Below are 461,373 nucleotides of genomic sequence, written 5' to 3' on the forward strand. Positions count from 1 at the left end.
TGAGGACGATGGTGGCCACGCCGACGATCGCGAACGCCGAGTTGAACGTGTCCTCGTTGTCGACGAAGCTGGCCACGTCGCCGGCCACTCCGGCGGTCAGGCCGCTGCCGGACAGGTCCGGCCCGAGGGCGGCACGCATGTCGCGTACGGCGTCGAGCAGGCCCGGGTCGTCCGGCGTGGCGGCGTCGAGGCCGACGGAGATGATCTGCACCGACTTGTCCGGCGCGACCGCCTGCGGGCCGGTGAGATAGCCGGAGGTCTGCGGGATGTTCCGGGCCTTGAGCGCCTGGGCGAGCTGCCCGACGCGCGCCTCGTCGGCCGGCGTGAGCGGCTTGCCGTCGTCGCGTTTGACCACGATGGTGGCGGTGGCGGTCGCCGACTGCGGGAACGCCTTGCTGGCCAACTCGGTGGCCTGCACCGACTCGTAGGAGTGCGGCAGGAAGCTCTCCTGGTCGGCCGAGGTGATGTCGCTCAACGTCGGGCTGGTGGCGATGATCGCGATCGCGGCGAGGAGCCAGCCGCCGATCACCCACCAGGCCTTGCCGACGACGAATCTGCCCAGTCGCTCGAACATCGTGTCCCCCGTGATTCGGACTGTGTCCTCCGCATCCTACCGTCGGTGACCAATCCTTTTCGGACGCCGCGCGACCTTCCGATGAAGATCCGGGTGTCGGTGCCGGAGTGTCGTAGGTGGCTCGTAGCCTGACGGGCATTGACGATCGCAGGGAGGCGACGTGCTCGACCACTTCTCCATAGCGGTGCGCGACCTGGGGGTCAGCGGCGCCTTCTACGACGCGGTCCTCGCCCCGCTCGGCGGCCGGCGGATCATGGAGCCGGGCCCGATCGGGTACGGCGTCGACGCGCCCGACTTCTGGGTCGAGCCGGCACCGGCCGACGCCGCCCCGGCGCCGCTGCACATCGCGTTCACCGCGCCCGACCGGGCGGCCGTGCACGCGTTCCACGACGCCGCGGTGGCCGCCGGCGCCGAGGTGCTGCACGCGCCGAAGGTGTGGCCGGAATACCACGCCACCTACTACGGCGCGTTCGTCCGCGACCCGGACGGCAACAACGTCGAGGCGGTCTGCCACCGGCCGGAGTGAGCGCGGTGGAGATCGAGCCGGTCGAGCACGCTCCGGTCCGCGCCATCCGCCGGGCCTGGCTGGCCCAACGCTGGCACGACCTGACGTTCCTGCACTGGGCGACGCCGCCGGAGCGGGTCGCGCCGCTGCTGCCCGCCGGCACCCGGCCGGACACGATCGACGGTGTCACCTATGTCGGGCTGATCGGCTTCCGGATGGTCGGGGTGGGGTTCGGCCGGGGGCCGGGCGTGCCGTTCTTCGGCACGTTCTGGGAGACGAACGTGCGGCTCTACTCGGTCGACGACGCCGGCCGGCGGGCGGTGGTGTTCCGCTCGCTCGACGCCTCCCGGCTGGTGCCGGTGCTTGTCGCCCAGATCGGCCTGCGCCTGCCCTACAAGTGGTCGGCGATGCGGCTGGACCGCGCCGGCGACACGCTCACCTACCGCTGCCGCCGCCGCTGGCCCGGCCCGGCCGGCGCGCGCAGCCGGATGACCGTGCGGGTCGGCCCGCCGATCCCCGAGCCGACGCCGCTGGAGCACTTCCTCACCGCGCGCTGGGGCCTGCACACCCGGGCGTACGGACGCACCCGGCACCTGCCGAACTGGCATCCGCAGTGGCCGTTGCACCGCGCCGAGCTGCTGCACCTGGACGACGAGCTGGTCACCGCCGCCGGCCTGCCCGCGCCGGACGGGCCGCCGGTGAGCGTGCTCCACTCCCCCGGCGTCCCGGTCGTCTTCGGCGGCCCCACCGCACTCCCCTGATTCGGTCCTTGGTCAAAGCAGGAACGAGAGCGCCACGCAGGAACGAGCGCGGAGTCAGCGCAGCGGGTCGTGGGTGCCGCGCGGGACGTCGGGGCGGCAGCGGCGTACCCGGTCGGCCGCCATCCGGCCGCCCACCGCCAACCCGTGCCGTTCCACCGCGGCCAGCCCGTACGCGCTGCACGTCGGCGTGTAGCGGCAGGTCCCCGGCCAGCGGTGCGACAGCCAGCGCCGGTAGCCGAGGATGGCGGCCCGCCCGGCTCGGTCGACCGCCGGCGTCCGCACCACGCCGGCGGTCACCGAGCCGAGGGTCAGCAGCGTCGAGAAGAGCCCCAGGTCGCAGCAGCCCGGCCCGTCGCAGTCGGGCAGGTCACAGTCGCACCCGCGGTCCTTCTTCTTTTTCCGGTGGTGCCGCTTCCGCATGATCACGATGCCATGATGCGACACTGCCGCCAGCCGAGGACCAGCCGACCGGAACGGGTCCGGTGAGGTCGGGTCGGAGGCCCGCCGGCTCCCTAACGTCGAGGGCGTCATCAGGAAGGAGCATCGGGTGCTGGATCGGCTCAACCAGGCCATGGACCACCTCGAACAGCGGCTCGACCAGCCGCTCGACGTGGCCGAGCTGGCCCGGATCGCGTGCGTGTCGGAGCACCACTTCCGGCGGCTCTTCTCGGCGCTGGCCGGGATTCCGCTGTCGGAGTACGTGCGCCGCCGCCGGCTCACCCTGGCCGCCGCCGACGTGCTCGCCGACCGGGCGTCGCTGCTCGACGTGGCGGTCCGCTGGGGGTACGGCTCGAACGAGGCGTTCGCCCGCGCGTTCCGGGCCGTGCACGGGGTCGGCCCGGCGCAGGCGCGGCGCGACGGGTCGGTGCTGCGGTCCCAGCCCCGGATGTCCTTCCGGCTCGTCGTCGAAGGGAGTATCAGCATGGACTACCGAATCGTGACCAAGGACGCTTTCCGGCTCGCCGGCCGCAAGGCCCGGGTGCCGCTGGTCCACGAGGGGATGAACCCGCACATCGTGGCGTTCGTCAAGAGCGTGGACCCGGAGACCGTACGCCGGATCGAGGCGCTGTCCGACCAGGAGCCGCGCGGGATCGTCAACGTCAGCGACGACCTCGCCGGTGACCGGGCGGAAGGCACCGAGTTGGACTACTGGCACGGGGTGGTGACCGGCGCCGAGGTGCCGGACGATCTGGACAGCCTGCCGGTGGAGGCCGGCGACTGGGCGGTCTTCCGCAGCTCCGGCGCATTCCCGCAGGCGTTGCAGTATCTGTGGCGGGACGTGTTCACCCAGTGGTTCCCGTCGAATCCGTACGAGATCCGGCCCGGGCCGGAGATCTCGCAGGTGCGGATCGCCGAGGGCGGCGGCACCGCCGACGCGGAGCTGTGGATCCCGGTACGCCGGGTCTAGCGTCACGCCGTGTCCGCGGCCTGCGCCAACTCCGCGGCCTGCGCCAACGCGGCCGGCACGTCGTGCACGTGGTAGGGGTGCTCGCTCGGCTCGATGCCGGCGAGGAACATCGCGTACACGGCGGCCAGCCGCAGCGGCGCGACCGGCCGGAGCAGGTCGACCGCCCGGCGCGGGTCGCAGCCGGGCGCGTCGGCCCGCCACCGGTCGGCCCACGCGTCGACCACTCGGGCGGCGGCGGGCGCGTCGAGACCTTCGGTGAGGCGCAGGATGTCGAAGCCGGGGTGGCCGACGAAGGCGTCCGCCCAGTCGATGACCACCCGCCGGGCGTCGTCGCCGCGCACGTTCCCGGGGTGCAGGTCGCCGTGCACAAGCGTGTCCGGCAGGCCGCAGTCGCGTAGCCGCCGGAGCCGCTTGTCGAGCCCATCGAGCAGCCTCGCGGCCACCGTCACGTCGTGCCCGGCCAGCCGCTCCCGCACCCACGCACCGAGCCCCACCCCCCGAAGATCGGGTACGCCCGCCGCGACCAGCCGGTCCACCGCCCCCACGCTCCGGAGCTGCACGCGGTGGTGCGCCGCCGCGACCCCCGCCCGCACCCCTTCCCCCGCCCCGTAGAGGTCCTCCCCAGGCACGTCCTCCAGGAGCACCCGCCCTTCCTCACCCACAGCCAGCACCACCGGCCCGGCCTCGATCCCCTCCTCGGTGCTCAAGGAGTTCGCGTCCCCCGGAAGATCAGCTCCGACACCAACTCCTTGATCAACGGGGCGAGCGCGGAGGGGCGAGCGGGTGGTCAGCCAGGTCAGGACGGTGGGCTCGTGGGGGGCGAAGGTGGGGAGCTGCTTCAGCCACGCCGGGCCCTCGGGGGTGTCCAGGCGCCAGATCGCGGAGAGGTTCCAGGTGCGCTGTTGCGCCACGGCGGTCACCGGGCGGCCGAGGCGGCGCAGCTCGTCGACGGCCCAGGCGACGCTGCGGGCCGGGCCGCCGACCTGCGCCCACGGCTGGCGCAGCGGATGCGGCGCGCGGTCCACGGTCGCCGGTTCCAGGGGTACGCCGCCCGCCGCTCCCGGCCCGGCCGGCGCCCCGATGAGTTGGGCGAGGTAGCGGACGTGGCCGCCGGGTGGGTGCGGACGATCGGCGTCGAGCAGCCGCAGCACGGCCACGTCGACGCCGTGCCGGCGGCGGGCACCGTCGACGATCGACGCGACCTGCTGCCACCACGGGTCCGGCACCTCGAACGGGGGCAGCGCGCCGAGCGGCCGGCCGGCGGCGTCGACCAGGACCACTGTCACGGCGCGGGACACGGCCGGACGCTAACCGAGCACCCCTACGGGACACGACTGATTTCCTCCGGGAGCGTTCGGGCGACTCCCGGTTGTCCCGCGGACGGACGACGGACAGGCTGAGGCAATGAGCCTCCTCGATTCCCGGACCGGTCCCGCGTACCGATGGTTGCGGCCGGTCGCGGTGACCGCCGCGCTGCTGCTGCTCGGCTACGGACTGCTGCGCCGAGTCGATTACTTGGACGGGCACAGCGACAAGGGCGCCTGGGCGTGGAACATCGGGCACGGTCAGTTCCTGCTCGGCGTGCTCGGGTTCGCCGCGCTGATCGTCGGGCTGCACGGCCTGCTGCGTACCCGCTCGACCCGGCTGCGGACGCTTGACGACGTGGCCGCGCTGGCCGGCCTGGTCGGCGCCGCCGCGTTCGTCTGGGTGATCCTCGGCGACCTGTTCCCGCGCTTCGCCGACGCGGTGGCCACCCCGGACGTGGTGCTGTTCGGCGGGCCGGTGCTGTTCGAGCTGGGCCTGCTGGTGCTGCTGTGCCGGGCGGCGGCGACGCGGCTGCTGCCGGTGTGGGCGCCGGTGCTGGTGCTGGTCGGGTTCGTGGCGATCGCGGTGGACCTGGACCTGCTACCGGTCGGCGCCGTGCTGGTCCTGGCCGGCCTGCTGCCGCTGCGCGTCCGGGGTGTTAAGCGGGGGCCCCGCCTATACCAAAAGCGTTAAGCGGGGCCCCCGCCTTACCCCTCAGCTCCACACGCTGCGGCGCGGCCCCCGGTGGTCGGCGCAGGCGTCGGGCTGCCCGCCGGTCCGGCTGATCGTGCCGTCGTGGCACTGCACCAGCCAGCCCCGCCCGGACCAGAAGCCGGGCACGCACTCGAACCAGTCGCAGACCCCGGCGGCCGGCTTGCGGATCCGATCGCCGCCGCAGTAGTCGTACCCGAAGGGGTTCGGTGGGGCGCCGCAGCGACGCTCGGCGACCGGCTGCCGGGCGGGGTCGCGCGGCGGCGCGGACCGGGTGCCGCGCGGCGTCGGGCTGGTGCTGGGCCGGACCTGGACGGCGGGGGCGACCACCGGCGGCGGGGGCGTGCCGGTGGCCGCCGGGGTGGCGGCGGCGGCCCGCTCCGACCCGGTCCGCGTCGGCGGGTCGGCCTCGACGAGCATCGCCGGCACGGCAAGCGCAAGCGCCACGCCGACGGCGATGGTCCGCCGGCCACCGGGCACCAGCGTGGAGATCCTGGCCTGGGCCGGGGTGAGCACGGCCGGTCGGTGCGGGCGCAGTTGCGCGTGTTCGTCGATCAGCTCGTCCAGCTCGGCGACGACCGCGGCGCGCTGTTCGATCGCGTCGGCGAAGGCCAGGGTGAGCGTGAACCGGAAGTCGGCCACCGCGCCGGTGGGCAGCAGCAATCCCGAGGTACGCCGCCGGTCCAGCACCTGGATCAGGGTGACCGGCGCGGCCGGGTCGTGGGACAGCCCGGTCATCCTGCCGTACGTCCAGTCGCGCCGGCCGCGTCCGCCGAGCAGCGCCAGGCGCCGGTTGGTGAGCACGGCCAGCCCGGCGTCGACCACCTTGACGCCCTCCGGGCGCCGTGGGCGCAGCACCGGCGGGTCGGGGTCGACGAGCAGTTCCGGGGCCGGGAGCACGGCGGTGTGCCGCACCTCGACGAGTTGCGCGGCGGGCAGCGTCCAGAAGACCACCTCGCCGGGGGCCAGTTCCATCGGCAGGCCGTCGCCGGCCCGGACCGAGCCGTGGAAGGAAACCGCGAGGGTACGCAGCCGCCGCAGTTCGTCGTCGCGGCGGCGCCACGCCTCGTCGGCCGCGCGGAAGGCCCGCTGCCGCCGTTCGTTCTGCCGGTGCGCCCACCGGTAACGCCATGTGGAACCCGTCGAATCAGTCATCGCCACGCCGACTCCTCCGCCGCGCGAGCCCACCATTCGGGGTGTTCATCCCTATCAACGGCACTGCGGGGGTACAAAGACACGCGAAAGTCGCCGATTAGACCGAACGGCTGATTGACCCGCTTCCCGCCGGGCGTCGCTTCGCCATGCGGGCGGGCCGACTCGTCGGTAACGTCAGCCGCAGGGGCGGGGCGTACGCGGCCCCCGGTGACGAGTGGAGGTGCATCGGTGGGCGACCCGACCGTCGTGGTGGGTGTGGACATCGGCACCACGAGCAGCAAGGCGGTCGCGTTCGACACCGACGGGCGGCAACTGGCCAGCCACTCGATCGGCTACCCGCTTGAGGAGCCGAACCCGGGCTGGGCCGAGCAGGACCCGGACGCCATCTACGAGGCCGTGGTCGGCGTGATCCGCGCGGTCGTCGACGAGTTGGGCGCGCCGATCGCCGGCTTGTCGTTCAGCACCGCCATGCACAGCCTGATCGGGCTCGACGCCGAGGGCAACCCGCTCACCCCGTCGATCACCTGGGCCGACTCCCGAGCCAGCGCGCAGGCCGAGCGGCTCCGGGCCGCGCCGTCCGGGCTGGGCCTGCACCGGCGTACCGGCACCCCGGTGCACCCGATGGCACCCCTGCCCAAGCTGGTCTGGTTCGCCGAACAGGAGCCGAAGCTGCACGAGCGGGTCTCCCACTGGGTCGGCATCAAGGACCTCGTGTTGCGGCGGCTCGCCGAGGCGCTCGTCACCGACCACTCGGTCGCCTCCGCCACCGGTCTGATGGACATCCACCGGCTGGCCTGGGACACCGAGGCGCTGCGCATCGCCGGCATCACCGAGGAGCAGCTGCCCCAGCTCGTCCCCACCACTCACGTGCTGCCCGGGTTGACCGCCGAGGCGGCCCGGGCCACCGGCCTGCCGGCGAACACCCCGCTCGTGGTGGGCGCCGGCGACGGGCCGCTCGCCAACCTCGGGCTCGGCGCGGTGCGGCCCGGCGTGGTCGCCTGCTCGATCGGCACCAGCGGCGCGATGCGGGTGATGGTGGAACGCCCCGGCGTCGACCCGCTCGGCGGCGTCTTCTGCTATGCGCTCACCGAGGACCGGTGGGTGGTCGGCGGCGCGATCAACAACGGCGGGATCGTGCTCCAGTGGGCCCACGACGCGCTCGCCCCGGAGCTGGGCGAGCAGGCCGAGGAGGAACTGCTCGACCTGGCCGCGCAGGCGCCGGTCGGCTCCGGCGGGCTGATCATGCTGCCGTACCTGCTCTCCGAGCGTGCCCCGCACTGGAGCGCGCTGCCCCGCGGCGCGTACGTCGGGCTGACCCACGGCCACGGCCGCGCCCATCTGGTGCGGGCCGCGCTTGAGGGGGTCTGCCAGCAGCTCGCGCTGGTCCTGGCGTCGGTCCGCGCGGCCGGCAACGAGGTACGCGAGGTCCGCGCCAGCGGCGGCTTCGCCCGCAGCCCGCTGTGGCGGCAGATCCTCGCCGACGCGCTCGGCATGCCGGTGCGCTTCCCGGCCGGGCACGAGGGGTCCGGTTTCGGCGCCGCGCTGCTGGGCATGCAGGCGCTCGGTCTGATCCCCTCGATCGAGGTCGCCGCCGACCTGGTCCAGATCGACGAGACGGTCCGCCCCGACCCGGCCGCCGCCGCCACGTACGGTGCGCTGCTCCCGCTCTTCTCCGAGCTGTACGACGCGCTCGTGCCCACGTTCGCGTCGCTGCGACGGTTGGCCCCGAGCCTGCCGCCGGAGCCACCTCCCACCGCTCCTCCCCGCTGACCGAACAGAGGTCGTGATCGCCGTGGTAACACTGCTCGCCGCACCGGCGGAACCACTCACCAACGCCGGCAACACCCAACTCGTCCTCGCCGCGCTGCTCGGCATCGCCGCGGTGGTGCTGCTCATCGCGTGGGGCAAGGTGCACCCGTTCCTGGCCCTGATCCTCGGCGCGGCGGTGCTCGGCGTGGTCGCCGGCGTCGCCGCCGACAAGATCGTCACCTCGTTCAGCGGCGGGGTCGGGTCCACGGTCGGCGGGGTCGGCCTGCTGATCGCGCTCGGCGCGATGATCGGTGGCATGCTGGCCGAGTCGGGCGGGGCGGACGGCATCGTCGAACGGGTGGTCGCCCGGGTCACCGGCGGCGCGTTGCCCTGGGCGATGGCCGGTGTGGCGGCGCTCATCGGCCTGCCGCTCTTCTTCGAGGTCGGCGTGGTGCTGCTGGTGCCGATCGTGCTGCTGGTGTCCCGCCGGGTCGACGTGCCGCTGATGAAGATCGGCATCCCGGCGCTGGCCGGCCTGTCGGTGCTGCACGGCCTGGTGCCGCCGCACCCGGGCCCGCTTGTCGCGATCGACGCGCTCGGCGCCAACCTCGGTCAGACCCTCGCCTTCGGCCTGCTGGTGGCGATCCCCACGGTGATCATCGCCGGCCCGGTCTTCGGCAACTTCATCGCCCGGTACGTGCCGGCCACCGCGCCGGAGGCGCTGCTGCCCACCCGCCGCGACATCGCGGTCGCCGCCGATCGCAGCCCGACCCGTCCCGGGGACGGCCGGGCCGACGCCGACGGCGACCTGGTCACCGAGGACGACCTGATCAACCCTGGCGCCGGCCGTCCCGGCGCGTCGATCGACGAGCCGGTCGGGCCGCGCTCACGCCGCGCGCCGGCGCTCTGGGCCGCGGTGGTCACCGTGCTGCTGCCGGTGGCGCTCATGCTGCTGCGGGCCATCGGTGAGCTGACCCTCGACGAGGGCACCGCCGGCCGCAAGACGCTGGACATCATCGGCACCCCGATCGTCGCCCTGCTCGCCGGCGTCATCTTCGCCATGATCTTCCTGGGCTACCGGACCGGCTTCAGCCGCAGCCAGGTCTCCGGCTTCCTGGGCGGCTCGCTGCCGGCGATCGCCGGCATCCTGCTGATCGTGGCCGCCGGTGGCGGCTTCAAGCAGGTGCTCGTCGACGCCGGTGTGGGCAACCTGGTCGCCGACGCCGCCGAGGGCGCCAACCTGTCGCCGCTGCTGCTCGGCTGGCTGGTCGCGGTCGGCATCCGGGTCGCCACCGGCTCGGCCACCGTCGCCACGATCACCGCCGCCGGCATCGTCGCGCCGTTGGCCGCCACGCTCCAGGGCCCCGAGGTGGCGCTGCTGGCCCTGGCGGTCGGCTGCGGGTCGCTGTTCTTCTCCCACGTCAACGACGCCGGCTTCTGGCTGGTCAAGGAGTACTTCGGCCTGACCGTCGGGCAGACCATCAAGAGCTGGTCGGTGATGGAGACCATCATCTCGGTGGTCGGTTTCCTCGGCGTCCTCCTGCTCGACGTCTTCGTCTAGCGCGGCTGCGGCTGCGGCTGCGGCTGCGGCTGCGGCTGCGGCTGCGGCTGCGGCTGCGGCTGCGGCTGGAACAACGAACGACGGGCGACGGAGACCTGCGCGCCGCCTACAAACTTGATGGCGTAGATGGATCAGCATGTCAGCCATCGGCTCCCGCAAAACGGCGCGGCAGCACGGTCGCCATGCTGATCCATTCGCGCCATCAAGTTTGTAGGCAAAGCTCGCGCAGCTCCACCTCGGTCAGCCGGGCCGGCGGAGGGCCGGCGAAGGGCCGGCGGTGACCCAGGCACACGTCTCCGACCTGGGCGGCCCCGGCCCTCGGCAGACTGGTCAAGTGCGCCGCCTGGGTCCCGGCATCCACTCCACCGGCCTTTGGCCGCACGGCGGTCGAGGCCACAACCCGGACGCTCGCCGTGACCTGGTCGGCGTCCGGCTGAGAACCCCCGGCCGGTCGTCGTGCCACCGACTCGGGCCGCCCAGCCGGCGTCAGGCCCGGCTGATCGCGTTGGCGTGGATCGCCTCGTTCAGGTAGGCCGCCATCCCGGGCCGGATCGCCTCGAAGTACGCGGTGAACCGCGGGTCCGCCACATACATGTCGGCCAGGCCGGTGTGGAGTTCCAGCGGGCAGTCGTACCACCACTCGGTGATGAGCTGCCGGTGCTCCTCGGCCAACGCCATCGCCTCCGGCCCGTCGGCCGGCGCGCCCGACTCCATCAGCGCGGCGAACCGCCGCCCCCAGTCCTCGTTCACCTCCTTGTTGCGCAGCCAGTCCTCCTTCGAGTAGCGGCTGGCCCGCTCCTGCGACTGCCGGTACGCATCCGTGTCACCCCAGCGCTGCTGGACCTCCTCGGCGTGGTCGTCCGGGTTGAAGTCCCCGAACACTTCGAACCGCTCCTCCGGCGTCAACCTGATGTCCAACTTTCTCGCCTCCATCGCGCGTTCGATCGCCGCCACCATCTCCTGGAGCTTGCCGATCCGCCCGGACAGCAGCTCGTGCTGCCGGCGCAGGTGCGCCGCCGGGTCGGCGTGCGGGTCGTCCAGGATGCCGGCGATCTCGTCCAGCGGGAAACCCAGCTCGCGGTAGTAGCGGATGAGCTGAAGGCGGTCCAGGTCCGCGTCGTCGTAGCGGCGGTAGCCCGCCGGCGTGCGCCCGCTCGGCCGCAACAGCCCGATCTCGTCGTAGTGGTGCAGCGTGCGGACCGTCACCCGGGCCGCCCGCGCCACGTGTCCCACCGTGTACGCCATGGTTCCCCTCCCTTCCGCCACCAAGGCTCCTGCCTCCCGCAGCGTGAGGGTCAAGTCACCCGGAGGAGATCTTTTCGTGGACAAGCGTGGGGAGCAGGTCGGGCAGGGCCGTTGGACGGCCGTACCGCCAGCCCTGACCCTGCCGGCAGCCGATCGCGGTGACCGCCGCGTGCTGCGCGCCGGTCTCCACCCCCTCGGCCACCACCGCCAGGTCGAACGCGCCGGCCAGCCGGTTGACCATCTCCACCGTGGCATACGCGCGGGCGTCGCCGGCATCCAACCGGGACACGAAGGAACGGTCGATCTTCAGCTCGGTGGCGGGGATCCGGTGCAGGTAGCTCAGCGAGGAGTAACCGGTGCCGAAGTCGTCGATGGCGATGCGGATGCCCAGGTCACGGAGCTGCGCCAGCCGGTCGAGCACCGCCTCGCTGCCCTCGATCAGCGCCGACTCGGTGAGTTCGAGCGTGAGCGCCCGGGGCGGCAGGCCGGCGGCGCCCATCGCGCCGGTGACCGTGGCGATCAGGTCGGGTCGGCACAGGTGGGCGGCGGCGATGTTCACCGCCACGGTCACCTCGGGCGCGCGCTCCCGCCAGGTCGCGGCGGCCCGGCACGCCTCGTGGATCACCCACCGGTCGATGGCCAGGATGAGCCCGGTCTCCTCGGCCAGCGGCAGGAACCGCGCCGGGGTGAGCACGCCGAGCCGGGGATGCCGCCAGCGGACCAACGCCTCGGCGCTGCGTACCGTGCCGGTGGCCAGGTCGACGATGGGCTGGAACTCCATCAGCAGTTGACCCTCGTCGACCGCGCGGCGCAGGTCGGCGATCAACTCGGCCCGGCTGACCGCCGACTCGCGCAGCTCCGGCGTGCACGTCCGGTACGCGGACTTGCCGGCCGCCTTCGCCGCGTACATGGCGATGTCGGCGTCGCGGAGCAGGTCGGTGTGCGAGCTGTGCTGCGGGCCGTACTCGGCGATGCCGATGCTCGCCGACGGGTGGACGCCGAGGTCCTCCTCGCCGGGCAGCGGTTCGAGGGCGGCGAGCAGCCGGACGGCGAGTCGCTCGGGCGGCACCGGCCGGTCCCCGGCGACGAGCACGGCGAACTCGTCGCCGCCGAGCCGAGCGATCATCCCGTCCGGGCCGATCGCGTCCCGCATGCGCTCCGCGGTGGTGGTGAGCAGCCGGTCCCCGGCGGCGTGCCCGAACCGGTCGTTCACCTGCTTGAAGCCGTCCAGGTCGAGCAGCACCACGGCGACCGGGCCGCCCTGGCGCAGCGCGCGGCGCAGCCGCCGGATGAAGGTCAGCCGGTTGGGCAGGCCGGTGAGCTGGTCGGAGTAGGCCAGCCGGCGCAGCCGGGCGACCAGCCGCAGGTTCTCGTTGGCGGCCAGCCCCTGCCGCAGCGCGAGCACCCCGAGCAGCGCCATCATGCCGACGAAGACCAGGTGCGGGGTCTGCCCGGTGGGTCGCCGGGACAGCATCACGGCCACGATCGCCCCGCCGACCGGCAGGTACGGCAAGGCGACCCGCCACCACGGCGGCAGCGGCGACTCGCCGGCGGCGTCGTCCTCCCCCTCCCCGCCGCCCGGCGGCGGGTGGCCGGTGGCCAGGCCGACCAGCAGGTAGCTCAACGGCCAGCAGACGTCGACCGGATGCCCCGGCGCGTAGTTGCCGTGCGCGACCAGGGAGACGTAGACCGCGTCGGCGCCGGCCCGGATGGCCAGGCCCGCGCCGATCAGGGTGAGCGCCCGCCACATCGGGCGGCCCGGCCCGGCGACCGCCACCAGGATGGTGAGCTGCATCAGGTCGAACATCGGGTAGAGCAGCCCGAACGTGCGCAGCGGATCCGACACGTCGGAGTCGGCGAGGTCGCGGAACACCACCACCCAGCCGACCGGGATGAGGGCCAGCGCGACGATCACCCCGTCGAGCAGCGTACGGGCCTGTCCGACCAGGCTGCGCCCGCCGGCCCGGGAGAAGAGCAACGCGGCGGTGCCGGTGACGATCCCGGCGGTGAAGAGCCCACCGACAAGCGGCGTGTGGGGCAGCTCGATCCCACCGAGCCGCTCGACCGTCCACACCGTACGGCCGAGCGCGGCGAGCATCATGGTGACGGCGAGCAACGCCCAGAACCGCCGCAGGTTGACCGGATGCCGGCGGGCCGCGCCGACGCAGAGCACCGCCGCCCAGCTCGACACCGCCATCGCGCCGAGGTCGCTCACCAGGGCCGCGCCGGGCAGGCCGGCGACCAGCCAGGCCATCTCCCCGAGTACGACGACGACGGCCGCGACGAGTCCGACACGGCCGGTGAGCGTTGGACGGGCCGGCGCCGCGGCGGCGAGGCTCACGTCGTGCGGGGGGACAACGATGCGCTCCGGCTCTCTTCCAGACGTGCGCCCTCGGCGACGAGGACCGGACGGCGGACGACGAACGGCGCAAGCCTAGTCAGCACCGCGTGCCGCCGCCAGGGTCGTGGGGTGTCGGTCACCGGACGTGACGCGGGCCGCCTCAACCAGGTGGAGACGGCCCGCATCCTCAGTGGACTTCGGTGCCAGTCACCAGCGGCGGGTGCTGTCCGGCCAGGAGTCGTACGGCCGGGCGGAGAGGATCGCGTCCCATCCGCCGCTGGCCGTGCCGGTCGGCGTGTACGCGGTCAGGTCGGCGCCGCTGCCGTCGTACGGCGAGGCGTCGAGGTAGCCGGTCACCACGCCGTTCGCGTCCCGCCGGTAGTAGGCGCCGTTGCCGGGCGAGAACATCGAGGTGAATCCACCCCAACCGCTGGCCGCCAGGTCACTCCGGGCCCACGGCGCGGTGCCCGCGGCCATCTTGTACATGGCGAGCTTGCTGTCGTTGGTGGTGCCGATGATCCGGTCCTTGCCGGCGGTCGCGAGCGTGGGCAGGTTGAAGCCGCCCCCGCTGTTGTAGACCGCCACGCCCACGAGGTCGGCGGCGACGGCCGGCTTCGCCTTGGTGACGGTGTAGCGGCGCAGGATCGAGCCGCCGGCGATGCCGTACAGGGTGCCGAACCCGTCGTAGGCCAGGCGGTCGTGCGTCCAGCCGCTGCCGGAGCCGGTGACGGCGGTGCGGGTGAACGTCAGCGGCTGGGTGCCGGTGACGTCGACCCGGTGGAGGGCAGCGCCGTCGGTGACGAGCAGGGTGTCCGAGTTGAGCGTGGCCAGCGCCTTCGGGGTGAACCCGAGCGTGGCCTGGGAGACCGTGCTGGCCACCTTCTGACCGGTGACCGGGTCGAGCGCGGTGTAGGAGATCCGGCCGTCCGGCCGGGCGCCGAAGACCGACACGACGCCGGTCCACGGCCGGGCCGACAGCAGCACCTGGTCCCACCCGCTGGTGCTGACCGGGGTGCTGAACTTCGTCAGGTCGGCGCCGCTGCCGTCGACCGGGTTGGCGTCCCGGAACCGGTCCAGGCCCCCGGTCGAGGTGCGGGCGAAGTACCAGCCGCCGCCCGGCGACAGCACGTGGGTGTAGCCGGCCCAGCCGGTCGCCGCCAACGAACTGCGGGAGAACGACTCGCCGGCCACGGCCGCGCCGTTGATCCGATAGGACGTCAGCTCACCGGTGGCGACCTGGCCCATCACCCGTCCGGCAGCCGGCGAGGTCAGCGACACCTGGGTGAACCCGCTGTTGGCGACCGTGACGGGGCGGGTCAGGTCGTCCCGGCTGGCCGGCTTCGCGGTGGTCACCGTGCGCCGGATCAGCTCCCCGTCCCGACTGTCGACGTAGTACAGCGATCCGTAGCCGTCGTAGGTCATGTTGATGAAGGGTGACCAGCCCGGGTCCACCGAGACCACGTCGAAGGTCAACGGGTCGACGCCGGTGACGTCCACCCGGCGGAGACGACCGCCGCTGTCGATGACCAGGATGGTGTCGGCGTTCAGCGTGGCCATCGCCGTCGGCGTGAAGCCGAGCGTCGCCGCGGACACCCGGTTCGCGCGCAGCTCGCCGTTCGCCGCGTCGATCATGCCGTAGGTGAGCTGGCCGGCGGCGGTCAGGCCGAAGATCTGCACGTCGGCGGTCTGCTCGCGGATCCACGCGCCCAGGTCGTCGACCCGGGTGACGGTGGCACCGTCGCGGGTCTCGGTCTCGCCGAGGCAGCCCTTCTGCCAGGCCGTGTTGCCGATCGCGGCGAGCTGCGCCGCGCCGCCCACGGTGCGGAACGCCGGACCGCCGGCGTCGCCCCGGCAGAGGGTGGCCCCGGCCGACGCGCCGGTGACGTCGGCGGTGGCCGCGTCGACGCCCTGCACGGTGAAGTCGGCCGCGTGCAGCCGGTCCGGCACCCACTCGGTGGCGGTGCGCCCGTAGCCGGCGATGGTGAGCGTCTCCGACGCGGTGGGCGCCGTGGTGGCGAGCGCGACCGGGGCGACGCCGGTGATCGGGTCGGCGAGCCGGAGCAGCGCCAGGTTGCGGTCCGGGTGCGGGAGGACGGCGACGGCGGCGCGCTCGTGACCGGCGGTGGAGGTCAGGTCGGTACGCCCGACGAGCACGGTGGTCGGGCGGGCCGGCGCCCCGGCGGCGGCCGGCGTGCTGCCGTCGGTGAGGCAGGACTTCGCGGTGACCACGAAACTCGGGTCGACGAGTGCGCCGGTGCAGGCGCGCAGGTCACCGAAGGTGATCTTGGCGGTGAAGGCGTGGACGCCGTCGGGCACCGGGGTGGCGCCGCTGACGGCCGAGGCGGCACCGCCGCCCAGCAGGGTCGAGACGGTGACCACGCCGAGGAGAGCGGCTCCCCACCGGCGGGTGGCATGAACGTTCAACGAATCCCCCGTTGATCGGACCGGCACGGACCGGGGGCTCCGGTCCGGGTCCGCAGGATGTTAGCGGTCCGACACGCCGCGTGTTGCACGCCGGAACATAAGGGATCAAGAGCGGCATCCGCTCAGGACCACGCCTCCGCCGGCGGCGGGTCGCCGGGATCACCCGGCGCGCCCGGCGGCCCGCCGTGCGTCCACGGTGTCTCCTCCGGCGCCGGAAACGCGCCGCCCGGCAGGAAGCCGTCCGACAGGCTGGTCAGGCAGATCCGTTCCCCCACCTCGGGCACACTGCCCGGCGGCGCGGTCAGCCCGCGCCCCATCCCGCCGGACAACTCCACCACCACCTCGGTCTTGCCGTCGCCGCCCGGGGTCACGAACACCACCTTCGCCTTCTGCCCCGGCCGGGCCGGCGACCACAGCGTCGCGCCCACCGGCATCGGCACCGGCTCGGTGGTCACCACCTGGATCCGCGGGCGCAGCACCGGCCGCTTACCGGAGTCGTCCACCCGCTTCGGGTCGGCGAGCGTCACCTCGCCCACGAACGCCTCCCCGGCCAGCCGGTGCTCGGCCATCACCAGCGGATCGTCGTACGCCCGCTGCACCGACCACGCGGTCAGCGCCCGCTCCAGCCGCTGCAACCGCAGCGCCGCCACCACCGCGCCGTCGCGACGCGGCTGCGGACCGCCCCCGGCGTCCACGTGCTCGGCGTACGCGGAGAACGCATCCCGGTCACCGGCCCACCGGCCCGCCACCCGCGCCCCCGGCGGCAGCGCCCGCAGCAACCCGACGCCGCGCCACATCAGCTCCCAGGTGGGCGCGAGCTGCCCGCGCACCAGCCCGACAAGCTCGTCGTACGCCGCGGCGCGAGCGGTCGGGTCGCCCTCGGTCCCGGCGTACGCCTCGATCGCCGGGGCCAGCCGATGGTTGTCGAAATCCGGGTCGGTGGCCGGACCGGCCGGCGGGCACGACGCCGGATCCTCGGCCCGGGCCGCCGCCTCGGCGCCGGTGAACCCCGACGGCGGGTCGAGCCAGCCGAGCACCGCGGGCAGGTGCAGATCCTCCACCGCGCTCTGCCCGGTCGCCCAGTGCAGGGTCAGCGCCTCGGTCAGTGCCACCAGCGCCGACGAGCCGGGGTGCTCGGCGCGCTCGGCGAAGAACGTCAGCCAGCGGCCGAGCAGCGGCACCGACGGGTGCACCGGGTAGTCGCCGTCCGGGCGGCGGAACCGGGTGGACCGGCCGAACAACCGCAGAAACGTGACCCCGGCGGGGTTCGGCACCAGCAACTGCGGGGCGTCGACGTACCGGTGGCGGACGTCCCGGCCCCGGTCCACCGCCACCGCCTCGGTCACGCCCCGGAACGAGTCCAGGTAGGGCAGGACGACCCCGGCCAGCTCGGCGGCGAAGGCGAACCGCTGATCGCGGTTGCGGGGCTGCGGCACGACGAGCAGCCGGGCCTCGTCGGGCGCGGCGCCGACCATGGCGGCCAGCGGGGCGTTCGCCTCACCGGCCAACGCCAGCGGCACCAGCACCAGGGGCCGCTGGGCCAGGTGCAGATGCCGGACCGTGGCCACCGGCTGCGCCCGCCCGGCGGCGACCGCCTGCGCCCGGGCCAACGCGCGCAGCGTGCTCACCGCGGCTCCTCGACACGAGACCCGGTCGCCGGCCGGCGCGCGCTTCGGGGCGTACTCACGCGCGGTTCCCAGCGCGGGTCTCGGCGCGTACTCACGCGGGGTTTCCGGCGCGGGTCTCGGCGCGTACTCACGCGGGGTTTCCGGCGCGGGCCTCGGCGCGCAGGCGCGCGGCGGCCCGGAGCAGCGCGGCGGCCTCCGCCTGCTCCGGGTCGGGGGCGCGTACGCCGTCGGCGAGCGCCAGCACGTCGGCCACCTCGACCACCCCGCCGAGCGCCTCGCGAACCTGCCGGCCCAACGCCTCGGTCCGGTCGCGCGCCTCGTGCCGGCAGAAGTAGGCGAGCTCGCAGGCGGCCAGGCACTCCGGGGCGTACCGGGCCGGCACCTCGTGCAGCGCGGCGGCCAGCGTGGCCGGGTCGGCCGCCGGGTCGGCGGTGAAACCGGCCGGCACGGCGGCCAGCAGGTCGTCGACGCGGGCCATCCGGGCCAGTTGGCGGCGCAGCACCAGCAGTTGTCTACGGACGTCGAGCAGGCTCGCCACCGGCCGGTTGGCGAAGTCGCGCGGGCAGATCAGCACCACCTCGTGCGAGACCAGCTCCGGATCGTGTCCCTCGGCGGCGAGCAGCTCGCGCAACGCCAGCACGTAGACGGCGGACTGGATGGCGGCGGCGGCCACCTTCGCCGGGTCGGCCTGCCCGTCGATCACCGGGAAAGACTTGATCTCCACGACGTGGAACCGGCCGCCCAGCCGGGCAGCCACCAGGTCCGGCTCCAGGTGCACCCGCCGGCCGGCCACCTCCAGCCCGAGCAGCGGATGGTCGAACAACGCCGGGCCGTCACCGCCGACGGTCAGCGCCACCCGGGACCGCTCCGGCCGATCGTCGTCGCCACCGAGGTCGATCCAGGTCGCGCCCGCCGGCACCGGTACGCCGAGCCGCTCCGCCACCAGGCGCAACAGCTCCACCCCGCCGTCCGCCTTGACCTGCGCCTCGAAGGCGTTGCCCCGGGTGATCGCGAAGCGGGACTGCCCGAACCGGGCCGGGAAGCCGAGTCGCTCGGCGAGCGCCGGCTTGTCCGCCCCCGCGCTGTCCAGCACGGCCCGCCGGGTGCAACCGGGGTTGCCGGTCACCGCGGCGATGGTGCGGGCGTTGTGCCGCCGCGGCGGCCCCCCACCCCGAATCTCCCCCAGCCGATCTTCCACCCCTGAAGTGTAAGGAGGGGCCCCCGCTTAACGCCTCCGGTAGAGGAGGGGGCCCCGCTTAACACCCCACCCGGCGGATCAACGGTCGGCGGAGCGGTTCCAGGGGGAACGCGGGGACGACGCGCCCGCCACCGGCCGGCGGCGACGACGGTGCCGGCGGCCGGGCGTGCACGGTGGGCGGGTGGCGGTGTGGACCGGTACGGCGGGCGGGGTGACCGGCGGCCGGCCGATCAGCCAGCAGAGGAAGTTGGTCACGGTCAGCCGACCGGGAGGCGCTCGGCGTCGGCGCGGGAGATGTCGTACTGGGCGCCGCAGAACGTGCACTGCTGCGCGTAGCGGGTGCGTACCGGGATCAGGGGGATGAAGAAGAGGCTGAACTTGGTCACCCGCCGGGTGATCACCTGTGCGGCGTGGTCGCCGCAGTGCCGGCAGACCTGGTTGACGACACCGGACCGGTCGACCTTGGTCCGCAGCCCGAAGATGAAGAACATCGCCCGCCATTACCCACCCGAGGCAGGTGTTAAGCGGGGCCCCCGCCTATACCGAAAGCGTTAAGCGGGGGCCCCTCCTTACACCCTCAGAGCCAGATGGGGTGCCAAGTGGGGAGTTCGTGGAAGCGGCGCAGCTCGGCCAGGCCCGCCACGGTGCCACTCCACGCCGCGTACGGGGGGTTGCCCTCGTCGAAGCCGGACTGCACGAACGTCAGCTTCGTCCGGCCGCCGGACTCGGCCAGCTCCCAGTTGGTCACGCCGGTCGGTCCCCAGTCGATCGAGATGGCCCGGCCCGGGGTGACGTCGAGCACCTTGGCCGCGTAGCCGCTCTCGAAGCCGCCCATCGCGTACCGGCCGCCCTCCCACGGCTCGATGCCGATCGGGTAGCCGAACCAGGCGCTGGCCTGCTCGGAGTCGGTGAGCGAGGTCCACACCTTGTCCATCGGCGCGTCGATCAGCAGCTCGCCACGCAGGTCGGCCGAGGTGAAGTCGGTGCGCGGCAGCAGCGGACGCCCCTCCAGGTGGGCGTTGAGGTTGGCGATGGACAGCGCCCAGTACGTCTGGAGCACGCCCCGGATGGTGCTGCCGTCCATCGCCTCGGCGAAGGTGAAGTGGCTCTGCCGCAGCGTCAGCAGCGTGGCCTCGCCGTCGGGCGCCAACTCGATCTCGGTGGTGGTCTCGACGCCGTCGAGCGTCCAGGCGAAGCGCAGCGTCTTGTCGTCGGCGTGCAGCAGTCGCTGGTGTGGCGCGTCGCCCTCGGGTGTGAAGCGGCCCCAGAACTCGTACCGCCGGGGCAGGTCGACCTCGGCGTGCTCCGCCAGCCACACGCGTAGTTCGGCCGGGTCGGTCAGGGCTCGGCGGACGGTCGCCACATCGGCGGCGAGGCGGGCGCGGACGATCATCGGCTCACTCATGGTTGTCACCTTTCGGGTAGCAGGCCACGGCGAGTTTGAAGGCGTCTCCCTCGACGCCGCCGTAGCGGGTGAACAGGTCCCGCAGCGTCGTCTGCAGGTCGTGCAGGAATTCCTGGCGTCGCTCGGCGGGCACCCGGATCTCACCGGAGACGCCGATCGACGGCAGCTCGGGGGCGGCGCGATCAAGCGCGGCGATGTCGGCCTGGACCTCTTCCATCAGGTCGAGCAGGTAGCCGAGGCTCAGCTCGTCGCGCACCCGGCGCCCGTCGCCGATCCGGCCGACCAGCCGCGGGGACAGCCAGTAGGACCGGGCGACGGCCTGGTAGATGCCTTCGGTGATGCCGCGCACCCGCCGTTCGGCGACCTGCTCGGCCAGCCCGGCCGCGACCAGCTGCTTGACGTGGTAGTAGACGCGTTGCGGCGTCTGCTCCAGCCGGGCCGCGACCTCGGTGCAGGTGCGGGGCTCGGCGAGTTGCCGCAGCACTTCGATGCGTTGCGGCTTGAGCAGGACTTCGGCCTGCTCACGTTCTTCCAGGTACAGGACATCTCTCATGGCAAAATCAGTTTGAACGTACAAAACTTCTTTGTCAATAGGTTCGACGAGAGGCCGCGCGGTCCGCGCGGCCTCTCGTCGGTACGGGTCAGGGCGTCCAGTCGGGGCGCAACGGGTAACCGTTGACCCCCTCCGGGCCGTTCTGCGTGGCCAGCACCTGGTGCAACTGGATGCCGTTGCGCTCGAACGCCATCCGGGAGCCGGCCATGTAGAGGCCCCACACCCGGGCGGTGCCCGTGCCCACCTCGTTCACGCAGAAGTCCCAGTTGTCGACCAGGTTGCGGCACCAGCCGGCGAGCGTCAGCGCGTAGTGCTGGCGCAGGTTCTCCTCGTGGTGCACCTCGAACCCGGCGTCGTGGATCTCGCTGATCAACCGCCCCGGGCCGGCCAGCTCGCCGTCCGGGAAGACGTACCTGTCGATGAACGCGCCGGAGCGGTGCGGGGCGCGGTTGTCCGCGCGGGTGATGCAGTGGTTGAGCAGCCGCCCGCCCGGCTTGAGCCGGGACCTCAGCGCGCCGAAGTAGGCCGGGTAGTTGCGCACCCCGATGTGCTCGGTCAACCCGATCGAGGAGATCGCGTCGAACTGCTCACGCGGCGCGTCCCGGTAGTCGAGGTGCCGCACCTCGGCGAGATCGCCCAGCCCCTCCCGCTCGATCGCGGCCTGCGCCCACTCCGCCTGCGCCCGGGACAGCGTCACGCCCAGCGCCTTGACACCGTATTCCCGGGCCGCGTGCCGGACCATGCCGCCCCAGCCGCAGCCGACGTCGAGCAACCGCATCCCCGGCTTCAGCGCCAACTTGCCGGCGACCAGGTCGTACTTGGACCGCTGTGCCTCCTCCAACGTGTCACCCGGGCTGCGGAAGACTGCGCAGGTGTACGTCATGGACGGGCCGAGCACCTTCTCGTAGAAGGCGTTCGACACGTCGTAGTGGTGGGAGATCGCCGTGCTGTCCCGCACCCGCGAGTGACGCAGGCCCGTCATCACCCGCCGCCAGCGCGGCGCCGCCTCCTGCGGCGGGGGCGGCGGCGGTCGGAGCCGCTCCCAGCCCAGCCCCCGGACCAGGGCAAGCGCGTCGGCCACCGGCGGCATCCGCAGCGGCATCTCGTCCTTGAGCACCCGCAACGCCTCGTACGGGTCGCCCGGGTGCACGCCGTCGAGGCCCAGGTCGCCGCTGACGTAGGCCCGCGCCATGCCCAGGTCGCCGGGCGCGGTGAGCAGGTAGGACAGGCCCCGCTCGGTGCGGATCGACAGGGTGATTCCGGCGTCGGCCGGGCCTACCTCGCTGCCGTCGTAGGCAGTGACCCGAACCGGCAGGTCGCCGCTGGTGACGGCGCGGATCACGTCCGCGACTGTGGGTCCGGTGCGCCGGCCGCCCGACGGCGGGCCGGCGGGGGCGCTCGCCGCCCCTGGTGTTCGGTCGGTCAGACTCATGCTCGGGATACCGCCTTCTCGTACAGTCCGGTGAGTCGGTGATCCGGGTCGTAGCGGTCCTTCACGGCGCGCCAGGTCTCCCCGCCGTAGAGCCGGTCGAACGCGGCCCGGTCGTAGTACGCGTCGGAGTAGAGCGACTTGTGGCCGCCCGTCTCCGACACCATGTGCTCGATCTGCCGGTTCACATCCCCGTCGGCGGCGCCCGCCGCGATCGGCACACTTCCCCAGAAGCCGATGTTCACATAGGTCTCGCCCGGTTGGAGCGGATATAACGGCCAGGCCCGGGCCGATCCCGGGCCGGCCGGCTCACGCAACCGCAGCGGGCAGAGCCACACCGGGTTCATCTTCACGTTCCCCGCGAACCAGCGCAGGAACTCGGGCGTGCGGGCCAGCGGGATCTCCACGTCCTGCACCACTCGCTCGCGTGCCGGCCGGCCCCGCCACCTGTCGACCCGGGCGGCCACCTGGTGCCGGTGCTCCAGCCGGACGATCCGGTGGTAGACGTCGCTGCGCCGGTAGCGCTGCGGCCAGAGCCGCCGGAGGACCGGATGCTGCACGCCGAACGCGGACGAGCACCAGAACCAGTCGGTGTCCCACCGCCAGAGATAGTCGTACGCGGTCAGCACGTCGCGGGTGCGGCGGCGCAACGAGCGGTAGTAGATCTCCTGGCCGGTGTAGTCGGACGGGCGGCCCTCGGGCTCGTCGGTGAACGCGCCGAGCACCAGGTAGGACTCGCCGGGGCTGAACATCACCCCATCCATGGCGTCGACCGGCTCACCGGCCCAGGAGCCCGTGGCGACCACCTCGCCGATCGCGTCGACAAGCTCCTCCAGCCGGGTGAACCGGATGTTGCGCAGCGCCACGTGCCGGCGGACCGGTTGCAGCTCGATGCGCAGCCGGGTGGCGTAGCCGAGGCTGCCAAGCGAGTTCGGGAACGCCCGGTGCAGGTCGGCGTGCTCACCCTGCGGACGGGTGGTGATCAGCTCCCCCGCTCCGCTGAGGATGTCCATCTCCAGGACCGACTCGTGGGGCAGGCCGTTGCGGAAGGACGTGGACTCGATGCCCAGCCCGGTCACCGCGCCGCCAAGCGTGATCGTGCGCAGTTGCGGCACGACAAGCGGCATCAACCCGTGCGGGAGCGTCGCGTCGACCAGGTCCTCGTAGGTGCACATGCCCTGCACGTCGGCGGTGCGGGCCGCCGGGTCCACGGCGAGCACCCCGGTGAGCCCGCTCACGTCCAGCCCCGGCGTGCGGGGCGCGGATCGCGGGCGGAAGAGGTTCGAGGTCTGTTTCGCCAACCGTACGGTTTCACCGGCGGGCACCGCGGCGTAGGACTGCCGCAGCGTGTCCACCGCCCGTTCATGATCACGGACAGCTCGCATGAGAGCACCTTACGCCCGGCCCCGACAATTCGTGGGATGTAAACACCCGCTCGCCGGGGCGACTGGCCCTCGGCGGCCCGGTGGGTCAGGATGCCTCCATGGCCGAGCCGCACTCCGACCCGTCCGGCACCGTCTACGGCGCCCGGCGCGCACGTGGCGTCCGACTGCCGGGGGACCCGCTGATGCGGATCGCGCTGGGCGTCGCCCTGGTCGGCGTACTCCTGGGAGTGTTCTTCGCCACTGGCGTGCTCGGCGGCGGGGCCGACCGGGCGGTGGTGCCGGCGGCGGCCGCGCCCACCCCGGCGGAGAGCGAGTCGAGTCCGGCGCCGCCGCCCACCACGGAGGCCGCGCCGTCGCCGTCGCCGAGCGCCGAGCCGACCACGCCGGCCGCGCCGGTGGCCACGCCGAAGGTGATCCGCGGCGTGCCGTCCGGGCGCTGCGTCGGTGTCACCGGCGACGACCCGGAGGGCGCGCAGGCCGCGCTCGCCGACTGCACCGGCGGGCCGGAGCAGCAGTGGGTGGTCACGCCGGTGACCGCCGACACCTACCTGCTGGTGAACGCGGCAAGTGGCAAGTGCCTCGACGTCAACGAGGCGCGCACCGACGACGGCGCCGACGTGCAGCAGTGGTCCTGCAACGGGCAGGCCAACCAGCAGTGGAAGCTCAACCCGACAGGCGCCGGCCCGGTGCTCCTGGTCGCCGCGCACAGCGGCAAGTGCGCGCAGGTCGACGACGCGGGCACCGAGGCCGGGCGGGAGCTCGAACAGGCCCCGTGCACCGGCGCCGCCGAGCAGCAGTGGGCGCTCGGCTGACCGGTCAGCCCCGATAGCTCCAGGCCCGCCGGCCGGCCGCCACCGGCAGCACGAACGTCGGCGTCGCACCGCGCCGGCGCAGCAGCAGGGAGAGCCCGGCCGCGCCGATCGACAGCGCGCCGGCCACGTACCAGGCCACCGCGTAGTCGCCGAGCCGGTCCCGGACCAGGCCGGCGCCGGTCGCCGCGACCGCGGCGCCCACCTGGTGCGCGGCGAACACCCAGCCGAACACCACCGCGCCGGACGCGCCGAACCACTCCCGGCACAACGCCACGGTCGGCGGCACGGTCGCCACCCAGTCCAGCCCGTAGAAGACGATGAAGACCACCATGCTCGGCCGGGCCGAGCCGGCGAACAGGCTCGGCAGCACCAGCAGCGACGCCCCGCGCAGCGCGTAGTAGGCGCCGAGCAGCAGCCGGCTGTCGACCCGGTCGGTCAGCCAGCCGGAGGCCACCGTACCGGCGATGTCGAAGAGCCCGACCAGGGCGAGCAGGCCGGCGGCGGTCGTCTCCGGCATGCCGTGGTCGTGCGCGGCCGGCACGAAGTGCGTACCCACAAGCCCGTTCGTGGTTGCGCCGCAGATCGCGAAGCCACCGGCGAGCAGCCAGAACGGCCGGGTCCGCGCGGCGGCGGCGAGCGCGCCGACCGCGCGGGCCGCCGCGCCGCCCTCCGCCCGGGCCGGCGGGACGACCTCGGTCGCACCGTAGGCCGGAAGGCCGAGGTCCGCCGGGTGCTCGCGCAGCAACCACACCACCAGGGGTACGACGGCGAGCGCGGCCCCGGCGACGACGAGCGCCGCCGCGCGCCAGCCGTGATCGCGCACCAGCACCGCCAGCAGCGGGAGGAACACGAGCTGCCCGGCGGCCCCACCGGCGGTGAGCACGCCTGTGACCAGGCCCCGGCGGCGGACGAACCAGCGCCCGGTGACCGTCGCCACGAAGGCAAGCGCCATCGAGCCGGTGCCCAGCCCGACCAGCACCCCCCAGCAGAGGATGAGCTGCCAGCTCTCGGTCATCGCCACGGTCAGGCCGCTGCCGGCCGCCACCAGCAGCAACGCGCCGGCCACCACCCGGCGGATGCCGAACCGGTCCATCAGCGCGGCGGCGAACGGGGCGGTGAGTCCGTAGAGCAGCAGGTTGACCGAGACGGCGGCGGAGATAGTGGCGAGCGGCCAGCCGAACTCGGCGTGCAACGGGTGCAGCAGCACCCCGGGGGTGGCGCGGAAGCCGGCGGCGCCGACCAGGGCCACGAACGCGACCGCGGCGACGAGCCAGGCCGGATGGAGTCTTCTCACCCGTCGAGTCTCGGGCTGCCGGGGTGGGTGCGACGAGTGGCCGGAAAGCCATCGTGCGCAACAATCGGGCCATGCCCCTCGTACCGCACCGCGTCGCCGTCCTCGCCCTGGACGGCGTGGTCGCCCTCGACCTCGGCACCCCGGCGCAGGTCCTCGGCGCCGCCCGCACCGAGGACCGGACCCCGCTGTACGCGGTCACCACCTGCACCGCCGACGGCCGGGCGGTGCGCACCACCGCCGGCTTCCAGGCGCTCCCCGACCACGGGCTCGACCTGCTGGAAACCGCCGACACGGTGATCGTCCCCGGCATCCACGCCGGCCCGCCGCTCACCGACGGCACGGTGGCCGCCGAGGTGGCGACCGCGCTGCGCGCCGCCCACCACCGGGGCGCCCGCATCATGTCCATCTGCACCGGCGCGTTCGTGCTCGCCGCCGCCGGCCTGCTCGACGGCCGGCCCGCCACCACCCACTGGGCGTACGCGTCGCGCTTCCGCCGGCTGCACCCCGGCGTGCGGCTCGACCCCGAGGTGCTCTTCGTCGACGACGGCCGGGTGCTCACCTCCGCCGGGGTGGCCGCCGGCGTCGACCTCTGCCTGCACGTGATCCGGACCGACCACGGCAGCGCGGTGGCCAACCGGGCCGCGCGGCGCTGCGTCGTACCGCCGTGGCGCGACGGCGGCCAGGCGCAGTACATCGAACGGCCGGTGCCCCGCGCCGCGCAGGCCGGCACCGCCGCCACCCGCGAGTGGGCCCGGCGACGGCTGCACGAACCCGTCGCGCTGCGCGAGCTGGCCGCGCACGCCCGGATGAGCGTCCGCACGTTCACCCGGCACTTCCGCTCCGAGACCGGGCTCAGCCCGGCGCAGTGGCTGCTCCAGCAGCGCACCGAACACGCCCGGGTGCTGCTGGAGACCACCGACCTGAGCGTCGACCGGATCGCCCGGGACGCCGGCTTCGGCACCACCACCGCCCTGCGCCAGCACTTCCACACCCGGGTCGGCGTGTCCCCGACCGCCTACCGCCGCACCTTTCGCGCGCCCTCGGCCCCGGTTCCGGTCTCAGGCCAGGTGGGGCTGGCGACGTAGCGCGCGGAGCTGGGCCAGGTGCATCGGCAGGTGCACCCGGATGTGCAGGTCCATGGCCCGCCCCCAGGGCAACGATTCGTCCACGTCGAGGTCGAAGCCCTCGCGCAGCACCGTCTCCACAGGCGTCTCGGCGGCCGGGCCGAGCCGCTCGGCCAACGAGCACAGTTTCCGGCTCGTGGCCCGGAGCAGGACCGCCAGCCCGTCCAGCCCGCCGCACTCGGACACCAACGCGTCGAGCTGCGGGCGGTGCACGGAGTCCAGGTCGTAGTACGCGAACGGCGACCCGGCCAGCACCGCCTCGGTCGCCTCGCTCATCAACTCGTCGTTGGCGGCGAGGTGCGCCACGATCTGCTCGGCGCTCAGCTCGCCCTCCGGCGGCGGCCCGAACCCGCCCGCGTCCACCTCCGCGAGCAGCTCGTCGTACGCCCGCCGGAGCGCCGCGGCGTCCACCTCGTCCATCCCCGCATCCAACCCTCGCCACCACCGCCCGCACCCCGACTACCCCACCCACGTCACCCGGACGAGCGAAAGGCCGGCACCCCGTTGCTCCAGGATGCCGGCCTGCACGTTGTCTCAGCTGTTCCAGTGCTTGGTGACCAGGTCGGTGGCCTGCTTCTCCCACTGCGCGTACGCATCCGGGTAGGCGGACACCTGGACGGTCTGGGCGGCCTCGGTCAGCGGCATGTCCTGCCAGCCGTCGACCTGCTTCAAACCCTTCAGGAACGCCAGCGTCGAGTACTCGGGGTCGGTGATCTGCTCCGCGCTACCCCAACCGGAGGACGGGCGCTGCTGGAACAGACCCAGCGAGTCGTGGTCGTTGGAGTCGCCGAGGTGGCCCAGGTTCTCCAGCTTCGACTCCTGCAAGCTCGTCGCGATGGAGATGACCGCGGCCCGCTCGGGCAGGCCGGCCTTCTTCGTCGCCGCGATGATCGCCTTCACGTTGGCGGTCTGCTCGTCGTTCACGGTGATGGTGGACTGCTCACCCTGCGCGCTCGCCACGGCGACCGGCTTCCTCATCGCGGCGTGGGCGGGGGTGTCGGCGTGGGCGGCGATCGGACCGGCGAACACACCACCGGTGAACGCCAGTCCAGCGACACCCAGAACGCTCTTCCGCAGGATTCCGCCGCCAGAGTGTCACCCACCACGCCCGAACCGGACATCTAACCCAACCGGTTGCACACTACGCACCCCACGCGCGCCGGAGACGTCCATAACGCTCCACCCACACCCCACTCGGCCCACGACTGGAGCGCTATGGACGTCTCCGGCGGCCGCAGACGTCCATAGCGCTCCACTCGCGCCCCCCGCTCGGTTGATGACTGGTGTGTTGGGGCGTTGCAGGCACCTGTGACCTCAACCGCGCGCCCTTCCGCACCGGAGCGGGCCGGAGTGCCGGGCGGCCGAAAGCGGATCATCTCGTCTTGGAGTTGTGGCACCTCTGGTATCCGGCGATGGAACCACAGACCAGAACGGCGGGGAGCACCTGGTCAGCGGCGGCCGTGGCGGGCGCGGAGGTAGTCGGAGACCACGTACTCGCCCAGGTCGTCCAGGTCGGGGGTGAACATCCGGCCGCCTGATCGGCGGGCCACCGCGTCGACGAAGCGGCGCAGCCCGGGGTCGTCGCCGAGCATGAACAGGTTGAGCGTGGCCCCGTACCGGGTCAGCCGGTCCACCTCCCGGATCGTCGCCTCGATGGTCTCCGGCAGCGGCGGCCAGTTGAAGTACGCCTCCCCGTCCTCCGGGTCCAGGTGCGCGGTGGGTTCGCCGTCCGTGACCACCAGCACCACCGGCTCGGCGCCGGAGTGGCGGCGCAGGTGCCGGCCGGCCAGCCGCAACGCGTGCTGGAGGTTGGTGCCCTGCTGCATGTCCGGCTCCGCCGCCGCCAGCTCCTGCTGGGTCAACGGCATCGCCTCCCGCCCGAAGCCGACGATCTGCAACGCGTCCTGCGGGAAGCGGGTGGCCATCAGGTGTGACAGGGCCAGCGCGGTCTGCTTCATCGGACCCCAGCGCCCCTGCGAGATCATCGAGTACGACAGGTCGACGCAGAGCACCACCGCCGCGGACGCCCGCCGCTCGGTCTCCACCACCTCGAAGTCCTCGACCGCGAGCTGCACCGGCACTCCGGTGCCGGCGCGGCGGACCGCGCGGGTGAGCGTGCGCACCACGTCCAGGGGCTGCTCGTCGCCGTACTCCCAGGGGCGGGACCCACCGCTGACCTCGCCGGCCGCGCCGGCCGAGCGCAGGTCGTGCTGGCCGCGCGGCCCGGCCGTGAGGTCGGCGAAGACCCGCCGCAGCGCGGTGCCGGCGAGCCGGCGCAGCGCCTTCGGGCTGAGCGTCAGCCCGTCCGCGTCCCGGCTCACCCAGCCCTGGCGGCGCAGCTCGCGTTCCAGGTCGCGCAGGCGGCGGACGTCGTCGGCGGCGTCGCGGCCCAGCGTCCGGGTCACCGCGTCGACGTCCACGTCGTCCAGGGTGGCGCCGGGCTGGTCCTGGTCGAGGGAGTCGAGCAGCTCGTCGAGTTCGGCGATCTCGTCCAGCGCGCCGGCCGCCTCGCCGTAGCCGAGCGGCTGGTCGCCGCGGACCCGTTCGCCGCGCTGCCAGTTCAGGTCGGGGCGCAGCGACCGCAGGTGACCGTCGAGCTGGGACAGCTCACCGGCGAGCCGGTCGCCGAGGGACTGGCGCATCAGCCCGGCCAACTCCTCCCGTTGCCGGTCCGACAGCGACCGCATCAGCCGCTCCCCGGCCGCCGCCCGGCGGGCCAGCACGTCGATCAGCTCCTCGACGTTCCGGGGCCGTTCCGGGAAGAACTCGCCGTGCCGGCGCATGAACTCGGCGAACGCGTCGGTGGTGTCCTCCGCGCGGGCGTGCCGGGCGAGCAGGGCGTTGAGGTCGGCCATCATCTCGGCGAGCTGCCGCTGCGTCTCCGGGTCGCCGGCGGCCCGCGCCGCGTCCCGCAGCCCGGCGAAACGCTGCTCCAGCACGTCGCCACGCAGCCCGTCGAGGATCCGCTGGTAGGTCTGCCGGGCCTCGGCGCTGGCCCAGTCGTACCCGGCCAGCTCCGACACCGCCCGCGCGGTGGACCGGGGCAGGTTGTCCAGCACCGCCTCGGCGAACCGGGCGTCGTCGCCGTCGCGTCCCCGCAGCTCGTCCCGTTCGGCGGCGAGCGCCTGGTCGAGCAGCGCCTGGGCCCGGGTCACCGCGCCGTCCAGGTCGCCCCGGCGCAGCGCCTCCCGACGCAGCCGGCGGGCCCGGGCGGCGAGGTCGGCCAGGCCGCCACGCCCGTCCGGGCCGCGCCGCAGCAGGTCACGCAGCGCCTCCCGCAGGCTGCCGCCGTTGAGGACCTCCGCGCCTACCGCGTCCACCGCGGCGCGCACGTCGTACGGCGGGGCGAGCGGGTCGGGGCCGCCGCGCCACTGCCCGTACCGGAACCGGTTGCCGGCCACGGTCAGCCCCGGCCGCCGTAGACGGTGCGCCCGGACTCGGTGACGTCCTTGCCCAGCCGGCGGGTCAGGTGCAGCCCTTCGAGCACGAACTCGATGCCGGCGGCAGCCTCCTCCGGGCTGGGCGCGTCGCCGAAACCGAGCCGGTCGAGCACCTTGGCCAGCCCCGGTACGGTGCCGACCTGGCGCAGCAGTTCCGCCGAGGAGACCAGCTCCCCGGTCTCGACGGCGCCGCCCTCGGCCACGAGCGCGGTGAAGCCGGACAGGTCCAGCCCGGCCAGCCGGGTCCGGAACGTCTCGGCCGTGGCGGTACGCAGCAGGTGCGCGAGGACCTCGATCTCGCGTCCCTCCTCACCGCTTTCGAACTCCACCTTCCCGCGCAGCGTCGAGGTCACCGACACCGCGTCCCCGACGCGCGCCACCGGCGCCTCGGGTGTGAGGCGGGGGCCCCGGTTAACGCTTTCGGATGTGGCGGGGCCCCCGCCTAACACCTCGGCGGAGGCGGAGGCGGCGAGTAGGCCGGAACGGCGCAGCGCGGCGGCGGCCACGGTCTCGGCGGCGGCGATGGCGAACCGGGCGGACACGCCGGAGCGGGGGTCCACCGACGGCGACTCCCGCACCTCGCGGGCGAACCGGGCGAGCACCTCCAGCACGTGCTCCGGGACGCCCGCGACGAGGTCGGCCTCCTGCCGGATCAGCGCCAGCTCCAGCTCCAGGTCGAGCGGGTAGTGGGTGCGGATCTCGGCGCCGAAGCGGTCCTTCAGCGGGGTGATGATCCGGCCGCGGTTGGTGTAGTCGTCCGGGTTGGCGCTAGCGACGAGCAGCAGGTCCAGCGGCAGCCGCAACTGGTAGCCGCGAACCTGGATGTCGCGTTCCTCAAGCACGTTGAGCAGCGCCACCTGGATCCGTTCGGCCAGGTCGGGCAGCTCGTTGACGGCGAACACACCCCGGTTGGTGCGCGGCACCAGGCCGAAGTGGATGGTCTCCGGGTCGCCGAGGGTGCGCCCCTGGGCGAGGCGGACCGGGTCGACGTCGCCGATCAGGTCGCCGACGCTGGTGTCCGGGGTGGCGAGCTTCTCGCCGTAGCGCATCGAGCGGTGCAGCCAGCCGATCGGCAGGTCGTCACCGGCGGAGTCGACGAGCGCGCGGGAGGCCGGGGTGAGCGGGCGCATCGGATGCTCGTTGAGCACCGAACCGGGGATCACCGGGGTCCACTCGTCGAGGAGCCCGCCGAGGGAGCGGATCAGCCGGGTCTTGCCCTGGCCACGCTCGCCGAGCAGCACCATGTCGTGGCCGGCGAGCAGCGCCCGCTCGACCTCGGGCAGCACCGTGTCCTCGTACCCGACGATGCCGGGGAAGCGGTCCTCGCCGGCGCGCATCCGGGCCAGGAGGTTGTCGCGGAGTTCCTGCTTGACGGTGCGGTAGTGGTGGCCGGCCGCGCGCAGCGCGCCGAGCGTGCCGGGCAGGTCGGCCGGCGGGGCCGGGGAGATCTGGGTGTGAACGCTCACCCGCCCCACGCTAGCTCAGTTTTTCCGCACCGCCCGGTGGTCGGTCCCGCCCCGTGACCGGGACCGACCACCGGGGGTGGTCAACGCCCGCAGCGCCGGCACACGCCGCGGCGGCGCAGCAGGTAGGCGTACGTGGCCGCGCCGAGCGCCACACCCCAGAGCGGCCAGAGCAGCATCGGCAGCGTGGTCAGGCTGAACCCGCCGGTCAGCTCCCAGAACCGGGGGGCGGTGACCAGTCCGAGTGAGCCCGCGGTGACCGAGAGCGCGACGAGCGTGGCGGGCGCCACGGCAAGCGACACCGGCACCCGTCGGCCGGCCAGGCCGACCATCCACCTGGGGAACCGTTCACCCCAGGGGCGGACCAGCCCGAGCGTGAGCACCGCACCGGCCACCGCGAAGGCGCCCAGCCCGGCGCCCGCCCAGACCAGTCCGGTGTCCCGCATCTCGTCGAGGAAGTCGCGGGAGATGCCGAGCGGGATGCCGGCGGCCCAGGCGAGCCGGGTGAGCGCGTACAGGGTGGGGATGATCGCGGCGGTCCAGGCCGCCAAGCGACCCCAGCGGGCCGCGGCGGCCGGGGTGGTCCAGCCCCGGTCCGCGCCGTCGCGACCGCAGGCGGCACAGGCCCCGGCGGTACGGCGTTGCCAGCCGAGCGTCGCCAGGGCGAGCAGCACCCCGCCCGCCATGGCGGCGGTCTTGCACAGCAGCGTCCAGGTGAACACGTCGGCGTAGTCGACGGGCGGCCAGCCGAACGGTGCGCCGACGAGCAGGATCGGCGCGTAGCCCAGGGTGATCAGCACCCGGGTGTCCGGCACCACCACGGCCAGCACGAACGCGACCGTCCAGCCGTAGCCGAGCAGCAGCGCGCGCAGCGGCCGTGCCGGCTGGGCGGCCGGACCGGCCATGGCCAGCGCGACGACCGCGGCGGTGAGCAGCAGCGCCGCGAACAGCGCCGGCCCGACCGACACCGGCACCAGCCGGAGCAGGTTGACCTGGCGGTCCCGGTCGTGGACGCCGAACGGGTAGCCGGCGCCGGTCCCGGCGGAGATCAGGGCGAGTACGCCCCAGAGCGCGAGCCAGCCGGCGGCGAGCGGCGCGGTCCGGGACCGGTGACGGATCGGTACGAGCAGCGTGGCGGTCATGGTTCGAGCCTCGACTGTCGACGTTCCGCAACCCTCCCGTGGCGGGGTGAAGCGTCTCCCCCGGCCGGGGGACTCAGCCGGTCGGGACCACGAACCCCGACTCGTACGCGGCGATCACCGCCTGGGTGCGGTCCCGCACCCCGAGCTTGGCCAGCACGTTCCCGACGTGTGTCTTGACCGTCTCCACGCCGAGCACCAGCCGGGCCGCGATCTCCGGGTTGGACAGGCCGGCCGCCATCAGCCGCAGCACCTCACCCTCCCGTTCGGTCAGCCGGGCCGCGTCCAGCCGGTCCCCGCCGCTCCGCCCGTACGCGCCGACGAGCTGCCGGATGGCGGCCGGGAAGAGCAGCGACTCGCCGGCCGCCACCACCCGGATCGCCTCCACCACCTCGGTCGGGCGGGCCCGCTTGAGCAGGAAGCCGCTCGCTCCGGCGCGCAGCGCCTCGTAGACGTACTCGTCGTTGGCGAACGTGGTGACCACGAGCACGCGCGGCGGGTCGGCGGAGGCGGCGAGCAGCCGGCGGGTGGCCTGGATGCCGTCGATGGCCGGCATCCGCACGTCCATCAGCACCACCCGCGGTCGCAGCTTGGCCACAAGCGGCGGCACCTCCGCGCCGTCCGCCGCCTCGCCGACGACGCGCAGGTCCGGCTGGGCGTCGACGATGGCCCGCAGGCCGACCCGGATCAGCTCGTCGTCGTCGACGATCAGCACGTCGATGGTCACCCGTTTTCCTCCGGCGACGCCGGCAGGGTGGCGTGGACCCGCCACCGCTCCCCCGCCGGGCCGGCGACGAGCCGCCCGCCGAGCAGCAGCACCCGTTCCCGCATGCCGTCCAGCCCGCGCCCGCCGCCGGTCGCCCGTTCCGCGCCGCGCACGGCGTTGACCAGCTCGATCTCCAACCCTTCCGGGGGTACGGCGACCCGCAGCGTGACCGGCCCCCGGCCGTGTCTGGCCGCGTTGGTCAGCCCTTCCTGCACGATCCGGTAGCCCTCGCGGGACACCACCGCGGGCAGCGCGTCCAGCGGGCCGGCGACCCGGGACTCGACGACCAGCCCGGCGGCCCGGGCGGCGGCGACCAGCCCGTCCAGCCCGGCCAGGGTGTGCTGCGGCGCGGTGGGCGCGGCCGGCCGCCCGGAGTCGGTCTCGCGGAGCAGCCCGAGCACCTGGTCGAGGTCGTCCATGGCCCGCCGGCTGGTCTCCTCGATGGCCCGCAGCGCACGCCTGGTGAACTCCGGGTCGGTGTCGAGCAACTCCCGCCCGGCGCCGGCCTGGAGCGTCGCCACGGTCAGCGCGTGCCCCACCGAGTCGTGCAGTTCCCGGGCCAGCCGGTTGCGCTCGGCCAGCCGGACGGCGCGGGCCTCCAGCGCGGCGATCCGCTCGGCCTGGGCCGGGCCGAGCAACACCGGCGCCATCGAGGCGGCGAGCGCGCCCAGCCCGGCCACCGCGTAGCCGAGCGCGACGAGCACAGCCACCCCGGCCAGCCCGGCCGGCACCGGGCGGGCCGGGTCGAACGGGCCGACGCGCTCGTCCGACACCGCGCCGACGTCCACCCCGACCAGTCCGGCGACGAAGACGAGCGCCATCGGGAACGCGCTGATCGCGGCGAACAGCACCGCCACGCCGGTGCCGAGGTGCACGGCGATCCAGAGCGCGGAGCGCAACCGCGTCTCCCGGTCGAGGCGGTGGCCCGGCAGCGGCTCCGGCAGGTCGACCGCGAGCAGCGCCCGGGCGGCGGCGATCTCCAGCGCCCGGCTGCCGGCCAGGAACACCGGCACCACGGCCAGCCCGACGCCGACAAGCAGCAGCCCGATCCCGAGCGGGCGCGGCACCCCCGCACTCGTCAGCAGTCGCGCGAACGCCACCACCAGCAGCACGTACGGCAGCGCGAGCACGCCGCCGAGAAGCAGGAACACGGCCCGCCGCCAGGTGCTGCCGCGCACCAGCGGCGCGAACACCCCCCGGACCGTCATCAGGTCATTGTCCCGCCGCCGCCCGCCGGGCGACTCCCCCGCGTCGGGGAGATCAGTCCGTCAGCGGTGGTCCCGCACGTAGCGCTGCGGGTTCTTGTCGCGGAACGGCAGGTCCCGGCCGTTCTTGTGCTCGCCGTAGAAGGTGAGCCAGCGCGCCCCCAACTCGGCCCGCAGTTCCGCGCTCGCGTGCCGGCGGAAGTCGGGCAGCGCCTCGTCCTCCTCCTCGGCGAGATGTTCGCTGTTCTCCCTACGGGCGTTGCCCACGGCCGTCCACCAGGCGTCCGAGCCGACCTCGTGCAGCTTGGCCTCGGCGATCGCGTCGCGGATCTTGTTGTGGTCGCCGATGGCGTCGGCGGTCTCGTCCTCGCCGTCGTCGCCGTGCTTCACCAGGTGCGGGTAGAGGATCGCCTCCTCCGCCTCGGCGTGGATGTCCAGGTGCAGGGCGAGCGCCTCCCAGACCGCAAGCATCTCGGCCGGGTCGCGGGCGTCGTCGAGCCGGGCGAAGCCGCGCCGGAAGGCGGCGTGGTCGTCCAGGATCAGTGCGGTGATGTCGTCCATGTGGTCACTTTCCCAGTCGGGCGCGGATCATCCGGGGCACCGCGGCCAGGCCGGTGACCGGCCGGAACGCGTGTGCGGCGGCGACCAGCGCGGCGTACTCGTCGTCGGTCAGGTCGATCTCGGCGGCGGCGGCGTTGCGTTCCACCTGCTCCACCCCGGACGCGCCGGGGATGGCCACCACGTTGGGGTGCCGCAGCACGTACGCCAACGCGATCTGGCTGGGCGTGGCGTCGTGCGCGTCGGCCACCTCGCGCAGCGTGGCGATGAGCTGGGCGCCGCGCGCCAGGTTCTCCGGCAGGAAGTACGGGTTGGCGCGGCGCACCGCGCCGGCCGGCGGGTTCGAGGCGTCGTAGCGGCCGGAGAGGAACCCCTGCGCCAGCGGGCTGTACGCGATGACGATCCGGCCGGCCTGCTCCGCGTACGGGATCAGGTCCTCCTCCGGGCCGCGGTCGATCATGCTGTAGCGGACCTGGTTGCTCAGCACCCGGCGGCCCAGCGCGGCCTCGGCGAACCGCCACCGGCGCAGGTCGTAGTTGCTGACGCCGACCTCGCCGACCAGCCCGACGTCCTGCAACGAGCGCATACCGCGCATGGTGGTGGTGTCGGCGACCACCGGGTTGGCCTGGTGCACCTGGTAGAGGTCGATGCCGTCGACGCCGAGCCGGGCCGCGGAGGCGACCGCCCGCTGCTGCACCACCGGCGCGACCGGCAGCAGCGGGAAGATCTTGCTGGCCACCACGACCTTGGCCCGGTCGCCACCCAGCGCCGCGCCGAGGATGCGTTCGCTGCGGCCGAAGCCGTACATCTCGGCGGTGTCGAAGAGGGTGACCCCGAGGTCGAGCGCCCGCCGCACGATCTCGGCGGCCCGGCGTTCGTAGTCGGGGCCGTAGCCCCACTCGCGGGAGCCGAACTGCCACGTGCCGAGGCCGATCTTCGAGATGGGCTTGGGGGTGTCGAGCCGCACGAAACGCATGACCTCGACGCTACCCGCGCCGGTGGCAACCACACGTCCGTTCGCCGGTGGCGGCAGAATGATCTGGTGACCTACCTCGCCAGCGACGACCGTTACGACTCGATGCACTACCGGCGCAGTGGCCGCAGTGGGCTCAAGCTGCCCGTCATCTCCCTCGGGCTGTGGCACAACTTCGGGCCGGACCGGCCGTTCGAGCGGCAGCGCGACATCGTCCGCCGCGCCTTCGACCTCGGCATCACCCACTTCGACCTGGCCAACAACTACGGCCCGCCGCCGGGCGCGGCGGAGGAGGCGTTCGGCCGGCTGCTCGCCACCGACCTGAAGCCGTACCGGGACGAGCTCGTGGTGTCCAGCAAGGCCGGCTACCTGATGTGGCCCGGCCCGTACGGCGAGTGGGGTTCCCGCAAGTATCTGATCTCGTCGCTGGACCAGTCGCTGCGCCGGATGGGGCTGGATTACGTCGACGTCTTCTACTCGCACCGCGTCGACCCGGAGACCCCACTGGAGGAGACGATGGGCGCGCTCGACGCGATCGTCCGCTCCGGCCGGGCGCTCTACGTCGGCATCTCCAACTACAACTCGGAGCAGACCGCCCGGGCCGCCGAGATCCTCCGCGACCTGGGCACCCCGCTGCTCATCAACCAACCCTCGTACTCGATGCTCAACCGCTGGACCGAGTCCGACGGGCTGCTGGACACGCTGGCCCAGGTCGGCGCCGGGTGCATCGCGTTCAGCCCGCTGGCCCAGGGCCTGCTCACCGACCGTTACCTGGACGGCATTCCGGCCGACTCGCGTGTGCGGACGAGCGTCTTCCTCAACGAGAGCGACCTGGACGAGGCGAAGATGGCGACCGTCCGCGCGCTCGCCGAGGTGGCCCGGCGGCGGGGGCAGACCCTGGCCCAGCTCGCCCTGGTGTGGGCGCTGCGCGACCCGCGGATGACCAGCCTGATCATCGGCGCGAGCAGCGTCGCCCAACTGGAGGGCAACGTCGCCGCGCTCGACGACCTGGACCTCGCCGGGGAGGACCTGGCCGAGATCGAGCGCCTGCTCGGCTGAGCGTCACCAGATCCGGCGCCGCCCGGCGCGGTGGTTGCGCACCCCGCACGGCCGCCCGGGCGGCGGCCCGCCGGCCCGTCGCCGGCGCAGGCCGACCACCGCGGCGAGCATCGCGGCGACCACCACCGCCGCCGCGCCGATGACGAGCGGCCGGGACAGCGGGCCGGTCTCGGTCACCGCCGCGACCGGCACCCCCGGCTCGTCGCCGGTCGCCGCCTCGGCGAGGGTACGCGGAGACGCCGCGCCCGTCGCCGGTGTCGCCTTCCGGGTGGCCCGTGCCCCGGAGCCGCCCGAGGCCGCCCGGAAGACGACGTCGGAGCAGGAGTAGTAGGTGTCCTGGGTGTTCGAGTTCTGCCAGACGACGTAGATGAGGTGCCGCCCGGTGCGTCCGGTCGGCAGCCGCCCCGGCATCTCGTACGCGCCGTCGCGGATCGGCGGGTCGGTGACCGCCAGGAACGGCTTGCTCTCGACGTCCGCCCAGGTCAGTCGCCGGTCCGGGGCGTACGAGTCGGTGGTGACGTAGAACCGGAACGTGCCCTTGTGCGGGATCGTGGTGCGGTAGCGGAAGGTGTGCCGGGCGCCGGCGGTCAACGTGGTGGCCGGCCAGTCGGCCCGGGGCAGGTCCAGCCCCCGGTAGGCGGAGAGGCCGCCGCTGCACAGCTCCCCGTCCGGGATGCGTTCCCGGTCCCGCCCGTCGATGCGCGCCACCCGGATGTTGTCCCACTCGCGCACCGCCGCCCCGGCGGCGATCGCGGCCCGGCAGGCGGGCGTCTCCGCCCGGCCCCCCTCCGGTCCGCAGGCCGCCCCACGGCTCATCGGGCTGGTCGGCGCGCCGTGGGCGCTTGCCGGCACGGCGGTGAGCGGCAGCGTCGCGGCGACGGCGGCGAACGCGACGAGCGCGCGACGTGTGCCCATGTGATCGACCTCCTGGGCGTTGGTACGGACGCGGAACCGCAATGGTTCGATCCCCATCGGTGCCATGACCGGCCAGGCTCGGCCGACCGAACGGACAACCGGGGCGGCGCGGTGCCCCGGGCGGGCCCTAGAGTGACGGCACCCTGTCATCGAGGAGTGCGCCTTGTCCGAGCCGGAACAGCCTTCCGAGCCGCCCCGCGCCGCCACCGCGGACGGGCCTCCGCCGGGCGACGCGCCTCCCGCCATCCAGCCGTACCTGCTGGTGCTGCCCACGATGGAGGGCGCACCGCCCCCGGTGCCGTGGCCCGGCGCGGAGGGCTGGGCGATCCCGGTCACCGTGCCCCCCGGCACCCAGGGGTACGCGCTGTTCCTGCCGCTGGTCCCGGGCGGCGCGCCGACGCCCGGCGTGCCCAGCCAGGCGACCGCCCCGGCCGTGGAGAACCCGACCAGCGCGAGCCCGACCAGCGCAAGCCCGACCAAGCCGGCGGACGCCGCCCCGGCCGCGGAGAACCCGACCGGCGCAAGCCCGACCAAGCCGGCGGACGCCGCGCCTGCCGTGGAGAGCCGAACCGGCACGAGCCCGACCAAGCCGGCGGACGCCGCACCGGTCGGGGAGGACCCGGCCGGCGCGAGCCCGACCGGTCCGACGGTCTCCGCCGCGACGGGCGCCGGGCCGGTCGCCCCTGGGGCCGCCCCGACGACCGCCGCCGTGCATACCGTGCCGACGGCGGGCGCGCCGGACAGTCCGCCGGTGACCGCCGGGCACGTCTCTCCGACCGTCCACGGCGCAGCGGCGCCGCCGGTGCCCGGACCGGGACACCCGGACCCGCGGCCCTGGGTGCACTACCCGCCGGCGCCGGGCTGGGCGGCCCGACCGCCGACGCCCCGCACCTCCTTCCTCGGCGCCCGGTGGCCCGGCCCGAAGCCGGCCACCGGCCGGGCGGTTCCGCTCGCGGTGCTGGCCGGCGCGCTCGGCAGCGCGATCTTCGTGCCGCTGAGCCGGGTCGGCATCGGCTGGTTCCTCGGCTGGCTCACGCTCACGGTCGCGGTGCTGCTGGCGGTCCGGCCCCGGGCCGCCGAGCTGCCCCGCACCGACCGGCTGATCCGCGCCGGCTGGGCGGTTGCCGCCCTGGCCCTGCTCGCCGTGCCGGCGTTCCGCAACGCCTGGTGGCTGGTGACGTTCTGCGTGCTCGGCGCGCTGGGCTGCGCCACCCTCGCCATCGTCGGCGGCCGGCTGGTCCGTTCGATCCTGTTCGGCCTGCTCGCCACGCCGTTCGCGGCGCTGCGTGGCCTGCCCTGGGTACGCCGGCACGTCGCTGCCTCGCCGCAGGTGACCACCGTCCGCAAGGTCACCGTCTCGGTGGTCGCCACGCTCGTGGTGCTCGTGGTCTTCGGCAGCCTGCTCGCCTCGGCCGACGCGGCGTTCGCCGAGGCGCTCGGCGCGCTCGTACCCGAGGTCGAGGTCGGTTCGGTCTTCCGCGGGCTGTTCCTGGCCGCGGTGGGCGGGCTGATCGCGGTCGCCGCGGTCTACACGCTTGCCGCCCCACCCGACCTGTCCACCGTGGACCGGCCGGGCCGGCGCCGCCTCGGCCTGCTGGAGTGGGCACCTGCCATCGGGGCGTTGACCCTGCTCTTCGCCGGCTTCGTGGTGGTGCAGTTCACCGTGCTCTTCGGCGGCCAGCGGCATGTGCAGAAGGTCGCCGGGCTCAGCTATGCCGAATACGCCCGCAGCGGTTTCTGGCAGCTGCTCTTCGTCACGCTGCTGACCGTGGCGGTGCTCGGCGGCGTGACCCGCTGGGCCGGCCGGGAGCGGTCGGTCGAGCGCACCCTGCTGCGCGTACTGCTCGGTCTGCTCAGCGCGCTGAGTGTGGTGATCGTGGCGTCGGCGCTGTCCCGCATGTGGGCCTACCAGAAGGTCTACAGCTTCACCGGCGAGCGGATCTTCGTGATGGCGTTCGAGCTGATGCTGGGCGCGGTCTTCCTGATGATCCTGGCGGCCGGCGTGCGGTGGCAGGGCCGGTGGATCCCCGGCGCCACGGTGGCGCTGGCCGTGGCGATGCTGCTCGGCCTCGCGGTGCTCAACCCGGAGGACTACGCGGCCCGACGCAACACCCTGCGGTACGAGCAGACCGGCAAGATCGACGCCTGGTACCTGCGGGCGCTGTCCGCCGACGCCACGCCCGCTCTCACCCGGCTCCCCGACCCGGTGCGCCGGTGCACGCTGAGCTGGATCGCCGACGAACTCGACGAGCCCGATCCGTGGTACGCCTGGAACCTGGGCCGGCACCGGGCCCGCCAGGCCCTCGACCGGGTCGGCCCGGACGCGGTCGGCGGCCCGAAGGACTGCCGCCGGGCGGACCAGTTCGACCTGCCGAAGACCCGGCGTCCCCGCTGACGCCGCCGGCCGGGCCGCGCACGTCGCGGTCCGGCCGGACCGGCGCGCCTCTCCGCTGGCGGCCTCCGGCTGCCTCGACCGCCCGTGGTGCTCACCGGCCCGCCGGCGGGTTGCCGCCGTCGACGTGGTGCCGGGGGCTCACGCCGTACCGCCGTTTGAAGGCCGCGCTCAGCGCGAACGAGCTGCCGTAGCCGACCCGGCGGGCGACCGCGCCGACGGTCGCGTCGGGCTCCCGGAGCAGATCGGCCGCGAGCGCCAGCCGCCACCCGGTGAGGTACGACATGGGTGGCTCGCCGACCAGTCCGGTGAAGCGCCGGGCGAGCGACGCCCGGGAGATCCCGGTCGCCGCGGCCAGGGACGCCACCGTCCACGGGCGGGCGGGATCGTGGTGCAGCATCCGCAGCGCGCGGCCGACCACCGGGTCGGCGTGCGCCCGGTACCAGGCGGGCGCCGCCCCGGGCCGGGCGAACCACTCGCGCAGCGCGGCGATGAGCAGCAGGTCCAGCAGACGGTCCAGCACGGCCTCCTGACCGAGGTCGTCCTTGACGATCTCGGTGGCCAGCAGCGGGACCAGCGGGGAGTCCCAGGACGCGCACGGGACGACGGCGAGCGCCGGCAGCGCGTCCAGCAACCGCCGGCCGACCGCGCCCCGGACCGGGTACGTGCCGGTGAGCAGCACCGTCCGGCCGTCCGGGCCGTTGCCCCAGGTGCGTACGCCCAGCCGCGTCATCTCGTACAGCTCGCGCCCGTCCGGTGTGGTGCAGCGCTGGCCGGGGTGGACGACCACCTGCGGCGGCGTGGCCGGATCGTCCGCGACGGTGTACGGAGCCGGGCCGCGCACGATCGCCACGTCCCCGGTGCCGAGCCGGGCGGCGGCGCCCTGCCCGGGCACGAGCCAGGCGTCCCCGCGCACCACCGCGACGAGGGTGAGCGGTGCCTCGTCCCGGATCAGCATCGACCAGGGCGGGGTCAGGATCGAACGGAGCAGGAAGGCGCCCCGGGCCCGGGGACCGTCGAGCAGGCCGGCGACGACGTCCACGGAGACGATTACACATGCAATCGCGCGTCCTGACCATGGGGCGTCTCACCGTCCGGCGGTGAGATGAGCACATGCGACTCACACAGCACCTGTCGTTGCTCGGGGCCACTCTCGGGGCCGGCTTGACGGCCGGGCTCTTCGCCGCCTTCTCCTACGCCGTGATGCCGGCGTTGCGGGGCGCGGACGACCGGACGTTCGTGGACGCGATGCAGCGGATCAACGTGTCCATCGTCAACGGCTGGTTTCTGTTGATCTTCCTGGGCACGCCGGCGCTCACCGCGCTGTCGGCGGTGCTGGCCGCGCGCGGCGCGGGCCGTCCGGCCCTGCCGTGGATCCTCGGCGGGCTCGCGCTCCACCTGGTGATGGTCGGCATCACGGCGGCGGTCAACGTACCGCTGAACGACGCGCTCGCGGCGGCCGGCGCGGACGACCTCGACGGCGCTCGGCAGCGTTTCGAGGCCACCTGGGTCACCTGGAACCTGGTCCGAACGCTGGCGAGCACCGCCGGCTTCGGCGCGCTCTGCTGGGCGCTCGTGGTCGCCGGCCGCTGAGGTAAGCCACGCGGCGGCGATCTCGGTCTCGCCCTTGTGGTGGCCCGAAGTGGTCGAGATCGTCAGCGCAGGAGGAGCGCGCCGTGGCAGCCAGCGCACTGAGTTCCGGCTGCGATCAGTCGTCCCTACGCCGACCGAACACCCGCTCGGTCAACCGCCCGGAGAGCTTGCCCGTCGCCGATCTGGCCAGGTCGAAGGTTTCGTTGCCGACGCGCCTGGCGACGTCGACGCCGTCCGCTCCGGTCTCAAGCGCCCTGTCACGCAACTCCATGGCCGCGTCCGCCCATCCCCTCGCCTCCGACGCCTGTCGAGTGCCCTCGATCCCGAGCCGCCCGTGGAAGTCGACGACGGCGATCGAAACGTGGTTGCTCGACTGCACGACGGCCGGCGAGTCCATCGGATTCAGCAGCACCTTGCTGTTGGCCTTGCCCGCAGCCGCATCCATTCGGGCCATCAGGCGCTCGGTACACCGTGAGATGAGCTCGATCCGGTTCTGCCGGGCAGTCTTCAGCCCGAGGCGATGCCCGTTCACCTCATCCGGGGTCGCGTCCAGCACCCGGTCGAGCTCCAGCACGGCGATCGCGTCCTGGAGCTGAAAACAGCGGGCCAGCACGGCGAGCCACTCCCGCGCCCCCGACTCTGCCTCCCTGGCCGCCTTGGCCAGGTCACCGATGTTCGTCTTGCGCTCCAACTTCTCTGCGATGGTGTCGAGTTGACGCAGGGCGTACGCCTGGGTCTCCGCGACCGTCGCCGGCGCGGCCTGCACCTTCGACCAGGTGATCTCGTCGACCCGGCCCCGCTTCTCCCGGATGGTCATGGACTCCTCGATGACGAAGCCCACCCCGATCATGCGGGCCAACATCGCGTCCTTCTGCGCGCGCAGCACATCGTCGACCTTCTCGTCGATCGCCGCGAGGTAGTCGGTGATCTCGTTCATCGTCTGCTGCATCGCCAGCTGGGCCATGATCCCCGCAGCGCCCGCCAGAAGCGCCGGACTGGCCGCCATCGATCCCGGCCCCTTCGTGATCTGGAGCCAGGACTTGATCGAGCCGGGCTTCCCCACCATCGCATGGCTGACTCCGGGAGTCTTGCTCGGCATCAGCCCGTGCCGGTGGACAAGTTGCGCCGATTCCTTCGTCAGCTTCACCCAGCGACCCGAGTTGGCGGCAAGCTCGGACCCGACCTGGGCGGCTGCGGCTCCGGCGTGCAGAGCAGTTCCGAGCCGCTGCAGCCCGAGTTCCCGCGACGGCAGCCCCTCAGCCACGAGGAATTGCTCGACATCTGTCGGGTGCCCAATGACCGCCAGGCCATCACCGTCGCTGATCAGCTGAATCTCGTTGTCCAACGTCGGCTCCTGGCGTGCGGGGGAGAGAAGCGGTGACGGTCCACCTGCATACGCCGGCCGACGACCGAGCGACGGCCAGCTTCCGAACCATCCAACACCACCGACGTCGATGAGCCACAGCGCCGACCGGTGGAGAAGTCCGCGCCGGGCGGGTACGCCCAGAACCCTGTTGTGGGATCGACCAGCGGGGAACGGCGTGGGAAGCGATGGGACACCGCCCATGCCGTGCCACCCCGTCCGGAGGATCTGTGACGACCGAGCGGCGTCGCGACCCTTGATTTTGGCGCATATCGAACATATGTTCCAGAGATGGCATCCGCTCGTCGCTCCCGTCCCCGACACCGGCCAGGATGGCTGAGCGACGTGCCCAGCGCAGGGCCTACGATTGAGTCCATGGACACGGCGATGATCGAGCGGGCCTCCCTGGTCGCGCTGCTTCGCCTGCCTCGCGCGCGCTGGTCGGAGATCGCGCTCGACATCCAGGAGAACGGCAGCGCCGAGGCAGTCCTCGACCGCACGGTCGGCCACTCCGACACGCTCTTCCCGGACGGAGACTCGACCGCCGATCTGATCAGCGCAGCCGCCGCCGAGATCACCGGTTGGCAGGCGGATGGAATCGGCGTCCACGCCTTCTTCGACGACACCTACCCGGCCCAACTGCTCGGCATCCGGGAGATGCCACCGCTCCTGTTCAGCCGAGGTGATCTACGGGTCCACGACCAGGCGGTGGCAGTCGTCGGCAGTCGCAAGGCAAGCGAGGATGGGCTGCGGATAGCTCGCGCCGTCGCCACCACGCTTGCCGGTCGCGGGGTGACCGTGGTCAGCGGGCTGGCCGCCGGCATCGACACCGCCGCGCACTCATCTGCGCTGGAGGCGGGTGGGCGCACGGTCGCGGTCGTTGGCACCGGCATTCGCCGGTACTACCCCTCGGCGAACCAGCGCCTGCAGGACCACATCGCCGAGGTCGGGCTCGTGATCTCCCAGTTCTGGCCCGACGCCCCGCCGAGCAAGCAGAGCTTCCCTATGCGCAACGCCGTCATGAGCGGGTACGCAGTCGCGACGATAGTCGTCGAGGCGGGCGAGACCAGCGGCGCACGAATCCAGGCCCGCCTTGCCCTGCAGCACGGCCGTCCCGTCGTGCTGACGAGCCCGGTCATGCAGTGCGACTGGGCCAGGACGTTCGCCGAGAACCCGGGCGTCTACGTCGTCCACGGCACCGCCCATCTGCTGGAAGCCCTCGACGACATCCTCAGTTACCAGCTCACCGACGCCGGCCTGGAGAACTTCCCTGACTTCGCCCTCCGCTGACCAACGCTGGACCATCATCAGCCGGCACGTCCAAGTCCAACGCGGTTATCTACGCAACCCGCTACCGGCATACTCCTGGATCTGCCCGACATGCCGGGGTGTGCGAGGCGATGGCTATTCACTCTGCTTTCGCTGCCAGTCCCACCTCACCCGGTCTCAAGGCGTCCTCGCAGACCTCGTGCTACCGATCTCCTACTCGCCACGCACGTCGCAACACCACCACAACCTCCGGACGTACAAGGGCACGGCTCCGTCCGGGCAGGCTCGCTGGAGTCTGCTTGCGCTCCTACTGCTCTTCCTCCGTGATCATCTCCCGTGTGCGGCGGCCCGTGCCGGAGCCTTACCGACGCACGTGATCGCCGTACCGAGCACCCGCAGCCGCGCTGGCGCGCACCCGCTGGCCGTCCTGGTAGGCGAACGCCTCCGGCTGCCCTGGATCATGAGCGCCGTCAACCCGCGCTACGGCCCTGACGATCATGATTTTCACGCCGACTGGTTCACGCCGCTCATGCCCGCGTCAGTCGCGCCCGTCCACGCACTGGTTCTCGAGGACACCTGGACAACTGGCGCGCGGACACAGTCCCTGGCGCACGCGCTGAAGATCCTCGGCGCTACCACTGTGACCGCTGTCGTCCTCGGTCGCCATGTGGATCCGCACTTCGATCCGGCCAGGCAATTGCTCAATGTGATCGCCAGCCCGGTCTTCGACACCACTCGCTGCGCTGCGGAGGATTAGCTGAGGCCAGCCCGCCCCGTTCCAGGCGACCCGGGAGTTCGACCCGGCAGGTGTCGGCGAGCGTCGGCCGGGCGGGCTCACCCGGCCGACGCTCGCCTGACGTTCGGTCCGCCGGCTCAGCCGGCCACTTCGTCCTCGACCACGTTGCGCAGTTCGCCGAGGCCCTCGATGGTGCTGACGACGACCTGGCCGCTGCGCAGGAACACCTTCGGGTCGCGCCCGTCGCCCACGCCGCCGGGTGTCCCGGTGGCGATGACGTCGCCCGGCAGCAGCGTCGCGAAGGAGCTCAGGAAGGCGATGAGCGCCGGCACCGAGTGGATCAACATGCGCGTGTTGGAGTGTTGCATCTGTTCGCCGTCGATGGTCAGGCTGATGTCGAGGCCGGACGGGTCCGGAATCTCGTCGGAGGTCACCAGGTAGGGCCCGAGCGGCCCGGTCTGGTCGAAGTTCTTGCCGGGCGTCCACTGTGTCGTCCGGCGCTGGTAGTCCCGAGCGGTGAAGTCGTTGAAGATCGTGTAGCCGGCCACGTGGTGGTAGGCGTCCTCGGGCGCGATGTGGCGACCCGCCCTGCCGATGACGACCGCCAGCTCCACCTCCCAGTCGAACCGGTCCGACAGCTTCGGGTTGATGACCGGGCCGTACGGCCGGGCGAGGGTCGTCGGGGTGCGGACGAAGATCTCGGGTGACTTGGTCACCTTGTTACCGAGTTCCTCGACGTGTTCGAGATAGTTCCGCCCCACGCACAGGATCTTGCCGGGGTCGGGGATCACCGGGAGGAGGTCGGCGTCGGTGAAGCTCACCGGCTCCGTCGCGCGGCTCGCGGCCTCGGCCAGCGCCTCCGGTCCGGACCGGAGCAGTTCCAGCACGCTCGATTCGAGCCGCCGGAACGCGCCGTCGCGCTCGACCACGGCGATCGCGCCCTGTGGGGTGTCGACGGTACCTAGTTTCACGAGTGCAGCCTCCTCTGCATGACCGCCGGCGGAAGTGACGTGGACTCACCGTCCGCGCAGACGGTGATCGGGTTGCGCAACGTGCCGATGCCGGAGCCGTGCAGCTCGATCGCGCCGTTGTGGTATTCCGCCATGTTGTTGTCGCGCAGGTGCCGGCCGGGCACATTGCTGACCGCGCCGAGCGCGACGACGTCGCCCGGCTCCAGCGTCATCCACTCGGTGATGGTCACCAGGGCCTCGGCCGGGGTGAACCGCTGTTCGCCGATGGTGCCGTCCTGGATGGTCAGCCGCTTGCCGTCGGCGTCGACCATGTCGGTGGTGAGCCGGATGCTCCCCAGGTCGGGCAGGGCGGTGAGCGGGATCAGCCACGGGCCGATGGGCGAGAAGGTGTCCACGCCCTTCGCCCGTGCCATGGGCCGGTTGATGAAGTCCTCGACGCCGTCCTTGCTGGAGATGTGCAGGATCACGCCGTCCTGGAGACCGAACGTCGACGCCGAGTAGTCGCCGAGGAGCGACACGCCCGCGACGTGGTCGAGCGCGTTCTCCTTCGTCAGGCGTCGCGCCTGCCGCCCGATGATCAGGCACATCTCGCCCTCGGGTTGGACCGGTCCCATCTGCGGCTCGACGAGGATGTGCTCCTCGTGACCGATGACGGCACTCGGCGCCTTGAGGAAGAACTGGGGCCGGGGCCAGACGCCGCCCCATTTCGGTTCGAGCAGCTCCACGTTGGAGTTGGCGCGGTTCGAGTTGACACACACGATCTTCGTCGGGCGGGGAATCGGGGCCAGGTAGCGGGCCGAGCCGGCCGGGAGGGTGTAGTCATCGGACCGGCCGGCGTCGATCGCTTCCTGGCACAGACCCAGGAAGTACGTCATGGTCTGTCCGGCCGATATCAGGTCGAGCATGTCGCGGGGGAAGCCGACCGGGCCCAGGTTGAGCCCGGCCGACATGGCCGCCAGGTCGACGAGGGACTCGTCGGCCTGGACGGCCACCACCCGACGCACGCCGCCAACGAGCTCAGCAGTCGTCAGTTTCATCGGTATCGTCATCCGTCCTTGTAGTTCTTGGCGTACTCGACCCACTTCTTCACGTCGATGTCGCCCATGGCTGCGGCGATGTCGTTCGTGTACATGACGGTCGGGTCCTTGACCGTGAGGTCGTTGAACTCGAGTACGGCCGCCCACTGCTCCGCGGTGAACTGTCCGAGGTCCGGCGTCTGCTTCTCCAGGTCGAATCCGTACTTCGCGGAGCGGGCCGCCAACACCGGCAGGTCCGCCTCGATCTGCTTGTCGATCGACAGGCCGGGCGTGATGAACTGGGGATACACCTGGTAGAACTTCCTGATCACGGCCTCCGGGTTGACGATCGTCATGATGGTGGCCCGGGCGATCATGCGGGCGAACTCGACGGCGAGTTCCTTGTTCGACTCGAGCCACTTCGTGTTTGCGGCGTACGAGGCGCCGAAGGTCTGCGACTTGGGCGCCGAGGCGGTCAGGTCCCGGAACTCGAAGCCCTGCGCCTTGAAGGTCCCCCACCGGATGTCGACCTGCGACATCGCGTCGACCTTTCCTTCCTGGAGCGCCTTGGCCGCCGCCGCCCCGTTGCCCACCGCGATGAACGTGACGTCGGACGCGGCGAGGCCGACCGACTTGAGCGCGCCGATCGCGAAGGACTGCTCGACGCCGCCAGCCCCGTTGATGCCGACCCGCTTGCCCTTGAGGTCCTCGTAGCCCTGGATGGGCGAATCGGGCTTGACCATGATGTTGAAGGTGTCCGACCGGGCCAGCTCGTAGAAGTACTTGACGCCGATGTCGCCGTTCTCCGACACGGGCGTGGCCAGGGCCGCCGGAGCCGGCGACGAGACGTTGGCCTGTCCGGTCGACAGCGCCTGCACGCAGGCGCCGGTTCCGGACACACTCGTCACGTTGATGGTGAACTTGTCGGTCAGGCCGAGTTGCGGGCCGAGGAAGATCGCCGACGAGTTGCTCGCCAGGGTCGGCGAGCAGTGATATTGCTGGATGACCGGCTTCTCACCGGCATCGGTGCTCGATCCGCCGTCCGATTCCGAACACGCACTCACCGTGAGTGCGAGGATCACGGGGACAACGGCCCATCTCGCTCTACGTACCATCGCTTTTTCCTTTCGGGTACGAAGTCTGCTTCTGGCCCCGGCTTTGAGGTGGCGGGCCAGCTCACGCCGATCAGTCGGCGTCGTCGCGGCCGAATCCGGCCGTGGCCAGGGCAGCGGCACGCGCGCCGTCGGAGACCGCGTGCAGAATGTTGCGTGGATTCCGAGAGTCCCCCGCGTTGACGACGACCGCCTGGCGCGGCAGGCGATCGCGCAACCGTTGTACGTCGAATGGTTTGGACCGCACGCCGGCGGCCCACACCACGCTTCCGGTCCACAGCTCGGCCGGCGGGCCGAGCCGGGAGATCAGCACACCGTCCGGTTCCGGCGTGCAGACGCATGACTCCTCGATGGTGACGCCGAGATCGTCGAGCGTGGCCCGGACGTCGGATCGGGACAGGTTCTCCAGCCCCTGGGCCAGGCCGGCGCGCATCGACCGGGTCACCAGCCGCACCGGGTGGCCTCGTTCGGCCAGGAGCATGGCCGCCTCGCACCCGGTCGGTCCGCCGCCGACGACGACGACCGGGCCCGGTGGCAGCTTCTCTCCGGTGCGCAGCAGGTCGTACGCGGTCATCGAGTGCGGGCCGTCCGGCGTGTGCGGGTCGACGCCGACGGCGACCACCACGGCGTCCGGCGCCGCATCCGCGACGGACTCGACGGTGGCAGTCGTCCCGGTCCGGAGCAGGGCGCCGGCGCGCCCGGCCTCGTCGACGAGCCAACGGCGCAGGCTCTCCAGCCGGTGTTTGAACGGGGGGATCGCACCCCAGATGAGCTGCCCGCCCAGCTGGTCACCGGCTTCCCACACCTCGGCGTGCCAGCCGTCGAGCGCCGCCCGGCGGGCCGCCTCCAGCCCGGCGGCGCCCCCGCCCACCACGATCATCTTCCCGCCCGGTTCCGGACGCGCGAGGTGGATCCGCTCCCGGCCGACCTCCGGGTTGACCGCGCACCGGATCGGCCGGTCGAGTTCCTGGCGCACCCGGCTGCACTCGTTGCAGGAGATGCACGGCCGGATGCGGTCGACGGTGTCCCGGCGAACCCGCGTCAGCCAGTCCGGGTCGGCGATGAGGGCACGTCCGAGCGTCACGTAGTCCGCCACGCCGGTCGCCAGTAGGTTTTCGGCCGTCGTGGGGGTACGGATGACACCGACCGCCGAGACCGGGATGGACACGACCGCACGGATCTCGCCCGCGAGTCCGGCCTTCCAGCCCTCGGCGAAGGACATCGGCTCGATGGCCGCCCGCAGGGCCTTCCATCGTCCCTCGGCACCGGCCGAGGTGTCCACGACCGGCGCGGAGGCCCCGGCGGTGATGTCGAGCATCGCCACGCCCAGCGCTTCCAGACGCCGGGCCACCTCCTTGGACTCCTCGAGGTCGCGGCCACCGTCGAGGAACTCGTCGGCGCTGAAGCGGTAGATGATGGGAAAGTCGGCGCCGGCCCGGGACTGGATCTGCTCGATCACCCGGGTCGCGAACCGCATCCGGCCGTCCAGATCGCCACCCCAGGCGTCGGTACGCCGGTTCCGCAGCGGAGACAGCATCTGGGCGAGCAGGTAGGTGTGCCCGCCGTGCAGGTTGACCGCCGAGAAGCCGGCCCGTTTGGCGCGGGCCGCCGCCTCGCCGAACTCGACGCACAGCCGTTCCAGCGTGGCGTGATCCGCCTCGACCGCGAGGGTGTGACCGCCGAGAAACGTCGTCGCGCTGGGTGCGACGGGCGCGACGCCTCTGGTCTTGCGCAGGGTCGTGTTGCCACCGGCGTGGCCGATCTGCAACGCCACCGGCGTGTCGAAGAACTCGACCGCATCGACGAGCTTGTGCAGGGCCGGGATGACGTCGTCGCCGTCGATCCGCAGCGACACCGTGCCGGCGTTGCCGCGCGGAGCGTCGACGACCGTCATCTCCACGGTGATGAGTCCGGGCCGCGACCGCGCGCGCCGCGCGTAGTAGGCGATCATGTCCTCGCTGACGGTGCCGTCGGCGTTCGCCAGGTTTGTCGCCATCGGCGACATGATCACCCGGCTGGACAGGTCCAGGGCGCCGATCCGCCCGGGCGCGAGCAGGTGCGGGTAGGAAGTCATCCGTACGACTTCTGATCGAAGACCCGGATGTCGTGGCCCGGAAGCACGGTCGCGTCGAGACCTTCGATCTTCTCGTACGACCGGTAGTAGTCGCCCAGGTCGACGTAGGTCCGCGACGGGATGTGCCGGTGCGATCCGATGCCTTCCCAGTTCTCCCGCAGCGAGCAGTGGTCGCCCGCGAGGACGTACCGGCCGGTCCGGGTCTCCACGGCGAGGCCCATCATGCCGGGCGCGTGTCCGGGCAGGTGGATCGCCCGTACGCCGGGTGCCAGGTCGACGTCCCCGTCGACGAGGCGCAGCCGTCCGGCCACACCCATCCACTGTGGCGTGAGGCCGGTGGTCGGCGCTTCGTAGACCGCGCCGTGCACCGGGTACGGTGCGGTCGCGTAGGCGACCTCCGCGCGGTGCGCCACGAACTGGGCCGCGCTGAACAGGCTGTTGTTGGCGCAGTGGTCGTAGTGCAGGTGGGAGAGCAGCACGGTGCGCACCGACGCCGGGTCGACACCCGCGTCGGTGAGCGCGCGGAGCGGCTCCTGCTCCGGGGTGCGACGGAACGGGCGGTGGTGGGCGCTCACCCACTCGGGCGTCCCGGAGCCGGTGTCCATCACGAGCGTGCCCCAGCCGCCGGTCACCGCCCAGATGATGCTGGGACTGTCGACCCGTTGACCGGCCTGCATGCCCCAGAGGAACGCGGACTTGTCCACGTCCGGCGCGACGCCGACCAGGATGGGGGTGATGACGTTGGCGGTCACCGCCCACCTTCCCAGAACAACACGCGCTTGCGGATCGCCCGCAGCCCGTACAGCGCGATCAGGCCGAGGATCGCGAGGTTGAGCAGGATCGCGAAGACGGCGGCGGTGGCGAGGTTGTTGTTGGCGTTGAGCAGCTGGACGCCGAGTCCCCGTTGGGCGCCGACGAACTCGCCGACGATCGCCGAGATGATGGAGTAGACGATGCCGACCTCCAACGCGGCGAACAGGAACGGCATGGCGGCCGGGAGGGTCAGCATCCGGAAGGTCTGCAGCCGGCCGGCCTGGATCGAACGGAAGAGGTCCCGCTTGTCCTTCTCGACCGACCGGAAGCCGGCCATCGAGTTGATCATGATGGGGAAGAAGGTCACGGTGACGGTCAGGAACACCTTCGACTCGAGCCCGAACCCGAACCACAACACGAAGAGCGGCGCGATGGCCACCTTGGGCACCGCGTTGAACATCGCGATGTACGGGTAGAGGATCTTGTCGATCACCGGCGCCTGCGAGATGAGGAACCCGAGCAGCAGTCCGACGATGGTGCCGATGGTGAAGCCCAGCACGATGGCGATGAGTGTCGCCTGGGCGTTCTCGGCGAAGCCGGCCAGACCCGGTGTCGTCCACCCGGTCCACCACGCGTCCCAGACCGCCGCCGGGCTCGGGATGATGATCGGCTTCACGTCGAACCCGGTCACCACCAGGTGCCAGATCAGCACGCCGGCGCCGAGCACCGCGATGGTGCGTACGAACCCGATCAGCAGCTCCCGGCGGCGTCGCGCCTTGCTTGACCGGGTCGACACCGACGAGTCGGCGAGGGACGGGTTCCTCGTGTTCAGCGAGATGTCGGTCACGACGTCGCTCCAGTCGTCGATGCGGTCAGGTCGGATCCGTCCACGAGCACGTGCCGCACCTGGGCCGTGAGCGAGGCGAACTCGGGAGTCTCGGTGATCGCCATCGTGCGTGGCTTGTCGAAGGGCACCTCGATGTCGGCCAGGATGCGACCGGGGCGGGCGCCGAAGACCACCACCCGGTCGGCCAGCAGGACGGCCTCCGAGATGCTGTGGGTGACGAACAGCGTTGTCTTCCGGCTCTCGTGGGTGAGCTGGGACAGGTCCACGTTGAGCTGCTCGCGGGTGAGCGCGTCGAGGGCGCCGAAGGGCTCGTCCATCAGCAACAGGACCGGGTCGGAGACCAATGCGCGGGCGATGGCGACGCGTTGCTGCATGCCACCGGAGAGCTCACCGGGGTACTTGTTCTCGAAACCGCCGAGCCCGAAGGACTCCAGCAGGCCGCGGGCCCGCTCGGTCGCCTCGCGGCCGGCCTTCCGCTTCACCACCAACGGCAGTGTCACGTTGGCGAGCACCGATCGCCACGGCAGCAGCACGGCGGCCTGGAAGACGAAGCCGGCGTTCGCCGTCGGCTTGTCGACGTTCACGCCGTCGATGAGGACCGCGCCGTCGGTCGCGTCGTCCAGGCCGGCCACGATCCGCAGCAACGTGCTCTTGCCGCATCCGCTCGGACCGACGATCGCCACGAACTCACCCGGACGCACATCGAGCGAGATGCGATCCAGCGCGTGCACTGAGGTTGAGTCGGCTGCCTCGTAGACCTTGGAGACATCCCGGATCTGGATGGGCTGCGAAGTCTGGACGGCGGGGGTCGTCGTCGCCATGTTGAAACTCCCGGAGTCGATGTTCGCTATACGCAGACCCGGCCGTGCTCGACGACAGGTGTGTCGTCGATCCAGACGTTGGGCTGCAGGATGAGAAGGTCGATGTGGATGGGACTGGGTGGTCCGCCGGAGCCCACAACGCTGTGGCCGAGCGCGAAGTGCACCCGGCCGATCCCCTTCTTGTCTTCGGTGATGTTTCCGGTGAAGCGCGCCATCGCGTTCGTGCCGATGCTCAGCTCACCCAGATGCCGACCGTTCTCGGCAGCATCGATGATCTTCACGAGGTCGGCGGCCTGCGCGCCGCCCGTGACGTCCGTCGCCCACCCGTTCTCGAACCGCACCGCGAGCGGCTGGTCCAGCCGGCCCAGCATGTGCGCGCTGCCGTCCGCGACGAGGACGCCGTTCGCCGACCCCTCCGCCGGGGTCAGCCAGCACTCGCCGCTGGGGAAGCCCGAGACCTGGCCGGGCTCACGCGCGAAGGACGCCCCGCGGCCGACCCGTACGCCCCGGATCGACGCGGTCAGTTCGGAGCCGTGGTCGCTTGTGACCCGCATGGTGGCGCCCGCCTCGGCCAGGTCGGCCAGCCGGCTGGTGACGGCGTTGACCTCGTCGTAGTTCGCGAGCGCGGCACCGGCGACCAGATTCTCGCCGCGGATGCCGGTGAGGACGAGACCGCGTGCGCCGCGTTGCAGCGCGTCGTTGAATTCCTCGTTGAAGCCCAGCGCCGTGGTGGTGGGGGCGAGAATGACGTCGGCGCCGGCGAGCGCGGCGCGCACCACGGCGGTCGCCTTGTCCCCCGCCTGTTGCCGCGGTGGCATGACCACGACGGTCGGCTCGCCGCGGGCCGCGAGGACCGCCGCCGTGAGGGCTTCGACGACGGCGAAGTCCGAGGCCAGGTCCGCGACCACGGCGACCTGCTCGCCGGGTGCCACGGCCACACACGACCGGACGATCTGGTCCGCAACCGAACTGAGCCTCAATCGCCCCAGATCCATCAAGCACTCCTGACTTCGACCGGTGTTGCTTTCACAGCGGCGTGTCTTCATCAGCTCAGACAGCTCACACCACAGCGTTCCTTTCCGAAGAACGCTGTTCCACTTGGCCGAAGAGTAGACCCCGACCCCGGGGCCGTCAACGGTCGAATCTTGGCCGTGAGCAGCAGGGCTTTCGCACCGCGCCGGCCCGTGGCTGCCGATTGAGATGACGCTTCCACCACCGGCCGGCGTGCGGTACGGTCGCCGGTGGAACTCCGTTTCCCTGGAAGGAACAGTCACTTCCGTGGATGCAGAAGCCTTTCAGTGACCCGTTGGCGTCGGACTGTTCCACGCCCAAGGCGGCGGTCTTCCCACGAGTGAACGGAATCGTATGAGCCCACAAAGCGCATGGCGGATGCTCCGGGAGTCGAAGGTCGTGGACCTCTCGCATCCGTACCGGGTCGGCATGCCACAGTCGCCGAACCATCCGCCGTTCCGGCTGGCGCTCGAGCGCCGCCACGGTGACCTCGTCCGCGGCGACGGTGCCTCGGCGGCCAACGAACTCATCGTCATCGGCGGCCACGTCGGCACCCACGTCGACGCTCTGGCCCACGTCTCCAAGGACGGACGTGTGCACGGCGGCCAGTCGGCACACGCGTTGCAGAGCAACAGGGGATTCGCGCACCTGGGGATCGACGAGTTCGAGCCGTACGTGGGACGTGCCGTCCTGCTCGACGTCACCGCCGTACACGGCGTCGCCAGCCTCCCGCCCGGGTACGAGGTCACCGTCGACGATCTCGAACGCGCGCAGCGGGACGCCGCGGTCGAGATCGAGCCCGGCGAGGTGATTCTCGTCGGCACCGGCTGGTCGCGGAACTGGGGCGACAAGGCGTTGTTCACCGGTCAGGAGTTGGGCGCCCCCGGCCCCGGACCGGCCGCCGCGCACTGGCTCGCCGAGCACCGCCCCCGGGCCGTCGGCGCCGAGACGATCGCCTTCGAGCACATCCCGGCCGGAGACGGCCACGCCCTGCTGCCGGTGCACTCCATGCTCCTCGTGGAGCGGGGCGTCAACATCGTGGAGACGATGAACCTGGCCCCGTTGATCGACCTGGGGGTGACCGAGTTCGGCCTGGTCCTGAACCCGCTCAACGTCGTCGGCGCGACCGGCGGGCCGGTTCGGCCGCTGGCGGTGGTCCCCGCATGAAGCCGACCATCGCCCAGACGCTCGCCGAGTTCGCGGCGAGCCACCGTGACGACGTGCCGGCGGCGGTGCGGACCGACGCGGTCGGTCGACTGCTGGACGTGGTCGGCAACGCGCTCGCCGCGCGGGAGGCGGACGGCGCGACCGAGCCCGCCCAGGTGATCCACGCGGTGGCGAGCCGCCGCGGCGGGCTCGCCGAGGCCGGCACGCTGTTCGGCGCCGACCGGCTGCCGGCGTCGGCCGCGGCCCTGGTCAACGGGACTCTGGCCCACGCGCTCGACTTCGACGACACGCATCTGCCGTCGGTGCTCCACCCGAGCGCGGCGGTCGTACCCGCGGCCCTCGCGGTCGCCGAGGCGGCGAAGTCCTCTGGTCCGAGCCTCCTGGCGGCCGTCGCGGTCGGCGACGAGGTCTGCAACCGGCTCGGCCTGGCCTCGTACGTGCCACGGCTGCGCAACTCCAGCTTCTTCGAGCGCGGCCTGCACGCCACCTCCATCTGCGGCACCGTCGGCGCGGCCGTGGCGTCGGCGATGTTGCTGGGCCTCTCCGACAAGCAGATCAGCGACGCCATCGGCATCGCGGCGAGCATGGGCGCGGGTCTGATCGAGGCGAACCGGACCGGCGGCACGGTGAAGCGGATCCACTGCGGCTGGGCCGCGCACGCCGGCGTCGAGGCCGCGACGTACGCCGCGGCCGGCATCACCGGACCGCCCACCGTCATCGAGGGCCGTTTCGGCTTCCTCCAGGCGTTCCTCGGCGACGACCAGTTTCCCGAGGAGATCACGAAGGATCTGGGCGAGCGGTGGGAGGTGCTGCGGACGGTGTACAAGCCGTACCCGTCGAACCACTTCACCCACCCGGGCATCGACTGCGCGCTCGCCCTGCGCGCCCAGGGGATCTCGGCCGCCGACGTGGTCTCGGCCGAACTCGGTGTCGCCGCGGCGCCGTTGCGGACGATCGGCGAGCCACGGCCGGAGAAGATCCGGCCACGGTCCGGCTACCACGCCAAGTTCTCCGGACCGTTCGCCATCGCCACGGCCATGCTCGGCGGCGGCGGCCTCGGCGTCTACCTGGACGACTTCACCGACGCCGCGCTCACCGACCCGGCCCGGCTCGCGCTCGCCGCGAAGGTCACCGTGGTGGCCGACCCGATCTGCGACGACGAGTTCCCGCACGCGTTCAGTGCGGTGCTACGCCTGACGACCCACGACGGTCGCACCCACGAACACCGGGTGCACTCGTCCCGGGGCGGCCCCGACCATCCGCTGTCCACCGAGGACATCGAAGCCAAGTTCATGCTCAACGCGACACGCGTGCTGCCGTCGCCCGAGGCGGCCGACGTCGCCCGCCGGATCCGCGACCTCCCCGCCACGCCGCGGGTGACGAGCATGCTCGCGGCCGGACCCCCGGCCACGACGCGTACGTAACCAGAAGGAGACCCGTGGAGATCGAAGCGAAAATCAGCGCGATGGGGTTCACGTTGCCCGAGCTGCCCGTGGTCAAGACCCGGCGGGTGCGGGCAACCCGCTCCGGCAACCTCGTCTTCCTCGCCGGCCACGGCCCCTTCAAGGACGGCGGCTACCCGTTCAAGGGGCCGGTGCCCGAGGCGATCACCGTCGAGGAGGCCGGCCAGGCGACCCGGTACAACGCGCTGGCCCTGCTCGCCACGCTCAAGGGCACGATCGGCGACCTCGACCGGGTGACCCGCATCCTCAAGGTGGTCGCCTTCGTCAACGCCGTACCCGGATTCAACCGTGCCTCCGAGGTCGCCAACGGATGCTCGGACCTGCTGATGGATCTGTACGGCGAGCGCGGCCGGCACTCGCGTTCCGCGATCGCGGTCGCCGGGCTGGGGTTGGACATCTGCTGTGAGACGGAGATGGTCGTCGAGGTGGCCGACAGCGGCGCGGAACGGTGAGCGCCGTGCCCCTGCGGGACCTTCTCGCCGAGCGGTGCGACGCGATCAGGGCGGCGCCCGACGAGGTGCCGCTCGACGTGACGACCGGCCGCCTCGTCGACGGTGTCGGCGTGACCCTGCGCGGCAACGCGACGTCGTCCACCCGCATCGCCCACGCGTACCTCGGTGTCCCGGACGGTCCGCCGCTCGCCCGCCTCGACGCGCTGCTGACGCTGGCCGGGGCCGAACCGGCCCGGGCCGCGTTCGGGCTCGGGGTCGCGGCCGGCGCCAACAACTGGGCCGACACGTCGTTGCGGTCGCTCGCCCACCCCGGGGCGGCGGTCCTGCCCGCGCTGCTCGCGGCGGCGGCCGGGCGGGCGGTTCGCTGGCACGAGCTGGCGACGGCCGTGGCGGCGGGCTACGAGGCGATGGAGGTCGTCGGGCGGGCCCTCAACGACGGCGTTCCCCGGTTGAGCAGCCAGCGGGCCGGCTTCCGCAGCGCGGCCCTGTGCGGCGCGTTCGGCGCGGTCGGTGTGCTCACCGTTATCGGCCAACTACCGGTGGCGACGAGTGCGGCGGCCTTCGGCATCGCCTGTGACCTGGTCGGTGGGCTCACCAGACAGGCGCGCGGCGCCGACTCGGCCATCCGCATGCAGGCCGGCAGCGCCGTACGCGCGGGCTTCGAGGCGGTCGCGCTGGCCCGCGCCGGCGTGCAGTCGGCCCCCGACGTCTTCGAGGCTCCGGACGGTTTCCTCCGCGCCCACCACGCGACGGCCGGGTCGCCGACGGATCCGCGGCCCCGGTGGCACATCCGCGACGCGGCGCAGAAGTTCCACTGCGCGCCACACAACTTCGCCACCGCGCTGGACCTCGTGCGGGTCGTCGCGGCCGGCGGTCAACAGGCGCTCGTCGAGGTGCGCGTGCCGCAGGAGCACCTCGATCTGGCCCGGTCCTCGTCCGCGTTCCCGGACACGGCGGCGCAGGCGGCGTTGAACCTCAGGTACTGCTGTGCCCGGGTGCTCGCCACCGGCGACTTCCTCTGGCCGGACGACATCGCCGCCGGCCTGCGCGACCAGGCGACCCGGGCGAGGTTCGACGACGTCACCATTCGTGGCGACGAGGTGTTGAGCGCCCGACTCGAGGACGATCGGGAGGTCTGGCCCGCCGTGGTGCGGGTGACGTCGCGGGACGGCCGGGTCGTCGAGCACCGCGCGGACCATCCGTTCGGCACCACGTTCGACGACCGGGTCGCCGAGGCGGCCAGGTCGAAGTTCGACCGTGACGCCGCCGCCGGCGGGGTGCGCGAGCCGCAGCGGTGCCGGGAGGAACTCGTCGCCGCGGTAGCGGGCGACGCCGCCGTGGTCGACACCCTGACCGGCATCATCCGTCGCGAGTCCCGGGTGGCGGCATGAACCTCGAACTTTCCGGCCGGGTGGCACTTGTCACCGGCGGCACCCGGGGCATCGGCCGCGCCATCGCCGAGACCCTGCGCGCCGAAGGCGCCCACGTCATGGTGGTCGGCCGGCCGAACCCGGCCGCCGCCGGTGAGGACGACGACACGCTGCGCGCCGACCTGCGTGACGAGGCGGCGCATCGGCCCCTCGTGGAGAGCGTGATCGCGCGGTACGGACGCCTGGACGTCCTCGTCAACAACGCCTCGCTGCCGGCGCGCGGACCCACGTTGGGTGGCTGGCTGGAAATGGTGGAGACCAAGGCCTACGGCTACTGGTCCATGGCGATGGCCGCGCTACCGGCACTGCGGGAGCACGGCGGCAGCGTCGTCAACATGTCTGGTGTCGCCGCGATCCGACCGTCCGGCGGCAATCCGCAGTCGGGCGCGGTGAACGCCGCCGTCGAGCACCTCACCGCCCTGCTCGCCGTGACGTTCGCCGCGCACGGCGTCCGGGTCAACGCGGTGCGACCCGGCAGCGTCGACTCGCCGCGACGGCGCACGCATCTCGCGGAGGTGGCGAGGTCCACCGGGCGGTCGACCGAGGCCGCGTTGGCCGACGAGGCGGCGAACATCCCCCTGGGTCGGATGACCTCACCGGACGAGGTCGCGACCGTCGTGGCGATGCTCTGTTCGCCGAGGTCGGGCGCGACCACCGGCCAGGTGGTCGCCGCCGACGGCGGCCTCGGACTCGCACCGCTGATCGGTTGACGATGAACCGGCCCCGACGCCTACCCGTCGACCCGTACGTCGCCGCGATGGTCGCGACGGTCGCGGTCGCGACGGTGCTACCGGCCCGCGGCGTCGTCGCGACGGTCGCCGGCTGGGCGACCACCGCCGCCGTCGCGCTGCTGTTCTTCCTGTACGGCGCCCGCATCTCGCGGCGCGAGGCGTGGACCGGCGCCGCGCACTGGCGGTTGCACCTCGCCGTGCTCCTGACCACCTTCGCGCTCTTTCCCGCGTACGGGCTGCTGCTCGGGCTGCTCTCCCCCAGCGTCCTCGACCCTCAACTCCACCAGGGGCTGCTGTTCCTGTGCGCGGTGCCGTCGACCGTGCAGAGCGCGATCGCGCTCACCTCGATCGCCGGCGGCAACGTGCCCGCCGCCATCTTCAGCGCGTCCTTCTCCAGCGTCGCGGGCATCGCGCTGACCCCGCTACTCGTCGGCGCCATGATGGGCGGCGCCGGCGACGTGCACCTCTCCCCGGCGGCGTTCGCCGACATCGCGCTCCGGTTGCTGCTGCCGTTCGTCGCCGGTCAACTGGTCCAGCCCTGGCTCGGCGGCTGGATGAAACGACACCGGAAACCGCTCACCGTCGTCGACCGCGGTTCGATCCTGCTCGTCGTCTACACCGCGTTCAGCGCCAGCGTCGTCAGCGGCGTCTGGAGCCGCGTCAGCGTCTCCGACCTGCTGGTGCTCCTCGTCGTCGAGGCCGCGCTGCTCGCCGCCGTCCTGCTGACGCTCGCCACCCTGCCCTTCGACCGCCCCGACAGGATCGCCATCGCGTTCTGCGGGTCGACCAAGAGCGCGGCGGCCGGCCTGCCGATGGCGACGGTCCTCTTCTCCGGCCCGGCCGCCGGCCTGCTCATCCTGCCGCTGATCATCTTTCATCAGCTCCAGCTCATCACCGGCACCGTCCTCGCCCGCCGCTGGGCCGAGCGCGGGCGGACCACGCCGGGCGACGATGCCGCACCGCGGGCCGAGCCGTCGCCGTCGTAGCCCGACACACGGCACGAACCGGCGGGCTACCGCGACGTCCGCCGTGGTCCGGACCGTCGCTCCCGCGGCCTCACCCGCCGCCGCTGGTCGCGCTCACTGCACGAGCCTGGCCGTTCCCCTGAGCGGATCATCGTTCCAGCGACGACCGGCGTCTAGCCCTCGAAGCCCAGCCGCGCGGAGAGTTCCCCGGTCTCGACCAGCAGCGGCTTGGCGAGCTCGTCGATCCGGCCGCGGATCCGCTCGACCGGGCCGCACACGCTGATCACCGCCACCGGCTTGCCCTCGTGGTCGAGCACCGGCGCGGCGAGGGAGCCGGCGCCGGCCTGCCGCTCGCCGAACGACACCGCGTAACCCCGCTCGCGGATCAGGCGCAACTCGTCCCGGAGGTGACTGGCGTCGATGAGCGTGTGGTCGGTGAGCGCGGGCAGCGGACCGGAGGTCAGGTACGCCTCGCGCTCCGCCTGCGGGAGATAGGCGAGGAACACCTTGGAGGAACTCCCCGCGTGCAACGGAAACGCCTCGCCGATCTGGACCTCCATCTTCACGTCCCGCGCCGGCGTCACCTGGTCGAGGTAGACACGCAGGTCACGGACCCGGATGGAAAGGGTCGAGGTCTCCTTCGTCTGCTCACTGAGACGGCGCATCGGCTCGCGGGCGAGCTGGCGCACGTCGACACGATCGAGGAAGGCACGGCCGAGGGCCAGCGCGGCCGGACCGAGCACGTACCGCCGGCTCCCCTCGTCGACGGTGACGAGCCGCCGGCCGCAGAGCGTGGTCAGGATCCGGTGCACCACGGCCTTGGAGACGCCGAGTTCGCGGCCGATCTCCGAGACGCCGAGGTTCGTCACGCCGGAGCGGGAGAACAGCAGCAGCACGTCGAGCGCCCGTTCCAGGCCGTTGACGGTACGCCCGTCAGGTCCGGCCTCGGTCCGCTGGTCGATCGTCAACTCTTACTCCAGAGGTAGGCAGGGGACATGTCCGGACACGTACCGGTAGCTGCGCAGCGCGCAACTCTATCACCCACCGGAACATCGTACCTCTCTCCGGCACGATGCCGAGCACCGCCGTGGACTGGTACGTAGCCTTCGAAGCCCTCGACTGCCGGGCGGCGCCGCCCCCGCCGTCGGGAGTCTCGGAGTCGTGCCTGTACGGGAGCATAGGAGATGTGTGAACGGTAGCCTTCGGGATGCTTCTACGGTAGCGTTACGCCATGCTGTCATATCAGCTACGGGCCGTCGATCAAGAGCTGGATGAGCTGCTCGGCGGTTTGCCTGCCATCAGTCTCGAGGGGCCGAAGGGCGTCGGGAAGACCGCGACGGCCCAGCGTCGCGCCGCCACCGTCTTCGCCATGGACGACGCGACACAGCGGGAACTGCTCACCGCCGATCCGCAGCGCCTCGACCGAGCCCTGGCGCCGGTCCTCATCGACGAGTGGCAGCGCGAACCGGCGGTCTGGGACTTTGTGCGGCGCAGCGTCGACCGTAACCCCGCACCGGCCCGGTTCCTGTTGACCGGCAGCGCCACCCCGACCTCCGCGCCGACACATTCCGGAGCCGGGCGCATCGTCCAGCTCCGGATGCGACCGATGAGCCTTGCCGAGCGGGCCCTGGTCGAGCCGACGGTCAGCCTTCGGGAGTTGCTTACCGGACGGCGGCTGGCCGTGAGCGGGGGCACTGCGCTGAGCCTGGTCGACTACGCCGAGGAGATCGCGCGATCCGGATTCCCCGCCATCCGTCAACTGCCACCACGCGCTCGCAGGGCACAGCTCGACGGCTACCTGAACCGTATCGTCGAACGAGACTTCCCCGAGCAAGGCCATCTGGTACGCCGCCCCGGCACCCTGCGCGGGTGGCTGGCCGCGTACGCCGCCGCGACGGCAACCACCAGTTCCTACAACGCCATCCTGGACGCGGCCACCCCGGGCGAGACCAACAAGCCCGCCAAGACGACAACGACCGTGTACCGCGACGTGCTGTCGCAACTGTGGCTGCTCGATCCCGTGCCCGGTTGGCTGCCCAGCCGCAGCGCCTTCAGCAGACTCGGCGCCGCACCGAAACACCACCTCGCCGACCCGGCCCTCGCCGCCCGACTCCTCGGTGTGGACGTACCCGCCCTGCTCGACGATTCAGCGCCGGACACGCCCGTCCGCCGGCCCGGTCCCCTGCTGGGCGCCTTGTTCGAGTCGCTGGTGACGCTGAGCGTGCGGGTCTACGCGCAGGCAGCTGAAGCCACGGTTCATCACCTACGCACCTGGGACAGCCGGCATGAGGTGGACCTCATCATCCAGCGCGCGGATCAACGAATCGTGGCGCTCGAGGTCAAGCTGTCTCCGTCGGTGAGCGACGACGACGTCCGTCACCTCACCTGGCTGCGTGGACAACTCGGCGACGATCTACTCGATGCGGCGGTCATCACCACCGGGCCTGAGGCGTACCGCCGCGCTGACGGAATCGCGGTGATCCCGCTCTGCTTGCTCGAACCCTGACAACCGGCGCGAAGTGCAGTGTCGGGCGCTGGGTGACCACGGCCGTGACCACGAGATCACAAGAAACAGGCACCAGTCACTGACTGATGCCTGTCACCTGCATAAACGCGAGGTGGAGCCGAGGGGACTCGAACCCCTGACCCCCACACTGCCAGTGAACCAGCCGGGCTGCCGGAGGGCGCCGGACAGTGCCAGCCCGTGCCAGGGATGCAGGTCAGGGGCCAGGCAATCGGCCGGGCCATGCCAACCGATACCGGGTCTTCCCGAACCGTCCGTGAGACGGTTGTGAGATATCACGACGCTCCACTTTGGGAGAGGCGTTGGAGTTCAAGACCAGCGCCTCTCCCTCCACCGGTGATGCAGATCACGGATTGCCCTCTAGATCATCGACACCGTGGGGTTTCTTCCTTGGGTCACTGTCGCTGCTGGTAGCACTCATGAGCCAAGCCCCGGCGTAAATCATGACAAGTCGCGAGTCAGTAGCTGTTCGCTCACCCAGTCCTGCGGTGCGGTGAGTTCGTCGCAGGCCAGCATGTCGAGAAACTGCTCCTGTCCGGTTCTCTCCGCCTCCTCGTCCTGCGGCGACCACCCGAACGGGTTGTCGTTCAGCATGAATATCGCGTGCTTCGCGTGGAGTTGGTCGTCGGTGAGGAGCAGCCGGGGGCGGTCCGGAAGCTCACGTGCGAACCGTTGGAGTTCGGGGCAGTCGCGGGCCGGCTGGGTGACCGCGACGATGTCGTACGGTGCCCGAAGTGCTTCCGACAAGGCGTCCAGCGATTCAGCCATATGCTGGTCTGCTCCCGCGATACGGCGCTTCACCTCGACGGGTACGAGGCTCCCGTCGGCGAACAGTAGGACGACATCGGCTTCCCCGATGTTCCTGTCGCCGTCGAAAAAGTTGACCCCGGGATGCGCTCCGACGAGGCCGTGTCGCTCGAAGAGCTGATCCAGCCACCGCAAGGCGAGGAGGTGTCCCAGGCTGTCCGTTTCCAGGACGCGCCGCAGGGCTTCTCCGATGCGGTAGGTGAACTTGAGGAGTTCCGGCTCGTAGGGCTGCACAATCGAGCGTCCACAGCCGGGGCAGGCTACCGGTGGTGGGACCGAGGCCATCGGCAGCCAGGACTTGGCCTTGCACTCAGGGCAGCCCACCGTTGCCCCACGAACGAGCAGATGGTGCCGCTCTGCCCACGCAACCCAGTTGACGGTCGCTTGCCTCCTGCGGAACACCTTGAGGAATTCGCTGAACGGCAGGGCGCGTCCCTCACCCGGAGGAGCGACCGCCGGGTCATCGCGCCCCAGGCGTACGGCGGCTGCCTCGATCTCCTCTTCGGCAACGCCCAGTGCTCGAAGTTCTCGATGCGCGCGCGTCCAGCGGTCCTTCCACCAGGCCATGCCGCTGCGCTCGGCGAGCTTGTACAGCAACTCGATCAGCGGGCGGTGCGTCAGGTATCGAATGCCCTCCACGCTTCCGATCGCGCGGATCAATGTTTCTGCCGCCACCCCTGGCTCGGACGGCTCGACGCGAAGCCCCCGGCTCTGCGCGACTGCGGCAAGGCTGGTCCACGTGGAGGGCCAGCGAACCGCCGCCGTTTCCAAGCGCTCAACCGATGGCACGTCGACTTGCGCGGACCCCGCCTGGAACCGTGGGCCGAACTCGGCACCGCGCATCGTAGGGTCGGAGGGAAGCAGGTGACGGCGGACTCTCACGTCGACAACCAGCTCGGGCGGGCGCCAGAAATTGCGAAAAGGTCGCAGGAACTCACGGTCCGCGTCGGAGAGGACCGCGATCTGTGTCTGTCCCTCCGACCATTGCGCGATGTCGTTACGGGACCTTCCCGGCGGAGGTCCGAAGGTCAGAATGTCCTCGTAGGCGACCACGCGCATACCGGCGGCGGCTGCCACGTCGGCAAATTGACCGGGAGCAACCGACGCGCTCGTCATGTAGCACCGCCCACCACCGAGCCCGAATGCGCTTACCCGCCCCGGCTCTCGCAGCTCTCGCAACGCCTGCTCGTTGACCGCTGCCAAGGGCAGCCCGATGGGCAACACTCGACGGTCGCCGTGCGCGGCGCGCAGGTTCCACAGCAACGCAAGATCCTCGACCGAACCGGGGCTCACCACGACGATGATGTTCGGGCCGGCGGCGCGACGCAGGACGTGAGGCTCTGGTAGCGGGCTCGCCCCTCTGCCCATGTAACCCGTGTCGAGTACCGACCCCGCGGCTAAGCCGATCTTGCTCACCATTCGTGGCGACATCGGCTCCTGGGCTTCAAGCCGCTGCAAAAGGTCGTCAAGCGAGCCCACAGCCGGCTGACGTTCGACCGGCATGACCTGCTCAAACCGTACGTCCACGCGCGTCATAGGTCGATCCATGAGGGTGGGGTCGGGCACCTCCGGCAGGACACCGAGAGTGGCGGCGTAGATCAACTCCCAGGGATCGCCGACCTCCAACACGGGCACGTGAACGGGACGCCACTGATCGCGAGGCGTGGCGTCGGCGATCACCATGACCGGGAAGTCCCACGGCCTGCTCTTCCTGACCCGGTACGGAAGCTCGGCGTCCACCTCCTGGAGGCCGCCCACCTGGTCAACCTGCTCGACCTCCAGAAGGTGGACGTACGGAGACGGCACCTTACCGCCGACGATAGGCAGTATCGGTTGACCACCACCTCCCCACGTCTGACAAAGCCAGCTAATCTCCTCCCGGAGTCGATCGGGCTGCCCGGCTTCAACAGGCCGCGCAGCGCGCTCCGGCCGCAGTCTCATTGTGATCTCGTGCGTACCGGAGAGGAGATCACTGTCAAGCAGTCCACGCATAGGCATCGAATCGTAGCCACAGCGCACAAGGTCCAGTCCAACACCCGGCCAGACCGCCGTTGCCGGAACCAAGGTGAGAGGCACCTGGCGCCGTTCACGGGTGGGACTGCCGGCTGGCCAAACCGACGAAGCCGGATGACTACATCACCACCCTGCACACCTACGCCGTGGCGCTTGACGGGTTATTCGGGCGTTCTGGACTGGCTGCTGCTGCACGCAGATCACCCGCGACTACGGCACACTGCCGGACAGCTTTGAACTCATGATCCACATCGGGGTGATCGACAACTTCAGCACGACCAAATCCGTGATCTGTTGGAGAGCGAGCGGACCGTCGAGCGATTCGCCGCGATCGAGCACAAGCGGTGGGCGCACAGCCAGCAGCGCTACGGACAACGGCCAGCGCGAGCGCGAGACGACATTCCTGGTCATCCCGCCGGGCTGGCAGCGCGCTGAGAGGCCCAGATCGAGACGCTGTGCGCGAGCCGTCCGAGCAGGGGAAGGACAGCGACCGCGAGCAGGTGCGCACTCGACGCGCTGACTCGATGAGGCGCCGTCTCACGACCCACCCGCGTCCAAGCCCGACGGCAAGCCCTCAACGGACCCGTTCCCGTGTGCGGCAGGATGAGCGTACGCCTGTGGGCGATTCAGGCCGAGATCACCGGCCACCGGGGGCAGATCTCGCACGTCCAGCGCGGCTACGACGCACGGACCACCGAAGGAGATGCGGTGAACGACGAGACCATGGAGAAGCCTGCCGGCGACAGTGATGAGAGCGAGAAGCGCATCGAGCTCACTCCGGAGCAGACGGAAGCCCTTCGCAGTTCCATGGCGAGCATCCAGCAGTCGCTGAACTCCCAGTTCAAGCTGCCGGCGTTCACTCTCCCCGAGTCAGCGTTCAAGAACATCATCGCGATCTCCGGCATCGTCCAAGCCCAGCGTGCCTTGGTGGCCGACGCGATCAAGCCGATGCTCGACGCGCAGGCGGCGTGGAAGAAGGAGATCTCGGGCAGCATCGCCAGCGACGTATTCAAAACCACCGTACTAGCCCAGTCGAACCTCGGCAGGATCGCCGAGCAGCTCACCAAGAACCTCGACCTGGGCGGTATCGCGGATTCGCTGACGGCCGTGTCCAGGATCACCTCGACGTTCGCCGAGCAGCAGTCCGCCCTGTTCAAGAACCTCGGGCCGGCGATCGCGGCCATGCGGGTCAGCTTCTACCCGCCGAACCTGCGCGCGATCGAAGGTCTGAAGTTCGCGGATGTGGAGGTGGTCGTCATGGTGGAGGGCATCCCGCTGTACGGCCTGCCGCGCACGGCCACCGCCGTCGCACTGATCCGGGCCGGCGGGGCGAGCGAGCGCCGGCGGATTCTCGGCGGTCGGTGGCGGACTATCTCGGCCGACTGCCGCACGGTCGTCCTGGGCTGCGCGTCGGGAGCGGTTGCCCCGTACGTCCCCTTCGCCGTGGCTGCGCTCGACGCCCTGGACGCCGGCCACACGGCAGCGGCACAGGCGCTTGCCGGCTCCCTCGTCGACGCCATCGTCACCGCGTACTTCGGGAAGGATCGCCACAGGTACACGCCCGACCGGAACGGCAAGCGCACGAAGGATGCCTACGACGAGTTCAACATTCGGCAGTTTGTCGCGTTCGCCCCCATGTGGCAGGCATACCAGCAGTTCTTCGTCGCCAACGGCGACAAGGTGCCTGCAACGTTCAGCCGCAACGCCACCGCGCACACGGTCAGCCCGCGCCAGTTCAACCGGCGCAACGCGGTTCAGGGCCTCATGCTCGCCTGCAGCCTGCTGTACCGCCTAGACGAGGAGGCCGCGTCGCTCGAGGCGGAAGCGTGACACGACGATCGCCGGCGACGGGCCCTCCCCCGTACTGTCGGATGCTGTCGGTAGCCTGAGAACCATTGCTCGTCTACGAGCATGACAGCAAGTCGAAGCAGAGGGTGACAGTGACCGCAGTCGAGCAGGTGTTCTTGGAGTGCGAGCGGGCCCGAGCTGACGGTGACTTGATCAAGCGGGTCTCGGCCAGTGACAAGGAGTACCACTTCCAGAACTGGGTACAGGCCCGCATCGAAGCCTGCACGCTGAACTACGACGAGCCGGGACGAAACACGTACCCGGACTTCCGACTGGTCGACCACCCGGAGGGCTACGAGGTCAAGGGCCTGGAGTTCCCGGGCCGTGAGGCCGACTACGACTCCAACTCGCAGGTGCCGACGGGCAAGCACAACGGCCGCGAGGTCTTCTACGTGTTCGGCCGCTACCCGAAGTCTGAACGCGGTGTCGATGAGTACCCGGTGGTCGACCTGGTGGTCTGCCACGGCAGCCTCCTTAACGCCGACCACGAGTACGTTCACAAGAACAAGTCGTTCCGCGGCTTCGGCTCCTACGGCGACATCCTCGTCCGCGACCGCAAGATGTACGTCGTGCCGACCCCCTTCGCTCTCGCCTCGGGCACCGCCGGGCTCGCCACGCTCATCCTCCCGGCCAACTACGCGATCCAGTCCGACCAGCTCGTCCACGTTGGCGACCTCGACCGCGTTGAGGTCGACGAGGTGCTCGTGTCCTACGAGTTCAACATGCAGACCAACGAGATGGTCACGCACAAGGAGCCGAACCCGAACGCCGGCACGGTCCATCGGTTCCGCGCCTACCGATCACGCGGCGCGGGTGACTCCAAGAAGGTCACGCTGAACGGATCCCGCTCGTGACCTCCGTCGTGCCAGCGCAGACCAGCTTGGAGTCGACGTTCCCGGCCGCGATGCTCAGCGCCGTCGGCACCAAAGAGTCCTGGCGCAAGGAGGTCCACCGCCCGGCCACCAGCACGCACAAGTGGTGGGCCAAGCGGCTGGGTACCGTCTTCCGAGGCATCCTCACCTCAGCCGCCACGCCCGAAGGCGATGACGCCGCGTCCGCGTACGGCTCGGCCGTCGACCTGGCGGGTGCCGTGGTGCTCGACCCGTTCTCGGGGTCGGGCGTGACGGGCGTCGAGGTGCTGAAGCTCGGTGGCCGCGCCGTCTGCTTCGACATCAACCCCGTCGCGACCCTGGTCCAGCGCCAGGCAATGCAGCCCTGGGACATGCAGGCTCTGACAACCGCGTATGCCGCAATCGAGGCGGCTTGCCGCGAGGAGATCGATCGCCTCCACCGGACCGAGGACGGCCGGACGGTCCTGTACTACTTCTGGGTCGCGACCGTCGAGTGCCCCGACTGCTCGGACCGCGTGCGCCTGTTCGACTCACCGGTCTTTTCCAAGAACGCCTACCCGAAGCGCGTCCCGAAGGCCCAGATCGTCTGTCCGGAGTGCCTGACGGTCCAGGAGAGCCGCTACGACTTCGAGACCGCCACCTGCCCGAACGGACACACGATCTCTCAGCGCGGGGCCGTCCGTGGCCAGGTGGCGACCTGCCGGCACGGCCACAGCTTCAAGACCCTGTCGGCGCTCAACGGCAGCCGGCCCGAGTACGAGATGTACGCGAAGATGGTCGCGAACCGGGACGGGTCGAAGGTCTACGAGGCCATTACTGACTGGGATCGTGACCTCTACGACGAGTGCGTGGAGTTGCTCGCCAGCTGGCCTGACACGGCTGTCCTCCCGCGAGGCGAACTCGCGCGCGGCAACAATACTGACCAGGCGCTGAAGTGGAACTTCCGCCAGTGGCGCGACTTCTTCAACGCCCGTCAGCTGGTCTCGCTCTCGATGATCGCGACTGCGATCCGTGACCTGTCGGGTCCGGCCGCTGAACGCGAGGCACTCTGCGCACTCTTTTCGGGCACCCTCGAGTTCAACAACCTGTTCACGTCTTTCAAGGGCGAGGGCACCGGCGCTGTCCGCCACATGTTCAGCCACCACATCCTCAAGCCGGAGCGGACGCCGCTCGAGGCCCATCCCTGGGGGACGGCCCAGTCGTCGGGGGCGTTCTCGACGCTCTACAAGAGCCGTCTGCAGCGTGCCCACGAGTACAAGGCGGAGCCGGCTGACCTCGTTGACGACGGCACCAATATCAACCGCGTCACTGGGCTCTCCGAGCCGTTGGCGGCGACGATCGCCGACTCCTGGGACTCGTTCTCGGCCACCACTGTCCAGGCCGCCTATGTCGCCACCAGGAACTCGGCGGACACGGACCTCCCGGAGGCGTCCGTCGATTTGGTCGTCACCGACCCGCCGTACATGGACAATGTCCACTACGCCGAGCTCGCCGACTTCTTCCACGCCTGGCTCCAAGCGATGCGGCCGTACGAGGGGTACGCCCAGACGCCCACGACCCGTCGGGCGGGTGAGGTCCAGCACGCGGACCCGGCCGAGTTCGGCAAGGCGATCGAGGCCGTCTGGGCGGAGTGCGCCCGGGTCCTGAAGCCTGGCGGACTGCTGGCCTTCACCTTCCACCAGGCCCGTATCAGCGGATGGGTCCAGGTGGTCGAGTCGCTGCGGCGGGCCGGCTTCGTGGTGACCGCCGTCCAGCCGGTCAAGGGCGAGATGACGACGAGCATCGTCAAGGCCGGCACGCGGGAGCCCTCGAACCTGGACAGCGTGATGGTCTGCCGTCGGGCCGTCGACGGCGCGACCAACCCGAACCGCTCGATCGAGGAAGCGCTCGCCACCGCGCAGAAGGAGCTGGCCGCTCTGCGGGACGCCGGCGTCGACGTCGGCGCGGGCGATGTCCGTTCGGTCGTGCGCGGATCCTTGCTGGCATATCTCGCATCCGTGGGCACACCCTTGGACGACGCCGTCACTACTCAGGTCGACGACCTAGCGACGGGAACCATCACCGCGCTGCTCCCCGCAGCCTGACCCCCGCGCGTCATCGACCTCCGTGTCGGAGCTGCGGCAGAGGATCGGTCCATGCCTCGATCGGCGTAGTTGGACGCAGAGTGACGCCGGCACGCTGGCGCTCAGCACGTTGCATCGTGCCGGTCAGCTCTGCGCCTGGCGACGGTTGGACGGGTGGATGCGCGCCGCGGCAATCTGCTCCAACTCCTTGAGCGACAGCAGGTAGTCCGGACGACCGAACCCCCGCTCGCGGCCGTCCATGATGCGACGAAACTCGGACAGCATCCGCAGGTACGTGTCGAGCACGCGCGAATGCGAGTTCCCGTTGTCGTTGCGCTCCAACTGGGGCTTGAGTTCCGTCCAACGGTCATCGCGCATCAGGAAGTCGACGTAGCTCGCCATGTGCCCTTCCAGCGCATCGTTGTGATCGAACCCCCGGAACTCGAGTTCGAACGCCAGCTCGTCGTTGACGGGCGTCCCCTCCTTCGAGAGATGGTCGATGCTGTAGGTGATGATGCGGAACATCTGGAGAATGTCCGACACCCGCCCGCAGTCCCGCTTCGACAGCTCCGTGTTGAAGCCTGCCACCTCGTACCAGTACTCGCCGGTAAAGCCAGCCTCAAGGATGCGCGCCCGCATCAGCTGGTAGGCGAGGTCACCGTCCACGTCGTTGGCGTCCTCCGGTAGCACGCGGCCGAGGATCCGGTGCAGAAGGGAGAGCACCTGCCGGTCCACGATCCGCATGCTTTCCGGTGCGGGCTCGTCGCCGTGCTTGCCCTCCCGCTCGTAAACGGGCACGACGGCCTCCATGAGCAGGTCGCGGACGAACTCGCTGAGGGTCACGCCCTCGTCGTCCGCCATCTCCTTGAGCTGATCACGGACTCGATCGTCCACTCGAATATTCAGCACAGCCATGCCAACCTCCCATCGTGTATGACGATACCGTAACACAGTCACACAGGGGCGCCTTCCTGGTGCCTTGGTTAGACGCAGCAGAAGACCCCGGCCACATCGGTAGCCAGGGTCCTCGACCCCCTACCAAGCCTCTCCGCGCTACTCGCGGCAACCGACTCCCGCGCGTCGTCGACTTCAGCTGTCAGAGGGCGTCGCCGAGCAGGACGCCGGCCAGCAACGGCCGAGGCCGGTCTCATCGCAGGAGGTCTCACGACTACCCAGGCCCGTTGCCACACCAGAACACATTCGATGTGGTGCGGCGCCCCGCCGACGGTCTCGGGCCCTGCGAACTTCGACGAGCCGGGCGGGCCAACAGGCTGACACAGCCACTACCACCAGGGAAAACACTCCGAAGAGAGCAGGGTTTGGGCTGCCCTGGCCATGCTCCGACCGTTGGAGCAGGCCCTCTCCAGGAGACCAACAGCCTCCACGTCGTGAGACGATGTGAGACGCAAAGCCAGCGACATTCACAAGCATCGCTTGAAAATGCCGCTGACCTGCGGTTTCGGGTGGAGCCGAGGGGACTCGAACCCCTGACCCCCACACTGCCAGTGTGGTGCGCTACCAGCTGCGCCACGGCCCCCTGCGGTCGGCCCGGTCGCCCGGGCACGGGAAGAACTATACACACGCCGCTCGGCATGGTCATCTGGCGGGGGTCCTCCGCGACGGGTCAGTTGAGCGCCACGTCCGGCGGGAAGTGGGCCACCGCCGCCATCATGCCGCCCTGCCGGCGCAGCACCATCGGCCAGAGATCATCCGGCCGGTCGACGAAGGCGTCGCCGGGGAGCGCGTCAAGCACGAACCAGGACCCTTCCTCGATCTCCCGCTCCAACTGCCCGGCACCCCAGCCGGAGTAGCCGGCGAACACCCGGATCCCACCGACGGCGTCCCGCAGCTTCTCCGGGTCGACCGAGAGGTCGATGGTGCCGACCGCGCCGGAGACTCGGTGGAAGCCCCGGACCGGTTTGACCGGGTGGCGCATCCGGGCCAGGCAGATGGCGGAGTCGGGCTGCACCGGGCCGCCCTCGAAGAGCACCGCGGGGTCGCGCGCCAGGTCGCTCCAGTCGCCGAGGACGTCGGCCACCGCGACCTCGGTGGCCCGGTTGAGGACCACGCCGAGGGCGCCGCCGGGCTCGTGCGCGACCAGAAGCACGACCGTACGGTCGAAGTTCGGGTCCTTAAGCACGGGGGTCGCGACCAGCAGCCGTCCGGTCATCGACTCCATGGCTCGGCCACCGATCGCCTGCCCCTCACCCTGCATGTCCGACACCCGTCAGCCGTGCGCCCGTGCGGGCCTGACGCCGTCGACCGTCCACGCTGTCAACGCCATGTCTCGCACCATAGCTTGCGTCCCGCCCGCTGGCTAAGGTCTGACCGGCGGGTGATCGCAACGGATCGAGGGAGGATCGGATGGCGACGGAGGCCGAACTGGCGGTGATCGGTGGGTCGGGTCTCTACGCCCTGCTCGACGGCGTGGAGCACGTGGTGGACACTCCGTACGGCGCGCCGTCGGATCCGATCACGGTCGCCGAGGTGGGCGGGCGACGGGTGGCGTTCCTGCCGCGACACGGCCGCGACCACAGGTATCCGCCGCACCGGATCCCCTACCGGGCCAACCTCTGGGCGTTGCGCGCCCTCGGCGTACGCCAGGTGCTGGCGCCGTGCGCGGTCGGCGGTCTCCGGCCGGAGTTGGGGCCGGGCACGTTCGTGGTGCCGGACCAGTTGATCGACCGCACCAGCGGGCGGGCGCAGACCTACTACGACCGGGGCGCGGTGCACGTGTCCTTCGCCGACCCGTACTGCCCGGCCGGGCGGCGGACGCTGCTGTCGGCGGCGGCCGGCCGGGGCGTGCCGGCGGTGGACGGCGGGACGGTGGTGGTGGTCGAGGGGCCGCGCTTCTCGACCCGGGCGGAGTCGCGCTGGTTCGCCTCGATCGGCGGCACGGTCGTCAACATGACCGGGCACCCGGAGGCGGTGCTCGCCCGCGAGTTGGCGCTCTGTTACACCTCGATCGCGCTCGTCACCGACCTGGACGCGGGTGTCGAGGCGGGCGAGGAGGTCACCCAGGAGGAGGTGTTCGGCGTCTTCGCCGAGAACACCGACCGGCTGCGCGGGCTGCTGCTCGACGCGGTCGCCGCGCTGCCCACCGAGCGGGACTGCCGCTGCGACGCCGCGTTGGACGGCATCACGCTGCCGTTCCCCCTGCCGTGAGCGAAGCGCCCGAAAAGTCCGCCTCGGCCCGCTAGATTCGGTGGGTCGGGGGCCGGCGCACCGAGCCGTCTCCGGCACCGCGGCCCGGGACGGAGGCAGCCGGCGATGGCGACGGTGCGCGAGGCCACCCACGACCTGCTGCGCGCGCTCGGGCTGACCACCGTCTTCGGCAACCCCGGCTCGACCGAGGAGCCGTTCCTCGCCGACTTCCCGAGCGACTTCCGCTACGTGCACGCGCTTCAGGAGGCGTCGGCGGTCGCCATGGCCGACGGCTACGCGCAGGGCACCGGCCGACCCGCACACGTCAACCTGCACACCGCGCCGGGCGTCGGCAACGGCATGGGCAACCTCGTCACCGCCTGGCACAACCGGACCCCGCTGATCGTCAGCGCCGGCCAGCAGACCCGCGAGATGCTGCTGATCGAGCCCCGCCTGGCCAGCCCCCGGGCGGTCGAGCTGCCCCAGCCGTACGTCAAGTGGGCCCACGAGCCGACCCGCGCGCAGGACATCCCGGCGGCCTTCATGCGGGCGTACGCCACGGCGGTGCAGCCGCCCGCCGGGCCGGTCTTCCTCTCCCTGCCGATGGACGACTGGGACCGCGTCGCCGGCCCGCCGCCGCAGGTGCGTACCGTCGCCACCCGGTTCGGGCCGGACCCGGACCGGCTGCGCGGCTTCGCCACCGCGCTCGCCGCTTCCCGCGCCCCGGCGCTGGTGCTCGGCGCTGCCGTGGACCGGGCCGGCGCATGGCCGGCGGCCGTCGCGCTGGCCGAGCGGTTGGCCGCACCGGTGTGGGCCGCCCCGGCGCCGGAGCGGGCCGTCTTCCCCGAGCGCCACCCGCTGTTCCGCGGCGTCCTGCCGTACGCGATCGGGCCGCTGTCGGAGGCGCTGCGCGGACACGACACCGTGCTCGTGGTCGGCGCGCCGGTGTTCCGCTACTACCCGCACGTGCCGGGCGACTTTCTACCCGAGGGCACCCGGCTGCTGCACGTCACCGACGACCCCGACGAGGCGGGCCGGGCGCCGGTCGGGGAGAGCCTGCTCGGTGACGCCGGGCTGACCATGGCCGCGCTGCGGGAGCTGCTGCCGCCGAGCGACCGACCCACGCCGCCGCCCCGCGAGCCTCCGCCGGAGCCGGAGCTGACGGACCCGCCCGGCGCGGACACGCTCTTCGGGGCGCTCGCCGCCGCCTGGCCGGCGGACGGGGTGCTGGTGCAGGAGTCACCGTCCAACCTGTCCGCGTTGCGCCGCCGGCTGCGGATCGACCGGCCGCGTTCGTACTTCACGATGGCCAGCGGCGGCCTGGGCTTCGGGTTGCCGGCGGCGGTGGGCCTGGCGCTCGCCGAGCGGGACACCGGGCGCGGTCGGCCGGTGGTCGCGGTGATCGGCGACGGCTCCTTCCACTACTCGGTGCAGGCGCTGTGGACCGCGGCGCGGCTGCGGTTGCCGCTGCCCGTCGTGGTCCCGGTGAACCAGCAGTACGCGATCCTCAAGGCGTTCGCCGAGCTGAAGCACACGCCGGGCGTGCCGGCGCTGGACCTGCCCGGGCTGGACGTGACCGCGGTGGCACGCGGCTACGGCTGCGCCGCCGAGGTGGTGTCACCGGACCGGCTGGGCGCGGCGCTCGCCGACGCGCTGGCCGCGGACCGGCCCACGGTGCTGGCGGCACCGATCAGCACCGAGGTCCCCCGGATCCTGTGACCCGGCCCGGGGCGGTCCAGCCGGATGCGGCTCAGCCGGGGCGGCCCGGCCCGGTCGGCTCAGCCGGGCAGCCCGGCCTGGTCGGCTCAGCCGGGCAGCCCGGCCTGGTCGGTTCAGCCGGGCAGCCCGGCCTGGTCGGCTCAGCCGGGGCGGACGGTCAGCGGGAGGCCGCTGCCGACGTCGAGCACGGTGCGGTCGCCGAGCGGGGCGTCGAGCGTGACGCTCACCGGTGCCATCTTCAGCTGCAGGGTGCAGACACCGGTGGGCCGGACCACCGAGGCGCCGACCACCACCACGTCCGGTCGTTCCAGCACCAGCGGGGTGGGCTCGCTGTCGCAGGCGCCGACACCGACGATGTAGTCGAGGCGGTCGCCCGCCACCGCCCGCAGCCCCTCCGCGGCGACCAGGCCGCCCGGCAGCGGCTTGCCGTCCGCCGCGCCGCTCGGCACCGCGCCCACCGCGCGCGGCGCGACCGCGAGCCGAGCCACCGGTACGGCCATCTCGTCCACGGTGAACAGCCACGCCGGCACCTCGGCCCGGCCCCGGCTGGTCCACACCGGCGCGCTGCCCAGCCGCGCCGCGGTCACGGTGAGCGGGACGCAGGGCGTCGGCGCGCTGGTCGACACCGGGCCCTCCGGACCGGGCTCGACGGTCGGCCCGCCCGGCTCCGGCGATCCGGGCCGGGACATCCGCGGTCCAGCGGGCCGCCCGTCGCACGGCGGCGGATCCCCCTGGTCCAGTTCGGCGTACGCGTCGGCGGCGCTGACCAGCGGCACCCGCAGCTCGCCGTCGGCGAACCGGATCACCCCGTCCGGCGGGACGGCGGCCGGCATCTTCACCTGGTCCCGGTACCAGCCGGCGTGGAACGCCACCTTCGTGTCGCCGGTGAAGCCCGGATCGCCGGTGAGCACGGTGGCGTCCTGGAGGGGGACGTACCCGTCGTGCCACTGCTGCCCCGGCTGCCAGCGTCCGGCCACCTCCTCGGCGCGTTGGGTGAAGGCGGCGGGCTGGTCCGGGCCGGCGGGCGGCGCGGTGCCGGCGCCGGGCGCGGCGCAACCGGAGAGGACCAGCAGCGGAAGCCCGAGCAGGGCGACAGATCGGCGCATGCGGATTGGACGCCCCACCCCCCGCCCCGGTTCCCCACCCACCCCACGGCACTCTTTCCGTGAAAGCGCGGGGACAGCGGAGGGGTGAGGTGGGAATGACTGTGCGCCCCGGTCCAACCGGACCGGGGCGCACAGGGTGGTGGAGGTGCCGGGAATCGAACCCGGGTCCTTCGCCGGTTTGTCAGGGCTTCTCCGAGCGCAGCTCGCTATGCCTCTACTCGGCCCCACCGCTCACGCGAGCAAGTTGGTGTGACGGGCCCAGTCGCTGATTGATCTCGCCGCACGGACCCCGCGACCGGGTCCGATTGGCCAGCCTTCTAGCTGATGCCGGCTAACTGGGTCGAAGGCGCTCCCAGGCCGACAGACTTGCTACTCGCCTCAGGCGGCGAGAGCGAAGTCAGCGCGATTGTTCTTGGCGCTTATTGGTTTCCGACGACCGATTCTCGAGACGACGTCGGCTTCCTCGGCTCGCTTCCCCTGTCGCTGCGTACGAAGTCGAAACCAGTCACCCCCTCGACGGGCTGCCCCTGTCGGCAGCACCACCAAGCCTAACGCCTGCCGCAACCGAATTCATCCCGAGGCCGGCCCACCGAGCCGGCAACCGGACGAACCGGACTTTTCAGTCATCCATCCCCTTGCCGCGCCGGCCCGCCGCCCGGGCGATCTCCCGGTCGGCGTCCCGCTTGGCGAGGTCCTGCCGCTTGTCGTACGACTTCTTACCCCGGGCCAGGCCGATCTCCACCTTCGCCCAGCCGTCGGAGAAGTAGACCTGCAACGGCACCAGCGTGAGACCGCTCTCCTTGAGCTTGCCCAGCAGCCGGTTGATCTCCAGCCGGTTGAGCAGGAGCTTGCGGGTGCGCCGGGGCTCGTGGTTGGTCCAGGTGCCCTGGGCGTACTCCGGGACGTGCATGCCGTGCAGGTAGAGCTCGCCGTCGCGCTCCTGGGCGAACGCGTCGACGAGCGACGCCCGCCCGGCCCGCAGCGACTTGACCTCGGTGCCGGTCAACGCCATGCCCGCCTCGTACGTGTCGAGGATGGCGTAGTCGTGACGCGCCTTCTTGTTGGAGGCGACCACCTTCCGCCCCTTTTCCCGTGGCACCGGCGCCACCCCCTTCTCCGATCGACTCGCCGGCGGACGACCGGCGAGCGAAGATCATGCTACCGGAACCACAAGAGCCCTCCCGCGCCGTTTATTCCGGCGCGGGAGGGCCCGCGGAGAGCCGTACGGGCAACTAGACCCGCAGGTAGAAGCGGAGCGTGACCCACGCGGTGATGGCGCTGACCAGGCCACCGACGGCGGCCATCAGCGGGAAGGTCAGGAAGATCTCGGACCAGGAGATCGGGGTGATCAGCCCCTCCAGGGCCGCCATCGAACTGCCCGCCGCCAGCGTCTTCACGCCGATCAGCGCGACCAGGCCGAGGATGGAGCCGATCAGACCGGCCACCACCGCCTCCAGCACGAACGGCGCCTGGATGAACCAGTTGGACGCGCCGACCAGCTTCATGACCGCGACCTCACGCCGCTTGCTGTACGCGGCCACCTGGATCGTGTTCGCCACCAGCAGCAGCGCGGCGGCGGCCATCACGATCGCCAGCGCCAGCGCGCCGTTCTGGATGCCGGTGAGCACACCGAAGACCTTGTCGAGCAGCTTGCTCTGGTCGACGATCGTGTCGATGCCCTCGGCGGTCTTGTACTGGTCGTAGATCTGCTTGTACTGCTGCGGGTCGTTGAGCGTGAGCCGGAACGACTCCGGGAGCTGGTCGGGCTTGACGGCGTTCACCAGGTCCGGCGCGTCGGCGTACATCTGCTGGAAGCGCTTGTACGCCTCGTCCTTGTTGACGTATGTGACGTCCTTGACCAGCGGGTCGGCGTTGAGCTTGGATTCCAGGTCGGCGCGCTGCTGCTCCTGGACGTCGGTCTTCAGGAAGATCGAGACCTGGACGTTCTCGTAGTAGAGATCCTTCATGTCGCCGACCTTCTGGTAGAGAAGGCCGCTGCCGCCCAGCATGAACAGCGACACCGCCATGGTGATGATCATGGCGATCGTCATGGTGACGTTGCGCCACAGTCCGACCAGTACCTCGGACAGGACGTACTTCATCCGCATCGGGATATTCCTCCGGCTCTCCGGCGTGAGGTGTTCGTCGTCGGGATCAACGGGTCGCCTGGTCGGCTCAGCCGTAGACGCCGCGGGCCTGGTCGCGCACGATGCGGCCACTCTCGATCTCGATCACCCGGCGCCGCATCTGGTTCACGATGTTGGAGTCGTGCGTGACCATCACGACGGTCGTGCCGGTGCGGTTGATCCGGTCCAGCAGGCGCATGATCTCGATCGAGGTGTCCGGGTCCAGGTTTCCGGTCGGCTCGTCGGCCAGCAGGATGAGCGGCCGGTTCACGAACGCCCGCGCCACCGCGACGCGCTGCTGCTCACCACCGGAGAGCTCGTGCGGGTAGCGGTGCTCCTTGCCGCCGAGACCGACCAGTTCCAGCACCTCCGGCACGACCCGACGGGCCACCGCCTTCGTCTTGCCGATCACCTCGAGCGCGAACGCCACGTTCTCGTACGCGGTGCGGTTCGGCAGCAACCGGAAGTCCTGGAAGACGCAGCCGATCGAACGCCGGAAGTGGGGGCGCTTCCACGAACGCATCGACGTGACGTCCTTGCCGTTGACGACGACGCGGCCCTTGTTGGGCGTCACCTCGTGCAGCAGCAACTTGATGATGGTGGACTTGCCGGAGCCGGATGGACCGATGAAGAAGACGAACTCGCCCTTCTCGATCGAGACGGACACGTTGTCGAGCGAAGGCCGGGACGCCTTCGGGTACGTCTTCGTCACTTGCTCAAGCTGAATCACGGGTCGAGAGTCTACGCGGTGTAACCGCAGAGCCAAGCCCCACGCCCCCCAGTTGCGGCGCGCGTCATCGATTTACCGGGTCAGACCGAGATCGATGACGCACTCCGTCCGGCCTCGATCACGCACCGTCAGCACTGAGCTGCTGCTGCTTCCGCCAGCGGATACCCGCCTCGATGAAACTGTCCAGCTCACCGTCGAAGACCGAGGACGGATTGCCCGTCTCCTGCTCGGTACGCAGATCCTTCACCATCTGATAAGGATGCAGCACGTACGACCGCATCTGGTCGCCCCACGAGCCGGCGGCGTCGGTCTTCAGGCCGGCCATCTTGGCCTGCTCCTCCTGCCGCTTGCGCTCCAGCAGCCGGGCCTGGAGCACCCGCAGCGCGGACGCCTTGTTCTGGAGCTGGGACTTCTCGTTCTGGCAGGTGACCACGATGCCGGTCGGGATGTGGGTGATCCGGACCGCCGAGTCGGTGGTGTTGACGCTCTGCCCACCCGGCCCGGAGGACCGGTAGACGTCGATCCGCATCTCGTTCTCGGGAATGTCGATGTGGTCGGTCTGCTCCACCACCGGCAGCACCTCGACGCCGGCGAAACTGGTCTGCCGGCGGCCCTGGTTGTCGAACGGGCTGATCCGCACCAGCCGGTGGGTGCCGGACTCCACGCTGAGCGTGCCGAAGGCGTAGGGCACCTTCACCGTGAAGGTGGCCGACTTCAGGCCCGCCTCCTCGGCGTACGAGGTCTCGTAGACCTCCGTGGGGTAGCCGTGACGCTCCGCCCACCGCAGGTACATCCGCAGCAGCATCTCGGCGAAGTCCGCGGCGTCCACGCCACCGGCGCCGGCCCGGATGGCGACGAGCGCCTCCCGGGAGTCGTACTCGCCGGAGAGCAGCGTGCGGACCTCCATCTCCTGGATGGCCTTGGTCAGCCCGGTGATCTCCGACTCGACCTCGGTCAGCGCGCCCGGGTCGGACTCCGCCTGGGCGAGCTCCAGCAGCACCCCGGCGTCGTCGAGCCGGGAGCGCAGGTCGCCCAGCTTGTTGATCTCGCCGTTGACGTACGACAGCTGCGACGTCACCTGCTGCGCCTTGGCCTGGTCGTCCCACAGGTCGGGCGCGGAGGCCTCCTGCTCCAGGCGGGCCTTCTGCTCGCGCAGCTTGTCGAGGTCGAGCACGGCCTCGATGTTGCGCAGCGTGGCGTCGAGTTCCTTGAGCTGTTCGGCGTAATCGGCAGCGGTCACGACAGACAAGACTACTGCGTACGTCCGGCGACTTGTCGCAGGTGGTCAGCCGGCCGGCGCGGTCTTCAGCCAGGACAGCGCCGCCCGGTGGTACGCGACGGCGAACTCCAGCGCGCTGGCGTCGTAGTTGTCGCCCTCCTTCTTCGCGTTCTTGACCTGCTCCCGCACCGCCGCCAGCGCCTCGGTGTGGTATTCGTTCGCCGAGACGTACAGGTTCTTGAGCTGGCTGGACGAGTGCAGGCTGCCGAACGCCATCCGCAACGCGATCGGGTTGCGGATGGTGTCCTTGCCGGGATTCTCCGCCAACCAGCGGGAGAATGTCCGTTTCCCGGCCGCCGTGAGCGCGTACGGCTGGCTCATCCGCGGCCCGGGCTTGCCGAGCCGCACCAGACCCTTCTCGGCCAGGACCGGAAGCTCCCGGTAGACCTGGCTGCGGGTCATCGACCAGTACGGCGCCAGCCGGCGCTCGGCAGCGGCCATCAACTGGCCGCCAGTCATCGGGCCGTCGTGCAGCAGACCGAGCAGGGCTGCCGCCGTCGGGTTGACTCCGGATTCCGCCATGCCCTCTAAGCTGCCACTTTGTCGACTCCTGCGTCCACGTTTTGCCGTTTTCGCCACTCCCAGGCGGTCCGAAGTGCACCGTGCACCGACGACAGAGGTTAGGCGGGGGCCCTTCTTAACAGACGTCTGTTAAGAAGGGCCCCCGCCTAACATCTCAGCCCATGTGGGGGTAGGTGTGGTCAGTGGGCGGCACGAACGTCTCCTTGATCGTCCGCGGCGACGTCCAGCGGACCAGGTTGTGCCAGGAGCCCGCCTTGTCGTTGGTGCCGCTGGCCCGGGCGCCGCCGAACGGCTGCTGCCCGACCACCGCGCCGGTCGGCTTGTCGTTGATGTAGAAGTTGCCGGCCGCGTACCGCATCCTCTCCGCCACCTGGTCGACCACCCGGCGGTCGGTCGCGAAGATCGACCCGGTCAGCGCGTACGGCGCGATCGACTCGGCCTGGGCGACCGCCTCGTCGAACCGGGCGTCGTCGAAGACGTGCACGCCGAGGATCGGGCCGAAGTATTCGGTGGTGAACGTCTCGTGCGCGGCGTCCGAGCACTCGAAGAGCGTGGGCCGGACGAACCAGCCGACCGAGTCGTCGGCGGTGCCACCGGCCAGGACGCGGCAGCTGCCGTCGCCCCTGATCAGCTCCAGCGCGGCGGTGTGCCGGCCGAACGCCCGGTCGTCGATCACCGCGCCGCCGAAGTTGCTGAAGTCGGTCACGTCGCCGTAGGTGAGCGCGTCCGCGGACGCGGCGAGCCGGTCCCGCAGCCCACCCTCCCAGATCGACCGCGGGACGTACGCCCGCGAGGCGGCCGAGCACTTCTGCCCCTGGTATTCGTAGGCGCCCCGCAGCAGCGCGGTGTGCAGCGCGTCCACGTCGGCGCTCGAGTGCGCGACCACGAAGTCCTTGCCGCCGGTCTCGCCGACCAGCCGGGGATAGCCCCGGTAGCGGGCGATGTTGTCGCCGACGGTCCGCCAGAGCTGTTGGAAGACCTTCGTGGAGCCGGTGAAGTGGATGCCGGCCAGGTCCGGGTCGGCGAGCACGACGTCGGAGACCTCCTCGCCGCGCCCGGTGACCATGTTGATCACGCCGGGGGGCAGGCCGGCGGCCTCGAACAGTCGCATGGTGAAGTGCGCGGCGAACTGCTGGGTCGGGCCCGGCTTCCAGACCACGGTGTTGCCGAGCAGGGCCGGCGCGGACGGCAGGTTGCCGGCGATCGCGGTGAAGTTGAACGGGGTGACCGCGTAGACGAAGCCCTCCAGCGGCCGGTGGTCGAAGCGGTTCCACACGCCCGGCGAGGACAGCGGCTGCTCGGCCAGGAGCCGGCGGGCGAAGTGGACGTTGAACCGGAGGAAGTCGATCAACTCGCAGGCGGCGTCGATCTCGGCCTGGACCGCGGTCTTGGACTGGCCGAGCATGGTCGCCGCGTTGAGCGTGTCCCGCCAGGGGCCGGAGAGCAGGTCGGCGGCGCGCAGGAAGATCGCGGCCCGCTCCTCGAAGGGCAGCGCCCGCCACATCGCCGCGGCGTCCTTGGCCGCCGCGACCGCGGCGCGGGCGTCGTCGTGGGTGGCGTGTCCGGTGACGCCGAGCACGTGGGCGTGCTTGTGCGGCTGAACCACGTCGATCGACGCGCCACCGGCCATCCGCTGCTCGCCGGCGATGGTCATCGGCAGCTCGATCCGCTCGGCGGCCAACTCGGCCAGCCGCCGTTGGAGCCGCTCCCGGTCGGCGCTGCCGGGCTCGTAGGTGTGTACCGGCTCGTTGCGCGGCTCGGGGACGGAGAACACGGCGTCCATCACAGGCTCCTGTGCGATCTCGACGGCGATGGCGAAACCGGACCCGCGGGCACCGACCGGGCGGCCGGGTGCCCGGACACCGCGCGGCGGACCGGTCGCGGCGGCGGGACCTGCGCCAATTGTTTCACGCGGCCCGCGCGCCGCGGGCTCGGCACCGCACGGCAGACGCCACCCCCGTCTCCGGACCCTCGGCTGGGCCGCTTCACGACCGACGAAACATCGGCGACAGGCCCACCCGACGAGCGATCCTTCGGCACCCTGCTGCCACCTGCCCGGCGCGGCCGCGGGTGGGCCGCCAGCCCGGGTGAGCGCGCCGCGCCGCGTACGCTGGGTGGCCGGTGACCTGCCCGGCCCGGCGCGGGGAGATCCGGCGTCCGTCGAAAGGGAGACGATGAGCAACCAGCCCGGCAGCTCCACGGCCGCGGAGCCGGACCAGCCCGAGGCCGTCGCGGCGCCCGCCGACGGCGACCAGGCCGTGGCCGAGGGCGCGCCGTCGGTCGGCCGACCGGAGTACGCGCCGGCCGCGTTGCCGCTGGCCCTGCTGTCGATCGCCTGGCTGGCGGCCATGCTCTGGTCCACCCGGGAGGCGATCACCTCGACCGCGGCCGGGGTCACCGCGATCAGCCTCTCCGCGTACGCGCTCCCCGGCGTGATCACCGCGGCGCTCGTCACCGGCGCCGCGATCGCCCTGGCGGCCACCAACCGGTTGGGCCGGGTCTCGCTGCGTTTCCTGGCCACCGTCGGCGCCGGCCTGCTCGCCGGGCTCGCCGCCGCGGTGGCGATCAACCTGACGTACGCCGACAACGCCACCACCAACACGATCGCCGGCACCACGGCGGCGGCCGCGATCATCGGCGGGGCGATGGCCGGCGCGCGCCAGGCGCGGGTGGTGGCCGGTCTCGCCGCCGCCACGCTCGCCGCGCAGGTCTTCGTGGTGGTGTTCAGCCGGGCCCGGGACCCGCTCTCCGAGCTCTTCGGAGCCGGCGACACCCAGCAGTCGGTGCTCGACGCCGCCAAGTGGGTGTCCCGGACGGAGTCGCTGCTCGCCGGGTTGCTCGCCGGCCTGGTGGCCTACCTCTACCTCGCCTGGTCGCACCGCCGGGCGGAACGCCGGGACGGTGCCGCGTCGCCGCTGCGCTGGCCGGCGTATCTGGTGGCCGGCGCCGGAGCCGGCCTGCTCCTGCTGCTCACGGAGGTGATCATCCGCGTCGGTGGGCGCGGTCTGCTCGACCTGGCCGCCGCGCTCAGCGAGGCCGACCAGGTGGCGCAGACCGCCCTCGGCACCTCCCGGGTGGACAACGGGATCTGGGTGCTCTTCGTGGGCGCGCTCACCACGCTCATCGCCTTCGGGCGCACGCTCGGGCCACGCGCCGTCACCGACGAGGACGAGGACGAGCCGGCCGCCTGAGTCCCGGCGTCCGCCTCAGCCGACCTCGCGCAGCAGCAGGTCCAGCTCGGTCACGTCGTACCACTCCAACTCGTGGTCCTCGACGCCGTCCACGGTGAACTGGGCGTCCGGGTCACCGGCCTGCGCCTCGGCCACCACCTCGACGGCGGCGGCCACGTCCTCGGCCGCCTCCGCGCCGTCCACGTGGATCGCGGCGACGGACGTCACCGAGACCGGCCCGGCCGGACGCACCACGCTGGAACCCAGTTCGCCGCCGTTGCGGCCGATCGCCCGGGTAGGCAGGTCGGCCGAGACCACCACCCGCCGACGGGACGCGGCGGGATCGCCCCGCAGCAGGAGCAGCGCGTCCTGGGCGGCCCGGGTGAAGGCCACGTACTCCAACTCCTCCTCGTCACCCTCGGCGTACCACTCGCGCAGCTCCGGGGTGACCGCGTGCGCCGCCTCGACGCTCAGGCCCTCGTCGCGCAGCCGGGCGAGCATCGGAACGGTCGCCGGCAGGTACACCCGGACAAGCTCGTCGGTCACCGGTCTCTCCCCGCACTCTCCGCCACGCGCCGGCGGGTGCCGGCTCCGGGCGCCGATCATGCCGTACGCCGTGACCGTCATACACCGACCCCCGCGGAAGGAGAAGCGTTCCGCCGGTGTGTCCGCCGAAGTGGGCCTGGGAGGTGTCACCGGCTGGTGGCAAACTGAGGCAAACGAAACCAACCCCGGGAGTCACCGTGGAGTCGAGGTTCCTGCTGCTGTCCGACGTCGCTGCCGAGCTGAACGTGTCGGACTCGCAGGTCTACCACATGGTGCGCAGCGGCGAGCTGCCCGCCATCAAGATCGGCGGCCGGGGTCAGTGGCGGGTCGAGCGCGCGCGTCTGGAGGAGTACATCGAGCGCAAGTACGCCGAGACCGCCGAGTGGGTACGCGGAAATCCGCTTGGTGAGCGCGACATGGAGTGACCTTACGCTGACCGTGGGCCATTGACTCGCGCAGTTGTCGTGCCCGAAAATGAGCATCTGTCGCAGGCAAACAAAGGCAAACGCAAGGATTCGAGGGCTGACATGGTTGACACCCGCCGTCCCCGGGCACCGCGTCCACCGGTCCGCCTCCGGCCCGCCCCGCCGCTCGACCCGCCCTGCACCGACGACGAGCCCGCCTGGAGCCATGCCGGCCAACTCGCTCTCGACCTGGTCGACCCCCGCTGGCGGGAGCCCGACCGGCCCGCCAACCGGGCACCCGACCGCGCTCCCGGCTGGCCCCGCTGGTCCGCCGTCGGCCCGCCGGGTGCCCGCACCGCCCCACCCGCAACCGGTTCCGCCGGCGGCGGCGCCTCACCTACTACCGGCTTACCCGGCGGCACCTCGTCCCCTACCGGCTCCCCCGGCGGCACCCCGCCCACTACCGGTTCCCCCGGCGGCACCCCGCCCACTACCGGCTTCCCCGGCACGTCACCCGCTGCCGGCTCCCCCCGCGGCGCGGTTGGACCGCGGCACCACGGTCAGGCGGTGCCCGGCGGGCCCGCTGCCACGCCCGAGGCCGCGTTTCAGGCGGTGCCCGGCGGGCCCGCCGCCACGCCCGAGGCCGCGCGGGCGGCGCACCGGTTCATCCGCACCTTCCTGGAGATCGTCAACGGCTTCCGGCCGCCCGGGCAGCTACGGCCGCTCTGCCTGCCCGAGGCCGTCGGCGCGGTGTCGGTCGAGCTGACCCGGGCGGCGCGCCGGGTGACCCCGGTCCGCCGCCGCACCGCCCGGCCGGCCCTGCACCTGCGCCGTCTGCGGGTCTGCGAGCCCCGGGCGGGCGCGGTCGAGGCCACCGCCGTGTTCGTCGGCGTCGGCGGCGCCAGTTGGGCGGTCGCCGTGCGCCTGGAGCGCCACCGGGGCAACTGGTTCTGCCTGGTCCTAAACGTCCTCTGAGCACTGCCGACCTGAGCAGGCCTGAGCGCGCCTGAGCAGGCCTGAGCGCGCCGATCATGAGGTTGGCGGCGGAATCCGAGAGGCAGTTTCTAAGCTTCAGTGCAACTGATCTTGGTTGGGCTGGAGGTGCTGGTGGCGAGGCCGGGTGTGTTGACGTTCGGGCATCGGCAGGTGTTGGAGCATCTGTGGGGTTCGGGGAGGACGATCTCGCAGATCGCGGGGCTGCTCGGGGTGCCGGTGTGCACGGTGTCGCGGGAGGTGGCGCGTCACCACAGTGCGCGGCACGGGACGAAGAATCCGCTCGGGCGGTCGTTGCCGCCTGGGCGGGCTCGTCGCCCGTATCGGTGGGGGTATCAGGCGCAGTGGGCGCAGCGGCGGGCTGACGCGGCCAGGCGTCGGCCGCAGCAGGGCAAGCTTGCGGTGGGTACGCGGCTGCGGCGGGTGGTGGCGGGGAAACTGGCCCGGAGGTGGTCTCCGAAACAGATCGCCGCGTGGTTGCGGGCCACGTTCGCCGACCGGCCGGAGTTGCAGGTGTCCCACGAGACGATCTACCAGGCGATCTACGTGCAGTCGCGGGGCGGCCTGCGAGCCGAGTTGACCCGGCAGGTGGCGCTACGGTCGGGACGCACCCAGCGGCGCCGGCAGTCGCGTGCCGCGGGCGCCGCCCGCAGCCGGCGGCCCTGGATCGGGGACCTGCACATCAGCAACCGGCCGGCCGAGGCCACCGACCGGGCAGTGCCCGGGCACTGGGAAGGTGACCTGGTCATCGGCAAGGCCGGCGCCTCAGCGATCGTGACCCTGGTGGAACGAGCCACCCGCTACGTGATGCTCGGCGCCCTGCCCCAGGGCCGCGACAGCGAAGCCGTCATCGGCGTCCTCACCGACCTGGCCACCCGCATGCCCGCGCACCTACGCCGCTCCCTGACCTGGGACCAGGGCACCGAAATGGCCACCCACCCGCACTTCACCATCGCCACCGGCTGCCCGGTCTACTTCTGCGACCCCCACAGCCCCTGGCAACGCGGCACCAACGAGAACACCAACGGCCTCCTCCGCCAGTACTTCCCCAAAAGCAGCTACGACTTCCGCACCATCGACCAGAACGGGCTCGACGACATCGCCCACGAACTCAACACCCGACCCCGCGAAACCCTGAACTGGAACACACCAGCCCAACGCCTCGCACAACTCATCGCACCCTAACGATTGCACTCACCCCTTGACCCCGCCAGAATCAACACCGCCGCCAACTTCATGATCACCACTGGAACCGGCCGCCCCCGCTCCGTTGATCAAGGAGTTGCGTCAGGATGTGAGCGGCGGGTGACGCAAACTCCTTGATCAACGCACAAGCGGCGCGGAGCGCGGAAGCTCGGAGCGCGGAAGCTCGGAGCGCGGAAGCTCGGAGCGCGGAAGCTCGGAGCGCGGAAGCTCGGAGCGCGGAAGCTCGGAGCGCGGAAGCTCGGAGCGCGGAAGCGCGATGGGCCCCGGCCGTAGCCGGGGCCCATCGAGCTGTACCTGAAGGTCAGTTGCCGCCGTTGGGTGAACCGTGGCAGCGCTTGTACTTCCGGCCCGAGCCGCACGGGCAGGGCGCGTTACGGGACGGGCCCTCGCCGCCGTCGACCTGCGGCGAGGCGGACCGCCTGGCGGTGCCCGCGGCGACCGCCTGGCCACTCGACCCGCCCGCGCCGGCCCGGGTCCGGCGTGGCGTCGAGGCGGCGGGACGCTCCGGCGTGGCCTGGCCGATGCCAAGCGCCGGTGCCTGCTGCTCGACCCGCTCGATCACCGGGGCGCCACGACCGGCCTCCCCGTCGACCGCCGGCGCGGAGTATTGCAGGCCCTGCTGCTGCGGTGCGCGGTTGAGACCCTTGGCGCGGATCTCCACCGGCTTGTCCAGCAGCTGCACCTCCTCCGCCTCCGGCTCGGCCTCCTCGACCTGCACGTCCAGGTTGTAGAGGAACCCGACCGTCTCCTCCTTGATGCCGTCCATCATGGTGGCGAACATGTCGAAGCCCTCGCGCTGGTATTCGATCACCGGGTCGCGCTGGGCGTACGCCCGCAGGCTGATGCCCTCCTGGAGGTAGTCCATCTCGTACAGGTGCTCGCGCCACTTGCGGTCGATCACCTGGAGCAGGACCATCCGCTCGAGCTGGCGGACCGCCTCCTCGCCGAGCTGCTCCTCCCGCCGGTCGTACGCGGCGTTCGCGTCCTCCTTGAGGCGGGCGAGCAGGAAGTCCTGGTCGAGGCCGGCCCGGGAGCCGACCTCCTCCTCCAACTCCTCGACCGTGACGGCGACCGGGTAGAGCTGCTTCAGGCTGGACCAGAGCTGGTCGAGGTCCCAGTCCTCCGCGTAGCCGTCGCTCGTCGCGCCCACCACGTACGCGCCGACCACGTCGTCGATCATGTTGCGGACCTGGTCGGACAGGTCCTCGCCGTTGAGCACCCGGAGGCGCTCGGCGTAGACCACCTGGCGCTGCTTGTTGAGCACCTCGTCGTACTTGAGGACGTTCTTCCGGATCTCGGCGTTCTGACCCTCGATCTGGGCCTGGGCGCTCTTGATCTGGCGGGTGACCATCTTCGACTCGATGGGCACGTCCTCCGGGATGTTGAAGCGGTCCATAACGGCCTCGACCGCGCCGGCCCGGAAGCGCTTCATCAGCTCGTCCTGGAGGGACAGGTAGAAGCGGGACTCGCCCGGGTCGCCCTGCCGGCCGGCGCGACCGCGCAGCTGGTTGTCGATCCGGCGGGACTCGTGCCGCTCGGTGCCGAGCACGTAGAGCCCACCGACGGCGGCGACCTCCTCCGCCTCGGCGTCGCACGCCTGCTTCCAGGTCGGCAGGATCTCCTCGAGCGCCTTGGCGTACTCCTCCGGCTGCTCGACCGGGTCGAGGCCGCGCTGGCGGAGCTCGTTGGCGGCGAGGAACTCGGGGTTGCCGCCGAGCAGGATGTCCGTGCCCCGGCCGGCCATGTTGGTGGCGACCGTGACCCCGCCCTTGCGCCCGGCCTGGGCGACGATCTCCGCTTCCTTGGCGTGGAACTTCGCGTTCAACACGGCGTGCGGGATGCCCCGGCGGCGCAGCATGTGCGACAGGATTTCGGAGTTTTCCACCGAGACGGTGCCGACGAGCACCGGCTGGCCCTGCTCGTGCCGCTCGGCGATGTCCTCGACGACGGCGTTGAACTTGGCCTTCTCGGTCTTGTAGATGACGTCGGGCCGGTCCATCCGGACCATCGGCCGGTGCGTCGGGATGGTCACGACGCCGACCTTGTAGACCTTGTTGAACTCGCCCGCCTCGGTCTGGGCGGTGCCGGTCATGCCGGAGAGCTTCTCGTAGAGGCGGAAGTAGTTCTGGAGGGTGATGGTGGCCAGGGTCTGGTTCTCCTGCTTGATCTCCACCCCCTCCTTGGCCTCGATCGCCTGGTGCATGCCCTCGTTGTAGCGGCGGCCGTGCAGGATGCGACCGGTGAACTCGTCGACGATCAGGACCTCGCCGTCGCTGACGATGTAGTCCTTGTCGCGCTTGTAGAGCTCCTTGGCCTTGATCGCGTTGTTCAGGTAGCCGACAAGCGGCGTGTTGACCGACTCGTAGAGGTTGTCGATGCCGAGTCGGTCCTCGACCCGGGCGACCCCGCGCTCGGTGACCGCGATAGTGCGCTTGGCGTGGTCGACCTCGTAGTCGCCCTCGCCGTCGGTGCCGGGCTGGAGGCGGGCCACCACGGTCGCGAACTCCTGGTACCACCGGGCGGAGTGCTCGGCCGGGCCGGAGATGATCAGCGGGGTCCGCGCCTCGTCGATGAGGATCGAGTCGACCTCGTCGACCACCGCGAAGAAGTGGCCGCGCTGGACCAGCTCCTCCTTCGACCAGGCCATGTTGTCGCGCAGGTAGTCGAAGCCGAACTCGTTGTTGGTGCCGTAGGTGATGTCGCACTCGTAGGCCGCGCGGTGCTCGGTGGCGGGCCGGTTGGGCAGCACCACCCCGACGGTGAGCCCGAGGAAGTCGTGCACCCGGCCCATCCAGGCGGCGTCCCGCTCGGCCAGGTAGTCGTTCACCGTGATCACGTGCACGCCCTTGCCGGCGAGCGCGTTCAGGTAGACCGGCATGACCGAGGTGAGCGTCTTGCCCTCACCGGTCTTCATCTCGGCGATGTTGCCGAAGTGCAGCGCCGCGCCGCCCATCACCTGGACGTCGTAGGGCCGCTGGCCGAGCACCCGGGAGGCGGCCTCGCGGCACACCGCGAACGCCTCGGGCAGCAGGTCGTCGAGCGTCTCGCCGTCGGCGAGCCGTTCCCTGAACTGGTCGGTCATGCCGCGCAGCTCGTCGTCGTCGAGGTTGACGTAGTCGTCCTCGATCGAGTTGACGGCGGCCGCGATGGCCTTCAGCCGACGCACCATGCGGCCTTCGCCGGCGCGAAGGACCTTTTCCAGAATCGACACGGATCAACGCTCCCCTAGACGGTCTCGAACCATCGTAGGCGCTCCGGCGCGGTGATGGTCACTGGTGGCGGCGGTCCGGACCCGCGAACCCGACATAATGCCGCGACCGCGCGGGCGGCGGCGGCAAATCGGGTTACGCCGTCCGCGAACGATCCGGCACCATGGCTCGGATGGAGCCTGTGGAGATCGTCGAGGACGGGCTGATGCTGCGCCCCTGGCGGGCGGCGGACGCCGACGCGGTGCACCGCGCCTGCCAGGACCCGGACATCCAGCGTTGGACCACCGTACCTCGCCCATACCTGCCCGAACACGCCCTCGCGTTCGTGACCACGGTCAGCGCGACCGCCTGGGCGGACGGCACCGGGGCGCCGCTCGCGGTCTGCGACGCCGGCACCGGCGAGCTGCTCGGCTCCTGCGGCCTGGTCTCCGTCGACCGGGCGCTCGACTCGGCCGAGGTGGGCTACTGGACCGCGCCGTGGGCCCGCGGGCGGGGCGTCGCGGTGCGCGCCACCCGGGCGGTCGCCCGCTGGGCGTTCGACGCGCTCAAGCTGCGTCGGATCACCTGGCAGGCCGAGATCGGCAACCACGCCTCCCGGCTGGTCGCGCTGCGGGCCGGCTTCCGGGTCGACGGAGAGCTGCGCCTGGCCCACCCGTCCGAGGAGGGCCGGCCGGAGGCATGGATCGGCTCGCTGATCCCGGCCGACCTGGCCGCGCCGGGCGAACCGGTCCCGTGCGGCCCGGCCACGCTCCAGGCCCGCCGCGCGGCGGTCTTCGGCCGGCCGCAGCCCGTCCTGTTCGCCACCGCGGGCGACACCGAGCTGCGGCTGCGCGCGCTCGAGGAACGCGACCTCGACGCGATCGTGACCACCTGCCGGGACGAGGACACCGTCCGCTGGACCACGGTGCCGCACCCGTACCACCGCGAGCATGCCGTGGGCTACCTGCGCGACCTGGTGCGGCCGGCCTGGGCCCGGGGTACCGCCGCGATGTTCGCCGTGGCCGACCCGGACGACCGCTACGTCGCCTCGATCGACCTGCGCATCCTTCCCACCGACCCGGTGGTCGCCGACGTCGGCTTCATGACCGCCCCGCACGCCCGCGGCCGGGGCTACCTGCCGGCCGCGCTGGCCGCGCTCTGCGCCTGGGGCTTCACCACGCTCGGCCTGGCCCGGGTCGAGTGGCGGGCCAACGTGGGCAACACCGCCTCCCGCCGGGCCGCCGAGAAGGCCGGCTTCACCGTCGAGGGCACGCTGCGCGGCGGCGTCCCGCACCGCGGCGAGCGCCCGGACGTGTGGATCGGCGGCCTGCTGCCGCAGGACCTGCAATGACGCCGGAGACGATCGAGGGGTACGGGGTGCGCCTGCGCCCGTGCCGTCCGGCGGACGCCCCCGAGATGGTGACCGGCTGCGCCGATCCGGAGACCCGCCGGTTCCTCCCGGACCTGCCGGACCCGTACGACGTGGACAGCGCCAGATGGTGGATCACCGAGGGCGCGCCGGCCGCCTGGGCGGCGGGTGGCTCGGCGTACACGATCGCCGACCCGGACACCGACCGGATGCTCGGCAGCGTCGGGCTGACCCCTCGCGCGCGGGACCGTGCGCATTACGAGATCGGCTACTGGGTGGGGCCGTCGGCGCGCGGCCGGGGCGTGGCCACCGCGGCCACCCGGCTGCTGGGCGAGCGGGCCTTCGCCGCCGGCGCGGCCCGGCTGGAACTGCTCACCCACCGGGAGAACGTGCCGAGCCAGCGGGTCGCGCTGGCCTGCGGCTACCGGTACGAGGGGGTACGCCGGGCGGCGAGCACACCGCGCGACGGCGTACGCCACGACCTGATGGCCTGGGTGCGCGTAGCCGGCGACCCGGCCGGGGCGACCCCCCGGCTGCTGCCGGACCTGCCCGGCGGCCGGCTCACCGACGGCGTGGTGACGCTGCGCTGCCTGGCGCCGGCGGACGCCGATGCGCTTCACCGGATGCACACGCTGCCGGAGGTGGTGGCGAACCGGGTGCCGCCGGTGGCCCCCGACCGGGAGTCGATCGCGCGCCGCTGCCGGCTCGCGGCCGGATACTGGCTGGTGGGTGACGCCGCCGACCTGGCGATCCTCGACGCGGTCACCGGTACCTTCGTCGGCGGCTGCGCCCTGGGGTACGACGAGCCGGCCGGCGGCCAGGCCACGCTGGGCTTCAGCCTGCTGCCCGAGACCCGCGGCCGGGGACTGGCCACCCGGGCGGTCCGGCTCGTCGCCGGTTGGGCGTTCGGCGTCGGGGTGGCCCGGCTCTGGGCCGGCACCCGGTTGGAGAACGTCGCCTCACAGCGGGTGCTGGAACGGGCCGGCTTCCGGCGCGAAGGGCTGCTGCGCGGGCGCATGCCCGGGCCGGCCGGCACCCGCACCGACGCGGTGGTCTTCGGCCGGTTGGCCTCGGACCCGGACTGAGCGGGGCCCCCGCGAGCACGCGGGGGCCCCGGATCGTCGGTCAGGGGTCAGGTGTCGAGCGTGAGAATGCCGTAGTCGTACGCGCGCCGGCGGTAGACCACGCTGGGGCGGCCGGACTCCTTGTCGAGGAACAGGTAGAAGTCGTGGCCGACCAGCTCCATCTGGAACAGCGCGTCGTCGACGGTCATCGGATCGGCGGGGTGGACCTTCGCCCGGGCGATGTGCCACGGCTGGTCGTCGGGTTCCTCATGGGCGCTCTCGTCGGGACGGTCGGCGACGGCGGTGGCCGTGCCGTGACCGTTGCGCGCCGCGAGGCCGGGCCCGTCGAGGTCGGCCACCGGCAGGCCGGCGGTCGCGGCGGCCACCGAGAGCGGAGCGTGCCGCCCACGGTGCACCCGGCGGCGGTCGGCCGCCCGGCGGAAGCGGGTGTCCAGCTTGGCGATGGCGGCGTCGAGCGCGCTGTAGAAGTCGTTCGTGCAGGCCTCGGCCCGGATCACCGGGCCCCGCGTGACGCAGGTGATCTCCACCCGCTGGCAGTGGTCGACCTGGCGCGGATTGCGCTCGTGGAACAACTCGACATCCACGCGAATGAGCTTGTGGTCGTAGCGTTCGATCTTCGCGAGCTTTTCGGCTACGTGCACCCGGTAATGGTCCGGCACTTCGACGTTACGGCCCTTGACCACGATGTCCACGTGACCTCCCTTGTTCGGACGGTCGTTCGGTCCGGATCTTCCGGTCGACGCGCCCGGGGTGAGCCCCGCTCGGCGTCGACCGGTGGTGTTCGGCTACGCCTCCTTCCGATGCCGGGGAAGGTGTGCATCCTCACTACCCCCGACACCGAAACGCTAACTCCTGTTCGGTCGTCAGTCACCCCCCGTGCCCGAAGGTGGTCGCGAAATTTAACAGCTCATACACCTTGGGGTGAAAGGGATACACGAAGCGTTACCGTCGGCGCCGCTTTTGCGTTGCCGCGAGCACCGCCGCGACCTTTGGCGTCATTCCCGCGCGGCGCAATTTACGGCTCACCGCCGCCAGGGTGGCGCCGGTGGTGACGATGTCGTCGAGCAGCACCACGGTCCCGGCCGATGGCGCCGGAGCCGGACGGCGCAGCCGGAACGCCGCCTCCGCCGCGGTGGCCCGCCCGGCGCTGTCCAACGCCACCGAGTCCGGCCGGGGCAGTGCCCGCAACGGCCGCAGCACCCGTACCGGCCAACCGGCCGCGCGCAGCCGGGCCGCGGCGGGACGGACCAGCCGCTCCAGGTGGTCGCCGTAACGGGACCGAGCGGCCCGGGCGGTGTCCGGCACCGCGACGAGCGTCACCGGGCCGGGTTGCCCCACCGCCGTCGCCACCACCTCGGCCAGCAACGCGCCCAACGGCCGGGCCAGCCCGTGCCGGCCCCGTTCCTTGTACGCCAGCAACCCCTCGCGCAACGCTCCGCCGTACGGCCCGAGCGCGACGCACGGCGGCAGGCCGGGCGGGACCGGGTCCGGCGTGGTCGGCGCGGGACGCAGCGACTCCAACTCGTCGACGCAGCGCGGGCAGAAGCCCTGCCGCAGGGCCGGGCCGCGCGCCGCGCAGCCGGCACAGCCGGTGGGCAGCACCAGATCGCTCAGGTCGGACCAGAGTCCCCCCAGGCCCGGCACCGGGGACCTCAGTAGAGGAAGAAGGGCGCGGTCGGGTTGGCCGTCCGGCTGCCCGCCGGCAGGTCCAGCACCTGCTCGGGCGTGACGAAGTCGAACGGGTTGTTCCGCCAGGCCCCACCGTTCGTCTCCCACATGTAGGAGAACGCCGGCAGCCCCCGGTCTCCACCTCCGGGATACGCCGCGAGCTGGGTCACCGGCGCACCGATCTCGGACTTCAGCGTGGATTCCCAGGCGCCGTCGATGGTGAGCTGGTGGATGGCCGAGCGACGCTCCGCATCGTTCCCGGCCAGGACCAGTTGGTCCTCCGTGATCCAGTCGACCGCCGTCACGCCGGTCAGCAGCGTCGGCAGCCGGCGGGGTGGACCGAGGCTGACCACGCCGCCCTCGACACTCACCGGTGCGACGTATACGGCCCCACCGGCGACGAGCGCGATCCGGTGGCCGTCGAGGGAGCCGGCGACCGCCACCACGCTCCCGGAGACGTTGAGCGGAACGAGGTTCATCTCGGCCGTCCCGTCGAACCGGTAGAGCTTGCCGTCAGCCGCCACCAGCCCCGCCGAATGGTTGCCGTCCAGGGAACGCAACCAGGTGGGCCGGCTCATCGACTGGTAGGTGCGGTCGCTGCGGGTGAACACCGCCACCGGCGCCGAGCCGGTGCCCACCTTGAGCTGGACCTTCCGGTCCGGCCCGGTCACCACCATGGCGGCCAGCACCTGTTCGTCGGCGCGGGCGAGCGACGCGGAGACCACGTTGCGGTTCTCGGCCGCCGGCAGCGGCACCGGGTCCCGCCGCTCGGTGCCGATGGCGAGCGGGTGGACGACGCCGTCATAGACGCTGAACCGGCTGGGGTTCGCACCGCGCGGGTACGCCGGATCCGTGTCGCGTTCCCGCTCCAGGTCGACGGTCAACCGTTTCTGGTTCTGGATCTTCAGATCGAGCTGGCCGGTCAGCTCCGGCAGCGACCACGCCAACTGGGTGCCGAGCCGGGCCAGCCGCGCCTCGGTGGCCCCGGACATGCTCAGGTTGACCTCCCACTGGGAGTCCGCGCCGGTGGCGTTGTTGATCGGCCGGGTGCCGTCCGGCAGCCCGGTGACACCGAACGCCAGCCAGTCGGAGGGGCCGCCGGTCAGCCACTTCACCACCTCGGTGACGCGCCGTTCGGCCGACACCGAGGACGGGAGGTAGCGCAGGTCGGGCACCAGGCGGGTCTGGTCCGAGTTCCAGAAGTAGACGGTGCGCGATCGGTAGTATTCCCGCAGCGCCGCGTCACTCGTCAACAGCACGTTCGGCAGGTTGGTGATGAGCAGCCCGGTCCCGGTCGGTTCGGCCCGGCGCAGTTGGAACACGTACTCGGTCTCGGTGGCCCCCGGCGGGCCCAGCGAGCCGTCGGCGCGCAGCACACCGACCTGCTGCACCTTGATCCGCACGGTGAAGATGCCCTGGGGGTTCGCCGGGGTGCTCTCCGGCTTGGCCCGCAGCCGGACCACGGTCAGCTCGACCTCGCTGGTCTGCGGCTTGCCGGGCAGCAGGTTCCGGGCTTCGGCGGCGAGGAAGCTCCGGGCCCGGGTGTACGCGTCGTCGCGTTCCCCGGCGGCGGCGGCCCGCAGGTAGTTCTCGATGAACGGCACCGGCTCGTCGCTGTCGGTGGGTGCGGGCGGCGAAGCCGGGGGGCCGTTGAGCGAACCGGCCTCGCCGGCGGGCACCGAGCCGTCGATCTGCACGCCGGTCTCGGCGGGGATGCCGCACCCGGCCAGCCCGGCGGGGAGCAGCACCCCGGCCAGCAGCACCGCCAGCAGCCGGCGCCGCGCACACCACGCGCTCACGGGCCCACCTCCACCCGCTCCGGGCCGTCGGCCGGGCCGATGGCCAGCGCCCCCGCACCGCTGCCCGGGCCGATGGCGAGCGGGCCGCCGGCACGCGGGCGGCCGAACGGCAGCGCGGCGTCGGCCGGCACGAGCCGCAGCGGCGAGGTGGTCAGCCGGTCGCCGGCCCGGGCCGGCAGGGTGAGCCGGAACTGCGCGCCCTGCCCGGGCGCGCCCCACGCCTCCAGCCAACCGCCGTGCAACCGGGCGTCCTCCAGGCTGATCGACAGGCCCAGGCCGGTGCCGCCGGTCTGCCGGGCCCGGGACGGGTCGGCCCGCCAGAACCGGTTGAAGACCAATTTCTCCTCGCCGGGCTTGAGACCGACGCCGTGGTCCCGCACCGTGATCGCCACCGCGCTCTGGTCCATGCCCAGGCTGATCCGCACCGGCTTGGCCTCACCGTGCTCGACCGCGTTGCCGACCAGGTTGCGGAGCACCCGCTCGACCCGACGCGGGTCGACCTCGGCGATCACCGGGGTGCCCGGCAGGTCCAGCTCGATGGCCACGCCGACCCGCTCGGCCAACCCGGACAGCCGCTCGGTCACCCGGTGCACGACCGGCACCAGGTCGGTCGGTTCGCTGTCCAGCACCGCGAAGCCGGCGTCGAACCGGCTGATCTCCAGCAGGTCGGTGAGCAGCTCCTCGAACCGGTCCAGCTCGGCCTGGAGCAGCTCGGCGCTGCGGGCCACCGCCGGATCGAACTCGTCGCGCTCGGCGAAGATCAGGTCGGCCGCCATCCGGACCGTGGTCAGCGGCGTCCGCAGTTCGTGCGACACGTCCGAGGTGAACCGGCGTTGCAGCCGGGACATCTCCTCCAGCCGGAGGATCTGCCGTTGCAGATTGGTCGCCATCTGGTTGAACGAGGCCGCGAGCAGAGCCAGGTCGTCCTCGCCGGAGACGACCATGCGCTGGTCGAGCAGGCCGGCGGAGAGCCGCTGGGCGGTGCGCGCGGCGACCCGGACCGGGGTCACCACGAGGCGGGTGACCAGGGCGGCCAGCAGGCCGAGCAGGAGCACAAGCGCGACGCCGGTGGCGACCACGGTGGCCCGGGCGTCGGCCGCCGTGGCGTCCTGCCGGGCCAGGGGTACGAGGTAGTAGAGCTCCACCTGCCCGAATTTGGTGGGCACCGGCGAGCCGTAGACCAGGTATTTGGTGCGGTCGTCGTTCAGCGTGCCGGTGCGGATCTGGTGGGCGACCTTGCCGGACGCCACGGTGGCCCGCAGCTCGTCGCCGATCACCTGGCGCACCGGCACGTCCGGGGACACCCGTGGCTCGATGAACGCGGTGAAGTTGTCGGCGGTGATCGCCACCACCACGCCGCTGGTCTGCGCCGGGTCCCCTCCGGCCAGGTAGTTGACCGTGCCGTCGATGGTGTCCTGGAGCTGGGCCTCCTGCGGCTGGCTGTAGAGGTTGAACTGCTTGGCCGCGTAGTCGCTGCCGTTGTTCAGCCGCAGCCGCACGTCGGTCTCGGCGTTCTCCAGCAGGATGTTGGTGATCTTGTCAGCGATCAGGTAGGCGAATCCGCCCACGAGCAGGCTCGATGCCACGAGTGTGATGGTGACCACACGCACCTGGAGCGAGCGCCGCCAGGCCAGGCGTACGCCGGCGGCGAACCGCGTCGAGCGACCGGCCAGCGCGCGCCAGAGCGCCCGCGCGGCGGGAAGCCGGCGGGACTCGGCGGTCGGCGGGTCGGGCAGCGGGGCGGTCACCACAGTGCTGCCCAGGTTATCCGGTGCCCGCCTTGTAGCCCACGCCTCGCACGGTGAGGATGATTTCGGGTCGCTCCGGGTCCGGCTCGATCTTGGCGCGCAACCGCTGCACGTGCACGTTCACGAGTCGGGTGTCGGCCGCGTGCCGGTAACCCCAGACCTGCTCCAGCAGCACCTCGCGGGTGAAGACCTGGCGCGGCTTGCGGGCGAGCGCGACGAGGAGGTCGAACTCGAGTGGGGTGAGTTTCACCTCCTCGTCGTCCCGGCTGACCGTGTGCGCCGGCACGTCGATGGTGATCTGGTTGCCGGGCGGACCGATGGTGAGCAGCTCCGGCGCGACGTCCTCGCCGCGGCGCAGCCGGGCCCGCATCCGGGCCACCAGTTCCTTGGGCTTGAACGGCTTGACCACGTAGTCGTCGGCGCCGGACTCCAGCCCCAGCACCACGTCGACGGTGTCGCTCTTGGCGGTCAGCATCACGATGGGTATGCCGGACTCGGCCCGGATCGCGCGGGCCACGTCGATGCCGCTCATGCCGGGCAGCATCAGGTCGAGCAGGACGATATCGGGCCGGCTGTCCCGGAACGCGGCCAATGCCCGTTCTCCGTCGGCGACGAAGGACGGCACGAAGCCCTCGCTGCGCAACACGATGCCGAGCATCTCGGCAAGGGCGGGGTCGTCGTCGACCACGAGTACGCGGGCTCTCATGGGGTTTATCGTTCCATCCCCGTTCATTCGGAGGTCGGAGTCTTCACGGCACGGTAACGCCGAGCGCGCCCGCGCACCACAGCCGACGGCGTGGCCGACCAGCGTGGCGTGCCGCGGCGGACGGATCCACCGGTTGCGGACCCGTCGTCCCCCATGATCCCCCGGTGGTCACCCCACCCGCCACCTCTGACCGGCCCTCTCCCCTGCCGGATCAGGAGAACAGGTCGCGCCCCCACCAGTCGGCCGCGTCCCGCACGCCCGGCGGGCAGGCGAACAGGCCGCTGGAGACGTGCCGCAGGTATTCGTTCATCGCGTCGTTGCGGGCCAGCCGCGTCTGGATCGGGACGAACTGCTTGCGCGGGTCCCGCTGGTAGGCGATGAAGAACAGCCCGGCGTCGAGCCGGCCCAGCCCGTCCGAGCCGTCCACGAAGTTGTAGCCGCGCCGCAGCAGGCGGGCGCCCCCGTTCTGGTCCGGGTGGGCGAGCCGCACGTGCGCGCTCTCCGCGATGGCCGGCTCGCCGTCGTCGCCCTTCGCGGCGAAGTCCGGCTCGTCGAACTCGTCGCGCCGGCCCAGCGGGGCACCGCTCCCCTTGGTCCGGCCGACGATCATCTCCTGCTCGGCCAGCGGGCTGCGGTCCCAGGTCTCGATCAACATGCGGATTTTCCGGGTGACCAGGTACGAGCCGCCGGTCATCCAGTCCGGGCCGTCGCCGGGCTGCACCCAGAGCTGCTCCCGGAGCAGGCCGGCGTCCTCCGCCTTGAGATTGGCGGTGCCGTCCTTGAAGCCGAACAGGTTGCGCGGCGTGGCCTGGTCCCGCGACGTCGACGAGGTACGCCCGAACCCGAGCTGCGACCAACGGACGCTCACCACGCCCATGCCGATCCGGGCCAGGTTGCGGATGGCGTGCACCGCCACCTGCGGGTCGTTGGCGCAGGCCTGGACGCAGATGTCGCCGCCGGACAGCTCTGGCTTGAGCGCGTCACCGGCGAAGTGCGGCAGGTCGGCCAGCGCGGCGGGGCGGCGGTCGGCGATGCCGAACCGGTCCCGGCCCTGGGCGTCGCGGAACAGCGACGGGCCGAAGCCCACGGTCACGGTCAGCTGCGACGGGGGCAGCCCGAGCGCTTCGCCGGTGTCGTCCGGCGGGGCCTCCGGCATGCCACCGACCGCGCCGATCACCCCGGCGTCCTTACCCGCGGTCATCCGGGCCGCCGCGGCGGTCCACTCCTGGAGCATCGCGACCAGCCGGTCCCGATCCTTGGTGACCACGTCGAACGCGACGAAGTGCAGCCGGTCCTGGGCCGCGGTGGTGATGCCGGCCTGGTGCTCGTCGAGGAACGGCACCGCGCCCGCCGCCGCACCGGTGGCCGACGCCTGATCGCCGCCGGCGAGCAGCGCGCCCGCGCCGGTCGCCACTCCGGCGACGCCGGCCACGCCGACGCCGGCGAGCGTCATCGCATGCCGCCGGGAGACCCGGCGATCGGCCCGGGAGTTGCTCGGCTCGCTCGTCGCGTCACCGCCGGCCGCGGTGGTCATCGCGCGACGGCCGCCGCGATCTTGCTGACCGGCTCGGCCAGCGCGTTGATCCGGTCCGACAGTTCCTTCAGCTCGGTCTCGCTGAGCTGGGTGTGCAGCTTCCACCCGTCGCCGGCCCGGTGCTTGCCGAGCGCGGCCTCCACGTCGGCGAACTCGCTGTCGAGCTGCTTGACCAGGTCGGGCGCGCGCTGCTCCAGAGCGGGCCGCAACGCGCCGACGGCCGCCTTGGAGCCTTCCAGGTTGGCGTTGAAGTCCCAGAGGTCGGTGTGCGAGTAGCGCTCCTCCTCACCGGTGATCTTGCCGCTGGCGACCTCGTCGAGGAGCGCCTTGGCGCCGTTGGCGAGTTGGAGCGGGGTGAGCTTCTCCTCGTTGGCCTTGGCCACGATCGCCTTGACGTCCACCAGCAGCCGGTCGGCGATCGGCCCGTCCTTGCTGACGTCGCCGGTGGTCCAGAGGTCCTTCTCGATCCGGTGGAAGCCGGTGAACTCCATGCCCTCCTCGACCACCTCCTCCCGACCGTCGATCTTCGGGTCGAGGTCGCCGAAGCTCTCCGCGACCGGCTCGATCCGCTCCCAGTAGGTGCGGGCCACCGGATAGAGCGCCTTGGCCTTCGCCACGTCGTTGGCCTTGACCGCGGCCACGAACTCCTCGGTCTTCGTCAGCAGCGCGGCGGTCTGGCTCCGCACGTAGCGCTGGTAGCTGGCGGTGGCCTCGGTCAGCGCGGCGTCGGGTGCGACGCTCTCGGCGGTGCCGCTGACCTTCAGCGCCCCCCGGATGCCCCGGCCGCTCATCCCCGGCTTGCAGGCGGTCTCGTAGGTCCCGGCGGGCAGCTCGACCCGCAGCTCACGGCTGAGCCCGGGGGCGATGTTCTCCACCTCGCCCATCACCCGGTCGCCCGCGGCGTAGACGTAGAACTCGTTGACCTTGGAGCCGTTGTTCGTCACCTTGAACGTCACCTGACCGGCGTCGATCTCGGTGCTGCCGACCTCGCAGGCGCTGTCGGTGGCCGTGACGGCGATCGGTCCGCCGGCGGTGGCGTCGGCGTCGTCACCGCCGCCGCAACCGGCCAGTCCGGCGACGGCCAGCAACCCGGCGGCGGCGGGCGCGACGATTCGAGTGGTACGCATCGGTGCGAAATCTCCTCGGAGACGGGCGGGTCAGGCGCGCGGGGACGGGGCGGTGGCGGCCGGCTGCGACCGCTCGGCCGAGGCGTTCCCGGCCGGGGCGGCGGGCTGGGCGGCCGGCTCGGTCGGGGTGGCCGCGGCCTCGGTGGGCTCGGCCGGCGTCGCGGACTCCGGGGCCACGGCGGGCTCGGCCGGAGGCGCAGCGGGCCGGGCCGGCTTGCGCAGGAAGAGCACGAGCACCGGCACCGCGTACGCGACCCAGGCGATCAGCTCCAGCACGGTCGGCGCGGCGGTGATGTTGAACATGCCGGCGAGCAGCGCGCCGTACCAGGCGTTCGGGTCCAGCGTGGCGGAGATGTCGAAGGCCTGGTTGTTCAGGCCGGGCAGCACGCCGGCCTCCTGGAAGTCGTGCACCCCGTACTTGAGGATGCCGGCGGCGACCAGGATCAGCAGCGCGCCGGTCCAGGTGAAGAAGCGGCTCAGGTTGATCTTCAGGGCGCTGCGGTAGAGCCCGAAGCCGATCGCCACGGCGGTGACGATGCCGCCGGCCAGGGCAAGCAGCGAGCTCAGCCCGGTGCCGCCGGCCACGCTCTCGGCCGCGGCGTAGAAGATCAGCGCGGTCTCCAGGCCCTCCCGGACCACCGCGAGGAAGGCCATCCCGGCGACCGCCAGGGAACCCACGGCGAGCGCGTCGGTGAGCCGACCGCGCAGTTCGCCCGCGATCGTCCGGGCCGCCTTGCGCATCCAGAAGATCATCCAGGTCACGAACACCACGGCGGCGACGGACGTGACCGCCTCGAAGAACTCGCGCGACTCGGAGGTCCGCAGCAACGAGGTCGAGGTGTACTGGATCAGTGAGCCGAAGCCGACGGAGAGCGCCACGGCCAGGCCGACGCCGGCCCAGACCTGCGGCAGCCGGTCACGTCGCTGCGACTTCACCAGGAAGGCGACCAGGATGCTGACCACCAGGGTCGCTTCCAGGCCCTCCCGTAGGCCGATCAGGTACGTGGCGAACATCGGTTACTCCGCAGTAGGTGAGGGATGCCTCAGTTAACTTAGGACAGCCATACCTTGCTCCCGTTCCTCCACCACGTCAAGTTGTTCATGGCAACGTCACCCCCCGCACCGTCGAGACCCGGCGTCGTCGGGCCCGCGTACGCGAAAGGGACCGGGACGACCGCGCGGCGGCCGACCCCGGTCCCTCCCGGGAGTACGAACTCAGTAGCGGTAGTGCTCGGCCTTGAACGGGCCCTCCGGGGAGACGCCCAGGTAGGCGGCCTGCTCCTTGGTGAGCGTGGTCAGCTTGGCGCCGAGCGCGCCCAGGTGCAGCCGGGCGACCTTCTCGTCCAGGTGCTTGGGCAGCACGTAGACGCCGGTGGGGTACTGGTCGGTCTTGGTGAACAGCTCGATCTGGGCGATGGTCTGGTTGGCGAACGAGTTCGACATCACGAAGCTCGGGTGGCCGGTGGCGTTGCCCAGGTTGAGCAGGCGGCCCTCGGAGAGCACGATGATGGCGTGGCCGTCGTCGAACCGCCACACGTCGACCTGCGGCTTGATGTTCTCCCGGGTGACGTCGGAGCGCTTCGCCAGGCCGGCCATGTCGATCTCGTTGTCGAAGTGGCCGATGTTGCCGACGATGGCCTGGTGCTTCATCCGGGCCATGTGCTCGTTGGTGATGACGTCGAAGCAGCCGGTCGCGGTGATGAAGATGTCGGCCTGCTCGACCACGTCGTCCAGCGTGGCGACCTGGTAGCCGTCCATCGCCGCCTGGAGCGCGCAGATCGGGTCGACCTCGGTCACCACGACCCGGGCGCCCTGGCCGCGCAGCGACTCGGCGCAGCCCTTGCCCACGTCGCCGTAGCCCATGACGACTGCCATCTTGCCGCCGATCAGCACGTCGGTGGCCCGGTTGATGCCGTCGATGAGCGAGTGGCGGCAGCCGTACTTGTTGTCGAACTTGCTCTTGGTCACCGAGTCGTTGACGTTGATGGCCGGGAAGAGCAGCGTGCCGGCGCGGTGCATCTCGTAGAGGCGGTGCACTCCGGTGGTGGTCTCCTCGGTGACGCCCTTGATGCCGGCGGCGATCCGGGTCCAGCGCTGGTTGTCCTCGCCGAGCGAGCGGTGCAGCAGGTCGAGGATGACCGCGTACTCCTCGGAGTCGGCGGACTCGACCGGCGGCACGGCCCCGGCCTTCTCGAACTCCGCGCCCTTGTGGACGAGCAGCGTGGCGTCGCCGCCGTCGTCGAGGATCATGTTGGGGCCCTGCCCGTCCGGCCAGGCCAGCACCTGCTCGGTGCACCACCAGTATTCCGGCAGCGTCTCGCCCTTCCAGGCGTAGACCGGGACGCCCGCCGGGGCCTCCGGGGTGCCCTCCGGGCCGACCACGATCGCCGCGGCGGCGTGGTCCTGGGTGGAGAAGATGTTGCAGGACGCCCAGCGGACCTGCGCGCCGAGCGCGATCAGGGTCTCGATCAGGACGGCGGTCTGGACGGTCATGTGCAGCGAGCCGGTGATGCGGGCGCCGGCGAGCGGCTGGGCCTCGGCGAACTCGCGCCGGATCGCCATCAGGCCGGGCATCTCGTGCTCCGCGAGCCGGATCTCCTTGCGCCCGAACTCGGCGAGCGACAGATCCGCCACCTTGTAGTCGCCCTCGGCGAGGGTGCTCGGCCGGGCGCCGCTGGGGGCCGCCGGAAGCGTGCTGGTCATGGAAGCTCCTGTCGAAGGAAGTGCTGCGCAGCTTTTCACCTTACGCGCGTGGGACGGCTCACCCGGGCCCGGTCGGCCGGGCCGGCAGACGACAGCGCACGGGGCGGTCGGTCGTGAACGGACTTTCCGCCCACGGCTCGGCCGCCCCGTGCATCCCCCCGGTTTGGTTCCCCGCGCGTTCCCGGACCTTCGTCGCGACAACGCTGCGCACCCATAAAGTAACAGCGAGTGCTCGCAGCGTCGGGTTGTTTCCGCGAAATCAGCGGATCAGCGCAGGCCGCAGGTGGCCACGAACGCCGCACCGTCCCCGGCGAGCGTGAGCGCGGCACCCGCCGCCGTACCGACCGCCGACTGCCCCGCGTCCAGCGTCACCTCGCCGACCCCGTCGGCCACGGTCAGCCGGCCGGCCCGGCAGAGCACCACCCGCGGGCCGGGCAACGTCAGCCGCGTCCCCGTCGCACCGGCGCTCACCGTGACGTGGTGCAGCGCGAAATCCTCCACCGGCACCGGCCAGGTCAGCACCCCGGGCGCCACCGGCTCCGGCCGTACCACCGGGTCGGCCAGCACCTCGAACCGCAACACCCGCAGCAGCTCGTCCACGTCGACGCGCTTCGGGGTCAACCCGCCGCGCAGCACGTTGTCGCTGGCCGCCATGATCTCCACACCGGTGCCGCGCAGGTAGGCGTGCAGGTTCCCGGCCGGCATCCAGATGCCCTCGCCGGGCGACAGCCGGACGCGGTGCAGCAGCAGCGCCACCACCACGCCCGGATCGGCCGGATACCCGGCCGCAAGCGTGCGCACCAGCGCGGCGTCCGGCGACGCCGGGCCGGCGACCGCCCCCGCCAGCACCGCCGCCACCAGCCCCGCGCGCTCCGCCGCGGGCCAGCTCAACAACGCGCGCACGGCCTCCCGCAGCCCCGCCGGCCCGGTGCGCAACGCCGCCACCACCGGCTCCAACGCGGGTACGCCGAACGCGGCGATCGCCGCCGCCGCGTGAGCCGGGTCGCGGAAGCCGCAGAGCGCGTCGAACTCCGAGAGCGCCACGAGCAGTTCCGGCTTGTGATACGGGTCGACGTAGTTCACCTGCCCGACGTCGGCCGCGTGCCCGGCGCGGGCCTGCTCGGCGTCCGGATGCGCCTGGAGGCTCAGTGGCGCGTCCGCCGCCAGCACCTTCAGCAGGAACGGCAGCCGGGTGCCGAACCGGCCCACCAGCCGCTCGCCCAGCCAGTGCTCCGGCTCGGCCACCAGCAGATCGGTGAGGCTCACCGGTCGACCGTCCCGGTCGACCGTGGCCGGCGCGCCCGGGTGGGCGCCCAGCCACAGCTCGGCCTCCGGCCCGTCGCTCGGCGCCGGCCGGCCCTGCAACTCGGCGATCGCGGTGCGCGATCCCCAGGCATAGTCCCGGATCCGGCCCTGCAACAACTCCATCGGTCAGCTACCGGACCGTCCGGCCACCTCGTCGACCGCCGCGGCCTGCGGCGTGGTCGCGCCGGCGTCGTCGACCGCACCCTCCGGCACGGCGGTGTCGGCCGCCTGCCCGGTGCCCGCCCGCTCCGCCGCCACGCTGTAGATGTCCGGCTCCAGATAGATCACCCGGGCGATCGGCACCTCGCGGCGGATCCGCGCCTCGACCGCGTTGATGCCCCGGGCCAGCTCCTCGGCGCTCTCGCAGGGCGGCACCCCGATCTTCGCGGCCACCATCAACTCCTCCGGGCCGAGATAGAGCGTCTTCATGTGGATGATCCGCTCGACCTCCGGGCCGCCGGTGACCGCCCGCTCGATCTTGGCCAGCTCGCTCCGCTCGGCGCCCTCACCGAGCAGCAGGCTCTTCGTCTCGATCGCCAGCGTGATCGCGATGATCACCAGCAGCACACCGATCATCGCGGTGCCGGCGGCATCCCACATGCCGTTGCCGGTCGCGAGCGTCATGCCGACACCGAAGAGCGCGAAGACCAGACCGATCAGGGCGCCGAAGTCCTCCAACAGCACCACCGGCAGCTCCGGGGCCTTGGCCCGGCGGATGAACCGGATCCAGGTCTGGTTGCCCCGGATGTGGTTGGACTCCTTGATCGCGGTGCGGAAGGAGAAGCCCTCCATCACGATCGCGGCGAGCAGCACCGCCACCGGCACCCACTGCCAGCTCTCGATCGGGTGCGGATCGGACGCCTTGTGGTACGCCTCGTAGAGCGCGAACAGGCCGCCGAGGCTGAACAGCACGATCGACACGATGAACGCGTAGATGTAGCGCTCCCGCCCGTACCCGAACGGGTGCTGCGGGGTGGCCTCCCGCTTGGCCCGCCGACCACCGATCAGCAGCAGGCCCTGGTTGCCGGAGTCGGCCACCGAGTGGATCGACTCGGCCAGCATCGACGACGAGCCGGTGAGCAGGAACGCGACGAACTTGGTGACGGCGATGCCGAGATTCGCCGTCAGGGCGGCGATGATCGCCTTTGTGCCCCCGTTGGCGCTCATTCTCCGCCTCGCTCGATGCCGCACGTGTTCACTGGTTTGCCAGCTCCTTCATTTCCGTGATGGCCGGAACCGCCATCGGGTCCAGCCCGTGTGCCAGGGCGAGGTAGACCGAGGCGAAGTCGGGGACCGCCACCAGCGACGCGAGCCGCTCCAGCGCGGAGCCGCCCTCGGCGGTCACCACGTCGCAGCGCACCCCGCGCCGTTCGGCGAGCGTCTGCACCGCGTCCGCGCGGCGCTCCTCCACCGCCAGCGGCTCGTCGGTGTCGTCGTCGGCGTTGAGCCCGCCGTCGCGCAACAGCACCAGCCGCAGCCGGATCCCGTCGGCGTCGGAGTCGTCCGGATCGGCGAAGATGTCCCGCTCGCCCTCCGCCAGTCCGCCGAAGACGCCGTCGAGCAGGCCCACCCGGCCCCGACCGGCCTCACCAAGCGCGCCGCTGACCACCGGATAGCGGGCGTTCGCCGACAGCGTGTCACCGAACCGGCGGGCCGCGACCGTGGCCAACGGGGACGACCCCCAGACGATCGGGAGCGAACCGGCCAGCCCCAGCGCGAGGGACTTCGCCGGGTTGACGAAGGACTCGGCGGTCGACCGGCACCTGTCGGCGTCGGCGTCCAACCGGGCCGCGGTCTCCGCCAGGTCCGCCTCGTTGACCTTCACCAGCCCGAGCGCCCGGGCGGCGAGCAGGACGGGCACGGTCAGCGCCCAGAGGCTGGCCCGGGCCGGGGCACGCCGGGGCACCGGGACGAACGGCGCCCGGGCCCGCTCGGCCACCGACTGGAGTTGCGAATCAGGCGCGCCGACCGCGACCAGCCGGGCCCCACGCCGGTGCGCCGCCTCGGCCGCGCCCAACGCCTCGGGACTACGGCCGGAGGCGCTCACCGCGATGACCACGTCCGCCGCGCCCACCCAACCCGGCACGCCGGCGCTGCGGTGCGGGATGACCGGCACCGGGCAGCGCGGTCCGGCGACCGTGGCCAGCACGTCCCCGGTACGCCCGGCGGTGCCGATGCCGGCGATGACCACCGCCCGCGGTCGACCGTCGTCACCGAGCACGCCCAGGTTCGCCTCGGCGGCCAACGCCGCCGACTCGCGTACCTGCGCGCCGGCGGAGGCGGTGAACCGCAGCATCCCGCCCGGGTCGCGCTCGGCCAGCAGCGCCGAATTGTCCAGCAATGCCTCGTCCGCGTGCCGGTGTCCACTGACCCCGGCCGTACCGTCCATCACCGGGACGACCCGCCGCGCGCGTCGTCGGCGCCGGGGCCACCACGTGCCTCGTCCAGGAGCAGCACCGGGACGTCGTCCCGCACCTCGAAGACGCGACCGCACTCGGTGCAGGTGAGCGTCTGCGCCTGCGGGTCGTAGTCGAGCGGGGCGTGGTGCGTGTCCGGGCAGGCGAGGATCTCGAGCAACTGCGGGTCCAGGGCCACGGCGCGGCTCCTTCCACGTATGCGGTCTCACCGGTCGGCGGTGCCGTCCGGCGCACGCGATCTTAACGGCGAACCGGCCCCGGCACCGGAATGTGTCCGGCACCCGCCGACCGGCCCGACGGCCGGGTCACACCGTCACCACCCACGGTCACGGTAACCCCGCCCCCGGTCGGGTTCCGGCTCAGTCCGGCAGCCGGGGCAGGACGCTCGTGGCGTCCCCGGCCGGCGGGGCCGGAGGCGCACCGTACACGTTGCCGGCCGGACGGGGCGGCGTCGCGCCGCCGTACACCGTCGGGGCCGGCCCGGGCGTCCCGGAACGGTAGGTGGTGCTGCCGCGCGGCAGCGGGACCGGAGACTCGTCGGCGGCCGGGCCGCCGTCCGTCCGGTCCGCCCGGCTGCGACGCACCAGCAGGACGATCAGTGCGGCGCCGACGACGACAAGCGCGATACCGAACCACATGATGAGGGAACCTCCGAAGGACGATTCGTCGGCAGCGGCGTCGGTGGCGTCGGTGGCCGGGCCGACGGCGGCGACCACCGCCGACGTACCGGCCGTCTCGGCCGGCGTGGACGCGGCGGCGCTGGGCGTGGGCTTGCGGGTCGGGCTCGGGCTCGGGCTCGGCGGACGCTTCGCACCCACCAACCGGGCCGAGCCGCCGGCCCGACCGAGCACCTGACCGTTCGCGGCGCTCGCCTCGCCGGCCAGCTCCAGCCGCCCGCCGATGGCGCCGGCCAGGAACGTCACCCGATAGCGCACGTTGGCGGACCGCCCCTTGCACAGCGGCCGGTCGACCGGCGCCACCTGGGCGGTCGAGACGGCGCCACCACCCCCGGCGACCGACACCGCCACCCAGCGTCCGCCGGTCGCCACCTCCACCCGGACCTGATCCGCCCGCAGGCCGTCCAACCTCAACCCGAGCGCGGTACGCAGCAGCACGCAACCCTCGGTGCGCTTGCGTACCCCGATCGTCACCGCGCCCGCCGAACCGCCGGCGGTGAACTTGCCGGCCGAGCGCAGGCTGACCCGGTCGCCCTCGGCCATCGCCGGGGACGCCGGGGCGGCCACCAGGCCGCCCAGCATCACGCCGACCGTGGCCCAACGCGCCGCGTGCCGCCTCGCCGACATCTCCACCTCACCGTTCCCGTCCCGGACGAAGATCCGCCGGTCAGGTTACTACCGGGTCTCCCGAACACCCGCCCATCGAGCCCTCGACATGTGTCCCGCGACACCCAACCGAAGTCAGCCCAGGTGGCCCGCTCGCCCTCGCGTTCCACGCCGTCCCACGCCGGCGATGGCGTTGGCGTTGGCGCTTCGAGATCTGACCGGGCAAACAGATGCACCTTGCCCCTGTTCGCACCATTTTCACGCCTCCATAGTGGTGGGTTACCTGGTACGCAGCCGCCGGCCGAGGGCGCCTGCCTACCGAGATTCAAGCGGGCGACCGGCCCAGCAGCGGGGAACCACTCCCGAATGATCGAGATGGTGGCCAAGGTCTTGATCGACTCCACTTCGGCGAGATGGCGGTATCCCAAGCGCTCAACCCCACCACCTCGGCGGAATGGAGTCGATCAAGCGAAGGTTCCTGCCTATCGGGAGCATCTTCCCACCAAATGGACGACTGAGTGTCTGACCGGAAGCAATCGCGCCTTGCCCTGGCCGCCCCGCTCTTTCGCCGCCGCAGCGGCTCGAAGGACCGGGCTACTTGATAGCAAATAAACCCAAAAGGGAACTTTCCTGACTAGATCTCCGCTTTCCTGTCAGATGGGAGGTGTATCCCTGTCGGTGCGGCGGGTCGAGTGCCCCGAGTAGGCGGGAGCGTTACGCGCGCTCGGTGTCGCTGCCGGGGACGGCGGTCGCGATGCTGGGGTCGGCTCCCGGGTCGCCGGCCCGCTGGAGCTGCTCCTCGAACATCACGAAGGTGCGCCGCCGTATGCCAGTCACGAGTGCCGCCTCCTCCGGGGTGAACGCACGCCGCTCGGCGACGGCCTGCTCCTCGATGGCCCGCACGGTCTCGTAGAGCGCGAACACCGACCCGTCGCCCCTCAGACTCAACCCACGCTCTTCCTCAACACGCTGCACAAATCGCTCAACCGACCGTACGAAGACCTCTCCACCCATGGCGGAAACAATCTCGCCGATGATGTCGTCAGCAACCTGCCAGCCGCCCGTTTGGAGATCCAACCTCCAAGCGGTCAGACCACCCTCCGCTGTCGGCGTGATCTTCACTGGGGTGTCGTTGTAGTCGTAGTAGCCGGCGAGGCTGAGCCCGTCCGCCGCATCCTTCATTACTGTCCACCGCTCAGGGTCGATTGGAGTGCGGCCCAGAAGTGCTCACGCTGGTGCCGGACGATGCCCTTTCGGATCGCTGATTCCGCGACAGTCAGATTACGGCCCTCGCTCCGGGGCACCGCCTCCAGGTCACGCCAGACCTCGAACAGGGAGTGCTCCCATTCCGCCACGCGGTCCAGCGCGGTCAACTGCAGTCGGAACTCGCCAATGTGTCCGGTAGAGGTCCGCAGCAGGAACTGGATGTCTCGATATCCACTGTCCTGAGGTACACGGAACCGATCCTCGAATCGCGCCACCTCAAGACGGGGATTGGTGCACAGACTCGCTAGCCCAGCGTAGAGATCATCCACTGTCTCGTACGACACCCTGCCGGCGGCCAGATCTCGGAGGCGGTCGGCCCTGCCACCGTTTCGGGCAATCTTGTCCTCAGCTCGAACGCGATCCTTCGGCCCGGGCCGTGGCTTGTACTCGGCCCCGTTCGTCGACAGGCCCGCCAGCTCGCAACCGAGTGAGTCGAGCTCGTGCTGCGCTGCCACCGCATCTCGATACAGCTGATCCAGGTAGGACTTCGCATATGTCGGATCGGTAAGGTGGTCCCGGTCGAAGCCCGGCTGGACCGGTACTGGACGCGCACCATCAAATCTCCGACTTACCTCGATCTGTGCCAGGCGGAGCGGAGTGGCCTCGACGGAAGGTACGGCTGCCGAGGCGACGGCCTCGGCACCCCTGGTCCGGACCTCGTCCAACACGTCCTGCAGGACGTCGATGGCCTGCTGGTGGCTGGCCAGGTGGTGCAGGGTCACCGGCCTGGCGGTCAGCGAGTTCGCGAGTTCCGGAGTTGCCAGCATCATCCGGACCAGGTCGGGCCGCTCCGCGAGCTGCCCTACCAGCGTCTCGGCCAGCAGTTCCTCCCGCCGTGGCGGTGCCTCCCAACTCTGGTCGAGCATCCGCTGGACGCGCGGGTCGGCGAGCAGGCCGGTCAGCTCACCGGCGGCGGTCTCGTCCAAACCCGGTACGAGCCGTCGGAGCGTCGGCCCGTCGGCGTGCTGCGCCAACTCGACGGGCGTCACCCCGGCGGCGAAGGCGTCCTCCAGGCTGCCACTCGTCGCCAACGCGTCCCGGACATAGAGCCCGGCGGCGATCCGGGCCGCGTGCGCCTCCCGGTGCGACCGGCGGACCCGATCCGGCTCCGGCTCGCCCGGCGACACGCCGCCAGGCGACACACTGCCCGGAGGGACGCTCCCCGGGGAAGCACTGCCGGAAGGCGAGATGCCCGCCGGGCGGTGGAAAGTGGTGGACTCGCCGAGCAGGTGGACACGGTTGAAGTCCGGCGGCGGCCCGCCGTCGTACGGCAGCGGGTCCGGAGGACGTGGCGGTGCCGCGCGGTGCCGCGGCTCGGGCAGCACGTTGTAGGCGCCGGGCGGTCGACCGGCGAGCGGCATCGGCCGGCCGTCCGGCCCGAGGACCAGCGCGTCGATGCCCACCACGTTGCTGTCGAGCGGAACGCCGCGGTGGCGGTAGAGCGGTTGGCCCGCCACCACCCCCGTCTGCGGATCGAGGTAGAGGACCGTGCCGTTCTGGTTGAGCGCCACCCAGGCGTGCGAACCGCCACCCTCGAAGCTGGTGATGAGAAAGGCGTAGCTGCCGTGACCGCCCGCCGCCAGTTGCGCGTGCAGGTCGTGATAGCCGCTCTCGACAAGGATCCGCGGGTCCCGGCCGGGGCGATCGGGCCCGCACAGGTCCTGGAAACGCCCGCCGGTCGTCTCCTCGACCCGCAGCGGTCCGTCCAACTCGCCGCCGACCGGCCGATGGACGTCGCCCGCCAGGTAACCATCGAAGGTACGCGGCGCGGCAACCCGCGGCCGGCCGTGCACCCACGTGTCGTAGAGCGAGAGCGTGCAGTCGAGGCAGTTGATGCCCCGGGTGGCATCGGCGGCCGGCCCGCCGTCGTTCGCCAGTCGGAACCACCCACCGCGCCGGGGATCGGCGGTCCGGACCACGGTGCCGTCCGGGTTGCGGGGCATCTGCCGTTCGAGGTCGGTCTGGTGCAGGGCGAGCGGAGGCCGAAGGCCACCACGCCGACCGTAGGGACGGGACCGGTCGACCGGCGGTGGGTGGCCGTGGCCGGTGAGCGCGGAGTGGTCGGCCGTCTCCACCGCGCCGAGGGCCAGGTCTGCCACGTCGTCGTTGATCCGATAGAAGTCGAGATCGTCCTCGACCATCACCCGCTCGGGTGCCTGCTTCCCGGCGAGGACGTGCCGTGCCTCTTCACGCAACTCAGACGCCTCGATGCCGGCCTCATGCGCCTCTCGGTGCCAACGCTCGGCTGCCAGGGTGCGTCCCGCTCGGCGGAGTTCCGTAGCCTGTGCCGCCCAGTCGCTGGCCCGCTCCTCGTGATAAGCAGCGCGTTCGTGGAGCCAGTCCGCCCTCGTCTGACGCCGACGGTCCTCGAACCAGTCCCGTTGAGATCGCAGATAACCTCGATAGCGACGCCGATCGAAGGCTTCCCGGTCGGCCGCCAGGCGCGCTGCCCTCTCCTGCTGGGCATGAGAGCTCGGGGGCGTCGAGTCGAGTGGGCTGGAGACGCCCGGTAGTGCAGGTGTCGAGTGCTGTGGGGCCAACGTCTCCAGAAGCGGGAAGCGAGCATTCGGCACGTTCCGTACATCAGGGGACACCGCCGGCCCCGGCGGAACTGGTGCGGGGACCGATGGGGCGGTCACCGGCCCGGGCTGCACGGGACCGGTCATCGGCGAAGCCCGGTCCGGAGACGGGGGCGCCGCCGCATGCGAAGCCTCGGCGGCCGATGTGCTGGACGAGGTCGGAGCCGCGGGCGCCTGCACCGACGCCGACTGGTGTGGAGAGCCGGTGTCGGGCACGACGGACGTGGTCACCGAGCCGCCCCGGGTGTCGGCCGGACCGGCCAGCGAGGTGCCGGCGGCGGGCACGTCGGTGGCTACCGAGGACAGGGTCGGACTCGCGGTGTTGGACAGGTGCACCGGACTGGCCGTCGCGATGCTCGGCCCTGCGCCCCCCGCAGCAGTCGGCGCTGGGGTAATCACCTCCGGGTCCGGTCGCGTCGGGTCGGCCGGGGCGGGGTGGTGCGTCGCGGTATCGGCCGTCGGCAGGGCCACCGGTGGCGAGGTGGCGGCCAGGGGGTGACCGACGGCCGGATCGCCGGGGTGGGCGGGGGACGGTCCGGTGGACACTTGCGCCGGGGCGAGTCCGGCCGCCTCGATGCCGGGCGGCACGTCCAGGCCGACCGGCGGAGCGGTGAGGCCGCCCAGTTTTCCGTCGAGCCGGTGGTGCAGCGCCGTGTCGGCCTGCCCGGTGGCGGATCCGCTCACCCCGGAGGCGGCGGCGCGGGCCAGATCCTCCACCGACGGGCCCTGGCCGGTGGCAAGGCCGGCCGCGGTCTCGGCGAGGCTCTCGCCTGCCATCTCCCGCCCGAAACGCTCCCCGATCTGCGCGAACCGCCCGCTCGCATGCCGCCCCAGGCCGGCGAGGGGCGCGGCGGCGCCACCGGCGAATCCGCCCAGGCCCGACGCGCCCACGTCGGTCAGGTCCAGGCCGTCCCGGCGACCGGTGGAGTTCTGGTACGCCTGGGTCGCCAGACTGGTGCCCGCCTCCTGCCCGGCTTCCATCAGACCACCGAGCACCGCCTTACGGGCGAGCCCCCGGGCGCCGCTCTTGACAACCTCCTTCGCGGCCCGTTCGCCCGCCTCTTTCAGCCCTTCCCTGATCGCCTTGCGAGCCAGTTGAGCGACAAGCCGTTTGAAGATCTGCTGCACGGCGACCCGGGTGGCGGCGACCGCGGCGCCGGCCGCCGGCGACGCCGCGCCCAGTGTGAGCGCCGTGACCACCGCGAGGGACAGCAGCTCCACGACCAGGATGCCCAGCTCGATCCAGGCTTCCAGCTTCGCGCCCTCGATGTCGCAACCGCAGGAGTCGACCAGCCGCCCCAACTCGTCGGTGGCGGCCACGAGGACGTGCAGCGGGGCGTCCTCGCCCCCGGCGACCTTGTCCCAGGCCGTGTCGAACGCGTGGGCCACCAGCCCGACCCCGCCGTACCCGCTCTTCACCTCGCCGGCCGCCGCGGTGGCGTCGTCGCGTGGGCCGGCCAGGACGCCGGCCACGCCGTACCACCGGTCGGCCAGGTCCCAGACGGCGCGCTCGTCGCCCTCCGGCCACTCCACGCCGACCACCCAGTCGAGTGCCTCGTAGATCCAGCCGGGCACGTCCCAGGGGCAGTAGTCGAGCGGATGTGGGATCGGGCTGGGCAGCATGCTCACGCGCGGGTCCTCCGGTCAGCGCCAGGGCCGATGCGGGTTGTGCCGTTGGTGCGGGAGCTTCCCGAGATCGCGGGCGGCGCTCAGGTCCGTCTCCACGGTCGCGGTGACCGAACGGACCACGTCGGAGCCGATCCCGTCGAGCGACCGGCCGAGCAGTTCCCACGCCCGCAGCAGCGTCTCGGCGTACCCCTGGTATTGCTTGTCGAACGCGGCGCCGATGTCGTCGCGCCCCCACGGGCGCCGCGCGCCCGCCGCGGCGATCGGATCTCCGGTCTCGCGCCGGGCCGCGGTCACCGCCCTCCCGGTCGCTGCCAGGTCGGCGCCACCGCGCCGGGCCCGGTCCGCGTCCAGCCAGATCTCCTCCCGGGCCACCTGTCACTCGCCGCGCGCGGCGACGGCGTCGGCCCGGCCGAGCAACGCACCGAAGTCATGGGTACGCAGGAAGTCGACCGACGACGAGCCGGGTGGCAGATAGCCGGAGACAAGCTCACGGGTGGCGTCGGACGCGGCGGAGGACGCGCGCAGCACGGTTTCGGTGATCTTCCGGCTCAGCGCCCGGGCGTCCCGGTCGTGGAACACACCGGGGCTCACCTCGACGCTGATCAGGTCGCCCCGCGCCCCGACCACCGCGGTGACCTGACCGTCGGCGGAGCGTTCGGTCACCCGCAACTCGGTCAGCTCACGCTGGAGTTCGTCCAGACCGGACCGGAGTCGCTGGTATTGCCCGTACACCTCGTCGAACCGCGCCCGAAGTGCACGGTTCGCATCCCGATCCACACTCTCGGCCACCACCGCACCCCTCCCGTCACCGTGGGTAGGGCCGACCATACCGGGTGCCACGAACTCCGTGGGGTCCGGTAATTTCAGGTGGTGATCGAGCGACAGCAGGCCGAGCAGATCGCCTCGGTGTGGGCGCGGCGGGACTCCGACCGCCTCGGCTTTCCCTGCACTGCGATGATCGAGGAGTTCGACCTGGGCTACGTGATCGTGTCCACGGTGTCCACCGAGGCTCGTGCCCTGCCCGGCGACCTGCCGACCACGGTCATCGACAAGGAGACCGGCGAGGTGTCCACCTGGCCCCGGGTGCCTGCGGACGCGGTCGAGCAGATGTACCGCCAACGCCGGCCGAGCGAGCCCCGCGCTCCCCGCACCGTCGATCCGGCCGGGCAACTGCTCCGCGAGCTGACCCGGTTGCCCACCCCCGGCGCCGCGGCACACCTCACCCTGGACGGCCGGCGGCACGTCGCGCAGGGCGCCAAGGGCGACGTCGAGTTGCGGCACCATCCGCTCGTCCGGTCCTACCTGGACGACCTACCCGCCGGCCACCTGGTCCGGGGCGGTGAGCGGCACGCCGAGATGATCGTCGTCTCCGACGCGCTGCACGAACACGACCACCGCCGCGCCGCCGAAGGGCTCCCGCCGCTGTCCGACGAGGATGCCCGCCGCCTGTTGGCCACGGGCCGACTCGAGTGCTTCCGCGTCCGCGAATCGGGTGATCCCGCCGGCGGTCCGTCCGACCTGCGCTGCGAGTCGTGCATCCGGTTCCTCGTGCATTTCGACGTGCTGCCCTGGCCCGAGCTGGCCTACGCCGAGGAATGGCGCCCGGATCCGCAGACACCCCCCGATCGCGACCGGTTCCCCACCGAGGTCGCGGACGCACTCGTGGTCGCCGGCTGGCGGCCGCACTTCGGGGATGAGGTGTCGGCTGCCACCTCGGTCCGGAAGGTCACCGAAGTCAGCGGGACGCAGCACGCCCATGCTTCCTTCCCGGCCGCCCTGGCGACGCTCACTGCCTTTCCCGGTCTGGTGAGCGCCCGGCAAGGTCCAGGTGAGGCGGTATGGATCTCACGTTTCGAAGTACGACCGCGAAAGGTCGCGCACAGCGCCGACACCCTTGCCGACTTCGGCGCGGTCCTGGGCACCCGCCTCTTCCCGCTGGGCAGCGAGCGTCAGGAGAGCATCCTCGCCGTCGACGAGCAGGGCCGGGTCTTCGCGCTCGACCAGGCCGGCGAGTGGTTCCTCGGCACCGACATCGACGCCGCACTCACCACGCTGCTGCTCGGCCGTGCCCCCGCCCGGGTGCGCGACGACGGCACCTGGTGAGCCGCGGGCTTCAGCGGCTCACCCCGACCGGCGCGGGTCTCAGCGCAGCAACTGCACCAGGTTGCGGCGGACCAGATTCTTGCCCGGCTCGCGGATCGCGTCCATGGCCGCCGCGTTGAGCAGGACGCAACTGCCCGAGGGCCCGGTGATCGTCACGGTCACCACCCGGTTGTTGTCCAGGTTGGTCACCCGCAGCCGGGTACCCACCGGGAACTGACCGCTGGTGGCGGCCGGGGCCCCGCCCTCGGCGGAGAACGTGATCGCCCCGGTGCAGGCGCTGCCGCCGACCGGCTGGGCGTTGCCCGGGCGGGTCTCGACCGGCTGCGCCTCACCGGGAACCGGAGCGGTGCCGTCGAGACGTTCCACCACGTTGCGGCGGATGACGTTCTTGCCCGGCTCGCGTACCAGGTCCATGGCGGCGGCGTTGAGCAGCACGCAACTGCCCGACGGCCCGGTCACCGTCACGGTCGTGGCCTTGTCGTTGTCCAGGTTCGTCACCCGCAGTCGGGTGCCCACCGGGAACCGGTCACTTGTCGCCGCGGGCGGGCCGCCCTCGGCCGAGAAGGTGACCGACCCGGCGCAGACCGCTCGCCCGGCCGGCGCGGTCTGCGCGAAACCCATCCCCGTGCCCACCGAGACGACCACGCTGGCGGCCACCGCCATGGTCGCCGCCAGCACATGCTTGCGCTGCACCTTCACGTTCTCTCCCGTCGTCGGTGTCGTTCGATGCCTGGTACGGATGGGAGGGCCGGACCGTTCATTCCACCGGACCGATGTACACGGAGAGCGACGAGTGTGATCTGTCCGAGATCTTGCAGCTCGCGTCCGGTGCGCCGATGGGATGCTGAGGCACCCGCACCGGACCGGAATCCCACCTCTCGACAGGAGTCCCCGTATGTTCGTCGCGCTCGTCACCGCCGCCACCGTCGGGCTCGCGCCGGGTGCCGCCGTCGCCGCCTCGGAACCCACGATCTCGGTCAACTGGCTCGGCACCGCCGACGTCCGCGCGCACACCGCCACGGTGGGCGGACGGTTCGACTGCGGCGACGAGCGCGGCCTGGCGTACATCGAGGTCCACCTCGGCCAGCGGGTACGCCGTGCCTCGGTCACCGGCTTCGGCTTCGGCGTGATCGGCGCCTGCACCGACGAGCGCACCGCCGGCACCTGGACGTCGACCATTCCCGCCGACCAGGGCGCCTTCCGGGGCGGGCCGGCCAGCGTCACCGCGCGCCTGGTCGTCGAGCCCAACTCGCTCACCGAGACCACCGAACCGCTGCGCCTCGTCGCGAATTGCTCCCACCACCGGGCGTGATCCGGTGATGGGCGGCCGGCGGTGTATCGGATAGCTGACAGGACATTGCCTTCGACCAGCAATTGACCGTTTCCCCGACGGAAAAGGGCCGAGTACAGGATCGAGTTTCCTGGTTGTCCTGTCCCACAGTGTCGGCATGCCCTCTTCGAGATCTCGAAAGCTGCGTACCCTGGCCGCCGCCGCTTCGGCGCTCGGTCTCGCGATCGTCGCGATCGTCTGGGGTCTGCGTGGCGTGGAGGTGACCAGTTGGCTGGCCGGTGTCGGTAGCTTCGTGGCGGCCGTCGCGTCGCTCTCCGCCGGCACCGGCGGCCAGCTCCCCCGTCGGCTGGGGCACCGCTTCACGGCGAGCCTCGGCGGACGGATCCGCCGGGTGGCCCTCTCCGGTGAGGGCGACAGCACATTCCACGCCACGAGTGGCGGTGTGATCGAGGACATCCGGGCGACCGGGACGCCTGTCACGTCGACGGCGCTTCCCGAGCCCGCCCCGGCGCGGGACGACGCCGTCGCCACCGAACCCGTCATCCGGGTGGTCGACGGTCTGATCGACCGCGGCGATCAGTTGCGTGCGGTGCTGGGTGGCATCCGCGAATCCGGCCGGGGGACCTTCGCGGTGGTCGGCGGGCACGGCATGGGCAAGAGCTCGTTCCTGTCCCTGCTGCGCGACGCCGTCCGCCGGGAGTTCCCGGACGCGGTGCTGATGCCGATGCGACCGCAGGAGTCGCCGGAGTTGTACGGGCTCAGCGACGCCTACAGCGGCCAGTACGGGTCCGCGGTCACCCCGGCCGTCGCCGCCCTGCTCCTGGACAAGTCGGCGCAGTTCCTCGGCGACCTGGTGCAGGACGTGGTCGGACAGTTCGGCACCTTCGTCGTCGCGAAGGAGGGGGTGCCGCGTGCGTCGAACGTCACGATGAACAACACGTTCGTCGCGAAGTCCTGGGGCGCCATCTCCAACGCCCAGGTCGACGTCAACGTGAAGGGTCCGGCGGAGAGCGCCATCGAACGGCTGAGTCGGGCCCAGCGACGCGTCGACGACGCCTTCCTCGCCGACTGGCGCGCCTTCCTGGCCGGCCGGCGGGCGATCCTCATTCTCGACGGATTCGAGACGCTCATCGACGACGCGGTGGGACAGTGGTTCGTACGGCTCGCCCGACGCCTGCCGGACACCGCGGTGGTGCTGTCGCTGGTGCCGCGCGAGTATGCGGAGCACGGCCGCCGGGTCCTGGATCCGGACCTCATCGAGGAACTTCCGCGGTTCACGGTGGCCGAGGCGCACTCCTACCTGACGTACCATTTCGGCGACCGGGCCGGGATCCGCCTGGCGCAGGCGGTCACGAAGTTCACCGGCGGTCATCCGTACGGCCTCCGGCTCGTCCGGCAGTTCATCACCGCCCATCTCGACGAGGCGCTGGTCCCGGGCCGCCTGCGGGAGATGTTGATCGACCTCTCCGACGGCGGTGACCCGCAGCTCGACCGGCTGGTCCGCGAGGTGATCCAGCCCGACCGGAACCCGAGCGTGTGGCGGGTGGCCGAGGTGGCGTCGCTGTTGAACAGCTTCGACGTGCCGATGCTCGTCGACCTGCTCGGCAGCGAGGATCCCCCGGCCGGTCCGGAGCAGGTGAGCAACGCGGTACGGCAGATCGAGCGGCTCGGTCTGCTCGATCCGCTGTCGGTCGCCGGTCGGTTCCGCCTGCACGACTTCATCCGGCCCGCGATGTCCGAGGCGGTCCGGCGGTTCACGCCGGACCGGTGGACGCGCATCCACAGCCGGGCGGCCGGTTACTACTACCGCCAGATCACCGAGATCGAGTCGAAGACGGAAACGGCGTACGGGTCCTGGTTCAAGTACGAGGACGCCGTGTGGCAGATGCACGAGACCGAATGGATGTACCACTCCGCCCAGTTGTCCGGCGATCGGGACCTGACCCGGGCGCAGTTCGTCGTGCTGTTCCTGGAGGCGTTCTGGTGGTGGGGCCTGTACGTCGACTTCGCGTTCTGCCACCAACTGCTGGAGAGCTGGCAGCGGGCGGCGCAGAACGACATGGACCGGGATCTGCTCGACGAGATCCGCCGCTTCCACGCGAACTATCCGACCGGGCCGGACAAGCCGGCGGGTGAGCATTGGACGGAGGCCCGGCACGCCCTGCGTACGGTGGGAGAGCTCTGCGGGGTCCGCCACGGCTGGCAGGCTCCGGGCCGGTCGCCGGAAGCCGAGGGGGTCTACCGTCGGGCGTGGCTCTACCTGCGGCTGTTCATCGCCCACACGTTCTGGTACGACAATCGGTTCGCCGACGCCGAGCGGGCCTACCGGCAGTTGGAGTCGGAGTTCGCCGACCTCGACGACGACTGGATGGTCGCCTGGCTCTACTTCGAGTGGGCGGAGGTCGCGTACGCGGCGGGTGACCGCGGGTCGGCCGCGGCCCGGTGCCGCCTGTCGAGCGGGATGATCCGCCGGGTGGCGGAGGCGGGTGAGGTCGACTCGGAGTTGCTGGCGTACGTGCACCGGCTGCTTGCCGACCTGTTGCACGACGCCGATCCGGTCGCCGCCGCGCGGGAGTACGGGCAGGCGGTCAAGCGGGCCTTCGTGTTCCATCGCATGGCCAACTCGCTCGATCCCGTGGTCAGCGCTCCGGACGAGTACACCAGCCAGTTCTACGAGGAGATGACGACCCGGGCGGCGGGCCGGGTGCCCGGGTGGGCGGGGCACGGCTCCTTCCCGGACATTCTGGCGGCTCTGGTCGAGCCGACAGCCGGCGATGCACCGGACGTCGCGCGCCTCGACGCGGACGGTCCGGCGCTGGCCGCCGCGCTCTTTCCGCGTGGGCCCCGGCCGAATGAGCTGTACCAGCGCAGGGGGCCCTTCACCGACTACTGGGGGGACGTGGTGGAACGGCTGGACCTGGACGCCGGGGTCGAGCTCGACACCATCGACCGGCTCACCGAGGCACTGCGGGGCTGATCAGTCGCCTGTGGTCAGCCGGAGGCGGTCCACCAGCCAGTCGGCCTGCCAGCGTCGTTCCTCGTCGTGGCGGTCACCGCCCGGTTCGGGGCGGCGGGCCTGCGCTGCCCGTGCCGCGACATAACCGAGCGCGGGGGCCGGGTAGGTGCTGGCCATCTCGACCGCGTCGGCGAGGTAACCGCACACCAGGGAGGCCGGTTGTCGACCGGCCCGCGCCGCCGTCTCCTGCCGGCGCAGCGCCAGCTCCCGCAGGCCGGTGAGCGGGCCGGGGCCGGGGGGTGACCCGCCGGCCGGTGACGCCAGCAGCCGTTCGGCCGCCTCGGCCAGGTGACCGTCGTCGAGGTCGCCGCACTCGGCGGCGGCGTGCCCGGCCGTCCGGCCCACGCATGCCCGGGCGAACGCGGCCGACGTGTCGGGGTTCCATTCGGACACGCGAGCCGACAGTCGGGCACGTCGCCCGACGACCTTGCGGCCCACCACGGTGACCGGCCCGTCGAACTCGATCGACCACAGTTCGTCGTGGAGCCAGTAGGGCAGGTCCGGGACCCGGCAGGCGTGCAGCCCGCGGTGGCACGGTGAGACCTCGGTCGTCTCCAGCCAGTCGGTGGACCAGACGTGGCCGGAGAAGGGCCCGACCCGGCCCGCGCCGAGAAACTTGTAGTACGTCACGACGGGGTGCCTCCGGGCGTCGGGGCGGCCAGGTGCTCCGGGACGTGCCGGCCGGGAAGCGCGGCGAGGCTGCTCCGGACCAGTTGTGCCTTGCGGACGTGCTGAAGGCAGGAGGGGCAGGTCAGCAGATGCATCTCCACAAGTTCCCGCGAGTCCGCGGCCATGGTGCCGTCGGCCAGCCGGGCGGTGAGTGTCACCACCCGGTCACAGCGCAGGAAGGCGTCCATCCTGTTCCTCCCCGTCGAGTCGCTTGTCGATGAGCGCGACCACCTCGGCGCGGGCGGCGCCGACCAGTTCCTGGTATTCCTGTTCGTCGCGCCCGACGAGGGGGGCCGCCTCGGCGGGCGCGACGCCGAGCACGTCGGCCAGGACGAGGGCGACCCGTGGCAGCGGGGGCAGCCGCCGGACGGCCTGCGCGACCAGGTGCTTCAGCGGCATGTCGTCGGTCCACTCCGGCGGGTCGGTGCGCCACCACCCGGCCCACGGGTCGTCCTCGCCGGCGAACCACCACTGGAGCACGCCCTCGTCGGCCGGATCCGCCGAGACGAAGAGCAGCCCGTCGTCCGACAACGCGTCGAGCAGCGCGGTCAGCACGGCGACCCGTGGTCGGGGCAGCCGTTCGCCGGCGGCGAGCCGGGCCAGCACGCGCGCCCAGACGGCGTCGAGCACGGCCCCGGCACGGTCGTCGGTGGCGAACAGGTCGAGCGCGGCGGCGGTCGCCGGGTAGTCCCGGCGGAGCAGTTCGGTCGCCACGTCGAGGGTCGGTATCTCCGCGTACCGGTCGGGGGGCAGCGGGGTGAGCGCGGCCGGCTGCCGTTCGACGGCCGCCAGCAGGGCGGCGAATTCGGGGTCGTCGTGGACGTCCGGCCCTTCGGCGTCTTCGTAGTAGCCGACGACGAACGACCGGACGAGGTCCTGCGGGACCGCCGCGTCGCCGGGACGGGCGGCGAGGAACATGCCGCGTTCCCGGGGCTCGTCGTCGCGTACCCGTGGTTGGACGAAGGGGACGGGCAGCAGGCCGAAGCCGGCGCGCTGGTAGAAGCGCAGCCGGGCGGCGGGGTCGCCGAAGTCACCGGCGGCGTGCGCGCGGGGGTCCTCGACCTCGGCGAGCACCACCTCGGCTTCGGCGCGCCGCCGCCACGCCGGCAACACGTGGTCGAGCAGGACCGCACCGACCCCGCTGCCCCGCAGGCCGGGGCGGACGGCCAGATAGCTCAGCAGCAGCACCCGCTCGAAGGTGTCGGTCACGATGACGCCGACGGGAGAGCCGTCGTGCAGGGCGACGGCGGCCCACGTCGCGTCGCACGTGGCGATGGAGTCGAAGCTCACCAGCTGGTCAGACGGGAAGCTGGGCTCGAGAACCTCCTGGTATGCCCGCCGCAGCAGCGCGGGGTCCGGATCCGTCGACAGGTCACGTAGATGGATCCGCCCGAGGGCCGCGTCGACGGTCGGCGGGATCATGTCCACATCCTCAGCCCCGGATGACCCACCCCGCAAGTGGCCTGAAGTCTCGGGTGTCAGTGGTTGGGCGGGATCACCCGGAGATGGCCCCGGCGGCCCTGCTGGGGGGTCGGGGGCTTGGACTTGTCGTCCTCGGGCGGACGGGGTGGGGCCGGGCGGGCGGCCTCCCGGACCGCCTCGGCCAGCGCGACGAGGTCGTCTGTGGTGGGCGGCGGCGGCTCGAACTCGCCCTCGTGCCGCACCACGTCCCATCCGCGCGGCGCGGTCAGGCTGCGGGCGTGCTGCTCACACAGGTCATACGTGTGCGGCTCGGCGAACGCCGCGAGCGGGCCCACCACCGCCGTCGACTCGTTGTAGACATAGGTCAATGTGGCGACCGCTTGCCGGGGGCAGCCGTTACGGGAGCAGCGCCGTGGTGACCTCACGTGCGGCAGGGTATCCCCATTACCGGGTTCGGCGCACCGCTTCGCGTTACGACACGCCCGTCATGGTGATCACAATCTGTCCGCCTCGGCGCACCGGCACGCCGGGCGGGCCGCGCGACGGCGAACGGGCCCGCTCACCGGGCTACCCTGTCGGTCATGACGAGCCCGCAGAACCGCCGCCCCGGCTCCGGCCGGCGCACCCATCGCGACCGGCACGGTCGAGGGCTGCGCGGGCGGCTGGTGCCGGCCACCGTGCCGCTGGCCCGGACCAAGGCCGAGGTCTTCGACGACCTGGTGCTCGACACGGTGGAGACGCTCGAACGCCGGTTCGCCAAGGAGCTGGCCGGGGTGGAGTTCGCCGTCGAGGACGTGCCGCCGGATTTGAACGTCTACGACTCGGACGTGCTGGAGGACGGCGAGGTGCCGCTCGCCCGGCTCCTGCCGGGCCGCCCCGGCCGGCAGGAGGTGCCGCCGCGCATCGTGCTCTACCGGCGGCCACTGGAGTTCCGCGCGATGGACCGGGAGGACCTGGCGGATCTCGTGCACGACGTGATCATCGAGCAGGTGGCGAACCTGCTCGGGGTCGACCCCGACGAGTTGGCCTGACCCACGTCGACCCACGGGCCGGGCGGCCCCCACCGCCCCGGCCCGTACGCGGGTCAGGCGGCGACGCGCCGCTTGAGCTTGCGCCGCTCCCGTTCGGAGAGGCCGCCCCAGATCCCGAACCGCTCGTCGTGGCCGAGCGCGTACTCCAGACATTCCGTCTTGACTTCACACCGCGAGCAGATGCGCTTCGCCTCGCGGGTCGAGCCGCCCTTCTCGGGAAAGAACGCCTCCGGGTCGGTCTGCGAGCAGAGCGCCCGCTCCTGCCACTCCGGCGCGTTCCCGAGCAGGTCGGCCACCTCGAGCTGGCCGTCCATCAATTGCCTCCTTGTCGCGCACCGGCGTCATTCGCCGCTGCAACCCCCCACGCGAAAGGCGTGCGTGTCCGTACGGGCACGATTTGATGCGTTCCGTGCGAACAACCCCATTCAAATTACACGCGTGTAATGCGTGCGCCGTCAAGCCAAACTTGATAATGGAGTCGCCCTCCCGACACGACCGGGACGACCGCTGCGGTCGCCCGTAGCCTCGCAACCTGCCCTATCGATTCAGACCCCGGACGAGTAACGCCCCTGCCGGCGAGTTGCCCCAAGTTTTCTGCCGTGGCGCGACACCGGCGGGCCGACCGGGCACCCCCGCCGGCCGTCGCCCCAAGATCACCAATGGTGGGGGAAAGGGTAACGCGCTCGACCGGGTATCGCTCGTCGAGCCGGCCAACGTCGACCGCGCCCCGTCCAACATGTGGACGGGGCGCGTAGGGTGGACGGAGCGGTCGATCAGTCGTTTCTGGTCGGTGAGCTGGTCGGCCAGACGAACTCGGCGATCGACCCGCCGGGGACGGAAATCGTGCCGGCGGGCGTGTCCTCGTCCCACCAGACGGTATAAACGCCCGCTTCCAGGTCCGGGTAGACCGCACTGTGGAACACGCCGTCCTGGACATGCCGTTCCCGCACAGCGGAGTGGGTACGCGGGCCGTCCCGGTCCGCACGGCTGATCTCGATCTCGCGCCCGTGCAGGTCCCGCCCGGTGTGGATGATCAGCGCGCCGGAGTCGCCACCGAGGTCCAGCATGACGCTGCCACTGAACGACGGCCCGAGGTCGTGGTGCCGGTGGTTGTGCATCCCGCGCCCCGTCAGGACTTCTTCGCCGGCGGGTTGTTGAACCCGTCGTACGGCGTACCGAGGAACGGGAAGTCGGCGAGGAACGGCGCGGTCACGTCGGTGGCGTCCAGACCCGGCGTGACGGCCGCCGCCGCCGCGTCCGGCTTGAACGTCTTGTCCACAAGCGGCACGGTGAGTCCGGCGATCGCCCGCAGCGCGATCGTCACCACGTCGTCACCGACCCGCCGGCCGTTCGGGAAGCCGGCCAGGTCGCCGCCGAGCACCCCGAACCGGTCCGGCTTGGCGCTGGGTCGGATCGCCGTGTTCAACCGCAACATGTCGGCCTGCGTGTCGCCGGTGGTGTTGGCGAAGCCGTTGATCAGCCCGGCCGGTACGCCGGTCAGCAGGATCGCCACCAGATCGGCACGCGGCTTCTTCGCCTTGTTCAGCTTTTCCAGGTTCGGAAACACCCCCGGGTAGAGCACCGGCAGCAATGCGGCCAGCTCCGGCCGCTCGACGAACCCGGCGAACCGCTTGTCGTCCGACGGCGGCAACGTGTTCCACAGGTCCTTCTTGGACATCGGCACGATGACCTCGTTGAACAACGGGTTGCCGAGGCGTGACACCTGGACGAAGGGGCCGGTGGCGGTGTCCGCCGACACCCGGTCCCCGAGCACCCGGACCTGCTGGCGGGACGCGCTGGTCCAGACGCCGATGGTGGACGCGCGGTCGGCGTAGCCGTACCGGCTGGCCTTGCGGCGGACCTTGCTCAACGGCACCTGGACGGCGATGCTGTGCACGTTCAACCGGTCCAGCGCGTTGACCGGCTCACCCTCGGTCTTGAACAGCTTCTTGCCGGCCACGTGCAACTGCTGGAACGGCCGCAGCGTGCCCAGGTCGAACACCGCGCCCAGGTCGACGAAGAAACCGTCGGCCCGCTGGCCGGCGAAGACCTTCTCCCCGGTGGACAGCTTGAACGTGGCCTGCCGCACCAGGTTCTGGTAGTTCGGCGTGGACAGCGGGCCGACGTTGCACGGCGGGCAGGGCAACTTGTTCGCCAGCACGTGCTCGCGGCCGTCCGCCACCCGGGTCAGCTTGTAGAACTGCCGCCGGTTCCAGTTCTTGCTGTCGAGCGACTCGATCGGGCCGGTGTTGTAGAGAAAGCTGTTCTGGTTCGTGATCTCGGTGGTGAACTCGAAGCGGTACGTGACGTCCGGGTAGCCGTCGCCGTCGTTGTCGACGTGGATCTCGTACCGCACGTCGTCGCCGAACTCGAAGAAGTTGGGACCGCCGGACGGAAGCTGAACCGGCACGTAGTTGGCGATCAACGTGACCGTGTCGGGTCGGCTCGGGCTGACGAACGCGTACAGGTCGGAGCTGTCGGCGACCGGATCCTTGGCGATTTCCGGGGCCTCGCGGTGAGAGGACATGGCGGACCAAACCTTCGTCGGGGGACGTGAGTCGGACCGGCGCCGGGAGCCCGCGCCGGGAGGGAGCGGGATCAGCGACGGGCGGCGCGCACCAGACGGTCGGCCAGACCGCGGTCGCGTACCTGGACCCGGGTCGTGCCGACGAAGACGTCCATCGTGCCGGTGGCGGCGTCCCGGAGATGGACCACGATCGGCTCGTCCCGCCGGCTCGCGGACGGGGAGTTCTGGGCGGCGGACAGGCCCGGCACGGTGAGGGCAGCCGCGCCGAGCGTGGCGCTCGCGGCGGCGGTAAGCGTCTGCCGGCGCGTCAACCGCGGCCAGGTCCGCCGCTTGGGCGCGTCGGTGGTCTCGTCAGAGCTCATCGGCAACCTTTCCGGACCGGCGCCGTAGCGCCGCGGGGGCCGGGCACCCGGACGCCGCCGGATCCCCGGGCTGGGGTCACCGGCGGCGGTCCTCGCCGCAACCGCCGCCGGCATCCACAGGTACGGCGCGGGGCGGAAAAAGGTTCGACGTCAGGCGTCGACGTGACCGTACGCGGTCGTCCGCTTGCGGAACGGCCGCCCGGCCGCCGTGGCGATCCCCCGCAACTGCTCCTCGGTACGCGCCGAACCGTTGCCCGAGCCGGCCATCCGGGAGATGGTCTCCTCCATCAGCGTGCCGCCGAGGTCGTTGCAGCCGCCCCGCAACATCTCCACCGTGCCGGCGTCGCCGAGCTTCACCCACGAGCACTGGATGTTGTCGATCCGGCCGTGCAGCAGCAACCGGGCCATCGCGTGCACCACCCGGTTCTCCCGCCAGGTCGGCCCCGGACGGGCGATCCCGGCCAGGTAGATCGGCGCGTTGGTGTGCACGAAGGGCAGCGCCACGAACTCGGTGAAACCACCGGTGCGGTCCTGCACCCCGGCCAGCACCCGGAAGTGGGCCAGCCACTGGCCGGGATGGTCGACGTGGCCGTACATCATCGTGGAGCTGGACCGGATGCCCAGCTCGTGGGCCGTGCTGACCACCTCGACCCAGGCGGAGGCCGGCAGTTTGCCCTTGGTGAGCACCCAGCGCACGTCGTCGTCGAGGATCTCGGCGGCGGTGCCCGGGATGGTGTCCAGACCGGCCTCGCGCAGGCGGCCCAGCCATTCCCGCACCGGCACGCCCGCCTTGGCCGCGGCGGTGACGATCTCCATCGGGGAGAACGCGTGCACGTGCATCCCCGGCACCCGCGCCTTGATCGCGCGGACGATGTCGGCGTAGCCGGTGACCGGCATCTTCGGGTCGATGCCGCCCTGGAGGCAGACCTCGGTGGCGCCGCCCGCCCACGCCTCCTCCGCCCGGTCGGCCACCTGCTCCAGGGAGAGCCGGAACGCGTCGGCGTCGCTCTCCCGCTGGGCGAACGCGCAGAACCGGCAGCCCACGTAGCAGACGTTCGTGAAGTTGATGTTCCGGTTCACCACGTACGTCACGTCGTCGCCGACCGCGTCCCGGCGCGCGTCGTCGGCGATCCGGCACAGCTCGTCGAGCGCCGGCCCGTCCGCGCCGAACAACGCCAGCGCCTTCGCCTCGTGCGCCGGCGCCAGCAACGCGGCCGGGTCGTCCGCCGCCAGCCGCAGGCCCGCGCGCAGGTCGCCGTCCGCGCCGTCGTTTCCGGGTACGCCGACCGGGCGGGTGATCTTGTTGGCCACCTCGGACCAGTCGCCGTAGACGCTGTCGAAGTCGCCCCGCCGGTCCTCGGTGCGCCCGGTGACGTCGATGGTGGCGTGCAGGTCGGTCCGGCCGCCGAAGACCTCCTCCGGCTCCTGCCAGGGCCGCCCCACCGGACGGGCCTCCTCCACCGCCAGCCCGGTGACCGGGTCGGCGAGCGCGGTGACGTGCGGCACCAGGCGCGGGTCCAGCCACGGCTCGCCGGCCCGCACGTACTCCGGGTAGACGGTCAACCGCTCGCGCAGCGTGAACCCGGCGCTCGCGGTACGGGCGGCCAACTCGTCCAGGTGCGGCCAGGGCCGCTCCGGGTTGACGTGGTCGGGCGTGACCGGCGAGACACCGCCCCAGTCGTCGATGCCGGCGCGCAGCAGCAGGTCGTACTCGCCGGCGATGAGGTTCGGCGGCGCCTGGATGCGGGCCTTCGGGCCGAGCAGCAGCCGGGCCACCGCCACGGTGGCGGCCAGGTCGTGCAGCTCCGCGTCCGGCATGCCGCGCATCGCGGTGTCCGGCTTGGCGCGGAAGTTCTGCACGATCACCTCCTGGAGGTGGCCGTACTCCCGCATCGCGCGGCGGATCGCGAAGAGCGCGTCGACCCGCTCGGTGAGGTTCTCGCCGATGCCGATCAGGATGCCCGTGGTGAACGGCACGCCGACCCGGCCGGCGTCGTCGAGCACCCGCAGCCGGACCGCGGGCTCCTTGTCCGGCGAGCCGAAGTGCGGGCCGCCCGGCTCCGACCAGAGCCGGGTCGCGGTGGTCTCCAGCATCATGCCCATGCTCGGCGCGACCGGTTTGAGCCGCTGCAACTCCGACCAGGAGAGCACGCCCGGGTTCAGGTGCGGCAGCAGGCCGGTCTCCTCCAGCACCGCCACCGCGCAGGCACGCAGGTAGTCGAGCGTCGAGTCGTACCCCCGCTCGTCCAGCCACCGCCGGGCCGCCGGCCACCGCTCCTCCGGACGGTCGCCGAGCGTGAACAGCGCCTCCTTGCAGCCCTGCGCGGCGCCCTCGCGGGCGATCGCCAGCACCTCGTCGCGCTCCAGGTAGGCGGCGGGCAGCCGGTGCGGCACGGTGGCGAACGTGCAGTAGTGGCAGCGGTCCCGGCAGAGCCGGGTCAGCGGCACGAAGACCTTCTTGGAGTAGGTGACCACGCCGGGCCGGCCGGCCTCCCGCAGCCCGGCGTCGCGGATGTCACCGGCGACGCGGAGCAACTCGTCAAGCGCCGTGCCCCGCGCGGTGAGCAGCGCGGTCGCCTCACCCATGTCGAGCGCCCGCCCGGTGGCGGCGCGGCCGAGCGCCCGCCGGACCTCGGCCCCGTTCGGAACGCGCCCACCGTGATCACCCATCCCCCCAGCCTATGCACCCCGCTCAGGTGTAAGGAGGGGGCCCTTGTTAACGCATTCGGTAGAGGAGGGGCCCCCGCTTAACACCCCGCACGGCGCAGCAGCGGGCGAGCGGCGGGAAGGCCGCCGCCCGCCGCTCGCTCTGGCTCATCGGGGCTGGTTCGGGTCCTCGCGGTCGAAGCGCTGGGTGCGCTCGTCGTCGGCCGGGGACGCCGACTGGCCCGGTTCCCCGGGCTGGCGCGGGATCGCCTGGGTCGGGTCGGCCGACGGCGGCTGGCCGAACGGCGGCGCCGGCGGCGTCGAGCCGGGCTGGGACCCCGCCGACGGGCTGCCGGGCTGGGACCCGGCCGACGGGGCACCGGACTGCGGACCGTCGAACGGCGAGCCGGGCTGCGGGCCGCCGAACTGCGGACCGGCCTGCGGGCCGCCGAACTGCGGACCGGCCTGCGGGCCGCCGAGCTGCGGACCGGCCTGCGGGCCGCCGAACTGCGGACCGGGCTGCGGGCCGCCGAACGGCGGGGCCGACTGCGGGGCGTGCGGCGGGGCGGTGTTGAACGGCGGCGCCGACTGCGGCTGGCCGTATGGGCCTGCCTGCGGCCAACCGGGCTGCGGCGGCGCGCCCGCCTGCGGGTAGCCCGCCGACGGGTGACCGGGCTGCGCTGGCACACCGGCCGGCGGGTACCCGCCCGGAGCCGGGTAGCCGCCGGGCTGCTGCGGCCACCCGGGCTGGGCCTGGCCGTAGACGCCGGGCTGCGGCTTGGGCTTCGGCACGTAGTAGAGCGTGCGCCAGAGTTTGAACACCACGTACGCGGCGACCGCGAAGATCGCCAGCCAGGCCGCCCGGGTGAGCAGCCCGAGGAACGCATCGAGCACCTCACCGTCGGCGAGCCGGCCGAGGAGCCAGATCAGGAACGTCAGCACCCCGAACACGGCGGATACGCCGTACTCGATCAGCGCCACCAGGGTGATCAGTTTCGCCTTCGCCAGCGTCGGGCGAATGTGCGTGGCGAGGAGGACGGCGAGCAGCGGCAGGACCGTCGCCTCCAGGCCGACGAAGGCGTAGAAGGTGCTGCCGGCCCGGCTGCCGAACGTGCTGTAGTCGTCGACCGGCACCAGCAGGCGCAGCAGGCCGACGAAGAGCAGCACGGCGTTCGCGCCGAGCAGGACGAGCGCGGCCAGTTCGCGCAGCGGCTTGGTCAGTTGGCTGGCCTGCGCGGCGTCACCGGACGCGGGCTCGGCGGGGCTGGTCACGGACTCCCCCAGGGGACGAAAGCGGACAGTTGGCGAAGTGAGCCTAGTCTCTCCGGCCACCGGGCGATCGACGGCGGCACGTGCGGAAGGATGGACGGCATGCGCATCGTGGTACTGACCGGCGGCATCGGGGGCGCCCGCTTCCTGCTCGGCGTCCGGGCGTACGCCCGGGAGGTGGGCGCCGAGGTGACCGCCGTGGTCAACGTGGGCGACGATCTCCTGCTGCACGGGTTGAAGGTCTGCCCGGATCTGGACAGTGTGCTCTACACGCTCGGTGGCGGCGCCGACCCGGAGCGTGGCTGGGGCCGGGCGGGTGAGACCTGGACGGTCAAGGCCGAGCTGGCCGCGTACGGCGCGGAGCCGAGCTGGTTCGGCCTCGGCGACAAGGATCTCGCCACCCATCTGGTCCGCACCACGATGCTCAACGCCGGCTACCCGCTGTCCCAGGTCACCGAGGCGCTGGCCAGCCGCTGGCAGCCGGGCGTACGCCTGCTGCCGGCGACCGACGAGCGCCTGGAGACCCACGCCGTCATCTCCGACGGGCAGGGGCAGCGGGCGATCCACTTCCAGGAGTGGTGGGTGCGCCACCGCGCCGACGTACCGACGCAGCGGTTCGTGTTCGTGGGCGCGGAGGCGGCGAAGCCGGCGCCGGGCGTGGTCGAGGCGCTCGCCGCCGCGGACGTGGTGCTGATCGCGCCGAGCAACCCGGTGGTGAGCGTCGCGCCGGTACTGGCCGTGCCGGGCCTGCGTGACGCGGTGGTCGGCGGCCCCGCGCCGGTGATCGGGGTGTCGCCGATCATCGGCGGCGCGCCGGTACGCGGGATGGCCGACCGTTGCCTGGCCGTGCTCGGGGTCGAGTGCAGCGCGACCGGCGTGGGTGGCCTCTACGGCGCCCGCTCCGCCGGGGGCCTGCTCGACGGCTGGCTGGTCGCCGAGGAGGACGAGGGCGCCGCGGTGCCGGGCGTGGTGGTCCGCTCGGCGCCGCTGCGGATGACCGACGAGGCGGCGACCGCCGCGATGGTGCGCGCCGCGCTGGAGTTGATGTGAAGCTGGAGATCCTGCCGGTGCCGGGCATCGGCCACGTGACCGAGGGCGACGATCTGGCGGCGCTGATCGCCGGTGCGGCGCCCTGGCTGCGCGACGGCGATGTGCTGGTGGTCACCAGCAAGATCGTCTCCAAGGCGGAGGGCCGGCTGGTGGACGTGCCGGCGGACGGCCCGGAACGCCTCGCCGAGCGGGACCGGGTGCTGGCCACCGAGACCGCCCGGGTGGTCGCGACCCGGGGCGGGACCCGGATCGTGCAGACCCACCACGGGTTCGTGATGGCCTCCGCCGGCATCGACGCCTCGAACGTGGACAAGACCCGGCTGGTGCTGCTCCCGGTGGATCCGGACGCCTCGGCCCGCGCGTTGCGGGCGGCACTGCGCGAGCGGTACGGCCTCGACGTCGCAGTCGTCGTCAGCGACACCATGGGCCGCCCATGGCGCAACGGGCTCACCGACGTGGCGCTCGGGGTGGCCGGGATGCCGGCGATCCGCGACCACCGAGGCGAGGTCGACCCGTACGGCAACGAGCTCCATCTCACCCAGATGGCCGTAGTCGACGAACTCGCCGGCGCCGGCGAGCTGATCAAGGGCAAGTGCGATCAGGTGCCGGTCGCCGTCGTCCGTGGTTACCTCACCGCGACCCGGGACGACGACGAGGGCGCCCGGACCCTCGTGCGGGACGCTTCGCTTGACCTCTTCTCGCTCGGCACGGCCGAGGCGCGGGCCGCCGGCCTGCGGGCGGCGGCCACCCTGCCGGACGTGACCGGTCCGGCCCCGGCCGACCCGGCCGCGGTGGACCGGGCGATCGCCGTGGTCGCCGACGCGGTCGCCCCCGGCACCGTCTTCACCCACGTCACCGACGAGGAGGTACGCGCCGGATTCACCGCCACCGTGTCCGGCTGGCCGGCCACCGCCACCGGCCTGGTGCTCGGTGCGGCGCCGACCCCGGTCGACCGGGCGGACCTGGTCCGGTTCGGCGCCGACCTGCAACGCCTGCGCACCGCGCTGGCCGCCGAGGGCGTCGGGTCGGTCCTGCTGCCGCCCCCGGCGGGAAGCACGGCCAGCGCCACGCTGGCGCTCTGACCGCCCGAGCGCGAACCGCCCGGACCGCGTGACCCGCCGAGCGGCGTCGGTCAGGCGTCGAGGACGGCGCGGCCCAGCGGCGTCAGCGTGTGCAGCACGGTGTTGCGGTCCCGGTGGCTGACCAGCAGCCCGGCGTTGCGCAGCACCGAGGTGTGTTGGCTGGCCGCGGCGGCGGAGATGCGCAGCCGCCGGGCCATCTCGCCGGTCGTGCAGCCCTCGTCGGCGACCTGGAGCACCGCCGCGCGGGTGCGACCCAGCAGCGCGGCGAGCGCCTCGCGCTGGGCGGCGGCGTCGTCCCGGCTGCCGCCGGTGTCGGAGGTGAGGCCGCCGAGCCGGTCGACCGGGTAGACCAGCACCGGGGGCAGGCTCGGGTCGAGCAGCGCCACCGGGTTGCCGGTGCAGAAGAACGACGGTACGAGCAGCAGGCCCCGGCCGTCCAGGTGCAGCTCCCGGGTGTCCGGGTAGTCGAGCACCTCGAGCACGCCGTCGGCCCACCGCATGGTGGGTCGCAGGCTGGCCAACAGCCCCTCGGCGCCACCGTCGAGCATGGCCCGCGCGCGCCGTGACCGGTCCGCCTCGACGGCGGCCTGGACCCGCGCCCAGTACGGGGTGACCGCGAGCGCCTGGTAGCGCGCCATGGTGTCGGTGAGGTCCTGCAACGCCTCGGGCTCACCCCGGGCGAGCGCGGTCGCCGAGGACGGCAGCGAGGTCTCTCCGGCCAGGACGGTCAGGTCGCGGCGCAGCATGCCGAGCGGGGTGCCGCGGACCGCTTCCAGCCCGGCCTCGAAACCGTCCCGGCTGGCGGACGGGGTGAGGAAGTCGGGAAAGTAGCCACGGGGCGGGTTGAGCGCGAGGAGCAGCCGGTAGCGTTCGGCCCCGGTGTCGGTCCGCAGACCGCGCGCCACGCCGCGTCGCCACGTCGTCGACAGCGGGTCACGGCTGCGCCCCTGGAGCAGGTGCAGGCTGAGAACCAGTTCCCACAGCGGGTCCGCGGCCGGGGCGACCCGGGTCCGCAGGATGTCCTCGCGCGAGAAAATGATCTTCAACATGGATCGCTCCCGGGTGGACGGCGGAGGTGCCCGCCACCCCTTGCACTTTACCCGCCGGCACTAATCTCCATTTTTAAGCGAGACGTGAAAGACCTCGACGTTGGGCGTACCGGTTCGGCAAACTCTCCCTTGCCCGCCGACGCCGGGGCGCGATGCCGACCCGGTCGCCGGTCGACGGGCGTGGCCGGACGGCACCACGAGGGTCTGCGGATCGCTCCGCAGGGGTGCCGTCCGGCCGTCGCTCATCCGATCCAGAGCGCCACCCGGTGGTCCTCGTCGGTCACGTAATAGCAGCGTCCCGCCACCTCGGCCAGCCCTTCCACGTGATGGAACGGCGCCAACTCCGCCACCAGCTCGGCGCCCACCCGGGCGTCCGCGCCCCAGCTGTGCCGGAACCGCACGTGCCGGGACGTCACCTCACCGCCGTGCGGGTGGTCGTCGAGCAGCACCGAACCCTTGCCCAGCGCGTCGATCGAACCGATCACGGCCGCGTAGCCGCCGTCGTCGGTCGGCGTGATCGCGCGGAACCCGGCCAACGCGCCGGCCGGCGTCACCCCGGTCAGCGCGTACGCCCCGAGCGCCCGCGGCCAGCTCGCCACGTCGGCGTCGTCGAACATCCCCGCCACCCCGGCCAGCTCGACGTAGATCGGCTCGCCCGCGGCGGTCACCGGGAAACGCAGCCCGAGCAGCACCGTCCCGGCCGGGGTGAACGCCGCCGCCTCGACGTTGAGGGGCAGGTCGTCCTCCGCCAGCCGGCTCACCCAACCCTTGGCCCGCGCGACGCCCCGGGCCACGGTCTCCACCACGAACCGTTGCCGGACCCGGTCGCCGGGCGGCAGCGGGGTCAGCGGGGCGGCGACGAGCGCGTCGTTGATCGCCCGGTGCAGCCGGAAGCGGTTGCGGACCACATGCACGGCGAGCGACCCGGCCACCGCGTCGTCCTCCCGGAACCGGGCCACGAAGGCGCGACGGGGCCGCAGCGGCCCGGCCTTCGACCCGAAGTGCGAGCCGAAGACGTACACCCAGCCGTCGTGGTGGGCGAGCGCCTCGCCGTCCTCGGTGCGGCCGTTCTCCCGGCCCGCGTCGGCCGGCACGTGGTACGCCAGCCACTCGCCGTCGTCGCGCTCCAGCAGCAGCGCCAGGCACTGCTCCACCGGCCCCTCGTCCAGCACGGTCCAGAACCCACGCCGCGCGCCGTAGGCCCGCAGCAACGCCGGCGAACGGACCGGCAGCAGGTCACTTGCCTCGTTGCCAGCCACCAGGAACTCGACGAGTCGCAGGGTCACCGGGTCAGGGTACGGAGACGACGCTCGTACAGTGTCGGGGTGTCTGATCTCACCGCGTACGCCGACCTGCACGCCGACGCCGTCGCGGCGCTGAGCCGCTGGACGGCGACCAGCCCGGCCGCCGCCGCGAACCGGGACCGGACCCTGACGCTGCTGGCCGCCGGGCCGATGGCGATGGGCCGCGCGCACCGGCCGGGGCACGTCACCGCGAGCGCGCTGGTCCTCGATTCCACAGGCGACCGGGTGCTGCTCTGCCTGCACGGCAAGTTCCGGCGATGGGTGCAGCTCGGCGGGCACTGCGAGCCCGGCGACCGGACGCTTGCGGCAGCCGCATTGCGCGAGGCCACCGAGGAGTCCGGGATCGCCGGCCTGACGCTCGATCCCGACCCGATCGACGTCGACATCCATCCGGTCGCCTGCCAGGGCGGCTCGCTGCACTACGACGTCCGGTACGCGGTCTTCGCCCCGGCGGGAGCGACGGAGCGGGTCAGTGACGAGTCCGAGGCGCTTGGTTGGTTCCCGCCGGACGAGCTGCCCGAGCCGCTCGCCGACGCGACCGCCCAGCTGGTGGCACCGGCGTTGTCCGCCCTGGCCCGCCGGGCCGCCGGCTGAGTCGCACACCGGCGGCCGACGGGCCGAAACCGGCCCTTAGATCAGGCCCTCCTCGCCGCGCTCCTTGAGCTGATCGACGATCTTCTTCACGTCCTGCGCCCGGTCCCGGGGACAGACGAACACGGCATCCGGAGTGTCCACCACGATCAGGTCGTGCACGCCGACCGTGGCGACGAGGCGGCCGGAGTGCGGCACCACCACCGTCCCGGAGGTGTCGTGCAGCAGCACGCCCGGCTTCGCGTCGCCGCCGAGCACCACGTTGCCGTCGTCGTCGGTCGGCAGCACCTCACCGAGGGTGTGGAAGTCGCCGACGTCGTTCCAGCCGAAGTCGCCCGGCACGGTGGCCACCCGGCCGGCGGTCGCCGCGCCCTCCATCACCGCGTAGTCGACCGAGATCTTCGGCAGCGTCGGCCACACCGTGCCGAGCACGTCGTCCTGTTCCGGGGTGCCCCAGGCCGCCGCGATGGCGGTGATCCCGGCGTGCAGCGCCGGCTGCTGACGGGCCAGCTCGGCCAGGAAGACGTCCACCCGCCACACGAACATGCCGGCGTTCCAGAGGTGCCGGCCGGAGCGGACGTAGACCTCCGCCACCTCGGCGGCGGGCTTCTCCTTGAACTCGCGTACCGGACGCAGCGGCCCGCCGTCCACCGGGTCGCCGGTCTCCAGGTAGCCGTAGCCGGTCTCCGGCCGGGTCGGGGTGATGCCCACCGTCATCAGCAGCCCCTGCTCGGCGCCGCGGATCGCCTGCCGCACCACCTCGGCCCACCGGGTCGGGTCACCGATCAGGTGGTCGGCGGCGAACGAGCCCATCACCCCGGCCGGGGCACGCTGGGCGATCACCGCGGCGGCCAGCGCGATGGCCGCGCAGGAATCCCGCGGCGACGGCTCCACCAGGACGTTCTCCTCCGGCAGGCCAGCCAGTTGCCGGGCCACCGCCGCGGCGTGCGCGGCCCCGGTGACCACGAGCGTGCGCTCCGGTGTGGTCAACGGCGCCAACCGGTCGACCGTGGCCTGCAACAGCGAGGCGGTGGTGCCGGTCAGCGGGTGGAGAAACTTGGGATGGCCCGCGCGGGACAGCGGCCACAACCTTGTGCCGCTGCCGCCCGCCGGGATGACGGCGTAGAACATCAGCACATCATGCCCGAAGCGGGCGAGCCGCCACGGCCGTCGCCGGGGATCCGCAGCGGACGCTCAGGAACGCGCCCGCCGCCAGGCGGCGATGTGGACCTCCGCGCTGGACTCCCAGGTGAACTCCTTGGCCCGGTCGAAACCGGCCTTCGCCAGGGAGAGCCGCCGCTGCTCGTCGTCGAGCAGGGCGCCCAGGTCGGTCGCGATCTGGTCCGGGTCCTCGCTTGTGTACGCCACCGCGTCGCCGCCCACCTCGGGCAGGGAGAGCCGGGGCGTGGTGAGCACCGGCGCGGCGCACGCCATCGCCTCCAGGATCGGCAGCCCGAAGCCCTCGCCGTACGACGGGTAGGCGGCGACGAGCGCACCGCCGAGGAAGCCCGGCAGGTCGGCGTAGCGCAGATAGCCCGGGCGGAGCAGCCGCAGGTGCGACGGGACCTCGGCCACCGCGCGGTCGATGTCGTCGTCGTGCCCCTGGCCGCCGGCCACCACGAGCACCGGCGGGTTCGGCCGGTCGGCCACCGCCCGGGCCCAGCCGCGGATCAGGTTGGGTACGTTCTTGCGCGGCTCCTTGGCCCCGAGGAACGCGACGTAGCTGTTGTCGCCCAGCCCCAGCCGGGCCCGGACCCGGGCCTTCTCCTCGTCGCCCGGCGCGTGGAAGGCGGCCTGGTCGACGCCGTGGTAGGCCACGTCGATCCGGGTCGGGTCGGCGTCGAGCAGCCGGATCAGCTCGTCCCGGGTGGCCTTGCTCGGCACGATCACCCGGGCGGCGCGGCGCAGCGAGGTCTTGATCGCGCTGCGGAAGAACGTCCGGCGCGACTTGTCGTAGTGCTCCGGCTCGGTGAAGAACGTCGCGTCGTGCACGGTGACCGTCACCGGACACCCGGCCCGCAGTGGGCAGGTGTAGAACGGCGAGTGCAGCACCTCCGCGTTGACCTGCTGGGCCAGCAGTGGCAGGCCGGTCTGCTCCCAGGCGAGCCGGGCCGGGCGGTGCGCCACCGCCGCCGGCGCGGGGATGATCTCGGCGCCGGGCAGCATCCGGGTGTAGCGCTCCAGGTCGGTGCGGAGGCTCACCACGGCCAGGTCGACGCCGTCGCCGCAGACCCGGCCGAGCGCGCCGAGCAGGCCGTCGACGTATCTACCGACGCCGCCGCGATCGGCGGGGACACTCGTGGCGTCGATGAGAACGCGGGGCGGGCGACCGGCGGTCACGGGGCGACTCCTCAGGTGGCGCGTTTGTGGGGAACAACACTGTCGGCAAGCCTACGCCGGACCGGGTGTCCCACGCTGACTGCGACCCGACGGTACGCCGACTTGTCGTTGTCATCGAGTACGTACCCGGGCGGCGTATCGTTCGCGCCGATGGCCGACAACATTGCCCGGGTGTTCGCCGACGCGATCGCGACCGACCCCACCCGACCGCTGCTGACCTGGTACGACGACGCCACCGGCGAACGCACCGAACTTTCCGGCGCGACGCTTGCGAACTGGGTCGCCAAGACCGCCAATCTGCTCGTCGACGAGGCCGGCTGTGCGCCCGGCGACCCGGTCGGGGTGCTGCTGCCGCCGCACTGGCAGACCGCCGCGGTGCTGCTCGGCTGCTGGTCGGCGAAACTGACCATGATCGACACCCCAGGCCCGGTGGAGGTGCTGTTCACCGCCGTCGACCGGGTCGACGAGGCGAGCCGGTGGCCGGCCGGCGAGCGGTACGCCCTGGCGCTCGACCCGTTCGCGCTGCCGATGCGGCAGGTGCCGGCCGGCTGCACCGACTTCGTCGCGGCGGTACGCGGGCACGGCGACCACTTCACCCCGTACCCCTCAGGTGGTGCGGCGGACGCGGCGCTGCTGGCCCGCGCGGAGGCCCGCGCCGCGGAGCTGGGTCTCACCGCCGGCGACCGCCTCCTGGTCGACGTGACCCGGCACCCCGACCCGGTCGACTGGCTGTTGACCCCACTGACCGTCGCCGCCAGCGTCGTCCCCTGCGCCCACCTCGACCGCGCCCGACTGGACGCCCGCGCCGCGACCGAGAAGGCCACCCACACCCTGGCCTAGGTCAGGGGGCGGCGCGGCGCTCGGCGAACGTGGCGAAGACCGTGAGGGACTCCGGGTTGGCCAGGGCGCCCTTCGCGGCGGCGCGGTCGACCGGGGTGCCGGTGAGGATCTTCTTGACCGGCACCTCCAGCTTCTTCGCGCTCAGCGTGCGCGGCACGGCGCGGACCTGGTGGATCTCGTCCGGCACGTGCCGGGGCGACAGGGCGGTACGCAGCTCGCGGCAGATCTTCTTCCGCATCTCGTCGTCCAGCTCCAGGCCGTCGGCGAGCACCACGAACAGCAGCAGCTCCCCCGCGCCGCCCTCGTCGTCCTCCAGGTGCACCACCACCGAGTCGACCACCTCGTCGAGGCCCTCCACCACGGAGTAGAACTCGGCGGTGCCGAGCCGCACCCCACCCCGGTTCAGCGTGGCGTCGGACCGGCCGGTGATGACGCAGCCGCCGCGCTCGTTCACCGTGATCCAGTCGCCGTGCCGCCACACCCCGGGATAGACCTCGAAGTACGCCTCCCGGTAGCGGGCGCCGTCCGGGTCGTTCCAGAACCCCACCGGCATGCTCGGCATCGGCTCGGTGATCACCAGCTCGCCGAGCTGGCCGATGACCGCCGAACCGTCGGCGGCGCGGGCCTCCACCTTCGCGCCCAGCGCCCGGCAGGCGATCTCACCGGCGTGCACCGGCAGCAGCGGCACCCCACCGACGAACCCGGTGCAGACATCCGTGCCGCCGGAGAGCGACTGGAGTTGGAGACGGTCGCCGACGTTCCCGTACACCCAGGTGAAGCCCTCGGCGGGCAGCGGCGCGCCGGTCGAGCCGAGACCGCGCAGCGCGGACAGGTCGGCGAACTCCCGCGGCACCAGCCCGGCCTTGCGGCACGCCAGCAGGAACGGGGCCGACGTGCCGAAATAGGTGGTGCCGGTCTCCGCCGCCAGCCGCCACAACGCGCCCAGGTCCGGGTGGCCCGGGTTGCCGTCGAACAGCACGATCGCCGCGCCCACCGCCGGCCCGGAGACCAGGAAGTTCCACATCATCCAGCCGGTGGTGGTGAACCAGAAGAACCGGTCCGCCGGCCCCAGGTCGTGGTGCAACGCCAGCATCTTCAGGTGTTCGAGCAGGATGCCGCCGTGGCCGTGCACGATCGGCTTCGGTAGGCCGGTGGTGCCGGAGGAGTAGAGCACGTACAGCGGGTGGTCGAACGGCACCGGCGTGAAGGCCAACGGCTCGTCGGTCTCCGCCGCCAGGTCCGCCCAGGCGAGCGCGCCGTCGGGGGCCGGGCCGTCCGGATCGAGGCACGCGATGCCGACGGTGTGCCGCAGCGACGGCAGCGCGGCCCGGACGGCGGCCACCTCGGCGCGCCTGTCGACCGGCTTGTCACCGTAGCGGTAGCCGTCGACCGCGACCAGCACCGTCGGCTCGATCTGCTGCCAGCGGTCGGTGACGCTGCGGGTGCCGAACTCCGGCGCGCAGGAGGAGAAGATCGCGCCCAGGCTGGCGGTGGCGAGCAGCAGGACGTACGTCTCCGGGATGTTCGGCGCGTACGCGGCGACCCGGTCGCCCGGGCCGACGCCGAGCCGGCGCAGGCCGGCGGCCACCCGGCGGACCCGCTCGCGCAGCTGCGCCGCGGTGAGCGTCTCCGGCGCGCGGGTCTGCCCGTGCGCGATCACCGCCGGGTCGTCGTCGCCGAGACCCGGCATGCGCAGCACGTTCTCGGCGTAGTTGAGCGTCGCGCCGGGGAACCAGCGGGCGCCGGGCATGGACCTCCCGGCCAACGTTGCGGTCGGGGGCGTGTGCGCCACCACCTGGAAGTAGTCCCAGATCGAGGACCAGAACCCGTCCAGGTCGGTGACCGACCACTGCCACAGCGCGTCGTAGTCGGCGAACTCCAGCCCCCGGTGCGCGGCCAGCCAGCGCAGATAGTCACCGATCCGGGACCGTTCGCGCACGTCCGCCGGCGGCGTCCACAGCACGTCACCCACTGTTCCAACCTCCCCTGAGGCCCGGCACGACACTGTGCATGGGCCGTGGCGCCATCTTGCCCTACCCGGTGCCGCCATTCTCCGCACCGGCCCCCGCCTGCGGGGCGTGCCCACCCCACACCCCCCACCCCCTCCCCATGTGGGTGTAAGGCGGGGGCCCCGCTTAACGCATTCTGCATAGGCGGGGGCCCCGCTTAACACCATCGCGGGACGGCGGCGCCGCCGCCCGGTGCGCAGGCGTGAGGTGTTAAGCGGGGCCCCCGCCTCTACCGGAGGCGTTAAGCGGGGCCCCCGCCTTACACCTCAGGCGGCGCGGTGGGCCTGGATGGCGCGGCGGCGGGCCAGCCGGTGGGCGCGCCGGATCTCCGCCTCCCGGAAGCGGCGCTCGTCGTCCGGTGACTCCGGCAGCACCGGGCGCACCGCGCGGGGCGCGCCACCGACGTCCACACCCACGAAGACGAGGTACGCGGTGGCGACCCGCACCGGCTCGTCCTCGGCCGAGTCCCAGCGCTCGGCGACCACCCGCACCCCGACCTCCATCGACGTGTTGCCGGTCCAGTTGACCTGGGCGTGTGCGTGCACCAGATCGCCCACCCGGACCGGCTCGGAGAAGACGATCTCGTCGATGGACGCGGTGACCGCGGTGCCGCCGCTGTGCCGGGCGGCCGACGCGCCGGCCACGTCGTCGACGAACTTCATCAGCACCCCACCGTGCACGGTCCCGTACAGATTGACATCGACAGCAGTCATGATGCGACTCAGCGTGACGCGGGAGTACGAGGTCGGCTTACCCGGCGGGACCGCGGGATGATCTGTCATGCCGGAAACGGTACGGTGCGCGGATGCGACATCTCTGGAGCTTCCTCGCCGGGTTGGTGGTGGCGCCGGTCACCTGGGTGCTCGTCACCCTCGGTCAGGACGGATCTGGGCGGACCGTCAACCGCTGGGTGGAGATCGGTACGTACAGCACCCCTAACCTGATCGAGCCGGCCGTCTATCTCGGCGTGGCCGGCATCCTGCTCGGCCTGCTCGGCACGCTGCGTTTCTCGCCGCTCGGCCCGCTCGTGGCGGGGCTGCTGCTCGCGGTCCCCTACCTCTGGCTGTTCGTCGCGCCCTTCACCGTGCGGGACCGGGTGCCCGGCGACCTGAAGCTGCTCGGTGATCCGTTGCCGCTGCGCCAGCCACTCGACAACGGCACGCTGTTCCTGATCGGCATGCTGTTGCTGATGGCCGTGTTCAGCGGCCAGCGGTGGCGGAGTCGACCCGTAGCGCAGCCGGACGGGGCGGAGCTGACCCCGGCCGTTGCGCCGGTCGAGCCGGCGGCCGCGTCAAGCGACTGGTCCCCGCCGCCGGCGCCGCCGAGGGATCCGGACACGGCCCCGCTCACGCTCGCCTATCCGGACACCCCCACCGAACCCCTGCCGCGCCGGACCGGCGGCGAGTCGCCGTGGTCCGCTCCCCCGCGCGGCGGAGCCCGGCCGGACGGCCCCACCGACCCTCGTTGACCGGCGCGGGCGGGCCGGAGTTCCGGCCCGCCCGCCAGAGCATCATCAGCACCAGACGGAGAGCCAGTCCGTCAGGTCCAATGTCCGACGCGCCCAACCAAACTTAACACTAACTTCGCACCTGGCTCGCGTAGTGTGAAGTTAAGTGATGCCATGCAGATGTGATTGCTGACGACGTCAACGAGATGCTCGCCGCTCTGCGCCGGATAGGCGGTGAGCCCTCGGGGGTCGAGGCGAAGCGGGCTGCCGAAGGGCTACCGAAGTCCGTTCGCGAAACGCTCTCCGCCTTCGCGAACACCGACGGCGGGACGATCCTGCTCGGCGTCGACGAGCAGAGTGGGCTCACCCTCGTCGAGTTGACTGATCCCGCCGGGCTCCGGAACGCCCTGGTGCAGATGTCACGAGACGACCTCACACCCCCACTACGCATCAGCACCGAGATCGTCGAGGTCGACGGGCATCGACTGGTGGTCGCGGAGGTGCCGGCCGCCCCGGCGGACCAGCGCCCGGTCTACGTTACGGCGCAGGGCACGGCCCGGATCCGGCCTCCGGCGTAAGGTTCCTCGACAACCAGACAGTCCGGGGCTCCATCCCCGAAATGATGGAGACCACCCTCTCGGTACTCCGCCGCAGCCTCGCGGTTCGCGCAGTCATCAGCGATCACGGTGGACGCAGGGACGAGGTCGAGTACCCGCTCGAAGCCGTCCGCGAGGCAGCCGTCAACGCCCTGCTGCACCGCGACTACAGCCCCGTGACAAGGGGCACCCAGGTGCAGGTTGAGCTGTTCCCCGACCGCCTTGTCGTCCGCAGTCCAGGTGGCCTCTACGGGGGCGTCGTCATCGACGAACTCGGCGAAGAAGGCATCTCGTCGTCGCGCAACGCCGTCTTGGCGAGCCTCCTCGCAGACACCTACCTCCCGTCGTCGAACGAACTCGTCGCCGAAAACCGGTCTTCGGGCATCCCCGCGATGCTCGCGGTAGCGCGACGCCGGGGCCTGCCACGGCCGAACTTCAGGAGTTCCGTCTCCAGCTTCGTGGTCACCATGGCCCGCTCCGAACTCCTCAATCCCGAAGTTCGCCGCTGGATCGCCGGGCTGCACGCACACTTGCCCACACCCGCGCATGAGATCGCCCTCGCGATGCTGCGCGAGAACTACCTCACGAACGAGATGCTGCGGCAATGGGGCGTTGACCGCATCGCTGCCGGTCAAGTCCTGAGGGATCTCGTTGACCAAGGACTGGCCGTGAAGGAGGGCGGACGGCGCTACGCACAGTACGTACTCGACCCCACCGCAGTCGGTCGGGCAAGGGAGCCTGACCTCTTCACCAACCTCCCGCCTGACGTCAGCGAAGCGCTCAGGAGCCGGGGAGAAGCGGCAGCAGGAGAGCTTGTCGAACTCACCGGACTGTCACGCACCGCCGTCCTCAACCACCTACGGACGCTGGTCGGGGCTGACACCGTCATCGCCGTCGGAGCAGCACGAAGCCCCAAACGACGATACCGATGGGTCGGACCCCTCCCCGATCAAACGTAGCCTCCTCAACCCTTCAAGAGCTGCCGGGCCATGACGATCCGCTGGACCTGGTTGGTGCCCTCGTAGATCTGGGTGATCTTGGCGTCCCGCATCATCCGCTCCAGCGGGTAGTCACGGGTGTAGCCGTAGCCGCCGAGCAGTTGGACCGCGTCGGTGGTGATCTCCATGGCGGCGTCCGAGGCGAAGCACTTGGCCGCCGCGCCGAAGTAGGTCAGGTCCGCGTCGCCCCGCTCGGACTTGCCGGCGGCGGCGTACGTGAGCTGCCGCGCCGCCTCCAGCTTCATGCCCATGTCGGCGAGCATGAACTGGATGCCCTGGAAATCGGCGATCGCCTTGCCGAACTGCTTGCGCTCCTGGACGTACCCCTTGGCGTAGTCGAGCGCGCCCTGGGCGATGCCGATCGCCTGGGCGGCGATGGTGACCCGGGTGTGGTCGAGCGTCCGCATGGCGGTGGCGAAGCCGCTGCCCTCGGCGCCGATGATGCGGTCGGCCGGGATGCGGACGTTGTCGAGGTAGACCTCGCGGGTCGGGGAGCCCTTGATGCCGAGCTTCTTCTCCGGCGCGCCGAAGCTCACGCCCGGGTCGGACTTCTCCACCACGAAGGCGGAGATGCCCTTCGAGCGGGCTGTGGGGTCGGTCACAGCGAAGACGGTGTAGTACTCCGAGACGCCCGCGTTGGTGATCCACCGTTTCACGCCGTTGAGCACCCAGTGGTCGCCGTCGCGTACCGCCCTGGTGGTCATCGAGGCCGCGTCGCTGCCCGCCTCCGGCTCGGAGAGGCAGTAGGAGAACATCGCGTCGCCGGCCGCCACCGGGGTCAGGTATCTGCGCTTCAGCTCCTCGGAGCCGGCCAGCAGCAGCGGCATGGTGCCCAGCTTGTTCACCGCCGGGATCAGCGACGACGAGGCGCAGGCGCGGGCCACCTCCTCGATCACGATGGCCGTGGCAAGCGCGTCCGCGCCGGCGCCGCCGTACTCGACCGGGACGTGCGGTGCGTGGAAGTCGGCCGCGCGCAGGGCGTCGTAGGACGCCTTGGGAAACTCGCTTGTCTCGTCCGCCTCCGCGGCGTGCGGGGCCACCTTGGCCGCACAGACCTCACGGACCGCCTCCCGGATCGCCTCGTGCTCCTCCGGCAACCGGTAGACGTCGAACGACTGCTCTGCGGCCACATCGGCCCCCTTTCACGGCTATCATGCGCAGTCTGTGCTGCCCGGGGGCCGCCGACTGCCGCAGACTGAAGGATAGCGACCGGGCTTCGACCGGAGCTACCGGCGGGTAGGATCGCGCCCGAGCGTCGCCCACCCGACCCACTACCCTCACACCAGAATCAGTTCCCCTCGGTGCCCGGCCCAGGCGCCCCAGCAGAATGCGACGCGAGGATGCGCCGCCAGTGCGAGCGGAGAAGACAGGCGTGACGATCCCGTACCCGAACTCCCAGCCGATGCCCGCCATCGCCGCGGTGACCCCGCCCTCCGGCGCGGCCCGACCCCGGGTGACCTTCCTCGGCACCGGTTACCTCGGTGCGACGTACGCCATCTGCTACGCCGAGCTGGGCTACGAGGTGCTCGGCTTCGACGTCGACGCCGACAAGATCGCCAAGCTGAACGCCGGTGAGGTGCCGATCCACGAGCCCGGCCTGGACGAGCTGCTGCGGCGCAACCTGGCCGCCGGCCGGCTGCGGTTCAGCACCGACATGCAGGAGACCGCCGACTTCGGCGACGTGCACTTCATCTGCGTCGGCACCCCGCAGCGGGCCGACGGCATGGGCGCCGACCTGTCGTACGTCGAGGCGTCGGTGACCAGCCTGGCCCAGCACCTGACCCGCAAGGCGCTGATCGTCGGCAAGTCCACCGTTCCGGTGGGCACCGCCGAGTGGGTGGAGCAGCTGGTCGGCAAGCACAGCCCGGACGACCTCGGGGTCGAGGTGGCCTGGAGCCCGGAGTTCCTCCAGGAGGGCTTCGCCGTCGACGACGTGCTGCGGCCCAACCGGATCGTGGTCGGGGTCAAGAGCGAGTGGGCCAACGGCATGCTCTTCGCCGCCCACAAGGGCGTCTTCGACCTGGCCGCGACCGAGGACCGCGAGGTGCCGCTCGTGGTCACCGACTTCGCCACCGCCGAGCTGGTCAAGGTCGCCGCGAACGCGTTCCTGGCCACCAAGATCTCCTTCATCAACGCGATGGCCGAGGTCTGCGAGGCCGCCGGCGGCGACGTCACCCAACTCGCCCGTTCCATCGGGTACGACCCGCGGATCGGCAACCGCTTCCTCCAGGCCGGGCTCGGCTTCGGCGGCGCGTGCCTGCCCAAGGACATCCGCGCTTTCCAGGCCCGCGCCCAGGAGCTGGGCGCCGGTGAGGCGCTGCGTTTCCTGCACGAGGTCGACCTGATCAACCTGCGCCGGCGTACCCGGGTGGTGCAGCTCGCCGCCGAACTGCTCGGCCGCCGCTCCGGGCCTGCCGGCCCGGACCTCTCCGGCACCCGGATCGCGGTGCTGGGCGCCACCTTCAAGCCCAACACCGACGACGTACGCGACGCGCCCGCCCTCGCGGTGGCCGCGCTGCTCGGCAAGGCCGGCGCCGACGTGCACGTCTTCGATCCGCAGGGGATCGAGAACGCGCGCCGCGCGGTGCCCCACCTGGCCTACGAGGAGACCATGACCGACGCCGTCCAGGGCGCCGACCTGGTCTGCGTGCTGACCGAGTGGGCCGAGTTCCGCAACGCCGACCCGGTGGCGCTGGGTGAGCTGGCCAACGGTCGCAAGGTCGTCGACGGGCGCAACTGCCTCGACTCCACACTGTGGACGCAAGCCGGCTGGGAGTACCGCGGCCTGGGCCGCCCCTGACCGATCGACGTCGGGCCGGCCGGCCGGGGACCAGGTACCCGGCCGGCCGGCTCTTTTTGTTGTCCGGAACGCGCCCGCAACTGTCGAAATCCCGGCCCGGTCAGGGCATGCTGCCACTGAGAGGTCCACAGTGCGGGGCGTGGGCGGACGGGAGACTGCCGTGGAGAGCTTCAGGTGCGCGTCGTGCGGGCGGGAGATCAAGCCCGCCGCCGTCTGCCCGCACTGCGGCGCGGAGCAGCCCCAGTGGGCCGAACACCTGGCCGACATCGAGCGCTCGATCGCCGAGATGAAGGCACGTGACGCCGAGATCGCCCGCGAGCAGCGGCAGATCGCCGCCAAGATGCAGGCCGCGCTCTTCCAGCGCGACATCCTGGCGCACGCCGGCGAGGAGCGGATCAAACAGGCCACCCGGCCGCGTAAGGTGCTGCGCAAGCGTCCCGGGCGCCGGCCGCCCACCGCCGCGACCGGCGCGCCGCCCCGGGTGCCCCGGCAGGGTACGCCGCCGCCCACTCCGGAGGACGTTCCCCCGCCGCCGCCCCGCAGTCGGCCGCAGTGGCTCGACGCGGACGACCCGGAGCACCCGCCCGAGGCGTCCTCCCGCGAGGTGCAGAACATCCCGCTCGGGCTCGCCGGGCTGCTGCTCGGCGTCGCGGCGGTCGTCTTCGCGGCGGTCGCCACCAGCTCGATGGACGCGCTGGCCCGGCTCGGCGTGCTGCTTGTCGCGACCGTGCTGATGCTGCTCGCCCCGCCGGTGCTGGCCCGCCGCGGGCTCACCTCGACCGCCGAGACCATCGCCGCCGTCGGGCTGCTGCTGGTGCCGCTCGCCGGGTACGCGGCCTGGACCGTCGACCGGATCGGGGGCGGCACGTCCGGCGCCGCGTTCGCCGGAGCGATCTTCCTGGTCACCACCCTGGTCGCGGTCGGGTACGCGTACGGCACCGGGCTGCGCGCGCCCCGCTTCGCCACCGTGCTCGCCGCCCAACCGGTGCTGCCGCTGCTGGCGTACGAGCGGATCACCGGCCCCGCCGGTTGGGCCCTGGTGCTCACCGTGGTGGCCGTGCTGGACCTGGCGCTGGCGCGGTCCGCGGTGATGCTGGAACGGCCGGTCCGGTCGGACCTGCCGACCGCCACGCCGAGGGCCACGGTCCCGCGTCGTCAGGGCGCCGACGACGACCGGCCCGAGTCGGCGCCGGAGGAGTCCGCCGAGGTGCTCGGCGGCGACCCGCCCGCCGGCGCCAGCGCCGCGCCGGCCCGTCCGGTGCCGTGGTTGCGCGAGGCGACCTGGCTGCTGCACGGCGTGGCGGTCGCGCTCGCCCTGGCGTACGCGGTCACCGCCCTGCTGCGCGCCTCCACCGTCGCAGCCGCCGCCGGCGCGGGCACGGTGCTGCTGCTGGCCGCGCTGACCGCGCTGGCCGGCACGCTCGTGCTGCGCCGGCCGCCCCTGCCGGACCTGGGCGCCGGCATCGTCACCCTCGCGGTCATCGGCGCGCTCGGCCGGGTGGCCTCGGTGGCCCTGCCCGGCCGGTCCCTGCTGTTGATCGCCGCCGTCATCGCGCTCACCGGCGTCGCCGTGCGGGGCATGCCGGAGGTGACCCGCCGGGGCCCGCAGCTCGCCTCCGCGGTGGCGTTGACGGTGAGCGGCCTGGTGGTCGCCGGCGGCGCGCTGCGCGCCGGGCTGGCGCCGGTCCGGGCGGCGCTGCCGGCCTGGTCGGCGGACCTGAGCGGGTGGCACGCCGAGCTGGCCCGGGCGGTCGGGCCGACCGGCTGGCAGCTCGCCGCCAGCGCCCTGCTGCTCACCGTCGCCGCCGTGGTCGCGCTGCCCCCCGAGATCCGACGCGAGTTCGCGGTGGTCGGCGCGGCGCTCACCGCGCTCGCCGTGCCGGCCTCCCTCGGGCTGGGCTGGGCGGCGGCCTGCTGGCCGATGCTGCTGACCGCCGTCGCGATCGGGGTGCTCGGGCTCAGCGCCGGCACGGAACGCGCCGCCGTGGCGCACGCGGTGACCGCGGCCGTGCTGGGGCTGGCCGGGGCCGGGGCCGCGCTGGCCCGGCCCGCGCTCACCGCCGCCGCGCTGACCCTGCTCTTCCTGGCCGGAGCGTTGGTCTCGCTCGCGCCCCGGGTCCGCCTCGCCGCCGCCGCGACGGACACGGTCTGCGCCTGGGCCGCCGGCGGCGCCGCGTTCGCCCTGCCCGGCGCGGTGGCCGCGTTCGTCGCCGCGAGCGTGCCGACGCCGCCGATATCCACCCCGGCCAACCTGCGCGAGATCACCGTCCCGATCCTCGCCGCGAGTTTCCTCGGCGTCTGCGTGACGCTCGCCTACGCCGCCCTGGTCCAGGTGGCGCAGCGGCAACTGAGCATGCCGCACGCGCTGGGGACGGTGTTCGGCGCGGTGGCCGTCGTCGCCGCCGCGTTCGGCGCGCCCGGCGCGACCTCGGCGGACGCCTGGGTGGGCGGTCTCCTGCTGATCGCCGCCGCCATGCTGGCGCTGGCCCCGCGGATCGACGCCCGGAGCCGCGCCGACATGTCGTTCGACGGGTCGGACCTGGCCCTCGCCGCCACCACCGTGGCGCTTGTCGCCACGCTGGCCCGGATCGCCGCGGTGCTCGCGCCGGGTGGCCAGCTGGTGGTGGCCGCCGCGCTGGTGCTCGTGGTGGCCGTCGCGGCGCGGGCGCTGCCGGAGGAGTGGCGGCGCGGGCCCGTCCTCGGCATCGCGGCCGGTGGCACGTTGATCGGTCTGGTCGCGGCCTGGAGCGCGCTGCGCGGTGGGTTCGGGGTGCTGGCCACCCCGGGGCCGATCTGGGCGGGTGACCTGAGCGGCTGGCCGGCCGCACCCACCGGCGGGGCCGCGTGGCAGGCGCCCGTCGCGTTGGCGCTGCTGGCGGTGACCGCCGCCGTTCTGCTGCCGCCGCCGTGGAAGTACGACGTCTCGGGTGTGGCCGCGGTGCTGGCCACCGTGGGCGCGCCGGCCGCGTTCGACCTGCCCTGGTGGTCGCCGGTGCTTGTCGGCTGCATGGTGGCCACGGTCTACGGGATGGCCGCGGCGGCTGCGGCGGACCCGCGGGCGGCGCTGTCCCGGGCCACCGTGGCCGGGGTGGTGGCGCTGCACGCCACCGGCGCCGGGCTGGTCCGGCCCTGGACCACCGCGCTGGCGCTCAGCAGCGTCGCGTTGATCGGGGTGACGGTGGCGGTCCTGGCCCGGACGCTCGCGCCGGCGCTCGTGGACGACTTCCGCACCGAGGGCATGCCGCCGCACCTGGTGCAGGTGGGCGGCGCGGCGGCCGGGTCGGCCCTGCTGGCGCTGCCCGGAGCGGTGGCCGCGCTGTCCGCCGAGTTCGGCCGCCCGGCGCAGGTGGTGCTCACCGCCGCGCTGGCCGCCGCCAGCATCGGCCTCGCCGTGATCGCGGCGGTCCGCCGGCAGGTGCCGCAATATCTGCCGTACGCAAGCGTGGCGGTGGTCGGCGGAGCCACCGTCACGGCCGCCGCCGCCCTCCTCGTCCACCTGCCCGCAGGCGTGTTCGCCGCCGCCGCGGCGCTGCTCGGCGTGCTCGCCGAGCTGGTACGGGCGGCCACCGTCCCGCCGGCCGGTTCGGCCCGTCCGGTCCGCCGCTGGTCGGTGCTGCTGAACGGAGCGCTGCGCCGGGACCCGGACGCCGGCACGGAGCTGCGGTGGCGGGTCAGCCCGGCCGCCGGGGCGCTGGCCGCGGCGGCGCTGCCCACCGCGCTGGCGCTCGTCACCCTGGCGCCGTCGCTCGTGGTGGCGTTGTTCTCGACGTTCGCGGTGCTGGGTCGGGTGTGGCAGGGACCGCCGCCGGAGTTGCTCACCCCGCCGCCGGAGGCGGTGAACCCCACCCACGTGCTCACCGCGCTGCTACTCACCGCGACCGCGGCGCTGGCCGCGACCGGTTTCAGCGGCGGTCGCCGCTCCCGGGCGGTGCCGGTGGTCCTGCCCGGCGCGGCCCTCACGCTGCTGATCACGCCGGTGGCGCTCGGCCAGGGCTGGCCGGTGACCGCGCAGGCCGGGCTGGTGGTGTTCACCATCTCGATGCTGGGGCTGGCGTTGACCCCGCCGCCGGCACTGGCGGAGCCGGGCCGCTCGATCCGGGTCGCCCGGGTGCTCGTCTTCGCCATCGGGCTGGCCGCCGGCGGCGCCGGGCTCGCCGGCGCCCTCGCCACCCGTCAGCTCACCCTGATCACGTTGGGTAGCGCGGTGGGTGTGGGAGCGATCGCCGCGTTCTTCGGCACCACCCAGCGGGCCCGCATCCTCGGCTGGCTGTTCGCCTCGCTGATGGCTCAGCTCTTCGTGCTCACGCTGGGGCTGGTGGCGGGGCTCGCCGCGGTGTGGTCGGCGTTCGGGGTGCTCGCGGTGGGCGCGGCGTTGCAGGTCTTCGCCGCCACCCTGCCCCGGCTGCGCCGGCCCGAGGCGTACCGGGAGGCGGCCACGGTCGAGTGGAGCGGCTACGGGTCGGCGCTGATCGCGCTGGCCCTGGCGTACGACTCGCCCCGGCACATCGCCGCGCTGCTGGCCGCCTGGGGCGCGGTGCTCGGGGTGGCGGCCAGCCGCCCGGGGCGGCGGCCGATGGAGCGGAACCTGCTGTTCTGGGCGGTGGTGGCGTGCGAGATCACCGCCTGGTGGATCCTGATGCGGGTGTCCGACGTGGCGCTGCCCGAGGCGTACACGCTGCCGTTCGCGGCGCTGGCCCTGCTGGTCGGGGTGCTGCAACTGCGCCAGCGGCCCGACCTGTCGAGCTGGGTGGCGTACGGGCCGGCGCTGGTGACCGCGTTCCTGCCCACGTTGGCGATCGTGCTGGCGACCGACTCCACCATGCTGCGCCAGGTGCTGCTGCTGTTGGGTGCCGTGGCGGTGCTGATCTTCGGCTCGACGAGCCGGCAGCAGGCGCCGGTGATCGTGGGCGCGACGGTGACCGCCGTGGCCGCCGTGCACGCGCTGTTCAGCCTCGGCCCGTGGCTGGTGCTGCTCCCGGTCGGCCTGGTCCTGCTGGTGCTCGGCGCCAGCAACGAGCGCCGGCGCCGCGCCCAGGAGCGTCTCCAGACCGCGCTGCGCGGCATGCAGTGAGCCGTGGGCGGCCGGGTCAGCCCAGCGAGGCGCGGAGCGCGGCTTCCTTCTCGGCCACCAGGTCCTCCAGGCTCGCCTGGTAGGCGACCATCCGGTCGCGCAGCGCCGGGTCGGACGCGCCCAGGATGCGGACGGCGAGCAGCCCGGCGTTGCGGGCGTTGCCGATCGACACGGTGGCGACCGGCACGCCGGCCGGCATCTGCACGATGGACAGCAGCGAGTCCATTCCGTCCAGGTGTTTCAGCGGCACCGGCACGCCGATCACCGGCAGCGGGGTGACCGACGCGACCATCCCGGGCAGGTGGGCCGCGCCGCCCGCCCCGGCGATGATCACACGGACGCCCCGACCGGCGGCCTCCCGGCCGTACTCGATCATCTTGAGCGGGGTGCGGTGCGCCGAGACCACACCCACCTCGTGCGGTACGCCGAACTCGTCGAGCGCCTCGGCGGCGGCCCGCATGGTCGGCCAGTCCGAGTCACTGCCCATGATCAGCCCGACGGTGCTCACGGTGCTCGCCTTTCGTTCGCGACTGCGGGGCTCGCAAGCTCACTCCTCGCGCTCACGGCGCTCCCTCGTGCAGCCAACGGGCGGCCCGCGCCGCCCGGGCCCGTACGTCTGTGAGATCGGTCCCGAGCACGGTGACATGCCCGATCTTGCGGCCCGGCCGCACCTGCTTGCCGTACAGGTGGACCTTGGCGCCGGGCTCGGCGGCGAACAGGTGGTGCAGTCGCTCGTCGATCGACATCCCGCCCGGCTCCCCGCCGAGCACGTTCGCCATCACCACGACCGGCGCGGTGAGCGACGTGTCCCCCATCGGATAGTCGAGCACCGCCCGCAGGTGCTGCTCGAACTGCGACGTGCGGGCGCCCTCGATGGTCCAGTGCCCCGAGTTGTGCGGGCGCATGGCCAGCTCGTTGACGACCAGCCCGGTGGGCGTGTCGAACAGCTCCACCGCGAGCAGCCCGACCACACCGAGCGCGGTGGCCAGGTCGATGGCGAGCTGCTGGGCGGCGACCGCCTGCTCCTCGGGCAGGTCGGGCGCGGGCGCCAACACCTCGACGCAGATGCCGTCGGACTGCACCGTCTCCACCACCGGGTACGCGGCGACCTGCCCGAACGGCGAGCGGGCCACCTGCACGGCAAGCTCCCGGCGCAGCGCCACCCGCTCCTCGACGAGCAGCGGCGTGCCGCCGGCGAGCAGCGTCGCGGCCAGCTCGGCGGCCTGGTCGGCGTCGTCCACCATCCAGACGCCCCGGCCGTCGTAGCCGCCCCGGGCGGCCTTGAGCACCACCGGCCAGCCGGTCTCGTCGCCGAACGCGACCAGGTCGGCCGGGGCCTCCACCGGACGCCAGGCCGGGTTCGGCGCGCCCAGCTCACCGAGCCGCTCCCGCATCACCCGCTTGTCCTGCGCGTGCACGAGCGCCTCGGCCGGTGGGAAGAGCTTCACGCCCTCGTCGGCAAGCGCGCGGATGTGGGCGTTGGGCACGTGCTCGTGGTCGAAGGTGACCACGTCGCAGCCCTTCGCGAACGTGCGCAGCGCGGCCAGGTCGGTGTGGTCGCCGTACTGGACGTCGGCGGCGACGAGCGCCGCGCCGTCGTCGGGGGCGAGCGCCAGCACGCGCAGCGACTGGCCGAGGGCGATGGCGGCCTGGTGGGTCATCCGGGCCAGTTGGCCGCCGCCCACCATGCCGACGACGGGGAGTCCGGTACGGGAGTCCATAGCGCCGCCAGCCTAGCCGGGGCGGCGACCGGCCCGACCGCGAGGGCGGCCCGCCGCGGGCGGCTCAGCCGAGCTGGGCGACCAGCTCCTCGACCGAGGTCACCGGCCGTTGGCAGACGAAACCCCGGCAGACGTACGCGGTGGGTTGCCCGTCGACGAGTGGCCGACCGGCCAGCAGCGGCACACCTGGCTGGTCCGGGGCGCCGGCGACCACCACCGCGCCGGGCGGGGCGTGCCGGTGCGCGGCGGCCAGCAGCGGGTCGCCCACCGGGTCGTCGGTCGCCACCGCGATCTCGTACGGCCCGGAGAGCAGCGCCTCGCCGACCGTGGCGGCGTAGCCGGTGAACCGGGCGTGCCGGTCGACGATCGGCGCGACGGTGGACAGGGTCGCCTCCGCCGCCTCCCGGTAACGGGTCTCCCCGGTCAACGCCGCGTACGCGACGAGCGCCGCGACGATCGCCGAACGGCCGGACGGTGTCGCGTTGTCGGTCGGGTCGGCGGGGCGGGTGACCAGGCGCTCGGCGTCGTCGGCGGTGTCGTAGAAGGCGCCGTCGGGCGCCGCGAACCGGGCCAACGCCACGTCGAGCAGCTCACCGGCCAGGGTCAGCCACCGGCCCTCGCCGGTGAGCTGGTGCACCGCGCAGAACGCCTCCGCGACGCAGCCGTAGTCCTCGAGCACCCCGGCGGGATCGCCGACCACCCGGTCCCGGGACACCCGGCGCAGCCGGCCGTCCACCAGGTGCACGGCGGCCAGGTGCTCGGCGGCGTCGCGCATCGCGCCGTCGGCGACGATGACCACGCCCTCCATCAGGTTGGCGTCCTCGTCCGCCGGGTCCGCGTAGAGCGCGGCGACCTGCTGGAACTCCGCGAGCGCGGTGATCGCCAGCCCGTTCCAGGCGGCCACCACCTTGTCATCGCGGGCCGGCTGGGGACGGGTGTCCCGGGCGGCGAGCAGCCGGCCCACCACGTCCCGCCAGCGGGCCCGGACCGCCGGGTCGGCGTCGTCGACGTCCCGGGCGAGCTTCAACACGCTCGCGCCTTCCTCGAAGGTGCCCTCCTCGGTGACGGTGAACAGGTCGGCGGCGAAGCGGCCGTCGTCCTCCCCCAGCACCTCGACGAGCTGGGCGGGCGTCCAGACGTAGGTCAGCCCCTCGACGCCCGCGGTGTCCGCGTCGAGCGCCGAGGCGAAGCCCTCCCCGGCCCGGTGCATCTCGTCGGCGAGGAACCGGGCGGTGTCGCGGGCCACCCGGCGGGCCAGCCGGTCGCCGGTGAGCCGCCAGAGCTGGGTGTAGACGCGCAGCAGCAACGCGTTGTCGTAGAGCATCTTCTCGAAGTGCGGCACGGTCCAGTGGCCGTCCACCGAATAGCGGGCGAAGCCGCCGGCGAGCTGGTCGTTCAGGCCGCCACGCGCCATCGCCTCGGCGGTGTGCCGGACGATCTCCAGGCTGCGCGCCGACCCGGTGCGCCGGTGGTGCCGGAGCAGGAAGAGCAGGTTCATGTGCGGCGGGAACTTCGGCGCGCCGCCGAACCCACCGTTCGTCTCGTCGTACTCCTTGGCGAGCTGGGCGGCGGCGGCGTCGAGCAGCTCGGCGGTGAGCGGGGCGGTCACGCCGCCGACGGCCTGGGCGCCGCCGATCGCCTCGACCACGGCGGCGCCCTGGCGCAGCACCGCCTCGCGCTGGTCCCGCCAGGCGGTGGCGACCGAGTCGAGCAGCCGGACGAAGTTGGCGCGCGGGAAGTAGGTGCCGCAGAAGAACGGGGTGCCGTCCGGGGTGGCGAAGACCGTCATCGGCCAGCCGCCCTGGCCGGTCATCGCCTGGGTGGCGGTCATGTAGACGGCGTCGACGTCGGGGCGCTCCTCCCGGTCGACCTTCACGCAGACGAAGTCGTCGTTCATCAGCCGGGCCACGGCCTCGTTCTCGAACGACTCGTGGGCCATCACGTGGCACCAGTGGCACGCCGCGTAGCCGACGGAGATGAGCACCGGCACGTCGCGCCGCTTCGCCTCGTCGAACGCCTCCGCGCACCAGGGCCACCAGTCGACCGGGTTGTCGGCGTGCTGGAGCAGGTAGGGCGAGGTGGCCTCGGCGAGTCGATTCACCACCCGACCCTATCCGCCGTCCGGTGACACCGCCGCCGGACCGGTCGGAGCCACGGACCGTCCTTCCGCTATTCACTTTCGTCTATTTGAATCGGCGCATGCCCGGCGTACCCCCCGCCGGCACGTCCGAAGGAGACGGTCATGCGCAGAATCCCCGCCCTGCTCGCTCTCGCCGCCCTCGCCGGCCCGGCCCTGGCCCCCGGCGCCGCGTCCGCCGCGGTGCCACCGCAGACCCGGTGGTCCGCCACCGCGGGCGTCGGGATCCACAACACGTACGAGCGCGGCACCTACACCTATCTGGCCCAGGCGCTCGACGCCCGCCCCGCGCTGATCGAGCTGGACGTCTGGCCGGACGTGCTCACCCGGCAGTGGCGGGTCAGCCACAGCAACCCGCTCGGCAACGACAACAACTGCGTGGCCGCCACAAGCGCCGCGCAGCTCTACACCGGCACCCGGAACAAGAACCTGGAACACTGCCTCGACGACATCCGGCTCTGGCTCGGCGCGCACCCCGACGCCGGCCCGCTGATCCTCAAGCTGGAGCTGAAGACCGGGTTCAGCGGCCGTACCGGGCAGGGGCCGGCCCAACTCGACGCGGTGCTCGCCGCGCGGCTCGGCGACCGGGTGTTCGGCCCGGCCGACCTGCTCGGCGGCCACCCCACGCTTGACACCGCCGCCCGCGCGGACGCCTGGCCGACCCGGGCGCAGCTCGCCGGCAGGGTGCTCGTGGAGCTGATCCCCGGCACCGTCGAGGAGGGCAACCCGACCGACACCCTCTGGACCGACGTGGAGTACGCCCGCCACCTGGCCGGCCTGGCGGCGGCCGGCACGCTGGGCACCGCCCGGGCGTTCCCGGCCGTGCACCGGGCCCAGGCCGGCGACCCCCGATCCCGGTACGCCGACGCCACACTGCGGCAGTGGTTCGTGCTCTTCGACGGCGACGCCACCGGGTACGTCACCGGCGGCATCGACACCGCCTGGTACGACGCGAACCACTACCTGCTGGTGATGACCGACGCGCAGAGCGTCCCGCCCGCGGTGGGCGCCGGCGACGCCGACGCGGCGGCGGCCCGGGTCGCCCAGTTGGCCGCCGCGCATGCCAGCATCGCCTCCGCCGACTGGTCGACGCTGCCGTCGGTCCTCGACGACGTGCTGCCGCGCGGCTGACAGTCAGCCGATGTCCGCGTCCCTCAGCAGGGGCGTGGCATGCCATCAGCTCCACTCTCCCGCGAACGTATTCACCTGTGCCAGCACCAGTTCGATCGGCCGTGGCTCCTCGTCGGGCGGATTGCCGTAACGGGCCAGCAGCTGCTTGATCTTGCTCCTGATCCGCGCCTGCACCTGCTCTCGATCCGAGTCGTACGTGTCGATCTCGCGCCGAACACCGCCCCAGTGTTCTTGTGCATGTCCTTGATCGGCGTGCCGCTGAAGGCGGTGTGCGGCAGGGCGTCGTGCAGGTGCCGGGCGTAGCCGTCCAAGAAGTCGTAGTGGCTGCGGTGCGCCTCGTCGACCATCACCACGACGTTGCGCCGCTCGGAGAGCCTCGGGCGGCCACGGTCGGCAGCCCGCTCCGCGTCGGTCAGACCGAACTTCTGGAGGGTGGTGAACGGAGGATCCCGCCGATAGGTCGATCGCGGAGTTGGTCTCGATATCAGGTCGCCCGCCGCACCAACCGCCGCAGCGACCAGGCGAGGATACGGGCCTGATCGAGGTCGAGCGGATAGTCCTCGACCAGGTCGGCCGCGTAGAGCCGCAGGTTGACCCCGACCAGCGGCACTGGCAGGCCATCCATCCGAAACAGGCTGCTCGCCGCGTAGATGACCCGGTCGTTGCCCCACGGCGGGATCTCGCTTGAGTAGTGGATCCCGTCGCGATGCGTCGCACACCAGGCGGGATGGTCCGGCGCGAACGGTCGAACACCCGCGCTCCTCAGGTCGTAGGGCTGGGCCATCGAATCTCCTCTACGCGACCTCGTTTACTGACGGCTACCGATCACAGTCGCTGCGTGACTCACACTTGAACATGGCACAACAAAAGTGCATGTGCAATAGTTGTCCGACGTGGCCTGCGCTTCGATGAGGAGGACCCCTTGCCCGAGTCCCGTCCCACAGTTCGTCGACGTCGGCTTGGCCTCATCCTCCGAGACCTGCGGCTTGCAGCTCGGTTGACCGGCGAGGAGGTCGGCCAGCGGATCGAGCGCTCCGCTTCCTGGGTCAGCCGGGTGGAGCGCGGGCGCGTCGGGCTACGAAGCCGTGACCTCGGCGAACTGCTGGACGCCTTGGAAGTGGCCAGCGAGGAGACCCGCGCGGAGCTGATGCAACTCGCCCGGGAGAGCAAGCAACACGGCTGGTGGAATCGTTACGGCCAGACCATCACCGGCCCGTACGCCAGCTTCATCAGCTTTGAACACGAGGCAACGGCTCTGCTGTGCTACGAGACGATCGTTGTCAACGGCCTACTTCAAACCGAGGCGTACGCCTGGGCTTTGAATGACCGAGCGACTTCTGTGCAGGCGAGCGAGGACGCGGATCGACAGATCCAGATCAAGCTGAACCGGCAGCAACGTCTGACGGGTGAGAATCCGCCAGAGCTGTGGGTCATCCTCGACGAGGCGGTGCTGCGGCGGCCCTTTGGCGGCCCGTCCGTGATGCGGGACCAACTTTTGCATCTGGCCACCGCCGCCGACAAGATGCCGCATGTCTCGCTCCAGGTGCTTCCTCATCGCCAGGCGATCTTCCCCGGCATGATCGCCTCGTTCACTCTCATGGAGTTCCCAGCCCCGGACACCAGCATCGTCTTCTCGGAAGGCTTGACGGGCGCGGTGCACGGGGAGGCGGAGGAGGCCGCTCGCTGTACGATCATCTTCAACGAGTTGCGCGCCGCCGCCCTCAGCAAGAGGGATTCGATCGAGTTGCTGCGGCATTCGGCGCGCGCGATTGATTGAGCGTGGAGGAACAAGCCATGGCATCGTTCGGCGCGACGTGGCGCACCAGCACCCGCAGCGGCACCCAAGGCCAGTGCGTTGAAGTTCGCTACCTTGACGGTCGGATTGAGGTCCGTGACAGCAAGGACCGAGAAGGAACCTCCCTCGCTCTGAGCACCGCCGCCTGGACGAAATTTGTCGCCTCCCTCGGCAACAATCGGCAAGACAGGGTCTAATTGAGAAATGTGCTTCTGAATCGAGCTTCCCACTCGTGCTTCTCCCGGGAGCAGCTTCGACAGCAGCACATCCTTAGCTCTACCAGAACTCTTCGTGCGTTACTCTCGGTCTGTACACCCCGGGTGTGGCCTCTGGTTCAAGCCCCCCGGGGTAAGCCATTTTCTGGAACTCGATCGCATCGCGGCTGCCAGGTTATCCGGTGAACGCTTCTGGATCACCGTTGCAGTCTCAGGAGGCGCCGTCGGCGCGCAGGGGGAAGACGTTGGCGCGGGCGGTGTCGCGCAGGGAGCCGAGCACGGCGCCGATCTTGTCCGCCGGCATCGGCTTGAAGAAGTGGTAACCCTGGGCGGCCGTGCAGCCCAACTCGGCAAGCGCGGTGCGCTGCTCGGCCGTCTCCACGCCCTCGGCCACCACCCGCAGGCCCAGCTCGTGGGCGAGCCCGACGGTGGTACGCACGATCGCCGCCGCCTCCGGCGAGTCGGCCATCCGGATGACGAAGGAGCGGTCCACCTTCAACTCGTCCACCGCGATCCGGGTGAGGAACGTCAACGAGGAGAAGCCGGTGCCGAAGTCGTCCACGGCGAGCTGCACGCCCATCGCCCGCAGCGTCGCCAACACCTCGTCGATGATCTCCAGCTCGCTCATCACCACCGTCTCGGTGATTTCCAGGACCAGCCGGTGCGGCGGGACCTGGTGCCGGCGCAGCGCCTCCTCGATCTCGGTGGGCAGCCGCGGGTCGAGCAGGCTGCGGGCCGACAGGTTCACCGAGATGGGCACGTCGAGCCCGTCCCGCGCCCACCCGGCGGCCACCTCCAGCGCCTTGTTCAGCACGTAGCGGGTGAAACTGCCGAGTTGCTCGCTGTTCTCCACCGGACGGATGAAGTCGGCCGGGCCGAGCCAGCCGCGGCGCGGGTGCCGCCACCGGATCAGCGCCTCCACCCCGGTCGGAGCGCCGGTGGCCAGGTCGACCGCCGGTTGCAACGCCAACACCAACTGGTCGTCGGCGGCCAGGGCCTCCCGCAGCTCCGCGAGCAACGCCAGGTGATCGGTGCTCGCCGCGTCCCGGGAGCTGTCGTACGCGGCGACGCTGCCCCCGCCCGCCTTCGCCTGGTACATCGCGATGTCGGCGCGGCGCAGCAGCTCGGTCAGGTCGGCGGCGCCCGCGTCGGCCACCACCACGCCGACCGCCACCTCGACGGACATCCGCACGCCGGCCACCTCGGTCGGGGCGGCGAGCCGTTCGGCCACCTCGCGGGCCTGGCGTAGCGCGTACGCGAGCGGTGCCGTCCGGTCCTCGACCACCGGGACCGAGGTCAGCAGCAGCGCGAACTCGTCGCCGCCGAGCCGCCCGAGCAGGTCGCCGGGCCGGGTCAGCACGGCCAACCGGTTGGCGGTCAGCCGCAGCAGCTGGTCGCCGGCCGCGTGCCCGAGCGTGTCGTTCACTTCCTTGAACTGGTTCACGTCCAGCAGCAGCAGCGCCACCGGATGGTCGTGCGGGCGTTGCCGCAGCGCCTGGTCGCCGCGGGTCAGCAACGCCGCCCGGTTGAGCAGCCCGGTGAGCTGGTCGTGCACCGCGTCGTACGACGATCGGGCGGTGACCAGCCGCAGCTCGCGGTGGGTCGCGGCGTCGTGCAGGGCGGCGGCCAGGGCGTCGCCGAAGGCGGCCACGCCGTCGTGCTCGCGCTGGCTGGGCGGTGCGGACCGGGCGAAGCGCACCCGCAACCGTCCCACCTCGACGGCGCCCACGGCGAGCCGCCGGACCAGCTCGTGCTCGCCCGACCCGTCGCCCGCCGCGGGTGTCACCTCGCAGTCGCGCACCTGCCCGCCGAGGTCGGCCCGGTAGCGACGCCAGCGCCCGTCGCCACGCGCCACGTCCACCTCGACCAGCTCGGCTCCGAACAGGGCGAGGGCGCCGGACACGGCGGAGGTCGCCACGCCGCGTTCGTCGAGCTGGTTGAGCGCGGCGGTGGCCTCGGCGAACGCCCGCCAGGTCCGCCGTTCCTCCTCGGCCCGGAGCCGGTGCCGGTAGGTCTGTTGGAGCAGCCACAGTGGCGGCGGCAGGAGCAGCAGCCAGCGCGGGTCGAGTTCCAGCAGCGTGACCACCACCAGGCCGACCGCGACGTTGCCGACGAACATGAGCAGCTTGCCGCGGAGCGCGGCCAGCAGCGGCGGCCCGATCGGGATGTCGTGCCGCAGCGCGATCGTGGCGGCGCCCAGCCAGGCGGTGGTGAGCAGGTAGGTCACGGCGCCGACGCTCAGGGCGAGGGCCAGCTCCGGGGTGGGCGCGGCGAGCAGCGGCCGGCCGAGCGCGCTCGCGACCGCCCCGGCCAGCGCCGTGGCGGCGGTGAGTGAGGTGGTGATGCGCACCAGTTCCAGCGCCGGGCGGCGGTCGGCGGCCAGGGACATGGCGGTCCAGGCGGTGCCGGCGCCGAGCAGCGCCGCGGCCGGAAGCCAGCCGGCGGGCACCAGCCAGAGGCAGACCACGAGCGCGGCCTCACCCCAGGTGATGCTCACCATGCCCGCCGCGGTGCGGAAGCGCAGCCGCGCGAGCTGGGCGACGGCGAACGCGACCGCCGCGAGGCCGAAGCGGGCCGGGCCGGGCAGCGGGTCCCCGGCCGGCAGGTGCGCCGGTGCGGCGAGACCGAGCACCGCGGCCAGCAACGCGGTGACCGCGACCGCTGCGGTCAGCAGCACGACGCTCAGCGGCGTGCCGCGCAGGCCGAGCCGGTCGGGGGGACGGTCGGCCGGCTCGGAGGTCACGGCCCCGCCCCGGTGGGACGCGGAATCGGGGCACGGTCGGGGGCCGTTGCTGCCTTCGACATCGGCGCCCCCTTCCACGCAGGGTCCGGGGCCTGACGGTCCCCCCGGCGGAAGGCTAAGCCAAACCCGGTGGCCGCAACAGGGGTCGAGGACCGGTCTGGGCGTGATTCATGCGGTGTTCAGCTGTTGCGGCGCTGCTGGGGGCCGGTGGGAGCATTCGTCGGTGAATCCTGCCCGTCGGGTCCATCTGTCGGATCGACGACTGCCGCCTCGGCCCGGCCGGGCTCGGCCTGGCGCGGAAAGCGGTCCGGCAGGCGGCGCAGCCGGGCGTTCATGTTGCGGATGAGCAGAACGGTGACGGTGGCCAGCGCGATGATGAGAAAGAGGCCCATCGGGCCGGCCAGACCACCCGTGCGGGTGTCACCGAAGTTGTTCTCCGCGAGCACCTGGGCGGTGGTCAGCATGGTGTTCCTCCGATGTGCGGCTGGCCACCAGGGTAGCCCTCGGGGGTGTCAGCCGGCACGGCACGTCTCGCGCACCCCGGCGAAGAGATCGGACTCCGGGAGCGGGCTGTCGACGAGCGAGCGGGCGAGTTGGAAGTCCTCCGTCGGCCAGGCGCGCTGCTGCAGGTCCATCGGCACCTGGAACCAGAACCCGTCCGGGTCGATCTGGGTGGCGTGGGCGCGCAGCGCGTCGTCGCGGACCGGGAAGTAGGGCGCGCAGTCGACCCGGGTGGTGATCCGCTCCCCCTTGTCGGGGCGCTCCTCCCACCGCTTCATCCACTCGCCGTACGGCGACTCGAAGCCGGCGGCGAGCATCGCCTCATGCAGGCTGAGAATCTTGGCGCGGGAGAAGCCCACGTCGTAGTAGAGCTTCAGCGGCTGCCACGGCTCGCCCAGCTCCGGGTGGCGGTCGGGGTCGCCGGCCGCCGCGAAGGCCGCCACGGTGACCTTGTGGGTCATGATGTGGTCCGGGTGCGGGTAGCCGCCCTCCTCGTCGTACGTGGTGACCACGTGCGGGCGGAACTGTCGCATCAGCCGGACCAGCGGCGCGGCGGCGACCTCCACCTCCTGGAGCGCGAAGCAGCCCTCGGGCAGCGGCGGCAGCGGGTCGCCCTCGGGCAGCCCGGAGTCGACGAAGCCGAGCCATGCCTGCTCGACGCCGAGGACGGCGCGCGCGGCGTCCATCTCGGCCCGGCGGATGTCGCCGATGTTGGCCCACACGTCCGGTCGGTCCATCTTGGGGTTGAGCACGCTGCCCCGCTCACCGCCGGTGCACGTGACGACCAGGACATCCACCCCCTCGGCGACATATTTCGCCATGGTGGCGGCGCCCTTGCTCGACTCGTCGTCGGGATGGGCGTGCACCGCCATGAGACGCAGCTGCTCTGCCACCTTCGGCGCTCCTCGTCTGTGCCCGCCGACCGACATGCGTCGGCCGGCTGACCTGCCGGAATCTCCCCCCGCGCCCGCGAAAGCCCCCGTGTTGGCCGGTCGGGACCGCCGCCGGGGTGGCGAGGACCACCCGGACCCGTCGGGGCCGACCTGCCATCCTTGACTCAGCACCGGGCTGGGAAGATGGACCCTGCCATTCTTGCCGATGCCGCCGACAACAACGCCAGGAGATGCCCGCCGGTGAGCGAGACGCACGCCACAGTCGCACCGGAAGCGCCGGTCTTCCCGCCGGGCCGTTACGGCCGTCGCCGGGAGCCGGGTCGCCGCCGGCCGCTCGCGCTCGCCCTGGCGGTGACGGCCGTGCTGGCCCTCCTCGGGCTGGGCGCGCTGAAGCTCTACCAGCAGTACGGCGATCCCGACTACCGGGGCGAGATGATCAGTTACACCGGGATCACCGACTCCCGGGTCGTGGTCGACTTCCGGGTCACCGTGCCACCGGGCGGGGCCGCCACCTGCCTGCTGCGGGCCCGTTCCCACGACGGCGCCGAGGTGGGCCACGTCGAGGCCACCGTGACCGCCGAACCGGGTCGACGACACGTCCGCGCCCGGCAGGAGGTGCCGACGAGCGCGCGACCGTTCATCGGCGAGGTGTTGCGCTGCCGACCGGCCGGCTGAGCCGGACGCCGGCGAGCCGCCGGCACCCACACCCCGGGTCCCATCGCCGGCACCCGGGGCGCTGGACCACACCCGGACGGGTGCGGCACTGGTAACTTGGTGGTTTCACCTGTCAGCCAGTTCGCACCAACCGAGGAGATCGCCTGTGTCCACAAACGGAAACGAGGCGCCCGCCACCTGGCTGTCCCAGGACGCTCACGACCGCCTCCAGGCCGAGCTCGACGAGCTGATCGCCAACCGGCCGGTCATCGCCGCCGAGATCAACGCCCGGCGCGAGGAGGGCGACCTGCGGGAGAACGGTGGCTACCACGCCGCCCGCGAGGAGCAGGGCAAGGCGGAAGGGCGCATCCTCTACCTCAAGGAGCTGCTGCGCACCGCCAAGGTCGGTGAGGCGCCGGACGCCGACGCGGTGTCGCCCGGCATGGTCGTCACCATCTACTTCGACGACGACGCCGACGACACCGAGACGTTCCTGCTCGGCTCCCGCGAGATCGCCTCCACCACCGACCTCACCGTCTACAGCCCCGAGTCCGCGCTCGGCAAGGCGATCCTCGGCGGCAAGGCGGGCCAGACCTGCACCTACACCGCGCCCAGCGGCGCCGACATCAAGGTGACCGTGGTCTCCTTCGAGCCCTACTCGGGCTGACCCGCCGGCGGACCCGCGCCGGCCGGCTCGGGTCCGACCCGACCGAGGCTGACAGGCTCCTCGGACCCGAGCCACACCGCCGAACGCCCCGACCGGTTCCTCCGGTCGGGGCGTTCGCGGTCATGGCCGACCGTCACCCCTCGCCCGCGAAGACCACCTGGTAGCCGCTGGCGCGCAACGCGCTGATCAGTGTGTCCGAGTGCGCCACCCCGCGGGTCTCCACGGAGAGCGCCACCTCCACCTCGCCGAGCCGCAGGTGCGGGTTGGCCCGCTGGTGCACCACGTCCACCACGTTCGCCCGGTGCTCGGCGATTTCGCTGAGCAGCGAGGCGAGCTGTCCCGGCCGGTCGGTGCAGCGCACCGTGACGCGCAGGAAACGCCCGGCCGCGGCCAGGCCGTGCTCGATCACCCGGAGCATCAGCAGCGGGTCGATGTTGCCGCCGGAGAGCACCGCCACCACGGGCGTGGACACCTCCACCGCACCGGCCATCAGCGCCGCCACGCCTACCGCGCCGGCCGGCTCCACCACCTGCTTGCCGCGCTCCAGGAGCATCAGCAACGCCCGGGAGATGTCCTCCTCGGTGACCGTGACGACGTCGTCGACGAGCTTGCGGACGTGGGTGAAGGTCAGCTCGCCGGGGCGGCCGACGGCGATGCCGTCGGCGATCGTGCCGAAGGAGGGCAGCCGGACCGGCTCGCCGGCCACAAGCGAGGGTGGGAAGGCGGCGGCGCTCGCCGCCTGCACCCCGATCACCCGTACGTCGGGACGCAGCGCCTTGGCCGCCACCGCGATGCCCGAGACGAGCCCGCCACCACCCACCCCGGTCACGATGGTGCGCACGTCCGGGCACTGCTCCAGGATCTCCAGCGCCACCGTGCCCTGGCCGGCGATGACGTCCGCGTGGTCGAACGGGTGGATGAACACCGCGCCGGTCCGCTCCGCGAAGGTCTGCGCCGCGACGAGCGACTCGTCCACCGTGTTGCCGACGAGTTCGATCCGGGCGCCGTACCCCTTCGTCGCGGCGACCTTCGGCAGCGGCGCGTTCACCGGCATGAAGACGGTGGCGTGCGTGCCGACCAGGTCGGCGGCGAGCGCCACCCCCTGGGCGTGGTTGCCGGCGCTGGCCGCCACCACGCCGCGGGCCCGCTCCGCCGCGGAGAGCCGGGAGATCCGCACGTACGCGCCCCGCACCTTGTACGACCCGGCGCGCTGCACGTTCTCGCACTTGAGCCAGACCGGCCCGCCGAGTTCGGCGCTGAGTGGCCGGGACGGCTCCAGCGGGGTGGTGCGGGTGACGCCAGCGAGCAGTTCCCGCGCGGCCTGTACGTCGGCGAGACCGACCAGTTCCGTCATGCCCCGATCGTGCCATTCGCCCCCGGCGGGACCTGCGCCGACGTCGGACCCACAGCCGCGTTCAGGCGGCGGCCGGCGTTCCGACGCGGGGATAGCCGGGTGCGTGCCGCGCCCACGGCGCCTGCATCTCGAACTGGCCGGCCACGCCGAGCAGCAGCAGCTCCGAGCCGGGCGGCCCGACGAACTGCACGGCGGCCGGCAGCCCGTCCGGGCGACGGCCGACCGGGATCGTGATCGCCGGCAGCCCGGCGATGTTCCACGGCGCGGCGTACGGGGCGTACCTGATGTTCGTCGTCATGTTCGCCAGCCAGGAGCGGCCGGACCAGCCGGCGGCCTCCGGCGGCGGCCCGGCCAGCGCCGGGGTGAGCAGCAGGTCGACCGAGTGGTCGGCGAAGAAGTGCACCGACCGCTCGCGCCAGGCGGCCCGGTCGGCCTCCCGGACGTACCCGCGGCGCTGCGCCCACTCGCCGAGCGCGACGTGCCGGCGGCTGCGCCGCTGGAGCCGGCGCGGGGCCACGCCGGCGGCCCGCACGTCCGCGGCGGCGGCGGCGAACCAGGTGGCGATGCCCTGGAGGCCGAGCCGGGTGGGGTAGACCGGGTCGGCGGGGACGGTGTCGTGCCCGGCGCCGGCCAGCAGCCGGCCGGCGGCGGCGACCGCGTCCCGGTTCGCCGCGTCCGCGGAGACGCCGCGCACCGGGGAACGCAGCGAGACGCCCACCCGCAGCCGCGGCGGCGGCACCAGCGTGGCCGGTCGGCGCCCGGCCAGCACCGAGAAGCCGACCACCGCGTCGGCCACCGTCCCGGTGAGCATGCCGTGCTCGGTGAGGCCGAACCAGTCGTCCGCGCCGAGCTGGCAGGGCACCACGCCCCGGCCGGGTTTGAGCCCGACCAGGCCGCAGCAGGCCGCCGGGATCCGGATCGAGCCGAACCCGTCGTTGCCGTGCGCCATCGGCACCATCCCGGCGGCCACCGCGGCGGCGGCGCCGCCGGAGGAGCCGCCGGGGGTACGCGCCGGGTCCCACGGGTTGCGGGTCACCCCGCTGTCGTCGTCGGTGAGGGCCCACAGGCCCAGCTCCGGCATCCGGGTCACACCGAGGATCACCGCGCCCGCGCCGCGCAACCGCCGGACCACCTCGTGGTCGGCCTCCGCCACGCCGGTACGCATCGCGGCCGACCCGTTCCAGGTGGGCAGGCCGGCCACCGGCGTGTTCTCCTTGACCGCCACCGGCACCCCGGCCAGCGGCAGGTCGGCCAACTCCTCCTGCTCGTCGACCTTCTCCGCCTCGGTGATCGCCTCGCCGCCGCGTACCGTGCGGAACGCGGCGAGCTCGGCGTCGGCCCGGGACACGTGGTCGAGGTGGTCGGCCACCACCTGGGTGGCGGAGACGTCGCCGCGGCGTACCGCGCGGGCGATCTGCTTCGCGGTCGCCCCGACCCAGGTCGTCGGCAAGATGTCCGGCACTGCCACCCTCCGTCGTCCAGCGGTCAGCCCAGTGCCTGCTCCAGATCGGCGAGCAGGTCGTCGACCGTCTCGATGCCGACAGACAGTCGCACGAGATCGGCGGGAACTTCAAGCGGCGAGCCGGCGGCGCTCGCGTGTGTCATCCGGCCCGGATGCTCGATCAGGGACTCCACCCCGCCCAGCGACTCGGCGAGGACGAACAGCCGGGCCCGGTTGCAGATCTCGACGGCGTGCTCCTCGCCGCCCGCCGCGCGGAACGAGATCATGCCGCCGAAACGACGCATCTGCTTGGCGGCCACCTCGTGACCCGGGTGCGACGGCAGGCCCGGGTAGAGGACCTGGGCGACCTTCGCGTTGCCGTCCAGCCAGGCGGCGATCCGCTCGGCGTTGTCGCAGTGCCGGTCCATCCGTACCCCGAGGGTCTTGAGACCGCGCAGGGTGAGCCAGGCGTCGAACGGGCCGTTAACGGCGCCCATCGCGTTCTGGTGATAGCGCAACTCCTCGCCGAGCGCCCGGTCGGCGGCGACAAGCGCGCCACCGACCACGTCGGAGTGACCGCCGACGTACTTCGTGGTGGAGTGCACCACCACGTCCGCGCCGAACGCGATCGGCTGTTGCAGGTACGGCGAGGCGAACGTGTTGTCGACCACCAGCAGCGCGCCGGCGTCGTGCGCCACGGCGGCCAGGGCGGCGATGTCGGCGATACCGAGCAGCGGGTTCGTCGGCGTCTCCACCCACACGATCCGGGTGGCGCCGGGCCGGACCGCGGCCCGGACCGCGTCCGGGTCGGAGACCTTCGCCGGGGTGTACGCCAGGCCCCACCGCTCGGCCACCTTCGCGAACAGCCGGTAGGTGCCGCCGTACGCGTCGTCCGGGATCACGACGTGGTCGCCGGGCTTGCAGACGGTCCGCAGCAGCGTGTCCTCGGCGGCCAGGCCACTGGCGAAGGCGAGCCCCACCGGACCGCCCTCCAGCGCGGCCAGGCACTCCTGCAGGGCGTCCCGGGTGGGGTTGCCGGAGCGGCTGTACTCGTAGCCCTCGCGGGGCGCGCCGACGGCGTCCTGGGCGTACGTGCTGGTCTGGTAGATCGGGGGGATCACCGCGCCGGTGCGGGCCTCGGGGTCCTGGCCGGCGTGGATGGCGAGCGTCTCGAAGCCGTGACTCATGCCCGAGACGTTAGTCCGCCGGTCCGCTGCGGCGCGGAGAACCCGGCGCGTCGGACCGGTCGGCCATACTGGTTCGGTGAGTCCGACCGAAACGCTGCCCTCCCGCCTGCACGGCGCGGTCGACCGGATCCCGGCCTCGCTGGAGATGCTGGTCGGTCCGCGATCGGGCCGGGTCAGCCTGCCCGTGCGGCTGGCCTGGTCGGGTCCGACAGATTACGACATCGGCGACCCGCACGAACGGCTGACCTTCTACTGCCTGCTGCTCGACTGCGGCCAGCGTCGCGACATCGTCAACTACGTCAACGCCGCTCTGCTCCGTCAGGATTGGCCCCGCATCCGACGGCTGACCGCGCGCCGGGTGACGCGGCTCTGGGAGCGACGACTGCCCGCCCTCACCGCCGAGTAATGGACGAGTTGCATCGTCGTCTGTTGAAGATTGGTTTTGACGCCGGCGACGACCTGGGCTTGGTGCTCGCGGGTGGTTACGCCATATGGGCTCACGATCTGGTCAACCGGCCCTCCCAGGACATCGACTTCGCCACGGCCGCCGCGATGCCGCTCCCTGCCGTGACGGACCGCCTCGCCGCCGCCTATGTCGCAGCCGGGTTCTCCGCTCGGATCATCGAGTCGACGCCTCGGATGGCTCGCCTGCTGATCTCGAACGATGTGTCGTCGTGCGAGGTCGACGTGCTCAAGGAGGCGCTCGCGCCACCGGCCCGAATGACTGTGGGCCCGGTGTTGGCCTTCGAGGACGCTGTCGGGCTCAAGGTTCGCGCGCTGCACGACCGCGCCGCCCACCGGGACTACATCGACGTCCACGCCGCGAACGGGCGACTCGCGTGGTCCGAGCTGGAGCGCCTCGGCGCCCGTCACACCGCGGGCTTCTCGCTGGACGAGTTGGCCGATCGGTTGGGTGGCGTGATCGAGCGGGACATCCGAACCTTCCATTCATACGGCCTCACCGAGCCACAGGTCGACGAGCTGCGCACGTGGGCGCTGCGCTGGGAGGCGGACATCCGGAGGCGCCTCGCCAACGGCGAGACCGGCCCGCCCGGCATCCCCGACGACGACTGGGACACCTACCTGGACCGACCCTGACCAACCCACCCCGCGTCGATCATGAAGTTGACGGCGGCCCCGGTCCGAAACGTCGCCGCCAACTTCATGATCGACACTGCGGGACGGGGGCAGGGCGCGCCCGGCGGGACCGGCGAGGTGGGCCTAGCCTGAGCCGATGAGCGGGTGTGTGTTCTGCGGGATCGTGGGCGGTGCGGTGCCGAGCTTCACGGTGACGGACGAGGCGGACGGGGTGGCGTTTCTCGACACCCGGCCGGTGTTCAAAGGGCACGTCCTTGTGGTGCCGCGTACCCACCTGGTGGCGCTGGCCGACCTGCCGGCCGACGCGCTGCCCGGCTACTTCCGGCTGGTGCAGCGGATCGCGGTGGCGGTGGAGACCGGTCTCGGCTCCGGTGGAACGTTCGTGGCGATGAACAACAAGGTGTCTCAATCCGTCCCGCACCTGCACACCCACGTGGTGCCCCGGACAAAGGGTGACGGGCTGCGCGGCTTCTTCTGGCCCCGCACCCGCTACGCCGACGACGACGAGGCCACCGGCTACGCGCAACGGATCTCGGCCGCGCTGGCCTGAGCGCGGGACGGGCGGGTAAGGAACCGGGGACCGGCGCTGTTGCACACGCTGGGAAAGCCACGAGAGGAGTCCCACCGTGTTCCTCCGCCGCATGAAGGCCGAGATGATCGCTCCTGACCAGGCCCTGCCGGGCCGCCCGCTCGCCATGCCGGTCGCCGACCGGCACGAGGTGCTGCCATCGTCGCTGAAGGGCCCCTTCCCCGAGGGCGCGCAGGTCGCCGTCTTCGGCATGGGCTGCTTCTGGGGCGCCGAGCGCCTGTTCTGGACCCTCCCCGGCGTGATCACCACGTCGGCCGGTTACGCGGGCGGTTTCACCACCAACCCGACGTACGAGGAGGTCTGCTCGGGCATGACCGGGCACGCCGAGGTGGTCCAAGTGGTCTACGACCCGTCGAAGATCGCCTACGAGGACCTGCTCAAGGTCTTCTGGGAGAACCACGACCCGACCCAGGGCATGCGCCAGGGCAACGACGTGGGCACGCAGTACCGCTCGGCGATCTACACCACGACGGACGAGCAGCGCGCCACTGCGCAGGCCTCGCGGGACGCGTTCGCGCCGATCGTGGCGCGCGCCGGCAAGGGTGAGATCACCACGGAGATCGCCCCGTTGGGCGACTACTACTTCGCCGAGGACTACCACCAGCAGTACCTGGCCCCGACGAAGAATCCGGGCGGTTATTGCAACCATGGGCCGAACGGGTTGAGCTGCCCGGTCGGCGTGGCCCGTACCGGAAGCTAGGCTGGCGGACCCCGGGCCTGCGGTGTTCGTCACACCGTGGGCCCGGCGCGTTTCCGGCATCCGAGACAGCAGGGCAGGAATCGAAGGCGTGACGGGCAACCACCCTCGGTGACGGCGCACTGTAGCAAGCTGTCACACGTTCGTCATCGTCTCAACAGGCGAACTGCAACAAGCTCTGGCAGCATTGGCTCGTATGTGCGGACTTGCGGGAGAGTTCCGCCGTGACGGTTCACGTGCCGACGTTTCGGCCGTGGAGCGGATGGCGGCCACGATGAGTGACCGAGGGCCCGACGACAGCGGCGTCTGGTCGCAGGGCCCGACCGCGCTGGGACACCGGCGCCTCAAGATCATCGACTTGTCGGCGGCGAGCGGCCAACCGATCGTGGATGCGGGCTCGGGCCTCACCGGGGTCTTCAACGGCTGCATCTACAACTACCGCGAGCTGCGCGCGGAGCTTCAGGCGAAGGGCCACCGCTTCTTCTCCGCCGGCGACAGCGAGGTCGTGGTCAAGGCGTACGCCGAGTGGGGCCTCGACTTCGTCGACCACCTGATCGGCATGTTCGCGGTGGCGATCAGCGAGCGCGACACCGGCCGTCTGGTGCTGGCCCGGGACCGGCTCGGCATCAAGCCGCTCTACCTGGCCGAGAGCCCCGGTGTGGTGCGCTTCGCCTCCACCCTGCCGGCGCTGCTGGCCGGCGGCGGCGTCGACACCACCATCGACCGGGTGGCGCTCGCCCACTACCTCAGCTTCCACAGCATCGTGCCGCCGCCGCGCACCATCCTGCGCGGCGTCACCAAGCTGCCGCCCGCCACCGTCAAGGTGTACGAGGCGGACGGCACCAGCCGGGAGCGGGTCTACTGGGACCCGTCGTTCGGCCGGGCCGACGAGCGGGCCGGCTGGTCCGAGCGGGACTGGCAGGACGCGCTGCTCGACTCGCTGACCACCGCCGTGCGCCGCCGGATGGTGGCCGACGTGCCGGTGGGCGTGCTGCTCTCCGGCGGCCTCGACTCCAGCCTGGTGGTCGCGTTGCTCGCCGGCGAGGGGCAGGGCCGCTCCGGCCTGGCGACGTTCTCCATCGGCTTCGACGCGGTGGGCGGCCGGGAGGGCGACGAGTTCGTCTACTCCGACCTGGTGGCGAAGACGTTCGGCACCGACCACCACCAGATCCGGGTGCCCACCGGCGACCTGCTGCCGCCGCTGGAGGCCGCCGTCTCGGCCATGAGCGAGCCCATGGTCAGCCACGACTGCGTGGCGTTCTGGCTGCTCAGCCAGGAGGTCGCCCGGCACGTGAAGGTGGTCCAGTCGGGCCAGGGCGCGGACGAGATCCTGGGCGGCTACCACTGGTACCCGCCGCTGGCCGGGGTGGACCGGGAGGCGGCGCTCGACACGTACGCCAAGGCGTTCTTCGACCGCGACGCGGCCGGACTGGCCCGGGTGCTCAACCCGGCGTGGCTGGCCGACGGCGACCCGGCGCGTGAGTTCGTGGCCGCGCACCTGGGCCGGGCCGGCGCGCAGACCGCGGTCGACGCCGGCCTGCGGATCGACACCCAGGTCATGCTCACCGACGACCCGGTGAAGCGGGTCGACAACATGACCATGGCGCACGGGTTGGAGGCCCGGGTGCCGTTCCTCGACCACGAGTTCGTCGAGCTGGCCGCGAGCTGCCCGCCCGAGCTGAAGCTGGCCCAGGGCGGCAAGGGCGTGCTCAAGGAGATCGGCCGGCGGGTCCTGCCGCACGAGGTCATCGACCGGCCCAAGGGCTACTTCCCCGTACCCGGACTCACCCACCTGGAGGGCAAGCTGCTCGACCGGGTACGCGACGCGCTCAGCGCCCCGGAGGCGCGCCGTCGCGACCTGTTCCGCGCCGACTACGTCGACGCGCTGCTCGCCGACCCGAATGCCGAACTGACCCCGTTGAACGGAAACAAGCTGTGGCAACTGGGACTCCTGGAAATGTGGCTCCAGAGCCACGGAATCGACTGACCGTGACCGACACCCTCGCCACCGGCACGGCACGCACCGACCGGGAACGGGTGCTGGGCCGGCGCCGGGAACGCACCGGCCCGGGCGGCGACCCGGTCGCCCCCGGTACGCCGGAGCCGCGCCGGCCGTCGCCCGAGTCCGCGGACGCCTCCGGCGTGGTGCTCGACTGCGGTTGGGGCCGGCTGGTCTTCGGTCAGACCTTCACCGACCAGCTCCACGTGGCCGACGTGCTGCGCTCCGAGGCCAACGGCGCCCGGGACATCTGCATCTACCTGCGCGACCCGCACGTGCTTGTCTCCCGGCTGCCGGACGAGCTGTTCATCGACCCGTCGCTCACCTACCGGCTGCCGCTCGGCGAGCGCCGGCCGGCGGCCACCGAGGGTGAGGACATCCCCGGGCTGGCGATCCGGCCGCTGCGCGACGCGGCCGACGCGGACGCGGTGAACCGGATCTACGCCCGCAACGGCATGGTCACCGCCCCGGTCGAGGTGCTCGTGGAGAACGCCGCCACCGACCGGTTCCTGCACCTGGTCGCCGAGGACGCGACAGGCGAGGTGGTCGGCACCATCACCGGCGTGGACCACGTGGCGGTCTTCGCCGACGCGGAGAACGGCGCCAGCCTCTGGTGCCTGACGGTGGACTTCAACACCGCGCCGCCCGGCACCGGCCAGGCGCTGCTCACCGCGCTCGCCGACCGGCTCGACGCGCGCGGCCGGGCGTACGTGGACCTGTCCGTGCTGGCCGAGAACTCCGGCGCGATCCGGCTCTACGAGCGGCTCGGCTTCCACCGCACCGGCACGCTCTGCGTCAAGCGGAAGAACCCGATCAACGAGCGGCTCTTCCTGCCCGCCATGCCGGAGGGGTACGACGAGCTGAACCCGTACGCGAAGATCGTCGCGGACGAGGCGATGCGGCGCGGCATCCGGGTGGAGGTGACCGACCCGCACTGGGGTGAGCTGAAGCTGACGAGCGGCGGCCGGACCATCCACACCCGCGAGTCGCTGTCCGAGCTGACCTCGGCGGTGGCGATGAGCCGCTGCGACGACAAGCGGGTCACCCGGCGCATCCTCACCGAGGCGGGGCTGTCCGTGCCGCGCGGGCGCACCGCCACCGGCGAGCCCGACGACGTGGCGTTCCTGGCCGACGTCGGCCCGGTGGTGGTCAAGCCGGCGCGGGGTGAGCAGGGCAACGGGATCACCGTCGGCGTGCGGACGCCGGAGGCGCTGACCGCGGCCGTCGAGCTGGCTCGGCGGTTCTGCCCGGACGTGTTGATCGAGGAGTTGCGCGCGGGCGAGGACCTGCGGGTGGTGGTGATCGACCACGAGGTGGTGGCCGCCGCGGTGCGCCGGCCGGCGCAGATCACCGGCGACGGGGTGCACGACGTCACCGAGCTGATCGAACGGCAGAGCCGCCGCCGGGCCGCCGCCACCGGCGGCGAGTCCCGGATCCCGATCGACGGCATGACCCGCGAGGTGGTGTCCGAGGCCGGCTACCGGATGCACGACGTGCTCCCCGAGGGGCAGGTGCTGGCGGTCCGGCGGACGGCGAACCTGCACACCGGCGGCACCATCCACGACGTGACCGCCGAGTTGCACCCGGCGATCGCGGAGGCGTGCGTGACGGCCAGCCGGGCGCTCGACATCCCGGTCACCGGGCTGGATCTGCTGGTGCCCGCCCCGGACGCGCCGGAACACGTCTTCATCGAGGCGAACGAACGGCCGGGTCTGGCCAACCATGAGCCGCAGCCGACCGCCGAACGGTTCGTCGACCTGCTCTTCCCGGGCACGCGGGCACCGCAGCGACTCTGGTCGCCGGCCGGTGCGGCAGGCTCTGGGGCATGACCGCACGGAAACCCGAACCGCTCAAGCTCGACCTCGAATACCTGCGCCAGGTGCTGGTGGAACTGCTGGAGATCCCCAGCCCGTCCGGGCGTACCGACCACATCCAGCAGTACGTGGGCGAACGGCTCTCCGCGCTCGGGATCAGCTCCACGCTGACCCGGCGCGGGGCGCTGAGCGCCTGCCTGCCCGGGCCCCGGTCGACCGGGGCGGACCGGGCCGTCGTGGTGCACACCGACACCATCGGCGGCATGGTCAAGCGGCTCAAGGAGAACGGCCGGCTGGAGATCAACCCGATCGGCACGCACAGTGCCCGCTTCGCCGAGGGCGCGCACGTGCGGGTCTTCACCGACGACCTGGACCGGGTGGTCACCGGCCAGATTCTTCCGCTGAAGGCGAGCGGGCACCGCTACAACGAGGCGGTCGATCTCCAGGGCGTCGGCTGGGAGCTGGTGGAGGTCCGGGTGGACGAACCGGTGACCGACGAGGCCGGCCTGCGGGCGCTCGGCATCGACACCGGAGACTTCGTCGCGCTGCTGCCCAACCCATCCATCACCCCCAGCGGGTACGTCAAGTCCCGGCACCTGGACGACAAGGCCGGCGTGGCCGCGGTGCTCACCGCGTTCAAGGCGATGGTCGACGCCGGTGTCACCCCGGCGGTCAGCGCGCACCTGCTGGTCACCGTCACCGAGGAGATCGGCCACGGCGCCAGCCACGGGCTGGACCCGGACGTGGCGGAGATCGTCTCGGTGGACGCGGCGGTGGTCGCGCCCGGCCAGCAGTCCCGGGAGAACGCCGCCACCCTGGCCATGGGCGACGGGGTGGGGCCGTTCGACTACCACCTGACCCGCAACCTGGCCTCGATCGCCAAGGAGCACGGCGTCGACCTGGTCCGGGACGTGTTCGACTACTACCGCTCGGACGCGGCGTCGGCGGTCGAGGCCGGGGCGCACGCCCGGGTGGCGTTGCTCGGCTTCGGCGTGGACGCCACCCACGGCCACGAGCGCACCCACCTGGACGGCCTGCACCACCTCACCCAACTGCTCTGCCTCTATCTGCAGAGCCCGCTGGTGTTCCCGGAGTGGGACGCCGAGCCGGAGGGCGACCTGGCCGACTTCCCGTCGCTGGCGGTGCAGCCCGCCCACATCGACGGCCCGCGCGAGGGCCCGATCGGCGTGGAGTAGGCGTCTGTGATCGAAATCCGTTGCCGAGGCCGCCGGGGAGTGGATAGCGTGGCGGTACACGGGAAAGGAGGTGGTCCAGACTTGTATAGCAATCGGACTCGTGAGGTGGCTGTCCGCTAGCCGCTGTCCTCGACAGTGAAGAAAGATCGTCGAGACCGTGTGGCAGCGGTGCGGCGAAACCACGACAGCCACCCGACCCCCGGGGTGCCGGCCACAGTCCAGCCGGCCCGCGCGTGAGCGCGGAAGCCCCGGGGGTCGCTTCATGTCGGGAGGCGGCCTTGTCCATGCGTGAGCTGGTGGTGCTGGGCACGGCCAGCCAGGCCCCCACCCGGGTCCGCAACCACAACGGCTACCTGCTGCGCTGGGACGACGAGGTGATCCTCTTCGACCCGGGCGAGGGTAGCCAGCGTCAGATGCTGCACACCGGCGTCACCGCCACCGACCTGACCCGGATCTGCGTCACCCACTTCCACGGCGACCACTGCCTCGGGCTGCCCGGCATGATCCAACGGCTCTCCCTGGACCGGGTGCCCCGCCCGGTGGCCGTGCACTTCCCGGCCGGCGGCGCGGAATACTTCGCCCGGCTGCGCCACGCGTCGAGCTTCCACGAGACCGCCGAGCTGGCCGTCGAGCCCATCCACGCCGACGGGCAGCGCGTCGCGCTCGGCATCGGCACGCTTGAGGCCCGCCGGCTGCGGCACCCCGTCGAGACGTACGGCTACCGCCTGGTCGAGCCGGACGGCTGCCGGCTGCTCCCGGAGCGGCTGTCCGCGTACGGCATCGCCGGTCCGGCCGTGGGCGAGCTGCTCCGCGCGGGCCACCTGGACCTCGACGGGCGTCGCGTCAGCCGCGACGAGGTGAGCGTCACCCGACCGGGGCAGCGATTCGCGTTCGTGATGGACACCGGGCTCTGCGACGGGGTGTACGCCCTCGCCGAACACGCCGACCTGCTGGTCATCGAGTCGACGTTCTGCGAGTCGGAGGCCACGCTCGCCGCTGAGGTCGGCCACCTCACCGCCGGCCAGGCCGCGCGGGTGGCGGCCGAGTCGGGGGTACGCACGCTCGTGCTCACCCACTTCTCCCAGCGGTACGCCGACCCGCGCCGGTTCCACGACGAGGCCCGGGAGCACTTCACCGGGGAGTTGGTGATCGCCGAGGACCTGGGCACGGTTCCGGTGCCACCCCGACGGGTACCGTCGCCCGGGTGACGCTCTCCCTACGCCCCGCTACCGAGGCCGACCTGATGGCGGTCGGCGCTCTGCACCAGCGTTCCCGGGTGGCGGCGTACTCGTCGTTCCTGCCGCCGGAGGCGCTTGCCGACCCGACCCCGGAGGCGATGGGCCGATACTGGGTGGAACGGCTCACCTGGGAGGGCATGGACCACCGGATGACCGTGGCCGAGCGGGACGGGCGGCTGGTGGGCTTCAGCTACCTGGGCCCGGACGACGAGGGCGACCCGGCGACCGGGCTGCTCCACGCCATCCACCTGGAGCCGGACGAGCGGGGCCGGGGCACCGGCCGGGCGCTGATGGTGGACGCCCTGGACGCGATCCGGGCCCGTGGTTGGACCCGGGCCGCGCTGTGGGTGCTGCGGGACAACGCCGCCGCACGCCGCTTCTACGAGCGCGGCGGCTGGCACGCCACCGGCGGCCACCTCACCGAACGCATCGGCCCCGTCACCGTCCCCCAGCTCCGCTACACCCGTCCGGTGTAAGGAGGGGCCCCCGCTTAACGCATTCGGTAGAGGAAGGGCCCCCGCTTAACACGCGCTCACGCGCCTCGCTCAGCGGGCGCCGAGGTGGGCCAGCAGGTCCTGGCGGGTCAGCACGCCCCGCGGCTTGCCGTCGACGAGCACGAGCGCCGCGTCGGCCTTCTCCAGCAGCCCGACCGCCTCGCTGACCGGCTGCCCCCCACCGATCATCGGCAGCGGCTCGCCCATGTGCCGCTCGATCGTGTCGTGCAGGTGCGCCTGGCCGGTGAAGAGCGCGTCGAGCAGGTCCTTCTCGGCGATCGAACCGGCCACCTCGCCGGTCACCACCGGCGGCTCGGCCTTCAGCACGGGGAGCTGGGAGACGCCGTACTCGCGCATGTAGTCGATGGCGTCGCGGACCGTCTCGGTCGGGTGGACGTGCACCAGCTCGGGCAGGCCGCCCGGCTTGCTGCCGAGCGCGTCGGCCACGGTCGGCTCGGTGCCGGCGTCGGCCAGGAAGCCGTACCGGGCCATCCACCGGTCGTTGAAGATCTTGGACAGGTAGCCCCGACCGCCGTCCGGCAGCAGCACCACGACCACGTCGTCCGGCCCGGCCTTGCGGGCCACCTCCAGCGCGCCCACCACGGCCATGCCGCAGGAGCCGCCGACCAGCAGCCCCTCCTCGCGGGCCAGCCGCCGGGTCATCTCGAACGACTGCTTGTCCGACACCTCGACGATCTCGTCGGCGATCCCGCGGTCGTACGTCGCCGGCCAGAAGTCCTCACCGACGCCCTCGACCAGGTACGGCCGGCCGCTGCCGCCGGAGTAGACCGAGCCCTCCGGGTCCGCGCCGATCACTTTGACCCGGCCCTCGGACGCCTCCTTCAGGTAGCGGCCGATGCCGGAGATGGTGCCGCCGGTGCCGACGCCGGTGACGAAGTGGGTGATCCGGCCCTCGGTCTGCCGCCACAGTTCCGGGCCGGTGGTCTCGTAGTGCGAACGCGGGTTGGCCGGGTTGCTGTACTGGTCCGGCTTCCACGCGCCGGGGATCTCCCGGGCCAGCCGGTTGGAGACGTTGTAGTAGGAGCGCGGGTCTTCCGGCGCGACGGCGGTCGGGCAGACCACCACTTCGGCGCCGTACGCCCGCAGCACGTCCTGCTTGTCCTGGCTGACCTTGTCCGGGCAGACGAAGACGCAGCGGTAGCCCTTGAGCTGGGCCACCAGGGCCAACCCGACGCCGGTGTTGCCGCTTGTCGGCTCCACGATCGTGCCGCCCGGCCCGAGGATGCCGGCCTTCTCGGCGTCCTCCACCATGCGCAGCGCGATCCGGTCCTTGACCGAGCCGCCCGGGTTGACGTATTCCACCTTCGCCAGCACGGTCGCCTGGATGCCCTCGGTGACGTTGCGCAGGCGGACCAGCGGGGTGTTGCCGATCAACTCGACGACGTTGTCGTAGTACTGCACCTCGTTGTGCCCTTCGTCGCGCCGCCGTCGTGGGGCGGTCGGTCAGCCGGTTTCGTCGCCAGCGTACGTGCCGTCAGGGGGCCACATGCCCGGGGATGACGGAGCTACGGCGCGCCTCCCACTCCAGGAACCGCTCCGTCTCGGCGAGCACGCTGCCGGCCAGCCAGGTGACCATGACCGCGTCGTCGGCCAACCCGAAGATCGCCAGCGGGATCTCCGGCAGCAGGTCGATCGGGGAGACGACGTACGCCGCCGCCCCGGCCATCAGCGCCAGCCGCAGCCCACCGTCGTACTCCCCCCGGCTGGTGGCCCGGATCATCCGGGGCAGCGCCGCCATCCGGGTGCCGAGCGACGGCCCGCGTCGCGCGCCGGCCGCCAGTGCCCGGGCCAGCGCGGCGAACGCGGCGCTGCGCTTCAACGTCTTCCCCATGTTTCCGCCTTTCTCCGCTGGACCAGGGTGCGTCACCCGGGCAAGCCCACCCCACTGGTACCCAGAACGGTCACCGTCCAGCCGCCCGATCAAGGACAGCGATGGTCGTGCCGGCGCGATACTGTCGGCTCATGGGGGACGCTGGTTCCGTGGCGCCGGTCCGCCGGCGACGCGCCCGGCAGATCGCCCGCCTGGCGGCGATCGGCACGGGCGCCACGGTGGCGGCCACGGCCGCCACCGGCGGGGTGCTGCTCGGCCAGGCCCGGCGGGCCCGCCGCACCATCCCGATGGCGCAGGCCCCGCCGCCGCGCTGTGACGGCGTCTACGGCGCGAGGTTCCCCGGCCCGCCGGTCACCATGGTCGTCCTCGGTGACTCCTCCGCCGCCGGCTACGGCGTCTACCGGCGTCGGGAGACGCCCGGCTCCCTGCTGGCCACCGGGCTGTCCCGCCGCCTGCACCGGCCGGTCCGGCTGCACCGCTTCGCCGTGGTGGGCGCCCTGTCGGCCGGCCTGAAGCCGCAGGTCGAGTCCGCGCTGGAGGTCGAGCCGGACATCGCCGTGGTGCTTGTCGGCGGCAACGACGTCACCAACCGCACCCCGCTTGCGCTGGCCGTGCGCTATCTGGTCGACGCGGTCCGCACGCTACGCGCCGCCGGCTGCGAGGTGGTCGTCGGCACCTGCCCCGACCTGGGCACTATCCGGCCGATCCAGCCTCCGCTGCGCTGGCTGGCCCGGCGGTGGAGCCGGCAACTGGCCGCCGCCCAGACGGTGGCGGTGGTGGAGGCGGGTGGCCGGACGGTCTCCCTCGGCGACCTGCTGGGGCCGCGGTTCGCCGCCGAGCCCGGCCGGATGTTCGCCTGGGACCGGTTCCATCCCTCGGCGGAGGGGTACGCGATGGCCGCGGCGGCACTGCTGCCCACCGTGCTCTCGGCGCTGGAGGCGGCGCCCGAACGCCGTCCTTCGCTCAGCGGTCTGGAGGGCGTACGGTCGCTTCCGAAGGCGGCTCAGGAGGCGGCCCGGCACGCCGGCACGGAGGTCACCGGCGCCCAACTGCGGGGCCGCGACCGCGGGCCGGGCGGCCGGTGGGCGCAGCTTCGCCGACGGGCCTTCTTCGGTGTCGGCGCGGTGTCGGCGACCGGCGCCGCGGCCGACCCGGCCACACTTGAGGGAACGGCATGAGCGAGCGCAGCGAGCGAATCAGCAAGCTCAGGGCGAACGTGCCTCATGACGGCACGCAGCGAAGCGGAGTGGCGGCATGAGCGAGCGCAGCGAGCGAATCAGCAAGCTCAGGGCGAACGTGCCTCATGACGGCACGCAGCGAAGCGGAGTGGCGGCATGAGCGAGCGCAGCGAGCGAATCAGCAAGCTCAGGGCGAACGTGCCTCATGACGGCACGCAGCGAAGCGGAGTGCCGGCATGAGCGAGCGCAGCGAGGTGATGGCATGAGCGGACCGAACGAGACGGCAGCCCGGTGGGGCCGGGCCGCGGCCCTGTCGCTGCTGGCCGGCACCGTGGGTGGCGCGGCGGTGCTCGCCGGCCAGGCCATCGCCGCCCGCAGCCGCGAGTACGCCCAGCCCGAGCTGGGTCTCGTGCTGCGCGCCACGGTCGGCCGGGCCGATGCGCCGCCGCTGCGGCTGGTGCTGCTCGGCGACTCATCGGCGCTCGGCGTGGGTGTCGACCGGTTCGAGGAGACCATCGGCGGCCAGCTCGCCCTCCTACTTGCCGAGGGGCCGGCCGGCCGGCGGGTGCACCTGTCGAGCGTCGGGGTTTCCGGCTCCCGCGCCAACGACCTGGCCACCCAGGTGGCCCGCGCGCTGCTCGGTGAGCGACCCGACGTGGCGGTGGTGCTGATCGGGGCGAACGACGCCACCGCCCTGACCCGCCCGGCCGACGCGGCGGCCTACCTCGGCTCGGCGGTGCGCCGGCTCCGCGAGGCGCACGTCGAGGTCGTGGTGGGCACCTGCCCCGATCTCGGCGCGGTACGCGCGGTCGCCGCCCCGCTGCGCCAGGTGCTCGGCTGGTCCGGGCGGCGGATGGCACGGGCCCAGACGGTGGCCGTGCTCGACGCCGGCGGCGCCGTGGTCGACCTGGGGACCGAGACCGGCCCGGTGTTCCGGGCCGACGCCGGCACGCTCTGCCACGACGGTTTCCATCCGTCCGCGGACGGCTACCGGGTCTGGGCGCACGCGTTGCTCCCGGCGGTCGCGGCCGCCGCGGCGGTCGCGTTCCGGCACCACCGACGGCCGCCGGCGGGGTGACATTTCCCGCCCGGCGCGCGGCTTCCACCGCAAGTTACCCGCAGGTTAACGTTGGTTCATGCCGATTGAGTCGCCCCGCGACGCCGTCATCGTCGCCACCGCCCGGTCCCCCATCGGCCGCGCGTTCAAGGGTTCCCTGCGCGAGGTCCGCCCGGACGACCTCGCCGCCACCATCGTCCAGGCCGCCCTCGACAAGGTCCCGGCGCTCGATCCCACCACCATCGACGACCTCTACCTCGGGTGCGGTCTGCCCGGCGGGGAGCAGGGGTTCAACATGGCCCGGGTGGTCGCCACCCTGCTGGGCCTGGACGGGCTGCCGGGCGCCACGCTGACCCGCTACTGCGCCTCGTCGTTGCAGACCACCCGGATGGCGATGCACGCGATCCGGGCCGGCGAGGGCGACGTGTTCGTCTCCGCCGGGGTGGAGATGGTCTCCCGGTACGCGCGGGGCAACTCGGACACGCTGCCGCCGGAGGCGCAGGCGCTTGTCGGCGGCGGTTGGGAGAATCCACGCTTCGCCGAGGCGCGGGAGCGTTCGCAGGCCCGCGCGCAGGCCGGCGCCGAGGTGTGGACCGACCCGCGGGAGGCCGGCGCGCTGCCGGACGTCTACCTCGCCATGGGTCAGACCGCGGAAAACCTGGCCCAGGTGTACGACGTGAGCCGCGAGGACATGGACGCGTTCGGCGTCCGCAGCCAGAACCTGGCCGAGAAGGCGATCGCGGACGGCTTCTGGGCCCGCGAGATCACCCCGGTCACGACGCCGGACGGCACCGTGGTCAGCACCGACGACGGCCCGCGTGCGGGGGTGACCCTGGAGGCCGTGGCCGGGCTCAAGCCGGTGTTCCGCCCGGACGGCCGGATCACCGCCGGCAACTGCTGCCCGCTCAACGACGGCGCCGCCGCGGTGGTGATCATGAGTGCCGGCCGGGCGGCCGAGCTGGGCCTCACCCCGCTGGCCCGGATCGTCTCCACAGGCGTCACCGCGCTCTCCCCCGAGATCATGGGGCTCGGCCCCGTCGAGGCGTCGAAGCAGGCGCTGAAGCGGGCCGGCATGACCATCGACGACGTCGACCTGGTGGAGATCAACGAGGCGTTCGCCGCCCAGGTGATCCCGTCGTACCGGCAGCTCGGCATCCCGGAGGAGAAGCTGAACGTGGCCGGCGGCGCGATCGCGGTCGGCCACCCGTTCGGCATGACCGGTGCCCGGATCACCGGCACCCTGCTCAACGCCCTGGAGTGGCACGACCGGACCATCGGCCTGGAGACCATGTGCGTCGGCGGTGGCCAGGGCATGGCCATGGTGCTCGAACGGCTCAACTGAGGCCGATTCGCGACGGCGCGAACCGGGTACCGCACTCGGCATGGCGACCGTCGTGGAACGCGAGCGCAAGTTCTCCGGCGATGATGGTTTCCAACTGCCCGACCTGACGGGGTGCGGTGGCGTCGCGACGGTGTCCGACGCCACCGCCCTGGAACTGGACGCCGTCTACTGGGACACCGACGACCTGCGGCTGCTCCGCAGCGGCCACGCGCTGCGGCGGCGTACCGGCGGGCACGACGCCGGCTGGCACCTGAAGGTGGGCGCGGTCGGTGGCGCGCGGGTGGAGCACCAGTTCCCGGCCGGCGCGTCCGGCGCCGGCCCGCCGGCCGAGCTGGCCGCGCTGATCCGGGGCGCGTCCCGGGGCCGCCCGGTGGCCCCGGCGGCCCGGGTCGTCAACCACCGCCGGGAGCGGCGGCTGCTGGCCTCCGACGGCCGGGTGCTGGCCGAGGTCGCCGAGGACGACGTCCGGTCCGAGGACCTGCTCGACGGCACCACGCAGAGCTGGTACGAAGTCGAGGTCGAGCTGGTCGACGGCGACGAGGACCTGCTCGACGCGGTGGCCGTCCGGCTGTCCGGGGCCGGCGCCCACGAGGTGCCGGTCAGCAAGTCGCACCGAGCGGTCGCGCACCGGCTCGCGCGCTTCGACACCCGGCCGCCCGCCGACGCGGCCGGGCCGGTCATCGGGTACGCCCGGGAGCAGCGCGACACGATCGTCGCCAACCACGCGGCGGCGTACCAGGGGGACGAGGACGCGGTCCACGACATGCGCGTGGCGGTCCGACGGCTCCGGGCCACGCTGCGCACGTTCCGCGGCCTGTGGGCCCGGCGGGAGAGCGAGGCGGTACGGGCCGAGCTGCGCTGGCTCGGTGGCGAGCTGGGCGCGGTGCGCGACCACCAGGTGATGGCCGGCCGGCTGGCCGCGGCGGTGCACGAGCTGCCGGACGATCTGGTGCTCGGTCCGGTCGCCGCGCGGACCGGCGAACGGTTCGCCGCCGACCTGGCGGAGGCGACCACCGCGTTGCGGGCCGCGCTGGACTCCGACCGCTACCCCGAGCTGCTGACCCGCCTGGACCGGCTGCTCGACGGCCCGGCGCGCGAGGTCGACAGTCGTTGGACAGCCCGCCGGGTACGCCGCGCGGTGCGCCGCGCCGACGAGCGGCTGGACCGGGCGCTCGCCGGTGGCGGCCCGGCCGGCGACGCCGCCCTGCACGAGGCGCGCAAGAAGTACAAGGCGGCCCGGTACGCGGCGGAGGTGCGCGAGCCCGCCGTCGGGAAGCCGGCCACCCGCCTGGTGAAGCGGTTCAAGCGGCTCCAGGACCTGCTCGGCACGCACCAGGATTCGGTGGTGACCCGGGAGGTGCTGCTCCGCCACGCGCTCCGGGCGTACGCCGAGGGCGAGAACACGTTCACCTACGGCCTGTTGCACGCCCGCCAGGCCGAGACCGCCGGGCACGACCTGCCGGCGGTGCTGCGGGCGCGGGACCGGGCCCGGCGGCGCAAGGTACGCCGCTGGCTGACCCGCTGACCGCTGGGCCACCGGGCGCCGTTATGCGTTGGCAGATTCCTCCGACGGTCCTAGCAACGACCTTTCTCACTCTCCCGGCGGCCCTCCGCCGGCTCCTGCGTCAGCTCCGGCCCTGAGACGGCCTTCCCGTGCGGCGGCGGGAGGGCCTATGTCGGCGCCTAGAAACTTGATGACGCAGATGAGTCAGGACAGCGCCTCGGTCCGCTTGGACAGCGGCCGTGTCCAACCGGACCTTGCCCCACCCGGACTCCATCCCCGCCCGGCCCTCGCCCGCCCGGCCCTCGCTCCCGCCTTGCCCGACGCCGCACCTACCCGGCAGGGCAACTCCGGACCTCACACTGCCGGCTGATCCATTCACGCCATCAAGTTTGTAGCGCCCGGAGAGGCACCCGTTCGGGTAGAGGCGTCACCTCACCGCGACGACCGCCGTGTGACAAGGCCGGCTTGCGACATCCCGGCCGGTCACAGCGTCAGGTCGCCGAACTAACGGAGTTCTGTGCACTGGAAATGCCGCCACTTCGGCGGGTTGGGCCGGGAAGAACACCCGCAATCAGGGCGAAGCAGGAACCTCCAGACCACGCCAGCGCCCAAAGGCACGCCGGCATCCGAAGGCACGCCGGCATCCGAAGGCACGCCGGCATCCGAAGGCACGCCAGCGCCCAAAGGCGCGCCGGCATCGAGGTGCACCGTGTCGGACGGCTGCCGCTAGAGGGCGGAGCGGGTGCGGGTCACCGCTTCGGCGGCGCCGGCCAGCACGGGTTCCGGCGGCGCGGCCAGGGCCAGGTCGGCGGCGACCACCCGGAGCTGGTCGGTCAGGGCCAGGTCGCTGGGGAGCCGGGGCACCTCCCGGCGCGGCTCGCCGGCCACGTCGGCGGCCAGGTTGGCGAGTTCCTGGACGAGCTTGTGCACCAGGTCCGCCCGGGACACGTTGCCCCCCTCGGCCGGCGCCGACCAGCGCGGCTGCTGCCAGTGCCCGACCTGTCGGACCAGCAGGGTCACCGCCCGGTCCAGCTCCGCTGCGCTCATCGTCGCCGAGTCTACGGTCGGACGGTCGGAGGAACGACGACGCCCGCCGCCGCGGGTGCGGCAGGCGGGCGTCGGCGGACGGGCGGACGGGCGACGGTCAGTCGTCACCCTGGAGGTAGCTGAGCAGCCGCAGGATCTCCAGGTAGAGCCAGACCAGGCCGACCACGATGCCGAACGCGGCCGTCCAGGCGTAGCGCTGCGGGAGGCCCATCCGGACCCCCTCCTCGATCTGCGCGAAGTTGAGCACGAAGCTCAGCGACGCCACCACGATGCAGACCAGGCTGAAGCCGATCGCGAGCGGGCTGCCGTCGCGCAGGTGCGTGTTCACGCCGAACAGCGACAGCACCAGGTTGACGAGCATGACGCCGAACAGGCCGGCGATGATCGCCATCATGATCCGGGCGAACTTCGGGGTGGCCCGGATGATGCGCGCCTTGTAGATGATGGCCATCAGGAAGAAGACGCCGAAGCTGGCCGCCACCGCCTGGAGCACGATGCCGTTGTAGGCCGACTCGAACGCCTTGCTGACCAGGCCGACGAAGACGCCCTCGACGATCGAGTAGGCCACCACGAGCGCCGGGTTGGCGATCCGGGAGAACGAGATGATCAGGCCGAGCACCAGGCCGACCACCGCGGCGCCGATCCAGGCCACGCCGGCCAGGGAGTCCGGCACGAGCACCCACGCCGCGGCACCCGCGGCGCCGAGCAGGGCGAGCATGAGGACCGTCTTGACCACGACGTCGTCGATGGTCATCGGGGTCACGGCGGGTGGGGCCACCGGCTGGCCGTAGGCGCCCGGGTAGGGCTGCTGCGGCGGGTACTGCTGGGGGTATCCGGGCTGACCGTACGGCCCGGGCTGGGCGTACCCGGTCGCCCGCTCACGCTCGGCCGCCTGGCCGAGCCGGGCGAGCACCGGGTTCGAGGACTTCACTTCTCAGGCCTCCCTCAGGGGGTCGTTCGCACGCAGACGTGCGCCTCCAGGGTAGACGGGGAGGCCAACCCGTGTGCGGCGCGAAGCTGTGGGAAACCTGAGAGTTCGGGGGTGCCCGGGGCGGGGGTCGAACCCGCACGCCTTGCGGCAGCCGCTTTTAAGGCGGCCGTGTCTGCCGTTCCACCACCCGGGCGGGTGACACCGGCGCGTCGACGCGCGTGGCGGTGCAGATCTCACCGTAGCGGCTGCGCCGCGCCTCGGCGTACCCCGGCGGTGTGGCCGTTAGGGTCGGGGCCGTGACCAGCGCCGCCCGCCCGGCCCCGGCGCCCGGCCCGGACCAGGCGCTCCACCCCGCGCCGCCAGCCGTCGGGGCGCGGCTGGCCCGGGCGCGGGCCGCCGCCCGCCGGCACCGCGCGGACCTGCTGGTCGGGCTGCTGTTCGTGGCGTTCGCCGGCTGGCTCACCCACCGCCTGTGGCCGGCGCCGGGCACCCGGATGCTCGCGCTCAACCCCGCCGACCAGACGCTCTACGAGTGGTTCCTGGCGCTCGACGCGCGTGCCCTGCGCGGCGACCTCAGCCTGGTCACCGACCGGCTCAACGCACCCGACGGGGTGAATCTGCTGGCGAACACCTCGGTGGTGGCGCTCGGGATGCCGCTGGCGCCGGTCACCCTGGCCTTCGGTGCGCCGGTGACGTTCGCGCTGCTGGTGGCCGGCGACCTGGCCGGCACGGCGGTCGCCTGGTATCTGCTGTTCAGCCGGGTGCTGGGGGCCCGCCGGCTCGCCGCCGCGCTCGGCGCGGCGCTCTGCGGTTTCGGGCCGGGGATGGTCTCGCAGAGCAACGGCCACCTGCACATGACCGCGCAGTGGCTGGTGCCGGTGATCGTCTGGTTGGTGGTCCGGCTGCTGCGCGCCGCGGATCCGGCCGGCCGCCCGGACGGCCCGGACCGCCGCCGGATGGCCTCCTCGGCGGTCGGGCTGGCCGCCGTCGTCAGCGTGCAGGTCTTCGTCGGCGAGGAGGTGCTCTTCCTCACCGCGCTCACCCTGGCGGTGATGGCAGTCGGGTACGGGTTGGCCGACCGGGAGCTGGCCCGTCGCGCGCTTCCCGGTTTCGCCGGTGGGCTGCTCTGCGCCGCCGGACTGGCGCTGCTGGTGCTGGCGTACCCGCTCTGGGTGCAGTTCGCCGGCCCGCAGGGCGTGGCGGACGGGATGTTCCCGGCGGCCTACTTCTCCGCCGACCTGACCGGCTGGGTCCGGCTCTCCGCGCTCACCGTGTTCGGCAGCCCGGAGTCGGTCCGGCTGACCACCGGACCGGCCGAGTTCACCACGTTCCTGGGCTGGCCGCTGCTGCTGGTCGCGGCCGGCTGCGCGGTCTGGTCGGGGCGGCGGGCCCTGGTGCGCGCCATCGTGGCCGCGGCGCTCGTGATGGCCGCGCTCGCGCTCGGCCCGGAGGTGGTGGCCGGTGGCGAGCGGACCGGCGTACCCGGCCCGTACGCGCTGCTCGACGGCCTGCCGGTGGTGGACGGCGCGCTGCCGACGCGTTTCGCGCTGGCCGTGCTGCCACTTGTCGGCGCCGTGCTCACGCTCGCCGTGCACCGGGCGCTGCGCGAGCCGGGTCCGGCCCGCCGGCTGGTGCCGCTCGCGGTCGGCGCGGCCCTGCTCAGCGTGTTCCCCACGCCGCTGCCCACGGTCGACCGGCCGCCGCTGCCCGAGTTCGTCACCGGCGGTCACTGGCGGCAGTGCGTACGCCCCGGCGGGGTGCTGGTGCCGGTGCCGACGGCCACCCCGCGCGATCCCGGACCGATGCGCTGGGCCACCGCCGCCGGAGTCGAGTTCGGCATGCCGGAGGGCTTCTTCATCGGCCCGTACGGGCGGGGCGGCTCCGCCACCATGGGCACCTGGCAGCGCCCCACCTCGGCCCTGCTCGCCGACGTGGCCCGCCGGGGCGTGCCGCCCGCCGTCGGCGACGGGCAGCGCCGCCAGGCGGCCCGGGACGTCGCGGCCTGGCGCGCGTCGTGCGTCGCGCTCACCGACGACGCCCCGCACGCGACGGCGCTGCGCCGCACGTTGGAGGCGCTGTTCGGGCCGGGCACCCGGGTCGCCGACGCCTGGACCTGGCGGTTCAGCCCCGCGTAGCGCCGACCGGCGGGGCGGACGCCTCGGCGAACTCCTCGCGCGGGTCGTGCAACTGGCCCAGGGCGACCACCTCACGCTTGAGGAAGAACGCCAGCGACCAGTCGACCACCACCCGGACCTTGCGGTTGAGCGAGGGGATCCGCGACATGTGGTACGTCCGGTGCATGAACCACGCCGGCCAGCCGGTCATCTTGATGCCGTATACCTGCGCCACGCCCTTGTGCAGGCCGAGGCTGGCGACGCTGCCGACGTGCTTGTGCTTGTAGTCGACCGGCTCGCGCCCACGAACCACGTTGGCGATGTTGTCGGCCATCCGGGCCGCCTGCCGCACCGCGTGCTGCGCGCTCGGCGAACAGAAGTTGCCCGGCTCCTTGGTCAGGTCCGGCACGGCGGCGCAGTCACCGGCGCTCCACGCGCCGTCGACCACCCGGTCGCCGTCGACGACCTGGAGCGTCGGGAGGCAGGTGACCCGGCGGCGCTCGTCGCGCGGGAGGTCCGTCGCGTCAAGCATCGGCGACGGCTTCACGCCGGCGGTCCAGACGATCGTGTCGGAGGGGAAGCTGTCCCCGTCGGAGAGCCTGACCACCCCGTCGACGCAGGACTCCAGCCGGGTGTCCAGCCGGATGTCCATGTTCCGCTTCATCAGCTGCTGCACCGTGTAGGCGCCCATGTCCCGGTCGACCTCGGGCAGCACCCGCTGGGTCGCCTCGACGAGCACCCAACGCATCTCCGCCGGCGTCAGCTCCGGGTAGTAGCGCAGCGCGTCGCGGGCCATGTCCTCCATCTCGGCGAGCGCCTCGATGCCGGCGTAGCCGCCGCCGACGAAGGTGAACGTCAGCGCCCGGCGGCGGACCTCCGGGTCGGTGGTGGCCGCCGCCACGTCGAGCCGGTCCAGCACGTGGTTGCGCAGGAAGATGGCCTCGCCGATGGTCTTGAACCCGATGCCGTTCTCGTGCAGGCCGGGGATCGGCAGGGTGCGGGAGACCGAGCCGGGGGCGACCACCACGTGGTCGTACGGGATCTCCCGGGCCGGGCCGCTGATCGGCTGCACCACCGCGGTCTTGCGGTGGTGGTCGATCCGGGTGACCGTGCCGGCCACCACCGTGCACTTGCGCAACTCCCGCCGCAGCGGCACCACAGCGTGCCGAGGGGAGATGTTGCCCGCCGAGGCCTCCGGGAGGAACGGCTGGTACGTCATGTGCGGCTGCGGGTCGACGACGACGACCTCGGCCTCACGCGAGCTCAGCTTCTTGGACAGGCGCAGAGCGGCGTACAGGCCGACGTGCCCGGCACCCACGACAAGGATCCGCTTCGGATTCACGCCTCCATCTTTCCCCGGGGGGCTCGGGTAATCCCGCGCGAGACCCCCTTCTGTGACGGAGCACAACCGGTGTGACCTGCGCAACGTGCCCGGGATGTCCCGTCATCTGCGACGCAGCAGCCACCCCAGCAGCGCGCTCAGCCCCACCGCGACCAGCAGCCCCGCCACGGTCGCCGCCTGCGTGCCGCCGCTGCCGCCGACCCCGCCGAGCCAGGCCAGCACGATGCCGAGCACGGCGCTCGCCAGCACCACCCCGCCGGCCCGGGTTAGCCAGCGCAGCACCAGGTCCGGATCGATCAACCCGTCGTAGGGCAGCAGCGCGGCGAGCGCACAGAGCGTGTGCGCCAGATAGAGCAGCGTGGCCACGGCGAGCAGCCGCCACAGCGCCGGCGGCCGGTCGAAGCCGAGCGCGGCCAGCAGCCAGCCGGCGACCGTGACGAGCGCGGCGAAGGTCGGCCAGATCCGGCGTGGCCCGACCGCCGGCAGCACCGCGGCCACCGTCAGGGCCAGCAGCGCCCGCGGGGCCAGCGCCTCCGCCGGGTACGCGAGGAGGAAGCCGGCCAGCACGACGAGGAAGATGCCGCCCCGCACCAGCAGCGGCAGCGCGCTGACCCGCGCGGCCCGGTACCGCAGCCCGCGCACCCGTTCGACCACGCCGTTCATCGTGCCCGCCCTTCGTTCGCGACTGCGGGACTCCGCTCCGCTGCGTTCCTCGCGCTCACCGGCCCCCCACCCGGGGGGCGGTGGCCAGGCGGGCCACGTCGCGCAGCACCTCGTCCAGGCTGCCCGCGCCGGCCCACCGCACCACCGGCACGCCGTGCTCGCGGAGCTGGCCGATCATCGTGTCCCGGTCCAGCCGCCACAGCCGGTACGCCACCTCGGCCCAGCCCCGGTCCTTCGGCACGGGCAGCTCGGCCGGCAGCGTGTCCACCGCGACCACGAACCGGCCACCACGCGCCAGTCGGGCGAGCATCTGCGCCGACCGTTCGTCGAGCAGCGGCGTGAGCACCACCACGAGCGCGTCCGAGGAGAGCACCTGCGGGCCGAACACCTGGTCGTACGGCTCGTGCGGGGAGGACTCGGCGTGCACGTCGAGCAGCCACTCCAGCACCGTCAGGTATTGCCGCCGGCCGGTGGCCGGGCGCAGTCGCCGGGCGGCCGGACCGTACTCCAGCAGCGCCACCCGGTCGCCCCGGTGCAGGTAGTGCTCGGCGATCGCGGCGGCGGCCCGGACGGTGGTGTCGAGCACCGACGCCGGTCCGCGTACGCCGCCGGACCGGCCCGCCTCGGCCAGCACGTCCAGCAGCACCACCACCTCGGCGTCCCGGTCGGAGAGGGTGGCCGCGACGTGCAGTTGGCGGGCCCGCAACGACACCCGCCAGTCGATCCGGCGCAGCCGGTCCCCGGGCGCGAAGACGCGTACGCCGGCCAGCTCGCCGCTCTCCCCCGGCCGCCGGGACCGGTGCCCGCCGACCAGCCCGGCGGCCCGGGGCATCGCCTCGACCGCGTCGAACGGCTCGGTGCGCGGATAGACCCGGGCCCGGATCGCGTCGGTGATCACCGCCCGGGAGACGAGCAGCCCGTCGGCGGCGGCGACCCGGACACCGGCCGGGCCGACCGGGTGCCGGCCCCAGCGCAGCGCGGCGCCGGTCAGTTCCAGGTCGACCGCGCTGCCCGGGGGGACGGAGGTGACGAACGGCCGGTCCGCGCCGCCGGAGCGGCTCACGTCCACCGCGGCGCCACCGAAGCCGACCTGTTCCACCCGCAGCCACGGGGACATCCGGGTCCGCACCACCGCCATGTCGTACCCGATCAGGTCCGGGTTGGCGACCGCCACCGTGGCGGCCATCGGCGCGCCCTCGACCAGGTGGGTGTCCCCGACGCTCAGCTCCAGCTCGGGCTGGACGGCTGGGCGGCGGCGCAGCGCGTACGCGGTGCCGAGCGCGAACGGCGTGGCCAGCACCACCAGGTCGATCCGGCCGAGCAGCACGGCCGCGACGATCAGCACGCCGGTGAGCAGCACGGCCCGGCCGAGCGCCCAGGTGGGCGCCCAGCCCCCCGCCGGCTCGGCCCGCGCGTCCATCAGCGCCCGGCGGCGTAGCTGGGCAGCGCGCCGCTGGCCGGGGCGGGCGTCGACTCGAGCACCTCACCGACGACGAACGCCGGGTCCACCCGGCGCAGCCACATCTCCGGCCGCAGCGTGATCCGGTGCGCCAGCGCGGGCGCGGCCACCGCCTTCACGTCCTCCGGCACCACGTAGTCCCGGTTGGCGAGCACCGCGCGCGTGCGGGACAGCAGCAGCAGCGCCAGCGAGCCGCGCGGCGACGCGCCGACGAGCACCGACGGGTGTTCCCGGGTGGCCGCGGTGAGCGACACGATGTACCGGCCGATCGAGTCCTCGACGACCACGTCCTCGAGCGCGGCCTGCATGGCGCGTAGCGTGCCGGCGTCCACCACCGGCTTGATCTCGGCCTCCTCGCGGCGGCGGGCGATCCGCCGGCGCAGCACGTCCCACTCCTCGTCGTGCGTCGGGTAGCCGAAGGAGACACGCAGCAGGAACCGGTCGAGCTGCGCCTCGGGCAGCGGGTAGGTGCCCTCGTATTCGATCGGGTTGGCGGTGGCGAGCACGTGGAACGGCTCGTCCAGCCGGTAGGTCACGCCCTCCACCGAGACCTGCTTCTCCTGCATCGCCTCCAGCAGCGCCGACTGGGTCTTCGGCGGCGTCCGGTTGATCTCGTCGGCGAGCAGCAGGTTGGTGAAGAGCGGGCCGGCCCGGAAGGAGAAGTCGCCGCTGCTCTGGTCGTAGAGGAAGGAGCCGGTGACGTCGGCGGGCAGCAGGTCGGGGGTGAACTGGAGCCGGCGGAAGTCAAGCCCGAGCGCCTGCGCGAAGCACCGCGCGGTGAGTGTCTTGCCCAGGCCGGGCAGGTCCTCCAGCAGCACGTGGCCGCCGGCGAGGATGCCCGCCAGCACCAGTTCCAGCGCGTCGCGCTTGCCGACCACGACGGTGCCGACCGCGTCCAGGACGGCCCGGGCGAGCCGGCCCACCTCGGCGGGGGGCATGCTCCGGTCCACGTCGTTCATCAGAGTTTCTCCAGTTCGGCGACGATCGCCGCGAGGTCGCGCGGCGTCGGGGGGCGGCGGGCGGGGGTGCCGAGGAACGTCCAGAGCGGCTCGCCGAGCAGGGCACGTGCGCGAGCCGGGTCGGACTCGCGGGTCACGCCGTGCCGCTGGCGCAGCCGCTCGTCGGCCAATTCGCCCAGGCGGGGCAGCACCCGCTCGGTGAACCGTTCCCGGTTGTCGGAGCACCAGTCGAGTGGTCGTTCCCAGCCGTTGATGGCGGTCCGCAGCGCGTCCCGGGCGGACCAGTTCCAGGTGCCCGGCTCCTCCCCGCCGGCGGAGCTGCGGACACCGGCGCGGGGCGGCGGCGGGGGTGAGAGCGCGGCGGTGACCCGGCGGACGGCGAGCACCGCGAGCACACCCGCCACGATGATCCAGATCGGCACGCGCAGGCCGACCGCGCGCAGGCCGACCACGATCACCACCACCACGGCGGCGGTGATCGCGGCGGTCCGCAGCAGCATCCGCGCCCGACCGCCGGAGGGCCGTTCCGCGTCCCGGGCCGGCTCCTCGGCGGAGCCGAGCAGATCGTCGATGCTGGTGCTCATACCGGACCCGCCACGCTTGTCAGCTCGCCCCGCAGCCGCCGCAGCGCGGCCCGGGCCTGGTCCCGCATGCGCTCGTCGACCGCGTGGGTGGCGTAGCGGGCCTCCCGGTAGACGTGTGCGAAGCCGTCCAGCACATCGGCGCTGGCGATCGCCGGGATGCCGGCCGCCGGGTCGCCGCGCAGCAGCCGGCTGACCAGGTCGGTCGGGGTGTCCCCGGTCTGCCGGGGCACACCGGCGTCCTCGGCGGCCTCCTCCAGCCGCACCCAGCAGGCGATCACCGCGGTCCGCGGGTCGGTGGACCTGTCGTCCAGTTCCTCCAGGCCGGCGTCCAGGGCCGCCACCACCTCGCGCGCGGTGCCCTCGGCGGTACGCCGGGTGCGCCTCGTCGCCACCGCGCGGGTCCGGCGGCGCGGCAGGGTGCGGACGATGCTCCACAGCGCGTAGCCGACACCGGCCAACACGATCGCGGACAGCAGCGCCACGGCGGCGGTGCCCAGCCAGTCGGGCACTCCGCCCGAGGAGGGCTCGCCCACTTCCCGAGGCTCGATCCGGATCGAGGGCACCGCCTCGGGCGACGGATATTTCGGCGCGTACGGGACGCCGGGCGGGATCCGGCTGGCCCCGATGGCGGAGTGACCGGCGGCGAGCGCGGCGACCGCGAGCAGGGCCGCCACCGCCGCGACCGGCCACCACCTGCGCAGCACGCCGAAATCCATTCCACCGCCTCAGGTGTGTCAGTCCACCCCGGACAGGTGCTTCGCCCGGGTGAACACGTCGTCCAGCATCGAGGGCGTGAGCCGGCCGGTGAACGTGTTCTGTTGGCTGACGTGATAGCAGCCGAGCACCGCCGGCACGGACTCGCCGGACCAGTGTGCCCCATGCCCGAACGCCGGTCGCGGTGTGGGCGGGCGCTGTCCGTACACCTGGCGTAGCACCGGCCACCACGCGGCCCACGCGAACGCGCCGAGGGCGACCACGACGCGCAGCGTGGGGCGTACCAACTCGACCTCGCGGTGCAGCCACGGCGCGCAGGTGTCCCGCTCGGCCGGGGTGGGTTTGTTGTCCGGCGGCGCGCAGCGCACGGCGGCGAAGATGCGGGTGTCCCGCAGCGTCAGGCCGTCGTCGGCGGCGACGCTCGTCGGCTGGTTGGCCAGCCCGGCCCGGTGCAGCGCGGCGAAGAGGACGTCACCGGAGCGGTCGCCGGTGAAGATCCGGCCGGTGCGGTTGCCGCCGTGCGCGGCCGGTGCCAGGCCGAGGATCGCGATCCGCGCGTCCGGCGGGCCGAGGCCGGGGACCGGCCGCCCCCAGTAGTCCTGGTCGCGGAACGCGGCCCGCTTGACCCGGGCCACCTCCTCGCGCCACGCCACCAGTCGGGGGCAGGCGAAGCAGTCGCTGACCGCGCCGTCGAGGTCGGCCAGGTCGGTCGCCCGCGCCGCGCGGGAGACCACCTCCTCGGGGGTACGCGACTCAGCCAAGCTTCGCCCGGAACAGTTCCAGCGTGCGGGCCCACGCGGTGGCGGCGGCCCGCTGGTCGAAGTGCTCCGGCCGGTCCTCGTTGAAGAACGCGTGCGCGGTGCCCGGGTAGTCGAACGTCTGGCAGGTGCCGCCGGCTGCCTCGATGGACCGGCGTACGCCCTGCACCCCGTCGGCGGCGGACAGGCCGTCCGCCTCGGAACAGTGGATGAGGGCGGCCTTGCCGGCGTAACCGGCCCAGTCGTCGCTGTCGGCGGGCATGCCCTCCCAGGGCAGCCGCGGGTAGAAGCCGGCGGTGGCGACGATCCGCTCGGAGGACGTGCCGGACCACAGGGCCAGGCTGGCGCCCGCGCAGAATCCGGCGCAGCCCACCTTGCCGGCGACCTCGGGCCGGTTGGCGAGGTATTCGGCGGCGGCGGCGATGTCGCTCGCCGCCTCGTCCATCTGTGTGCTGTTCAACATCTGCCGGGGCTCGGTCGGCTTGACGGCCGGGCCGCCGTGCCGGAAGTCGGGGGCGAGGGCGACGAAGCCGGCCTCGGCGAACCGGTCGACCACGGCCCGGACGTGGGGCACCAGCCCCCACCAGTCCTGTATGACGATGACCGCCGGGCTGGCCGCACCGCCGGAGGGTATCGCGAGATACCCCTCGCTCGTTCCCCCGTTGCCGGTGAAGCTCACCATTTCGCCCATGGGCCGTCCTCCTAGCGGTCAGTCAACGTTGGCTGGTCGCACAGTTGGGTGTCACGTGCCGGTAGCGTGCCACGCGATCATGGGCCCGGGGAAGACGGAACAACAGTGGCATTCACCTCCTGCCAACCGGTGCCCGCACAGCAGCCGCGTCCGCCTCACGGTGGTAGGCGAGGCGGACACGGGACGGCGTTCGTGGGTGCGACCGCGACGGTCAGTTGGTGGGTGTCGGAGCCGGCGACTCCGATTCCGTCGAAGCGTCGGGGGCGGGCGTGCGCGTGGGCGTGGCGCTCGCGGTCGGCGCGGGTGCGCTGGTGCGCGTGGGTGCGGGCGGGGCCGGCGGCCCGAACGGGGCGAGTTCCGGGCAGTACGGGTAGGCATTGCGCGGCGCGGGCACGGCGCCGTACGAGTCGAGGCAGTTGGGCCAACCGAGGCGGATCGGCACGCCGTTCTGGTCGAAGAGCTGGGCGTCGCGGATCAGCCGCCCCTGCTGGTCGTAGACGAAGACGTCCTCGATCCGGTCGTACCGGCGATCCACCGCCACCTGCTCGTAGTCGGCGGGGTTGACGCCGCCGGCGCGCTGGTCCACCTCGGCGAGCACGGCGACCGAGAACAGCAGCAGCGCGGCGGTGCCCAGGTGGTGCAGCCGTCGCGGCCACCCGGCGAGGTCGGCGGAACGGTGGCCCCACCACACCGACGCGACGACCGCGCCGATGAGCACCAGCAACCCGGCGGAGGTATTGGTGCCGAGCCGCGGCACCAGCCCGACCTGCCCATCCGTCATCGCGGCCACGAGCAGGGCGGCCAGCCAGCCGCGCACCAGCCACCAGGCCGGGCGTAGCGGGCGCAGGAAGTCGCTCACCGTCTCGTGCCCGAGCACCGGGCCGAGCTGGCGGTCCATCAGGCGCAACTGGGTGACCGCCTGCTCCCGCACCTCGGCCAGGCGGTGGAAGCGCGCCGGTCGCTGCCCCTCCCCGGCGCCGGCGGCGGCGCGCAGCTCGGCCGCGTACGCCTCCGGCGTGCCGAGCCGGTCGACGAGCGTGCCGTCGCCCTCGGCGGCCACCTCGGCGAGGTGTTCCGGAAGGTCCTCGGTCAACTCGTCCCGGAGCGCCGGCGGGAGGTCGGCGAGCGCGGCCCGCACCCGGTCGACGTAGTCCGTGATCTCCTGCCCAGTGACGGTCATGCCGCCATCCCCCGATCGTCGAGCAGTGCGTCCATGGTGGTGGCGAACGAGCGCCAGGTCTTGCCGGAGCGGGTGAGCTGGTCCCGCCCGGCGGCGTTCAACGAGTAGTACTTGCGGTGCGGCCCGGATTCGCTCGGCACCACGTAGGTGGTCAGCAGGCCGCCCGCGAAGAGCCGGCGCAGGGTGCCGTAGACCGAGGCGTCGCCGACCTCGGTCAGGCCGGCCTCGCGCAGCCGGCGGAGGATGTCGTAGCCGTAGCCGTCCTCGTCCTTGAGCACGGCGAGCACGGCGAGATCGAGGACACCCTTGAGGAGTTGCGTCGCATCCACGCTCAACACACTAGTGCGCATTACAGAATACCGTCAAGAACGCCATGCCTTCGGCCCCACCGCCGGTGATCAAGGAGTTCGCCAGCGGTGAATCCGGCGCAAACTCCTTGATCACCGGAGCGGGGGGCGGGCGGCCCAGCCGACAAAGCGGTCGAACAACTCCTGCGGGTTCGGGTTCTGTCGGAGCAGGTCGGCGGCGGCGTCGAACAGGCAGGCCGCCATGTAGATCGACAGGGCGACCCGGTCCCGCCGGTAGTCCATCAGCAGCAACAGGCGGGCCGGCTGGCACGGCCAGGGGCCCGCGCACACCCGACAGAGCCAGCACGGCCGCATCGGGAGGTGCGGTCGCACGACCCGGCGACCGCGATCGGGTACGGAAGAAGCGCTCATCCCCCGATCGTGTCGACTCCCGTTGACGGTGTCAATAGTCTCCGTAGTTGTCGCCGTCCACAGACTGCGCCGCTGCCATCGTCAAGGCGTGGAGTTGGTGGGCGTGTCGGAGATCCGAGCGATGCTTGGCAACGTCTCGCGCCAGCGTGCGTCCGTGATCGCTAATCAGCGCAACTTCCCTGAGCCGATCGCCGTGCTGGCCATGGGCAAGGTGTGGCGGAAGTCGGACGTTGAGAAGTGGGTGCGGGAGCACCGGCCGGACCTGTCTTCCGACTGATCCGCCGATCACGGAGTGGTGGCACCTCCCATGTCGGCCTCGTGGCCACGTCACCCGGCCCCGTCGCGGACCCCGCGCAAGTGCTCAAACGGGCAACTGCGTGCAAGCTGGGCGTGTTCTCCGGCCGGATCTCGTACGAGGCAGCGCGATTGGCGAGTTTCGGTCAATGATCGACACCAGTTCGGTGAAGTGGTGGCATCCCGCCCGGCCGGATACCGCCACTTCGCCGAGCTGGCGTCCGTCCCGCCTGACCTCCCGGCAAGTGGGACGGCTAACCCGAAAACTGGACCATCGCACCCGGTGCGATCGAGTGGATCACTCGGCCAGTCGCCGCAGCAGCTCGGTGTCACGTTCGACGACGTCGCGCGCCAGGTCTCCGGTCTGCGCCTGGCGGGAGCGGGCCGCGGCATCGACCGGTGCTCCTGGCCGAAGAGCCGTCCGGCCCTCTCCAGGCGAATCGACCAGACCAGGCCAGTCGCCAGGCGAATCGACCACGGCTACGCGAGGCTCCAGGCGATGCCGTCGAGGATGTCGTGTTCGGAGGCGACCACCGACGACATGCCGGCCCGCTCCATGATGATGCGCAGCACCAGCGCGCCCGCGCCGATCACGTCCGCCCGACCGGGGTGCATCACCGGCTCGGCCAGCCGCTGCTCCCGGGTGGCGCCGAGCAGGTAGGCGGTCACCGACGCCACCCGGGCGTACGGCACCCGGGCGTGGTGGATGCGGTGCGGGTCGTACTCCCGGAGCCCTTCGGCCAGGGCGACCACTGTGGTGACCGAACCGGCGAGCCCGACGAGCGTGGCCGCCTCCCGGCCGGGCACGGCGGCGAGCGCCCGGTCCACCGCCGCCGCGATGTCCGCCTCGGCGGCGGCGATCTCGGCCGGGCCGGGCGGGTCGCCGTGCAGGTGCCGTTCGGTCATCCGGACGCAGCCGATGTCCACCGAGATCGCCCCGCGCACGCCACCGGAGCGGGTGCCGACCACGAACTCGGTGGAGCCGCCGCCGATGTCGACCACCAGGTACGGCGGCTCGGCGTCGGCGGGCAGGCCGCGCACCGCGCCGGTGAACGAGAGGCGGGCCTCCTCGTCGCCGGTCACCACCTCCGGCGGTACGCCGAGCGTCCGCTCGACCATGGTCCGGAAGTCGTCGGCGTTGGAGGCGTCGCGGGAGGCCGAGGTGGCGCACATCCGCACCCGGTCGACGCCCGCCTTTTCGATCTCGGCGGCGTAGTCGGCGAGCGCCACCCGGGTCCGCTCGATCGCCTCGGGCGCGAGCGTGCCGGTGCGGTCCACGCCCTGGCCCAGCCGCACGATCTCCATCCGCCGGCTGACGTCCACGAGCGGCGCCGACGGCCCGGCGGACGGATCCGGCAGGTCGGCGATCAGCAGTCGGATCGAGTTGGTCCCGCAGTCGATGGCCCCCACGCGCGCGCTCACGCCGCCCACCCTACGACAGGTGCCGCCGGCCGTCGGCGATCATGAAGCTGGCGGCGACAAACCGGACAGCGGACGCCGTCAACTTCATGATCACCGCAGAGGGGGCGCGGGGTCAGAGGCGCAGCAGCATGCGGGTGTTGCCGAGGGTGTTGGGCTTGACCCGTTCCAGGTCGAGGAACTCGGCGACACCTTCGTCGTAGGAGCGCAGGAGCTGCTCGTAGACGGGCTGCGGGACCGGGGCGCCGTCGATCTCGCGGAAGCCGAACGCGCCGAAGAAGCCGGTCTCGAACGTGAGCACGAAGATCCGGGCGACGCCCAGCTCCCGCGCCGCGTCGATCAGCTCGCCGACGATCCGGTGCCCGAGCCGGTGCCCCCGGCAGGACGGGTCCACCGCCACGGTGCGGATCTCGGCCAGGTCCTCCCACATGACGTGCAGCGCGCCGCAGCCGACCACCGTCCCGTCCGGCGTCACCGCCACCCGGAACTCCTGCACGTCCTCGTAGAGCGTGACGGTGGCCTTGCTGAGCAGCCGCCGGTCGTCGGTGTAGGTGTCCACCAGCCGGCGGATGCCGCGTACGTCGGCGGTCCGGGCGCGGCGGATCGTGACCTGCTCGACGGTGGTCACGGTGTGGGGACGTCCACGCAGGGGCCGGCGGCCCACCACTTCTCCACCAGCGCCAGCGTCTCGTCGCCGAGCGGATTGACCCCCGGCCCGGCGCCGAGCGCGTGGCCCATGTGCACGTGCAGGCACTTCACCCGGCCGGGCATCCCACCGGCGGAGATGCCGGCGATCTCCGGCACCTCGCCGATCGCCTCCCGGCGGGCCAGATAGTCCTCGTGCGCGGCCCGGTAGCGGGCGGCCAGCTCCGGGTCCGCGGCGAGCCGGTCGGCCATCTCCTTCATCAGCCCGGCCGACTCCAGCCGGCTGCACGCCGCGGTGGCACGCGGGCAGGTCAGATAGAACAGCGTCGGGAACGGCGTGCCGTCGGCCAGCCGGGGCGTCGTCTCCACCACGTCGGGCAGGCCGCACGGGCACCTGTGGGCCACCGCCCGGGTGCCGCGCGGCGTGCGTCCGAGCTGCGCGCCCACCGCGGCCAGGTCGGCCTCGGTGGCCGGCTGGCGCTCCGGCGGGGGTACGGAGTCCGCCGCCGGATCCTGCGGTGGTACGACGTTCAACGGGTCACGCCTTCCTCGGTCGCTCACTTGTCGGGACGCTCGGCGTTCGCCGCCTGCACGCTCGACCACAGGGTGTCGTACCACGGCTCGGGCGACGCCGGCGCCCCCGGCTTCGCGCCCTTGCCGGCGTCCCGGGCGGCGCCCTCGGCGTCCCGCAGCACCACGAGCGCCGTCTCACCCGGCCGGATCATGAAGAAGCGTTCCCGCGCCTTGGTCTCGACGTAGGCGTCGTCCTTCCACTTGGCCGCCTCGGCGGTGAGGCGCTCGATCAGCCTCCGCTGCTCGGCCTGGGACGCCTCCATCCGCTCGATGTCGGCCTGCTGGTCGAGATAGACCCGGACCGGATAGGTGTACGCCAGGGCGAGCGCGATCAGCACCGCGAACAGCACGGTGGCGCGCCCGGTGAAGCGCCGGGGTTGGGGTGCGGTGAGCCGCTTGACCGTGCCACCGGCGGCGGTACGCCGGGCCGCGGCCGGGCGGCTCGCGGAGCGTACGCCGTCGGCGGCCCGGGGTGCGCCGGGTGACCGGCCGGCGGCACGCGACTCGGCGCGGACGCCGCCGTCACGGGCCGTCGACCGGACCCGGGCACCGCCCGCCCGACCGGCCTGTCCCGGCCGGCGGACGGGCCGCTGGCCGCCCGGTGTGCGGCGCTGCTGCATCGGTCACACCCCTCCCCCGGAGCGCTGCCTCAGGCCGAACGGTAGCGCGGGAACGCGCCCGCGCCGGCGTACCGCGCCGCGTCGCCCAACTCCTCCTCGATCCGCAGGAGCTGGTTGTACTTGGCCACCCGGTCGGAGCGGGCCGGCGCGCCGGTCTTGATCTGGCCGCAGCCGGTGGCGACCGCCAGGTCGGCGATGGTGGTGTCCTCGGTCTCGCCGGAACGGTGGCTCATCATGCACTTGAAGCCGGCCCGGTGCGCCAGGTCCACGGCGTCGAGCGTCTCGGTGAGCGAGCCGATCTGGTTGACCTTGACCAGCACCGCGTTGGCGGACCGCTCGGCGATGCCCCGGGCGATGCGCTGCGGGTTGGTCACGAACAGGTCGTCGCCGACGATCTGGATCCGGTCGCCGAGCGCGGCGGTCAGGGTGGCCCAGCCGCTCCAGTCGTCCTCGGCGAGCGGGTCCTCGATGGACACGATCGGGTAGTCGCCAGCGAGCTTGGTGTAGTAGTTGCTCATCTCCTCGGCGCTCTTGGCGCTGCCCTCGAACGTGTAGGTGCCGTTGTCGAAGAACTCGGTGGCGGCCACGTCGAGCGCGAAGACGATGTCGGTGCCCAGCCGGTAGCCGGCCTTCTCCACCGCCTCGGCGATCAGGTCCAGCGCGGCGGCATTCGTGGGCAGGTTGGGGGCGAAGCCGCCCTCGTCGCCGAGACCTGTCGACAGGTCCTTCTTCTTCAGCACCGACTTCAGCGCGTGGTAGACCTCGGCGCCGGAGCGCACCGCGTCCCGGAACGTCGGCGCGCCGATCGGCGCGATCATGAACTCCTGGATGTCGACGTTCGAGTCGGCGTGCGCGCCGCCGTTGAGGATGTTCATCATCGGCACCGGGAGCAGATGCGCGTTGGGGCCGCCCAGGTAGCGGAAGAGGCTCAGCTCGGCGCTGCCGGCGGCGGCCTTCGCCACGGCCAGCGAGACGCCGAGGATCGCGTTGGCACCCAGCTCGCCCTTGTTGTCCGAGCCGTCGATGTCGATCATCTTCTGGTCGATCAGCCGCTGCTCGCTCGCCTCGTAGCCGATGAGCTGGTCGACGATCCGGTCCTCGATGTTGGCGACCGCCTTCTCGACACCCTTGCCCAGGTAACGGCCCTTGTCACCGTCGCGCAGCTCGACCGCCTCGAAGGCGCCGGTGGAGGCGCCGGACGGCACCGCGGCGCGGGCGATCGTGCCGTCGTCGAGCCCGACCTCGACCTCGACCGTCGGGTTGCCCCGCGAGTCCAGGATCTCCCGGGCGACGATTCCCTCGATGGTTGCCACTGAGTCGCTCCTCGTTTGTGTGTACCGGTCCGGTGTGGGCCGCGACGGTGCGGCTGAGGCAGGTGTTGAACGCAGCGTATCGGTCCCCGCCCTCCGGCACGCCGCTCGGGGCGGTCCCCACGGCGGCCACTGAGACGGACATTCCCGCTTTACCGGTCGTCAACCGGCAACGGGTTTGCGAGAGGTTGCGTCGATCGACAAGGCTGGGCATCATGCCTGCCGCCTCGACGACACTCCGCGTGCTCGCCGCCTCGGTCATCGCGTCGCTCTCGGTCACCGGCTGCCAGGCCCTGGACGGCGCGGGCGTCGCGCTCGGGCGGGCCGACCTGGTCAACGACCTCGCCGCGCGGATGGACCGGGCGCTGGAGCAGACCTGGGCCGCCGACTACCAGCTCGCCGGGGGACAAACCGCGTCGATCGCGCAGACCAAGGATCCGCTGCGCTCCACCTACACCTGGTCGGGCGGCAAGATCACGGTGACCCAGGAGGCGGTGACCCGGTGCACCAGCGCCGCCGGGCGCACCTCCTGCACCGTGTCCCCGCCGGTGCTCACCGCCGGCAAGCCGTCGGTGATCGTCTACGACGAGGCGCGCAAGCAGGGTCTGGTCACCCCGCCCGCGGTGATCCGGCTGCTCACCGACGCGGCGCTGCAACCGGAGGCGGCCATCAAGCAGACCGACACCACGCTGGCCGGGCACCACGCCACATGCGTCGACGTCACGAGCGCCGGGGAACGCTTCACCGCCTGCGTGACCACCGAGGGAGTGCTCGGCAGCTTCACCGGCACGCTCGACGGCAAGGCCGCCGAGGTGACGCTCAGTCGCTACACCGAGTCGGTCGAGCCGTCCGCGTTCGCCGTGCCGCCCGGCGCCGGCGTGGTGGACCAGCGCACCAAGAAGACGTCCTGACCCGTCACACCCCCAGCAGCGTGCGCAGGTGGCGCGGCGGCGGGCAGTTGTGCGCCAGCATCGCGTCGTGCCAGTCACGCACCGGCACGCCGTCCGGCCGGGAAGCGGCGATGTCGGCCATCTCGCTGTAGCCGACGAAGTAGGTGGAGAGCTGGGTGGAGGTGAGCAACGCCCGCCGCCACTTGCCGGCCGCCTCGCCCTCCTCCTGGAAGCCGCGCCCGGTCATCAACGCCATCGCGTCGGCCTCGGACAGGTCGTCGCAGTGCACGAGCTGGTCGAGGAGCGCGTTGATGGTCATCCGGAGCTGCATCTTGAGCTGCTGCAACCGCACCGGCAGCCCGCCGAAACCGAGCCCGGCCATCAGCTCCTCGGCGTAGACCGCCCAGCCCTCGATGAACACACCGGACTCGGTGAGCGCCCGCACCCGGGTCGGGCCGGCGTAACGCCGGGCGTGGGCGAGCTGGAGGAAGTGGCCGGGCATCGCCTCGTGCACGGTCAGATTGCGGATCATGTGGTCGTTGTATTCCCGGTAGAACGACTCGACCCGCTGCGCCGGCCAGCCCGCCGGAGTGGGCGCGATGCAGTAGAACGTCGGCAGGTCTGCCGTCTCCAGCGGGCCCGGCGCGTCGCAGTAGGCCACCGCCACGCCCCGGGCGAACTCCGGCATCTCCTGGATCACACACGGGTCGTCGACGAGGCTGACCAGGTCGTGGAGGCGGACGAAGTCACCCGCCTCGTCGAGCGTCACCGAGGCGAGGTCCACGATCGTCGCGTCTGCCGGGTGCTCGGCGGCCAGCAGGTCCAACGCTCGGCGTACCGTCTCGTCGTCGGCCGGACCACCGACCAGCTCGACGGCCGCCGCCCGGATCTCGTCGGTGACCCGGTCGAGGTTGGCCCAGGCGCGGCGCTGCACCTCGGCGGCGCCCAGCTCGGTGTCGAGCGTGTGCCAGAGCCGCGCCTCCCAGCGCCGCCGGCCCAGCCGGGCGTCACGCCCCGGGCCGGCGTCGGCCGCCAACCCCGCCCGCAGCCACGCCACGAACTCGTCGAGCGCGGCGATCGCCGCGGTCGCCGCCGGCCCCACCCGGTCGCGCAGCGCCGGCGCCTGGGCGAGCAACGCCGGCACCTCGTCGCGCACCAGCGCCGCGGTGCCGGCGAACTGGCCGACCGCCGTCTCGGCATGGACCCGCGGCATGTCCCGCAGCGTCGCACGCGCGGTCGCCAACGCATCCGGCACGGCGGCGAGGCGCCCGGCCAGGTGCGCCAGCCGCTCCTCGACCGGAGCGTACGGCCGGGCCAGCAACGCGTGCAGCAACGGACCCGGGTTGTGCCGCAGCGGATCCCACTCGTGGCCGCGGATCTCGGTCGCCTCGAACAGCCCTCGGTCGACCAGGGCGCTGAGCAGCGCGTGGTCGACGCTCTCGTCGGCGTCGAGCACGTCCGGGTCGATCTCGGAGAGCGCGTCGGCCGCGTCCTTCAGCATCGCCCGGTCGGCGGCGAGCGCGTCGGCGGAGAGATCGGGCAGGCGGTCGTCGTAGCGGTGGTCCCCGGCGGAGGTGGCCAGCCCGGGCCGGCTCTCCAGCAACGCTTCCACGATCCGCTCCGCGAGCGGCACGAACGCTTCCATGCCCGAACCCTACCGACCTACCCCGACGTTCCCGAGGGCTCCGGACTCGGGGGTCAGGTCGGCTGGTCTCCGGTGGCGCGCTCGGCCGCGCGGACCGCGTCGGCGTACGCCAGCGCGGCGCGACGCAGCGCGGCCTCCGGGTCGATGCCGGCCTGCCGGGCGGCGGCGACCGTGGCCAGCAGACTCGCGCCGAGCCGCGCCTCCGGGTCCACCTGAGACTCGGCGAGCGGCGGCGGCACGGCCAGGCCGACCCGGCCGGCGCGGTCCAGGATCTTCGCGGCCAGGGCGAGCGCGGGCTGGCTCAACGCGACACCGTCGAGCACCGAGTCACGGGTCTTCTCGGCCCGCTTGATCCGCTCCCAGTTCGCCTCGATCTCCTCGATCGAACCGGCGTGCTCGCCGGAGAACACGTGCGGGTTGCGCCGCACCATCTTGTCGACCAGGGTGCCGGCCACGTCGTCGACGGTCCAGCTCTCGCCCTCCGGCAGATCCTCGGCCAGCCGGGCGTGCAGCAGCACCTGGAGCAGCACGTCGCCCAGCTCCTCGCGGAGCGCGTCGGTGTCGTCGGCGCTTATCGCGTCGTACGCCTCGTAGCACTCCTCGATCAGGAAACCCGCCAGGCTGCGGTGGGTCTGCGCCCGCTTCCACGGGTCACCGCCCGGCGAGGCCAGCCGGTCCATCACCTCGACCGCGTCGAGCAGCCGGGCGCCCGGCGGGTCCCAGGAGCCGTACATCAGCTCCAACTCGGCCAGCCCGGGCTGACGGGCCAACCGCAACCCCAGCTCGCGGGCGAGCGCCTCGTCGCCGGCCGGGCCGGCCAGCCACACCGCGCCGCCGTGCGCCGCGGCGGCGTCCAGCAGGGCCTGCGTCGCGCCGTCGGTCACCACGCGCACCTCGGCGCCCGCCGTCCGGACCGCCCGGGTCAGCTCGCTCTCCGCGCCGGTGAGGACCGGGGCGGCGCGTACGGCGTCCCAGGCGGCCGACGTCAGCAGGCCGGCCGGCAACCGGGGCGAGGTGACCAGCAGGACGATGCGTGCGGTCATGCTCCGGGCGCCGCCGACGGGTCGACCACCGGCACCGACTCACCGGCGTCCGGCTCCGGCGTGGAGACGTCGGTGACCGACGAACCGGGCTCACCCAGCGGCACGGCCACCGCCGGCACGTTGCCCTTGAAGCTGAGCAGCGGGAAGGCCAGCGGGCGGTAGCGCGGGTTGACCGAGACGTCGTACCCGCCGATGGCGTCGGCGAGCGACTTGCGGGTGCCCAGGGCGGAGCGGAGCTGCTCGCCGTCGAGCTGGCGGGCGGCGTCGGCGTCCGAGACGTCCGGCGGGATGGCGCCGGCGGCCCGGCCGGCGGAGATCACCGTGGCCAGCTCGTCCGGCGTGGGGGCGGCCTGCTCGGAGGCCGGCAGGCCGGACATGCAGGTGTAGAACTCGGCCACCTTCTTCGGGTACGCCGCGTCGGCGGGCAGGCCGGTCTGCTCCGCGACCTGCTCCGGGGTCACCTGGCCCTGCGGCTGGTAGCCCTTGTCGGCGGAGAGTTCGCGGCACACGTCCGACAGCACGAGGGTGGCGACCACCTGGTCCCGGGCCGGCAGCAGCGCATCGGCCTGCGGTGCGGTGGCCGGCTGGCTGGCCAGGCCGTCCCGGACCTCGTCGAGGATCGAGGTGACCTGATCCTCGGTGACGCGGGTGTCGCCGACGTAGGCGGCGACCCCGGGCTCGGTACGGCAACCGGAGAGGGCGACGAGGCCGACCGCCACGCTGGCGACGGCGACAAGACGGCGAGCACGCATGACGGTCACTCTCTCACGCCCCGTATCCGGCTGTGACGCCGCCCACCTCACCGCGCCCCCGCCCCCGCCGGCTGCACCGCCGGCTCGCCCAACACATCGGAGAGGAGTTGCGCGCACCACTCCAGCAGCGCCTGGTCGCGCAGCGGCTCGCCGCCGATCCGGCGGGTGCTGGGCCGGGGCACGCTCACCTGGTCGGCCGCCTGCTTGTAGACCGAGTCCGGGTGGTAGCGCTTGAGCCGCATCTGCTTCGAGTCGGGCAACGGCAACGGACTGAACCGGAGGTGCTTGCCCTGCATCGACACGTCGGACAGGCCGTAGCGGCGGGCCAGCAGCCGGAAGTTCGCCACCGCGACCAGGTTCTGCACCGGCGTGGGCGGCTCGCCGTAGCGGTCCGTCATCTCGGCCACCACCTCGCGCAGCCGCTCGGCGTCGCGGGCCTCGGCGAGCTTGCGGTACATCTCCAGCCGCAGCCGCTCCACCCCGACGTAGTCGTGCGGCAGGTGCGCGTCGATCGGCAGGTCGATCTTGACGTCCGCCTCCTCCTCGGTGCTCTCGCCCTTGAAGGCCGACACCGCCTCGCCGACCATCCGCACGTACAGGTCGAAGCCGACGCCCTCGATGTGGCCGGACTGCTCGCCGCCGAGCAGGTTGCCGGCGCCCCGGATCTCCAGGTCCTTCATCGCCACGTACATGCCGGCGCCCAGCTCGGTGTGCTGGGCGATGGTGGCCAGCCGCTCGTGCGCGTTCTCGGTGAGCGGCTTGTCCGCCGGGTAGAGGAAGTACGCGTACGCGCGCTCCCGGCCCCGGCCGACCCGACCCCGGATCTGGTGCAACTGGGCCAGGCCGAGCAGGTCGGCGCGCTCGACGATGAGCGTGTTGGCGTTCGGGATGTCGATGCCGGACTCGACGATCGTGGTGCAGACCAGGACGTCGAACTCCTTCTCCCAGAAGCCGACCATCACCTTCTCCAGCGCCTCCTCGCCCATCTGGCCGTGCGCCACCGCGACCCGCGCCTCGGGCACCAGCTCCCGGATCCGCCGGGCCGCCTTGTCGATCGACTCGACCCGGTTGTGCAGGTAGAAGACCTGTCCGTCGCGGAGCAGCTCACGGTGGATGGACGCGGCCACCTGCCGGTCGTCGTACGCCCCGACGAACGTCAGCACCGGGTGCCGCTCCTCGGGCGGGGTGGCGATGGTGGACATCTCCCGGATGCCGGTGATCGCCATCTCCAGCGTCCGTGGGATCGGCGTGGCCGACATGGCGAGCACGTCGACCGAGGCGCGCAGCGTCTTCAGGTGCTCCTTGTGCTCGACGCCGAACCGCTGCTCCTCGTCGATGATGACCAGCCCGAGCTGCTTGAACCGGGTGGCCGCCTGGAGCAGCCGGTGGGTGCCGATGACGATGTCGACGCTGCCGTCGGCGACCATCTCCAGCGTCCGCTCGGACTCCTTCGGCGTCTGGAACCGGGAGAGCTGCCGGATGTTCACCGGGAACTGGCTCATCCGCTCGGCGAACGTGTTGTAGTGCTGCTGCACCAGCAGCGTGGTGGGCACCAGCACGGCCACCTGCTTGCCGTCCTGCACCGCCTTGAACGCCGCCCGCACCGCGATCTCGGTCTTGCCGTAGCCGACGTCGCCGCAGATCAGCCGGTCCATCGGGACGGTCTGCTCCATGTCCCGCTTGACCTCCTCGATGGCGGCCATCTGGTCCGGCGTCTCCTGCCAGGGGAACGCGTCCTCAAGCTCCCGCTGCCACGGGGTGTCCGGGCCGAAGTTGTGCCCCTTGGACGCCTTCCGGGCCGCGTAGAGCTGGATGAGCTGGGCGGCGATCTCGCGGACCGCCTTGCGCGCCCGGGCCTTGGACTTCTGCCAGTCCGAGCCGCCCATCTTGTGCAGCGTGGGCTGCTCGCCGCCGACGTAGCGGGAGAGCTGGTCGAGCTGGTCGGTGGGGACGAAGAGGCGGTCGCCGGGCTGGCCGCGCTTGCTCGCCGCGTACTCGATCACCAGGTATTCCCGGCTGGCGCCGTTGACGGTGCGCTGCACCAGCTCGACGTACCGGCCGATGCCGTGCTGCTCGTGCACCACGAAGTCGCCGGCCCGCAGCTCCAGCGGGTCGATGGTGTTGCGCCGTCGGCTGGGCATCCTGCGCATGTCGCGGGTGGAGGTGCCCCGGCCGCCGGTGACGTCGTTGCCGGTCAGCAGCACGAACCGGGACGCCTCGTCGACGAAGCCGGCGGTCAGGCAGCCGCAGGAGACGAGCAGCTCGCCGGGGGCGGGCGCGGTGGGCACCTCCTCGGTGAGCCGCGCGCCGAGGCCGGCGTCGCGGAGCACCTCGACGGCCCGCTGGGCGGGACCGTGCCCCTCGAAGACGAGCGCGATCGACCAGCCCTCGCCGGCCCAGCGCTTCAGGTCGTCGACCACCCGGGCGGTCTCGCCGTGGTAGAGCGGGGCCGGCTGGGCGGCGAGGCTCACCGCGATGGCGTCGTCGGGCGTGACGTCGACCTCGGCCGGCGCGTCCTCCCACGGCTGCCGGGCCGGCGCGGCCTCTTCGACCATAATTCGGCCTCCGCGCCGGTAGCCGGCGCTCCGGACCGAATGAGGGTCGGCCTCGACCAGGCCGAACGGGGCGAGCGTCCACCAGGGCTGGCGCAGGGCGCGGGCCTGCGTGCGTACCTCGGCCAGGGTCTTGAAGGCGGCGGCGCCGAGGTCGACCGGGGCCTGGCCGCCGACGGCGGCTGCGGCCCAGCTCGCCTGGAGGAACTCCTCCGAGGTACGGACCAGGTCGTGCGCTCGGGTGCGGATCCGCTCCGGGTCGCAGAGGAGTACGTGGGTGCCGGCCGGCATGCAGTCGACGAGCAGCTCCAGCGCGTCGGCGCCGATGAGCGCCGGGGCGAGGGACTCCATGCCCTCGACCGGGATGCCCTCGGCCAGCTTGTCGAGGATCTCGGCCAGCTCGGGGTGCTCGGCGGCGAGGGCGGCGGCCCGCTGCCGCACGCCCGGGGTCAGCAGCAGCTCGCGGCAGGGCGGCGCCCAGAGCTGCGGTACGCCTTCGATGGTCCGCTGGTCGGCGACGGCGAAGGTGCGGATCTCCTCCACCTCGTCGCCCCAGAACTCGACCCGGGACGGGTGCTCGTCGGTGGGCGGGAAGACGTCGAGGATGCCGCCGCGCACGGCGTACTCGCCGCGCTTGGTGACCAGGTCGACCCGGGCGTACGCCATGTCGGTGAGCCGGCGGGCGACCTCCTCCAGGTCGGCCTCCTCGCCGGCGGCGAGCTGCACCGGTTCCAGGTCGCCGAGGCCCTTGAGCTGCGGCTGGAGCAGCGACCGGACCGGTGCCACGACCACTCGCAGCGGCCCGGTGCGCCCGTGCGCGTCGGCGGCGTCGGGGTGGGCCAGCCGGCGCAGCACGGCGAGACGCCGCCCGACCGTGTCGGAGCGGGGCGAGAGCCGCTCGTGCGGCAGCGTCTCCCAGGACGGGAAGACCGCCACCTGCTCCGGCGGCAGCAGGCTGCCAAGCGCGGAGACCAGGTCGTCGGCCTCGCGGGTGGTGGCGGTGACCGCGAGCACCGGCCGCCCGGCCCCCTGCTCGTCGGCGGCGACGGCGGCCACGGCGAACGGTCGCAGCGCGGCCGGGGCGGTGAGGTCGAGCCCGTCGACCTGGGCGGCACCGGAGCGCGCCAGGTCACGCGCCCGGGCCAGCCCGGGGTCGGCCAGGGCGGCGGCGAAGAGTCCGGTGAGCATCAGCATTCACTTCCAGCGCTTGACACGACGACGACCCCGCGTCCAGCCGGACGGGGGGTGCACCCCCCGACCTTATCCCCTCCCACACCTCCCCCACCCCGGCTTGTTGACGGGGCGGAGGGGGCGTGGTGCGGTGGGCGGATGGGCGAGTATCGGGCGGGCCCGGGCGGGCGGCGGCTCGTCGACCTGAGCCACGAGATCGGCGACGGGATGGTCACGCTGCCCGGCTGGCCGGCGCCGCGGATCACCGAGTGGCTGACCCGCGAGGCGTCCCGTCAGCGGTACGCGCCGGGCGTCGAGTTCCACGTCGCCCGCATCGACATGATCGCCAACACCGGCACGTACGTCGACACTCCGTCGCACCGCTACGCCGACGGGGCCGACCTGGCCGGGGTCGGGCTGGACCGGCTGGCCGACCTGCCCGGCGTGGTGGTGCGCGTACCCGCCGGCACCCGGGCGGTGGACCGGCTGCTGCTCGCCCCCTACGAGGTGGCCGGGCGGGCCGTGCTGCTGCACACCGGTTGGGACACCCACTTCGGCACCGACCGATACTCCGCCCCGGACGCGCCGTTCCTGACCGGTGACGGCGCATCCTGGCTGGTCGCAGCGGGTGCCACGCTTGTCGGTATCGACTCGATCAACATCGACGACATGACCGCGGCGGCGGCCGGCGAGCGCCCGGCACACAGCACGTTGCTCGCCGCCGGCATCCCGATCGTGGAGCACCTGACCGGCCTGGGCGCGCTGCCGCCGGCCGGCTTCCGGTTCACCGCCGCGCCGCCGCGGGTGGCCGGCATGGGCACCTTCCCGGTCCGCGCCTTCGCCGTCGTCTGACCGCCCGCTGTATGCGTCGATCGGTAAGTGGGGGCCGTCAAGGGGTTCATGACGTTGGCGACGACAAGTCGGACGCTCCGCGCCGCCGGCCGGGTCGGTAGCGCTGGCGCGGCTCCGCCGTGTGAGCGTCCGGTGAACGTCACACGTGCCCGAGCACCCCGACACGCGCACGACGCCCAACCACCGACAGTCCCACATGGCGCACGACCTCTCCCGCATCCCGGAAGCAGGAGAGATCTTGGAAGCTGAGCGCCCCTCCAGGGGCCATTTCCCTCCAAGATCCCGGACAGTGCCATCACTCCCGGGAATCGCAGCCCTCACATTTTCAACAAATAAGACATACCCCGCCTCCACAAGCCCGAGATCAACGAAGCGGTCAAGCCCAACCTCCGCCCCCCATGGGCCAAGCCGGGTGATCATGAAGTTAGCGGCGAAGTTGATCTCCTGAAGCGCCGCCAACTTCATGGTCGACGTGGGCGGGTGCGATGCGCGAGTTGACCAAGGAGTTGGGGTGCTGGAGAGCGCGTTCGGCGACACGAACTCCTTGATCAAGCGGGCGGGGTGGCGGGGGCTGAGATGCCCGTGACAGTCCACCGAGCCGGTGGGACGGTGGGGGCGGTCAGGCAGCGCGGGTTGCGGTGGGGGTCAGGTGGCGGAGCAGGTGTTGGGACGTGCGGATCAGGGCGCGGGACTGGGGCAGGTCGATCGGCCATCGCTCGACGTCCTCACCTGCCGACAGCTCCAACAGCAGGCCGGTCGGCGACGCCGGGCCGACGTCCATCCGCCAGAGGCCGACTCCGGCCTGGATCACCTCGTCGCCCCGGACCGCCGTGCCGACGAGGCGGGACAGGTGCAGACCGTTGCGGCCGGCGCAGTCCGGGCCGCGCAGGCACCAGGGCGGGTGGGCGATGTTCGATAGATTGCTCATGGGCCGGGGCGTCCTTCCCGGTCAAGGCCCGGGGAGCGGAGTGCCACCTCCACCCCGGGCCGGCTTATGCGCCGTGGGGACCTGCCACGGTCACCCAGATGCAACCTACGACTACCTGTCATGCCAGGTCAATACCTGCCACCACATTTGATTGACGCTCCGTCGTCCGCCGTGATCACATGGGTGCACCTGCCACGGAGTCGACCCATGCCTGCCTACACCAAGAAGCAACGCCTCATCGAGACCTTGACCGAGCGCATCGAATCAGGCGACTATCCGCCCGGCGCGAAGCTGCCCTCCGGCACCGAGTTGTGCGCCGAGTTCGACGTCTCCCGCCAGGTGGTGCGTTCCGCCATCGACTGGCTGAAGGCGCGGGGACTCGTCGAGGGCGCGCCCGGCGCCGGCGTGTTCGTGCGGGAGCAGCGCGGTCAGTAGCGCACCGCGATCCGCCGATCGACCGCGTCGACCCGGATCTCCCCGCCGTACGGGATGATCAGCTGCGGGTCGGTGTGACCGAGGTCGACGTCGAAGACCACCACCGGGTCGCCGGTGTACGGCCCGATCGCCCGCAGGATCGCCGCCCGCTGCGCCTCGCCCCAGGCCAGCCGCTCCGCGACCGACAACCGGTGGTCGAAGTCCCACGCCTTCGGTCGGCCGACCACGATGGCCGGGAAACCGGCGAGCAGGCCGCGCTCGCCCAGGTTCCGCACGATCCGGAAGACCTCCTCGGCCGGCGGCATCTCCTCCGAGGTCTCCAGCACCAGCACCGAGCCGGCCAACTCGGCGGCGGACGGCACCCGGTCGGCCGCCGCCAGCCAGTGCAGGATCTCCAGGTTGCCGCCCCACGTGCGCCCCTGGACCACCCGGGCCGGCCCGTGCCAGCGCCAGCCCTCGCCCGGCAGCATCGGCGGTTCCTCGGTCAACGTCGTCGGGTCCTGCCAGTCGAGCGGCTCGTCGCCCCACTCGGCGGCCGGGGTCAGGTCGTACCAGCCGGTGGTGAACAGCGCGGTGCGCAGCGAGTCGAACGTCAGCGGGTGTGCCCGGCCGGAGCGGCCGAGGTGCACCAGCACCGAACCGCCGTGGTAGGCCACGATCCCCAGCCGGTACAGGTGGTTGAGCACGTTCGTGTTGTCGGAGTAGCCGAAGTACGGCTTCGGGTTGGCCCGCAGCACGTCGTCGTCGAGGAACGGGGTGACCGTGATCAGGTCGTCCCCACCCACGGTGGCGAGCACCGCGGTGATCGTCGGGTCGGCGAACGCGGCGGTCAGGTCCCGGGCCCGGTCGCGCGGGTCGGCGCCCATGACGCGGGTGGTCGGATATTCCACCGGCTCCAGGCCGAGGTCCTCGCGGAGCCGGCGCAGGCCCAGCTCGTACACGTAGGGGAAGAGAGCCGGCAGGCCGGCGGAGGGTGAGACGACCGCGACCCGGTCGCCCGGCTGCGGCTTGGTCGGGTAACGCGGCGGTGTCATGATCGGACGCTATCGGCCCGCACCAGCGATTTCAGCCCGGCGAAACCCCGCAAGCCAGGCATATGAGGGCAATAGGCTGAGGCCGTGGACGACGAGCCGGAGCTGCGGACCCGGGACTGGCTGCCCCGCACGGCGGCGCTGGTGCTCGGCACCCTGGCGCTCGCCAGCGCGTTCATCGCGGCCTACGTCGGCGCGCTGCACAAGCCGGACCCGAAGGACGTGCCGGTCGCCGTGGTCACCACCGACCAGCAGGCCCAGGCCGTGATGTCGGCCGTCCGCGCCCGCACCGACACCATCAAACCCGTCGGGTACGACAGCCAGGAACGCGCCGTCGGCGGCCTGCACGACCGATCGGTGTACGCGGTGCTGCACTCGGACCCCGGCGGCGGGCTCACCCTGGCCACGGCCAGCGCCGGCGCGCCCGCCGCCACCGAACTCGTCACCGACGTGTTCACCGAGGCGGCCCGGCAGGCCGACGTGCCGCTCCAGGTCACCGACGAGGTGCCGGTCTCCGGCGGCGACCCGCGCGGCCTGGTCCCGTTCTATCTGGCGGTCGGCGTGGTGCTCGGCGGCTACCTGGCGTCCACGGCGCTCGGCATCTCGCTCGGCACCAGCCCGCGCGACCTGCGCCGGGCCGGACTGCGGATCGCCACACTCGCGGTGCACTCCATCCTGCTCGGCATGATCGGCGCGATCCTGGTCGGGCCGGTGCTGGACGTCTTCGGCCACAACGTGCCGGCCATCGCGGTGATCGGCGCGCTCGCCGCGTTCGCGGCCGGGATGGTCGCGGCGGCCGTGCAGGCGTGGCTCGGACTGCTCGGCACCGGCATCGTGATCCTGCTGCTGGTGGTGCTCGGCAACCCCGGCTCCGGCGGCATCTACGCGCCCGAGTTCCTGCCGCCGTTCCTGCGCGGGATGCACCGCTGGAACGTGCCCGGACTCGCCACCGACCTGTTCAAGTCGGCCGTCTACTTCGACTGGCGCGGCGGCGGCTGGGCGTTGACCGGGCTGCTGGTCTGGGTGGTCGCCGGCCTGGTCGGGCTGCTCACCGCCACCATGTTCCGGGCCCGCCGACGGGCCACCCGGACCGCGCCGGGGCGGCACGCCGCCGGCGCGCGGCGCGCCGAGGGCTGACCGGCCGGCGCGTCCCAGAGTGCAGATCATCACGTCGTCCCCCTCCTGCGGTCGGGGCGTACGCGACTACCATCCAGGGGAGTCGGACAGCGCTGTCCTTCGTCCTCGCGTAAGGAGCGCACCGTGACCGACCAGCACGACCACGACGGGCCCGACGCCGCTCTCCGAGCCGACATCCGCCGCCTCGGCACGCTGCTCGGGCAGACCCTGGCCCGCCAGGAGGGCCGACCGCTGCTCGACCTGGTCGAGGAGATCCGCGCCCAGGTCCGCGCCGACGCGCCGGCCGCGGCCCAGCGCCTCGCCGGGCTCGACGTCAGCACCGGCACGAAGCTGGCCCGCGCCTTCTCCACCTACTTCCACCTGGCCAACATCACCGAGCAGGTGCACCGCGCCCGCGACCTGCGCCGCCGCCGCGCCACCCACGGCGGTTGGCTGGACCAGGCCGCGAAGACGATCGCCGAGCGCGGCGTACCGGCCGAGGAGATCGCCGCCGCGGCCCGCCGGCTGGCCGTCCGCCCGGTCTTCACCGCCCACCCCACCGAGGCGGCCCGCCGGTCCATCCTGTCCAAGCTGCGCGCCGTCGCCGACGAGCTGGACGCCGAGACCGCCAACGCGATCCTCTACGGCGCCAGCGACGAGGGCCCGGCCAACCGCCGCCTCGCCGAGCTGCTCGACCTGATGTGGCAGACCGACGAGCTGCGGCTGGACCGGCCGGACCCGACCGACGAGGCCCGTAACGCCATCTACTACCTGCGCGACCTGCACGCCGAGGCCGCGCCGCAGGTCCTCGACGACCTCGCCGACACGCTGCGTACCCTCGGCGTGGAGACGTCGCCGACGGCCCGCCCGCTGTCGTTCGGCACCTGGATCGGCGGCGACCGGGACGGCAACCCGTTCGTCACCCCGACGGTCACCCGCGAGGTGCTGCGGATCCAGCACGAGCACGGCATCGAGGCCACCGAGAAGGCGATGGACGAGCTGATCAGCGAGGTCAGCGTCTCCCGCCGGCTGCGCGCGGTCTCCCTCGACCTCTCCGCCAGCCTGGCCAAGGACCTGGACGCGCTGCCCGAGGTGGCGCCCCGGTTCCGCCGGGTCAACGCCGAGGAGCCCTACCGGCTCAAGGCCCGCTGCGTGAAGGCGAAGCTCGCGAACACCCGGGTGCGGCTGCGCGCCGGCACCCCGCACGTGCCGGGCCGGGACTACCGGGGGTCGACCGAGCTGGTCGCCGACCTGGAGCTGCTGCGCGCCTCGCTGGCCCGCAACTCCGGCCAGCTCACCGCCGTCGGTCGGCTGGCCTCCACCATCCGTACGGTGTCCGCGTTCGGGCTGCACCTGGCCACGATGGACATCCGGGAGCACGCCGAGAAGCACCACGAGGTGCTGGCGCAGCTCTACGAGGCGGTCGGCGAGGTGTCCGACTACCCGTCGCTGAGCCGGCTGGAGCGCGCCAAGCTGCTCGCCGACGAGCTGACCGGCCGCCGGCCGCTCTCCACCCAGGACAGCCCGCTCACCGAGTCGGCCCGCAAGACGTTCGACGTGTTCTCCGCGATCCGCGAGGCGCAGGACCGGTTCGGCCCCGAGGTCATCGAGTCGTACATCATCTCGATGACGCTCGGCGTGGACGACGTGCTCGCCGCCGTGGTGCTGGCCCGCGAGGCGGGCCTGGTCGACGTGCAGAGCGGGCGGGCCCGGGTCGGCATCGTGCCGCTGCTGGAGACGCCGGCCGAGCTGGACTCCGGCGGCGAGCTGCTGGACGAGCTGCTGTCGCTGCCGGCGTACCGGGCGCTCGTCTCGGCCCGGGGCGACGTGCAGGAGGTGATGCTCGGCTACTCCGACTCCAACAAGGAAGCGGGCATCACCACCAGCCAGTGGTCCATCCACCGGGCCCAGCGGGCGCTGCGGGACGTGGCCGCCCGGCACGGCGTACACCTGCGGTTGTTCCACGGCCGGGGCGGCACGGTCGGCCGGGGTGGCGGCCCCACCCACGAGGCGATCCTGGCCCAGCCCTACGGCACGCTCGACGGCGCGATCAAGGTGACCGAGCAGGGTGAGGTCATCTCCGACAAGTACACGCTGCCGGCGCTGGCCCGGGAGAACCTGGAGCTGACCGTGGCCGCCGTGCTCCAGGCGACGCTGCTGCACACCGCGCCCCGGCAGCCGGCCGAGATGCTGGAACGCTGGGACGCGACGATGGACGTGGTGTCCGCCTCCGCGTTCCGGTCCTACCGGTCCCTGGTCGAGGATCCGGACCTGCCGGCCTACTTCTGGGCGTCCACCCCGACCGAGCTGCTCGGCGCGCTGAACATCGGCTCCCGGCCGGCGAAGCGCCCGAACACCGGCGCCGGCCTGTCCGGGCTGCGCGCCATTCCGTGGGTGTTCGGCTGGACGCAGACCCGGCAGATCGTGCCGGGCTGGTTCGGCGTGGGCTCCGGGCTGGCCGCCGCTCGGGAGGCGGGCCTGGCCGACGTGCTCGCCGAGATGAACCGGAACTGGCACTTCTTCCGCACGTTCCTGTCGAACGTCGAGATGATGCTGACCAAGACCGACCTGAGCATCGCCCGCCGTTACGTGGAGACCCTGGTCCCGAAGAAACTCCACCCGATCTTCGCGAAGATCGAGGAGGAGTACGAGCTGACCAAGCGGGAGGTGCTGGCGGTGACCGGCTCGCCGGCCCTGCTGGAGAACTCGCCGGTGCTCCAGCGCACGCTCGCGGTGCGGGACACCTACCTGGAGCCGCTGCACCACCTTCAGGTGGCGTTGCTGCGGCAGTATCGCGAGTCCGGCGCCGCCGGCCGGGCGGTGGCCACCGCGCCGGGCGGCCGGCGCGCCCCGAACGACGGCACGGCGCTGGAGCGGGCGCTGCTGACCACGGTCAACGGCATCGCCGCCGGCATGCGCAACACCGGCTGAGGTGTAAGGAGGGGCCCCCGCTTAACGCATTCTGCATAGGCGGGGGCCCCTTTTAACACCTGGCTCCGGTTAGAAGTCGCCGCCGCCGAAATCGCCGCCGCCGAAGTCGCCGCCGCCGAAGCCACCGAAGTCACCACCGCCGCCGAAATCACCGCCGCCGAAATCGCCGCCGCCCGGGTCACCGCCGCCGAAATCGCCGCCCTGGTCGCCGTAGTCCTGGCCGTCGCCGAAGCCGTCCTGGAACCCCTCCTGATAGCCGGAGTCGTAGCCGTAGCCCGGGTCGGCGAACGCGGGTGAGAAGAGCGCGTCCGCGATCAACATGCCGCCGATCACCCCGGCGCCCGCGCCGAGCGCGGTCTTCCACCACGGCGTCGAGTACCAACCGGCGGGCACCGGCCGGCCCTGGAGCCGGCCGCCGGGGTAGTAGTAGGGCGTCTGGGCGCCCGGCTGCGGGCCGGCCCGGAACCGCTGGCCCTGCACGTCGACCTCACGCTCCTTGGTGAGCGCGCCGGCGCCGCGGGCAGCCGCCAGCGGCGGCAGTTCCGGGCCCGGGTCGATGCCCATCGCCGTCCGCGCCGCGCGGATGTACGCCAGCCCCTCCAGCGCGGTCTCCCGCGCCAGCGCGAACTGGTTCGTGGTACGCGCCTGCTCCAGTTGCGAGCCGGCCGCGTTGTACCGCTCACCGGCGTCCGCGAGCGCCTGCCGGACCGCCGGCTCGTCGCCGTGCAGGTTCATCAGCTGGCCGCCGAGCCGCTCGTACCACCGCTGCGCCTCGGCGCGGGCGTCCGCCAGCTCGTTCGCCCGCCGGGACCTGCTTCCCCACCGCCAGAACACCAGCGCACCTCCGAGCATCAGCACCAGGAACAGCCACAGGGCAATGTCCATGACCTCGAACGTACCCACCGCGCGCACGTCGTACCCGTTTGGCAAGCTCTCTGGCATGAGCTTCTCGACCCTGGCCGTGGTGGTGCTCTGCCTCGCCGCCGGCGGCGCGGTGGGCTGGCTGGCGGCCCGGGCGCGCTCGGCGGCGGAGGTGGCCCGGCTGGAGGCGACGCTGGCGGCCACCCGGGAGGGCGAGGGGCGGTTGGAGCAGTCGATGCGGGCGCTCAGCTACGAGGCGACCGCGCAGTCCCAGGAGGCGGTGGCGCGCGCGGTGGCGCCGCTGCACGACACGCTCCGCCGCTATGAGCAGCGGGTCGCCGAGCTGGAGCACGACCGGGTCGACGCGTACGCCGAGCTGCGCGAGCAGGTCCGCGCGATGGGCACCGTCTCGGGTGAGTTGCGCACCGAGACCAAGCAGCTCGTCGCGGCGCTGCGCGCACCGCAGGTGCGGGGCCGCTGGGGGGAGCACCAGCTTCGCCGGATCGTCGAGGCGGCCGGCATGCTTGAGCACTGCGACTTCAACGAGCAGGTCACCGCCGCCACCGAGCATCAGGGGGTCCGGCCCGACCTGGTGGTGCGCCTGCACGGCGGGCGCACGGTGGTGGTCGACGCGAAGGCGCCGTTCGACGCCTACCTGACCGCGATGGAGGCGCGGGACGAACGCGGGCGGGACACCCAGCTCGACGCGCACGCCCGGCACCTGCGGGCGCACGTGGACAGTCTGGCCGCCAAGTCCTACTGGGCCGCGTTCGACCAGACCCCCGATTTCGTGGTGTTGTTCGTGCCGGCCGATCCGTTCCTCGACGTCGCGTTGCAGCGCGACCCGGCGCTGCTGGAGCACGCGTTCGCCCGCAACGTGGTGCTGGCCACGCCGGCCACCCTTGTGGCGCTGCTGCGCACGGTCGCCTATTCGTGGCGGCAGGAGGCGCTGGCCCGCAACGCCGCGACCGTGCACTCGCTGGCCCGTGAGCTGTACGGGCGGTTGTCCACGCTCGGCGACCACGTGGGCAAGCTGGGCAGCTCGTTGAGCGGGGCGGTGACGGCCTACAACCGGGCGGTCGGTTCGTTGGAGTCCCGGGTGTTGGTGAGCGCGCGCAAGTTGGCCGAGCTGGGCGTCTCCGGCGACGAGCTGGCCGCTCCGGCGCAGGTCGAGCTCGCGCCCCGGCAGCCGCAGGCGCCCGAGTTGTTGGCCCAGCCGTCCACATCGGCCGAACGGCCGGCAGATATCGACGTCTAACACAGTCAGGTGCGACGATGACGGTCGATCTCGTCACGGAGTGGTCACAAACCTTAATCCACTGGTGACACGGCCGGTCGTGCCACGCAGGATCTGCGTCACACGTGCCCTGCCCCTGAAGGGCCCTGTTCTCTGGAGGAAGAGAACGTGAGTCAACCCCTCAACCGGAGTCGGCGCCCCTCCGCCGCGCTCTTCGCCTCGGTCCTCGCGGCCGGGGCCATCACCGTCGGGGGTGGCGCCGGCACCGCGAGCGCGGCCCCCGCCGCCCCGCAACCCTCGCCGCCGACCGCCGCGAAGGCCCTGGGCGCCCACGACGCCAAGCTGCTCGACGCGGCGGAGGCGAAGCACGCGCCCACCGTCACCATGATCATCGCGGCACGGAAGGGCTCGGCCAAGAAGGTCGTCGACGGGCTCGCCGGTCTCGGCGCCACCGTCAGCCAGCGCTACGACCAGGTCGGTTACGTGCTGGCCAAGGTGCCGACGGCCAAGGCGCTCAAGGCCGCCACGCTGCCCGGCGTCGCCGCCGTCGACCTCGACGAGACCATCACGCTCCCCGACCCGGCACCAGAGGCCGCCCCGAACGGCGCGAAGGCGGCCGAGCAGGGTGAGACGCTTGCCGGGCCCGGTGCGGGCACCGGCGCGGTCAACCCGTACATGCCGACGAACGAGACCGGCGCGGAGGCCTTCAAGGCCGCGCACCCGGAGTGGGACGGCCGGGGCGTCACCATCGGCATCATGGACTCCGGGGTCGACCTGGACCAGCCGGCGCTGCAGAAGACCACCACCGGCGAGCGCAAGATCGTCGACTGGGTCACCGCGACCGACCCGCTTGAGGACGCCTCCTGGCGACCGATGATCACCCAGGTCGCCGGTCCCACGTTCACCACCGGCACCGGCGCCTCGGCCGTGACCTGGACGGCACCCGCCGGCACCTACCGGTTCAACCAGTTCAGCGAGGCGATCACCGCGGCCAGCGACCCGGCCGGTGACGTCAACCGCGACGGGGACAAGACCGACACGTTCGGCATCCTCTACAACCCCGCGAACGGCGACATCCGCGTCGACGCGAACCAGAACCGCGACTTCACCGACGACGAGGTGATGCGGCCGTACAAGGAGAAGTTCCAGGTCGGCCACTTCGGCACGGACAACCCGGACACCGCGGTGCGGGAGCAGATCCCGTTCGTGGTCGAATACCGGCGCAACGTCGACACCACCCCGGTGGGCGGCCCCGGCCTGGTCGACTACGTCAGCATCGGCATCATCGAGAGCACCCACGGCACCCACGTCGCCGGCATCACCGCCGCCAACGACATGCTCGGCAACAGCGCCTTCGACGGCGCCGCCCCGGGCGCCAAGCTGGTCTCCGCCCGGGCCTGTTCCTGGGGCGGCGGCTGCAGCGCCGCCGCGCTCACCACCGGCATGGTCGACCTGGTGGTCAACCGCAAGGTCGACGTGGTGAACATGTCGATCGGCGGCCTGCCGGCGCTCAACGACGGCTCGAACGCCCGCGCGGTCCTCTACAACGACCTGATCAACATCTACGGTGTGCAGCTGTTCCTCTCGGCCGGCAACTCCGGCCCGGGCGTGAACACCGTCGGCGACCCCTCGGTCGCCACCGACGTGGTCAGCGTCGCGGCGAACGTCAGCCGGGACACCTGGCTGGCCAACTACGGCTCGGTGGTCCGCAAGGACAACGCGCTGTTCAACTTCTCCTCCCGCGGCCCGCGTGAGGACGGCGGCTTCAAGCCGAACATCACCGCGCCCGGCTCGGCGATCTCCACCGCGCCGACCTGGCAGCCGGGCAACCCGGTGCCGGAGGCGGGCTACCCGCTGCCCCCGGGTTACCAGATGCTCAACGGCACCTCGATGGCCTCCCCGCAGGCCACCGGCGCCGCCGCGCTGCTGCTGTCGGCGGCGAAGGCGACCGGAACCGGGGTCACCCCGGCCGCGCTGCGCCGGGCCGTCTACACCTCGGCCGAACCGATCGAGGGCGTCCCGACGTACGCGCAGGGCTACGGCATGCTCAACGTGCCGGGCGCGTGGGACCTGCTCGCCGCAGGCGTGCAGACCCGCACCTACACCTCCGCGGCCGACGTCTGCACCGAACTGTCGCCGAACCTGACCCGCTACGACCGGGCCTCCGGCACGTTCGTGCCGAACCCGAACGTCGGCACCGGCATCTACAACCGCTGCGCCGCCGACCGGGGTGGCCAGGCGGTCAAGGAAGGCCGCTACTACGAGGTCGAGCTGACCCGGACCAGCGGGCCGAACAAGGGCATCCGGCACCTGGTCGACTTCCGCGGCAACGACGGCACCTGGACCTCCCCCAAGGAGGTGTGGCTGCCGTTGAACACGACCGTCACGGTCAAGGTGAAGGCCAAGCCGATGACCGCCGGCGCGCACGGCGCGATCATGACCGTCGACGACCCGGCCACCTCGGTGGTCGACTTCGAGGTCGCCACCGTCGTCGTCGCCTCGAACGCGGTGGCCGCCCCGGCGTACTCGTACTCGGCGAACGGCTCGGTCGAGCGGAACGGGTTCACGTCCTTCTTCGTGACGGTTCCGCAGGGCGCGGGCGCGCTCCAGGTCAACCTGTCCGGCATCGCCACCGGTTCACAGACCCGGTTCATCGCCATCAACCCGTACGGCGTGCCGGTCGAGAGCACCGCGAGCACCGCCTGCTACACCAACTTCTCCGACGCCGCCGCCTGCAAGCCGCAGGAGCGGGACTACCAGAACCCGATCCCGGGCGTCTGGGAGATCGAGGTGGAGGCGCGGCGCACCTCGCCGGCGCTCGACAACCCGTTCCAGCTCCAGGCGCGGGTGCAGGGCGTGCAGGTGGAGCCGGCCGTGGTCCAGCTCCCGTCGGTCACCGCCGGCACGCCGACCCCGGTGAGCTGGAAGCTGACCAACACGTTCGGCCCGGTGCAGGTGACCGGCGTCGGCGGGCCACTCGCAAGCGTCCGCGCCGAGCGGCCGACCATCACCGAGGGCACCACCCAGGAATACACGGTGGACATCCCGGCCGGGACCACGTCGTTCTCCGCCCGGATCGGCAACACCTCCGACCTCGGCGCCGACCTGGACCTGTTCGTCTTCCGGGGGGCCACCGAGGTGGGCCGGTCGGCCGACGGCGACTCGGAGGAGGCAGTCACCCTGACCAACCCGGTCGCCGGCACCTACCGGGTGGTCATCGACGGCTACGCGGTGGCCGCCGGCGGCACGGCGTACGACTACCGGGACTCGTTCGCGTCCCCGGCGCTGGGCTCGCTCGCCGCGCCGAACACGCCGCTGTCGCTCGCGAACGGCGCCACCGCCACCCTGACCGGTTCGGTGACCGCCCTGTCCACCTCGTCGACGGGCCGTGAGCTGTACGGCGACATGGCCGTCACCACCGTCGAGGGCGCGGTCGTCGGCCGCGGTTCGGTGGAAATCAACGCGGTCGACTGACGTCCCGCCGGTACGACGGAGCCCCGTCCCCCGCATCCGGGGGGCGGGGCTCTTGCCGTCAGACGGGAGGGCCGTCAGGCGAGGCGGCCGTCGGCCGAGGCGGTCGTCAGGCGGGTTTGGCGGCGGCGCTGCGGCCGGTCAGGCCCGGCGGGCGGACTCGACCACGAACGGCGTGCCCTGCTGGCAGGTGGTCACCATGCCCGGCTCGGGGCGGCCGGTGACCTGCACCTTGGCGCCGGGCTTGAGCAGGTCGCGCGGGCCGCCGACCAGCAGGTGGTCGTCGAGCAGGAGGCAGTTCGGCTCGACCCCGGCACGGATGGTGCCGTTGAGGGTGGTGCCGCCGACGCCGGGCGGCGTCGACGGGCCGCCCTTCCAGGTGGGGTCCGGGCTGCTGGTGCTGGGAGCGGGTTCGGACTGGCTGGTCACCGTGGCGGCTCCCGTCGGGCTGGGGCCGGCGGGCTCGTCGCCCGGCTCGGCGCAGGCGGTCAGCGCGGCAGCGGCGAGCAGGGCGACGAGCACCGTCCGAGGAGTCTTCATGTCGGTTGGACGCGGTCGGCGGCGGATCCGTTCCCGGTCAGCCGCGGGCCGCGGCGGCCTTCATGTCGCGCTTGAGCTCCTGGGGCAGGGAGAACGTCAGCCGCTCGTCCGCGGTGGTGATCTCCTCGACGTCGGCGAAGCCGCGCTCGGCCAGGTGGGCGAGCACGTCCTGCACCAGGTCGTCCGGCACGCTGGCGCCGGAGGTCAGCCCCACCGTGCGGGCGCCCTCCAGCCAGGCGTCGTCGATCTCGTGGGCGAAGTCGACGAGGTGACCGGCGCGGGCGCCGGCGTCCACCGCCACCTCGACCAGTCGGACCGAGTTCGAGGAGTTGCGCGAGCCGACGACGAGCACCACGTCGCACTCGGGGGCGATCTCCTTGACCACGTGCTGGCGGTTGGAGGTGGCGTAGCAGATGTCGTCGCTCGGCGGCGACTGGAGCAGCGGCAGCCGGGTCTTGAGCCGGGCCACGGTCTCCAGCGTCTCGTCCACCGACAGCGTGGTCTGGGAGAGCCAGACCACCTTCTCCGGATCACGCACGGTGATCTGGTCGACGCTGTCCGGGCCGTCGACGAGCTGGATGTGGGCGGGGGCCTCACCGGCGGTGCCGATGACCTCCTCGTGCCCCTCGTGCCCGATCAGCAGGATGTCGTAGTCCTGCTGGGCGAACCGCCGGGCCTCGTGGTGCACCTTGGTGACAAGCGGGCAGGTGGCGTCGATCGCCTTGAGCGAGCGCTCCTTCGCCTGCGCGTAGACCTCGGGCGCCACGCCGTGGGCGGAGAAGATGACGGTGGCGCCCTCGGGCACCTCCTCGTTCTCCTCCACGAAGATCGCGCCCTTGGCCTCCAGCGTCCGCACCACGTGCCGGTTGTGCACGATCTGCTTGCGTACGTAGATCGGCGCGCCGTAGAGCTTCAACGCCTCCTCGACGGTCTGCACCGCCCGGTCCACGCCCGCGCAGTAACCGCGGGGGTTGGCCAGGAGCACGCGCTTGCCGGTCCGGGGAGTCGTCTGCGCATCAGTCACCCGACCATCGTACGTGCGCCGCGAGCACCCTGCCCCGGGCTGTCGGGCCCGCGCCGTAGGGTGGGCGGCGTGAGCGCGGGTGAGGTGGGTCGGAGCACGTCGGAGGAGCCGTGGCCGGTCCGGGTGGTCAGCCAGAAGGTCGGCGCCTGGATCGCCCGGCTCGGCTGGGTGTGGGTCGACGGCCAGGTGGCGCAGATCAGCCGCCGGCCCGGCGCCGCCACCGTGTTCCTCACCCTGCGTGACCCCTCGGCCGATCTGAGCCTGACCGTCACCACCAACCGCGATGTGCTCGACGCGGGCGCGCCGGAGCTGCGTGAGGGCGCCCGGGTGGTGCTGCACGCCAAACCGGAGTTCTACGCCGCGCGAGGGACGCTCAGCCTGCGCGCCGACGAGATCCGCCAGGTCGGCCTGGGCGAGCTGCTGGCCCGGCTGGAGAAGCTCAAGAAGCTGCTCGCCGCCGAGGGGTTGTTCGACCGGTCGCGCAAGCGGCGTCCACCGTTCCTGCCCGGCCGGGTGGGCCTGATCACCGGGCGCGCCTCGGCGGCCGAGCGGGACGTGTTGACGAACGCGCGACGCCGGTGGCCGGCGGTCGACTTCCGTACCGTCAACGTGGCGGTGCAGGGGCCGGGCGCGGTGCCCGACATCGTCGGCGCGCTCAAGGTGCTCGACGCCGACCCGGCGGTCGACGTGATCGTCATCGCCCGCGGCGGCGGCAGCCTGGAGGATCTGCTGCCCTTCTCCGACGAGGCGCTGTGCCGGGCGGTCTTCGCCTGCCGCACGCCCGTGGTCAGCGCGATCGGCCACGAGACCGACGCGCCGCTGCTCGACTACGTGGCCGACGTGCGCGCCTCCACGCCCACCGACGCGGCGAAACGGATCGTGCCCGACCTGACCGAGGAGGTCCGCCTCATCGGTCAGGCCCGGTCGCGGCTGGAGCGGGCCGTGCGCCACCTCGTCGACCGCGAGCAGCACCGGGTCGACCTGCTGCGCTCCCGCCCGGTGCTGGCCCGGCCGCAGGTGATGGTCGACCAGCGGGCCACCGAGGTCAGCGCGCTGCACGACCGCGCCGGCCGGTCCCTGGAGCACCGGCTGGGCGCCGCCGCCGACGACCTGCGGCACACCCTGGCCCGGCTGCGTGCCCTCTCCCCGGCGGCCACGCTCGACCGCGGCTACGCCATCGTCCAGCGGGCCGACGGCCACGTGGTCCGCGCAGCGTCCGCGGTGGCCAAGGGCGATCCACTTCGGGTACGCCTCGCCGAGGGCGAGCTGACCGCCACCGTCGACGGCTGATGAGAGGGGACCGATGACTGAAGCGACCAGGAACGAGCAGCTCAGCTACGAGCAGGCCCGCGCCGAGCTGGCCTCGGTGGTGGAACGGCTGGAGGCCGGCGGCACCTCGCTGGAGGAGTCGTTGGCGCTGTGGGAGCGCGGCGAGGAGCTGGCCGGCGTGTGCCAGCGCTGGCTGGACGGCGCCCGGGCCCGCATCGACGCCGCCCGGCAGCGCCCCGAGGAGTGACGCACCCCGCAGGCGCGCGCGGCCTCCGGGGTGCGTCGACGAACTGTCGCGCTCAGTTGAACAGCTTGTAGAGCTCCTGCGGCGCCTCGACGACCTGGTCGGCGGGTGGCTTCTGGGCCGCGGCGGCGTTGCCGTAGTCGGTGTAGGTGATCTTCATGTCCTGCGCGGCGCTCTGGCCGGCGGCCGGGATCTGGAGCACCAGTTCGCTGAGCCGGCCCTGCGGGTCGACCTTGGCGGTGAACGGCACCGACTGGGCCTGCGCCCCCAGCGCGGTGATCATCGCCGGGTCGAGCGAGCCCGCCTCGGCGGCCTTCGACACGTCGACGGTGCCCGCGTACGCGCCGTCGCCGGTCTGCCGTACCTCGGTGACGCCCTGGGTGAGCACGGCGCTGCCGGCCGGGTCGACCTTCTCGAAGTCGAAGCCCAACGCCCGGTTGCCCTTGATCCGGTTCTGGTCGAGGTGCTGGTACTTGCCGGTGTTGATGTTCTTCGCGCCGGGGATCTGGGCCGCGGCCGTGCCGCCCAGCTCCAGCTTGACCCAACTGTCCGGCTTGGCGTGGATGAGGTCCAGCTTCATCGACAGGTCCGACGACGGGTCACCGATCGTCATCCGCATCTCGGCGCTCTGGCTGGGCTCGTGCACCTGCCCCTCGGCGGTGGAGCCGGCGCCGGTCATGGTGAACCGGAAATTGCCCTCGCGGATCGCGTTCGTGGAGTCCAGCAGCGCCTGCTTGGCCGCGCTGCCGGACGTGGTGGCGCTGGGGGCGACGCTGGCGGACGCGCCGGGGGTCGCGGAGGCGTCGGAGGTCCCGGTCCCGGTGCCGTTACAGGCGGCCAGGCCGGGGATGAGCAGCGCCGCGGCGAACGCGGTGGCGCTGAAGCGTCGTATCTTCACGTCAACCTCTCCAGGTGGGTCATCCAGGCTCGTGTCCCTTCTGTTCCCGGAAGTGGCGTTCCGCAATCCCGACCGGGTGTCAGCGCAGCGACGTGGCGAGGCGACGCAGCTCGGTCTCCCCCGCGTCACCGACCACGATGATCGAGCGGTCCGGTTCCAGCAGGACGAGCGCCTGCTCGTTGCCGCGGGCGGTGTACCGCTGCCAGCTCAGCCCGTCGGGCAGGTCGACCGGGCCCTGTGGCTGGCCGTCGCTCAGCTCGGCCGGCAGCAGCTTCTCGGCGGGGACGTCGCTCTCCACGAGCTGCGCGCCCCGGCCCTCCGGGGTGACGTACCCGATCCGGAGCGTGGCGCCGTCCGCCTCGGTGCGGAAGCGGGCGGTGACCGTACGCCAGTCGGAGTCCAGCCCGGACGGCGCGGCGACCGGGAAGGCGTTCGCCGACCGGGCCTGCTCCAGGGCGGGCTCCGGGTCGACGGTGGCCGGCGAGTCGCCGCCGAGGAACCCGCGGTAGAAGGCGATCAGCAGGGCGATCGGGACCAGCAGGATGAGCAGCGACAGGACCATGTCCTTCGGCGACCGCTCGGAGCGGGCCTTGTCCCGGCCGGCGGGCGGCGCGGGCCGGTCCCCGGCGTCCGCGGGCGGCGCGGACCGGTCCCCCGCGGCGGCAGCCGGCCCTGGCGACTCGACGAGCGCGGGCGACCCGTCCGGCGGCGTCGCGTCGGCGGTGGGCCGCGCCGGCGGCTGCCCGTCGGGCGGGGTGGCGTCGGGCGGTACGCGGTCGGCAGGCTGTGCGGGTTCCACCCGGCCATTGTCGCAGCCGTTCGGGTGAGGTGATCCTGGCCTCCTCCGCCCCGCCGGGGCGGTGAACCTGAGATCGTGTGAGGATCAGCGACAAACCGGCGGCGGCGACGGCCGTGCTCCCGCCGGTCCACCCCGCAACGTCGCGAGGAGGAGGCCGCCATGACAACCACCAGGACGCGGACGCCCCAGGATCTCGACCGCAACCTCGCCCTCGATCTGGTCCGGGTGACCGAGGCCGCGGCGATGGCCGCGGGCCGTTGGGTCGGCCGGGGCGACAAGGAAGGCGGCGACGGCGCCGCCGTCGACGCCATGCGCAAGCTGATCAACTCGATCCCGATGCGGGGCGTCGTGGTGATCGGCGAGGGCGAGAAGGACAACGCCCCGATGCTCTTCAACGGCGAGGAGGTCGGCGACGGCACCGGTCCCGAGGTGGACGTGGCGGTCGACCCGATCGACGGCACCACGCTGATGAGCAAGGGCATGCCGAACGCGCTCGCCGTGCTCGCGGTCGCCGAACGCGGCGCGATGTTCGACCCGAGCGCGGTCTTCTACATGGAGAAGCTGGCCGTCGGCCCGATGTACGCCGACGTGGTCGACATCAACGCCGGGGTGGCCGAGAACATCCGCCGGATCGCGAAGGTCAAGGGCACCGACACCGCCGGGGTGACGGTCTGCGTGCTGGACCGGTCGCGCCACGACGACCTGGTGAAGCAGATCCGGCGCACCGGCGCGGGCATCCGGTTCATCTCCGACGGCGACATCGCCGGGGCCATCGCGGCGGCCCGGGGCGAGTCGGACGTGGACGTGCTGATGGGCATCGGCGGCACCCCCGAGGGCATCACCGCGGCCTGCGCGCTGAAGTGCATGGGCGGCATGATGCAGGCGAAGCTCTGGCCGAAGGACGCGGCCGAGCGGGAGAAGGCGATCGCCGCCGGGCACGACCTGGACCGGGTGCTGTTCACCGACGACCTGGTCACCGGCGACAACTGCTTCTTCGTGGCCACCGGCGTCACCTCCGGTGACCTGCTGCGCGGCGTGCGCTACCGGAACAGCGGGGCGTACACCCAGTCGATCGTGATGCGCTCCAAGAGCGGCACGATCCGGGTCATCGACTCGTACCACCGCCTGGAGAAGCTCGCCCTCTACTCGGCGGTCGACTTCGACGGACGCCCGCTGGCCGAGCAGGAGTGACGGCCGGGACGGCGGCACCACCGACGCTGTCGACCGGGCGGCGGGTCGCCGGCGTCGGGCTGGCCACCGCCGGCGGCGTCCTGGTGGCCCTCCAGTCCCGGATCAACGGCGAGTTGGGCGTACGGCTGGCCGACGGGATCGCCGCCGCGGTGGTCTCGTTCGGCCTGGGCCTGCTGGTTCTGCTGGTGCTGGTCCCCGCCACCCCCGGGGGCCGGCGGGGACTGACCGCCCTGCGGGGAGCCCTGCGCGCCGGCGCCCTGCGGCCGTGGCAGTGCCTGGGCGGGGTGTGCGGCGCCTTTCTGGTGGCGGCCCAGGGGCTCACCATCGGCGCGCTCGGCGTGGCCGTCTTCACCGTCGCGGTGGTGGCCGGGCAGTCCGGCAGCAGCCTGCTCGTCGACCGCGCTGGCATCGGCCCGACCGGCCGGCAGCCGGTCACCCCGAACCGGTTGATCGGCGCGGTGCTCACCGTGCTGGCCGTGCTGCTGGCGGTGGGCGACCGGCTCGGCGACCCGGGGGCGCTCGCGCTGGCCCTGCTGCCGCTGGCCGGCGGGGTCGGCATCGCCTGGCAGCAGGCGGTGAACGGCCGGGTCCGGGCCGCGGCGGACAGCGCGGTGACCGCCACGCTCGTCAACTTCGCCGTCGGTACGGTGGCGCTGCTCGCCACCTTCGTGGTGGAGGTGGCGGTGCGCGGTTGGCCGACCGGCCGGCTGCCGAGCGAGCCGTGGCTCTATCTCGGCGGCCCGCTCGGCATCGTGTTCATCGCGCTTGCCGCCGCGCTCGTCCGGTTCACCGGGGTGCTGCTGCTCGGCCTGGCCACCATCGCCGGGCAGATCGTCGGCGCGGTGCTGCTGGACGTGGTGCTGCCGACCGCCGCCAGCCACCCCGGCGTGAACACCCTGCTAGGCGCCGCCCTTACCTTGGTCGCCGTCCTCATCGCCGCCGTCCGGAGGTAAGGCGGGGGCCCCGCTTAACGCTTTCGGTAGAGGCGGGGGCCCCGCTTAACACGAGGCGTTAAGCGGGGCCCCCGCCTAACGCGCGGACGGGGTGCGCAGGCCGGCGACGATCTCCTCGATGACCCGGTCCAGCGGGGTCGGCTCGATGCCGAGCGTTTCGGTCGCCGCGGTGGAGTCGAGCACGAACGGCCGGGCGAACTGGTGCGCGGTCTCCCGCAGTTCCCGGGCGTACGGGTTGACCACCCCGGCCGCCCAGAGCACCGGGTAGGGCATCCGGGTCAGCCGCGGCGCGGGCGCGCCGGCCCGGGCGGCCGTCCGCTCGGCCACGTCCCGCATCGAGGTGGCCGGCGCGCTCGGCACGTGCCAGGCCCGGCCCCAGGCCCGCGGGTCGGTGGCGGCGGCGACGAGGGTACGGGCGACGTCCGGCACGTACGTCCAGGTGTGCGGCGCGTCCCAGTCGACGGGCAGGAACACCCGCTTCCCGGCGAGCACCCGGGGCAGCACCATCATGGCCAGCGAGACGCCGCCGACGCCGATGTAGTCGGAGCCGCGTACCTCGGTGACCCGGGCCCGACCGGCGCGGTGCGCGGCCAGGGCGTCGGCCCACATCCGGTTGCGGACCCGGCCCTTGGTGCCGGTGGCGGCGAGCGGGGTCGCCTCGGTCATGGGGGCGTCCACCGGGCCGTACCCGTAGAGGTTGCCGACGGTGGCGAGCACCGCGCCGCTGCGTTCGGCGGCGGTGAGCAGCGCGGCGGCCAGCGGCGGCCAGTCCGTCGCCCACCTGTGGTACGCCGGGTTGGCGCAGTTGTGGAGCGCGACCGCGCCCTCGGTCAGCGCGGTGAGCCGCGCCGGGTCGGCGGCGTCGGCGGCGATCCGCTCGACCGCCGGGTCTTCCGGGCCGGCGCCACGCCGGGTCACCATCCGCACCCGCTCGCCACGCTCGGTGAGGAGGCGGGCGGTGGCGGTGCCGACGGAGCCGGCGCCGACGATCACGTGCAGGGCCATGGCGGGTCCACCTTCTCTGAAGCAGTAGTCCGAAGCGAGAGCACCGCTCTCGAAGAAGAGCATGACTCGGGACGAGGCCGAATGTCAAGAGCAGTGCTCTCTCTTTTGATTGCCGCTCTCATCCGTGGCACAGTGAGGTCATGGTCGCTCCCTCGCTGCGTGCCCGGGTCCGCGCCGGCATGATCGAAGAGATCAAGGCGGTCGCCCGCCGCCACCTGGCCACCGACGGCGCGGATCTCTCCCTGCGCGCCGTCGCCCGGGACCTCGGCATGGTCTCCTCGGCCATCTACCGCTACTTCCCCAGCCGGGACGACCTGCTCACCACGCTGATCCTGGAGGCGTACGACGCGCTCGGCGACGCGGTGGAGGCGGCGGACGCCGCCGCCGACCCCGACGACCCGCGCGGGCGCTGGTTCGCCGCCTGCCGCGCCGCGCGCGCCTGGGCGTCGGCCCACCCCGCCGAGTACGCGCTGCTCTACGGCAGCCCGATCCCCGGGTACGCGGCACCGGACGACACGATCGCGCCGGCCCAGCGTCCCCCGATCACCTTGCTCGGCATCCTGCGCGACGGGGTGTCCACCGGTCGGCTCGTCCCACCGGACGAGGAGCTGCCCGAGCCGCTGCGCGGCGACGTGGCCGAGCTTGTCGACCAGACGGGCATGGCGCTGCCGCCCGCGCTGATGGCCCGTGGCATGGCCGGCTGGACCCAGCTCTTCGGGCTGATCAGCTTCGAGCTGTTCGGCCGGATCAACCGGGCGCTACCGCACCGGGACGACTACTTCGACCACCAGGTCGGCCTGATGGCCGACCTCATCGGCCTGCCCTGACACCGGTCAGCCCGACGGACCGACTCCCGGCGCCGATCGCGGGTACGGCGGATCGGGTGGGTATGGCAGGTACGGCGGGGGCCAGGGCGGAGCGACCGGCGGTCGCCACGGCTCGACAAGCCGGGCCGCCCGCCACCCGAGCAGCAGCCCCGGCACGACGGCCAGCCCGGCGAGCGCCACGGCCGTCCAGGCGTACACCGGCCGGCCGTAGAGCCATCCGGTCAGCGGCAGCCCGGCCAGCACCAGGGTCAGCACGGCGGCCAGCAGCACCTCCACGATCCACCGACCCGGCGCCCCCCGTGCCCAGTTCGGAGCCAGCGCGAGCGACGTACCGCCCACCAGCAGGACAGCGCAGGTCAGGGCGGCCACCGGCACGACCAGGTCGTCGGAGAGCCAGATCGGGATCATCGTCATCGCGACCAGGAACAGGAGCGACAGGAGAGCGATCGGCAGCGACCAGCCGAAGCCGGCGGCGTGGCCGGCCCGCATGCCCGACACGACAAGCACGAGGACGGCCAACGTGAACGTCAACATCACCGCCCGCAGCGGATCGTCGTGCCGTTCCGAGGGCGAGATCGCGTCCAGCGACGGCGGGCTCCGCCCCCACCGGTCGTCGGTGAAGCCGATCCGCCGCCATTTCCCGTCGGTGCCCCGCACCGCGAAGCCGTCCCGACCGTTGGCCACGAGCACGACATGTCCCCCACCGTCGGCGTCCAGCACGGCGAGATCCTGGCCGGCGATCCGCTCCCCGCGCGGCCCGGGCTCGGCGTAGCGGGCTTTCAACAGCTCCCGCTGCTCCTCGGTGACCTGCCAGGACAGTCGCCAGGTCCGGCCCGCGTCGTCGCTGGTCTCGACCCGGATCCGGCCGGGCACCAGCCGGTAGCAGAGCCGAGGCGCGGCCACCGAGCATGCCTGCCGGGCGGGTTGTGCGAGATCTTCCGGCCGCGACGGCAGGAGCGCCTTCTCGGCGGCGGTCGGATCACGCCACGTCACGCCGGCGTCATCGCTCATCCGCCAGTTCGGGAGGCGGCCACTGGGGTCGCTGCCCAGGCTCTCCCCGATGCCCGCCGCCAACCGGCCGTCGACCACCGTCGCGTCAATCGCGTCGGGATACCAGACCGCGCTGGTGGCCGCCACCGCGAGGGTCGCCGCCGGCAGCAGTACGAGCAACCGGACCAGCCGGGTGGCGCGGCGTCCCACCGGGTCACGACGGGCCCGCCGCCACGCCCACGCGGCCACCGCGAGGGCCGGCAGGGCGAGCAGGTCGGTGCGGTCGGCCCGGACCAGTGACGGTCCACTGACCGCGGTCCACAGCTGCGAGGCGGTCGTCGCGGCGTACCCGCTGGTCTTGACCAGGGCGAAGCCGACGCCGACCGAGCCGAGCGCCACCGCGGCGGCGACCCCGACTCGGAGCCGGGGCACGACGAGCGTGACGAGCGCGGCCACCAGGGGCGGCGCGAGCACCAGGCCGGCGACGTCGCTCAGCTTGCCGGTGACCGGCCCGGGCCGGGCCGCCTTGAGGACGTGGTCGTTGAGCACCAGGACGACAAGCGCGAGCACGGTCACCGGCTGGCCCAGCCAGGCCAGCGCGATCCGGGCGCCGTCGGACGCGGCTGGCTCGGGACGAGTCATCCGTCCATCGTGGCCGCCGACCGTCTCGGTGCGGCCACGCTGCGGTGTGGATCCAGCCTCACGTGCCGTCGGAGGAGTGGCCGGGGAAGAGGTGCGCGGAGGGATCGATGACCACCGCGGCGTTGTTGACCGCGGTCGCCGCCTCGCCGAAGCCGGTGGCGATCAGGCGGACCTTGCCCGGATATTCGGTGATGTCGCCGGCCGCGAACACCCGCGGCAGGTTGGTGGCCATGGCACTGTCCACCACGATGTGCCGCCGGTCGAGGGTGAGCCCCCACTCGGCGAGCGGGCCCAGGTCGGCGGTGAAGCCGAGCGCGGCCACCACCGTGTCCACCGACAGCGACTCCACGTCGCCGCCGCGTACGGTCAGCTCGGCGCCGGTGACGCGCTCCTCCCCGTACAGCCGGCTCATCTCGGCGTTGACCACGACCCGCACCGGCAGCGCGCGGACCCGCTCGACGGTGGCGGCGTGCGCGCGGAAACGTTCCCGCCGGTGGACCAGGGTCACCGACCGGGCCAGCGGGGCGAGCGTGGCCGCCCAGTCGAAGGCCGAGTCGCCGCCGCCGACGATGAGCACGTGCCGGTCGGTCAGCTCGGTCGGCTGCGGCACGAAGTAGACGATCCCGGCGCCGGTGAAGCTCTCCGCGGCCGGCAGCGGCCGGGGCGTGAAGCTGCCCAGGCCGCCGGTCACCACCACCGCGCCGCAGCTCAACTGCTCACCGCCGGCCAGCCCGAGCACCGGTCGCCCGTCGACGTGCGAGAGCTTCTCCGCGCGTACGCCGAGCAGGTATTCGGGGTGGAACGGCGCGGCTTGGGCGACCAGGTTCGCGACCAGTTCCCGGCCCTTGACGGCGGGGAAGCCGGCGACGTCGAGGATCAGCTTCTCCGGGTACATCGCGGTGACCTGACCACCCGGCTCGGGCAGCGCGTCGATCACGGCCACGGAGAGCCCGCGGAAGCCGGCGTAGTAGGCGGCGAAGAGCCCGGCCGGGCCGGCCCCGATCACGGCGACATCGACCTCGCGCATGGCGTACCGTCACTTTCCGCCCGGGGTGGATCAACGCGTGCTGATGCCGACGGTAGGCGGAGGGGTGGCCGTGGGCAAGCACGTCCCGCCGATGGGCGAACGCGTCGTCAGGGCAGGGTGACCGGCGGTGACCCGAGCCGGTCCGGCGTGTCGATGTCGGAGCGGCGGCGGAACAGGATCGCCGCGACCACGCCGCCGAGCAGCCCGAACAGGTGGCCCTGCCAGGAGATCCGCTCGTCGGTGGGGAGGATGCCCAGCAACTGCCAGCCGTAGAGCAGCCCGACCAGCAGCACCACGGCGAAGTTCCACCAGCTCCGCTCTACCACGCCCCGGGTGAGCAGGAGGCCGAGATAGCCGAAGATCACCCCGCTCGCGCCGACCACCACCGAGGTCGGTGAGCCGGTGAACCAGACGCCCAGCCCGCTCACCAGGATGATCACCGCGGTGGACCAGAGGAACCGGCGGGTGCCAGCGGCCAGCACGAACGTGCCGAGCAGGATCAGCGGGATGCTGTTGCTGTAGAGGTGGTTCCAGCCGGCGTGCAGGAACGGCGAGAAGAAGACGCCGTCCAGGCCCTGGATCCGGTGCGGGATGATGCCGGCGGTGACGTCCAGGTTGAGGCGCAACCCGACGTCGAGCGCCTCGATGAGGAACAGCACCGGCACGACCGCGCACATGGCGACGAAGGCCCGGCCGAGCGCCGCGTAGAACGCGTCCGTGCCGAACCGGTTGGGGTCTCCGCCGCGAGGGCTGTCAGGCCAGGTCACCCACCAACAGCTATCAGCAAATGAACCCGGCCGCCAGTTGAGCGGTAAGACGACGGCGGCGGGACACGCGAATCTCCGCATATCCCGCCGCCGGTCGGCCGGTCAACCGGTCAGTACCAACCCTCGCTCTGCGACTGCTGCCACGCGCCGCAGGGGGTGTCGTACTTGCCCTTGATGTAGTTCAGACCCCACTTGATCTGGGTGGCCGGGTTGGTCTTCCAGTCGTCGGCCACCGAGCTCATCTTGCTGCCCGGCACGGCCTGCGGGATCCCGTACGCGCCGGAGCTGCTGTTGGACGCCTTCGGGTTCCAGCCGCTCTCCTTCTTCCAGAGCTTGTCCAGACAGGGGAACTGGTCGATGCCGAAGCCCTTGTCGAGCATGAGGGCGCAGCCGATCTCCCGGTTGCCGCTGTATTCCGAGCAGGAGGCGGGGATCTTCCCCTCGTACGGCTTGATCTTGGCGTCGGCCTCGGCCTTCGCCGCTTCCCGCTCCTTCTTGCGGTTCGCGGCGGCCTTCTCGGCCGCCTTGGCCCGCTCGGCGGCTTCCTTGGCCGCCGCCGCGGCGCGCAGCTTGGCCTGGTATTCCGCAGCCCGTTGCCGGGACGACTGCACGCGGTGGTGGGCCTGCTGCTCGCGCAGGTAGGTGTATTCGGCTCGGTCGACCTCGCGGCCGACCTGCGCGGTCAGGCCCTCCTGCTGGGTCTGACGATCTTCGCCCAGGTAGAAGCCGCCGGCAACGCCCACGGAGAGCAGTGCGACAGCGGCCGTACGGGCGCCGAACCGGCTCCACAGCCGACTCACGAAGTTTCCCTTCGTCGGAGGCAGGGACGCGGCACCACGCGTGGCCGGGGTTCGGCCGTGCCCGGGTGCCGCGAGCGCCCCGACCCGCCGGTCTCAGCCGACGCACCGGCCCTCGTGGCTCCCGCCACCGTGGCGGAGAATGCTCGACGAGTTTCAGGTGTGAATGGGACTCCAGGGACTGGAGTTGTCGGTGACGCTCGTTGGACACCATCGCGCACGGTGCGGCCGGTGGGAAACCGCAGAGCCCAAAAGTGATCTGCGCCACACCGAAAATGCGGACGAATGTGATCAGCCCGGGATGTCCTCCAGGAGATCGGTGACCATCGCGGCGATCGGAGAACGCTCCGATCGGCTGAGCGTGACGTGCGCGAAGAGGGGATGCCCCTTCAGCGCCTCGATCACCGCGGTGACGCCGTCGTGGCGGCCGACCCGGAGGTTGTCGCGCTGCGCCACGTCGTGGGTGAGCACCACCCGCGACCCCTGGCCGATCCGGGAGAGCACGGTGAGCAGCACGCCCCGCTCCAGCGACTGGGCCTCGTCGACGATGACGAACGCGTCGTGCAGGCTCCGGCCCCGGATGTGGGTGAGCGGCAGCACCTCCAGCAGCCCGCGCGAGGTGACCTCCTCCAGCACGTTCTCGTGCACCACCGCGCCGAGCGTGTCGAAGACGGCCTGGGCCCAGGGCGACATCTTCTCCGACTCCGAACCAGGCAGATAGCCGAGCTCCTGGCCGCCGACCGCATAGAGCGGGCGGAAGACGATCACCTTCTTGTGCCGGCGGCGTTCCATCACCGCCTCCAGGCCGGCGCAGAGGGCCAGCGCCGACTTGCCGGTGCCGGCCCGGCCGCCCATCGACACGATGCCGATCGACTCGTCCAGCAACAGGTCGAGCGCGATCCGTTGCTCCGCCGAACGCCCGTGCAGGCCGAACGCCTCCCGGTCGCCCCGGACCAGCCGCACGGTCTTGTCCGGCAGCACCCGGCCGAGCGCCGATCCGCGCGCCGAGTGCAGCACCAGCCCGGTGTGGCAGGGCAGGCCCGCGGCGGCATCCGCATCGAGCGTCTCGCCGGCGTAGAGCCGGGCGATCTCCTCCTCGGCCAGCTCCACCTCGGCCATCCCGGTCCAGGTCGGGTCGCTGGCCTGGCCGTGGCGGTACTCGTCGGCGCGCAGGCCCACCGAGGCCGCCTTCACCCGCAGCGGCATGTCCTTGCTGACCAGCGTCACCTCGCGCCCCTCGGCGGCGAGGTTGAGCGCCACGGAGAGGATCCGGGCATCGTTCGACTCGTTGCGGAAGCCGGGCGGCAGCACCCCGTCGTCGGTGTGGTTCAGCTCCACCCGCAGCGTGCCGCCCTGGTCGTTGGCGGGCACCGGCCGATCCAGCCGGCCGTGCCGCACGCGCAGCTCGTCCAGCATGCGCAGCGACTGCCGGGCGAACCAGCCCAGCTCGGGGTGGTGCCGCTTGCCCTCCAACTCGGAGATGACCACAAGTGGCAGCACCACCTCGTGCTCGGCGAAGCGGTGGAACGCCGCCGGGTCGGAGAGCAGGACCGAGGTGTCCAGCACGAAGGCCGGGCCCGCTGGTCGAGGCTCCTCGGTGACGGCGGCAGCGGCGGCACGGCGGCTGCGGGTGGTCCGACGGGTCGTGGCGGGCGCGGCCGGGGTCTGGTCGGCACCGGCGGGGGTACGGCGAGTGGTCACAGGCCTGCTCCGCGGATGGGCACCCGGCCACCCGAGTTCCGCCTCTTCCGGTGCCCGGCGGACACGGGGTCGGATGCGGGCCCCGTGCGCGAGGTTCGCAGGTCCGGGCTGTCCGGCTGGCCCGGGAAAACCCCGCGCCATGCCTAGACGCTAATCGCCGTCGGCCCGCGCGGCTAGATGTCCGCGTGGATCATCGGTGAAGACGCCGGAACCAGCCGGGACGCGATGCCCCCTGGGCGCGTCCCGGCCGGCCCGGCCGGCCTCAACCCGACCGGTGGACCAGCGCCCCGGCCCGCGGCCCGGTGGCGGTCGCGCCGAACGAGGAGCCGGTGTACGTGGTGCCCGCGCGGGCCGCCGTTCCGCCGGGCGCGGTGACCCGTACCGCCGGGGCCACGGACCGGGCGGTGACGGCGGCGGGCGCGGCGGTGCCGGCGAACGGCGTGGCCGGACGCCCGACCGACGTCACCACGGCCGGGGTCGGACCGGACAGCGCCGACGCGATGACCGCCTGGGCCTCCCGACGCCTGCGGTTCCACGCGCCCCGGTCGCCGTCGAAGTAGCCCTGCCGGTAGCCGAACCGGTAGCCGATCCGATAGCTGAGCTGGCCGTGCAGCCGGCCGGCGGCGTAGCAGGTGGCGCCGAGCACCAGCACGAGGACGACGGCGAGGAAGGGGCTCACCGCTCGTCCGCCCCGGGCAGCGGGTCGACCACCAGGAGCCGTTCCAGGTCGGCGGTGCTGACCTCCTCGACCAGCTCGACGCTGATCCGGCACCCGTCGAGGATCACCTCGGCCACGGACGCCCGGCGGATCTCGCCGCCGGAGTCGTAGACCCGCACGCTCAGCTCGGGACAGCCGAGATGGGTACGCCAGGCGTCCCACTCCGCCCGGTCGCCGACGCTGAGTGAGAGATAGCGGCACCCCCGGGCGAGGTAGAGGCGCCACGGGGCGCTCAACCCGGCGGAGACTCCGTCCGCGATCAGCCCGAATGCCTGGGCTCGGGTCGCGACCTCGGTCACGAGACCCCCTCCGCAACCGCGGAGTGACGCACGTGAGCACTAACCGTCTCAAGCACGTGACACACCGTAAGTTGTCTCATGGGCGTGACAGTATCAGCTTTTCGGCCGTTTGCCGTCGTACTCGCGTCTATCTATTCTGCCCGGGTGACACCCCTGAAGCGCGGTTCTGGATCGTTTACCGAAGGGCCCGGATTGGCGTCACGTAGGCGTGACACCAGCGTGCCGAGTCACCCCGGCGTAACGGACTGGCCGTACCGTCACGGGGTGACCGAGACGGCCAACGCACGGAAGATCGCCTTCGCCACCTTCGTCCGCCGGGCGCTCGACGACGCCCGCGCCATGCGGGCCTGGAGCGGCACCGAGGTCTCCCGGCGCACCGGCGTCTCCCGACAGACCATCAACCGCTGGGTACGCGGAGACTGGGCCAGCGATCCCGAGGCCGAACGGGTGGTCGCGTTCTGCGAGGGGCTCGGCCTCGATCCGGCCGCCGCGTTCGCCGCGCTCGGCTGGGACCGGGCGACCGGCCCCCGCGCCACCCCCACCCCTCCTCCGATGGACCCGGACGTGGAGGCGCTGCTGCGCCGGCTGGTCGACCCGAGCGTCTCCGACGCGGAGAAGTTCCACATTCGAGAAACCATTCGCTACCTCGCATATCGCCCAACTCTCTCGGCAAATGTCCGAAATAGGGGCAAACAGGCCGGGTAGTTCCTCAGATGGCGAAAGAACGGAAGGTCGGGACCGATCAATTCGCCTCGGGGACGGATCGGACCCGATAGCGTCCACGTTTGTACTGCTAGGGGCTCGTCATCGGCGGGGGGACGGGACACAGCCGAACCCAGCCCTGCGGGACAGAAGGAGGGGTCTGTCCATGACCCTGAAATGGTTGGCAGTCGTGGTCGCCGTGGTGTCGGTGACATCGTGCGTGACCGGCAACGTGGTCGTCGGCGTGCTGAACGGCGGGCAGCTTCCGCTCGTCGTCAATCTGCTCGCGCTCACCACGGCCGGCACGGCGGTGATCCTCGCCGTCGTCGCCGAGTTGCACGAACGGCTCAACGACCGGGTCAGCGCGCTCACCGAGTTTCTGGTGGCGCGACTCAACGAGATCGAGGCGCACACCGGCGACCGGAACACCGGCTTCGTGGAGGGCTACTTGCTCAGCCACGGGCCGGAAGCGGCAGTCGTGCCGTTCGGGCGCCGGGGACGAGGAGCCGCCGAACGCTGACTCCCCGGTCGTCCCGAAGTCACATCTCGGCCACGAATACGCCGCCCGGCGCGGGGTACGCTGACGCGCGTGCCGCCGTTGAATCTGGGCAACCAGCCGCCGAAGACTCCGTTGGACGCCGACCACGCGTGGCGTGCCACCGCCGCCCGCGCCCGTGACGTGGTGCTCTTCTTCGACTTCGACGGCACACTGGCGCCGGTCGACGACGACCCCACCGCCGTCCGGCCCGCGCCGAAGGTGCTCGCCGCGCTGGAGGCGCTCGCCGCCCGCGTACGCCGGATCGCCATCGTCTCCGCCCGCCCGGTGGAGTTCCTCCGCGACCACTTCGGCGGCCTGACCGACGTCGACCTGTACGGGCTCTACGGCCTGGAGCACAGCCACTCCGGCGGCGAGACGGTCACCGAACCGGCCGCCCTGCCCTGGGTGCCGACCATGGCCGAGCTGGCCGAGCAGGCCGAGGCCGAGCTGCCGCCCGGCGTCCTGGTCGAGTTCAAGCGACTCTCCGTCGCGTTGCACTGGCGCACCGCCCCACAGCTCGGCGACCTGGTGCAGGAGTGGGGCCGGGCCCGGGCCGAACGGCTGGGCCTACGCTGCCAGGCCGGCCGCATGGTGCTGGAGTTGAAGCCCCCGGTCGACCGGGACAAGGGCATGGTCATCGGCGAGACGGTCCGGGACGCCGGCGGCGCGTGGTATTTCGGCGACGACGTCTCCGACATCAAGGCGTTCGCCGCGCTCCGCGCCCGCGCCGCCACCGACCCCGACTTCCTCGGCGTCTGCGTGGCCGTGGCGAACCCGGAGACCGGCCACGAGGTGGCCGACGCCGCCGACCTCACGCTCGACTCCCCGGCCGCCCTCGGCGACTTCCTCACCGCCGCCCTGCCCCACCTGCGCTGACCGGGCGGCGGCAGAGGTCAGACCCCGTAGCGGCGTTGCCGGGTGGCGTAGGAGCGCAGGGCGCGAAGGAAGTCGACCTTGCGGAAGTCGGGCCAGTTCAGCTCGCAGAAGTAGAACTCCGAGTGCGCGCTCTGCCAGAGCATGAAACCGGAGAGCCGCTGCTCGCCGCTGGTCCGGATGATCAGGTCGGGGTCGGGCAGCCCCTTGGTGTAGAGATGCTCCGAGATGTGGTCCACGTCGATCATGGTGGCCAGCTCCTCGATCGTGCCGCCCTGGGCCGCGTGCTCCAGCAGCAGCGAGCGGACCGCGTCGGCGATCTCGCGCCGGCCGCCGTACCCGACGGCGATGTTGACCTGCGCCCCGCCGTCGCGGTCCCGGGTGCGCTCCGCGGCGCCCTTCAACGCGGCGGCGTGCTGCGCCGGCAGCACGTCAAGCGCGCCCACCATGCGCAGCCGCCAGGGGTTGCCCTCCTCGGCCAACTCGGCGGTGAGATCCTCGATGATCTGGAGCAGCGGGTCCAGCTCGGCGGCCGGCCGAGACAGGTTGTCGGTGGAGAGCAGCCAGAGCGTCACGTGCCCGACGCCCGCCACGTCGCACCAGCGAAGCAGTTCCTTGATCCGCTCGGCGCCCATCCGGTGGCCGTCGTTCGGGTCGACGAAGCCCATCTCCCGGGCCCACCTGCGGTTGCCGTCGCACATCACGCCGACGTGCGCCGGCACGGGTTTACCCGCGAGCTTCGCCGTCAGCCGGCGCTCGTACACGGAGTAGAGGAGGTTCCGCAGAGTCATCACCTTGCAGGGTAGCGACCCACGGGAAAGATCAGTGCCGCGGTGGCGCATCGCGGGACGGCGCGTCGCCTGTCCTCTCGGTCAACATGGCCTCGACCCGGCCGCTTCAGCTCGGTGTCGACCCCGGTCACGTGGCCGGCGCGGACGCGGCACGGCGGCGGCGATCGCGCCCGGTCACGTGGCCGGACGCGGACGCGGCACGGCGGCGGCGATCGCGGCCAACGTGCGGGCGTCCAGCCGGCCGTCGCCGAGCCCCAACTCCACCACCGTCCGGTAGACCCGCTCGTCCCGGCCGGCCGCGCCGACCGCCGCGTCCACCACCCACCGCCGCCGGGCCAGCCACGCCGCCGCCGAACTGTGCCGCAGGTGGGTGCCGAGCCGGGCACGCAGCATGACCGCGTACCGGCGGGCCGCGTCGGCGGGCGCGACGGCCGCCGCCGTCCCGGCCAACGCGCCGGACCGCAGCGCGTAGAAGATGCCCTCGCCGGTGAACGGGTTGATCAACGACAGCGCGTCGCCGGCCAACAGCACCCGGCCCCGGCCCGGCGCCGGCCGGTGGGTCGAGAGCGGCAGGTGGTGCGCCCGCAGGTCGGTCACCGTGCCCGGATCGACGCCGGGCAGGAGCGCGGCCATCCGGTCCAGCAGGTGCGCGCGGGTCAGCGGCTCGCCGCGCAGCACCTCCCCGTACCCGACGTTCGCGCGCCCGTCGCCGATCGGAAAGGCCCAGGCGTACGCGGGCCAGCGCGCCGCCGACGTGACGATGAGCTGCTCGGGCTGCTCGGGCTGCTCGGGCTGCTCAGGCTGCTCGGGCTGCTCAGGCGGTCTGGGCGGGCTGGACCAGCCGGACGGGCTGGACCAGCCGGACGGGCTGGACCAGCCGGACGGGCTGGACCAGCCGGACGGGCTGGACCAGCCGGACCGGGTGAGCGGGCCGGGAGTGAGTGGGCCGGGAGTGAGTGGGCCGGGAGTGAGTGGGCCGGGCGGCGCGGGCGCGTACCCCCGGATGGCGAGGGCGAGATGCCGATCCGGGTTCACCTGGTGCCCGAGCGTCCGGCGCAGCACCGAACCGGCGCCATCCGCACCGACGACCGCCCGCGCGGCCAGCTCCCCATCCAGCACCACCCGGTCGGCGTGCACCTCCACCCGGCGGACGGCGTGCCGCCGTAGCTCCGCCCCGGCCTCGACCGCAGCCCGGACCAGGCGCGCGTCGAACACCCGCCGGGGCACCGTGTACGCGGGTCGGGGCAGCGCCCGGGCCACCGTGCCGCCGCCGGGGCCGACCAGGCGCAGCGCCGGCAGGGGCGCGTACCCGTCGACCACGCCGGTCACCCCCAGCTCGGCGAGGACGTCCAACGCGTGGGCGGCGATCCCGTCCCCGCACGCCTTGTCCCGGGGAAAGTCGTACCGGTCGAGCAGCAGGACGCGCTCCGCCCCGGCCCGGCGCGCGGCGATCGCGGCAGCGGCCCCGGCCGGCCCCGCCCCCACCACAACCACATCCCACACCCCACCACCACCCATCCCCACATCCTCCCCCGCTCCCCCCACCCACCCCGCTCCCCACGCCCACCCCACTCCCCACGCCCACCCCACTCCCCACGCCCACCTTGATGATCATGAAGTTGACGGCATCAGCAGAGATCAACACGGCGGTCAACTTCATGATCACCGGCCTGTTCTCCGTGAGGGCGGGCTTGGGGCGGCCGTGTTCGTCGATCTTGGACTTGTGGTGCCACGACATGTCGGTTTCGGGGTGATATCGGAGGTGCTGCAAGTCCAAGATCTGCGAAACTGACCGGGGCGCTGAAGGGTGATGCCCCTGGAAGGGCTGGCACTGAGGGGCTGATGGCGGCGGCGAACCACGCACGCGGTCTCCGGGCGTCATCTCGGCCCGGTCCGGCGTTCATGACGTTGGCGATGCAGGGGCTCCACTGTCGCCGCCGACGCGCAGAGCCCCCCGACAGCCCACTCACAGACCACCACCCGGCAGCAACCACCCGGCCCCAGACTCAGACCCGGCCCGGCCCGGCCAGCGGGGTGATCAAGGAGTTTGCGTCCCGGGGCGGGAGCGGCGTGACGCAAACTCCTTGATCGACGAGGTGGGGGTGGGGCGGGTGGGGGCGGGTCAGGGGGTGGAGCGGTGTAGGGAGTACAGGCAGAGGGCGGCGGCGGTCAGCAGCGGGGCACCGTCGCGGACCAGGCCGTCGGAGCCGAGCAGCCACCAGCAGAGCGGGAGGTCGAGCGCGAGTACGCCGAGCGTCACCACCACGAGCGCGCGGCGGGCCCAGCCCTTCCCGCGCAGCAGGAACGCGGTGCAGAGGAGCACCGCGTAGCTGGCCGCGATGCCGGCGCCGATCCAGGCCAACACCACCGGCACGGCGACGAGCCGGCCGTCCAGCAGTGAACCGGTCGCGACCAGCGCCGGCACCAGCATCAGCGGGCTGTAGGTGAACGCCGCGACCCGGGCGGTGAGCAGCCAGCCGTTCGCCTGCGGGCGTTTCGGCGCCACCTCGCGCCAGGCGATCGTCCCGCCCTCGACGACCAGGCCCTTGCGGTGCCGGACCAGGTGCCCCCGGACCGCCTCGGAGCGGTAGAGCAGCACCACCACGGCGACGCAGAGCGCGGTGAGCGCGGCGAAACCCACCAGGCCGGGCAGCGCGGGCACGCCCGCCCGCGGCACGATCAGCCGGCCCACCGCGAAGACAGTGGTCACGGCCAGGATCAACCCGAACGGCCGGGCCGCCACCCGACCCCGGTTGACGTGCCCGATCAGGATCAGGAAGCCCAACGACCGGAGCATCGCCCAGCCGGTGCGTACCGCGAGACCGAACTCCTGCTCCGGGGCGTACCAGTAATTGAGCAGCTCGACCACGACGGTGGCCGCCGCCGTCACGGCGAGCAGCGTGGTCAGCGCCCGGACGGCGGACGGCCGCCGGACCTCGACAGGTTCGACGGCCGTCCTCATGGCATCCGATGTTGCCCGGCACGGGCAACCTACACACCTGCTACTTCTGCGGCTCCGCGTCCAGCCGCGCGCGCAGCGCGTCCAGCTCGGCCCAGAGCACGCCGGGGAGCTTGTCGCCGAACTTCTCGAACCACTCGGTGACCAGCGGCAACTCCCGGCGCCACTCCTCCGGGTCGACCTTCAGGGCGATCCGGACGTCCTCCGGGGTCATGTCGAGGCCGTCGACATCGAGCGCGTCCTGCGCCGGCACCATGCCGATCGGGGTCTCCACCGCCTCACCCCGGCCCTCCAGCCGCTCGATGATCCACTTGAGCACGCGGGAGTTCTCGCCGAAGCCCGGCCAGAGGAAGCTGCCCTCGGCGTCCTTGCGGAACCAGTTGACGTAGTAGATCTTGGGCAGCTTGGCCTCGTCGCCGTCGGTGCCCTTGCCCATCTCGATCCAGTGCCGGAAGTAGTCACCGGCGTGGTAGCCGATGAACGGCAGCATGGCCATCGGGTCGCGGCGCACCACGCCGACCGCGCCGGAGGCGGCAGCCGTGGTCTCCGAGGAGAGCGTGGCGCCCATGTAGACCCCGTGCACCCAGTCCCGCGCCTCGGTGACAAGCGGAACGGTGTCGCGCCGCCGGCCGCCGAACAGGATCGCGTCGATCGGCACGCCGTTCGGGTCGTAGTAGTCCTCGGCCAGGATCGGGCACTGGGTGATCGGGGTGCAGAACCGGCTGTTCGCGTGCGAGGAGAGGTTCTCGCTCTCCGGCGTCCAGTCGTTGCCCTTCCAGTCGACCAGGTGCGCCGGCGGCTCACCCATGCCCTCCCACCAGATGTCGCCGTCGTCGGTGAGGGCCACGTTCGTGAAGACCGAGTTGCCCCGGTCGAGCGTCCGCATGGCGTTGGCGTTCGTCTTCCAGTCGGTGCCGGGCGCGACGCCGAACAGGCCGTACTCCGGGTTGATCGCGTAGAGGCGGCCGTCCTGGCCGAAGCGCATCCAGGCGATGTCATCGCCGATGGTCTCGACCTTCCAGCCCGGGATGGTCGGCTCCAGCATGGCGAGGTTGGTCTTGCCGCAGGCCGACGGGAAGGCACCGGCGATGTGGTAGACCCTGCCCTCCGGCGAGGTGATCTTGAGGATCAGCATGTGCTCGGCCAGCCAGCCCTCGTCGCGCCCCATCACGCTGGCGATCCGCAGCGAGTAGCACTTCTTGCCGAGCAGCGAGTTGCCGCCGTAGCCCGAGCCGTAGGACCAGATCTCCCGGGTCTCCGGGAAGTGCGAGATGTACTTGGTCTCGTTGCACGGCCAGGCCACGTCCTGCTGGCCGGGGGCCAGCGGGGCGCCGATGGAGTGCAGCGCGTGCACGAAGTCGGCGTCGTCGCCCATCGCCGCCAGGACCGACGACCCCATCCGGGTCATGATCCGCATCGAGGCGACCACGTACGGACTGTCGGTGATCTCGACGCCGAACATGGGGCTCTCCGCCTCGACCGGACCCATGCAGAACGGGATGACGTACATGGTGCGCCCGCGCATGCTGCCGCGGTACAACTCCGTCATCGTCCGCTTCATCTCGGCCGGCGCCATCCAGTTGTTCGTGGGGCCGGCGTCCGCCTCGTCGACGGAGCAGATGAACGTGCGCTCCTCGACCCGGGCGACGTCCGTCGGGTCCGTCCGCGCGTAGAACGAGTTGGGTTTCTTCTCGGGGTTCAGCCGGATCAGGGTGCCGCTGGAGACGAGCTCGTCGGTGAGGCGACGCCACTCCTCGTCGGAACCGTCCACCCAGACCACCCGCTCCGGGGTGGTCAGTTCCGCGACCTCACGGACCCAGGCGAGCAGTTTCGGGTGGGACGTCGGGGCCTGATCGATACCCCGCACAACAGCCGGAGCAACCATGTCACATCTCCTTGTGGTCGACGCTGACCGATCTATGGGATGCACGAGTTCTGGCGGGCAAGAGCGCCGCCGTCGTGGAAACCTGGGATTGGACTCAGCGTAAACCGGGCTGCGTCCCCAGTCAGTGGGACTGGTTGTGAAGAACTGCACAAGGTACGCCCACGCTGCGGCTTCACGATCTGATACCCGCTTTCGCGCGCAGTTTCACGCAAATCCTGCGGTGAACCTTCCCGGCGCCGGAGCGGAACACGTTCTCCGCATTCGTACCGTCGGTTACGCTCAGCTCACGGACCGGCGGATCACGCGGGGGGATGCCGGGGCAGCGGCGGCCGGCGGAGGCGACGGCCGCGAGGTTCCCGCCGGGCGACTCGCCGTTGCGGTCGGTCTCGTTCAGGACCAACCGGTACTCTCTGCGAGTGGCCACGACGATGACCGGGGATCAACCGGGGGCTCCACCGACCCGCCGGGGTCCGATCGGAGCCCTGCTCCACCGTTTCGGTCACCTCATCCACGAGTTGAGCAAGTTCGCCACCGTCGGCGGCTTCGCGTTCCTCGTCGACTTCGCGCTCTTCAACTACCTGGCGAGCGGTCGCGGCATGCCCCCGTTGGCTGCCAAGACCATCTCCACCGTGATCGCCGCGACCGTCGCCTTCGTCGGCAACCGGTTCTGGACCTGGCGGCACCGACAGCGTTCCCATCCCGCCCGCGAGTACGCGCTGTTCTTCTTCTTCAACGCGGTGGGTCTCGGCATCGCGGTGGCCTGCCTGGCGATCAGTCACTACGGCCTGGGAGCGCTCTGGCCGGAGGTGTTCCAGACGCCGCTGGCCGACAACATCGCCAGCTTCATCGTCGGCACCGGCCTGGGCACGCTGTTCCGGTTCTGGTCGTACCGACGGTTCGTCTTCGTCGAGGCGGGAACTCTCCCCGTTCCGGCACCGAGCCACGATCGAGAGTCCGGGGCGTGACCCACCGCCCATCCCGACCCGCTGGGCCCAGCCGGCCCTGCCCACTGCCCTAAGGTGTTCCGCATGCCTGGAGTCCGTCTGCTGCCCGAGCGCTGGCAGAAGTTCATCCGCGAGGCGGCCAAATTCGGCATCGTCGGCGGCATCAACACCGTCATCAATTACGCGGTGTTCAATGCGCTGGCGCTCACGATTTTCCGGGACGGTCAGCTCAAGGCGACGGCGATCGCGACCGTCGTGGCGATGATCACGTCGTATCTGATGAATCGGCACTGGACGTACCGGGATCGGCCGAAATCCGCGCTGAGGCGCGAATACGCCCTTTTCTTCGTGTTCAACGGCGCCGGCCTGATCATCGAACTGGGCGTCCTGGCCCTGGCCAAGTACGGCCTCGGCGTGCACGGCCTGCTGGCGCTGAACGTGGCGAAGACGATCGGCGTCCTGCTGGCCACCCTGTTCCGCTTCTGGTCCTACCGGACGTTCGTGTTCCAGCCGGTGCCCAAGCACGCCGAGGAGACCTGGCACGCGGTGCCCCGGGACGAGTGGGACAACGTCGCCGAGATGGACCCGGTGGCCGAGCTGGCCGAGTCCGTCAGCGAGCTGGAGGAGGAAGAGCCGCCCCTGGGCACGGGCCGCCCGGCGGGCGACTACGCCCCGCCGCAGGGCCGGACGGCACCGGCCGACGCCCTCGGCGGCGCGGTCGGCGCCAACCTGGACGCCGAACTCGCCGCCGAGCTCCGACCTCGCCGCGCCCGCCGCTGACGACCCTCGCCCCCGCTCCGGCGACCCGGCAGGGTCAGGACGGGTCGCGCAGCGACTTGCCCTCGGCCATGTCGGCCAGGATGTCGCGCATCTCGTCGTCGCCCAGGCTGTGCTTGTCGTGTTGGGCCTCGACCAGCTCGTAGAGCTTCGTCTGCACCCGGTCCACGTGCGGCACGTCGGCGAGCACCGACTGGCCCCGCTCGCCGGCCGACTCGATGGTCAACGTGCCGCACCCGAGCATCCGCTCCACGAAACGCTGGCTCATCGCGTGGTCGTTGATCCGGGTCAGCGGCAGGTCCCGCCGGTGCCGGGAGAACACCCCCTCCTGAAGGAGCACCCGCTCGTTCGTGAAGAGGTAGTGCGTGGTGCGCCAGACCAGGAACGGCCACAGGCCCAACCACAGGACCAGCACCACGCCGAGCCCGGCGATGGTGTAGAGCGCGATGGTGCCGCCGTCACCATCGGGCAGCAGGATCCAGGCGGCGACCAGCGCCACGACGGTGAGCGCCAGCACCAGGATCGGCCGGATGACGGCCTTCCAGTGCGGGTGCAGGTGCAACACGACGTGCTCGTCCTCGGTGAGCACGTCTTCGGGAAACGCCACTGCCAACCTCCTCGCAGAACCGGACGCGCTGACCGTAACTGGTCAGCGCACCCCGGCGGCATCGGCCGCGCGGGCGGCTACCCGGGGCGGGGGTGTTAAAAGGGGGCCCCGCCTCTACCGGAAGCGTTAACAAGGGGCCCCGCCTTTCACCTCAGGTGGAGGACGTCGCCGGCGGCGAGACGGAGCGTCTCGCCGGCCGCGTCGACCTGGAGCTGGCCGTCGGGGTCCACGCCGGTGGCGGTGCCGTGCACCTCACGGCCGTCCGGCAGCAGCACCCGCACCTGACGGCCGATCGTGGCGCAGCCCGCCAGATACGCCTCGCGCAGCCCGCTGGCCACCGCGTCGCCCTCGGCGTCGCGCCAACGTTCGTACCAGTCGGCGAGCGCACGCAGCAACGCCCGCAGCAGCGGATCCCGGTCGGTGGCGGTGGCGCCGGCGAGTTTGAGCGAGGTGGCCGGCAGGCCGGTCGGGTTCTCCGGCAGCTCACCGGCGCGCAGGGTCACGTTCAGGCCGATGCCGACCACGATCGCGGGCGGCTGGGCGGCCCCGTCGCCGGGCACCGCCTCGGCCAGCACCCCGGCGCACTTCGCGCCGTCGACGAGCAGGTCGTTGGGCCACTTCAACCGGGCGTCCAGCTCGGCCAGCAGCCGCACCGCCTCGACGAGCGCGACGCCGGCGAGCAGCGGCAGCCAGCCGTACCCGGTCGCGTGCACCGGCGACCAGCCCCGTTCGGCGACCGCCTCGCCCGGCCGGAGCAGGACGCTCGCGGCGATGCCGGCGCGCGGCGGCGACTGCCAGATCCGGCCGCGCCGACCCCGGCCGGCGGTCTGCCGTTCGGCGACCACCACCAGGCCCTCCGGCTCGCCGGCCCGCGCCGCGGCCACCACGTCGGCGTTCGTCGAGCCGGTCTCCGCGACCAGTTCCAGCCGGCGCCAGGGCCCGTGCGGGGCGACGAGCGCGCGCCGCAACCGGGCCGCCGACAGCGGCGGGCGATCCAGATCGGTGTACGGCGAGCCGGGCATTCCGCCAGCCTACGGCCCCGGGTGAGGCGCACTGCACAGCATCACTCACCTGAACCATCGTTATATTCCACGGGTGACTACCGAGACCGGCACCAACATCCACACGACCGCCGGCAAGCTGGCGGACCTGGAGCGACGGGTCGACGAGGCGGTGCACGCCGGGTCGGCGCGCGCGGTCGAGAAGCAGCACGCTCGGGGCAAGAAGACGGCCCGGGAGCGGATCGAACTGCTCCTGGACGAGGGCTCCTTCGTCGAGCTGGACGAGTTCGCCCGCCACCGCTCCACCAACTTCGGCCTGGCGCGGACCCGCCCGTACGGCGACGGCGTGGTGACCGGTTACGGCACCGTGGACGGCCGGCAGGTCTGCGTCTTCGCACAGGACTTCACCGTCTTCGGCGGCTCCCTCGGCGAGGTGTTCGGCGAGAAGATCGTCAAGCTGATGGACCTGGCCATGAAGATCGGCTGCCCGGTGGTCGGCATCAACGACTCCGGCGGCGCGCGGATCCAGGAGGGCGTCGCGTCGCTCGGCCTCTACGGCGAGATCTTCTTCCGCAACGTGCGGGCCAGCGGCGTCATCCCGCAGATCTCCCTGATCATGGGCCCGTGCGCGGGTGGCGCGGTCTACTCGCCGGCGGTCACCGACTTCACCGTGATGGTCGACCAGACCTCGCACATGTTCATCACCGGCCCGGACGTGATCAAGACGGTCACCGGCGAGGACGTCGGCATGGAGGAGCTGGGCGGCGCCCGCACCCACAACTCCCGCAGCGGCAACGCGCACTACCTCGGCACGGACGAGGAGGACGCGGTCGACTACGTCAAGGCGCTGCTGTCGTACCTGCCGTCGAACAACCTGGACGAGCCGGTGGTGTTCGACGCCCCTGCGGACCTGGCGGTCACCGACGACGACCGGGAGTTGGACACGCTGATCCCGGACTCGGCGAACCAGCCGTACGACATGCACCGGGTGATCGAGCACGTGCTCGACGACGGCGAGTTCCTCGAGGTCCAGCCGTTGTACGCGCAGAACATGGTGGTCGGCTTCGGCCGGGTCGAGGGACGCCCGGTGGGTGTGGTGGCCAACCAGCCGATGCAGTTCGCCGGCACGCTCGACATCGCCGCGTCGGAGAAGGCGGCCCGGTTCGTCCGCACCTGCGACGCGTTCAACGTGCCGGTGCTGACGTTCGTGGACGTACCAGGCTTCCTGCCCGGCACCGGGCAGGAGTGGGACGGCATCATCCGCCGCGGCGCCAAGCTCATCTACGCGTACGCCGAGGCCACCGTCCCGAAGGTCACCGTGATCACCCGCAAGGCGTACGGCGGCGCGTACGACGTGATGGGTTCCAAGCACCTCGGCGCGGACCTGAACTTCGCCTGGCCGACCGCGCAGATCGCGGTGATGGGCGCGCAGGGCGCGGTGAACATCCTCTACCGCTCGGAGTTGGCGAACGCGGACGACCCGGCGGCGGTGCGGGCCGAGAAGATCGCCGAGTACGAGGACACGCTCGCCAACCCGTACATCGCGGCGGAGCGCGGCTACGTCGACGCGGTGATCCCGCCGCACGAGACGCGCACCCAGATCGTCCGGGCGTTGCGGGTGCTGCGCACCAAGCGCGAGACGCTGCCCCCGAAGAAGCACGGAAACATTCCCCTGTAGGTGTAAGGAGGGGCCCCCGCTTAACGCATCCGGTAGAGGCGGGGGCCCTTCTTAACACGGCCGGGCTCAGCAGCCGGGGTTGGCGGCGACACACATCCGCTCGGCCGCCACCCGGGCCAGGTCCCGCAACTGCGACTCGCTGCCGTCCGACCCGTACCGCAGCACGCTCACCAGATCGCCGACCCGGACCACCGCCTGGGCCGTGACGGACGTACGGTCATCGAGCGGCGCGCCGGTGTCCAGGTTGCGCGCCTGGCCGACCGTGTGGCGCACCAGCACCGACTCGTCGCCGGCGAAGTCGCGGTCGACCTCCTGCCAGGAGTGGACGACCTCCGCGGTGATCGTCGTGCCCCGCCACGCCGTGGGTCCGCTCGACCGCCATTGCCGGCACGGCCCGAGCAGCGCGGGCAGTCCGTCGAAGAGGTGATCGGCCCGGTCCGGCGGCACCCGGTAGAGGTCCTGCATGGCGAGCACCTGACCCTCCCGCTTGTCGACCCCGCCCGGGCGCTCCCGGACGATGGCCACCGACCGCGAGTATCGGGACTGTTCCCACCGCGTCACCAGCCCCTGGTCCTTCCGGCAGACCTCAAGCATCTGGTCCAGGCGGATCTCCTCGCCCAGACCTGCCTCGTTCCACGGCCTCGCGATGGCCGGCCGCAGGTCCACCGGTTGCAGCAGCGCCTCGGCGGGCACCTCGGCGGCGATCCAGGCGGGTGCCGACGGGCTGGCCGCGGCCGGTGCCGACGCCGGTACGGTGGCGCCTCGGCTCGCCACGAACGCGGCCCCGGAGGTGAGCGCCAGCACCGCCACGGCCGCCGCGACCGCCGTACGCCGGCTGCGCCGCCGAGCGCGGGCCCGCAGCTCGGCCGGCTCCGCCCAGCGGACGGTGTGCAGGTCCCGTTGGACCGCCTCGATGAACGTCAGGTCGTCGTCACGCATCGGCGGGCTCCTCCAGATCCACGACCGCGAGCAGTTCCGCGAGCGCGGTGCGCCCCCGGGACAGCCGCGCCTTGACCGTGCCGACCGGCGCCTCGGTCTCCCGGGCCACCTCGGCGACCGGCATGCCGAGCAGGTAGTAGAGCGCGATGGCGGTGCGTTGCTCCTCGGGCAGCCGTCGTAACGCCGCCACCACCTCGACCGTGTCCGTGTTCGGGGCGGGGACGCTCTCCTGGGCCCCGTGCCGCAGGTAGGCCCGGGCCCGGCTGCGCAGGCTGCGCCACCGGCTCACCGCGATCCGGCTGGCCACCACCCGCAACCAGGCCTCCGGGTCGTCGTACCCGCGCACCGTCGGCCACCGCTGCCAGGCCCGGATGTACGCCTCCTGCACGGCGTCCTGCGCCTCGGCGAGGTTGCCGGTGAGCACGTAGACGAAGCCGAGCAGCCGTTGTCGGCTGCCGCGGTAGAACTCGTCGAACCCGTCGACGTCCGACACGCTGTTACCTCCCCCGGGGCGGTCGCAGGGGAGACGCCTGGCGTACCGGATGCGGTTGCGCGGTCAGCCGACCATTTTCTCCAGCTCGCCCGGCGGGAAGCCGCCGGCCGGGATCCGCTCCCGGACCGCCCGGCGCACCGCGACCTGCACCGCCGCGTTGACCGGGGTGGGCACCCCGTGCAGGCGGCCGAGCAGCACGATCTCGCCGTTGAGGTGGTCGGCCTCGGCGGAGCCGGCGCCCCGGGCCAGACTCTGCCAGGTGGAACCGCCGGACCGCGACTCGCCATCGACCGGCCGGTGCGACACCAGGTCGCCGCGTTCGGCGGCCTCCTCCTCCCGGGCGGTGTGCGGGATGCCGGCGGCGGCCAGCGCCGCCTCGCCCTCGGCGCGTACCCGCTGCGACAGGTGCTCGGGCACGTGCGGACCGAGCAGCGCCTGGAGGCCGTTGCCGAGGTTGGCCAGGAGTTTTCCGTACTTCCAGCGCATCACGTCGTCGCGGACCGGGGCGACGAAACCGGCGGCGGTCAGGTCGGCGGCGACCGCCCGGCTGGTGTCGTCCGCGCCGGTCGGGTAGCGCCCGAGGTGCAGCATGCCCGGATGCGGGTGCCCGTTGGCGACCACCACACCCGGCTCCAGGTGGGTGGCGGGCAGCCACACGCAGACCGGGTGCACGCGGGCGAAGAGGCGCAGCGCGGCCGTCTCGTTCGCCACGCCGTTCTGGGCGAGCACCACCGGCAGCCGTTCCCCCGCCGTCCCGCCGCCCTCGACCGGGGCGTCCACCCAGGTCGCCAGCGCGGCGACGGTGTCCTGCGACTTGACCGTGAGGACCAGCACGGTGTCCGCCGGCAGCGGCGGACCGTCCGGCCCGGCCACCGCCGGCGGTCGGGCGGTCACCGTGCCGTCGGGCCGCCGCAGCGTCAACCCCCGCTCACGCAGCGCGTCCAGATGCGCGCCGCGGGCCACGAGCGTCACGTCCCGGCCGGCCTCGGCCAGGAGTACGCCGATGGTGCCGCCAACCGCGCCCGCTCCGATGATCACGTATCGCACCCGTCCGATTCTGCCTCCCCCGGGCGCGTGCCGCTCGGGACCGTGGGTGTGCCGACGGCGGGTGCCGCGACGGCCGGGGGCGGCGGAGCCGGTGCGGGACGGGTCAGCCGGTGAGGCCGGAGTCGGCGAGGATCGGGCCGGTCAGCAGCAGCCCACCGGCCAGCAACGCGCCGAGGCTGACCAGCAGGAACAGCCCCACCCAGAACAGCGGCGGGAACGGCGTGAGCCGGGCGAGCTGGTCGGCGTCCGACTCCGGCATCCGGCCCCGGCTGCGCTGGCGGCGCAGCTCGAACACCGGCCGTACGCCGCCGAACAGCAGGAACCAGATCGAGGTCCAGGCGAACACGGCCTGCACCTGGGGCGAGGTGTACCAGGACACGGCGAGCACGACGCCGCCCGTGACGAGCACCGACAGCGCGCCGAAGAGGTTGCGGATCAGCAGCAGCATGGCCAGCAGCAGCGCCACCGCCAGCCAGAGCAGCAGGGTGATCCGGTTGCCGGCCAGCAGCCACGCGCCGCCGAGACCGAGCAACGACGGGGCGACGTACCCGGCGACAAGCGTGAGGATCATGCCCGGCCCGGTGGGTCGGCCGGCGGAGAGGGTCAGCCCGGAGGTGTCCGAGTGCAGCCGGATGCCGTGCAGTCGGCGGCCGGTGAGCAGCGCCAGAAGCGCGTGGCCGCCCTCGTGCGCGATGGTCACCGCGTTGCGGGCGATCCGCCAGGGCACCCGGGCGGCGACCACGGCGAGCGCTACCACCGCGGTGAGCACCACAAGCAGCGGCGGCGGGTCCGGCTGGGCGCTCAGCAACGTGTCCCAGAGCGTGGTGAGGCCGTCGATCAGGGGCATGGGCGGGGAGCCTACCGGGCCGAGCCGTGTCGTTCGACCGGCCGAGTCTCATAGAGTGTGAGACTGATCGGACGAGGCGCCGGAACGGAGGTGAGGTCGATGAGCGCAGCTCCGTGGGAGCCGCCGAGATCGCACGTTGAGCCGTTGACCGAGGCCGACTATTTCGCGCTGGGTGACAACCACGACCGCATCGAACTGCTCGACGGGAGCCTCATCGTGAGCCCTGCTCCGAGCAAGAGGCATCAACTGGTCTCCTGGAATCTCGTGGACAGCCTGCGCCGGGCCGCGCGGCCACTCGGGCTGTTGGTGTTCGAGGCGGTCAATGTTCGGCTCGGCGTCGACCGCATAGTCATCCCCGACGTCGTTGTCGCCGACACCGACGACGAAGGCGCGGTGGTGGAAGCGGGCGAGGTGAAACTGATCTGCGAGATCGTCTCGCCCGGTAACGCCGGTGCCGACCGGGTGGTCAAGATGCAGCTCTACGCGGTGGCCCGAATTCCGTGGTATCTGCTGGTCGAGCAGGACGGGGACAGCCAATTGCTGCGGCTGCACCGGCTCGACGGGGGGCACTACGTCGAGGACGGGGTGGCGAAGGCCGGCGAGACGCTGAGCGTGACCGAGCCGTTTCGGTGGGCCATGGACCCGGGAGACCTCCGGTGAACGGATGAAAATTTTCTTGCTCCCTATTGCGATCTAGGGCACTAACCTCCAAAGATGAGCGTCAATCAGTGACGTCCTCTGGAGGCACACCATGGCCCGTACCAGACTCTCCGTACGCCGGCTGCTCGCGACCGGCCTGACCGTGGCCGCCACCGCGGCTGCGGCCCTCGTGGCGACCGGCGGACCGGCCGCCGCCGCGACCACGCCCGGCGTCGACGTCTCCCACTACCAGGGCAGCATCAACTGGACCAGCGTGCGCAACGCCGGCATCCAGTTCGCCTACATCAAAGCCACCGAAGGCACCAGCTACAAGGACTCGAGCTTCAACGCGAACTACGTGAACGCCTACAACGCCGGGGTGATCCGGGGCGCCTACCACTTCGCCCGGCCGAACATCTCCGCCGGCTCCACCCAGGCCAACTACCTGGCCAGCAACGGCGGCGCCTGGTCCGCCGACAGCCGTACGCTGCCTGCCGCGCTTGACGTCGAGGCCAACCCGTACAGCGGTGGCACCTGCTACGGCCTGAGCACCACCGGCATGCGCAACTGGATCCAGGACTTCCTCAACACCTACCGCTCCCGCACCGGCCGGTACGCGGTCATCTACACCACGGCGAGCTGGTGGAACCAGTGCACCGGAAGCTGGACCGGCCCGTGGGCCAACCACCCGCTGTGGCTCGCCCGCTGGGCCAGCTCGCCCGGCACCCTGCCGGCCGGCGCGCCGGTGTGGAGCTTCTGGCAGTACACGAGCACCGGCAGCGTCTCCGGGATCAGCGGCAACGTCGACCGCAACTACTGGAACGGTGACCGCAGCCGGCTGATCGCCCTGGCCAACAACACCTGACGGACACGGCTTCGCAGCGGGATCGCCTCGTGTCGAGGCGATCCCGCTGTCGTCGTACCGTCTGGTCCCGGCTCAGGCGCGGCGGCGCGTGCCGGTCGGGACGGGAACCGTGGCGGGCCGGCGGGTCCAGCGCCACGCCGCGACGCCCGCGACGGTGAGGATGAGGACACCGAGGACCGCGACCGGCGCGGACATGCCGGCGGAAATCAGGAGCAGGACGGCGTCGCCGAGCGCGACGAGCATCCACAGTGCCAGCCGAGGGCCGGTGTCCCTGCGTCGGTAACCCATGTCGCACCTCCTTCCGTCGTCAGGGGTATCCATACCCCCCGCTACGGAAAGTCATGCCAACGAGTTGGGCGACGGCGGGATTACCGGGCGTCAGTTCTCCCGGTCCGGCACGAAGCCCCTGGTGATGACGTCGAAGGCACCGAGGTTTGCCTCCCAGTCCTTCGCCGGCACCTCCCAACGCAGCGCGTACCCCCGGTTGCTTGCCGTCGCCACGCCGCGGTTACGCACGTGAAAGCGGGTGCCGTCGTTGCGCGTCTCCAGCCAGTCCCAGTCGGCGCAGGTGCGGTAGTAGCCGTTGCAGCGCGTGATGCCCACCAACTCGTAGTTGCTCACGTAGTTGTGCCGGGACGACTCCTTGCTCTTCCAGTCGGCGTACGCGTCCTTCTCCGGCTTGGACGTCCACTGCATGAACAGGACCCGCTTGGCGCCGCCGACCTCGTAGAGCACGACCTGGTTGTTGCCGGGCCGGGCCTGCCAGCCGTTCGGGATCGGCACCTTGAAGCCGTTCGAGCCGGTGTAGTAGCGCCAACCGGTCGGCAGGGCGAAGGCCGACGCCGACGGGCTCGCCGACGGCGTCGCGCTGGGCGACGAACTGCTCGGGGACGCGCTGGCACTGGCGCTCGGCGATGCGCTGTCGCTGGCTGCGGGTGGGACGGCCGACGCCACCGAGGAACCGGCCGACGGCTTGCCGCCGTCACCGTCGTCGTCGCCGTTGTTGAGCAGCGGCACGGCCACCGCCAGGCCGACAAGCAGCACCAGGGCGAGCGCGCCGATCAGCAGGTTCCGCCGGTTCGGCGCCTTGACCCCCGGCAGCACCGTCGCCCGGCCGGTCGTCGGCGCCGGGCTGACCGGCGCCGGGCTGACCGGAACGGAGTCACCCGAGGCCGGACTGACCGGGGCCGGGCTGACCGGGGCCGAGCGCTGGGCAGGGGCGGCGGCCACCGGCTCACCGTCGAGCCGGGTCTCGTCGAGCGCCGGATCGACGCCGCCCACCCGCGTCTCGTCGACCTGCCGGCTCGCGTCGGCCTGCCGGTCCGCGTCGAGTTTCGTCGTCGGCTCGGCGACCGGCGGGCTCACCTTCGCGGTCGGGCCGGCGTCCGAGGTGGGCGCCGGCACCTTCGCCGTCGGGTCGGCGGCGGCCACACCCCCGGCCGCGGCGACCCCGGACGCCGAGGTGGCCGCGCGCTCGACCTGGTCGTCGGCCGGGCGCGGCGCCGGCACCAGCGGCGGGCGCGGCACGCGCGGACCGTTCGGCCCCGGCCGGCGTACGCCGTCAAGCAGCGAGATGCCTTTGACCCCCCGCCGACCACCGACCTTGCGCAGCATGCGCTCCGCCACCTCGGCGGTGATCCGCTCGTCCGGATCCTTGCGCAGCAGCCCCTGGAGCACCGGCTTGAGCGGCCCCGCGTTGCGCGGCGGCGGCATCGGCTCGGTGGCGAGCGCGGCGAGCGTGGCGATCGCCGACGGGCGAGCGTACGGCGACTTGCCCTCCACGGCGGCGTAGAGCGTCGCGCCGAGCGACCACAGGTCGGCCTCCGGCCCGGCCGTGCCGTCCCGCGCCCGCTCGGGCGAGATGTAGGCCGGCGAGCCGAGCACCATGCCGGTGCGGGTCACGTTCGGGTCACCCGGAATGGTCGCCAGGCCGAAGTCGGTGAGCACCACCCGACCGTCCTCGCCGAGCAGCACGTTGCCCGGCTTGACGTCGCGGTGCATGATGCCGGCCTTGTGCGCGGCCTTCAACGCGCCAAGCACGCCGAGGCCGATCTCGACCGCCTTGGCCACCGACACCGGGCCGTCCTCGGCGATCGTGTCCTGCAACGACTTCGACGCGACGTACTCCATGACGATCCACGGGTCGCCGTCGGTGCGCAGCACGTCGAAGATGCGGACCACGTTGACGTTGTTGAGCCGGGCGATGGCCCGCGCCTCACGCAGCGAGCGCTCCCGCATCTCGCGACGCTCGTCCGGGGTCAGACCGGGCGGCGGGACCAGCTCCTTGATGGCGACATCCCGGTGCAGCACCTCGTCCCGCGCCTTCCAGACGCGGCCCATGCCGCCCTGACCGAGCGGCGTGAGAAGCCGATACCGGTCAGCGACGAGTTGGGGAAGTGCGTTCGACATCGCAGAAACGGTACCCGGCCACCCTGACGCACACACCGCCGGCACGCCACTGTCTGCCGAAGGTCGACTTCACGACGCGTACCCTTGGGTCCATGTCTGCCGAAGAGCCGATGTTCCGGATCGTCCGTGGGGTGCCCACCGCCGAGGAGCTGGCCGCTCTGGTCGGCGCGATCATGGTGCGTACCCGGCCGGTCGCAGTCGCCGCGCCCGTCGCGGTGTCGCACTGGACGCGCAGCGCCCACCCGGTCGGCGCGACGCCCGCCGCCGGTCCCGGCGCGTGGCGCGCCGCCGGCCTTCCCCGCTGAAACCTTCCCCGCGTACGGAGCCCTGTCGGGGCTGCCGGGATCCGAGTGGAGCCATTAACCTCACTCTGGGAAACCGTACGGTGACGGGCAGGGAGGTCCGATGATCCCGGAGGACAACCGGCCAGGCGGCTGGCTGCGTGACTACGGCGGCATCGAGGCCGACATCCGCCAGATGAGGGAGTTCGCCGACCGGCTCCAGGACGAGGTCACCCGCAACTATGCGCCCCACCTGTCCTACATCGCCGACGACATGAAAGCCACGGTGCCCAACCCGGCCGACGCCTTCATCGAGCTGGTCCAGTTCATGCAGGCCCACCACGAGACGCAGAAAGCGGCCGTCAGCGCCGTGTGGGACCTGGCCCCCGCCACCGGCCGGCTGGCCGACGCCGCCGGCCGGATCGCCGCCCACTACGACGACGCGGACGCCTTCTCCTCCGCCCGGGTCGCCGACGTCGAACGGGCACTCGCCGCACCCCCCACCACCGTCGTACGCCCCACCCCGCCACTTGCCGACCCCACCGGCCCCGACCAGGGCCGGGTGGTCCTGCCGTGATCGAACGGGGCAGCGGACGCACCTCCGGGCTCACCGACTGGCGGCTGATGGACGTGCTGAGCATGTGGGCGTGCCTGCACGACCAGGACACCACCGGCCAGTGGAAGCAGGTCGCCGGCTGGCGCAAGGTCTGCGACCTCGCGCTCGCCCACCTCGGTCGGCTGCGGGAATACCGACGCGGGCTCGCCGAGGCGTGGCCACCCGAGACCAATGCCGCCGCCCGGGCGTACGTCGGCGAACTCGACCAGCTCATCGAACGCGTCCAACACACCCACGACGCCGCCGCCGCGAACTACGACGCGCTGGCCGCCGCCGCCCGCGCCATCGGCAGCGCCCGCACCCGACTGCAACCGCTCCACGACGAGTACGCGACCAAGTTGCAGCAGAAGCGGGCGTACGAGGCGATCGTCGCCGACCCGAAGGCGGTGGCAGGCAGCCGACTACCGGAACGGCCCCCGGTGACGGACGACGACCTGGAGCAGTTGAACGTACGGGCGCGCGGGTTGATGACGGGGTTGAGCGGAGAACTCCAGCAGGCCCAGGTCATGCTTCAGCGCCCCCCAGCACCAGTCCGCCCCGGTCGCCAAGTCAACGACCCTGATGCATACGGACAGGCCCCTCCTGTCATTCCACCAATTATTCCGGTTGCAGTTTCACCTCCAACAGGCAACCACCTCTCGACGAAGGCTGCAATTGCCACTCAAGAGGCACGGCCGCCAACATCCGCAGCAGGGGTCACCGGGCCAATATTGGGCGGAGCCGGAGCAACGCAAGCACCGATAACGTCGACCCAACCAAACAATGTGATCTCTCCGTCGGCGCCGGGGTTTGGCGCACAGTCGGCAATTACGCCAGTGAACGGCATAGCAGGCCGCCCGCCTATTCGACCCGATCCCCTCGTCCCGAACCCCTACCCTGGCGAAGCACCGACGAGCCGACCACCGCAATCCAAAGCTCTTCGACCCACAACTCCCAATGGTTTTATCGGCACACCATCGAGCCCGGGCATCAACCCGCCAGCACCGGGCACCCCACGGCGCGTTAATCCCGTAGGGGGAGTAATAGGCGGAGGTGGCGCAGGAACTGCCCCAAGCGGTGCCGCAGGCTCTAGGCCAGGGACAGGAAGATTCGCTCAACCAAATGGCGGTCAAAGCGCCTTTCCCGTAGGCGGTTCACCTACGGCCACACCAAGGGTCGGACAGAGGAAGCAACATCGTGACGACCCGGAGGTTGAGGCGACCTGGGACCTGGACCATCCATGGCAGACAAGCCAAGGCGTGACGCCCGTGCTGCTACCCCCTGAAGAAGAGGGGCCAATAGACCCTGGGCCGGCAATTGGCTTCGATCGGTGAATCGAACTCCTGCAGTCGCGATAGCCCTACTACTTTTAAGTGGAGTCGCGCCCGGCCATCTCGCAAAGGAAGCCCCAGTTGCCCCAGGAGAACGAATCAGAGTCGATCAGTGGCATCTCCGCTTCTTGAAAGCCGACGACGCCAACGCCATTAGCCAGGGCGACGGAGTAATTGTTGCAGTATTGGATACCGGAGTTGCCCCACACCCAGACCTTCGCGGCAATCTCCTGACCGGAACATCAACAATACCAGGGGCGCCCGGCAATGGATTTCTCGATGAGAATAGTCATGGAACGGGAGTGGCTGGCTTAATTGCGGCTCACGGTCAGTCAAATAAGATTGGCGCAAGGGGGATCGCTCCAGAAGCCAAGATACTGCCCATCAAATCCTCAGACGAGGCCAATACTGGAAAGCCAGACGACCTAGCGACAGGAATCGACTATGCGATCGCCCACGGTGCAGACATAATTAGCATCTCTAGCAGTGGCGGCACGAGCGCCAAACTAGTTCGAGCATTACGAGATGCATTATCGGCAAATATAGTTATCGTCGCGGCGGCTGGAAATCGACCCGGAGACGCATACGTAGGATATCCGGCCGTAGAACCTGGTGTAATCGCGGTCGGAGGTATTGATCGTGCGGGATTTCACGCTGCGGTTTCGGTCAGCGGTCCAGAGATCGATGTTGTCGCTCCGGCCGTCGACATCTACAGCACCAGCTTTGGCGGCAAGTACTCAAAGGGCACTGGAACCTCCAGCGCCACTGCGATCGTGGCTGGGGCCGCCGCGCTCATCCGATCCAAATATCCCGACCTCCCCGCCGAAGAGGTCGCACACCGGCTCACCGCCACCGCCATCGACAAGGGACCGCCGGGCCGCGACGACCAGTACGGCTACGGGGTCATCGACCTGGTCGCCGCGCTCACTGCCGACGTACCCCCGCTCGGTTTTGAATCCACCGGGGTGACGGCCCCGGCCTCGACCGAAGCCCGGACCGGCAATGGCCGTGACGACGGCACGGTCCGGGGCCTCGTGACCCTCGGGGTGCTGCTGGCCGCCGGCGGCGGCTATCTGATCTGGCGGCGACATCGACGTGCCGGGGACCCGCCGCCGAGGATCAGCCGGTAGCGTCGGCGGGGTGTCGACCTCCGTGCCGTTGCGCCTCGTGCTCGCCTCGCAGAGCCCCGCCCGCCGCAAGCTCCTCCAGGCCGCCGGGATCGAGCCCGACGTGCTGGTCAGCGGCGTCGACGAGTCACGGGTGGTCAGTGACCGGGCCGAGGATCTGTGCCTCGAACTGGCCCGGCTGAAGGCGCAGGCCGTGCTCGGCCGGCTGCGTCCCGGTCGGGGCGAGCACACGCTGGTGCTCGGCTGCGACTCGGTGCTTGCGTTCGACGGCGAGATTCTGGGCAAGCCGGACGACGCGGCGGACGCGACCCGGCGGTGGCAGCGGATGCGTGGGCGCAGCGGTGTGCTGCACACCGGGCACTGCCTGATCGATGTGGCGCGCGGGTCCCGTGCGGAGGCCGTCGCCTCGACCACGGTGCACTTCGCCGACATCAGTGACGAGGAGATCGCCGCGTACGTGGCGACCGGCGAGCCGCTGGCGGTGGCCGGGGCGTTCACCATCGATGGGCTGGGCGGCGCGTTCCTCACCGGCATCGAGGGTGATTCGGGCACGGTGGTGGGGCTCTCGCTGCCGCTGCTGCGGAGGCTTCTCGGCGAATTGGACCTGCGCCTGATCGATCTGTGGACGAAGGTCGCGCCGGGGGGCCAGGAGATCGAGCATCTCGGCTAACGTCCAGGCATGACCACGAAGCCGTTGCCGCTGACCCCGGAACTGCACGCCTACCTGGTGGCTCACGGGTCCGCCCCCGACGAGATCGTGCGAGATCTGGCCGAGGAGACCCGGGCAGCGCTGCCGGCCGAGGCGGGCATGCAGGTGGCACCGGAACAGGCGGCGTTCCTGACGTTCCTGACCCGGCTGCTCGGGGTGCGGCAGGCGGTGGAGGTGGGCACGTTCACCGGGCTGTCCTCGCTGGCGATCGCTCGCGGGTTGACCGAGGGCGGCCGGCTGACCTGCTTCGACATCTCCGAGGAATACACCGGGGTGGCCCGGCGGTACTGGGCCCGGGCGGGCGTCCAGGACCGGATCGAGCTGCGCATCGGGCCGGCCGCTGACACGCTGCGTGCGCTGCCGAGGGAGCGTCACCTCGACTTCGCGTTCATCGACGCGGACAAGGCCGGATATCCGGTCTACTGGGATGAGCTGGTGCCCCGGATGCGTCCGGACGCGGTGATCGCGGTCGACAACACGCTCCGGGGCGGGCGGGTGCTCGCTCCGGGCGACGCGGACGACCGGGCGATCGCCGCTTTCAACGACGCGGTCGTCGCGGACACCCGCGTCGAGGCCGTCATGCTGCCGATCGCCGACGGGGTCACCCTCGCCCGCGTCCGCTGAGCCAGTTCGCCGAGATGGCGGCATGCCAGCCCGCCGGACCCCGCCACCTCGCCGAAACGGAGTGGATCAAACGGCCCGACCCCGCCACCTCGCCGAGATGGCGTGGATCAAACGGTCCGGGAACCGGTCAAACGGGGGCAGGAGAAGGCGGGCGCAGGGCGCGGCCGAGGCGTACGGCCAGCAGCGCGGCCACCGCGATGAAGGCGGGCAGCAGCAGGAAGGCAAGATGCGGTCCGACGCCGTCCGCCACCCGGCCGAGCACGACCGGCGCGATCCCGAAACCCACCGCCATCGAGTACGACGACCAGCCCGCCGCCCGATCGGCAGCCGGGCCGGCGACGGCGAGCGCGATGGAGATGGCCAGGGGATAGTGCAGCGCGTTGCCCAGGCCGAGCACGACCAGGCCGGTGACCGCGAGCCAGCCGACCGGGCTGGCCCAGAACAGCGTGAACCCGGTGAGCGAGACGGCGAGCGCGCCGAGCAGCAGCGGCACCGGTGGCCAGCGCAGCGCGACCCGACCGCCGAGGGCCCGGCCGACGAACATGCCGCAGACGATCGCCGCGACCGCGGCCGACGCCCCGCCGGCACTCAGCCCGGCGTGGGTCCGGAGCACGTCGGCGGTCCACAGCGACAGGCAGACCTCGATCGACCCGGTGAACGACATCAACACCCAGGCGATCCAGTACGCCCGCGGCAGCCGTCCCGAACCGTGAGCGGTTCCCGTTCCGGTCGAACGCGAGCCGTCCACGACCTCGCGCTGCCCGGCGGCCGGTCGGGCGATGTCGGAGTCGGTCGACACCACGACGGTGCCCGGACCGGCGAGCGCGGGTAAGGCCGCCGGAGCGGCGGGCGCGGGCACAGCCGCCGGACCGTCGGGCGCGGGCACAGTCGCCGGACCGTCGGGGACGGAGACGGCAGGCGTGGCCCCGGCGGGGCGGGCGGCAGCCGCGGCAGCGGAGGCGCGCTTCGGTAGGCGTACCCGGAAAGTCAGGGCGGCGAGCGCGACGAGCGTGATCAGGCCGACCTCGACGGCCATCATCGGCCGCCAGCCGAGGCCGGCGTCGACGGTGGCGCCGATGGTCAGCGGCGCCAGGATGCCCATGCCGGCGCAGGCGGCGTTGGCCTCGGTGAGCGCGGCGGGGGCGGCGGGGCCGTGCCGGGCGGTGAGCACCACGTTGACGCCGCTGATCACCATCATGCCGAAGGTGGCGACGACCGCGACGGCGGCGATGGTGGCGGGCAGCGGGCGGAGCAGGCCGAGGGCGGTGACGCCGGCGGCCACTCCGGCGAGGCCGAGCCAGACGGCCGGGCCGCGCCCGAGGCGGCGGGCGACCGGGGCGAAGAGCGCGCCGCCGGCCAGGGCGCCGACCGCGATGCCGGTGCTGTGCAGGCCGGCCACCGCGGCGCTGGTGCCCTGTTCGTCGCGGAGCAGGGGTACGACGGGGCCGAACCCGTAGAGGAAGAAGCCCCACAGGCCGAGCTGGGCGTAGGTCAGCCAGGTGGTCCGGTCACGGGTGAGGCGGGGCACCGGCCCGACGCTACTGGCGCCGGCCGGCGTCCCGCCTTGAGTGAGAGGCAGCTCTCGTGGGGTGTTAAGCGGGGCCCCCGCCTCTACCGGAGGCGTTAAGCGGGGGCCCCGCCTTTCATCTCACGCTGCGGGCGAACTGGCGGGCGGCCCAGAGGACGCCGGCGACGGCGAGCACCGTGATGATGCCGAGCCCCTGCCAGACGTGGTCGTTGCTGAGGTCGCCGTCGAAGAGCGCGCGGGTGCCGTCGACCGCCCAGGAGAACGGGTTCCACTTGGCCACGCCCTGAAGCCAGCCAGGAGCGTAGGTGAGCGGCAGCAGGATGCCGGAGAGCAGCAGCACCGGCTGCGCGATGGTGTTCATCAGCGGGGCGAGCGCGTCCTCACTCTTGACCTTGAGGGCGACGCCGTAGGAGACGGCCGAGGTCATGAGCGCGATGAGGGCGAGCATCAGGTACGCCAGGAGCAGGTAGCCGATGAAGACACGCAGGTCGAACAGGAGCGCCAGCACGGTGATGATGACGGCCTGGGCGACGAGCGAGACCACGTCGCGCAGGGAACGGCCGAGCAGCAGCGCGAGCCGGCTGACCGGGGTGACCCGGGAGCGTTCGATCACCCCGGCACGCAGCTCGGCGATCAGGCCGAAGCCCTGGAACAGGCCGCCGAAGATGGCCAGCAGCACCAACAGGCCCGGTACGAAGATCTTGTACGCGGCGGCCTGCGTGGGCGCGTTCAGCGCCGGCTTGAGCAGCGGGGCGAAGAGCAGCAGGTACATCACCGGCTGGAAGACGCCGACGAAGAGCCAGACCGGGTTGCGCAGCAGCAGCTGGACTTGACGCTGGAAGATCAACCAGGTGTCGCGGGCGAGTTTCATGACAGGTTCTCCCGGGGTCAGGACTCGCGCAGCGAGCGGCCGGTCTTGGTGAGGAAGACGTCGTCGAGGCTGGGGCGGTGCAGCTCGATCGAGCGCAGCTCCAGCCCGGCGTGGTCGAGGCGACGCAGCACCAGCGGGATGGCGACGGCGCCCTCGTCGACGTAGAGGCGCAGCCCGCCCTCGTCGACGGTCTCCAGCTTCGTCACGTACGCCTCGGCGTCGAGCAGCTCGGCGGCCCGGGGCGTGGTCGCCGCGTCCAGGCCGACGACAAGCACCTCGCCGGAGATCTCGCGCTTCAGCTCGGTCGGGGTGCCCTCCGTGACCACCTCGCCATGGTCCATGATCGCGATCCGGTCGCAGAGCGCGTCGGCCTCGTCCAGGTAGTGCGTGGTGATGAAGACGGTCATGCCCTCGGTGCGGAGCCGGCGGATCTCGTCCCACATGTGCGCGCGGCTCTGCGGGTCGAGGCCGGTGGTCGGCTCGTCCAGGAAGACGATCCTCGGCTCGTGGATGATGCCGAGCGCGATCTCGACCCGCCGGCGCTGACCGCCCGAGTAGGTCTTGCACTTGCGGTCGGCGTACTCGCTGAGCTGGAAGGCATCGAGCGCGCGGGTGGCCCGCCGTTGCGCCTCGGCCTTGGAGATGCCGTAGAGGCGGGCCTGGAGCATCAACTCCTCGCGGGCGCTGGAGTCGTCCCAGGTGCTGCCGCCCTGCGGCACGTAGCCGATCCGCCGGCGCACCCCGGCCGGGTCCCGGAGCAGGTCGGCGCCGGCGACGGTGGCCTGGCCGCCGTCCGGCTCGATGAGGGTGGCGAGCATCCGCAGGGTGGTGGTCTTGCCGGCGCCGTTGGGTCCGAGGAAGCCGAAGATCTCCCCCTCGGCGACGTCGAGGTTGACGCCGCGGACCGCGTCGACGGTCTTCTTCTCGCGACCCGCGCGGGAGCGGAACGACTTCCGCAGCCCCCTGGTCTCGATCATCTCTGCTCCTGGTCCTCCCGGGCCGGCGTCGCGCGGCCACCGATAAGCGATTCGCGTCGAGGCTAACGCGATATAGCTCCTCTGGTCAACGTTGATTATTTCGTGTCTTCGCCGGTCCATCCCTCCCCGCGCTCCATCCCGGCGGGCAGATACGACACCCCCGACTCGATCCGCTCCGCGATCCGCACGCACCAGGCCATCTCCGCCTCCGCCCGGGCCAACCACAGCTCGAACATCCAGCCCACGTGCACCGGCTTGCGGGCGCGTACCCAGTCCGAGTCAAGTGACGCACGCATCGACTCGACGCCGGCCCGCAACAGGTTGGCCCGGTTACGCAACGCCGCCGCGGCCTCCTCGCGCGGCATCGCCGGCAGGAACGAGAACGCCGCCGCGAACGGGTCCGGCGACTCGTGGACCTGCCACCACTGGGCCCGCAGCAGCGTCTCGAACTCGTCCTCGCCCTTCGGCGTCACCTCGTACGTGGTGCGGGCCGGACGGGCGCCCACCTGCTCGACCGAGACCGTCCGCAGCAGCCCCTCGTCAGTGAGCTTGCGCAGCGCGTGATAGATCGAACCGGGTTGCACGTTGGCCCACTTGTCCGCGCTCCAACTCAGCAGCTCACGGCGTACGTCGTAACCGTGCACCGGCTGCATCCACCGGACCAGCCCCAGGATCATCATCCGCGTCGCCGACATCGGACAAGCGTAATAACCAAACTTGACTACAGTGCGACATCCCACACTGAGCGATCGTTAGGCCGCCCTGGCCCGGGGCTACACTCCCGAAATCGACCTCCCGGGAGGAGCCCCAAGGTGCGCAAGGTTCTCATCGCCAACCGCGGCGAGATCGCCGTCCGCGTCATCCGCGCCTGCCGTGACGCCGAGTTGGCAAGCGTCGCCGTCTACGCGGACTCCGACCGGAACGCCCTGCACGCCACGCTCGCCGACGAGGCGTACGCCCTCGGTGGTGACACCGCCGCGGACAGCTACCTGCGGATCGACAAGCTGATCGACGTCGCCGCACGGGCCGGCGCGGACGCGGTGCACCCCGGCTACGGCTTCCTCTCCGAGAACGCCGACTTCGCCCAGGCCGTCATCGACGCCGGCCTGACCTGGATCGGTCCCACCCCGCAGGCCATCCGCGACCTGGGCGACAAGGTGACCGCCCGGCACATCGCCCAGCGTGCCGGCGCGCCGCTCGTGCCCGGCACGTCCGACCCGGTGGCCGGCGCCGACGAGGTGACCGCGTTCGCCACCGAGCACGGCCTGCCGGTCGCCATCAAGGCGGCGTTCGGCGGCGGCGGCCGGGGCCTCAAGGTGGCCCGCACCATGGAAGAGATCCCCCACCTGTTCGAGTCGGCCACCCGCGAGGCGGTCGCCGCGTTCGGCCGGGGCGAGTGCTTCGTCGAGCGCTACCTCGACCAGCCCCGCCACGTCGAGGCACAGGTGCTCGCCGACAAGCACGGCAACGTCATCGTCGTCGGCACCCGGGACTGCTCGCTCCAGCGCCGGCACCAGAAGCTCGTCGAGGAGGCGCCCGCGCCGTTCCTCACCGACGCCCAGCGCGCCCAGATCCACGACAGCGCCAAGGCGATCTGCCGGGAGGCCGGCTACCACGGCGCCGGCACGGTCGAATACCTGGTCGGCGGGGACGGCACCATCTCCTTCCTGGAAGTGAACACCCGGCTCCAGGTCGAGCACCCGGTGACCGAGGAGACCGCCGGCATCGACCTGGTCCGCGAGCAGTTCCGCATCGCCGACGGCGAGAAGCTGCGCCGCACCGAGGACCCGACGCCGCGCGGCCACGCCATCGAATTCCGCATCAACGGCGAGGACCCGGGCCGCAACTTCCTGCCCGCCCCCGGCACCGTCACCGCGCTGCGGCTGCCCACCGGCCCCGGCGTCCGGGTGGACGCCGGCATCTCCGCGGGCGACGTGGTCGGCGGCAACTTCGACTCGCTGCTCGCCAAGGTGATCATCGTCGGCGAGACCCGTGCCGAGGCGCTGGAGCGGGCCCGCCGGGCACTCGACGAGATGGTGGTCGAGGGCATGGCCACCGCGCTGCCCTTCCACCGCCTGGTGGTCCGCGACGCGGCATTCACGAGCGAGCCGTTCACCGTGCACACCAGGTGGATCGAGACCGAGTTCGACAACACCGTCCCGGCCTTCACCGCCGTCGCCGACGCCGCCGAGGGCGCGGCCGAGCGCGAGACCGTCGTGGTCGAGGTGGGCGGCAAGCGGCTGGAGGTCGTCCTCCCCGCCGGCCTCGGCGCGGGTACGGCGGCAGTCGTGCCCGCCGCGCGCAAGCCGACCCGCCGTGGTGGTGGCAAGGCGGGCGCCACTGTCAGCGGGGACACGCTCGCTTCCCCGATGCAGGGCACGATCGTGAAGATCGCCGTGGCCGACGGTGACACGGTCGCCGAGGGCGACCTGGTCGTGGTGCTGGAGGCGATGAAGATGGAGCAGCCGCTGCACGCGCACAAGGCCGGCACGGTGAGCGGGCTGGCCGCCGAGGTCGGCGCCGCCATCACCGCAGGCGCCCCCATCTGCACCATCGAGGGTTAAGGAGGGGCCCCCGCTTAACGCCTCCGGTAGAGGCGGGGCCCCTTCTTAACACCCGGGCGGCGGGTGGTCTGGGCCACCAGCGGCGGCGGGGAACGCCCGGAGCGGGAATGATGGCCGGGTGCGGTTCCTTCATGGCGCGGTCCCCGCGCACGACCTGACCTACAACGACGTCTTCATGGCGCCCAACCGTTCCGAGGTGGGCTCCCGGCTCGACGTCGACCTGTCCTCCGGCGACGGCACCGGCACCACCGTTCCCCTGGTGGTGGCGAACATGACCGCCGTCGCCGGCCGGCGGATGGCCGAGACCGTCGCCCGGCGGGGCGCCGTCGCGGTGATCCCGCAGGACATCCCGATCGAGGTCGTCGCGAACGTCGTCGGGTGGGTCAAGCAGCGGCACCTGGTGCACGACACAGCGATCACGCTCGGCCCGACCGACACCGTCGGCGACGCCATCCACCTGCTGCCCAAGCGGGCGCACGGCGCGGTGATCGTGGTCGACGAGGGCGGTCGGCCGATGGGCGTGGTGACCGAGGCGGACACCGTGGGCGTGGACCGCTTCGCCCAGCTCCGGCACGTGATGTCCACCGAACTGCACACCGTGCCGGCGGACGCGGACCCGCGTACCGGATTCGAGCGGCTCTCGGCGGGCCGGCGGCGGCTCGCTCCGGTGGTGGACGCCGACGGCCGCCTGATCGGCGTGCTGACCCGCGCGGGCGCGCTGCGCGCGACGCTCTACACGCCGGCGGTGGACGACCGGGGCCGGCTACGCGTCGCGGCGGCGGTGGGCATCAACGGCGACGTCACCGGCAAGGCCGCCGCGCTGCTGGAGGCCGGCGTGGACACGCTCGTCGTGGACACCGCGCACGGGCACCAGGAGCGGATGATGCAGGCGCTGCGGACGGTCCGCAAGCTCGACCCGGCCGTCCCGGTCGCGGCCGGCAACGTGGTCACCGCCGACGGGGTACGCGACCTGGTCGAGGCCGGTGCCGACATTGTCAAGGTGGGCGTGGGCCCGGGTGCCATGTGCACCACCCGGATGATGACCGGGGTGGGCCGCCCGCAGTTCTCCGCGGTGCTCGACTGCGCGGCGGCGGCCCGCTCGCTGGGCCGGCACGTCTGGGCCGACGGCGGCGTACGCCACCCGCGGGACGTGGCGCTGGCACTGGCCGCCGGCGCCTCGAACGTGATGATCGGTTCCTGGTTCGCCGGCACCTACGAGTCCCCCGGCGATCTCTACACCGATGCCGACGGCCGGCGCTACAAGGAGAGCTTCGGTATGGCCTCGTCCCGGGCGGTGAGCGCGCGGACCGCCGAGGACAGCATGTTCGACCGGGCCCGGAAGGCGATCTTCGAGGAGGGCATCTCGACCGCCCGGATGTATCTCGACCCGAACCGGCCGGGCGTGGAGGATCTGATCGACGAGATCGTGTCCGGGGTGCGCAGCGCGTTCACCTACGCGGGGGCGCGCAGCCTGGACGAGTTTCACGAGCGGGCACTTGTCGGCGTGCAGAGCACGGCGGGCTACACCGAGGGCATGCCGCTGCCGACGAGTTGGTGAGCTGGTGAGCGTCAGGCGTTAAGAAGGGCCCCCGCCTCTACCGGAGGCGTTAACCGGGGCCCCCTCCTTAAATTAGTTTGGGGCCTGATGGTTTGGGGGCTAATCTGGCTCCCGTGAACATGGGTCCGCTCGTCCGCTTCCCCGATGCGCTGCAACACGCGCCGCTCGGCCGGCTCGTCTCCATCGCCGGCCACGTCGTCGAGCAGCACTGGGGGCGCTACCTGGCCGAGCACCACGGCCTCACCTCCGCCGGCATGCGCGTGCTGATGATCCTGCTGCGCTCCGGCGACATCACCCACCGCGACATGGCGGAGCTGTGCTTCGTCCGGCCGGCCACCCTCACCGGCATCGTCGACACCCTGGAACGCGACGGATTCGTCGCCCGGCGGCGCGGCCCCGAGGACCGCCGCACCGTCCAGCTCACGCTCACCGACAAGGGGCACGAGCACGCCCGCGCGATCATCGACATGATCCACAGCGACCGTCCGCTCACGTCGGTCGACGCCGACCCGGCCAAGCGCGCGGTGATCCGCGAGTTCCTCACCGAAATCATCACCGGCATGTCCGACGGGGACCTCCGTCGGTTGAACCGGGACAGCGAGTCCGACAGCGAGTCCGACACCGAGTCGCCAACGGGGAGACGTCCGTGCTGATCCGCCTGCTCCGCACCTACCTACGCCCATACCGCCGACCACTGGCCGCCGTGGTGGCGTTCCAGTTCGTCGGCACCATGGCGTCGCTCTACCTACCAAGCCTGAACGCCGACATCATCGACCGCGGCGTCGCCCGCGGCGACACCGACGAGATCCTGCGTACGGGCGGATGGATGCTGCTCGTCAGCCTGGTCCAGATCGCCTGCTCGATCGCCGCGGTCTACCTCGGCGCCAGGACCGCGATGGGCTTCGGCCGGGACGTCCGGGGCGCCATCTTCGGGCACGTCAACCGCTTCTCCGCCCGCGAGGTCGCCCGATTCGGCGCCCCGTCCCTGATCACCCGCAACACGAACGACGTCCAGCAGGTGCAGATGCTGGTGCTGCTGAGCTGCACCATGCTGGTGGCCGCGCCGATCATGAGCATCGGCGGCGTGGTGATGGCGCTGCGCGAGGACGTCGGGCTGTCCTGGCTGATGCTTGTCTGCGTACCTGTGCTGGCCGTGGCGTTGGGCCTGATCATCCGCCGGATGGTGCCCGGGTTCCGACTCATGCAGACCCGGATCGACACCGTCAACCGGGTGCTGCGCGAGCAGATCACCGGCATCCGGGTGGTCCGGGCCTTCGTCCGCGAGCCGTACGAGACCGACCGCTTCCGGGTGGCCAACACCGAGCTGACCGCGACCGCGCTGCGCATCGGCCGACTCCAGGCGCTGATCTTCCCGATCGTGATGCTGGTGCTCAACGTGTCAAGCGTCGCGGTGCTCTGGTTCGGCGCGTCCCGGGTCGACTCCGGTGAGATCCAGATCGGCGCGCTCACCGCGTTCCTGGCCTATCTGATGCAGATCCTGATGGCGGTCATGATGGCCACCTTCATGCTGATGATGGTGCCCCGCGCCGCGGTCTGCGCCGAACGCATCTCCGAGGTGCTGGACACCGACTCGTCGGTGGTGCCGGCGGCGGACCCGGTGACCGAGGTGTCCGGCCACGGCGAGCTGGAGCTGCGCGGCGCCGGCTTCCAGTACCCGGGCGCGACCGCCCCGGTGCTGCACGACATCTCGTTCCGGGCGCAGCCCGGCCGGACCACGGCGATCATCGGCTCCACCGGCGCCGGCAAGACCACGCTGCTCACGCTGATCCCCCGGCTGGTCGACCCGACCGCCGGCGCGGTCCTGGTCGACGGCGTGGACGTGCGGGAACTGGCCCCGGACGAGCTGTGGCGGCGGATCGGGTTGGTGCCGCAACGGCCGTACCTGTTCAGCGGCACGGTGGCGAGCAACCTGCGCTACGGCAACCCGGAGGCCACCGACGCGGATCTGTGGGCGGCCCTGGAGATCGCCCAGGCGCGTGACTTCGTGACCGAGATGCCCGGCGGCCTGGACGCGCCGATCGCGCAGGGCGGCACGAACGTCTCCGGCGGCCAGCGGCAACGCCTGGCCATCGCCCGCGCGCTGGTACGCAAACCGGAGATCTATCTCTTCGACGACTCCTTCTCCGCGCTCGACCTCGGCACGGACGCCCGGCTGCGGGCCGCCCTCAAGCCGGTCACCGCGGACGCGGCGGTGGTGATCGTGGCCCAGCGGGTCTCCACGATCGTCGACGCCGACCAGATCATCGTGCTCGAGGACGGGGGCGTCGTCGGAATGGGACGACACGACGAACTGCTGGAGAACTGCCCGACGTACGCCGAGATCGTGGCGTCCCAGCAGACCGCGGGGGTGGCAGCATGACCGAACGCACCGAGCGCAGCGAGGGCCGTGAGGGCATGCCCGGCCAGCACAGCATGACCGAACGCACCGAGCGGGCCGTACCCCAGCAGCAGAAGGCCGAGTCGAAGCGGCTGCCCCCGGCCGGGCGGCGACCCGGCGGCGGCCCGCCGCACATGAACATGGGGATGCCGGCCGAGAAGGCGATGCGCTTCGGGCCGTCGGCACGCCGGCTGCTGGGGCGGCTGCGACCGCACCGGATCCAGCTCACCGGCGTACTGGCGCTCGCCCTGGCCGGCGTCGGTCTCAGCGTGATCGGGCCGAAGGTGCTCGGCCACGCCACCGACCTGATCTTCAACGGGGTGATCGGCCGGCAGCTGCCCGCCGGCACCAGCACCGAGGCGGCGGTGGCCGCGGCCCGGGCCGCGGGCAACGGCAACTTCGCCGACATGCTGGCCCGGATGGACGTGGTGCCCGGCGCCGGGATCGACTTCTCCCGGCTGGGCCGGGTGTTGGCGCTCGCGGTCGCGCTCTACGTCGCCGCCGGCATCCTGACCTGGGGGCAGGGTTGGGTGCTCAACGGGGTGGTGCAGCGCACCGTGCTGCGCCTGCGCGCCGACGTGGAGGACAAGCTCAACCGGCTGCCGTTGCCCTACTTCGACAAGCAGCCGCGCGGTGAGCTGCTCAGCCGGGTCACGAACGACATCGACAACATCGCGCAGACGCTCCAGCAGACGTTGAGCCAGTTGCTCACCTCGCTGCTCACGGTCGTCGGCGTACTCGGGATGATGTTCTGGATCTCTCCGCTGCTGGCCCTGGTGGCCCTGGTGGCGATCCCGCTGTCGGTGGTCGTCACCGGTCAGATCGCGAAGCGGTCGCAGCGCAAGTTCATCGCCCAGTGGACGCACACCGGCGAGCTGAACGCCCAGATCGAGGAGGCGTACACCGGGCACGAGCTGGTCAAGGTGTTCGGCCGGCAGAAGGAGGTCGAGGCCGCCTTCCGGACCAAGAACGAGGAGCTGTTCCAGGCGAGCTTCGGCGCCCAGTTCGTCTCCGGGATCATCATGCCGGCGATGTTCTTCATCGGGAACCTGAGCTACGTGGCGATCGCGGTGGTCGGTGGCCTGCGGGTGGCCTCGGGCGCGATGAGCCTCGGCGACGTGCAGGCGTTCATCCAGTACTCGCGGCAGTTCACCCAACCGTTGACGCAGGTCGCGTCGATGGCCAACCTGTTGCAGTCCGGGGTGGCCTCGGCCGAGCGGGTCTTCGACGTGCTCGACGCCGACGAGCAGAGCGTCGACCCGGGCGAGCCGGCCCGGATCGCCGACCCGCACGGCCGGGTCGAGTTCGAACACGTCTCCTTCCGGTACGACCCGGACCAGCCGCTGATCGACGACCTGTCCCTGGTCGCCGAGCCCGGTCACACGGTGGCCATCGTCGGCCCCACCGGCGCCGGCAAGACCACCCTGGTCAACCTGGTCATGCGGTTCTACGAGCTGGACGCCGGGCGGATCACCCTGGACGGGGTGGACATCAGCACCATGCGCCGGGACGACCTGCGTGGTCGGATCGGCATGGTGCTCCAGGACACCTGGCTCTTCGGCGGCACCATCCGGGACAACATCGCCTACGGGCGGCCGGACGCCACCGAGGAGGAGATCCTGGCCGCCGCCCGGGCCACCTTCGTGGACCGGTTCGTCCGCAGCCTGCCGGACGGCTACGACACCGTGATCGACGAGGAGGGCAGCAACGTCAGCGCCGGTGAGAAGCAGCTCATCACCATCGCCCGGGCGTTCCTCGCCGAGCCGTCGCTGCTGATCCTCGACGAGGCGACCAGCTCGGTGGACACCCGCACCGAGGTGCTGCTCCAGCGCGCCATGGCGGCGCTGCGTTCCGACCGGACCAGCTTCGTCATCGCGCACCGGCTCTCCACCATCCGCGACGCCCACCTGATCCTGATGATGGAGCGGGGCCGGATCGTCGAGCAGGGCACGCACGACCAGCTCGTCGCCGCCGACGGCGCGTACGCCCGGCTCTACCGGGCGCAGTTCACCGGCGCGGTGCTCGCCGACGAGGTGCCGGCGCCGGCGGGGATGCGTCCGACCGGCGCGCCGATCGGGAACTGACGTGGACCCCGCGACAGCCTCGACACCGGGTCCCGCCCGGGTGACGGTCCGTCACCCGGGCGGGACCGGGTCAGGCCGGTGGGAGCAGGTCGGCCGAGCGGCTGGCGACCACGGCCCCGACGAGGCCCCACGCGGCGTCCGCGGCCATCGGCGCGAGCCGACGCCCGTCGCGCAGGCGCAGCGAGATCGCGCCGTCGGCCGCCTCCCGGGCCCCGACCACCCCGACGTACGGGACCCGGCGCCGGGCCGCGTCCCGGATGCGGGCGCCGAGCGAGCCGCCGGAGTCGACCTCGACCCGCAGCCCGACCGCCTCCGCCTCCGCACCCAGCCGCCGGGCGACGTCGGCCTGCGCGTCGTCGACCGGGAGCAGGAGCACCTGCACCGGGGCGTACCACGCGGGGAAGGCGCCCTCGTGCACCTCGATCAGGTACGCGAACAGCCGCTCCATGCTGCCGACCAGGCTCCGGTGCACCATCACCGGCCGTTTCCGGCGGCCGTCCGAGTCGGTGTACGACAGGTCGAACCGCTCGGGCTTGTCGAAGTCGAGCTGCACGGTGGAGATCGTCGACTCCCGGCCGGCGGCGTCCACGATCTGCACGTCGATCTTCGGGCCGTAGAACGCGGCCTCGCCGGGCGCCTCGACGGCGTCCACCCCGTCGAGCGCGGCGCGGAGCAGGTCCTCGGCCCGCGCCCAGCCGGCGTCGTCGCCGACGTACCGTTGCCCAGGCCCGCGCACGGACAGCCGGAGCCCGGCCGGCCGGACGCCGAGCGCGGCGTGCGCCTCGCCGATCAGCCGCAGGATCTCCCGGACCTCGTCGCCGACCTGCTCCAGCGCGCAGAAGTTGTGCGCGTCGTTGAGCGAGATGGCGCGAACCCGGGACAGGCCGCCGAGCACCCCGGAGCGTTCCGCCCGGTACATTCCGCCCAGCTCGGCGATCCGCAGCGGCAACTCGCGGTAGGACCGGCCACGCGCGGCGAACACAAGCGCGTGGTGTGGGCAGAGCGCCGGCCGGAGCACGAACTCGTCGTCGGCGCTCAACCGCATCGGCGGGAACATGTCGTCGGCGAAGTAGCCGAGATGCCCGGACCGCTCGAACAGCTCCCGTTTGCCGAGCGGCGGCGAGTAGACGTGCCGGTAGCCGGCCCGGCGCTCCAGCTCCCGGACGTACTCCTCGACGGCGTGCCGGGCGGCGGCGCCGGCCGGCAGCCAGATCGGCAGGCCGGCGCCCGCGAGCGGATCGGAGACGAACAGCTCCAGGTCCCGGCCGAGCCTACGGTGGTCGATCATGTCGCTCTCCTTGATCGGGTACGACCCGGAGGCGAGCGGTGCCGGAACGCCGCGAGGCCCCGGAGCGGATCGCCCCGGGGCCTCGTCGACGGAAACGTCAGTGCGGCGCGCCGGGAACACCCGGCGTCGTGGTCCTCTCCGCGCTGCGCATGCGGTGACGGTACGGCCGGCCGGCCGTACCGCGCGACCGCATTTCCGGCCGGCGGGTCAGCGCTTCTCGCAGGCGACGCCGTCCTTGTCCCGGTCGTGCTTGGTGTTCTTCGCGTAGACCGCGTTCGACACCGTGAAGTTGGTGACCGGCTTGGTGCTGCCGCGCACCTTGTCCTTCGCGCCCTTCTTGCCGACGCCGTGCTTGTAGGTCTTGTTGAGCTCGGTGCAGTTCTTGTATGTCTTCGCCGCCGCCTCCGCCGGGCCGACCGCGACGGCCACGCCGCCGCCGATCGTCAGGGTCAGGGCGAGCACACCCCGGAGCAGGGTGGAAACCATGGAGCCTCCTGTGCGCGAATGCTGCTAGGGCCCAAGATCGTATCTGGGATGCGCATCCGGGGAGGCTTGCTGTCGCAGGCCCGACAGCGGAGAGTGGGTGCGGGTCGCCGGCACGGGACCTGCCGGCGACCCGCGGCGGCCCGGTCGTCGGGAACGGGGGACCCGACGGCGCCGGTGCCGCGTCCCGCCAACGGTACGCCGGTGCGCACGGATCCGCCGCCCCGCTCCGCGTCCGGCCCACTCCGGCGGGGTGGCGGCCGTGGCTGAGCTCATCGCCCACGTCACGTCGCCCGCGTGGGCGTACGCGCTGCTGCTGGCCCTGCTGGTGGCGGACGCCTTCGTCCCGGTGGTGCCGACCCAGGTCATCATGATCACCAGCGGCGCGCTCACCGTCTACGGCGGGCTCAGCCTGCCGGTCACCATCGCGGTCGGCGCGGCCGGCGTCTTCGTCGGCGATCTGGCCTGCTATCTGCTCGGCCGCACCACGCCGACCCGCAAGGCGACCGGGCATGCCACTCCGGGTCGGGCCCGGCGTGCGGTCGCCAAGGCCACCCGCCGGCTGCGCGAGCCCGGGCCGCTGGTGATCCTGCTCTGCCGGTTCGTGCCCGGTGGCCGGATGGCGGCCTGCTTCTCCGCCGGCCGCAGCCGCTACCCGTACCGGCTGTTCCTGAGCTACGAGGCGGTGGCGGCGGTCGGCTGGGCCGGTTATGGCGCGCTCGTCGGCCACCTGGGCGGCACGGCGCTCACCGGGTCGGGGTGGCGGTTGCTGCTGATCGCCGGCGTGGCCGCGGGCGGGTTCGCGGCGGCGGGCTGGGCGATGACCTGGATCGGCACCCGCCAGGCCCAGTCGGCCGCACCGACGCCACGACCACGTGACGACAGCGAAGGAGAACCGATCATGAACAGTGGAACCAACTGGCGCGACGTCGGGGCGAAGGCCCAGCGGCTCGATCCCACCTGGAACGATCCCGAGCGGGTGGCCCGACGCCGGCAACTCCGGAAGCAGATGCTGGCGGCGGTGGACGGCGCGCGGCCCGGCCCGGCCGGCGAGGAGTCGGACCGGGCCGAGACTCCGGTCGACTGAGGTTCGCGGAATTTCGGAGGACATCGGAGAGGCGCAAACCACATCGCATAAGGTTTACTTATATTTGTCAGGTGTGGGAGATCAGACTGCATCCTGAGGTCGAAGCCTGGTTCCTCGACCTGTGCATAGGCGATCCGCGCACGGCCGAACTCGTCGAAGAGGCGCTCGACCTACTGGCAAAGCACGGCCCGGCCCTTGGCCGGCCGTTGGTCGATCGACTGAAGGGCAGCGCCTATCACCACACTTGATCAGCTCGAAGGAAGACCGGACATGACCGATTGGGCGAACTGGCGCGACGTCAAGGCGAAGGTTCGGGAGGTCGACCCCTCCTGGGACGACTCCGATCGGGTGGCCCGACGCGGCCGGCTCAGGGAACAGATGCTGGCCTCGGTCAGCGGCGCGCAGTTGGCGGAGATCCGTAAGCAGTTGGGCATGACGCAGGCTCAGTTGGCGGAAGCGGCGGGCCTGTCCCAGGCCCGGATCAGCCAGATCGAGCGCGGAGAGAGCGTCAACCTGGAGATACTGCGCGCCTACGTGACCGGGCTGGGTGGCCATCTCGATGTCGTCGCCCGGATCGGAAACATCCGGCTCGACGTGGCCTGACGCGCGTTCCACCGCCGCCCCGGTAGGGGTTGACCCGGGGATCGAAGTGGGTGACCGCCCCGGATCCGTCTCGGGCGGTTCCGGCGACAGGCTGGACCCATGCGTTCGGCCCGGAGCAGCGGCCTGCTGGCCCTCGGCGGGATCGCCCTGGCGGCGGTGCTCGCCGTGATCGGTCACGTCGAGGTCAACGACGACCTGAGTCCCCTGTCGCTGACCGTCAGCGACTTCGCCGTCTCCGACCGGGGCGGCGTCATCGACACCGCGATGGCGGTCCTGGCGGCGGCCACCGTCGTACTCCTGCCGGCCCTGCGCCGCAGCGGCGCGGACCGGGCCTCCCTCACGCTGCTGGCGGCCTGGTCGGGCGGGCTGCTGGCCGCCGCGGTGGTGCCCACGAACGCCCCGGGCTCGCCCATGGACACCGCGGCCTACGTGCACCGGTACGCCTCGGTGCTGTCGTTCCTGGCCCTGCCGGTCGCCGGCTGGCTGCTCGCCCGCCGACCCGGCGGCCCGCCCGCCCGGTGGCTGCGCGCCCTGACCCTGACCAGCCTGCTGCTGGCCGCCGCGATGATCTGGTGCGCCTACCCCGGTGACCGCGCCCTGATCGGCCTGGCCGAGCGCCTCCTCATCGTCACCGAGACCGCGCTCCTGACCACCGTCGCCCTCCACCTGGGTCGAGGGCCGCGCTCACTCCAACTCGTGCAGCATGAGCTGGCGGGCGGCCTCGGTGATGGACCCGGACAGGCTCGGGTAGATCGTGATGGTCTGGGCCAGCTCGTTGACGGTGAGGTTGTTCTCCACCGCCATGGTGATCGGCAGGATCAGCTCGCTGGCCTTCGGCGCCACCACCACGCCGCCGATCACCTGGCCGCTGGCCGGCCGGCAGAACAGCTTGACGAAGCCGTCGGCCAGGTCATCCATCTTCGCCCGGGCGTTGCCGGACAGCGGCAGCATGACCTGGCGGGCCGGGGTCTTCCCGGCGGCCACCTCGTCCTGCGACACGCCGACCGTGGCCAGCTCCGGGTCGGTGAAGACGTTCGCCGCGACGGTACGCAGGCGCAGCGGCCGGACCGCTTCGCCGAGCGCGTGCCACATCGCGATCCGGCCCTGCATGGCGGCGACGCTCGCCAGCGGCAGCACGCCGGTGCAGTCGCCGGCGGCGTAGATGCCCGGCACGTTGGTCCGGGAGACCCGGTCGACCGTGACGTAACCGCCCCGGGCCAGCTCGACGCCGTATTCGGCCAGGCCCAGGTCGGCGGTGTTCGGGATCGAGCCGACCGCGATCAGCGCGTGCGAGCCGGCGACCTGGCGGCCGTCGGAGAGCACCACCTCCACGCCGTCGCCGACCCGGCGGACGGCCTCGGCGCGGGAGTTGTTGAGGATGCTCATGCCCCTGTTGCGGAACACCCGCTCGATAGCCATCGCGGCGTCGGCGTCCTCGTGCGGCATCACCCGGTCCCGGCTGGAGACCAGCGTGACCTTGACGCCCATGGCCAGGTAGGCGCTCGCGAACTCGGCGCCGGTGACGCCGGAGCCGACCACGATCAGGTGCTCGGGCAGCTCGGGCAGGTCGTAGACCTGCCGCCAGGTCAGGATGCGCTCGCCGTCGGGCAGCGCGGTGGGGAGCTGGCGCGGGGTCGCGCCGGTGGCGACGAGCACGGTGGAGGCGCCGATCGGGTACGCGGGCGAGCCGTCGGCCGGGGTGACGATCACCTGGTGGGTGTGACCGAGCGTGTCCTCACCCAGCCGCGCGGTGCCGGCGACGAACTCCACCCCGGCCTTGACCAGCTTGGTGTGGATGTCGGCGGACTGGGCCAGGGCGAGCCGTTTGACCCGCTCGTGCACCGCCACGGCGTCGACCGTGACCGCCTCCAGGCCGTCGGAGTGCACCCCGAACTCCTCGGTGTCCCGATAGTTGGTGACCACCTCCGAGCTGGCGATGAACGTCTTCGAAGGCACGCAGTCGGAGAGCACGCAGGCGCCGCCCGCGCCCTCCGCCTCGACCACTGTGACATCGGCGTCCAGTTGGGCGGCGACGAGCGCCGCCTCGTACCCGGCCGGCCCGCCGCCGATGATCACGATCTGGCTCACTGAGCCGTCCTTCCGTTCGCGACTGCGGGGCTCCGCTTCGCTGCGCTCCTCGCGCTCACCACAGCCATCCTCTCGTCCGTCTTCACAGTGACTTTCTTCTCCCCGTCGCGTCCGACACGCACCGTCGTATTCTCCCCCACCGGCAGACCGGGCTATCGTCGTCGCCGTGCGTCTCTACGCCGCTTACGGCTCAAACCTGGATCCCGCTCGCATGCGCGCCTACTGCCCGCATTCGCCGATGGTGGGCACCGGCTGGTTGGAGGGGTGGCGGCTGACCTTCGCGGGCGAGGACGTCATCGGGTGGGAGGGCTCGGTGAGCACCGTGGTCGAGGCCCCGGGTGAGCGGGTCTTCGTGGCGCTCTACGACATCCACCCGTACGACGCCGCCCAGCTCGACGAGCTGGAGGGCGTGACCGCCGGGACCTACCGCAAGCTGACCGTCCGCGTCTCGACGCTGGACGGGGACGTGACGGCCTGGGTCTACGTCTTCGACGGGTACGAGGGCGGCCTGCCGACGTCGTGGTACCTGTCGGAGATCGCGAACGCGGCGGAGAAGGCGGGCGCGCCCGACGACTACGTCACCGAGCTGCGGTCCCGTCCGACCGGCACGGCGTCCGCCTAGCGCGTCTCCCACCCCGACAGTGTGCGCCGGTCGGCCGCCCACCCGCTCGGCGACCCCCGGCCCGGGGGTACCGGGTCACACCTGCGGGGCGGGCACGCTCCGCTCGTACATGTCGGTCCAGCGTTCCTCCACCAGCCCGACCGAACGGTAGAGGGTGACCGGCGCGGTCGGGTTGGCCAGGTCGACGCCCAGCCCGGCGCGGGCGCGGCCCTTCGCCGCGTAGACCGCGAAGGCCCGGCGCAGCAGCGCCGCGCCCACCCCGCGCCGCCGGTGGGCCGGCAGCACGGACAGCGTCCGGACCCAGCCGGTGTCCTGCTCCACCGCCTGGTCGGAGGACTGCAGGGCGCCGGCCGGCTCGCCGTCGACCTCGGCCACGAACCACTCGTCCCAGACCTTGCCGTACGACGGCAGCAGCTCCCGCCAGCGGTCGAAGCCGAGTGGATCGTGGTCGAGCGTGTCCCGGAACGCGGTGTCGTGGATCCGGTGGAACAGCCGCAGGTCGGCCTCGTCGTCGGGGCGCAGCGGCCGGACCGTCACCCCGGCCGGGGGTGGCGGCTCGGCCGGCAGATCGGCAAGCGAGCGGCTCATCCGGACGTACCGCTTGACCCGCTGGAACCCGGCCGCCACCAGCTCATCCGCCCAGCGGGTCTCCGGGGCGTACACGCCGGCGCGCGCGGTGAGCGCGGGCACGCCCCGTTCGGCGGCCCGTTCGGCGACCCGGTCGAGCAGCCGGGCCAGCAGCGGGGCGCGGAACTGCGCGCCCCGGTCCGGGTCGACGAGCACGTCCACCCACTCCCGGCCGACCCCGCTCGGGTTGCCCAGGATCGACCAGGCGACCGGCGTCCCGTCCGGGTCGGTGACCAGCCAGGAGTCCCGGGCCGGGTCGACGAAGGGCGCGGTCAGCGCGTCCCGTACGTCGTCGGCGTCGAAGTCCGGATAGCCCACGGCGAACGTGTCGGCGGCGTGCACCACCGCCAGGATCGCGGGCACGTCGTCGAGGGTGGGGCGGCGGGCCGTCCAACCGGCGGGGAACGTCACGCGGCAGATCCTGGCAGTCGGACCGCCGCCACGCCTCCCATTTATCCGTGCCGGGCGTGCAGCCGCGCGACGGTGAGCAGATCGACCAGCTCCGCGCCGCCGACCTGGCCGAGGGCGTGGAACGCCGGTGACACCAGGCGGTCGGTCACCGCCTCGGCCCAGATCCGCCGCCGCACCAGCGGCCCGACCGGCGGGTAGGGCGGCGTCCAGCCGCAGGCGGCGGCGCCCGCCTCCCCCTCCGGGCCGGCCAGCACCGCCTCCAGCGGGGTCAGCCCGGACGCCCGCACGGCCAGCAGGTAGGCCCCGGCGAAGTGCTCGCGCAGCAGCAGCAGGCCGACGGCCGCGCGGGCGCCCGGTGACGGGTCGGGCACCGGCATGGCCCGCCAGGCGGCGAAGAGCGGCATGGCGCTGCCGTCGGCCGCGTCGACGGCCCGGTCGAGCAGACCGGCGAGCCGGGCCGCCCCGGGCGCGTCGCCCAGCCGGTCCACCCCCCACCGGCAGCACTCGGTCAGGTTCGCGGCGGCCACCTGCAAGGGCGGCACCGCCCGCGCCGCGGCGTCCCAGCCGTCCGCCACCGCATCCGGGGCGATGAACCCGAGCGCCGCCGCCACCGTCTCGGCGCGTACGTCACCGAGCGCGCCGGCCCGGCCGGTGATGTAGAAGGCCCAGCCGGAGATGCCGAGCAGCCGGGCCCGGCGCTGTGTCGACGGGCAGCGGGAGAACGCCTCCCCGAGCTCCAGCACCAGTGGTTTGCAGGCGGCGGCGACCTGCTCCGGCGTCATCGGTGACCCACCGCCGTCCGTCCACCGTGGGCATCCATCACGCTCAGTCTGCCCGGTCGTCACCGGCTTCGGCATCCCCCTCTTCGGCGTCGAGCGCCTCCAACACGGCCTCCACCTCGCCGGCCCGCCGCCGGGCGGCGGTGACCGCCCGTTCCGCGCCCCGCCGGGCCAGCTTCGCCCGGCTCAGCTCCTGCTCGGCCACGGCCCGGCGGCGCTCCAGCTCGGCCAGCTCCGTCTCGATCCGGTCCAGCGTCGCGGCGCCGTCCCGTTCGGCCGTGTCCGCACCGGCCAGCTCCGCCTGGGCCCGGTCCAGGTCCGCGCGGGCCTTCGCCAGTTCGCGTGTCGCGGTCCGCCGCCGCCCGGCCCGTTCGGCCCGCGCCGCCCGCTCGTCGCGGGCCCGGCGCGCCTCGGCCCGCTCGGCCGCCTTATCCGGTACGCCGGACCCGACCGCCCGATGCGGTACGCCGGACCTGCTGGCCCGATCCGGTACGCCGGGCTCCTCCTCGTCCGCGGTGACCAGCCGGAGCTGGGGGCGGGGCACCTCGCCGAAACCGGCGTAGTGGCTGGACCGCAGCAGCCGACCGGCGCGTACCTGCTCGGCCACCTCGGTGTCGGAGAGCGCGGCGTTGAGCGTGGCCTCCACCTCGCCCAGCGGCAGCTTCCCGGCCGGCGGCGCGGCGGGCTCGTCGGCGGCCAGCCGGCGTACCTCGGCGACGAGCGCGCCCACGACGGCGCGGCGCTGGGCGGAGAGCTCCCGCAGCTTGCCGCCGCGCAGGTCGCGCTGCGCCGCGCGGAGCGACTCGGCGAGCTGGGCCAGGTCGGCGACCAGCTCGGGTCGCCGGATCGCGAGCAGGTTGACCAGCCAGGCCGCGACGGTGGGCCGGCGCAGCCGGCCGATCTCCCGGGCGGTGCGCGGGTCGCCGGCCTGGCGCGCCTGCGCCACCGCGGCGTCCCGGGCCTCGACGAACTTGTCCGGCGGGGTGGCGTACAGCCGCCGGACGATCTCGACGGGTACGTCAGGCATCGATCCGGGTGCCCGGCTCCAGACGGCGGTAGTCGGTCTTCGACAACGCGGTGTACTGCCGGTCGAGCACGCCGAAGCCGTTGGCGTTGAGCAACCCGTCGTGCAGGGCGTAGGCCCGCCGCGGGGCGACCGCGCGGATGAAGTCGACCACCTCGGAGAACTTCGACCAGGGCGCGTGTATCGGGGCGAACAGCGTGTCCACCTGGACGTCGTCGGGCACGAACAGCGCGTCGCCCGGGTGGTAGACCACGTCGGCGAGGAGATAACCCAGGTTCTCGATCACCGGGATGTCCGGATGGATGACGGCGTGCCGTCCCCCGTACGCACGCACCGGCACCCCGGCGGCGGTGAACGACTCTCCCGGCGCGACCGGGACGAGCGCCTCGGCGGCGTCACCGAGCACGCCGGCGAGCGAGGCGGGGCCGTGCACCGGCACCGGTCGCCGCTCCAGCGCGCCGGTGAGCGCGGCGACGTCCAGATGGTCCTGATGCTCGTGGGTGACAAGCACCGCGTCCACCCCGTCCAGCGCCTCGGACGTCTCGCTGAACACCCCGGGGTCGACGACAAGCACTGCCCCGTCGTGCTCCAGCCGGAGGCAGGAGTGGGCGTACTTGGTGAGTTGCATGGTGGCTCCTCGATCGTCGAATCGTGCCGTCCTCACCGCAGTCTGCCGGACGTGGCGCGACCGCGCGTGACGTCGGACGTTAATGGGATTCCCGCCGACTCCGACGCCTTTCCGGCCCGGGCCGGGCGCGCGCCACCATGGGATACTTGTCGCACCACTAAGGACTGTGCGTCGTGCGGGGATTCCGGCGGAAGGGAGTTCCGTTGAACAACGACGAGACCGGGCAGTCCCGGATCGAGGAGCTTGAGTCCAGGCTGATCACGCTCGCGCTCACCGGGGCGCTGGCGGTCAGCATCGCGGACAACATCTTCCACTTCGTCACGAACAAAGACTGGACGATTCCCCTCATTTTCCTGACCATGCTCGTCTTTCTCCGGTGGCTCGACATCACCCGGCGGCGGGTCCTCACCATCGCCACCGGGGCGCCGCTGCGCACATACGATTCCTCGTCGGCGTTCTACGGCGAGGCCCTGCACGCCATTTCCCGCAGTTCGAAATCGGTCTACGCCGTGTTCTCGCACGACACCGCCCCCGGTCAACAGACGGAGGAGTCCCGCCGCTATTACACCGGCACCATCCGCTGGGCGCGCAAGACACCGGGCAAGCGCTCCCTGCACCGGGTGATCCGCCTGCCGCACAGCAGTCCCGACATCCAGCAGTGGGTCGACGAGCAGGTCGACCTGGCCAGCAAGATCGAGAATTACCACATCAAGATCCTGCGTTATCCGCCCGGCATGGAGTTGGAGGGCGAGAATTTCGCGGTCATCGACTCCGTGGTGGTCTTCCTCGGCTTCGCCGTGGACGACCGTGGGGAGTTGCGCGGCTTCAGCATCCGCGACACCGGGGTGGCAGCCGCCTTCGAGCACCACTTCCGGGAGTTGTGGCGGCTCGCGAGTGCCGATCCGCAGCCGTCCTAGCCGGTCTGCTCCGTCGGGACGCCCAGCGCCGCCACGTAACGGTCCGGCCGCTCGGCCCAGTCGTTCGTCCACCGGGCGACGATCGCGTCGGCCGGCGGTCGGCCGGTGGCGGCACTGTGGAACGCCGGCTCCAGCGACTTGACGATGTCCGGATGCTCCAGCCCCCGGGCGACCCGCGCGGCGAGTCCCTTCTCGGCCAGGTGCACGAGGTGCCCGGCCACCTCGCGGATCTGCGGGTTGATCCCGTCCGGGCTGCCCTGCGCGGCCTTGACCGCGATCAGGTCCAGCGCCTCGGTCCGGAACTCCGACACCACGTCGAGCGCCGCCCGCCGGACCGCCGGCTCCTCGGCGAGACCGACGAAGAGCGCCGGGACGAGCGCGAGCTGAGCCCATGCCTGGCCGTCCGGCAGCCGCGTCTCAAGCGTCCGGCGCGGCCGGATCGAGGGCCACACCTGCCCCAGGTGGGTGCGCCAGTCGGCGATCGTGGGCCGGGTTCCGTCCCCGAAGCCGTCCCGCAGCGACTCGCGGAAACTGTGCGGGCCGCCCGGCACGTACCCGTGGTCGGAGCGGCGGTAGATCATCGGCAGCGCGCACAGCACCTGGACCAACTCCGCCAGGTCGGTGACGGCGTACAGGCGGGAGGCGAGATGCTGGCACCGCGCCGGGTCGATCCGACGCCAGTAGGCCATCCGCCGGGAGACGAGGCCGTCGTCCCGGTGCGGCCCGGCGAGCGCCGGGGCGTTCGCCAGGAGCGCGGCGAGGAAAGGCGAAACTCCGAGCAGCATCCGGAACTTCTCCAGATATTCGGCCTCGTCGAGCGCGTCCAGGCTCACCTGGGTGGACAGCGTCAACCCCATGACCTGGTCACCCAGCCGGCCGCCGTCGCCCAACTGGGCGAACCAGCGACGCATGATGCGGGTCCGCTCCTTGGGCGCCCAACTGATCCCGGCCGGGTCGTCGAAGGGCAGGTGCGCGCCGGTCAGCAGGCGGAGCCGCAACGGCTCGGCGACCCGCGCCACCTCGACCAGGCGCCGGCGGGCCGCGGCCACGCTCTCGCTCACCGACACCTGGGGCGCCGACGAGTATTCGATCGCGCCGGCCATCTCCAGGGTCAGCGCGGCGCCGTCCGGAAGCGACAGACCGACGAGCGCGCCACCCTCGTGGATCGGGTCGCCCCCCAACCCGTCGAGGAGCGCCACCAGCAGGGCCCGGGTGCCCGCCGGCTCGTCGTACGAGACGGACCGCCCGGTGTCCGGGCGGACCAGACCGCACTCGACCTCAAGCCCGATCCGGTGGCTGTGCCGACCGGTCGGCCGGAACCACCCGACCAGGTCGGGAATCTTCAGCTGTGGCTCGTCGTGTGGCACCACGCCCTGACTCATGGGTCACTCCCGCTCCCGGTCGCTCTCCCGACGGGGCCGAGCAGGGCTCAGCTGATCTTCGCCGGGGGCGCCAACCCTTCCGCCAACCCTACCGTCGATCCGGACGAATCCCGGAACCGCCACGGTGCGACGACGACCCAGGAATGGATGTGCTGCTCGGTCGCGAGCAGGTCTTTGCGCAGGTCGTAGACGAGGTGCCGGGGTGCGCCCGGCGGGTCGCCGACCCGGGTCCCGCGGAACGGCAGCACCGGCAGCAGCAGCGGGTAGTCGATCTGGCCGGTGCCGTTGCCGACCCCGATCTCCTGTTCCAGGAAGTCGCGGATGGTCGCCTGGACGTCCTCGATGTCCGCGACCGGGGCCAGCCCCGGGTCGGTCTCGGCGGGGTCCACGTCCGTCGGGCTCAGCGGCGCACGCCGCCAGATGAGCTGGAACGCCGGACGCTTCTCGGTGAAGCCGCGATCCCAGGGCCGGGGGCTCATCGAATAGACGTCGTAGGTGTGGTGGTGGTAGACCGTGCCCGCGCCGCCGATCTCGCGCAGCACCTCGTCCACCGCCTCCAGCCAGGGCAGAAGGGCCTCGACCCGAAGCCTGCGCCCCTCGCTGAGCAGGTATTCCCGATAGAGGTCCGCCGAGCCGACGTACGGGGTCGGTGGCAGCTGCTCGTCGACGAGGTGCCGGTTCGCGTCCAGCAGGAGACGCGACAGGTGGAACCCGGCCACCGCCACCCCCCGGGCGCGCCCGGCGACGATGTCGTCGACCAGGTGCCGGTAGATCGCGGCCGTACCCAGGTCGACGTTCTCGTGCACCAACTGGGCCAGTCTCGGGTAGTCGGCCGGGTCCACCGCGGAGAGCAGGTCGGCCGGCAGCTCGGTGCCGCCGTGCGGCACGATGTGCAGCTCCCGCAGCGGCTCGTCGGTGTTGGCGACGATCGTCCCGCCGCCCACCCGCAACCGGCGGAAGTGCTCCCCCGCCGGCCCGAGGTGCGAGTCCAGGTAGGCATGGCCGCAGTCCGTGCAGGAGTGCCGGCGCTGGTGGTCCAGGAACAGACTGCTGCGTTCCAGGTCGGCCATCGTCGCGCTGAGGTGCATGGCCATTCCTCCTCGTATGTCGCCCGATCGGCGCGCACCGCTTGTCGGGCACCGGCGGAAGCAGGGTGGGGTCGGTGGTCGATCAGCCCGTGACCACGCCGAGAGGCGCCGGCACCGCCCCGAGATGCCGGACGGGGTTGATCCGGGGCGGGCCGGTGGCCTCCGAGCAGAGGTCGGCGAAGAGCGTCAGAAGTTCGTCCGGCGACCAGGACCCGGCCGCTCCCGGCCGGCTGCCGAGATAGGTGGCGACCTCGGCGACGCCCCAGCCGTGGGCCTCCACCAGACCGGCGGCCAGGTGCCGCAGGTAGATCGCGGCGGGCTTGCGATGCTCGACCTCGTCACTGCACCACGGGGAGGTGAAGGTGAAGGCGGGAACGCCGTCGATGTCGCCCAGGTGAAGGAGGGTCTGGTAGCAGCCCGGACCGAGGGCCAGTCGCCCCTGTTCGAGCACGTCGGTGAGGTCGACGTCGTCGCCCGGTTCGAGGTTCATCTCCTGGGCCAGGATGTCGGAGAACTGCGACACGGTGAGCCGGTAACCCCGAGCCGGGGTGTCCCCGGGGCTGCCGTGGTCGTAGAAGGCCATCCCGCCGGTCCAGGCCAACGCCTCCAGGGCGAAGTAGATGGTGCCCGGCAGGCGTAACGCGCGGCTCTCGCTCGGCGGGGTCTTGTCCCGGCAACCGGGGTAGGTCAGCGCGCCCGCGGGCGGGCGACCGCCCACCAGGTAGTAGTTGAGCCGGCCCAGGCTCATGTTCGAGCCGTAGCAGACGTACCAGATGTGGGTGGGACGGACGGTCGCCGGCCCTGGGGTGAGCTCCGAGACGACGCTCGCCACCTGGTCGCGGAGTTCGCTGCGCCCGTCGGGCTCGGTCGACGGCCCGTGGCTCACCGCGGAGTCCCGTTCCCCGGCTCCCGCCCGGAATCGGCGAGCGCGGCCAGCGCGGTGTGCGCCATCACCCGGACCCCGCACTCGATCGCCCGCTCGTCGACGTCGAAGCCGGTCTGGTGGGTGTCGGGCGGATCGGTGACGCCCGGCGCGGTGATCCCCAGTCGGATCATCGCGCCCGGCACCTGCTCCAGGTAGAAGGAGAAATCCTCGCCGCCCATGCTCACCGGCGCCTCGACCACGTGGTCGACGCCGAGGGCACGGGTCGCGGCCGAGGCGATGAGCGCCGTCGCCTGATGATCGTTGATCACTGGCGGAAAGCCCTCGACATAGCTGACCTCGATGTCGGCGCCCGATCCGGCGAGGAGGTCGGGCACCAGGTTCGTGATCACCGCGCCGGCCTCGTGCCACGCCTCGCGGCTGAGGCTGCGCACCGTGCCCCGCACCGCGCCGTCCGCGGGGATCGTGTTGAAGGCCGTGCCCGCGCTGACCGCGCCCCAGACGAGCGAGACCGGCCGGCGCGGGTCCATCCGGTGGGCGAGCAACCCCGGAAGGCCCACGATGACCCGTCCCAGGAGGTCCACGACGTGCGCGGCGAGGTGCGGGCGAGCGGTGTGCCCGCCGCCGCCGGAGACGCGGACCTCAAGGGTGGCCGAGGCGGCGGTCAGCGGACCCGAGCGGACCGCGACCGTCCCCACCGGGAACTGCGGCGCGCAGTGCAGCGCGAAGATCGAGGAGACGCCGTCGAGCGCCCCGGCGGCGATGACCTCGGGCGCGCCGGAGGGCACGGTCTCCTCCGCGGGCTGGAAGATCAGGCGGACCCGGCCCGACAACGCGCCCCGCTCGGCGAGCCGGACGAGCACGGGGGCCAGGCCGAGCAACACCGTGGTGTGCACGTCGTGGCCGCACGCGTGGCAGACCCCGGGCACGGTGGACCGGTAGTCGACCGTCTTGCTGTCGGGCAGCGGAAGCGCGTCGAGGTCCGCCCGGAAGGCCACCAGCGGCCCGTCGGCCTCGCCGACGATGTCGCAGAACAGGCCGTTCCCCTTGGGCAGCAGCTGCGGCGTCAGACCGAGCCCGGTCAGGCGGCCGGCCACCAGCGCGGTGGTCTGGAACTCCTGACCCGACAGCTCGGGGTGCGCGTGAAGGTGGCGACGCACGGCGATCAGGCCCGGAATGTTCCCGGTCAGCACCTCGTCCGCGCCATGCGGCAGCGGCATCGTCCCGGGCTGGGCGTCCAGCCGGGACGCCGCCGGGAGGCCGTCCGAAGGCAGCGTCAGCGCACTCGTCACGTCGAATTCTCGATCACTGGAGAGGGTTGGATCATCGGGCAGAACAGCAGACAGCCTAGACCCCCGACGGTAACGCTGCGCAACCTCTTTCCCGTAGCGGTCGGACCGCACAGCGTCACGAATGCCCTGGTGGGAGCGTTCGGATATCTGCGGGACAGCAGGTAGATCGCGGTCGGACGCCGTCATCTGACCACCACCTCCTACACCGCGTAACCGACTCATCGAACATCAAATAGCTGGCCGCTGTTCCGAATTGTCGCATTGGTCGCACCGGTCGACCATGGCTCGGACAAGTCCCCGACAGCGGTCGGCCACTCGGCGAATCCCGACGGTGACATGATCGCCAGTCGGCCGCCCACACAGGCTGTCCGTCCCGCCCACCCGACCGGTTTACCCGCATCGCCAAATCACACACCCGGCCACAGACGCGACGACGGCCCACACCCGGCACCCGGAGGGCGCCGGCGCGGGCCGTCGTCGAACGCGTCAGAAACGGTCGGTCGGGCGATGAATGCCCCACACCTCGCGCAGGGTGCCACACACCTCACCGACGGTGGCTCGGGACCGCAACGCCTCCTTCATCGGATAGAGCACGTTGGCGTCCCCCTCCGCGGCGGCGCGCAGCTCGGCCAGCGCCCGCTCGACCGCGCCCGCGTCGCGATCGGCGCGCAGCCTCGCCAACCGCTCCGCCTGAGCCGCCTCGATCGTCGGGTCCACCCGCAACGGCTCGTACGGCTCCTCCTCCTCGATCCGGAACCGGTTGAGCCCCACCACCACCCGCTCACCCGCGTCGATCTCCTGGGCGATCCGGTACGCGGACTGCTCGATCTCCCGCTTCTGGAAACCGGCCTCGATCGCGTCCACCGCCGAGCCGTGGTCGAAGACCCGGTCCATCAGCCCGGTGATCGCCGCCTCCAACTCGTCGGTCATCGCCTCCACCACGTACGACCCGGCGAACGGGTCGACGGTGGCGGTGAGATCCGTCTCGTACGCCAGCACCTGCTGGGTGCGCAACGCCAGCCGGGCCGCCTTCTCGGTGGGCAGCGCGATCGCCTCGTCGAAGCTGTTGGTGTGCAACGACTGGGTGCCGCCGAGCACCGCGCCCAGGCCCTGCACCGCCACCCGGACCAGGTTGACCTCCGGCTGCTGCGCGGTGAGCTGCACGCCCGCGGTCTGGGTGTGGAACCGCAGCATCATCGACTTCGGGTTCTTCGCGCCGAACTCGTCACGCATCAGGCGGGCCCAGATGCGGCGGGCGGCGCGGAACTTGGCGACCTCCTCCAGCAGCGTGGTGCGGGCCACGAAGAAGAACGACAGCCGGGGCGCGAAGGCGTCCACGGCCAGCCCGGCCGCGAGCGCCGCGCGGACGTACTCCACGCCGTTGGCCAGGGTGAACGCGATCTCCTGCGCGGGCGAGGCGCCGGCCTCCGCCATGTGGTAGCCGGAGATCGAGATGGTGTTCCACTTCGGCACCTCGGCCCGGCAGTAGGCGAAGGTGTCGGCGACCAGCCGCAGCGAGGGCTTCGGCGGGAAGATGTACGTCCCCCGGGCGATGTACTCCTTGAGGATGTCGTTCTGGATGGTCCCGTTGAGCGCCTCCCCGGGCACCCCGGTCTCCTCCGCCACCAGTTGGTAGAGCAGCAGCAGCACCGAGCCCGGCGCGTTGATGGTCATCGAGGTGGAGACCTTGTCCAGCGGAATGTCGCCGAACAACGTGCGCATGTCCTCGATGGAGTCGATCGCGACGCCGACCTTGCCCACCTCGCCGTGCGCGATCGGGTCGTCCGAGTCGTACCCCATCTGGGTGGGCAGGTCGAAGGCGACGGACAGGCCCATGGTGCCGGCGCGGAGCAGCTGGTGGTAGCGCGCGTTGCTCTCGGTGGCGGTGCCGAAGCCGGCGTACTGCCGCATGGTCCACGGGCGGGACGTGTACATCGTCGGATAGACCCCGCGGGTGTACGGATAGTCGCCCGGCTCGCCCAGCCGGGACTCCAGATCCGCCGGAAGGTCGGCCGCCGTGTAGACGCCCCTGATCGGAAAACCCGACTCGCTTGACCGCGCATCGCTCATTACCGGATGGTAGGACGCGGTTGCCGCCGCAGGGGTGAGGGATACCGCACACCGGGACGCGGCCACCCACCGGAGGTGAGTAACTGCCCACATACCGTCGAGTAGATAAACGCCCGCCGCGTCGGGTTTCGCATCGGGCGTCGGAACCAGCAAGATAGAGGGGTTGTGTCCCAGCCCCCTCGATATCCCCCGGTGGCTTTTCTGTGACTCAGATTCCGACGTGGAGCGGTGGACCGGCCAGTCCCCCCACTGGACGCGCGGCGCCCGGCACCACCATCGGTGGGCGCTACTCGTTGCGCTCGCCGGTGGGCAACGGCGGCATGGGCACGGTCTGGCGGGCCACAGACACCCTGCTGCGCCGTGACGTGGCGGTCAAGGAAGTCGTCCTCCCGCCCGGGCTCGCCCCCAGCGACCGCGACGCGCTCTACGAACGGACGCTCCGCGAGGCCCGCGCCGCCGCCGCGATCCAGCACCCGGCCGTCGTGCAGGTCTACGACGTGGTCACCGAGGGCGGCCGGCCGTGGATCGTGATGGAGCTGCTGGACGCCCGCAGCCTCGCCGACATGGTGATCGAGGACGGGCCGGTCGCGCCCCGCGCGGTCGCCAAGATCGGCATCGCCCTGCTCGGCGCGCTGGAGGTGGCCCACGCGCTCAGCGTGCTGCACCGCGACGTCAAGCCGGCCAACGTGCTGATCTGCTCCGACGGCCGCTGCGTGCTCACCGACTTCGGCGTGGCCCGGATGCCCACCGACGTGCAGCTCACCACGCCCGGGATGGTGCTCGGCTCGCCGCACTTCATCTCCCCCGAGCGGGCCATGGGCCAGGAGTTCGGCCCGCCCAGCGACCTGTTCTCGCTCGGCGTGACGCTCTACACCGCGGTCGAGGGCCGGCCCCCGTTCGACAAGGGCGACCCGATCGAGACCATGCACGCCGTGGTCGAGGACCCGCCCGCCACGCCGCAGCGCAGCGGCCCGCTGACCGGCGTGCTGATGGGCCTGCTGGAGAAGGACCCGGCCCGCCGGCTGGACGTGCCGCGCGCCCGGGCCATGCTGCGTGAGCTGCTAGCCGGTCCGCTGACCAGCACCGCCACCGCCGTCAACTCGGTCACCGACCCGTACGCGGTGGTGCCGGTGCCGCGCCCCACCACGCCGCCGGCGATCGCCGCGGAGCCGAAGCCGAGCGGCCAGATCGGCGGCCGGGCGATGATCGAACCGGGCGAGTCGCTCACCGACCGGCTCGCCGCCCTGCGCCGCGGCGAGCGTCCCGCCGCGAAGCCGGCCACCGGCGCCGCGGCGCTCGACGAGACGAGCGCCGACGCGCTCGCCGGGCCGCTGCACACGCCCACCGGCGCGATGTCCGGGCCGGACGCGACCGAAGCGACCCAGCGCATCTCGCCGGACTCCACCGTCCGGTTCAACCAGGGCGGCGGCGCGGACGCCACGCAGCACGTCCCCACCACCAAACCGGCCACCTACGGTGGCGGCAACCAGTGGTCGGTGCCGGGCACCGGCCAGCCGTGGACCACCCCCGCCACCGCGCCCGCCGACGGCGCGTCCGGCGGGGCGAAGGGCCTCCTCGACCGGGTGAAGGCGTTGCCCCGCAAGGTGCAACTCGCCGCCGCCGGCGGCCTGGCCGTGGTGCTGCTGGTGAGCGTGATCGCACTGACCAGCGGCGGCGACGACGCTCCCCCGCCGATCGTCGGCGCGCTGCCGTCGAACTCGACCCCCGCCGCGCCGGAGATGCAGGAGCAGACCACCAAGGGCATCACGGTCCAGGTGCCGAAGGGATGGGACCGCAAGACCGGCGGCGTCTTCGTCGACTTCGTCGACCCGCAGGACAGCGGCCGGAAGGTGCGCGTGCTCGCCGAGAACTGGGGCGGCACATCGGTCAGCTGGGCCGAGTTCGCCTCGCGCAACCTGCGCGACAAGAGCAAGGCGTGCGACAAGCCCTACGAGCAGCTCGCGATGACGGAGACGACGCTTGCCGGAAAGCCGGCGGCGGAGTTCGAATACACCTGCGGCGACGGTGACACCAAGCGACACGGGGTGTGGCGCGGCGTGGTGCAGGACGACAAGGTCTACTCGTTCTACCTCACCTCGGGCGAGGCGAACTTCGCCGAGAGCAAGCCGATCTTCGACGCGATGGTCAATTCGTTCCAGCTCACGGCGGCCAACTGAGTCGAGGCCGACGACCGGTGATGGTCCGCCGCCGTGCTATCAAGAGGCAATGGCGGCGGACACCACTGACCTTGACGACCTTCGCGTGCGAGCCGAGCGCTGGCTCGCCGACGACCCCGACCCGGCCGACCGGGACGAGCTGCGCGCCGTCCTCGACGGGCTGCCCGGCACGGCCGCCGAGCTGGCCGACCGCTTCGCCGGCCCGCTGACCTTCGGCACCGCCGGGCTGCGCGGCCCGCTGCGCGCCGGCCCCAACGGGATGAACCTCGCCGTGGTCACCCAGGCCGCGGCCGGGCTGGTCGGCTGGCTCGCCGCCCAGGGCGGCGAGGGCCCGCTGGTGATCGGGTACGACGCGCGGCGCGGCTCGCGGGCGTTCGCCGAGCGCACCGCGCAGGTGGCCACCGGCGCCGGCCGGCCCGCGCTGCTGCTGCCCCGCCCGCTGCCCACACCGGTGCTGGCGTTCGCGGTGCGGCAACTCGGCGCCGTCGCCGGAGTGATGGTCACCGCCAGCCACAACCCGCCCCAGGACAACGGCTACAAGGTCTACCTGGGCGCGCGGCTCGGCGGCGAGCTGGGCGCGGGCGCACAGATCGTGCCACCCGCCGACGCCGGCATCGAGGCGGCCATCCGTGCGGTCGGCCCGCTGGCGCAGGTGCCGCTCGGCCCACCCGGCCAGGTGCTCGGCGACGACGTGGTCGCCGCGTACGTGGACCGGGCCGCCGCGGTGGTCGACCCGGCCGGGCCGCGCGACCTGCGGGTGGCGTACACGCCGCTGCACGGGGTGGGCGCGGCGGTGCTGACCGCCGCGTTCGCCCGGGCCGGCTTCGGAGTGCCCGGCGTGGTGCCCGAGCAGGCCGAGGCGGACCCGGCGTTCCCGACCGTCGCCTTCCCCAACCCGGAGGAGCCGGGCGCGGTGGACCTGCTCGTCGCGTTGGCCGACCGCACCGGCGCGGACCTGGCGATCGCCAACGACCCGGACGCGGACCGCTGCGCGGTGGTGGTACGCGACGGCGGGTCCTGGCGGATGCTGCGCGGCGACGAGGTGGGCGCGCTGCTCGCCGACCACCTGATGCGACGCGGAGTGACCGGCCTCTACGCCACCACCATCGTCTCCTCCTCGCTGCTGCGGGCCATGGCCACGGCACGAGGCATGCCCTACGACGAGACGCTCACCGGGTTCAAGTGGATCGTCCGGGCCGGCGGTGGTCACGAGCCGCTCGTCTACGGCTACGAGGAGGCGCTCGGTTACTGCGTGGCGCCGGAGCACGTGCGGGACAAGGACGGCATCACCGCCGCGCTCACCGTCGCCGAGCTGGCCGCCGGGCTCAAGGCCCAGGGTCGTACGCTCACCGACCGCCTCGACGAGTTGGCCGCCGAGTTCGGCGTGCACCACACCGACCAGCTCTCGGTGCGGGTGGACGATCTGCGGGTGATCGCGGAGGCGATGGCGCGGATCCGGGCGGCCACGCCGACCGCACTGCTCGGGCACCCGGTCACCGAGGCGTCCGATCGGCTCCCCGACGCGGACGTGGTGACCCTGCGCACCGAGGCCGCCCGGGTGGTCATCCGGCCCTCCGGCACCGAGCCGAAACTCAAGGCGTATCTGGAGGTGGTGGAGCCGGTGACCGGCGGCGACGTCCCCGCGGCCCGGCAGCGTGCCCGGGTCGCCGTCGCCGAGCTGCGCACCGAGATCGCCACCGCCCTCGCCCTCTGAGGTGTAAGGCGGGGGCCCTTCTTAACACCTGAGTGTTAAGAAGGGCCCCCGCCTCTACCGAATGCGTTAAGCGGGGCCCCCGCCTTACATGCTGGGCCGCTTGCCGAGGGCGGCGTCCACCGCCTGGGCCAGGGCGGCGATGACCAGGCTCACCGAGGGGCGTACCACGCTGTCGTCCACGCTCACCGTGCCGGAGAAGCCGGCGCCCGTGGCGATCTCCGCCAGGCGCTTGCCGGCGTCTTCCGCGGCGGGGCCGGTGAGCCCGAGCGCCGGCTCCATCCGCAGCACCGCGACAAGCGTGGCGAGGGCGGCGGTCCGCTCGTCCGGGAGCTGCCCGCTGGTGAGCGCCTCGGCCAGTCGCCGCCGGATGTCCGCCTCGACCGAGGCGTCCGTCACCGGGTAGCGGTGCACGTGGATGAAGCCCAGCTCGGTCTCGTCCACGTCGCGGACCACGCCGCGTTCGCAGAGGTCGCCGAGGATCCGGTCGCGCAGGCCGTGCCGCAGCCGCTGCACCCACGACGACGGCGTGTGCGGGGTGTCCGCGGCGATCTTGGCGAGCACCGCGTCCGCGATCGGCTCGCCGGTCGGTGCCGGATCGACCGCCGTCAGGTTTCCGTCGGCGTACGCGACGCGGCCGGCCAGGGCCAGCTCGACCAGTACCGCGGCGGCCATCCCCAGGTCCAGGCTGATCCGCGGCATGGCCGCCTTGCCGGTTTCGTCGTCATACGCGAGGAGCAGCAGTTCCTCGGCGAGCGCAACACCATTCATGGCCCGGAACGCTAGCGCCTTCCCGCAGCCCGCGCACCGACTTGCCGTGGTCAGAAGCGGGGCATGCCGCCGAACTGGCGGTCACCGGCGTCGCCCAGGCCGGGGACGATGAACATCCGGTCGTTCAGGCCCTCGTCGATGGACGCGGTGACCAGTCGCAGCGGCAGTCCGCTGCGCTCCAGCCGGGCGATGCCGACCGGGGCGGCCAGCACGCAGAGCACGGTGATGTCGGTGCAGCCGCGGTCGGCGAGGAGCCGGCAGCAGTGCTCCAGCGAGCCGCCGGTGGCGAGCATCGGGTCGAGCACCAGCACCGGCCGGCCGGTCAGGTCCCGGGGCAGCGACTCCATGTACGCCCGCGGCTCGTACGTCTCCTCGTCGCGGGCCAGGCCCACGAAGCCCATCGACGACTCGGGCACCAGGCCGAGCGCGGCGTCGGCCATGCCGAGCCCGGCCCGCAGCACCGGCACCAGCAGCGGCGGGTTGGCCAGCCGGGTGCCCTCGGTGGCGGTGACCGGGGTCTGGATCGAGTAGTTCTCGACCGGGAAGGAGCGCGCGGCCTCGTACACCAGCATGGTGGTGAGTTCGCGCAGTGCGGCCCGGAACGACGCGGAGTCGGTCCGGGCGTCCCGCATGGCGGTCAGCCGCGTCTGGGCGAGCGGATGGTCAATGACGTGTACGTCCACGATCGCTCAACCTACCGGTCCCCGGTCCGGCGCACGGTGGGTGCGGCCCGGCCAGCGACGCCGCTCACCACAGATCTGACGTGACCAAGATCACTCGACTCGCGGGTGCGTACTATTCGGGGCATGACGGCGACAGCGACGTCGGCCCGGTCGGACCTCTCCGAGCTGGGACGATCCGAGACCGCTCTGCGGACCTTCCTGCACGGCCTACCGGGCGTGGACCAGGTCGGCGCGGAGCAGCGGGCGGCCCAACTCGGCACCCGCTCCATCAAGACCACGGCCAAAGCCGAGGCGATCGACCTGGCGATCCGGATGGTCGACCTGACCACCCTCGAAGGGGCCGACACCCCGGGCAAGGTGCGGGCGCTCGCCGCCAAGGCCCTGCGCCCCGACCCGGCCGACCCGAGCTGCCCGCACGTCGGCGCGGTCTGCGTCTACCCGGCGATGGTCCCGTACGTGGCCGAGGTGCTGCGCGGCAGCGACGTGCACCTGGCCAGCGTGGCGACGTCGTTCCCGTCCGGGCAGGCCCCGCTGGAGATCAAGCTCGCCGACGTCCGGGCGGCCGTCGAGGCCGGCGCGGACGAGATCGACATGGTGATCAGCCGGGGCGCGTTCCTGGCCGGGCGCTACGCCGAGGTGTACGACGAGATCGTGGCCACCAAGGAGGCGTGCGGGGACGCCCACCTCAAGGTCATCCTGGAGACCGGCGAGCTGGCCACCTACGACAACGTACGGCGTGCCTCGTGGCTGGCCATGCTGGCCGGCGGCGACTTCGTCAAGACCTCCACCGGCAAGGTCCCGGTCGCGGCCACGCTGCCGGTGACGCTGGTGATGCTGGAGGCGGTACGCGACTTCCGCGCCGCCACCGGGCGGCAGGTCGGCGTGAAGCCGGCCGGCGGCATCAAGAACACCAAGGACGCGATCAAGTACCTGGTCATGGTCAACGAGACCGTCGGCGCCGACTGGCTCGACCCGGACTGGTTCCGGTTCGGCGCGTCGAGCCTCCTCAACGACCTGCTGATGCAGCGCACCAAGCTGACGACCGGCGTCTACGCCGGCCCCGACTACTTCACCCTGGACTGAACGCGATGTTCGAATACGCCCCTGCACCCGAGTCGCGCGCAATCGTCGACCTCAGGCCGTCCTACGGCCTGTTCATCGACGGCGAGTTCGTCGACGGCGAGGATCTCCACAAGTCGATCAGCCCGGCCACCGAGGAGGTGCTCGCCGAGGTCACCTGGGCCAGCGAGGCGGAGGTCGACCGCGCGGTCCGGGCGGCCCGGACGGCGTACGAGAAGGTCTGGGGTCCGATGCCGGGCCGGGACCGGGCGAAGTACCTGTTCCGGATCGCCCGGATCGTTCAGGAGCGCTCGCGCGAGCTGGCGGTGCTGGAGTCGCTCGACAACGGCAAGCCGATCCGGGAGTCCCGCGACGTCGACCTGCCGCTGGTGGCCGCGCACTTCTTCTACTACGCCGGCTGGGCCGACAAGCTGGAGCACGCCGGGTTCGGGGCGGACCCGAAGCCGCTCGGCGTCGCCGCGCAGGTCATTCCGTGGAACTTCCCGCTGCTCATGCTGGCCTGGAAGATCGCCCCGGCGCTCGCCGCCGGCAACACCGTGGTGCTGAAGCCGGCCGAGACCACCCCGCTCACCGCGCTGCTCTTCGCCGAGATCTGCCAGCAGGCCGACCTGCCGGCCGGCGTGGTCAACATCGTCACCGGCGCCGGCGACACCGGCCGGGCGCTCGTCGAGCATCCGGGCGTGAACAAGGTCGCGTTCACCGGCTCCACCGAGGTCGGCAAGGCCATCGCGCGTGCCGTCGCCGGCACCCGCAAGAAGCTCACCCTGGAGCTGGGCGGCAAGGCCGCCAACATCGTCTTCGACGACGCCCCGGTCGACCAGGCGGTCGAGGGGATCGTCAACGGCATCTTCTTCAACCAGGGCCACGTCTGCTGCGCCGGCTCCCGCCTGCTGGTCCAGGAGTCGGTCGCGGACCAGGTGCTGGAAGCGCTCAGGTCCCGGATGGCCCGGCTGCGGGTCGGTGATCCGCTGGACAAGAACACCGACATCGGCGCGATCAACTCGGCCGAGCAGCTCGCCCGGATCCGCGAGCTGTCCGACGCCGGCGCCGCCGAAGGCGCGCAGCGCTGGTCGCCGCCGTGCGAGCTGCCCGACCGCGGCTTCTGGTTCGCGCCGACCATCTTCACCGGCGTCACCCAGGCGCACCGGATCGCCCGCGAGGAGATCTTCGGCCCGGTGCTGTCCGTGCTCACCTTCCGCACCCCGGCGGAGGCCGTTGAGAAGGCCAACAACACGCCGTACGGCCTGTCGGCCGGGATCTGGACCGACAAGGGTTCCCGGATCCTGTGGGTGGCCGACCGGCTGCGCGCCGGCGTGGTCTGGGCCAACACGTTCAACAAGTTCGACCCGACGTCGCCGTTCGGCGGCTACAAGGAGTCGGGCTACGGTCGCGAGGGCGGCCGGCACGGGCTGGAGGCGTACCTCAATGTCTGAGCGGGTCGCGGTACGCAAGACGTACAAGCTCTTCATCGGCGGGAAGTTCCCGCGCAGCGAGTCGGGACGGTCGTATCTGGTGCAATCCGCGAACGTGTCGTTGGCCTCCCGCAAGGACGCGCGGGACGCGGTGGTCGCCGCCCGGGCCGCGGTGAAGGGCTGGGCCGGGGCGACCGCGTACAACCGGGGTCAGATCCTCTACCGGGTGGCCGAGATGCTTGAGGGCCGGCGCGAGCAGTTCGTGGCGCTCGGCGTACCCGCCGACGAGGTCGACGCCGCGATCGACCGCTGGGTCTGGTACGCCGGATGGTCCGACAAGCTGCCGCAGGTCTACGGCGGGGCGAACCCGGTGGCCGGCCCGTACTTCAACCTGTCCGCGCCGGAGCCGACAGGCGTGGTGGCGGTGGTGGCCCCGGAGGCGCCGGCGCTGCTCGGCCTGGTGAGCGTGGTCGCCCCGGCGATCGTCACCGGCAACACCGTGGTGGTGGCCGCCTCCCCGGCGGCCCCGCTGGCGGCGGTGACCCTGGCCGAGGTGCTGGCCACCTCCGATCTGCCCGGCGGCGTGGTCAACATCCTCACCGGGCGGCTGTCCGAGACGGTGCCGACGCTCGCCGCGCACATGGATGTGAACGCGATCGACCTGACCGGTGCCGCCGACGCCGAGCTGGCGGCGGAGCTGGAGGTCAAGGCCGCGGAGAACCTCAAGCGGGTGCTCCGGCCGGCTCCGGCCGACCACGACTGGTACGCCGACCCGGGCGTCACCCGGATGACCACGCTCCTGGAGACGAAGACCGTCTGGCACCCCAAGGGCGTCTGACCCCTCTCTACTACGGGGGGTAGGATTGGGGGGTGACTCGGCTGGGGGACCTTGAGCGTGCGGTGATGGACGTGCTGTGGGATTCGGCGTCCGCCACGCCGGACGGCGTGACCGTGCGCGAGGTCGCCGACGCCCTGGACGGGCGTGAGCTGGCGTACACGACCGTGATGACCGTGCTCGACCGGCTCGCCGGCAAGGGCATGGTGCAGCGCGAGCGGGAGGGGCGGGCCTGGCGTTACCGGCCCGCCGCCACCCGGGAGGCGCACATCGCCCAGCTCATGCTCGACGCCCTCGACCTGGGTGGCAGCCGGGACGCCGCGCTCGTCCGCTTCGCCCGCTCGGTGACCGGCACGGAGGCGGACGTGCTCCGCGCCGCGCTCGCCGCCGAGGCGGCCGAGGCAGGCCCGCACACCGGCGCCCGATCCCGCGCCGCAGGGCCGGAGGCGGCCGAAGCAGGCCCCCATACCGGCGCCCGATCCCGCGCCGCAGGGCCGGCCGGCGCCGAGGCCGGGCTGACCGGACGGGTCGAGGATGCGCGGCCCGCCGGGCCGGCGCTCGACGAGGCGACGGACCGGTAGGGCGACCGCCGTGGCGTACGCCGTGCACTTCGCCGCGACCGTCCTGGCCTGCTGGCTGACCGCGCAGGTCCTCGCCGCCGCGCGCTGGACGTGGCGGGCGCCTCGGGTGGCGATCGTCTGCTGGCAGGCGGTCGGGTTGGCGCTCGGGCTCTCCGCCATGGGGCTGCCGATGGCGGTCGGGCTCACCGCCTACGACCGGCCGACCGGGAGCGCGCTGCTGGCGCTCGCCGACGACCTGACCCACGGCACGCTGCCGGCCGGCGTGGGCGCGGCGCACCTCGGCCTGGTCGGGGTCGGCTTCGGTATCGGCGCGGTGCTGCTCACCACGACCGTGCGCGCGGTGCACGGCGCGGTACGCGCCCAGCGCCGGCATCGGGAGCTGCTCAGCCTGGTGGCGCGGCGCGACCCGACGGTGCCCGGCGCGCTGGTGCTCGACCATCCGAGTGCGGCGGCCTACTGCCTGCCCGGGGTGCGGCCCCGGGTGGTGGTCAGCGCCGGCACTGTCGACCTGCTCGACCCGGCGGAGTTGGCGGCGGTGCTGGCCCACGAGCGGGCGCACGCGCAGGAGCGGCACGACCTGGTGCTGCTGCCGTTCACCGCGTTGTGTCGGGCGCTGCCCTGGTTCCGCTGGGTGCGCGACGCGCACGCCCGGGTGGCGCTGCTTGTCGAGATGCGCGCGGACGACAAGGCCCGGGAGTTGCACGCGGAGGAGCCGCTTGCCGGCGCGCTGCGCCGGTTCGCCGCCGCCGGGCACCGGGTCACGCCGGCCGGCACGCTCGGCATCGGCGACCGTGACCTGGACGTACGGGTGCAGCGCCTGCTTGTCGCGGACCGTCCGCCCCGGGTGCTCGGCGCCGCCGCGTTGGCCGTTGCCGCCACCCTGGTCGCGCTGCCGATCTCCCTGTTCCTCAGCTGATTCTGGCGCCGCCCTCGCGCGCGTCCTCGGGCGTTCAAGCGGGGCCCGTTCCTCTACCGCAGGCGTTAAGCGGGGGCCCCGCCTTCGGTCTGTATGGGTAGATAGCCTACGTGTAGGGTGGCTACGACAAGAGAGCCAACCTGTGGGAGGACGGCCATGGACCCCCTGCTCCTCGCCCGACTTCAGTTCGCCACCACCACCTCGATCCACTTCCTCTTCGTGGTGGTCACGCTCGGGTTGGTCACCCTGCTGGTCGGGCTCCAGACCGCCGGCTACCTCACCGGCAAACCGGTGTACGAGCGGCTGACCCGGTTCTGGGGCCAGCTCTACGTGATCAACTATGTGCTCGGGATCGCCAGCGGGATCGTCATGGAGTTCCAGTTCGGGCTGAACTGGAGCGGCCTGTCGCGCTACGTGGGCAACGTGTTCGGCGCGCCGCTGGCCATCGAGACGCTCGTCGCGTTCTTCCTGGAGTCCACGTTCCTCGGCATGTGGATCTTCGGGTGGCACCGGCTCCGGCGCGGCGTGCACCTGGCGCTGCTCTGGGGCGTCGCGCTCACCGCGTACGCCTCGGCGTTCTGGATCATGGTGGCGAACGCCTGGCTCCAGCACCCGGTCGGCTACGAGGTACGCGACGGCGTCGCCCACCTGACCGACTTCGGCGCACTCGTCACCAACCCCACGTTCGGCTTCGCGTTCGGCCACGTGCTGTCGGCGAGCCTGGTCACCGGCGGCCTGCTGATGGCCGCGGTCAGCGCCTGGCACCTGCTCCGGCGTACCCCCGATTTTCTGCTCTTCCGCACCTCGCTGCGGCTCGGCCTGGTCACCGCGGCGGTCGCGGTCAGCGCGTTGCAGGGTTTCGGCTTCGCCCAGTTCGGCCCGGTCGGCCAGCTCCAGCCGACCAAGTTCGGCGGCGGCCCGGACCGGGACGCGACGGTCGCCGACTGGACCGCGCGGTTCGGCCCCGGCGACTGGACCCCGCCCGCGCTGTCCAGCGTCGGCCTCGGCTTCATGATCCTGATCGGCTTCGCCCTGGGCTGCGTCTGGCTCCTGCTGCCGCTGCTGTGGCGCGACTGGATCATCCGGCTGAGGTTCCCGCTCCGGCTGGTCCTGGTCGGGCTGCCGCTGCCGTTCGCGGCGGTGCTGCTCGGCTGGATCGCCCGGGAGGTGGGCCGCCAGCCCTGGGCGGCGTATGGGCTGCTGCCCACCTCGCAGGCCGTGTCGCCGGTGTCGCCCGGGCTGATGCTCACCTCGCTGATCGGATTCGGCCTGCTGCTCGGCGCGCTCGCGGTCACCAACTGGGTGCTGCTGGCCCGGCACGCCGCCCGGGGTGCGCTCGACCCCGCCCTGGGCCGCCCGCCCGCGCCCGACACCGACCCCGACCGTCAGCCCGTGTTCGCCTGAGGGAGCCCGCCGTGGAACTCGCCTGGTACGCCCTGCTCGGCCTCTTCTTCGCCGCCTACCTGGTGCTCGGCGGCTACGACTACGGCGTCGCCCTGCTGCTGGCCCGGCACCCCACCGGTCCCGGCGGAACCGCCCTCAGCGCCACCACCTCCGGCGGAACCGCCCCCGACGCCACCGCCGGGGGCGGGACGACGGGCCGGCGCGCCGCGCTCACCGCCGTCGGCCCGTTCTTCCTCGGCAACGAGGTGTGGCTGGTGGCCTCGGTCGGTATCCTGTTCGGCGCCTTCCCCACCCTGGAGGGCGAGCTGCTCTCCGGCTTCTACCCGGTGGTGCTCGGCGCGCTGACCGGGGTGGTGCTGGTGACCGCCGGCGTGCAACTGCGCGGCCGGGCGGGCGGCGAGGCGGCCCGGGCCGGCTGGGACCGGCTCGTCGTGGCCGGCGGCGTGCTTGCCGCGCTGGGTTGGGGCGCGCTGCTGGGCGGCCTGCTCCAGGGGGTGCCGCGCGCCGCCGACGGGCACGTGGCCGGCGTCGGCCACGTGGTCACCCCGTTCGTCGCCGCCGCCGGGCTGACGCTGCTCGCGCTCGTCGCGGTGCACGGTGCGACGTTCCTCACGCTCCGGCTGCCGGCCGGCGACACGACCGCGCACGCCCGCCTGGCCCGCGGCCTGGTGCCCGCCGCGCTCACCGCGGTCGCCGCGGCCACCGTCCTCGGCCTGCTCTCCGACCGGGTACGCGCTGCCGTGGCGCGGCCGGCGATCGCCGTACTCCTGCCGTTGGCGCTGGTGGCGGCGTTGCTGGTGGCCCGCGCGGCGCTGCGCCGGGGTCGGGCCGGGGTGGCCTTCGTGGCCACCGCGGCGGCGCTGGCGCTGCCCGCCCCGCTCGTCGGCGCCGCGCTCTGGCCCCGGGTCCTGGTCTCCACCACCGACCCGGCGACCTCGCTCACCGTCGCCGAAGCGGCGGCGAGCCGCCCGACGCTGGCGCTGCTGGGTTGGCTCGTGCTGCCGCTCGTGCCGGCCCTACTAGGCTTTCAGGCGATGTGCTGGTGGGTGTTCCGGGGACGGATCGACGGCAGGGCGCCGGTGTACTGGTGAACCGCCGTCCGTTCGACCCACGTCTGCTGCGCCGGGTCCCCGCGGCCCGGCGCGACCTCGCCGTGCTCGCGCTGCTCGGGGGCGCGACCGCACTGCTCGTGGTCGCCCAGGCCACCGCACTGGCCACGCTGCTCGCCACCGCGCTCGACGGGCGGCTGCACCGGCCGGCGCTCGCCGGTCTCCTGGCGGCGGTCGCGGCCCGGGCGCTTGTCGCCTGGGCGCAGGGCACGGTGGCGGCGCGGGCCGCCGCGACGGTCAAGGCGGCGCTGCGGGCGGATCTGCTGCACGCGGTCGGCCGGCACGGTCCGACCTGGGTCGCCGGCCAGCGGGCCGGGCAGCTCGCCACGCTCGCCGGTCGCGGGCTGGACGCGCTCGACGCCTACTTCACCGGCTACCTGCCGCAGCTCGTGCTGAGCGTGACCGTGCCGGCGGCGGTGCTGGCCCGGATCGTGTTCGCCGACTGGAGCTCGGCGCTGATCATCGCGCTCACCATCCCGCTCATCCCGATCTTCGGGGCGCTGCTCGGCTGGCAGGCGCAGGCCGCCACGGAACGGCAGTGGCGGCGGCTGTCGCTGCTCGGCGGGCACTTCCTCGACATGGTCGCCGGGTTGCCCACGCTGCGCGCGTTCGGCCGGGCCCGGGCGCAGGTCGACGTGGTGCGCCGGATGGCCGACGGGCACCGCGCGGCCACCATGCGGACGCTGCGGATCGCGTTCCTGTCCGCGCTGGTCCTGGAGCTGGTCGCCACACTCTCCGTGGCGCTGGTGGCGGTGCCGGTCGGGCTCCGCCTGCTCGGCGGCGGGATCACGCTCTCCACCGCGCTGCTGGTGCTGCTGCTCACCCCGGAGGCTTACCTGCCGCTGCGAGCCGCGGGCAGCCGGTTCCACGCCAGCATGGAGGGGCTCACCGCGCTGGACGAGGCGCTCACCCTGTCCGCGACCGACCCCGCCACCGGGCCCGCCGGCGACCACCGTCCGGCTCCGGACGGCCGCGGCGAGATCCGCTTCGAGGGCGTGACCGTCGCGTACGACCGGACGACCGCGCTGCGCGACGTCACGCTCACCATCCGGCCCGGCGACCGGGTGGCGATCATCGGGCCGAGCGGCGCGGGCAAGAGCACGCTGCTCAACCTGCTTCTCGGCTTCGTCGCCCCGACCGCCGGCCGGATCACCGTGGACGGCGTCGACCTGGCCGGGGTGGACCTCGACGCCTGGCGTCGCGAGCTGGCCTGGGTGCCGCAGCGGGCGCATCTGTTCGCCGGGTCGCTTGCCGACAACATCCGCCTCGGCGCCCCGGACACGGCCGACGACACGCTTGCCGCCGCCGTCTCCGACGCGGCGCTCGACGAGGTGGTCGCCGCGCTGCCCGACGGACTCGACACCCGGCTCGGCGAGCGCGGTCACGGCCTGTCCAGCGGGCAGCGGCAACGGATCGCGCTGGCCCGGGCGTTCCTCCGCGACGCCCCGGTGGTGCTCCTGGACGAGCCGACCGCCCGCCTGGACAGCGCCAGCGAGGCGGTGGTCCTGGACGCCACCCGGCGGCTGGTCGCCGGCCGGACCGCGCTGCTCGTCGCGCACCGGCCCGCGCTGCTCGCCGACGCCGACCGGATCCTGCGGGTCTCCGACGGCCGGGTCACCGAGCTGCACCCGACGGCCACCGGCACGGCGGTGACCCGATGACGGCCGAGCGGGCCGTGCTGCGCCTGACGGCCCTCGGTGCGGCGGTGACCCGATGACGGCCGAGCGTGCCGTGCTGCGCCTGGCCCGGCCGTACCTGGGCCGGCTGCTGGGCGCCGGCCTGCTCGCCGCGGCGACCGAGCTCGCCGGGCTGGCGCTGATGGCCACCGCCACCTGGCTGCTGATGAGCGCCGCCGGCCGGCCACCGCTGGACCGGCTCACCGTGGCGATCGTGGCGGTACGGGCGCTCGCGGTCGGCCGGGGCGCGTTCCGCTACACCGAGCGGCTCGCCGGGCACGACGCCGTGCTCCGCATGATCACCGACGTCCGGGCCCGGGTCTTCGCCACGCTCGCCGCCCGGCGCGACGCCGCCGACCGGCGCACCGGGGACGCGCTGAGCCGGTTGGTCTCCGACGTGGAGGCGGCTCAGGATTTGCTGCTGCGGGTGCTCGTGCCGGGGGCAGCGGCGGCCCTGGTCAGCCTGCTCGCCGTCGCCGGCGCCGCGCTGATCTCGCCACCGGCCGCCGGCGTGCTCGCGATCGGCCTGCTGGTCGCCGGGGTGGCGCTGCCGGCGCTTGCCACCCGGCTCACCCGCCGGGCCGCCGACGAGGTGGCCCCGCTGCGCGGCGCGCTCGCCGTGGACGCGGTCGACCTCACCCACGGCGCCGCCGACCTGGCCGCCTTCGGCGCGACCGGCGCCGCGCTGGCCGCCGCCCGGCGACGGGCCGAACGGCTGGCCCGGCTGGAACGCCGGCTCGCCGCGACCGGCTTCGCGGTGGACGCGGCCGGGGTGCTCGTGGGCGGCCTCACCGCCGCCGCGGTGGTGGCCGTGGCGCTGCGCGCCGGGGTGGGCGGGGTGCTCGTGGGCGTCCTCGCGGTGGGCGCGCTGGCCGCCGTCGAGGTGGCCCTCGCCCTGGTCGCGGCGGCCCGGCAGCGCACCCAGCTCCGGGCCGGGCTGGCCCGGGTGGCCGACCTGCTCACCGAGCCCGCCGCGCCACCGCCGGACGCCGCGCCGCTTGCGGACGCCGCACCGCCCGTGGACCCCGCGCCCCCGGAGGACACCGCACCGCCCGTGGACGCCACCGCGCCGCCGGCGCCGGGCGGTCATGACGTGCGGTTCGAGCAGGTGACCGTCCGCTACCGGGCCGGTGCCGCGCCCGCCCTGGCCGGGTTCGACCTCGACCTGCCGGCCGGCCGCCGGGTGGCCGTGGTGGGACCGAGCGGCGCGGGCAAGAGCACGCTTGCCGCGGCGCTCACCGGCGCGGTCCGCCCGGACACCGGCCGGGTCACCGTCGGCGGCGTGCCAGTGGCCGACCACCCGGCCGACCGTCTACCCCGGACGGTCGGCGGCCTGTTCGCCGAGGCGTACGTCTTCCACGCCACCGTGCGGGAGAACCTGCTGCTCGGCCGCCCGGACGCCGGTGCGGCGGACCTGGCCGCCGCCACCCGGGCGGCCGGGCTGCTGGACTGGGTACTCGACCAGCCGGACGGTTGGGAGACAGTGGTCGGCGAGCAGGGCGGGCAGCTGTCCGGCGGGCAGCGGCAGCGGCTGGCGCTGGCCCGGGCGTTGCTTGCCGCCCCGCCGGTGCTGGTGCTTGACGAGCCGACCGAGGGGCTCGACCCGACGGCGGCCGACGTGGTGCTCACCTCCGCCCTGGCCGCCGTCCCGGCCGGGCACTCGGTGCTGCTGATCAGCCACCGGCTCAGCGGCCTGGCCGGGCTGGACGAGATCGTGGTGCTGGAGGACGGCCGGGTGACGCAGCGCGGCCGGCATGACGAGTTGGTGGCGCGCTCCGGCTGGTACCGGGAGCAGTGGCTGCGCCAGGAGACCGCCGAGCGCGGCTATCTCGCGCTGACTCCCTGAGTCCTCCGGGGATTTCCCCGACGCGGGCGCTCGCCCACGGTGGCAGGCTGGTCCCATGCGGGTGGATCAGGGGGTACGGGTCGAGGACCGGCTGCGGGAGTTGTCCGGGCGTCTGCACGGGCCGGCCCGGCTCAAGGCCGATCTGCTGACCGAGGCGCGGCACGCGCTCGAGGACGCCGCCGAGGCGTACCGGGAGGGTGGTCTGCCGCGGGCGGAGGCCGAGCGGCGGGCGGTGGCCGAGTTCGGCAGCGTCGCCCAGCTCGCGCCGGGCTTCCAGGCCGAGCTGGCCGCCGGCGCGCTGCGCGGGCTGGCGCTGCGCACGCTCGCGGTGGCGGTGGTGCTGATGGCCGCCGGTGACCTGACCTGGCACGGGTCGAGCTGGAGCGCCGGCCCGCGACCGCCGGCGGCCTACCTGCTGCTCTCCACGTCGATGCACGGTATCTGGGGGGTGGTCGCCGGGCTGGCGCTGGCCGGGCTGGTGCTCGGCGCGCTCGCCGCCCGGCGGGATTCGCCCTGGCTCGTCCGGTCGGCCCGGGCGGTCGGCTTCGGGTTGACAGGTGGGCTGCTGGTCGGCGCGCTCGCCGGTGGTGCCCTGTTCGGCTGGTCGGTCCGCTTGTGGGACGCCGCGTTGACCTGGCCCCCGATGATCATCGGGGCGGTGGTGGCGTCGGCGGCCTGGTTCTCGCTGGCCCGGTCGGCTCGCTGGTGGCTGCTCAGCGCACGCCGGCCACGGGTGGCCGGTTAGCTCGCGGCCCGCAGGCCCGAGGGGCCGGGTATGCGGGACCGAGGGGCCAGGTACGCAGGCCCGAGGGCCGGGCCCGCGGGTCGGGTGGGTCAGGCCGGCGCGACAGGTGGTTCGTCCGCGCCGAGGAAGCGGCCGACGGTGGCGCTGAACTCCCGCCAGCCGGCCCGTTCCCCGGCGAGTGCCCGGCGGCCCGCGTCGGTGAGCTGGTAGGTGCGGCGTTCCCGGCCGTTGACCGTGCTCCATGTGCTTGCGACCAGGCCGGCCCGCTCCAGCCGGCGCAGCGCCGGATAGATGGTGCCGGTCGGCAGATCGAGCGTGCCGCCACTGCGCGCCCGCAGCGCCTCGATGATCGCGTAGCCGTGCTGCGCGCCCTGCTCGAGCACCGCCAGCAGCAGCGCGTCGAGATGTCCGTGCAGCGCCTGCGCCTTCATGTGTAGAAAGCCTACTTGTCCGGGCTTCGGGACGCCACCGGGGTGGGGTTCCCGTGCGCGACCGGTCGACCACTAGGGTATGTGCGCAGAGTCACTCGGCGGCGCGACGCCGCCGGGTGGGCACCCGAACGCACACGGAGGTCAGCGTGGCCCGCCAGTCGCCCCAACGGCCCGACGCCGACGAGCCCGAGCTCGACGACACCGCGTCGACCGCAGCAGACGAGGTCGAGGCCGACCGCCCGGCCGCGGATCGTGCCCTCTGGGACGAGGTGCGGATCGACCCGGTGGAGATCGCCCTCCCCGCCGGCACCGGCTTCACGCTGCGGGCCTACCGGTCGGCGCGCGAGCTGACCCCGACCGACGTCGCCGAGCGCGACCAGGACGACCCCTTCCTGGCCCGCCGCCAGGTCGTCGAGACCGAGGACGACGAGGAGGTGGTGATCCTCGACGAGGAGTTCGCCGCCCTCTCCGCCGAGGAGGACGACGAGGACGGGAAGAGCACCCGCGGAAAGACCGCCGACGCCGACGCCGACGCCGACCCGGCCGAGGAAGCCGAGGAAGCCGACGACGAGAAGGACGAGGACGAGGACGCCGCGGGCGACGAGGAGGTGCCGGTCTTCCTCACCCACAAGGGCCGGCTGCTGCTGTTCAAGACCCCCGAGTCACTTGTGACTTTCATCCGTTCCGGTGCGCCCACCGACCTGTCCCAACTGGACAGCTGGAATGAACTGTCCGAACGGCTGGAACCGGCCGACGTCGCCCCGCTGGACGACGACACCTACGAGCTCGATCTGGTCGTGGAGAACCTGCGCGGCGGGCACGACGCATGGGATCCCGCGCTCCTGATCGAAGCCGGCGAGATCGCCCGTGACCTGGCGTACGCCCTGCGGCTACCGGCCGTACTCGACATGCTCTCCGCCGGCTCCAGCCTGGACGATCTGGACGAGGCGCTGCGCGCTTCCGTCAACGGCGGAGTCGGTGGTTTCCTGGGCCGGCGGCGGCTGAAGAAAATCGGGGCACAAACCGCAAGTTTGGGTTGGCGCACCATTGTCGGCAAGATCTCTGCCGTCGTGGACTGGCGCGACTGACCCGGAGCGGGGAGCATCAGTCTCTGGCAGAACAAGACCTGTGTCCCGGGAGGAGGACGACGCTGTGGCGCTCGTGCGCGTGTACTGCGGTCTGGCCTCGGCAGATCCGGCCGACCGAACGGCTTCGGCCGAAACGACGCTGACGTCCGCTGTGGTCGACGACGCAGGCCGTCTGCTGCATGTCTGTGAGATCGGGGACGAGCCCGCCGGCTACGCCCGGTTGGTCGCGCTGCTGGTGGAGCGCTCCGGTGGGCCGAGCGGCGCGGCCATCGCCGCGGACAGCGACGACCACACCGTCACCTCACTGCTCAGCGCCGCCGGCCGACCGCTGGCGATCGCGGACGACGACTCGGTCGACGACTTCGCCGAGCGTTTCGCCGACGACGACTCGCTTGAGGAGATGCAGTCCTCGCCCGCCGAGCGTCGGGCGGTCGGGCTGGCCCGTGCGTTGCAGGCCGGAGCGTTGTCCGCGGTGACCCTCCCGGCGCCCCGCGACCTCGCCGGCTACAAGCAGGTCCTGTCCGCGCACGCGGCACTCGCCAGCGGGCGGCATTCGGCGGCGGTGACGCTGCGCGAGGTGCTCCGCGAGCTCTACCCGGCCGCGCTGCGCGCGTACCTCGACCCCGCCGAGCCGGTCGCCCTGGCCGTGCTCGACGCGCTGCCCGAGCCGAGCATGCTGACCGGCGCCATCGGCCGCGGCCGTGACCTCGGCGCGACCATCGACGCGGTGGCCGCGCAGCTCGCCGCCGAGGGCCTGGCCGACGCCGACACCGTGACCGAGGCGGTGACCGCGCTGCGGGTCGCCGTCTCCGAGACGCCCCGACGGGCCACCGTCAACCGGGTGCTCACCGCCGCCGTCGCCGAGACCGTTCGGCAGGCCGTCGCCTCCGTCCGGGCCTGCGACGCCGGCTGCGACGCGCTCGTGGGTGCGCTTGCCGAACGCGCCACCCCGGCGCCGGCCGCCGGCCGCCGGGCCGCCGCCCGCCGTGGTGAGCAGGTCGACGAGCTGACCCCCACGGCACCCGCCGGGCTGCGCCCGGTGCGCGCGCCCGAGCCCGCGCCGGCCGCCGAGCCGACCGGCCGGCGCAGCCGCCCCGAGCCGGACCTCGACGCCACCGATCCGGGCCGCCGCCGCCCCCAACCACACCCCGACGCCACCGATCCGGGCGGCCGGCGCAGCCGCCCCGAGCCGGTCCCCGGTGGCCGGCGCAGCCGCCCCGAGCCGGTCTCCGGCCCGGCCGCCTCGGCCTCCCCCCGTCCGCTCGGCCCGCCGCCGGTCGCGCCCGCACCGGTCGCACCACCGCCGGTCGCCCCGAACCCGGTCACCCCCGTCGCCCCGGCGGCGGCGCTGGGCCGGCCGACCGCCGCATCCCCGAGCCGCCCCGAGCCGACCGGCGTGCCGCTGCCGTCGCGGGTGGACGGGCCGACCAACCGTCCGGTCTCCGCGCCGCCCCCGCCGCCGCCCGGGATCACGCCGATCCCGCCGTCCCAGCGCGGCGTCGTGCCGCCGGCCGAGGCCGGCGAGCCGTTCCGCCCGACCCTCACCACCGCGGCGATCAACAAGGCCCGGGCCGAGCGGCAGCGCACGGTCATCCCGCCGCGCCCGAAGACCACGCCGGAGCCGCCGACGGGCGGGTTCAGCGCCACCGACCTGAGCATCCCGGTGCCGAGTTCGCGTCCCCCGGCGCCGGAGGCCCCGCCGGGATCCCGCGCCAACTGGCCCCTCGTCAACAACGGCGAGGACCAGGCCGACCGGGAGCGGGAGGCGCCCGCCTACCCCTACGGGCGGGGCGTGGACGCGCCGAGCGACCCGGGGCGGGTCACCCCGCCGTGGCTCGCCGACGACCTGCCGCAGGAGCCGCCGATGCTGCGGCTCGTCGAACCGCCGCCGCTTGCCGACCGGGCACTGCGCAGCGAGCTGGACCGGCCGACCGAGCCGGGCCTGGACACCCCGCCACTGCGGCTGGTCGACCGCGGCGACGCCGGCCGGACTGTCGCCCGCGCCGAGCTCCCCCCGCCGCTGGAGCGGCGTCCCGCGCCGAAGGAGCACCGGCCCCCGCCGGTTTCCGACGAGGGCGACGGCGACCTGCTGATTTTCGCGCAGGCCAGGTCCGCCTGGTTCGTCGGGCACGGCGACGAGGCCGACCTGGAGTGGACGTCCACCGCGGACACCGGCTGGCAGGCCGCCGAGCAGGCAGCCCGCCCGGCGGTCGGCTCGGAGACCAAGGCCGGCCTGCCCAAGCGGGTGCCGCAGGCCAACCTGGTGCCGGGCTCGCCACTGCGCGAGGAGCGCCCTCTACGGATCGTCCGCAACGCGGCCAGTCTCGCCGAGAACACCACCGGCTACTTCCGGGGTTGGCGGCGCGGGCAGGAGATCGGCGGTTTCGCCGTCGGCGGTCGGCCGGGCCGGGAGGCGGCCGGCGGTTGGGACTTCAGCCGGGACACCGGCGACCGCGACGACGAGCGGGAATTCGAATACCGCTCTGCGGGCTACCGGTCCTGACCCGAGCCGCCCCGCAGGGTGTTCCTGCCCACACCCGGACAATTTGACGCCGCCGCTTGTCGGCCGGGAGCATACCCGGCGGACCAGCGGCGGCGCGTGTTCGCCGTGGTGGGAAGGCGACTCCAATGGCGACACCGGCATTCGACTCCACCGTGCTCACCCGCCGGGGCGTCCTCACGGCCGCAGCCGGCAGCCTGCTGCTCGCCGGATGCGGCCCGCAGGGTCAGCGGCCGGACGAGGGCGCGGCCAGCGGCGCACCCGGCGACCAGGACATGGTCGTCGGCGCCAGCCTTGAGCTGAGCGGTCGCGGCGCGGCGCTCGGTCTGGTCCAGCGGCGGGCCCTGGAGATCACGGCGGAGTCACTGAACCGCTCCGGGATCCCGGTCGGGAACCTGCTCCGGTCGATCCGGCTGGAGATCCGCGACAACGGCAGCGACCCGCAAGTGGCCGCCCGACACGCCGCCGACCTGACCCGGACCGGGTCACACGCCCTGGTCGGTGGCGTCCTCGGGGAGACCGCCACCGCCCTCGCGTCGGCCGCCCAGCAGCTCAAGACGCCGTTCCTGGCGCTCGGCCACGCCGACCACATCGTGCTGCCCCTGGCGGACCGCACGTTCAGCTTCAAGCTCACCCCCGACGGCGCCGACGTGGCCCGTCGGATGGTGGACCTGCTCGAATCACAGCGGATCCGGCGGGTGGTCCTGCTGGCCGGGGACGGCCCGCACGGCGACTCGGGCGTACGGGCGGTACGGGAGGCCCTCGGCGCCAGCACCATGGACCTGGTGCGCACGCTACGCCTCCCGGAAACCGGGCGGAGCTTCCGTGCCGCCGCCGGGCGGGCGACCGCCGGGGACCCGGACGGCGTCATCGTCTGGAGCACCGCGCCCGACTCCGGTGCGGCGGCCCGGGAACTGCGGCGGGCCGGGCACCGCGGCCCGCTCTTCTTCGACCCCGGCGCGGTCGTGGACGACACACTCAGCCGCGCCAACGCGAAGGCGGTCGAGGGGGCGTACGCCGTGCACCCGGCCTGCCTGGGCGGTTCCGCGCTGACCGCCACCAGCGGCGCGCAGGTGGCCCGGCGGGACTTCGACTACCGCTACACCCAGCGCCACGGCACCTCGGTCGGCTTCGCCCCGTACGCCGCGGACGCCCTCCACCTCCTCGCCGCGTCGGCGCGCGGGGCGACGAGCCTCGACCGTGGCCGGTTACGGGCCTTCCTGCAGACGCAGATGGTCGAGGGCATCGCCGGCGGGTACGCGTTCACCGCCGGCCACCACGGGGGCATGGAGGCCGACTCGCTCGGCGTCTACCGGGTGTCCCAGGGCAGCTGGACCCGGTACGCCTGACCGTCGTACCCGGGACGCTCCGCGGGTGAACGCGGTGACGAACAGCAGGAAGCGCCCGGTGGCCCCACGGCCATCGGGCGCTTCCGCGCGTCGGTCAGGCGGGTGCGACGGCCCGCGAGCGCCGCATGGTGAGCACGTACTCGACAAGCGAGATCAGCACGTGCTTCGTCGACTCCCGGTTACGGGCGTCGCAGGGCACCACCGGCACGTCACGGGAGATCGCCAGCGCGTCCCGGACGTCCTGCGGGTCGTGGTACTGCATGCCGTCGAAGCAGTTGATGGCGATCAGGTAGGGCAGCCGCCGGTGCTCGAAGAAGTCGATGGCGGCGAAGCAGTCGGCGAGCCGGCGGGTGTCGACCATCACCACCGCGCCGATGGCTCCCCGGACCAACTCGTCCCACATGAACCAGAACCGCGTCTGACCCGGCGTACCGAAGAGGTACAGGATCAGGTCACGGTCGATCGAGATACGACCGAAGTCCATGGCCACCGTGGTCGTCGTCTTGCCCGGCACCTGCCGGGTGTCATCGACGCCCACACCCGCGGAGGTCATGATCGCCTCCGTGGTCAGCGGCGTGATCTCGGAGACCGAGCCGACCAGCGTCGTCTTGCCGACGCCGAACCCGCCGGCGATAACAATCTTCGCTGACGTCACGCGCCCGCTCGGCACCGGCGCCCGGTGCGACATGTCAGAGCCTGCGAAGTCCACTCAGCACCCTCTCCAGCAATTCAGTGCCCACCGCGTCGTCGGAGTCGTCCAGAATGGTCGGCTCGTGCACCGCGACCAGGCCATCCGTCGCCATGTCGGCGATGAGCACCCGGGCCACGCCGAGCGGAAGCTGCATCCGCGCCGCGATTTCGGCGAGCGACTGCACACGTCCGTCACACAACGCGGCGATGTACTGGTGTTCGCGACCTTGACCCCCGTTGCCGGTGGCCACTGCTCGGCCGCGCACCGTCGTCTCGACGAGCGCCTCCAGGGCGATTTCGAGCCGGGGACGGGTACGACCACGGGTCACGGCGTACGGCCGCACCAACGCTCCGGTTGGTTCGTCACGATCCGCCATGTGGCCGTTCACCTCCCTCGTACCCGGCACCGGCTCGCCCCGGTGACATCCGTCGCTGTCCTCGTTGTTTCCGCTCCTGACCCACCGGCCAGCGCGTCATTCAGCCCATCATCCCCACAGCCGCGCGCGGCTGTGGCGTCAGGGCATCGCCCACCCGGTCGACGAGCAGGGCCATCTCATACCCGACCTGACCCACGTCGCAGCTCCGCGCCGCGAGCACCGCGAACGACGAGCCGTCGGAGATGGACATCAGGAACAGGAAGCCGTTGTCCATCTCGACGACTGTCTGCAGCACCGCCCCGCCTTCGAAGCACCGCGCCGCGCCCTGGGTCAGGCTGACCAGACCCGAGGAGATGGCCGCGAGCTGGTCGGCGCGGTCCCGCGGAAGGTCACGGGACGAGGCCAGAAGCAGGCCGTCGGCCGAGACCGCGACCGCGTGCGCCACCCCGGGCACCCGGTCGGCGAAGTTGGCGAGCAGCCATCCGAGATCCTGCGTAGTAGTCATCCTTGTTGCTCCTTCTGCCCGCTCCCGGCCACCGGGCCTGAGCCAGACTGCGAGGACTGCTGCCCGCCCGGAGTGCCCTCCGGGCCGGTCGTGTTGCTGTCGGTGGGGTGGTTGCGGCCCCGCTGGACACCTCGATGGTAGGCCGAGAGCAGACCCCGTACGGCCTCCGGCGTCCGCCGCTGCACGGTCGGCGCCGGCTTGTCGATGCTGCCCGGCACGAGCTGTGCCATCGGCGTTCGCTTCGGCAGGCCCTTCTGGGTGGTCTCCGCGACCGGGACCTCGGTGGCCGCCGAGGCGGCCCGCCAGCCGTCGTCGGCCGCGGTCTGCCATGGCGAGGACTGCTGCGGTGCGGGCTGCTGCGGCGACGTCGGCTGCCGGGTGGGCAACCCTCCGGCGTACGCGGGACGGCCGTTGCCGTTCGCCGCCCGGTTGTCCCGCGGCGCTCCGCCGGCTGTCGGAGTCTGCGCCATCGGTGTGTTACCTGTCGTCGCGGATGTCTGCGGTACGGGCCGGCCGGCGGTGTCCACCTTGGCGAACTGCTGGGTGGGGGCGCCGTTCGCCGGCGCGGCCTGCGCCGGTGCCGTCGCCGGCGCCTCGTCGTTCGGCCCCGGTCGGCGGGTGCGGAACCAGGCGGACTCGAGCTCCCGGAAGATCGGCAGCTCCATCGTCTCGTCCGCGTACCGCTGGCGGTTGCCGGCCGGCTGCGGTGCGGCGGGTCGCGCCGCGGGGGCCGGCGTCGACGGCGCGGCGGCCGGTTGGGCGGCGGCGGTCGGCTGCGGAGCCGCCGCCTCCGGAGCCGCCGGCTGGGTCTCGGCGCGCGGGACCCGGGGCAGCTCGGTGGTCATGTCCAGGCTGGCGGACTGCCGCTCCGGCGTCGCCGGAGCCGGGGCCGGCTCGGCCGGGGCGACCGGCGGCCAGACCGGCGGGGCGCCCACGTGCGGCGCGGGAGCCGGGCGCGACGGCAGTTGGCCGGCCGGCGGCGCGGACACCGGGAAACCACCGGCGGGCTGGCCGGAGGTCGGCGCGGCCGACACCGGCCGGGTCGGAAGTGGGTTGCCCGAGACCGGCGCGGCCGAGACCGGGCGGCCCGAGTACGGGTCGTCCGCCCCCGGGCGGCCCGAGTACGGGTCACCCGAGACCGGGTGACCGGAGACCGGCGCGGCCGAGACCGGACGGCCCGAGAACCCTGGGAACGGGGTGCCGGACACCGGCGGCAGCGGCGGCGCGGACACCGGCGGGACCGGCGGCGCGGACACCGGCGGCGGATTGTACGGCCGGGCCTCGGGGCTGCTGGGCAGCTGCCGTGGGATGGTCGGCTGCTGGCCGCCGGTCGCCGGGTCGCCCTCGCCCGGGTGACGCCGCTGGGGCAGCGGGTCGATGGACTGGCCGTTCGCCGACCGCGGCGGGTAGCCGTCACCGCCGCTCGGGTTCGCCCCGGTCAGGTCGGACCACGCCGGCATGGCACGACCGGCACCGGCGTTGGCCGGGGTGCCGGCGCCGTTGCGGTGGCCCGGGTCGAAGGACCGGCCGCCGAGCGTGACCTGGTTGCCGGAGGCGCCGGGGTGCGACGGCGGCGGGGTGTGCGGGCCGTTGCCGAGCGCGGCCAGTGCGCCGAAGGCAGGTGCCGGGCCGGCGCCGAAGGCCGGCGCCGGGCCGCCCTGCTGCGGGCCGGCGGCCGGGAGGGCCGGCCCAGGCATCCCGCGACCGGCCAGGGCGCGCGGCACCAGGACCGTGGTGGGCAGCGTGACGTCGGCGACGGTGCCCCGGTCGGCGGCCGGCCGCAGCTCGACCTTGACGGCGTGCCGGGCCGCCAGCCGGGCGACCACGACGAGGCCCATCATCCGGGAGACCGCCACGTCCACCTGCGGCGGCGTGGCCAGGCGCTCGTTCAGGTCGTGCAGCTGGTCGGCGCTGATGCCGATGCCGCGGTCCTCGACGTAGAGCGAGGCACGGTCGCCGACCCGGCGGGCCTCGACCATGACGTGCGAGTCCGGCGGGGAGAAGGCGGTGGCGTTGTCGAACAGCTCGGCGACCAGGTGCACCAGGTCGTTGACCGCGTGCGCGGCGACCTCGATGTCCCGGTCGATCACGCCGAACTCGATCCGGGTGTAGTGCTCGACCTCGGACTGGGCGGCTCGGAGCACGTCGATCAGGGCGGCCGGCTCACGCTGCACGCGGGTGGAGTCCGCGCCGGCGAGGACCAGCAGGTTCTCGTCGTTGCGGCGCATCCGGGTGGCCAGGTGGTCGAGCTGGAACAGCTCGGCCAGGCGGTCCGGGTCCTCCTCGCCGCGCTCCAGCCGGTCGAGGTGGCCGATCAGCCGGTCGACCAGGATCTGCGAGCGGCGGGCCAGGTTGACGAACATGGTCGCGACGGAGGCGCGCAGGGCGGCCTGCTCGGCCGCGGTCCGGACCGCCTCCAGGTGGACCGCGTTGAACGCCTCGGTCACCTGGCCGAACTCGTCCTTGCTGCGTACCGGCAGCGGCTCGGCGATCTGGTTTGCCAGCTGCACCGGGGAGAGCTGGCCGGTCACCTGCGGGTCACGCAGCCGGGCCACCGCCTGCGGCAGGCCGTACTGGGCCACCGAGAGGGCGCCCTGACGCAGGTCGCGCAGCGAGCGGGCCATCGAGCGGGCGACCAGGTAGGCGAAGAGGATGGCCAGCAGCAGCATGGTGAGCAGCAGGCCGGTCTCGAGGAACACCTGGCGCTGCGTGTCCGAGCGGAGCTCGTCGGCCCGCTGGACCACGTTGCTGTCGAGCCGTGACTCGACCGCGCGGAGCAGCTTGGCGTTGCCGACCATGGCCTGGTCCCACTGGTCCGGCCCGAACGGCGCGTTCGCCATCGAGCCGCTGTTGTTCGCCGACATGAAGCCGGTGAGGTTGTCCGCCTTGCGCAGGTCGGGACCCTCGACGGTCTGGTCGAAGAACTCGGAGTCGGCGGGGGTGGCGACGGACCGGAAGGTCGCGAGCGCCTGGGCCTGGGCGGTGCCGCTGGCGATGAACTGCTCGCGCAGCGCCGGACTGTACTGGTTCTGGGTGAGCGCCTGGTGCACGACCACCCGGCGCTGGGCCAGGTATTCCTTCTGCCGGGCCACCGCGGCGGCGGCGCGCATCCGGTCGCTGAGGTCGTTGTCGCCGGCGAGCTGGGTGGCCGAGTCGCGGATCGACAGCAGGTCGTTGATCAGGCGCTCGTACGCCTTCTCCGCCTCGTCGATCTTGAGCTTGCCGTTCAGCACCTGGCTACGGGTGGCCGGCAGGTCCTTGAGCTGGTCGTCGATCTCGTTCAGCCGGACCTCGAAGTTGCGTGGCAGGTCACTGATCTCGCCACGCTGCCGCGAGTAGGGGCCCTTCGCCTGGTCCACCCGCTGGTTGGCCCGGTTGTACGCCTCCTGGTACTGCGCCCGGGTCTGGGTCTCCCGCGCACCGAGGAAGAGCACCGAGCCGACCCGCTCGTCCTGCATCGTGTCGGCCAGGTCGCCCGAGTATCCGATCAGGCTGGCCAGGTCACCGGCACGGTTGGCGCTGTTGAGCGTCTCCAGGTGGTCGACCAGACCGCTTGTGCCCACCACGACCGTGGCGATGGTCGGCACGATCATGATCAGACCGAGCTTGGACCAGATCGGCATGTCGCGCAGCCGGCTCGCCGGCCGGCTCAGCCGCGACAGGAAAGAGCCCGCCGTCGTTGGCCGTTTGCTCACGTCACCGCCCTCGCAAAACCGCGTCCGACGTCACCTGCGGGCAACGCCGAGCGTCCGACCCGGCGGGTCGGACCTCCGAGATTCCATCACGCCGCCCGGTAAAGAGAAAGCCCAGGTTGTCCCTCACCGAAGGTGTGATGAGATGTTGATGCAATTTGATAGCAATCTGTCCGGCCGGAGTCACTGAAGGTTATGGATCATCCGCACCGCGTCGTCCTCCTCGCCGGGCCATCCGGCTCGGGAAAGTCGTACATAGCACACCGAACCGGGCTTCCGGTGCTGTGTCTGGACGACTTCTACAAGGACGGCGATGACCCTACGTGCCCGCGACGAAACGGACAGGTCGACTGGGAGTCTCCCTTGTCCTGGGACGCGGACACGGCGGTGGAAACCATTGCCCGATTGGCCCGGGAGGGCAAGGCCGAAGTGCCGGTTTATGCGATCGGCGCGGACCGGAGGGTGGCTACCCGGCCATTTGTCGTCGACGGATCGCCGATCTTCGTGGCCGAAGGGATCTTCGCGGCCGAGATCGTCGCCGAGTGCCGACGCCGTGGGCTGCTCGCCGGGGCGTACGCGCTGCGCCGCCCGCGCGGCGCGACGTTCCTGCGCCGGCTCGCCCGGGACCTCGCCGAGCAACGCAAGGCGCCCCGGGTGCTGGTCCGGCGCGGAATCACCCTGCTGCGGGCCGAACCGGCCGTGCTGCGCCGGCAGACCGGGCTCGGCGCGGAGGCGGCCCGGGCCCGGGAGGTGCTGCGCGGAGTGGCCGCCCTGCTCGCCGGCCACCCGCACCGGTCGTGATCAGCCGATCAGCTTCGCGTACGCCGGCTTGATCACCTCATCGATGATCCGCAGACGCTCGTCGAACGGGATGAAGGCGCTCTTCATCGCGTTGATGGTGAACCACTGGAGCTCCTTCCAGCCGTAGCCGAACGCCTCCACCAGCAGCGCCATCTCCCGGGACATCGAGGTGCCGCTCATCAGCCGGTTGTCGGTGTTGACCGTCACCCGGAAGCGCAGGTCGCGCAGCAGCCCGATCGGATGGTCGGCGATCGACGCCGCCGCGCCGGTCTGCACGTTCGACGACGGGCACAGCTCCAACGGGATCCGTTTGTCCCGCACGTACGCGGCCAGCCGACCCAACGCGGGCGGGTTGCCCGGAACGATGTCGTCGACGATGCGGACGCCGTGGCCCAGCCGGTCCGCGCCGCACCACTGGATCGCCTGCCAGATCGATGGCAGCCCGAACGCCTCGCCGGCGTGGATGGTGAAGTGGAAGTTCTCCCGCTGGAGGTATTCGAACGCGTCCAGGTGCCGGGTGGGCGGGAAACCGGCCTCGGCGCCGGCGATGTCGAAGCCGACCACGCCGGTGTCCCGGTGCCGCACGGACAGCTCGGCGATCTCCTGCGAGCGGGCCGCGTGCCGCATCGCGGTGAGCAGGGTGCCGATCCGGATGGGCGTGCCCGCCTCGCCGGCCAGCGCGCTGCCCTCCCGGAACCCGGTGACCACCGCCTCGACCACCTCGTCCAGGGTCAGGTTCCGCTCCAGGTGCTGCTCGGGCGCGAACCGGACCTCGGCGTAGACGACGCCGTCGGCGGCCAGGTCCAGCGCGCACTCCCGAGCCACCCGGCGTAACGCCGGCGCGGTCTGCATCACGGCCACGGTGTGCGCGAACGTCTCCAGGTAGCGCTCCAGCGAGCCGGAGTTCGCCGCCTCGGCGAACCAGCGACCGAGCGCTTCCGCGTCGGTGGTGGGCAGCTCGTGGTCGGCCTCGGCGGCCAGCTCGACGATCGTCGCGGGCCGCAGGCCGCCGTCGAGGTGATCGTGCAGCAGCGCCTTCGGGACCTTGACGATGTCCTCGTACGAGATTGCGACCATGCCCAGACCCTAGTCACCGATGGTGCCGGCCGGGTCAGGGCCGCCAGCCGTACACCCGCTCGACCGCCAGGCGCAGCACCAGGCGGCCGTCGGCGACCATGGCGGCCCGGTAGTCCGCCCAGTCGGGATGCTCGCCGCGGATCCGGCGATAGACCTCGACCAGCTCCTCGACCGTCGCGTCGTCGGTCGCGGCGGCCGGCGAGGTCAGCGTCACAGTGCCCTCGGCCACCGCGTACGCCCCGCCGTCGGCGGTGGTCACGTGGAAGCTGGCCCGGGGGTCGCGGCGTAGGTTGCGCACCTTCGCCCGGTCGCCCGTGGTGGAGCACCGGATCAGGCCCGGCTCGGCCAGGTAGTCGAGGTTGGAGAGCTGGGGGCGGCCGTCGCGGCGCAGGGTGGCCAGGACCCCGCGACCGTGTGATCCGAACAGTTCCCACAGTCGCTCACTGGTTGCCATGCCTCAATCTAGATCCGTCGTCGGGCCGCAGGAATAGGATCTTCGGCGTGGCCGATCCCACTCTGCTCCCGTCGGTGCTGGCGCGGCTGCGCTGCCCGGTCTGCGGCGAGCCGCTGGCCGAGACCACCGCCGGCACCACCCGCGCGCTGCGCTGCCCGCGCCGGCACAGCTTCGACACCGCCCGGCAGGGATACGTCAACCTGCTCGCCGGCCGGGCCCCGCACAGCGGGGACAACGCGGAGATGGTCGCCGCCCGGGCCGACTTCCTCGCCGCCGGCCACTACGACACCGTGGCCGCCGCACTCGCCGCCGCCGCGACGGCGGTCGCGCCCGACGACCCGTACCCCCTGGTGGTGGAGCCCGGCGCCGGGACCGGGCACTACCTCGCCGCGGTGCTTGCGGCGCTGCCGGACGCCGCCGGCCTGGCCCTGGACGTCTCCAAGCCGGCGCTGCGTCGCGCGGCCCGGGCGCACCCGCGGGCCGCCGCCGCGCTCGCCGACACCTGGCAGCGGCTGCCCCTGGCCGACCGGTCCACCGCCGTGCTGCTGAACGTCTTCGCGCCGCGCAACGGCCCGGAGTTCCACCGGGTGCTCGACCCGGACGGCGCGCTGCTTTTGGTCACCCCGACCCCCGACCACCTCGGCGAACTGGTCGAGGCGCTCGACCTGCTGCGGGTGGACCCGGCCAAGGCCGACCGGGTCGCCGGCAGTCTGGGCGGGCACTTCGTCGAGGAGTCCGCCACCGAGCACCGGGCCCGGCTGGCGCTGACCCGCACCGAGGTCACCACGCTTGTCGGAATGGGTCCCAGCGCCTGGCACGCCGACCCGGAACGGCTCGCCGCGCGGATCGCCGCGCTGCCCGAGCCGACGCCTGTCACGCTCGCCGTCCGGCTCGGCACACACCGCCCCCGTTAGGTCGACAGGTCGACCTCTTCCCAGCCCGGCGGCTCGTCGTGGTACGGCCCACGCAGCACCACCGCCCACTCCAGCGCCCACCGGCGCTGCCCGATCGCGTTCGCGTCCACGAGCCCGGGCAGCGCCTGGCCGGCCCGCTCGGTCTCCAGGTAGGCCCAGTCCAGGCAGTAGTGCAGGTCGAGCAGGGCGGCGGCGTCGGCGGGATGCTGCGGAGCGGCCAGGATGCGGGCCCGCCACTGCGGGAACGTCTCGCCCGTGACCAGGTTCGGCATCCGCTCGACCAGGCGCTCGTCCACCGGCACGGTCGGGTCCAGTTGCTTGGCCAGGCCGAGCACCCAGGCAAGCGAGAAGAGCGCGTCGTGGTGCAGCACGAACGAGCGGTGATCGCCCCGGCCGCCCATCACGAACTGCCACTCCGGCGGCGTCACCATCTCCACCAGGTGCGACTCCAGCAGCCAGCCCATCGCCGCCTGCGCGGGCATCCCGAAGCAGCGGGCCAGGATCACGTGCAGCACCGCTATCCGGGCCTCGATATCCGGCGTCGGGCGTAGCTCGATCTCGTCGCCCGGCTCCCAGACCAGCGGGAACTGCGGCGGCGGCAGCGGAAGACCCAGCCGGGACAGCTCGTCGAGGCTCGCCTCACGGACGGCCCGGGGGTCGGGAGCGGATACGCGCAAGGTCAGTCCTTGTCTGCTCGCCTCGGCTCGTTGCCGGTCGGTCCCCCTGGCCTGCGAGGATAGCGGCTCCGACCGGGCCGGCACCATGGCCGGCCGGTCACCCGATCCGTTCGATGACAAGCGGCGTGCCGGCCGGGGCCGTCGGCGCCACCCGGACCGCCAGGCGTGCCTCGTCGAGCGCGGCCGGAATCCGCTCGGCGTGCTCGGCGCGCAGCTCGAACAGCGGGTCACCCACGCGCACCTGGTCGCCGGGGCGTTTGTGCAGCACCACGCCGGCCGGGATGCTCACCGGGTCCTCCTTGCGGGCCCGCCCGGCGCCGAGCCGCCAGGCGGCCACCCCGATCGCGTACGCGTCGACCTCGGTCACCCAGCCGTTCTCCGCCGCGGTGACCAGCTCGACCTCGTTCGCGGTCGGCATCGGGGCGTCCGGGTCGCCGCCCTGCGCCCGGATCATCGCGCGCCACGCGTCCATGGCCCGGCCGTCGCGCAACGCGGCGGCCGGATCGGTGTCCGGCAGGCCGGCGGCATCGAGCATCTCCCGGGCCAGGGCCAGCGTCAGCTCCACCACGTCGGCCGGGCCGCCACCGGCCAGCACCTCCACCGACTCGGTCACCTCGACCGCGTTGCCGACGGCCCGGCCCAGCGGGGTGGACATCTCGGTGAGCAGGGCAACCGTGCGCACCCCGTGCGCGCCGCCCAACTCGACCATGGTGCGGGCCAGCTCGCGGGCGTCGTCGGCGTTCTTCATGAAGGCGCCGGAGCCCACCTTGACGTCGAGCACCAGCGCGCCGGTGCCCTCGGCGATCTTCTTGCTCATGATCGAGCTGGCGATCAGCGGAATCGCCTCGACGGTGCCGGTGACGTCGCGCAGCGCGTACAGCTTGCGGTCGGCCGGCGCGAGCCCGTCACCGGCCGCGCAGATCACCGCGCCGACGTCGCCGAGCTGGGCGATGAACTCGTCGTTGGTGAGCGCCGCCCGCCAGCCCGGGATCGACTCCAGCTTGTCCAGCGTGCCGCCGGTGTGGCCGAGCCCGCGGCCGGAGAGCTGCGGGACCGCCGCGCCGCACGCCGCGACGAGCGGGGTCAACGGCAGGGTGATCTTGTCGCCGACGCCGCCCGTGGAATGCTTGTCCACGGTCGGTCGGGCCACCGACGACAGGTCCAGCCGCTCGCCGCTGGCGATCATCGCGGCGGTCCAGCGGGCGATCTCCGGCACGGTCATGCCACGCAGCAGGATCGCCATCGCCAGCGCCGACATCTGCTCGTCGGCCACCAGCCCCCGGGTGTACGCGTCCACCACCCAGTCGATCTGCCCGTCGCTCAGCTCACCCCCGTCCCGCTTCGCCCGAATGACGTCAACCGCCGTAAAAGCACTCACCACAAGATCCAATCAGTAATAGCGCGTGCGTGGTCCACCCGACCCGCGAACGGTGACCACGTCAGGCCTGGGCCGACCGTGCCCGGCGGAGGGATCAAGCCTGACCGCCCGGAGCCGGGCACGGTCGGCCCAGGCCCCCACCTCAACCCCAGCGAACCGGAATCTCCGTAGGAGGCTCACCCTCACCGGCCCAGAAAATAGCGCCGGACGCGTCCACCACGACCACGCGCGGCGTCCGCGCCAGCCCCCACTCGATCGCCCCGGTGGGATCGTCCCAGGTCGGGCCCTCCTCCAGCACACCGGTCTCGGCGCCCTCGGTGTCCCCCGCCGACCGCTCCCAGTACGCCGTCCAGACCTGCTGGCCGTCCGACAGGTCGGGGTGCACGAACACGGTGCCCCGGCCCCGCCAGGCGGCCAGCCGGTCCGGCACCACGGGCACCGGGTGCTCGCCGGTCACCGCCTCGATGTCGGCCACGTCGAAGGCGTGCGGCAGCAGCTCGGCCATCCGCAGCGGGGCGCCCTTCGCCTCGACCAGGCACTCCGGCCCGCCCTGCTCCCAGAGCAGCTGCCGGCACCTGCCGCACGGCATCAGTGGCTCGCCGGTCGCGTCGACGCAGGACAGCGCCACGATCCGGCCGCCGCCGGTGGCGTGCAGCGAGGAGACCACGCCGCACTCGGCGCAGAGCACCACGCCGTACGCGGCGTTCTCCACGTTGCAGCCGACCACCACGCGGCCGTCGTCGACCAGGGCGGCGGCCCCGACCGGGAACTTCGAGTACGGCACGTACGCGTGCCGCATCACCTCGGTGGCGGCGGCCCGCAGCCGCTCCCAGTCGATCTCCATCACGACTCCCATTCTGCCCAATTCACGCCGATCGGTCGCGGGTGTGGTCGGAGACAACGGTGCCCGGCGGGTCTGTCCCGCCGGGCACGGTGCGTCGCGGGCGGTCAGCCCTTGACGTACGGCTTGCCGTCGGCGGCCGGCGCCCGGACCTTGCCGACCAGCCCGGCCACCGCCAGGATCGTCGCCAGATAGGGCAGCATCGCCAGGAACTGGTCCGGAATGCTGCTGCCGATCGCGCCCAGATAGGTGGCGAGCTGGTCGGCGAAGCCGAAGAAGAGCGCCGCGAGCAGCGCGCCGGTCGGGCTCCACCGGCCGAAGATCAGCGCGGCCAGAGCGATGAAGCCCTTGCCGCCGATCATGTTCTTGGTGAACGAGTAGAGCGCCAGCGTGTACGACGCCCCACCGACGCCGGCCACCAGACCGGCCATGATCACATTTCGGTAGCGCAACCCGAGCACCCGCACGCCGACCGTGTCGGCGGCGGTCGGGTGCTCGCCCACCGAGCGGGTCCGCAGACCCCACCGGGTCCGGAACAGCGCCAGGTGGATGACCAGCACCAGCAGCAGGCCGAGGTAGAGGAAGATGTTGCCCCGGAACAGCGCCGGACCGAGCAGCGGGATGTCCTTCAGCAGCGGGATCTCCCAGTTGCTGAACCGGGGCGCGCTGTTGTACTTCTCCGCGTCGGTCGCCATCAACCGCTCGTAGAGGAAGCCGGTGACGCCGACCGCCAGCAGGTTGAGCACGATGCCCATGACCACCTGGTCGACCAGGTAGCGGATGGCGAACACGGCGAGCAGCAGCGAGATGAACGCGCCGCCGATCGCGGCGGCCACCAGGCCCACCCAGACGTTGCCGGAGATGCTGCCGAACAGCGCGCCGGAGAACGCGCCCATCAGCATCTGGCCCTCGATCGCCACGTTCACCACGCCGGAACGCTCACAGAGCACCCCGGCCAGCGCGCCGAAGGTCAACGGCAGCGCCAGGATGAACGTCCCGCGCACCACGTTGACAAGCGGCATGAAGTTGCGCCCCTCGGGCGCGGCGGAGACCTGCCAGCACAGGAAGCTCAGCACGAAGGCGACCAGCCCGGCGCCGAGCAGCAGCGTGAACCAGCGCTTGGGCACGCCGGCGAGGAGGGCGGCTCCGGCCGCGGCGGCGACGACCCCGAACAGGATCGCGCCGACCGTGCCGTTGATCGCCAGGGCGGCCCCGCCCTCGGTCTCGCTGAGCGTGAAGCGGGCCTGCTGGTCGGTGGCGAGCGCGCCGAACAGCACCGTCGCGAGCACGCCAAGCGCCAGCAGGACGGCGCCGGCCTTCCGGGCGCGCGTCCAGAAACCCTCGTCGACCGCGGTGACCGCGACGTCCGGGACAGCGGTGGTGGACATGCTCACCAGCCCTTCGCGAGGCTCGTCTGCAGCCGGGCGGCGCGGGCCGCCCGGAGCTGGAAGATCGCCTTCACCAGGGCGGGCGCGGCGATGAAGATGACGATGAGGGCCTGGAGCACGGTGACCAGCTCAAGCGAGATCCCGGAGTACGACTGCATCCGGTTGCCGCCGGCCTGGAGCGCCCCGAACAGCAACGCCGCCAGCAACACCCCCCACGGTTTCACCCGGCCCAGCAGCGCGACCAGGATGCCGTCGAAGCCGATCTGCGCGACCACGAGCGGGGTCAGCGCGGTAGCGGTGGAACCGAGCACCATGTTCGAGCCGCCGAGGCCGGCCAGCAGACCGGCGACGACCATCACCAGCACGTACGTCTTGGTCACGCTGATGCCCGCGGTGCGGGCCGCGTCCGGGTTGGCGCCCACCGCGCGCAGCTCGAAGCCGAGCGTGGAGCGGTTGAGCAGCCACGCGACGAACCAGGTGGCAAGCACCGCGAGCAGGATGCCGGCGTGCACCCGCAGGTTGTCGCCGAGCAGCCGGGGAAGTTGCGCGGAGGACTCGACCGGCTTGCTGATCGCGTCCGACCGGTTCGGGTTCTGCACCCCGTTCTGGACGATGATCCAGGACAGGAAGTAGACCGCCACGTAGTTGAGCATGATCGTGTTGATCACCTCGTGGGCGCCGGTGCGTGCCTTGAGGATGCCCGGTACGAAGCCCCAGAGCGCGCCGCCGAGCGCGCCGGCGATCAGCGCCACCAGCAGGTGCACCCCGGGCGGCAGCGGCAGCGCGAAGCCGGCGACGGCGGCCAGGATGACACCGATGGTCGCCTGGCCCTGGGCGCCGATGTTGAACAGGCCGCCGCGGAAGGCGAGCGCCACCGACAGGCCGGTGAACACCAGCGGCGCGGCGTAGGTGAGCGTCTCCGAGATCGGACCCATCGCGGCGGTGAAGCCGACCGCGTCCGGGTCGAAGATCGCACCCTTGAACAGGTTCGCGTACGCCTCGCTGACCACGTTCCAACTCGCGTTCAGCGCGTCCGCCGGGCGGGCGGTGATGTAGCCGTAGGTGGCCAGCACGTCCGGGTCGGAAACGATGATCAGCACGGCGCCGACAAGCATGGCGAGCACGACCGCGAGCACGGTGACGGTCACCGTGTTGGCGGCCCAGAGGTTGTCCAGGAAGAGCCGGCCCAGGCTGGGCCGGGCCGGCTCGGCCGGCGGCTGCTTCGTCGCGGTGGTGGTCGCCGGTTGCTCGGTGTCGCCGGACGGCGCGGTCGGCGTCGCCCGGGCTTCGGCGCGCGCCTCCTGCGACTCGGTCGCCGGCTCCTTGTCCGGGGAGCCCGACGCCGGGTTCGGGTTCGTCATGCCTCGTCCTCGTTACTGGGGCCCTCGGGGGCCGGGGCGGCGTCGCCCGCGTTCGGGGTCGCGGCGTCGCCCGCGTTCGAGGGCGTGGCCGCGGTGTCCGGGGTGGCGGCGTCGCCCGCGTTCGGGGGCGTGGCCGCGGTGTCGGGGGTGATGCCGGCCATCAGCAGGCCGATCTCCTCGCGTGGGGTGTCCGGGCCGACGATGCCGATGACCCGGCCGCGGTACATCACCGCGATCCGGTCGGCCAGGCCGATCACCTCGTCCAGCTCGCTGGAGACCACCATGACCGCGGTGCCGGCGTCCCGCTCCCGGACCACCTGGCTGTGGATGAACTCGATCGAGCCGACGTCCACGCCGCGGGTGGGTTGGGCGGCGATGAGGAGCTTCAGCGGCCGGGACAGCTCCCGGGCCACGATCACCTTCTGCTGGTTGCCGCCGGAGAGCGTGCCCACCGACGCGTCCGCCGACGAGGTGCGGACGTCGAACTGGTCGATCCGCTCCTTCGCCGACTTCGCGATCTCGTCCGGCTTCAGCGACAGGCCCCGGCCGAACGGCGGGCGGTCGTAGATGTCAAGCACCAGGTTCTCCGCGACGGAGAACTCCTTGACCAGACCGTCGACGCTGCGGTCCTCGGGCACGTAGCCGACGCCGGCACGGAGCACCTTCTTGGTGGACCAGCCCTTCGTCGAATCGCCGTCGAGGCGGACCGTACCGGCGAGCGTCGGGCGCAGCCCCATGATCGCCTCGATCAGCTCGGTCTGTCCGTTGCCCTGCACGCCCGCGACGCCGAGCACCTCACCGGCGTACACGGTCAGGTCGACGCCGTCGACGGCGCGTACCTGCCGGTCGTCGTCGACGACCAGGCCGGCGACCTCCAGGACCGGCCCGCCCGGCTGGGCGGGCTGCTTGTCCACGGTCAGCCGCACGTTGCGGCCGACCATCAGCGCGGCCAGCTCGTCCCGGCTGGCGCTCGGCTCGGCGGTGCCGACCGTCCGCCCGCGCCGGATCACGGTGATCCGGTCCGCGATCGCCTTCACCTCGCCCAGCTTGTGGGTGATGAACACGATCGACTTGCCGGCGGCCTTGAGCGACCGCATGACGGTGAGCAGCTCGTCGGTCTCCTGCGGGGTGAGCACGGCCGTCGGCTCGTCGAGGATGAGCAGGTCGACGTCGCGGGTGAGCGCCTTGACGATCTCCACCCGCTGCTGGATGCCGACCGGCAGGTCCTCGATCACCGCGTCCGGATCGACCCGGAGGTTGTACCGCTCGGAGACCTCGGCCACCTCACGCCGGGCCCGGCGGCGGTCCAGGAGGCCGGCGAAGGGCACCGTGACCCGCTCGGCGCCGAGCATCACGTTCTCGGCCACGGTGAAGACCGGCACCAGCATGAAGTGCTGGTGCACCATGCCGATCCCGGCGGCGATCGCGTCCGACGGGCCCCTCAGCTTCAGCGGCTTCCCGTCGACCAGGATCTCGCCCTCGTCCGGCTGGTAGAGCCCGTAGAGCACGTTCATCAGGGTCGACTTGCCGGCGCCGTTCTCGCCGAGCAGGGCGTGGATCTCTCCAGGCTCCACCGTGAGGTCGATGTGGTCGTTGGCGACCAGATCACCGAACCGCTTGGTGATGCCGCGCAGTTCGAGTCTCAGCGCAACCTCCTGGAGTGCGAGCGATGGTGCCGCGTAGCGACTGCCACGCGGCCACCACGCCGGGTGGGCGATCAAGGTGACCGGCCGCCCCGGGCGCGGGGTTCGGACCCCGTACACCCGGGACGGCCGGATCGTGCTACCTGGCGCCCGCCGGCCCCGCTGCCGATGATCTCACCGTGGCGGGCGGCGGAGCGGTCACTTGGTCGGCTGGGCCTTCGAGGTGACCGTGATGGTGCCGGCGGAGATGTCCGCCTTGATCTTGTCGACCTCGGCCTTCAGGTCCGCCGGGACCTTGCTGTCGAAGTCGTGGTACGGCGCGATCGAGACGCCGGAGTTGGCCAGCGTGCCCACGAAGCCCGGGGTGGACTGGAGCTTCTCGCCACCGGCGGCCTTCAGCACGGCCTCCTTGACGGCCTCCGGGATGTTCTTGACGACCGTGGTCAGGATCGCGGAGCAGTCCGGGGTGCTCTCGCAGCCGTCGACGTCCACCCAGACGACCGAGTACTTGCCGCCGGAGGCCTTGGCCGCGGCGGTGGTGCCGAGGCCGGAGCCGCCGGCGACCGGCATGACGATGTCGGCGCCCTGGGCGACAAGCGCGTCGGAGACCTTCTTGCCCTCGTCCTGCTTGACGAAGTCGTTGGTGAAGGAACCCTTCTGGGTGGCCTTGTCCCAGCCCAGCACCTGGACGTTCTTGCTCTTGGCCTTGTTGTAGTAGGCCACGCCGTCGGCGAAACCGTCCATGAAGATGGTGACCGGCGGGATCGGCAGGCCGCCGTAGGTGCCCACCTTGCCGGTCTTGCTCATCCCGGCGGCCAGGTAGCCGGCCTGGAACGCGGCCTGCGCGGTGTCGAACTGCATCGGGTAGACGTTCGCCACGCCTGGGTTGGCGTCCACGATCCCGAACTGCTGGTTCGGGTTCGCCGCGGCGGCCTTCTTGGTGGCGTCCTGCATCAGGCCACCGACGGCCAGGATGAAGTCGCACTTCTGGTTGACGAACCCGGTCAGGTTGACCTCGTAGTCCGCCTCGGCCTTCGACTGGACGTTCTTGATCTCGATGTTGTCGTTCTCCTTCTGCGCCTCCTGAAGGCCCTTCCAGGCGGAGGTGTTGAAGGACTTGTCGTCGATACCGCCGACGTCGGTCACCATGCAGGCGCTGTACTTCTTGCCGCCGGTGTCACCGGCGTCGTTGTTGTCGTCGGGGGCCTCACCACAAGCGGCGGCGCCCAGCACGAGGCCACCCGCCACGAAGGCGGAGGCGATCCGCATCCCACGCACAGAGCGCAAGACGTCTCCTTCCCATTGCCGACCGCGTCGTGCGCGGTGGCAGCCCTTGCGCCGGCCTGCGGTGTGCCGCCGGCGTCCCACGTTACGGACGGGAGCGTACGCCCGCGCCCACCCACCGGCCGACAATCGTGCACGACTGTTGAGCGTCCGTTACCCCGGTGTAACCCTTGCGTGGGGCAGATCACTAATCGGGCTGGTAGGCGTGCGCGCACGTGTCCCGAACGTCCGCTTTCCGGGACCTTCCGGGTGCCCGGCGGCCTATCGCCAGAACACCGCGACCGCCGCGTTGAGCAGCGTCAACCCGATGATCGCGAGGAAGTGGCCACGGTGCACGGACTCCCGCTTACGGGAGAAGAAAACCATGACGAAGATGAGCAGCGCGAGCACCAACTTGGTAACAAGCTTCGCCGGGGCCGGCTCGTCGCCGTCGCGCAGGGGCGCGGACAGTCCGAGACCGGTCAGGATCTGGATCACCGACCCCCACAGCATGGCCGCGTTGATCCGCAGGCGACCGGTGACGTACTGGGCGATCCCGCCGCCGAGCAGCAGCGCGAAACCGATCAGATGGACGTAGAGAAGGATCAGTCGAAGAGCTTCCACGCCGCCCATCCTCTCTCATCAACGACGCCGTGTAGTAGTGGGGCCGGCGAGGTGCCGTCATACCGTGACCTCCGCCGGCACCACCTACCTCGCCGGCGCTCACACGGGCTCAGGTGTTAAGCGGGGGCCCCTGCTATGCAGAATGCGTTAAGCGGGGCCCCTCCTTGCACGCCAGAGCTGGAAGGTGGGGCCGTCGGCGGGGAGGGGGGCGTTCGGGTGCAGCGCGGGCGCGCCGCCGTAGATGTTGTCGGCGGCGGGCAGGCCCGGCAGATGCACCGGGACGCCGGGGGCGCGGCGGGCCAGCGCCAGCACCGTGCCGGTCGGCGCCTCCCGGAGGAAGACGAGCGTGTCCGCGTCGGCGTACACCCACCGCAGGCCGCCGTGCCGCAGCGCCGGCTCGTCGCGGCGCAGCGCCAGCAGTGACCGGTACGCCTCGAACGTGCGCCGGTCCCAGCTCTCCGGCCGGTGCCACGGCATCGGGGTACGCGACCCCTCCCCGTTCGTGCCGGTGAGCCCCAGCTCGTCACCGGCGAAGACCACGGGCGTGCCGGGCATGGTGGCGAGCAGCCCGGCGGCCACCTCCTGCCGGGCCGCGTCGCCGACCACGGTGCGGATCCGGGCCGAGTCGTGCGAGCCGAGGAGCTGCCAGGAGTGCGTGTACGACCGCCAGGACACCAGCGACCGGTAGGCGTTCATGGTGGCCAGCACCGCGTCCGCGTCCCGCCGCCGCACCCCGCCGGGCGTGCCGAGGAAGTTCGGCACCGGATCGTCGCCGGCGCGCAGCCAGGACCACACCGGGTCGGTGAAGCCGACGTAGTTCATGGTCCCGTGCCAGCCGTCGCGGTCCAGGTCACCGGTGTGGTCGTGGCCGTGCTCGGCGAGCAGCAGCGCGTCCGGCCGGGTCTGCGCGACCACCTCGCGGAGCAGCCGCGCCACCTCGTGGGTGTACGCGTCCGCGCCCCGCCGGCCGGTCATGTTCGCCACGTCCACCCGCCAGCCGTCCAGCCCGTACGGCGGGCGCAGCCAGCGGCGCAGAAGCGAGTCCTCGGCGGTGGCGAAGCGGTGGCGCAGCTCCGCGCTGCCCCAGTTGAGCTTCGGCAGCGACGTGACCCCGTTCCACGACTCGTAGTCGGAGCCGGGGAGGTCGAAGTAGTACAGCTCCCGTTCCGGCGCGTGCACGTCGGAGACGGCGTCGGTGAACCACGTGTGGGCGTCGCCGGTGTGGTTGCTGGTGATGTCGCCGACCAGCCGCCAGCCCCGGGCGCGTACCGCGTCGGCGAGCCGGACCAGCGCCGCGTCGCCGCCGAGCAGCGGGTCGACGGTGTCGAAGCTTGATGCGTCGTACCTGTGGTTGGAACGGGCCGGGAAGATCGGCGTGAGGTAGACCGTGTTGACGCCGAGGCGCTCCAGGTGGTCCAGGCGCTCGGTGATCCCGTCGAGGTCGCCGCCGTAGAACTGGCGGGACGTCTCCGGGCCGCGCCCGATGACCGGCGTGTCCCAGTCGCACGGAATGGCCCAGTCCGGCGCGGGGCGGCCGTCCGCGGCGGCGGAGCGGGCGAACCGGTCCGGGAAGATCTGGTAGATCACCGCGTCCCGGGCCCAGGCCGGCGGCGGCGCGTGGCTGACCAGCTTGAAGTCGCCGTGGTCCGGCACGTCGTGGCCGGCCGTGCCGGCCGCGTTCAGCCAGCGGGCGCCGGCGGCGCCGTCGAGCAGGAAGCGGTAGTTGCTGACCGGGTTGCGGACCTCGACCTCGGCCCGCCACCACACGTCGCCGCCGGCGGTGCGGTCGACCACCGCCGCGGCGAAGCGCGGCTCGCCGTCGCCGGTGGTGCGCAGGTACACCTGATCGACGCCGGCGCCGACGGGCACCCGGACGAACACGGGGACGGTCTGCCCGAGCGCGGGCTCCTGCTCCGGCACGTAGGTGGCGGATCCGTCGTGGTGCGGCTGGAGGGACATGGTGCGGCCTTTCGCGTCGTACCGACAGGGAGTGGGGCGGGCACCCGCCGCGGTCGGTTCACCCGACCGCGGCGGTCCGCCCGAGAACCGCTCCGGTGTACGCCGACACGACGCCCTTGCCGCAGCGTGAGCCGAGGAGGCTCAGCCCTTGACCGCTCCGGAGGTGAGGCCGGAGACGATGTAGCGCTGGAGCAGTTGGAACACCAGCACCGTGGGGATCGCGGTGAGCAGCGTGCCCGCCGCGAACATCCCGAAGTTGTTGTTGCGTTCACCGGCCACCAGGCCGTACATGCCGACGGCGAGGGTCTTCGACTCGGTGTCGGTGAGGAACACGTTGGCGATGATGAACTCGTTGATCGACCCGATGAACGCGAGCAGGCCGGTCACCGCCAGGATCGGCGCCACCAGCGGCAGCATGATCCGGAAGAACACCTGCACGTGCGAGGCGCCGTCCATGGTCGCCGACTCGTCCAGTTCCTTCGGCAGCGTGTCGAAGAAACCCTTCATCAGCCAGGTGTTGGCCCCCAGCGCGCCACCCATGTAGAGCAGGAACAGGCCCCACGGGGTGTTGAAGCCGATGCCCGGATAGAGATCGGTGATCGTGGTGAAGATCAGGAAGATCGCCACGATGGCCAGGAACTGCGGGAACATCTGGATCAGCAGCAGCGTGAGCAGGCCGACCCGCCGCCCGGCGAACCGCATCCGGGAGAACGCGTACGCGGCAAGCGCCGACAGGAAGATCGACGCGAAACTGGCCACGCCCGCCAGCAGCAGCGAGTTGAGGAACCAGTGGCCGAACGCGGTCCGGTCGAACAGGTTGGTGAAGTTCTCCAGCGACGCCCCGGTCGGCAGCAGCTCGGTGGAGGAGAGCGTGCCGAGCGGGTTGAGCGCCGCGGAGATCACGAACATGATCGGGAAGAGGCTGAACAGCACCGCCAGCACCCCGACCAGATGCCGCCAGCCCACCTGCGCGAACCACCTGTTGCGCGACCGACGGGCGGCCGGCGTTTCCGCGATGCCTGTCACGAGTACACCTCCTCCTGCTTGCGGGTGCGCCGGAAGCTGATCGCCGACACCGTCGCCACGATCGCGAAGATGAAGATCGAGACGGTGGCGGCCAGGCCGTACTCCGCGCCCTGCGCGCCGAACGCCAGCCGATAGGTGTACGTGATCAGCAGGTCGGTGGCGCCGTTACGCGGGTTGTCCGGCGCGAACGGCCCGCCCTCGGTGGTGAACAGGATCGCGTTGACGTTGTTGAAGTTGAACGCGAACGACGCGATCAGCAGCGGCGAGAGCGCCACCAGCAGCAGCGGCAGGGTGACCGCCCGGAACGACTGCCAGGGGCTGGCGCCGTCGACCGAGGTGGCCTCGGTCAGCTCCCGCGGGATGGCCTGGAGCGCGCCGGTGGCCACCAGGAACATGTACGGATAGCCGAGCCAGAGCTGCACCAGCAGCACCGCGATCCGCGCCGACCAGGTGCCGCCGAACCAGTCGACGTCCAGCCCGAACAGGTTGTTCAGCAGGCCGAAGTCCGTGTTGAACATGTCCCGCCAGACCAGCAGCATCGCGAACGACGGCATGGCGTACGGGAGGATCAGCAGCACCCGGTAGACGTTGGTGCCCCGCATCCGGTGCGAGTGCAGCGCGAGCGCGATGGCCATGCCGAGCAGGAACGTGAGGCCGGTGGAGCCGATCGCGAACGCGAAGTTCCAGGCCAGCGTGCCGAAGAACGGCCCGGAGATGTTCGGGTCGGTGAGCACCGCGCCGAAGTTCTCCAACCCGACGTTCACCTTCCAGCCCTGGGTGAGCCGTTCCCCGTCGGCGGCGACGAAGGAGCCGACCTTCTCGTCGGCGGTCCACGTCCGGCCGCTCTCGCTGTCGGTGACGCAGTCGCAGCCCGCGTCGTACGCCCGGGCCGCCTTGCCCTCGTAGGCCCGGGTGAGGCCGTTGGAGCGGATGGCGCCGGCGTCGGTGGGCACGATCAGCGCGGTGACGGCGTCGCTGCGGCTGCTGGCCTGCCCGATGTTCAGCACGGTGTAGCCGTCGGCCGCGGTGATCCTGCCGCTGAGGCTGCTGACGGTGACCGCGCCGGCGTCGAGCGGACGCAGCCCGCCCGCGTCGCCGGCGAAGACCTCCTTGCTCTTCGGGTCACTGAGCAGGAAGACCAGGGCGCCGGTCGCCGGGTCGCCCTTCGTGGCGATGGTGAGGGCGTACTCGGTCGAGCCGGGAACCTGTTTCACCGAGGACGTCTGGATGGCGACCACCGCGTCGGCCTTGCTGCCCCGGTGGCCGTCACCGTAGTTCGTGAACGCGGTGCTCGCGGTGAACAGCACCGGGAGGATCTGGAAGGCGACGAGGAAGAGCGTGCCGGGGACCAGATACTTGGCCGGGATGTGTCGGCGGCCCAGGTAGAGGTAGAACAGCGCGACGGTGGTGGCGACCAGGGCGGCCAGCCCGATCCAGTGCTCGGCCTCGACGAGCGGGAACGCCGCCCAGATCGCGATCCCGGCCACCAGGCCGAGCAGGACCACCTTGACGACGAGGCCGGTCGCGGTGATCGGCGCGTGGTTCCGCGCGGTACGGGACGTGCCCGGGGCGGGCTCCCGGCCCGGGGTCCGCCTGGACCCCGGGCCGGACAGCGGCGCGCTCATTACTTGATCTGACCCTGGATGGTCTTGCCGGCGGCCGTGATCGTCCTGGCCGGGTCGGCGCCACCGATGACGGCGGCCTCGGCCTTGCCGAACGGGTCCCAGATCGCGGCCATGGCCGGGATCGCCGGGAGCACCTGGCCGTTCCTGCCGGCCTCGGAGAACTTGGCCAGGTCCGCGTCCTCGCCCTTGACCTGGTCGAAGGCGGCGGTCAGCGCCGGCGGGCGCGGCTCGGCCCGGTACAGCGCGACGGCCAGCTCGGGCTTGGTCACGTAGTTGGTGACGAACTCCTGGGCCAGGGCCTTGTTCTTGCCCTTGGCGGCGACGTAGAACGCCTGGACGCCCACGAACGGCTGGGCCTCCTTGCCGCCGGCGAAGCCGGGGACCGGGGAGATGTCGTACTTGATGCCGGCCTTCTTGGCGTCGGCGACGGCCCACGGGCCGGAGACCAGGAAGGCGCACTTCTTGCCGGTGAAGGTGGAGATCGAGTTCTCCGGGGTGATGGACCGCTTCAGCGCGCCCTCGCCCTTCTCGCCGAGCTTCGCGATCTTCTGGAACGCGGCGATCGACTCCGGCTTGCCCACGCCCAGGTCCGTCGGGTCGTAGTCGCCGTTGGCGGCGGTGCCGAACAGGTAGCCGCCGGCCGAGGAGTACAGCGGGTAGATGTGGTACGCGTCGCCGTTCTGGCCGGACTGGAGGCAGAGGATCTCGCTCGCCTTCTTCTGCGCCTTGAGCTTCTTGCCGGCGGCCACCAGGTCCTCGATGGTCTTCGGCGCCTCGGGGGCCAGCTCGGTGTTGCGGATCAGCGCGACGTTCTCGGTGGCGTAGGGCACGCCGTAGAGCTGACCGTTGAACGTGACGGCCTTGATCGCGGTCTCGTTGAAGCCGCTCTTCTGCTCGGCCGGGAGCTGGACCGGGTCGATGGCGCCGTTCTGGACCAGGTTGCCGATCCAGTCGTGCGCGCCGACCACGACGTCCGGGCCGCTGCCCTGCTGGGAGGCGGTGACGAAGTTGGTCTGCAGGTCCTTGGAGACGGCCTGGACCTCGACGGTGACGCCGTTCTCCGTGCCGAACTCCTCGGCGAACGGCTTGAGGGCGGCGGTGCGCTTGTCGTCGGCCCAGATGACCAGCTTGCCGCCGGTCGCCTTGCTGGCGGACTGCTCGGCGGCCGGTTTGTCGCTGCCGCTGTCACCACAGCCGGACGCGGCGAGCGCCAGGCCGAGGGCGGCGACCACACCCGCGGTACGGATGCGCATCGGTACTCCTGTCGTCATGGCGGCACGCCGGGGGAAGGGCTACCGCCAGTGGAAGATCTCTGAAAGTTCTTGCTGACCGGCGCGGGGATGCCGCGCCGCCGGTCTCGCATGTTGCGGGGACGTTAGCAAGAGGTTGCATGGAATGGAAGGGCTTGCAGAGACGTACGCAAGACTTTGCCGTTGAGCTACAGTGCGGCCATGCGCGCTCGACTGTCCGACATCGCCCAACAGGCCGAAGTCAGCGAGGCCACGGTGTCGCGGGTGCTCAACGACCGCCCCGGAGTGGCCCCGGAGACCCGGCAGGCCGTCCTCACCGCCCTCGACGTGCTCGGCTACGAGCGCCCGGCCCGGCTGCGCAAGCGCAGCGCCGGGCTGGTCGGCCTGGTCGTGCCCGAGTTGGACAACCCGATCTTCCCGGCGTTCGCCCAGATCATCGAGTCCGCCCTCGCCCCCACCGGCTACACGCCGGTGCTGTGCACGCAGACCCCCGGCGGCGTCCGCGAGGACGAGTACGTGGAGATGCTGCTGGACCGTCAGGTCTCCGGCATCGTCTTCGTCTCCGGCCTGCACGCCGACACCGCCGCGGACCACGACCGGTACCGCACGCTGATCGCCCGGCCGCTGCCGATCGTCATGATCAACGGATACGCGCCGGGCATCCCCGCGCCCTTCGTCTCCTGCGACGACCGGGAGTCCGCCGAGCTGGCCGTCGCCCACCTGGTCGCGCTGGGGCACCGACGGATCGGCCTGATCACCGGCCCGGACCGGTTCGTCCCGGTGCAGCGCAAGGTCGCCGGCTACAAGGCCGCGATGCGGCGCCTCACCGACATCTCCGACGACGACCTGACCGAGCTGACCGAGCTGTCCCTGTTCGGTGTGGAGGGTGGCGAGGCCGCCGCCGGCCGGCTCATCGAGCGCGGGGTGACCGGCCTGGTCTGCGGCTCGGACCTGATGGCGCTCGGCGCGATCCGGGCGGCCCGCCAGCGCGACCTCTCCGTCCCCGGGGACATCTCGGTGGTCGGGTACGACGACTCACCGCTGATGGCCTTCACCGACCCGCCGTTGACCACCGTGCGCCAGCCGGTCGCGGCCATGGCGGTGGCGGCCGTGCGGGCCCTGGTCGACGAGATCAACGGCCACCCCGCCCCGAACTCGGAATACCTGTTCCGCCCCGAGCTCGTGGTACGCGGCTCCACCGCCGTGGCCCGCCCCACCACCTCCCCCAGGCACCAGCGCCCGACCTCACCCACCCTGGCCATACCCGCCTGACCCCCCACCCCCACCCCGGCGCCCGGCGTCGGTGATCATGAAGTTAGCGGCGACATTTCGGACGGTGGTCGCCGCCAACTTCATGATCACGCGGCGGATGGCGTGGGGTGCGGGGTGGCGGGGTGTCTCGGGATGCGGGACTCGCGCCGAGGGTTAACGCGTCGGCCGGGAGGTGATCGGAGTCATTTCTTGCGCAAGGAATGCTTGACTCTTGCAGCGTAGGCGCGGCATTCTGCTCAGACACGCCACCACAGAACGGGAACCGCCGCCGATGACCTCCGCCCCCGCACCCACGCCGCTGACCTCCGACGACGACTGGTGGCGCACCGCGGTCGTCTACCAGGTCTACGTCCGCAGCTTCGCCGACGCGAACTCCGACGGCGTCGGTGATCTCCAGGGCATCCGGCACCGCCTGCCCTACCTGCGGGACCTGGGCGTGGACGCGCTCTGGCTCACCCCCTTCTACACCTCGCCGCAGGTCGACGCCGGCTACGACGTGGCCGACTACCGCGACGTGGACCCGCTCTTCGGCAACCTGACCGACTTCGACGAGATGATCACCGACGCCCACGCCCTGGGCCTGCGGATCATCGCCGACCTGGTGCCCAACCACACCTCGAGCGCGCACCCGTGGTTCACCGCGGCGCTCGCCGCCGGCCCGGGCTCGCCGGAACGCGAGCGCTACCTGTTCGCCGACGGCAAGGGCGAGCGGGGCGAGCTTCCCCCGAACGACTGGGAGAGCATCTTCGGCGGCCCGGCCTGGACCCGCGTGGCCGGCGGGCAGTGGTACCTGCACCTGTTCGACCCGGCCCAGCCCGACCTGAACTGGCGTCACCCCGAGGTGCGGGCCGAGTTCGAGGACATCCTGCGGTTCTGGCTCGACCGCGGGGTGGACGGCTTCCGGATCGACGTGGCCCACGGGATGATCAAGGCCGAGGGCCTGCCGGACGTCGGCTTCAGCTCGATGACCACTGGCCGGCGCCAGTCGGAGCTGCTCGGCAAGGGCCGGCTCCCCTACTTCGACCAGGACGAGGTGCACGACATCTACCGCTCCTGGCGGCCGATCCTGGACAGCTACCCGGGCGGCCGGATGGCGGTCGCCGAGGCGTGGGCCGAGACGCCGCAGCGGCTGGCCCGCTACATCGGCCCGGACGAACTGCACCAGGCGTTCAGCTTCGACTTCCTCGACGCCACCTGGTCGGCCGACTCGTTCCGCAAGGTGATCGACACGGCGCTCGCCGAGTCGACGATCGTCGGCGCGCCGACCACCTGGGTGCTCTCCAACCACGACCGGCAACGCCACGTCACCCGGTACGGCGACGGCGAGGTCGGCCTGCGCCGCGCCCGGGCCGCCGCGCTGCTGATGTTCGCGCTGCCCGGCTGCGCCTACGTCTACCAGGGCGAGGAACTGGGCCTGCCGGAGGTGCTGGACATCCCCGACGAGCTGCGTCAGGACCCGGCGTTCCGGCGCACCGGCGAGAGCCGGGACGGCTGCCGGGTGCCGATGCCGTGGAGCGGCGAGCTGGCCCCGTACGGCTTCGGGCCGGACGGCAGCGAGCTGAGCTGGCTGCCGGCCCCGGCGACCTGGCGGGCCCTCTCGGTGGCCGCCCAGACCCACGTGGCCGGCTCGACGCTTGAGCTCTACCGGGCGGCGTTGCGGATCCGGGGTGCGCACCCGGCGCTGGCCGACCTGGGCGGCGTCACCTGGCTGGAGACCGAGCCCGGGGTGCTGGCGTTCCGCCGCGCCGCCGGCGGCACCGACCTGACCTGTGTGGTCAACCTCAGCGGCGCCGACGTGACGGTCGCCGGCCACGGCCGGCCGCTCGTCGCCAGCGCCGACCTCACCGAGCGGGGCGACGGGCACGTCCTGCCGGTGGACGCGGCTGCGTGGTTCGAACGGCGTTGAGCCGGGTAACCCGCCATCGACCTGGCCGTCCGTTGTGCCCCGCGCCGACGGGCGGCTGGGCTGCCGACCCCTTGTGGTGGGGGGTGAGGTGGCGCCGGCCCCCGGGAGTCCGCTCCCGGGGGCCGGTGTCCATGCTCGACCGTGTCCGAGGTCAGCCGCCCTTGGCGGTGAGCAGCGCGGCGATCCGGGCGAACCCGGCCCGGACCTCGTCGGAGTCGGGCGGGTTCGCCGGCTGCGGCTCCGGCTGACGCTCGGCGGCCAACTCCAACTCGTCGTCGATGACGTCCTCGAAGTCGCCGTAGAGATCCGCCTGGTCGATCTCGGCGGCCTCGTCCGCGGCGGCGATCTGGGCGGCGGCGATCTCGCCGCGGATCTCCTCCGGCGTCAGCGCCGGCAGCAGCGGCTCCACCACCGCCATCAACTGTTCCTCGGCCACCACCGCCTCGGCCAGCGCCAACGCGTGCGGACGCTCGTACGGCCCGCAGACCACCGGCTCCCACTCGTCCTCGGCGGCGAGCGGGCCGAACGTGATGATCCACGGCAGGCCCAGCATCGGCGAGTCGTCCGGCAGGTCCAGTGTCACGAGTGCGCCCACGCGCCCATCATCGTCGTTCCGCGCCCACGCGGGGAGCGCAATCCCCCGACTCTCCCCGCTCAGGCGACCGCGCCCGGCCGCGCGGTGCTCATCCCCCGCCACCCGGGGTGCCCGGATCGGTCTCCTCGTCGAGCACGTCCGCCTCCACGTCCACCTCCCGCGCTCCGCCCTCGGCCAGGTCGACCACCCGGCCGTACCGACTGGTGGCGGCGAGCGCCGCGCCGAAGAGCACCAGTTGGTTGAGCAGGTAGAGGTAGAGCAGCAGGCCCACGGCGGTCGCCACCACCGTGTACGCCGGGTTCCGCTCGGTGCGCACCACGTAATAGCGCCCCACGGTGTTGAGCAGGGTGATCCCGACCGCGACCATCAGCACCGCCGGACGTAACCGCCGCCGGCTCATCCGCAGCCGGGGCACGGCCAGCAGCAGCGCGGCGGCGAGCACGGCGTTGACGAGCACGCTCAGCGCCGCGCTGACCGTGGTCAGGCCGACCGAACCGGTGCTGCGCAGCAGGAAACGCAGCAGCGACTCCAGCGCGTCGACGGCGGCGACCGAGACGAAGAGCAGCACGAAGACCGCGACAAGCACACCCAGATCGACCAGGCGGCGCACCACGATGTTGCCGGGTTGCTGGTTGAAGCCGTACATCAGCCGCTGCGAGGAGCGGATCGCCTCCACCCACCCGATCCCGGTGAAAACCAGGATGACCAGGCCGACCACGCCCACCGTGCCGCTGCTCTCGGAGATCTGCGCCGGGTCGAGGAAGGGCAGGTTCTCCCGGAGGAAATCGGCCGCCGCGCGGCTGACGTCCTCGTTGTCCCGCAGCACCGCGCCGAAGATCCAGTACGCGACGAGCGCGAGCGCGAACACGGCGAAGAAGCCGTAGTAGGCGATGGCGGCGGCGAGCCGACCGGCGAGCAGGTCGGCGTAGAGCGTCCCGGCCTGCCAGAGGTGGTCGAAGACCGGTGAGCGACCGCGGGCCGCGTCGATCCGGCGCCCCGCCGCCGCCTCGATCCGGCCGAAGACGTTCACCCCGTCATCCTCGCCGATCACCGCCCCCGGCGGAGGAGGCCCGGCCGGTCGGGTGTTCAGCGCCCGCCGCCGAGCCGGAAGTCGCGGCGGGGCTGCCACCGGGTCGCCCCGCTGTGCGAGAAGAGCGTGAACGCCTCCACCTCGAACAGCGCGGAGAAGTCGGCCAGGTCCTCGTACGCCTTGTCGAGCACCTCGGGCGGCACGTCCTGGGCCACCGTCACGTGCGGGTGGTAGGGGAAACGCGTCTCGCGGCGCAGCTCGGGGGCCGAGTTGATGGCGGAGGCGAGCAGTTCGCACTCGCTGATCCCGGCGGCCACCGTCACGAAGACCACCTGGGTGACCGGCCGGAACGTGCCGGTGCCGCGCAGGTGCAGGGTGAACGGCAGGTGGGCGGCGGCCACCCGGGCCAGGTGTTCCTCGACCGGGGGCAGCGCGCGTACCGGTATCTCGGTGGGCCCGAGCAGGGTGACGTGGGCCGGGACGGCCTGCGGGTCGCCGGCCTCCACCCGGCGGCGGGTGAGCAGCCCGCCCCACGGCTCGGGGATGTCGACCGCGATCCCGATCTGGATCGTGTCCTCGCTGTTGGGCGCCGCGTCACTGCCCGCCACGTCGCGTACCCTCCCTCCGGCCACCGCCTGCGTCACCGTCTCCGCTCCACCCCGGGCCGCTACGCGAACCGCACCGGCGGGAAGAAGCCGACCCGCTCGTACGCGGTGCGTAGCGTGTCGGCCGCCACCGCCCGGGCCTTCTCCGCGCCCTGCGCGAGCAGCTTGTCCAGCTGGGCCGGGTCGTCCAGGTAGCCGTTGGTGCGCTCCTGGACCGGGGTGACGAACTCCCGCACCACCTCGGCGAGGTCCTTCTTGAGGTCGCCGTAGCCCCTGCCGTCGTACGCCGCGACCAGGTCGTCCATGCTGCGGCCGGAGAGCGCGGAGTAGATGGTGAGCAGGTTGGAGACACCGGGCTTCCCGACCGCGTCGAAGACGATCTCGCGACCGGTGTCGGTGACCGCCGAGCGGATTTTCTTGGCCGACCGCGCCGGGTCCTCCAGCAGGTCGATGATGCCGGCCGGGGAGGAGGACGACTTCGACATCTTGGCCGTCGGGTCCTGCAAGTCAGTGATCTTGGCGGTGTCCTTCACGATGTGCGGCGCCGGCACCGTGAACGTCTGACCGAACAGCGAGTTGAACCGCTGCGCCAGGTCCCGGGAGAGCTCCAGGTGCTGGCGCTGGTCCTCGCCGACCGGCACCGCGTGCGCCTGGTAGAGCAGGATGTCGGCGGCCTGGAGGATCGGGTACGTGAACAGGCCGACACTTGCCCGCTCGCTGCCCTGCTTCTGCGACTTGTCCTTGAACTGGGTCATCCGGCTGGCCTCGCCGAACCCGGTGATGCAGCCGAGCACCCAGGTCAGCTGCGGGTGCTCGGGCACCTGCGACTGGACGAACAGCGTGCTGCGTTCCGGGTCGAGGCCCAGCGCGAAGAGCTGCGCGGCGGCCACCCGGCTGCGCCGCTTCAGCACCTCGGGGTCGTGCCCGGCGGTGATCGCGTGCAGGTCCACCACGCAGTAGAACGCGTCGTGGCTGTCCTGCAACGCCACCCAGTGCCGCAGCGCGCCCAGATAGTTGCCGAGGTGGAACGAGTCGGCGGTCGGCTGGATGCCGGAGAAGACGCGTGGGCGGACGGGTACGTCGGACATGGCGGCAATTCTGTCAGCAAGCCCCGGGATCCGTCATGACGGGCCGGCGGGTCGGACGGGTACGGGCGGGAGCGGGCCGCTGACCTCGCGTCGGGGCTCGGGCAGCCGCAGCGTGGAGACCGCCAGGCGGGACACCCGCCGACCGTCGAGCGCCAGCACCCGCAGCAGAAAGCCCTCCGGATCGGTGACGTCCGATCCGCCCGTCGGGTCGACCGCCACCGGCACCTCGTCGCCGGTCACCGGCAGCCGGCCCAGCGCGGCCATCACGTACCCGCCGACCGTCTCGTACGGGCCGGCGGGCAGCGGCACGCCGGTGCGCTCGGCGAAGTCGACCAGGTTGAGCCGGCCGTCGACCACGGCGGGCAGACCCGCGGGCTCCGTCCCGGGCGGGGCGTGACCCTCGTCGTAGATCTCCCCGACCAACTCCTCGACCAGGTCCTCGCAGGTGACGATGCCGGCGGTGCCGCCGTACTCGTCGACCACCACGGCCAGGTGGTGCCCCTCCCGGCGCATCTCGGTGAGCGCGGCGAGCACCCGTTTGCTGCCCGGCAGCCGTTTCACCTCGCGGATCAGCTCACCGACGGCGACCGTGCCGGCCGGCTCCGGGTGCAGCAACACGTCCCGCAGGTGCACCAGGCCGATGACATCGTCAGGGGTGCCGTCCACCACCGGGTAGCGGGTGTGCGGGTCGTCCCGGACCAGCCGCTGCGCCTGCGCCATGGAGTGCCCGGCGGAGAGGAAGACGACCTCGGTGCGAGGCACCATCACCTCGCGTACCAGCCGCGCGCCGGCCGCCAGCACCTCGTCGATGATCCGCCGCTCGTCCGGGTCGAGCACGGTGTTCGCCGCGACCAGGTCGCGCAGCTCGGCCTCGCTGATCCGTTCCCGCCCGGCGGTCGGACTCGCCCCGAGCAGGCCGGTGACCAGGCGGGTGGCGCCGTCGGCGGCCCGCACCACCAGGCGGGCCACGGCCCGGGCCAGCGGACCGGGTTCGCGTCGGGGCCGCCCCGGCGGTCGTCGCCGGGGCCCGGGACCACCCGCTTCCCGCATGACAAGCATGGTAGACATCGACCGCCGACGACCCGCCCCGATGTTCGGATCTGTTCGGCCCTGATGGTTTGTGGTGGAATGAAGTGACGCGCACTCGACCGCCGTCCCAGGCGTCCCGGCCGTAGGGTGATCACGGACGGCCGACACGGACGCGGCCAGGCAGGAGGACCCGACGTGAAACTGCTCGTCACCGGCGGCGCCGGCTACATCGGCAGCGTGGTGACCCGGATGCTGCTCGACCACGGCCACCAGGTGACGGTGCTGGACGACCTGCGCACCGGCCACCGCGAGGCGCTCGCCCCCGAGGCGACCCACGTCGACCTGCCCGTGCACGAGGCCGCCCGGGTGCTCACCCCCGACGCCGGGTTCGACGGCGTGCTCCACTTCGCCGCCCTGATCGCCGCCGGTGAGTCGATGATCCACCCGGAGCTCTACTGGGACACCAACACCGTCGGCTCGCTCGCCCTGCTCGACGCGGTCCGCGCCGCCCGGGTCCCGCGGATGGTCTTCTCCTCCACCGCCGCCGTCTACGGCAACCCCACCGAGCTGCCCATCCCGGAAACCGCTGTCAAAGCCCCCACCAACACCTACGGGGCGACGAAGCTGGCCGTCGACATGGCGCTCACCTCCGAGGCGATCGCGCACGAGCTGGGTGCCGTCTCGCTGCGCTACTTCAACGTCGCCGGGGCCTACCTGCGCGACGGGCAGGCCATCGGCGAACGGCACGACCCGGAGACGCACCTCATCCCGATCGCGCTCGACGTGGCCGCCGGCCGGCGCGAGAAGCTCCAACTCTTCGGCGACGACTACCCCACCGTCGACGGCACCTGCGTCCGCGACTACATCCACGTCGAGGACCTGGCCCGCGCCCACCTGCTCGCGCTCGACGCGGCCACGCCGGGCCGCCACCGGATCTACAACCTGGGCAACGGCAACGGCTTCACCAACCGCCAGGTCGTCGACGTGGTCCGCGAGATCACCGGGCACCCGCTGCCGGTCGAGGTGGCGCCGCGCCGCGAGGGCGACCCCGCCGAACTGGTCGCCTCGTCCGCGCTGGCCCGCGACGAGCTGGGCTGGGTGCCGGCGAAGCCGACCCTCCAGGACATGGTCGGCGACGCCTGGGCGTTCTACCGCGAACACATCGCGGGCGCACGCCCATGAGCGGCGACGTCGCCGTCCGCGCCACCGCCGGCTTCCGGCAGCGGTACGCCAGCGAGCCGGCCGGCCGCTGGGCGGCTCCCGGGCGGGTCAACCTGATCGGCGAGCACACCGACTACAACGACGGCTTCGTACTGCCCTTCGCGCTTCCGCTGCGTACCGTCGTCGCCGCGGCACCCGGCCCGGACGGGCGCTGGACGGTCTGGTCGGAGCTGGACGACGAGCCGGTGGAGTTCGACGCCGAGGCGGCCGACGAGCCCGGCCGGGTCGAGGGCTGGGCCGCCTACGTGGCCGGCGTGGTCTGGGCGCTGCGCGCCGCCGGCCTCGACGTACCGGGCGCGCGGCTCGCCGTCGCCTCCGACGTTCCGGTCGGCTCCGGGCTCTCCTCGTCGGCCGCCATCGAGTCGGCGGTGCTGGCCGCCCTGGTCGACCTCGGCGGGCTGGACCTGCCCGCCGAGCGGTGGCCCCGGCTCGCCCAGCGCGCCGAGAACGACTACGTCGGCGCGCCGACCGGGATCATGGACCAGTCCGCGGTCATCCGGGGCCGGGAGGGGCACGCCCTCTTCCTCGACTGCCGCACCGAGGAGATCGAGCAGATCCCGTTCGACCTGGACGCCGCCGGGCTGGCCGTGCTTGTCGTCGACTCGCGCGCGCCGCACCGGCACGCCGACGGGGAGTACGCCGCCCGGCGGAAGAGCTGCGAACGAGCCGCCGCGACACTCGGAGTGGCCGCCCTGCGCGACGTGCCCACCGCCGACCTCGACGCGGCGCTGGCCCGCCTCGACGACGACGAGACCCGTCGCCGGGTCCGGCACGTGGTCACCGAGAACCAGCGGGTGCTCGACACCGTCGCGTTGCTCCGCGCCGACCGGGTCCGCGAGGCCGGGCCGCTGCTGACCGCCTCCCACGCTTCGATGCGCGACGACTTCGAGATCACCGTCCCGGAGATCGACGTCGCGGTCGAGGCGGCGCTGCACGCCGGGGCGTACGGCGCGCGGATGACCGGCGGCGGTTTCGGCGGCTGCGTGCTCGCCCTGGTCGACGCGGACGCCGCCGACACGGTGGCCACCGCCGTCCGGACCGCGTACGCCGAGCGCGGCTTCCCCGCCCCCGGCACCCTGACCGTCCTCCCCGCCGGCGGCGTCACCCGGTTGTAAGGCGGGGGCCCTTCTTAACACCCGTGTGTTAAGAAGGGCCCCCGCCTATCAAAAAACCTCAGCCGCCTTCGACGATCATGCCGGCGGCGACGGTGCGGTTGGTGGTTTCGTCGATGATGATGAAGCCGCCGGTGGTGCGGTTGCGGCGGTATTCGTCGGCGAGTAACGGAACGGTGGTGCGGAGTCGGATCCGGCCGATTTCGTTGAGTTTCAGGTCGGTGGCGGTTTCGTCGCGGTGCAGGGAGTTGATGTCGAGGCGGTAGTGCAGGTCGCGGACGATCGCCCGTGCGGTGCGGGTGGTGTGTTTGATGGCGTATCTGCCGCCGACGTGGAGGGGGCGGGTTTCGTCCATCCAGCAGATCATCGCTTCGATGTCCTGGGCGACCATGGGGGCGTTGTTGGGTCGGCAGATCATGTCGCCGCGGGAGATGTCGATCTCGTCGGTGAGGCGGACGGTGACTGACATCGGGGGGAACGCCTCGTCGACGGGGCCGTCGGCGGTTTCGACGGCGGTGATGCGGCTGGTGAACCCGGACGGCAGGACCATCACCTCGTCGCCGGGTTTGAGGACGCCGGAGGCGACCTGACCGGCGTAGCCGCGGTAGTCGGTGACGGTGGTGGACTGCGGGCGGATCACGTACTGCACCGGGAAGCGGACGTCGACGAGGTTGCGGTCGGAGGCGATGTGGACGTGTTCCAGGTGGTGCAGCAGCGACGGCCCTTCGTACCAGGGCATGTTGTCGGAGCGGGTGGCGACGTTGTCGCCTTGCAGCGCCGACACCGGGATCACCGCGAGGTCGGGGGCGTCGAGTTTCGCGGCGAACGCGGTGAACTCGTCGGCGATCCGCTCGAACACCTCCTGCGACCAGTCGACCAGGTCCATCTTGTTGACACACAACACCAGGTGCGGCACCCGCAACAGCGAGCACAGGAACGCATGCCGCCGGGACTGCTCCACCAGACCCTTACGGGCGTCCACCAGGATCAACGCCAAATCCGCCGTCGACGCCCCGGTCACCATGTTCCGCGTGTACTGAATATGCCCCGGCGTGTCGGCGATGATGAACTTCCGCCGCGGCGTGGCGAAGTACCGGTACGCCACATCGATCGTGATGCCCTGCTCCCGCTCCGCCCGCAAGCCGTCGGTCAGCAACGCCAAATTCGTGTACTCGTCGCCCCGCGCCGCGCTGACCGCCTCCACCGCCGCCAACTGGTCACTGAACAACGACTTCGTGTCATACAACAACCGACCGATCAACGTCGACTTACCATCATCGACGCTCCCGGCGGTCGCGAACCGCAGCAGGTCCATCGGCCGCGCGGCGGTCTCACCGTCGGCCGGGGCCAGGGTGTCGACGCTCATCAGAAGTAGCCCTCTCGCTTGCGGTCCTCCATGGCGGCCTCACTGACCCGATCATCACCCCGGGTCGCACCCCGCTCGGTGATCCGCGTCGCGGCCACCTCCTCGATCACCTTCTCCACCGTGTCCGCGTCCGAGCGGACCGCCGCCGTGCAGGACGCGTCACCCACCGTCCGGTACCGCACCTGGGCGGTGAACGGCTGCTCACCGGCGCGGGCCCGGAAAAACTCGTTCACCGCGTAGAACATCCCATCCCGCTCGATGACCTCCCGCTCATGCGCGAAGTAGATCGACGGCAGCGGAATCCCCTCCCGGGCGATGTAGTGCCAGACGTCCAACTCCGTCCAGTTGGACAACGGGAACACCCGAATCGACTCACCCGGATGATGCCGCCCGTTGTACAACGACCACAACTCCGGACGCTGGTTCTTCGGATCCCACTGCCCGAACTCATCCCGGAAACTGAACACCCGCTCCTTCGCCCGCGCCTTCTCCTCATCCCGCCGGGCGCCACCGAAGAGCGCGTCGAACCGATGCTTCTCCACCGCGTCCAACAACACCGGCGTCTGGATCCGGTTCCGCGTACCGTCCGCCGCCTCACGGACCAGGCCCTTGGTCAACGCCTCCGGCACACTCGCCACGATCAACTGCAACCCCAACTCGGCCACCCGCTGGTCCCGGTAGTCGAGCACCTCGGGGAAGTTGTGCCCCGTGTCCACGTGCATCACCGGGAACGGGATGTTGGCCGGGGCGAACGCCTTCTGGGCCAACCGCAACATCACGATCGAGTCCTTACCACCGGAGAACAGCAACACCGGCCGCTCCATCTCCGCGACCACCTCACGCATCACGAAGATGCTCTCCGCCTCCAACTCGTCGAGCTGCGACACCTGGTACGCGGCGGGGGCCGTCATGACACGAACTCGATTCGCTCGGAACCGTACATCGGGAATCCAGACCTTTCCGGTCGGAGTCGTGAAGAAGAACGCTCAGGTTACCCGGAATGCCGCTGCAACGCTGCAAGCAACCGACTCGCGAGATCCTTGCGGCAGACCAGCAGATCCGGTAGGCGCGGGTCGGCCTCGTTGTATTTCAGCGCAGAACCGTCGATCCGGGAAGCATGCAGTCCGGTGGCCGTCGCCACAGCGACCGGAGCGGCGGAGTCCCACTCGTACTGGCCGCCCGCGTGGATGTACGCGTCGACCTCACCGGTGACCACGGCGGCGATCTTCGCGCCCGCCGAGCCCATCGGAACCAGATGAGCGCCGACGTCCTCTGCCAGATCGGTCAGGAAAACCGGCGGACGGCTACGACTGGCCGCCAACCGGATGGTCCGCACGCCGCCCGCCGACCTCGACTCCACGGGCATCGGCGGGTACGCAGGCGGGTAGTCCGTGCCCACCACCCGGTGCTGCGCCGGCAGGCCCACCGCGCCCGCCACCAGGCCGTGCGGCGTGGGCGCCCGCCGCGACCAGAGCGCCACGTGCACCGCCCAGTCCGCGCGCCCCTCCTCGGCGTACTCCCGGGTGCCGTCCAACGGATCGACGATCCACACCCGGTCCGCGGCCAGTCGGGCCGCCGCCTCGCCGCCCGCCCCGGCCACCCGCGAGCCCGCGTCCTCCTCCGACAGCACCGCGTCCGCCGGGCGCCACTTCGCCAACTCGGTCCGGATCAGGTCGTGCGAGACCTTGTCCCCGGCCGATCGCAACGCCTCCGCGTCCCCGAAGCCCACCTCCGCGCGCAGGTCCACCAACGCCTGCCCGGCCCGCGACGCCAGCCAGCGGGCGAACGCGCCGTCGATCACCGGAGGACTGCCCATGGTGTCACCGCTCCTCTCGCCGGCCTTCGCTCACCTCGCGCAGGCGCAGACTACCGGCCGGCTCCGGAGACGCCGGTCAGGCCCCGTGGTACAGGTTCTGCGTCGGCTCCACACCCTTGGTGACCACCGACTCCACCACGTCCGCCGCGCGATCCACCAGGAACTCCAGCTCCTTGCGCTCGGCCGAGGAAAAATCCGAGAGTACGAAGTCCGCCGGATCCTGCCGACCCGGCGGCCGCCCGACCCCGAAACGGACCCGCACGTAGTCCTTCGTGCCGAGGGACTTCGACATCGACCGCAGGCCGTTGTGGCCGCCCTCGCCCCCACCACACTTCACCCGCACCTGCCCGTACGGGATGTCCAGCTCGTCGTGCACCGCGATCACCCGGCCCGGCGGGATCTTGTGGAACTGGGCCAGGCCGGCGACCGGGCCACCGGAGAGGTTCATGTAGGTAAGCGGCTTCACCAGCACCAACTTCGGGCCGCCGAACCCCAGCCGCCCCTCGGCGGCCTCGGCCACCGCCCGCCGGTGCCGGCCGAACTTCGCGCCCACCCGGGCGGCCAACAGGTCGGCCACCATGAACCCGACGTTGTGCCTGTTGTTCGCGTACTCCCGACCGGGGTTTCCCAGGCCGACCACCAGCCACGGCCCCGCCTCGTCCGTCACCCCGACGCCCCTTCCCGCTCGCTACCCGCCCCGATACGCCGACAGGCGCCCCCGGACCCCCGGGGACGCCTGTCGCACAGCCTGCGGACCGGTCAGGCCCCGGTCTTCGCCTCGGCCGGAGCCTCTTCGCCCTCGGCGGCCGGAGCGCCCTCCGGAGCCTCGGCGGTCTCCTCGCCGGCGCCGGCCTCGGCCTCCTCGGTGGCCTCCTCGACCTCCGGGAGGGTGGCCTCAAGCTGCTCGGCGGTCGGGGCGGCGGTCACCGAGGCGACCGGCAGCTCCGCGTCCACGGCCAGCTCGACACCGGTCGGCAGCTCGACATCGCCGGCGGTGACCACGGTGCCCGCCTCGGCACCGTCGATCGACGCCTCCAGGTGGTCCGGCACCTTGGTCGCGTCGGCGGTCACCGACAGGGTGTCGTGGTCGTGCACGATCAGGGTGTCCCGCGCGGCCTCACCGGTCAGCTGGACCGGAACCTCGACGGTGACCTTCTCGCCCCGGCGGACCAGGAGCAGGTCCACGTGCTCGAAGGAGTCCCGGATCGGGTCACGCTGGATCGCCTTCGGCAACGCCAGCACCTGGGTGCCGTCGCTGACCTCGATCGCGAAGAGCTGGTTCGCGCCGCCCTTGCGGATCGCCGCGGCGAACTCCCGCGCCGGCAACGCGATGTGCGTGGGCTTCTCGCCGTGGCCGTACAGCACGGCTGGCACCTTGCCGGCCCGGCGGGTACGACGGGCACCACCCTTGCCGAACTCGGTGCGGGGCTCGGCGCTGATCTTTACCTCGGACACGGGGAAACTCCTGATGCTTCGCTGCGGCGGCTTGTCGTCTGGCGGTGCTGGGCGAGGGGCTCGCTGGGGCTCAAGGTCATGAACGACCGCCCGGAGCACCGCGTCGATGACGGCGCCTCCGCGCGGTGCTATTCAGCAGCCCGCCGGGCACCCTCGCCGTGGCAACCGGACCAGTCTACCCGAGCGGATTCCGGGCTCTCCGGCAGTCCCCGTATCACCGTCCCGTCCGGCGCGCCGGGCCACGGCCCGGCCGCCGGACGACACCGGCGGCCGAACCCGACGATCAGCTCAGACCACCGAAGAGGGTGGTCACCGAACCGTCGTCGAAGACCTCCCGGATCGCCCGGGCCAGCAGCGGGGCGATCGACAGCACAGTCAACTTGTCGAGCTGCTTCTCCGGCGGCAACGGCAGCGTGTTCGTCACCACGACCTCGCTGATCGGGCTGTTCTTCAACCGCTCGGTCGCCGGATCCGACAACAACGCGTGGGTCGACGCGACCACGATCTCCGCCGCCCCCGACTCCTTCAGGATGTCGGCCGCCTTGGAGATCGTGCCACCGGTGTCGATCATGTCGTCCACGATCAGGCACACCCGGCCCTCGACCTCACCGACCACGCGGTTCGCCACCACCTGGTTCGGCTTCATCGGGTCACGCGTCTTGTGGATGAACGCCAACGGGCAGCCACCCAGCCGGTCCGTCCAACGCTCGGCCACCCGCACCCGACCCGAGTCCGGCGCCACCACCGTCATCGGCCGACCCGCATAGCGGTGCTCGACGTACTCGGCCAGGATGTCCATCGCGAACAGGTGGTCCACCGGCCCGTCGAAGAAGCCCTGGATCTGCGCGGTGTGCAGGTCGACGGTGAGGATCCGGTTCGCGCCCGCGGTCTTCAACAGGTCGGCCACCAACCGCGCCGAGATCGGCTCCCGGCCGCGATGCTTCTTGTCCTGCCGGGAGTACGGGTAGAACGGCAACACCACGGTGATCCGCTTGGCCGAACCACGCTTCAGCGCGTCGACCATGATCAGGGTCTCCATGACCCAGGTGTTCACCCCGTGCGTCACGGACTGCACCACGAAGGCGTCCGACCCACGCACCGAGTCCTTGAACCGTACGAAGATCTCACCGTTGGCGAACTCGTACGCGTCGGTGGGCGTCGGCGCGACGCCGAGCACCTCACCGATCTCCTTGGCCAGCTCCGGAAAACCCCTCCCGGAAAAGAGCATCAGGCTCTTGCGGTTCTCGGCGACGATGCTGCCCATGGGCCCGTCTGCTCCCGTGTGTCGGTGGTGCCCGGCGGCGGTGGAGCCGGGGACTGTTCGGTTGCAGTATCCCCCGGGTTCACCGGTCCACCCACGGCCCGGCCGTCCCCGTGGATTCAGTCACCTTCGCTTGCCGCGCCGCCCGGCTCCGACGCACCCTCACCGGACCGACGCGCCGCCTCCGCAGCCGCCGAATCGGGCCGCTTGCGCAGTACCCAGCCCTCCACGTTGCGCTGCTGGCCCCGCGCCACCGCCATCGCGCCCGCCGGCACGTCCGCGACGATCACCGAGCCGGCCGCGGTGTACGCGCCGTCACCCACCCGCACCGGAGCCACGAACATGTTGTCCGCCCCGGTGCGCGCGTGACTGCCGATCGTGGTGTGGTGCTTGCGCACCCCGTCGTAGTTGACGAAGACCGTGGCCGCGCCGATGTTGCTGTGATCACCGATCGTCGCGTCCCCCACGTACGACAGGTGGGGCACCTTCGAACCCTCCCCGATCGACGCCTTCTTGGTCTCCACGAACGTGCCGACCTTCGCCTTGCGGGCCAGCCGCGACTCCGGCCGCAGGTACGCGTACGGCCCGACGCTCGCCTGCGGGCCGACCTCGGCGCCCACCGCGTGGCTGCGTACCACCCTCGCGTCCTCGCCCACCACGGTGTCGACAAGCGTGGTGTCCGGGCCCACGAGCGCGCCCGCGCCGACCACCGTGGCGCCCTGCAACTGGGTGTTCTGGTCGATCACGGCGTCCCGCTCCACGGTGACCGTCACGTCGATCCAGGTGGTGTGCGGGTCGAGAATGCTCACCCCGGTGCGCATCCAGCCCTCGTTGACCCGGTCGCGCAACAACTGGCGCAGCCCGGCCAGCTCCACCCGGTCGTTGCAGCCGAGCGTCTCCACGTGGTCGGGCGCGCAGTGCACCACCACCGGCTCGCCCGCGTCCCGGAGCAGGGCGAACACGTCGGTCAGGTATTCCTCGCCCTGATCGTTGTCGGTGGAGAGCTTGCCCAGCGCCTCCCGCAGCCGGGCCACGTCGAACGCGTAGATGCCCGCGTTGATCTCCCGCAGCGCGCGCTGCGCGGGCGTGGCGTCGCGCTCCTCGACGATCTGCTCGAACCGCCCGTGCGCGTCCCGCACGATCCGCCCCAGACCGGCCGGGTCCGGGACCTCGGCGGCCAGCACGGTCGCCGCCGCCGCGCCCCCCTCGTGCGCCTCGACCAGGGCCTCGACCGTCTCCGGACGCAGCAACGGCACGTCTCCGTTGATCACCACGACGGTGCCCGTCGCGTCCGGCGCCGCGTCCAACGCGATCCGGACCGCGTGCCCGGTGCCGAGCTGACGCTCCTGGAGCACCGGGACGGCCGTCGGGGCGACCTCGGCGAGGTGTGCCCGCACCTGGTCGGCGCCGTGGCCGACCACCACCATCGTGTGGTCCGCGCCCAACGGCCCGGCGGCGGCCAGCACGTGACCGAGCAGGGTACGGCCGAGAAGGGGGTGCAGCACCTTGGGCACGGACGACTTCATCCGCTTGCCCTCACCGGCGGCGAGCACGACAACGGTGCGGAGGTGGGGCTGGGGCACGACGTGGCTCCCGTCGGTATGGCGACAGTCTCGCGGTCATGCTAACCACGCGACTCGCCCCAATTCGCATCCGGCCGCACAAACGCCGTCCACCCGGGGTGAATTCGGCGAGTGAGCTGGGGTGCCTGGATTCGAACCAGGAGCTCAAGGCTCCAAAGGCCTGCGGGTTGCCGTTACCCCACACCCCATTGCCATGTCAAGACCTACGGACCAGCCTCCTCGGCTTCCCCGTCCGCGATCCGGAACAGCTCGGAGATCATACCTTCGATCCGCCAGTAGAGCGCACGGCTGCGCGGCACAGTGATCACGAGGCAGCCGTGATAGGTGTCTCCGGTGTTGCGCCGCATCGTTGTCGGGTTGTGCCGCTTCAGCGCGGTGCGGCGGAACCGTTCCAGTGGCAGCCGCAGCCGCTGCGCCCACCAATCGACGGCAGCCTCGGCATCAGCCGACTCATGGATGCTTACCCGGTAGGTCGGCACCGCCCGATCGACGCCGCAGACTTCGAGGAAGCGTAGGAACAACGCCAGCAGACCGGGGTCGGTGTTGACGAACTGCATCGTCACCGGTCGCCGCCACGGCTTGGACTTGGCCCCCTCGCACCAGTAGATCGCCGCGCCCAGCACCAGCAGGTCCCGTTCGCTGAGGCCACCCACCACACCGGCAGCTCTGGCCTGCTCGGCGGCCTGCGCCGCGTCCCGCGACTCCCGGTACGCGCTCCAGCGGGCCTCCGTCATCACCTTCGAGTGCGCGCGACGCCGCTCGGCCGTCGCCGCGTCCGGATCCAGCGGCAGGTGGCGCACCCACTGGTAGGCCGTCGACTTCGCCACCCCGAGCTGCTCCGCGATCTGGTTCACCGACCGGCCGCCCTTCCGCAGACGCACCGCCTCGGCGCGGTCGTCGTCCCGAGCGCGGGGTCGACGGGTCCATTCGGGAGGGGGAATTCCGCGCAGCATCGCGTAGACCCTGTCCCGACCGATGCCCAGCCGGGCCTGGATCTCCGCCACGGAGAGCTGTTCTTCGACGCGTAGACGGCGCGCCTCGATGGCAAGTGGATCGGTCACCACACGAAATTAGAACAGGTGTACGACAACGCAACGACCGGTCGGCCGGTGCGGCCCGGGCCTGGCAGGATGGGCGGGTGACCGACGTTCCCGGCAGCGACCGCAGTCGGCGGCGGGCTGTCCCGGCGACCAAGCCCTCCCGGGTACGCATGTCCGCGACCCAGCGGCGCGAGCAGTTGATCTCGATCGCCCGGCAGATCTTCGCGGAGCGCGGGTTCGACGCCACCTCGATCGAAGAGGTGGCGGCACGGGCCAAGGTCTCCAAGCCGGTGGTCTACGAGCACTTCGGCGGCAAGGAGGGGCTCTACGCGGTGGTGGTGGACCGGGAGGTCCGCTCACTGTTGGAGCGGATCACCACGGCGTTGACCGCGGGCCACCCGCGCGAGTTGCTGGAGCAGGCCGCGCTGACGTTGCTGACCTACATCGAGGAGGAGACCAGCGGGTTCCGGGTGCTGGTCCGCGAGTCGCCACTGATGTCCGCGACGGGCAACTTCAGCAGCGTGATGAACGACGTCGCACACCAGGTGGAGCACATCCTCGGCGCGGAGTTCCACAGCCGGGGGTACGACCCGAAGCTGGCGGAGCTCTATTCGCAGGCGCTCGTGGGCATGGTGGCGCTGGCCGGGCGCTGGTGGCTGGAGGTGCGCAAGCCGCGCAAGGAGACGGTGGCGGCGCATCTGGTGAACCTGGCCTGGAACGGCCTGTCGCACCTGGAGTCGAAGCCGGGCCCGATCAGGAGTTAGGGCCCTCGGCGACCGGGTGGTAGCGGCGGCGACGCTCCTCCTCGGCGTGCTCCGGCGGCCCGACCTTGTCGTAGAGGCCGGTGGCGAGCAGGATCAGCCCGAACAGCATGGACACGACGACTGTGGACATGGAGAAGTTCAGGAAGTTCGCCGACGTCTGCAGCACGGCCATCATCAGGATGCCGGTGACCAGGAAGACCACCCCGGCGGTGAGGTTCATGTAGTGCCCGAGGTTGTCGCGGCGGGACGCGCCCACGATCAGGACCGCGCCGAAGACCACCGAGACCAGCGAGAAGGCCAGGTTGGTACGCAGCCCGAGGGCGGTGCTGCCGTCCCGCCCGAACAGCCCGTCGCCCCAGGTCTCGAACACGCCCCAGACGCCGAAGACCAGGATGTAGAGGCCGATGAGCCCGGACAGCACCCGGTAGAACGGTCGCGCGGGGTGGTTCACCGGGAAGTGCGCCATGCTGCCCTCCAACCGTGGAGACCGATTCGGGGCAATTGTCACCCGAGCCACCCGCCTCCGTCCCGGAAAGACGCCGACGGCCCCGGCGCGGCGCGCCGGGGCCGTCGGGTGGTTCGGGATCAGAGCACCAGGCGGGCCTTCTGCCAGGCCTCGTGCTCGTCGTCGCTGCCGACCTTGCCGTACATGCCGACCACCAGGAGCACGAGCGACAGGGTCAGGACCACGATCACCGTCATGATCGAGAAGTTGAGGACGTTGGCGTCGGTCTGGAGGAACGCCAGCGCGGCCAGGCCGATGACCATCAGGGTGTACGCCATCCACTGGTTGACCGCCACGTCGAGGTTGCGGCCGATCACCACGCCGACCAGGATCACCACGCCGAGCAGCACCGACAGCAGCGAGAAGCCCATGTTGGTGCCCTGGCCGAGCACCTTCGTGTCGTCCTGGGCGAAGAAGTCGTTGCCGGCGCTGGCGATGACGCCGAGGGCGCCGAAGACGACGAAGTACAGACCAACGAGCCCGCCGATCGCCCGGAAGATCGGCCGCGCGGGGTGGTTGACGGGGGTGTGGGCCATCTCTGCGTCTCCAAAGACCGAACGGGTGAGAGTTTCCGCTGATTGTCCCCGACGGCGGTCAGTGACCCCGCACACCCCCCACTCTCAGCCGCCGGGCAGTTCCTCGGCCAGCGCCAGCCAGGTCTCCTCGGTGCGGTCCCGCTCGGCCCGCACCTCCTTGAGCTGGGCGTCCAGCTCGGCGACCCGGGCATAGTCGGTGGCGTTGGCGGCGAGCTGCTCGTGCAGGCCCGCCTCCTTCTGTTCGAGCTTGGCGATCTGCCGTTCCAGCCGGTTGAGCTCCTTCTTCGCGGTGCGTACCTCGGCGGCGGACATGCCGTCGCGGGCCGGGGCGGTCGTGCCGGGGGTGAGGTCGGCGGGCGCCGGGCCACCGGCCGCGGCGGCGCGCGCGAGGTACTCGTCGACGCCGCCGGGCAGGTGCACGAGCCGCCCGTCGCCGAACATGCCGTACGCGACCTCGGTGACCCGCTCGATGAGATAGCGGTCGTGGCTGGCCACCACGATGGTGCCGGGCCAGGAGTCGAGCAGGTCCTCAAGCGCGGCGAGGGTGTCGGTGTCCAGGTCGTTCGTGGGCTCGTCGAGCAGCAGCACGTTGGGCTCGCCGGCGAGCAGCCGCAGCATCTGGAGGCGGCGGCGCTCCCCGCCGGAGAGGTCGCTCACCGGGGTCCAGAGCCGCCGGTCGTCGAAGCCGAAGATCTCCGCGAGCTGGGCGGCGCTGATCTCCCGGTCGCCGAGCTGCACCCGGCGGGCCACCTCCTCGACCGCCTCCAACACGCGCAGGTGGCCGGGGAGTTCGGCGAGTTCCTGGGAGAGGAACGCCGCCCGCACGGTCTGCCCGGCGGCGAACCGCCCGCCGTCGGCGCGTGTCACCCCGGCGAGCATCCGCAGCAGGGTGGTCTTGCCGGCGCCGTTGCGGCCGAGGACGGCGATCCGGTCGCCGGGCCCGACCTGCCAGGTGGTGTCGTGCAGGATCTCCTTCGGGCCGGCGTGCAGGGTGACGTGCTCCAGGTCGTACACCTGCTTGCCGAGGCGGGCGGTGGCGAGCCGTTGCAGCGACATGGTGTCGCGCGGCTCCGGCACGTCGGCGATGAGCGCGTTGGCGGCGTCGATGCGGAACTTGGGCTTGGAGGTACGCGCCGGCGGGCCCCGGCGCAGCCAGGCGATCTCCTTGCGGAGCAGGTTCTGCCGGCGGGCCTCGGTGGCCGCGGCGATCCGTTGCCGCTCGACGCGGGCGAGCGTCCACGCGGCGAAGCCGCCCTCGTACGCCCGGACGGTCTGGTCGGCCACCTCCCAGGTGGCGGTGCAGACGGCGTCGAGGAACCAGCGGTCGTGGGTGACCACGACGAGCGCGCCCTTGCGGGTGACCAGGTGCCGGGCCAGCCAGTCGACGCCGCCGACGTCGAGGTGGTTGGTGGGCTCGTCGAGGACGAGCAGGTCGGCGTCGCGGACCAGCAGCGCGGCGAGTGCCACCCGGCGGCGTTCCCCGCCGGACATCGGGCCGATCGGCGTGTCGAGGCCGAGGTGGGGCATGCCGAGGCCGTCGAGGATGGCGCGGACGCCGGCGTCGCCGGCCCACTCGTGTTCGGCGCCCATGCTCTCGGCGAGCCACGCGGTGCCGAGCACGACGTCCCGCACGGTGAGGTCGGGTGCGAGGTCCAGGCGTTGCGGCAGCCAGGACACGCGCAGGTCCCGGCGGTGGGTCACCCGGCCGTCGTCGGGCTCCTCGGTGTGGGTGAGCAGCCGCAGCAGCGTCGACTTGCCGGCGCCGTTGAGTCCGACCACGCCGACCCGGTCGGCGTCGTCCAGGCCGAGCGAGACGTCGGTGAGCAGCGGCCCGGCGGCGCCGTACCCCTTGGACACCCGGTCCAGGTTGACGATGTTGGCCACTGGCTCACCTTTCACACGACTCAGGCGCCCCGGGGTCCGGGACGCCTGAGTCAAGGGTACGGGGCGTCAGACGATGCGGGCGCCGTGCACGGGCCCGTGCGCGACCCGTACCTCCCGGCACACCCCGGCGGCGGTCAGCTCGTCGGCGATCCGCCCGGCGTCGGCCTCGTCGGCGGCGAGGAACACGCAGGTGGGCCCGGAGCCGGAGACGATGCCGGCGAGCGCGCCGGCGGCCTCGCCGGCCTTCAGTGTGTCGGCGAGCGCCGGGCGCATGGTCAGCGCGGCGTCCTGGAGGTCGTTGCCGAGGGAGGCGGCGAGCACCCGCGGGTCGCGTTGGCGCAGCGCGCCGAGCAGCGCGTCGGTGCTGCCCAGCGGCGTGCCGGCGGCGCCGGTGTCGCGCAGCCGGTCGAGTTCGCGGTAGGCGGCCGGGGTGGAGAGGCCGCCGTCGGCGATGGCCACCACCCAGTGCCAGGAGGTGGGGCGGGCCAGCACCGGGCTGACCGCCTCGCCCCGGCCGGTGCCGAGCGCGGTGCCGCCGTGGATCAGGAACGGCACGTCGGAGCCGAGGTCGGCGGCGATGCCGGCCAGTTCGTCGCGGGACAGGCCGGTGCCCCAGAGCGCGTCGCAGGCCACGAGCGCGGCGGCGGCGTCGGCGCTGCCGCCGGCCAGCCCGCCGGCGAGCGGGATGTGTTTGCGCAGGTGCAGCCGGGCGTGCGGGGCGACACCGGCGTAGCCGGCGAGGGCGTGCGCGGCGCGCAGCGCCAGGTTCGTGTCGTCGAGAGCCAGCTCGCCGGCGCCCTCACCCTCCATGGTGAGCGTGAGGGTGTCGCCGCGGCGGGCGGTCAGCTCGTCGTAGATGGAGATGGCGTGGTAGACGGTGTTCAGCTCGTGGTAGCCGTCCCGGCGCAGCGGCCCCACCCCGAGGTGCAGGTTGACCTTGGCGGGCACCCGCACCTTGACCGGGCCGCTGGCCCCGCGCCGCTGACCGTCCTCGTCCTCCGGTCGCCAGGCCTCGGTCACCGGGTGAGCTCCCGTGGGCGCGGGCGGATGTCGAACGGCTTCTGCACGGTCAGCTCCTCGGCGGGTCGGGCAACGGCGCCAGCCTACTGGGCGGCGGCGGAGCCGTCCGGGGCCGACGCGGCGATGGCGGCGAACTGCTCGACGGTGAGTGACTCGCCGCGTGCGCCCGGGTCCACGCCGGCGGCGGTGAGCGCGGCGGCGGCCCGGTCCGCGCCACCGGCCCAGCCGGCCAGGGCGGCGCGCAGCGTCTTGCGGCGCTGGGCGAACGCGGCGTCGACGACCGCGAACACCGCCGTGCGGGGTACGTCCGGCCGGGGCGGCTCGCGGCGGGTGAACGCGACCAGGCCGGAGTCGACGTTGGGTACCGGCCAGAACACGTTCGGCGGGACCTTGCCGGCGGCCCGGGAGCGCGCGTACCAGGCGAGCTTGACCGAGGGGATGCCGTACACCTTGGAGCCGGGTCCGGCGACGAGCCGGTCGGCGACCTCCTTCTGCACCATCACCAGGCCGTGCCGCAGGGTGGGCAGTTCGGCGAGCAGGTGCAGCACCACCGGCACGGCCACGTTGTAGGGCAGGTTCGCCACAAGCGCGGTGGGCGCCGGGTCGGCCAGGTCGGCGGCGGTGACCCGCAGCGCGTCGGCGGGGTGCACGGTGAGCCGGCCGGCGTCCGGGCCGGCGAACCGGGCGGCGGTCTCCGGGAGCGCGGCGGCGAGCGCCGGGTCGAGTTCCACGGCGTGCACGTGCGCGGCGACCGGCAGCAGGGCCAGGGTGAGCGAGCCGAGGCCGGGGCCGACCTCCAGGGCCACGTCGTCCGGGGCGAGGCCGGCGGTGGTGACTATCCGCCGCACGGTGTTCGGGTCGTGCACGAAGTTCTGGCCGAGTTTCTTGGTCGGCGTGACGCCGAGCCGCGCGGCGAGTTCCCGGATCTCCGCCGGGCCGAGGAGTCCGGTCACGCCCCGTAGCGTAAGCGCCCCCGCTTCGCGGTAAGGCGGGGGCCCTTGTTAACGCCCGGCGTTGTGGCGGGGGCCCCGCTTAACACCACGGGCCGAAGGCGCGCTCACCGTTGGTGGAGATGGCGGCGCACAACTCGTCAAGATCAACCCCAGTGGTGTCGGCGAGGAAGCGGACGGTCAGCGGGATCAGGTACGACGCGTTCGGCCGTCCCCGGTGCGGCATCGGCGTCAGGTACGGCGCGTCGGTCTCGACGAGCAGCTGCGCGGGCGGGGTGCCGGCGGCGGCCTCCCGCAGCGCGACGGCGCTGCCGAAGGTGACCGTGCCGGCGAAGCTCAGCAGGTGCCCGCGGCGGACGCACTCGCGGGCGAAGTCGGCGTCGCCGGAGAAGCAGTGCATCACCACGGTGTCCGGCGCGCCCTCGTCGTCGAGGATCCGCAGCACGTCGGCGTGCGCGTCGCGGTCGTGGATGACGAGCGCCTTGCCGTACCGCTTGGCGATGGCGATGTGCGCCCGGAAGCTCGCCTCCTGCGCGGCCCGCCCGTCGGCGCCGGTGCGGAAGAAGTCCATGCCGGTCTCGCCGACGCCGCGCACCCGGTCCCGCCCGGCCAGCGCCTCGATCGCACGCAGCGCCTCGTCCAGGTCGTCCAGGCGGGGCGCCTCGTTGGGGTGCAACGCCACGGTGGCCAGCACCGCCGGGTACCGGTCGGCGACGTCGGCGCCCCACCGGGACGACTCGACGTCCACGCCGACCTGGACCAGGCGGTCCACGCCGACCCCGGTGGCGACGGCGATCGCGGCGGCCACCGGGTCGCCGCCGTCGCCGCCCGGCGGCGAGCCGTACTCGCCGACGGTGATGTCGAGGTGGGTGTGGCTGTCCGGCACGGGCACGGGCAGCGGCTCGGGCGCGGGCGGGAACTCGCCGGCCCGGCGGGCGGCGCGCTGCTTGCGGGTCTCGGTCTGCTCGGTCATCGCGGCCAGCATCACACACCCGCCACCGTCCGTTCACACGCACCACATCTGGCCGGCTTAGCGTCTCCCGGTGACCGTCACTGACCGGGCCGGCGGGGCCGCCTCCGAGCGGACCGGGCTGCGCGTGACGTACCACGGCCAGGTGTACCCGGCCGAGGAGATCGCCCGGGGCGCGGCGTACGAGCTGTTCAGCGCCGACGAGGCGCCCGGTTTCGAGTGGTGCCCCCGGCCCGGTGGCGGCCATCCGTGGCGGAAGTTCGTGCACGCGACCGAGGTGGACGCGGTGCGGGGCGCGGTGGAGCCGACCGAGGAGACGGACGCGCCGCTGCTGGTGCCGCTGCACCGGGAGCGGGGCTGGGCGTACGTGCACCAGCTCAGCCAGCGGCCGACGGCGGCGGGTGACCCGACGTTGGCGGCGGTGCGGGCGTCGGCGGTGATCAGGCCGGGCACCCGGATGGTGAAGGTGCTCTCCGCCCGGCAGCTCGCCGGTTACGTGCGGGGCTGGCTGCCGCACGGCTTCTGTTACCGGGAGCACGACGTGGCGCACCTGCGGACGCCGGCGGGGATGGCGGTGCTGCGCGGTGATCCGGAGGGCGGCGACGTGGCGTACGCGTTGCGCTGGCGGGCCGCCGACCCGGCCGACTACGACGTCCCGGTCGGCGCGGCGCACCGCGGGCTGACCGCCCTGCCGCCGCGGGACCGGCTCGGTCCGCCGGTGCTGGGCACCGGGTTCGTGCCGAGCGACGCCCAGCTCGTCCCGGAGTTCGTCACCCGGGACTTCGCGGACCTGCCGATGCCGGCGAACGCCACCCTGCTCGCCTACCCGGCCGAGGGGATGGAGGTGGTGCTCTACACCTATCAGGCGGAGCAGCGCGGCTGGCTGCGCCTGGCCGGCCCGCAGTGGCGGCACCTGCTGGCCGCGGTGCCCGGCCTCGCCGCCGACCAGGAGTACGTGCCGACCGGCGACGCGCCGCGCTCCACCCGGCTCGTCGGCGCGTACGCCGGGGCGGAGTACGAGGCGGTGGCCGACCAGCCCGGCGGGTTCCGGGTGCTGGCGATGACCCGGGCGGCCCGCTATCCGGTGGAGGCGGCGGCCCGTCGGCTGCGGATCGCGGCCTGGCGCGGCGTGCCCTGCCTGGTGCTGCGGGAGGAGGGGGGCTGGCTGCGGTTGCGGCTGCGCCGCCCGGATCCGGACGCGGTGGCGGTGACCGGGGCGCAGTGTCACGAACGGGGTGTGTACGAGGTCTGGGCGCCGGCCGCCGAGTTGACCGACGACCGGGTGGTGGATCTGCCGTATCCGCGCCACCACGATTAGCCGCCGGCTGGGAGGGAAGGCGTGGGCGTCCGAGTACCCACGCAGAAGGATGTTTCCGACATGCCTTTCGTCACCGTCGGTACGGAGAATTCCGCGCCCATCGACCTGTACTACGAGGACCACGGTTCCGGTCAGCCGATCGTGCTGATCCACGGGTTCCCGTTCAACGGGGCCACCTGGGAGAAGATGAGCGGTCCGCTGCTCGCCGCCGGATATCGGGTGATCACGTACGACCGGCGGGGGTTCGGCAGTTCCGCCCAGCCGGCGTTCGGCTACGACTACGACACGTTCGCCGCCGACCTGGACGTGCTGATGACCGAGCTGGACCTGCGCAACGCCATCCTGGTCGGGCATTCGATGGGCACCGGCGAGGTCACCCGCTACCTGGGCGCGTACGGGTCGGGTCGGGTGGAACGGGCGGTCATGATGGCCCCGTTGGCGCCGTACCTGCTGAAGGCCCCGGACGATCCGGAGGGCGTCGACAAGAGCATGTTCGAGGGGTTCCAGCAGGCGATCATCCAGGATCGGTTCGCCTACCTGACCCAGTTCTGCGACGTCTTCTTCAACGCCAGCGAGAACAAGGGAAAGCTGGTCAGCGACGAGGCGTACCACGCGCACTGGCAGATCGGCGCGCAGGCGTCGGCGAAGGGCACCCACGACTCGGTGGACGCCTGGCAGACCGACTTCCGCGGCGACCTGCCGAACATCGACGTGCCGGTGCTGATCATCCAGGGCGACAAGGACAACGTGCTGCCGTACCCGCTCACGGGTCAGCGGCTGGTGAACATGCTGCCCGACGCCAAGTTGGTCACGCTCAAGGGCGCGCCGCACGGCACCCCGTGGACGCACCCGACCGAGGTCAACAAGGCGATCATGGAGTTCATCGGCAAGCCGAGCATGGCCCCGGCCTGACCCGGGAAACGACGGCGGCCCCGGGACGCGCCCGGGGCCGCCGTCGTCGGGCGCTCAGCCGGCGAGGCGGGCCAGCTCCTCGTCGACGATGGAGGGGTCGAGCTTGCGGAACACCGGCTTGGGCGCCGCGAGCGGCCGACCCACTTCCAGGGGTACGGACTCCCAGCGCGCGCCGACCGTGTAGTCACCGGTGAGCACCGGGTACGCCGGCCCGCCGTCGAGGTCGTCGACCTCCTCGATCACCGGCATCGGCGCGTGGGTGCCGGTGCCGCCGAGCAGTTCGTGGATCTGCTGGGCGGAGTGCGGCAGGAACGGGGTGAGCAGCGTGTTGGCGTCGCTCACCACCTGGAGCGCGACGTGCAGGATGGTGCCCATCCGCGGCTTGTCGTCGTCGCCCTTGAGCTTCCAGGGCGCCTGCTCGGAGAGGTATTTGTTGGCTTCGGCGACCACCTTCATGGCCTCGCCGATGGCCTGCTTCTGCCGGTGCCGGGAGATCAGGTCACCGACGGTGGTGAAGCCGGCGCGGGCCACCGCGAGCAGCGCCTCGTCGGCCTCGGTGAGCCCGGCCGGGTCGACCGGCGGGATCGCGCCGAAGTTCTTCGCCGCCATGGACACGGACCGGTTGACCAGGTTGCCCCAGCCGGCGACCAGTTCGTCGTTGTTGCGGCGGAGGAACTCCGCCCAGGTGAAGTCGGTGTCGTTGCTCTCCGGGCCGGCGACCGCGATGAAGTAGCGCAGCGCGTCGGCGTCGTAGCGTTCGAGGAAGTCCCGGACGTAGATGACCACCTTGCGGGAGGAGGAGAACTTCCGCCCTTCCATGGTCAGGTATTCGCTGGAGACGACCTCGGTGGGCAGGTTGAGCCGGCCCAGGTCGCCGGGCTCGCCGTCCCGGGAGCCCGCGCCGGAGTAGCCGCCGAGCAGCGCCGGCCAGATCACCGAGTGGAAGACGATGTTGTCCTTGCCCATGAAGTAGTAGCCGCGGGCGTCCTTCCCTTCGGCGTCGGCGGACCACCACTTCCGCCACGCCTCCGGGTCGCCGGAGCGACGGGCCCACTCGATCGACGCGGACAGGTAGCCGATCACCGCGTCGAACCAGACGTAGATCCGCTTGTCGGACCGGTCCTGCCAGCCCTCCAGCGGGATCGGCACCCCCCATTCCAGGTCGCGGGTGATGGCCCGGGGCTGGAGGTCGTCGAGCAGGTTGCGGGAGAACCGCAGCACGTTGGGACGCCAGCCCTCCCGAGTGTCCAGCCACTGGCGCAGCGCGTCGGCCAGGGCCGGCAGGTCGAGGAAGAAGTGCTCGGTCTCCACGAACTCCGGCGTCTCGCCGTTGATCTTCGACTTGGGGTCGATCAGGTCGACCGGGTCGAGCTGGTTGCCGCAGTTGTCGCACTGGTCGCCGCGCGCGCTGTCGTAGCCGCAGATCGGGCACGTGCCCTCGATGTAGCGGTCGGGCAGGGTGCGGCCGGTGGACGGGGAGATCGCCCCGGTGGTGACCTTGGGGACGATGTAGCCGTTGCGGTACAGCCCGGTGAACAGCTCCTGCACCACCGCGTAGTGGTTGCGGGTGGTGGTGCGGGTGAACAGGTCGTACGACAGGCCCAGCGCCCGCAGGTCCTCGGCGATCACCCGGTTGTACCGGTCGGCCAGCTCGCGCGGGGTGACCCCCTCGGCGTCGGCCTGCACCTGGATCGGGGTGCCGTGCTCGTCGGTGCCGGACACCATGAGCACGTCGTGACCGGCCATCCGCATGTACCGGGCGAAGACGTCGGAGGGAACGCCGAATCCGGAGACGTGGCCGATGTGGCGCGGGCCGTTGGCGTAGGGCCAGGCGACCGCGGCGAGAACGTGACTCATGAGCGTCAAGCCTAGTGAGTGCCGGAGGCGACCCGCGAACCAATAGGGCCGGAGGCGCCGGCGTACGTCCGATTTGTCGCCGACACGCGCCCTGAGCTGCCCGGCGAGCCGACGGTGCCGGTGTGAAATGAACGTCGTGACCAGCAGACCAGCGGCACCTGAACCGTCGGCCGCCGCTCAGGCCGGGCGCGCCGCACGCGCCGCACCAGGCGTCCCGGTCGCCCCGCAGCCCCGGGTCGACCCCGCCGACCCGACGGTGGAGGTGGAACCGACCACCGGGGCGCCGGTGGACGCCGTGCCCCGCCGGGTACCGGTACGGCAGCCACGCTGGCAGCGGCGCCTGGCCCCGGCGGGCGACGACGCGGCCGGCTGGGCGCCGATCGAGGAGGTGCACTGGGACGGCACGCCGCTGCGTGACGAGCCGCGCCGCCGCGCCGGCCGCGCCCGCGCCCGGCGGGAACCGGCCCGCCCGGTCCATCCGCCGGACCCGCCCGCCGGCCTCGCCGTGCTTGTGTCGTTGAGCCTGCTCGCGGCGTTCTTCGCCTGGGTGAGCGCCGGCCCGCTCTGGCTGGCGGTGGGCCACTCGACGAGCGGCACGGTGATGATCACCGAGTGCGTGGGCGGCGGGCTCACCCAGCGCTGCCGGGGCATCTTCCTGGCCGACCACGACCGCTTCGAGGCCCAGGGCGTACGGGTCAGCGGCGTGCCGGCCGGGCGCACCGCCACCGGCAGCGTGCTGCCGGCCCGGATGACCGGACCGGACGGCGCCACCGCGTACGCGGACCGAAGCGTCGGCGGGCACCTGCGCTGGCTGCTCGGGCTGGCCCTGGTGGGGGGTTGCGCGGCCGGGATCGCCAGGTGGACCGGCGCGATCCGGCTGGCGGACCCGCGCCAGCGACGCTGGGCGGTGGGCCTGGCGCTGGGCGGCCCGCTGCTCATCACCGTCGGTTTCCTCATCACCGCCTGGTAAGGCGGGGCCCCCGCTTAACACGTCGTTGTTAAGCGGGGGCCCCGCCTCTACCGAAAGCGTTAAGCGGGGCCCCTCCTTACACCCTCAGCGGTGCACCAGCTCGTAGACCTCGCGACGGCGCAGCCCGTACGCGGTGGCGACCTCGCTGATCGCGTCTCGGCGGGAGGACCCGGCCGCCTCCCGCTCGGCCACCGCGGCACGCAGCGCGTCGTCGTCGGGACGGATCGCGGGGGTCGCCGGGGCGCCGGCGACGACAAGCGTGATCTCGCCGCGCACGTCGCCGGCGGCGGCCCACTCGGCCAGTTCGCCGAGCGGCCGGCGGACCACTTCCTCGTAGGTCTTGGTCAGCTCGCGGCAGAGCGCGGCGGGCCGGTCCGGGCCGAACGCCTCGGCCAGGTCGACGAGCGCGCCGGCGATCCGGTGGGTCGCCTCGAAGAGCACGAGCGTGCGTTCCTCGGCGGCGAGGGCGCGCAGGCGGGAGCGGCGGGCGCCGGGAGTGCGGGGCAGGAAGCCCTCGAAGCAGAACCGGTCGCAGGGCAGGCCGGACAGCGCCAGCGCGGTGGTGACCGCACTGGGCCCGGGGGCGGCGGTCACCGGGACGCCGGCTTCCAGCGCGGCCCGGACCAGGCGGTAGCCGGGGTCGGAGACGCTCGGCATGCCGCCGTCGGTGACCAGGGCGACGGTGTAGCCGGCGACGAGCACCTCGGCGAGTTCCGGGGTACGCCGTTCCTCGTTGCCCTCGAAGTAGGAGACGATCCGGCCGGGCACGGTGACGTCGAGGTCGCGGGCCAGCCGGGTGAGCCGGCGGGTGTCCTCGGCGGCGACCACGTCGGCGGTGGCGAGCACCTCGCGGAACCGGGCGGACGCGTCGGCCGGATTTCCCAACGGCGCGCCGAGCAGCACCAACCGCCCTACGTCGGACATTTCCCCCACGACGTGCGCTCCTTCATCGACGGTCGTACCAATTTCGGGGACGACTGACGCCACCGGGCACTCCGGCAGCCTACGATCGCCGGGTGACGAGTGCGTCGACAGCACAGGAGCCCTCCCCCACCACCGACCGGGCCGTCGGCTCGCCGGGCGACGACGACGGCGGGGGTGGCGGCGGCGGGATCCCGGCCGCGGTCCGACGCCGGCTCGCCACCGTCGACGACCGTCTCGGGCAGGGGCAGGCGTGGCTGGCCACCGCCGTGGTGGTGGCCATCGCCGCGATCCTGCGCTTCGTCGGGCTCAGCCAGCCGCCCGGCAAGATCTTCGACGAGACCTACTACGCCAAGGACGCGTACGGGCTGATCGACCGCGGCGTCGAGTGGAACTACAAGGACAACGGCCCCTCGTACGTGGTCCACCCGCCGCTGGGCAAGTGGTTGATCGGGATCGGCGAGTGGGCGTTCGGCTACCAGGACGCCGAGAGCAACGTCTCGGTGCCGGGGCACCTGACGACCACCGCGCCGGAGTTCGGCTGGCGCTTCGCCGCCGCGGTCTGCGGCACGCTGTCGGTGCTGCTGCTGGTGCGCATCGGCCGGCGGATGTTCCGGTCCACCACGCTCGGCTGCGCGGCCGGCCTGCTGCTCGCGTTGGACGGCTTCCACCTGGTGCTGTCCCGCACGGCGATCCTCGACATCTTCGTGCTGCTGTTCGTGCTGGCCGCGTTCGGCGCGCTGGTGCTCGACCGGGACGCCCGACGGCGACGCTGGGCCCGGGCGTTGGCGGACGGGCTCGATCCGACGGTGCCCGGGCGGGCCGGCCGGCCGCCGTCGGGCTGGCGGAACTGGCCGTGGTGGCGGCTGGCCGCCGGGGTGCTGCTCGGGTGCGCCTGCGCGGTGAAGTGGAACGGGCTCTACTTCCTCCCGGCGTTCGCGCTGCTGGTGCTGTTCTGGGAGGTCGGGGTCCGCCGCTCGGCCGGGGTCCGCCGGCCCTGGCGCGACGCCGTGCTCGACGAGCTGCCCTGGTTGCTCGTGGCCGGCGTGCTGATGCTTGTCACCTACGTGGCCACCTGGTCGGGCTGGCTGCTCAGCGACGAGGGCTACTACCGCCTGGCCAGCCGGTATCCGAACGTGCCGGGGATGAGCGACACGCCGTTCATCGGCCCGCTGATCAACCTGTGGGAATATCACAAGGCCGCGTACGGGTTCCACGCCCAGCTCGACGACCCGCACAAATACCAGTCCTGGCCGTGGCAGTGGCTGCTGCTGGGCCGCCCGGTGGCGTTCCACTGGTCCGGCACCGGCGACTGCGGCGCGTCGAGCTGCGCCTCCGAGGTGCTGCTGCTGGGCACTCCGCTGCTCTGGTGGTCGTTCCTGCCGGCGCTCGCCGCGACCGCTTGGCTGGGCCTGGCCCGGCGGGACTGGCGGGCCGGGGCGATCCTGCTGACCGTGGCCGCCGGCCTGCTGCCCTGGTTCTGGCTCGCCTTCGACGGCCGGACGATGTTCTCCTTCTACGCCGCGCCCGCGGTGCCGTTCATGGTGCTCGCGGTGGTCTACGTGCTCGGCGCGATCGTCACGCCCGCGCCTGTCACCTCGACGGCGGCGCCGCCCAGCGCCGAGCAGGTGAACGACCGCAGGCTGGTCGGCGGCATCATCGCGGGCGCGTACGTGCTGCTGGTGGCGCTCTGTTTCGCGTACTTCTATCCGATCTTCGTGGGCACGGTCATGCAGTATGCGGACTGGTCGGCCCGGATGTGGTTGGACGGCCGCTGGATCTGAGCGCGGGCAGACGCACGACGGCCCGGTGGGATTTCCCACCGGGCCGTCGTCGTGGCTCGTGATCGCCTCGCCGGCCGACTGAACGGGCCGGGACACGAAAACGCGCGCCCCGATCGCCTGCCACGGGGGAAGCGGGCGATTGGGGCGCGCAAGACAGAGCTTAACCACACTGCGCCGGGCGCACAACGGGTGCAGCGGAGTCAGATTTCCGACCGATACCACCCCCGAATGGTTTACGTCGAGCAGTTAACGGTCGGACCCCACCCGGATGATCTTCCAAAGTGGATCTCACTACACTTCGCCCGGTGATCAACAAGAGACGATCGACGGCCGTCCTGTTCGGACTGCTGGCGGCGACCGCGCTGATCGGTCCGAGCCCCGCCGGGGCCGACGACGAGACCACCGAACCCGCCGCCGAACCCCCCAAGGTCGAGCTGGTCCTGGACGTCAGCGGTTCGATGCGGGCCCGCGACATCGACGGACGCAGCCGGATCTCCGTGGCGCAGCAGGCGTTCAACGAGGTGGTCGACGGCCTGCCGGACGAGACACAGCTCGGCATCCGGGTGCTCGGCGCCACCTACCGGGGCAAGGACAAGAAGCAGGGCTGTCGGGACACCCAGCAGATCGTGCCGGTCGGCCCGGTGGACCGCACCCAGGCCAAGGCCGCCGTCGCCGGGCTCCGCCCGACCGGCTTCACCCCGGTCGGGCTGGCGCTGCGCTCCGCCGCGCAGGACCTGGGCACCGGCAGCACCACCCGCCGGATCGTGCTGATCACCGACGGCGAGGACACCTGCGCCCCACCCGACCCGTGCCAGGTCGCCCGCGAGCTGGCCGCCCAGGGCACCCGGCTGGTGGTCGACACGCTCGGCCTGGCCCCGGACGAGAAGGTACGCCGGCAGTTGCTCTGCATCGCCGGGGCCACCGGCGGCACCTACACCGCGGCGCAGAGCGCCGAGGAGCTGACCGGCCGGATCAAGCAACTGGTCGACCGTGCCCGGGACACGTACACCGCCGCGCCGGCGGTGGTCGGCGGCGCGGCGGACTGCGCGGGCGCGCCGCTGCTCGCCGCCGGCGTCTACACCGACCGGGAGGCGTTCTCCGAACACCGCTGGTACCGGGTGCCGGTACGCCCGGGGCAGGAGCTGCGCGCCTCGGTGAGCATCGCGCTGGACCGGCCGGTCAACCCGGACTACGGCGTGCTGCTGCGCGCGACCGCGCCGGACGGGCGGGAGCTGGTCCGCGGCGTCGACGCCGGCAGCGGCCGTACCGACGTGGTCTCGGCCGGGCTGCGCTGGTCGGCCGCCGAGGAGGAGGACGCGGCGAGCCCGGAGCCGACCCCGAGCGGGACGCGGGCCGCCCGGACCGTCTGCCTGGTGGTCAGCAACTCGTTCGCGCCCCGCTCCGGCGCCAGCGCCGAACCGGGTATGCCGGTGGAACTGACCGTGGACGTGGTCGCCGCCTCGCCCGCCCCGGACGGGCCGGACCTCGGCCGCGGCTGGGCGCTGCTGCTCCTGCTCACCCTGGCCGGCCTGGTCACCGGGCTGGGCGCCGGGCTGCTCACCCGCTGGTGGGTCGCCACCTGGAGGGAGAACTGAGGATGCGTACCCTGATCGGCGCCGCGACGGCCGCCCTCGCCCTCGCGCTCGCCCCGGCCGCGGCCCTGGCCGCGCCGAGCCCGTCACCGGGCGCGACCACCGTGACCAAGGCGGGCACCTCGTTCCTCACCGCCACGACCATCGACGCCGGCCAGCCGGTACGGGTGGGCGCCTCGACCGGCGACCACCTGTACTGGTCGTTCCGGGCCGACGCCGGGCAGGTGCACCAGCTCGACGTCACGGTCACCTTCCCGAAGCCGCGCACCGGCGCGTCCACCTGGACGGTCGAGGTCTTCGACGGGTTACGCCGCCGGCAGGCGTGCACGGCCGGCGCGCAGACCCCCACCGTGGACGCCGCGGCCAGCGCCGTGACGCTCGGATGCACGCTGCGCCGGGTGCGGCCGTGGGCCGAACCGTGGTCGGGCGACCCGCTGCCGGGCACCTACTACGTCCGGCTCTCCGTCACCGAGCTGCCCGAACCCGACCTGGGCCTGCCGATCGAGGTGGACCTGCTGGTCGATGCCGCCGACTCCGACGGCGCCTCCGGCGACGACGGTGAGCTGGCGGCGCCGCTGGTGCCGAACACCCGGGCCGGGACCGTGCTGGCGGCCGAGCCGACGCCCGAGCCGGTCGCCGAGGAGGAGACCGACCTGACCGGCTGGCTCCCCGAGGCCGGCTCGCGCTGGGTGTGGACCAGCGTCGGCGGGGTGCTCGCCGCCGTGGCCGGCGTGGTCGGCTTCGCCCTCACCCGGCGGCCCCGCCGCCGGTGAGACCGCGACCGGTGGCCGCCGGGCACCCGACACGGCGGCCACCGGAAGCGCTCAGACGGTACGCGGGCGGCGCGGCACCCAGCCGATGAACCGGTCCTGCAACGCGGTGACCGGCGCGCTCCGCAGGTCCTGCGTGGCAGCTGCCAGGCAGGACCCGAGATAGACGCTCAGCGATGCCCGGTCCACCTGGTACTCGATCAGCAGGTCCTGGCGTTTCGTGGCACAGGGCCAGTCGTCGCCGCACGAGCCACAGGTCCAGGCGGGCGTCACCGGCACGTGCTCGGCGGACCTTGGTTCCGACGCCTCCACACCGGGGGTCATCGGCCACTCCTTCCATCGATGTCGACGCTGCCACCCCCCGCAACGTTTCTTCAGCGCCCCATCGCGCTCCGCCGTTACGGTACGGTCACCGCGTGTTCCCGTCACCCACCGACGCTCGTGCATGACCTGTTGCCGCCCGCCGTCGCCGTCGCGGTCGCCGGCCCGGCCGACTGGGCCGGCGCGCTGCTGCCGGTCGAGCGGGCCGCGCTCGGCGACCGGGCGGTGCCCAGCCGCCGCCGCGACTTCACCGCCGGCCGGGTGTGCGCGCGCCGGGCACTCGCCGCGCTCGGCCTGCCGCCCACGCCGGTGCCCGCCGGCGCCGACCGGGCCCCGATCTGGCCGGCCGGCGTCGTCGGGACGATCACCCACACTGCGGGCTACTGCGCCGCCGCCGCCGCGCACGCCAGCGACCTGCGCGCGGTCGGCATCGACGCCGAGCGGCGTCGACCCCTCACCCCGGGGGTACGCCGAAAGGTGTGCCGCCCCGACGAGGAGGCGGACCTGGCCCGACTGCCGTCCGGACCGCCCTGGCCGACGGTGCTGTTCAGCGTCAAGGAGACCGTCTACAAGGTCTGGTACCCGCTCGTCGGCACCTGGCTGGGCTTCCCCGACGCCCGGGTCACGCTCGACCCCGACGCGGGGACGTTCCACGCCGAGATCGCGCCGACCCGGCTCGCCGACGCGCCCGTGCCCGATCCTCCGTCATCGATGTCCGGACGGTTCGCGGTGGACGACGATCTGGTCCGTACCGCCGCCGTTCTGACACGCCGGTGAGGGCCGGACGGCTTTGTCGCCGCCTGCTTGTACCGTCGTTCCGACTGAAAATTCCGAAGGTGCCCAAGGAGTACGGTGAGCCACCCTCAGCCTCCGTCCGGGTCACAGGACCCGAACCAGCCGCAGGAACCGCCGACCGAGGCGTTCCCCACCGCGCCGATGCCGCCGGTGTCCGGCAGCCCCTGGGCGCCCCCCGCCCCCGACACGCCGCAGGCGCCCACCTCGGGTGCTCCCCCGGCGCCCACCTCCGACGCGCCGCAGGCGCCCACCTCGGGCGCGCCGCAGGCGCCGGTCTCCGGCACGCCCTACCCGTCGCAGCCCGAGGCGTTCCCGCCCGCGCCGCCGACCGAGGCGTTCCCGGCCGCGCCGCCGACGCAGGCGTTCCCGCCGGCACCATCGACGCAGGCGTTCCCGCCGTCGCCAACGACCGAGGCGTTCCCGCCCGCGCCGTCGACGCAGAAATTCCCGCCCGCGCCGTCGACGCAGGCGTTCCCGCCGTCGCCGCCGACCGAGGCGTTCCCGGCTACGCCGTCGACGCAGGCGTTCCCGCCGTCGCCGCCGACGTCCGGCGCGCCGTATCCGCCCCCGGGTGGCGGATACCCGCAGGCAGCCGGCGGATATCCGCCTCCGGAGGGCGCGTACCCGCCGCCGGGGGGTTACCCGCCGCCGGGTGGGGCGCAGCCGGGCGGGGCGCAGCCGCCCTACCCGCCCGTCTCGGGCGCGCCGTATCCGCCGCCCGGGCAGTACCCGCCGGGTGAGGCGTACCCGACCGGGCCGTACCCGCCCCCGCCGGGGCAGCCGTTCGGGCCGCCCGCCAAGAAGTCCAACAAGAACGTCTGGATCACGATCGGCATCGTGGCGGTGGTCCTGCTGCTGCTCTGCTGCGGCGGAGGCATCTTCGCCATCTACAGCGGGGCGAAGAAGACCCGGGAGGCGATCGACGATCTGCCCACCCCGGGCATCACCTACAGCAACCCGGTCGACGACCCGCCGACCGGCGACCCGACCGGCGACCCGACCGCCACGCCGGAGCCGGGCAAGACCGACGACCAGACGTTCAACATGCCGGCCGGCGACAAGCTGATCATCAACGACGACTACGGCACCCTCGAAATCACGGTCGGCAACTTCCGGACCAAGGACGCCGCCTGCCGGGAGTACATGCCCGGGCCGAAGAACGGAACGTTCCTGATCGCCGACGTGACCGCCGAGGTCACCAAGGGCACCGGGGCGATCAACCCGTTCTTCTTCACCTGGCGGGCTGCGGACGGCACCGAGGAGAACGGCATCGGCGGCGCCTTCTCCGGCTGCGGCAAGCTGATGACCTCGGGCAACAACCTGCCGGTCGGCACCAAGCGCAGCGGCCAGCTCATCTTCGACGTGAAGGACAAGAACGGCGTCGTCGAGTACGAGCACCACCTGCGTACCGCCGGGTCCTGGAAGCCCTGACGCCCGCGCGACCCCGCACCGCGGGGGCCGGTCCCGCCCGGGACCGGCCCCCGCGGCCGTTCCGGCGGTGCCACCCGGCCGTTCGGCCATTTCCATGTGCGCGTGCCGGCCACCGGCCGCCAGGCTCGAACGATGACGAACGAGACCACCATCCCGCTGCTGCCCTGTCGGTCCCTGGACGACGTGGCGCCGTTCTACCAGGCTCTCGGCTTCCAGGTGACCTACCGGCAGATCCGCCCCAACCCCTACCTGGCCCTGCTCCGGGAAGACCTGAACCTGCACTTCTTCGGCATGCCGGAGTTCGACCCGGCCACCTCGTACGGCAGTTGTCTGGTCGTCGTGGACGACCTGGTCGGCCTGCACCGCGTCTTCACGGCGGGCCTGCGCGCCGCGTACGGCAAGGTGCTCGTCGCCGGCGTGCCCCGGATGACCCGGCCCCGGGTCCGCCGCAACGCCGACGGACACACCGGTTTCAGCATCGTCGACCCCGGCGGCAACTGGATCCGGTTCGTGGCCCGGGCCGCCACGCCGGACGTCGACGGCAGCTCGGCCGCCGGTCTGTCCCGGGCGCTGGGGAACGCGGTGGTGCAGGCCGACTCCCGCGGTAACCCCCGGCAGGCCGCGAAGATCCTCGATGGCGCGCTGACCCGTCCGGACGCCACCGACGAGCCCGCCGCCCTCGTGGAGGCGCTCGTCTACCGGGCGGAGCTGGCGCTGCTGCTGGACGAGCCGGAAGCCGCTCGGGAACTGCTGCGGCGGGCCGGGGCGGTGCCGCTCGACGAGGAGTCGCGCGCCCGGCTGACCGACACCCTCCAGCACGCCGCCGACCTGGCCGCCACGCTGCCGCCCGGCTGAACCCGGCGACTATCCGAGGTGGCCGGACGCCAGCTCGGGGAAATAGCGGGGTCCAGCCGGCGGGATGCCACCACTTCACCGAACTGGTGTCGATCATCGACCGAACTCGTAACCCGCCTTGCCTCGCCGACCGATCGGTCTGTCCAGCGCCGGACGGCCGGTCGGACCGGTGACGGCGACCGGTGTTCCCGGTCGGCCCGGGAGCCGTCGAGGGCTCGCCGCTCGGTCCGTTTTCCGCGACCTTCGGCATGACCGACGGTCGGAGCGTCGACACGGAGCGCACCGGTCGACCGCTGGAAATCGTTGTGGACGCAAGCAGACTGAGCTGCGTGACGCATCCATCACCGCAGAACCCGGCAACCGTCCCCGTCGGCGCAGGCCGGGCCCACCCCGCTCCGAAGCAGTCCCGCCGGCGTCGGCTCTCTGGCGGCGCGAAGGTCGCGGTCGTATCGACAGGTCTGCTGCTGCTCGCCGGCTGCGGCGGAGTGGCGACCGGGGCGAGCGCCGACGCTCCGAAGCAACCGGACAAGACGGAAGCCGCGCCCGCAACGACGGGTGTCGGGGCCACGGCACCGGCGGTCGTGGATCTGGCGACCTCCGCCCCGTCACCGACCGAGGCGAGCCCGAGCCCGTCCGCATCGCCCCTGGTTCGGATCACCACCGTCACCTCGACCGCGAAGATCGCCTACTCCACCCGGACGGTGAAAGACGGCACCCTGTCACGGGGGACGAAGAAGGTACGCACTCGGGGCGTCGCCGGCGTCCGCACCCTCACCTACCGGGTGACGGTCACCGATGGGGTCCAGACCGGCAAGAAGCTGGTCCGTTCGGTGGTGACCAGGAAGCCGATCACGCAGGTGGTCGCCGTGGGCACCAAGCAGACACGCAGTTGCGACCCGAACTACAGCGGAGCCTGCGTGCCGATCGCGAGCGACGTGGACTGCGCCGGCGGCAGCGGCAACGGTCCCGCGTACGTCACCGGCCCGGTCCGTGTCGTCGGCAGCGACATCTACGACCTGGACCGGGACGGCGACGGTATCGGCTGTGACGACTGACGTCGCGTGCGGACGGTCGGGTGGCACCCGTACACCTATGCTGGGCCGGTGATCCTCGCTGACGTCACCGGTTCCTGGGCCGGCACCAACGGCTTCCGGATGCTGCCCGCCGACCCGTTCGTCGAGTCGCCGGCCACGCTGACCGTCGCGACCGCCGCTGGCGGGCACCTGACCACCGTGGCGTACTCCTGGGCGCATCCGGACGACGGCCCGCAGGACGGGCTGCTGGTGATCGCGGTCGGCGCGCAGCCGGGTTCGCTCGTCGCCTGGTGGGGCGACTCGTGGCACCAGCAGCCGGGGCCGATGACGCTCACCGGTGACGCGGGCCCGGGCGACACGGTCGCGCTCACCGCCGAGTACGGCGGCGGGTGGGGGTGGCGGATCATCCTCGACGGCACCGAGCCGGCGACGCTGCGGCTGCGGATGGAGAACGTGGTCCCGGCGGACCAGGCCGGCCCGAAGGCACCGGCCGGCCCGTACCCGGTGATGGTCACCGACGTGCGGCGCGCCTGAGCCGTCAGGCGACGCCGTCGAGGATCTCCCGCAGCCGGCGGGCGAACGCCTCCGGCTGCCCGGCGTAGCCGCCCTCCTCCCCGAGGAAACCGCCGTGGTGGCTCGGGAAGACCGCCGGCAGTCCACCGAGCAGCTCGGCCGTCGCCACCGAGGTACGTCCGGTCAGGGTGCCCGCCGACTCCTCGCCCACCGCGATGACGACCCGGGTACGCGTCACGCGGAGCGCGTCGACGTCCGGCCGGTAGCTGGTGACCGCGGCGGACCGATCGGACAGCAGCGGGTCGTCCCGTGAGCCGTCGTCGTCGACCGGCATGCCGAATGTGGCCGGGTCCGGCGCGGGCTGGGCGAAGTAGTCGTCGGTGAACTCGCCCCGCCAGGACGTCATGGCGATGAACGCCGCCATGCCGGCGCCCCAGCCGTGCTTCTGGTACGCCTCCTGGCAGGCGGCGTTCGCCCGCGCGGCGGCCTCGGCGTCGGGGAGCAGCGGCACCAGCGGCGGCTCGTGCGCCACGAGCGTGGCCACCGTGCCCGGGTAGGCCGCCACCAGCGCGAGCGCGGTCACCGCCCCGCCGCTGCTGGCGAAGAGGTCGACCGGGCCCGCGTCGAGGGCGTCGACGACGGCGCGTACGTCGGTGGCCTGCACCTCCGGTACGGAGTCCATGCGGCCGTCCCGGCGCACGCTGCGTCCGAGCCCGCGCGGGTCGTACGTGATGACGGTCCGGTCCGGGAAGTACGAGGCGAGCGTGGTGAAGCCGTCGGCGCACATCGGCTGGCCGATCATGAACAGGGGCCGGTGTGCGCCGGCCGCCGCGCTCGGGGCGTGGACGTCGTAGACGAGGTCGACCTCGGGCAGCTGGAGCGTCTGGGTTGTGGTCATGCCCCGGTCGACCGTCGCCGGGCCGGAAAGTCATCGGTCCGGGTGCGGTTCGCGGCGGTGTCGGCTGCCCACAATCGGAAAAGGCCGTCTCCCACCACGGGAAACGGCCTTTGCACTGGGTGGAGCTGAGGGGATTTGAACCCCTGACCCCCTCGATGCGAACGAGGTGCGCTACCAGTCTGCGCCACAGCCCCTCCGCCGGCGAACCAGCGTCGGTCCCACCCGGCTTGCACCGGGCGGGCCGGCACCAAGGCTAACAGGCCCCACCCCCGCCACGCGAACCGCCCCGCCCCGCGCCACCCAGTCCATCGATCTTGGAATTGTGGCACCTCCGACAAGCCACCGAAGGGACAAACCCTGGCACCACAACTCCAAGATCGACGCGGGTCAGGCGCCTCGGCCGGACTGGTAGGGACGGCCGCGCAGGCCGCCGGCCCGGCGGTAGGACACCGAGCCGCCGCTCGCGGCCGGTGGCAGGTCGGACGGGCGGTCCAGGCCCATCGCGGTACGCCGGACCGCCTCCCGCTGGGCGGCCAGCCGGCGCTGCGCCTCCCGCCGGGCCGCCGCGCGTCGGGCCTGTTCGCGGCGCACCTCAGCCTGGCGGGCGGCCAGCCAGGCGGACTCGCGGGCGTCCGCACGCCGCCGCCGGCGCTCGGCCAGGGCCCGCTGCCGCAGGTGTACGACGTACGCGACGAGCAGCGTGCCGGTGACCGAGACGCTGATCCAGAACCCGGGGCCGACGAGCACCACGCCGACCAGTTCGACGAAGTTGAGCAGCAGCAGCGCGGCGAGCACCCGGCGTCGGCGGTAGACCGCGGGGGTGTGCCGCCGCCGGGGCGGGTGCCGTCGGCGGGACTGTGCGGGGATCGCGGAAACGGGCCGGAGCCGGCCGGAGCGCCGCCGGGCAGGCGGGGCGGAGACCGGCCGGCCAAGACCACCCGTGTCCGAATTTTCACTCAAGGTGACAATCAGGGAGCGCGGGGGGTGCAGCGGTCGCCGTCCGGGCACGGTGCGGCGACGACGCTGGCGTTGGAGCACCCGCGCCGTCGACTGCGCCCGCTCCGCCACCAGCCGCTCGGTGGCGTCGTACCGGCGGACCAGCGCCGGAGCGAGGGCGAGCAGACCGGCGGCGGCGAGGACGGCGAGGAGCACCGACGTCGGCACCCTCACCCCTCCCGTCACCAAGTTCGGGGCGAACGCCGCCCAGCCGCAACTTCTTCCGTCACCGCTCGTTAACGGCGCACATCATGCGGGCGGGCAGCGCTTGCCACAGCTTGCAGTTACTTGAGGTTACGGGCCACGGACCGGGTTCACCGTGCGCCGCGCCGGGCGGTCACGGGCCGAACGGCTCAGCGCCGGTTGTCACGTACGCGGTGCCATCGGGCCAGCAGCCCGCCCTCGGCGGCCACTTCCTCGCTGGTCATCGCGTATCCGATGTGGTCCCGCCAGGCGCCGTCGATGTGCATGTACCGCACGTGGTAGGCCTCCTCGCGGAAGCCCAGCTTCTCCACCACGCGCCGGGACGGGACGTTCTCCGGCCGGATGTTCACCTCGATCCGGTGCAGCCCACCGGGGCCGAACGCGTGGTCCACGGCGAGCGCGACAGCGGTCGGGATCACACCCTGACCGGCCACCCGCGAGTCCACCCAGTACCCCACGTAGCCGGAGCAGAACGCCCGCCGCACGATGCTGCCCACGTTGACGTGGCCGACAAGCCGCTCCTGCCCGTCGGAACGCAGGCAGACCGCGAACGGCATCCCGTCGCCGGTCCGCGCGGACTTCCGCTGGTCGGCGTGGACCAGGCGGAACGCGGCCGGCGAGTTCGTCTCGTCCCAACCGCCGGGCACATGGGACTCCCACGGGGCGAGCCAGTCCCGGTTCGCGCGCCGGATCGTCGACCACTCCACCGCGTCGGAACGCCGGTAGGGACGCAGCACCACCGGACCATCCACAAGCACCGCCGGCCACCCCGGCGCCCGCCGAAACCTCACCGAACCGAACCGTTCGCGACTGCGGGGCTCCGCTTCGCTGCACTCCTCGCGCTCACCGGCGCCGGTCCAACAACAGCACATCCACGGTGGAGCCCGCCGCGGCCGTGGTGACCCGCTCACCGAGCACCAGCAGGCCGTTCGCCTCGGCCAGGCCGGAGAGCGTGTACGGGCCGCCGGCCAGCGGCTGCACCGTGTAGCCGCCGCCGCGCCGCTCGGCCACGTGCGCGGGGCGGAACTCGCGCAGCCCCACCGGCGACGACACGGTCTCCAGCAGGTGCGCGCGGACGCTGGGCCGGAACACGGGCTCGGCGCCGGCGAGCAGTTGGATGGCCGGGCGGGCCAGCACCTCGAAGCCGATCAGCGCCGCGCCGGGCTCACCGGGAAGACACACCACCGGCACCTCCTCGGCGCCGACCGTACCGAACCCGAGCGCGGTTCCGGGATAGAGGGCCACCTCGGTGAAGGTGACCGGCCCGGCCCGGCCGCCGTCGCGGCGGGACAGGATCCGGCGGACCATGTCGCCCGGGCCGGTGCCGGTGCCGCCGGTGGTGATGATCAGGTCGGCCCGCAGCGTCTGGTCCTCCAGCAGGCCGCGCAGCGCCTCCGGGTCGTCGTCGCAGATCCCGACCCGGTACGCGAGCGCGCCCGCCTCCGCCGCCGCGGCGGTCAGCGCGTGCGAGTTGGTGTCCACCACCTGACCGGGCTGGCTGCCCCGGCCCACGTCGACGAGTTCGTCGCCGGTGGCCACGATCACCACCCGGGGGCTCGGTCGCACCACCACGTGCCCGATGCCGGTGGCCGCGAACACCGCGACCAAAGCCGGCGAGACGTACGCGCCGGCGCGCGCGAGCAGCGTGCCGGCGACCAGTTCCTCGCCGGCTCGGCGCAGGCCGTACCCGCGTCGGGGGGCGCGGAAGATCTCCACCGCGGCCATGCCCTGGTCGGTCCACTCCACCGGGACCACCACGTCCGCGCCGAGCGGCAGTGGCGCGCCCGCCGCCACCGAGAAGCAGGCGCCGGGGGTGAGCCGGACCGGTCGCCAGCTCGCCGCGCCCAGGTCACCGACGACGTTGAGCCGGATGCTGCGCCCGCCGGGCATACCGGAGGGGGCCGGGACGTATCCCGGCCCCCGGCTCCCTCCGGAGATGTCCTCCCAGCGCGCGGCGTACCCGTCCACCGCCGCCTGGTCGAAGGCGGGGAACGAGTGCGGGGCGACCACGTCCTCGGCGAGCACGTTGCCGTACGCCTGGGTCAGGTCGAGGTCGAGCGGAGGCAGCGCCCGTAACCTGCGCAGCACGCTGCCCAGGTAGTCGGCGAGCGGCGTCAACTCGTTCGCGGCCGCCTCGGCGTCGGCCGTCGCGGTCATGTATTGGCACCGCCGGACGCGTCGCGCAGGCCGTTCAGGACCGCGTCGGTGACGGTCTCGTCGCCGTTGTTGACGAACTCGGCAAGCCACTTGCGGAACTCGGCGCCCAGGTCCTCCCGCTCGGACGCGATCTGGACCACGGTCTGGAGATAGCCGAGCGGCATGCCGGTGTCGTAGCGGGTGCCCCGGTAGACGATCGCGTGCACCGGCACCCCCTCGGTGCGCAGCAGCTCCATCGCGTCGGTGAGCTGGATCTCGCCGCCGCTGCCCGGCTGGGTGCGCCGGATCGCGTCGAAGATCCGCCCCGGGAGCACGTACCGGCCGAGGACGGCCAGGTTGCTCGGCGCGTCCTCCGGGCTGGGCTTCTCCACCATGCCGGTGACCTTGACGACCTCGGCGATGTCGGCGTACTCCGACTCGGCCGGCTCGACCGAAGCGATGCCGTAGCGGCTGGTCTCGGCCGGGTCGACCTCGAAGAACGCGAGCACCACGCCGCCGGTGCGGGCCTGCAGCTCCAGCATGGCCGGCAGCAGCGGCTCGGACGGCTTGACGAACTCGTCGCCGAGCAGCACCGCGAAGGGCGCGTCGCCGACGTGCGACTCGGCGAACCCGACGGCGTGGCCGAGGCCGAGCTGCTCCGGCTGGCGGCAGGTGTAGATCGCGGCCAGTTCCTCGGTGCGTTTGACCGCGGCCAGCAGATCGGGCTTCTTGGCGAGCCGTTCCTCCAGGTCGGGCCGCCGGTCGAAGTGGTCGACCATCGAGGTCTTGCCCCGCCCGGTGATCAGCAGCACGTCGGTGATGCCGGCCTGGGTGGCCTCCTCGACGATGTACTGGAGGACCGGCCGGTCGACGACCGGCAGCAGCTCCTTGGGGACCGCCTTGGTGGCCGGCAGGAACCGGGTGGCCAGGCCGGCGGCCGGGATGACGGCCTTGACCGCGCGGGAGCGACCAGGGGTCGCTGAGGGGTTCGCTGAGTGCTCCGACATGCCGCGAGACTATCGGCCACGGCTCTGCCGCGGCGGCTGAGGACCGGAAGACGCGCCGCCCGGCGCGGCGCCCGCCTGCTCCGCCGCGCCGGCCCGGGGCAGCCCGTCGGGCGGGCTGACCGTGGTGGCGGCCACCGGAATCTCCTGCGTGCGCACCGGATCGGGGGCGGGCGCCAGCCGGTGGCCGTCCCGCCCGGCGGCCTTGGCCGCGTAGAGCGCGTCGTCGGCCGCGTCGAGCACCTGCTGGCCGCCGCCGGCGTGGTCCGGATAGACGGCGATGCCGATGGACACCGTCACCGGCACCCGCAGCGGCTCGGCGTCGTGCCCGTCGACGGACACCGGCTGGTCCCGTACCACCGCGCCGATCCGCTCGGCGACGATCGTGGCGCCCCGCGCGTCGGTCTCCGGCAGCAGCACCACGAACTCCTCGCCGCCGTGCCGGAACGCCAGGTCCACCTCGCGGATCACGCCGCGTACCCGGCGGGCGAACTCGACGAGCACGGCGTCCCCGGCGGCGTGCCCCCACGTGTCGTTGACCTCCTTGAACCGGTCCAGGTCGAGGGCGAGCACGCTGAGCATCCGGCCGAACCGGTTCGCCCGCTCCACCTCCCGCCGGATCGACTCGCGCAGGTAGCGGTAGTTCCACAGCCCGGTGAGCGGGTCGGTCAGGGAGAGCCGTTGTGCCTCCTCGTGCACCCGGACGTTCTCCACCGCCACCGCCGCGTGGCCGGCGAAGGTCCGCAGCGTGACCAGGTCGTCGTCGTCGAACTCGTGCCCGCCGAGCCGGTCGTAGAGGGCCAGTACGCCGAGCGCCGCGCTGGGCGGGCCGGCGGTGGGGTCGCTGTCGGCCGGCGGATGGCCGGGACGGTCCGCCCCACGCGGGTCGGCCACGCCGGGCGCGGCGAACGGCACCGCCACGTACGTCTCGCAGGACGGCTCCCCGGTCGGCGCGTCCGGCGGCGCCCACCGGCCACGCAGCGGCTCCCCGGTGGCGGCCACCGCCCCGACCACGCCGGCGCCGACCGGCACCCGCAGCGTCGCCGGGTCGGCCGGGTCGTCGGTCGGCCAGCGCCCGGTCAGCCCCTCCACGCACTGGCCGACGAGCACCCCGTGGCCGTCGAGCAGCAACACCGCGCCGGCCCGGGCGCCGGTGCCGGCGAGCGCGCTGTCCAGGATCACCCGCAGGATCCGTTGCAGGTCGTGCGTGCTCGCGAGCGTGTCGCCGAGCACCACCAGATGGTTGCGGAGCTGGTCCCGGCTGCTTGTCAACGCCGCCACGTAACTGCCGGTCTCCCGGGTCATCCGGTTGAACGCGCCGGCCAGCCGGCCGATCTCGTCCCGGCTGCGCACCGGCACCCGCGCGGTCAGGTCGCCGTGCGCCACCCGGTCCACCGCGCCGGCCAGCTCGATCAACGGTCGGGTGGTCACCCGGGCCAGCCGCCCGGCCGCCAGCACGGCCAGCAGCGCGGCCAGCGCGACGGCGGCCACCAGCGCGCCGTACAGGCCGGGCGGGCGGTCGCCGCGCACCGAGAGCACGAGCGGCAGCGGCTGCCCCGAGGACGGCCCGACCCGGCGCACGTACCGCCCGTCGCCGGTCCCGGCCACCCGATCCCCGGTGACCTCGCGGGCGGCGGCCAGCACCGCCGCGCGTACCCCCTGATTTTCGGTCGTGGCTCGCCCGGGGTCGTCGAGGAGGGTGACCTCGACGCCGGTCACGGCCGCGAGCCGCGCCACGAAGGCCCGGTCGACGGGCTGCGCGGCGGCGACCGCGCCGAGGTCGGCGCCGGCCGGGTCGCGGAGCCGGACCTGGACGGCGAGCGCGCCCACCGGGCCGGCCGGGACGCCGGCGCAGTCCTGCCAGGGGCCGGCCGGGCCGCCGGCGGTGGCGTAGCTTCTCCGGCCGGTGGCGTCGGCGATCACGACGGCGGCGGCCAGGCCGCGGCCGACCACCTGGTCGGCGGCACGCGACCGGGCGGCCGGGTCCGCGACGAGAGCGACCGCGTCGGCCGCCGCGCGCAGTTGCTGGCAGAGCGCGTCGACCGAGGTACGCACGCCGGCCGCGGCCAGCCCCAGCCGCTCGGTGGCGCGACCACGGTCGACCGCGCTCAGTGTGGTGCCGACGAAGAACGCGCCGAGCAGGACGGGGCCGAGGACCACCACGAGGAAGGCCATCGTCAACCGCCCGCGTAGCGTCAAGCTTGCCCCCGGAAGTACCGCGCCCCTTGGTGCGATGCTGACACAGAGCGACCGCTAGGCAAGCGTTGCGTCAGGAGTGTTGCGTGCCGGATTTTTCGGATGAGGTGCACGAGGCGAAACGGGAGCTGCGCGTCGCGCTGCTCGCCGCCCGCCGATCGCTGTCCGCGACGCGCCGGGCCGAAGCCGCGGCGTCCGTGCAGGCCGAGCTGATTTCCCTGGTACGCCGGATGCGCCCGACCCGGATGACGGCGTACGTGCCGGTCGCCTCGGAACCCGGCGGGCCCGACCTGCCCGAGATGCTCCGGGCCGCGCTGCCGGCCGACGCCGAGTTGCTGCTGCCGGTGCTCCGGGACGACCTCGACCTGGACTGGGCCGCCTACACCGGCCCGGAGTCGCTGCGCGCCGCCGGCCGAGGGCTGCGCGAGCCGACCGGCCCGACGTGCGGCCGGGCCGCCGTGGCCGGGGCGGACCTGGTGGTGGTGCCGGCGCTGGCGGTGGACCACCGGGGCGTCCGGCTGGGCCGGGGCGGCGGCTCCTACGACCGGGCGCTGGCCCGGGTGCCCGCCACCGTACCGACGGTGGCGCTCCTGCACGACGGCGAGCTGGTCCCGACGGTTCCGGCCGGCCCGCACGACCGGCCGGTGCACTGCGTGATCACGCCCCGGGGCGGGCTGGCGGCGGTGCCGGGTGTGGGACCGGGCGCTTCCGCTGGACGAATCCGGGTGCCATGACGCACCATTGGCACTCGAAGACCACGAGTGCCAGACCGGCCGTGCCAGATCCGGAGGAGAACGTGCCCACGTACCAGTACGCCTGCACCGCGTGCGGCCACCAGCTCGAGGCGGTGCAGTCCTTCTCGGACGCGCCACTGACCGAGTGCCCGGCGTGTGAGGGGCGGCTGCGCAAGCTCTTCAACTCGGTAGGCATCGTGTTCAAGGGCTCCGGCTTCTATCGCACGGACTCCCGTTCGTCCGGATCCGAGAACGGCGCCGGCGCCGGCGGCAAGGCGGGGAAGTCGGAGTCCTCGACTTCCTCCTCATCCTCATCCTCGTCCGACTCCTCGTCGGGCTCCGGGTCCTCGGGTTCGGGGTCCTCGGGTTCGGGGTCCTCGGGTTCGGGGTCCTCGGGTTCGGGGTCCTCGGGGGCCGGGTCGTCGGGTTCGGGGTCCTCGGGTTCGGGTTCGGGCTCGGGTTCGGCGAGCAAGTCGCCGGCGGCGTCCAGCTCCTCCTGACCGCACGCTTTCCGACAGTGGCCGACCCCTTCGGGGCCGGCCACTATCGTGCTCTCACCCCGCCCCACCCCCTCCTCTGATCATGAAGTTAGCGGCACGACTCGTCCGTTTTCGTCGCAATTAACTTCATGATCGCCGGAGACACCCATGACGTTCCAGTCGTGCCCCACCCAGCCCACGAGTGGAACGCCACGGGTGCGTCAAAGGGCCGGAGACACCCACAACGCTCCAGTCGTGCCTCAGCCGGCCCATGAGTGGAACGTCGTAGTGCGTGACGGCAGCTCCGGCACGGTTACCTCGACGACGGCGTTGTCGACCGGTCCACCCTGCTCGGGGTGGACCGGGGTGGACCTGGGTGAGTCGGGGTGAGCCGGGCGAGTTGGGGCGGGAGGGGGTGCCTGGACTGCGCCGTTGTCCACAGGACGACGGGGTTATCCACAGGGGGGAGGCGACGGGCGACGCGGCGGGGCGGGGCGCGCCTAGCCTGCTGACGGGATGGCGAGTCGCCGACGGTGGAGCCGGCGGAGGGGAGGCAGCGGTGGCGGATGCAGAGGTGACGTTGCGGCCGGTGCGCTGGCGCGTCCCCCGGGGCCGCACGCTGCTGCGGGTGACGCTTGTCGCGGTGCTGCTGGGGCTGGCCGCCGCAGTGCTGCAGACGCCGGCCGGCTGCCCGCCCAGGCCGCTTCCGGCCGCCCTCCCGACGCCCGCCGAGCCACGGCCGGACGGAGCCCTGACGCTGCCCGCCGGGGCGGTCGGCGTGCCGATCCGGTTGGCCGAGCCGGCTGCCCTCGCGGTGCTACGCCCGGGTGCCCGGGTCGACCTGCTGGTCGTGCCGGCCGGCGGATCGCGCGATCCCACCCTGCTCGCACCGCGCGCGTTGGTGCTCGATGTGGTGGGGGCCAACGGGGTGGTCGACGGCTCCTCGGCGCTCTATCTGGCGCTCCCACCGGAGCAGGCCCGACGCGCGGTCGGCCTGCCTGAGGGCAGTCGCTTCGCCGTGGTGGTACGCGGCTGACGCCGGCTCTCTCCCCCGAGTCGATGACGGCCAGCGGCCGGCGGTCGCTCGTTCTCGCTCCCGGTGCGGCGGTCGCTCGTTCTCGCTCCCGGTGCGGCGGTCGCTCGTTCTCGCTCCCGGTGCGGCGGTCGCTCGATCTCGCTCCCCAGTGCGGCGGGCGCCCGTCCTCGCTCCCCAGGGCGCGGCGGTCGCTCGTCCTCAGTCCCAGTGCGGCGGGCGCTCGCCGAGCAGCCAGTCGTCGTTGCCGCCGGGGCGCTCACCCCAGCCGCGGTCGGTGTCGTCGGTGGTCTGCTCGGGCAGCACGACGAAGTCTTCGCTGAGGTCGACCACGCGGTCGTCGTCGCGCGGGACCCGGATGCCGGGGTCGGTCACGGGGAGCAACGATACCGCCGCCGACCGACCGCCTCGACCCGCCGCGGTCCACGACTCGAGACGCCGGCTGGCGTCTCACCCGGTCCGACAGCGGTAGCGGGCCCCACCATGAGAGGGCCGTGCCCTGAGAGGGCCGTGCCAGGCGGCCAGGGCCTGCGCACGTGATGCCGTGGGTGAATTGCCGCTCGCCGCGTCGGGCAGCCGACCGGGCGAGCCGTTGGTAGCGTCGGTCGGCGTGACGACGCCGAGCGGTGGCAACCCCGACGACGAGACCTGGCGACGCCCCGAGCAGCCGGACGGGGCACCGGCCGTGGACCGGCCCGATGACAGCCGGCCCGCCGCGACGAGCCAGCCCCAGGAGGACGCGCCCACGCCGGAGACGACGATCGGCGCGGACGCGCCCCCGGCCGACGGCAACCACCGCGAGCACCACGATCCGGACGGCGCGGCCGGTCAGCAGGTGCCCGATCCGGGCACGCCCGACGGGGCCGGCGCGACGAGCGAGGCCGCCAGTCCGTGGTCGCGCGAGGGAGCCATGGAGAGCCCCTGGGCCAGGCCGGACGCGGCGACCCCGGCCGGCGGCTGGACCGCCACCGCCGGCCAATGGCCCGGTCCACCGGGCAACCCCGGCCCACCCTGGACCCCAGGACCCGGAGGCCCTCCCGGACACCCCGGCCCGCCCGCACACCACGCCCCGCCCGGACACGCCAGCGCGTACACCGGGCCGCCGGGACACGCCGGTCCGACCGCACACCACGCCCCGCCGGGACACGCCAGCGCGTACACCGGGCCGCCGCCGAGCACGCCGCCGCCACCCGGCTGGCGACCGCCGGTGCACGTGCGGGTGCCACCGCCCCGGCAGCTCCCGGCGCAGGACATGGTCGCCATGGACCGCTCGGAGCAACGTGCCCAGCAGCTCACCTACGGCATCGGCGCGGTCGTCGGCGTGGTACTGGTGCTGCTGACGTGCCTGCTGTGCTCCCGGCTGCTGTTCTAAGCCGGCCCGGCCGGCGGCCGAAAGGCCGGTGAGTCAGACGATGCCGTCCCACACCATCTTGGCCCCGCTGTCACCGGTCAGGTAGACGTAGATGATCGCGAACACGGCGAGGACGGCCGCCACGGCGGTGAGCGCCAGGGGCACCCAGCGGGGCAGGCTCTGGAGGCGGGCGAAACCCTTGGTGCTCAGCACCAGCAGCAGCGCCACGACCGCGAGCCCGAGCGTGAACCAGAGCAGGGTCTCACCGTACTCGGAATGCTCGTGGATCTTCGCCAGCCCTTCCGGCGGGTAGCCCCGCGACTCCAGCGCCTCCTCCAGCTCCTCGCCGGACTCGGTCGCCACCCAGGCCAGGATCGGCGTGACCACGGCGAGCGCCACCACCGCCCAGTCCAGCCGGTGCCGCCAGCGGGCAAACGCCCCGTACGCGACGGTGAGCAGCGCCAACAGCGGCACCAGCACCACCACCGCATGAATGACCAGGACGTGGCCCGGGAGACCGTTGACTTCCCTGAACACCGACACCTCCGGCGAGTGGACGGATTCGCGCGGTCAGCGTACGCCGAGGCACGTTCGCACATCGACACCCACGCTCGAATCGTCACAACGGTTCATCCCGGCGGCCCCGAGCCGTGCGGGTACGCACGGCCGGCGTGGCACTCTTGACCAGTGGACACCGAAGACCTCGGCCTGTTCGGACCGGGATCGGTCACGTGGAAGGTGCACGAGGAACCGATCCTGATCGTCGCCGGCCTGCGCTCGCTCTACCTGCAGGCGTTGCATCCGCGCGCGATGGCGGGGGTGGCGCAGAACAGCAACTACCGGGCCGACGCCTGGGGCCGGCTGGTCCGGACGGCGGGCTACGTGGCGACGACGATCTACGGCACCACCGCCGAGGCGGAGGCGGCCGGGCGGCGGCTGCGTGCGCTGCACGCCCGGTTGCGTGCCACCGACCCGCTCACCGGCGAGGTGTTCCGGGTCGACGAGCCGGACCTGCTGCGCTGGGTGCACGTCACCGAGGTCGAGTCGTTCGTGACCACCGCGCGGCGGGCCGGGCTGACGCTCACCGACGACGAGGTGGACGGCTACTACACCGAGCAGCGCCGGGCGGCCACCCTGGTCGGGTTGGACCCGGGCGACGTGCCGGGCACCGCCGCCGAGGTCGGGGCGTACTACCGGGACGTGCGTCCGGAACTGCGGATGACCCGCGAGGCGGCCGAGACCGCGGTGTTCCTGACCGCGCCGCCGATCCCGTGGAAGCTCAGCCTGCCGGTGAAACTCGGCCTGAGTCTGGGCCCGCCACGCTGGGCGTACCTGGGGGTCGCCGGCGCCGCGTTGGGGTTGCTGCCGCCGTGGGCGTTGCGGCTCTACGGCGGGCTCGGGCTGCCCACCACGGCGTTGTCGGCCGAGGTGGGTGTGCGGGCGTTGCGGCTGGCCCTGGCGGCGGTGCCGCGGCGCTACCGGGAGGGGCCGTTGCAACAGGTGGCCAAGGAGCGGGCGGCCCGGCTCGCGGCTGCCTGAGGAATCCTCAGTCGGCGTCGGCGAAGCGTTCGACCGCCGACCAGGGGTCCTTTCCGGGGGTCTGCGCGCCGGTCGGGCAGGTGCGCCGGTAGTCGCACCAGCCGCAGCGCGGCCCCGGCTCGGCGGGGAACGCCTCGTCGGGGTCGGCGCCGCCGGCCACCGCCCGCTCGGCGGCCATGATGTCGCCGGCGGTGTCCTCCGCGCGGGTGAGCTGCCGGTGCAGCGACTCCGGGGTGTGCTCGTGCGCGGCGACCGTGCCGCTCGGCAGGTGGTGCAGCTCGACCCGGCGGCACGGCCGCCGGAACACCCGCTCCGCCGCGTACGCGTAGAGCGCGAGCGCCTGCGAACCGCGGGCGTCGTCGGCGTCGAGCCCGGTGCGGCCGGTCTTGTAGTCGACGATGACCAGCTCGGGTCGGCCGTCCGGGCCGGGGCGGGAGTCGATCCGGTCGGTGCGGCCGTTGAAGGCCAGCACGCCGGTCTTCACGGCGACGACCCGCTCCACGCCGATCGGCTCGTCGGCCGGGTCGAGCCCCGCCACGTAGGACTCCAGCCAGGCCAGCGCCCGCCGGAAGGCGTCGCGCTCCTGCTCGTCGTCGCGGTAGCCCTCGCGGACCCAGGTGCCCTTGAGCAGGCCGGCGAGCGCCTCGGGGCGGCGACGGTCGGGGGCCAGCGCATACCAGTTCTTCAGCGCGGTGTGGACGCTGGCGCCGAGCGAGTTGTGCGCCCACGGCGGCCCTTTCGGCGGGGCGGGGCGGTCCACGTAGGCGTAGCGGTAGCGCCGGGGGCAGTCGGCGTAGGCGCCGAGCTTGCTGGGTGTGCAGACGAAGAGCCGTTCCGGCATGCCCTCGAAACCGAGCTGCTCGGCCTGCTCGGCGCGGGGCCGGGGCGCACGGCCGCCGGTGGGTCGTCCGGTCGGTGAGGGTCGTCGCACGCCTGAGATCCTGCCACCCGGCTACGACATCCGGCGCGACGGACTCAGGCGTTGAGGTATTCGGTCACGAACGCGGCGATCGCGTCCGCGATGAGCTGCACCGCGATGGCGGCCAGCAGCAGGCCGGCGATCCGGGTCAGCACCTCGATGCCGCCCGGACGGAGCACCTTGACGATTCCGCCGGAGAAGCGCAGCACCACCCAGACGGCGACCATCACGGCGACGATGGCGAGCGCGATGGCCACGTAGTCGGTGACGCCGCCGGCCTGCTGCACGAACAGCATGGTGGCCACGATGGCGCCCGGTCCGGCCAGCAGCGGGGTGCCCAGCGGCACCAGCGCGATGTTGGAGGTGACCTGCTGGCTCGGGTCGTCCGCCTTGCCGGTCAGCAGTTCCAGCGCGACGAGCACCAGCAGCAGGCCGCCGGCGGCCTGCAACGCAGGCAGGTCGACGTGCAGGTAGGCCAGGATCGTCTGCCCCGCCACCGCGAAGATCACGATGACCCCGAGCGCCAGCGCCACGGCCTGCCAGGCGGCCCGGTTCCGGTCGCGGGCGGGCAGCGGCCCGGTGAGCGCGAGGAAGATGGGCATCATTCCGGGCGGGTCGACGATCACCAGCAGGGTCACGAAGACCTCGCCGAAGAGCTTGAGATCCACGCGGACACGGTAGCCGCGCCGCCGGCACGCTTCAGCCTGAAGCGACAGGGGTCACCCCGCGGCCCAGCGCGACGATCCGCTCGTACGCCTCCGGGGCCGTGGTGTGCGCGCCGAGACAGACGGTCTTGTGCGTGCCGTGGAAGTCCGACGAGCCGGTGACCAGCAGACCCAGGTCGGCGGCGAGCCGGCGGACGTGCTCCCGTTCGGCCGGGCTGTGGTCCTCGTGGTCGGCCTCCAGACCGGCCAGTCCGGCCGCCGCCAGGTCCACGATCAACTCGTCGGGCACGATCCGGCCGCGTCGGCTGGCCCTCGGGTGGGCGAAGACCGGCACGCCACCGGCGGCCCGCACCAGCGCGACCGCGCGGAACACGTCGATGTCGTCCTTGGGCAGCCGGTACCGTTCCCCCAGCCAGTCCGGCCCGAACGCCTCGGTGGTGGTGGCGACCAGGCCGGCCCGGATCAGCGCCTGCGCGATGTGCGGGCGACCGACCGTCCCGCCGGCCGCCCCGGCCAGGATCTCCGACCAGCTCACCGGGATGCCGTCGGCCTGGAGCAGCCGGACGATCCGCTCGCCGCGTTCCTCGCGGGCCCGCCGGACCCGGGCCAGCTCCGCGACCAGTTCCGGCTCGTCCGGGTCGAAGAGGTACGCCAGCAGGTGCAGCGGGATCGCCGGCTCGACGCCGAACCAGCGGCAGGACAGCTCGGCGCCGCGGATCAGGGTGAGACCGGGTGGGCGGGCGGCGACGGCGGCGGCCCAGCCCGCCGTCGTGTCGTGGTCGGTGACCGCCACCACGTCGAGCCCGGCGTCGGCGGCGGCCCGGACCAGCTCGGCCGGGTCGAGCGTGCCGTCGCTCGCGGTGGAGTGGGTGTGCAGGTCGATGCGGGCGGGAACGCTCACCTGAGCGACGCTACGCCCCGTCCGGCGTGGCAGGGGTGTCGGCCACCACCACCGGACGCTGCCCGGGCGGCACCCCGTCGAGCGCCGACGCGGTCGGCCGCTGCCCGGCCAGCACCCGCCCGGGCTCGACCCGGACCAGTCCGCCGGCGGCGTCCACGTGCAGCGCCGTGCCGGCGCGGGTCCAGGCGACCGCGCCGGCCAGCGCCGGGCCGGCCGGGTGGGCCGTCGAGGTGGCTGCCAGGTCGACAAGCAGGGCGGTGCGGGCGGCGCCGTTGGCCAGCAGCCACCGACCGTCCGGCGAGACCGCGCCGAGCCCGTCGGCGGCCAGCTTCGGACCGCAGTCGGTGCGGGTCGGGGCGAGGTCGCGCGCCGGGTCGAGCAGGGCCAGGCAGGTTTTCCCCGCCGAACCGTCGGTGACCAGGCCGACCACCCGCCCGTCCGGTCGCATGCCGTAGACGGCGCGTACGTCCGGGTTCGCGGCGCCCGGCACCCCGCCCATCGCGCGCTGCCACACGCTCGTGCCACCCCGGCCGGGCCGGGCGACCAGCACGTCGTCGCCGGTGAAACCGATCGGCACGACGCCGGGCGGCGCGGCCACCCGGCTGGGCGCGATGAGCTGGCCGGCGACCACCCCGGCGGCGACCAGGTCCGAGCCGTCCCGCCAGGCCACCTGCCGGCCGTCTGGGGAGACCGCGACGGCATCCGCGGCGGCGAGCATGACCTGCGGCGCGCCGCCACCCGCCGGCACCCACCAGAGGGTACGGCCGGCAGCGGTGGCCGCCGAGGTGAGCAGCCAGCCCTCCCGGTCGTGGACCCGCTGCGCCCGTTCGACGTTGCCCACGCCGGTCAGCTCGCGCCGTTCGCCGCCGCTGGTGTCGAGCACGTCGCCGACGAGCAGGTCGAGCTCGGCACGGACCGGCCCCGGGCCGGACATCGGAGTGGCCGCGGTGGGGAGCGGGGAGGCGGAGGATCCGTGCGGGTCGCCGAGCACCACTGTCGACGTGTCGCCCCGCCCGCCCGAACCGCCGAGCTGCGCCATCCCGGTGGTGACGAGCACCGTGGCCACGCCGGCCAGGGCCAGCCCGGTGAGCGCCCGGCGGCGCCCGGCGCGGCGGGCCCGCCGCAGCACGTCCCCCGCCGGATCGGCGCGCAGCGGCCGGGTTGTGACGACGCGGCGGGACAGCGTCTCGCGCAGCGCCCGCTCCAGTTCGTCCTCGCCCACGGCGAGTGGACGCTCCGGGTTGCCCGTTCGGTTGTCGCCGGCGGGTCGGGTGCCGCTCATCGGGTCTCCACCGGGATCGGAACGGCGGAACGGACCGGCGCCGTCGGCGTGGCCGAGGTCGCCGGTGACGAGGCCGGGCGGGTCGCCGGTGATGAGGCCGGGCGGGTCGCCCGTGACGGGGCCGGGCGGGTCGGCGGGGCGTCGGGTTGCCGTGCGGTCCCGGCCGGGAGGCCGGGTGCGGTCGACTCGGCGGGTCGCCGCGTCGCCGCGGGTCGGGCTTGCGGACCGGCCGCGCCCCGGGGGACCGCCGAGGTGTCGAACTTCGCCGGGGAAGCCGCTCCCGCCTCGGCGGTCGCGTCGGCCGGCAGGCCCAGGGCGGCCTCGGAGCCGAGCCGGCGGCGCAGGGTGTTGAGCGCCCGGGAGGTCTGACTCTTGACCGTGCCCGGAGAGATCTCCAGCAGGGCGGCGGTCTGCGCCTCCGACATGTCCTCGTAGAAGCGGAGCACCAGCACCGCCCGCTGGCGGGCGGGCAGCGCCTGGAGGTGCCGCCAGAGCGCGTCCCGGTCGAGCTGTTGCTCGATCTCGTCGACGCCGGCCCGCTCCGGCAGCACCTCGGTCGGCCGTTCGCCGTGCCACCGGCGGCGCCACCAGCTGGTCGAGGTGTTGACCAGGACCCGGCGGGCGTACGGCTCGATGGCGTCGATCCCGCCGAGCCGTTTCCAGGCCAGGTAGGTCTTGGTCAGCGCGGTCTGGAGCAGGTCCTCGGCGGTGGCCCAGTCGCCGGCCAGCAGGTACGCGGTGCGCAGCAGGGCGCCGGAGCGGGCCGCGACGAACTCGCGGAACTCCTCCTCCAGCGGATCCCTGCTCGCCACGCTCACCTCCGCGCCCCCGTCCTGCCTGGCAGGCTCCCACGACCGGGTGGGCCAGGTCGACGGCGAAAGGTGCGCAGTCCCTCCGATTTTCGGCCGAAAAGTTTCAGGCGCCGTCGTCGGCCTTGGCCTCGTCGGCCTCCTTGCCCAACCGCGCCTCGACGGCCTGCGGCTCGTACATCTCCTCCACCACACGCAGGTAGAGCTCGTTCGGGTTGGGCAGGTTCTTGACCTCGCGCAGCGCCTGCTCCTGGCCGGCCGACTCCAGCACGAACGTGCCGTAGTTGAGGGCGCGACCGGTCGGGGTCTGCTCGTATTTCATGTCGGTGACCCGGACCAGCGGCATCATCGCGACCCGGCGGGTGATGATCCCGTTGACCACCATCACCCGTTTGTTGGTCAGGATGAACCTGTCGTAATACCAGTCGGCGACGCGCCACGCGACCCAACCCATGACGGCGAACCAGAGCAGCACCGCGACCGTGGTCAGCGCGCCGACGTCGCGCCCGGCGAGGAAGCCGGCGAGGTAGCCGAGCACGAACGTGGCCGCGATGCCGACGATGATCGGGGTGGTGAGGTGGATCCAGTGCCGCTTCCACTCGCCCCGGTAGCGCTCGGTGGGGAAGAGGTAGCGCGCGACGAGCGAGCTGGGCTCGTCCTCCAAGGGCAGCACGCGGCGCGGGGCCATGCCGGAGGCGTCGACCCGGAGACCGGCCAGCTCCTCCTCGGAGATCGGCTGCTCCGGGTAGCCCTCCGGGTCGCGCGCCCAGGCGCGACCGGAGCGGCCCTCGCCGGCATAGCCGGGACCGTCGCCGAAGGCGGCATCGCCCGACAGGGAGGGGCCCGCCCCGTAGCCGGAGCCGGAGCCGAAGCCGGGACCGTCGTCCGGGTCGATCCGTGGGATCGGCTCGGTGTCGCGCTCCCGGCGTGCCCGGTCGGGATCGTCCGGGTCGAAGGGGGGACCGGAAGGGCTTCCCATGGGTGGCTAGGCGACGAGGTTGGTGAAGAAGTCGCCGAAGCCCTGCGCGATGTCCATGATGCCGCCACCGAGAGACTTGAACACGTCGGCTGCCGAGTTTGGCCGGTAGGCGACGAAGAAGATCAAGAATGCGATGCCGGCCCAGGTGAGGACCTTCTTGACCATAGCGGGCCATCCTCTCGCGGAGCCGGGTCCGTTTACCGCAGCGGCACCCAGAGTATCAGCATGGTGTCTTACCGTGAATATCTGCGTCCGCTCCCCGACTCGCCGGTGCCGGCCGGTCAGGCCTGCCCGTGCAGGTACGGGGACGGTGCGCCGTACACGAGCTCGGGCGGTGTCCACTCGGTGAGGTCGTGCAGCACGACTTCTTCCGCGAGGAGGTGACCCGCGCTCGCCGGCCAGGCTATCGCATGGAGCCACATTCCCCGAGCCTCACCGGCGTACGCGCTTCGATCCGTTTCGGACCGCACGAGCCACAGTGGAGTGGGATGACCGCCCACACGGATCTTCGCGTGCGGCAGACGCTCGGGATGACCAGGGCCGGGATCGGTCAGCGCCTCCTCGACCTGGGGGCCGGGATCGGGTCCGGGCAGTCCCGCGAAGCGGGAACCGAGGCCGACACCGGGCTCCTCGGCGACGAAGATCAGGTCGGCCGGTCCACCGTCGAGCGGGGCCGGGCCGGCACAGGCGACCACCGTGGCGCGGACCCCGGCCCGGTCGTCGCCGGCCCAGGCCACGCCGGTCAGTGTCCAACCCGGCGGGAGCGGCCACGGGCACCACAGCGGCACGCCGACCCGGTCGGGCGGCGCGCCGTCGGCGGCCACCCGTTCGACCACGCTGGCCACGATCTCGGCGCCGATGTGCTCCGGCACGTGCAGGGGCGGAACCGGGCCGCACCGCAGGCACCGGTGCTCGCCGTGCATCAGGTCCGGCTCGCGCACCGGACCCGCGCATCTCGGACAACTCACCGCGACAGTCACACCCTCACCGTCGCCCCGGGACGGCGGGGCGTCAAGCGGGGCGGGCCGACGATCGTGGGATTTCCGTCCCGGGGCACAACTGCGGAGCCTCAGTCCGGGGGCGGGCCGGCGTACGACCGGACCCACGCGTGCATGGCGATGCCGCTGGCCACGCCCGCGTTGATGGACCGGGTCGAGCCGTACTGGGCGATCGAGAAGAGCGCGTCGCAGGCCGCCCGGGCCACCGGGGAGAGCCCCGGACCCTCCTGGCCGAAGAGGAGCACGCAGCGGCGGGGCAGCACGCCCGTCTCCAACGGCCGGGAGCCGGGCAGGTTGTCGATCCCGACCACCGGCAGCCGCTCCCCCGTCGCCCAGGCGACGAACTCCTCGATCGTCGGATGGTGCCGCACGTGCTGGTAGCGGTCGGTCACCATGGCGCCCCGGCGGTTCCACCGCCGCCGGCCGACGATGTGCACCTCGGCGGCGAGGAACGCGTTCGCGTTGCGTACCACGGTGCCGATGTTGAAGTCGTGCTGCCAGTTCTCGATCGCCACGTGGAAGTCGTGCCGGCGCCGGTCGAGGTCGGCCACCACGGCCTCGCGCCGCCAGTAGCGGTAGCGGTCCACCACGTTGCGCCGGTCGCCGGCGGCGAGCAGCTCCGGGTCGAGGCGCGGGTCGTCCGGCGGGTCACCGGGCCACGGCCCCACACCCACGTCGAACTGGTCGTCGGTCACGGTCTGCAGAGGGTACGGGCCGGCGGCGGACGCTCCTCAGCGCAGGTCGAGCGCGCCACCCAGCCGGTCCAGGAAGCGTCGGTCGGCGGGGCTCACCGGGGTCTCGCCGGCCCGGCAGACCCGGGCGGCCACCGATTCCACCCACTGCCGGTACGCGGCGGAGTCGGCCGGATCGGCCCGACGGCGCAGCACCCGCACCGCGGCCCGGGCGGCGGCGAGCAGGTCCACCATGTCGGTGAGGCGCTCGACCCGGTCGGCGGCGCCGTCGTGGCGGGCGTAGATGGCGGTGACCACGGCACGGATCAGGTCGCTGTCGAAGGCCCGGCCGGCGGCCACCGCGTCCAGCCCGGTCAGCCCGGCGGCGACCCCCCGCGGCGGACGCCCCGGGCCGGGCGAGGCGGCTGCGACGAGGACCCGGCCCGGCAGGTCGGTCAGCAGGTCCCACTCCGCCGCGGAGTAGGCGGCGGAGGTGAGCGGCGCGGCGCGGCGACCGGCAGCGGACGGCTCGCCGGCGACGGAGTGGCTCATGGGAACCTCCAGCCCGAGCATAAGCCCCGGGAGGGGTCCGGCAGCCCCGTCCCCGCAGAACGGGAACGGGGCGTCGCGGCCCGGGTCAGCGCGGCTCGGGGAAGCTCGGGCGCTCGGGGTCGACGCCGTCGGGGACGGCCGCCACCGCGTACTCCCGTTTGGGGACCATGACCTTGCGGCGGAAGACGCAGACCAGCGTGCCGTCCTGGTTGTAGCCCCGGGTCTCGACCGCGACCACGCCACGGTCGGGCTTGGAGGACGACTCCCGCTTGTCGAGCACCGTGGTCTCGCCGTAGATCGTGTCGCCGTGGAAGGTCGGGGCGACGTGCCGCAGCGACTCGATCTCCAGGTTGGCGATCGCCTTACCGCTGACGTCGGGGACCGACATGCCCAGCAGCAGCGAGTAGATGTAGTTGCCGACCACCACGTTGCGCTTGAACTGGGAGGCGGACTCCGCGTAGTGGGCGTCCAGGTGGAGCGGGTGGTGGTTCATGGTGAGCAGGCAGAAGAGGTGGTCGTCGTACTCGGTGACGGTCTTGCCCGGCCAGTGCCGGTAGACCGCGCCGACCTCGAACTCCTCGTAGTAGCGGCCGAACTGCATCCTGGTCCCTTCGACGGGCGGCGATGAGTTCGGCACAGCATGCCTTACCGCTGGTTAAGGCGGAGGCCGGGGCGCTCGCGCGGCGGATTTGTCACACCGGGCGCCACCTGGGGGGAGACGCAATGAGCGGCGGGGCCCTCCCCGGCACCCGCCGCCCACGCTCTGATGTGAAAGATTCTGCCGTACGGGGGGCGATGCCAACAGAGACCGGCGTCACATTTATCTTTTCGTAACAATACTCACTGTTACCGATGACCCCCGGGTAAGCGATCTCCGCAGGCCGGATACCCCCTCGTCAGGCCCCAAGTTACCGCTTCATGGCCGGAACTGAGCGTGATCTCCCTGGAAACGCTCCCATCACGTCCCGTCACGCAAATGCGTCCTGCACTTGCGTACCGCACGGCCGGTGTGAACAGATAAACTTCGATGCGTTGGGGATCCCCCGGGCCCACCTGGCGTTTCGTCGCGCAGGTCACGGGAATTCCAGTGGATCGACCTTGGTTCCACCGGACGTACGGCAATCCGCGGTGATCGGAGAGACGCAATGGCAACGGTTGAGCTGACCACGGCCAACTTCGACGAGGTGACCGGGCGCGACGGCATCGTCCTGCTCGACTTCTGGGCGGACTGGTGCGGTCCGTGCAAGCGCTTCGCCCCCGTGTACGAGCGCTCCTCGGAGAAGCACCCGGAGATCGTCTTCGGCAAGGTCGACACCGAGGCTCAGCAGGAGCTGGGGGCCAAGTTCAACATCAGCTCCATCCCGACCGTGATGGCGATCCGCGACGGCGTGATCGTGTACGCCCAGCCGGGCGCCCTGCCCGAGTCGGCGCTGGAGAACCTCATCGAGCAGGTCGAGCAGCTGGACATGGAGGACGTCCGCAAGAAGCTGGCCGAGCACAAGCACTGAGCGCGACTTCCGCCGCCGACCGGTCCCACCACGGGGCCGGCCGGCGGCGTTCTCGTTCCCGCCGACCGGCGGACGGACAGTCAGAAATGGCCGACTGAGGGACAGTTCCGGACTCTTCACTCCCGTATCGTCACCAGCTGATGGAGACCTTGACCCCGCGCGGACGCACCGTCCGGCTGGCCGCCACCCTGGTCGGGCTGGCACTGCTGCTCCTCGGCACCGTGCGGGGCACCGACGACGACTTCCCGTTCGGGCCGTTCCGGATGTACTCCACCTCCGAACCGCCGGACGCGCCCGCGCCAGACACGCGGGTCGAGGGCGTCGACCGGACCGGCGCGGTGGTGCCCCTCGGCCAGGACGCCACCGGCATCCGTCGCGCCGAGATCGAGGGCCAGCAGGCCCGGTACGCCGCCGACCCGAGCCTGTTGCGCACCGTCGCCGAGGCGTACGCGGAACGCCACCCCGCCGCCCCGGCGCTGGTGGAGGTGCGGATCGTGGTCCGGTGGCACGACATCCAGGGCGGGCGGCCGACCGGCGAGTGGACCGACCGGACGGCGGTGCGGTGGGAGACCACCGGATGACCGCCTGGTTCACCGAGGCGGTGCCGCGCGGCCGGGTCGCCGCCTTCCGCACCCTGATCTACCTCTTCGTCGCCGCCGACCTGGTCGTCTTCACCCCCTGGGTACGCGCCCGGGTGGATGTGCCCGGCGACCTCTACCGGCCGCTGCTCATCGGCCGGCTGCTCCCGCTGCCCACGCCCGACCCCGCCCTGGTCGGCGTGGTCTTCTGGGTGCTGCTGGTGGCCTCGCTGCTCGCCGCGACCGGCCGGGCGCCCCGGCTGCTCGGCTGGACGGTCTTCGCGCTCTACCTCGAGTGGATGATCGTGGCGATGAGCTACGGCAAGGTCGACCACGACCGGTTCGGGCTGCTCGTGGCGCTGGCCGCGCTGCCCACCGCCGGTCGGGCCCGGCACGGTGACCCCACCCGCACCGAGGCGGGCGGCTGGGCGCTGCGGGTCACCCAGATCGCGGTCGTCTGCACCTACTTCCTCGCCGCCTGGGCCAAGTTCCGCTTCGGCGGGCTGGACTGGGCGACCGGCTCGGTGCTGGCCCGGGCGATCATCCGGCGCGGCACCGACCTCGCCGACCTGATCGCGCAGGTGCCCCACCTGCTGATCGTGGCCCAGTTCGGCATCCTGGCGTTCGAGCTGCTCAGCCCGTTGGTGTTCGTGGCGCCCGCCCGGTGGCGGCCGGCGGTCGTGGGTTTCTTCTACTCGTTCCATCTGGCGACCATCGCGACCATCACGATCTCGTTCGCCCCGCACCTGGTGGCGATGACGGCCTTCCTCCCGCTGGAGAAGGTCCGCCCGGTGGTCCTGGTCCGCCGCCTGCTGAACCGCCGCGCCGGCCGGTCCGACGGCACGCCGCCCGCGACAACCGTGTCACCGTCCGCCGCGCCGGCCATGTCGCCGCTGGCGGGCGAGTCGTCCTGACCGGCCAGCTCCGTCCTGACGGGCCAGCCCCGAGGTGCGTCGGGGTCAGCCGGTCGGGCCGGGGCGGCCAGCCGGGCCGTACAGCCGCTCCCGGGCCTCCTGCGGCAGCGCGCACGCGGCGGTGCCGCCGGGCAGGCGGTGGCGGTTGCGGGCCACCCAGCGGTACGCGGGCCAGGCCGCGGCGCGTACCGGCGGGAAGCGCAGCCCGCCCCCGGCGACGCGCCAGAGCGGCCCACTGTCGCCGAGCAGCCGGGCGATGGCGTCCGGCCCGGCGGCACGGGATCCGTCGGCACCCACCCACTGGACCGCCTCCTCGCACTCGGCCTCGGTCAGGCCCAGCGCCGCCAGGTCGGCGAACTGCCACGGGACCACCCGGGCGCCGGTGGGGATCCGGCGCTCGATGAACTGCGCGCAGCGGGTGCAGAAAGCGCAGTCGCCGTCGTAGACGAAGGTCGACGTCTCCATGCCTCCATCCTGCACCCGCGGCGGGAGCGGCGGCGGCCGGTGTCCGGCGCGTCACTTGCGCTTCGTTCGTACGCATGTTCGAATGTGACCCATGCGCTGGGACAACCTCTCCGCTCCCCCGGACGAGGGGACTCCCGACGAGGCAGCGCCGGCGGCTCCACCCCTGCCGCTGGCGCTGCCCGGCGCGGTGGCCCGCACGTTCGACACCCCCGAGTTCGCCGGCATGACGTTCTACGAGGTGCGGGCCAAGTCGATCATCAACCGGGTGCCGGGCCAGTCGCGCGTGCCGTTCGAGTGGACCGTCAACCCCTACCGGGGGTGTTCCCACGCGTGCACCTACTGCGTTGCCGGTGACACGCCGATCCTCATGGCGGACGGCCGGACGCGACCGATCAGCGAGCTGACCGTCGGCGATCGCATCTACGGCACCGAACGGCGCGGCGCCTACCGCCATTACGTCGTCACCACCGTGCGCGACACGTGGTCGACGGTGAAGCGGGCCCACCGGATCACGCTCGCCGACGGCACCACGCTTGTGGCCAGCGGCGACCACCGCTTCCTGACCGAACGCGGCTGGAAGCACGTCACCGGCGGCATGCGGGGTGGCGGGCGACGCCCCCACCTGACCACACGCAACCGCCTGCTCGGCACCGGTCGGTTCGCCGTCGCGCCGAAGCGGTCCACCGACTACCGCCGGGGCTACCTCCACGCGCTGGTCCGCGACGCCGGCCGCCAATTCCCTCTCGACGACGCTGATGCCGCTGACCTGCGCCGCCGCTTCCGACTGGCCACCACCGAGCCGGAGGTCTTGGAGCGCGCCGGGCGCTTCCTCGCCGACGCCGGGGTCACCGTCGAGTGGATCAACGGCGGGGTCGCCCGCCGGTCCACGACGGCTCGCACGGCCGAGCCGGCCGCCGTCGAGAGCGTCGCCGCGCTGGCCCGCCCGCCGGACGAGCCGACCGACGACTGGTGGCTCGGCTTCCTGGCCGGCATGTTCGACACCGCCGGCAGTTGCCGGCGAGGCGTGTTCCGGATCGGCGTCGCCGGCGACGGGAGCCGGCGCCGCACGGCCGCCGCCCTCGACCGGTTCTCCTTCCGGTGGGCGCTCGACGAACCGGGCAACCGCAACGCCGCGCGCCAGGTCCGGCTGACCGGCGGCCTGCCGGAGCGGCTCCGCTTCTTCCACCTGACCGACCCGGCGGTGACCCGGAAGCGCTCGATCGAGGGCACGGCGCTCAAGTGCGCGGCGCGGCTCCAGGTGACCGCCGTCGAGGATCTCGGCTTGGAGCTGCCGCTGTGGGACATCACCACCGGCACCGGCGACTTCATCGCCAACGGGGTGGTCAGCCACAACTGCTTCGCCCGCAACACCCACACCTACCTCGACCTCGACGCCGGGGCGGACTTCGACCGCAAGGTGATCGTCAAGGTCAACGCGGGCGAGCTGGTCCGCCGGGAGCTGGCCGCCCCGCGTTGGCGCGGCGCGCACGTCGCCATGGGCACCAACGTGGACTGCTACCAGCGGGCCGAGGGGCGCTACCGGTTGATGCCGCCGATCCTCGCCGCGCTGCGCGACTTCGCCAACCCGTTCTCGATCCTCACCAAGGGCACCCTGCTGCTCCGTGACCTGCCGCTGCTGCGGCAGGCCGCCGAGGTGACCCGGGTCGGGCTGTCCTACTCGGTCGGCTTCGTGGACGAGACGCTCTGGCGGCTGGCCGAGCCGGGCACACCGAGCCCACGCCGCCGGCTCGACGCGGTTCGCCGGCTCACCGACGCCGGCTTCCCGGTCGGGGTGCTGATGGCCCCGGTCCTGCCCGGGCTCAGCGACGACGAGGAGTCGATCGATGCCACCGTGGCGGCGATCGCCGCCTCCGGGGCCGCCGACCTCACCGCGTTGCCGCTGCACCTGCGCCCCGGCGCGCGGGAGTGGTATGCGCGTTGGCTGGCCCGCGAGTTTCCGCACCTGGTGCCCCGCTACCGACAGCTCTACCAGGCCGGCGCGTACGCACCGGACGCCTACCAGCGGGAGGTGACCGCCCGGGTGCGGATGGCGGCACGCCGGCACGGGCTGCACCGGGGCGAGGTCGGCGACAACCGCCGGCTGCCCGACGCCTCGCCCGCTGCCCCGGCCGCCGAGCAGCTCTCCCTGCTCTAGCGCGGCGCGCGTTAGGCTCGGGTGATGCGTTCCGCCCAGCAGCTTCTCGCCGAGTCCGCCGTGATCGCCGTCGTCGGGGCGTCCCGTGACCCGGGCAAGGCCGCGCACCGCGTGCCGCTGGAGATGCAGCGGCACGGCTGGCGGATCATTCCGGTGAACCCGACCGTGGACGAGCTGTTCGGCGAGAAGGCATATTCGACGCTTGCCGACATCCCGCACCCGGTCGATCTGGTGGACGTGTTCCGCCCGGCGCGGGACGCGGTCGAGGTGGTCCGGCAGGCGGTGGCGATCGGCGCGCCGGCGGTCTGGTTGCAGCTCGGGATCGTCTCCGCCGAGGCGCGCCGGATCGCCGAGGAGGCCGGCGTCGACTACGTCGAGGACCGGTGTCTCATCGTCGAGCGGGCCGCCGCCGGCCTGACCCGGCGCGACTGACCGCGCTCGGCTGCGGCTCGGGGCCGAAGAGCAGGTCGAGCTGGGCGTCGAGGGCGGCCAGCGCGGTCTCCGGCGGATAGTGCCCGCCGAGCAGGTGAATGCCGAGCCCTTCCATCACGGCGAGCAGCCCGACCGCGGCCCGTTCCGGATCCACCCGCCCGTCGGTGGCGAGCGGCGATCCGGCGGCGAGCTGACCGGCCACGAAGGCCCGCAGCGCGGCCGTGTCGTCGTGCAGCGCGGCGGCCACGTTCGGCCGGACCGCGGTGTACGCGAGGAAGGCCAGCGCCACCCGGCCGTCCGCCTGTCGCGCCTCGTCCAAGGGCAGCAGCTCGGCAAGCATGGCCCGCAGCAGCGCCCGGGGCGCGGGCGTCGGGCCGAGCGCCTCGACCGCCCGGCGCACCCGGGCCTCGTTGCGCTCGCTGACCACGGCGAGCGCGAAGACCATCATCTCGTCCCGGGTACGGAAGTAGTGCTGCACCATCCCGGCGCTGACCCCGGCCGCGGCGGCGACGTGCCGCAGGCTGACGGCTTCCAGCCCCTGTTCGGCCGCGACCCGCATCAGCGCGTCCGCGATCAGCGCCCGGCGTTCCCGGTGGTCGACCCGCTTCGGCATGCCTCCATGCTTTCACAATACGACTGCATTGACTCGTGCGGCGAACGCCTTTACATTACGACTGTATTGAGAAGAGGAGGCGGAGCGATGTGGCGGTTGGCGCGACGTGTGGTGGCGTACGAATGGGGCATGTGGCGCAGCCTCACCCGATGGGTGCTGCGTCGCCCCTACCCGGTGGCGCCGGACGCGGCGACGTTCGCCTACGTCGGCGGCGTGCAGCCGATCCTGCTGGCCTTCCTCGTCCTGTCCACGATCGAGATCCCGATCCTGGACGTGATCCTGCGACACACCGTCGACTCGCCGACGATCCGGCACGCCGCGATCGGGATCGGCGTCTGGGGCGTGCTGTGGATGGTCGGGCTGATGGCAAGCCTCCGGCTACACCCGCACGTGGTCGATGGCACCGGCCTGCGACTGCGCAACGGGACCTCGCTCGACCTCACGATCCCGTGGGACGCCGTCGCCGGGGTGTCGGTGCGCCGGCGGTCGCTGACGTCCAGCCGCGCGTACCGGTACGACGAGGACGACCCGACGGTGCTCAACCTCGGCGTCGGCAGTCAGACGGCGGTCGACCTGGTGCTGCGGGAGCCGCGATCGGTGCCGCTGCCGAACGGGCCGAGCACCGGAGTCCGGGAGATCCGGCTGTACGCGGACGACCCGGCGGCGCTTGTCGACCACGCCCGGCGGCAGCTCTCCGCCGCCGACCACGTCACGCGCCGCCCGAAGCGTTAAGAAGGGGCCCCGCCTCTACCAAAAGCGTTAAGCGGGGGCCCCGCCTTACAGCTTGTACTGCTTGAGGAGGCCGCGGGAGATGATGGTCTTCTGGATCTCCGAGGTGCCCTCGCCGATCAGCAGGAACGGCGCCTCGCGCATCAGGCGCTCGATCTCGTACTCCTTGGAGTAGCCGTAACCGCCGTGGATGCGGAACGCCTCCTGGACCACCTCGGCGCAGTATTCCGAAGCGAGCAGCTTGGCCATGCCGGCCTCGACGTCGTTGCGCTGGCCGGCGTCCTTGAGCCGGGCCGCGTTGACCATCAGCGCGTGCGCGGCCTCGATCTTCGTGCCCATCTCGGCGAGCTTGAACGCGATCGCCTGGTGCCGGGCCAGCGGCTGGCCGAACGTCCTGCGCTGCTGGGCGTACGCGACCGCCAGCTCGAACGCCCGGATCGAGATGCCGCAGGCGCGGGCGGCGACGTTGACCCGGCCCACCTCGATGCCGTCCATCATCTGGTAGAAGCCGCGGCCGACCTTCTCCTCGCCGCCGAGCACGCTCGACGCGGGGACGGTGACGCCGTCGAGCACCATCTCGGTGGTCTCGACGCCCTTGTAGCCCATCTTGTCGATCTTGCCGGGGATGGTCAGCCCGGGCGCGGTCTCGCCGAACCCGGGCTCCTTCTCCAGCAGGAACGTGCTCATGTTGCCGTAGACCGAGTCAGCCCCGGTGTCGGTCTTGACCAGGGTCGCCACCACCGCGGAGTACGCCCCGTTGGTCAGCCACATCTTCTGTCCGTCGAGGACGTAGTTGTCGCCCTGACGGACGGCCCTGGACTTGATCGCCGAGACGTCCGAGCCGCACTCCGGCTCCGACATGGAGAACGCGCCGCGCACCTCGCCGGTGGCCATCCGGGGCAGCAGCCGGGCCTTCTGCTCGGCGGAGCCGTGCTGGGAGATCAGGTACGCCACGATGAAGTGCGTGTTGACGATGCCGGAGATCGACATCCAGCCCCGGGACAGTTCCTCGACCACGAGCGCGTAGGTGAGCAGCGACTCGCCCAAGCCGCCGTGCTCCTCGTCGATGGTGAGGCCGAACAGCCCCATCTCGCGCATCCCGTCGAGGATGTCGGTGGGGTACTCGTCGGCGTGCTCCAGCCGCTGCGCGTGCGGGATGATCTCCTTGTCGGCGAACTCCCGCACGGTTTCCAGGATCGACCGCTGCACGTCGGTCAGGCCGGGTGTCTGGGCGAGTCGGGCCATGTCAGCCTCCGGGGTCGGCGCATTACTCATGGGTAACTGAACGCTCGGTAAGTATCGGCCCCGGGGCCGGCCGCGCCAAGGTGACCGGTCCACACAACCACTGTGAAAAGGTTCACCGCTGCCTGTAGCGTCCGCAAGAGAGAGGGCGGTTGACCTGCGATCGAGAGGGCGCGAGCGTGACCGACGAGCAGCCACCGTCGCCGTACGAGCGACCGTCGCCCGACGAGCCGCCGGCGCACGGCCAGCCGTACGGGCAACCGCAGTACGGGCAGCAACACCCGCAGTGGGGACAGCAGCCGCCGTACGCCCCGCAGCCGCCCTACGGTCAGTACGGTCCGTCGGCCGAGGGCCCGCGACCGTCCGGCGGCCCGAACGTGCTCGCCATCCTGTCGCTCGTCTTCGCGTTCGTCTTCGCCCCGGCCGGCATCGTCTGCGGCCACCTGGCCAAGCGGCAGATCCGGCAGACCGGCGAGGAGGGCGACCAGCTCGCCACCTGGGGTCTGATCCTCAGCTACGTCTTCACTGCGCTCGGGCTGCTGGCCTGCTGCGGCTGGATCGGCCTGGCGTTCTGGGCCAGGGCGGACAACAACGGCTGGTGACCGTCAGCGGAACTGCGCCTCCCGCACGCTGTTGCCGCCGTCGACCACGAGCATCTGCCCGGTGATGTACGACGCGGCCGGCGAACAGAGGAACGCGATCGCCGCGGCCACCTCGTCCGGCGTGCCGGGGCGACCCACCGGCGTGCCGAGGCCCTGCTTGATCTCGACCATGGTGGACGCCGCGGTGTGGATGATGCCCGGCGCCACCGCGTTCACGGTCACCCCGTCGGCGATCATCTCCATCGCCAGCGCCCGGGTCAGCCCGACCACACCTGCCTTCGCCGCCGCGTAGGCGGCCTCGGTGGGCAGCGCGTTCACCGGCCCGGCGGTGGCGGCCAGGTTGACGATCCGGCCCCAGCCCCGCTCGGACATGCCGTTGATGAACGCGCGGCTGGACAGGAACGCGGTGGTCAGGTTGCGGTCGATCTCGCCGCACCACTCGTCGTACGTCAGCTGGGCCACCGGCCGCAGCACCTCGGGACTGGCGCGGCTGGCCAGACCCGCGTTGTTGACGAGCACCTCGACGTCGCCGAGCTGCTCGGCGACCGCGTCGGCGAGCGCGCCCACCTCGGACTCGTCGGTGAGGTCGGCGACGAAGCCGGTCACCCCCAGCTCGCCGGCGCGGTCGTGGATCCGGCGGGTGGTCGACACGATCGCCACCCGGGCGCCCAGGTCGGCCAGCCGGCGCGCGGTCGCGTACCCGATGCCGTCCGCGCTGCCCGCGCCGGTGACCAGGGCGACCCGGCCGTCAAGCCGCATGGTGGCGGTCTCCGGGAGCGGTTCGGCCCGGTCCTGGTCGGCGGCGACCGGCGACTCCCCGCCGCGCGGGCGGCGAACCGACCCCGGCCGGCTCATGTCCCGTCGCGACCGACCCCCACGTGCGTCAAGTGCCATGCCGAAGATCCTGCCCGCTGTGGACCTTCCGGGCAATGCGGCACCCGGAACTCCGGTCCACCGGGTTACGCGGCGGTGGCTACCCTGACCGGACCACGCCTCTGGAGATGAAACTGATGACCTATCCCCCGCCACCCGGTGGTTGGCAGGACCCCGCGGGGGCCGGCCCGCACTCGACCCCGCCGGCCGACCCCTACGCGCCGCCGGACCCGTACGCGGTCGCCAAGTCGCCCTACGCGCCGCCCGGATACCCGTCGCCCGGCGGCGACCCGTACGCGGTGCCGGTCGGATACCCGCCGCCGTACCCCGGATACGTGCCGCCGAGCCGGACGAACACGCTTGCCATCGTGGCCCTGGTGCTCTCGCTCGTCGGATTCACCTCCTGCATCACCGCGCCGATCGGCGCGATCATGGGCCACGTCGCCCGCAAGCAGATCCGGGAGACCGGCGAGCAGGGCGAGGGCATGGCGAAGGCGGCCATCATCGTGGGCTGGATCCTCACCGGCCTGCTGGTCGCGCTGATCATCTTCTACATCGTGATGATCGTGATCGCCGTCAACTCGGGCAGCTCCAGCAGCTCCAGCAGCTACTGACGCGACCGGGCCGCCCCCGCGCCGGGGGCGGCCCGGCGCACGGTCACTGCGCGGGCGGGGTGAACGAGGAGGTACGCGTCATCCCGGCGGCCCGCCCCTTGGCGGCGATCACCAGCGCCATCTTGCGGGACGCCTCGTCGATCATCTCGTCGCCGAGCATCACCGCGCCGAGCTTCCCGCCCGCCTCGGACGTGGCGTAGTCGTACGCGTCGAGGATCAACTCGGCGTGGTCGTAGTCGTCCTGCGCCGGCGAGTAGACCTCGTTCGCCGCGTCGACCTGACCGGGGTGCAGCACCCACTTGCCGTCGAAGCCCAGCGCCGCCGAGCGCTTGGCCACCTCGCGGAACGCGTCGACGTCCCGGATCTGCAGGAACGGACCGTCGATGGCCTGCTTGTCGTGCATCCGGGCGGCCATCAGGATCCGCATCAGGATGTAGTGGTAGGGGTCGCCCGGGTAGTCCGGAATCAGCGCGCCGACCACGAGCGACCTCATGTTGATCGAGGCCATGAAGTCGGCCGGGCCGAAGATGATCGTCTCGATCCGGGGCGACGCGGCGGCGATGGCGTCCACGTTCACCAGCCCGGCGGCGTTCTCGATCTGCGCCTCGATGCCGATCCGACCCACCTCCAGGCCCAGCGTCTTCTCGATCTGGGTGAGCAGCAGGTCCAGCCAGTGCACCTGCTCGGCGTTCTGCGCCTTCGGCAGCATGATGCAGTCCAGGTTCGCCCCGGCGCCCTCGACCACCTCGATCACGTCGCGGTAGGTCCACGGCGTGGTCAGGTCGTTCACCCGGACCACGCGGGTCTTGCCGGCCCAGTCCCCCTCGTTCAGCGCGGCCACGATGTTCTTGCGCGCGTCCGGCTTGGCCAGCGGGGCGACCGCGTCCTCCAGGTCCAGGAAGACCTGGTCGGCGGGGAGGCCCTGGGCCTTGCCGAGCATCTTGACGCTGGAGCCGGGTACCGCGAGGCAGGACCGGCGGGGACGACCGACAGCGGTCATGGATGCGCTCCTTCCCGCGTCCGGCGGCGACACGCCGACGCGGCGGTGGATGTCGAGAACTTAACGATCCCAAAGGACGGGCTACGCCACGGTAACCTCGTGCCGTGACCGGGGTGAATGGACCTGTGGAAGATCTCACTGAGCGGCGGATCGTGGTGGTGACCGGCGCCAGCTCGGGCATCGGGCTGGCCGCCGCGGTGGAGCTGGCGCGCCGCGGTGACCAGGTGGTGCTGGTCGGCCGGGACCCGGCGCGGCTGCGCGCCGCCGGAGAGAAGGTACGCGAGTCCTGCGGCGAGCAGCCGGAGCTGTTCCGGGCCGACTTCGCCGTCCTCGACGACGTACGCGGGCTCGCCGAGCGACTGCGCGCCGGCTACGACCGGATCGACGTGCTCGCCAACAACGCCGGCGCGATCGTACTCGAACCGATCACCACGGTCGACGGCTTCGAGCTGAGCATGCAGGCCAACCACCTCGCCCCGTTCCTGCTCAGCAACCTGCTTGCCGACCGGGTCCGCCGGATGGTGGTGACCGGCTCCGACGCGCACCGCAGCGGCGTGCTCGACCCGGACGACCTGAACGCCGCGCTGCGCCACTACCGGCCGTTCCGCGCGTACGGCACCAGCAAGCAGGCGAACATCCTGTTCACCGCCGAGGCGGCCCGGCGTTGGCCGCAGGTCCCGGCGTACGCGTTCCACCCCGGCGTGGTGAGCACCCGCTTCGGCAACGAGAGCCGCCTGGTGGCGTTCGGCATGCGGCTGCTGCCGTTCCGCACCCCGGAGAAGGGCGCCGAGACGCTCGTCTGGCTCGCCCGCCAGGACCCGTCCCGACTGGTCAGCGGCGGCTACTACGTCGACCGTAAGCCGCACCGGCCGCGTCCCAAGGCGGCCGACCCGGCGCTCGCCGCCCGGCTCTGGACCGCGAGCGCGAAGGCCGTCGGCGTCGAGGGCTGAGGGGCACCGCGACGGTCGGCCGGCTGGGACACTCGACGCCATGACGACGGGGAACGAGGTCCTGCTGGTCGCGCTTGTCGACCTGAGCGCCGACGCCGAGGCCGGCCGGCGGTACGAAGACGCCGTGCTGGCCCTGCTCGACCGGCACGGCGGGCGGCTGGAACGGCGGCTGCGCACCGGCGACGGGGAGACCGAGGTGCACGTGATCCGGTTCGCCGCGCGGGCCGGGCTCGACGCGTTCCTGGCCGACCCGGACCGCGCCGCGCTCCGCGCCGACCTGGGCGACGCCGCTCCGACCACCCGGGTGCTCGAGGTCCGCGACGTCTGAGGCGTCACCGCGCGACGTGCACCGGGACGCTGGTGACCACCACACCGGGCAGCGCCCGCAACGCGGCCCGCAGCCGCTGCTCGGCCCGGCTGTGCAGCAGCCGGTGCCGACGGCGGCGCAGCACCACCTCCGGCACGATCACGGTGAGCGTCAGCTCCGGGCGGGCGGCGTGCAGCGCCTCCAGATAGTGCGCCAGCGGCCCGATCACCGAACGGTACGGCGACACGATCGTCTCCAGCCGCAGGTGGTCGCCCCAGGCCCGCCACTGCTCCCGGAACCGGTCCGCCTCGGCGTCCTCCGGCGCGATGTGCACCGCCAGCGCCGGCCGGCCCAGTGACGCCGCGTACGCCAGGGCACGCAGCGACGCCCGGTTGAGCCGGGCCACCGGCACGACCACCAGGTGGCGTACCTGCTGGGGCAGTTCCTCGCCCTCGATGGGCCCGGCGGGGCCGGGCGGCGGCGCGGGCGGCGGATGCAGCGCGAGCGCGCGGTGCAGCGTGGCGTAGTGCCGGTGGATCCGCCGGAACAGCAGCACCAGCAGCGGCACCGCGACCACCACCACCCAGGCGCCCTCGGTGAACTTGGCGACCGCGGCCGTCAGCAGCACCAACCCGGAGAGCGTCGCGCCGACCGCGTTCACCACGAGCCGGCGGCGCCAGCCGCGCCCCCGCCGGCGCCGCCAGTGCACCACCATCCCGGTCTGCGACAACGTGAAGGCGAGGAAGACACCTACCGCGTAGAGCGGGATCAGCCGCTCGGTGTGCCCGCCGAACGCGACGAAGACCGACGCGGCGGCGAGCGCCAGCGCGACCAGGCCGTTGCTGAACGCCAGCCGGTCGCCCATGTGCAGGAAACGGCGCGGCGCGTGGCCGTCCCGGGCCATGAAGAACAGCAGCCGGGGGAAGTCGTTGAACGCGGTGTTCGCCGCCAGCAGCAGGATCAGCGCGGTGGTGGCCTGGAGGATCGCGTACCACGGGCCGGTCGGGAAGGTGACCCGACCGAGCTGGGACAGCACGGTCTCGTCCGCCCGGGGCACCAGGCCGTCGAGGTGGATCAGCCCGACCAGGCCGGCGAAGAGCGTGACGAGCGTGACGAGCATCCAACCCAACGTGGTACGCGCGTTGCGCCACTCCGTCGGGCGGAACGCCGGCACCGCGTTGGAGACCGCCTCGATGCCGGTCATCGACACCGCGCCGGAGGAGAACGCGCGCAGCACCAGCAGCAACCCCAACCCCTCCGCGGCGGGCACCGCCGGCGGTGGCGTCGGCGCGAACCCCCGCGCCGCGGCCTTCGCGTAGCCGACCGCAAGCACCGCGAGAACCACCGCCACGAAGGCGTACGTGGGCAGCACGAAGATGTTGCCGGCGGTGCGTACGCCACGCAGGTTGCCGGCGAGCAGCCCGACGATCACCAGCACCCCGAGCGGCACCGCCCACCGGGTGATCCCGGGCACCGCCGAGGTGACCGCGTGCACGCCGGCGGCCACCGACACCGACACGGTCAGCACGTAGTCGAGCATCAGCCCGGCTGCGGCGGCCAGTCCCGGCGTACGCCCCAGGTTGTCCCCGGCGACGAGGTACGACCCGGCGCCGTGCGGGTAGGCCGGGATGGTCTGCCGGTAGGAGAGCCCCACCCCGACCATCAGCACCGCCAGCAGGGCGGCCAGCGGCAGGGCGAGCCCCAGCGCGGCGCCGCCGGCAAGCACCAGCACGGCGAGCATCGCCTCCGGCCCGTACGCCACGGAGCTGAGCAGGTCCGACGAGAGCACCGGCAGCGCGACCAGCTTGCGCATCCGCTCGTAGAGGACGGAGCTGCTGGCAAGCGGCGGGCCGACAACTGCCCGGCGCAGTCGGGCGGCCACCCGGCCGGCCCGGCCGCCGGGCAGGTACGCCGGCCCGGTGGCGACCAGTTCGTCCGGCTCCGCCACGGTGAACAGGTCGATCGGGGTCAGCCGGCCGAACCGGGTCGGCCGGGGACGGTGGTCGTGTCGACCCAGCGTCGGGTCGACGGGCAGATCATCCGGGCGGCGAGGGCCGCGCCAGCGCGCGCCGATCCGGCCGAGCGCGGCCCGTTCCTCGGCGTCCAGCGGCGGGAACTCGGCCGACGGCGTGACGACGGTCCCCCGCTCCTCCGCGTCGTCCCGGCCCGCCTCCACCCTCCGCACTTTCGTGCAGACCGACCCGTCCGGTGAGCGGAATCAGTCGACGGTGACCGGATCGAGCAGGTCGAGCACACCGGTGAGTGAGGTCAGCGCCGGCCCGTCCCATCCGTGGTCGGCGTTGAAGACCAGATGATCGGTGAGGTCCGCGGCGGCCAGCCGGACGGCGCGCAGGCCCACCCGCTGCGCGCCGGTGAGTTCCTGGCTGCCGCCGTCCCCCACGTAGAGGCAGTCGGCCGGGGCACGGCCGAGCCGGTGACAGGCGGTCAGGAAGAGCGCCGGATCCGGCTTGCAGACGCCGACCCGCACCGAGAAGACCCGGGTGTCGAGCAGCGGCGCGACGGCGAGCTGCGGCAGGAATGCCGGCAGCTCGTGCGTGCAGTCGCTGACCAGCCCGGTCCGTACGCCCCGGCGGCGCAACGCGGCCAGCACGGGCACCGCCTCCGCGCGCAACCGGGTGTCGGCCCGCACCGCCCGGTGGCGGGCGGCGACGGCGGCCCGCACCGCGGCGTCCGAGGGGCGTACGCCGACCTGGGCGCAGACCCACCGCATGGTCGACTCGGCGTCGCCGAAGAACCCGCTGGCGCGTTCGTAGTAGCTGCCGTTGAGCACCTCGACCAGCGCCTCGGTCGAGCAGCCGAGCTGCTCCGCGACGGCGCGGTGGGCGTCGCCGCGCCGGACGCCGTGGGTGAGCGTGCCGAAGAAGTCGAACAGGACCGCGTGGAACCTGGGCATGGGGAGATGCCTCCGGTCGTCGAGCGGATCGCCGGAACGCGCATGATCGTAACGTGCCCATCACTCCCGGTCGCCCCCCGCTCGACGCGCTGACCCTCGGCGCGCTCGCGCTCGCGGTCGCCGCCATCTCGTCCTCCGCGCCGCTCGTGGCGTTCGCCGCCGCACCCGCCCTGGCCATCGCCTTCTGGCGCAACGTGCTGTCGGTGGCGGTGCTCGGTCCGGTCGCGGTGACCCGCCGACGGGCCGAACTCCGCGCGCTCACCGTCGGGCCGGGTCGCCGGGAGGGGCTCTACTGCGTACTCTCCGGGGTCGCACTGGCCGCCCACTTCGCCACGTGGATGCCGAGCGCGAAGCTCACCTCGGTCGCCGCCGCGACCGCGCTGGGCGCGACGCAGCCGGTGTGGCAGGGCCTGATCGCCCGCGGGCAGGGGCGGCGGCTGCCCGCCGCGGTCTGGGCCGGCATCGCGGTGGCGGTGCTCGGCGCGGCGCTCGCCACCGGCGCCGACGTCGCGGTCTCCGGCCGCGCGTTCGCCGGTGACCTGTTGGCCGTGGTCGGCGGCGTGTTCGCCGCCGTCTACACCGCGTTCGGTGAACGCGCCCGGGCCAGCGTCAGCACGATCACCTACACCACCGTCTGCTACGGCGTCTGCGCGGTGCTCCTGCTTGTCGTCTGCCTGATCGGCGGGGTGCGGTTGCACGGCTACGACGGCGGGACCTGGTTGGCCATCCTGGGCATGGTGGCCGGTGCCCAACTGCTCGGCCACTCGATGTTCAACTACGCGCTGCACCGGGTCTCCGCGACCACGGTCAGCGTGCTGATCCTGCTGGAGGCGCCGGGCGCGGCCCTGATCGGCTGGGTCTGGCTGGGCCAGTTGCCCCGGCCGCTCGCCCTGCCGGGGCTGGCGCTGCTGCTGGCCGGCGTCGCTGTGGTCGTGCTCGGCGGTGCGCGCGCCGGGCACCGCCCCGAGCCGGCCGCCGTGCCCGCCGACACCGCGCCGCCGCGCGGCTGACCGCCACGCCGCCGCGCCGCCACCGAACCGACCGCCACGCCGACACCCCACCGGCCGGCACCCGACCGGCCGCCGCGCCGGCACCCGACCGGCCGGCACCCGACCGGCCGCCGCGCCACCAGGCGGGCCGCGACCTCGCAGCGGTCAGCGGCGGCGGACCCGGTGCAGGCGGAACGGCTTGCGGACGGCCCGGACCACAGGCGCCGGCCGGGGCTGCTCGGCAAGCGCGCCGGCCGGCAGGTCGGCGCCGGTCACCGCCGTGCCGGCCGGGGTCAGCCGGCTGAGCGCGCAACCCTCGGCCGCCCACCGTGCCACCAGGTCGACGGCGGAACCGGAGGCGTTCAGCCGCTTCGCCGCGACAAGCGGCGCGGTGGTGTCCCACTCCTCGGTGCCGGGCCGCAGCCGGGTCACCCGGGCCGACCAGGAGACGATCCGGCCGCCGTGGTCGCCGCGCAACGTCACCTCGGCCGCGTCGCTGTCGGCCAGCCCGGGCGCGGCCTGTTCGCCGGGGCCGGTCACCACAAGCAGCGAGCCGTCCAGCGGCAGGCACCACAGCGCGTACGCCGGGCCGTCACCGACGCTGGCCCAGCACACCGCGGCCTTCTTCACCGCCTCGTCCACAAGCGCCGGCGTCACCCGCTCGTCCACCTCGTCGCTCACCCGCCCATCCTCCCGCATCCCCCGCGACGACGCGCGCGGCTCGCCTCCGCGTCGACGGCCCGACCCGCCGTTCCCCACTCCCCCGGCAACCCGGCACGCCCTCACCGTCCCGTCCCGCCCACGGCCGGCACGCCCACGGCCGGCACGCCCTCACCGTCCCGTCCACGGCCCGTCCACGGCCGAGCCCGGTCGACCCCGAAGCCCACGGCCCGCACGGCCTCGGGGAGTGCGACGACACGCCCGCTCAGCGCCTTTCGAGCTGATAGCAGAAACGACTCAGCCGAGTCGCTGACATCGCGCCGTCGACGACCGAGCCGCGCGAGAGCACCAACGACTCAGCTCGAAAGGCGCTGACGACCGAACCAGCGCCCAGCCGGCCGGAAGCGCAACAGGCCCAAGAGAGACGACCAGACCAGCGCCCAACCGACCGAAAGCGCAACAGGCCCAAGAGAGCGGCCCGGGCGGACGAACAGTCAGGCGCGAGGGCGGCGGACGGGAGCGGCTCAGCCGATGAAGGGCGGGACGGCGATCTCGCCGCGGGCCACCGGCATCACCTGCCCGGAGACGGTCGCGCCGACCGCCGAGCCGCCGGCCGCGGTCACGGTGCAGAACAGCGACGACGGCCGGTTGATCTCGATGCCCTGGCGCACCGCGTACGGCGTCCGGCCCTCGCCGGGCAGCAGCCCGCTGGCGACCAACCAGACGCCCAGGCCCAGGGCGGCCGAGCCGGTGGCGGGGTCCTCCGGCACGCCCAGCCCGGGCACGAAGACCCGGGCGTGCGCGGTCTGCGAGTCGGCGTCCCAGGAGAAGAGGCTGACGTGCTCCACGCCGTACCGCTCGGCCGCCACCGCGTTCAGCCTGGCCCGGGCCACCGCGTCCGGGCGTACCGGAAGGTAGGGGAATTCCAGGCCGCAGCCGGCGACGCGCGGCGGCGGGCCGGCGTGGTCGGCCGCGGTGAGGCCGGCGATCTCCAGCAGCGGCTCCGGGTCGAGTTCGGGGCCGAGCGTCGGCGAACCCCCGGTCAGCGTCGCGCTGGTCGCGGTCACCTCGATGGGCAGCACGCCGGCGCCGCACTCCTGGGTGACCCTGCCCACACCGAACACGCCGCGCCGGCTCGCGGTGACCGCGGCGCCGACGCTCGGATGCCCCGCGAACGGCAACTCGGCGGTCGGGGTGAAGATCCGGGCCCGGTACGTCGCGCCGGCCTGCGTGGGCACCAGCACGAAGACCGTCTCGGACAGGTTGAACTCCAGCGCGAGCGCCTGCATCTGCTCGGTGGCGAGCCCTTCCGCGCCGAACACCACGGCCAGCGGGTTGCCGGCGAACGGGCGGTCGGTGAAGACGTCCACGATCTCGTAGGCCAAGGTCGACATGTTGTTAGAGAGTAGGCCCTTAGGCTGGTGCCCGTGAGCACGCCGAACCGGGTCTACATCGCTCGACTCGCCGGAGTCGCCGTCTTCGACCCGAACGGCGACCAGGTCGGCCGGGTCCGGGACGCGGTCGCCCGGATCCGTGCGACCCAGCGACCGCCGGAGGTGGTGGGGTTGGTCGCCGAGATGCCGATGCGGCGACGCATCTTCCTCTCCATCAACCGGATCACCTCGATCGACCCGGACGCCGTGGTGCTCGGCAGCGGCACCCTCAACTTGCGCCGCTTCGAGAAGCGTCCGAACGAGTTGCTGGTCCTCCAGGAACTGCTCGACCGGCGGGTCCATCTCGACACCGGGCCGGCCGGCTCGGTGGTGGACGTGGCCATGGAGTGCAGCCGCGGCGGCGAGTGGGCGTTGACCCGGGTCGCCGTCCGCGAGCAGACCAACCGGCTCACCCGCCGCGGCCACCTGCACCAGGTCGAGTGGGACCGGGTCCACGGTCTCGGCGCGGTGGGCGACAACCGGGGTACGGCCAACCTGCTCGCCGTGCTTGAGGACATGCGCCCGGCCGACCTGGCCAACGCCCTCCAGGACCTGCCGGACGCCCGGCGCAACGAGGTGGCCGCCGCGCTTGACGACGAACGCCTGGCCGACGTGCTGAGTGAGCTGCCCGAGCGCGACCAGGTGGAGATCCTGGCCGCGCTGGACCGGGAACGGGCCGCCGACGTGCTGGAGGAGATGGACCCGGACGACGCCGCCGACCTGCTCAACGAGCTGCCCCCGCCGGAGCAGGACGTGCTGCTCGACCTGATGGAGCCGGACGAGGCCGACCCGGTACGCCAACTGCTGCGCTACGCCTCCGGCACCGCCGGCAGCGTGATGACCTCCGAGCCGGTGATCCTGCCGCCGGACGCGACCGTGGCCGAGGCCCTGGCCCGGATCCGGGAGCCGCAACTTCCGCCCGCCGTGGCCGCGCAGGTCTTCGTGACCCGCGCCCCGCTGACCACGCCGACCGGGCGCTACCTGGGTATGGTGCACTTCCAGCGGTTGCTCCGCGAGCCCCCGGCCGACCTGCTCGGCGGGATCGTGCTCAACGACATCGACCCGCTCCGCACGTCGACCCCGCTTACCGAGATCACCCGCCGGATGGCCACCTACGACATGGTGGGCATGCCTGTGGTGGACCGGAACAACCGGCTGGTCGGCGCGGTGACCGTGGACGACGTGCTTGATCATTCCCTGCCGCGCGACTGGCGGGACCGGGACGCGGCGCCGACCCCGTCCGCCACCGACGACGGGATCGTGGACGATGACTGAGCAGCGACGCGGCGAGCGGCTGGACCAGCCGCGCGCCCCCCGGGGCCTCCACCTGCCCCGGATCGACGCGGATTCGTTCGGCCGCTGGGCCGAGGGCATCGCCCGGGGGATGGGCACGGCCAACTTCCTCGTCTACATGACCCTGATCCTCGCCGCCTGGTTCCTGTGGAACACGCTGGCCCCGGCGCACCTGCGCTTCGACCCGTACACCTTCACGTTTCTGACGCTTGTGCTCTCCCTCCAGGCTTCCTACGCGGCCCCGCTGATCCTGCTCGCGCAGAACCGGCAGGCGGACCGGGACCGGGTCTCGCTCGACGAGGACCGGCGGCGGGCCACCATGCAGAAGGCGGACACGGAATACCTGGCCCGGGAGATCGCGGCGCTGCGGATCGCGATGGGGGACGTGGCGACCCGTGACTTCCTCCGTTCGGAGCTGGCCCGGCTGGCCGAGGAGCTGGACGAGGCGGCGGAGCGGCGGCGCAAGCTGGAGCAGCGGCGGCAGGAACGGGAGGCCCGGCGACCGGCCGGCGGCGACCCGCTCGACGAGCCCCGCGACGAGCTCGACGGTGACTACGCCCACGACGGTCGCTACGAGAGCTGAGCCGGCACCGACGTAGCATTACGGGCATGTCAGCACCCGTCAGCACCATCTCCGACGCGATCCAGGCCGCGCTGGCCACCGTCAACGACCCGGAGATCCGTCGGCCGATCACCGAGCTCGGCATGGTCCGCTCCGCCGAGCGGGACGACGACGGCGTGGTCCGGGTGGAGCTGCTGCTCACCGTGGCCGGCTGCCCGCTGAAGGACAAGCTCCGCAGCGACATCACCGCCGCCGTCGGCGCGGTGCCCGGCGTCAGCCGCGTCGAGATCATCTTCGACGTGATGAGCCCGGAGCAGCGCCAGGAATTGCAGTCGAAGCTGCGCGGCGGCGGCACCGCCGAGCCGGTGATCCCGTTCGCCCAGCCCGGCTCCCGGACCCGCGTCTACGCGGTGGCCAGCGGCAAGGGCGGCGTCGGCAAGTCGAGCGTCACGGTCAACCTGGCCGCCGCGCTGGCCGCCCGCGGCCTGTCGGTCGGTGTGGTGGACGCCGACATCTACGGCCACTCGGTGCCCCGGATGCTCGGCGCCGAGGGCGCGCCGACCCGCGTCGAAGACATGATCATGCCGCCGCAGTCGCACGGCGTGAAGGTCATCTCGATCGGCATGTTCACCCCCGGCAACGCGGCGGTCGTCTGGCGCGGCCCGATGCTGCACCGGGCGTTGCAGCAGTTCCTGGCCGACGTCTACTGGGGCGACCTGGACGTCCTCCTGCTCGACCTGCCCCCGGGCACCGGCGACATCGCGATCTCGGTGGCCCAGCTGCTGCCGAACGCGGAGATCCTGGTCGTCACCACCCCGCAGACGGCCGCCGCCGAGGTGGCCGAGCGGGCCGGCGCCATCTCGCTGCAGACCCACCAGCGGGTGGTCGGTGTGATCGAGAACATGTCCTGGCTGGAGCTGCCGGACGGCTCCCGGATGGAGGTCTTCGGCGCCGGTGGCGGCGCGACGGTGGCCGAGTCGCTGACCCGGACCATCGGCGCCCAGGTGCCGGTGCTGGGGCAGATCCCGATGGACACCCGGGTCCGTGAGGGCGGCGACGCGGGCCAGCCGATCGTGCTGGCCCAGCCGGACGCGCCGGCCGCGAAGGCCATGTTCGAGATCGCCGACCGGCTCGCGGTCCGCCGCGAGTCGCTGCTCGGCAAGCCTCTAGGCCTCAAGCCCACCACCCGCTAGACCCGGTCCCCGCTCCCCCGCCACCGCCCCTTCCCGGTCCACCGGGGAGGGGCGGTACGCGTCTCTCCCCCTCCGCGTCGATCATGAAGTTGGCGGTCGCCGGATCGGGGTGTCGCGCCGTCAACTTCATGATCACGCGCCACCGCCCCGAGTGGGGTGGGGTGGGGTGGGGGTGGGTCAGGTGGCGTCGTCGTAGGAGGGGCGGGGGGCGGGCGGGGTGTGGGTGGGGGCGGCGGGGGTGGAGGCGGGGGTGGCCGGGGTGGTCACCGCGGGGCGGGGGGCGGGGGTGCGCAGATCGGCCGCCCTGGCCACGTCCTTCAGCTCGTCGTGCACGCCGGTGACGTCGGAGCGCAGGTTGTCGTACATGCTCTGGAGCGGCTTCCGGATCGCCTGCTCGTCGTCCTCGCTGAGCAGGTGCTTGCGGATGAACGCCTTGGGGTGCAGGTCCTCCAGCTGAATGTCGGTGCCCAGCTCACGGCTCAGGTCGCCGGTGGCGTTACGCGCCATGTTCCGCAGGTTGCGGACCATCCGGAGGCCGTCGCTGATCACATTGGGAAGCCGGTCCCCGAAGATCAGCAACGCCAGGAGCAGCAGGACGCCGACCTCCCACATGTTCAGGTTCTCGAACACTCCGGCCTCCTCGTCCGTGTCAGGGCAAGACTACGCACGTGAGGGGACCTCCGGGGAGGGGGTGACCGGTCCTCACTTCGCGTCCGCGGCGAGCGTCACCGACGCGTTCTGCCGGGACGACCCGCGCCGGTACTCCACCGTCACCACCGAGCCCGGCGCGTACTTGCGCACCAGCGCCACCAGGTCGGTCGGGTCGGTCATCGGATGGCCGTCCAGCCGGAGCACCACGTCCCCGGTCCGCATCCCCGCCGCCGCCGCCGGCCCGGCCGGCTCGACGGCGTTGAGGCGGACCCCGCCGCCGGTGGCGCCGGTGCCGCCGACCGAGGCGCCGATCACCGTACGCCGGGCCTTGCCGGTGCCGATGATTTCCTCGGTGACCCGTTTTGCCTGGTTGATCGGGATGGCGAAGGCGAGACCGATGTTGCCGGCCTCCTGCCCGTCGGCCACCAGCGATTTGATCGTCGAGTTCACGCCGACCACCCGGCCGCCGCCGTCCACGAGTGGGCCGCCGGAGTTGCCGTGGTTGACCGCGGCGTCGGTCTGGATCGCCGCGTAGTAGCGGGTCGGGCCGCCCGGCTCGCCCGCCTGCATGGTGCGGTCCAGCGCGCTGACGATGCCCGCGGTGACGGTGTTCGCGAGCGACAGCGGCGAGCCCATGGCGAGCACCGGATCGCCCACCGCGAGCGCGTCCGAGTCGCCGAACTGCACCGGCGTCAGTCCGCTGCGGGTCACCTTGATGACCGCGATGTCCGACTCCGGGTCCTGCCCGACCACGGTGCCGGCGGCGGTGCTGCCGTCGTTGAACAGCACCGTGGCCTTGCCCGGGCCGTCCGCGACCACGTGGTCGTTGGTGATGATGTGCCCGTCGGTGCTCACCACGAAGCCGGAGCCCTCGCTGGTCCCGCCGAAACTGGCCACCCGGATGGTGACCACGCTGGGCAGCACCCGCTCGGCGACCCCGGCCAGTGACTCGGGTTTGCGCTGGGCGAGCGCCGGGGCCTGGCCGGTCTGCGCGCCGAGCGTCGGCACGTCCCCGCCGCGCAGGAACGCGTAGGTCAGGGCGCTGCCGAGCGAACCGGCAAGCAGCGCGGAGATCAACGAGATCAGCACCACCTGGCGCAGCCCCGGCCGGGTCGGCTGGTCCGGATCGGTGACCGGCTCCGGCTCACCGGACCCGGCGGGCGCGGCAGCCGGCACCACCACCGCCGCGGGCGCGTACGGATCCCGCCACGGGTCGGCCAGCGCGTCGGACCACCAGGGCGACGTCGTACCGCCCCCGGCGCCCTGCGGCGGCTGCCCGGGTGACGGGCCTCCCCCCGGCGCCCCGGCCCCGCCGGGCTGGCGCCAGTCCCAGCCGTCGGTCACGTCCGTGCCTCCCACTTCGTCCCGCGCGTCCCACGCCGGACGCCGGCGGAGCCGGACGACCGAGACGCGCGGGACCCATCCAGGATTGCACGAACGGCACGGGTGGAGTCAGGGGTTGCCCCCCCGTGATCGTCCGACGGCCGACTCGCGGCTGCGCGGGTACCGGCCCGGCTCTACGCTCACAGTGCCCACCCGACCCCTCGCACCAGCCCCGCACCCGGAGGTGTCCCATCGCCACGGTCGCCGGTCACGGCAGTTCGACGGCCCAGGCGCTGCAGTTCGCCGAGTCGTACGTCACCGAGGACATCGTGCTGCGCACGGCCCGCGCCCTCGCCCACGAGGTGGGCGTGGAGGCGGTGACGCCCGGCGCCGGCGCCGCGCTGCGACTGCTCGCCGCCGCCGGCAACGCCCGCGCGGTGGTCGAGATCGGCACCGGCACCGGGGTCAGTGGCGTCTGGTTGCTGCGGGGCATGCGCCCCGACGGCGTGCTCACCACGATCGACGTGGAGGTCGAATACCAGCGCATCGCCCGGCGGCTGTTCCAGGAGGCGGGCGTCCCGTCGGGGCGTACCCGGATCATCACGGGCCGGGCGCTCGACGTGCTGCCGCGCCTCGCGGACGGCGTCTACGACCTGGTCTTCGCGGACGCGGCGGCGACCGGCTTCGCGGCGTACGTGGACGCCGCGCTGCGGCTGCTGCGCCCCGGCGGGGTGCTCGCGCTCAACGGCGCGCTGGCCGCCGGCCGGATCGGCGATCCGGCCGCCCGGGACGTGGAGACGGTCACCGTGCGGGAGACCATCAAGGCCATCCGCGAGTCGGAGCACTGGGTGCCCGCGCTGCTGCCGGTCGGCCACGGCCTGCTCGCCGCCGTGAAAAGCTGAGGCCAGCCCGGCGTTCCCTGAACGCCGGAATCAGCCCAGCGTCGCCAGCCAGCGCAGCAAACCGCGTACGCCCCAGCCGGTGGCGCCCTTGACCAGCTCGCCGTGCACGTCGTCGGACCACGACGGGGCGGACATGTCCAGGTGCGCCCAGCGGCCCCGCAGGTCGCCGGTGAACTCGCGGAGGAAGAGCGCCGCCACCACCGAGCCGGCGCCCCGAGCCGGGGAGCTGTGCAGGTCGGCGATGTCGCTGGCGAGATATTCCAGGTAGTCGTCGGTCAGCGGCATCCGCCAGGCGCCCTCGCCGGCCGCATTGATCGCGGCCAGCAGGTCGGTGGCCAGGTCGTCGTCGTCGCTGTAGAGCGCCGCGTGCCGCTTCCCCAGGGCAACCGCGTTCGCCCCGGTCAGCGTGGCCAGGTCGACGAGCAGGTCGGGCTTCAGCTCCCGGACCGCGTACGCCAGTGCGTCGGCCAGCACCAGCCGCCCCTCGGCGTCGGAGTTGGTGCTCTCGCTCGTCAGCCCGCCGTAGTGCCGGATGACGTCGCCCGGCCGGAAGGCGGAGCCGCTGACCATGTTCTCGGCGAGCGGGGCGAGCGTGGTGACCCGTACCGGCAGGCGCAGCTCGGCCGCGCCGAGCGTCGCGGCGAGCACCGCGGCGGCGCCGGCCATGTCCTTGCGCATCAGCTTCATCGCCGGCACCGGCTTGATCGAGATCCCGCCGGTGTCGAACGTGATGCCCTTGCCCACCAGCACCACGTGGGTGCGCGCGTCGGCCGGCCGCCAGTCCAGCTCGACCAGGCGCGGGCTCCGCGCGGACCCGGCGCCGACGGCCAGGATGCCGCCGAAGCCCTCCGCCGCCAGTTCCTCCGGGCCGCGGACCCGCAGGTGCAGGTCGGGCCGCCCGGACGCGGCGGCGGCCACCTGGTCGGCCAACCACTCCGGGTGCTTCGTCGAGGACGGGGTGTTGGTGAGGTCCCGGGCCAGCCGGGTCATCTCGGCGGTGGCCCGGGCGGCGGCCAGCGTGTCGGCGAGCGCGTCCGGATCGGCCACCAGCACGTCGACCCGGGCCAGGGCGGCGGGCCGGGCGCCGGTCTCGGTGAGGCGGAAGCGGTAGGAGCCGAGCAGCAGCCCCTCGGCCAGTCCGCGCAGCGCCGCCTCGACCCGGCCGGACGGCGCCGCCTCGACCCGGCCGGACGGCGCCGCCTCGACCCGCTCGGGCAGCGCGATGGTGATCTGCGTCTCATCCTTCGCGGCGCGGGCCAGCGCGGCCCCCGCGGACCGCCAGTCCCGCTCGTCGCCGTCGCCGACACCGAGCAGCCAGAGGCGGCTCGGGGCGCCGCCGGGACGCAGGTGCTCGCGTATCTCACCGGCGGCGCCGGTGTGGCGGGCGACCGGCAGCAGCGCGGCCACCTCGGCCCGGATGTCGTCGCCGGGCGTGGTCGCGGTCGGCACCACCTCGGGCGGGGCGTCCGGGGCACCGGGACGAACGGGCAGGACGAGGGCGTCGGGTCCCGTGGACCCGCTCACCAGACGAATGGCCAGCACGCTGGAACGTACCTCCGAAAATGCTTCAAGGCGGACAGGTTGCCACTCACCGGCCGATGAAGGCCCTGAGCCACCGGCCAAGCCGGTGGCTCAGGGTAGGACGAACCGCCCGCACGACCGGAGGTCGTGCGGATTGCTCCTCGAATCAGCCGGCGGCCGCCTTCAGCGCGTCACCCAGTGCGGTGGCCTCGTCGGGAGTCATCTCGACGACGAGCCGGCCACCACCCTCCAGCGGGACCCGCATGACGATGCCCCGGCCCTCCTTGGTGACTTCCAGCGGACCGTCGCCCGTCCGCGGCTTCATCGCCGCCATGTTGTCTCCCCTCAGACCTACACCAGGGTCGGTGGGTTGCCCCACAGCCACATTCGCCAATCGCCAGCCGCAACCGTCGCGGAGGCGTCAACAAACGATTTTCCCTGATGAACACCGCCGGACCCAAACCGAAGCAGTATTGATGTAACAGCACCTAGCTTATCTTGGATAGGCCTGTCACAATGTGCGGTCATGCAGGCACGGTCGGCACTCTTCGACCTCTACGGCGACCACCTCCGCGCCAGGGGTGGCCGCGCGCCCGTCGCTGCCCTGGTCAAGCTGCTGGCACCGCTCGGGATAGCCCCACCGGCCGTGCGCACCGCGGTCTCCCGGATGGTGCGCCAGGGCTGGCTGGAACCGCTGCGGCTCGCCTCCGGACCCGGGTATTCGATCACCCCGAAAGCGGGTCGTCGACTGGACGAGGCGGCCTCCCGGATCTACCGGACCGGCCGGCACAGTTGGGACGGACGGTTCGATCTCATCGTCCTCACGGCGCCCCCGTCGCGCCGGGACCGGCAGCGGCTCGCCGCCAACCTCAGCTTCCTCGGGTACGGCACCCTCGACGACTGCACCTGGGTGGCCACCCGTCCGGGTGAGGACGTCGACCTGCTGCTCGCCGAGGCGGGTGTGCGCTTCGAGCGGTTCACCGCCGCGCACGCCGCCGGCACCCCCGGCGCCATGGGCGTGGTCCGTCGCGCCTGGGACCTGGCCGAGATCGGCCGGGCGTACGAGCGCTTCGTCGCCGAACAGAAACCGCTGCTGCACGGCGTCACGGTACGCAGCGGCGACGAGGAGGCGTACGCGGCCCGGTTCCGACTCGTGCACGCGTGGCGTACGTTCCTGTTCCGGGACCCGCAGCTCCCACCGGCGCTGCTCCCCGAGCGCTGGCCGGGCACCAGCGCGGCCGGGTTCTTCGACCGGCACGCGGCCCGGCTCCGGCCCGCCGCCGACCGGTACGTCGAGCAGTGCCTCGACGCCGGCAACCGCCTCGCCCGACAGAAGGGTCGTTAGACACGTGACCGAGCCGCTGCTCGTCGACCGCACCGACGCCGTCGTCACCCTGACGTTGAACCGCCCGACGGCGATGAACTCGCTCGACGTGGCGCTCAAGGAGGCGCTCCGGGACACCCTGGCCGAGTTGGAGACCGACCGCTCCTGCCGGGCCGTGGTGCTGGCCGGCGCGGGCGGTTCGTTCAGCGCCGGGCAGGACCTGCGGGAGCACGTGCAGACGCTGGAGTCGGCGGACACCGACCCGCTCGGCACCGTCCGGGCGCACTACAACCCGATCGCCGCCCGGCTGGCCAACCTGCCCAAGCCGGTGGTCGCGGCGGTACGCGGAATGGCCGCCGGCGCGGGCGCCTCGCTGGCGTTCCTGGCCGACTTCCGCATCGGCGGCCCGAAGACCCGGTTCCTGATGGCGTTCGCCGGCGTCGGGCTCGCCGCCGACACCGGCGCCTCCTGGACGCTGCCCCGCCTCGTCGGCCACGCCAAGGCGGTCGAGCTGCTCATGCTCGCCGAACCGGTGGGTGCCGAGGACGCCTGCCGGCTTGGCCTGCTCACCCGGCTGGTGGACGACGACGAGCAGGTGCTCCCGTCGGCGCAGGAACTGGCCACCCGGCTCGCCGCCGGCCCGACCGTCGCCTACGGGGCGATCAAGCGCCAGCTCTCCGTCGCCGACGCGGGCACCCTGGCCGACGCGCTTGCCGCCGAGGCGCAGGCGCAGGCGATCTGCGGGGCCACCGCCGACCACCGGGCCGCGACGATGGCCTTCGTCGGCAAGCGGAAGCCGGTCTTCGAGGGCCGCTAGTCGTCCTCCTCCGGGTCCTGGTTGGCCTCGGCGCCGAGCACGAACGCCTGCATGGCCAACTCGTCGCCGGCGGGCGAGACGAACGCGGGCAGCTCGCGCGGCCCCAACTCCTGCACGTACGACCAGAAGATCCGGACCGCCTCCGCCCGCGAGGCCGCCTCGATCGGCAGGTCCAGGCTGACCAGCCAGGTGCGCCGGGCCGGCGGCGGGCCGATCCGGTCGGCCAACGCCCGCCACCGCGCCGGGTCGAGCGCGGCCACCGGCCCGTCGGGGGCCGGGCCGTCGACCGCCACCGGCTCGTCGAGCGCCCGTCGGGTGTACGTCACCACGAACGCCCCGCCCGTCGCGTCGGACTGCGGGTCGTCCGGATCCTCCCGGCCCCCGGTGCCGGGCCGGGCGACCCGGCCGAGCGCCACCAGCCGCAACGGCGCCTCGATCAGCACCGCCACCCGGTCACCGGGGCGGGGCCGGCCCGCCCCCGGCAGCCCGGTCAGCTCCAGCACGTCGTGGTGCACCAGCCGCTCGGCCTGGTAGCGCTCGGCGGGCAGCAGCACCGCCCAGGCGCCCGCCGTGGGGTCACCGTCGGTCGTCCCGCTCGTCCGCGGCTCGGTGTCGGTCATGCCCCAATCCCATCACGCCGCGTCGTCACACCCCGGCCCGGTCACCGCTGGAGTGGCAGCCGGCGAGGTGGTCGTCGACCATGCCGGTGGCCTGCATCAGCGCGTACGCCGTGGTCGGGCCGACGAAGCGGAAGCCCCGCTTCTTGAGCGCCTTGGCCATCGCGGTGGACTCCGGGGTGAGCGCCGGCACCTCGGCGAAGGACCGGGGGCGCGTCGGCCGGGGCGGAGGCGCGAACGACCAGAGCAGCGCGGAGAGGCCCTCGGGCAGCTCCAGCGCGGCGCGGGCGTTGGCGATGGCCGCCTCGACCTTGGCCCGGTTGCGGACGATCCCGACGTCGGCCAGCAGCCGCGCCACCTCCGCCTCGCCGTAGTCGGCCACCTTCTCGATCCGGAACCCGTCGAACGCGAGCCGGAACGCCTGCCGCTTGCGCAGGATGGTCAGCCAGGACAGGCCGGACTGGAACGCCTCCAGCGTGAGCCGCTCGTAGAGCGCGTCGTCGCCGCGCAGCGGCCGGCCCCACTCCTCGTCGTGGTAGACGGCATAGTCGATGGTGCTCGCTCCCCAGGCGCAGCGGGGCAGGCCGTCGGCACCGGTCACCAGGTCAGTCACGCCGTACACCGTAGGTCAGGGCACCGACAGGCTGGATTGCCAGCTCAGGGCAGGCGGCCCTGCTCGACCAACCGGGCGAACCGCTTCAACGCCTGGGTCAGGCTGACCTTCGGGCCGGGCCAGAGCAGCGGCCAGGCGACCCGGCCGGCCGCACCGCCCGGCAGGTGGAACCACTCGTGCCACACCACCTGGGTTCGGCCCCGCTCCATCGGGGTGCACCGCAGCACGCCCGGCCCGCGCAGCAGCTTGCCGCAGTGGACGACGCCGACCTCGTACGGCGCGTCGACCCGGACCACACGCATCTCGTCGCGCAGCGCGGCCGGACCGAGCGCGGTGACCGCCTCGACCAGGCTCCCCTCGCCGCCGTCCCCCTCGACCACCCGGACCGTGGTGAAGGGGATCCAGTCCGACTGCCGTTCCCACGCCGTCAGGGCGGCGAAGACCCGCTCGGCCGGCGCGTCGACGATCACCGTGGCGGTGACCTCGGCGGCACCCGGCTGGGCCGCCTCGGTGAAGCCGGCGGAGCCCTCCGCGCCGGTCACGCCGACTCCGAGCGGAGCGGCGCCCCGCGTTCCCGGTCGTCGGCGTCGGTCGTGCGCACGCTCTCACCGGCCGGCGCCGGTGCGGCCCCGGTCGCGGGGGAGGTGGTGTCCTCCACCGCGGCGGCGGCCGGCGCCTCCGCCACGCCCGCCTCGGCGGTGGCCGGTGACTCGGGCGCCGACAGGTCGATGACCACCGGCCCGGTGCTCGACGGATCGGCGTCCGACGGATCGGCTTCGAGGCTCGTCGCGGCGGCCTCCTCGCGAGCCTGGCGCAGCGCGTCGGCGTCCTCGGTCCGCCCCTCCCGCAGCGCGGTGTTCTCGGCCTCCAGCACGCCGATCAGCTCGGACTTGTAGCCGATGTCGTAGGCGGCCCGCCGAAGCGCCGCGTCGACCTGGGCCATCCGGTATCCGCGCAGCGCGGTGTCGAACCGGACCCCGGTCACGTCCGACTCGCCGAGCGGGCGCGCGCCCGGCAGCGGCACCGACCGCCCGTCCGGCTCGGCCGGCACCAAGCCCGGATCCCGTCCGGAGACCAGCACCGTCACTCCGAACACCACAGCCGCGACGGTCAGCGCGACGACCAAGAGGAGCAGAACCTGACCCATGCAGAGATCGTGGCATGCGGGCCGCAATCGGGCGAGCCCTCCGGAGCCTCCGGTCCGGAACGAAGTGGCGAAAAACGCGAAGATCTTGGGACGAAAGTTCCCCCGGAGGGGCAGTTTCGTACCAAGATCTCGGAGCGTCGCCGTGTCGAGGGGCGCGTGGGTACGAGGGAGGGACGGGTATGGCGGGGAGCTTGCGGCTCGGCGGGCGGACCTTCACGCCGGGTGAGCTGGTGGTGATGGCGATCGTGAACCGTACGCCGGACTCGTTCTTCGACCGGGGCGCCACCTTCGCCCGGGACAGCGCGTTGCGGGCGGTCGAGCGGGCGGTGACCGAGGGCGCGGAGATCATCGACATCGGCGGGGTGAAGGCCGGACCGGGCGACGAGGTCGACGTGACCGAGGAGATCCGCCGGACGGTGGACACCATCGCCGCGGTCCGGTCCGCCTTTCCGGAGGTGGTCGTCTCGATCGACACCTGGCGGGCGGAGGTGGCGGTGGAGGCCGTCGCGGCCGGCGCGGACCTGCTCAACGACACCTGGTCGGGGGCGGACCCGGCGCTGGCCGAGGTCGCCGCGGCGACCGGCGCCGGGCTGGTCTGCTCGCACGCCGGCGGGCTGGCGCCGCGGACCCGGCCGCACCGGGCGGCCTTCGACGACGTGGTGGCCGACGTGGTCACCACGGTCACCGGGCTGGCGGACCGCGCGGCCGGGCTGGGGGTACGCCGGGACGGCATCCTGATCGACCCGGCGCACGACTTCGGCAAGAACACCCGGCACTCACTGGAGATCACCCGGCGGCTGGCCGAGCTGGCCGACACCGGCTGGCCGCTGCTGGTGGCGCTGTCGAACAAGGACTTCATCGGCGAGACGCTCGACCTGCCGGTGGCCGAGCGGTTGGAGGGGACGCTCGCCGCCACCGCGATCTCGGCCTGGCTCGGCGCCCGGGTGTTCCGCGCCCACCAGGTCCGCGAGACCCGGCGGGTGCTGGACATGGTGGCGTCGATCCGGGGGGACCGGCCGCCGGCTGCGACCCGTCGCGGGCTCGCCTAGGGCCTGTGTCGAAGTCGGTGCCCGGGGCTTGAGTTGTTGGGTGAGGGTCTTGGCGTGTCGGTGTTCGAGATGTAGCGAGGTCTCCGGTATCTGGTTCAGCGACCAAGCAGAACCCGAACACCGGAGACCTCGTGGACAGCCTAGCGGTGACGAGGCGGCATGACCTGACCGACGCACAGTGGGCGGCGCTGGAGCCGTTGCTGCCTGCGGGGCGTCGGCCAGGTCGGCCGTCGACATGGACGAAACGGCAGCTCATTGATGGGATTCGGTGGCGGGTACGGGTTGGCGCCCCGTGGCGGGACGTCCCGCAGTGTTACGGGTCCTGGGCGGCGGTGTACGCGCTGTTCCGGCGTTGGCAGCGCGATGGGACCTGGGCGAAGATCCTGACCGTGTTGCAGGCCCTGGCTGACGGGGGTGGACGCGTCGTGTGGGACGTGTCGGTGGACTCGACGGTCGCTCGGGCGCATCAGCACGCTGCGGGGGCGCGTAAAAGGGGGATCTGCAGGTCGAGCCGCCGGGCGGGGTCACGGTCGAACCGGACGACCACGCGCTCGGTCGCTCGCGCGGTGGGCTGACCACGAAGGTGCACCTGGCATGTGAGCAGGGGCAGAAGCCGCTGTCGATCGTGTTGACCGCCGGGCAGCGCGGGGACAGCCCGCAGTTCATCCCGGTGCTCGACGGGATCCGGGTGCCCCGCCTCGGCGGTGGCCGGCCCCGGACCCGCCCGGACCGGGTCCTGGCCGACAAGGCGTACACGTCGAAGGCCAACCGCCGCTACCTGCGTCGACGTGGGATCGCCGCGACGATCCCGTCGAAGGCCGACCAGGACGCGAACCGGCGTAAGAAGGGGTCCAAGGGCGGCCGGCCACCGGCCTTCGACCCCCAGCGGTACCGGCAGCGTCACGCCGTGGAGTGCGGCATCAACCGCCTCAAACGCCACCGCGCCGTGGCCACCCGCTTCGACAAACTCGCCGTCCGCTACGAGGCCACCGTGCACATCGCCGCGATCAACGAGTGGCTGTGACCGACTTCGACACAGTCCCTAGGTCTCACGTCCAGCGCAGGACGCCACGCCGCCAGGCGTAGAGGATGCCGAGCGCGACGATCGCCACGAAGACGCCCATCTCCACCACCGTGGTCGCGCCGAACCCGGGGCGGTCGAAGACGAGTGCCCACGGGAACAGGAAGACCGCCTCCACCGCGAACAGGACGTAGAGGTAGGCATAGACGTAGTAGCGGATCTGCATCTGGGCCCAGTCGCCGCCGACCGGGTCGAGCCCGCACTCGTACGGGGCCCGCTTGCCCCACGGCTCGGCCGGACGGGCCGGACGTAACACCCGGTTCGCGGAGAACGCCGTGACGAAGAAGAGCACGGCGGCGAGCAACAGCAGACCGAGCGTGGCGTACGAGCCGAGATATCCGGTCACGACCGGAGCGTACCGGTCCCGTCGAGGCGTCTCGAACACGTTACGAATTTGTTTCCTGGCGGGACTGGTGCCGGATGGCAACTGTGACCGAATAATGAGACCTCGTCACCGCCCCGGAGGTCAGATGACCCGCGCCCGCGCGCCCCGCCGTACCCTCGCGCTGTTCGCGCCCGCGCTGGTCGCCGCAGCCGCAGCGGTCGTCGCGGTGGCACCGGGATGGGCCGCGGCCACCCCCGCGCCGCCGGCCGGGGTGGTCCGGGCGGCCGGCCCGGACGTGCCCGGCGACCCGGGCGGCGATCCCGGCGGCGAGCCGACCGAGCCGACGCCCACCGAGGCGGCGACGACCACCACGGCGCCGGCGCCGCCGACCGAGGAGGCCCCGACACCCACCACGCCCGCGGCGCCGGCCGCCACCACGGCACCGCCGACGACGACGGCACCGGCCCCGCCGACGACGACGCCGACCACCACCGCGCCGACCACCACCGCCCCGGCGCAACCACCGGTCGTGCCGCCCGTGCAGCCCCCGCCGCCAACCCAGCCCCAGCCGGCCGCCGGACCGCTGGGGGCGCAGGTCAGCACGGACCCCGCCCCGACCGCATCGCAGGGCATGCGCGCCGTGGCCGGGCGGTCCGGCGGACCCGGTACGCCGGCGCGCCGGATCGCGATCGTCCTGATCGTCATGTCGGGGCTGCTCGTCGTGTTCGCGCTGACACTCGCCACCCGATCGCTGCGGCGCCGCAGCGACATCACCGTGGCGGACCCCACCGCGGACCGCTGACACCCCCCTAAATCTTGGTGAGTTGGATTACGGGGTGGGGTACTAAAGCCCGCAAAGCGGGGCATACACCTGCGCAAACGAGTCCCACACGTCGGACCTCCACCAAGGCCGCCCTAACCGTCCGACGTAGGCTCTGACGTGAGAAACGGAGCGGGCCGTGCCGGTGTGGGCGACGGCGCTCAGCGAAGCGAGGTGCGTGGAGTGACCAAGCAGATCCGTCAGCTGGACCGGGTGGTCATCCGGTTCGCCGGTGACTCCGGCGACGGCATGCAGCTCACCGGCGACCGGTTCACCTCGGAGACGGCGCAGTTGGGCAACGACATCTCCACGTTGCCCAACTTCCCGGCCGAGATCCGCGCCCCCGCCGGCACGCTGCCCGGCGTGTCGAGCTTCCAGGTGCACTTCGCCGACTACGACATCCTGACCCCGGGCGACGCCCCGAACGTGCTGGTGGCGATGAACCCGGCGGCGCTCAAGGCCAACCTGGCCGACCTGCCGCGCGGGGCGGACATCATCGTCAACACCGACGAGTTCACCCGGCGCAACCTGGCCAAGGTCGGCTATGCGAGCAGCCCGCTCGACGACGACTCGCTCGACGGCTACGCGGTGCACCCGGTCGCGCTCACCTCGATGACGATCGGCGCGCTGGCCGAGCACGACGTGTCCAAGAAGGATGCCGAGCGGGCCAAGAACATGTTCGCGCTCGGGCTGCTGAGCTGGATGTACTCCCGCCCGTACGCCTCGACGCTGCGGTTCCTGGAGCGCAAGTTCGCCGCCCGGCCGGAGCTGGTGGCGGCGAACGTGGCCGCGTTCCGGGCCGGGTGGAACTTCGGCGAGACCACCGAGGACTTCTCCGTCCGGTACGAGGTCAAGCCGGCCCGGATGCTGGCCGGCACCTACCGCAACATCACCGGCAACGCGGCGCTGTCGCTGGGCCTGGTGGCCGCCGGGGTGCGCTCCGGGCTGCCGGTGTTCCTCGGCGCGTACCCGATCACGCCGGCCTCGGACATCCTGCACGAGCTGAGCAAGCACAAGAAGTTCGGCGTGGTCACCATGCAGGCCGAGGACGAGATCGCGGCGGTAGGCGCGGCCCTCGGCGCCTCGTACGGCGGCTCGCTCGGCGTCACCACCACGAGCGGCCCGGGCGTGGCCCTGAAGAGCGAGACGATCTCCCTGGCGGTGGCGCTGGAGCTGCCGCTGGTCATCGTCGACGTGCAGCGCGCCGGGCCGTCCACCGGCATGCCCACGAAGACCGAGCAGGCCGACCTGAACATGGCCCTGTACGGGCGGCACGGCGAGGCGCCGGTCGCGGTGATCGCGCCGAAGTCCCCGTCGGACTGCTTCCACGCGGCGCTGGAGGCGGCCCGGATCGCGCTCACCTACCGCACCCCGGTCATCCTGCTGTCGGACAACTACGTGGCGAACGGCTCCGAGCCGTGGCTGCTGCCGGACGTGGAGTCGCTGCCCGACCTGCGGGTCGAGTTCGCCACCCGCCCCAACGGCGAGGACGGCACCACGTTCCTGCCCTACCTGCGCGACCCGCAGACCCTGGCCCGTCCGTGGGCGGTGCCCGGCACCCCCGGGCTGGAGCACCGGATCGGCGGCCTGGAGAAGGCCGACAAGACCGGCGACATCTCGTACGACCCGACGAACCACGACTTCATGGTGCGGACCCGGGCGGCCCGGATCGAGACCATTCCGGTGCCGGACGTCGAGGTGGAGGATCCGGACGGCGACGCCCGGGTGCTGGTGCTCGGTTGGGGCTCGACGTACGGCCCGATCGGCGCCGCCTGCCGGGGCCTGCGCCAGCGCGGGTTCCCGGTGGCCCAGGCGCACCTGCGGCACCTGGCCCCGATGCCGGCCAACCTCGGCGAGGTGCTGCGCGCCTACGACAAGGTGGTCATTCCCGAGATGAACCTCGGCCAGCTCGCCCACGTGATCCGGGCCCGATACCTGGTCGACGCGATCGGCTACAACCAGGTCCGCGGCCTGCCGTTCACCGCCGCCGAGCTGGAGACGATGCTGGAAGAGGTCCTGAAGAATGTCTGAGCCCGTCGCCCTGAAGCTCACCGCGAAGGACTTCAAGTCCGACCAGGAGGTGCGCTGGTGCCCCGGCTGCGGTGACTACGCCATCCTGGCCGCCGTGCAGGGCTTCATGCCGGAGCTGAACATCCCCCGGGAGAACACCGTCTTCATCTCGGGCATCGGCTGCTCGTCCCGCTTCCCGTACTACATGAACACGTACGGCATGCACTCGATCCACGGCCGTGCCCCGGCGATCGCGACCGGCCTGTCGGTGTCCCGGCCGGACCTGTCGGTGTGGGTGGTCACCGGTGACGGCGACGCGCTCTCGATCGGCGGCAACCACCTGATCCACGCGCTGCGCCGCAACGTCAACCTGAAGATCCTGCTGTTCAACAACCGGATCTACGGGCTGACCAAGGGACAATACTCACCGACCTCGGAGGTCGGGAAGATCACCAAGTCGACGCCGCTCGGCTCGGCGGACGCGCCGTTCAACCCGCTGTCGCTGGCGCTCGGCGCCGAGGCCACGTTCGTGGCCCGGACCCTCGACTCGGACCGCAAGCACCTCCAGTCGGTGCTGCGGGCCGCCGCCGAGCACCAGGGCTCCGCGTTCGTGGAGATCTACCAGAACTGCAACATCTTCAACGACGGCGCGTTCGAGCCGCTGAAGGAGCCGGCCACCCGGGACGACTTCCTGATCCGGTTGGAGCACGGGCAGCCGATCACGTTCGGCGCAGGCGGGCAGTTCTGCGTCGTCCACCCGCCGGGCGGCTTCGGGCTTGAGGTCCGGGAGACCGCGGTCACCCCGGCGGAGGAGATCGTCGTGCACGACGCCACGGTCGCCGACCCGGCGTACGCCTTCGCGCTGTCCCGGCTGCCCGGGCTCGACCTGCGTAACACGCCGATGGGGGTGTTCCGGTCGGTGCGCCGCCCCTCCTACGACAGCGTGGTGCAGGAGCAGGTCGCGTCGGCCCGGGCCGGCGTCGACCAGGCCCCGGAGGAGCAACTCTCGGCGTTGCTCGCCGGCGGCGACACCTGGACGATCCTCTGAGTCACCGCTGATCCGCACGGAAGGGCGGGCCGTTCCCCTCGGAACGGCCCGCCCTTCTCGGCGTCAACGCGGCTCAGGCGACCGCCGCGGCCGGCACCCACAGCTCGTCGATGGCCCGCTCGGCGGCGGCGAGGCTCGCCTCGTACAGCGGGATCAGCTCGGCCATCGCCGGGTTGACCGGGGCGAGAGTCAGCTCGGCCGAGATGAAGCGCGGTTCGAGGCCGGTACGCGACAGTCCGTGCGGGAGCCAGGGCTCGGCGTGGTCCCAGCCCGCCCGCGGGGTGCCCGCGCCGTAACCGCCGCCCCGGGTGCCGAACACGATGAGCTGGCGACCGCCGAGCAGCCCGGCCCCGGTGTCCGGGTCGAGCGCGATGCCGGGCGCGATCAGGTGGTCGACCCACGCCTTCACGCTGCTCGGCGGACCGAAGTTGTAGAGCGGCAGGCCGAGCAGGACGGTGTCGGCCGCCTTCACCTCGGCCACCAGCTCCTCGCTGAGCCGCCACGACTCGCGCTGCGCCGGAGTGTGCTGGTCGGGCGGCACCGCCCGGGCGAGGCCGCCGGCGGCGTCGAGGTGCGGCAGCGGGTCCCGGCCGAGGTCCCGGTAGGTGACCGTGCCGTCCGGGTGGGCGGCGTGCCAGGCGTCCGCCGCGCGGGCGGTGAGACGGCGGCTGACCGACCGCTCCCCGGTGATGCTCGAGTCGATGTGCAACAGGTGTGCCATTGCTGCTCCTCCGCAGATCGTTTGTGTAGCGCCAACTATTTATAGCAGATGGATGTTCCCTGCTCCGCGTAGACTGGGTCACATGTCAGCCGGGCCCACCCACGAGTCGGAGCGCCGCTCCGGGCCGCTGCTCCAGCACCTGGCCCGGCGAATGCAGCTGCGCTCGGAGTCGGCGCTGACGCCGCTCGGCCTGCGCCCCCGGCACCTGGTCGCACTCACCGTGCTGCGCGACTCCGGCGGCATCAGCCAACAGGGGCTCGCCGCGACGTTGCAGCTCGACGGCACGAACGTGGTCGGGCTGCTCAACGAGCTGGAGGCCGCCGGCCTGGTCGAGCGACGCCGCTCGCCGGAAGACCGCCGCCGGCACGTCGTGAGCCTCACCGGCACCGGCACGACGCGGCTCCGCGAGGCCGAGTGCGGGCTCGCCGGCGCGGAGGACGACGTGCTCAGCGCGCTGACCCCCGACGAGCGGAACCTGCTCTACGACCTGCTGAGGCGGGCCAGCCAGGGCTGCGCCCCACCCCCCTGCGCCGAAACCTGCTGACGGTGTAAGGAGGGGCCCCCGCTTAACGCCTGCGGTAGAGCAGGGGGCCCCGCTTAACAGCTCGTCGTCGACCGGGTCAGGCCGTGGTGGTCGCCTGGGGGCGGTCGTCGCGGACGTGGACCAGCATGTCGCCGGTCTCGATCAGCGCGCCGGCGCGGTCACTCAACGTGATCACCTTGCCCCGGCGGACCAGCGCGATCACCAGCGAATCCAGCTCACGCGGTGAACGTCCCACCTCGCTCCGCTCGGCCGAACGCATCGCCAGCGCCATGCCCTGGCCCGGAGTGAGCAGATCCTCCACCACGTCGATGAGCGGCGGAGCCGAGGTGGAGAGGCCGAGCAGCCGGCCCGCGGTCGCGGACGAGACGATCACGTGGTGCGCACCGCTCTGCTTGAGCAGCGGCGCGTTCTCCGCCTCCCGGACCGCCGCGATGATCCGGACCTGACCGGCGGTGAGCTGCCGGACGGTCAACGCCACGAGCACCGAGGCGTCGTCGCTGTCGGTCGCGATGATGACCGCCTTGGCGGTGCGGACGTGCGCCTCCTCCAGCACGGAGGAGCGGGTCGCCGAGCCCTCGATCGTCACCAGCCCGTTCGAGGTGGCCTGCCGCAACGCCGCCGCGCTCCGCTCGACCACCACGATCCTGGCCTTGTCCGCCCCGTTCTCCAGCAGCGCGGAGACCGCGCTCCGCCCCTTGGTGCCGTAGCCGCAGATGATGACGTGGTCCTTCACGGTTCTCCTCCACCGCGACAGGCGACGGCCGGTCCGGTACTGCTCGGTCAGGACTTCCAGGGTGGTGCCGACCAGGATGATCAGGAAGAGCACCCGGGCGGGGGTGACGAACAGGACGTTCACCAGGCGCGCCGAGGGGCTGGCCGGGGCGATGTCGCCGTACCCGGTGGTGGAGAGCGAGACCACCACGTAGTAGAAGCAGTCGAGCAGGGTGAGCCCGTCGCCGTTGGTGTCGCGGTAGCCGTCGCGGTCGAGCCAGACCACGAAAACCGTGGCGAGGACCAACCCGAGCGCGGCGAGCAGGCGCAGGCTCAGCGCGCTCAGCGGCCCCCGCCGTTGCGCGGGAAAATGGATCACCGTCGGTCCCGCTCCGCCACCGTCGCCTGCACGCCCTCAAGATAGCGGGTACGCCCCGAGCCGGCCCGGCGGGCGGGGAACCGATCCCGCTGCACGAGCGGCGCGGGACCTCGACACTCTGCCGGGAGAATCCCGACTGCCGCCGATCCGCGACCGGCCGGCCGGTGCCGGGGGCGCCGACCGGGCCGGTCCGTGTCGCCGGGACGGGGCATGATGGTGGCGTCGGCGAACGGCGACCGCGAGGAGGCCGGCATGTCGTTGCTGCGACGGGTGATCGGTGGGGTGCTGCGGCGGATCCGCCTGCGTCAGGGCCGCACGCTGCGCGAGGTGGCGCAGGCGGCAGGAGTCTCCCTGCCCTATCTCTCCGAGGTCGAACGTGGCCGCAAGGAAGCCTCCTCCGAGGTGCTGGCCGCGATCTGCCGGGCGCTCGGCATCCACCTCGCGGACCTGCTGGAGGAGGCGCGGGACGAGCTGCGCCGGGAGCGGCCCACGCCGGTCGGCTCCGGCGTCCCGCCGGCCCGGCTCGACCGGGTGCCCGCCGCCCGCGGCGGCCCGCACCTCCGGGTCGGCCCGCCCCGACTGCACGTCACCCGCCGCCCGGCCGGCCCGCACCCGGCCCGCCCGCACATTCCGGTGCCGGCGTACGCCGCCCGCCCGGTCCACCCGACCCCGCTGCTCGGCGGCGCGCTGCGCCAGGTGGCTCCGCCCCCCATGCCGCTCGGCCACGGCACGCCGGAGCTGCTCGGCACCGGCACCCGGATCTGGCTGATCCCGACGCCGGCCGCCCGCCCGCGCCCGCGTACCTCACCGGCACTCGCCCGGCGACGCGTCTGGGCGGCCCGACGACGCCCGGTCACGGCGTAGCCACCGGCTCACGGCCCCGGCGCTCGCGGCCCGGGCGGCCCGACGGCGGCCGGTCACGACACAAGCGCCGCGTCACGGCCCGGACGGCCCGACGGCGGTCGGTCACGAGATAAGCGCCGCCTCGCGGCCCGGGCGGCCCGACGGCGGCCGGTCACGACACAAGCGCCGCGTCACGGCCCGGGCGGCCCGACGGCGGCCCCGGCACGACGTGGCACCGGGTCGTGGTCCTGGCGCTCGCGGTTCGGGCGGGCGAAGGCCGGTCCGGGCGCGGCGTCGACGCGGGCCCGGCTTCTGCCGAGGGCGGATCTGCCCCGGGCAGAAAGCCTGGGCCGCGCGGGGGTGGCCGGCGGACGCTGGAGACCGCCGGATCGCCGGGCGGTCCCCCGCCCGCCGGCGCTACGGAGGTGGCGGTCATGGGTGGCATCTGGATGCGGGACGACGGGCAGCCGGCCTTCGGCGACCGGGTCTTCGAACGGCTGCTGAAGGAACGGATCATCTTCCTCGGCACCGAGGTCACCGACGACTCGGCCAACCAGATCTGCGCGCAGATCCTGCTGCTCGCGGCGGAGGACGCGGAGCGGGACATCTTCCTCTACATCAACTCGCCGGGCGGCTCGGTGAGCGCCGGCATGGCCGTCTACGACACGATGCGGTACGTGAAGAACGACGTGGCGACGCTGGCGCTCGGGATGGCCGGCTCGATGGGGCAGTTCCTGCTCTGCGCCGGGGCGGCGGGCAAACGGTTCGCGCTGCCGCACTCGCGGATCATGATGCACCAGCCGTCCGGCGGGATGGGCGGCACGGCCGCCGACATCACCATCCAGGCCGAGAACATGCTGCACGTGAAGCGCACCATGCAGGAGCTGATCGCCGAGCACAGCGGGCGCACGCTGGAGGAGATCCAGCGCGACTGGGACCGGGACCGCTGGTTCACCGCCGAGGAAGCCCGCGAGTACGGCCTCGTCGACCAGGTGCTCTCCCGCGTGGACCAGCTGGCGGCCTGAGCGGGCACGGCCCGGCCGGCGTGCCGCCGGCCGGGCCGCCCGTCTCGGTCAGGGGTAGCTGATCACCGGGCTGGTGCCGTACGAGCCGACGACCGGGGTGCCGACGTCGTTGATGGTGCGCTCGATCCCGCCGCTGCCGTCCAGGAACACCGTGATCGCGTCGTGGAACCGCACCCCGGCCCGGCGCGGCGCCTCGATCGCCCGGTCGCAGCGGATGTCCTCCCCCTGGTTGAAGTAGGCGTAGACGCCCAGACCCCACGCCTCGTGCGTGCGGACGTGGTTGGCCACCTTGTACGACGCCCAGCCGTTGCCGGTCGGGCTGCGCCATGCCGCCTGGCTCGGCGGGTCGTAGGGCAGCTCGCTCTGGTAGAACACGGTCCGGCCGCGCTCGCCGTTCCAGATGGTCTGCCAACGCTGGTAGTGCTCGACGAAGAGCCCGTACGCGGTCACGTCGTCACCGTTGACCACCACGCCGGTGCCGGCGGTGTTGACGGTCCAGCCGATGGTGCCCGGGTTGCCGTGGTCGCCGCGCCACGCCCAGATGTTGTCGATGAGCGTGTGCCGGCTGTTGATCACCAGGCTGGTCTCCGCCCGCCCGGCGTAGGGGCCGCCGATGCGGAAGAAGACGTCCTGCAACGAGATCGGGTTGCCGGCGTGCGACCGGTGGCAGTGCCGCCCGCCGACCTCGACCAGCACGTCGGACTCGACCGGCCCGGCGTCGACGAGCACGCCGGCGATCCGTACCCCGTCCACGTCCTCGATCCGCAGGGCCGCGTCGCCAGTGGTCGGCGCGAGACTGGGCATGCCGAGGCCGAGCACGACGGTGTTCGGGCGGCGGACCCGCAGCGCCCGGTCCAACCGGTAGACGCCGGGCGTGAGCAGCAGGTGCCGGCCCCGGGCCAGCTCGGCGTTGATCCGCTTCGCCGAGTCGGTGGGCCGGGCGATGAAGAAGTCGGTGAGCGGCAGCGAGGGCGTCGGCGCGCCGCTGGCGGCCCAGGTGGTGCCCGCGGTGTCGCGGCGCAGGCGGGGCACCGCCACCCGCCAGCGGCCCGCGCCGTCGACGAAGAGGTACGGCTTCTCCCGGGTCACCGGGCTGGTCGGCAGCGTCGTGTACGGCGGGTCGGGGAAACCCTGGGCGGGCGCGCCGACCACCCCGGAGAAGACCTGGTTCCACACGCCGTTGGTCCACTCGCCACCGAGTTCGCTGTCCCGGGTGAGCCACTGCTGCTGGGACCCGTTGATGGTGACGTCGTCCACCTTGGAGTCGGCGATGTAGCCGCCGCTGGAGTAGCCGCCGTTGCCGGGTTCCAGCCAGAGGACGCCCTTGATGTGGACCCGGCGCATCGGCGACGCCTGGGAGACGGCCCACTGGTTCGACCAGTCGGTCGGGGTGACGGCGAGGTTCTCCGCCGAGCGCCAGAAGTTGGTGAGTGCGGAGATCCCGGCCGGGGAGTTCGGGTCGGGTTGGCCGATCACCCGGACCGCGCCGTGGATCTCCACGTCGTCCGGGTGGGCGCCGAGACCGGCCACCGTCGTGTAGTAGCCGAGCCGGGCGTCCACCTCGTAGCGGCCGGGCTTGAACAGCACGGCGTACCGGTCGAGGCCCATCTCGTTGCGTTCCTGAGCGGCGAAGATCCGGTCCAGCGTGGACTGGATCTCCGCGACCGGCGTGCTCGGGTCGTAGACGAAGACGTTCGGGCCGAAGTCGGGCTCGTGGGCCGGTCGGGCGGGGCGCGCGGCCGGGGACGCGACGGCGGCGCCGGCCGGGAGGCCGAGTGCGGTGAGCGAGGTGAGGGAGGCCGCGGAGGCGGTGAGCGTGAGAAAGCGGCGGCGGGAGGGGTCAGGTGATCGCATCTGCCTGCCTGTTCGGTGATGGGACGGAGAGCGCTCTCTCGCCGTTCCTACCTCATCCCCGTCGATCTCGCCAGCCTTCCGGGTTCCGGAACCGGGACGCCGCGCACCGCGACCGGGCCGCGCCTGCCCGCCGCAACCGGCGGTCAGGCGCGCCAGTCGGTCAGGCGCGCTCGGCGCGCCGCTTCACCAGGTCGTCGACCAGGGTCTCGACGTAGTCGGCGGTCTCTTCCCAGCGGGTGACCGCCACGCTGCGGATGCCCATCGCCTTGACCGGGTAGTCGTTGCCACCCACGTCGAGCCGGTCCCCCACGAAGAGCACGTTGTCGATCTTCAGGTCGAGGTGTTCCAGCAGCTTCCGCATGCCGTACGCCTTGTCCACGCCCTTACGGGTGACGTCGATCGAGGTCGAGCCGCCGCCACGGACCTCCAGTTCGGGCAGCTTCGCGGCGACCGCGTCGCGTAGCCGCTGCTTCTTGCTGCCGTCCGGGTCCCAGCCGTACTTCTCGGCCGGCGGCGCGGACTGGCCCAGCGCGGAGAACGTGATCTGGCTGCCCCGGTCCTCGACGATGTCGCCCCAGGTCTTCGACTCCCACAGGCCGAGCGCCCGCGCCGACTCGGTGAGCGCGGCGATCACGCGCGCCTTGTCGGCCTCGCTCAGGTCCTCGGCGTAGACCAGCCGCCAGTCGTCGTCGGACCAGCGGTAGTAGCGGGTGCCGCAGGTCGGCATCAGATGCAGCCGGTCACGCTGCTCCCCGGTCAGGTCGAGGTGGGCCAGCACCTGCGACTGGAACTGCTCGAACCGGCCGCCGGAGATGATCAGAACGTCCACTTCGGTGAGCAGGTGGCCGAGCAGGTCCGCCATCCGACGATCGATCTGGGACTTGGAGATCGCCAGCGTGTCGTCGAGGTCGAATGCCACCACTCGAAGATCGTTCACGAATACCTCATGTGTCGTCGCGACGGGTCGGCTTAGCAGGGTACCGACATGACCTGACGCCGTCCTGAGCGCCCTCGTTGACGGAGGGTAACAATTTCGGCATGCCGGGTTGTGGAAAAGCGTTCGACAGCATCCGCGTCGACGGCCACGGTGAGGCGCATGCGCCAGGAGGAGATCTGGGACGACGAAGCCGCCCGGGACTACGACACGCCGGGCAGCGGGATGTTCGCGCCGGAGGTGCTCGGGCCGACCGTCGACCGGCTCGCCGCGCTCGCCGACGGCGGCCCGGCCCTGGAGTTCGCCATCGGCACCGGCCGGATCGCCGTACCCCTCGCCGAACGCGGCGTGCGGGTCAGCGGGATCGAACTCTCCGTACCGATGGTGGAGCGGCTGCGGACGAAGGTCGACGCGGCGACGATCCCGGTGGAGGTCGGCGACATGGCCGGCACTACCGTGCCGGGCGAATTCAGCCTGGTCTACCTGATCTACAACACCATCGCCAACCTGCTCACCCAGGCCGAGCAGGTGGCCTGCTTCCGCAACGCGGCCCGCCACCTCCGGCCGGGCGGACGGTTCGTGATCGAGCTGTGGGTACCGGAGCTGCGCAAACTCCCCCCGGGCCAGCAGGCGACCGTGTGGCACACCGAGGCCGGCTACATCGGCCTGGACACCTACGACGTGCTGCGGCAGCAGGTCGTGTCGCACCACTTCCGCTTCGGCGCCGGCCGGGAGGCGCGTGTCTTCCGCACCCCGCACCGCTACATCTGGCCCTCCGAGCTGGACCTGATGGGCGAGCTGGCCGGCTTCACCCTGGAGAGCCGGCACGCCGACTGGACCGGCGCCGAGTTCACCGCCGAGTCCCGCAACCACGTGTCGGTCTACCGGCTTCCCCCGCTGCCCTGACCTGCCCGGACGCCTCGCGGGTGCCAGTATCGACACGTGGACCTCGAACTCACCGGTAAGACGGCGCTCGTGATCGGCGGCTCCAGCGGCATCGGCGCGGACCTGGCCGAGGTGTTCGCCACCGAAGGCTGCGACGTGGCCGTGACCTACCGCGAGTCGGTGGCCGGCGCCGAGCAGGTCGCCACCCGGGTACGCGAACTCGGCCGCCGAAGCTGGGCCATGCCGCTGGACCTGGCACGGCGTACGGAGGTGACGGACGCGACGCGCCGCACGGTGGACGAGACCGGACCACTCGACCTGGTGGTGCTCTGCGCCGGAAAGAACATCGTCACGCCGTTCGCCGACGTGACCGCCGCCGAGTGGGGCGAGCTGGTCGAGGTGAACCTGACCGGACCGTTCCTCGCCCTCCAGACGCTCGCCCCGGCGATCCGGCCCGGCGGCTCCATCACCACCGTGGCCAGCGTCGCCGCCCACACCGGCGCGCCACACCACCCGCACTACGCCGCCGCGAAGGCCGGACTGGTCAACCTGACCCGGTCGATGGCCCGCGAACTCGCCCCGGCGGTCCGGGTCAACTGCGTGGCACCAGGCATCACGATCACGCCGATGGGCCGCGACACGATCGACGCGCTGGCGCCCGACTACGCCCAACGCAACCTGCTGCTCCAGGCGTACGCGACGAGCCGCCGGGTCGCCCAGGCCGTCGCGTTCGTGGCCAGCCCGGTCAACGAGTTCATGACCGGGACGGTGGTCGATGTGAACAGCGGGCGTTTCCTGCGGTAGGCGAGCCGGACGAGCCCACCCGGTACGAGGTGGAGATCCAGCTCGGTCCCACTGACGAGGTGCACATCATCCGCACCACCGAGTACTGGGACATCGAGCGGTCCCGTTACCCGCAGCCCTGGTCGCCCAGGACACATCACCAGCCGGTTCCTGACGATGACCAGTCTGCTCAACCGGGCCATTCCCCTTTTCGCCATCCAAATGCGCGCCCGCGATGGCATCGCCGACAACTTCGTGCAAATGCGACCGCGGCGCAGTCACGCGGTGTTGGAGATCCGGCTGCCGCGCGGTGGGGCCGGTACCGGATGAGCTTAGGCAGATCGTCAAACAAATGCACCAATCGGAATTCCCGCTCATGGGATTCGCAATAATTGATACATTGACGCGGCGCTCCACCTCCTTTACTCTGCCTCTTGTGACTCCCGGTCGAATCGGAGGAGTAGATCATTGAAGATCTGTTTCGTCGGAAAATATCCTCCGATCGAGGGCGGAGTCAGCGCACAGAACTACTGGGCCGCGGCAGCGCTGGCCTCACGCGGTCACGAAGTCTATGTCGTGACCAATTCAAATGAGGTCGAGGAACGTTTCCGGCAACGTCTCGACGGTGCCGAGGCGGCAGATTACGAACCGCAATTCCCGGCCACCGGCGGCGCGGTCAGAGTGATTCGTCCGGAGCCGATGACGCCACGTCGAATGGCGCACATCCCGTCGAGCAACCCGTTCGTGTCGAAGCTGGCCGGCCTGGCCGCCGCAACCATCCGCGAAAATGGCTGCGAACTCATCGTCGCCTACTACTTCGAGCCGTACGTGGTAGCCGGTCACCTGGCGTCGACGTTCACCGGCACGCCGATGATGGTCGAGCACGCCGGCAGCGACCTCGATCGGCTCATGCGCGTGCCCGAGCTGGCAACGGTCTACAAGGAGATCCTGCGGTCGGCGGCCACCGTGGTGACCAAACCGTCTCTGGTGCACCGCTTCCTCGGCATGGGGGTGGCCCGCGAGGCGCTGCGGTTCGGGCCTCCGTACCCGCTACCGACGTCGGCGTTCTCACCCGAGGCCGTACCCCTGGACCCCGGGGAGATCGCCGCGGCCTCGATCGACGAGTTCGGCTCCCGGTTCGATCCGGCGTTGCCGACGATCGGCATGTACGGCAAGCCCGGCGACCGGAAGGGCACCTTCGACCTGATCGCCGCGCTGGCTGTCCTCGCCGGTCGCGGGCTCCGGTTCAACGCGCTCTTCCTCAGCGGGCGGTCCCAGTTGGACCGGATGCGCGCCGACCTCCGCGCCGCCGGCCTCGCCGACCGGACCACGATTCTCGACTTCGTGCCGCCGTGGCGGGTCGGCCGCTTCATTCGCACCTGCGACGCCGTGTGCTTCCTGGAGCGGGACTTCCCGATCGGCATCCACGGCCCGGTGGTACCGCGGGAGGTGCTCGCCTGCGGCGTCTGCCTGGTGCTCTCCGGGGAGATCCTCGAAAAGCAGTCGTACGCACACCGCCTCACCGACCAGGGCAACGTTCTGGTCGTCACCGACCCCAAGGAACACGAGAAGCTGGCGGCCCAGCTCGAGATCGTCGTTCGGGACCCGGCGGGGGCCGCCCGCATCGGCGCGACCGGTGGTGCGCTCGGTGCCGACTTCGACAGCTTCGAGACCTTCGCCGATGCCTGGGAGTCGCTTGTCGACATCGAGTCGTCGGCTCGGCGGGTTCCCGCACCCCGCACCACGGCCGACCTGCTGGTCGAATTCACGCCGAAACTGGCCGAGTTGTTCGGGCCGGCGTGGCCGGGCGTCGTCGCCGAGTTCGAGGCGGCGTGCGACATCGACGCCGCTTCCGGCGACTTCGCCGCCGCGGAGGCGTTCTGTCAGCATCTGACCCGACGACTCGACCAAGCCGCGCTGGCCGCAGGCGTCAGTCCCGCTTACCTGGCCGACGCGCTGCGCTTCCAACAGGCCCGGCTCTGGGCCAGTCAGGACGGTCCACACGACCGGGACGGGCACGCCGGCATCCGGTTCTCCCCGGCGCTGCTGCGGCAGATGGCACCCCGTCGCGCCGGCACGGTCCGGGTGGAGTCGTTCGACCACAACGTCACCGACCTGTTCTGTCAGCCGACGGGCCCGGTCGGCGTCAGGACCACGCAGCCGGGTGAGCGGAGTGTCGTCTGCTTCGTCCGCCGACCGAACCTCGACCACCGCGAGCTGCGGCTCAACGCCGCCACCTATCGGCTGCTCGACCTCTGCGACGGCCACCGCACCGTCGGTGACCTGGTGGCCGCGTTGGCTCCAGCCGCGGAGGCCGACGTTCTCCGGGCCCTCGTCGACCTCCGCCGAGAGGGCGTCGTGGTGCTGGAGGACGCCGCCCAGGGCACGCCCTGATACCCCGGCGGCGCGGCCCGCGCCGCCGGTCGGCAACTGCCAGCGGGAGGGAGGTGAATCACATGGAGACCTTGGAGAACATCGTGTTCGAGATGGAGGAGCTTTCGCTCAGCAACGTTTCGGACATCGAGGCCCCCGGTTGCGCGAGCTGCTCGAGCTGCGGTGGGTGCACGGGCTGCGGCATGGAGAACTGACCAGCCCTCCCGCCCACGCCGCGCAGGCCCTAGGCCGGCACCGCAGCCCGCACCCTCACAAGCTTCCACAGGAGGATGCAATGAGCAAGGCTCTACCACGGCTCGGCGCCGGCCTGGGGTACCGCACGGCGCTACATCAGGACATCGTCGCCAACGCCGACCGGATCGACTTTCTCGAAGTCATCTCCGACCAATATCTGTACGCACCGCCGGAGAAGCTCCTGCGATTGTTGGAGCTTGGCGACGCGTTCCCCCTCATTCCCCACGGGGTCGGCCTGTCCGTCGGTACGGCGGCTCCCCTCGACGGCGATTACCTCGATCGGCTGGCGCAATTCGTCGAGGCGACGCGTGGCCACTGGTTCAGCGACCATCTGAGCTTCACCAGAACGCCCGATGTCGATGTCGAACAACTCACCCCCGTGTGGTTCACGGAGGAGAGCCTCGAAGCGGTCTGCCGCAACGTGCGGCAATTGAAGGCGCGAATCCCGGAACCGCCGTTCCTCCTGGAGAACGTCACCTACTACTTCCCGATCCCGGACAACGACCTCAGCGAGGCCGAGTTCATCACGCGGGTGCTCGAGGAAACCGACACCGGCCTGTTGGTCGACGTGAACAATGTCTGGATCAACTCAGTAAACCTGGGCTTCGACCCGTACGAATTCCTGAATTCGATTCCACTGGACCGGGTGGTGCAGATGCACATCGCCGGCGGGGTCGAGTTGGCCGGAATGCTCGTCGACACTCACAGCAGCGCCGTCAACGAGCAGGTGTGGGCGCTGGCCGCCCACGTCGTGGAACGGGCGCCGGTCAAGGCGATCCTGCTCGAATGGGATTCCGACTGGCCGGAGTTCGCCGAACTGCTGGACCACCTCGACCGGGCTCGCGACCTGCTGCCCGCCCCGGCGAAAGCCGGGTCATGAGCCTGCTCGACATGCAACGGGCGTTCAGCCGGCTGCTCACCGATCCCCACTTCGAACGGGAGTTCTTCGGCGAGGACGCGGACGCGCCATCAGGGTACGACCTGACCGAGCGGGAGCTGGACAGCTTGCGCCGGATGGACCGGAAGCGGCTCCGGCTGCACGCCGGCAACCTGGCTCACGCCCGGATGGGCCTGGCGCTCAAGTCGGCTCCGCTCTCCGCGCTGGTCCTGCACGGTCAACTCGATCGGCACCTGGTGCGCTTCTGCCGGGAGTACCCGCCGGTTCCGGCCGCGGAGAGCGCTGTCATCCTGGCCACGACACGGCTGTGCGACTTCGCCGAGCGGCTCTTCGCCGACGGGGAGCTGCGGCCCGCGTACGCCTGGGACCTGCTCCGTTACGAGAAGCACCTACTGGTGCAGGGATTCGGCGCCGCATCCTGTCACGACGCCGCCGAGTTCGCCCGTCGGCCGGCGCCGCCGGAGCTGCTCGGCGACTGTGTCCCGATCACCGGCGCGCACGTGCTCGTCGACCACTTCCAGCATGACCTGACCGCCCTGCTGCCCAGGTTGCAGGCCGGCGAGGTGCCCGAGGACGCCCCGCCGCTCGCGGAGCCGATGCGGATGATGTTCGTGAAGCGGCCGTTGAAGGCGCTCGTCCAGACCTGCCGGCTCAACGCCGGGATGGAGTCGGTGTGGCTCCGGTGCGACGGCACCCGCACGGTGGACGACATCGCGTCCCGCTACCCCGACCCGCAACCGGTCGTGACGGCGCTCCGCGCTTTGAACCGCTTCGGGGCGATCGCCTTCACCGCCGAAAGGACGTGTTGAGGATGTGCGGCATCACCGGGATCTTCGGTACGGCCGACCACTCGGCCCTGGCGGCGATGACGGACTCGTTGCGTCACCGCGGCCCCGATGACGAAGGCCGGTACCTCGGCAAGCTCACGGGCATGGGCCACCGGCGTCTGAGCATCATCGGGATCGACAACGGCGCCCAGCCGATCCGCGGCGACCGACGCGACGTGTACGTGGTGGCCAACTGCGAGATCTACAACTACCGGCAGCTCCGTGACGACCTGCGGCGGCGGGGACACCACTTCGGCACGGACTCGGACGCCGAGGTCATCGTGCACCTCTACGAGGAGTACGGCGACCGGTGCGTCGAGCATCTACAGGGGATGTTCGCGTTCGCGGTCGCTGACGGGGACCGCCTGCTGCTGGCCCGGGACCGCTTCGGTATCAAGCCGCTGCACTACGCCGAGGTGGGTGCGGGCCTGCTGTTCGCGTCGGAGGTCAAGGCGCTGCTACAGAGCCGGCTGCTGACCCCGCAGATCGATGAGGAAGCGCTGGCCGACACGGCCGTGTTCGGTCATCCCGCCGGTCCCGGCACCTTGCTGCGGGGCGTGGTGAGCTTGCCACCCGGCCACACGCTCAGCGCGGTTCTAACGGACGACCAAGTTGTCACTTCCGTCACCCGCTACCACACGCTGCCGGAGGCGGAAGCCGACCCGATGCCGTTCGCGGAGGCCGCCGCCGACCTGACGGAACTGCTGCGGGCCACCGTCCGGTCGCACCTGATGGCCGAGGTGGAGATCGGGATCACTCTCTCCGGCGGCCTCGACTCGACGATCCTCGCGCGGCTCATGCGCGAACTGCACGACGGTCCGATCCGCGCCTACACGATCGGGGACCACGCGGACCATCCCGACGTGGTCCAGGCCCGGCGGCTGGCCGCGCGACTCGGCCTGAACCACCATGTGTCGATCCTGACGTTCCAGGATTTCGTCGCGACCATCCCGCCCTACCTCACCGCCGCCGAGCAGCCCGCCGGTCTCGGCGGCATCGCGCTCAACTTCCTGTGCCGGCGGATCGGCGAGGACGTCAAGGTGTGCCTCAACGGGGAAGGCGCGGACGAGGTTTTCGGCGGCTACGGCGAGTACATCAACCGGTCGTTCCGGACCCGGCGGATGGTCGACCGTCTCGCCGCTCTCGAAGCGTCGGGTCGTCCGGTCAGCCGACGGGGGCGGGAATACCTCGATTCGCTCACCGCGGACCAGCCGTTCCCGCACTACCTGCGGAAGCTGTTCGCGGAGAACATGCGGGAGCAGCTCACCCGGGACCACCTCGAACTCCTGGACGCTTCGTCGATGGCGGCGAGCCTGGAGATGCGGGTGCCGTTCCTCGACCACCACGTGGTCGAGTTCGCGTTTCGTCAACCGCTGGCCCACCGGGTCGACTGGGAGTTGGGCATCACCAAGCGACTGCTCAAGCAGGCCGTCCTGAGGACCTGGGGTGACGAGGTCGATCTGGTGGGCAGTGTGCTGCGACGCAAGATCGGCGCGCCGACCTCGGTCCTCGGGCACCGGGAGCGGTTCATCCGCCTCTGCGAACAGGTGCTGCCGGCGGACTATCTCCGCGACGACGAGTACGGCGCGTACTTCGAACAGAAGTCCGACCTGCTGGTCTTCAACCTCTACCAGGAGATCTTCGTCCGATGCCGCGGCGTGCTTCCCGACGGGTTCACCATGCTGGACTTCATGGCGCAGCAGGCTCGCCGGCCGGCCCTGTCCGTGGCCGGCTGAGCTCGCCCGGCATGCCAACCGACGCCGCGCACCAGCGGGACGCCCTGCTCCGCGTCCTGGGCCTGCTGCGCCGGCGGTGGTGGGCGGCGGCGACCGCGGTGGCGCTCGGTGTCGTGGTCATCCTGCTGACCAACGCGCTGCCGCTGGTGATCCGGCGCATCATCGACCACGGCCTGTTGCCCGACGACAGCGACGCCACGACCGCCGGGCTCGCCCTGCTGCTCGGGCTCGCCGCCCTCCGCTGGCTCGCGGACGTGGTACGCCGAGAGGTCAGCGGCCAGGTCGGGCTGCGTCTGGAGGCGGATCTACGGGCCCGGCTCTTCGGGCATCTGCTCTCGCTGGACGCCGGTTGGCACGGCCGCACGGAGGCCGGGCGGGTGCTCTCCCTCGTCGGCTCCGACCTGCGAATCGTTCGCGCCTTCGTCTCCTACTCCGCCCTGTTCATCATCCTCAACACGCTGACCGCCGCCGCCGCCCTGATACAGATCTGGCTCCTGTCCTGGCCGGTCGGGGTGGCCGCCACCGCTGTCCTGCCGCTGTTCGGGCTGGTCACCATCGGCTACGGGCGTCGGACGTTCGCCGCTTCCGCCGGGCTTCAGGAACGGGTGGCCGCCCTCACCACGCACGCCGAGGAGAACGCGGCCGGGATGCGCGTCATCAAGGGCCTCGGCCGCGAGAACGAGGAAGTTGAGGCGTTCACTCGCCGGTCGGCCGAGGTCCGTGACCACAATGTCGCCCTGTCCGCGCTCCAGGCCCGTTACCTGCCGTGGACGATCGGCCTACCCGAGGTCGGCCTGGTGCTCATCGTATGGTTCGGCGGCTACCTGACGATCCGGGGATCGCTGACCGTGGGCACACTCGTGGCGCTGAGCACCTACATGGCTCTGCTGGTGTGGCCGGTCAGCTCCATGGTCGGGCTGTTCGGCTCCGCCCGGCGGGCCGCCGCCAGCGCCGCTCGGGTCTACGCGGTTCTGGACGAGCCCTTGACGGTGGCTGACCGTCCCGGTGCGGTCGACCTGCCCCGAGCGTCCGGTGGCGCCTCCGTCACCTTCGACGACCTCTGCTTCCGGTACCCCGGCGGGACCTGGCCCGGCCTGCGCCGGATCCGACTGCACGTGGCCGCAGGTGAACACGTGACAATCGAGGGCGTCGGTGGTTCCGGCAAGTCGGCGCTGGCCGGGCTGCTGGTGCGACTCTGGCTGCCGGACTCCGGCCGCCTGATGGCCGACGGCATCGACGTCGCCGACCTCACGCTCGGCTCGGTACGCGCCGCGGTAGGTTACGTGCCACAGGACGCCGTCCTGTTCAACGGCACCGTCCGCGACAACCTCCTCGTCGGTCACCCCACCGCGACCGCGGCCCAACTCGACCGGGCGCTGCGCCTGGCCGCCGCCGACGAGTTGGTGCGGACGTTGCCCGAGGGATTGCAGACCGTCGTCGGTGACCACGGACATCTGCTGTCCGGCGGGCAGCGCCAGCGGCTGGCCCTGGCCCGCGCAGTCCTGCCAGAACCCCGGGTCCTCGTCCTCGACGACGCACTGACCCAAATCGACACGGAGACCAGGCAACGCGTTCGCCACCGGCTCGATGAACTGGCCGGCGCGGTCACCATCCTGCACCTGACCCGACCCGGAGTTGGGGGACGACCCCACGGGCGGGTGGTCACCCTGACCGCCGACGGTGTGCTGCGCGAGACCACCGGCGCGGGCGGTGGTCACCGGTGACCGCGCGACGAGGTCGTGTGGTCGCGTTCCTGCGTCCGCTGCTCCGGACGCACCGGGGACCGGTCCTGCTCGGCCTCGGGGCTGCCATCCTCCAGACCGCTGCCGCGCTCACCATCCCGTACCTGATGAAGGTCGCCATCGACGACGGAATCCTGGTCGGGAACGTCACGGTGCTGTCCCTCGCGGCACTGGCCGGCGTCGTGCTGGCCGGCTTGGAGGTGCTCGCGGCCCGTACACAGATCCGCGCGGTGGCCCGTGCGGGGCACGGCATGCTCTCCAGCACTCGGGTCGCGCTCTTCGCGCACCTGCAACGGCTGCCGATGCAGTACCACGAACACAACCGTCCGGGGCGGCAGGTCGCCAGCCTGACCGCGGACATCGAAGCGATGAGTGGGTTGCTGACCCAGGGATTCGTCACCCTCTTCGTCAGTACGCTCACCCTCGCCGGTACGGCGGTCGTGCTCCTTCTGCTCGACCCCGGGCTGGCGGTCGCCTGCCTCGTCGTGATGCCCGTGCTGGCACTGGCGACGAGATGGTTCCGCCGTCGGTCGGCGGTCGCCTGGCGACAGGTACGGGAGACCGCGACCGCAGTCACCGTCGAGTTGCAGCAGGCCCTGAGCGCCATCGCGGTCATCCAGGCGTTCCGCCACGAGCGGACGACACTCGACCGGTTCGCCGCGGCTGACGGCGAGGAGCGGCAGGCCAAAGCCGCCACGGTCCGCACGGCCGGGGTCTACTTCCCCACCCTCGACCTCTGCTCGGCCCTGGCCACCGTCGCCGTCCTCGCCATGGGGGCTCGTTCCGTCTCGGCCGAGGGGCTGGAGATCGGCACCCTCACCGCCTTCCTTCTCTACCTGCGGGGCTTCTTCAGTCCGATCTACGAGTTGTCCTCGGTGTACGACACCCTCCAGTCCGCCGTGGCGGGGGCCGAACGGGTCATCGACATCCTGGCGACACCGGTGACGGTGTCCGAACCGGCGTCGCCGGCGCGACTCCCGGACCCACACGGCGCGGTCACCCTGTCCGACGTGACCTTCGCCTACCCCGACCACGACGGCCTCAGCGGACCGGACGTGCTGCACGACGTCGACCTGGCCGTTGCCGCGGGCAGCACCCTTGTCATCATCGGCCCCAGCGGCGCCGGCAAGTCCACGCTGGTGAAACTGATGCTGCGCTTCTACGACCCCCAGCGCGGGCGAGTCACCCTGGACGGGGTCGACGTGCGTCGACTTGCCCACTCGGACCTACGTCGCGCGATCGCCTACGTGCCGCAGGAGGGATACCTGTTCACCGGCTCCATCTCGGACAACATCAGGATGGGCAACCCGACGGCCACCGACGACGAGATCGAGGCCGCCGCACGCACGCTTGGAGTCTGGTCAGTCCTGTCCACCACATCTGAGGGGCTCGACACACCCGTCGGGGTGCGTGGTACGGCTCTGTCCGCGAGCCAGCGCCAGGTGATCGCGATTTTGCGCGCGTGGATGGCGGACCCGACGGTGTTGATCTGGGACGAGGCGACCAGCAGCCTGGATGTCGAGACCGACCAGAGGGTTCAGGACGCCACCCGCCTGCTCCGGACCGGGCGCACCATGATCGTCGTAACGCACGACCTGCTCCGGAGCCTGGACGCCGACTCGGTAGCACTGGTGCGGAACGGGCGGGTGGTGGCGTACGGGACGCCTGCGGAACTGCTGGCCACGGAGCGCTGGCTGTCCGAGGGCATCCAGCGGCCGACCCTCGCGACCCACGGCCAGCCCGCCGCTTATGCCGAGGAACCGGTGCCGACGGTCGGCATCCGGACGGACCTGAGTTGATCTCCGCTGATGCGCAGTGGGTGACACCACCGTGAGGGCAGCGACCGGCTGGTCAGCGCCTTCGTCGCATAGATAAGAGTCAAGGCCCCGGCCGACTTTTTGCTGGTCGGGGCCTCGAATTGGTGCCCCCGGCAGGATTCGAACCTGCGACACACGGTTTAGGAAACCGATGCTCTATCCCCTGAGCTACGAGGGCGCGAGCGCCTAGTCTAGCGACCTGGGGTTCACCTGGGGTGGCAGGGAGTGGCCCACGTTCACCCACGTTCCCCGGACCGCCGTTCGCCCAGCCCAGGACCACACCCCGAGTCTCCATGTGACTCTGGTTGATCTTGGCGGGCAGGGTGGAGTGGCCGGCGCGATGGGTTCGTGTCGGCGTGGAGCGGGCTGGTTCAGGCTGCGGCGCGGATCGCTGGCGCCGGTCGGGTGAAGGTTTTGCGGTCGCGGATGAGTGCCCAGAGGACATCGACGCGTCGTCGGGCGAGGGCGAGTATGGCTTGGCGGTGGTTTTTGCCTTCGGCGCGTTTCTTCTCGTAGTAGGCGCGCGAAGTGGGGCATTCTCTGGCGGCGGTGAAGGCGGCCATCCACAGAATGTGGCGCAGTCTTCGGTGGTATCGGCGGGGCTGGCGATGGTTCCCGGAGACCGTTCCGGAGTCGCGAGAAACTGGGGCCAGGCCGGCGTGGGCGGCGAGTTTGGCGGGGCTGTCGTACTCGGTCATGCCGGCGGTGTGGACAAGCAGTTCGGCGGTGAGCAGGGGACCCATGCCGGGCAGGCTCCCGATGATCGGCGTCAAGGGGTGCTGGTCGAGTTGCTCGGCGATGAGGTCGTCGACGGCGGCGATGCGTTGTTCGATGGCGAGGATCTCGGTGGCCATCTGCCCGACGACCACGGCTGCGGCACGTTGGCCGGGCAGGGTGACGGTCTGCTGCCGGGCGGCGGCGACCATCGCCTCGGCCACCTGGACGGCGTTCTTGACGTGCCGCGGCGGAGCAGAGCGGTGATCCGGTCGACGCCGGCGTGCCGGATCGCGGCCGGTGTCTGCCAGCACGCGAGGACCATCATCGGGGCCTTGCGGTTCAGGTCCACGGCCCCCGTTCGAGGGCGGGGCTGATCCCGGTGAGGAGTTCCTGCAACCGGAACAGGGTGGCGACGCGCTGCCCGACGAGGTCCCCGCGGTAACCCGTCAAAACGGTTAGCTCGGCCAGGAGCCGGTCAGACGGTTCCAGGACGGGGATGTCGGGGCGCATACGGATCGTCTGTGCGATGACGACCGCGTCGCGGGCGTCGGTCTTGTTCTCTCCGGCGAACGCGGCGGCCATGTGGAACGCGACGGTGCCGGAGACATAGCGGACCTGCACCTGGCGGCGCCAGAGCAGGGTCAGCAGGAGAGCGGACAGGCCGGTGGTGACGTCGACTGCCCAGCAGACCGCACGGCCGTGTGTCGACACCTCGGCCATGACGGTGAGCAGTGAGGTCTCGTCGTTGGCTACTCGGCGGGAGTAGACGAGCCGGCCTTCGCCGTCGACGGCGGCGACGTGGTGGTGGGTCTTGCCGATGTCCACGCCGATTCACAGCTTCGCCACCGTCGTACTCTCCTTCGTCGGTCGGTTTGCTCGAATGTGCCTCGTCTGGGTTCGGGTTAGCCGGCATCTTCTGTCAATGCGAACGCAGGTCGCGGATCTCCATCAGCGGTCTACCGAATCTCGCAGACGACGAAGCAGCGGGTGGCATCTCCTACCGTGAGCCAAGCGATCTCGACGAAACACACGCAGCCATACCCATCGCTCCCGGGCATCAGGGTCTACGGCCACCAGGGTCGCGCCCGTTCAACCCGGCCTGCCCGCGAGGCGAGAAGTGGGTGGCACCTCGAGGCTCAGCCACAATCACGGCGGAACACACACAGCCATCCCCACTCCCCGCCCTGTGGGCGCGACGGCGCCAGTCTGCCGCACCTGCCGCCGGCATCTCGGACTTGGTGTGCGGCCCGCGGGCATCAGACCCCCGTCGAGCGGGGGAAGGAGCACAGTGACTGAGAGAGCGAATTTCGGTGCATGGATCGCGTCGGTGTGCGGTGGCGGCGCGACCGCCCAGCTGGGAGAGCGGTGGCACGGGTTCACCCCATGATGCCGACGGGGGACCGCGCGGGGCGGTGACGCAGTGACCGCCAGGTCGGCAACGCGCTCGCCAGCACCGCCAGCAGCAGGCAGAGCCCCACCACCGAGCCGACCACCGACCACGGCACCACCAAGTCGACCGGTACGCCGGCCTGCTCGGCGAGGCCGGCACGGACGCTCAGCAGACCGACGAACGCGACAGCCCCGCCGAGCAGAGCGCCGATCAGCACCACCAGGGCGGCCTCGGCCGTGACCAGCCAGATGACCTGCCGCCGGGTCGCCCCGGCCAGCCGGATCAGCCGCAGATCAACCACCCGGCCGGCGGCGGCCATCAACAGCGTGTTCGCCACCGCGACAGCCCCATAACCGGCCGACACACCGATTAGCAGCAGCGTGAACAGCCAAACGAGGCGGTCCTCGGCGCGGTCCGCCTCGGCCGCCCACCCGGCCACGTCGACGATCCGCGCTCCGGCCGGAGGGTCGACCCGGTTCTGGACGTACACCGCGGAGGTGAGCGCCGAGGGGTCGTGCGACCGGACCATCGACCGGGGCAGGAGCAGGTCGCCGGGGATCGAGTCGTCGGTGACGACCGCGACGACGCGCAGCGACACCACCTCCCCATCGGCGAAGACCAACGCGTACGGCTCGGACGGCTGCCGGTTCGCCGAGGCGGGAAGGACCACCGTGTCACCACCGCTCAGGTCGTCCAGTGAGCCGGCAACCACGGTGAGCGCCCGGTTGGCAGCGGCGAAGCCCGCAGGGTCCACGCCGTGCGCGGTCAACGGCTGGTTCGCCGGCGACGAGTCCGGGTCGCTCTCGAAGACCGTCGTCGGCAGCAGGGCGGTCCCCCCAACCGCCGCGACGACCTGGTCCGACAGGCCCGGTGCGCGGTCGGGCACGACGACCCAGCCGGCGTTCACGTTGTCGGCCCGGCTCGCCGCGTAGGCGGCCGTGGTGGTGCGCACCATCCCGGAGATCAGCACCGCGAACGCGACCGTGAGCAGCACCGGGGCGGCGATCGACGCCGTCCGCCGGGTCGCGGTCGACGCCCCGGCCCGGACCAGCATCCCGATTGCACCACCCGGTCGACGCACCGGCGACCGCAGCAGCCGCACCACGGGGCCGACGGCTGCCGGGGCCAACACGGTGGCGCCGGCCACCAGGGCCATCACGGCGTAGAGGGCGAACGTGGCAGCGTCGCGGGCCTGGTCGGCGGTCGCCGTGCCAAGGCTGAGGGCGAGCCCCGCCGCGACGAGGAGCACCCCGGTGGCGACTCGCAGCCGTCCGATCGGCCGCTGTTCCACCGCCGCCTCGCGCAACGCCTCCAGCGGGCGTACGCGTGCCGCTCGGCGCGACGCCGACCAGACGGCCAGCAGCGCGATCATCGGACCGGCGACGATTGACACCGCGACCGGCCAGGGTTCGTACCGGACCCGGAAGGTCGCCGGCTCGAAGCCGACGTCGACGAGCAGCCCGCCCAACACCGGGGCGAGCGCTACGCCGGCCAGGAGGCCGGTGAGTCCGGCCGTGGCGCCGACGACCAGCGCCTCGGCGTGGACCATGCGGTGGACTTGACGGGGGGTGGCCCCGACGGCGCGTAGCAGGCCCAGCTCACGGCGACGCTGCGCGACGGTGATCGCGAAGGTGGAGGCGACCACGAAGACCGTGACGAAACCCGCGAGAGCCGCCGTGGCGGTGAGCACCTGCATGCCGATCCAGCGGGTGCGGGCATCCCCCCGAGGCTCCAGAGCGGCGCGGCCGTCCCCGGTCAACGCCCGCCCGTCGCGGCCGAGGACACCGCGAGCCGCCTTGGCGATCGCCTCGGGGTCGGCGCCCGGAGCGACCAGCAGGCCAATGGCCCGGACGCCGGGCGCGAGCACGGCCGCGACCTCGTCCGCGACGTAGACACCGGGCGCATCGACCAGACCGGTGACGGTGTGCGGCTCCGGTCCCGCTGCCGTGAGCAGGGTGACCGGCCCGCCGGGAGGCAGCCCGAGCGCGCTGTCGACGACCACCTCGCCGGCCCGCCGGGGCGGCTCGCCGGCCGTGAGACGAAGTCCACCCAGCCGGGTGCTGGACCAGCCGTGCCCCTGGTGAGAGTCCTCCCGCTGCGCATCGGTGGCCGGGGGCCGGCCGTTGACGAGCGCCTGGGCGTAGAAGGTCCGGTCCGGCACTGCCGCCGTAACGCCCGGCACCTCGGCCAGCCCGCTGGTGAGTTCCGCCGTCCTGGCGGCCGACCACGGCCGGGTGGGCGCGAACGAGTCGGTCGGCGCACCGGCCTCAGGGCTCTGCACCACGACCGCTGCGTACGCCAGCCGATCGGGCACCTGTGGGCGGCCGGAGGCGAGCAGCAGGGTGGTCGCCGTGACCAGGGTGACGCCGACGGCGACGGCGATGAACGCACCGGCCGACCGCCGGATGCTCAGCACGACGGCTCCACGGGACGCGCCGGGACCGTGTCCCGCTCGGCGATCCGCGCGGCGACGACCGCTGCGGTGATCCCGCCGGTGAACTCGTCGACGACGCGGCCGTCGGCGAGCAGGAGGACCCGATCGGCGTACGCGGCGGCGGTGGGATCGTGGGTCACCATCACGACGGTCTGCCGGTGGTCGTCGACGAGCACGCGCAGCAGCCGGAGGATCTGCTGGGACGCCGAGCTGTCCAGTGCCCCGGTCGGTTCGTCGGCGAAGACGACCGCGGGACGGGTGATCAACGCTCGGGCCACGGCGACGCGTTGCTGTTCGCCGCCGGACAGTTCGCTCGGCCGGTGCCCGGCCCGGTCGGTCAGTCCCACGGCGTCGAGCGCGGCGAGGACGTTCCGGGCCGGGGGACGGCGCCTCGCCAGGCGCAGCGGCAACTCGACGTTCTCGGCAGCGGTCAGCGTGGACACGAGGTTTAACGCCTGGAACACGAAACCGATCCGATCGCGGCGCAACCGGGTCAGCTCGTCCTCGTCCAGGTCGTCGAGACGCCTGCCGTCGATCGTGACGGTCCCTGCGGTCGGCTTGTCCAACCCGGCCGCACAGTGCAGCAGGGTGGACTTGCCCGAGCCCGACGGGCCCATCACGGCCGTGAAGGTGCCGCTGGCGAAGCTGGTCGTCACGCCGTCGAGCGCCGTCACTCGGCGTGCTCCGGTGCCGTACACCGCGCGGAGCCCTGTCAGGGTCACTGTCTGTGTGGTCATGACCGTCAGGGTGCCGGCTCCGGCAGGTGCCGCGCGTCGTGCCGGCGCGGGCACATTCTGGCCCTCCCCCGGGCGGAGCCCGGGTCCGGGACGAGCCTGACGTCGTACCCGAGGATGACCACCCGCAGGTGGACGCGGCCGAACCGGCCCACCGATACGCTTCGACAGGTGACCGCCCTCCTGCTGACCCGGCGGCTGCGGCCGGCGGAACTGGCCATCGTGGACGCCGTGCTCGCCGTGGCGGTCGGCGGGCTCCTCGGCCCGTACGCGGCGCTGGAATCGCCGCTGCACGGTGGTGTGCGCGAACCGCTCTTGGTGTCGGTGATCGTCGGGTTCGCCCTCGGGCTGCCGTTGGCCGTCCGGAGGCGGTGGCCGATCACCGTCGCCATCGTGATCAGCTCCGTGGCCACCGTCGCCCTGATCACCGGCGTGATTCCCAACTATGCCGCCGCCGCGCCCGGGCTCGCCATCGGCCTGTCCTTCTACACGGTGGCCGTGTCGACGCAAATGCGTCGGTCACTGCTGTGTGCCGCCGGTTGTCTCGCTCTGGTGAGCGTCGCCCTGGTGCTGACTGAGAGCGACCTCTGGTCGCGAACCGGCGGAGTCGTCTACGCCACCGTCATGATCGCGCCCGCCTGGTTGATCGGTTGGCTGGTCCGCGAGCGGCGTGCCATCGCCGCCCGTGAGGGCGAGCACCTGGTCCGCCGGACCGCTGCCGAGGAGCGATTACGGGTGGCCCGGGAGCTGCACGATGTCGTCGCGCACACGCTGAGCCTCATCGTGGTGAAGGCGGCCGTCGCCAATCACGTCGCCGGGACCGATCCCGGCGAGGCGGGGGCCGCCCTGCGGGTGATCGAGGAGACCGGCCGCAACGCACTGACCGACGTGCGTCGGGTACTCGGCGCGCTGCGCGAGGAAACCCCGTACGCCCCGACTCCCGGGCTGGACGA

The 461,373-nt window shown here is 72.5% G+C and carries 420 protein-coding genes, 5 tRNA genes, 1 other RNA gene and 8 pseudogenes (2 of these 434 cut by a window edge); 174 read left to right on the forward strand and 260 right to left on the reverse strand.

Annotation, left to right across the window (positions count from 1 at the left end; translation table 11 throughout):
• On the reverse strand, positions 1–574 hold the beginning of the coding sequence (locus O7602_RS23380) for an MMPL family transporter (RefSeq protein WP_281584758.1). It extends 1,607 nt beyond the left edge of the window; 574 of the gene's 2,181 nt are visible here — the first part of the coding sequence; the start codon lies at positions 572–574; its stop codon lies off the left edge, out of view.
• A gap of 160 nt (positions 575–734) precedes the next feature.
• Between O7602_RS23380 and O7602_RS23385 the strand changes: the two genes are divergently transcribed.
• Positions 735–1,100 (forward strand): VOC family protein, encoded by a 366-nt coding sequence (locus tag O7602_RS23385; protein ID WP_281584759.1) that lies wholly within the window; start codon positions 735–737, stop codon positions 1,098–1,100.
• A gap of 5 nt (positions 1,101–1,105) precedes the next feature.
• Positions 1,106–1,840: a DUF2071 domain-containing protein gene (locus O7602_RS23390; protein ID WP_281584760.1), complete on the forward strand. Its 735-nt coding sequence runs from the start codon at positions 1,106–1,108 to the stop codon at positions 1,838–1,840.
• A 54-nt stretch (positions 1,841–1,894) separates the two neighbouring features.
• Here the strand turns inward: O7602_RS23390 and yidD are convergent, their stop codons facing one another.
• Positions 1,895–2,260, reverse strand: coding sequence for a membrane protein insertion efficiency factor YidD (yidD, locus tag O7602_RS23395; RefSeq protein ID WP_281590482.1), 366 nt, complete (start codon positions 2,258–2,260; stop codon positions 1,895–1,897).
• A 127-nt stretch (positions 2,261–2,387) separates the two neighbouring features.
• Here yidD and O7602_RS23400 point away from each other — a divergent pair, with 127 nt between their 5' ends.
• Positions 2,388–3,248, forward strand: a complete 861-nt coding sequence (locus tag O7602_RS23400; RefSeq protein ID WP_281584761.1) for an AraC family transcriptional regulator — start codon at positions 2,388–2,390, stop codon at positions 3,246–3,248.
• Positions 3,249–3,250: 2 nt separating this feature from the next.
• Here O7602_RS23400 and O7602_RS23405 read toward each other — a convergent pair whose 3' ends face one another.
• Positions 3,251–4,546 (reverse strand): aminoglycoside phosphotransferase family protein, encoded by a 1,296-nt coding sequence (locus O7602_RS23405; RefSeq protein WP_281584762.1) that lies wholly within the window; start codon positions 4,544–4,546, stop codon positions 3,251–3,253.
• A 106-nt stretch (positions 4,547–4,652) separates the two neighbouring features.
• Between O7602_RS23405 and O7602_RS23410 the strand changes: the two genes are divergently transcribed.
• Positions 4,653–5,246 carry a hypothetical protein gene (locus tag O7602_RS23410; RefSeq protein ID WP_281584763.1) on the forward strand — a complete coding sequence of 198 codons (594 nt, stop codon included), beginning with the start codon at positions 4,653–4,655 and terminating at the stop codon, positions 5,244–5,246.
• 21 nt (positions 5,247–5,267) lie between these two features.
• Here the strand turns inward: O7602_RS23410 and O7602_RS23415 are convergent, their stop codons facing one another.
• Entirely contained in the window at positions 5,268–6,425 is a 1,158-nt protein-coding gene (locus tag O7602_RS23415; protein ID WP_281584764.1) for a hypothetical protein, read from the reverse strand.
• Positions 6,426–6,647: 222 nt separating this feature from the next.
• Between O7602_RS23415 and O7602_RS23420 the strand changes: the two genes are divergently transcribed.
• Together O7602_RS23420 and O7602_RS23425 are read left to right on the forward strand one after the other, a co-directional pair.
• Positions 6,648–8,189, forward strand: a complete 1,542-nt coding sequence (locus tag O7602_RS23420) for a gluconokinase (RefSeq protein WP_281584765.1) — start codon at positions 6,648–6,650, stop codon at positions 8,187–8,189.
• A 22-nt stretch (positions 8,190–8,211) separates the two neighbouring features.
• Positions 8,212–9,729, forward strand: coding sequence for an SLC13 family permease (locus tag O7602_RS23425; RefSeq protein WP_281590484.1), 1,518 nt, complete (start codon positions 8,212–8,214; stop codon positions 9,727–9,729).
• A 486-nt stretch (positions 9,730–10,215) separates the two neighbouring features.
• Here the strand turns inward: O7602_RS23425 and O7602_RS23430 are convergent, their stop codons facing one another.
• The 10 genes from O7602_RS23430 to O7602_RS23475 form a co-directional block, all read right to left on the reverse strand.
• Positions 10,216–10,974, reverse strand: coding sequence for a MerR family transcriptional regulator (locus O7602_RS23430; protein WP_281584766.1), 759 nt, complete (start codon positions 10,972–10,974; stop codon positions 10,216–10,218).
• A 55-nt stretch (positions 10,975–11,029) separates the two neighbouring features.
• On the reverse strand, positions 11,030–13,315 hold the full coding sequence (locus O7602_RS23435; RefSeq protein ID WP_281584767.1) for an EAL domain-containing protein: 2,286 nt from the start codon (positions 13,313–13,315) through the stop codon (positions 11,030–11,032).
• 207 nt (positions 13,316–13,522) lie between these two features.
• A complete protein-coding gene (locus tag O7602_RS23440; protein ID WP_281584768.1) occupies positions 13,523–15,739 on the reverse strand; it encodes a S1 family peptidase in 2,217 nt (738 codons plus the stop codon).
• 122 nt (positions 15,740–15,861) lie between these two features.
• Complete coding sequence (locus O7602_RS23445; protein WP_281584769.1) at positions 15,862–17,367, reverse strand: hypothetical protein; 1,506 nt, start codon at positions 17,365–17,367, stop codon at positions 15,862–15,864.
• Between the two features lie 127 nt (positions 17,368–17,494).
• Positions 17,495–18,565: a hypothetical protein gene (locus tag O7602_RS23450; RefSeq protein WP_281584770.1), complete on the reverse strand. Its 1,071-nt coding sequence runs from the start codon at positions 18,563–18,565 to the stop codon at positions 17,495–17,497.
• Between the two features lie 257 nt (positions 18,566–18,822).
• Entirely contained in the window at positions 18,823–19,056 is a 234-nt protein-coding gene (locus tag O7602_RS23455) for a zinc-ribbon domain-containing protein (protein WP_281584771.1), read from the reverse strand.
• An 86-nt stretch (positions 19,057–19,142) separates the two neighbouring features.
• Positions 19,143–19,970 carry an SRPBCC family protein gene (locus tag O7602_RS23460; protein ID WP_281584772.1) on the reverse strand — a complete coding sequence of 276 codons (828 nt, stop codon included), beginning with the start codon at positions 19,968–19,970 and terminating at the stop codon, positions 19,143–19,145.
• Positions 19,963–20,523: a helix-turn-helix domain-containing protein gene (locus tag O7602_RS23465; RefSeq protein ID WP_281584773.1), complete on the reverse strand. Its 561-nt coding sequence runs from the start codon at positions 20,521–20,523 to the stop codon at positions 19,963–19,965. The genes O7602_RS23460 and O7602_RS23465 overlap by 8 nt, the downstream gene beginning before the upstream one ends.
• A gap of 88 nt (positions 20,524–20,611) precedes the next feature.
• Positions 20,612–21,955, reverse strand: coding sequence for a class I SAM-dependent methyltransferase (locus O7602_RS23470; protein ID WP_281584774.1), 1,344 nt, complete (start codon positions 21,953–21,955; stop codon positions 20,612–20,614).
• Positions 21,952–23,337, reverse strand: a complete 1,386-nt coding sequence (locus tag O7602_RS23475) for an FAD-binding oxidoreductase (RefSeq protein ID WP_281584775.1) — start codon at positions 23,335–23,337, stop codon at positions 21,952–21,954. The genes O7602_RS23470 and O7602_RS23475 overlap by 4 nt, the downstream gene beginning before the upstream one ends.
• A 98-nt stretch (positions 23,338–23,435) precedes the next feature.
• Between O7602_RS23475 and O7602_RS23480 the strand changes: the two genes are divergently transcribed.
• A complete protein-coding gene (locus O7602_RS23480; RefSeq protein WP_281584776.1) occupies positions 23,436–24,149 on the forward strand; it encodes an RICIN domain-containing protein in 714 nt (237 codons plus the stop codon).
• 4 nt (positions 24,150–24,153) lie between these two features.
• Here the strand turns inward: O7602_RS23480 and O7602_RS23485 are convergent, their stop codons facing one another.
• A complete protein-coding gene (locus tag O7602_RS23485; RefSeq protein WP_281584777.1) occupies positions 24,154–25,443 on the reverse strand; it encodes an MFS transporter in 1,290 nt (429 codons plus the stop codon).
• Between the two features lie 71 nt (positions 25,444–25,514).
• On the opposite strand from O7602_RS23485, the gene O7602_RS23490 reads away from it, so the two are divergent.
• Positions 25,515–26,528: a helix-turn-helix domain-containing protein gene (locus tag O7602_RS23490; RefSeq protein WP_281584778.1), complete on the forward strand. Its 1,014-nt coding sequence runs from the start codon at positions 25,515–25,517 to the stop codon at positions 26,526–26,528.
• Here O7602_RS23490 and O7602_RS23495 read toward each other — a convergent pair.
• From O7602_RS23495 to O7602_RS23535, 9 genes are all read right to left on the reverse strand, one after another.
• Positions 26,502–26,978 (reverse strand): hypothetical protein, encoded by a 477-nt coding sequence (locus O7602_RS23495; protein WP_281590485.1) that lies wholly within the window; start codon positions 26,976–26,978, stop codon positions 26,502–26,504. The two genes, O7602_RS23490 and O7602_RS23495, sit on opposite strands and share 27 nt — an antisense overlap.
• Positions 26,979–27,101: 123 nt before the next feature.
• Positions 27,102–27,647, reverse strand: a complete 546-nt coding sequence (locus O7602_RS23500) for a hypothetical protein (protein WP_348651341.1) — start codon at positions 27,645–27,647, stop codon at positions 27,102–27,104.
• 368 nt (positions 27,648–28,015) lie between these two features.
• On the reverse strand, positions 28,016–29,968 hold the full coding sequence (locus tag O7602_RS23505) for a VWA domain-containing protein (RefSeq protein ID WP_281584780.1): 1,953 nt from the start codon (positions 29,966–29,968) through the stop codon (positions 28,016–28,018).
• 2 nt (positions 29,969–29,970) lie between these two features.
• The gene (locus O7602_RS23510) at positions 29,971–31,482 is read right to left on the reverse strand and encodes a sigma 54-interacting transcriptional regulator (RefSeq protein WP_281584781.1); all 1,512 of its coding nucleotides are present in this window, start codon (positions 31,480–31,482) and stop codon (positions 29,971–29,973) included.
• A 71-nt stretch (positions 31,483–31,553) separates the two neighbouring features.
• On the reverse strand, positions 31,554–32,612 hold the full coding sequence (locus O7602_RS23515) for a hypothetical protein (protein ID WP_281584782.1): 1,059 nt from the start codon (positions 32,610–32,612) through the stop codon (positions 31,554–31,556).
• Between the two features lie 73 nt (positions 32,613–32,685).
• Positions 32,686–33,336, reverse strand: a complete 651-nt coding sequence (locus O7602_RS23520) for a response regulator transcription factor (RefSeq protein WP_281584783.1) — start codon at positions 33,334–33,336, stop codon at positions 32,686–32,688.
• Positions 33,333–34,583 (reverse strand): histidine kinase, encoded by a 1,251-nt coding sequence (locus O7602_RS23525; protein WP_281584784.1) that lies wholly within the window; start codon positions 34,581–34,583, stop codon positions 33,333–33,335. The genes O7602_RS23520 and O7602_RS23525 overlap by 4 nt, the downstream gene beginning before the upstream one ends.
• Before the next feature lie 60 nt (positions 34,584–34,643).
• On the reverse strand, positions 34,644–35,141 hold the full coding sequence (locus tag O7602_RS23530) for a hemerythrin domain-containing protein (RefSeq protein WP_281584785.1): 498 nt from the start codon (positions 35,139–35,141) through the stop codon (positions 34,644–34,646).
• A gap of 4 nt (positions 35,142–35,145) precedes the next feature.
• Complete coding sequence (locus O7602_RS23535; protein WP_281584786.1) at positions 35,146–36,114, reverse strand: aldo/keto reductase; 969 nt, start codon at positions 36,112–36,114, stop codon at positions 35,146–35,148.
• A gap of 66 nt (positions 36,115–36,180) precedes the next feature.
• Between O7602_RS23535 and mgrA the strand changes: the two genes are divergently transcribed.
• Positions 36,181–37,170 carry an L-glyceraldehyde 3-phosphate reductase gene (gene mgrA / locus O7602_RS23540; RefSeq protein WP_281584787.1) on the forward strand — a complete coding sequence of 330 codons (990 nt, stop codon included), beginning with the start codon at positions 36,181–36,183 and terminating at the stop codon, positions 37,168–37,170.
• A gap of 3 nt (positions 37,171–37,173) precedes the next feature.
• Here the strand turns inward: mgrA and O7602_RS23545 are convergent, their stop codons facing one another.
• Positions 37,174–38,085, reverse strand: coding sequence for a lytic polysaccharide monooxygenase (locus tag O7602_RS23545; RefSeq protein WP_281584788.1), 912 nt, complete (start codon positions 38,083–38,085; stop codon positions 37,174–37,176).
• A gap of 163 nt (positions 38,086–38,248) precedes the next feature.
• On the opposite strand from O7602_RS23545, the gene O7602_RS23550 reads away from it, so the two are divergent.
• The gene (locus O7602_RS23550; protein WP_281584789.1) at positions 38,249–40,480 is read left to right on the forward strand and encodes a DUF4153 domain-containing protein; all 2,232 of its coding nucleotides are present in this window, start codon (positions 38,249–38,251) and stop codon (positions 40,478–40,480) included.
• A gap of 91 nt (positions 40,481–40,571) precedes the next feature.
• Here O7602_RS23550 and O7602_RS23555 read toward each other — a convergent pair whose 3' ends face one another.
• On the reverse strand, positions 40,572–41,519 hold the full coding sequence (locus O7602_RS23555) for an AraC family transcriptional regulator (protein ID WP_281584790.1): 948 nt from the start codon (positions 41,517–41,519) through the stop codon (positions 40,572–40,574).
• 71 nt (positions 41,520–41,590) lie between these two features.
• Between O7602_RS23555 and O7602_RS23560 the strand changes: the two genes are divergently transcribed.
• The gene (locus tag O7602_RS23560; protein WP_281584791.1) at positions 41,591–42,070 is read left to right on the forward strand and encodes an anthrone oxygenase family protein; all 480 of its coding nucleotides are present in this window, start codon (positions 41,591–41,593) and stop codon (positions 42,068–42,070) included.
• Between the two features lie 115 nt (positions 42,071–42,185).
• Here the strand turns inward: O7602_RS23560 and O7602_RS23565 are convergent, their stop codons facing one another.
• Positions 42,186–43,415 carry a hypothetical protein gene (locus tag O7602_RS23565; protein WP_281584792.1) on the reverse strand — a complete coding sequence of 410 codons (1,230 nt, stop codon included), beginning with the start codon at positions 43,413–43,415 and terminating at the stop codon, positions 42,186–42,188.
• 393 nt (positions 43,416–43,808) lie between these two features.
• Between O7602_RS23565 and O7602_RS23570 the strand changes: the two genes are divergently transcribed.
• Positions 43,809–44,723 carry a DNA-processing protein DprA gene (locus tag O7602_RS23570; RefSeq protein ID WP_281584793.1) on the forward strand — a complete coding sequence of 305 codons (915 nt, stop codon included), beginning with the start codon at positions 43,809–43,811 and terminating at the stop codon, positions 44,721–44,723.
• Between the two features lie 352 nt (positions 44,724–45,075).
• Complete coding sequence (locus tag O7602_RS23575) at positions 45,076–45,459, forward strand: phosphoribosyltransferase (protein WP_281584794.1); 384 nt, start codon at positions 45,076–45,078, stop codon at positions 45,457–45,459.
• A gap of 116 nt (positions 45,460–45,575) precedes the next feature.
• Here the strand turns inward: O7602_RS23575 and O7602_RS23580 are convergent, their stop codons facing one another.
• Genes O7602_RS23580 through O7602_RS23615 form a run of 8 tightly spaced genes read right to left on the reverse strand, consistent with a single transcriptional unit; the run spans position 45,576 to position 54,078 of the window.
• Positions 45,576–46,409 carry a fumarylacetoacetate hydrolase family protein gene (locus O7602_RS23580; RefSeq protein ID WP_281584795.1) on the reverse strand — a complete coding sequence of 278 codons (834 nt, stop codon included), beginning with the start codon at positions 46,407–46,409 and terminating at the stop codon, positions 45,576–45,578.
• Positions 46,406–47,446 carry a fumarylacetoacetate hydrolase family protein gene (locus tag O7602_RS23585; RefSeq protein WP_281584796.1) on the reverse strand — a complete coding sequence of 347 codons (1,041 nt, stop codon included), beginning with the start codon at positions 47,444–47,446 and terminating at the stop codon, positions 46,406–46,408. The genes O7602_RS23580 and O7602_RS23585 overlap by 4 nt, the downstream gene beginning before the upstream one ends.
• A gap of 8 nt (positions 47,447–47,454) precedes the next feature.
• Positions 47,455–48,660 (reverse strand): ABC transporter substrate-binding protein, encoded by a 1,206-nt coding sequence (locus O7602_RS23590; RefSeq protein ID WP_281584797.1) that lies wholly within the window; start codon positions 48,658–48,660, stop codon positions 47,455–47,457.
• Positions 48,611–50,611 (reverse strand): NADH:flavin oxidoreductase, encoded by a 2,001-nt coding sequence (locus tag O7602_RS23595; protein WP_281584798.1) that lies wholly within the window; start codon positions 50,609–50,611, stop codon positions 48,611–48,613. The genes O7602_RS23590 and O7602_RS23595 overlap by 50 nt, the downstream gene beginning before the upstream one ends.
• The gene (locus O7602_RS23600) at positions 50,608–51,363 is read right to left on the reverse strand and encodes an N-acyl homoserine lactonase family protein (protein ID WP_281584799.1); all 756 of its coding nucleotides are present in this window, start codon (positions 51,361–51,363) and stop codon (positions 50,608–50,610) included. Before O7602_RS23600 ends, O7602_RS23595 begins: the two co-directional genes overlap by 4 nt.
• Positions 51,360–52,211, reverse strand: a complete 852-nt coding sequence (locus O7602_RS23605) for an ABC transporter permease (RefSeq protein ID WP_281584800.1) — start codon at positions 52,209–52,211, stop codon at positions 51,360–51,362. Before O7602_RS23605 ends, O7602_RS23600 begins: the two co-directional genes overlap by 4 nt.
• Positions 52,208–53,032: an ABC transporter ATP-binding protein gene (locus O7602_RS23610; protein ID WP_281584801.1), complete on the reverse strand. Its 825-nt coding sequence runs from the start codon at positions 53,030–53,032 to the stop codon at positions 52,208–52,210. The genes O7602_RS23605 and O7602_RS23610 overlap by 4 nt, the downstream gene beginning before the upstream one ends.
• Before the next feature lie 26 nt (positions 53,033–53,058).
• Positions 53,059–54,078: an aminopeptidase gene (locus O7602_RS23615; RefSeq protein WP_281584802.1), complete on the reverse strand. Its 1,020-nt coding sequence runs from the start codon at positions 54,076–54,078 to the stop codon at positions 53,059–53,061.
• 364 nt (positions 54,079–54,442) lie between these two features.
• Here O7602_RS23615 and O7602_RS23620 point away from each other — a divergent pair, with 364 nt between their 5' ends.
• From O7602_RS23620 to O7602_RS23645, 6 genes are read left to right on the forward strand one after another with little or no spacing between them, the layout of a single operon-like run.
• Positions 54,443–55,210 carry a cyclase family protein gene (locus tag O7602_RS23620; protein ID WP_281584803.1) on the forward strand — a complete coding sequence of 256 codons (768 nt, stop codon included), beginning with the start codon at positions 54,443–54,445 and terminating at the stop codon, positions 55,208–55,210.
• Positions 55,207–56,634: an MmgE/PrpD family protein gene (locus O7602_RS23625; protein ID WP_281584804.1), complete on the forward strand. Its 1,428-nt coding sequence runs from the start codon at positions 55,207–55,209 to the stop codon at positions 56,632–56,634. The genes O7602_RS23620 and O7602_RS23625 overlap by 4 nt, the downstream gene beginning before the upstream one ends.
• A gap of 14 nt (positions 56,635–56,648) precedes the next feature.
• Positions 56,649–57,125 (forward strand): RidA family protein, encoded by a 477-nt coding sequence (locus O7602_RS23630; protein ID WP_281584805.1) that lies wholly within the window; start codon positions 56,649–56,651, stop codon positions 57,123–57,125.
• A 5-nt stretch (positions 57,126–57,130) separates the two neighbouring features.
• Complete coding sequence (locus tag O7602_RS23635) at positions 57,131–58,516, forward strand: MmgE/PrpD family protein (RefSeq protein ID WP_281584806.1); 1,386 nt, start codon at positions 57,131–57,133, stop codon at positions 58,514–58,516.
• On the forward strand, positions 58,513–59,265 hold the full coding sequence (locus tag O7602_RS23640; protein ID WP_281584807.1) for an SDR family oxidoreductase: 753 nt from the start codon (positions 58,513–58,515) through the stop codon (positions 59,263–59,265). The genes O7602_RS23635 and O7602_RS23640 overlap by 4 nt, the downstream gene beginning before the upstream one ends.
• 2 nt (positions 59,266–59,267) lie before the next feature.
• On the forward strand, positions 59,268–60,272 hold the full coding sequence (locus O7602_RS23645) for a bile acid:sodium symporter family protein (protein WP_281584808.1): 1,005 nt from the start codon (positions 59,268–59,270) through the stop codon (positions 60,270–60,272).
• A gap of 152 nt (positions 60,273–60,424) precedes the next feature.
• On the opposite strand, the gene O7602_RS23650 is transcribed toward O7602_RS23645, so the two are convergent.
• Complete coding sequence (locus O7602_RS23650; RefSeq protein WP_281584809.1) at positions 60,425–61,219, reverse strand: IclR family transcriptional regulator; 795 nt, start codon at positions 61,217–61,219, stop codon at positions 60,425–60,427.
• A gap of 263 nt (positions 61,220–61,482) precedes the next feature.
• Here O7602_RS23650 and O7602_RS23655 point away from each other — a divergent pair, with 263 nt between their 5' ends.
• Positions 61,483–62,757: a DUF4143 domain-containing protein gene (locus O7602_RS23655; protein WP_281584810.1), complete on the forward strand. Its 1,275-nt coding sequence runs from the start codon at positions 61,483–61,485 to the stop codon at positions 62,755–62,757.
• A gap of 459 nt (positions 62,758–63,216) precedes the next feature.
• Here O7602_RS23655 and O7602_RS23660 read toward each other — a convergent pair whose 3' ends face one another.
• Entirely contained in the window at positions 63,217–65,388 is a 2,172-nt protein-coding gene (locus O7602_RS23660; RefSeq protein WP_281584811.1) for a hypothetical protein, read from the reverse strand.
• 417 nt (positions 65,389–65,805) lie between these two features.
• The gene (locus tag O7602_RS23665; RefSeq protein WP_281584812.1) at positions 65,806–66,006 is read right to left on the reverse strand and encodes a hypothetical protein; all 201 of its coding nucleotides are present in this window, start codon (positions 66,004–66,006) and stop codon (positions 65,806–65,808) included.
• A gap of 192 nt (positions 66,007–66,198) precedes the next feature.
• Between O7602_RS23665 and O7602_RS23670 the strand changes: the two genes are divergently transcribed.
• The 3 genes from O7602_RS23670 (at position 66,199) to O7602_RS23680 (ending at position 70,378) form a co-directional block, all read left to right on the forward strand.
• Positions 66,199–67,425: a hypothetical protein gene (locus O7602_RS23670; protein WP_281584813.1), complete on the forward strand. Its 1,227-nt coding sequence runs from the start codon at positions 66,199–66,201 to the stop codon at positions 67,423–67,425.
• Between the two features lie 65 nt (positions 67,426–67,490).
• Positions 67,491–68,297, forward strand: a complete 807-nt coding sequence (locus O7602_RS23675; protein WP_281584814.1) for a hypothetical protein — start codon at positions 67,491–67,493, stop codon at positions 68,295–68,297.
• On the forward strand, positions 68,294–70,378 hold the full coding sequence (locus O7602_RS23680; RefSeq protein ID WP_281584815.1) for a DNA methyltransferase: 2,085 nt from the start codon (positions 68,294–68,296) through the stop codon (positions 70,376–70,378). Before O7602_RS23675 ends, O7602_RS23680 begins: the two co-directional genes overlap by 4 nt.
• 123 nt (positions 70,379–70,501) lie before the next feature.
• Here O7602_RS23680 and O7602_RS23685 read toward each other — a convergent pair whose 3' ends face one another.
• The 3 genes from O7602_RS23685 to O7602_RS23695 form a co-directional block, all read right to left on the reverse strand.
• A complete protein-coding gene (locus O7602_RS23685; protein ID WP_281584816.1) occupies positions 70,502–71,272 on the reverse strand; it encodes a YfbU family protein in 771 nt (256 codons plus the stop codon).
• Between the two features lie 549 nt (positions 71,273–71,821).
• Positions 71,822–71,894 (reverse strand) — tRNA-Ala (locus O7602_RS23690).
• A gap of 87 nt (positions 71,895–71,981) precedes the next feature.
• On the reverse strand, positions 71,982–72,572 hold the full coding sequence (locus O7602_RS23695; protein WP_281590486.1) for a YqgE/AlgH family protein: 591 nt from the start codon (positions 72,570–72,572) through the stop codon (positions 71,982–71,984).
• A gap of 149 nt (positions 72,573–72,721) precedes the next feature.
• Between O7602_RS23695 and O7602_RS23700 the strand changes: the two genes are divergently transcribed.
• Together O7602_RS23700 and mdlC are read left to right on the forward strand one after the other, a co-directional pair.
• Positions 72,722–73,522 (forward strand): S-methyl-5'-thioadenosine phosphorylase, encoded by an 801-nt coding sequence (locus O7602_RS23700; protein WP_281584817.1) that lies wholly within the window; start codon positions 72,722–72,724, stop codon positions 73,520–73,522.
• Positions 73,523–73,627: 105 nt separating this feature from the next.
• Positions 73,628–75,220 carry a benzoylformate decarboxylase gene (gene mdlC, locus O7602_RS23705; RefSeq protein WP_281584818.1) on the forward strand — a complete coding sequence of 531 codons (1,593 nt, stop codon included), beginning with the start codon at positions 73,628–73,630 and terminating at the stop codon, positions 75,218–75,220.
• Positions 75,221–75,360: 140 nt separating this feature from the next.
• Here the strand turns inward: mdlC and O7602_RS23710 are convergent, their stop codons facing one another.
• From O7602_RS23710 to pruA, 8 genes are all read right to left on the reverse strand, one after another.
• On the reverse strand, positions 75,361–76,326 hold the full coding sequence (locus O7602_RS23710; RefSeq protein ID WP_281584819.1) for a hypothetical protein: 966 nt from the start codon (positions 76,324–76,326) through the stop codon (positions 75,361–75,363).
• Positions 76,327–76,463: 137 nt separating this feature from the next.
• Positions 76,464–76,839: a transfer-messenger RNA gene (gene ssrA / locus O7602_RS23715) on the reverse strand.
• Positions 76,840–76,945: 106 nt separating this feature from the next.
• Positions 76,946–77,425: an SsrA-binding protein SmpB gene (smpB, locus tag O7602_RS23720; RefSeq protein WP_281584820.1), complete on the reverse strand. Its 480-nt coding sequence runs from the start codon at positions 77,423–77,425 to the stop codon at positions 76,946–76,948.
• Between the two features lie 133 nt (positions 77,426–77,558).
• Positions 77,559–78,434: a permease-like cell division protein FtsX gene (gene ftsX / locus O7602_RS23725; protein ID WP_281584821.1), complete on the reverse strand. Its 876-nt coding sequence runs from the start codon at positions 78,432–78,434 to the stop codon at positions 77,559–77,561.
• Positions 78,435–78,501: 67 nt separating this feature from the next.
• Entirely contained in the window at positions 78,502–79,182 is a 681-nt protein-coding gene (ftsE, locus tag O7602_RS23730) for a cell division ATP-binding protein FtsE (protein ID WP_013284225.1), read from the reverse strand.
• Between the two features lie 118 nt (positions 79,183–79,300).
• Complete coding sequence (gene prfB / locus O7602_RS23735; protein WP_281584822.1) at positions 79,301–80,422, reverse strand: peptide chain release factor 2; 1,122 nt, start codon at positions 80,420–80,422, stop codon at positions 79,301–79,303.
• 45 nt (positions 80,423–80,467) lie between these two features.
• Entirely contained in the window at positions 80,468–80,983 is a 516-nt protein-coding gene (locus O7602_RS23740; RefSeq protein ID WP_281584823.1) for a PadR family transcriptional regulator, read from the reverse strand.
• Positions 80,984–81,137: 154 nt separating this feature from the next.
• A complete protein-coding gene (pruA, locus tag O7602_RS23745) occupies positions 81,138–82,766 on the reverse strand; it encodes an L-glutamate gamma-semialdehyde dehydrogenase (protein ID WP_281584824.1) in 1,629 nt (542 codons plus the stop codon).
• 391 nt (positions 82,767–83,157) lie between these two features.
• Between pruA and O7602_RS23750 the strand changes: the two genes are divergently transcribed.
• A complete protein-coding gene (locus O7602_RS23750) occupies positions 83,158–84,174 on the forward strand; it encodes a hypothetical protein (RefSeq protein WP_281584825.1) in 1,017 nt (338 codons plus the stop codon).
• A 15-nt stretch (positions 84,175–84,189) separates the two neighbouring features.
• On the opposite strand, the gene O7602_RS23755 is transcribed toward O7602_RS23750, so the two are convergent.
• The gene (locus tag O7602_RS23755) at positions 84,190–84,699 is read right to left on the reverse strand and encodes a hypothetical protein (protein ID WP_281584826.1); all 510 of its coding nucleotides are present in this window, start codon (positions 84,697–84,699) and stop codon (positions 84,190–84,192) included.
• Between the two features lie 197 nt (positions 84,700–84,896).
• Here O7602_RS23755 and O7602_RS23760 point away from each other — a divergent pair, with 197 nt between their 5' ends.
• The 3 genes from O7602_RS23760 to O7602_RS23770 all read left to right on the forward strand — a co-directional run bounded on the left by O7602_RS23760 (position 84,897) and on the right by O7602_RS23770 (position 87,281).
• Positions 84,897–85,124 (forward strand): helix-turn-helix domain-containing protein, encoded by a 228-nt coding sequence (locus O7602_RS23760; protein ID WP_281584827.1) that lies wholly within the window; start codon positions 84,897–84,899, stop codon positions 85,122–85,124.
• A gap of 546 nt (positions 85,125–85,670) precedes the next feature.
• Positions 85,671–86,078 (forward strand): Rv3235 family protein, encoded by a 408-nt coding sequence (locus tag O7602_RS23765; RefSeq protein ID WP_281584828.1) that lies wholly within the window; start codon positions 85,671–85,673, stop codon positions 86,076–86,078.
• A gap of 99 nt (positions 86,079–86,177) precedes the next feature.
• Complete coding sequence (locus O7602_RS23770; protein ID WP_281583749.1) at positions 86,178–87,281, forward strand: IS30 family transposase; 1,104 nt, start codon at positions 86,178–86,180, stop codon at positions 87,279–87,281.
• A 322-nt stretch (positions 87,282–87,603) separates the two neighbouring features.
• Here the strand turns inward: O7602_RS23770 and secA are convergent, their stop codons facing one another.
• Positions 87,604–90,513 carry a preprotein translocase subunit SecA gene (gene secA / locus O7602_RS23775; protein ID WP_281584829.1) on the reverse strand — a complete coding sequence of 970 codons (2,910 nt, stop codon included), beginning with the start codon at positions 90,511–90,513 and terminating at the stop codon, positions 87,604–87,606.
• 170 nt (positions 90,514–90,683) lie between these two features.
• Between secA and O7602_RS23780 the strand changes: the two genes are divergently transcribed.
• A complete protein-coding gene (locus O7602_RS23780) occupies positions 90,684–91,841 on the forward strand; it encodes a GNAT family N-acetyltransferase (RefSeq protein ID WP_281584830.1) in 1,158 nt (385 codons plus the stop codon).
• The gene (locus O7602_RS23785) at positions 91,838–92,944 is read left to right on the forward strand and encodes a GNAT family N-acetyltransferase (protein ID WP_281584831.1); all 1,107 of its coding nucleotides are present in this window, start codon (positions 91,838–91,840) and stop codon (positions 92,942–92,944) included. The genes O7602_RS23780 and O7602_RS23785 overlap by 4 nt, the downstream gene beginning before the upstream one ends.
• A 47-nt stretch (positions 92,945–92,991) precedes the next feature.
• Here the strand turns inward: O7602_RS23785 and raiA are convergent, their stop codons facing one another.
• The 18 genes from raiA to O7602_RS23875 form a co-directional block, all read right to left on the reverse strand.
• Positions 92,992–93,636 carry a ribosome-associated translation inhibitor RaiA gene (gene raiA, locus O7602_RS23790; RefSeq protein WP_281584832.1) on the reverse strand — a complete coding sequence of 215 codons (645 nt, stop codon included), beginning with the start codon at positions 93,634–93,636 and terminating at the stop codon, positions 92,992–92,994.
• A gap of 250 nt (positions 93,637–93,886) precedes the next feature.
• A complete protein-coding gene (locus tag O7602_RS23795; protein ID WP_281584833.1) occupies positions 93,887–94,588 on the reverse strand; it encodes a phosphoribosyltransferase family protein in 702 nt (233 codons plus the stop codon).
• An 8-nt stretch (positions 94,589–94,596) separates the two neighbouring features.
• The gene (locus tag O7602_RS23800; protein ID WP_281584834.1) at positions 94,597–96,411 is read right to left on the reverse strand and encodes an LpqB family beta-propeller domain-containing protein; all 1,815 of its coding nucleotides are present in this window, start codon (positions 96,409–96,411) and stop codon (positions 94,597–94,599) included.
• Positions 96,408–98,162 carry an MtrAB system histidine kinase MtrB gene (gene mtrB / locus O7602_RS23805; protein WP_281584835.1) on the reverse strand — a complete coding sequence of 585 codons (1,755 nt, stop codon included), beginning with the start codon at positions 98,160–98,162 and terminating at the stop codon, positions 96,408–96,410. The genes O7602_RS23800 and mtrB overlap by 4 nt, the downstream gene beginning before the upstream one ends.
• Positions 98,163–98,175: 13 nt before the next feature.
• The gene (gene mtrA / locus O7602_RS23810) at positions 98,176–98,865 is read right to left on the reverse strand and encodes an MtrAB system response regulator MtrA (RefSeq protein ID WP_281584836.1); all 690 of its coding nucleotides are present in this window, start codon (positions 98,863–98,865) and stop codon (positions 98,176–98,178) included.
• A 211-nt stretch (positions 98,866–99,076) separates the two neighbouring features.
• Positions 99,077–100,399 carry an iron uptake transporter deferrochelatase/peroxidase subunit gene (gene efeB, locus O7602_RS23815; protein WP_281584837.1) on the reverse strand — a complete coding sequence of 441 codons (1,323 nt, stop codon included), beginning with the start codon at positions 100,397–100,399 and terminating at the stop codon, positions 99,077–99,079.
• A complete protein-coding gene (efeO, locus tag O7602_RS23820; RefSeq protein WP_281584838.1) occupies positions 100,396–101,526 on the reverse strand; it encodes an iron uptake system protein EfeO in 1,131 nt (376 codons plus the stop codon). Before efeO ends, efeB begins: the two co-directional genes overlap by 4 nt.
• A gap of 30 nt (positions 101,527–101,556) precedes the next feature.
• Positions 101,557–102,540: an iron uptake transporter permease EfeU gene (gene efeU, locus O7602_RS23825; RefSeq protein WP_281584839.1), complete on the reverse strand. Its 984-nt coding sequence runs from the start codon at positions 102,538–102,540 to the stop codon at positions 101,557–101,559.
• 201 nt (positions 102,541–102,741) lie between these two features.
• Positions 102,742–104,229 carry an adenosylhomocysteinase gene (ahcY, locus tag O7602_RS23830; protein ID WP_281584840.1) on the reverse strand — a complete coding sequence of 496 codons (1,488 nt, stop codon included), beginning with the start codon at positions 104,227–104,229 and terminating at the stop codon, positions 102,742–102,744.
• Between the two features lie 267 nt (positions 104,230–104,496).
• Positions 104,497–105,657, reverse strand: a complete 1,161-nt coding sequence (manA, locus tag O7602_RS23835) for a mannose-6-phosphate isomerase, class I (RefSeq protein WP_281584841.1) — start codon at positions 105,655–105,657, stop codon at positions 104,497–104,499.
• A gap of 3 nt (positions 105,658–105,660) precedes the next feature.
• Positions 105,661–106,701 carry a cation diffusion facilitator family transporter gene (locus tag O7602_RS23840; RefSeq protein WP_281584842.1) on the reverse strand — a complete coding sequence of 347 codons (1,041 nt, stop codon included), beginning with the start codon at positions 106,699–106,701 and terminating at the stop codon, positions 105,661–105,663.
• Positions 106,702–106,729: 28 nt separating this feature from the next.
• On the reverse strand, positions 106,730–107,926 hold the full coding sequence (locus O7602_RS23845) for an SIS domain-containing protein (RefSeq protein WP_281584843.1): 1,197 nt from the start codon (positions 107,924–107,926) through the stop codon (positions 106,730–106,732).
• A complete protein-coding gene (locus O7602_RS23850) occupies positions 107,923–108,129 on the reverse strand; it encodes a Trm112 family protein (protein WP_281584844.1) in 207 nt (68 codons plus the stop codon). The genes O7602_RS23845 and O7602_RS23850 overlap by 4 nt, the downstream gene beginning before the upstream one ends.
• A 181-nt stretch (positions 108,130–108,310) precedes the next feature.
• A complete protein-coding gene (locus O7602_RS23855; protein ID WP_281584845.1) occupies positions 108,311–109,255 on the reverse strand; it encodes a hypothetical protein in 945 nt (314 codons plus the stop codon).
• Between the two features lie 693 nt (positions 109,256–109,948).
• Positions 109,949–110,416 (reverse strand): hypothetical protein, encoded by a 468-nt coding sequence (locus O7602_RS23860; RefSeq protein WP_281584846.1) that lies wholly within the window; start codon positions 110,414–110,416, stop codon positions 109,949–109,951.
• Complete coding sequence (locus O7602_RS23865; RefSeq protein WP_281590488.1) at positions 110,416–114,702, reverse strand: toxin glutamine deamidase domain-containing protein; 4,287 nt, start codon at positions 114,700–114,702, stop codon at positions 110,416–110,418. The genes O7602_RS23860 and O7602_RS23865 overlap by 1 nt, the downstream gene beginning before the upstream one ends.
• A gap of 21 nt (positions 114,703–114,723) precedes the next feature.
• Positions 114,724–115,080 (reverse strand): hypothetical protein, encoded by a 357-nt coding sequence (locus O7602_RS23870; protein WP_281584847.1) that lies wholly within the window; start codon positions 115,078–115,080, stop codon positions 114,724–114,726.
• Between the two features lie 3 nt (positions 115,081–115,083).
• Positions 115,084–115,497: a YbaB/EbfC family nucleoid-associated protein gene (locus O7602_RS23875; RefSeq protein WP_281584848.1), complete on the reverse strand. Its 414-nt coding sequence runs from the start codon at positions 115,495–115,497 to the stop codon at positions 115,084–115,086.
• Positions 115,498–115,578: 81 nt separating this feature from the next.
• Here O7602_RS23875 and O7602_RS23880 point away from each other — a divergent pair, with 81 nt between their 5' ends.
• Entirely contained in the window at positions 115,579–116,811 is a 1,233-nt protein-coding gene (locus O7602_RS23880; protein ID WP_281584849.1) for an SUKH-3 domain-containing protein, read from the forward strand.
• A gap of 39 nt (positions 116,812–116,850) precedes the next feature.
• Here O7602_RS23880 and O7602_RS23885 read toward each other — a convergent pair whose 3' ends face one another.
• Positions 116,851–117,504, reverse strand: a complete 654-nt coding sequence (locus tag O7602_RS23885; protein ID WP_281584850.1) for a hypothetical protein — start codon at positions 117,502–117,504, stop codon at positions 116,851–116,853.
• A 202-nt stretch (positions 117,505–117,706) separates the two neighbouring features.
• Between O7602_RS23885 and O7602_RS23890 the strand changes: the two genes are divergently transcribed.
• Both O7602_RS23890 and O7602_RS23895 read left to right on the forward strand, forming a co-directional pair.
• Positions 117,707–118,123 carry a hypothetical protein gene (locus tag O7602_RS23890; RefSeq protein ID WP_281584851.1) on the forward strand — a complete coding sequence of 139 codons (417 nt, stop codon included), beginning with the start codon at positions 117,707–117,709 and terminating at the stop codon, positions 118,121–118,123.
• Positions 118,124–118,259: 136 nt separating this feature from the next.
• A complete protein-coding gene (locus tag O7602_RS23895) occupies positions 118,260–121,079 on the forward strand; it encodes a hypothetical protein (RefSeq protein WP_281584852.1) in 2,820 nt (939 codons plus the stop codon).
• Here O7602_RS23895 and O7602_RS23900 read toward each other — a convergent pair whose 3' ends face one another.
• The 4 genes from O7602_RS23900 to O7602_RS23915 are packed head-to-tail and all read right to left on the reverse strand — an operon-like array spanning position 121,080 to position 123,634.
• Positions 121,080–121,748 (reverse strand): hypothetical protein, encoded by a 669-nt coding sequence (locus O7602_RS23900; protein WP_281584853.1) that lies wholly within the window; start codon positions 121,746–121,748, stop codon positions 121,080–121,082.
• Positions 121,745–121,975: a zf-HC2 domain-containing protein gene (locus O7602_RS23905; protein WP_281584854.1), complete on the reverse strand. Its 231-nt coding sequence runs from the start codon at positions 121,973–121,975 to the stop codon at positions 121,745–121,747. The genes O7602_RS23900 and O7602_RS23905 overlap by 4 nt, the downstream gene beginning before the upstream one ends.
• The gene (locus O7602_RS23910; RefSeq protein WP_281584855.1) at positions 121,953–123,209 is read right to left on the reverse strand and encodes a GNAT family N-acetyltransferase; all 1,257 of its coding nucleotides are present in this window, start codon (positions 123,207–123,209) and stop codon (positions 121,953–121,955) included. Before O7602_RS23910 ends, O7602_RS23905 begins: the two co-directional genes overlap by 23 nt.
• A gap of 56 nt (positions 123,210–123,265) precedes the next feature.
• Positions 123,266–123,634: a DUF3499 domain-containing protein gene (locus O7602_RS23915; RefSeq protein WP_281584856.1), complete on the reverse strand. Its 369-nt coding sequence runs from the start codon at positions 123,632–123,634 to the stop codon at positions 123,266–123,268.
• A 156-nt stretch (positions 123,635–123,790) separates the two neighbouring features.
• Here O7602_RS23915 and O7602_RS23920 point away from each other — a divergent pair, with 156 nt between their 5' ends.
• Entirely contained in the window at positions 123,791–124,240 is a 450-nt protein-coding gene (locus tag O7602_RS23920; protein ID WP_018787548.1) for a metallopeptidase family protein, read from the forward strand.
• 53 nt (positions 124,241–124,293) lie between these two features.
• Here the strand turns inward: O7602_RS23920 and O7602_RS23925 are convergent, their stop codons facing one another.
• The 6 genes from O7602_RS23925 to O7602_RS23950 form a co-directional block, all read right to left on the reverse strand.
• On the reverse strand, positions 124,294–124,554 hold the full coding sequence (locus tag O7602_RS23925; protein ID WP_013284161.1) for a WhiB family transcriptional regulator: 261 nt from the start codon (positions 124,552–124,554) through the stop codon (positions 124,294–124,296).
• A 459-nt stretch (positions 124,555–125,013) separates the two neighbouring features.
• The gene (locus O7602_RS23930; protein WP_281584857.1) at positions 125,014–125,358 is read right to left on the reverse strand and encodes a phospholipase; all 345 of its coding nucleotides are present in this window, start codon (positions 125,356–125,358) and stop codon (positions 125,014–125,016) included.
• An 11-nt stretch (positions 125,359–125,369) separates the two neighbouring features.
• The gene (locus tag O7602_RS23935; RefSeq protein ID WP_281584858.1) at positions 125,370–126,767 is read right to left on the reverse strand and encodes a DUF4331 domain-containing protein; all 1,398 of its coding nucleotides are present in this window, start codon (positions 126,765–126,767) and stop codon (positions 125,370–125,372) included.
• Positions 126,768–126,838: 71 nt separating this feature from the next.
• On the reverse strand, positions 126,839–127,129 hold the full coding sequence (locus O7602_RS23940) for a hypothetical protein (protein WP_281584859.1): 291 nt from the start codon (positions 127,127–127,129) through the stop codon (positions 126,839–126,841).
• A gap of 150 nt (positions 127,130–127,279) precedes the next feature.
• Complete coding sequence (locus O7602_RS23945; RefSeq protein ID WP_281584860.1) at positions 127,280–129,799, reverse strand: bifunctional FO biosynthesis protein CofGH; 2,520 nt, start codon at positions 129,797–129,799, stop codon at positions 127,280–127,282.
• Positions 129,800–129,943: 144 nt separating this feature from the next.
• Positions 129,944–131,047: a hypothetical protein gene (locus O7602_RS23950; RefSeq protein WP_281584861.1), complete on the reverse strand. Its 1,104-nt coding sequence runs from the start codon at positions 131,045–131,047 to the stop codon at positions 129,944–129,946.
• A 99-nt stretch (positions 131,048–131,146) separates the two neighbouring features.
• On the opposite strand from O7602_RS23950, the gene cofD reads away from it, so the two are divergent.
• A complete protein-coding gene (gene cofD, locus O7602_RS23955) occupies positions 131,147–132,094 on the forward strand; it encodes a 2-phospho-L-lactate transferase (protein ID WP_281584862.1) in 948 nt (315 codons plus the stop codon).
• Positions 132,091–133,176 (forward strand): coenzyme F420-0:L-glutamate ligase, encoded by a 1,086-nt coding sequence (locus O7602_RS23960; RefSeq protein WP_281584863.1) that lies wholly within the window; start codon positions 132,091–132,093, stop codon positions 133,174–133,176. Before cofD ends, O7602_RS23960 begins: the two co-directional genes overlap by 4 nt.
• A gap of 50 nt (positions 133,177–133,226) precedes the next feature.
• On the opposite strand, the gene O7602_RS23965 is transcribed toward O7602_RS23960, so the two are convergent.
• Both O7602_RS23965 and O7602_RS23970 read right to left on the reverse strand, forming a co-directional pair.
• Positions 133,227–134,225: a winged helix-turn-helix domain-containing protein gene (locus O7602_RS23965; protein WP_281584864.1), complete on the reverse strand. Its 999-nt coding sequence runs from the start codon at positions 134,223–134,225 to the stop codon at positions 133,227–133,229.
• Between the two features lie 242 nt (positions 134,226–134,467).
• Positions 134,468–135,511 carry a hypothetical protein gene (locus tag O7602_RS23970; RefSeq protein ID WP_281584865.1) on the reverse strand — a complete coding sequence of 348 codons (1,044 nt, stop codon included), beginning with the start codon at positions 135,509–135,511 and terminating at the stop codon, positions 134,468–134,470.
• Positions 135,512–135,550: 39 nt separating this feature from the next.
• Between O7602_RS23970 and O7602_RS23975 the strand changes: the two genes are divergently transcribed.
• The gene (locus tag O7602_RS23975; RefSeq protein ID WP_281584866.1) at positions 135,551–136,123 is read left to right on the forward strand and encodes an NUDIX hydrolase; all 573 of its coding nucleotides are present in this window, start codon (positions 135,551–135,553) and stop codon (positions 136,121–136,123) included.
• Between the two features lie 36 nt (positions 136,124–136,159).
• Here O7602_RS23975 and O7602_RS23980 read toward each other — a convergent pair whose 3' ends face one another.
• Both O7602_RS23980 and O7602_RS23985 read right to left on the reverse strand, forming a co-directional pair.
• Positions 136,160–137,251, reverse strand: a complete 1,092-nt coding sequence (locus tag O7602_RS23980; RefSeq protein WP_281584867.1) for a sugar phosphate nucleotidyltransferase — start codon at positions 137,249–137,251, stop codon at positions 136,160–136,162.
• 63 nt (positions 137,252–137,314) lie between these two features.
• Complete coding sequence (locus O7602_RS23985) at positions 137,315–138,460, reverse strand: glycosyltransferase family 1 protein (protein ID WP_281584868.1); 1,146 nt, start codon at positions 138,458–138,460, stop codon at positions 137,315–137,317.
• A gap of 150 nt (positions 138,461–138,610) precedes the next feature.
• Here O7602_RS23985 and O7602_RS23990 point away from each other — a divergent pair, with 150 nt between their 5' ends.
• A complete protein-coding gene (locus O7602_RS23990) occupies positions 138,611–139,300 on the forward strand; it encodes a TIGR03089 family protein (RefSeq protein WP_281584869.1) in 690 nt (229 codons plus the stop codon).
• A 1-nt stretch (position 139,301) separates the two neighbouring features.
• Here O7602_RS23990 and O7602_RS23995 read toward each other — a convergent pair whose 3' ends face one another.
• Both O7602_RS23995 and O7602_RS24000 read right to left on the reverse strand, forming a co-directional pair.
• Positions 139,302–141,272 carry an acetoacetate--CoA ligase gene (locus O7602_RS23995; protein ID WP_281584870.1) on the reverse strand — a complete coding sequence of 657 codons (1,971 nt, stop codon included), beginning with the start codon at positions 141,270–141,272 and terminating at the stop codon, positions 139,302–139,304.
• A gap of 303 nt (positions 141,273–141,575) precedes the next feature.
• On the reverse strand, positions 141,576–142,091 hold the full coding sequence (locus O7602_RS24000) for an acyl-CoA thioesterase (RefSeq protein WP_281584871.1): 516 nt from the start codon (positions 142,089–142,091) through the stop codon (positions 141,576–141,578).
• 23 nt (positions 142,092–142,114) lie between these two features.
• Here O7602_RS24000 and O7602_RS24005 point away from each other — a divergent pair, with 23 nt between their 5' ends.
• The 3 genes from O7602_RS24005 (at position 142,115) to O7602_RS24015 (ending at position 144,311) form a co-directional block, all read left to right on the forward strand.
• Positions 142,115–142,777 carry a hypothetical protein gene (locus O7602_RS24005; protein ID WP_281584872.1) on the forward strand — a complete coding sequence of 221 codons (663 nt, stop codon included), beginning with the start codon at positions 142,115–142,117 and terminating at the stop codon, positions 142,775–142,777.
• A gap of 161 nt (positions 142,778–142,938) precedes the next feature.
• Complete coding sequence (locus tag O7602_RS24010; protein ID WP_281584873.1) at positions 142,939–143,334, forward strand: ATP-binding protein; 396 nt, start codon at positions 142,939–142,941, stop codon at positions 143,332–143,334.
• 41 nt (positions 143,335–143,375) lie between these two features.
• Positions 143,376–144,311: an ATP-binding protein gene (locus tag O7602_RS24015; RefSeq protein ID WP_281584874.1), complete on the forward strand. Its 936-nt coding sequence runs from the start codon at positions 143,376–143,378 to the stop codon at positions 144,309–144,311.
• Between the two features lie 5 nt (positions 144,312–144,316).
• On the opposite strand, the gene O7602_RS24020 is transcribed toward O7602_RS24015, so the two are convergent.
• The gene (locus tag O7602_RS24020; RefSeq protein ID WP_281584875.1) at positions 144,317–145,480 is read right to left on the reverse strand and encodes an acyl-CoA dehydrogenase family protein; all 1,164 of its coding nucleotides are present in this window, start codon (positions 145,478–145,480) and stop codon (positions 144,317–144,319) included.
• A 242-nt stretch (positions 145,481–145,722) separates the two neighbouring features.
• Here O7602_RS24020 and O7602_RS24025 point away from each other — a divergent pair, with 242 nt between their 5' ends.
• Together O7602_RS24025 and O7602_RS24030 are read left to right on the forward strand one after the other, a co-directional pair.
• Positions 145,723–147,150, forward strand: coding sequence for a UDP-glucose/GDP-mannose dehydrogenase family protein (locus O7602_RS24025; protein WP_281584876.1), 1,428 nt, complete (start codon positions 145,723–145,725; stop codon positions 147,148–147,150).
• A gap of 160 nt (positions 147,151–147,310) precedes the next feature.
• The gene (locus O7602_RS24030; protein ID WP_281584877.1) at positions 147,311–152,221 is read left to right on the forward strand and encodes a permease; all 4,911 of its coding nucleotides are present in this window, start codon (positions 147,311–147,313) and stop codon (positions 152,219–152,221) included.
• Positions 152,222–152,237: 16 nt separating this feature from the next.
• Here O7602_RS24030 and purE read toward each other — a convergent pair whose 3' ends face one another.
• The 3 genes from purE to O7602_RS24045 form a co-directional block, all read right to left on the reverse strand.
• Positions 152,238–152,729, reverse strand: a complete 492-nt coding sequence (purE, locus tag O7602_RS24035; protein ID WP_281584878.1) for a 5-(carboxyamino)imidazole ribonucleotide mutase — start codon at positions 152,727–152,729, stop codon at positions 152,238–152,240.
• 52 nt (positions 152,730–152,781) lie between these two features.
• On the reverse strand, positions 152,782–153,942 hold the full coding sequence (locus tag O7602_RS24040) for a 5-(carboxyamino)imidazole ribonucleotide synthase (RefSeq protein WP_281584879.1): 1,161 nt from the start codon (positions 153,940–153,942) through the stop codon (positions 152,782–152,784).
• A 64-nt stretch (positions 153,943–154,006) separates the two neighbouring features.
• A complete protein-coding gene (locus tag O7602_RS24045) occupies positions 154,007–156,043 on the reverse strand; it encodes a thioredoxin domain-containing protein (RefSeq protein ID WP_281584880.1) in 2,037 nt (678 codons plus the stop codon).
• Between the two features lie 141 nt (positions 156,044–156,184).
• On the opposite strand from O7602_RS24045, the gene O7602_RS24050 reads away from it, so the two are divergent.
• Positions 156,185–157,210, forward strand: coding sequence for a phosphatidylinositol-specific phospholipase C domain-containing protein (locus O7602_RS24050; protein ID WP_281584881.1), 1,026 nt, complete (start codon positions 156,185–156,187; stop codon positions 157,208–157,210).
• Between the two features lie 45 nt (positions 157,211–157,255).
• Here the strand turns inward: O7602_RS24050 and O7602_RS24055 are convergent, their stop codons facing one another.
• The 3 genes and pseudogenes from O7602_RS24055 to O7602_RS24065 all read right to left on the reverse strand — a co-directional run bounded on the left by O7602_RS24055 (position 157,256) and on the right by O7602_RS24065 (position 157,994).
• Entirely contained in the window at positions 157,256–157,384 is a 129-nt protein-coding gene (locus O7602_RS24055) for a type I restriction enzyme endonuclease domain-containing protein (protein ID WP_281584882.1), read from the reverse strand.
• A 92-nt stretch (positions 157,385–157,476) separates the two neighbouring features.
• Positions 157,477–157,731: pseudogene (locus tag O7602_RS24060) on the reverse strand (hypothetical protein); the annotation flags it as partial.
• Positions 157,695–157,994 (reverse strand): hypothetical protein, encoded by a 300-nt coding sequence (locus O7602_RS24065; RefSeq protein WP_281590645.1) that lies wholly within the window; start codon positions 157,992–157,994, stop codon positions 157,695–157,697. The pseudogene O7602_RS24060 and the gene O7602_RS24065, both read right to left, overlap by 37 nt.
• Before the next feature lie 213 nt (positions 157,995–158,207).
• On the opposite strand from O7602_RS24065, the gene O7602_RS24070 reads away from it, so the two are divergent.
• Together O7602_RS24070 and O7602_RS24075 are read left to right on the forward strand one after the other, a co-directional pair.
• A complete protein-coding gene (locus O7602_RS24070; protein WP_281584883.1) occupies positions 158,208–158,987 on the forward strand; it encodes a helix-turn-helix transcriptional regulator in 780 nt (259 codons plus the stop codon).
• 17 nt (positions 158,988–159,004) lie between these two features.
• Positions 159,005–159,202, forward strand: a complete 198-nt coding sequence (locus tag O7602_RS24075; RefSeq protein WP_281590490.1) for a DUF397 domain-containing protein — start codon at positions 159,005–159,007, stop codon at positions 159,200–159,202.
• Between the two features lie 229 nt (positions 159,203–159,431).
• Here O7602_RS24075 and O7602_RS24080 read toward each other — a convergent pair whose 3' ends face one another.
• From O7602_RS24080 to mca, 3 genes are all read right to left on the reverse strand, one after another.
• On the reverse strand, positions 159,432–161,921 hold the full coding sequence (locus O7602_RS24080) for a bifunctional diguanylate cyclase/phosphodiesterase (RefSeq protein ID WP_281590492.1): 2,490 nt from the start codon (positions 161,919–161,921) through the stop codon (positions 159,432–159,434).
• A gap of 221 nt (positions 161,922–162,142) precedes the next feature.
• On the reverse strand, positions 162,143–162,427 hold the full coding sequence (locus O7602_RS24085; protein WP_281584884.1) for a hypothetical protein: 285 nt from the start codon (positions 162,425–162,427) through the stop codon (positions 162,143–162,145).
• A gap of 48 nt (positions 162,428–162,475) precedes the next feature.
• Positions 162,476–163,357, reverse strand: coding sequence for a mycothiol conjugate amidase Mca (gene mca, locus O7602_RS24090; protein WP_281584885.1), 882 nt, complete (start codon positions 163,355–163,357; stop codon positions 162,476–162,478).
• 240 nt (positions 163,358–163,597) lie between these two features.
• On the opposite strand from mca, the gene O7602_RS24095 reads away from it, so the two are divergent.
• On the forward strand, positions 163,598–164,032 hold the full coding sequence (locus O7602_RS24095; protein WP_281584886.1) for a DUF4307 domain-containing protein: 435 nt from the start codon (positions 163,598–163,600) through the stop codon (positions 164,030–164,032).
• Between the two features lie 145 nt (positions 164,033–164,177).
• Complete coding sequence (gene greA, locus O7602_RS24100; RefSeq protein ID WP_278107678.1) at positions 164,178–164,678, forward strand: transcription elongation factor GreA; 501 nt, start codon at positions 164,178–164,180, stop codon at positions 164,676–164,678.
• 133 nt (positions 164,679–164,811) lie between these two features.
• On the opposite strand, the gene ilvA is transcribed toward greA, so the two are convergent.
• From ilvA to O7602_RS24115, 3 genes are all read right to left on the reverse strand, one after another.
• Positions 164,812–166,032: a threonine ammonia-lyase gene (ilvA, locus tag O7602_RS24105; protein ID WP_281584887.1), complete on the reverse strand. Its 1,221-nt coding sequence runs from the start codon at positions 166,030–166,032 to the stop codon at positions 164,812–164,814.
• A gap of 61 nt (positions 166,033–166,093) precedes the next feature.
• On the reverse strand, positions 166,094–167,500 hold the full coding sequence (locus O7602_RS24110) for an amidase (RefSeq protein ID WP_281584888.1): 1,407 nt from the start codon (positions 167,498–167,500) through the stop codon (positions 166,094–166,096).
• A gap of 17 nt (positions 167,501–167,517) precedes the next feature.
• Positions 167,518–168,660: a cystathionine gamma-synthase gene (locus O7602_RS24115; protein ID WP_281584889.1), complete on the reverse strand. Its 1,143-nt coding sequence runs from the start codon at positions 168,658–168,660 to the stop codon at positions 167,518–167,520.
• 76 nt (positions 168,661–168,736) lie between these two features.
• On the opposite strand from O7602_RS24115, the gene O7602_RS24120 reads away from it, so the two are divergent.
• The 9 genes from O7602_RS24120 (at position 168,737) to O7602_RS24160 (ending at position 177,767) form a co-directional block, all read left to right on the forward strand.
• Entirely contained in the window at positions 168,737–169,066 is a 330-nt protein-coding gene (locus tag O7602_RS24120) for a hypothetical protein (RefSeq protein WP_281584890.1), read from the forward strand.
• A complete protein-coding gene (locus tag O7602_RS24125) occupies positions 169,066–169,758 on the forward strand; it encodes a nucleotidyl transferase AbiEii/AbiGii toxin family protein (protein ID WP_281584891.1) in 693 nt (230 codons plus the stop codon). Before O7602_RS24120 ends, O7602_RS24125 begins: the two co-directional genes overlap by 1 nt.
• 136 nt (positions 169,759–169,894) lie before the next feature.
• The gene (locus O7602_RS24130; protein ID WP_281584892.1) at positions 169,895–170,308 is read left to right on the forward strand and encodes an HIT family protein; all 414 of its coding nucleotides are present in this window, start codon (positions 169,895–169,897) and stop codon (positions 170,306–170,308) included.
• 76 nt (positions 170,309–170,384) lie between these two features.
• Complete coding sequence (gene msrA, locus O7602_RS24135; RefSeq protein WP_281584893.1) at positions 170,385–171,047, forward strand: peptide-methionine (S)-S-oxide reductase MsrA; 663 nt, start codon at positions 170,385–170,387, stop codon at positions 171,045–171,047.
• Positions 171,048–171,240: 193 nt separating this feature from the next.
• Complete coding sequence (locus tag O7602_RS24140; RefSeq protein WP_281584894.1) at positions 171,241–173,031, forward strand: N-acetylglutaminylglutamine amidotransferase; 1,791 nt, start codon at positions 171,241–171,243, stop codon at positions 173,029–173,031.
• Between the two features lie 2 nt (positions 173,032–173,033).
• Positions 173,034–174,872 carry an N-acetylglutaminylglutamine synthetase gene (gene ngg, locus O7602_RS24145; protein WP_281584895.1) on the forward strand — a complete coding sequence of 613 codons (1,839 nt, stop codon included), beginning with the start codon at positions 173,034–173,036 and terminating at the stop codon, positions 174,870–174,872.
• Positions 174,869–176,053 (forward strand): osmoprotectant NAGGN system M42 family peptidase, encoded by a 1,185-nt coding sequence (locus O7602_RS24150; RefSeq protein ID WP_281584896.1) that lies wholly within the window; start codon positions 174,869–174,871, stop codon positions 176,051–176,053. The genes ngg and O7602_RS24150 overlap by 4 nt, the downstream gene beginning before the upstream one ends.
• A gap of 278 nt (positions 176,054–176,331) precedes the next feature.
• The gene (locus tag O7602_RS24155) at positions 176,332–177,261 is read left to right on the forward strand and encodes a ribonuclease Z (protein ID WP_281584897.1); all 930 of its coding nucleotides are present in this window, start codon (positions 176,332–176,334) and stop codon (positions 177,259–177,261) included.
• Positions 177,258–177,767: a GNAT family N-acetyltransferase gene (locus tag O7602_RS24160; protein ID WP_281584898.1), complete on the forward strand. Its 510-nt coding sequence runs from the start codon at positions 177,258–177,260 to the stop codon at positions 177,765–177,767. The genes O7602_RS24155 and O7602_RS24160 overlap by 4 nt, the downstream gene beginning before the upstream one ends.
• Before the next feature lie 69 nt (positions 177,768–177,836).
• Here O7602_RS24160 and O7602_RS24165 read toward each other — a convergent pair whose 3' ends face one another.
• Both O7602_RS24165 and O7602_RS24170 read right to left on the reverse strand, forming a co-directional pair.
• The gene (locus O7602_RS24165) at positions 177,837–179,207 is read right to left on the reverse strand and encodes a cystathionine beta-synthase (protein ID WP_281584899.1); all 1,371 of its coding nucleotides are present in this window, start codon (positions 179,205–179,207) and stop codon (positions 177,837–177,839) included.
• A gap of 73 nt (positions 179,208–179,280) precedes the next feature.
• Positions 179,281–179,637, reverse strand: a complete 357-nt coding sequence (locus O7602_RS24170; protein ID WP_281584900.1) for a YkvA family protein — start codon at positions 179,635–179,637, stop codon at positions 179,281–179,283.
• Between the two features lie 131 nt (positions 179,638–179,768).
• On the opposite strand from O7602_RS24170, the gene O7602_RS24175 reads away from it, so the two are divergent.
• From O7602_RS24175 to O7602_RS24190, 4 genes are all read left to right on the forward strand, one after another.
• On the forward strand, positions 179,769–180,815 hold the full coding sequence (locus O7602_RS24175; RefSeq protein WP_281584901.1) for an SGNH/GDSL hydrolase family protein: 1,047 nt from the start codon (positions 179,769–179,771) through the stop codon (positions 180,813–180,815).
• 262 nt (positions 180,816–181,077) lie between these two features.
• Entirely contained in the window at positions 181,078–181,893 is an 816-nt protein-coding gene (locus tag O7602_RS24180; protein ID WP_281584902.1) for an SGNH/GDSL hydrolase family protein, read from the forward strand.
• A gap of 58 nt (positions 181,894–181,951) precedes the next feature.
• Positions 181,952–183,214, forward strand: coding sequence for an acetyl-CoA C-acetyltransferase (locus tag O7602_RS24185; protein WP_281584903.1), 1,263 nt, complete (start codon positions 181,952–181,954; stop codon positions 183,212–183,214).
• A gap of 40 nt (positions 183,215–183,254) precedes the next feature.
• Positions 183,255–184,739 (forward strand): CYTH and CHAD domain-containing protein, encoded by a 1,485-nt coding sequence (locus tag O7602_RS24190; RefSeq protein WP_281584904.1) that lies wholly within the window; start codon positions 183,255–183,257, stop codon positions 184,737–184,739.
• A 705-nt stretch (positions 184,740–185,444) separates the two neighbouring features.
• On the opposite strand, the gene O7602_RS24195 is transcribed toward O7602_RS24190, so the two are convergent.
• The 3 genes from O7602_RS24195 to O7602_RS24205 all read right to left on the reverse strand — a co-directional run bounded on the left by O7602_RS24195 (position 185,445) and on the right by O7602_RS24205 (position 186,889).
• Positions 185,445–185,765, reverse strand: a complete 321-nt coding sequence (locus O7602_RS24195) for a hypothetical protein (protein WP_281584905.1) — start codon at positions 185,763–185,765, stop codon at positions 185,445–185,447.
• A gap of 97 nt (positions 185,766–185,862) precedes the next feature.
• Entirely contained in the window at positions 185,863–186,696 is an 834-nt protein-coding gene (locus O7602_RS24200; protein ID WP_281584906.1) for a Bax inhibitor-1/YccA family protein, read from the reverse strand.
• Positions 186,697–186,808: 112 nt separating this feature from the next.
• A tRNA-Leu gene (locus O7602_RS24205) sits at positions 186,809–186,889 on the reverse strand.
• A gap of 103 nt (positions 186,890–186,992) precedes the next feature.
• On the opposite strand from O7602_RS24205, the gene O7602_RS24210 reads away from it, so the two are divergent.
• On the forward strand, positions 186,993–188,831 hold the full coding sequence (locus O7602_RS24210) for a hypothetical protein (protein ID WP_281584907.1): 1,839 nt from the start codon (positions 186,993–186,995) through the stop codon (positions 188,829–188,831).
• Here O7602_RS24210 and O7602_RS24215 read toward each other — a convergent pair.
• From O7602_RS24215 to O7602_RS24265, 11 genes are all read right to left on the reverse strand, one after another.
• Positions 188,818–190,152 carry an NAD(P)/FAD-dependent oxidoreductase gene (locus tag O7602_RS24215; protein WP_281584908.1) on the reverse strand — a complete coding sequence of 445 codons (1,335 nt, stop codon included), beginning with the start codon at positions 190,150–190,152 and terminating at the stop codon, positions 188,818–188,820. The two genes, O7602_RS24210 and O7602_RS24215, sit on opposite strands and share 14 nt — an antisense overlap.
• Positions 190,153–190,254: 102 nt before the next feature.
• Positions 190,255–190,815 (reverse strand): hypothetical protein, encoded by a 561-nt coding sequence (locus O7602_RS24220; protein WP_281584909.1) that lies wholly within the window; start codon positions 190,813–190,815, stop codon positions 190,255–190,257.
• Positions 190,816–190,870: 55 nt separating this feature from the next.
• Positions 190,871–192,235 carry a DUF58 domain-containing protein gene (locus O7602_RS24225; protein WP_281584910.1) on the reverse strand — a complete coding sequence of 455 codons (1,365 nt, stop codon included), beginning with the start codon at positions 192,233–192,235 and terminating at the stop codon, positions 190,871–190,873.
• Positions 192,235–193,233, reverse strand: coding sequence for a MoxR family ATPase (locus tag O7602_RS24230; RefSeq protein WP_281584911.1), 999 nt, complete (start codon positions 193,231–193,233; stop codon positions 192,235–192,237). Before O7602_RS24230 ends, O7602_RS24225 begins: the two co-directional genes overlap by 1 nt.
• Positions 193,233–193,817, reverse strand: coding sequence for a hypothetical protein (locus O7602_RS24235; protein ID WP_281584912.1), 585 nt, complete (start codon positions 193,815–193,817; stop codon positions 193,233–193,235). The genes O7602_RS24230 and O7602_RS24235 overlap by 1 nt, the downstream gene beginning before the upstream one ends.
• Positions 193,814–194,533, reverse strand: coding sequence for a DUF4129 domain-containing protein (locus O7602_RS24240; RefSeq protein WP_281584913.1), 720 nt, complete (start codon positions 194,531–194,533; stop codon positions 193,814–193,816). The genes O7602_RS24235 and O7602_RS24240 overlap by 4 nt, the downstream gene beginning before the upstream one ends.
• A gap of 18 nt (positions 194,534–194,551) precedes the next feature.
• On the reverse strand, positions 194,552–195,265 hold the full coding sequence (locus O7602_RS24245) for a uracil-DNA glycosylase (RefSeq protein WP_281590494.1): 714 nt from the start codon (positions 195,263–195,265) through the stop codon (positions 194,552–194,554).
• Between the two features lie 19 nt (positions 195,266–195,284).
• Entirely contained in the window at positions 195,285–195,980 is a 696-nt protein-coding gene (locus O7602_RS24250) for a dienelactone hydrolase family protein (RefSeq protein ID WP_281584914.1), read from the reverse strand.
• Between the two features lie 211 nt (positions 195,981–196,191).
• A complete protein-coding gene (locus O7602_RS24255) occupies positions 196,192–197,160 on the reverse strand; it encodes a hypothetical protein (RefSeq protein ID WP_281584915.1) in 969 nt (322 codons plus the stop codon).
• The gene (locus tag O7602_RS24260; RefSeq protein WP_281584916.1) at positions 197,157–197,489 is read right to left on the reverse strand and encodes a PadR family transcriptional regulator; all 333 of its coding nucleotides are present in this window, start codon (positions 197,487–197,489) and stop codon (positions 197,157–197,159) included. The genes O7602_RS24255 and O7602_RS24260 overlap by 4 nt, the downstream gene beginning before the upstream one ends.
• Before the next feature lie 111 nt (positions 197,490–197,600).
• The gene (locus O7602_RS24265; RefSeq protein ID WP_281584917.1) at positions 197,601–197,879 is read right to left on the reverse strand and encodes a hypothetical protein; all 279 of its coding nucleotides are present in this window, start codon (positions 197,877–197,879) and stop codon (positions 197,601–197,603) included.
• An 88-nt stretch (positions 197,880–197,967) separates the two neighbouring features.
• Between O7602_RS24265 and O7602_RS24270 the strand changes: the two genes are divergently transcribed.
• Positions 197,968–198,156, forward strand: a complete 189-nt coding sequence (locus tag O7602_RS24270) for a hypothetical protein (protein WP_175441273.1) — start codon at positions 197,968–197,970, stop codon at positions 198,154–198,156.
• Between the two features lie 497 nt (positions 198,157–198,653).
• Here O7602_RS24270 and O7602_RS24275 read toward each other — a convergent pair whose 3' ends face one another.
• From O7602_RS24275 to eno, 5 genes are all read right to left on the reverse strand, one after another.
• Entirely contained in the window at positions 198,654–199,583 is a 930-nt protein-coding gene (locus O7602_RS24275; protein WP_281590496.1) for a Ppx/GppA phosphatase family protein, read from the reverse strand.
• A gap of 124 nt (positions 199,584–199,707) precedes the next feature.
• Entirely contained in the window at positions 199,708–200,220 is a 513-nt protein-coding gene (locus tag O7602_RS24280; RefSeq protein ID WP_281584918.1) for an amino-acid N-acetyltransferase, read from the reverse strand.
• Entirely contained in the window at positions 200,217–200,771 is a 555-nt protein-coding gene (locus tag O7602_RS24285; RefSeq protein WP_281584919.1) for a DUF501 domain-containing protein, read from the reverse strand. Before O7602_RS24285 ends, O7602_RS24280 begins: the two co-directional genes overlap by 4 nt.
• A 23-nt stretch (positions 200,772–200,794) precedes the next feature.
• Positions 200,795–201,430 (reverse strand): septum formation initiator family protein, encoded by a 636-nt coding sequence (locus tag O7602_RS24290; RefSeq protein ID WP_281584920.1) that lies wholly within the window; start codon positions 201,428–201,430, stop codon positions 200,795–200,797.
• A gap of 29 nt (positions 201,431–201,459) precedes the next feature.
• Complete coding sequence (gene eno / locus O7602_RS24295) at positions 201,460–202,743, reverse strand: phosphopyruvate hydratase (RefSeq protein WP_281584921.1); 1,284 nt, start codon at positions 202,741–202,743, stop codon at positions 201,460–201,462.
• A 212-nt stretch (positions 202,744–202,955) separates the two neighbouring features.
• On the opposite strand from eno, the gene O7602_RS24300 reads away from it, so the two are divergent.
• Positions 202,956–203,651, forward strand: a complete 696-nt coding sequence (locus O7602_RS24300) for a hypothetical protein (protein ID WP_281584922.1) — start codon at positions 202,956–202,958, stop codon at positions 203,649–203,651.
• Positions 203,652–203,655: 4 nt separating this feature from the next.
• On the opposite strand, the gene O7602_RS24305 is transcribed toward O7602_RS24300, so the two are convergent.
• From O7602_RS24305 to mfd, 4 genes are read right to left on the reverse strand one after another with little or no spacing between them, the layout of a single operon-like run.
• The gene (locus tag O7602_RS24305) at positions 203,656–205,275 is read right to left on the reverse strand and encodes a DUF885 domain-containing protein (protein ID WP_281584923.1); all 1,620 of its coding nucleotides are present in this window, start codon (positions 205,273–205,275) and stop codon (positions 203,656–203,658) included.
• 53 nt (positions 205,276–205,328) lie between these two features.
• Positions 205,329–206,318, reverse strand: a complete 990-nt coding sequence (locus tag O7602_RS24310) for a nucleoside triphosphate pyrophosphohydrolase (protein WP_281584924.1) — start codon at positions 206,316–206,318, stop codon at positions 205,329–205,331.
• Positions 206,315–207,070, reverse strand: coding sequence for a hypothetical protein (locus O7602_RS24315; RefSeq protein WP_281584925.1), 756 nt, complete (start codon positions 207,068–207,070; stop codon positions 206,315–206,317). Before O7602_RS24315 ends, O7602_RS24310 begins: the two co-directional genes overlap by 4 nt.
• Positions 207,071–207,117: 47 nt before the next feature.
• On the reverse strand, positions 207,118–210,810 hold the full coding sequence (gene mfd, locus O7602_RS24320; RefSeq protein WP_281584926.1) for a transcription-repair coupling factor: 3,693 nt from the start codon (positions 210,808–210,810) through the stop codon (positions 207,118–207,120).
• A gap of 165 nt (positions 210,811–210,975) precedes the next feature.
• Between mfd and O7602_RS24325 the strand changes: the two are divergent.
• A pseudogene (locus O7602_RS24325) lies at positions 210,976–211,644 on the forward strand (cyclase family protein); the annotation flags it as partial.
• 619 nt (positions 211,645–212,263) lie between these two features.
• On the opposite strand, the gene O7602_RS24330 reads toward O7602_RS24325, so the two are convergent.
• A complete protein-coding gene (locus tag O7602_RS24330; RefSeq protein ID WP_281584928.1) occupies positions 212,264–212,572 on the reverse strand; it encodes a hypothetical protein in 309 nt (102 codons plus the stop codon).
• Between the two features lie 207 nt (positions 212,573–212,779).
• On the opposite strand from O7602_RS24330, the gene O7602_RS24335 reads away from it, so the two are divergent.
• Positions 212,780–213,007, forward strand: coding sequence for a winged helix-turn-helix domain-containing protein (locus O7602_RS24335; RefSeq protein WP_281584929.1), 228 nt, complete (start codon positions 212,780–212,782; stop codon positions 213,005–213,007).
• Here the strand turns inward: O7602_RS24335 and O7602_RS24340 are convergent.
• The gene (locus O7602_RS24340; protein WP_281584930.1) at positions 213,001–214,041 is read right to left on the reverse strand and encodes a S66 peptidase family protein; all 1,041 of its coding nucleotides are present in this window, start codon (positions 214,039–214,041) and stop codon (positions 213,001–213,003) included. The genes O7602_RS24335 and O7602_RS24340 overlap by 7 nt on opposite strands.
• 84 nt (positions 214,042–214,125) lie before the next feature.
• Here O7602_RS24340 and O7602_RS24345 point away from each other — a divergent pair, with 84 nt between their 5' ends.
• The gene (locus tag O7602_RS24345) at positions 214,126–215,175 is read left to right on the forward strand and encodes a hypothetical protein (protein WP_281584931.1); all 1,050 of its coding nucleotides are present in this window, start codon (positions 214,126–214,128) and stop codon (positions 215,173–215,175) included.
• 123 nt (positions 215,176–215,298) lie between these two features.
• Positions 215,299–218,085: a phosphoenolpyruvate carboxylase gene (gene ppc / locus O7602_RS24350; protein ID WP_281584932.1), complete on the forward strand. Its 2,787-nt coding sequence runs from the start codon at positions 215,299–215,301 to the stop codon at positions 218,083–218,085.
• Positions 218,086–218,154: 69 nt separating this feature from the next.
• On the opposite strand, the gene O7602_RS24355 is transcribed toward ppc, so the two are convergent.
• Positions 218,155–218,970: a hypothetical protein gene (locus O7602_RS24355; protein WP_281584933.1), complete on the reverse strand. Its 816-nt coding sequence runs from the start codon at positions 218,968–218,970 to the stop codon at positions 218,155–218,157.
• Positions 218,971–219,025: 55 nt separating this feature from the next.
• Between O7602_RS24355 and O7602_RS24360 the strand changes: the two genes are divergently transcribed.
• Both O7602_RS24360 and O7602_RS24365 read left to right on the forward strand, forming a co-directional pair.
• A complete protein-coding gene (locus O7602_RS24360; RefSeq protein WP_281584934.1) occupies positions 219,026–220,204 on the forward strand; it encodes a DNA recombination protein RmuC in 1,179 nt (392 codons plus the stop codon).
• A gap of 147 nt (positions 220,205–220,351) precedes the next feature.
• Positions 220,352–223,657, forward strand: a complete 3,306-nt coding sequence (locus O7602_RS24365) for a S8 family serine peptidase (protein WP_281584935.1) — start codon at positions 220,352–220,354, stop codon at positions 223,655–223,657.
• A gap of 138 nt (positions 223,658–223,795) precedes the next feature.
• On the opposite strand, the gene O7602_RS24370 is transcribed toward O7602_RS24365, so the two are convergent.
• Together O7602_RS24370 and O7602_RS24375 are read right to left on the reverse strand one after the other, a co-directional pair.
• Positions 223,796–224,194 (reverse strand): hypothetical protein, encoded by a 399-nt coding sequence (locus tag O7602_RS24370; RefSeq protein ID WP_281584936.1) that lies wholly within the window; start codon positions 224,192–224,194, stop codon positions 223,796–223,798.
• Positions 224,195–224,231: 37 nt separating this feature from the next.
• Positions 224,232–225,218 carry a 4-hydroxy-3-methylbut-2-enyl diphosphate reductase gene (locus O7602_RS24375; protein ID WP_281584937.1) on the reverse strand — a complete coding sequence of 329 codons (987 nt, stop codon included), beginning with the start codon at positions 225,216–225,218 and terminating at the stop codon, positions 224,232–224,234.
• A gap of 60 nt (positions 225,219–225,278) precedes the next feature.
• Between O7602_RS24375 and xseA the strand changes: the two genes are divergently transcribed.
• Together xseA and O7602_RS24385 are read left to right on the forward strand one after the other, a co-directional pair.
• Positions 225,279–226,508 (forward strand): exodeoxyribonuclease VII large subunit, encoded by a 1,230-nt coding sequence (gene xseA, locus O7602_RS24380; RefSeq protein ID WP_281584938.1) that lies wholly within the window; start codon positions 225,279–225,281, stop codon positions 226,506–226,508.
• A 13-nt stretch (positions 226,509–226,521) separates the two neighbouring features.
• The gene (locus O7602_RS24385; protein ID WP_281584939.1) at positions 226,522–226,734 is read left to right on the forward strand and encodes an exodeoxyribonuclease VII small subunit; all 213 of its coding nucleotides are present in this window, start codon (positions 226,522–226,524) and stop codon (positions 226,732–226,734) included.
• Between the two features lie 52 nt (positions 226,735–226,786).
• Here the strand turns inward: O7602_RS24385 and O7602_RS24390 are convergent, their stop codons facing one another.
• Both O7602_RS24390 and O7602_RS24395 read right to left on the reverse strand, forming a co-directional pair.
• Positions 226,787–227,629, reverse strand: coding sequence for a hypothetical protein (locus tag O7602_RS24390; RefSeq protein WP_281584940.1), 843 nt, complete (start codon positions 227,627–227,629; stop codon positions 226,787–226,789).
• Positions 227,630–227,708: 79 nt separating this feature from the next.
• The gene (locus O7602_RS24395) at positions 227,709–228,428 is read right to left on the reverse strand and encodes a DUF4245 family protein (protein ID WP_281584941.1); all 720 of its coding nucleotides are present in this window, start codon (positions 228,426–228,428) and stop codon (positions 227,709–227,711) included.
• Between the two features lie 159 nt (positions 228,429–228,587).
• On the opposite strand from O7602_RS24395, the gene glpX reads away from it, so the two are divergent.
• Together glpX and O7602_RS24405 are read left to right on the forward strand one after the other, a co-directional pair.
• Entirely contained in the window at positions 228,588–229,619 is a 1,032-nt protein-coding gene (glpX, locus tag O7602_RS24400; protein WP_281584942.1) for a class II fructose-bisphosphatase, read from the forward strand.
• Positions 229,620–229,645: 26 nt separating this feature from the next.
• The gene (locus tag O7602_RS24405) at positions 229,646–230,572 is read left to right on the forward strand and encodes a DMT family transporter (RefSeq protein WP_281590498.1); all 927 of its coding nucleotides are present in this window, start codon (positions 229,646–229,648) and stop codon (positions 230,570–230,572) included.
• Between the two features lie 75 nt (positions 230,573–230,647).
• Here O7602_RS24405 and O7602_RS24410 read toward each other — a convergent pair whose 3' ends face one another.
• A complete protein-coding gene (locus O7602_RS24410; protein WP_281584943.1) occupies positions 230,648–231,577 on the reverse strand; it encodes an NAD-dependent epimerase/dehydratase family protein in 930 nt (309 codons plus the stop codon).
• 140 nt (positions 231,578–231,717) lie between these two features.
• Between O7602_RS24410 and O7602_RS24415 the strand changes: the two genes are divergently transcribed.
• Positions 231,718–232,404 carry a TetR/AcrR family transcriptional regulator gene (locus O7602_RS24415; RefSeq protein WP_281584944.1) on the forward strand — a complete coding sequence of 229 codons (687 nt, stop codon included), beginning with the start codon at positions 231,718–231,720 and terminating at the stop codon, positions 232,402–232,404.
• Positions 232,405–232,410: 6 nt separating this feature from the next.
• Here O7602_RS24415 and O7602_RS24420 read toward each other — a convergent pair whose 3' ends face one another.
• From O7602_RS24420 to O7602_RS24450, 7 genes are all read right to left on the reverse strand, one after another.
• Positions 232,411–234,036 carry a hypothetical protein gene (locus O7602_RS24420; protein WP_281584945.1) on the reverse strand — a complete coding sequence of 542 codons (1,626 nt, stop codon included), beginning with the start codon at positions 234,034–234,036 and terminating at the stop codon, positions 232,411–232,413.
• Between the two features lie 58 nt (positions 234,037–234,094).
• The gene (locus tag O7602_RS24425) at positions 234,095–235,063 is read right to left on the reverse strand and encodes an NAD(P)/FAD-dependent oxidoreductase (RefSeq protein WP_281584946.1); all 969 of its coding nucleotides are present in this window, start codon (positions 235,061–235,063) and stop codon (positions 234,095–234,097) included.
• Between the two features lie 107 nt (positions 235,064–235,170).
• Complete coding sequence (locus O7602_RS24430) at positions 235,171–235,830, reverse strand: rhomboid family intramembrane serine protease (RefSeq protein WP_281584947.1); 660 nt, start codon at positions 235,828–235,830, stop codon at positions 235,171–235,173.
• Positions 235,831–235,940: 110 nt separating this feature from the next.
• On the reverse strand, positions 235,941–236,630 hold the full coding sequence (locus O7602_RS24435; RefSeq protein WP_281584948.1) for a transglycosylase SLT domain-containing protein: 690 nt from the start codon (positions 236,628–236,630) through the stop codon (positions 235,941–235,943).
• Between the two features lie 288 nt (positions 236,631–236,918).
• Positions 236,919–238,328: a PhoH family protein gene (locus O7602_RS24440; RefSeq protein WP_281584949.1), complete on the reverse strand. Its 1,410-nt coding sequence runs from the start codon at positions 238,326–238,328 to the stop codon at positions 236,919–236,921.
• A gap of 262 nt (positions 238,329–238,590) precedes the next feature.
• Entirely contained in the window at positions 238,591–239,007 is a 417-nt protein-coding gene (locus O7602_RS24445; RefSeq protein ID WP_281584950.1) for a hypothetical protein, read from the reverse strand.
• Positions 239,004–239,345, reverse strand: a complete 342-nt coding sequence (locus O7602_RS24450; protein WP_281584951.1) for a hypothetical protein — start codon at positions 239,343–239,345, stop codon at positions 239,004–239,006. The genes O7602_RS24445 and O7602_RS24450 overlap by 4 nt, the downstream gene beginning before the upstream one ends.
• A 264-nt stretch (positions 239,346–239,609) precedes the next feature.
• On the opposite strand from O7602_RS24450, the gene O7602_RS24455 reads away from it, so the two are divergent.
• The 3 genes from O7602_RS24455 (at position 239,610) to otsB (ending at position 241,461) form a co-directional block, all read left to right on the forward strand.
• A complete protein-coding gene (locus O7602_RS24455; RefSeq protein WP_281584952.1) occupies positions 239,610–240,050 on the forward strand; it encodes a helix-turn-helix transcriptional regulator in 441 nt (146 codons plus the stop codon).
• Between the two features lie 163 nt (positions 240,051–240,213).
• Positions 240,214–240,567 (forward strand): hypothetical protein, encoded by a 354-nt coding sequence (locus tag O7602_RS24460; protein ID WP_281584953.1) that lies wholly within the window; start codon positions 240,214–240,216, stop codon positions 240,565–240,567.
• Between the two features lie 69 nt (positions 240,568–240,636).
• Complete coding sequence (otsB, locus tag O7602_RS24465; RefSeq protein WP_281584954.1) at positions 240,637–241,461, forward strand: trehalose-phosphatase; 825 nt, start codon at positions 240,637–240,639, stop codon at positions 241,459–241,461.
• A 17-nt stretch (positions 241,462–241,478) separates the two neighbouring features.
• Here the strand turns inward: otsB and O7602_RS24470 are convergent, their stop codons facing one another.
• The 5 genes and pseudogenes from O7602_RS24470 to O7602_RS24485 form a co-directional block, all read right to left on the reverse strand.
• Positions 241,479–242,249 carry an isoprenyl transferase gene (locus O7602_RS24470; protein WP_281584955.1) on the reverse strand — a complete coding sequence of 257 codons (771 nt, stop codon included), beginning with the start codon at positions 242,247–242,249 and terminating at the stop codon, positions 241,479–241,481.
• Between the two features lie 174 nt (positions 242,250–242,423).
• Positions 242,424–243,023, reverse strand: a pseudogene (locus O7602_RS31055) (geranylgeranyl reductase); the annotation flags it as partial.
• Positions 243,024–243,221: 198 nt separating this feature from the next.
• Positions 243,222–243,767, reverse strand: a pseudogene (locus O7602_RS31060) (FAD-dependent monooxygenase); the annotation flags it as partial.
• Positions 243,768–244,371: 604 nt separating this feature from the next.
• Positions 244,372–245,211, reverse strand: a complete 840-nt coding sequence (locus O7602_RS24480) for a hypothetical protein (RefSeq protein ID WP_281584957.1) — start codon at positions 245,209–245,211, stop codon at positions 244,372–244,374.
• A gap of 40 nt (positions 245,212–245,251) precedes the next feature.
• A complete protein-coding gene (locus O7602_RS24485) occupies positions 245,252–247,093 on the reverse strand; it encodes a phosphoenolpyruvate carboxykinase (GTP) (RefSeq protein WP_281584958.1) in 1,842 nt (613 codons plus the stop codon).
• Between the two features lie 428 nt (positions 247,094–247,521).
• Here O7602_RS24485 and O7602_RS24490 point away from each other — a divergent pair, with 428 nt between their 5' ends.
• A complete protein-coding gene (locus O7602_RS24490) occupies positions 247,522–248,058 on the forward strand; it encodes a GtrA family protein (protein ID WP_348651342.1) in 537 nt (178 codons plus the stop codon).
• Positions 248,059–248,121: 63 nt separating this feature from the next.
• Positions 248,122–248,817 carry a GtrA family protein gene (locus O7602_RS24495; RefSeq protein WP_281584960.1) on the forward strand — a complete coding sequence of 232 codons (696 nt, stop codon included), beginning with the start codon at positions 248,122–248,124 and terminating at the stop codon, positions 248,815–248,817.
• A 34-nt stretch (positions 248,818–248,851) separates the two neighbouring features.
• Here the strand turns inward: O7602_RS24495 and O7602_RS24500 are convergent, their stop codons facing one another.
• Both O7602_RS24500 and O7602_RS24505 read right to left on the reverse strand, forming a co-directional pair.
• A complete protein-coding gene (locus tag O7602_RS24500) occupies positions 248,852–249,421 on the reverse strand; it encodes a PH domain-containing protein (RefSeq protein WP_281584961.1) in 570 nt (189 codons plus the stop codon).
• A 146-nt stretch (positions 249,422–249,567) separates the two neighbouring features.
• On the reverse strand, positions 249,568–250,443 hold the full coding sequence (locus O7602_RS24505) for a biotin--[acetyl-CoA-carboxylase] ligase (RefSeq protein ID WP_281584962.1): 876 nt from the start codon (positions 250,441–250,443) through the stop codon (positions 249,568–249,570).
• Between the two features lie 73 nt (positions 250,444–250,516).
• Here O7602_RS24505 and O7602_RS24510 point away from each other — a divergent pair, with 73 nt between their 5' ends.
• Positions 250,517–252,100, forward strand: a complete 1,584-nt coding sequence (locus O7602_RS24510; RefSeq protein ID WP_281584963.1) for an acyl-CoA carboxylase subunit beta — start codon at positions 250,517–250,519, stop codon at positions 252,098–252,100.
• A 66-nt stretch (positions 252,101–252,166) separates the two neighbouring features.
• Here O7602_RS24510 and O7602_RS24515 read toward each other — a convergent pair whose 3' ends face one another.
• The 4 genes from O7602_RS24515 to O7602_RS24530 form a co-directional block, all read right to left on the reverse strand.
• Entirely contained in the window at positions 252,167–253,039 is an 873-nt protein-coding gene (locus O7602_RS24515; RefSeq protein WP_281584964.1) for a hypothetical protein, read from the reverse strand.
• Positions 253,032–253,532, reverse strand: a complete 501-nt coding sequence (locus tag O7602_RS24520) for a SigE family RNA polymerase sigma factor (protein ID WP_281584965.1) — start codon at positions 253,530–253,532, stop codon at positions 253,032–253,034. The genes O7602_RS24515 and O7602_RS24520 overlap by 8 nt, the downstream gene beginning before the upstream one ends.
• Positions 253,533–253,595: 63 nt before the next feature.
• Complete coding sequence (locus O7602_RS24525) at positions 253,596–254,579, reverse strand: 2-dehydropantoate 2-reductase N-terminal domain-containing protein (RefSeq protein WP_281584966.1); 984 nt, start codon at positions 254,577–254,579, stop codon at positions 253,596–253,598.
• Positions 254,580–254,682: 103 nt separating this feature from the next.
• Positions 254,683–255,426: a M50 family metallopeptidase gene (locus O7602_RS24530; RefSeq protein WP_281584967.1), complete on the reverse strand. Its 744-nt coding sequence runs from the start codon at positions 255,424–255,426 to the stop codon at positions 254,683–254,685.
• Positions 255,427–255,525: 99 nt separating this feature from the next.
• Here O7602_RS24530 and O7602_RS24535 point away from each other — a divergent pair, with 99 nt between their 5' ends.
• Together O7602_RS24535 and O7602_RS24540 are read left to right on the forward strand one after the other, a co-directional pair.
• A complete protein-coding gene (locus tag O7602_RS24535; protein WP_281584968.1) occupies positions 255,526–256,086 on the forward strand; it encodes a Uma2 family endonuclease in 561 nt (186 codons plus the stop codon).
• Between the two features lie 91 nt (positions 256,087–256,177).
• On the forward strand, positions 256,178–256,930 hold the full coding sequence (locus tag O7602_RS24540; protein WP_281584969.1) for a GH25 family lysozyme: 753 nt from the start codon (positions 256,178–256,180) through the stop codon (positions 256,928–256,930).
• A 72-nt stretch (positions 256,931–257,002) separates the two neighbouring features.
• Here O7602_RS24540 and O7602_RS24545 read toward each other — a convergent pair whose 3' ends face one another.
• The gene (locus O7602_RS24545; protein ID WP_281584970.1) at positions 257,003–257,218 is read right to left on the reverse strand and encodes a hypothetical protein; all 216 of its coding nucleotides are present in this window, start codon (positions 257,216–257,218) and stop codon (positions 257,003–257,005) included.
• A 90-nt stretch (positions 257,219–257,308) separates the two neighbouring features.
• A complete protein-coding gene (locus O7602_RS24550; protein WP_281584971.1) occupies positions 257,309–259,339 on the reverse strand; it encodes a serine/threonine-protein kinase in 2,031 nt (676 codons plus the stop codon).
• 92 nt (positions 259,340–259,431) lie between these two features.
• On the opposite strand from O7602_RS24550, the gene O7602_RS24555 reads away from it, so the two are divergent.
• From O7602_RS24555 to O7602_RS24580, 5 genes are all read left to right on the forward strand, one after another.
• On the forward strand, positions 259,432–259,644 hold the full coding sequence (locus O7602_RS24555; protein ID WP_281584972.1) for an acyl-CoA carboxylase subunit epsilon: 213 nt from the start codon (positions 259,432–259,434) through the stop codon (positions 259,642–259,644).
• 100 nt (positions 259,645–259,744) lie between these two features.
• The gene (locus O7602_RS24560) at positions 259,745–260,197 is read left to right on the forward strand and encodes a hypothetical protein (RefSeq protein ID WP_281584973.1); all 453 of its coding nucleotides are present in this window, start codon (positions 259,745–259,747) and stop codon (positions 260,195–260,197) included.
• A gap of 1,348 nt (positions 260,198–261,545) precedes the next feature.
• A complete protein-coding gene (locus O7602_RS24570; protein WP_281584975.1) occupies positions 261,546–262,676 on the forward strand; it encodes a S8 family serine peptidase in 1,131 nt (376 codons plus the stop codon).
• Between the two features lie 10 nt (positions 262,677–262,686).
• Positions 262,687–263,343, forward strand: a complete 657-nt coding sequence (locus O7602_RS24575) for a Maf family protein (RefSeq protein ID WP_281584976.1) — start codon at positions 262,687–262,689, stop codon at positions 263,341–263,343.
• Positions 263,344–263,352: 9 nt separating this feature from the next.
• Complete coding sequence (locus O7602_RS24580) at positions 263,353–264,006, forward strand: O-methyltransferase (protein ID WP_281584977.1); 654 nt, start codon at positions 263,353–263,355, stop codon at positions 264,004–264,006.
• Between the two features lie 127 nt (positions 264,007–264,133).
• Here the strand turns inward: O7602_RS24580 and O7602_RS24585 are convergent, their stop codons facing one another.
• The 4 genes from O7602_RS24585 to O7602_RS24600 form a co-directional block, all read right to left on the reverse strand.
• Positions 264,134–265,534 (reverse strand): MFS transporter, encoded by a 1,401-nt coding sequence (locus O7602_RS24585; protein WP_281584978.1) that lies wholly within the window; start codon positions 265,532–265,534, stop codon positions 264,134–264,136.
• Positions 265,535–265,649: 115 nt separating this feature from the next.
• On the reverse strand, positions 265,650–266,405 hold the full coding sequence (locus O7602_RS24590) for an ABC transporter permease (RefSeq protein WP_281584979.1): 756 nt from the start codon (positions 266,403–266,405) through the stop codon (positions 265,650–265,652).
• Between the two features lie 17 nt (positions 266,406–266,422).
• Complete coding sequence (locus O7602_RS24595) at positions 266,423–267,382, reverse strand: ATP-binding cassette domain-containing protein (protein ID WP_281584980.1); 960 nt, start codon at positions 267,380–267,382, stop codon at positions 266,423–266,425.
• 95 nt (positions 267,383–267,477) lie between these two features.
• The gene (locus O7602_RS24600; RefSeq protein WP_281584981.1) at positions 267,478–268,077 is read right to left on the reverse strand and encodes a PadR family transcriptional regulator; all 600 of its coding nucleotides are present in this window, start codon (positions 268,075–268,077) and stop codon (positions 267,478–267,480) included.
• Between the two features lie 117 nt (positions 268,078–268,194).
• On the opposite strand from O7602_RS24600, the gene O7602_RS24605 reads away from it, so the two are divergent.
• The 5 genes from O7602_RS24605 to O7602_RS24625 all read left to right on the forward strand — a co-directional run bounded on the left by O7602_RS24605 (position 268,195) and on the right by O7602_RS24625 (position 275,986).
• Entirely contained in the window at positions 268,195–269,946 is a 1,752-nt protein-coding gene (locus O7602_RS24605) for a biotin carboxylase N-terminal domain-containing protein (protein ID WP_281584982.1), read from the forward strand.
• 118 nt (positions 269,947–270,064) lie between these two features.
• Entirely contained in the window at positions 270,065–271,504 is a 1,440-nt protein-coding gene (locus O7602_RS24610) for a GuaB1 family IMP dehydrogenase-related protein (protein ID WP_281584983.1), read from the forward strand.
• 119 nt (positions 271,505–271,623) lie between these two features.
• Positions 271,624–272,157, forward strand: coding sequence for a MarR family transcriptional regulator (locus tag O7602_RS24615; protein WP_281590500.1), 534 nt, complete (start codon positions 271,624–271,626; stop codon positions 272,155–272,157).
• Positions 272,151–273,884 (forward strand): ABC transporter ATP-binding protein, encoded by a 1,734-nt coding sequence (locus O7602_RS24620; RefSeq protein WP_281584984.1) that lies wholly within the window; start codon positions 272,151–272,153, stop codon positions 273,882–273,884. Before O7602_RS24615 ends, O7602_RS24620 begins: the two co-directional genes overlap by 7 nt.
• Positions 273,885–273,937: 53 nt before the next feature.
• Positions 273,938–275,986, forward strand: coding sequence for an ABC transporter ATP-binding protein (locus O7602_RS24625; RefSeq protein ID WP_281590502.1), 2,049 nt, complete (start codon positions 273,938–273,940; stop codon positions 275,984–275,986).
• 70 nt (positions 275,987–276,056) lie between these two features.
• On the opposite strand, the gene thrS is transcribed toward O7602_RS24625, so the two are convergent.
• Positions 276,057–277,274 carry a threonine--tRNA ligase gene (gene thrS, locus O7602_RS24630; RefSeq protein ID WP_281584985.1) on the reverse strand — a complete coding sequence of 406 codons (1,218 nt, stop codon included), beginning with the start codon at positions 277,272–277,274 and terminating at the stop codon, positions 276,057–276,059.
• A gap of 207 nt (positions 277,275–277,481) precedes the next feature.
• Positions 277,482–277,760 (reverse strand): excalibur calcium-binding domain-containing protein, encoded by a 279-nt coding sequence (locus tag O7602_RS24635; protein WP_281584986.1) that lies wholly within the window; start codon positions 277,758–277,760, stop codon positions 277,482–277,484.
• A 259-nt stretch (positions 277,761–278,019) separates the two neighbouring features.
• Here O7602_RS24635 and O7602_RS24640 point away from each other — a divergent pair, with 259 nt between their 5' ends.
• The 4 genes and pseudogenes from O7602_RS24640 to O7602_RS24655 all read left to right on the forward strand — a co-directional run.
• Entirely contained in the window at positions 278,020–278,844 is an 825-nt protein-coding gene (locus O7602_RS24640; RefSeq protein WP_281584987.1) for a DedA family protein, read from the forward strand.
• A gap of 71 nt (positions 278,845–278,915) precedes the next feature.
• Positions 278,916–279,092, forward strand: coding sequence for a hypothetical protein (locus O7602_RS24645; RefSeq protein WP_281584988.1), 177 nt, complete (start codon positions 278,916–278,918; stop codon positions 279,090–279,092).
• 22 nt (positions 279,093–279,114) lie between these two features.
• Entirely contained in the window at positions 279,115–279,447 is a 333-nt protein-coding gene (locus O7602_RS24650) for a helix-turn-helix transcriptional regulator (RefSeq protein WP_281584989.1), read from the forward strand.
• Between the two features lie 99 nt (positions 279,448–279,546).
• Positions 279,547–280,053 (forward strand): annotated as a pseudogene (locus O7602_RS24655) (DUF998 domain-containing protein); the annotation flags it as partial.
• A gap of 78 nt (positions 280,054–280,131) precedes the next feature.
• Here the strand turns inward: O7602_RS24655 and O7602_RS24660 are convergent.
• Entirely contained in the window at positions 280,132–281,535 is a 1,404-nt protein-coding gene (locus O7602_RS24660) for an NAD(P)H-quinone dehydrogenase (RefSeq protein WP_281584990.1), read from the reverse strand.
• A 166-nt stretch (positions 281,536–281,701) separates the two neighbouring features.
• Here O7602_RS24660 and O7602_RS24665 point away from each other — a divergent pair, with 166 nt between their 5' ends.
• Positions 281,702–282,157, forward strand: coding sequence for a gamma-glutamylcyclotransferase (locus tag O7602_RS24665; RefSeq protein ID WP_281584991.1), 456 nt, complete (start codon positions 281,702–281,704; stop codon positions 282,155–282,157).
• A 75-nt stretch (positions 282,158–282,232) separates the two neighbouring features.
• Here the strand turns inward: O7602_RS24665 and O7602_RS24670 are convergent, their stop codons facing one another.
• Genes O7602_RS24670 through O7602_RS24685 form a run of 4 tightly spaced genes read right to left on the reverse strand, consistent with a single transcriptional unit; the run spans position 282,233 to position 285,626 of the window.
• Positions 282,233–283,195 carry a GNAT family N-acetyltransferase gene (locus tag O7602_RS24670; RefSeq protein ID WP_281584992.1) on the reverse strand — a complete coding sequence of 321 codons (963 nt, stop codon included), beginning with the start codon at positions 283,193–283,195 and terminating at the stop codon, positions 282,233–282,235.
• Positions 283,196–283,236: 41 nt separating this feature from the next.
• Complete coding sequence (locus O7602_RS24675; RefSeq protein WP_281584993.1) at positions 283,237–283,977, reverse strand: hypothetical protein; 741 nt, start codon at positions 283,975–283,977, stop codon at positions 283,237–283,239.
• Between the two features lie 43 nt (positions 283,978–284,020).
• A complete protein-coding gene (locus O7602_RS24680; RefSeq protein WP_281584994.1) occupies positions 284,021–285,001 on the reverse strand; it encodes a hypothetical protein in 981 nt (326 codons plus the stop codon).
• On the reverse strand, positions 284,994–285,626 hold the full coding sequence (locus O7602_RS24685) for an MBL fold metallo-hydrolase (protein ID WP_281584995.1): 633 nt from the start codon (positions 285,624–285,626) through the stop codon (positions 284,994–284,996). Before O7602_RS24685 ends, O7602_RS24680 begins: the two co-directional genes overlap by 8 nt.
• Positions 285,627–285,829: 203 nt before the next feature.
• On the opposite strand from O7602_RS24685, the gene O7602_RS24690 reads away from it, so the two are divergent.
• Positions 285,830–286,543: a hypothetical protein gene (locus tag O7602_RS24690; RefSeq protein WP_281584996.1), complete on the forward strand. Its 714-nt coding sequence runs from the start codon at positions 285,830–285,832 to the stop codon at positions 286,541–286,543.
• Here O7602_RS24690 and O7602_RS24695 read toward each other — a convergent pair.
• The 5 genes from O7602_RS24695 to O7602_RS24715 form a co-directional block, all read right to left on the reverse strand.
• Entirely contained in the window at positions 286,540–287,925 is a 1,386-nt protein-coding gene (locus tag O7602_RS24695) for a glutamate-cysteine ligase family protein (RefSeq protein ID WP_281584997.1), read from the reverse strand. The genes O7602_RS24690 and O7602_RS24695 overlap by 4 nt on opposite strands.
• Before the next feature lie 47 nt (positions 287,926–287,972).
• The gene (locus tag O7602_RS24700; RefSeq protein ID WP_281584998.1) at positions 287,973–289,013 is read right to left on the reverse strand and encodes an N-formylglutamate amidohydrolase; all 1,041 of its coding nucleotides are present in this window, start codon (positions 289,011–289,013) and stop codon (positions 287,973–287,975) included.
• Between the two features lie 82 nt (positions 289,014–289,095).
• Entirely contained in the window at positions 289,096–289,899 is an 804-nt protein-coding gene (locus O7602_RS24705; RefSeq protein WP_281584999.1) for a histone deacetylase, read from the reverse strand.
• Positions 289,896–291,188 (reverse strand): amidohydrolase, encoded by a 1,293-nt coding sequence (locus tag O7602_RS24710; protein WP_281585000.1) that lies wholly within the window; start codon positions 291,186–291,188, stop codon positions 289,896–289,898. Before O7602_RS24710 ends, O7602_RS24705 begins: the two co-directional genes overlap by 4 nt.
• Before the next feature lie 486 nt (positions 291,189–291,674).
• Positions 291,675–293,258: a methylmalonyl-CoA mutase family protein gene (locus tag O7602_RS24715; RefSeq protein ID WP_281585001.1), complete on the reverse strand. Its 1,584-nt coding sequence runs from the start codon at positions 293,256–293,258 to the stop codon at positions 291,675–291,677.
• A gap of 203 nt (positions 293,259–293,461) precedes the next feature.
• Between O7602_RS24715 and O7602_RS24720 the strand changes: the two genes are divergently transcribed.
• Both O7602_RS24720 and O7602_RS24725 read left to right on the forward strand, forming a co-directional pair.
• Positions 293,462–295,435: a serine/threonine-protein kinase gene (locus O7602_RS24720; RefSeq protein WP_281585002.1), complete on the forward strand. Its 1,974-nt coding sequence runs from the start codon at positions 293,462–293,464 to the stop codon at positions 295,433–295,435.
• Between the two features lie 49 nt (positions 295,436–295,484).
• A complete protein-coding gene (locus tag O7602_RS24725) occupies positions 295,485–297,149 on the forward strand; it encodes a phospho-sugar mutase (RefSeq protein WP_281585003.1) in 1,665 nt (554 codons plus the stop codon).
• Positions 297,150–297,233: 84 nt separating this feature from the next.
• On the opposite strand, the gene O7602_RS24730 is transcribed toward O7602_RS24725, so the two are convergent.
• Both O7602_RS24730 and upp read right to left on the reverse strand, forming a co-directional pair.
• Positions 297,234–297,917 carry a GPP34 family phosphoprotein gene (locus O7602_RS24730; RefSeq protein WP_281585004.1) on the reverse strand — a complete coding sequence of 228 codons (684 nt, stop codon included), beginning with the start codon at positions 297,915–297,917 and terminating at the stop codon, positions 297,234–297,236.
• 50 nt (positions 297,918–297,967) lie between these two features.
• Positions 297,968–298,600 (reverse strand): uracil phosphoribosyltransferase, encoded by a 633-nt coding sequence (upp, locus tag O7602_RS24735; protein ID WP_281585005.1) that lies wholly within the window; start codon positions 298,598–298,600, stop codon positions 297,968–297,970.
• 123 nt (positions 298,601–298,723) lie between these two features.
• On the opposite strand from upp, the gene deoC reads away from it, so the two are divergent.
• From deoC to O7602_RS24785, 10 genes and pseudogenes are all read left to right on the forward strand, one after another.
• Positions 298,724–299,683 (forward strand): deoxyribose-phosphate aldolase, encoded by a 960-nt coding sequence (gene deoC, locus O7602_RS24740; protein ID WP_281585006.1) that lies wholly within the window; start codon positions 298,724–298,726, stop codon positions 299,681–299,683.
• Positions 299,684–299,688: 5 nt separating this feature from the next.
• A complete protein-coding gene (locus O7602_RS24745; protein ID WP_281585007.1) occupies positions 299,689–301,113 on the forward strand; it encodes an aldehyde dehydrogenase family protein in 1,425 nt (474 codons plus the stop codon).
• Positions 301,106–301,930, forward strand: coding sequence for an aldehyde dehydrogenase family protein (locus tag O7602_RS24750; protein ID WP_281585008.1), 825 nt, complete (start codon positions 301,106–301,108; stop codon positions 301,928–301,930). The genes O7602_RS24745 and O7602_RS24750 overlap by 8 nt, the downstream gene beginning before the upstream one ends.
• Positions 301,931–301,962: 32 nt before the next feature.
• Positions 301,963–302,508 carry a BlaI/MecI/CopY family transcriptional regulator gene (locus O7602_RS24755; RefSeq protein WP_281585009.1) on the forward strand — a complete coding sequence of 182 codons (546 nt, stop codon included), beginning with the start codon at positions 301,963–301,965 and terminating at the stop codon, positions 302,506–302,508.
• A 10-nt stretch (positions 302,509–302,518) separates the two neighbouring features.
• The gene (locus O7602_RS24760; RefSeq protein ID WP_281585010.1) at positions 302,519–303,424 is read left to right on the forward strand and encodes a M56 family metallopeptidase; all 906 of its coding nucleotides are present in this window, start codon (positions 302,519–302,521) and stop codon (positions 303,422–303,424) included.
• A gap of 156 nt (positions 303,425–303,580) precedes the next feature.
• Positions 303,581–304,828: a cytochrome ubiquinol oxidase subunit I gene (locus O7602_RS24765; RefSeq protein ID WP_281585011.1), complete on the forward strand. Its 1,248-nt coding sequence runs from the start codon at positions 303,581–303,583 to the stop codon at positions 304,826–304,828.
• A gap of 11 nt (positions 304,829–304,839) precedes the next feature.
• Positions 304,840–305,919: a cytochrome d ubiquinol oxidase subunit II gene (locus O7602_RS24770; protein ID WP_281585012.1), complete on the forward strand. Its 1,080-nt coding sequence runs from the start codon at positions 304,840–304,842 to the stop codon at positions 305,917–305,919.
• Positions 305,916–307,598, forward strand: coding sequence for a thiol reductant ABC exporter subunit CydD (gene cydD, locus O7602_RS24775; RefSeq protein WP_281585013.1), 1,683 nt, complete (start codon positions 305,916–305,918; stop codon positions 307,596–307,598). The genes O7602_RS24770 and cydD overlap by 4 nt, the downstream gene beginning before the upstream one ends.
• A gap of 70 nt (positions 307,599–307,668) precedes the next feature.
• Positions 307,669–309,459, forward strand: a pseudogene (gene cydC / locus O7602_RS24780) (thiol reductant ABC exporter subunit CydC); the annotation flags it as partial.
• 55 nt (positions 309,460–309,514) lie between these two features.
• The gene (locus O7602_RS24785; protein WP_281585014.1) at positions 309,515–310,204 is read left to right on the forward strand and encodes a permease prefix domain 1-containing protein; all 690 of its coding nucleotides are present in this window, start codon (positions 309,515–309,517) and stop codon (positions 310,202–310,204) included.
• Between the two features lie 89 nt (positions 310,205–310,293).
• Here O7602_RS24785 and O7602_RS24790 read toward each other — a convergent pair whose 3' ends face one another.
• Positions 310,294–310,635 carry a helix-turn-helix transcriptional regulator gene (locus tag O7602_RS24790; RefSeq protein ID WP_281585015.1) on the reverse strand — a complete coding sequence of 114 codons (342 nt, stop codon included), beginning with the start codon at positions 310,633–310,635 and terminating at the stop codon, positions 310,294–310,296.
• A 116-nt stretch (positions 310,636–310,751) separates the two neighbouring features.
• Here O7602_RS24790 and O7602_RS24795 point away from each other — a divergent pair, with 116 nt between their 5' ends.
• The 3 genes from O7602_RS24795 to O7602_RS24805 all read left to right on the forward strand — a co-directional run bounded on the left by O7602_RS24795 (position 310,752) and on the right by O7602_RS24805 (position 315,572).
• Positions 310,752–311,723, forward strand: a complete 972-nt coding sequence (locus O7602_RS24795) for a DNA primase (protein ID WP_281585016.1) — start codon at positions 310,752–310,754, stop codon at positions 311,721–311,723.
• A gap of 40 nt (positions 311,724–311,763) precedes the next feature.
• Positions 311,764–314,226 carry a transposase gene (locus O7602_RS24800; protein WP_281585017.1) on the forward strand — a complete coding sequence of 821 codons (2,463 nt, stop codon included), beginning with the start codon at positions 311,764–311,766 and terminating at the stop codon, positions 314,224–314,226.
• Positions 314,227–314,351: 125 nt separating this feature from the next.
• Entirely contained in the window at positions 314,352–315,572 is a 1,221-nt protein-coding gene (locus O7602_RS24805; protein WP_281585018.1) for an ABC transporter substrate-binding protein, read from the forward strand.
• A 94-nt stretch (positions 315,573–315,666) separates the two neighbouring features.
• On the opposite strand, the gene O7602_RS24810 is transcribed toward O7602_RS24805, so the two are convergent.
• The 4 genes from O7602_RS24810 to O7602_RS24825 all read right to left on the reverse strand — a co-directional run bounded on the left by O7602_RS24810 (position 315,667) and on the right by O7602_RS24825 (position 320,839).
• Positions 315,667–316,260, reverse strand: a complete 594-nt coding sequence (locus O7602_RS24810; protein ID WP_281585019.1) for an ATP/GTP-binding protein — start codon at positions 316,258–316,260, stop codon at positions 315,667–315,669.
• A gap of 1 nt (position 316,261) precedes the next feature.
• Complete coding sequence (locus O7602_RS24815; RefSeq protein WP_123242533.1) at positions 316,262–316,639, reverse strand: DUF742 domain-containing protein; 378 nt, start codon at positions 316,637–316,639, stop codon at positions 316,262–316,264.
• 100 nt (positions 316,640–316,739) lie between these two features.
• Entirely contained in the window at positions 316,740–317,144 is a 405-nt protein-coding gene (locus tag O7602_RS24820) for a roadblock/LC7 domain-containing protein (RefSeq protein WP_281585020.1), read from the reverse strand.
• Complete coding sequence (locus tag O7602_RS24825; protein ID WP_281585021.1) at positions 317,141–320,839, reverse strand: nitrate- and nitrite sensing domain-containing protein; 3,699 nt, start codon at positions 320,837–320,839, stop codon at positions 317,141–317,143. The genes O7602_RS24820 and O7602_RS24825 overlap by 4 nt, the downstream gene beginning before the upstream one ends.
• A 459-nt stretch (positions 320,840–321,298) precedes the next feature.
• On the opposite strand from O7602_RS24825, the gene O7602_RS24830 reads away from it, so the two are divergent.
• The gene (locus O7602_RS24830) at positions 321,299–321,637 is read left to right on the forward strand and encodes a hypothetical protein (RefSeq protein ID WP_281585022.1); all 339 of its coding nucleotides are present in this window, start codon (positions 321,299–321,301) and stop codon (positions 321,635–321,637) included.
• Here the strand turns inward: O7602_RS24830 and O7602_RS24835 are convergent, their stop codons facing one another.
• Both O7602_RS24835 and O7602_RS24840 read right to left on the reverse strand, forming a co-directional pair.
• A complete protein-coding gene (locus O7602_RS24835; protein WP_281585023.1) occupies positions 321,638–322,714 on the reverse strand; it encodes an adenosine deaminase in 1,077 nt (358 codons plus the stop codon).
• 34 nt (positions 322,715–322,748) lie between these two features.
• On the reverse strand, positions 322,749–323,168 hold the full coding sequence (locus O7602_RS24840) for a PPOX class F420-dependent oxidoreductase (protein ID WP_281585024.1): 420 nt from the start codon (positions 323,166–323,168) through the stop codon (positions 322,749–322,751).
• Positions 323,169–323,230: 62 nt separating this feature from the next.
• Between O7602_RS24840 and O7602_RS24845 the strand changes: the two genes are divergently transcribed.
• Positions 323,231–324,082, forward strand: coding sequence for a putative RNA methyltransferase (locus O7602_RS24845; protein ID WP_281590504.1), 852 nt, complete (start codon positions 323,231–323,233; stop codon positions 324,080–324,082).
• Here O7602_RS24845 and O7602_RS24850 read toward each other — a convergent pair.
• From O7602_RS24850 to O7602_RS24905, 12 genes are all read right to left on the reverse strand, one after another.
• On the reverse strand, positions 324,079–324,759 hold the full coding sequence (locus O7602_RS24850) for a DUF4272 domain-containing protein (protein WP_281585025.1): 681 nt from the start codon (positions 324,757–324,759) through the stop codon (positions 324,079–324,081). The two genes, O7602_RS24845 and O7602_RS24850, sit on opposite strands and share 4 nt — an antisense overlap.
• Positions 324,760–324,856: 97 nt before the next feature.
• Positions 324,857–326,137 (reverse strand): thymidine phosphorylase, encoded by a 1,281-nt coding sequence (locus tag O7602_RS24855; RefSeq protein ID WP_281585026.1) that lies wholly within the window; start codon positions 326,135–326,137, stop codon positions 324,857–324,859.
• A gap of 142 nt (positions 326,138–326,279) precedes the next feature.
• The gene (locus O7602_RS24860; protein ID WP_281585027.1) at positions 326,280–326,993 is read right to left on the reverse strand and encodes a cytidine deaminase; all 714 of its coding nucleotides are present in this window, start codon (positions 326,991–326,993) and stop codon (positions 326,280–326,282) included.
• 92 nt (positions 326,994–327,085) lie between these two features.
• Positions 327,086–328,366, reverse strand: coding sequence for an ABC transporter permease (locus O7602_RS24865; protein WP_281585028.1), 1,281 nt, complete (start codon positions 328,364–328,366; stop codon positions 327,086–327,088).
• Between the two features lie 2 nt (positions 328,367–328,368).
• Positions 328,369–329,727, reverse strand: a complete 1,359-nt coding sequence (locus O7602_RS24870; RefSeq protein ID WP_281585029.1) for an ABC transporter permease — start codon at positions 329,725–329,727, stop codon at positions 328,369–328,371.
• Positions 329,724–331,490, reverse strand: coding sequence for an ABC transporter ATP-binding protein (locus tag O7602_RS24875; RefSeq protein ID WP_348651297.1), 1,767 nt, complete (start codon positions 331,488–331,490; stop codon positions 329,724–329,726). The genes O7602_RS24870 and O7602_RS24875 overlap by 4 nt, the downstream gene beginning before the upstream one ends.
• Positions 331,491–331,568: 78 nt before the next feature.
• Positions 331,569–332,639 carry a BMP family ABC transporter substrate-binding protein gene (locus O7602_RS24880; protein ID WP_281590508.1) on the reverse strand — a complete coding sequence of 357 codons (1,071 nt, stop codon included), beginning with the start codon at positions 332,637–332,639 and terminating at the stop codon, positions 331,569–331,571.
• Between the two features lie 276 nt (positions 332,640–332,915).
• The gene (locus O7602_RS24885) at positions 332,916–333,257 is read right to left on the reverse strand and encodes a hypothetical protein (RefSeq protein WP_281585030.1); all 342 of its coding nucleotides are present in this window, start codon (positions 333,255–333,257) and stop codon (positions 332,916–332,918) included.
• 147 nt (positions 333,258–333,404) lie between these two features.
• On the reverse strand, positions 333,405–335,216 hold the full coding sequence (locus tag O7602_RS24890; protein WP_281585031.1) for a glycoside hydrolase family 13 protein: 1,812 nt from the start codon (positions 335,214–335,216) through the stop codon (positions 333,405–333,407).
• Positions 335,217–335,357: 141 nt separating this feature from the next.
• Positions 335,358–336,242 carry a sugar ABC transporter permease gene (locus tag O7602_RS24895; RefSeq protein WP_281585032.1) on the reverse strand — a complete coding sequence of 295 codons (885 nt, stop codon included), beginning with the start codon at positions 336,240–336,242 and terminating at the stop codon, positions 335,358–335,360.
• A complete protein-coding gene (locus O7602_RS24900; RefSeq protein ID WP_281585033.1) occupies positions 336,239–337,867 on the reverse strand; it encodes an ABC transporter permease subunit in 1,629 nt (542 codons plus the stop codon). Before O7602_RS24900 ends, O7602_RS24895 begins: the two co-directional genes overlap by 4 nt.
• Entirely contained in the window at positions 337,867–339,120 is a 1,254-nt protein-coding gene (locus O7602_RS24905) for a maltose ABC transporter substrate-binding protein (protein WP_281585034.1), read from the reverse strand. Before O7602_RS24905 ends, O7602_RS24900 begins: the two co-directional genes overlap by 1 nt.
• A gap of 198 nt (positions 339,121–339,318) precedes the next feature.
• On the opposite strand from O7602_RS24905, the gene O7602_RS24910 reads away from it, so the two are divergent.
• Positions 339,319–340,389 carry a LacI family DNA-binding transcriptional regulator gene (locus O7602_RS24910; protein WP_281585035.1) on the forward strand — a complete coding sequence of 357 codons (1,071 nt, stop codon included), beginning with the start codon at positions 339,319–339,321 and terminating at the stop codon, positions 340,387–340,389.
• Positions 340,390–340,660: 271 nt separating this feature from the next.
• Positions 340,661–342,295, forward strand: a complete 1,635-nt coding sequence (locus O7602_RS24915; RefSeq protein ID WP_281585036.1) for a glycoside hydrolase family 13 protein — start codon at positions 340,661–340,663, stop codon at positions 342,293–342,295.
• Positions 342,296–342,446: 151 nt separating this feature from the next.
• Here O7602_RS24915 and O7602_RS24920 read toward each other — a convergent pair whose 3' ends face one another.
• The 5 genes from O7602_RS24920 to O7602_RS24940 all read right to left on the reverse strand — a co-directional run bounded on the left by O7602_RS24920 (position 342,447) and on the right by O7602_RS24940 (position 346,663).
• Entirely contained in the window at positions 342,447–342,890 is a 444-nt protein-coding gene (locus tag O7602_RS24920; protein ID WP_281585037.1) for a hypothetical protein, read from the reverse strand.
• A gap of 88 nt (positions 342,891–342,978) precedes the next feature.
• Positions 342,979–343,920, reverse strand: coding sequence for a YhjD/YihY/BrkB family envelope integrity protein (locus O7602_RS24925; protein WP_281585038.1), 942 nt, complete (start codon positions 343,918–343,920; stop codon positions 342,979–342,981).
• Positions 343,921–343,976: 56 nt separating this feature from the next.
• The gene (locus tag O7602_RS24930) at positions 343,977–344,552 is read right to left on the reverse strand and encodes a 2'-5' RNA ligase family protein (protein ID WP_281590510.1); all 576 of its coding nucleotides are present in this window, start codon (positions 344,550–344,552) and stop codon (positions 343,977–343,979) included.
• A 35-nt stretch (positions 344,553–344,587) separates the two neighbouring features.
• A complete protein-coding gene (gene trpS / locus O7602_RS24935) occupies positions 344,588–345,613 on the reverse strand; it encodes a tryptophan--tRNA ligase (protein ID WP_281585039.1) in 1,026 nt (341 codons plus the stop codon).
• Positions 345,614–345,646: 33 nt separating this feature from the next.
• Positions 345,647–346,663 (reverse strand): hemolysin family protein, encoded by a 1,017-nt coding sequence (locus O7602_RS24940; protein ID WP_281585040.1) that lies wholly within the window; start codon positions 346,661–346,663, stop codon positions 345,647–345,649.
• Positions 346,664–346,891: 228 nt separating this feature from the next.
• Here O7602_RS24940 and galE point away from each other — a divergent pair, with 228 nt between their 5' ends.
• Entirely contained in the window at positions 346,892–347,824 is a 933-nt protein-coding gene (gene galE, locus O7602_RS24945) for a UDP-glucose 4-epimerase GalE (RefSeq protein WP_281590512.1), read from the forward strand.
• Positions 347,821–348,978 carry a galactokinase gene (gene galK / locus O7602_RS24950; RefSeq protein WP_281585041.1) on the forward strand — a complete coding sequence of 386 codons (1,158 nt, stop codon included), beginning with the start codon at positions 347,821–347,823 and terminating at the stop codon, positions 348,976–348,978. The genes galE and galK overlap by 4 nt, the downstream gene beginning before the upstream one ends.
• A 58-nt stretch (positions 348,979–349,036) precedes the next feature.
• On the opposite strand, the gene O7602_RS24955 is transcribed toward galK, so the two are convergent.
• From O7602_RS24955 to O7602_RS24995, 9 genes are all read right to left on the reverse strand, one after another.
• Complete coding sequence (locus O7602_RS24955) at positions 349,037–350,341, reverse strand: GTP-binding protein (protein ID WP_281585042.1); 1,305 nt, start codon at positions 350,339–350,341, stop codon at positions 349,037–349,039.
• Positions 350,341–351,252, reverse strand: a complete 912-nt coding sequence (gene cysD, locus O7602_RS24960) for a sulfate adenylyltransferase subunit CysD (RefSeq protein WP_281585043.1) — start codon at positions 351,250–351,252, stop codon at positions 350,341–350,343. Before cysD ends, O7602_RS24955 begins: the two co-directional genes overlap by 1 nt.
• An 80-nt stretch (positions 351,253–351,332) precedes the next feature.
• Complete coding sequence (locus O7602_RS24965; RefSeq protein ID WP_281585044.1) at positions 351,333–352,157, reverse strand: inositol monophosphatase family protein; 825 nt, start codon at positions 352,155–352,157, stop codon at positions 351,333–351,335.
• A 76-nt stretch (positions 352,158–352,233) separates the two neighbouring features.
• Positions 352,234–352,824 (reverse strand): aminoacyl-tRNA hydrolase, encoded by a 591-nt coding sequence (pth, locus tag O7602_RS24970; RefSeq protein ID WP_281585045.1) that lies wholly within the window; start codon positions 352,822–352,824, stop codon positions 352,234–352,236.
• 92 nt (positions 352,825–352,916) lie between these two features.
• The gene (locus tag O7602_RS24975) at positions 352,917–353,612 is read right to left on the reverse strand and encodes a 50S ribosomal protein L25/general stress protein Ctc (RefSeq protein ID WP_281585046.1); all 696 of its coding nucleotides are present in this window, start codon (positions 353,610–353,612) and stop codon (positions 352,917–352,919) included.
• A 283-nt stretch (positions 353,613–353,895) separates the two neighbouring features.
• Entirely contained in the window at positions 353,896–354,876 is a 981-nt protein-coding gene (locus tag O7602_RS24980) for a ribose-phosphate diphosphokinase (protein ID WP_281585047.1), read from the reverse strand.
• A gap of 116 nt (positions 354,877–354,992) precedes the next feature.
• A complete protein-coding gene (gene glmU, locus O7602_RS24985; protein ID WP_281590514.1) occupies positions 354,993–356,399 on the reverse strand; it encodes a bifunctional UDP-N-acetylglucosamine diphosphorylase/glucosamine-1-phosphate N-acetyltransferase GlmU in 1,407 nt (468 codons plus the stop codon).
• A 173-nt stretch (positions 356,400–356,572) separates the two neighbouring features.
• Positions 356,573–356,644, reverse strand: a tRNA-Gln gene (locus O7602_RS24990).
• Between the two features lie 15 nt (positions 356,645–356,659).
• Positions 356,660–357,517, reverse strand: a complete 858-nt coding sequence (locus O7602_RS24995; protein ID WP_281585048.1) for a helix-turn-helix domain-containing protein — start codon at positions 357,515–357,517, stop codon at positions 356,660–356,662.
• Between the two features lie 77 nt (positions 357,518–357,594).
• On the opposite strand from O7602_RS24995, the gene O7602_RS25000 reads away from it, so the two are divergent.
• On the forward strand, positions 357,595–358,260 hold the full coding sequence (locus O7602_RS25000) for a TetR/AcrR family transcriptional regulator (protein ID WP_281585049.1): 666 nt from the start codon (positions 357,595–357,597) through the stop codon (positions 358,258–358,260).
• Here the strand turns inward: O7602_RS25000 and O7602_RS25005 are convergent.
• From O7602_RS25005 to O7602_RS25030, 6 genes are all read right to left on the reverse strand, one after another.
• Complete coding sequence (locus O7602_RS25005; RefSeq protein WP_281585050.1) at positions 358,250–358,726, reverse strand: DUF4383 domain-containing protein; 477 nt, start codon at positions 358,724–358,726, stop codon at positions 358,250–358,252. The genes O7602_RS25000 and O7602_RS25005 overlap by 11 nt on opposite strands.
• A gap of 119 nt (positions 358,727–358,845) precedes the next feature.
• Positions 358,846–359,301: a DUF4383 domain-containing protein gene (locus O7602_RS25010; RefSeq protein ID WP_281585051.1), complete on the reverse strand. Its 456-nt coding sequence runs from the start codon at positions 359,299–359,301 to the stop codon at positions 358,846–358,848.
• Between the two features lie 84 nt (positions 359,302–359,385).
• The gene (locus O7602_RS25015) at positions 359,386–361,185 is read right to left on the reverse strand and encodes an ABC-F family ATP-binding cassette domain-containing protein (protein WP_281585052.1); all 1,800 of its coding nucleotides are present in this window, start codon (positions 361,183–361,185) and stop codon (positions 359,386–359,388) included.
• A gap of 66 nt (positions 361,186–361,251) precedes the next feature.
• Positions 361,252–362,205, reverse strand: coding sequence for a 4-(cytidine 5'-diphospho)-2-C-methyl-D-erythritol kinase (locus tag O7602_RS25020; protein ID WP_281585053.1), 954 nt, complete (start codon positions 362,203–362,205; stop codon positions 361,252–361,254).
• Positions 362,206–362,288: 83 nt separating this feature from the next.
• The gene (gene rsmA, locus O7602_RS25025; protein WP_281585054.1) at positions 362,289–363,158 is read right to left on the reverse strand and encodes a 16S rRNA (adenine(1518)-N(6)/adenine(1519)-N(6))-dimethyltransferase RsmA; all 870 of its coding nucleotides are present in this window, start codon (positions 363,156–363,158) and stop codon (positions 362,289–362,291) included.
• A gap of 79 nt (positions 363,159–363,237) precedes the next feature.
• Positions 363,238–364,140, reverse strand: coding sequence for a TatD family hydrolase (locus O7602_RS25030; RefSeq protein WP_281585055.1), 903 nt, complete (start codon positions 364,138–364,140; stop codon positions 363,238–363,240).
• Positions 364,141–364,198: 58 nt separating this feature from the next.
• Here O7602_RS25030 and O7602_RS25035 point away from each other — a divergent pair, with 58 nt between their 5' ends.
• Positions 364,199–365,443, forward strand: a complete 1,245-nt coding sequence (locus O7602_RS25035; protein ID WP_281585056.1) for a hypothetical protein — start codon at positions 364,199–364,201, stop codon at positions 365,441–365,443.
• A 60-nt stretch (positions 365,444–365,503) separates the two neighbouring features.
• Positions 365,504–366,355, forward strand: coding sequence for an alpha/beta hydrolase (locus O7602_RS25040; RefSeq protein ID WP_281585057.1), 852 nt, complete (start codon positions 365,504–365,506; stop codon positions 366,353–366,355).
• A 54-nt stretch (positions 366,356–366,409) separates the two neighbouring features.
• On the opposite strand, the gene metG is transcribed toward O7602_RS25040, so the two are convergent.
• The gene (gene metG / locus O7602_RS25045) at positions 366,410–368,212 is read right to left on the reverse strand and encodes a methionine--tRNA ligase (RefSeq protein ID WP_281585058.1); all 1,803 of its coding nucleotides are present in this window, start codon (positions 368,210–368,212) and stop codon (positions 366,410–366,412) included.
• Positions 368,213–368,339: 127 nt separating this feature from the next.
• Between metG and O7602_RS25050 the strand changes: the two genes are divergently transcribed.
• Positions 368,340–369,182, forward strand: coding sequence for a hypothetical protein (locus tag O7602_RS25050; RefSeq protein ID WP_281585059.1), 843 nt, complete (start codon positions 368,340–368,342; stop codon positions 369,180–369,182).
• Between the two features lie 84 nt (positions 369,183–369,266).
• Here the strand turns inward: O7602_RS25050 and rsmI are convergent, their stop codons facing one another.
• Positions 369,267–370,115 carry a 16S rRNA (cytidine(1402)-2'-O)-methyltransferase gene (gene rsmI, locus O7602_RS25055; RefSeq protein ID WP_281585060.1) on the reverse strand — a complete coding sequence of 283 codons (849 nt, stop codon included), beginning with the start codon at positions 370,113–370,115 and terminating at the stop codon, positions 369,267–369,269.
• An 83-nt stretch (positions 370,116–370,198) separates the two neighbouring features.
• Here rsmI and O7602_RS25060 point away from each other — a divergent pair, with 83 nt between their 5' ends.
• From O7602_RS25060 to O7602_RS25070, 3 genes are all read left to right on the forward strand, one after another.
• Positions 370,199–371,887: a phospholipid carrier-dependent glycosyltransferase gene (locus O7602_RS25060; protein WP_281585061.1), complete on the forward strand. Its 1,689-nt coding sequence runs from the start codon at positions 370,199–370,201 to the stop codon at positions 371,885–371,887.
• Between the two features lie 305 nt (positions 371,888–372,192).
• Entirely contained in the window at positions 372,193–373,482 is a 1,290-nt protein-coding gene (locus O7602_RS25065) for a VWA domain-containing protein (RefSeq protein WP_281585062.1), read from the forward strand.
• Positions 373,483–373,484: 2 nt separating this feature from the next.
• Positions 373,485–374,252, forward strand: a complete 768-nt coding sequence (locus O7602_RS25070; protein WP_281585063.1) for a peptidase — start codon at positions 373,485–373,487, stop codon at positions 374,250–374,252.
• 51 nt (positions 374,253–374,303) lie between these two features.
• Here O7602_RS25070 and O7602_RS25075 read toward each other — a convergent pair whose 3' ends face one another.
• Positions 374,304–374,573 carry a hypothetical protein gene (locus O7602_RS25075; RefSeq protein ID WP_281585064.1) on the reverse strand — a complete coding sequence of 90 codons (270 nt, stop codon included), beginning with the start codon at positions 374,571–374,573 and terminating at the stop codon, positions 374,304–374,306.
• A 117-nt stretch (positions 374,574–374,690) separates the two neighbouring features.
• On the opposite strand from O7602_RS25075, the gene O7602_RS25080 reads away from it, so the two are divergent.
• The 5 genes from O7602_RS25080 to O7602_RS25100 all read left to right on the forward strand — a co-directional run bounded on the left by O7602_RS25080 (position 374,691) and on the right by O7602_RS25100 (position 379,219).
• The gene (locus O7602_RS25080) at positions 374,691–375,347 is read left to right on the forward strand and encodes a 4'-phosphopantetheinyl transferase superfamily protein (protein WP_281585065.1); all 657 of its coding nucleotides are present in this window, start codon (positions 374,691–374,693) and stop codon (positions 375,345–375,347) included.
• Positions 375,348–375,422: 75 nt separating this feature from the next.
• A complete protein-coding gene (locus O7602_RS25085) occupies positions 375,423–376,796 on the forward strand; it encodes a hypothetical protein (RefSeq protein WP_281585066.1) in 1,374 nt (457 codons plus the stop codon).
• Positions 376,797–376,928: 132 nt separating this feature from the next.
• Positions 376,929–377,651, forward strand: a complete 723-nt coding sequence (locus O7602_RS25090; RefSeq protein ID WP_281585067.1) for a VOC family protein — start codon at positions 376,929–376,931, stop codon at positions 377,649–377,651.
• Between the two features lie 329 nt (positions 377,652–377,980).
• A complete protein-coding gene (locus O7602_RS25095; RefSeq protein ID WP_281585068.1) occupies positions 377,981–378,706 on the forward strand; it encodes a G5 domain-containing protein in 726 nt (241 codons plus the stop codon).
• Between the two features lie 48 nt (positions 378,707–378,754).
• Positions 378,755–379,219, forward strand: coding sequence for a hypothetical protein (locus tag O7602_RS25100; protein ID WP_281585069.1), 465 nt, complete (start codon positions 378,755–378,757; stop codon positions 379,217–379,219).
• A gap of 4 nt (positions 379,220–379,223) precedes the next feature.
• On the opposite strand, the gene O7602_RS25105 is transcribed toward O7602_RS25100, so the two are convergent.
• The 7 genes from O7602_RS25105 to O7602_RS25135 form a co-directional block, all read right to left on the reverse strand.
• Positions 379,224–380,096: an alpha/beta hydrolase gene (locus O7602_RS25105; RefSeq protein ID WP_281585070.1), complete on the reverse strand. Its 873-nt coding sequence runs from the start codon at positions 380,094–380,096 to the stop codon at positions 379,224–379,226.
• Between the two features lie 120 nt (positions 380,097–380,216).
• Positions 380,217–380,290: transfer RNA gene (locus tag O7602_RS25110), tRNA-Ala, on the reverse strand.
• Positions 380,291–380,483: 193 nt separating this feature from the next.
• Complete coding sequence (locus O7602_RS25115) at positions 380,484–381,266, reverse strand: hypothetical protein (protein WP_281585071.1); 783 nt, start codon at positions 381,264–381,266, stop codon at positions 380,484–380,486.
• A gap of 179 nt (positions 381,267–381,445) precedes the next feature.
• Positions 381,446–382,054 carry a GNAT family protein gene (locus tag O7602_RS25120; RefSeq protein WP_281585072.1) on the reverse strand — a complete coding sequence of 203 codons (609 nt, stop codon included), beginning with the start codon at positions 382,052–382,054 and terminating at the stop codon, positions 381,446–381,448.
• An 85-nt stretch (positions 382,055–382,139) separates the two neighbouring features.
• The gene (gene glp / locus O7602_RS25125; RefSeq protein ID WP_281585073.1) at positions 382,140–383,453 is read right to left on the reverse strand and encodes a gephyrin-like molybdotransferase Glp; all 1,314 of its coding nucleotides are present in this window, start codon (positions 383,451–383,453) and stop codon (positions 382,140–382,142) included.
• On the reverse strand, positions 383,450–384,439 hold the full coding sequence (locus O7602_RS25130) for a UTP--glucose-1-phosphate uridylyltransferase (protein WP_281585074.1): 990 nt from the start codon (positions 384,437–384,439) through the stop codon (positions 383,450–383,452). Before O7602_RS25130 ends, glp begins: the two co-directional genes overlap by 4 nt.
• Positions 384,440–384,448: 9 nt before the next feature.
• Positions 384,449–386,635 carry a diguanylate cyclase gene (locus O7602_RS25135; protein ID WP_281585075.1) on the reverse strand — a complete coding sequence of 729 codons (2,187 nt, stop codon included), beginning with the start codon at positions 386,633–386,635 and terminating at the stop codon, positions 384,449–384,451.
• Positions 386,636–386,718: 83 nt separating this feature from the next.
• On the opposite strand from O7602_RS25135, the gene O7602_RS25140 reads away from it, so the two are divergent.
• Complete coding sequence (locus O7602_RS25140; protein ID WP_281585076.1) at positions 386,719–387,366, forward strand: 5-formyltetrahydrofolate cyclo-ligase; 648 nt, start codon at positions 386,719–386,721, stop codon at positions 387,364–387,366.
• Positions 387,363–387,521: pseudogene (locus tag O7602_RS25145) on the forward strand (zinc ribbon domain-containing protein); the annotation flags it as partial. The gene O7602_RS25140 and the pseudogene O7602_RS25145, both read left to right, overlap by 4 nt.
• A gap of 62 nt (positions 387,522–387,583) precedes the next feature.
• Here the strand turns inward: O7602_RS25145 and O7602_RS25150 are convergent.
• Positions 387,584–387,934 carry a hypothetical protein gene (locus O7602_RS25150; protein WP_281585077.1) on the reverse strand — a complete coding sequence of 117 codons (351 nt, stop codon included), beginning with the start codon at positions 387,932–387,934 and terminating at the stop codon, positions 387,584–387,586.
• A gap of 470 nt (positions 387,935–388,404) precedes the next feature.
• On the opposite strand from O7602_RS25150, the gene O7602_RS25155 reads away from it, so the two are divergent.
• Positions 388,405–388,881, forward strand: a complete 477-nt coding sequence (locus tag O7602_RS25155; protein ID WP_281585078.1) for a flagellar biosynthesis protein FlgA — start codon at positions 388,405–388,407, stop codon at positions 388,879–388,881.
• Positions 388,882–389,079: 198 nt separating this feature from the next.
• Here O7602_RS25155 and O7602_RS25160 read toward each other — a convergent pair whose 3' ends face one another.
• Positions 389,080–389,253 carry a hypothetical protein gene (locus O7602_RS25160; RefSeq protein WP_281585079.1) on the reverse strand — a complete coding sequence of 58 codons (174 nt, stop codon included), beginning with the start codon at positions 389,251–389,253 and terminating at the stop codon, positions 389,080–389,082.
• A 235-nt stretch (positions 389,254–389,488) separates the two neighbouring features.
• Between O7602_RS25160 and O7602_RS25165 the strand changes: the two genes are divergently transcribed.
• The gene (locus O7602_RS25165) at positions 389,489–390,250 is read left to right on the forward strand and encodes a hypothetical protein (RefSeq protein ID WP_281585080.1); all 762 of its coding nucleotides are present in this window, start codon (positions 389,489–389,491) and stop codon (positions 390,248–390,250) included.
• 33 nt (positions 390,251–390,283) lie between these two features.
• Here the strand turns inward: O7602_RS25165 and O7602_RS25170 are convergent, their stop codons facing one another.
• Positions 390,284–390,766, reverse strand: coding sequence for a DUF2231 domain-containing protein (locus O7602_RS25170; RefSeq protein WP_281585081.1), 483 nt, complete (start codon positions 390,764–390,766; stop codon positions 390,284–390,286).
• A gap of 150 nt (positions 390,767–390,916) precedes the next feature.
• Between O7602_RS25170 and O7602_RS25175 the strand changes: the two genes are divergently transcribed.
• Entirely contained in the window at positions 390,917–391,768 is an 852-nt protein-coding gene (locus O7602_RS25175) for an oxygenase MpaB family protein (protein ID WP_281585082.1), read from the forward strand.
• A 7-nt stretch (positions 391,769–391,775) separates the two neighbouring features.
• Here O7602_RS25175 and O7602_RS25180 read toward each other — a convergent pair whose 3' ends face one another.
• The 11 genes from O7602_RS25180 to O7602_RS25230 form a co-directional block, all read right to left on the reverse strand.
• A complete protein-coding gene (locus O7602_RS25180; protein ID WP_281590515.1) occupies positions 391,776–392,609 on the reverse strand; it encodes a PD-(D/E)XK nuclease family protein in 834 nt (277 codons plus the stop codon).
• A gap of 134 nt (positions 392,610–392,743) precedes the next feature.
• Positions 392,744–393,355, reverse strand: a complete 612-nt coding sequence (locus tag O7602_RS25185) for a MarC family protein (protein ID WP_281585083.1) — start codon at positions 393,353–393,355, stop codon at positions 392,744–392,746.
• A gap of 31 nt (positions 393,356–393,386) precedes the next feature.
• Positions 393,387–394,253 (reverse strand): PHP domain-containing protein, encoded by an 867-nt coding sequence (locus tag O7602_RS25190; RefSeq protein WP_281585084.1) that lies wholly within the window; start codon positions 394,251–394,253, stop codon positions 393,387–393,389.
• Positions 394,254–394,263: 10 nt separating this feature from the next.
• Positions 394,264–395,535, reverse strand: coding sequence for a hypothetical protein (locus O7602_RS25195; protein ID WP_281585085.1), 1,272 nt, complete (start codon positions 395,533–395,535; stop codon positions 394,264–394,266).
• Positions 395,532–396,347 (reverse strand): SigE family RNA polymerase sigma factor, encoded by an 816-nt coding sequence (locus tag O7602_RS25200; protein WP_281585086.1) that lies wholly within the window; start codon positions 396,345–396,347, stop codon positions 395,532–395,534. Before O7602_RS25200 ends, O7602_RS25195 begins: the two co-directional genes overlap by 4 nt.
• A gap of 103 nt (positions 396,348–396,450) precedes the next feature.
• Positions 396,451–397,323, reverse strand: coding sequence for a PH domain-containing protein (locus O7602_RS25205; RefSeq protein WP_281585087.1), 873 nt, complete (start codon positions 397,321–397,323; stop codon positions 396,451–396,453).
• Positions 397,324–397,329: 6 nt separating this feature from the next.
• A complete protein-coding gene (locus tag O7602_RS25210; protein WP_013283898.1) occupies positions 397,330–397,488 on the reverse strand; it encodes a hypothetical protein in 159 nt (52 codons plus the stop codon).
• 116 nt (positions 397,489–397,604) lie between these two features.
• Positions 397,605–398,264: a DUF6758 family protein gene (locus O7602_RS25215; protein WP_348651298.1), complete on the reverse strand. Its 660-nt coding sequence runs from the start codon at positions 398,262–398,264 to the stop codon at positions 397,605–397,607.
• Positions 398,265–398,392: 128 nt separating this feature from the next.
• The gene (locus O7602_RS25220) at positions 398,393–399,016 is read right to left on the reverse strand and encodes an RNA methyltransferase (protein ID WP_281585088.1); all 624 of its coding nucleotides are present in this window, start codon (positions 399,014–399,016) and stop codon (positions 398,393–398,395) included.
• A gap of 36 nt (positions 399,017–399,052) precedes the next feature.
• On the reverse strand, positions 399,053–399,544 hold the full coding sequence (locus O7602_RS25225; RefSeq protein WP_281585089.1) for a hypothetical protein: 492 nt from the start codon (positions 399,542–399,544) through the stop codon (positions 399,053–399,055).
• An 85-nt stretch (positions 399,545–399,629) separates the two neighbouring features.
• Entirely contained in the window at positions 399,630–400,145 is a 516-nt protein-coding gene (locus tag O7602_RS25230; RefSeq protein WP_281585090.1) for a MaoC family dehydratase, read from the reverse strand.
• 544 nt (positions 400,146–400,689) lie between these two features.
• Here O7602_RS25230 and trxA point away from each other — a divergent pair.
• The 3 genes from trxA to O7602_RS25245 all read left to right on the forward strand — a co-directional run bounded on the left by trxA (position 400,690) and on the right by O7602_RS25245 (position 402,544).
• On the forward strand, positions 400,690–401,052 hold the full coding sequence (gene trxA, locus O7602_RS25235; RefSeq protein WP_281585091.1) for a thioredoxin: 363 nt from the start codon (positions 400,690–400,692) through the stop codon (positions 401,050–401,052).
• 140 nt (positions 401,053–401,192) lie between these two features.
• Complete coding sequence (locus tag O7602_RS25240; RefSeq protein ID WP_281585092.1) at positions 401,193–401,633, forward strand: hypothetical protein; 441 nt, start codon at positions 401,193–401,195, stop codon at positions 401,631–401,633.
• Positions 401,630–402,544, forward strand: a complete 915-nt coding sequence (locus O7602_RS25245; RefSeq protein ID WP_281585093.1) for an MFS transporter permease — start codon at positions 401,630–401,632, stop codon at positions 402,542–402,544. Before O7602_RS25240 ends, O7602_RS25245 begins: the two co-directional genes overlap by 4 nt.
• A gap of 45 nt (positions 402,545–402,589) precedes the next feature.
• Here the strand turns inward: O7602_RS25245 and O7602_RS25250 are convergent, their stop codons facing one another.
• Positions 402,590–403,009: a DUF393 domain-containing protein gene (locus O7602_RS25250; protein WP_281585094.1), complete on the reverse strand. Its 420-nt coding sequence runs from the start codon at positions 403,007–403,009 to the stop codon at positions 402,590–402,592.
• 91 nt (positions 403,010–403,100) lie between these two features.
• Between O7602_RS25250 and O7602_RS25255 the strand changes: the two genes are divergently transcribed.
• Together O7602_RS25255 and O7602_RS25260 are read left to right on the forward strand one after the other, a co-directional pair.
• Positions 403,101–405,164: an intein-containing Rv2578c family radical SAM protein gene (locus O7602_RS25255; protein ID WP_281585095.1), complete on the forward strand. Its 2,064-nt coding sequence runs from the start codon at positions 403,101–403,103 to the stop codon at positions 405,162–405,164.
• 24 nt (positions 405,165–405,188) lie between these two features.
• Positions 405,189–405,596, forward strand: a complete 408-nt coding sequence (locus tag O7602_RS25260; RefSeq protein ID WP_281585096.1) for a CoA-binding protein — start codon at positions 405,189–405,191, stop codon at positions 405,594–405,596.
• Here the strand turns inward: O7602_RS25260 and O7602_RS25265 are convergent.
• Positions 405,553–406,209: a TetR family transcriptional regulator C-terminal domain-containing protein gene (locus O7602_RS25265; RefSeq protein ID WP_281585097.1), complete on the reverse strand. Its 657-nt coding sequence runs from the start codon at positions 406,207–406,209 to the stop codon at positions 405,553–405,555. The genes O7602_RS25260 and O7602_RS25265 overlap by 44 nt on opposite strands.
• An 87-nt stretch (positions 406,210–406,296) precedes the next feature.
• Here O7602_RS25265 and O7602_RS25270 point away from each other — a divergent pair, with 87 nt between their 5' ends.
• The gene (locus O7602_RS25270; protein ID WP_281585098.1) at positions 406,297–406,941 is read left to right on the forward strand and encodes a hypothetical protein; all 645 of its coding nucleotides are present in this window, start codon (positions 406,297–406,299) and stop codon (positions 406,939–406,941) included.
• Positions 406,942–406,986: 45 nt separating this feature from the next.
• Here the strand turns inward: O7602_RS25270 and O7602_RS25275 are convergent, their stop codons facing one another.
• The gene (locus tag O7602_RS25275) at positions 406,987–408,183 is read right to left on the reverse strand and encodes an acyl-CoA dehydrogenase family protein (RefSeq protein ID WP_281585099.1); all 1,197 of its coding nucleotides are present in this window, start codon (positions 408,181–408,183) and stop codon (positions 406,987–406,989) included.
• A gap of 176 nt (positions 408,184–408,359) precedes the next feature.
• On the opposite strand from O7602_RS25275, the gene O7602_RS25280 reads away from it, so the two are divergent.
• The gene (locus tag O7602_RS25280; protein ID WP_281585100.1) at positions 408,360–408,782 is read left to right on the forward strand and encodes a DUF4190 domain-containing protein; all 423 of its coding nucleotides are present in this window, start codon (positions 408,360–408,362) and stop codon (positions 408,780–408,782) included.
• A 3-nt stretch (positions 408,783–408,785) separates the two neighbouring features.
• On the opposite strand, the gene O7602_RS25285 is transcribed toward O7602_RS25280, so the two are convergent.
• The gene (locus tag O7602_RS25285) at positions 408,786–409,676 is read right to left on the reverse strand and encodes an SDR family NAD(P)-dependent oxidoreductase (protein ID WP_281585101.1); all 891 of its coding nucleotides are present in this window, start codon (positions 409,674–409,676) and stop codon (positions 408,786–408,788) included.
• A 116-nt stretch (positions 409,677–409,792) separates the two neighbouring features.
• On the opposite strand from O7602_RS25285, the gene O7602_RS25290 reads away from it, so the two are divergent.
• The gene (locus tag O7602_RS25290) at positions 409,793–410,269 is read left to right on the forward strand and encodes a DUF4190 domain-containing protein (RefSeq protein WP_281585102.1); all 477 of its coding nucleotides are present in this window, start codon (positions 409,793–409,795) and stop codon (positions 410,267–410,269) included.
• 43 nt (positions 410,270–410,312) lie between these two features.
• Here O7602_RS25290 and O7602_RS25295 read toward each other — a convergent pair whose 3' ends face one another.
• Positions 410,313–411,269: a CoA ester lyase gene (locus tag O7602_RS25295; RefSeq protein WP_281585103.1), complete on the reverse strand. Its 957-nt coding sequence runs from the start codon at positions 411,267–411,269 to the stop codon at positions 410,313–410,315.
• 125 nt (positions 411,270–411,394) lie between these two features.
• Between O7602_RS25295 and O7602_RS25300 the strand changes: the two genes are divergently transcribed.
• Positions 411,395–412,219, forward strand: coding sequence for an SDR family NAD(P)-dependent oxidoreductase (locus tag O7602_RS25300; protein WP_281585104.1), 825 nt, complete (start codon positions 411,395–411,397; stop codon positions 412,217–412,219).
• A 40-nt stretch (positions 412,220–412,259) separates the two neighbouring features.
• Complete coding sequence (locus O7602_RS25305; protein ID WP_281585105.1) at positions 412,260–412,547, forward strand: hypothetical protein; 288 nt, start codon at positions 412,260–412,262, stop codon at positions 412,545–412,547.
• A gap of 4 nt (positions 412,548–412,551) precedes the next feature.
• Here O7602_RS25305 and O7602_RS25310 read toward each other — a convergent pair whose 3' ends face one another.
• A complete protein-coding gene (locus tag O7602_RS25310; protein ID WP_281585106.1) occupies positions 412,552–414,702 on the reverse strand; it encodes an APC family permease in 2,151 nt (716 codons plus the stop codon).
• 42 nt (positions 414,703–414,744) lie between these two features.
• Complete coding sequence (locus tag O7602_RS25315) at positions 414,745–415,440, reverse strand: HAD family hydrolase (RefSeq protein ID WP_281585107.1); 696 nt, start codon at positions 415,438–415,440, stop codon at positions 414,745–414,747.
• Positions 415,441–415,493: 53 nt separating this feature from the next.
• On the opposite strand from O7602_RS25315, the gene O7602_RS25320 reads away from it, so the two are divergent.
• The gene (locus tag O7602_RS25320) at positions 415,494–416,450 is read left to right on the forward strand and encodes a DMT family transporter (protein ID WP_281585108.1); all 957 of its coding nucleotides are present in this window, start codon (positions 415,494–415,496) and stop codon (positions 416,448–416,450) included.
• Between the two features lie 144 nt (positions 416,451–416,594).
• Here O7602_RS25320 and O7602_RS25325 read toward each other — a convergent pair whose 3' ends face one another.
• Together O7602_RS25325 and O7602_RS25330 are read right to left on the reverse strand one after the other, a co-directional pair.
• Positions 416,595–417,128 carry a hypothetical protein gene (locus O7602_RS25325; RefSeq protein ID WP_281585109.1) on the reverse strand — a complete coding sequence of 178 codons (534 nt, stop codon included), beginning with the start codon at positions 417,126–417,128 and terminating at the stop codon, positions 416,595–416,597.
• A gap of 485 nt (positions 417,129–417,613) precedes the next feature.
• Positions 417,614–418,483: a PhzF family phenazine biosynthesis protein gene (locus tag O7602_RS25330; protein ID WP_281585110.1), complete on the reverse strand. Its 870-nt coding sequence runs from the start codon at positions 418,481–418,483 to the stop codon at positions 417,614–417,616.
• Positions 418,484–418,516: 33 nt separating this feature from the next.
• Between O7602_RS25330 and O7602_RS25335 the strand changes: the two genes are divergently transcribed.
• Genes O7602_RS25335 through O7602_RS25345 form a run of 3 tightly spaced genes read left to right on the forward strand, consistent with a single transcriptional unit; the run spans position 418,517 to position 421,570 of the window.
• On the forward strand, positions 418,517–419,797 hold the full coding sequence (locus O7602_RS25335; protein ID WP_281585111.1) for a CBS domain-containing protein: 1,281 nt from the start codon (positions 418,517–418,519) through the stop codon (positions 419,795–419,797).
• Positions 419,790–420,398 carry a DUF1003 domain-containing protein gene (locus O7602_RS25340; RefSeq protein WP_281585112.1) on the forward strand — a complete coding sequence of 203 codons (609 nt, stop codon included), beginning with the start codon at positions 419,790–419,792 and terminating at the stop codon, positions 420,396–420,398. The genes O7602_RS25335 and O7602_RS25340 overlap by 8 nt, the downstream gene beginning before the upstream one ends.
• Positions 420,399–420,424: 26 nt before the next feature.
• The gene (locus O7602_RS25345) at positions 420,425–421,570 is read left to right on the forward strand and encodes an Mrp/NBP35 family ATP-binding protein (protein WP_281585113.1); all 1,146 of its coding nucleotides are present in this window, start codon (positions 420,425–420,427) and stop codon (positions 421,568–421,570) included.
• A 177-nt stretch (positions 421,571–421,747) separates the two neighbouring features.
• Here the strand turns inward: O7602_RS25345 and O7602_RS25350 are convergent, their stop codons facing one another.
• Both O7602_RS25350 and O7602_RS25355 read right to left on the reverse strand, forming a co-directional pair.
• Positions 421,748–422,200: a preprotein translocase subunit TatB gene (locus tag O7602_RS25350; protein WP_281585114.1), complete on the reverse strand. Its 453-nt coding sequence runs from the start codon at positions 422,198–422,200 to the stop codon at positions 421,748–421,750.
• Between the two features lie 72 nt (positions 422,201–422,272).
• Positions 422,273–423,580 carry a trypsin-like peptidase domain-containing protein gene (locus O7602_RS25355; RefSeq protein ID WP_281585115.1) on the reverse strand — a complete coding sequence of 436 codons (1,308 nt, stop codon included), beginning with the start codon at positions 423,578–423,580 and terminating at the stop codon, positions 422,273–422,275.
• A gap of 293 nt (positions 423,581–423,873) precedes the next feature.
• Here O7602_RS25355 and O7602_RS25360 point away from each other — a divergent pair, with 293 nt between their 5' ends.
• Positions 423,874–424,446: an O-methyltransferase gene (locus tag O7602_RS25360; RefSeq protein WP_281585116.1), complete on the forward strand. Its 573-nt coding sequence runs from the start codon at positions 423,874–423,876 to the stop codon at positions 424,444–424,446.
• Between the two features lie 30 nt (positions 424,447–424,476).
• On the opposite strand, the gene O7602_RS25365 is transcribed toward O7602_RS25360, so the two are convergent.
• Together O7602_RS25365 and O7602_RS25370 are read right to left on the reverse strand one after the other, a co-directional pair.
• A complete protein-coding gene (locus O7602_RS25365) occupies positions 424,477–425,988 on the reverse strand; it encodes a leucyl aminopeptidase family protein (RefSeq protein WP_281585117.1) in 1,512 nt (503 codons plus the stop codon).
• Positions 425,989–426,133: 145 nt separating this feature from the next.
• The gene (locus O7602_RS25370; RefSeq protein WP_013283866.1) at positions 426,134–426,301 is read right to left on the reverse strand and encodes a DUF3117 domain-containing protein; all 168 of its coding nucleotides are present in this window, start codon (positions 426,299–426,301) and stop codon (positions 426,134–426,136) included.
• Between the two features lie 192 nt (positions 426,302–426,493).
• Between O7602_RS25370 and O7602_RS25375 the strand changes: the two genes are divergently transcribed.
• Entirely contained in the window at positions 426,494–427,312 is an 819-nt protein-coding gene (locus tag O7602_RS25375) for a PaaX family transcriptional regulator C-terminal domain-containing protein (protein WP_281585118.1), read from the forward strand.
• A gap of 4 nt (positions 427,313–427,316) precedes the next feature.
• Complete coding sequence (locus tag O7602_RS25380; RefSeq protein WP_281585119.1) at positions 427,317–428,108, forward strand: enoyl-CoA hydratase-related protein; 792 nt, start codon at positions 427,317–427,319, stop codon at positions 428,106–428,108.
• Here O7602_RS25380 and O7602_RS25385 read toward each other — a convergent pair.
• From O7602_RS25385 to O7602_RS25400, 4 genes are read right to left on the reverse strand one after another with little or no spacing between them, the layout of a single operon-like run.
• A complete protein-coding gene (locus tag O7602_RS25385; RefSeq protein WP_281585120.1) occupies positions 428,105–428,728 on the reverse strand; it encodes a hypothetical protein in 624 nt (207 codons plus the stop codon). The genes O7602_RS25380 and O7602_RS25385 overlap by 4 nt on opposite strands.
• 25 nt (positions 428,729–428,753) lie before the next feature.
• Positions 428,754–429,338, reverse strand: a complete 585-nt coding sequence (locus O7602_RS25390; protein ID WP_281585121.1) for a DNA-3-methyladenine glycosylase I — start codon at positions 429,336–429,338, stop codon at positions 428,754–428,756.
• A 44-nt stretch (positions 429,339–429,382) separates the two neighbouring features.
• Positions 429,383–429,880, reverse strand: a complete 498-nt coding sequence (locus O7602_RS25395; RefSeq protein ID WP_281585122.1) for an SRPBCC family protein — start codon at positions 429,878–429,880, stop codon at positions 429,383–429,385.
• A complete protein-coding gene (locus tag O7602_RS25400; protein WP_281585123.1) occupies positions 429,877–430,485 on the reverse strand; it encodes a DivIVA domain-containing protein in 609 nt (202 codons plus the stop codon). The genes O7602_RS25395 and O7602_RS25400 overlap by 4 nt, the downstream gene beginning before the upstream one ends.
• A 179-nt stretch (positions 430,486–430,664) precedes the next feature.
• Between O7602_RS25400 and folP the strand changes: the two genes are divergently transcribed.
• Positions 430,665–431,534, forward strand: a complete 870-nt coding sequence (gene folP / locus O7602_RS25405) for a dihydropteroate synthase (RefSeq protein WP_281585124.1) — start codon at positions 430,665–430,667, stop codon at positions 431,532–431,534.
• Positions 431,535–431,665: 131 nt separating this feature from the next.
• Positions 431,666–432,558, forward strand: a pseudogene (locus tag O7602_RS25410) (IS5 family transposase).
• A 25-nt stretch (positions 432,559–432,583) separates the two neighbouring features.
• Here the strand turns inward: O7602_RS25410 and O7602_RS25415 are convergent.
• The gene (locus O7602_RS25415) at positions 432,584–432,961 is read right to left on the reverse strand and encodes an NADH-quinone oxidoreductase subunit A (RefSeq protein ID WP_281585125.1); all 378 of its coding nucleotides are present in this window, start codon (positions 432,959–432,961) and stop codon (positions 432,584–432,586) included.
• Between the two features lie 124 nt (positions 432,962–433,085).
• On the opposite strand from O7602_RS25415, the gene O7602_RS25420 reads away from it, so the two are divergent.
• The 3 genes from O7602_RS25420 (at position 433,086) to O7602_RS25430 (ending at position 436,818) form a co-directional block, all read left to right on the forward strand.
• Positions 433,086–433,742: a hypothetical protein gene (locus tag O7602_RS25420; protein WP_281585126.1), complete on the forward strand. Its 657-nt coding sequence runs from the start codon at positions 433,086–433,088 to the stop codon at positions 433,740–433,742.
• 201 nt (positions 433,743–433,943) lie between these two features.
• A complete protein-coding gene (locus O7602_RS25425) occupies positions 433,944–435,791 on the forward strand; it encodes a 2-oxoacid:acceptor oxidoreductase subunit alpha (protein ID WP_281585127.1) in 1,848 nt (615 codons plus the stop codon).
• The gene (locus O7602_RS25430; RefSeq protein ID WP_281585128.1) at positions 435,784–436,818 is read left to right on the forward strand and encodes a 2-oxoacid:ferredoxin oxidoreductase subunit beta; all 1,035 of its coding nucleotides are present in this window, start codon (positions 435,784–435,786) and stop codon (positions 436,816–436,818) included. The genes O7602_RS25425 and O7602_RS25430 overlap by 8 nt, the downstream gene beginning before the upstream one ends.
• Positions 436,819–436,891: 73 nt before the next feature.
• Here the strand turns inward: O7602_RS25430 and O7602_RS25435 are convergent, their stop codons facing one another.
• A complete protein-coding gene (locus O7602_RS25435; RefSeq protein WP_281585129.1) occupies positions 436,892–437,539 on the reverse strand; it encodes an NAD(P)H-dependent oxidoreductase in 648 nt (215 codons plus the stop codon).
• A gap of 82 nt (positions 437,540–437,621) precedes the next feature.
• Between O7602_RS25435 and O7602_RS25440 the strand changes: the two genes are divergently transcribed.
• The gene (locus tag O7602_RS25440) at positions 437,622–438,083 is read left to right on the forward strand and encodes a MarR family winged helix-turn-helix transcriptional regulator (protein WP_281585130.1); all 462 of its coding nucleotides are present in this window, start codon (positions 437,622–437,624) and stop codon (positions 438,081–438,083) included.
• Positions 438,084–438,159: 76 nt separating this feature from the next.
• Here O7602_RS25440 and O7602_RS25445 read toward each other — a convergent pair whose 3' ends face one another.
• Complete coding sequence (locus O7602_RS25445; protein WP_281585131.1) at positions 438,160–439,173, reverse strand: potassium channel family protein; 1,014 nt, start codon at positions 439,171–439,173, stop codon at positions 438,160–438,162.
• A 252-nt stretch (positions 439,174–439,425) separates the two neighbouring features.
• Between O7602_RS25445 and O7602_RS25450 the strand changes: the two genes are divergently transcribed.
• Positions 439,426–440,037: a helix-turn-helix transcriptional regulator gene (locus O7602_RS25450; protein WP_281590519.1), complete on the forward strand. Its 612-nt coding sequence runs from the start codon at positions 439,426–439,428 to the stop codon at positions 440,035–440,037.
• A 413-nt stretch (positions 440,038–440,450) separates the two neighbouring features.
• Entirely contained in the window at positions 440,451–441,041 is a 591-nt protein-coding gene (locus tag O7602_RS25455) for an ATP-dependent Clp protease proteolytic subunit (RefSeq protein ID WP_281585132.1), read from the forward strand.
• Between the two features lie 48 nt (positions 441,042–441,089).
• On the opposite strand, the gene O7602_RS25460 is transcribed toward O7602_RS25455, so the two are convergent.
• The gene (locus O7602_RS25460) at positions 441,090–442,895 is read right to left on the reverse strand and encodes an adenylyl cyclase (RefSeq protein WP_281585133.1); all 1,806 of its coding nucleotides are present in this window, start codon (positions 442,893–442,895) and stop codon (positions 441,090–441,092) included.
• 160 nt (positions 442,896–443,055) lie between these two features.
• The gene (locus O7602_RS25465) at positions 443,056–443,832 is read right to left on the reverse strand and encodes an HAD-IIB family hydrolase (RefSeq protein ID WP_281585134.1); all 777 of its coding nucleotides are present in this window, start codon (positions 443,830–443,832) and stop codon (positions 443,056–443,058) included.
• A gap of 159 nt (positions 443,833–443,991) precedes the next feature.
• Here O7602_RS25465 and O7602_RS25470 point away from each other — a divergent pair, with 159 nt between their 5' ends.
• The 10 genes from O7602_RS25470 (at position 443,992) to O7602_RS25515 (ending at position 455,127) form a co-directional block, all read left to right on the forward strand.
• Complete coding sequence (locus tag O7602_RS25470; protein WP_281585135.1) at positions 443,992–444,735, forward strand: class I SAM-dependent methyltransferase; 744 nt, start codon at positions 443,992–443,994, stop codon at positions 444,733–444,735.
• A gap of 36 nt (positions 444,736–444,771) precedes the next feature.
• Positions 444,772–445,518 carry an SDR family oxidoreductase gene (locus O7602_RS25475; protein ID WP_281585136.1) on the forward strand — a complete coding sequence of 249 codons (747 nt, stop codon included), beginning with the start codon at positions 444,772–444,774 and terminating at the stop codon, positions 445,516–445,518.
• 156 nt (positions 445,519–445,674) lie between these two features.
• Positions 445,675–445,827, forward strand: coding sequence for a hypothetical protein (locus O7602_RS25480; protein WP_281585137.1), 153 nt, complete (start codon positions 445,675–445,677; stop codon positions 445,825–445,827).
• 138 nt (positions 445,828–445,965) lie between these two features.
• Entirely contained in the window at positions 445,966–447,891 is a 1,926-nt protein-coding gene (locus O7602_RS25485; RefSeq protein WP_281585138.1) for a glycosyltransferase, read from the forward strand.
• A gap of 62 nt (positions 447,892–447,953) precedes the next feature.
• Entirely contained in the window at positions 447,954–448,085 is a 132-nt protein-coding gene (locus tag O7602_RS25490; protein ID WP_281585139.1) for a hypothetical protein, read from the forward strand.
• 80 nt (positions 448,086–448,165) lie between these two features.
• Positions 448,166–449,005, forward strand: coding sequence for a DUF692 domain-containing protein (locus tag O7602_RS25495; protein ID WP_281585140.1), 840 nt, complete (start codon positions 448,166–448,168; stop codon positions 449,003–449,005).
• Entirely contained in the window at positions 449,002–449,832 is an 831-nt protein-coding gene (locus O7602_RS25500; protein WP_281585141.1) for a hypothetical protein, read from the forward strand. The genes O7602_RS25495 and O7602_RS25500 overlap by 4 nt, the downstream gene beginning before the upstream one ends.
• Positions 449,833–449,834: 2 nt before the next feature.
• Positions 449,835–451,586: an asparagine synthase (glutamine-hydrolyzing) gene (asnB, locus tag O7602_RS25505; RefSeq protein WP_281585142.1), complete on the forward strand. Its 1,752-nt coding sequence runs from the start codon at positions 449,835–449,837 to the stop codon at positions 451,584–451,586.
• 11 nt (positions 451,587–451,597) lie between these two features.
• Entirely contained in the window at positions 451,598–453,310 is a 1,713-nt protein-coding gene (locus O7602_RS25510) for an ABC transporter ATP-binding protein (RefSeq protein ID WP_281585143.1), read from the forward strand.
• Positions 453,307–455,127, forward strand: coding sequence for an ABC transporter ATP-binding protein (locus tag O7602_RS25515; protein WP_281585144.1), 1,821 nt, complete (start codon positions 453,307–453,309; stop codon positions 455,125–455,127). Before O7602_RS25510 ends, O7602_RS25515 begins: the two co-directional genes overlap by 4 nt.
• Positions 455,128–455,247: 120 nt before the next feature.
• On the opposite strand, the gene O7602_RS25520 is transcribed toward O7602_RS25515, so the two are convergent.
• From O7602_RS25520 to O7602_RS25540, 5 genes are all read right to left on the reverse strand, one after another.
• A tRNA-Arg gene (locus tag O7602_RS25520) sits at positions 455,248–455,323 on the reverse strand.
• 193 nt (positions 455,324–455,516) lie between these two features.
• On the reverse strand, positions 455,517–456,173 hold the full coding sequence (locus O7602_RS25525; RefSeq protein ID WP_281585145.1) for a transposase: 657 nt from the start codon (positions 456,171–456,173) through the stop codon (positions 455,517–455,519).
• A gap of 28 nt (positions 456,174–456,201) precedes the next feature.
• Positions 456,202–456,687: an IS110 family transposase gene (locus tag O7602_RS25530; RefSeq protein WP_281585146.1), complete on the reverse strand. Its 486-nt coding sequence runs from the start codon at positions 456,685–456,687 to the stop codon at positions 456,202–456,204.
• A 551-nt stretch (positions 456,688–457,238) separates the two neighbouring features.
• Entirely contained in the window at positions 457,239–459,668 is a 2,430-nt protein-coding gene (locus tag O7602_RS25535; RefSeq protein ID WP_281585147.1) for an ABC transporter permease, read from the reverse strand.
• Positions 459,662–460,423, reverse strand: a complete 762-nt coding sequence (locus O7602_RS25540) for an ABC transporter ATP-binding protein (RefSeq protein ID WP_281585148.1) — start codon at positions 460,421–460,423, stop codon at positions 459,662–459,664. Before O7602_RS25540 ends, O7602_RS25535 begins: the two co-directional genes overlap by 7 nt.
• 168 nt (positions 460,424–460,591) lie before the next feature.
• Between O7602_RS25540 and O7602_RS25545 the strand changes: the two genes are divergently transcribed.
• Positions 460,592–461,373 carry the 5' portion of a sensor histidine kinase gene (locus O7602_RS25545; RefSeq protein ID WP_281585149.1) on the forward strand. The gene runs 376 nt beyond the window's last position, so the window shows 782 of its 1,158 coding nt (coding positions 1–782); the start codon lies at positions 460,592–460,594; its stop codon lies off the right edge, out of view.

Origin of the sequence: Micromonospora sp. WMMD1128 (assembly GCF_027497235.1) — a bacterium.
GTDB lineage: Bacteria > Actinomycetota > Actinomycetes > Mycobacteriales > Micromonosporaceae > Micromonospora.

Excerpts from the sequence above, each read along its gene's own strand:
- O7602_RS23410 (WP_281584763.1), top strand. The coding sequence starts at position 4,653 with ATGAGCCTCCTCGATTCCCGGACCGGTCCCGCGTACCGATGGTTGCGG.
- O7602_RS23965 (WP_281584864.1), bottom strand. The coding sequence starts at position 134,225 with ATGTTGAAGATCATTTTCTCGCGCGAGGACATCCTGCGGACCCGGGTC.
- O7602_RS24315 (WP_281584925.1), bottom strand. The coding sequence starts at position 207,070 with ATGCGTGCTCGCCGTCTTGTCGCCGTCGCCAGCGTGGCGGTCGGCCTC.
- O7602_RS23980 (WP_281584867.1), bottom strand. The coding sequence starts at position 137,251 with ATGTTCTACGCCGTCATCCCGGCGGGCGGCAGCGGCACAAGGTTGTGG.
- trxA (WP_281585091.1), top strand. The coding sequence starts at position 400,690 with ATGGCAACGGTTGAGCTGACCACGGCCAACTTCGACGAGGTGACCGGG.
- mfd (WP_281584926.1), bottom strand. The coding sequence starts at position 210,810 with ATGCTCACCGGACTCTTCGCCGCCGCCCTGGCCGACCCCGGGCTGGCC.
- O7602_RS24235 (WP_281584912.1), bottom strand. The coding sequence starts at position 193,817 with ATGAGCACCAGCATCGACGATCTGCTCGGCTCCGCCGAGGAGCCGGCC.
- O7602_RS24485 (WP_281584958.1), bottom strand. The coding sequence starts at position 247,093 with ATGGTTGCTCCGGCTGTTGTGCGGGGTATCGATCAGGCCCCGACGTCC.
- O7602_RS23535 (WP_281584786.1), bottom strand. The coding sequence starts at position 36,114 with ATGCGTTTCGTGCGGCTCGACACCCCCAAGCCCATCTCGAAGATCGGC.
- O7602_RS24370 (WP_281584936.1), bottom strand. The coding sequence starts at position 224,194 with ATGAAGACTCCTCGGACGGTGCTCGTCGCCCTGCTCGCCGCTGCCGCG.
- O7602_RS24180 (WP_281584902.1), top strand. The coding sequence starts at position 181,078 with ATGAGCGGACCGAACGAGACGGCAGCCCGGTGGGGCCGGGCCGCGGCC.
- O7602_RS23865 (WP_281590488.1), bottom strand. The coding sequence starts at position 114,702 with ATGCTGCCCAGCCCGATCCCACATCCGCTCGACTACTGCCCCTGGGAC.
- O7602_RS24470 (WP_281584955.1), bottom strand. The coding sequence starts at position 242,249 with ATGACTCTGCGGAACCTCCTCTACTCCGTGTACGAGCGCCGGCTGACG.
- O7602_RS23920 (WP_018787548.1), top strand. The coding sequence starts at position 123,791 with ATGACGAGCCCGCAGAACCGCCGCCCCGGCTCCGGCCGGCGCACCCAT.
- O7602_RS23860 (WP_281584846.1), bottom strand. The coding sequence starts at position 110,416 with ATGAAGGATGCGGCGGACGGGCTCAGCCTCGCCGGCTACTACGACTAC.
- O7602_RS23545 (WP_281584788.1), bottom strand. The coding sequence starts at position 38,085 with ATGGGCACACGTCGCGCGCTCGTCGCGTTCGCCGCCGTCGCCGCGACG.
- O7602_RS23840 (WP_281584842.1), bottom strand. The coding sequence starts at position 106,701 with ATGAGCGCCAACGGGGGCACAAAGGCGATCATCGCCGCCCTGACGGCG.
- O7602_RS25315 (WP_281585107.1), bottom strand. The coding sequence starts at position 415,440 with ATGCCCAGGTTCCACGCGGTCCTGTTCGACTTCTTCGGCACGCTCACC.
- O7602_RS23940 (WP_281584859.1), bottom strand. The coding sequence starts at position 127,129 with ATGAGCTCTGACGAGACCACCGACGCGCCCAAGCGGCGGACCTGGCCG.
- O7602_RS24150 (WP_281584896.1), top strand. The coding sequence starts at position 174,869 with ATGACCGCACGGAAACCCGAACCGCTCAAGCTCGACCTCGAATACCTG.
- O7602_RS25290 (WP_281585102.1), top strand. The coding sequence starts at position 409,793 with ATGACCTATCCCCCGCCACCCGGTGGTTGGCAGGACCCCGCGGGGGCC.
- O7602_RS25275 (WP_281585099.1), bottom strand. The coding sequence starts at position 408,183 with ATGGCCCGACTCGCCCAGACACCCGGCCTGACCGACGTGCAGCGGTCG.
- O7602_RS24860 (WP_281585027.1), bottom strand. The coding sequence starts at position 326,993 with ATGGGAGTCGTGATGGAGATCGACTGGGAGCGGCTGCGGGCCGCCGCC.
- O7602_RS23685 (WP_281584816.1), bottom strand. The coding sequence starts at position 71,272 with ATGGCTGTGCTGAATATTCGAGTGGACGATCGAGTCCGTGATCAGCTC.
- O7602_RS24225 (WP_281584910.1), bottom strand. The coding sequence starts at position 192,235 with ATGGACGCGCGGGCCGAGCCGGCGGGGGGCTGGGCGCCCACCTGGGCG.
- O7602_RS23855 (WP_281584845.1), bottom strand. The coding sequence starts at position 109,255 with ATGTCGGCGAGGCGGCACGCGGCGCGTTGGGCCACGGTCGGCGTGATG.
- O7602_RS24355 (WP_281584933.1), bottom strand. The coding sequence starts at position 218,970 with ATGGACATTGCCCTGTGGCTGTTCCTGGTGCTGATGCTCGGAGGTGCG.
- O7602_RS24040 (WP_281584879.1), bottom strand. The coding sequence starts at position 153,942 with ATGGACTCCCGTACCGGACTCCCCGTCGTCGGCATGGTGGGCGGCGGC.
- O7602_RS25340 (WP_281585112.1), top strand. The coding sequence starts at position 419,790 with ATGACTGAGCAGCGACGCGGCGAGCGGCTGGACCAGCCGCGCGCCCCC.
- O7602_RS24840 (WP_281585024.1), bottom strand. The coding sequence starts at position 323,168 with ATGGCAACCAGTGAGCGACTGTGGGAACTGTTCGGATCACACGGTCGC.
- efeO (WP_281584838.1), bottom strand. The coding sequence starts at position 101,526 with ATGCGTACCACTCGAATCGTCGCGCCCGCCGCCGCCGGGTTGCTGGCC.
- O7602_RS23895 (WP_281584852.1), top strand. The coding sequence starts at position 118,260 with ATGCCCTCTTCGAGATCTCGAAAGCTGCGTACCCTGGCCGCCGCCGCT.
- O7602_RS25460 (WP_281585133.1), bottom strand. The coding sequence starts at position 442,895 with ATGCGATCACCTGACCCCTCCCGCCGCCGCTTTCTCACGCTCACCGCC.
- O7602_RS24310 (WP_281584924.1), bottom strand. The coding sequence starts at position 206,318 with ATGACCGCACGCATCGTCCTGCTGGTCACCTCGCCCCGGTTGCCGGCC.
- O7602_RS23645 (WP_281584808.1), top strand. The coding sequence starts at position 59,268 with ATGAACCGGCCCCGACGCCTACCCGTCGACCCGTACGTCGCCGCGATG.
- cysD (WP_281585043.1), bottom strand. The coding sequence starts at position 351,252 with ATGACGGCCCCCGCCGCGTACCAGGTGTCGCAGCTCGACGAGTTGGAG.
- O7602_RS23670 (WP_281584813.1), top strand. The coding sequence starts at position 66,199 with ATGAGCGTACGCCTGTGGGCGATTCAGGCCGAGATCACCGGCCACCGG.
- O7602_RS24410 (WP_281584943.1), bottom strand. The coding sequence starts at position 231,577 with ATGGCCCTGCACGTGATCGTCGGCGCCGGCTCCGTCGGCACCGCCACC.
- glmU (WP_281590514.1), bottom strand. The coding sequence starts at position 356,399 with ATGAAGTCGTCCGTGCCCAAGGTGCTGCACCCCCTTCTCGGCCGTACC.
- O7602_RS23430 (WP_281584766.1), bottom strand. The coding sequence starts at position 10,974 with ATGGCGTACACGGTGGGACACGTGGCGCGGGCGGCCCGGGTGACGGTC.
- O7602_RS25180 (WP_281590515.1), bottom strand. The coding sequence starts at position 392,609 with ATGCCGGAACGGCTCTTCGTCTGCACACCCAGCAAGCTCGGCGCCTAC.
- O7602_RS24900 (WP_281585033.1), bottom strand. The coding sequence starts at position 337,867 with ATGAGCGCGCCGCTGTCCGGCCCGGGGTCCAGGCGGACCCCGGGCCGG.
- O7602_RS24240 (WP_281584913.1), bottom strand. The coding sequence starts at position 194,533 with ATGGATTTCGGCGTGCTGCGCAGGTGGTGGCCGGTCGCGGCGGTGGCG.
- O7602_RS24360 (WP_281584934.1), top strand. The coding sequence starts at position 219,026 with ATGAGCTTCTCGACCCTGGCCGTGGTGGTGCTCTGCCTCGCCGCCGGC.
- O7602_RS24540 (WP_281584969.1), top strand. The coding sequence starts at position 256,178 with ATGGCCCGTACCAGACTCTCCGTACGCCGGCTGCTCGCGACCGGCCTG.
- thrS (WP_281584985.1), bottom strand. The coding sequence starts at position 277,274 with ATGATCGACCACCGTAGGCTCGGCCGGGACCTGGAGCTGTTCGTCTCC.
- O7602_RS24785 (WP_281585014.1), top strand. The coding sequence starts at position 309,515 with ATGCGGGTGGATCAGGGGGTACGGGTCGAGGACCGGCTGCGGGAGTTG.
- O7602_RS24820 (WP_281585020.1), bottom strand. The coding sequence starts at position 317,144 with ATGACTACTACGCAGGATCTCGGATGGCTGCTCGCCAACTTCGCCGAC.
- O7602_RS24635 (WP_281584986.1), bottom strand. The coding sequence starts at position 277,760 with ATGGTTTCCACCCTGCTCCGGGGTGTGCTCGCCCTGACCCTGACGATC.
- O7602_RS23585 (WP_281584796.1), bottom strand. The coding sequence starts at position 47,446 with ATGAAACTGACGACTGCTGAGCTCGTTGGCGGCGTGCGTCGGGTGGTG.
- O7602_RS25270 (WP_281585098.1), top strand. The coding sequence starts at position 406,297 with ATGTGGCGGTTGGCGCGACGTGTGGTGGCGTACGAATGGGGCATGTGG.
- cofD (WP_281584862.1), top strand. The coding sequence starts at position 131,147 with ATGCGCATCGTGGTACTGACCGGCGGCATCGGGGGCGCCCGCTTCCTG.
- O7602_RS24805 (WP_281585018.1), top strand. The coding sequence starts at position 314,352 with ATGGCGACACCGGCATTCGACTCCACCGTGCTCACCCGCCGGGGCGTC.
- O7602_RS23460 (WP_281584772.1), bottom strand. The coding sequence starts at position 19,970 with ATGAGTGAGCCGATGATCGTCCGCGCCCGCCTCGCCGCCGATGTGGCG.
- O7602_RS23695 (WP_281590486.1), bottom strand. The coding sequence starts at position 72,572 with ATGCAGGGTGAGGGGCAGGCGATCGGTGGCCGAGCCATGGAGTCGATG.
- O7602_RS25195 (WP_281585085.1), bottom strand. The coding sequence starts at position 395,535 with ATGAGCGGCACCCGACCCGCCGGCGACAACCGAACGGGCAACCCGGAG.
- O7602_RS25225 (WP_281585089.1), bottom strand. The coding sequence starts at position 399,544 with ATGAGCCACTCCGTCGCCGGCGAGCCGTCCGCTGCCGGTCGCCGCGCC.
- O7602_RS24835 (WP_281585023.1), bottom strand. The coding sequence starts at position 322,714 with ATGGTCGCAATCTCGTACGAGGACATCGTCAAGGTCCCGAAGGCGCTG.
- O7602_RS23890 (WP_281584851.1), top strand. The coding sequence starts at position 117,707 with ATGTTCGTCGCGCTCGTCACCGCCGCCACCGTCGGGCTCGCGCCGGGT.
- O7602_RS23470 (WP_281584774.1), bottom strand. The coding sequence starts at position 21,955 with ATGAGTCTGACCGACCGAACACCAGGGGCGGCGAGCGCCCCCGCCGGC.
- O7602_RS24700 (WP_281584998.1), bottom strand. The coding sequence starts at position 289,013 with ATGCACCTCAGCGCGACGATGGCCGACCTGGAACGCAGCAGTCTGTTC.
- O7602_RS24815 (WP_123242533.1), bottom strand. The coding sequence starts at position 316,639 with ATGGCGGATCGTGACGAACCAACCGGAGCGTTGGTGCGGCCGTACGCC.
- O7602_RS24385 (WP_281584939.1), top strand. The coding sequence starts at position 226,522 with ATGACTGAAGCGACCAGGAACGAGCAGCTCAGCTACGAGCAGGCCCGC.
- O7602_RS25375 (WP_281585118.1), top strand. The coding sequence starts at position 426,494 with ATGCAGGCACGGTCGGCACTCTTCGACCTCTACGGCGACCACCTCCGC.
- O7602_RS23625 (WP_281584804.1), top strand. The coding sequence starts at position 55,207 with ATGAAGCCGACCATCGCCCAGACGCTCGCCGAGTTCGCGGCGAGCCAC.
- glpX (WP_281584942.1), top strand. The coding sequence starts at position 228,588 with ATGACAACCACCAGGACGCGGACGCCCCAGGATCTCGACCGCAACCTC.
- O7602_RS24965 (WP_281585044.1), bottom strand. The coding sequence starts at position 352,157 with ATGGGCAGTCCTCCGGTGATCGACGGCGCGTTCGCCCGCTGGCTGGCG.
- O7602_RS25495 (WP_281585140.1), top strand. The coding sequence starts at position 448,166 with ATGAGCAAGGCTCTACCACGGCTCGGCGCCGGCCTGGGGTACCGCACG.
- O7602_RS23930 (WP_281584857.1), bottom strand. The coding sequence starts at position 125,358 with ATGCACAACCACCGGCACCACGACCTCGGGCCGTCGTTCAGTGGCAGC.
- O7602_RS24810 (WP_281585019.1), bottom strand. The coding sequence starts at position 316,260 with ATGTCGCACCGGGCGCCGGTGCCGAGCGGGCGCGTGACGTCAGCGAAG.
- O7602_RS24590 (WP_281584979.1), bottom strand. The coding sequence starts at position 266,405 with ATGAAACTCGCCCGCGACACCTGGTTGATCTTCCAGCGTCAAGTCCAG.
- O7602_RS23615 (WP_281584802.1), bottom strand. The coding sequence starts at position 54,078 with ATGAAGACACGCCGCTGTGAAAGCAACACCGGTCGAAGTCAGGAGTGC.
- O7602_RS24305 (WP_281584923.1), bottom strand. The coding sequence starts at position 205,275 with ATGGAAGCGTTCGTGCCGCTCGCGGAGCGGATCGTGGAAGCGTTGCTG.
- O7602_RS24650 (WP_281584989.1), top strand. The coding sequence starts at position 279,115 with ATGACCGATTGGGCGAACTGGCGCGACGTCAAGGCGAAGGTTCGGGAG.
- O7602_RS24600 (WP_281584981.1), bottom strand. The coding sequence starts at position 268,077 with ATGTCGGCGACGCGGATGATGATCCTGGGGCTGGTCCGGTGGATGCAG.
- metG (WP_281585058.1), bottom strand. The coding sequence starts at position 368,212 with ATGAGTCACGTTCTCGCCGCGGTCGCCTGGCCCTACGCCAACGGCCCG.
- deoC (WP_281585006.1), top strand. The coding sequence starts at position 298,724 with ATGACGGCGACAGCGACGTCGGCCCGGTCGGACCTCTCCGAGCTGGGA.
- O7602_RS23490 (WP_281584778.1), top strand. The coding sequence starts at position 25,515 with ATGCCCCTCGTACCGCACCGCGTCGCCGTCCTCGCCCTGGACGGCGTG.
- O7602_RS24005 (WP_281584872.1), top strand. The coding sequence starts at position 142,115 with ATGCGACATCTCTGGAGCTTCCTCGCCGGGTTGGTGGTGGCGCCGGTC.
- O7602_RS24480 (WP_281584957.1), bottom strand. The coding sequence starts at position 245,211 with ATGAGGACGGCCGTCGAACCTGTCGAGGTCCGGCGGCCGTCCGCCGTC.
- O7602_RS23665 (WP_281584812.1), bottom strand. The coding sequence starts at position 66,006 with ATGACCAGGAATGTCGTCTCGCGCTCGCGCTGGCCGTTGTCCGTAGCG.
- O7602_RS25230 (WP_281585090.1), bottom strand. The coding sequence starts at position 400,145 with ATGCAGTTCGGCCGCTACTACGAGGAGTTCGAGGTCGGCGCGGTCTAC.
- O7602_RS25210 (WP_013283898.1), bottom strand. The coding sequence starts at position 397,488 with ATGGTCAAGAAGGTCCTCACCTGGGCCGGCATCGCATTCTTGATCTTC.
- O7602_RS24695 (WP_281584997.1), bottom strand. The coding sequence starts at position 287,925 with ATGAGTCAGGGCGTGGTGCCACACGACGAGCCACAGCTGAAGATTCCC.
- O7602_RS24175 (WP_281584901.1), top strand. The coding sequence starts at position 179,769 with ATGGGGGACGCTGGTTCCGTGGCGCCGGTCCGCCGGCGACGCGCCCGG.
- O7602_RS24625 (WP_281590502.1), top strand. The coding sequence starts at position 273,938 with ATGACCGAACGCACCGAGCGGGCCGTACCCCAGCAGCAGAAGGCCGAG.
- O7602_RS25420 (WP_281585126.1), top strand. The coding sequence starts at position 433,086 with ATGACCCGCGCCCGCGCGCCCCGCCGTACCCTCGCGCTGTTCGCGCCC.
- O7602_RS25250 (WP_281585094.1), bottom strand. The coding sequence starts at position 403,009 with ATGGAGACGTCGACCTTCGTCTACGACGGCGACTGCGCTTTCTGCACC.
- O7602_RS24865 (WP_281585028.1), bottom strand. The coding sequence starts at position 328,366 with ATGTCCACCACCGCTGTCCCGGACGTCGCGGTCACCGCGGTCGACGAG.
- O7602_RS25480 (WP_281585137.1), top strand. The coding sequence starts at position 445,675 with ATGACCAGTCTGCTCAACCGGGCCATTCCCCTTTTCGCCATCCAAATG.
- O7602_RS24955 (WP_281585042.1), bottom strand. The coding sequence starts at position 350,341 with ATGAGCGTCGACACCCTGGCCCCGGCCGACGGTGAGACCGCCGCGCGG.
- O7602_RS23560 (WP_281584791.1), top strand. The coding sequence starts at position 41,591 with ATGCGACTCACACAGCACCTGTCGTTGCTCGGGGCCACTCTCGGGGCC.
- O7602_RS25305 (WP_281585105.1), top strand. The coding sequence starts at position 412,260 with ATGACGACGGGGAACGAGGTCCTGCTGGTCGCGCTTGTCGACCTGAGC.
- O7602_RS23475 (WP_281584775.1), bottom strand. The coding sequence starts at position 23,337 with ATGCGAGCTGTCCGTGATCATGAACGGGCGGTGGACACGCTGCGGCAG.
- O7602_RS24545 (WP_281584970.1), bottom strand. The coding sequence starts at position 257,218 with ATGGGTTACCGACGCAGGGACACCGGCCCTCGGCTGGCACTGTGGATG.
- O7602_RS25500 (WP_281585141.1), top strand. The coding sequence starts at position 449,002 with ATGAGCCTGCTCGACATGCAACGGGCGTTCAGCCGGCTGCTCACCGAT.
- O7602_RS24050 (WP_281584881.1), top strand. The coding sequence starts at position 156,185 with ATGCGCAGAATCCCCGCCCTGCTCGCTCTCGCCGCCCTCGCCGGCCCG.
- O7602_RS25330 (WP_281585110.1), bottom strand. The coding sequence starts at position 418,483 with ATGTCGACCTTGGCCTACGAGATCGTGGACGTCTTCACCGACCGCCCG.
- O7602_RS23710 (WP_281584819.1), bottom strand. The coding sequence starts at position 76,326 with ATGCGCCGATCTGTCGCCCTGCTCGGGCTTCCGCTGCTGGTCCTCTCC.
- O7602_RS23525 (WP_281584784.1), bottom strand. The coding sequence starts at position 34,583 with ATGACGGTCCGGGGGGTGTTCGCGCCGCTGGTGCGCGGCAGCACCTGG.
- O7602_RS25540 (WP_281585148.1), bottom strand. The coding sequence starts at position 460,423 with ATGACCACACAGACAGTGACCCTGACAGGGCTCCGCGCGGTGTACGGC.
- O7602_RS23610 (WP_281584801.1), bottom strand. The coding sequence starts at position 53,032 with ATGGCGACGACGACCCCCGCCGTCCAGACTTCGCAGCCCATCCAGATC.
- O7602_RS24075 (WP_281590490.1), top strand. The coding sequence starts at position 159,005 with ATGGCATCGTTCGGCGCGACGTGGCGCACCAGCACCCGCAGCGGCACC.
- O7602_RS25050 (WP_281585059.1), top strand. The coding sequence starts at position 368,340 with ATGAACGTCGTGACCAGCAGACCAGCGGCACCTGAACCGTCGGCCGCC.
- O7602_RS24130 (WP_281584892.1), top strand. The coding sequence starts at position 169,895 with ATGAGCGGGTGTGTGTTCTGCGGGATCGTGGGCGGTGCGGTGCCGAGC.
- O7602_RS25325 (WP_281585109.1), bottom strand. The coding sequence starts at position 417,128 with ATGCGGGAGGATGGGCGGGTGAGCGACGAGGTGGACGAGCGGGTGACG.
- O7602_RS25370 (WP_013283866.1), bottom strand. The coding sequence starts at position 426,301 with ATGGCGGCGATGAAGCCGCGGACGGGCGACGGTCCGCTGGAAGTCACC.
- O7602_RS24015 (WP_281584874.1), top strand. The coding sequence starts at position 143,376 with ATGATGGAGACCACCCTCTCGGTACTCCGCCGCAGCCTCGCGGTTCGC.
- O7602_RS24685 (WP_281584995.1), bottom strand. The coding sequence starts at position 285,626 with ATGCAACTCACCAAGTACGCCCACTCCTGCCTCCGGCTGGAGCACGAC.
- O7602_RS23910 (WP_281584855.1), bottom strand. The coding sequence starts at position 123,209 with ATGATCCCGCCGACCGTCGACGCGGCCCTCGGGCGGATCCATCTACGT.
- O7602_RS24725 (WP_281585003.1), top strand. The coding sequence starts at position 295,485 with ATGGCGGCGGACACCACTGACCTTGACGACCTTCGCGTGCGAGCCGAG.
- O7602_RS24730 (WP_281585004.1), bottom strand. The coding sequence starts at position 297,917 with ATGAATGGTGTTGCGCTCGCCGAGGAACTGCTGCTCCTCGCGTATGAC.
- O7602_RS24250 (WP_281584914.1), bottom strand. The coding sequence starts at position 195,980 with ATGGGCGAAATGGTGAGCTTCACCGGCAACGGGGGAACGAGCGAGGGG.
- asnB (WP_281585142.1), top strand. The coding sequence starts at position 449,835 with ATGTGCGGCATCACCGGGATCTTCGGTACGGCCGACCACTCGGCCCTG.
- O7602_RS25070 (WP_281585063.1), top strand. The coding sequence starts at position 373,485 with ATGCGTACCCTGATCGGCGCCGCGACGGCCGCCCTCGCCCTCGCGCTC.
- O7602_RS24550 (WP_281584971.1), bottom strand. The coding sequence starts at position 259,339 with ATGTCGAACGCACTTCCCCAACTCGTCGCTGACCGGTATCGGCTTCTC.
- O7602_RS24870 (WP_281585029.1), bottom strand. The coding sequence starts at position 329,727 with ATGACGAACCCGAACCCGGCGTCGGGCTCCCCGGACAAGGAGCCGGCG.
- O7602_RS25435 (WP_281585129.1), bottom strand. The coding sequence starts at position 437,539 with ATGGCACACCTGTTGCACATCGACTCGAGCATCACCGGGGAGCGGTCG.
- O7602_RS24980 (WP_281585047.1), bottom strand. The coding sequence starts at position 354,876 with ATGGGCAGCATCGTCGCCGAGAACCGCAAGAGCCTGATGCTCTTTTCC.
- O7602_RS24230 (WP_281584911.1), bottom strand. The coding sequence starts at position 193,233 with ATGAACGACGTGGACCGGAGCATGCCCCCCGCCGAGGTGGGCCGGCTC.
- O7602_RS24220 (WP_281584909.1), bottom strand. The coding sequence starts at position 190,815 with ATGAACGGCGTGGTCGAACGGGTGCGCGGGCTGCGGTACCGGGCCGCG.
- folP (WP_281585124.1), top strand. The coding sequence starts at position 430,665 with ATGGCGGGGAGCTTGCGGCTCGGCGGGCGGACCTTCACGCCGGGTGAG.
- O7602_RS25075 (WP_281585064.1), bottom strand. The coding sequence starts at position 374,573 with ATGACCCCCGGTGTGGAGGCGTCGGAACCAAGGTCCGCCGAGCACGTG.
- O7602_RS25255 (WP_281585095.1), top strand. The coding sequence starts at position 403,101 with ATGCGCTGGGACAACCTCTCCGCTCCCCCGGACGAGGGGACTCCCGAC.
- O7602_RS25265 (WP_281585097.1), bottom strand. The coding sequence starts at position 406,209 with ATGCCGAAGCGGGTCGACCACCGGGAACGCCGGGCGCTGATCGCGGAC.
- O7602_RS24140 (WP_281584894.1), top strand. The coding sequence starts at position 171,241 with ATGTGCGGACTTGCGGGAGAGTTCCGCCGTGACGGTTCACGTGCCGAC.
- O7602_RS24495 (WP_281584960.1), top strand. The coding sequence starts at position 248,122 with ATGCCTGGAGTCCGTCTGCTGCCCGAGCGCTGGCAGAAGTTCATCCGC.
- O7602_RS23465 (WP_281584773.1), bottom strand. The coding sequence starts at position 20,523 with ATGAGAGATGTCCTGTACCTGGAAGAACGTGAGCAGGCCGAAGTCCTG.
- O7602_RS24185 (WP_281584903.1), top strand. The coding sequence starts at position 181,952 with ATGCCGATTGAGTCGCCCCGCGACGCCGTCATCGTCGCCACCGCCCGG.
- O7602_RS24680 (WP_281584994.1), bottom strand. The coding sequence starts at position 285,001 with ATGCCTGACGTACCCGTCGAGATCGTCCGGCGGCTGTACGCCACCCCG.
- O7602_RS24940 (WP_281585040.1), bottom strand. The coding sequence starts at position 346,663 with ATGCGGGAAGCGGGTGGTCCCGGGCCCCGGCGACGACCGCCGGGGCGG.
- O7602_RS24555 (WP_281584972.1), top strand. The coding sequence starts at position 259,432 with ATGTCTGCCGAAGAGCCGATGTTCCGGATCGTCCGTGGGGTGCCCACC.
- O7602_RS24425 (WP_281584946.1), bottom strand. The coding sequence starts at position 235,063 with ATGCGCGAGGTCGATGTCGCCGTGATCGGGGCCGGCCCGGCCGGGCTC.
- efeB (WP_281584837.1), bottom strand. The coding sequence starts at position 100,399 with ATGACCACCGCGGCCGGCGGTGACGCGACGAGCGAGCCGAGCAACTCC.
- O7602_RS23925 (WP_013284161.1), bottom strand. The coding sequence starts at position 124,554 with ATGGACGGCCAGCTCGAGGTGGCCGACCTGCTCGGGAACGCGCCGGAG.
- O7602_RS24085 (WP_281584884.1), bottom strand. The coding sequence starts at position 162,427 with ATGCTGACCACCGCCCAGGTGCTCGCGGAGAACAACTTCGGTGACACC.
- O7602_RS23785 (WP_281584831.1), top strand. The coding sequence starts at position 91,838 with ATGACGCCGGAGACGATCGAGGGGTACGGGGTGCGCCTGCGCCCGTGC.
- O7602_RS24890 (WP_281585031.1), bottom strand. The coding sequence starts at position 335,216 with ATGTCCCTCCAGCCGCACCACGACGGATCCGCCACCTACGTGCCGGAG.
- ilvA (WP_281584887.1), bottom strand. The coding sequence starts at position 166,032 with ATGACGGAACTGGTCGGTCTCGCCGACGTACAGGCCGCGCGGGAACTG.
- O7602_RS25440 (WP_281585130.1), top strand. The coding sequence starts at position 437,622 with ATGTCAGCCGGGCCCACCCACGAGTCGGAGCGCCGCTCCGGGCCGCTG.
- O7602_RS23990 (WP_281584869.1), top strand. The coding sequence starts at position 138,611 with ATGGCCGACAACATTGCCCGGGTGTTCGCCGACGCGATCGCGACCGAC.
- O7602_RS24515 (WP_281584964.1), bottom strand. The coding sequence starts at position 253,039 with ATGCGTGACGACGACCTGACGTTCATCGAGGCGGTCCAACGGGACCTG.
- O7602_RS23935 (WP_281584858.1), bottom strand. The coding sequence starts at position 126,767 with ATGTCCTCTCACCGCGAGGCCCCGGAAATCGCCAAGGATCCGGTCGCC.
- O7602_RS23480 (WP_281584776.1), top strand. The coding sequence starts at position 23,436 with ATGGCCGAGCCGCACTCCGACCCGTCCGGCACCGTCTACGGCGCCCGG.
- O7602_RS25030 (WP_281585055.1), bottom strand. The coding sequence starts at position 364,140 with ATGCTGGCCGCGATGACCGAGCAGACCGAGACCCGCAAGCAGCGCGCC.
- O7602_RS24290 (WP_281584920.1), bottom strand. The coding sequence starts at position 201,430 with ATGCAGCAGCGCCGCACACCGGGCGGCCAGCGGCCCGTCCGCCGGCCG.
- O7602_RS24065 (WP_281590645.1), bottom strand. The coding sequence starts at position 157,994 with ATGGCCCAGCCCTACGACCTGAGGAGCGCGGGTGTTCGACCGTTCGCG.
- O7602_RS24255 (WP_281584915.1), bottom strand. The coding sequence starts at position 197,160 with ATGACCGTCACTGGGCAGGAGATCACGGACTACGTCGACCGGGTGCGG.
- O7602_RS24265 (WP_281584917.1), bottom strand. The coding sequence starts at position 197,879 with ATGAGCGCTTCTTCCGTACCCGATCGCGGTCGCCGGGTCGTGCGACCG.
- O7602_RS25345 (WP_281585113.1), top strand. The coding sequence starts at position 420,425 with ATGTCAGCACCCGTCAGCACCATCTCCGACGCGATCCAGGCCGCGCTG.
- O7602_RS24560 (WP_281584973.1), top strand. The coding sequence starts at position 259,745 with ATGATCCCGGAGGACAACCGGCCAGGCGGCTGGCTGCGTGACTACGGC.
- O7602_RS25400 (WP_281585123.1), bottom strand. The coding sequence starts at position 430,485 with ATGGGTCAGGTTCTGCTCCTCTTGGTCGTCGCGCTGACCGTCGCGGCT.
- O7602_RS25470 (WP_281585135.1), top strand. The coding sequence starts at position 443,992 with ATGCGCCAGGAGGAGATCTGGGACGACGAAGCCGCCCGGGACTACGAC.
- O7602_RS24505 (WP_281584962.1), bottom strand. The coding sequence starts at position 250,443 with ATGCCCGGCTCGCCGTACACCGATCTGGATCGCCCGCCGCTGTCGGCG.
- O7602_RS23740 (WP_281584823.1), bottom strand. The coding sequence starts at position 80,983 with ATGGCGGAATCCGGAGTCAACCCGACGGCGGCAGCCCTGCTCGGTCTG.
- O7602_RS24300 (WP_281584922.1), top strand. The coding sequence starts at position 202,956 with ATGCCTGCCGCCTCGACGACACTCCGCGTGCTCGCCGCCTCGGTCATC.
- O7602_RS25455 (WP_281585132.1), top strand. The coding sequence starts at position 440,451 with ATGGGTGGCATCTGGATGCGGGACGACGGGCAGCCGGCCTTCGGCGAC.
- O7602_RS24000 (WP_281584871.1), bottom strand. The coding sequence starts at position 142,091 with ATGACAGATCATCCCGCGGTCCCGCCGGGTAAGCCGACCTCGTACTCC.
- O7602_RS23905 (WP_281584854.1), bottom strand. The coding sequence starts at position 121,975 with ATGGACGCCTTCCTGCGCTGTGACCGGGTGGTGACACTCACCGCCCGG.
- O7602_RS24535 (WP_281584968.1), top strand. The coding sequence starts at position 255,526 with ATGAGCGCAGCTCCGTGGGAGCCGCCGAGATCGCACGTTGAGCCGTTG.
- O7602_RS25005 (WP_281585050.1), bottom strand. The coding sequence starts at position 358,726 with ATGGCGCACTTCCCGGTGAACCACCCCGCGCGACCGTTCTACCGGGTG.
- O7602_RS23750 (WP_281584825.1), top strand. The coding sequence starts at position 83,158 with ATGAGCAACCAGCCCGGCAGCTCCACGGCCGCGGAGCCGGACCAGCCC.
- O7602_RS25285 (WP_281585101.1), bottom strand. The coding sequence starts at position 409,676 with ATGGCACTTGACGCACGTGGGGGTCGGTCGCGACGGGACATGAGCCGG.
- O7602_RS24195 (WP_281584905.1), bottom strand. The coding sequence starts at position 185,765 with ATGAGCGCAGCGGAGCTGGACCGGGCGGTGACCCTGCTGGTCCGACAG.
- O7602_RS23595 (WP_281584798.1), bottom strand. The coding sequence starts at position 50,611 with ATGACTTCCTACCCGCACCTGCTCGCGCCCGGGCGGATCGGCGCCCTG.
- O7602_RS24745 (WP_281585007.1), top strand. The coding sequence starts at position 299,689 with ATGTTCGAATACGCCCCTGCACCCGAGTCGCGCGCAATCGTCGACCTC.
- O7602_RS24915 (WP_281585036.1), top strand. The coding sequence starts at position 340,661 with ATGACCTCCGCCCCCGCACCCACGCCGCTGACCTCCGACGACGACTGG.
- O7602_RS25130 (WP_281585074.1), bottom strand. The coding sequence starts at position 384,439 with ATGTCGGAGCACTCAGCGAACCCCTCAGCGACCCCTGGTCGCTCCCGC.
- O7602_RS24170 (WP_281584900.1), bottom strand. The coding sequence starts at position 179,637 with ATGGGGAAGACGTTGAAGCGCAGCGCCGCGTTCGCCGCGCTGGCCCGG.
- O7602_RS25260 (WP_281585096.1), top strand. The coding sequence starts at position 405,189 with ATGCGTTCCGCCCAGCAGCTTCTCGCCGAGTCCGCCGTGATCGCCGTC.
- O7602_RS24490 (WP_348651342.1), top strand. The coding sequence starts at position 247,522 with ATGACCGGGGATCAACCGGGGGCTCCACCGACCCGCCGGGGTCCGATC.
- glp (WP_281585073.1), bottom strand. The coding sequence starts at position 383,453 with ATGACCGCGACGGCCGACGCCGAGGCGGCCGCGAACGAGTTGACGCCG.
- O7602_RS23655 (WP_281584810.1), top strand. The coding sequence starts at position 61,483 with ATGCTGTCATATCAGCTACGGGCCGTCGATCAAGAGCTGGATGAGCTG.
- O7602_RS24125 (WP_281584891.1), top strand. The coding sequence starts at position 169,066 with ATGGACGAGTTGCATCGTCGTCTGTTGAAGATTGGTTTTGACGCCGGC.
- O7602_RS23780 (WP_281584830.1), top strand. The coding sequence starts at position 90,684 with ATGGAGCCTGTGGAGATCGTCGAGGACGGGCTGATGCTGCGCCCCTGG.
- O7602_RS23640 (WP_281584807.1), top strand. The coding sequence starts at position 58,513 with ATGAACCTCGAACTTTCCGGCCGGGTGGCACTTGTCACCGGCGGCACC.
- manA (WP_281584841.1), bottom strand. The coding sequence starts at position 105,657 with ATGGAGTTGTTGCAGGGCCGGATCCGGGACTATGCCTGGGGATCGCGC.
- O7602_RS23515 (WP_281584782.1), bottom strand. The coding sequence starts at position 32,612 with ATGACCGCCACGCTGCTCGTACCGATCCGTCACCGGTCCCGGACCGCG.
- O7602_RS25510 (WP_281585143.1), top strand. The coding sequence starts at position 451,598 with ATGCCAACCGACGCCGCGCACCAGCGGGACGCCCTGCTCCGCGTCCTG.
- ahcY (WP_281584840.1), bottom strand. The coding sequence starts at position 104,229 with ATGACCAGCACGCTTCCGGCGGCCCCCAGCGGCGCCCGGCCGAGCACC.
- trpS (WP_281585039.1), bottom strand. The coding sequence starts at position 345,613 with ATGTCCGACGTACCCGTCCGCCCACGCGTCTTCTCCGGCATCCAGCCG.
- O7602_RS24330 (WP_281584928.1), bottom strand. The coding sequence starts at position 212,572 with ATGAGCAATCTATCGAACATCGCCCACCCGCCCTGGTGCCTGCGCGGC.
- O7602_RS25295 (WP_281585103.1), bottom strand. The coding sequence starts at position 411,269 with ATGACCGCTGTCGGTCGTCCCCGCCGGTCCTGCCTCGCGGTACCCGGC.
- O7602_RS23455 (WP_281584771.1), bottom strand. The coding sequence starts at position 19,056 with ATGTTCTTCATCTTCGGGCTGCGGACCAAGGTCGACCGGTCCGGTGTC.
- O7602_RS24675 (WP_281584993.1), bottom strand. The coding sequence starts at position 283,977 with ATGACGCCGGAGCAGGTCGCCGCCGCCTGCAAACCACTGGTGCTGGAG.
- O7602_RS24530 (WP_281584967.1), bottom strand. The coding sequence starts at position 255,426 with ATGCCCCTGATCGACGGCCTCACCACGCTCTGGGACACGTTGCTGAGC.
- O7602_RS24715 (WP_281585001.1), bottom strand. The coding sequence starts at position 293,258 with ATGAGCGATGCGCGGTCAAGCGAGTCGGGTTTTCCGATCAGGGGCGTC.
- O7602_RS25040 (WP_281585057.1), top strand. The coding sequence starts at position 365,504 with ATGCCTTTCGTCACCGTCGGTACGGAGAATTCCGCGCCCATCGACCTG.
- O7602_RS25490 (WP_281585139.1), top strand. The coding sequence starts at position 447,954 with ATGGAGACCTTGGAGAACATCGTGTTCGAGATGGAGGAGCTTTCGCTC.
- O7602_RS25430 (WP_281585128.1), top strand. The coding sequence starts at position 435,784 with ATGTCTGAGCCCGTCGCCCTGAAGCTCACCGCGAAGGACTTCAAGTCC.
- O7602_RS25105 (WP_281585070.1), bottom strand. The coding sequence starts at position 380,096 with ATGACCACAACCCAGACGCTCCAGCTGCCCGAGGTCGACCTCGTCTAC.
- galE (WP_281590512.1), top strand. The coding sequence starts at position 346,892 with ATGCTGCTCGACCACGGCCACCAGGTGACGGTGCTGGACGACCTGCGC.
- O7602_RS24880 (WP_281590508.1), bottom strand. The coding sequence starts at position 332,639 with ATGCGGATCGCCTCCGCCTTCGTGGCGGGTGGCCTCGTGCTGGGCGCC.
- O7602_RS24905 (WP_281585034.1), bottom strand. The coding sequence starts at position 339,120 with ATGCGCATCCGTACCGCGGGTGTGGTCGCCGCCCTCGGCCTGGCGCTC.
- O7602_RS23700 (WP_281584817.1), top strand. The coding sequence starts at position 72,722 with ATGGCGACGGAGGCCGAACTGGCGGTGATCGGTGGGTCGGGTCTCTAC.
- yidD (WP_281590482.1), bottom strand. The coding sequence starts at position 2,260 with ATGCGGAAGCGGCACCACCGGAAAAAGAAGAAGGACCGCGGGTGCGAC.
- O7602_RS24415 (WP_281584944.1), top strand. The coding sequence starts at position 231,718 with ATGGTCGCTCCCTCGCTGCGTGCCCGGGTCCGCGCCGGCATGATCGAA.
- O7602_RS24460 (WP_281584953.1), top strand. The coding sequence starts at position 240,214 with ATGACCCTGAAATGGTTGGCAGTCGTGGTCGCCGTGGTGTCGGTGACA.
- O7602_RS23530 (WP_281584785.1), bottom strand. The coding sequence starts at position 35,141 with ATGGACGACATCACCGCACTGATCCTGGACGACCACGCCGCCTTCCGG.
- O7602_RS24190 (WP_281584904.1), top strand. The coding sequence starts at position 183,255 with ATGGCGACCGTCGTGGAACGCGAGCGCAAGTTCTCCGGCGATGATGGT.
- O7602_RS25240 (WP_281585092.1), top strand. The coding sequence starts at position 401,193 with ATGGAGACCTTGACCCCGCGCGGACGCACCGTCCGGCTGGCCGCCACC.
- O7602_RS25090 (WP_281585067.1), top strand. The coding sequence starts at position 376,929 with ATGACGAACGAGACCACCATCCCGCTGCTGCCCTGTCGGTCCCTGGAC.
- mtrA (WP_281584836.1), bottom strand. The coding sequence starts at position 98,865 with ATGAGAGCCCGCGTACTCGTGGTCGACGACGACCCCGCCCTTGCCGAG.
- O7602_RS24750 (WP_281585008.1), top strand. The coding sequence starts at position 301,106 with ATGTCTGAGCGGGTCGCGGTACGCAAGACGTACAAGCTCTTCATCGGC.
- O7602_RS25450 (WP_281590519.1), top strand. The coding sequence starts at position 439,426 with ATGTCGTTGCTGCGACGGGTGATCGGTGGGGTGCTGCGGCGGATCCGC.
- O7602_RS25245 (WP_281585093.1), top strand. The coding sequence starts at position 401,630 with ATGACCGCCTGGTTCACCGAGGCGGTGCCGCGCGGCCGGGTCGCCGCC.
- O7602_RS24910 (WP_281585035.1), top strand. The coding sequence starts at position 339,319 with ATGCGCGCTCGACTGTCCGACATCGCCCAACAGGCCGAAGTCAGCGAG.
- ftsX (WP_281584821.1), bottom strand. The coding sequence starts at position 78,434 with ATGCGGATGAAGTACGTCCTGTCCGAGGTACTGGTCGGACTGTGGCGC.
- O7602_RS23945 (WP_281584860.1), bottom strand. The coding sequence starts at position 129,799 with ATGGGTGATCACGGTGGGCGCGTTCCGAACGGGGCCGAGGTCCGGCGG.
- O7602_RS24420 (WP_281584945.1), bottom strand. The coding sequence starts at position 234,036 with ATGACTCGTCCCGAGCCAGCCGCGTCCGACGGCGCCCGGATCGCGCTG.
- O7602_RS24765 (WP_281585011.1), top strand. The coding sequence starts at position 303,581 with ATGGACCCCCTGCTCCTCGCCCGACTTCAGTTCGCCACCACCACCTCG.
- O7602_RS24340 (WP_281584930.1), bottom strand. The coding sequence starts at position 214,041 with ATGACACCGCCGCGTTACCCGACCAAGCCGCAGCCGGGCGACCGGGTC.
- O7602_RS25205 (WP_281585087.1), bottom strand. The coding sequence starts at position 397,323 with ATGGGAAGCCCTTCCGGTCCCCCCTTCGACCCGGACGATCCCGACCGG.
- O7602_RS24115 (WP_281584889.1), bottom strand. The coding sequence starts at position 168,660 with ATGAGTCACGGCTTCGAGACGCTCGCCATCCACGCCGGCCAGGACCCC.
- O7602_RS24615 (WP_281590500.1), top strand. The coding sequence starts at position 271,624 with ATGGGTCCGCTCGTCCGCTTCCCCGATGCGCTGCAACACGCGCCGCTC.
- O7602_RS23570 (WP_281584793.1), top strand. The coding sequence starts at position 43,809 with ATGGACACGGCGATGATCGAGCGGGCCTCCCTGGTCGCGCTGCTTCGC.
- mdlC (WP_281584818.1), top strand. The coding sequence starts at position 73,628 with ATGGCGACGGTGCGCGAGGCCACCCACGACCTGCTGCGCGCGCTCGGG.
- O7602_RS24595 (WP_281584980.1), bottom strand. The coding sequence starts at position 267,382 with ATGATCGAGACCAGGGGGCTGCGGAAGTCGTTCCGCTCCCGCGCGGGT.
- pruA (WP_281584824.1), bottom strand. The coding sequence starts at position 82,766 with ATGGACGCCGTGTTCTCCGTCCCCGAGCCGCGCAACGAGCCGGTACAC.
- efeU (WP_281584839.1), bottom strand. The coding sequence starts at position 102,540 with ATGTTCGCCACGTACCTGATCGGCCTACGGGAGGGCCTGGAAGCGACC.
- O7602_RS24580 (WP_281584977.1), top strand. The coding sequence starts at position 263,353 with ATGACCACGAAGCCGTTGCCGCTGACCCCGGAACTGCACGCCTACCTG.
- galK (WP_281585041.1), top strand. The coding sequence starts at position 347,821 with ATGAGCGGCGACGTCGCCGTCCGCGCCACCGCCGGCTTCCGGCAGCGG.
- O7602_RS24790 (WP_281585015.1), bottom strand. The coding sequence starts at position 310,635 with ATGAAGGCGCAGGCGCTGCACGGACATCTCGACGCGCTGCTGCTGGCG.
- O7602_RS24335 (WP_281584929.1), top strand. The coding sequence starts at position 212,780 with ATGCCTGCCTACACCAAGAAGCAACGCCTCATCGAGACCTTGACCGAG.
- O7602_RS25385 (WP_281585120.1), bottom strand. The coding sequence starts at position 428,728 with ATGACCGACACCGAGCCGCGGACGAGCGGGACGACCGACGGTGACCCC.
- O7602_RS25010 (WP_281585051.1), bottom strand. The coding sequence starts at position 359,301 with ATGGCCCACACCCCCGTCAACCACCCCGCGCGGCCGATCTTCCGGGCG.